This window comes from Paenibacillus vini (genome assembly GCF_018403325.1).
In the GTDB taxonomy this organism is placed as follows: domain Bacteria; phylum Bacillota; class Bacilli; order Paenibacillales; family Paenibacillaceae; genus Fontibacillus; species Fontibacillus vini.
In genome coordinates, this window is sequence record NZ_BOSL01000002.1 from 1 (window position 1) to 461,373 (window position 461,373).

Sequence of the window (461,373 nt, forward strand, 5' to 3'; positions counted from 1 at the left end):
AAGGCGATGGTCAGCTTTCGGTATCCGTAGGTGTGTTCCTCGCCTTCCAACAGCTTTATAATCAGGCGTTTGATTCGTGTATCTGTCACTTTCTTCCCTTCAAAAGTATAGGAATATCCCGATACAGGACGGCCACCTTTAGGTGCTTGTTTAGGGCTCGTATGCTTGAGAGAATAGTAGTAAGTAGAATGCGGCACACCACAGATCCTAAGCACGGGACGCACCTTGTAGCCTTTCAGGATCCATTTTCGGGCCACTTGAATTGGATGTGTGGATACTTTTTTTTTACAAGTTCTCGCAGGATCGCTATCTCAAGTTCTTTCTCACCAAGAAGTTTAGCTGCCTGCTCATATTTCTGTTCCCATTCCTGGGCAGTCTGTGGATTAAGGTTATTCAGGTCTTTCTTCTTACCCATCGTTATCTCCACCTCATCTCGGTATTGTTTTACCCATTTGTATAAAGAGTAGGGGGAGATACCATGTTTTCGAGCGGTTAGTGCCACATTCCCCCGGTCCAGTGCTTCCTCGACGACCTGTATTCGCAGCTCATCGAACTTACTGTGCTGAACTCTCATTCGAACTACCTCCAGCTAATTTTTATTGTATATCGTTTAGCCTGAAAGTGTCCAAGGTGATTAGGGGGCTTTATAGATTAACTGTAGGAAATACAGCTAAATTACAAAACTAACTTAAATGCAGAAATTTAACTGTACATAATACAGTTATTTTTGGGGGAGCTATTGAAAACCGAATTACTAGAGTGAATCATACCGAGTCACCGTAACTAATGAAGTAACTAAATAGCAACTAATTAGCTCACCAAACTCACCGAACTCACCTACCCAGCAACGTCGTACTCAGCGACCTTTAAAACACGCGAAGCTTATAATCCCTAAGCAGCCGCCGCGAGTGGGGAACTTAAGCTCTATTGACAATGCTGGGCATCATCGCATCATTGATTTGCTACACCAAGGTTCGGTAGCTCCGGTCACTCCCTCCGCTCCCTCCGTTCCCTCCGTTCCCTATGTCAGCCGCTCCTTCCATCCACTTCGCCAGCCGATCATGCGCAATTATAATCCGATGCTGAACGTGTGTTTTGTAAATAACATCAAAAAGACCTGAACGAAATCGTTCAGGTCTCTTTGAGCTTAAGTTTATAAATAGCGACGCTTACGCTTGGGACGTAAGGGCGTTCAATTTTTTAGCCAAGCGGGATTTCTTACGGGCTGCTGCATTCTTGTGGATCAAACCTTTAGTAACAGCTTTGTCCAACTTTTTGGTAGCAGCGGCGAAAGCGGCTTTAGCTACTTCCACTTCGTTGTTCGCAAGAGCGGTGTCGGCAGATTTAACAACCGTACGCAAAGCGGACTTTTGCGAAGCGTTCAGAGCGCGGCGCTTGTCGTTTGTTTTTACACGTTTGATAGCGGATTTAATGTTTGGCATTGCATTCACCTCCTGTAAAGCATATATCATCCCAGATGATTCACAACTTAAAATATTTTATCATGACCCCCGCCAAAATGCAATGAGTTCCTCGAAACTAAGATCAGTGGGAGTGCATAATAGTTTCGCCTCTCCCGCAAACTAAAGGCAACCGAGGAAAAGGAGGTCATTATGACATGAATTTGGATTTGCGGGACTATTCCGTCCGGACCGACCTGGCCGTAGAATCGAAAGAGATGGCGGAGACCGCTTACGGCGGGCCGGTACCCGGGTTGAACGAACAGATTGACGAGAACGAAGGCATCAAGGTTACCCGTCTGGATGTAACGAATGAAGCGGCGTCCAGACAGATCGGTAAAATGGTCGGACACTACATCACCATCGAGGTTCCCGGATTGCGTACCCAGGACAGCGATCTTCAGGAAAAGGTAGCGGCTACTTTTGCTAAAGAGTTCAGCGTGTTCCTTCCCAAAATCGGCATCAGCGAAGGGGCAAAAGTGTTGATCGTCGGTCTCGGCAACTGGAATGTGACCCCGGACGCGCTCGGTCCTCTCGTAGTCGAGAATGTGCTGGTGACCCGCCATTTCTTCGAATTGACTCCGGATCAAGTATCCCCGGGATACCGGGAGGTAAGCGCGATTGCGCCGGGAGTGCTCGGGATTACGGGAATCGAGTCGAGCGAAGTGGTCCAGGGGATTGTCGACCGGACCAAACCCGACCTCATTATAGCGATTGATGCCTTGGCGGCAAGAAACCTGGAGCGGGTGAATACGACGATTCAGATTGCCGATATCGGCATCCATCCGGGTTCGGGGATCGGAAACAAACGCCGCGGGCTGACCAAAGAAATTTTGGGCGTTCCGTGCATTGCGATTGGTGTGCCGACGGTCTGCTACGCGTCCACGATTGTGAATAATGTTTTTGATTTGATGAAGACTCATTTCGATCAGGAGAGCGGCGCCGGACAGCAACCGCAAACGAAGCAGATTCTCGGGCTGCTCACCGAGCTTACCGAAGGCGAACGCCTAGGGCTCGTCAAAGAGGTTCTTCAACCGCTCGGCCATGATTTGATCGTAACCCCCAAGGAGATCGATGAATTTATCGAAGACATTGCGAATGTCATCGCGAGCGGGCTGAATTTGGCGCTGCATGATGCCGTCAACCCCGATAACGTCGCTACCTATACTCATTAACATCTCATTAACAAAATGGGTCTCCTCCCTCTCAGGAAGTTCGCAATCTAGCGGACTTCTTTTTTTTGTGAGAATCCGATGTTCTAAACTTTCCGCTAGGTTCATAGATTTGGAGTAAAGAGATTCAAGCCTAAGGTTTAGCGGCTGGAGGAGGACATGACGAAATGAAATTCAGAGCGTGGAACATCGGAAAAATAAAGCGGAACTTTATGAACGTGCTGGCGATGGGACAAACTTTTCTGCTGATGTCGGTATTGTCGGTCGTATTTTTTATTCTGCTCGGCACTTTAGGGATTGCCGAGAAAAACTTGAACACCTCGCCGGTTTCTTCCATGAAAGGGTTGGCTGCTTCCCTGTCGAGCCGGTTTTTTATCGAAATGGTCGGCATGGAGCTGCCGCATTCGGTCAGTGAGAAACAAACGCCCGCCTTTTCAGGCAAACAGATGTCCCAGTTCGTATTTCAATTGCTGACCGACGTGAATCCGGCCGATCCGAAGAGCCTGGTCGCCCGCGAAGTACCGGGCCTCGGCGCGGACAGTCCCATTCTGCTGCGGACCGGTTCGGGCAATACGACGGTGCAAGCGCCGGAGGATTACCGTCCGGGGACTGGAGCCGCAGGCTCAGCACCCGATCATCCAGAACCGGATGCGGGGAACCAGCCGCCGGATGAGGATCCTGCGGGACAGATTCCACCCGATAAGGGCACGACAGACCCCAAAGCCGGAGGACAAGATCAGACGGAGGAGGATCCTGCTATTAAGCCGGGAAACAAAAATATAGTCATGATCTATCATTCCCATCCGCAGGAATCATATAATCCGCTCCTCGGGACGACCGGAGATAATCCGAGTTCCCCGGAGGAGAAGAAGAACGTTGGCCTCGTCGGCGAATTCCTTGCTAATGCCCTGGAACATAAAGGGGTAGCGACGCTGCACTCTTTTCAGAATTATGCGTCTACCGTAAGTAATTACAATTACAATTATTCATATAAATATTCTAGAGAGACCGTAAAGACTGCCATGGCTCAGAACGGGCAGCTGCAATATTTTATCGATATTCACAGAGATTCGCAGCGTCACGAGAAGACTACAACGGAGATTGGCGGAGAGACTTACGCCCAAGTCTACTTTATTATCGGTCACGCGAATGAAAACTGGCGGAAAAATGAAGCCTTCGCAAGTTCGATTCATGAACGGCTGGAGAAGTCCCATCCGGGCATTTCCCGCGGCATATGGGGCAAAACCAGCTCCCAGGGTAATGGGGAATACAATCAGTCCTTATCCCCGCAAAGTATCTTAATTGAAATCGGCGGAATCGATAATACGGAGGAAGAGCTCCAGCGGACCTCCAAGGTGCTGGCCGGCATCATAGCGGATCTTTATTGGGAAAGCCAGGATGCGGAGAAGGCGGGTTCTTTGACCAAGAGCGGCTCGCAGGAACAGGTAAAGGAAAAGGCGGCGGCGAAGACGGCCGCCGGTTCCAACCATAAAAACTCGTAACCATTTCAGGGGGAGGAGCGGACTTCATGGCGAAAACGTTGAGGAAGGGCATGCTGTACGGGATTCTGCTCGTGGCCGGCGTCACTTTGGGGATGCAGCTCTCGGATTCGGGGGCGGGTCAATCCGGTCTCGCGCAAAACGGAGCATGGCCAACCAATGCCTGGTCCAATGGATCTCCATATAACGGTGTCCAGGTCGGCTCGGCCGGGGCTTACAATGGAACACCGGCCGGACAGGCGGGGAATCAGAACATGGCTCCCGGGTATGCCAACGGTAATGCCAACGCCGGAGGGTATGGAACGGGGTACAATAACGGATATAGCAATGATTATAATAACGGCTATAACTACGGTAACCCAAATAACGGGCAATACGCCGCCGACGGCAGGCAATACGTTGATGGGGCTAACGGCGGAGCGGCCCTGACGCCTGGTGATTTACTGCTTCCTCAACCGGCTCCTCCCGCGGTAGACCGCTTTGCGGACAAGACCGCAAACCTGCTTCAACAGGTATCCCGCAAGGGGATTCACTGGTTTGCTTCCTGGTTCGGGCCTTCTACGGAATAATTTTACGAACCGTCCAAATTCCAATGTATCACCGCAGCTGACTTTGTTATAATGGAATGAGCACATTGAACAAACAGTTATTGTTTGCGGGGGTATTGTCAGTTGAAGAAAATTACGATGCAGCAAATCGCCGACCACCTGGGAGTGTCCAAGTTTGTCGTGTCCAAGGCGCTATCAGGCAAGGGCGGGGTGAATGAGACCACGAAGAACCGGGTAATCCAAGCGGCCTCACAACTAGGTTATTTTGCTCAAAAAAATGCTTATATGAAAAACCAACCCATTTCTCAGCAGTCTACTTCCTTTACAGGGAAGCAATCGGTCATCGTATTGATGCCGAATATCCGTTTTCAGACGAAGGATTCGCTGTATTGGGGCAAAATACTGGAGGGGATTTCGGAGGAGTTGGAGGCCCGCAGCCTTGGCATGGTCATCGTCTCGGAATCCCGGGTAGACCATTTTATCCATGTGTTGAATCCGGATGGAATTCTGGGAATGATCGGAGTAGGGCAAATCGATTCTTCGCTTTTGCTTGAAGTGCACCGGCTCGGGATTCCCATGGTCCTGGTGGATCATGAGGACGCCCTTATTCCGACGGACACGGTATTCGCAAACAACGGGGACAGCATTTTCCGTTTGTGCAATCATTTGATGGGCCTTGGACATACTCGGCTTCACTTTTTAGGAAACATTCAATTTTCACGCAGCTTCCGCGACCGTTGGTCCGGATTCCGGGAAGCGCTGGAAGAGAATGATTTGGAGACGCCGGAGATCAGTGATCCGATGCTGCGGCTTCGCGGCGTGGATACAGGTGAATTTGTGCCTGATTTCGAAGAGTGGATTATGGCCCGGCAGAAATCGCGCCAGTTACCGACCGCCTTGGTCTGCGCCAATGATTCGATTGCGATTCGTGTGGGACAAGCTCTGAAAAAGGTCGGAATCGACGTGCCCGGCCAGATCACGATCACGGGCTTCGATAATATCGATGACGCTTACCGCAACGAACCGCCGATCACAACGGTACATGTGCCTAAAGAAGCGATGGGGCGCAGGGCTGTCCGTAAGCTGATCGAACGAATCGAGCATCCGGAACAAGTATACGAGAAGGTGCTGGTAGCCGCTGAGCTGGTTCACCGTGATTCCAGTGCGGCTCCTTCGGCGGAGCAATAAGAGGGAGAATAACCTGTAGATTCGAAACAAGCAATAAGGGCCGGTCCCGCAGATAACTGCGTGGATCGGCCCTTGTTTTATAAATAATGTTTACTTCAGGGACAAATTACGTTCAACCAGCCCGATGCGTTGTTCCACGCAAGCGAAGGAACGCATAGCATCTTCCGGTGTGTTCACCACGTAGTCCAACAGGCGGTCTACAGTTGTGGCAGCCACATGAATACGCGTATCGGAGGAAGCGTAATAAATATACACTTCGCCGTTATCCGTAGCGATGATGCCGTTGCAGAAGACTACGTTCGATACGTCGCCGACACGTTCTTCGCCTTCAGGAGCGATGAGGTGTCCGCCCGGACGATGCGTAACTTCGTAAGGCTTCTCAAGATCGGAGAGGAAGGCGTACAAGACATATCTGAGCCCGGCCGCAGTGTTGCGAACCCCATGGGCGATATGCAGCCAGCCGCGTTCGGTTTTGATCGGTGCCGGGCCTTGACCGTTCTTGACTTCCTTGATCGTATGGTAGAAGCGCTCATCAATGATGATTTCCTTCTCGATCACGGCGTTTTCGATCGTATCGGACAGACCCCAGCCGATGCCGCCGCCGGAACCCGTATCGATGAATCCGTCCTGCGGACGGGTATAGAAGGCGTATTTGCCATCCACAAACTCCGGATGAAGCACGACGTTACGCTGCTGCGGGGAAGCGGTTTTCAGGTCGGCCAGGCGCTCCCAAGTGATCAGATCTTTAGTCCGGGCGATGCCGCATTGGGCAACTGCGCTGGAGAGGTCGCCGCGAGGGGCGTCCGGATCTTTGCGCTCCGTGCAGAACAAGCCATAGATCCAGCCGTCTTCATGCTGAACCAGCCGCATATCATAAACGTTCGTATCAGGTACGTCCGTTTCAGGCAACACGACGGGTTTGTCCCAGAAGCGGAAGCCGTCTACGCCGTTGTCGCTCTCGGCGATCGCAAAAAACGATTTGCGGTCTACGCCTTCCACACGCGCGACAAGATAAAACTTTCCGTTTAATTGAATGGCTCCCGGATTAAATACGCCGTTGACTCCGATGCGCTCCATGAAATATGGATTGGTTTCCGGATTGAAGTCGTATTTCCAGATCAGCGGAGCATGTTCTGCTGTCAGAATAGGGTGCTTGTAACGGTCATAAATGCCATTGCCGCCCGAAACGACTTCATTGCGGCGGGTGATCAAGGATTCGTAACGTTCGGTCAACAGGTTCTTTCTTTCTTCAAATAAGCTCATGTTTTGCCTCCTAAGGATAATGAATTAATTGGTTTTGTACTGACTTGCTGAATTCTTATTGACGGTCAAGTCTTTCAAGCATCTCCAGGCAAGCCCGGCCGTTATGATAAGGACATTTCCAAGGGCTGACTTTCGGCTCGTTCGGCAATGGGGTGCCGGATTGGTCAACGCCCCAGTACCATTCGCCGCCGTTGCGATCGACGATATAGTTTTGAATGAACTTCCAGGAATTTACGGCTGCTTCCTCAAACTTTTCGTCACGCGTCATTTGGTAGGCATTATAGAATCCGACCATGGCTTCCGCTTGCGGCCACCAGTCTTTGTTCGTGTCGGTTAGGCCGCTTGGATCGGCCTCATTCCATATGCCGCCGTCTCTATCGATACCTTCGGCATGCACGGCTTCAGCCATTGCAATGGCTGTCTGAATAACGCGCTTAAGCACACCCGGATCGTCAAGCACTTCGGCGGCTTCCACGAGTAACCAGCTGCCTTCAATATCGTGGCCGTAGGAAATATGATGGCTTTTTACATCCCATGCCTCATCAAAGAACAGCAGGAAATGAGAGCTTTCGGAATCGATAATATGGTCCAAAGTCACTTCGATGAGCTCGTTCAAGCTATGTTTGAGCTCAGGCGACTTCCATACCCGGTATAAATTAGTGTAGGCTTCCAGCACATGAAGGTGAGTGTTCATGGATTTTTTCTCATTCAAATCCTTGTCGCTCAGGCTGAGGTTGCCGGTCTGCTCCCAGGTCCGGGACAACGCTTCAACATAGCCTTTATGGATCGGATCATAGCTGTATTTCTCCAGCAGATGATAAAGCTCGATCGCAAGATCCAATGCTTCCTGATTTCCGGCTGCACGATAATATTCCGCTAAGGCGTAAATCATGAAGGCCTGGCCGTACACCTGTTTTTTATCCTGAGATGGACGTCCCAGATAGTCCACCATCCAGAACAAACCGCCATGCTCCCGGTCCAGGAAATGATTCAGCAAATAATCGTAGGCGCGTTCCGCCATCTCCAGATATTTCGGAGAAGGATGCAACCGGTGAGCGGAGGCGAACGTCCATAGAATACGGGAGTTCAGTACGAGCCCTTTATCCGCTTTGCTGTCCACCTGAAGCTGCTGATCGATTTCTCCAATAAAGCCGCCATGCTCGGAATCGATACTGTTGTCGATCCAGAATTTTAGAATGTTATCATTTAATTCTTGCTGCAGCTCTTCTTTCCACTGTTGTTTGTTCACGCAGGAACAACCTCCTATTTAGTTTTCATGCCGTTTCTGGCTGCGTAGGCCTCGAATATTACCGCCTCGGCTTCTTTTCCGTAAATGCAGTAACCGTCATCATCGGCCGCCTCGCTCTTCTCATACAGTTTTGCCGGCCAATCCCAGAGCATAAAGCCGCGTACCCAGTCACGTTCACCGCTCCTCTGAAACATCGTGCGGTAAAAATCTGCTTGTTCGGCGTGATTGGTCGCCCCTTGAAGGGTCCAGTCATTCGGGATCGCGGAAGATCCGGTGCGGCTCGGACAGCCTGCTTCCATAAAGAAAAACGGCTTGTCGTATTTCCGTACAACGCTTTCAATCCGATCCAGCTGCCGGTCCCAGTCATCGATCGGATAATAGCCGCTGGAGCTGATCAGATCGAGATCATCCCACCAGCCGACGTTATCCTCCTGATATTTGTCGCAGTTATAGGTAACAAGACCGCTGTATACCTTTCTTACTTCCGAGATGAGGTGGCGCCATTCGGCCTCTCGCCGGTCGGTTTGCACCATTTCACAACCGATGCAGAACATCTCGCAACCGGTCTCTTCGGCGATTTGCGCAAAATGGAGAATATAATCGCGGTAGGAGGCGAACCAGTCGGACCATTTCGGTTCGCAAGGCACGTCTTTATCAAAGAAGTTGATATGCGCCCGCCAAGTGCCGTCGGCACAATTGACGATGGGCTTCAGGCAAACCTTAAGCCCAAGGGACTTGGCCTTTTGAATGGCCCATTTAACTTCATCATCGGTTACGGTAGGCTCGTTCCAGTACGGAATTTCTGTTGAAAACGCCGTATCCTGGAGAGCGGAGAAAGCGATGGCTGTCCAGTTGACGCCGGTATTCCTCGCCATCGTTTCCATGGATGCGGAAGCCTCGTCGTTAGCCCAACTGCCCCGGACGCCCATGAAACCCCAAGTCATACCAGCTACATATTCATCTAGCTGCTTCATTTCAACACCTCGCTTAGCTGTGATCATGATGTTTGTTATTGTTTGTTATAATTTTATATAACAAATTAGCTACCTTATGTTTAATATAAGTCTAACACCCGATGATTTCAACACTTTAATTTTTGAGTGATTGGATCTTACGAACCCGAACATAACAAAAACCGCCGATATAACCGGCGGTTTTTGCGATAGGTCTATGATTTGGAATTTTATTTGTGTTTGTTATTTATTTTTACTTGGTCAGCTTCTAACGTACGAACGGAATCCCGATAAATAATTTTGCCTTGTACGAGAACCCGGCCGTTCCGGCGGTTCGGGTTGGACACTTTGTCCATAATCGATTTGACGGCCGTCCGCGCCATCTGCTCGATATCCACTTCCACCGTAGTGAGCGGAGGGGAGGTAAGCGTAGCATAGAGATCATTATCGAAGCCGACTACGGAGCAATCTTCAGGCACCTTATATCCCGAAGCGTTTAAAAACTCACATAAGTTGTATGCTACCTGGTCGCAGTTGCAGACGAAGGCGGTCGGCATTTTCTCCGGAAGTTCGATATCGATATAATAGCCGCGCTCGTCGCGATCATTTAGCAACAGCCGGTCTTCAAAAGCTAAACCATGCTCAAGCAAAGATTTGTAGTAACCGAGAAAACGGTCCTGGATACTGCTTGTAGAGTATATGTTGCCTACATAAGCAATGTCACGGTGTCCACTCTGGATCAAATAGTTGGTCAATTCATAGGCTCCATAAAAATTGTCCGTGACGATCGAATCGATCGCCGCATGCTCGTCATAGAAATCCAGAAACAGCTTGGGCAGGTCCATATTTTGAACCGTTTCGATATACTTTTTGCTGATTTGGCCCAAAATAATAATCCCGTCGACCTTGTTCTCACTGTAAACCCGCGGAAAGTTCAACTGTTCCTCGTCTTCGCTGCTTAGTATATTCAGGATGCCAAAGTAGCCGTAATGATCCAGATGAATAGCAATTTCCTGATAAACCCGGAGGTAAAAAGAATCGTTCATGCCCGTAAAACGTTGCGGGATCATGACCCCTATATTATAGGAAAGTCCATCCTTAATGGATTTGGCCGCCGAATTAAAACGGTAACCCATCTCACCGGCGACTTTTTTGATCGTAACCTTCAGGCTGTCGCTGACTCCTTCTTTATCGTTTAGCGCTTTTGATACCGTTACGCTACTGACCCCTAATTTATTAGCGATATCTTTCATCGTAATATTACTTTTCATTAACTTCATTCACCGTCCTGTTAAACTTTATCCGGAATCAGCTTAACTAATATAAAATCAGTATACATTTATCGTTAATAAAGATAAAGAGACAGACTCCGATGTTTCTATTTAAGCTACAATTAACTTAACACATAAACTAATTAATTAACTAATATTAATTTCGTAATTGACGGGAAAGCGTATTCAAGATAGAATAAAAAAGTAGTTTATCGATAACTTAAATAGTTAAGTTGAAAGGGGTTAATGAAGTGAAGAAAAACAAAGCACTATTTGGTTTCATGGCATTGGTACTCGTACTCTCAATGCTGGCAGGATGTGGAAAGAGCAATAACGCGGCGGAAAACAACACGCCTGCAAACAACACGGGGGCGAACAATTCTTCGTCGGAACAAACAGAGAAGAAAATCGCCGGAGAAATTACCGTGCTCACTCAGAGAACAGATATCGTAGATACGGTGTTCAAAGACTACGCTGCAGAATTCAACAAAAAATATCCTGACGTTAAAGTCAACTTCCAAGCTTTGTCCGATTACGAAGGTCAAATCACGGTTCGTATGAACTCCGATGATTACGGCGATGTACTGCTCTTGCCGACAAGCATTCCGCTTAAGGATTCTCCTGATTTTTATGAGCCGCTTGGCGAATTGTCCGAACTGAGCAAACAGTATATCGGTTTGGAAGAAAGAACTGTGGACGGTAAAGTTTACGGGATTCCGACTGCCGTGAACTTCTCAGGCATTCTGTACAACAAAAAAGTGTTTGCGGATGCAGGCATTACAACAGCGCCTAAAACACCTGAAGAATTCTTGAACGCTTTGAAAGCTATTAAGGATAAAGGCGATGCGATTCCTTTGTACACGAACTATGCTGACAGCTGGCCTTTGACCCAGTGGGAAGCCGTACTGACCACAGTAGCAGGCAGCGTGGATTATGTAAACGTGGAACAGCCGAACACGGACGATAACTTTGTAGCCGGCAAGCCACACTACGAACTTTATAAAGTAATGTATGACGCTGCAAAAGAAGGTTTGATCGAAAAAGACCCAACAACAACAAACTGGGAAGCTTCGAAAGCTGATATGGCGAACGGCAAAATCGGTGCCATGGTACTCGGTTCCTGGGCGATCGGACAAGTTCAAGGCTTGGCCGCAAATCCGGACGACATCGCTTATATGCCATTCCCTACAAATGCAAGCGAAGTAATCATGCCGCTTGCTGACGATTACACAGTCGGTATTAACAAACACAGCAAAAACAAAGATGCGGCACGTGCTTGGATCGACTGGTTCATTAACGAGTCCAACTATCCTACAGAACAAGCCGGCGGTATGAGCCCGGTTGTTGGCGCTCCGCTTCCTGCAACCTTGAAACAATTTGAAGGATCTGACGTGAAATTCGAACTTCAAACTCCTTCCCAGCCTGGTCAAGAAGGCCTGGTCGACAAAATTGACAAGGATGCCGAAATTGGTCTTTGGCAGCCGGAATTCAAGAAACGCATTATCGAAGCAGCCATCGGCAACTTGAACGAATCCTATGATGACATCATGAAGGATCTGAATGACGCATGGGTGAAATCCCGCGCGAAAGTAACGAAAGAATAACAGACCGACCAAGCATTTGACACCCGGAAATAAAAAAAATGGGAAACGCGCGCTAGGTGCGTTTCCCTTATATTTGACTTGTAGAGACAGAGACCATATGCAGTAAGATTATTGGAGGTGTGAGTGGTGTTCAAAAATTTAAGCTACAAAACACAGCGGAAGGTCATCATTGTCGCCTTCTCGCTAATTCCGGTCGTGTTATTGTTTACTTTCGCATATTTGCCCGTATTTAATATGTTCAAGTACAGCTTTACCGATTGGAACGGTTACAGCAAAAGCTATGATTATGTAGGTTTGGAAAACTACAAAACGATTTTTACGGATTCTAAATATTTTACCGTATTTAAAGTCAGTTTGTACTATTTCGCGGGCTCCTTTGTACAGATGGCCCTGGCCTTATATTTCGCAACGATACTTAGCTTCAATGTTCGCTTCAAGAATTTCTTTAAAGGCGTCCTGTTCTTCCCTTACCTGCTGAACGGGGTGGCCATCGGTTTTATTTTCCTGTTCTTCTTCAGACCGGACGGTACGCTTGATACTTTGATGCAGTCCATAGGCTTGGGTGCTTACACACAAGGCTGGCTGCTGAATCCGAAGATCATTAATATCTCGCTTGCAGGAGCATCTCTCTGGAGATACATGGGCTTCAACTTTATTATTTTTCTGGGCGCGATCTCCTCGATCGGCAAAGACGTGTATGAAGCCGCAGAAATTGACGGTGCCAACCGCTGGCATCAATTCCGGCACATTATTCTGCCGAGCATCAAGAGTATTGTGCAGTTAAATCTGATTTTGGCTATTAGCGGAGCCATCAGCGCCTTCGACATTCCATATATTATGACTGGCGGATCGAACGGAAGTAATACGTTCGTTATCCAGACCGTAACCACAGCGTTCAAATACAACAAGCTGGGCCTTGCTTCGGCCATGGCTGTCGTTCTGTTGTTTATCGTCATCATCGTGACTTTACTGCAGCGCTTGTTGATTAAGGAGGAGAAGTAAACATGTACAGACTTAAGTATACGGCGGCGAGCATTGTAAAGTACGCAAGCTTGCTCCTTGGCGCGTTTGCTGCTCTGATTCCGATCGCTGTAGTTCTGTTTGCCTCCTTTAAGACGAATAAGGAATACGGCGAAACCAGTCCATTGACGCCTCCGGATAACTGGCTTAATTTCGCTAACTATTCCAAAGCGTTTATCAACGGGAAAATGCTGCTCGGTTTCGGAAACACGGTCATTATCGTTGTTATTTCGATCATCGGGGCCACGCTCATCGGGTCCATGATCGCGTACGTACTGAATCGTTTCAAATTCCGGGGTAACAAGCTTCTGATGGGCGCATTTCTGTTGGCTACCTTGATTCCAAGTGTAACTACACAGGTCGCGACATTCCGGATCATCAACTTCTTTCATTTGGTGGATACCCGGTTTGCTCCAATCTTGTTGTATCTCGGGACCGATATCATCGCCGTTTACATTTTCATTCAATTTTTGGATTCCATCTCGGAATCGCTGGATGAATCGGCCATGCTGGACGGAGCGTCCTATTTTACGATCTACTGGCGGATTATCCTGCCGCTTCTGGCTCCGGCCATCGTTACGGTAATCATCGTTAAAGGCGTAAATATTTATAACGATTTCTATACGCCTTTCCTTTATATGCCGAGTGAGGACCTTCAGGTTCTTTCGACCGCATTGTTTAAATTTAAAGGCCCATACGGCTCCCAGTGGGAAGTCATTTGCGCCGGCATTATGATTACGATTCTTCCGATTCTTATCGTATTCTTGGCCCTTCAAAAATATATTTATAACGGATTTGCGCAAGGCTCGGTTAAATAAAAAAACATTTTTTCATTATGGAAGGAGATTGCATCATGACTACAGTCAACATTATTGGAGAGAACCTGCCGAATATCCCTTGGCAAGACAAACCGGAAGGTGCAGTAGGACCTGTCTGGAGACATAGCGAAAATCCGGTCGTAAAAAGAAATCCGGCCAAAGGCATCGCCCGTATTTTTAACAGTGCCGTAGTTCCGTATGAAGGAAAATTTGTCGGTGTATTCCGCGCCGAAACGATCAATGGCCGCCCTCATTTGCATATGGGGTGGAGCGATAACGCGCTGGACTGGAAAATTGAAGAGGAGCGCATTCCTTTCGTAGACGAGGCAGGCAAGCCTTTTCAACCGAACTATGCCTATGATCCCCGCCTGGTGAAGGTCGAAGATACTTACTATATCATTTGGTGCACAGATTTTTACGGAGCATCCATCGGCGTGGCGAAGACGACCGACTTTAAATCCTTTGTACGTCTGGAAAATCCATTCCTTCCATTCAACCGGAACGGCGTGCTTTTCCCGAAAAAAATCAACGGCAATTTCGTGATGCTCTCCCGCCCGAGCGACAGCGGACATACGCCATTCGGCGATGTATTTCTGAGCGAAAGCCCGGACTTCGTCTATTGGGGCAAGCATCGGCATGTTATGACAAAAGGCGGACAAGGCTGGTGGCAATCAGTTAAAATCGGCGGCGGTCCCGCTCCGATCGAAACTTCCGAAGGCTGGCTGATGTTCTATCACGGAGTTACCGGAACCTGCAACGGGCTCGTATACAGCATGGGCGCCGTGATCCTTGACAAGGACGAACCGTCCAAAGTCAAATACCGTTCCAGCACTTACGTCCTTACGCCGGAAGAATGGTATGAAGAGCGCGGGTTTGTACCTAACGTTATCTTCCCTTGTGCGACCTTAACTGATGCGGAAACCGGAAAAATCGCCATCTACTACGGGGCGGCGGATACGTATGTAGGCGTTGCCTACACCACGGTTCAGGAAATCGTTGATTATGTAAAAGCAACGCATGAAGAAGTAGGCGACGACTCCGAAATCGGAATTATGTAATCACTAATCACATCAAGTAATAATAGTCAGCGAAAACGGATAACTCTTATGGAATTATCCGTTTTTGTCTTATTAGGAGGAGACAACCATGGCTAACGATAAAGTGGAAGATTTGCTGAAATACACCGGGATCAGTCCGAAACCGGACGATTTTGATGCCTATTGGGATCGGGCGTTGAAGGAACTGGACGCTCAACCGCTCGATTACGAACTGGTGGAGGCTGATTTCCAGACGCCGCTTGCCGCGTGCTACCATCTGTATTTTACCGGTGTCGGCGGTGCAAGAGTGCATGCGAAATTTGCCAAGCCAAAACAACTCCAATCCGAAAAGGGACCCGGGCTCGCTCTGTTTCACGGTTACCATACGGGCAGCGGAGACTGGTCCGATAAAGCGTCCTACGCCGCCCACGGCATTACGGTGATCGCGATGGATTGCCGGGGACAGGGAGGGATGTCCGAGGACAATTTCATTACAAAAGGCACGACGTTGAAGGGGCATATCATCCGCGGCATCGATGAGGAAAATCCCGATAAATTGTATTACCGTAACGTGTTTCTCGACTTGGTGCAATCCGTCCGGATTTTAATGTCCATGGATCAGGTCGATGAGGAGAAAATTGCGGTGCACGGCTGTTCCCAAGGCGGAGCGCTTACGGTAGCTTGCGCTGCTTTGGAACCGAGAGTGAGTCTGGCGATCCCGGTATACCCTTTCCTGACGGATTATAAAAAAGCATGGGAAATGGAGATTACGTCATCCGCTTACGAAGAAATCGCTTATTATTTCCGGTTTATGGATCCGCTGCATCAGCGGCAGGATGAGGTTTTCAACAAGCTCGGCTATATCGATATTCAGAACCTTGCGGACCGGATCCGGGCCCGGGTTGTATTTGTGACAGGCTTGGCCGATACGGTTTGCCCGCCTTATACGCAGTTTGCAACCTATAACAAGATTCAATCGGACAAGGAACTCGTCGTATACCATGAATATGGTCACGAGTACCTGCCTTATTTGGGCGACCGAGTTATGCAGGAATTATTGAAAATGTAATAAAAAGCAGGTCCTATCATGAGGAACAGGTTCAAAGGGGGAATTGGAATGAAGATCCATCAACCGCATCATACAAAAAGTCCTTATACCCGATTTCGCGAAATTGGAATTCATCCATCGAAGTCGGTAGGAGCACGTTTGTTTTTTATTTTTTTCGTAGCCACTTTGGTCTTCGTTTTGAGCCTGGGTATAGTTTCTTATCAAATGTCCAGAAACACGATTGAACGTAACGCAGAGCTGTCTAACCAGCAAACGGTCAATCAGACGGCGGAGAAGCTGGAGCTGGTGCTGAAGCGATACGAGGATTCGCTTCAGCAATCGATGTTCAGTAATGAAATACAGGATCTGGTACGGCAAGGATCGTTAAGCGGTACCGAAGCCAGACAACAAATCATCATCAAGCAGAAGCTAACTTCGGCGCTCGGAAACTGGGCGTTTTCTAACCCGGGAGTATTGGGCGTATATCTGATTCCTGAGAATGATGTCATGCAAAGCGTAACGTCCGGGATGAAGGATGATGCTTTCTTTGAGGGCGCCAAGCAGGCGGAGTGGTTCGAACAGGCGCTGGCAACGGACAAAACGGTCTGGATGGCGGAAAAGGAAGGCGGGCAGGGGCAAGGACCTTCAGCATTGTTCCGTTTGGCGAAGGCATTGCCGGGTTCGGTCGGGACAAGCTATGTCATCGTAGCCGACATTAAAAGCTCCGTATTAACTGAAGAATTGAAAAAAATAAGTCTTGGCGACAAGTCGGTGGTTCAGCTTATTTCAGCGGACCGGGATTTGATTGCTTCCTCGGCCGAGGCCGGGCAAGCGGGGCATGATGCCGTTATGGGTAACGTGGATCCGGAGCAGGAACGCGGGAGCCTGCATGGTAAGGATGAGGACGGGAACAAAAGCTTAACCGTATTCAGTACGCTAGGTTCTGCGAAGTGGCGGTTGATCAGCGTCATCCCTGTCGATGAACTGATTAAGGATGCCAAGAAAATCCTAATGACCACTTATTTATCCGCATTGATCGTAGCATTGATCGCAGTCGCCGTTGGCTTTTGGATGGCCAGAACGATCGCCGGTCCGCTCATTAATATGAAGATGTTAATGCGTGAAGCCGCCAAAGGTAACTTAACGGTGCGGATGAGCTCCCGAAGCAAGGATGAAATCGGAGAATTGTCCCTTTCGTTTAATGAAATGATGGAACAGATTACGGGGCTAGTCGATCAGACCGGCCAGACGGCGCTGGAAGTACTGGACACGGCCAGGGAGCTTGGCGAAGCTTCGCGCAAAACGGCGGTCTCGGCCAAAGAAATCGCAGCGGCTACCGAACAGATCGCCATCGGAGCAACGAATCTGGCCCAGGAAGCGGAGCGCGGCAACGAGCTGACGGAGCAAATGTCCGGGCAGATGCGGCAATTCATTGAAGTAAACCGGGAGATGGGGGACTCGGCGGTCAGTGTCGGAGAATCCAGTGAACGGGGGATCGGGCAACTGGAGGAGCTGGAAATCCAGACCGGTTTGACCGGACAAAAGACCGGAGCCTTGGTGGAGAGGGTAAACGATCTGAAAGAGACGACCTCCTCGGTGCTTCAGGTATTGGATGTCATGCAAAACATTACGAAACAGACGAATATTTTGTCGCTGAACGCGACGATCGAAGCGGCGAGAGCAGGAGCGGCGGGCAAAGGATTTATGGTCGTGGCCGATGAAATCCGCGGATTGGCCGAGCAATCCAGGCAATCGATCGAAATGGTCGCCACGATTGCGGACGGCATCATGCATGAAATGAATGAGACGGTTGCCGCTCTGTCCGAAGTGACGCCGTTATTCGGCAGGCAGAGGGATGCGGTTCAAGAGACGAATGAGATATTCTTTGCCGTCCGAGAGGAGATGAGGGCGTTTATCGAACGCTTGGACACGGTGACGGACTCGATCGGCCGGTTGTATGATTCCCAGTCCGTGTTGTCCGAATCGATGAGCAATGTAAGCGCCGTAGCGCAGCAATCCTCCGCGACTTCCGAGGAAGTGGCTTCTTTGAGCGGAGAGCAGCAGGATGTCAGCGAAATGCTTGTCCTTTTATCCGGAAAGCTGGAGCAGGCCTCGGCGAAGCTTAAAGAAAAATTGTCGGTTTTTAAGTTTTAATTCAAATTGGCTTTTGTGTTGTTTGTTATCTAAATATTATCAAAATATAATAATTATATTATTCAATTAGCGCTAACTTTATTGTTTTATTTGCTTCTTGATGCTAATATTTATGACGTAGACAAAAATATTAGTACCTGAAGGGAGGTTAGTGCTCATTTTTTTATTGCACTCATTATGAACTGAAGGGGTGAGGTTTTTGAAGAAAATTAGAAGAGGGGGAACAGCCGCCCTCCTGGCAGCAGTTTTGACGCTGCAGTTAGCGGTGCCGATGGGTTCCATTCAAGCCGCCGGTACGACGGTGGAGAAGGCTCAGACCATTGCCGTTCAGAGTGGAGCGCATTGGGCGCAGTCCAGCATCGATCAATGGACGGGCTATGGGGTAGTCAAAGGTTATCCGGACGGGTTGTTTCATCCGAATGAAAAGGTAACCCGGGCCGAATTGGCCACGATCATTAACCGGATGTTTGGTTTCTCAGCGAAATCAGATAAGCCGTTTGCGGATGTTCCGGCGGAAGCCTGGTACAGCGATTCCATGGCGATTGCAGGAGCCGCAGGGTACTATGAAGGATTTCCCGGCAACTTATCGAAGGCCACTGCCAATGTAACCCGGCAGGATGCTGTAACCTTGATTTCGAAAGCGTTCTCACTAACAAATGAAAGCGCTGTTAAACCGACGAATTACCAAGATGAACAAGATATCAGCGAATATGCCCGTAAAGCGGTTTCGGCATTAAGCGGGGCCATCTCCGGTTATCCGGACGGCACGTTCCGCCCGAACCAGCCTATGACCCGGGCAGAGCTCGTTACCGTGCTGGATCATCTGGTGAGCAAGTTTTATCATAGTGCGGGAACCGTTACGGGCGGAGAAGCTGCCGGCCATGTCATGATTAACCGGACCGGTGTAATTTTGAAGGACAGCAGCATCTCCGGAAATCTGTACCTGACTCCTGGAATTGGTAACGGGGATGCCGAACTGCATCAGGTAAAAGTACAGGGGACGGCGTTTGTATCGGGAGGCGGAGACCAATCGATACATATTGCCGACTCGGAAATAACGAACCTGATCGCTAATCGTATCGGCGGCAAGGTAAGGATCGTCCTGTCGGGAACGACTCGATTGGGACATGCTGACTTTAACACTGCGGCTATTTTGGAATTGGGGAACGGTACCGCAGTCTCCAGTATCACAATCGGCAGTGGAGCGGCCGGTACTACGCTGGAAGGACAAGGCAGCATCGGTGAAATCACGGTATTGGCTGATAATGTCGAGATTAACGGTCAGACCGCTGAAAAGAACAAGAAATACGCTCTTCAAGGCGGGAAATTACAGGTAATCACGCAATCAGGTACTACGCCTAATCCGGGTGGTACCGCCAACGGCGGCTCGAGTTCCGGTTCAGGGAGCGGCGGCGGTTCGGGGACCGATCCGGGGACGCCTGGAGTAAAAGGCGTGAATCTGGTAGATGATCAGGCGACGGCTGAGACGAAATCGCTGTTTGAGTACCTGAATGAAACGCGCGGTAAGAACGTTTTATTCGGGCATCAGCACGATACCACGGTTTCTTTTGCCGGGAAAGACGATCAAGGCCGAACCATATCGGACGTAAACAATTCAGTTGGAGACTATCCGGTAGTATTCGGTTGGGACACGCTTAGCCTGGATGGGCTTGAGAATCCTCCGGGCGTATCCGGAGATTACGAAGCGAGCCGCATCGCGCTTTCCAAAGCGATGAAGGAAGCATATGAGCTCGGCGGAATCGTGACGCTGAGCACGCATCCGTACAATCCGGTCACGGGGGGCACCTTCAATGATACGAGTAATACCGCGGATGCTACACAATCCGTTGTAGCTCGAATTCTGCCGGGCGGCGACGCAAACGGCAAATTCCGCGAATATCTGGATCGGATCGCCGCTTTCGCCAACCAGTTGAAGGACGATAACGGCAAACCGATTCCCGTATTGTTTCGTCCGTTCCATGAGCAAAACGGCGGCTGGTTCTGGTGGGGAGCGGCCACGACGACGAAGAGCGAATATGTGGAATTGTACCGCTACACAGTGGAGTATTTACGGGATGTGAAGAATGTAAGCAACTTCCTGTATGTATATTCACCGAACGGACCGTTTAACGGAAATCCGAATGAATACTTGACTACCTATCCGGGAGACGAGTTTGTCGATATTCTCGGCATGGACCAGTATGACAACAAGGAAAATGCAGGCAGCGAAGGGTTTTTGAACGGGCTTGTGAAGGATCTGGCCATGATTTCGAAGCTGGCGGACAGCCGCGGCAAGGTTGCGACCTTGTCGGAATACGGCTACAGCGCCGCTGGGATGAAAACGACCGGAAACAACGAGCTGAGCTGGTTTACTAAAATCACGGATGCTATCAAGAGCGATCCTGATGCCAAAAGAATATCCTATATGCTGACTTGGGCCAATTTTGGCGAAGGTAACAATTTGTTTGTACCGTATAAGGACGTTCCGGGAAAAGGCAGCCATGAGCTGTTGCCTGATTTCATCAAATTTTATAACGATCCTTACACGTCTTTCTCCAGAGATGTTAAGGGAGCGAATATTTATAACCGTACCGTCATCGCTGCGAGTGAAAAACCGTTTATGCATATCGTGACTCCTACGAATATAGGAACGATCAGCGAAGCGCCTTCGGTCATTCGTGCCAAAGTACTGAACACGGTACCGGCTAAAGTAACCTACAGTGTCGGAAGTAACGGGACGGAAATTGAAATGAAGCTGGACGCCGACGGTTATTATTCTGCTGAATGGCTTCCTAATGGGGCGTTAAACGGTGGAACGGCAGACATTACAGTCCGGGCCTACCTTTCAGGTGGAGCAACCCTGGATCAAACCGTTTCGGTATTCGTAAAAGTTCGGGAACTTGCCATCAAGCAATACACGTTTGATAAGGCTGACGATCTTGAAGCGGTTAAGAACAACGGATCTTGGCCTGAAACAATAACACTGGGCCTTGGTCATAGTTTAGTCGATGGAGATGGCAAGCTGGAATTCTTGGTATCCGGTCTGGAGGCTAAAGACACCTGGCAGGAGTTGAAACTGCAGTTGACTGACAAGGCCTTGTCGGATGTTGATTTGGCTAAAGTCAAGCGCTTGAAGCTGTCTGCACTCATTCCAGTGTCACTGGATGGAACTGGAGCAGCAATACACGCAGTTGCGATGTATCCGGAAAATTGGAGTCAGAAATACAACGCCACCAAGCAGTCATTAAATGAACTGGCTCAAGTAACGATTGCCGGCAAAGCTTACTACAAGTATGATGCTGTCATTGAATTAAATGATGCGGAGGCCGCTGCTAAAGCATCGGGATTGGCGGTTTCTTTAGTAGGAAGCTCGTTGCAGCAAAACGGCATCGAATCCATTTATGTTGACAATTTGGGTCTGTTCAGTGCTTATACGGCTCCGATTAAGGATACGAATCTAGTGGATGATTTCGAAGCCTATGGCGGATCCGATGATGCAGTATCGTCGAAGTATCCGAAAGCGGGCGGAGACGATGTAAGCGTTAGTCTAGATTCGGTTCACAAGCTGAATGGCGACTATGGAATGAAGCTGCAGTACGGTATCGGATCGGCTGGATATACGGGTGTGGGCAAAAACCTGGGCACCGTAGACTGGTCGGATAGCAATGCGCTGCATCTTTGGATAGCAACGGGAGATACAGGAGCCTATGCAGAAGAAGGCAAACCGCTCAAACTGGTTATCCAGCTTCAAATGGAGGGCAACAATTATTACGAGGCATACCCCGAGCTGGATGCCTCCGGCAAGAAAGAACTGACCATTCCATTCGGCGAGTTCAAACGCCCTTCTTGGAATACAGGCGGGCCGATCTCCAAGGAAAACCTGAAAAAAGTGACCGCCTTCAACATTTATGTGAATTCCATGGATAACGGCGCGCATAACGGGATCCTTTACTTTGACGATATTCGTGCGGTGAAGGACAGCAAACTTCCGGAAATCCCTGATAACGGACAAGAAACGCCAGGTTTGCCGGCGGGCGTGTTATACAAATTTGAGTCCGCTGGGGATGTCGATGGATGGAGCCTGGGCGAAAATTCAGCCAAAGCGCAAGCTCCAAAATTTGATGATTCCGAGAAGGCGCTGAGCGTTGAATTTCCTTTGGTAAACACGGGTAAATTCGAGAATGGCAAATCTAAAGAAGAGTTTGAAGTATACAATTCGACATCCAGTTTGAACCTTAAGGGTCTGGACAGCATTACCGCACAAGTGAAATTAAGCCAAGGCACAGCCAAAGCCCGTCTGTTCCTGAAGAGCGGATCGGAATGGACTTGGTCTGACAGCGGTATAGCAGCTGTCGATTCCAGCGGCTACACGAGCTTGACGATTTCGTTACCTCAAGTTGCAACGGGCGAAAAGGTAGATTTGAAAGATGTCAAGATGATCGGTATCAAGGTCGAGGATATTGGAAACGACGGCGGAAATGCCGTGCTTTATTTAAAGGATATTACTTTGAATAAAGCCGAGCCGCAGCTTTTCTTCGGTTTTGACAAGGATGCGGAAGGCTGGGCGAAAGAAGCGGGCAATGTCACAGTGACTCAGGCGGTTTACACGGAGGACGGGCAGGACTGGAATGTTCTGAAGAACGAAGTGAACTGGCAAGCAGATGGGGAATTTATGGCAGTCGGCAGAAAAGCTGCCGTAGACTTTAGTCCTTACGACGGTATCGAAGCGAAGGTGAAAATCGTTTCCGACATTCCAGGCGTTCAAGCTAAACTCTTCATCAAACTACGGAATGAAGGAATCTGGATCGATTCCGGCGCTTTTACTGATGACGGGGCAGGCTTCACGACATTGCGAATTGATTTTTCCAACATGAACCCATATCTAAACGATCTCACAGCTCCTCCTTTTACTAAAGAAGATCTAAAGGCAGGCAATATTGTAGGCGTCCAAATTGTTGCACCGGACGGTTTCATAGGAGATGCAATCGTATATATTGATGAAGTAAAGGGATATCATAAGAACTAATAACTTACAGTTTGATCAAAAGGAGCGGATTCCCCGTTAGATCGGAGGATCCGCTCCTCTTGTATTTAGATTGAAACCGGAGATAGAACTATACAGCGCTTCAATGCTATAATGTTGTGAATCAAGCAATGTTTCCACAAATAGCAATAAGATGTCTGGAGAGAATGTTATGAGCCAAAAAGTAACCATGCAGCATGTGGCGGATGCGGCAGGAGTATCCAAATATGTCGTTTCAAAATCGCTTTCCGGCAAAGGAGGCGTCAATACGGCGACCAGGGAACGCGTGCTGCAGATGGCCGCAAAGCTGGGTTACCGGTTTCAGGCACGCACAACCGGGGCTGACGGAGGATCGCCGGATGGGGATGAAACGGGGAAAACAACGGTTGTGGTGCTGCTCCCTAATGTGCGTTATCAGCTTCTGGATTCGGTATACTGGGGACGGATCGTGGACGGGATCACCCAGGAGCTGGAGGAGAGTAATGCCAGAGCTGTCGTGATTACGGATCAGACCGCGGACAGTTTTTTATCCCTGGTCCATCAGGACAATATACAAGGCTTTATCGGGGTCGGACAGGTCAGTCCCCAAGTGCTTCAAGAGGTCGGAAGACTACAGGTGCCCATCGTGCTGATTGATCACGAGGAACCGCTGGTTAAAGCCAGCGAACTGTTTGCCGACAACAGGGAGTGCACCTCCCAACTCACGCATCATTTAATCTCTTTAGGGCATCGCTTCATTTACTTTGTGGGGAATACGGATTATTCATTGAGTTTCCTCAGCCGCTGGAAGGGATATAAGGATGCGATGGAGGAAGCCGGGCTGGAAGTGCCGAAGCAGCATCCGCTCACAGGTCTTCAAGGTGAGACAAGGGTTGAGCATACGGAGCAGATTCGATCCATTCTGGAGGATATGAAGGGACAGGAGGACTTCCCGACCGCATTAGTCTGCGCCAATGACGCCATCGCGACCTGCGCGGTAAGCGCCTTAAGAACGATGAATATTGGCGTTCCCGATCAAGTATCCATTACGGGGTTCGATAATATTGAGGATGCTTTTTTGTCTGAGCCTCGGCTTACTACAGTAAATGTTGAAAAAGAATTGATGGGCAAACGGGCAGTGCAGGTTCTGTTCAATCATATGAACCACCCGGAATTTCCGAAGGAGACGATTTATATGTCGGCTTCCATCATCTACCGGGATTCGATTACGAACCCGCCTGAGTCATAATTGAGATGAATTGTCCACTTAGCGGTCTCACTCATTGATGCAACCCTTTGCAACTGATATAATAAATTGATTGTACTTCAAGGATTTGTGGTGGGGGTAAGGATGACTGACATTAGAGCAAGACAAGAGAAGATACGGAATTTCAGTATTATCGCTCATATAGACCATGGTAAATCGACGCTGGCGGACCGGATACTTGAATATACCGGGGCGCTGACCTCGCGGGAAATGCAGGAGCAGGTTCTGGACAAGATGGATCTGGAACGTGAACGGGGCATCACGATCAAGCTGCAGGCCGTACGTTTGACCTATCGCGCAGACGATGGGGAAGAGTACCTGCTTAATTTGATCGATACGCCGGGACACGTCGACTTCACTTATGAGGTCTCCCGAAGCCTGGCCGCTTGCGAAGGGGCTTTACTTGTGGTGGACGCGGCGCAGGGTATTGAAGCTCAAACCCTGGCCAATGTGTATCTAGCACTGGATAACAATCTTGAAATATTGCCTGTCATCAACAAAATCGATCTTCCGAGCGCGGATCCGGAGCGGGTGAAGCAAGAGGTCGAGGACGTGATCGGGCTGGATGCCAGCGAAGCCGTGCTTGCTTCGGCGAAGGCCGGAATCGGCATCAAAGAAATTCTGGAACAGGTCGTCCAGAAGGTTCCCGCTCCGACGGGAGACCCGGACCAGCCGCTCAAAGCGCTGATTTTCGATTCGCATTACGACCCTTACAAGGGCGTTATCGTTTATGTGCGCGTCGTTGACGGACACATCAAGTCCGGTTCGAAAATAAAAATGATGGCGACGGACAAAACCTTCGAAGTTATCGAGGTCGGTGCCTTCAAACCGAGCATGACGATTGTGGACGAGCTGAAAGTCGGAGACGTAGGGTTTATCGTTGCCGGCATCAAGCATGTGGGCGACACCCGGGTCGGGGACACGGTAACAGACGCGAAGAATCCGACCGCAGAGCCGCTGCCGGGTTACCGGAAGATCAACCCGATGGTTTACTGCGGTCTCTATCCGATCGAAACCTCGGATTATAACGACCTTCGCGAAGCGTTGGAGAAACTGCAACTCAACGACGCCTCGCTCAGCTTCGAGCCGGAAACGTCTAGCGCACTCGGCTTTGGTTTCCGCTGCGGATTCCTCGGCCTGCTGCACATGGACGTTATCCAGGAGCGCATTGAGCGCGAATTCAATATTCCGCTCATTACAACCGCGCCGAGCGTAATTTATCGAATCACCCTGACGAACGGAGAGACGATTTCGATCGATAACCCTTCGAACTATCCGGAGGTCGGAAAGATCGAATACGTGGAAGAACCTTATGTGAAGGCAGCCATTATCGTTCCGAACGATTTCGTGGGGACCGTCATGGAGCTTTGCCAAGGGAAACGCGGCGAATTCGTGAATATGGAATACCTCGATACGACACGGGTAACGATCACTTATCAGATCCCGCTGGCGGAAATCGTATATGATTTCTTCGATCAGTTGAAGTCGAGCACGAAGGGATACGCCTCATTCGATTACGAGTTGTCCGGCTATCGCCAGTCCAATCTGGTTAAGATGGATATTTTGCTTAATAGCGAACAGGTTGACGCTTTGTCCTTTATCGTACACCGGGAACGTGCCTACCATCGCGGACGGATCATTTGCGAGAAGCTGCGTGAGCTCATTCCGCGGCAAATGTTCGAGGTGCCGATTCAGGCATCCATCGGAACGAAGGTCATCGCTCGCGAAACGGTCAAAGCGATGCGCAAGAACGTCCTCGCCAAATGCTACGGCGGTGACATTTCGCGGAAACGGAAGCTGTTGGAGAAGCAAAAGGAAGGCAAGAAGCGCATGAAGCAAGTCGGCAATGTCGAAGTGCCGCAGGAAGCTTTTATGGCGGTACTGAAAATAGACGACAAATAAAAATGCGCGTCGGTGTGATCGACGATCCAAGGAAAGCCTGCGGGCTTTCCTTTCCTTGTAGGAGCCGAATCACGTAAACAGCCAGTTACTATAGAAGAAGGCCATACCAAGAGCTGCAAAAACTGTAGCGAAGCAATATTAAGGAGGCATTACCATGAATCGGATCACAGATCAGCAGGGCCAGGGAATGCCTGAGCTTGGGAAAGAAAACGATGCCGCTCCCAAGGCGGTTTATATACACATTCCTTTTTGCACGAACAAGTGCTTTTATTGCGACTTTAATTCGTACGTGCTGAAGGATCAGCCCGTGATGGATTATTTGCGGGCGTTGGATCGAGAGATGGAGCTGACCGTACAGGCAACCCCTCCCGGTGAAATCAAGACGATTTTTGTCGGCGGAGGTACACCGACGGTGCTTAACCCGCAGGAGATGGAGTTCTTCCTGAAATCGGTTCGCAAAAACTTTCCGGACTGGGCGGAAGACATCGAGTTTACTATGGAAGCAAACCCGGGTACGACGGATGCCGAAAAGCTGGCGGTCATGAAGGCCGGCGGCGTCAACCGGGTCAGCTTCGGAGTTCAGGCGTTCCAAAATGAGCTGCTCTCGGGAATCGGCCGGATTCATAATACGGACGATGTTTACAGGAGCCTGGAGAATGCCCGCGAGGCGGGACTTCATAATTTGTCGATCGACCTGATGTTCGGTCTGCCGAACCAGACGGTCGAAATGCTGGAGTACAGCGTCGGCCGGGCGCTGGAACTGGGGCTGCCGCATTATTCGATCTACAGCCTCAAGGTGGAGGAAAACACGCTGTTCCATACGCTTTTTCAAAAAAATCAGCTCCCGCTTCCCGGTGAGGAAGATGAACTGAAAATGTACCTTCTGCTTATGGAGCGCATGAAGGCCGCCGGATACAAGCAGTATGAGATCAGCAATTTTGCCAAGCCGGGCTATGAGAGCCGGCATAATATTACTTATTGGCGAAATGAGGATTATTACGGGCTGGGCGCCGGAGCCCACGGTTATGTCAAACGTCAGCGCCATATGAATATTAAGGGCGTCAATCCGTATGTCGAAGCTGCCAAGCAAAAGCTCCCGAGACTGGACCAATTCCCCGTATCTAAGGAAGAGGCCATGGAAGATTTCGTGATGGTCGGCCTTCGCATGCTGGATGGAATCCGCATGTCCGATTTTACCGCCCAATTCGGGGTTACGCTGGAGGAAACGTTCCGTAATCAGCTGCATAAGATGACCTCGGCGGGTTTGTTGGAGATGCATGAAGATCATGGCGGTTATCGTCTCAGCGAAAAAGGAGTTCTGTTCGGCAATGAGGTGTTTGCCGAGTTTATCGGCGCATTGACGACGTAATCGGGTTGATCGGCCCTGCACTGGAATTGTGAGCTTGTGCAGATAATTACGCATTTTCTCTCTTGAACTTTTATACGCCATCATGTATATTTATTCATATCAGTTTTTAGGATGGGTTCGAGGGGGAGAGACTATGCAGGCCGTAACCGTGTGCAGACAAGCGACAATTGAAGATGTCGAGCCGATTTATATAATGATTGAGAATTACAGTCGTCAAGGGATTATGCTGCCGCGCTCCCGCGCCGTGCTGGAACGGCAGATCCATGATTTTGTCGTCGCTGAAATTGACGGAATCGTCGTAGGCTGCGGTTCGTTATGCAAGCTGGGTGAAGAACTGGTGGAAATCCGGTCGCTTGGCATTGCGGAAGGTTACAAGGGCCGGGGACTCGGATCCATGCTCGTTGAGCAGCTTGTGCATGAAGCCAAGAAACGCTCGCTATTCAAGGTAATGGCTTTGACCTATGAGGTTTCTTTCTTCTTGAAGAACGGATTTACCGTAGTGGAAAAAGAAATTTTTCCCGAAAAGGTTTGGACGGATTGCGTAAACTGCGCCAAGCAGCATGCTTGCGATGAAATAGCCGTACTTAAGATACTGAACTGACTTGACAATCGTCAGGTTGGTTTGGTATTTTTGTATTAGTGATTAGCACTCAACAGACTAGAGTGCTAACGAGCTTCAAACATTCAGTAAACAGGAGGGATTTCCATGTTGACGGAACGCCAAAGAATGATTCTGACGGCTATTGTAGATGACTATATTCGATCGGCGGAACCCGTGGGATCCCGAAGCATCTCCAAACGGGGGGATGTCGGGTATAGCCCGGCTACCATCCGCAACGAGATGGCCGATCTGGAGGAACTCGGATTTCTGGAGCAGCCGCATACTTCGGCCGGACGCATTCCTTCCCATAAGGGATACCGGTACTATGTGGATCACTTGGCTCCACTAAATCTGCTTGAGCCAAACGAGTTCAAGATGATGAAGACTTTCTTCGCGGAAAAATTGAATGCAATCGAACAGGTTGTGCAGCATGCCGGAACGATACTGTCCCATATGACGAATTACACTTCCATCCTGCTTGGGCCGGAAGTTTTTCATACGTCTCTGCGGCATTTTCAGCTGCTTCCGCTCGGCGAGAACACGGCGGTTGCCATTATTGTGACAAGCACGGGCCAGGTCGAAAACAAAACGGTTTCGATCCCGTCCGGAGTTTCCGTGTCCGATATGGAAAAGGTCGTGAATTTGCTTAACCGGAAGCTTACAGGGGTACCTATTTATAAGCTGAAGACGGCTCTATACAACGAAATCGGGCAAGAGATGCAGCGGCATGTCGAACATTTCGAGGAACTGATGAACGTACTGGATGAAGCGCTGGATGGCGGTCAAGACGGACAGCGTCTGTTTCTCAGCGGAACGACAAATATGCTGAATCAGCCCGAGTTCAGGGATATCGATAAAGTGAAAAGCATACTCGACCTATTCGAAGAAACGCCGACCTTAATGAAAATGATGATTTCAGCGTCGACGGGCACCGGCATTCAAGTAAGGATCGGGACCGAGAACGACCACCAGGCTTTCGCGAACTGCAGCCTGATTACGGCGACTTACGCCATCGAAGGCGAAGCCGTAGGGACGATCGGCATTTTGGGACCGACCCGTATGGAATATGCCCGGGTGATCGGGATTTTGGATATATTATCTAAAGACTTGACCAAGTTTCTATCCCGGCTGCATTAATAATGAAAATGAGCAAACTAAGCGTACCAGACAACATGGCAACATTTATAGCTAAGGAGGTGACATCTTGAAGGAACAAGAGCCGATTCAGGATAACATCCAGACGGGTGTGGAAGAAGAGTTTAATATGAACGGTACTGAGAATCAGGACCCGAACCGGGTGGAAGAGCCCGAGGTGTCCGCAGAAGAGGTTCAGGAGACTGGATCTGTAGGCCAAGCCGAGCTGGACCAATTGCGGGCTGAAGCGGAGGACCACAAACAGCGTTTGCTCCGTACGCAGGCCGATTTCGATAATTTCCGCCGTCGCACGGTGAAGGAGAAGGAAGAGCTTGGTAAATACGCTTCCTCCAAACTTATCGTCGAATTGCTGCCGGTCATTGATAACTTTGAACGCGCATTGGGCACGGTGTCGGAGAACGCAGATGTTTCTTCTTACGCCAAAGGGGTGGAAATGATTTTCCGCCAGTTTGAAGGTGTATTAAAAGCGGAAGGCTTGACTCCGATGGAGTCGGTAGGCACGCCGTTTAATCCCGAGTTTCATCAGGCGATCATGCAGGTCGAAAGCGATGAATATGAGGAAGGCATCGTTGTGGAAGAAGTTCAGAAGGGTTACCTGCTGAAAGATAAAGTGCTTCGTCCGGCGATGGTTAAAGTCAGCGGTTAAACTGAACCGAACAGAAATTATGAAACAGCAACCAATTAAGGAGGATAATTTCCTATGAGTAAAGTAATCGGTATTGACCTTGGAACCACAAACTCTTGCGTTGCGGTTATGGAAGGCGGCGAAGCTGTCGTAATTCCGAACCCGGAAGGCGCGCGTACAACCCCTTCGGTTGTAGGCTTTAAGAAAGACGGCGAGCGCGTTGTCGGTGAAACGGCAAAACGTCAGGCGATCACGAATCCGGACCGTACAATCATGTCGATCAAAAGACATATGGGTACGAACCATAAGGAAAGCATTGACGGCAAAGATTTCACGGCGCAAGAAATTTCCGCAATCATTTTGCAAAAATTGAAATCGGACGCCGAAGCCTATCTTGGCCAGCCTGTAACACAGGCGGTAATTACGGTGCCTGCTTACTTTAACGACAGCCAGCGCCAAGCTACCAAAGATGCCGGTAAAATCGCCGGTCTTGAAGTATTGCGCATCGTCAACGAGCCGACTGCTGCGGCATTGGCTTACGGTATGGAGAAATCCGAAGATCAAACAATTCTCGTATATGACCTTGGCGGCGGTACCTTCGACGTATCGATTCTGGAACTCGGCGACGGCTTCTTTGAAGTTAAAGCCACTAGCGGGGACAACCGTCTCGGCGGCGACGACTTTGACCAAGTCATCATCGATTATCTGGTAGCAGAATTCAAGAAAGACCAAGGCATTGATCTGAGCAAAGACAAAGCGGCTGTACAACGTTTGAAAGATGCTGCTGAAAAAGCGAAAAAGGAATTGTCCGGCGTTCTGACGACGACCATTTCGCTTCCGTTCATCACCGTTGCTGACGGCGTGCCTCAGCACTTGGAATTGAACCTGACCCGCGCTAAATTCGAAGAATTGTCCGCAGATCTGGTTGAACGGACTTTGGGACCTACTCGCCGTGCACTCAGCGATGCCGGCATGACTCCTGCCGACATTAACAAAGTCGTGCTGGTGGGCGGATCTACCCGGATTCCTGCTGTACAGGAAGCCATCAAGAAACTGACCGGTAAAGAGCCTCATAAAGGCGTGAACCCTGACGAAGTTGTTGCCTTGGGCGCAGCCGTACAAGCGGGCGTTCTGACCGGCGACGTCAAAGATGTCGTATTGCTTGACGTAACTCCGTTGTCGCTGGGGATTGAAACCGCTGGCGGCGTGTTTACGAAAATGATCGAGCGCAACACAACGATCCCTACAAGCAAATCGCAAGTCTTCTCGACCTATGCGGATAATCAACCAAGCGTTGAAATCCACGTACTTCAAGGGGAACGCGAAATGGCTGCAGGCAACAAGACCCTCGGACGCTTTATGCTGGGCGACATTCCTTTGGCTCCGCGCGGCGTGCCGCAAATCGAAGTCAGCTTCGACATCGATGCCAACGGGATTGTCAACGTGTCGGCTACCGACAAAGGCACTGGCAAGAGTCAGAAGATCACAATCACTTCCTCCAGCGGCTTGAGCGATGATGAAGTGGAACGCATGATGAAAGACGCCGAGCTTCATGCCGAAGAAGACAAGAAGCGCAAAGAACTAGTTGAAGCCAAAAACAACGGCGACCAACTGATCTACAGCGTTGACAAGACGCTGAAGGACCTTGGCGATAAAGTCGATGCGGCTGAAACGGAGAAAGCGAACGCAGCGAAAGAAGAATTGAAAAAAGCGCTGGAAAGCGATAACCTGGAAAGTATCAACTCGGCATCCGAAAAGTTGACCGAGATCGTACAACAGTTGTCCGTTAAGCTGTACGAGCAAGCGGCACAGGATCAACAACAGGCTGAAGGCGCTCAAGGAGCATCGGCTGCAGGCGGTAAAGACAATGTAGTCGACGCCGAATATGAAGTTGTGGATGAGGACAAGAAGCAGGACTAAGAACTGGGCTAAATCACAGGTTGCATGACCGGTGAATAGACTTAGGTGAACTGGGAAGGTCAAAGTGCGGGCTGTTTCCGTGCTTTGACTTTCCTTTTGCCGGATTAAGGAGACTTTGTTCCGGCACGCCAAGCAAGTCATAACGGGGGTGGAAGGATGGCTGAAAAACGGGACTATTACGAAGTGCTGGGCCTTGGCAAGAGCGCTTCGGATGAAGAGATCAAAAAGGCTTACCGCAAGCTTGCGCGTCAATATCACCCGGATGTAAACAAGGCGGATGATGCGGAGACCAAGTTTAAGGAAGTTAAGGAAGCGTATGATGTCCTGAGCGATTCGGGCAAACGCGCCCGCTATGATCAGTATGGACATGTCGATCCGAACCAAGGGATGGGCGGCGGCTTTAACGGCGGCGATTTCGGCGGTTTCGGCGATATTTTCGATATGTTTTTCGGAGGCGGCGGTGGTCGCCGGGATCCGAATGCCCCGCAGCGCGGGAATGATCTACAATACACCATGACGATCGAATTTAAAGAGGCGGTGTTCGGCAAAGAGACGGACATTACGATTCCACGGACCGAGAATTGCGATACCTGCTTCGGTTCGGGAGCAAAACCGGGAACCAAGCCGGAAACCTGCTCCGTCTGCCACGGCTCGGGACAACAGGAGGTCGTGCAGAACACGCCGTTCGGCCGGATGGTCAATCGTCGCGCGTGCAGCAACTGCGGTGGCAAAGGCCAAATCATCAAGGAAAAATGTCATACCTGCTCCGGCAGCGGCAAAGTGAAGAAGCAGCGGAAAATCCATGTCCGCATTCCTGCCGGCGTAGACGATGGGGCTCAGCTCCGGATGTCCGGCGAAGGCGAAGGCGGATTGCGCGGGGGACCTGCAGGCGATCTGTATATTGTTATCCGCGTGAAATCGCATGATTTCTTCGAGCGTGAAGGCGATGATATTTATTGCGAGGTGCCTCTGACATTTGCGCAGGCGGCGCTTGGCGATGAGATTGAGATTCCGACCTTGACGGAGAAAGTAAAGCTGAAGATTCCGGCAGGTACGCAAACCGGAACTTATTTCCGTCTCAAAGGCAAAGGGGTACCGAAGCTTCGCGGTATCGGACAAGGCGATCAGCATATCAAGGTCGTGGTTGTAACTCCTAGCAAGCTGAGCGATGAACAAAAAGATTTGATGCGGCAGTTCGCGGCGCTCGATGGCGAGCATACGCACGAGCATGAACAATCGTTCTTCGATCGGATGAAACGGGCATTCCGTGGAGATTGACCGTAATATAAAAGCAGCAGTCGAAGGAAAACCTTCGAACTGCTGCTTTTTTGTTTAGGGCCTTTAAGGAACATTACTGCCGGACTAATGCGGTGATTTCTTCATCCAGATCCAGCGTGATATCATCGCGAAAAGCACGGATACCGTATTCCTTATATACATATTGCATAATCGCTTCCAGAATATTGGATTCGACGATATATCGGCTTCTGCCGCCCGCCCAAATTTCTCCGGTATAGCCGGTGTCTTCATCCCAGCTGAGCTCCACTTGAACGTCGGTAGGACGAAGTCCTGTACGCTCGGCGGTATGAATGCAGATGGCGTTTATGATTTCGTCCATGCTGAGAACCATAGCTTAATATCGTCCTCCGCGGTTGTAGTCATCAGGTTGCGGTCGCTTCTTAAATCGGCGGAAAAGCCAAACGACAACGGCGATGACTGCATATATGGCTAGCAGGTTTACTGCGAGACCGAGGAGGTTGCCGAGGAAGCCCATTCCTCCGAATAGTCCGCCGAAGAGCATGCCGGCCAAACCGCCGATCATTAAGCCCTTCATGAAGCCTCCTCCGCTGAAGAATCCGCGGCCAGAATTATTTCCTGTCGTGGCTCCGGACTTTTTAGTACTGGAAGTATCGCCGGATTTCTGATAATCGCTGGTTGTCGACTTTTTGGGTGCCGGCGTGTAAGAACGTGGGCCGGATTTAAATCCGCCGCCGCGTTTTGCATCGACCAGGGCTGGTGAAGTGAAGGCGAAAATCAGCGTAAACGCCATCACGATCATCGTTAATTTCTTTAGCATTTGATGTGGTAACCCTCCTATGAATTTTAGTATGATCTAATGCCATAACGGTAATACGGACTAGCTGTCAAAGCGTTTCAAATTTTAAAGATGCACAGAATAAACCATGAAGAAAGATAGCATTCTAATCGAAAGAACCGCACCGAAGGGGTTCACTTGACGTTTCAGCTAGGAAAGGCAGGGGATGGGAATGGGTGAAAAAAATATTTTGGCTTATTTCAAAAGCCCGGAAGAAGCGGAAGGCGTAGCCAGAAAGCTGAATGCGCTGCGGGCCGTTGAGGTATCGGTCGACCGTTTCAGCCGGTACGCCGGCGAAGGCTATGATCCGATGAACCCGATCACGGGGAAAGTGAGCAGCCTGGCGGCAATTACCCAGGATGCGATGATAACCAACACCTCGGCAGGGATATTGGCCGCAGCGGACCCGGCAGCCAGCGGCATGAGCCATGGCGGTCAAGGCGGTCCCACGGGTCATGACATATTGCTTACGGCTGTTGTGGACGAGGGGATCCACCACCAAGCGCTGAGAATCGTGGAAGAAGCCGGCGGACTGATGTAGGCCGGAAATATCATTGAATGACAATTGAAATCTGATAACCATGGAAGGAGAGAGTTTATTTATGAGCGAAAAGAATTTGGATCGCGTGACGAAAAGACAAACGGCCAAACCGTCCCGGCTCTCGATCGGACATAATGAGGACGTCGAATTCTCGGATGAACTGGCGGATCAAGAAGATTGGGAAGCCATTGAACGCAGTGAACGGGCTGATGCACGGCAGCAGGGCCAGCACAGCTCCTGGCCCGGGCGATAAGTTCTTGAATCTGTAATGCAACTCCACAGATTCATCCGGGAAACAGACCTATTAGGCAAGCAAGCCGTCGGAGAAAGCTCCGACGGCTTTTGTCATGATCAAGTTTAAAATGGATCTTGACAGTCCCTAGGAAACATAATATGTTGAAGGTAATTAATTTTTTCATCGAAATAATTAATTACCTAGGAGGCGTAATCCATGAAAATCTCGTTGGGCGGGTATTCTTTCAATCAATTGTTTTTGGAAGGGAAAATGGATGTATTCGGATATCTGGAAACGGTTAAATACCGTTACAGGCTGGATGCGGTTGATTTGTGGAACGCCCAGATCGCAGAGCGTACGACACCGATTCTTACCCTGGCGGATGGGAGCTACTTGCGTAAAGTCCGGGAAGCGCTGAATGAGAAAGAATTAAGACTGATTAATCTTGCCGTGGATACAGCTCATTTATGGGACCCGGATCCCGAGATGCGTGAGGCGCTTTACCAAAGCGCGTTGAATCATTTAAAGGCGGCGGTTATTTTGGGAGCCGAAACTGTCCGGATCGATACCGGAGGCTACGGTGAACAAGAATTCTCGGAGGAGGCATTTCATTGGATCGTCACCAAGTACCGGGAATATTGCCGGATTTGCAGCGATTATGGTATAAAGATCGGGCCTGAAAACCACATGGGTCCTTCCCTTATACCGAAGCAATTGGCCCGGATCGCTCAAGCGGTAGATGAACCGAATTTCGGTATTTTGGTTCATTTGGACCGATGGGACCAGGACAGGGAAGACGGCAACGAAATCGTGGCTCCCTGGGTCATTCATACCCATTTTGACGCCAACATCGCTGGATCAGAGGAGGCGCCCGACATCGTCCGGATGCTCCGCCGTTACGGTTATGAGGGCCACTGGGCAATCGAGTATAATGCACAGTCAAATCCATATATTGAAATCGAGCATGTCATAACGCAAGTAAAAAAACGACTGGCGGAAGCGGATATCTGATCCGCGGCAGAGACAAACAGGAGGAACAGAATGCAGAATGTAAAAATAGGACTTATAGGTGCGGGACAGATCGGAAAAATGCATTTGGATCAATACAAGAACATCCCGGGAGTAGAAGTGGCAGCCGTATGCGACGTTAATGCCGAAGAGGCCAGACAAGTAGCGGAGAAATACGGAATCCGGAACGTTTACAGCGATTTTCGTGAGCTTCTGGCTCAGGAGGATCTGGTAGCCGTGGACGTGTGCCTGCATAATAACCTGCACCAGCCGGTGACCTCCGCGGCTTTGGAAGCCGGTAAACATGTCTATTGCGAGAAGCCGATCGCCGGCTCTTACACGGACGGACTTCGTATGGTCGAGGATGCGGAAAGATACGGACGAATGCTGCATATTCAACTCGGAAAATTGTACGACACGGAGACGTGGGCGGCAAAGCGCCTCATAGACGAAGGAAAGCTGGGGAAGCTGTATCACGCCCGCTCAACCGGCTTCCGGCGGCGCAATCGTCCATTTGTGGACGGCTACGGCACCGCATCTTTTACGCGGAAGGAAACGGCAGGCGGGGGAGCCATGTATGACATGGGTGTCTATCATATCTCCCGGATGCTGTACCTGTTAGGAAACCCGCAAGTACAGCGGATCTCCGGGCAAGTGTATCAGGAGATGGCTATGAATGAGGAGCGCAGAGCGGCCAGCGGGTTTAACGTCGAGGAGATGGGTGCAGGGTTCGTCAAAATGGACGGAGGGATCACCTTGGATATTATCGAATCCTGGTCCCTTCATCTTGGCGGGCTGGAGGGCAGCTCGCTCGTCGGATCGGAGGGCGGGATCAGGTTTTCCGGCGCGGTCTCCGAGAAGGAGCCGAACCGTTTCTCTTATCATACTACGATCGCGGATCTGGACATGGACTGTACAGTGAATCTGGAATTGGCCGCGCTTCGGCATCAGCGGCTTAGTCCTTATCCGGATGCGTACGCTTCGTCGCAGCACCATTGGATCGCAGCTTTGTCGGGCCAGGTTCCGCTTCTGCCGACAGCACAGATTGCGTTAAATACCATGCTGATCAGTGAAGGGTTGTTCCTTTCCCATGAGATGGGTCGCGAAGTTTCGGCGGACGAAGTGAAACAGCGCTCGGTCTCTTGCTCCATTTCTTTGTAAAAACGGTTAGGCAGCGGTATAAAAAGAGATGTTTTTACGTGGAGAGGGGGCAATCCGGATGTCGGAAAGTACCGGCGGGATTCACCGCAACGCGTACCTGATGCTAAAAGTGTTCAATTTTGTTTTGTACGGTGCCTTGGCCATTTTCGGAACGTTCTTTGCTTTATACCTGAGGAATCTCGGAGTTTCTAATATCGCGATCGGGGCCATCCTGGCGGGCGGCCCGGTCGTGTCCCTGATCGCCAACCCGTTTTGGGCCTATTGGGCGGACCGGCTCCGCAACAACCGGCTGATTCTGATTATCACGCTGACGGCGGCGCTGATCGTAATGCAATTCGTTTTTCTGACGAACAATGAACCGGTCATATATGGAACCTTGCTTGCGTTTTTTCTTTTCCAAAGCCCTCTGTATACGCAAAGCAACAGTCTGATTCTGAATTCGATCCAAGGTACAGGGCTGAAATTCGGAGCCTTCCGCCTGTGGGGTTCATTGGGCTGGGCGCTCAGCGCCGCGGCTTTTGGTCCTGTCATCGGGTGGATAGGAATCAACCGGCTCTGGATCGTATTTGACGCCATGATGCTGTTGGCATTGGTGTTTGCCTTTTTACTGCCGACCGGAGGGGAAGGGAAGCGGAAAGACGTGTTTTCCAACAGCGGCTACCGCCAGGTGTTCGTGAACCGGCCCTTTATGCTTCTGGTCCTGATCGGCATCTTGGTATCCGTACCCAATTCGGTCAACAACACGTTTGTAGCCATCTATATTTCGGATTTGGGCGGATCGGCGTCGATCGTCGGCTGGTCGATATTTGCGACGGCTATTTTGGAGGCTCCCGTTTTTCTGCTGCTGGATCGTTTTCTAAAGCCTTCGCCTCACAAGATGATCGCCTGGATGGTCGTAGTCAGCGGTCTTTACTCGCTGAGATGGCTGTTAATGAGCTCGGTGGAAACGGCGGGCGGAATCGTTTGGATTCAACTGATGCACTGCGTTACTTTCGGAGCGTACTACTATATCGGGACACAGCTGACTTCGCTGCTTGTACCCGATTCGTTCCGGTCCACCGGGCAAGCTGTGTACGGACTGACCTGGGGCGGAATATCAGGCGTCATTGCCGGTCTGGCCGGCGGCTGGATGTTCGAATATTTGGGTCCCGTCACGCTTTACAGGATCAGTTCCCTGGTAACCTTGATGGGGGCCTTCGGATTTTTGTTCATGTTGGGGCTGACGCGAAAGTCGTTCGGGGATTCCGCCCTGGAATCCAAAGCCGGAACCGTAGGCAAATGATATAATGGGGAAATGAATAACAGCGGCAGGAGATAAGGTAATGAATAAAATCGGGAATCAACAAATGCTCCGGGAAATCAACAAAGCGCTGCTGCTGCACCTGATCCATGATCGAGGACCGGTGTCCAGGGTCGAACTGTCCAGGGAAACCAAGCTCAGTCCTTCGACCGTATCGATCCTGGTTGACGAAGTCATCAGAGAAGGACTTGTTCACGAAACAGGGACCAGCGGCAGCGGGGTCGGACGCAAAATGACAATGTTGGAGATCAAGGCGGACAGCGGGTATGTGGTAGGCATCGACCTGTCCAATCCGCGCTGCGTCTTGCTCGACATGAAAGGCGAACTAAAGGCCGTGCAAAAAATTCCGCGACTGTTAGGCGCTGAGCAGATCCGTGATGAACTTGCGGGGACGGTGATGTCGTTTTTGGAGCATCACGACATCGGACTGGAGCAGGTGCGGCGCATCGGTATTTCCGTGCCCGGCAGAATCGATGAGAGTAAGCAAACGGTAATCGGTGCGATCCCGATCGGGTTGGACCGCCTGGAGCTCGGGGCGATCATGGAGGAAGCGCTCGGAGCGCCGGTACAGCTGGTGAACGACATCGACGCTGCCGGTTTTGCCGAACGGTATAACGGAACGGCGCAGGGATTGCGTACCATTTTATATATCCTGATCGACTACGGCGTTGGAGCGGGGCTGGTCATCGACAACCACATTTATCGGGGAAGCAGCGGCCGGGCGGGAAGAACACCGGAGCTCGGGCAATTCAGCATGATCCGCTATGCGGAGAGCCTGAAGCTGCAGTTCCCTGAACATTTTGCGGAAACGGCCACACCGGAGCAAACCTTGCAGGAATTTACCCGGCTCGGCATGTCGGGGACAAGCCCGGTCTCTGATGAACTGGAACGTCTATTGAATGATATTGCTGCGGACTGCAACAGGATGTTGAATTTGATGAACCCGGAAGCCGTTATTCTAAGCGGATGGATTGCAGAGGAAGATGCATTGTTCGCCAAGCTGGCGGCTCGCATTCAGGAGCTGGAGCACGGGGTTCCCGAGCCCACTCCGGTGCAGGCCGCCCACTGGAAGACGAACGGAGCGGCCGTAGGCGCAGCCACACTGGGTCTGCATGAAATGTTCCGGATGATGATGATCGATTGATTTCGACTTTAATGAAGCGAAGCGATGAAAAGATAAAGCGACCAGGCCAGACAATCACTGGCCCGGCCGCTTTTGATTTTGTTTATTGGGGCATCTTTTGTCACTCTTTTCATTCTATAGTACAATAGATTTTATGCACGAATTCAAGGAGGAAAACTTACGATGATATGGAAAGAACTGACTATACATACAACCGAGGAAGCGGTGGAGATGATCTCCAATTTCCTGCATGAAGCGGGAGCGGGGGGCGTGACGATCGAAGAGCACGTCGATAACGACAAGCCGCGCGACACATCCCTGGGGCAATGGTTTGAAATTCCGCCTAACGATATTCCCGAAGGCGAGGCGAAGATCAGCGGCTATTTCCCCGAAGGAATCGATATGGAGGAAGTAGTCTCCCAGGTGAAGGAACGGACCGAAGAGCTTCGGGAATACGATATCGATCCCGGAAATCCGGTGATCACGGTAAGAGATGTCAGCGAGGACGATTGGGCGAACAACTGGAAGCAGTATTTCAAACCAATCCGCGTTTCCAACCGCTTGACCATTAAGCCGACCTGGGAGCAGTATGAGCCTGAGTCTCCAGAGGAGCGCATTATTGAACTTGATCCCGGAATGGCCTTCGGTACGGGGACGCATCCGACCACCTCACTCTGCCTTCGAACTCTGGAAGGCGTTATCCGCGAGGGAGACGAAGTCATCGATGTCGGCACCGGATCGGGCATTTTGGCGATCGGCGCATGCCAGCTTGGCGCTTCCCGGGTACTGGCGCTGGACCTCGATCCGGTCGCAGTGTCCAGTGCGATGGAGAACACGCGGCTGAACCGGTTGGAAGAGCAAATTCTGGTGGTGGAGAGCGACCTGCTGTCCGTCCTTAAAAAAGAAGGCGATGCCCAGGTAAATGTGCAGCTTCCGGTGCGCGTCGTCGTCGCCAATATTTTGGCGGAGATTATTTTGCTGTTTATTGAAGACGTGTATGAAGCCTTGCAGCCTGGCGGTTATTATATCGCCTCCGGAATATATAAGAACAAGGAACAAGCTGTCGAGGAAGCCTTGGTGGCGGCAGGATTTGAAATTGCACAGACGGCTCGGGATGAAGACTGGGTCGCTTTCGTAGCGAGAAAGAGGTAATCGATGGATTTTCTGGATAGTATATTGCGCGTTCCGCTAAGCCAGCTTCCTTTTTATTTGATCACGCTGGTTATTGCGTTTACGCTTCATGAGTTCTCTCATGCTTACTTCGCTAACAAATTCGGTGACCCGACGGCCAAGCTGCTTGGCCGGGTCACTTTGAATCCTGCGGTGCATTTCGATTTGCTCGGGATCATTCTGCTGCTGATTGCGGGATTCGGCTGGGCACGGCCTGTGCCCGTCAACCGGGACAATTTCAGCAGGCCGCGCCTGATGGGCGTAATCGTCTCCGTAGCCGGCCCTTTGAGCAATTTGCTGCTGGCGGTCGTGGGGGCCGCGATTTATGCGGCATTGCTGCAATTTGGCGTTGTTTCGCCTTTAATGGGCGACGATAAACTATCGCAAGCCGTTCATATTTTCTTCAGCTTGTTCATCGTCATGAACTTTTTCTTATGCTTATTTAACCTTATTCCGCTCCCTCCGCTTGACGGTTACCGGATTCTTGAAGATGTGGTGCCGCGCCGCGTACTGGGCAAGCTTCAGCAGTTTGAACAGTGGTCGGTGCTCATTTTCCTGATTATCTTAATCGTACCGGGATTTCAAAGATATACGATTGCTCCGCTGTATAATGCGGCCCATTCGTTGGCGGCACACTTTCTGATTTTCTTCCGCACTTTATTCGGGGCTTAAGGGACTGAAGAGATAAGATATTTTTACCGGGATCAGGTACTGGAAAGCGCAAATCAAAAGTTGTATGATGGTCTTTGGTGATTTTTAGTTCGATTTCAAGGAATGATGACGAATGCAGCGATATTTTATAGAGCCCGCACAGTTCGGGGAGAAGACGGTTACCATTACCGGCGATGATGCGAAGCATATCGGCAGAGTGATGCGCTCCAAGCCGGGGGATAAACTGATCGTCAGCGACGGGGAATCCCGCGATGCGCTCGCCGCGATTATTGCGATAGATCCGCAGGAAGTGACGGCGGAAATCATAGAAACGCTCGAACCTTCGGGAGAGCCGTGGTTTCGGGTGACGGTGGCGCAAAGTCTGCCGAAGGGGGACAAGATGGAGACCGTGATCCAGAAGTGTACGGAGATCGGAGCCGCCTCGTTTTTACCCTTTTTGTCGGAACGTACCGTTGTTCAATATGATGGAAAAAAAGAAGAAAAGCGTACGGCGCGCTGGCGTAAAATCGCCAAGGAAGCTGCCGAACAAGCGCATCGCAGCCGCGTGCCAGCCGTGGATTCTCCGGTATCCTGGCGCGAGCTGTTGAAGGGCTTGTCCGCTTATGATCTGGTATGCTTATGTTACGAAAAGGAGCACGGCCAGCAGCTTCGCGACGTGCTTAAGCCGCTCGTCGGCAAGCATCCGGCCGGACAGCCGTGCAGCATCGCCGTCATCGTCGGACCGGAGGGCGGTTTATCCGAGAACGAGGTGTCGGAAGCGGAAGCCGCGGGGGCTGTATCCATCGGCCTGGGCAGGCGTATCCTGCGGACGGAGACGGCCGCCATGGCCGCCCTGACTTGCATCATGTATGAATCTGGAGAAATGGGGGGAATGTGAGGATGCCATCCGTTGCATTTTACACGCTCGGCTGCAAAGTGAACTTTTACGATACAGAAGCGATCTGGCAGCTATTTAAAAACGAAGGGTATGAACAGGTCGATTTCGAACAGACGGCCGACGTTTATTTGATTAATACTTGTACGGTAACCAATACGGGGGACAAGAAGAGCCGGCAAATTATTCGCCGTGCCGTTCGGCGCAATCCGGACGCGATCGTGGCTGTGACGGGTTGCTACGCCCAGACTTCACCTGCCGAGATTCTGGATATTCCGGGCGTCGACCTGGTAATCGGGACGCAGGATCGCGAGAAAATCATTCCGTACGTCAATGAAATTCAAGCTCAGCGAAAACCGATCAACGCCGTTCGCAACATTATGAAAACCCGGGAATTCGAGGAACTGGACGTTCCCGATTTCGCGGATCATACTCGCGCCTTTTTGAAAATTCAGGAGGGCTGCAATAACTTCTGCACATTCTGCATCATTCCTTGGTCCCGCGGGCTGTCCCGCAGCCGGGATCCGCAAAGCGTCGTAGCTCAGGCTCGCCAATTGGTGGCCGCGGGTTATAACGAAATCGTGTTGACCGGGATCCACACCGGCGGTTACGGCGATGATCTGGACAACTACAGACTGTCCGACCTGCTTTGGGAATTGGACAAGGTGGAGGGCCTGGGACGCATTCGTATCAGTTCCATTGAGGCGAGCCAGATTGACGACCGTATGCTTGAGGTGCTGAAAGGCTCCTCGAAGATGTGCCGCCACTTCCACATTCCGCTGCAAGCGGGCAGTAATGAAGTGCTGAAGCGGATGAGACGGAAATATACGATCGAGGAATTCGAAGGGAAGATCAAGAAGATCCGCGAGTTCATGCCGGATGTGGCGATCACTACCGACATTATCGTCGGTTTCCCTGGAGAGACCGATGAGCTGTTCCGGGAAGGCTTCGAAGCAATTAAGCGGATCGGGTTCTCGGAAATGCACGTCTTCCCTTATTCGAAAAGGACCGGAACGCCTGCAGCGCGCATGGAAGACCAGGTCGATGAAGAGATCAAGCATGCAAGAGTGCAGGAATTGATCGATTTGTCCGAGCAAATGCAACAGGCTTATGCCGAGAAGTTTGTCGGACAGGTGCTGGACGTAATTCCCGAGCGCGATGAGAAGGGCGTTTGGGGAGAAGGCTTCGTGACCGGCTTCAGCGACAACTATCTGCAAATCAAATTCGACGGTTCCCAGGACCTGGCCGGCAAAATTTGCCGCGTCAAGATGACGAAGGCCGATGCGAATACGAGCGAGGGCCAATTGGTTCGCGTTCTGGATGAAACAGCGCAGGCGTTGGCGTAGATTTAAGAGGTTAGCGGGTAGACCCGTGGAACATAGGATGGGACATAAACAGGGATTTCACCCCGCCGGGGTTGAAGTCCTTGTTTTGAATCGGGGTAATACGGGGTAAGGAGGCGAGGATTATGCCGGACAAGGAAATATCCGCCGGAGGCGTTGTTTACCGCAAGAATGCCGGCCGGCTGCAGATTCAGCTTATTACGGACCGGTACGGCAGACTTTCTTTTGCCAAGGGAAAAAGCGAGCCCGGGGAGACGGTAGAGGAAACGGCGCTTCGGGAAATAAGGGAGGAGACCGGCATAGTCGGCAATATCGATGACCTTATCGATATTATCGCCTATACGTACAATCATCCCGTTCACGGAGCCGTAGATAAAGAGGTTCATTATTACCTCGTAGAAAGCCGGGGCGGCCAGCTTCGGCCCCAACTGGAAGAAATCCGCAGCGTGGCGTGGTACGAACCGAAGGACGCTTGGGAAAAGCAGCTGAAATCCGGGTATGACAACAATGATTTTATTTTGGAAAAAGCGCTGCGGATGCTAAAGCTGGAAGTTTAGTTTTAGAACAACCCCTATTATGTTCTTTGGGGTGCATTGGGAGTGCTATGAGACGTTGGCGGACGGTCCAGGCGCGCCCAAAATGGAAGATAGCAGATCGGCAGGGCCGCAAGTGAGCAGACCACATTGAATATCGTTTGTGAATGGGCGATCTGTGCCGCCGGATCGGAGGACAACCAGGCCGAGGCTGTTCCCAGCAGCGGCGTCAGCGGGAGAAACACCACTGCGCCCAGCACATTGAGCACGACATGCGACCAGGCGACAAAGCTGCCAGAGCGCGTTCCGCCGATGGAAGCGATCAGCGCGGTGACGCAGGTGCCGACATTGGAGCCGATCACCATCGCGATGCCGAGCTCAAGCGGCAGGGCACCGGTGCCGACCAGGCCCATCGTCATTGCGATCGTGGCTGCGCTGCTGTGGATCAGTGCGGTTAGCACAGCTCCGGCGAGCGCGCCCCAAAGCAGGCTGTCTCCCGCGTGGCCGAGCAGCCAGTCGATGATGCCGTAGGTTTTGAGCGCAGGCCCGGTCGATTGCATCCAGCGGATTGCAATCATGATGAGGCTGAATCCGGCGGTCGCCAGGGCGCCGAATTGGAGCGGCATGAGCAGGCCGGACCATTTGGCGGACCTCCAACCGGGGAGCATTTCCAATAGAGTGACGGCCGCGGCCCATACCAGAAAGGATATAAAGAGGAGCGGAACGCCAATACTGGAAATATCCAGGGCGATCAGTTCGGTGGTCAGGCAGGTTCCGATGTTGCCGCCGAGAATGATGCCGAGCGTGCGGGCATAGGACAACAACCCGGCGTTCACGAGCCCGATCGTCATTACTGTGAGAGCTGTACTGCTCTGAAGGACTGCGGATACGACGGTGCTGGACAGCAGTCCGGTCCAGGGCGTTCTCGTTGTGAGATGCAGCACCCGGATCAGCTTAGGGCCGGCCCAGGCATGAAGGGCGGACTCCATCACCTTCATGCCGAACAGAAAGAGGGCCAGTCCGAAAGTGACAGGAAAAACGATGGCGTGAAACATCGGTAAAGACCTCCTTTTTTATGCTCCGTCATTTATCGAACAACCTATACAAGTTACATATATGCCTCTTGGCAGAAGTCCATGCGGGGTACGGTACAGACTTATAGTGGCGATGAGAAAGCTGATGACAGCCACAGGAATAGGAACGGTAGTACTGTAGCAATTTGAACGAACAAACTAGTTAAGGAGTTGAGTGATTATCGTGGGATCCGTTATTTTATCGCGCAGCCGCAAGAAGCGTCTGGAACAGGGCCATCCCTGGGTTTACAAGAGTGAAATTGAGAGTGTGGAAGGAGAGCCGGCGGCGGGCAGTCTGGTACAGGTACTGGATCATCGGCGCCGGTTTCTGGCCACCGGGTATTATAATCCCGCATCGCAAATTACGGTTCGGGCCGTTTCCTTCGTCATGTTGGAAAAGATGGATACCGCCTTTTTCGTGGAGCGGTTTCAAGAATGCCTCAAGCACCGGGAGCGATTCGTTCATGAGAATGCTTACCGGTTTGTGTACGGAGAAGCCGACTTTTTGCCGGGCTTGATCGTTGACCGTTTCGGCGAAGTGCTGGTGGTCCAATTGCTGACCTTGGGCATGGATCTATGCAGAGACGCTATTGTCGAAGCGTTGGTTACTGTACTGCAGCCCGTCGGCATTTATGAGCGAAGCGACGTTTCCATTCGGGAAATGGAGGGTTTGGAGCAGGTTAAAGGACCGTTATACGGGAACCCGCCGCGGCATGTTACGGTTACGGAGAACGGCTTGAAGATCAAGGTCGACATTGAGCAGGGTCAAAAGACCGGATATTTCTTTGATCAGCGCGAAAACCGTGCTTCCATCAAGCCGCTCATGACCGGATGGGGAGCGCGCAGCGGCATAGAGCTGCAGGAAATACCGGATGAAGAGGGAGGGACCCGCCGGGTTCCGGTCAACCGCAAAGGCAAGGAAGTGACTTTCCCTTATTGGGATGGAGCGACGGTATTGGAATGCTTTTCCCATACGGGCAGCTTTACGCTGCATGCGTGCCAATACGGGGCTAAAAAAGTAACCTGCCTGGATATTTCCGAGCATGCGATCGAGAGTGCAAAGAGCAATGTGGAGCTGAACGGTTTCGAGGACCGTGTTGAATTTGTAGTTGCGGATGCATTTGACTACCTGCGCAGCCAAGTCAAAGGGCTGGCCGAACGCAGCAACCGGGCCGCGGCGGGCAGTGAAGCCAAAACCGACACTTCCGTCCCTATGACGGCCGGAGGCGGACGGACGTGGGACGTCGTGATCCTTGATCCGCCGGCCTTCGCCAAAACCCGGGGAGCGGTCAAGGGTGCCTGCCGGGGATACAAGGACATTAACCTGCATGGGATGAAGCTGGTCAACGAGGGCGGTTATCTGGTAACGGCAAGCTGTTCGTACCATATGCGCCCCGACCTTTTCCTGGAGACGATTCAGGAAGCCGCAGTCGATGCTGGGAAAATCCTCCGTCTCGTCGAATGGCGGGCGGCCGGTAAAGACCATCCGCAAATCCTCGGCGTGGATGAGGGACACTATCTGAAATTTGCCGTGTTCGAAGTCCGCAGCAAAAATTTCTAGTAGGATTTGCCGGAAAACATATTTTTACTATTTTAAGTAAGAAGTAACAACAACTAGATTAATCTGTTTACTCGTGTGATAATGAGATTACACTTGAGAGTTTCTTAAACTTCTTTAAATAATGGACTTTAATTGCAATCCTTTCTGGATGTTCCGGAAGGGATTGTTTTGTTGCAGGGCGGGGAACGTACATTCCTATTTTTGTCTGGTATGATATACTGGATAGTAAACTGTAGAAAAAACGGAGTATTAATAGCGCATATTGGCGAGGGATGGATGCCTTCGCAGGCGGGAGGCAATTTCATGTCATTACAATTCATCATAGGCCGCTCGGGCAGCGGCAAAAGCAGCCTGGTTCTGGAACAGATTACATCGAAGCTTCGCGAGGACCCGTCGGGTCCTCCGATGGTGCTGTTGGCTCCCGAGCAGGGAACATTTCAGATCGAGCAGGCGCTAGTCAGAGCCCCGGGTCTGCGGGGAACCGTGCGCATGCAGGTACTCGGCTTCCGTCGATTGGCGCTTCGCGTCATGCAGGAGACGGGCGGTGCAGCCCTTGTTCCTATCGGTGAGGAAGGGAAGAAGATGCTGCTGTACAAAATTCTCAGACGCCGCAAAGCGGATCTGAAGTTGTACGGTAACGGCAGCGATCAGTTGGGACTGATCGACCGGATCAATTCCCTGTACACGGAGTTGAAGAAGCATAATGCCGATTTTACCCGGCTCGATGAACATCTCCGCTTGCTGGAAGCAGCCGCTGGGGAATCTCCGCTGCTCAAGGACAAGCTGCATGACCTGAGCATCCTGTACCGCGAGTTCGACGCGGAGCTATCGAGCTTATACATCGATGCTGAGGATCATGTCGTCAAACTGGCCGAAGGCGCGCGGGACTCTTCTTACTTGCGCGGCGCCGATCTGTGGATCGACGGTTTTCACTCATTTACTCCGCAGGAATATAAGGCGCTGGGTGTATTAATGCAGGTTGCCTCATCGGTCACGGTCGCCTTGACGCTGGATAAGCCTTATGACGACGGCGCCCCTCCACATGAGTTGAATCTGTTTCATCAAACAGCGACAACGTACATGAAGCTGCGGGCACTGGCCGAATCGGTTGGCGTGGACGTGCAGCCAGCCCAACTGCTCAAGGCTCGCCCGTTTCCGAGATTCCGCAGCAGTGAGACGCTGTCTTATCTGGAGTCGGCCTATGACCGGAGGACGCCATGGCCGGGAAGTGCCGCACCGGATGACCTTGAGGAATCCCTGTCCCTTCGTTCGGCGGGAAGCCGCCGGACCGAGGTAGAGGGAGCGGCCCGGGAAATGTTGAGATTGGCGCGGGATAAGGGTGCGCGCTGGCGGGATATGGCGTTGTTTGTACGAAATCTCGGCGATTATGAGCACATTATCCGGCCGGTGTTTGAAGATTACGGAATTCCTTTTTTCATGGACCAGAAGGCTAGCGTTCTGCATCATCCGCTGGTTGAACTGATCCGCGGAGCGCTGGACGTGGCGTTGAAATTTTGGAAATACGAAGATGTCTTCCGCTGCGTGAAGAGTGAGTTCCTCCTTCCTATGGATGGAAGCCTGACGCGGGCGGATATGGACATATTAGAGAATTATGTGTTGGCCAGCGGTATCCAGGGATACCGTTGGACGGACGGACGTCCATGGAAAGGGACGCCAAGCCTGTCGCTGGAAGCGGACGAAGCTAGCCGGCACCGCGCCGAGAGCGAACGACTCCAGTTCCTTGAACGTTGCCGCGCAGCGGTGACGGTGCCGTTGTCTGCCTTTGAGAAGCGCTTAAAGCGCGCAAAAACAATACGGGACATGTGTGCAGCCGTTTATCTCTTGCTTGAGGAGACCGAGGCGCCGCAGCGATTGGATCTGTTGGCTCATCGGGCTCTTCAGGGCGGACATCCTCAGCAGGCGATGGAACATCGGCAGTTGTGGAGCGCGGTTCTCGACCTGCTTGATCAGATCGTGGAGATGATGGGCGAAGAAAACCTGGCTTCCGAATTGTTTGCCGGAATTTTGGAGACGGGTCTCAAGGATTTGCAGCTGGGTCTCGTTCCGCCGGCCATCGATCAGGTGTTGGTCGGCAGTACGGACCGAAGCCGGACGCGCCATGTCAAGCACGCCTTCCTGCTGGGCATTAACGAGGGAATCATGCCGGCGAATCTTCAGGAGGAGGGGATCCTGAGCGATCAGGAGCGTCTGCGACTGGAGGAAATCGGACTTGAATTGGCTCCCGGCATGACGCGCAGGCTGCTTGATGAGCGCTTCCTGATCTATGGAGCGCTTTCCGCGGCGGGCTGTTCGCTGTGGCTGAGTTATCCGACCGCGGACGAGGAAGGCAAAAATCTGCTACCCTCCGAAGTGATTCGGCATATGAAGCAGATTTTTCCGGCGGGAATGCTGCAAGAACAACAAATCGACGATGCTCCGCCGGCTTCCGCGCCCCGGGAGCAGCAGCTTGAATTTATCAGCCGCCCGGTTCCGACGCTGCCGCGGCTGATGAACCAGCTAAGGGCATGGAAGTCCGGACAGCCTATTTCGCCGATTTGGTGGAGCGTGCTCCAGTGGTATAAGGAGCGGCCCGAATGGGAGGAATATGTGGACCGTCTGCTGGGGTCGTTGGATTACCGGAATAGGGTCAGCGGACTTTCCCCGGCTACCAGCCGCAAATTGTACGGCAAGCGGCTCCGTACGAGCGTATCGCGAATGGAGAAGTTTTCAGCTTGCCCGTTCTCTCACTTCGCCTCACATGGCCTCAAGCTGAAGGAACGGCAGCTGTATCGGCTTAAGGCGCCGGATATCGGTCAGCTGTTCCATGCGGCGTTGAGCCAGATGGCGATAACCTTTAAGGAACAGAACCGAAGCTGGGGCAGTCTGACACCGGAAGAGTGCGTAAGGGAAGCGGATGCGGCGGTGGATAAACTGGCTCCCAAACTTCAAGGTGAAATATTGCTTAGTACGAAGAGGTACGGATATATCTCACGCAAGCTGAAGAATATCGTCGGCCGCGCCTCCGTCATTTTGGGAGAGCAATCCCGGCGGGGCAGCTTCGAGCCGGTCGGTCTGGAACTGGATTTCGGACCGGGGCGGCCTCTTCCGCCGTTGACATTCGAGCTCCCGAACGGCTGCGTGATGGAAATCGTCGGCCGCATCGACCGGGTTGATATGGCTGAAGGAGAAGACGGCGTTCTGCTGCGGGTCATTGATTATAAATCCAGTCAGACCGATTTGAAGCTGCATGAAGTGTATTACGGACTGTCGCTTCAAATGCTTACTTATCTGGATGTATTGCTGCGCTCGGCGGAAGAATGGCTTGGGCAGCCCGCTATGCCGGCTGGAACGCTTTATTTTCATGTGCAAAACCCTTTGCTCCAGAGCAGCAACGGACTTAGTGCGGAAGAGGCCCGGACCGAGCTGCTGAAGCGGTTCAAAATGAAAGGCCTGCTGCTGGCGGACAGAGACGTAATCGCTCAGATGGACGGGGAACTGGAAAAAGGACATTCCGAAATTCTGCCGGTGGCGGTGAAAGCGGATGGAGGCTTTTACAGCAGCGCCTCCGTCGCGACGCCGGACCAGTGGCAGACACTGCTCGGTTCGGTACGCCGAACGATCGTGGATATCGGCACCAGAATTACAGACGGTGATGTTAAAATAGCGCCGTACCGCCTCGGAACCGAGACGGCCTGCACGCATTGTGCGTTCAAGCCGGTATGCCGGTTCGAAGAGTCGATGGACGGAAGCGATTATCAAATTTTGAACAAGCCCGGTAAGGACCAGCTGTGGGAACTGCTGGAGGGGCCGGATGGAAAGAAGGATGAGACATGTTGACGATACCCAAACCGCCCGGCAGCTATTGGAGCGATGATCAGTGGAAGGCGATTTCGCTGTCAGGCGGCGACATCCTGGTTGCGGCGGCGGCAGGTTCCGGCAAAACCGCCGTGCTGGTTGAACGGATTATCCGCAAGCTGTCCGCTTCCGATGCGCCGCTGAGTGTCGATCGCCTGCTTGTCGCTACCTTTACGAAAGCGGCCGCCTCGGAAATGAGACAGCGGATTCGCGAAGCGCTGGAGAAAGAACTGGAAAGGGATCCGGGCAGCGAGCATCTTACACGGCAGCTTGCCATGCTTGGCCGCGCGTCGATTACGACGCTGCACTCTTTTTGCATGGAAGTTATCCAGCGGTATTACACATTGATCCCGCTTGATCCCGGGTTTCGTATCGCTTCCGAAAGCGAGACGGCACTGCTCCGGCAGGAGGTGCTGGAGGATCTGTTTGAAGAAAAATACGCCACCGAGCAGGAGGGCGGCACCTTCTTATCGCTGGTTGACTGGTTCAGCGGCGAGAGAAGCGATGATGCCGTGTTTGCGCTTGTGCAGAAACTGTACGATTTCTCGCGAAGCCATTCCTGGCCGGAGCATTGGCTGCGGCAGGCGGCGTCTTCCTTCCTGGCTCCCGATCCCGCGGCATTGGAGGCAAGCCCTTGGGTGGCGAGTATTTTAACCGATACGTCAATTACGCTGGACGGGGCTGCGGAGCTGCTCCGCCAAGCCAAAACGCTGTCGCTTTCCCCCGGCGGTCCCGAGCCTTATGCCTTGACGCTGGAAGAGGATCTCGGGATGGTTGTGGGATTGCGGTCCGCTGTTGAGGATGGGCCATGGTCCGGACTGTACGGAAAGTTCCAACTCGCCTCGTTCGGCAAATTAAAGCCGTGCAAGAAAGACCAGACCGATCCGCAAATACAGGAACGGGTAAAGGGCTTACGCGAAGAAGCAAAGAAGATGGTCACCGATTTGCGGGGCCAGTTATTCGGCAGGACGGCGGAAGCGTTCCTGGGGGAGCTTCATTCGGCTGCTCCATTGATGGGCGCACTCGCTGAGCTGGTTATCGAATTCGGCGAACGCTACAGACGGGAAAAGACGGCCAAGGGATGGCTCGATTTTTCCGATTTGGAGCATTATTGCCTGCAGATATTGCGCGATTCGGCTTCGACTCCGGAAATGACTGTGCCTTCGGATGCGGCGCGGGAATATCAGGCCCAGTATGATGAAGTGCTGCTTGATGAGTATCAGGACACGAATACAGTACAAGAAGATATAGTTCGCTTAATTTCCCGCGAGGGGCCCGGGAACCGCTTTATGGTCGGTGACGTGAAGCAGAGTATTTACCGTTTTCGGCTGGCGGAGCCCGGATTGTTTTTGGAGAAATACCGGAGCTATGGTAACAGTTTTGAGGACGGGGGATTACGGATCGATTTGGCCCGTAACTTCCGAAGCCGCCGTGAGGTTGTAGATGCGGTCAATTTGCTGTTTCGCCAGATCATGAACGAGGGCGTAGCGGAGATTGCCTACGATGCCAGGGCGGAATTGGTTTATGGCGAAGGATTTCCGGCTTCGGCCGGAGACAACGACTACCGTCCGGAGCTGTTGCTAGTTGATCGTAGCTCGGAAGCTCACGCTTCCGGCACAGGAGAGGCGGTGGCAGAAGGAAATTCTATGGAACCGGGAACAGAAGAAGAGGTTGCGGTCGAACTGGAGGCCGTCCGGCTGGAAGCGCGGGCGATTGCCGCCCGAATTCGCGAACTGACGGGAGAGAGCGGAAGGCCGCCCCTGAGAATCTATGATAAGCAATTGAAAGATTTACGGCCGGTAGAATACCGGGACATGGTTATATTGCTCCGTTCTACTTTGTCTTGGGCGCCCGTTATGATCGAAGAGCTTCGCATCGAGGGAATTCCGGCTTACGGAGAGCTTAGCCAGGGATATTTTCAAGCTTCGGAAGTGGAGACGATGCTGTCGCTGCTGCAAATTATAGATAATCCTTTGCAGGATATCCCGCTAGCCGCCGTATTGCGGTCGCCGATTTACGGATTGTCCGAGGAAGAGCTGGCGGAAATCCGGCTCGCTGCAGGATCAGGCAGTTACTTTGAAGCACTGGTCGCTGCCGCAGGCGGGGGCGGTGAACAATCCGGAATACCCGTGAAGGGTCCAGTGGAGTTATCCGAAGAGGATTCCGCTGAAGTTTCGCCTTTACTTACCGCAAAACTGCAGGCTTTTTTGAATCAGCTTGAGTCCTGGCGCAATTTGGCTAGGGAAGGCGAGCTTAGCAGGCTGATCTGGGGGATTTACCGGGATACCGGTTATTTAGATTGGGTTGGCGGCCTGCCTGGAGGCGCCTTGCGCCAAGGAAATCTAAGAGCGCTGCATGATCGTGCGAGACAATATGAACTGACGACCTCTTCCAGGGGGCTGTTCCGTTTTTTGCGGTACGTGAACCGGCTGCGTGAGAATGGCGGGGATCTGGGCGCCGCGGCTTCAGCCGGAGGACAAGAGGATGCGGTTCAGATCATGACCATCCATAAGAGTAAAGGGCTGGAATTCCCCGTCGTATTTGTCGCCGGGCTATCCAAAATGTTTAATCGGCAGGATTTGAATGCAAATTTCCTCATGCATAAGGAAATGGGCTTCGGTCCGAAATTCGTGGATGGTGAACTGCGCGTAAGTTATCCGACGCTGCCGAATTTGGCAATCCGCCGGCGGGCGCAAATGGAGCTGCTCGCGGAGGAAATGCGCGTGCTTTATGTGGCTCTGACCCGTCCGAAGGACAAGCTGATTCTGATCTCCTCGGTCAAGGATCTAACTGCAGCGGTTGAGAATTGGAGCGGTGCGCTGGAAATCCGGGAAGAAAAACTGCCCGATTACCTGCTTGCCCGGGGGAGGTCTTATCTGGACTGGATCGGGCCGTCGCTCATTCGGCATCCGGCCGCGGCAGAGCTGCGGCGTTTTGCGGGATTACCCGAAACCTCCCCTGCGATTTTCGCTGACAGCAGCTCGGATTGGGTTATCGGCTTCCTGCCTGCCCAAGAGATCGCGTTGTCTGCTATGCTTGGGGCGGCGGTGTCCAAAGAAGCGGAGAATCCGATCACGGGATTAAGTTCGGATCAAGGAGTGAATTCCGCTCAGATCCAAGCTTTATTGTCTGGAGGACCCGTGAGCGTAAAAGAACCGGAGGACAGCGAAGCAGGCCGGCAGATTGGAGTTAAGCTCGGCTGGTCTTACCTCTATGAGCTGTCCACGCAAATTTCGGCCAAGACCTCGGTTACCGAAATGAAAAAGATGTTAGCCGAACAGGAGATGCCGCCGCTTGATGTTTTTGCGGAAGCCGACCTTCGCAAGGAGATGGAGCAATCGCCAGAACAGGTGGATTTCAAGCTTCATCTCCGCCGGCCGCGGTTCATGGAACAGGCGAGGATGACTCCTACCGAACGGGGGACCGCTTACCATACCGTGATGCAGCATTTGCCTTTGGATAAGGAGCCCGGCGAGAGTACGGTCATCGAGACGTTGGCTCTGCTGGTGGAACGACAGATCATGACCCAGGAACAAACTGCGGAGATGGATGTGCCTAGAATTACGGAATTTTTAAATAGTCCTCTAGGGCAGATGCTGCGAAAAGCGGATTGGGTCCGGCGGGAGATGCCGTTCAGTTACGGTTTATCCGCGGCCGACGCCTATCCGCGTCTTGCACCGCCGATGAACGGGCAACTTACAGAAGAATCAGGGACTGGTATTCGGATCGCGCAGATTCTGGATCAGGAGACCGTATTGATTCAGGGGATCGTGGACTGCCTGTTCTATGTGGACGGCAAACAGGTTTTGCTGGATTACAAAAGCGACAAGGTGCTGGCCCACCGGGGCGGCGTCACCGCGTTGGCTGAGGCATACAGGTTCCAGCTGGAGCTTTATGCTTCCGCTGTGAAGCAAATTACCGGCGTTCCCGTGGATGAGAAATGGTTGTATTTCTTTGATAGCGGCGAAGCCGTCAAGGTTTGAGCAACAAGACAACTAACGGAGTTTTAGAAATGGGGGAAGAGCAATGCGGATATTGCATACGGGGGATTGGCACCTGGGGCGGACACTGGAAGGAAGGAGCCGGTTGCAGGAGCAAGAGAAGTTTCTGGAGGAGCTTGTCCTGATGGCGGAGGAGCAGCAGGCGGATGCCATCCTGATGGCCGGCGATGTCTACGACAGCGTCAACCCGCCGGCTGCGGCGGAGACCATGTTCTATGAGGCGGCCGCGCGGCTTACGGAGAACGGGCGGCAGCTTGTTGTAATCTCGGGCAATCATGATCAGCCGGAGCGGGTCTCTGCCGTGGCTCCGCTCGTTTCCCGCCGAGGTATATCCCTGGTTGGACTGCCGACGTCCGAATGCGTGCGATTGCACGTGCCGCGTACAGGTGAAACCGCGGTGATCGCCGCTCTTCCCTACCCTTCGGAAGCAAGGCTGGCGGAGTTGCTTGCCGGTGATGGAGACGAAACGGAATTGCGGATCGCCTACAGCGCTAAAGTCGGCAAATTAATGCGGCAGCTCTCTGGAGCCTTTCAACCGGATACCGTTAATTTGGCAATGAGTCATATTTATGTGCTGGGCGGCTTGGAATGCGATTCGGAGCGGCCGATTCAAGTCGGCGGCGCTTATACCGTAGATCCTTCCGCCCTGGATATTGGAGCTCAATATACGGCGCTGGGGCACTTGCATCGCCCGCAAGCGGTTAAAGCGGGCGGAATGGTCCGTTACAGCGGGTCGCCGCTGGCCTACAGCTTCTCGGAAGCGGGACAAGCCAAATCGGTGATGCAGGTCGACGTGGTGCCGGGCGGAATTCCCCAAACGGAGGAGCTGTTTCTGACGAGCGGCAAGCCGCTTGTCCGATGGAGCTGCCGCGGCGGGTTGGAGGAAGTTTGGCGGTACCTGGATGAAGGAAGGGACCGCAGCGCATTTATCGATTTGGAGCTTCATCTCGGCGAAGCGATGTCAATGGGCGATATTCAGAAGCTGCGGAAAGCGCATGAGGGTATCGTGCACATCCGTCCGGTTTACCCCGGACACGAAGCCGAGGAGTTGGTGTCTTCCCGCGCTCAGATGCCTGTACATGAACTGTTCCGAAAATTTTATCAGCGGCAGAGCGGCGGAGCGGAGCCGGAGGAAGAACTGGTCGATTTGTTTATGTCGCTGGTCTCCGAAGATGAAGAGCGGCGAGACGGGGAGGCGGAATAAATGAAACCGATAAGTCTTAAATTGTCGGGCCTGCAAAGCTATCGGGAAATGCAGGAGATCGATTTTACCGGCTTGTGCGACACCGGCTTGTTCGGCATTTTCGGACCGACCGGCAGCGGAAAATCCACATTGCTGGACGCCATAACCTTGGCGATGTATGGGAAAGTAGGCCGTGCTTCGGGCGGAACCCAGGGGATCATGAATCACTCGGAGGATGCCCTGTTTGTTTCATTTACTTTTGAACTTATGTCTGCTCAAGGCCCTGAACGATACCGGGTGGAGCGCCGCTTCAAGCGGCAAAATGAGCTTTCCGTGAGCAATACGATCAGCCGTTTTATCGAAATTGCTCCGGAAGGGGAAAAAGTACTCGCCGATAAGCTTGCGGAAGTAACGCGGCAGGTGGAGGACAAGATCGGGCTGAAAATGGATGATTTCACCCGGGCCGTCGTGCTGCCGCAGGGGAAATTCGCCGAGTTTTTGTCGTTAAAGGGCGTTGACCGGAGACAGATGCTCCAGCGGCTGTTCCATCTGGAGAAGTATGGGGATCTGCTCGGTCAAAAGCTGACCCGGAAGGTAAAGGAAGCGGAGCAGAAGCTGAAGGAGCTGGCTGCCGAGCAACAGGGTCTCGGCAACGCTTCGGAAGAAGCGCTCCGCGAAGCCGAGGCTGCGCTTAAAGCAGCCGTGCTGCTGGCGGAGACGCGGCGTCGGGAGCTTGGCGAAGCGCAGCAGCGGAGCGATCAGCTCGCCAAGGTGCGCGAGCTGAGCCAGGAGCGCCGCCGCCGTGCGGCTCTGCTGGCGGAGCTGCGCACGCACGACGGCGAGATCCGCGCCCTGGAAGCGCGGCTCGCCAAGTCGGCTGCCGCAGGCAGCATCAGGCCGGCGCTCACGGCCTGGAAAGCGGCGCGGCAGCTGGCGGCGGATCGCAGCGCCGCCGCCGGCCGCGCCGGCGAAGCGGCCGCAGGGGCTGCGGCCGCTGCCTCACGGGCCGCCGAGCAAGCGGAGGCGGCCGCCGGCGCGCTCAGCAGCGAGGAGCCCTCGCTGCTGCTGCGCCTGGACCAGCTGGAGCAGGCAAGGCAGCTCCAGCTGGAGTGCGATGCGCTGGCGACGGGGCTGCGGGAGCTGCAAGCCTCCCGCGAGCAGGAAGGCAGCCAGCGCCGCACCGAAGCGGAGGAGCTGCAGAAGGAAGAGCAGCTCCTCGCCAAAGCCCGGCAGCGCCAGCAGGAGCTGGAGCAGCTGCTCCGGGAATGCGAAGTCAAAGCTTCCGAGCGTCAGCAGGCGCAGCAGGCGGCTCGCCGCAAGCAGGATATCGCGAGACTGCAGGAAGAAGCCGCCAAGGCTGCGCTGGAGGAAACCACGCTTCAAGGGAAGGCGGAGCAAGCCGCGATTTCATGGAAAGAGCTGGCGGCCAGCGAGCAATCGGCGGAATCTTTATGCCGGGAATATGCTGCAGAAGCATTGGAACAATTGTCCCGGCTGCATACGCTGGAGGGGCAGATTGCCGCCACTGAGCACGCTATGGCTTCTTCGGAAGCGGAACTGAGAGCCCGGCTTAAGAACAGGGAGCGCCAAATCTGGTCGATTCGTTTGGCGGAGCAGCTTGAGGAAGGCCAGCCGTGCCCGGTATGCGGTTCCGCGCATCATCCGGGAATGCCACCGGGCGATGAGCAGATTCATGGAAACGAAAGCGAGCTTGAGGAATTCGGCGTTCTTTTAACCTCGATCAGAGAATTGAAATTTACTGTCTCGCGGAGTCTGGACATCTGCCGCAGCCTGCTAGAGAGTCTCGGTACGGAGCAGCCGGAAGTTTCCGGCAGGGCCCCAGGGTTGAGCATGGCGGCTGAGGCGGCTGCCGGACAGCAGCAGGCAGGGTTTGCCGCTGGCGTCGGTCTAGAGAAGTCCGCAGTCGCTCAAACGCTCGTCCTTCTTCGCAAGCATGCGGAAGAGCTGGATAGCCAGTCTGCCCGGCTGCGTTCGGAATTGGAAGGACTGCAACGGAATATCAAGGCGGCGAGAACAGGCCTCTCCGAATTGCAGCCGAAACGGGCAGCCGCACAGGCGGAAGCGGCGGCTGCCTCAGGTCTGCTGGAGCAGGCCGTCCGGCGGAGCCGTTCCCTTTCCGACGAGCTTAAAGAAAAAATGGCGGAATGGACAGAAGATTATCCCGACCTTAGCTTAGAAGCCGCGGAGATGCTGCAGAGACAAATCGAAGAAAAAGACAAGAAGAGCGATGAGATCAAGCAGCGGCTCGAGGTAAGCATTCCGTTTATCGAAGAGAAATCAGCGAAAATATCTCTGTTAAGCCAGCAGCTGATTGAGCTGGACAAGAAGCTGCTTCAACTGGAGGTACAGGAACAAGGGAAGGTTACGCTGCTCCAAGAAAAACGCGTACGCTTGTCGTCATGGATCGGCGAGGACTCCGTGGAGAAGCTGCTGCCTGAGACGGAGCGCCGTCTGCAAGCGCTGCGTCAGGCGGCTCAGGAAAGCCGCAAGCAGCAGCTGGAGAGTGATGCCCTGAATCGGGAGGCGGAGCAGGCCCACGCCTTGGCCCGCCAGGCGGCCCAGGCGGCCGCTGATCAGGAAGCCGAATGCCTGGACCGCTGGCAAAGCGAGCTCGCCGCTTCTCCGTTTCAAAATGAGACGGAAGCGTCCGAGGCTTACATCGACCCTGAGCAGGCGGAGATCCATGCCGCAAGGATTAAGAATCACCGCGATCAGGAGACCGAGCACGAAATTAATCTTAAGGAGCTGGATGCCAAGCTGGACGGGAGAGTCGCTACTGAGGAAGACTGGGAGAATTCTGTCCGTACGCTGGAGCTCGCGAAGACTATGGATGAAGCCGCCCTGCAAGGTAAGGCCCGAGCCGAACGCGACCTGGAGGATCTGGGGGAAAGGCATCTTCGCTGGAAGGAGCTGGAGGCTCAAAGATTGAAGCAGGAGCATCACTCGGATATGCTCGCCAAACTGCAATCCTCTCTGCGTGGCAATGCTTTTGTCGAATATGTCGCTGAGGAACAATTGATGAACGTCAGCCGCGCCGCTTCCCAGCGTTTGCGCTCGCTGACGAAGCAGCGGTATGCCTTGGAAACGGACTCCGGCGGCGGCTTCGTCGTTTGCGACGATGCCAATGGAGGGATCAAACGACCGGTCTCCACTTTGTCCGGAGGCGAAACCTTCTTGACCTCCCTGGCTCTTGCGCTTGCATTGTCGGCCCAAATCCAGCTGCGCGGACAATACCCGCTGCAGTTCTTTTTCCTGGACGAAGGCTTCGGAACGCTTGATCCGGAACTGCTGGATACAGTGATAACTTCACTGGAGCATCTCCATAATGATCATCTGTCCGTGGGGATCATTACGCATGTAGCGGAACTGCGTGCACGTCTTGCCCGCAAGCTGGTCGTCGTTCCGGCTGAACACGGAGGCGAAGGCTCCAGAGTAGTAATGGAGCTGATGTAGACCTGTATTTTAATTTCAGCTTATATAACTGAACTTCGTGACCAAAATCACAGATACAGTATCACCCTGCTGTTATACTACAGTTAGCCGACATCAATTTTGTGTAGCACCCCGCCGGACGTATTGGAGACAGAGATTTCATTTCATGTTTCGGTCCAATACGTCCGTGCGACGAGCGAACTCGCTGAGTGAGCAGGGTGCTTCTTTTTTTTGCCTATTTTAGGTATGATAGCTGGTAGAGGTTATTCAAAATTAGTTTACTCGATACACGCTAACGCCAATCTAGGAGGGTTTCAGGTGGAAAATTGTTTGTTTTGCAAAATTGCGGAAGGCTCGATCCCATCGAACAAAGTGTATGAAGACGAGCAGTTTCTTGTGTTTCATGACATTCAGCCTGCGGCTCCGACCCATGTGCTGATTATTCCGAAGAAGCATATCCCCACGATGAATGATGCGGGACCGGAGGATTTTGCTCTGATCGGAGAAATGCACCGCATTGCTCAGGAAGTGGCTAAAACGCTGGGTGTGGCCGACAGCGGCTACAGGCTGATCAACAACTGCGGTCCGGATAGCGGACAAGCGGTGTACCATATTCATTATCATTTACTTGGCGGAACGCGGCTCGGAGCCCTTGTGCAGAATTCAGATTCGCACGCCTGATCCGGGACGGATATTCTTCCATATATTAAAAATGGGTGTTCAGGTTGACACCCTATTTATTTTTCCCCTATAATGAAGAATGATGAACCGTGTTATGCTCTTGGACGGTCTGGTCGGAGGGAGGGAAAACTGGTGTCTGAAACTAAAGTTCGCAAAAACGAGACAATTGATGCTGCACTTCGTCGCTTTAAACGCTCTATCGCTAAAGATGGCGTATTGGCTGAGGTGAAGAAACGCAAGCATTATGAAAAGCCAAGCGTAAAGCGCAAGAAAAAGTCTGAGGCTGCTCGTAAGAGAAAGTTTTAGGAGGATTATGCTACCATGAATCTTAGCGAGCGATTGAACGAAGATATGAAGCAAGCGATGAAGAGTCAAGACAAGTTCAAACTCTCCACCATTCGAATGGTTCGTGCTACTATAAAGAATCTTGAGATAGATTTGAAAAGACCTTTGGACGATAATGAAGTGCTTGATATCCTAAGTCGTGAAATCAAACAGCGCAAAGATGCCCTCCAAGAATTTGAAAAAGCGGGTCGTGACGATCTTGCCGCCAACGTCAAAGCGGAAGCCGAGATTATTGCCAAATACCTTCCCGAACAGCTGAGTGAAGAAGAAATTAAAGTCATTGTACAGCAGACCATCCAGGAAACCGGTGCTACTTCCAAAGCTGAAATCGGGAAAGTGATGAGCGCGCTTATGCCTAAGGTCAAAGGCCGGGCAGACGGCAAGCTGGTCAATCAGGCAGTTCAACAGCTTTTGCAATAGGTGAAACGAAAGCAACACCCTCTACATTTCGTAGAGGGTGTTTTTTCTGTTTCTCATAAATGGGAGTCCTTCCGCATACTTTGTAAGGTAGAGGAAGGAGGATTGCCTCATATGAGCCGGTTTGTCCGCAAATTCCGGAAATGGACGGTCGATGCGCTCGACTTGCCGAGTGATCTCGTACTCGATTTACCCAGGCTCACCTTGATCGGAGGTAAGCAGCTTTACATAGAGAACCATCGGGGAGTAGTGCATTTTTCCCCGGAATCGCTACATTTGGAGCTTAGCCAAGGCATGCTGGAGGTTGAAGGGAGCGGGCTTGTCATAAAGGAGATTATGCCGGAGGAAGTTGTGGTAGAGGGGCGGATCTCCGGTATTAAATATCGCGAAACGGAGGGATCCTAGTGAAATCACCGATGTTTTCCAAATTGCAAGGAACCGTGACCGTCGTGATTCGCGGCGGAAATATCGAACGGTTCATTAATGAGCTCTCCAGGGGCGGCATTCAAATCTGGGATTTAGTGCCTTTGCCGGACGGAAAAATGGAAATGAACCTGCAGGTTGCGGACTTTTTTTCTTTGCGTCCGCTTTTGAAAAGGACGGGCTGCCGCCTAAAGGTGAAGCGGCGCTCCGGCCTGCCTTTTATCTTGATAAGGCTATGGCGGAGAAAATGGTTTGCGGTCGGCTTTGCCCTGTTCGTGGCCGTCATTTTCAGTCTCTCCCAACTGGTGTGGGATATCGAAGTTAAGGGTAATGTGAAAATACCGGATGAAGATGTACTAAAGGCGGCGCGCGAGGAAGGTCTTTATCCGTTTCAATGGATTTTCTCGTTGCCCGGACAGGACAAGCTGTCGGCGGAGTTAAACCGCAAGCTGCCGGGGACGTCATGGGTCGGTGTCTCTCGTACGGGAACCAAAATCTCGATTCAGGTTGTGGAGGCGACAGAGCCAAAGGAGCAAGGGCTTGCGAGCCCGCGGCACCTGGTCAGCAAGGCGGATGCGATTATTACATATATTTATGCGGAAAAGGGCCAGCCTGAAGTAAAGAAAAATGACCGTGTCAAAAAGGGCCAAGTTCTAGTATCGGGAATACAGGGAGGAAAGATGGTAGTTTCCAAGGGCGAGGTGAAGGGAAACGTATGGCACGAGTATAAGATCGAAGTCCCGCTCGTCCGCAAACAAAAGGTATATACCGGTGAAAAGAAGGAGCGGGGTTATCTTTTTTTCGGAAAGACGGCGATTCAACTCACAGGATACGGAAAAGTGGACTTCGATCGATCTCAGGTCCTCACGGAGTTCGATCCTTTGAGCTGGAGAAGCTTTAAGCTCCCGATCGGCTGGATGAGCGAGAAGATGCTCGAAACGACGGAACTCGAAATCAAGCTGTCTCGGGAACAGGCGCTTAAAGACGGAATCGAACGCGCGAAAAGAGACATTTTGGCTAAAAACGGGGCGACAAGCATCATTTTGGATCAAAAAATTTTGCATGAGAAGACAGACAATGGTAAAGTTTATATGAAAGTGCTTTTTGAAGTGGAACAAAATATAGCGGAAGAACTTCCGATAGTACATGACCAAGGAGAATGAGCTACTTGTCAGAACAACTATTCAATATAAAGATCACACTACAAAACGCCGCGGAAGGATTGTCCCTATTCGGCCCTCAAGATGTATTTCTGAAACTGGTTGAAAAGCATCTGAAAGCAAGTATCGTGCTCAGAGAGTCGGAGATATCCGTAAGAGGTGAAGAGCACGAGGTTGAGCGGATTCAGCAGTTGTTTGAAGTGCTGCTGGAGCTGATCCGCAACGGGTATATCCTTACCGAAAGAGATGTGCAATATGCCATCGATCTCGCGAAGGAGCTTCGCGCGGATCAGCTTCTTGATTTATATAAGGGCGAAATTGCCGTCACTTTCCGCGGGAAGCCCTTAAGAGTCAAAACCATCGGACAGAAGCATTACGTCACTACGATCCGGAAGAGAGACATCGTCTTCGGTATCGGGCCGGCCGGGACCGGTAAAACCTATTTGGCCGTAGTCATGGCCATTACCGCTTTGAAGGAAGGCGCTGTCAAACGGATCATTTTAACACGCCCCGCCGTGGAAGCAGGCGAAAACCTTGGCTTTCTACCGGGCGATCTGCAGGAAAAAGTAGATCCGTATCTGCGTCCATTGTATGACGCTCTTTACGATGTCATGGGGCCCGACCAAACGGCGAAAGCGCTGGAACGAGGCCTGATCGAGATTGCTCCGCTAGCCTATATGCGCGGCCGGACGCTGGACGACTCCTTTATTATTTTGGACGAGGCCCAGAATACGACCCCCGAGCAGATGAAAATGTTCTTGACCCGTTTAGGCTTCGGTTCGAAAATGGTCATCACCGGCGATGTCACCCAGATCGATTTGCCGAAAGGGAAAAAGTCGGGTTTGAACGAAGCCAGGAAGATATTGGAGAATATCGAAGAGATCGGATTCGTCTATTTTACGGAGTCGGATGTCGTTCGTCATTCACTTGTGCAGAAAATAATCGTTGCTTATGACCGTGCTGCTGAAAATCAGGGTTAATCATCCAGCCCCCGAACCCTCCCTAGCGGGATTCATCAAGCATTACATTCGCGTTGCGGCTTACCGGAGTAATGCGTAAAACAGGGTTCGGCGGGCTTTAAATTTTTCAGGAGGGCTGTCTCTATGACCTCAAACTCAAACGATCGACAAGAGAAAAGTAAGCTTCACGCCAGAACCGCGGGATGGAAACACAGCACATCGGTTCGTTACGTTCTGTATGTTGTGTTAATTGCCATGCTTTATGTGAGTCTGTCTCCCAAACTGTTGCCCGAAACATATGACATTGCCGTAGGAATGCCTAGCGATAAAGAAATTCTGGCTCCGATGGAAATACCGAATACGAAGGCTACTTTGAAGGCGCAGGAAGAGGCCGCAGAGAAGGTAGGACAAGTCTATACCATTCTGCCGCTCCGTAACGAAGCGCTGGTCGGCCAACTGATCGACCGGATCTTCCGGCTGAACCAGGATGACCAGGTGGCGACAGAGGATAAAATTAATATTTACAAAGAAGAGCTGCCCCAGCGCGTTAAGGACCATGTCCAGAATTTCATCATGAATAACCGCAACTCGGGGTCTTATTCTTCGACGCTTTTTCAGGAAGTCACGCAAAAGGTTGACGAACAGCAGTATCATATTTCGGAAGAAACATTTATTAAGATTCCGAAATTGACTGCTGAGGATATCAATGAGATGAAGCCGGTAGCCGCCGACATCGTCGCGCGTCTGATGACGGACCAGATCGTCGATGCCCAGACGGCTCGGGCCAAGGTAGCTGAAATGGTCAGCACGAGCTCGCTGAGCAAGCGGATCTCGCGCGAAGTCGTGCAGGAGCTGGCACGTCTATCCATCACCGCCAACAAGTTTTATGACGAGGAAGCCACCAAAACCGCAAAAGTAGAAGCGCGGGAAAATACACCTACCGTTTATATTAAGCAAGGGGACGTTCTCGTAGCTAAGGGCGAGAAAATTACCCAGGAAATGTATACGCTTCTCGAAAAGAACGGACTGCTTAAGGATGAGGTGAATTATTGGCCGCAATTCGGTCTCGTTTTGCTGTCGTCGCTGATGACGATCGGGCTTATTATGTTTATGCGCCAATCTGAGGGAGTCAGCAGGTTTAAATACAACAACTCTCAATTTGTCATGCTGCTGCTAATTATTCTGATCACTATCATTTCGATGCATATTACGGGGATCGTGCAAAACGAACAGCGGCCATATATCGGGTATCTGGCGCCAATTGCGACCGGTGCCATGCTGATTACTCTTTTGATCGATCTGTCATTGGCTTATATTTGCTCGATCTTGTTTAGTATATTGGCCAGTGTGATTCTAAATGTCCATCAGGGACAAATATTCGATTTTCAGTTTGGCTTTTTTGCCTTCGTTATTTCATTCGCATCGATATTTGCCATTCACCGTGCGAGCCAGCGGTCAACGCTCTTGAAGGCCGGTATCATGACTTGCCTGTTCGGCTCTGTTGCCGTCTTTACGTTGATCGTGATTAACAATAACGGATGGACGGAGTCAAGCACATTGTATGCGATTGGCTTCGCGATTGCGGGGGGCTTGCTGACTACAATTTTGGTCATTGGCCTGATGCCGTTCTTTGAGGTGACATTCGGAATTCTGTCGGCGTTGAAGCTGGTGGAATTGTCCAACCCGAACCACCCGCTTCTCCGGAAGCTGCTTACGGAAACGCCGGGTACTTATCACCATAGTGTGATGGTCGGCAATTTATCGGAGGCGGCTGCGGAAGCGATCGGTGCGGACGGGCTGCTGTGCCGCGTCGGATCGTATTATCACGATATCGGGAAAACGAAACGGCCGAGCTATTTTATTGAAAATCAAAACAATATGGAAAATCCGCATGATTTCATCGACCCGAAACTGAGCAAATCGATTATTATCGCCCATGCCAGAGACGGAGTTGAAATGCAGAAGGAATACAAGCTGCCGAAGCCGATCCGGGATATTGCGGAGCAGCATCACGGAACGACGTTCCTGCATTATTTCTACCACAAAGCGCTTGCTCTCGCCGAAGAACAAGGCGTGGAGCCGGATTTTACGGAGAAAGATTTCCGATATCACGGTCCTAAGGCCCAGTCGAAGGAAGCTGCGGTGGTTGGGATAGCCGATAGCGTCGAGGCGGCCGTTCGTTCATTGCGCAAACCGACGGTAGAGCAGGTGGAAACGATGATCGAAAAGATTATCAAAAGCCGGCTGGACGATCACCAGTTCAATGAGTGCGATTTAACGATGCGGGAGCTTGATCTGATTGCCCAAACATTAAAAGAAACGGTGATGGGAATTTTCCATTCCCGGATTGAGTATCCGGAACAAATCAAGAAGACAAAAGCAAATGACGAGAAGGATAGGGGGCTTGATGTGAATGGGACTAAGTCTGGCTTGGAACAATGAACAGGAGATTATGGAGATCGGCGAGGATTTGATTGAGCTGCTGGACAAGCTGTTGCAAAAAGCGGGTGAGGTTGAAGGCGTGACGGAAGGGGAAGTAGCCCTTACATTTGTCAGTGATGAGGCCATTCATGAATTGAATCGGGATTATCGCGGGATCGATCGTCCGACAGACGTGCTTTCTTTTGCGATGAACGAGTCTCTGGACGAGGAAATGGATATCGTTTATGAGCTTGAAGAGGGAGAAGAACTGGATGATATGACCGATGTGCTCGGAGATATTATTATTTCCGTTGAACGGGCTCAGGCGCAAGCGGAAGATTACGGTCATTCATTAACCCGTGAGATCGGATTTTTGTTCGTACACGGCTTTTTGCATCTGCTTGGTTATGATCATCAGGACGTGGCGAGCGAAAAAGTGATGATGGGGAAACAGGAAGCCGTTCTGGCCCAGGTCGGGCTTGTTCGCTAATGGTCTCCCGGCGTAAATGGAGCGCCACCTTTCGAAGTGCCTGGAGCGGGGTAATAACTTCATTGAGAACGGAGCGAAACCTCCGGGTTCACGTAGCGGCGGCGATCCTTGTGATCCTGGCCGCGCTCTTCTTCCGGCTTCCGGTGAGGGACCTGGCGCTGCTGCTCCTGGTGATCTCCGTGGTCATAACGGCTGAATTGTTGAATACCGCTATTGAAGCTGCAGTCGATCTGGCGACTCCGGAATGGCACAGACTGGCCAAAATTGCCAAGGATGCCGCAGCCGGAGCTGTCCTGGTCGCCGCGGCTTTTGCCGTTCTAATCGGGATTTTGCTGTTTTATAACCCGGTTATGACCTGGCTCGGCGGGGGCTAGTGATCAAAAGAATGGGAGATGATAGAGTATGAATATCGATTACAGCGCTTTGCTTCAGGAAGCGATTAAAGCCCGGACGGCCGCCTATATACCTTATTCGGGTTTTGGAGTGGGAGCGGCCCTGCTGGATCAGGAAGGCCGTGTCCACCGTGGCTGCAATATTGAAAATGCGGCCTATGGACCGACCAACTGCGGCGAGCGTACGGCTATTTTCAGGGCGATCGCGGACGGCCTTCAGCCTCGTACCTTCAAGGCTATAGCGGTAGTCGGCGATACGGAAGGTCCGATCTCGCCATGCGGCGTCTGCCGGCAGGTAATGCTTGAGTTGTGCGGACCGGATATGCCGGTCATTCTCGGCAACCTCAAAGGGGATATCCGCGAGACTACGGTTGGCGAACTGCTTCCTTACTATTTCAGCTCCTCCGATTTGAACGAAAAATAACAAAGGTTTCCTGTACGGAAAGGAATAACATCATGGCTAAAAATAAATTTAAATCCGGCTTTGTGGCCATCGTAGGCCGGCCGAATGTCGGCAAATCGACCTTGATGAATCAAATCATCGGTCAAAAAATCGCAATCATGTCCGACAAACCGCAAACGACGCGGAATAAAATTCATGGGGTATATACATCCGAGGAAATGCAGGTTGTTTTCCTGGATACGCCAGGTATCCATAAGCGCCAGTCGAAGCTCGGAGATTATATGAATACGACAGCACTGAATACGCTCGGAGAAGTGGAAGCGGTTCTGTTCCTCGTCGATACGGCCGAGGGATTGGGCGGAGGCGACCGTTTTATTATCGAGCGGCTGAAAGATCTCCGCACTCCTGTCATTCTCGTTCTGAACAAAATCGATCGTATACAGCCGGAAGAATTGCTGCCGATTATCGAGGAGTACCGGAAGCTGTACGATTTTGCGGAAATCGTTCCTATCTCGGCTAAGCTGGGTAATAATGTGAATACATTGCTGGAACAGATTGGCAAGTATCTGCCGGAAGGCCCGCAATACTATCCGGAAGACCAGGTGACCGATCATCCGGAGCAATTCGTCTGCGCGGAGCTCATCCGGGAGAAAATTTTGCACTTAACCCGGGAAGAGGTGCCTCATTCCATCGCCGTAACTATCGAAGATATGCGCGTCGAGGATAACGGTGTCGTATATATCTCGGCTGTCATATTTGTGGAGCGGGATTCCCAAAAAGGGATCATTATCGGGAAGCAGGGCTCGCTGCTTAAGGAAGTCGGTAAATTGGCGAGACATGACATCGAGAATTTGCTGGGCTCCAAGATTTTCCTCGAGCTTTGGGTTAAAGTGAAGAAAGATTGGCGTAACCAGGACCGCGTATTAAAAGATCTCGGATTCCACAGAGATGCTTAAATAATTTATTTAACTCTTTATGTTGGGAGTTATTGCAACGCATAGTTCGTGTTTACACGCGCATCCTATTCTTTGAAGATGCAGGCGTCTTTCCGAAGAAAGGGTGAATACGAATGCGAGATTTTTCGTGGAAGTATTTTTCAATGACTGGAGATGTCGACGCTTATTTGTTATACAAAGAAGCTGGCGGCAATTCCGAGGAGGAAGCCGCGGCAGCGGAGGAGATTTTTGTTCCGGAAGAACAGGCCGAATAATTCGGCGCTGGTATTTTTTTTAGAATGAGGTCAGGCTTGGGGGAAGAGACATGCTATACAGGGTGGAGGGAATCGTCATCCGCAGCATGGACTACGGCGAGGGAAACAAAATCATTACGCTCTGCACGGAGTCCCATGGAAAAATCGGGGTACTGGTACGCGGAGCAAAAAAAGTAAAAAGCCGTCATGCTGCACTTACACAGCTTTTTACTTTTGGGGAATTTGCATTTTTTCGCCAAAACAGCGGATTAGGTACTTTGAATTCAGGTGAGATTATTGAATCTCACTTTTCTTTACGTGAAGACCTGTATCTGGCTGCTTATGCTTCTTATGCTTGCGAATTGCTCGACAAGACGCTACAGGACGAGGAAGTGGGAAGCTTTTGGTTCACGCAGCTGAAAGCGTGCCTGGAAGGACTTTCGGCCGGAAAAGATCCACAGATCGTTATCCATCTATTTGAGATGAAAATATTGCAGGCGGCAGGGTACGGACCCTCGTTTGAATCATGTATTTCCTGCGGACGGGTCGATGACTCTCTTGCGGTCAGCCCCCGGCTTGGAGGCAAATTATGTCGTGCATGCCGTCATCACGATCCGGCGGCGTTGCAATTGACGCCAGGAACCTATAAATTATTGTCTCTTTTTGAGAAAATGGATCTTAGAAGGCTTGGCAATATCGAAGTGAAGGATGCGACGAAAAAAGAGCTGAAATCCGTCATGAGAGCATTTATGGATATGCAGCTTGGACTCAGGCTTAAATCCCTTCAATTTCTAGACCAATTGGACAAATACGAAATTTGACGAACGACCTATTATCATATATTATAGATGAGAATTTCTTCTTTAAATGGGCATTGAAATGCCTTTTATCGGAGACTCATGCGTCGAACGGGAAAAGTAATGAGCTTGGGCCGAATAGCGAGCCGGGGATAGTGCAAGCCTGGCCGGAAAACTCATGAAATGGCGCCCCGGGAGTGTGGGAATTTGTTCGTGAAAAGTGGATTTGTGTCGGGCCGTTAATGACCGGCGCTTCGCAAATCAAGTAGGGTGGAACCGCGGGACTTTTGCTCTCGTCCCTATGTCTGGCAGCAGGCGTAGGCGACGGGAGCTTATTTGCGTCTTCCGGTGCGTAAACCTGAACTGACCTAAATATGCGTAAGGAGTTGTGGTTCATGAATTTTCAACAAATGATTTTGACACTGCAGCAGTTCTGGGCGGAACAAAACTGTATAGTGGTCCAGCCATATGACGTGGAGAAAGGCGCAGGTACGCTCAATCCGATGACCTTCTTGCGTTCCATTGGACCGGAACCGTGGAATGTGGCTTACGTTGAGCCTTCCCGCCGTCCGGCCGACGGACGTTACGGGGAAAACCCGAACCGGCTGTATCAGCATCACCAGTTCCAGGTTATTTTGAAGCCTTCTCCGGATAATATTCAAGAGATTTATTTGGAGAGCCTGAAGCGTCTCGGTATCAATCCGTTGGAGCATGATATCCGTTTTGTTGAGGATAACTGGGAGCATCCGGGACTTGGCGCATGGGGACTCGGTTGGGAAGTTTGGCTCGACGGCATGGAGATTACGCAATTTACGTATTTCCAGCAGGTCGGCGGCATTGAAACTAACCCTGTTGCCGTTGAAATTACCTACGGTATGGAGCGTCTGGCTTCTTATATTCAGGATAAAGAAAATGTGTTCGATTTGGAGTGGGTTGACGGTACTACCTATGGCGACGTCTTCCATCAAGCGGAATTCGAGCATTCGAAATATACTTTTGAAATTTCCGACGTAAAAATGTTGTTCACTTTGTTCAATATGTACGAACAGGAAGCGGGCAAAGCGATGGAGCAGCATCTTGTATTCCCGGCTTATGATTACGTCCTGAAATGTTCGCACACCTTCAACCTGCTGGATGCCCGCGGCGCGATCAGCGTGACGGAACGGACAGGGTATATTACCCGTGTGCGGAATTTGGCCCGCCAGGTGGCGGCCACTTATTTGGAGGAACGTGAGAAGCTCGGATTCCCGATGCTGCAGAAAGGAGGCGTTGTCCGTGACTAAGGATCTGTTGTTTGAAATCGGAATGGAAGAAATGCCCGCCCGCTTTATCCGAGCGGCTATGGAGCAATTGAAGGATCGTTTGGAAAAATGGCTCGAGGAATCCGTGATTCCGCATGGAGCCGTTGAGAGCTATGCAACTCCTCGTCGTTTGGCCGTGCTCGTTAAAGACGTGGCCGAAAAGCAGGAGGATGTTCACGAGGAAGTGAAAGGACCTTCCCGCAAAATCGCTCTCGGCGAAAACGGGGAATGGAGCAAAGCCGCTTTGGGATTTGCGCGAAGTCAAGGCGTTGACCCTGAGCAATTTACGTTCAAGGAGCTTGCGGGAACGGAATATATCTATGTTAGCAAAAGCCGGGCAGGGGTAGAAACGAAAACCATTGTAGCCGATGGTCTGAACGGCATTCTGCATGCGATGAACTTCCCGAAAAACATGCGCTGGGGCAACTATGATTTCAAATTCGTCCGTCCGATCCGCTGGATGGTAGCTCTGTTCGGCGAAGAAATCATCGAGCTTGAAGTAGCCGGTGTGAAGTCCGGAAACGTCACGAGAGGCCACCGGTTTCTTGGTCAAGATACGGTTATTTCCGCACCTTCCGCATACGTTGAAGCGATGCGTGCCCAACATGTAATCGTCGACGTCAGCGAACGGGAAGAGCTGATCAAGAATCAAATCAAGGCCTTGGCTGAAGAAAAAGGCTGGAATATCGCGGTGAAGGACGATCTGCTGGAAGAGGTTCTTTTCCTTGTCGAGACGCCGACAGTGTTGTTCGGCAAATTCGAGGAGTCTTTCCTGAACATTCCACAGGAGGTTCTGATTACTTCGATGCGTGAGCATCAGCGTTATTTCCCGGTACTTGATGAAAAAGGTGCGTTGCTGCCGTTCTTCGTTACGGTACGAAACGGGGATGACCGTTCCCTTGATGTCATTGCCAGAGGGAATGAGAAGGTTCTCCGTGCCCGTCTGTCCGACGCGAAGTTTTTCTATGAGGAAGATCAGAAGCTGGCAATCAAGGACGCGCTTTCGAAACTGGAAAGCATTGTGTTCCACGAAGAGCTTGGAACGGTCGGGGATAAAGTTCGCCGGATCCGCCGGAATGCTGAAAAGCTGTCCGATCTGATCGGCATTGATACGGGAACGGCGGAATCTGTCAGCCGTACCGCGGAAATATGCAAATTCGACCTCGTTACGCAAATGGTTTATGAATTCCCTGAGTTACAGGGCGTCATGGGCGAAGATTACGCGCGCAAGGCCGGAGAATCCGAGGCGGTGGCGAAGGGGATCTTCGAACACTATCAGCCGCGGTTTTCCGGTGATAGCGCTCCTGCATCAAGCGTCGGCTCTATCGTGAGCATCGCCGATAAAATCGATACGATTACCGGATGCTTCTCCATCGGCATCATTCCGACGGGATCGCAGGATCCGTACGGACTTCGCCGTCAGGCTGCCGGTATCGTTCAGATTATTCTGGAGCATGGGCTGGCGGTAAAGCTGAGCGATATTTTTGCCATCGCTTTGGATACTCATCAGCATTTTCATGAACTGAAACGGACCCAGGAAGAAATCATGAAGGATCTGATGGAGTTCTTCGGCTTGCGCGTAAGAAAGACACTGTCCGATAGCCTTCGTTACGATGTGGTTGATGCCGTTATGACCGCCGGATTTGATGATGTAGTTTCCGTGGTTGCCCGTGGCGCCGCTTTGATGGCTGCAGTGAATGAGCAGGACGATTTCAAGTCGACGGTGGAATCCTTTGGCCGGGTCAGCAATTTGGCCGCCAAAGCATCGGCCGCCAAAGTAAGATCCGATTTGCTGGACGACCCTGCCGAACAAGGTCTTTATGATACTTGGCGCAAAGTGACCGAGGAATACCGGAAATCGCTGGATGGTCGCAATGCCGCTGAAGCATTGCAGCATCTCGGCGGACTGAAGAACGCCATCACCGTTTTCTTTGATGCGGTTATGGTCATGGCTGAGGATGAAGAAATCCGCACGAACCGTCTTGCTTTGTTGGCGGCAATCGATCGGGATCTTAAAGCATTCGCCGATTTCAGCAAACTAGTCTGGGCATAATAACAAAGGTAGTTCAAAAAGCCGGGCTTTGATCACGAAGTATTTCTGAGGAGCATATTCGGCATCGAATCTTGAATTCAGCCGGGCCTTCTGGTGCTCACGTAGGTTTTGCCTACGCTCCGCTCCTCAGTCCCGGCTTCATCCAACCTTCTCGGTGCTGAAAGCCCGGTTTTTGAACCTGATTGGAAGAGGAAGTTCAAAAAGCCGGGCTTTAATCACGAAGTAATTCGGAGAAGCATACTTGGCGTCGAATCTTGAATTCAGTCGGGCCTGGTTCATGCTTTCGAAGTATGTTTCCTTCGGAAACAATTGAGGTGCTCACGTAGGTTTGCCTACGCTCCGCTCCTCAGTCCCGGCTTCATCCAATCTTCTCGATGCTGAAAGCCCGGTTTTTGAACCTGATTTGAAGTGGAAGTTCAAAAATCCGGGCTTTGATTCGAAGAAAGTTAAAGTTCGGAGCAGTGAAATACGGACTCGGCATGAATTAGCTGTAAAACCTGCAGCTAATTCATACCGGTCAGGCCGTTTGAAGCAATTTTGATGTAAAACCTGCAGTTAATTTTGTTCTTTCGGCGGAAAATTGGCATAATCGCTCAAATTAACGGTAGGTTATACAGTTAATTTGGGATACTGAGGGTAAAAGGCCGAAATAGCTGTAAGTTTTGCAGTTATTTTGAGGCAGTTGGTAAAAGGCCGAAATAGCTGTAGTTTTTGCAGTTATTTTATGAGCGTATAGTTAATCTTATTCAGCCGGGAGTTCCGGCGAAAGGAAGCGGGAGTCTGATGGATATACGAATTGTCGTTGACGGGGACTCCTGCCCTGTCAAGGAAGAAATCGTTGCAGCGGCGCGGAGCTACGGAGTCCGCGTATTGATGGTCTCCTCTTACGATCATGTGCTTCGCGGAAGCGAAGGCGTGGATATTGTTCAGGTTGACCGCAGTCAGCAAAGCGCCGATCTGTACATTGCCAACCATATTGCCAAGCACGATATCGTCGTCACGCAGGATTACGGTCTTGCGGCGCTGGCGATTGCCAAATCATGCAGAACTTTGTCTCCCCGGGGCGAAATATTTGACCCGGGGAATATTGATTATTTGCTCGAACGCCGCCATCATCATGCCAAGGCACGGCGCGGAGGGCGCTATTTCAAGGGGCCTCGGCCTTTTACGGATGAGGACCGGGCACATTTTACCGGGGTATTGTTAAAACTTTTGCAAGATATGCAGGAGAATGTACAATTTTAGCGAATTATTATTTACGTGTCTTAAGAAAGATGAAGGTGGTTTAGATGAGTACCGGACGAGGAAGTATTCCGGAGGAAGTCATCGAGGCAGTCTTGCGGCAGCATGATATCGTCGATACGGTCGGCAAGCACGTTCATCTGACAAAACAGGGCAAATATATGAAAGGGCTTTGTCCGTTTCATTCGGAGAAAACCCCTTCATTCACGGTGACGCCCGACCGTCAAATTTTTCATTGTTATGGCTGCGGCAAAGGCGGAAACGCGATTAAATTCCGAATGGAGATCGAAGGCCTGACTTTCCCGGAGGCGGTCAGAATGATGGCCGAAGAAGCCCATATCCCGTTTGATTACGGAACGGCCGGCCAGGGAGATGCGCCGCGAAATCTGGAATTAGAGCAACAACTGCAAGCCCATGAATGGACGTCCAAGCTGTATCATTTTCTGCTGAAAAATACGGAACACGGCAAACCGGCTATGGATTATCTTAAATCCAGAGGGTTTACCGACAAAGCCATCGACACGTTCCAAATCGGCTATGCGCCGGCGCGTTGGGATACGCTCGTTCAATTTTTGGAGAAGCGATCCTTTGATCTGGGAACGATGGAGAAAGGCGGCTTATTATCTTCCAAGCAGGATGGTACCGGCTATGTTGACCGTTTTCGCGACAGGGTGATATTTCCGTTGCACAACCGGAATGGCAAGGTGATTGCTTTTGCCGGAAGAGTGCTCGGGGAGGGACAGCCTAAATATTTGAACTCGCCGGAGAGCAAATTGTTCAGCAAGAGCCGTACGCTCTACAATCTTCACCAGGCGAAGGCGGAAATCCGGAAATCACGGCAGATCGTATTGTTTGAAGGATACGGCGATGTCATCAGCGCTTGGGAAGCCGGCGTGCATAATGGCGTTGCCACGATGGGAACGGCATTGACCGAAAGCCATGCGGCGATGATGAGGGGTCTTGCGGACGAAGTCATCGTTTGCTATGACGGAGATAATGCGGGACAAGCCGCAGCTCTCAAAAGCATTCCGATTTTGGAAAGTCTTGGTTTTACCGCGAAAATCGCCCTGCTTAGCGAAGGGATGGATCCGGATGAATTTATTCAGAAGCACGGGGCCGAGCGTTTCAAGCATCAGGTGTTAGATGGAGCTGTTTCATCCGTCAAATTTAAGCTTATATATCTGAAAAAAAACCATATACTGCTAGAGGAAGACGGAAAGGTCGCTTACATCAAAGATGCGCTCGAAGTAATTGCACCCTTGCCGTCGCCGACGGAGCGGGAGATTTATTTGAAGGAAATGTCCGCCGATCTTCAGGTATCGTTTGACAGCTTGAAGCAGGAATGCAACGAAATGCGCCAGGCTATGCAAAAAAAGATACCGGCGGGGGATAATACGGCCAAAAGGTGGAATAATGGTAGGCATAAAAAGGGGCAGGCGTCCATGCCGGTTCTGCTGCCCGCTTATCATGTTGCGGAACGTAGGCTGCTTTCCTTTATGCTTCAGGATGACGAAGTCGCCCGGTATGTGGGCGATCGTCTAGGGGACAGCTTTAACATCGGTGAACATACAGCGATCGCTGCTTATCTATACGCCTATTATGCGCAGGGAAAAGCGCCTGATGCCAGCCGGTTCATCTCATCGCTTCAGGACGACAAGCTGGAGCAAACCGTTATTTCCATCGCCATGATGGATACGCCGGCAGAATGGAGCACCCAGGAGCTGGATGATTGTATCCGGGAAATCCAGAAGGTCCCGCTGCAGGCAGAAATAAAGCGCAAGAAGGAAGAGATGGTATCGGCTGAACGGGCCGGGGATTTTTTGCGTGCGGCACAAATTGCAAGTGAGATTATTGCCCTAGAGAGACAGTAGAAGTGCGTGTTGAAAAGTCAGATCAGTAACCGACTTTTTGAACAACCTCTATAAGAATGGACTTTCGGATGTTTCTAGGGAGGAGGGAGCCAGAAATGACGAATGATCAGCATACTGAACTAGAAACTGAACTAACCTTGGATCAGGTCAAGGACCGTCTGATTGAGCAGGGTAAGAAGAGGTCTTCATTGACCTATAAAGAAATCATGGAGAAGCTCTCCCCTTTCGAACAGGATCCCGAACAGATGGACGAGTTTTATGAACATTTGGCTGATTTGGGCATCGATATTACGGGCGACAGCGATGAAGAGCTGACAAACCGCAATAATGACGAGGAAGGGCGCGAATCGAGCGATGAGTTCAGCTTTGAAGATGACTTAACGCTGCCTCCCGGCATTAAAATCAATGACCCGGTTCGGATGTACCTGAAAGAAATCGGTCGGGTACCTCTTTTGTCGGCAGATGATGAAATGGAATTGGCCAAACGCATAGAGAACGGGGATGAGGAAGCCAAACGCAGGCTTGCCGAAGCCAACTTGCGTCTTGTGGTCAGCATCGCCAAACGTTATGTAGGCCGGGGTATGCTGTTTCTCGATTTAATCCAGGAAGGCAATATGGGCCTGATCAAAGCGGTCGAGAAATTCGACCATAAGAAAGGCTTTAAATTCAGTACCTATGCGACATGGTGGATTCGCCAGGCAATCACCCGCGCCATTGCGGACCAGGCCAGAACGATCCGGATTCCGGTGCATATGGTGGAAACGATCAATAAGCTGATCCGGGTATCCCGTCAACTTCTGCAGGAGTTAGGGCGTGAACCGGCGCCGGAAGAGATCGCTGCGGAGATGGAGCTCAGCGTCGAAAAAGTGCGCGAGATCATGAAAATCGCGCAAGAGCCTGTATCGTTGGAAACGCCGATCGGGGAAGAGGATGACTCCCATCTCGGCGATTTTATCGAAGACCAGGAAGCGTTGGCGCCTGCCGATGCAGCTGCATACGAACTCCTGAAGGAACAGTTGGAGGATGTTCTTGATACGCTTACGGAACGCGAAGAGAACGTGCTTCGCCTGCGTTTCGGTTTGGATGACGGCCGAACGAGAACATTGGAGGAAGTAGGCAAGGTGTTTGGCGTAACGCGGGAAAGAATTCGCCAGATTGAGGCGAAGGCGCTCCGCAAGCTGCGTCATCCTAGCCGAAGCAAACGGCTGAAGGATTTCCTCGAATAAGCGAATGCGAAAATTCCGACCTTCTGCAGTTAAGCAGCAAGGTCTTTTTTTTCACAGAAAAAGATGTAGGGCCTGGACTTCTTTCTTTTGGAACTATTTCCTTCTTTTTCTTTATTGTTCTTTATTTTAGCTTTTTTCCAAGACCATTGCAAATGGTCTTGGGAGGATAAATACCAAAAATAGGGGGTGTGGTTGCGTCATGAAACTTTCAGCAAGATTACAGCATATTGCGGACCGGCTTTCGCCCGGTTGCAGGCTGGCGGATATAGGATCGGATCATGCCCTGCTTCCGGTTTATGCGGTACAAAACGGGCGTGCCTCCTTTGCCGTAGCGGGCGAAGTAAACGATGGTCCTCTTGAAGCGGCCAAGCGGCAGGTAGCCGAAGCCGGAGAGAGCAAGCGGGTGTCTGTCCGTAAAGGAGACGGCCTGGCCGTTGTCGAGCCGGGAGAAGTGGATGCCATCACGATTGCCGGTATGGGCGGAGCGTTGATCGCCTCGATTCTGGAGGCAGGGAAAGACAAGCTTGCGGGAGTTAAGCGGCTTGTCCTTCAGCCGAATGTCGGGGAGGATATCGTGAGGAGCTGGCTTATTGCAAACGGCTGGTATTTGAGTGAGGAGATCATCCTTGAGGAAGACGGCAAAATATATGAGATTCTTACGGCGGAGACAGGACCGGATGCAGCCAAGCTCAACGATCAATTGTATTCGGAGCGTACGATTTCCGGCAGCACGGTTTCTCTTACCAAAGATCTGCTTTTGCTCATGGGGCCGCATTTGACGGACTCGAAGGACGAGGTATGGTTTGCCAAATGGCGCTCCGAAATCGATAAGCTGGATAAAATCCGGCAATCCGTGGCCACGTCTAAACAGGAATCTTCACGTGAGAAAGAAGAGTCGTTGAATCAACTCTCAAATCGGCTTAAGGAGGTGCTGGCATGTTTGCAAAAGGCCAAACTGTAATTCAGTATATGGAGCAGCTTGCCCCTAAGCATGTGGCGATGGAGGATGACAAGATCGGTCTTCAGCTCGGAACGCTGCAAAAGGAAATTACGGGCGTACTGACCGCGCTTGATGTGAATGAAGAGGTGGTCGACGAAGCAATCGCGCTCGGAGCCAATTTAATCATTGCTCATCACGCCATCATTTATCGTCCGCTTCGGAATTTGCAGAGCGATACGCCGATGGGCAAAGTATATGAAAAACTGATTAAACATGATATTGCTGTTTATGTGGCACATACGAACCTTGATGTGACCGAAGGCGGGATGAACGACTGGATGGCGGAGGTGCTCGGTATTGAGAGCAGCTCTTCCGTGGAAGACATCCACACCGACAATATGTACAAGCTTGTTGTATTCGTGCCTAAGGACCATCATCAACGCGTGCTGGATGCCGTGCTGAACGCGGGGGCGGGCGCTATCGGCAATTATAGCCATTGCAGCTTCAATATTGAAGGATACGGTACATTCGTTCCTGGAGAAGGAACCGATCCGTTTATCGGGAAACAGGGCCAACTGGAAAAAGCGGAGGAAATCCGAATTGAAACCATTGTGCCTCAAAGCATTCGCAGCAAAGTGATTCAAGCGATGTTGAAAAGCCATCCTTATGAAGAGGTGGCTTACGATCTGTATCCGATGGACCTGAAGGGCCGTACCTTCGGACTCGGACGGGTCGGCAAGCTGAACGAGCCGGTTACTTTGAAACAATTCGTCCAGCGTGTGAAAGAGAAGCTGGATGTACCGTTTGTTCGAGTGGTCGGCGATTTGGACCGTCAGATTAAAAAAGCGGCGGTGATCGGGGGCTCAGGCGGGAGATACTGGAAGGCTGCGATGTTCCGGGGAGCGGATGTGCTCGTTACGGGAGATATCGATTACCATACGGCCCAAGATGCGTTGATGGCCGGACTCACCTTGATCGATCCGGGGCATAACGCCGAGAAGATTATGAAGCCTCGGGTGGCTGCGTGGTTAAAGGAGAAACTCGAGGAAGGTAAATACGAAACCAAAGTTTATAGTTCCGCAATTTATACGGAGCCGTTTAATTTCCTCTAGTTTCATACTTGTGATTCAGCGGCAATGGCTGTATACTATCAAGTGTTGCTTTTGAAAGTTTGACAGACAATCGCCGGCGGCTTAACGGCCGCGGGAGGAAAGTCCGGGCTCCATAGGGCAGGGTGCTGGATAACGTCCAGTCGGCGCGAGCTGAAGGATAGTGCCACAGAAATGGACCGCCGATGGCCGCTGCAAAGCGTGCACAGGCAAGGATGGAACCGAGGTGTAAGAGACCCCGAGGAACGCTGGTGACTTCGTTCCTGGTAAACCCCATCTGGAGCAAGACCTAATGGGACGCAGCTTCCCTGAGAAGCAGCCTTAGCCCGAGGCGCGTCCGGGTTGGTCGCTGGAGCCGCCCAGTAATGTGCGGCCTAGATAGATGATTGTCGCTCAAAGCGGGAGGGTAGTTCCCGTTATTACCGCAAAGAGTACAGAACCCGGCTTACGGCAAACTTTCTTCACTGCAACTCACATGCATCATGTATGAATGGGAAATTGGACTTTTATAGCGGAAAAATGCAAAAACGGTTGGATAGAGGATTTCCTCATCCAACCGTTTTTTTGTGCGAAGTCATAAAGTGTAGTCTTACATAGCGTCATTCAGGATTTTGTTCATTTTGCGCTGCATTGACTGCGGCCAGAACTGCAAGGGGGCCGAGTTGCCCTGCGCCGACTCCAGCGCCGAAAAGACATCGATTTGGCCGTATCCGAAGTATTTGTCGTGACCGGGATCCCCCAGATCAATAACGTTCTTGCGGATGATGTCCATGACTTCCGTATTTTTTAATTTAGGGTTTACGGATCGTATCAAAGCGGCCAAGGCGGATACATGGGGGCTCGCCATGGAGGTGCCCGATAAAGCGGCGTACTGGTTGTCGGGATAGGTGCTCGCAATACTTTCGCCCGGCGCCATCACATCTACGTAATCGCCGTAGTTGGAGAATGATGCCCGCTGCAGGTGGTAATCCGTCGCGGAGACGGACAGCACCTCCGGATAGGCTGCGGGATAACCCGGGCGCTCCGTGTTGTCGTTCCCGGTTGCTGCAATCAGGACCACGTCACGATCAAAGGCGTATTTGATCGCTTCATGCAGAAACTGGGCATCCGCATAATTTCCGAGGCTCATATTGATCACTTTGGCACCGTGATCGGTAGCCCAGATGATTCCCTGGGCCACGGAATAGGTCGTGCCGGATCCGGTTTTGTCCAGCGCTTTAACGGGCAGGATTTTGCCTCCCCACATCATTCCGGCAATTCCTTCGTTATTGTTCACATTGGCGGAGATGATACCGGCGACATGGGTACCGTGACCAACGTCGTCAACGGGATCGTCGCCCGGTGAGACGACGTTGTATCCTTTCAGGAGCCGGCCTTGGAGATCGGGATGCTTCAGATCCACGCCCGTATCGACGACGCCTACGATAACATCGTTGCTGCCTTTGGACAACTTCCAGCCCCGGTTAGTCTCGATGATCGGCAGATTCCATTGGTATTCGGAGAACAGCAGATCATTCGGGATTTCCGGATTCTCATCGCCCAGACCGGTTACATTTTCATTGGTCATGTACAGATAGTGCGGTTCGACATGGTTCGGTTTCCAATGCTTTTTAAAATACGTTGTCAATTGCTTCATATCCATCGATTCCGAACGGAAAATATAAGTGTTGCCGATGTTTTGCGCCGGCTTGCAACGCAGATCGCGCTCGATCTTCTTCATATCTGCAGCGGAAGGCGCCTTCCCGAAAGTGACGACAATTTCGTTTTCGTAATAATGGCTCGCTTTTTCATTGTCATGGCCGGTTTTTACGGTAATATCCTGCAATGTGTCGGCATGGACGGATTCGATCTTATACTTTCCTTCTTTGGGATAAGGGATGAGGCGCAGATTTTTATGTTGGTGATCCTGTACCCGGCTTAAAATCCCCATATCCAGCACTGCGATCATTCCCTGTTGATTCTTGCCCTGAGCGGGTTCTGCAGCTACAACATATTTCGGATTGCCCTGCGGAAAACCAGGCGATTCATAAGAATTTCCTTTGCGGAGGGCATTCCGGGCGAAGCCCAAATAAGTGTCCAGCTGTTTTTGCTCCGCTGCTTCCAGCCGGAATTTTTCCGCTCGAAATTCCCGTTCCTGCTTCCCCGTGTACCAACGCAGGGAAGGAAATTGTTTATGATCCTTCTGTAAATCTCCGGCATCTGTCGGTAATTTCCCTGGCTGTGCAGCGGCGAATTTATCGGCAAGCAGGCGAAGATGCCTCTTGGCGTCCAGCCTTGCAAGGCGTTCCGTAGCGGTCATGTCGCGCTTCAGCATCATTTGTTTCAGCTTATGTTCCTCGGCCGGATTTTTAACGGTTTTGATCTCAGCTTGCCGGTTAGCAGAAGGGGCGGACGAATCCGGAATCAAGTTGTAAAGAGCAACAGCGGCGACCCCCGCAAGGCCCAGCGCAGCCCATCTCTGCCATCTCATGTAGGTCCTCCTTTGCACAATATAAAGATAGACATAGAATGAGGTAAAACCGATGGTTTTATTCTTAAAGGACGCGCGGTGAATGCAGGTCAAGGGTAACGTTTTCCAGCGTTTTTTGCGATATGGGGATCGTCAAATGGACAAACTGAAGAAATGCCGCAAATGCCTGCACAGCATCTTTTTTGTATCGATTTAACAGCTGGCGCTCCGCATACCGGCACGGGCCTCCGGGGAAAATGAACGGTGAGGTGATCATAATGCCAAACGGCGAAAAACCGATAGTTAAATGCAGCGTATCGAATTGTACCTATTGGGGTGAAAAAAACCTCTGTCAGGCCGATCTGATCATGATCGATATCGATAAGCATGCAAACCAGAGCTATAACGCCGAATTTGCCGGTGAATCGTTTGATACTGAGCATCAGGACACTGCTGCTTCGTCTTCCGCAACTTGCTGTCATACGTTTAAGCCGAAATCGTCGTAACCCGGAAGCCAAATTCAGGAGGTGCTGTGATGACTGATCGTACAAAGGATAAACAAGACCATCCCGTTTCCTCGAAAAAACGTGTGGATTATCCTAGAAAGACCCATCAGGAGGAGTACGCGGCAGAGGTGGTGCCGATGAGCACCGTCGCCGACAGACGAAGCGAACGGCGCGATGCCGACAATTCCGTACGTGCCGAACGCTCTGAAAACGGCACGGCTACGGCAGGGAAAACCGTCGGCTATGTGGGCGTCGGTTTCGGAATAGCGTCGCTTTTCATGTGGTCCATCATCTTGGGACCTTTGGCGGCAGTGATGGGATTTTACGCCTACAGCCAAGGTAATAAAACTTCCGGTGCCTGGGCAATCGGCCTTGGAGTTGTTGCCACGCTGAGTTATTTCGTCCTTATACCCTTTACCCGCTAAACGAGAGCAGTTTGTAAAAAGGACCGACGCCAAAGGTGTCGGTCTTTTTTTACCTGGAGCGAGGCATTTTTACATTTTGCGACAAATAGGTGGTCAAGCCTGCGATTCATGTGTAAAATATAGGGTATACCACCTTTTTAACGTGAAGAGGAGTCAAGCAAACATGCAAATCGATCCACGCACCATGACGCAGCTAATACAGTTACAGACCGTTAACGATATCGACCTCCAAGGGAATGCGGCAGCACGTACCAATGTCGATGGCGAAGGTTCCTTGTTTGATATATTGCTTCAAGAAATGATGATGGCGGAAGGCCGTACCGAGTCCAGTGATCTGGTGGGCAAGCTTCCGTTATCTGCGCTTACTTATGGTTCCGGTTATGAGGGGTGGATCTCGCAGGCTTTACCTGCCGAAGTCCTCGGTGGGCAAGCCGTGGAGGCGTCTGCTTATCGGCCCTCGGCCTCGATTGGCCAGGAACGCGGAGAATTGGATGAACTGATCACCCAAGCCAGCCGCAATTACGGTGTGTCCGAAAGTCTGATCAAAGCCGTCATCGAGACGGAATCCTCGTTTAACCCAGGGGCCGTATCATCGGCTGGAGCTAAAGGATTGATGCAGCTTATGGACGGAACGGCCAACGGGCTCGGCGTGAGCAATCCGTTTGACCCGGGGCAGAACATCGACGGCGGAACACGTTATTTGTCCTATCAGCTCAAGCGGTTTGGCGGCAATGAGAACACGGCGCTTGCAGCTTATAATGCCGGACCGGGCAGGCTGCAAAAGCTGGGGATTTCCAACGATCAGGAACTGATGGATAAGCTGCACTTGCTTCCCCGGGAGACGCAGAATTATATCGCTAAGATTGCGGCTGCACGCTCCAAGTATGAAATTTAACGCATGCCATGCAGTTGACGGCAAAACGGTAATGAATGGATTGTACTGAATCCGCTAAGGTAAGGGGTTCATCTAGGGAAAGATCAAATGGGAAAACGCTCCGGCTGCCGGATTTTCGCGTTTTTTCTTTTGATCTTTTTTTGAAGTCTATATTTGATTTGGATTGGTTCAGGAGGAAATAAAGATGAGATATTTTGATCACGCGGCAACCACGCCTCCATATGACGAAGTGACCCGGACCATTGCTGAAGTGATGGCTCTGCATTATGGGAATCCGTCATCTCTGCACCGGCTTGGAGAAGAAAGCGGCAAGCTGCTGCGCAGGGCGCGGGAAGTATGTGCCGGAGCGCTGGGAGTTCTGCCCGGCGAAATTGTATTTACTTCAGGAGCCACGGAAAGCAACAATATGGCTATTAAGGGCGCGGCGCTTCAGTATGTCAACCGGGGCAAGCACCTGATCACTACGGTCACGGAACATCCGTCCGTATATGAGTGCTGCAGGCAGCTTGAGCAGTGGGGCTGGGAAGTTACGTTTTTACCGGTGAATAAAGAGGGCAAGGTATCCGTAGAGCAAGTTGATGAGGCTATCCGGAAGGATACGGTCCTGGTGTCCGTGATGCATGTCAATAATGAAACAGGAAGCGTTCAGCCTGTAGCAGAAATAGGAAGCCTGCTGAAAGAGAAATATCCGCGTGTGCTTTTTCATGTGGATGGAGTTCAGGGGTTTGGAAAAATAGAGCTGCCGATCAAGGAGAGCGGAATTGATTTATACAGCTTGTCCGCGCATAAACTAAGGGGACCGAAAGGGATCGGCCTGTTGTATGTACGCGATGGAGTTACCTTGCAACCCCTGCTTGCAGGTGGAGGCCAGGAGGAAGGGCGGCGGCCGGGAACGGAGAACATCCCGTATGCCGTTGGCATGTCCAAGGCGATCCGGCTGGCCAAGGAAGGGGCCCCCGAGCGGGCAGTTCACCTTAGATTGCTTAAAGATAAACTTATTCGCGGCATAGCTACTCTTCCGGAGCTGGAGTTGAATTCTGCGTTGGAGGAGACTCATGGCGCACCGCATATCGTTCATTTCTCTTATCCCGGAATGAAGTCCGAAGCTTTCTTGCACATGTTGGAGGAAGAAGGGTTCCTGGTATCGACCCGGTCGGCCTGCTCTTCCAAACGGGCCGAGCCAAGCCGGATTTTGCTTGCAATGGGCAAAAGTCCTGAGGCTGCCGCAGCGGGCATTCGAATCAGTCTGGGTGAGGAGCATACGGAAAAGGATATTGCGGATCTGCTGGAGGCGCTCAATAAATGTGTACGGCGTGTAAGGAATTTAAAGGGAGAGAGATGACCATGACATCATATGATATGCTGCTGCTTCGTTTTGGAGAAATTACAATCAAGGGAAAAAATAGGTCCCGGTTCGAAAAGGCCGCGCTGGCCCACGTGAAATCGCTGCTTAAGCCGTATCCTGCAACGAAGGTAATCCGGGAATACGGGCGGATTTATGTCGAACTCCATGGGGAACCGGCGAGAGAGGTCAGCGAATCCCTTAAACATGTATTCGGCATAACTTCGATCAGCCCGGTCAAAGTCTCTCCTTCCAGACTGGAGGACATCATTAGCGCGGCAAAAGAATTCGTGGGAAGCGTGCCTGCCGACCGGCATATTCCTTTTAAAGTGAACGCCCGCAGAGTATGGAAGGAGTTCCCCTACGGCTCGCAGGAAATGAATCGGCTCGTCGGGGGACCGATCCTGCAGGCTGCCCCCGGCTTGAAAGTGGATGTCCATCACCCCGAGCTCGAGCTGCGCGTGGAGATCCGGGAGCAAGGCACTTATCTTTATTCCGAGGTTATCCCGGCCGCAGGCGGATTTCCGCTAGGCACCAACGGGAAGGCGATGCTGCTGCTCTCCGGCGGTATTGATAGCCCTGTGGCAGGCTGGTCCGCGATGAGACGCGGGCTCGAGATCGAATGCGTTCATTTCCACAGCTATCCGTTTACGAGCAAGAAGGCGGAGGAAAAAGTGATCGAACTGGCGAAAGTGTTGTCCCGCTATGCCGGGCAAGTTAAGCTTCATCTGGTTCCTTTTACGGAGATCCAAACTTCGCTTGCCGGTACCGGACAGGATAATTTGATCATTACGCTAATGCGCAGGTCGATGCTGAGAATCGCTTCCTTGCTGGCCGAAAAAAACGGGGCGCTGGCACTTGTCACCGGAGACAGCCTCGGCCAGGTGGCCAGCCAGACTTTGCCAAGTATGAATGTGATCGGCCGGGCTACCGAGCTGCCGCTGCTGCGGCCGCTTGTCATGAGCGATAAAGATGAAATCATTAGTCTGGCCAAGAGAATAGGCACCTTTGATTTGTCCATTCTGCCATATGAGGACTGCTGCACATTGTTCGTGCCGAAATCGCCGACAACGAATCCGAATCTGCGGATTATCGAGAAGATTGAAGCGGGCTTGAACGGTCTTGCCGAACAAATCGAAACTGCCGTACGGGATACGGAAACCCTGATCATCAAGCCGCATGAGGAAGTTGTTAGATCATCCCCTGATGATATCAGCAGCGGGAATATGGCGGGAGCAGGGACTATCGACAACAATTGGTTTTAAATGCTCCGGTTTTACGCTGCCCTCTCCATTGTTCGTCGCTCTTTTCTCTTGACTTTTGTCATCGGACGCGCACTACCAAAACTTCAGTTATCCCAAAACCTACGCATCAATTTGACGCAAAGCTTAGCTGAATTCATCGCCTAAGAAAGAAAACAAATCGCTCCCGCTGGCCTCAGGCCGGTCCGGGAGCGATTTGTTTTGTCTTGGCACCGATGTTTAACGGGTAGCCGGATGGGACCGGCGTTTTTCTTCTTCCTTTTCGCGGTGCTTTTGTTTTGTTCTATAACCGGCAAATAGCACACCGGCCATAACGAGCGCGATAAACAGGTACCGCAGAATAGGGTTGTCCTCAAAAAAGCCAATGAAATGCGGTTCTTCGGTAATCATATGAGCTGCGGTGTAGGCCAGCACGGCCGCCCCGACATAGGCGATCCAGGGAAACATTCCGAGCAGCTTAATAAATAAGGTGCTTCCCCAAACGACGATCGGCACACTGATCAGCAGTCCGATGATTACAAGAATTGTATGTTGTCCCGATGCGCCGGCTACAGCGATTACGTTATCCAGTCCCATCGCGGCATCCGCAATGACAATAGTTCGTACCGCAGGCCAAAGCGAATCTTTGGCTTCGACGGAATCGTGATCACCTTCATCGGCAAGTACTTTGTAAGCGATAAAGATGAGCATGAGTCCGCCAACCGCAAGCAGCCAAGGAATTCCCAACAGCCAGACGACCACAAGCGTGGCGGCGATGCGAAGCAAAATAGCGCCGGCCGTACCGTAAAGGATCGCCTTCTTCTGAACTGTCTTGGGAAGCTTTCTAGCCGCCATTCCGATGACAATTGCGTTATCTCCAGCCAAAATCAAATCGATAAAAATGATATTGATCAGAGAGAGAAAAAATGTTGCACTGAAAAATTCCACTTATGTCACTTCCTCTTCAGACGTATATACGTATTAATTAACCAAATGGATTCATTTGTCCAGATTATTTTTTACAAAAGGATAAAGACATAGCTTGCCCACTTGCCTCATAAAAATGATAAGAGGTTGTTCAAAAAGGGGGATAAGCGTGGATCAGCTGATACTGCTTTCAGAAATTCTGATCATAAATCTGGTGCTCAGCGGCGACAACGCTCTGGTTATTGCGATGGCAAGCAAGGAGCTGCCGCTCCAGCAGCGCAAACGGGCTGTATGGTGGGGGGCACTGGGAGCGGTACTGCTTCGTTGTCTCTTGTCATGGGTTGCTGTGGTGCTGCTGCAAATTCCGTTTATTCAGGCAGCCGGCGGACTATTGCTTGCAGGTATTGCCTTTAAGCTTCTATTACCCCATGAGGAGTCTACACGAGTTCGTGAAGCGGGTACGATGTGGCGTGCGATCCGAACCATTCTCGCGGCTGATTTCATTATGAGTCTCGACAATGTGCTTGCGATTGCGGCGCTGGCCAACGGGGATCTCGCCATCCTCGTTATCGGGATTGCGATCAGCATCCCTATCGTGGTATGGGGCAGCAATCTGATTGCAGACTGGCTGCAGCGACTGCCAATACTGACTTATGCCGGCGCCGGAATTCTTGGCTATACGGCCGGCGATATGCTGCTGCATGACCCCAAGCTGGGGGGGCTGCTTGAGACGACGCTTCCGGCTCTTACGAACATGCTGCCGATCGCGTTGGCCGCGCTCGTTATTATGTTCGGTTGGGTGAAAAAATATCAGGCCGGTCGTTGAACTCCCGTCGCATTCAATTTGCCGACCGAGGCATGAAAAAATCACTCTCTTGATCCGGGAGAGAGTGGTTTTTTATGCTGTTTTCATTTAAACTGAAATCATAAAGGGAATGTCGTAATTTGCCGCGGCATGTCCCTCATTGTCTAACCGGAAGGTGTGTGATGGGATGTCCGATAACAACAAGCTAATGACCGGAATTTTGATTCTGGCTGCCGGGATCATCATCCTGCTTGGAAAACTCGGGGTATTCAGTTTTCTTGGAAAGGCGCTTTGGCCGCTACTGTTGCTGATACCGGGCATTGTATTTCACCTGTGGCATTTTTGGAGAAAAGGGCCGTCCGAGCTGCTGCTGCCCGGAGGGATTCTGACCGTTTACGGTGTTCTGTTTATTATTGCGAACATTTGGGGATGGACCACCCTCAAGTACAGCTGGCCCGGATTTATCCTCGGAATCGCTGTCGGACTGTACGAGTATGAATTTTTCTCATCCGTCCGCCAAAACGGGGTTATGATTGCGGCCGTTATTGTGGGAGCCGTGTCCGTCATATTGTTCGGCATCACCTTATTTTCGCTGGCGCTGATCTATTTGGTTGCCATTGCGCTGATAATAGGAGGCATCTGGTTGATTGCCGCGCGGGGAAAAACCCGGCGAAGCTGGTGATGTATGGAAAGTTCTTGAATTTCTCTAAAATTTGCGTATAATATAAGGGATATGTCCAAGCGTCGGGATATGAGAACTCCGACGCTTGTTTTGTGGTGATTCAGCTGTCTTAGCTTTATAGAATAAGCAAACAGAGACGAAAGGATATGGAGAAAACCCATGCATGAAAGAAAACAAATCCGCAACATTGCGATTATTGCTCACGTAGACCACGGCAAAACGACGCTTGTCGACAAACTGCTTCAACAGTCCGGTATTTACCGGGAACATGAATCCGTCCAGGAACGCGCGATGGATTCCAATGATCTGGAACGCGAACGCGGAATTACCATTCTGGCCAAAAATACCGCGATCACTTATAAAGATTATTTGATTAACATTGTGGATACTCCGGGACACGCCGACTTTGGCGGCGAAGTGGAACGGATTATGAAGATGGTAGACGGCGTGCTGTTGGTCGTCGATGCTTACGAAGGCTGCATGCCGCAGACCAAATTCGTACTTCGTAAAGCGCTTGAACATCAGTTGACCCCGATTGTCGTCGTTAATAAGATTGACCGCCCTGCAGCCCGCCCTGCGGAAGTAATTGATGAAGTACTCGATCTGTTCATCGAGCTTGAAGCGAACGATGAACAGCTTGAATTCCCCGTTGTATATGCATCCGCTTTGAACGGAACCTCCAGTTTGAACCCTGAAAAACAGGATGAGAACATGCTGGCTCTTTACGAAACGATCATCGACCATATCCCGGCTCCTACGGAGAACGTGGAAGAACCGCTCCAATTTCTCGTCACTTTGATGGACTATAATGAATATCTGGGCCGAATTGCGATTGGCCGTGTCAATCGTGGCGTGATTCGCCAAGGTCAACCCGTTGCGGTTATGACACGCGACGGCGGTAAGAAATCAGCCCGCATCGAGAAGCTGTTTGGCTTCCAAGGGCTGAAACGCGTTGAAATTGAAGAAGCCGGAGCCGGCGATATCGTGGCGATCGCAGGGATTAAAGATATCAATATCGGAGAGACCATTGCCGATCCGAATCAACCGGAAGCTTTGCCTGTTCTGAAAATCGACGAACCGACGCTGCAAATGACCTTCCTGGTTAATAACAGTCCGTTTGCCGGACGCGAAGGAAAATGGGTAACCTCCCGTAAACTTCGCGAGCGGTTGCTTAAAGAACTGGAAACCGACGTTTCTCTGCGCGTCGACGAAACCGATAGCCCGGATGCGTTTATCGTTTCGGGACGCGGTGAGCTGCATCTCGGTATCCTGATCGAGAATATGCGCCGCGAAGGTTATGAGCTCCAAGTGTCGAAGCCGGAAGTTATCGTCAAAGAAATTGACGGCATGAAGATGGAGCCGGTGGAACGGTTGCTGATCGATGTGCCTGAAGAGAGCATGGGCTCCGTAATGGAAAGCCTTGGCTCGCGTAAAGCGGAAATGGTCAATATGATCAACAATGGTAATGGACAGGTTCGCCTGGAATTCCTGATTCCGGCTCGCGGTCTGATCGGTTACAGCACTCACTTCCTGACATTGACTCGCGGCTACGGCGTTATGAACCATGCGTTCGATAGCTATGGACCGCTTATTGGCGGCCAGGTCGGCGGACGTCATGAGGGCGTGCTTGTTTCGAGCGAAAACGGCGTTTCCACTCTGTACGGAATTTTGTCCATCGAAGATCGCGGTATCCTGTTCTTGGAGCCGGGAGCTGAGATCTATGAGGGAATGATCGTCGGAGAGCATACTCGCGACAACGATATCGTCGTCAATATCTGCAAAGAAAAGCAATTGACGAACGTTCGCTCGGCGACCAAAGACGATACGGTTAAGATGAAAACGCCTCGGCTCTTCTCGCTGGAGCAGGCGCTTGAATATTTGAATGATGACGAGTATTGCGAAATTACTCCGAAATCGGTTCGTCTCCGTAAGAAGATCTTGAACAAGAGCGAACGCGAACGTGCCGAAAAACATCGCAAAAATGCGGAAGCCAATCTATAATAATTACTAACGATATTGAAGGAGGGACCCGTCTTGCAGGCTTGGTTTGCGCAAAATCCGGTAATATCCTACATTCTAATTTATGTGCTTGTGATTTTCGTGTACAACAAAGTGTTCCGTACCCAACAGAAGCTCCCGCTTCTGAAGGAGATTATCCTTTACCTGCTTATGGCGATCGGTTCTTTCCTTCTGCTTATTTTTCAGATCGATAAGCTGCCGATTATTCAATGTCTTCTCGTAGCCGTGGTTTTGATGCTGATGGTGCGAATCCGTTATTTTGTAGAAGGACGTCGGAGCCGGAAGGACAAGTCCGCTTCCGAGCCGTCCGCCTTGAATAAGCAGGACTAGTCCTGCTGTCCGTGGAGGCTGTAACTAATCGCGGTCTCTATTCGTTATTATTCATGCGGCTTAATACAGACGAAATTAGGTGTTAGATTTCATGAGTTCTAATCGCAGCGGTTTGCCTCCTCGGGGGCAGAACCAAAGAGTAACTTCCAAAGGTAAGAGTCCGAAGAAAAGAAAAAAATCCGGCGGAAAAACCTTTCTGAAGGTTCTGTTGAGCATTATGATTTTAGCGGTTGTCGGCGTTGGAGCCTATATTGGTTTCCTTTGGCTGACAGTCGATAAGGTAATTGACGATACAGGGACTTCAGCTAATGTGGCTCCCGAGAAATCGGCTAAGGTAAAGCCGCTCACCATGCTGCTGCTCGGTACGGATTATCGGCCGAAAACAGGAACCCATCTGAGCGACGTGATGATGGTAATTTCCATGAATCCTGATACAAAATCGGCTACCGTCGTTTCCTTGCCTCGGGATACCCGATTTGAAATGGACGGCTACAAGACGAATAAGCTAAACGCCTTCTATCCGAATTTCCTGGCAGCCGAGAAGAAGTCGGGCATCTCCGCCGAACAGGAAATGAAAACGATGATGGGCAAATATTTCGGCTTGACCATCGATTATGTAACGGTTCTGAACTTTCAAGGTTTCCGCGACATCGTTGACTCGCTTGGCGGCGTCGACGTAAACGTAGATGCTAACATGTGCTATCGGGACAGTGCCGATGGAACCGATATTAACTTGAAGGCGGGACCGCAGCATCTGAACGGTGAGGATGCGCTCGGCTTTGTCCGTTACCGGAAGTCGAATTGTGATCCTAGGACAAAGGCATCGGACGACTTTGACCGTAACCGCCGGCAGAACGAAGTGCTGCACGCTCTGATCGATCAGGCGAAATCGTTGAACGGGGTGCTTGGCGCTGGCAAGGTCATCGAATCGGTCGGCAAAAATATGGAGACCGATCTGGAATCCAAGCAGATGAAAAATATGATTTCTACTTACTGGAACATCTCCAAGGAAAATGTCGATTTCGTGCCGGTAACCGGACAATGGAAGAGCCCTTATGTTTATGTGGATGATGACGAGCTGGAACAGGCCAAGCAGGCGCTGAAGAATGAGCTTGCCGGGACGAAAACGCCGCCGTCGGCCGGGGAACCCGACGAACAAGCAGGCAATTGACGATTGAATGCAAGTTTTTGGCCATGGTATAATACAATTAGTTATACGGTTTGTTTTAATTATGAAGAATCTAATGACGATTAGCACTACAGGAGGGCTGGCATATGTCCGAACTCGTAACCCAATTGTCTGAACCGTTATACGCTGCATTCCAGTCCGAAACATTTGTTTTGCTGAGTACGGTGGACGAAGAATCCGGGGGACCGACTTCCAGTGCAATTTCCTGGATTTACGCCCTGGACCATTCCACGCTGCGTTTTACCCTCGATCACCGGTCGAGATTGGTCCGAAACATCAAGGCCCATCCGAGAATTACGGTTACCGTGTTTGGCGAGGAGACGATTTATGCGATCAACGGTAAAGCTGAGGTCGTTCAAGACCCGCTTGATGGGGTTCATTTCAAAATGTGCTGCTTCGACATGAAGATTGACGCGGTCCGCAATGCGCTGTTTTATGGAGCGCAGCTTGCCTCCGCGCCGTCCTATGCCAAAGTATATGATCATCGTGCGGCGGAACTCTTGGACAACCAAGTGTTTGCTGCCATGAAAAAAGCCTAGCGAATTTTTCGCTGGGCTTTTTCTTTTGGGACATCCCATTTCGAGTTATCTGCCTGGGGCCATTTGCATCTCTTTGGTTCCGCGGTTCTTGGTACGGTTGTCGCCTTGCTGACCGCCGGTTCTATCATTAATGGTTCCATTGCTGCGGATTCCGTCGTTGACATTGCCGGTCCCGTTATTCTGAACCTTAGGCGCATTGTCCCTCGGACGGGTATCACCCGGCATCTGCGGCACGATTCGACCGATAATGTCGGCCAGCTCGGTTGCAAACCCGCCGATCGGATTGCCGTTCGCTATTTTATCGCCGATTTCGGCAATCCGCTGGTTCAGATCGATATCGGCGGTCACAATAGCGCCAGCACCTTGGGGATCCTTACGGAGCGCCTCGGCTACCGTATATTTGATGTTTCCTACTCGGGCGCGTTCCAGTTTTGAATCGACATCGATGCCAACAACCGCAGTTCTACCCATGACGACGCAATGAGCGCCTTTTACGCCAGGTACCCTTTTTACTAGTTCTTCCAAATGGTTTTGTCTTTCTGTCGCCGACAGCGCCCTGGTACCTGTACCATCTGTCATATTCCTGTTCCCGTCGTTTGTGCTTTGAGCACGGGGACCGTTGTTAGTTTGATTCTGAGGAGAGGGTGATGCCTTTTCAGTTGCCGTACCGCAGCTAGTAAGCAGAAAAATCGTCAATAACAAACACAGCCATATTCGCATGAACTGCCACCGTCCTTTCAGTAGGGATCTTGTAGTAAACTATACTTTTTAACATTTCCCGGACGGGGGAAAGTATGTATGTGAATTAGAGGCTGCAAGATGTTCGGTGGAGGGGATATTCGTGAAAAAAATCTTTGTGCTCGATACCAATGTTTTGCTGCATGATCCGAATGCAATATTTGCTTTTGACGAGCATGAGGTAGTCATACCGGCGGTAGTCCTGGAAGAAATCGACTCCAAGAAGCGGAATGCGGAAGAAATTGGCCGCAATGCGCGCAGGGTATCCCGGCTTCTGGATGGACTTCGTGAAATCGGTCATTTGCATGACGGAGTTCTGCTGGAAAGCGGGGGGAGGCTGAAGGTGGAACTGAACCACCGCAGTTTTCTCAAGGTACAGGAGATGTTCGGCGAGATTACGAACGATAACCGGATATTGGCCGTGGCGCTCAACTATCATCTGGAACAGCAAGATAATAATGAACCGCGTCCTGTCGTACTGGTCAGCAAGGATGTGCTTGTCCGGATCAAAGCCGATGTTTTGGGCTTGAACGCCCAGGATTATTTGTCCGACCGCACAGCCGGCCCGTCGGATTTATACTCCGGATACTCTACCCTTAAAGTGCATCCTTCCGTTATCGATGAATTTTATTCATACCGTTATTTACCGATAAAACCGCTGGGACTTTCCTATAATCTCTATCCGCATGAGTTTGTTATTTTAAAAGATGAAATGGGCACCGGAAAATCGGCGCTACTGCGTGTTAATTGGGATGCTTCCAAACTTGAGCCGCTATATTTAAGCAATGATTCCGTTTGGGGGATCAGCGCCCGCAATGCCCAGCAGAGGATGGCGCTGGAATTGCTGTTGAACGATGAGATTCCGCTCGTAACCATAACAGGTAAAGCGGGGACCGGGAAAACATTGTTGGCGCTGGCCGCCGGTTTAATGAAAGTGGAAGATGACCATAAATATAAAAAGCTTCTAATCGCACGCCCGGTCGTTCCGATGGGCAAGGACATCGGTTATTTGCCGGGTGAGAAGGATGAAAAGCTCCGCCCCTGGATGCAGCCGATCTATGATAATCTCGAGTATTTATTCGATACGAAGAAGTCCGGCGATATCGAGAAAATTTTGATGGGGCTGGGAAGCATACAGGTTGAGGCGCTGACTTACATCCGCGGGCGCTCGATTCCCGGGCAGTTCATTATTGTGGACGAAGCGCAAAATTTGACCCGGCATGAAGTGAAGACGATCGTCTCCCGGGTAGGTGAGGGAAGCAAAATCATTTTAATGGGAGACCCTGAGCAAATCGACCATCCTTATCTCGATTCGGCCAGCAATGGCTTGACCTACCTGGTGGAAAGGTTTAAGGAACAGGGAATCAGCGGCCACATTACTTTGGAAAAAGGGGAGCGTTCCAAGCTGGCCCAACTGGCTGCGGACCTGCTCTAGCCATTGACATAAGAGACCGCTGTTACAATGCCGAAGCGAAAGCTTCGGCATTTTTTACCGTGACGTCATTTTTGTAATGATTTGTAAGGACAATCTCCGAGGAGATTTGTTACAATAGGGGGTAACAAGCGGAGAGGAAGAACCGGTGTGAAGCGAAAAAACCATTGGGTGCTTTTTGCCATCCTTTTACTCGCCTTGATCAATTTGTCGCCAAGCGAAACATCGACCCTGATGAGATCTGAGGACCAAGGAGAAACGGAGCCGATAACGCCGCAAAGCCTGGAAACGGAGAATGACCCAGGCTCTATTTCGGTTGCGGTTCAATTGAATGAATCCGATTTTTTGCGTCTACAACAGCTGAATCAGCAGGTGGTGGATGAATATCATATTGAAGTTGAGCTGAGAAATCTTCCGGCCGGAAAGGATTATTCGGCTATTCGGCAGGAATTGGAACTGGGAGATTCTCCGGATGTTCTCCTGCTGAACAATACATGGATCCGGAGATTTGCTTCCGGCGGCTACTTGCTTCCGACCGAAAGTTATTATTCGGGTTCTTTGACCGGCGAAGTGTTAAGCGCTTCCTTAACACAAAATGAGTGGAATGGTTATGTATGGGCGGTTCCGATGGATGCCGATCCTTACGTATGGGTGTATCATCCCGGTAAGCTAAAAGAGGCCGGGCTGGAATTTCCCGCATCGGGGAGCGATTGGGGAGCGCTGCTAAGCGCTTATAAGAAACATCCTTCATCCCCTTATTTGTTCGCATTGGATTTTAACGACCCTTATGCTGTGATGTCGTTCATGTGGCAGCTGACGGGACAACGCGGTTCAACGGATGAGACATCCTTGTTCAAGCCCACCGAGGAGCTGGAAGCGGTAGTTCAGCAACTGGATACGATGAAGCCTTTCTTGACGACTCTAGGAGCACCGGGGGAAGAAGAAACGTGGAATAAACTGTTCAACGGAGAAGCGGCCTTTGCCTTGGTAAGGTGGAGCGATGCTAAGCGGCACCAGCATCCGAATCTCAAAATCGTCTACCCGGACCAGGAATCACCTGCAGGCGGAGCATGGGTAGGAGGAAGAAGTTACACCGTCTCGGCGCGATCGGGTAATAAAGAAGCGGCCGGTCTGTGGATTACAGCAATGACAACCCAGCTTCAGCAGCGTCAGTGGTTTGACTTAACGGGATATTTGCCAGTGTTAAAAACGATGTACTATCAAGCGTCCCGCAATGGACTTCCTGCCTGGATCCCGGCTTCATTCGTAAATGGAAAGGGAACTCCGCTGCCCGTGGGGGCCGGAATTCCCTTGCTAATGGAGAAATATGGCGCATTGTCCTCATCTTTTTTATACGGGGAGCTCAGTTATAAATCCTACTTAAGTGAATTAGAGTCCTTATAAGTTCGTTATTCTCATAAAACAATTTTTAGTTTCACAATCAGGGTTCCCTCTCGGATGTCCGCTTCGGTGGCTTCGACGAAGGGAACTATTTTTTTGGGATAAAATCCGAGATCGAAATCTTCCTCAAGCTCGGCTCTTGTCGTATCCGGCAGTTCCAGGCCGTTAAACAGCAGCCGGTCCACATGGAAGATGATACAATTTTGCGGTTCGTTTTCAACGGTATAATGGCCCTCCACCACTAATTCAAGACCTTCCCTCCGACCTTGTGCAATAATGCGCCCGTCTTCAAAGACAAAGGACATGTTCTTTAACAGCTCATTTTTTGAGCGGAGAAAATCGTTCAAGTCTGCTTCCTTGACCGTCAGCGTATAGCCGTTCTTACCGGAAGAGAGACTGTCTTTATGGTCTTTTAAAAAGTCAGGAAAATCGGACATCGCCGTCGCCAGCGCCCGGAAATGGCGGCGGATTTCATACAATCCGACGTTTTCCCAGTAAGTGGTCAGCTCTTGGATCATTGCTTTCATTTTCTCGGGATCGCTACTTGCGCTTAGCGAACCGTCCAGGCTTTCCTGCAGAAGGGCGACGCGGTCCCGCTGCTGGAGCAAGGCGGTCTTCATTTGATCAAGGTCGGACGATAACTGATCCAGCTTGCGTTTCGTTTTCGCCAAACCCGCATATTCCTTTTTGTAGGCATCCATAATATATCGGTCTCGTTCAACGATCAATTGATAATAGTCGAGCATCGTAAAAAAGTCCTTCAGGCTGTCCGCGGACAACAGCGCCGATAGCAGGGTTTCCCGCTCCCCCATATAGTAAGCGGCAATTCGCTTGCCGGCTTGATCCCGGCTTCCGCGGATTTGCTCGTTCTTGTCCGCAAGCTGCAGTTCAAGCTGCTGAATCGATTGCTCGGTTTCCTTCTGTTGCGTCTCGATCCGGACAATTTCCCGGTCAATCTCCACAATCGACAAGCTCTTCTCCAGAACCTTCAACTCCTCGTCCGACATCGGGGCAGCCGTAGTTTGCATCGGCAGCAAGAGGGTGACGGTAAGAGATATCGAGAGGAACAAAGAAGAGATTCTTCTGTTAATTATTTCATCCACGCTCCCCCAATTGGATTCCATCCATATATATGATACCAGTAAACCAAATATCAGTAAGTCATTTTATTCCTATCGAACTAAAAATGAAAAAAGGCGGTCCGGTGTTGGCCGGATCGCCTTTAATCGGTTTGGAACAGAGGGGATTACAGCGGCATTCCCATCTGAAAGATTGTCCAATAGCTGAAGCCTGTAAAGGCGACAATCATATAACCCCAGAAGAGCAAAATGTACGTTCTTTCCGTAAATTTCAGATAACCGAACAGTACGAAAAAGGCGGTTTGCACGAAGAACAGCAAAGCCATTTCAATCAGGTTGCCGGCGAAAGCCATAAGTCCGATGGCTAATGTGAAAAAGCCAAGAACGCGGAACATGCGATCCAAGAGAAAATCCCCCTTTCCTATGTATACACGTCTACCGATTTCTATACCTCATTATACCCGTTACCCCAACATGTGTAAACGAAAAGTCATAATATTTAGCAAGATGTAGCTCGTGCTGTGACATATATTATTGCCTGTCATTCCGAATTAATGAATGGAAATTCGGATTTTTTTGAAACAGGTATGGAGGCGCTTTAAATTGGAAATACATTTTAGTATCAAATAGATTCTATGAACTCTATGAGAGGCATAGAAATGGAGTAAGAAGCTTTTTACCAGCGAGCCTGCCGGAACTGCCGGTCGGAAGACGGTTATATTAGGATGTCGTTAGGAGGTTTTTATAGCATGACAGCAGTGAGACAAGATGCGTGGAGTGCGGAAGATGATTTGATTTTGGCGGAAGTGACTCTGCGCCATATTCGGGAAGGCAGTACCCAATTAACCGCCTTTGAGGAAGTTGGGGAACGTATCGGAAGAACGGCAGCAGCTTGCGGTTTCCGGTGGAACAGTTGCGTTCGCAAAAAATATGAAGCGGCGATTGGCATTGCCAAGGCCCAAAGGCAAAAACGGAGTTACATGAAGAAGCAGGGGAGCCTTGCGGGCAATCCGGCGATTTCATCGCTGGCCCCGGTTGAGCTGGACGAAGTGAACTACAGAAGCGAGGGCGTTACGGAAGAGACGATTTCTATCGATGCGGTGATCCGCTTTTTACGCGGCTGGAAAAGTACGATTCAGGATACGAGCCGGCACGTGAAATCTCTTGAGAAAGAGTTGAGGGATAAAGAAGAGCAGCTTGCCAGACTCCGCGAGGAGAATCAGCATCTGTCAGCCCAAGTAAATGAAGTACAGACCGACTACAGGGTAGTGAATGACGATTATAAGGCATTAATCCAAATTATGGATCGCGCCCGCCGGTTGGCCTTTCTAAATGAGGAAGACGAAGAAGCGAAAACGAGATTTAAGATGGATGCGAATGGAAATTTGGAACGAATCGAATAGTAAATAATGAAGCAAAAAGAATGCAATAAGGAATCAAGATTACAAAAGCGAATCCTGCCGAAACGGCAGGATTTTATTATTTTCAGGGCTGTTTTGTGTTAGAAGGTCTGGTATAAAGAAAGTAGGAAACTACACAAGATCATTCAATTAAGTTCATCTTATATAGCTATAGCTCGGCGGAAAGGAAGAAGAACATGAAAATCGAGGTTATCGGTTCGGGCGCACTGGGCATGTTGTTCGGAGGATTGCTGGCCGCATCCGGCGACGAGGTCGCTTTTTGGACAAGAACAGTTGAACAAGCGGCGACGCTTCGTGAGCGCGGCATTGTAGTGAAAGGACAAGACGATTCAGAGCTGCACATAGCGCCGAAAATTTTTACAGCCAGCCCTATAACAGAAGCGACTGAAAATACAAGGCAGGATACACCGGATTGGATTTTGCTAACCGTGAAGCAGCGGCATATTGATGCGAGTCTGTTAAGCGGCATGAAGGCTAGAATGGGAAACAATACGAAAATCGCCTGCTTTCAGAACGGAGTCGGACATATAGAGAAGATTAAGACCTCATTTGGAGGGAATTCCGTCTATGCGGTAATCACTACCGAAGGGGCAAAAAGAGAGGAAGGATCCGTAGTAATCCGTGCGGGGCACGGTGCGACCCGAATCGGAATTACGGGTTATTCCAGGTTTGCAAACCTTGCAAAATCAGGTTCGGAAAAGAATGAAACGAGTAAAAAAGCAGGGGAAAGTTTAGTGAATCGGCTTGAAAAGGCAGGATTTGAATCATTTTTGTCGAATGACATCGATAAAGAGATTTACAGGAAGTTATTAATTAATGCTGTTATAAATCCTCTGACGGCCCTATTGCGAATCCCCAACGGCGAATTGCTGGAAGGTGAGGATCGAGCGGAGCTGATCCGCCAGCTTTGCGAAGAGGGCATCCGTGTTTACCAAGCCTGCAGCATCCCATATGATTCCGATATGAACGCCATTATCGCCGATGTTTGCCGTTCTACTTCCACCAATACTTCTTCGATGTTAAAGGATGTTCTCGAGGGGTTGCCTACTGAAGTCGACTACATTAATGGACATCTTGTGGAAATGGCCCGCTCGGTAAATTTACAAGTTCCAGGACATGAAACCCTCTGGCGGTTGATCAGGGCGCTGCCCACATGAAGTGCCGTAACAATTTTTGAAAGCCCGGAAGGCAATTAAATTCTCTGAGGAGGTGGAGCTTTGGGTATTTTGCTCACGTCTATCTTCGTTCTCTCTGTGATGCCGATCATTCCTTTTATAATTGTGTATTTCATTACCTACTATTTAAAGAAAGACAAGAAAGCGGCCGTGAAGCTTGCTATGGATGTGACAACGTTGTTTCTGATTTTGTCCGTTTCCGCCTTGTTTAACATTGTTTTCGCTTCAAAGTTCGGATTCTATCTCATTTTGCTTGTTTTGCTGATCGCCGTCGGACTGATCGGAGGAGCGCAAAACCGGATGAAGGGCAAAGTGGATATGCGAAGACTGCTTAGGGCAGTTTGGAGGCTGACGTTTGCCGGAACCGGAATCGCCTATATTTTGCTTTTTCTCATTAGCTTCATTACATATGTTTCAGCAGCTTAGATTCTGCTAAAGAGAAATCTGGAATTACATAAAATAAATGACATCATAGGTTAATTGTTAAGAAAATAAAAAGTCAATATTGTAGAAAGGACTATTTTGTTAAGAAATAGTCCTTTTTATTAACCACTGATTAAATTTCAGAAAATTTATGTTGGATTTTTTTGACCGCTGGTTGTATAATCTAAAAACATATACCACAAATTTTAAGGGGGACACTGCAAGATGAAGAAGAGTAAAAGTCTTTTGCTGCTTTTGACACTAGTTCTTGCGGTTGGTACGCTGCTTGCGGCATGCGGATCGAACGACAAGAACAATGGTGCCTCAAACAGCGGCGAGAATGCTGCAAACAGCGGTGAAGAGAAATTGGCCGCGGATCAGACGCTTAGAATCAACCTGAGTGCGGAGCCGCCTACATTTGATCCTGCGCAAGCGCAAGACAGCCAAGCCAACACCGTTCTTAAGCTGATGTATGAAGGACTTGTACGCATCGATGCCGATGGCAAAGAAGCTCCAGGCGTAGCTGAATCCTGGGATGTCGACGGAACGAAATACACGTTTCACTTGCGGAAAGATGCAAAATGGAGCAACGGTGATCCTGTAACAGCCAATGATTTTGTATTTGCTTGGGAACGTGTGCTTAGCCCGAATACTCAACCGGCGGCACCTTACGCTTATCAATTGTATTACATTAAAAATGGTCAAGAATATAATGAAGGAAAAATTACTGACTTCAGCCAGGTTGGAGTTAAAGCAACCGACGAGAATACGCTGGAAGTGGAATTGACGGCGCCTACGCCATATTTCCTTGGCTTGACAGCATTCTACACATTCTACCCGGTTCATTCCTCTGTAGCAGATGACGCTGCATGGGCAACGGATCCGGCTAAGATGATTGTAAATGGTCCTTTCACGCTTACAACTTGGACAAAAGGCCAAACCATCGAAGTGTCCAAGAGCGATAATTATTGGGATAAAGACAGCATTAAGCTGACAAAAGTAAATATGTCTCTGGTAGAAAGCGGCGCAACTGAGCTCACTAGTTACCGCAATGATGAATTGGATCGCGCAGGACACCCGAACGGCGAAATTCCAACTGATCAAATTCCGATCGTTCAAAAGGAACTTGCTGATGAATATAAAGTTAAAGGTATCGCAAGCACCTATTACTACCAATTTAATGCGAATGCTAAGCCGTTTGATAACGTGAAGATTCGTAAAGCGTTTTCGATGGCAGTAGATCGCCAAACTCTGGTAGATAAGGTAACCATGGGTGGTCAAATTCCAGCTTACGGTTACGTACCTCCTGGTATTCTTGGTGCCAGCGGAGAAGAATTCCGCAAAGAGCATGATGACAAATCCTACTTCCAAGAAAATGTGGAAGAGGCTAAGAAATTGCTTGAAGAAGGAATGCAGGAAGAAGGATACACTAAACTTCCGGACATTACTTTAATTTACAATACAGGCGAAGGTCATAAGAAAATTGCAACTGCAATTTCTGATATGTGGAAAACCAACCTGGGCGTTGATGTGAAAATTGAAAACCAAGAATGGGGCGTTTTCCTGAAAAACCGTCAAAACTTGGATTATCAAATCGCACGCGGCGCTTGGTCAGCGGATTATAATGATCCTATGACGTTCATGGATATGTGGATGACAAACGGAGGCAACAATGACCTTGGTTATGCTAATGCCGAATACGATAAACTGATTAATGAAGCTAAAGCTTCTTCTGATGCCACTCAACGCGATACTAATTTTGCTAAGGCAGAAGAAATGTTTGTTAAGGATGATATGGCTTTGATGCCTATTTACTATTACACCAGCGTTTCCCTTGAGAAAACATATTTGAAGGGTGTAAATGTAGATTTCAGCGGAGCTGTTGATTACACTCATGCATACATTCTTGAACATTAATTGACAATTTGAACTTGAATTGAATAGTTGGTTCGGGATATATATGTGGGAACTCCATATATATCCCGTTTTTTATTGTAGATTGATCTTCCAAGTTTTACGGACTTATACAGATATATCGAATAGACAAATGAAGCGGTTTACCCTAAAATCGATTTATGTCGAATTTTATAAGAGGAGGTGCTAACGGGTATGGCACGTTATATTGCAAACAAATTGTTCTACACACTCATCTCGCTGTTTATATTAATTTCCGCCACCTTCTTTCTTATGAAAGCAATACCGGGTGATCCATTCATGTCGGAAAAAAAAGTCCCACCAGCGATTCAAGAGCGTCTTTATGAGCAATACGGATTGAACAAACCCGTTTATGAACAATATTTCAAGTACTTAGGAGATATTGCGCAGGGTGACTTTGGGATTTCGATGAAAAAAATTAATCAGAACGTGACTGACATCATCAAGGATACTTTTGGCGCTTCGCTTAAACTTGGTTTGGTGTCTATTGTTGTCTCGGTAATCGTCGGGGTTGCCCTAGGTCTGCTTGCGGCCTTGTATCATCGTAAATTGATAGACAATGTAGCAATGGTACTCGCGGTATTGGGAATTGCGGTTCCGAGCTTTGTTGTCGCATCCTTGCTGCAGTTCGTATTCTCATCCAAATTGCATTGGTTCCCTACTATGGGATTCAAGGGGCCGATGTACTATTTCCTTCCTGTGGCCGCACTTTCGGCTCAGCCAATTGCCTTTATTGCTCGTCTTACCCGATCCAGCATGCTGGAAGTTCTGCATGCCGATTATATTAAAACTGCAAAAGCCAAAGGCTTGCGCTGGTATGCTATTTTATTTCGCCACGTAATCCGCAACGGGATATTGCCTGTTGTTACTTATCTGGGCCCTATGACTGCCAATATCGTTACAGGCTCGGTCGTGATTGAACAGATCTTTGGTATCGGCGGTATCGGTAAGCAGTTTGTACAGGCAATCACTGTACGGGACTACCCGGTCATCATGGGGATCACCATTTTTTATGGAGCTCTACTGATGATAGCTCGCTTAGTGACGGACATCGCATACGGATTTGTTGATCCGCGGATCAAGCTTACCGGAGGAAAGGGGGACTAGACGTTGGAAGCTAACCAATCTAGTGGAATATCGACTCCGGCGGATTTGAAGCCGGATGATTTTCGTAAAATCGGAACCGACGAGAAGCAGGCTGAGATTATTCAGCGGGAAAGCATTTCTTCCTGGCGTGATGCTTGGCAGCGGCTCTGTACCAATAAAATGGCGATAACCGCCTTAATTGTTTTGCTGTTTATCGTAATTGCTGCAATTGTAGGGCCTTATATAGCTAAATGGGTGTTTAATTACAATTATTATACAAATGATTTGCTTAACACCAATCAAAGACCTTCCGCAGAGCATTGGTTCGGAACTGACGATCTGGGTCGGGATATGTTTGTCCGAACTTGGATGGGGGCCCGAATCTCATTGATCGTCGGTTTGGCAGCTGCGATGATTGACCTCTTTATCGGCGTCATCTACGGTGGTGTTATGGGTTATTTCGGTGGTCGTGTAGATAGTATCATGAACAAATTCTCTGAAATTTTGTATGCAATTCCCTACTTACTGGTAACCATCCTGCTCCTCGTAGTTATGGAACCGAGTTTGCCTACCATAATTATCGCCCTGACGATCACGGGCTGGATTAATATGTCCTGGATTGTCCGCGGAGAAATAATGCAGCTTAAGAACCGCGAATTCGTGCTTGCTTCCCGTTCCATGGGCGCCGGATCCGGACGTCTTTTGTTCCGCCATTTGCTGCCGAATGCGGTAGGCCCAATTATCGTTACGGTTACCCTATCTGTACCTAACGCTATTTTTGCCGAAGCTTTTCTTAGCTTTTTAGGCCTTGGCGTACAGGCACCTGTCGCTTCGTTGGGTTCGATGATTAACGATGCGCTCACAGGGTGGCTGTATTATCCTTGGCGCATGTTGTTCCCGGCCATTGTCATCAGCTTGACGATGCTGGCATTTAACATTTTTGGCGACGGTCTTCGCGACGCGCTGGATCCTAAACTGAAGAAATAGGGGGTGGAATGATGGAACCGATTTTACAAATCAAAGATTTGCATGTCTCCTTCCAGGTGAAGGGCGGTGAAGTAAAAGCCGTTCGCGGCATGAACTTTGAAGTAGGTAAAGGGGAAACGGTTGCTATCGTCGGTGAATCCGGCAGCGGTAAGAGCGTAACGGCTCAAACGATTATGCGATTGATTCCGTCCCCTCCGTCACTCATCAAGCAAGGCGAAATCTTGTTTCAAGGACAGGATTTACTCAAAAAGAACAACAAACAAATGGAAGCTATTCGCGGTAAAGATATTGGCATGATATTCCAAGATCCGATGACTTCTTTGAACCCTACAATTAAAGTTGGTAAACAAATTACTGAAGTACTCATCAAACATCAGAAATTGTCAGCAGGCGAAGCAAAGAACCGGGCCATTGAAATGCTAAAAATGGTCGGCATCAAAAATGCCGAAGCCCGCTTTAACCAATACCCTCACGAATTTTCCGGCGGCATGCGGCAACGTGTAATGATCGCGATTGCACTGGCTTGCCGGCCTTCACTGCTGATTGCGGATGAACCGACTACTGCGCTCGACGTTACGATTCAGGCGCAAATTATGGATGTCATGAAAGAGATGCAGCAGCGTCTCGGCACCTCCATCATTTTGATTACGCATGACCTGGGCGTTGTAGCAGGCATGTGCGACCGGGTTATCGTTATGTACGCCGGTGAAGTGGTTGAAACCGGTACGAAATGGGAGATCTTTAAAAACCCACAGCATCCTTACACCAAAGGCTTGCTGAGATCGATGCCGCGGCTTGACCAGAAGAAGGGTGAACCGCTGATTCCGATCATCGGTACTCCGCCGGATTTGATCAAACCGCCGCTTGGCTGCCCGTTTGCGGCACGCTGCGATCAGGCCATGAAGATCTGCGAACGCATTGATCCGGGTGCGACTGTATTCAGCGACACGCATATGGCCCGTTGCTGGGATCTTCACCCGATGGCCAAGGAGGGACAGTCGTCATGAGTAAAAACCTGATCGAGGTTGAAGGCCTCAAAAAATATTTTAATGTCGGCGGCGGCAATGTACTTAAGGCCGTCAACGATATCAGCTTTTCGATCGCCGAAGGCGAAACGCTCGGTCTTGTGGGCGAATCCGGCTGCGGCAAGTCCACGGCAGGCCGGACGATTCTCCGGCTGTACGAGCCAACGGGCGGAAGCGTCCGCTTCAATGGCACGGACATCAATCAACTGTCGCCGCGCAAAATGAAAGCAATGCGCCGCGATATGCAGATGATTTTCCAAGATCCGTACGCATCGCTTAATCCGCGGTTTACGGTAACGGATATTATCGGCGAAGCGCTCGACATTCACGGCATGGCCGGATCGCGCGCGGAACGCAAGAAGCGGGTAGAAGAATTGCTCGATATGGTCGGACTTAATCCTGACCATGCAACTCGCTATCCGCATGAATTCTCCGGCGGCCAACGGCAGCGGATCGGGATTGCCCGGGCGCTTGCGGTAAATCCGAAGTTCATCATTTGCGACGAACCGATTTCCGCGCTCGACGTTTCGATTCAAGCGCAGGTCGTCAATCTGCTTAAGGATTTGCAGGATCGTCTCGGTCTGACCTACTTGTTCATCGCGCATGACTTGTCCATGGTCAAGCATATCAGTGACCGCGTTGCGGTTATGTACCTGGGACGAATCGTGGAGCTGGCTGAAAGTGAAGAACTGTATGCCAACCCGCTTCATCCTTATACCAAAACGCTGCTCTCGGCGATTCCGATTCCGGATCCTGAAGTGGAAGAGAACAAGAAGCGGATTCTGCTTGAAGATAACGGTAACGGCCCGATTCACTCGGCTAAAGACGGTTCTGCAGGCGGCGGCTTGTTCGATCTCGACAATTCGGAACTCGTCGAAGTATCCAAAGGCCACTGGGTATCGATGCCGAATAAAGGATAATTTTGTTCCGGCAAAGCTTAGGTTAAGATTAGAATGCAGCTCTCGCGCCGTTTTGCGGCGCGGGGGCTTTTTTCAATCCTGAAGTGCCGGGGTTAAGACTGTTGTTTGCTTAGCGATTTGGAGACGGTTATGCTATATTTTTAAGGTAGTCTAGCTTTGAGAGAAGACAGGAGGATCAGAACCTGATGAATATTGTTCAAGAGCCGCTGAAGGCCGGCCAACCGCTGGCGGAAGCACTCATTCAAGATTTTTCGAAAGTTAGCGGGCTTTATGAATATAATCCGGCCGAAGAGAAAAGCTGGAGCGACAGATTGGCATGGCTTGATCAAAGCGATCGGCTCCGCGTGGACCGGAAGGAGCTTGTAAACCAGCTCCGCGAATATAATTTGAAGCATAATCCGCATGATGCGGTTTCGGGTCATTTGGATCAGCTGGAGCGGCCGGGAACGGCAGTTATAGTCGGAGGGCAGCAAAGCGGGCTGTTTACCGGACCACTGCTGGTTATTTATAAAGCGATAACGATCATTAAAGCGGCCAAAGAAGCTTCAACGAAGCTGAATCGTCCGGTTGTTCCCGTGTTCTGGATCGCAGGGGAGGACCATGATTGGGATGAGGTCAATCACACGTACGTCTTGTCGCAGGACCTGCAGGTAACCCGGATCCGGATTGCTCAAGGACATGATCAGCGCCTACCGGTCAGCTGGACCGAGCTTGATGCCGAGGCTTGGGAGCAGGCGGCCGCCGAGCTGGAACAACTGCTTCCGCAGACCGAATTCAAATCGGGATTGATGGAACTGTATCGCGAAGCCGCGGCATCTTCGTCTACATTGACCGATTGCTTTGCCAAGCTGATGGGAAGCTGGTTCGGCAAATACGGGCTTATTCTGCTCGATTCAGCGGATCCCGGGCTGCGCCGGCTGGAAATTCCCGTGTTCGAAGAGATGATCGCCAGAAACGACGAACTGGAAGAGGCTTATCGCCATGCGGCGGATGACATACTCCAGCTTGGATTTTCTGCCCAAGCGGATGCGAGGGAACATGCGGCGAATCTGTTCTACATACATGAGGGAGAGCGTTTGCTTCTATTTAAACAAGACGGAAAATTTTGCGACCGGAAAGCTAAGGTAGCTCTGACTAAGGAAGAACTGCTGGAGGAGCTGCGCCAGCACCCTGACCGGTTCAGCAACAATGTGTTGACCCGGCCTTTAATGCAGGATTCGCTGCTGCCAGTGCTGGGCGCTGTGCTTGGATCCGGCGAAATCGCTTATTGGGGTTTGACCCGTCAGGCATTCCGGCGTTTGGATTTGCAGATGCCGATCCTGCTGCCACGCGAATCGTTTACAGTGCTGGAAGGAACGCTTCATAAGCACATGGATAAATATGCTCTTTCCTGGGAGGATGTTGCGGACCGGGATGTTTTTCAGGCTAAACGGGAAGCTTGGCTAGCCGGACAGGACGCTTTGAACTTAGGGGAGAGGTTCGGGGAAATCAAGTCGGCCTTTACCGGCATGTACGATCCTTTAATCGAACAGCTGGGCGGCATTCAAAACGGATTGACAAAGCTCGGAAACGCCAACCGGGATAAAATCATCGATCAGATTGAATATTTGTACGGCAAAGCGAAGGATGCACTGGAGAAAACGAATGAAGCGGGATTACGGCACTTTGACCGGATCGAGCTATCCCTGTTTCCGATGGGCAAACCGCAGGAGAGAGTCTATAACATTTTCTATTATATGAATCGTTACGGGGAAGCCTGGATTGACGGTTTGACCGGAATTCCTTATGATGTAACGGGAACGCACCGGATTATATATTTGTAGGAGGGTAATTGATCATGAGTTCAGCGAATCAAAACAGCATTGTTGCCGATATGAAGTTGGCCCCGGAAGGGCATTTGAAAATTGATTGGGTAGAAGCCCATATGCCGGTACTGGGACGGATCCGGAAGCAATTTGAGGCCGAGCAGCCTTTCAAAGGTCTGAAAGTCGCGATCTCGCTGCACCTGGAGGCCAAAACCGCTTATTTGGCTAAGGTGGTTCAGGCGGGCGGCGCGGAAGTTACCATCACGGGCAGCAATCCGCTGTCCACACAGGATGATGTTTGCGCGGCGTTGGTGGAGGACGGAGTGACCGTATTTGCAAAATATAATCCGGAGCCTGCCGAGTACAAGGAGCTTTTGGTTCGTGCTCTCGAAACCAAGCCGGACCTCATTATTGACGACGGCGGCGATCTCGTTACGATTCTGCATTCCGAACGCCCCGATCTGCTTGAAAATATTCGCGGCGGCGCTGAAGAAACGACTACCGGTATTTTGCGCCTGAAAGCGATGGATAAAGAAGGTAAGCTGCAATTTCCAATGGTTGCGGTCAATGACGCCTATTGCAAATACTTGTTCGATAACCGGTACGGAACCGGACAATCCGTATGGGATGGAATAAATCGGACCACCAATCTGGTCGTGGCGGGTAAAACGGTCGTTGTCGTTGGCTACGGCTGGTGCGGCAAGGGCGTGGCTATGCGGGCAAAAGGTCTCGGCGCCAATGTCATCGTAACCGAGGTGGATGCGATCAAGGCCGTAGAGGCCTATATGGACGGCTTCCGCGTAATGCCTATGCTGGAAGCGGCCAAAATTGGCGATTTCTTCGTGACGGTCACAGGCAACCGTGATGTAATTCGCGGCGAGCATTATGACGTTATGAAAGACGGAGCCATCTTGTCCAATGCGGGCCACTTCGACGTAGAAGTGAACAAGCCGGAACTGGCCGAGCGTTCCAGCTCGGTGCGGACGGTACGCCGCAATATTGAGGAATATCAACTGAAGGACGGCCGCAAAATGTATATTCTTGCGGAAGGTCGTCTCGTCAATCTCGCGGCCGGCGACGGACATCCGGCTGAAATTATGGACATGACGTTTGCATTGCAAGCCTTGTCGCTCAAATATGTGAATGAACAATATGAGAAGATCGGCAAGTCGGTCGTCAACGTGCCGTACGAGCTTGACGAGCAGGTTGCACGCTACAAGCTGGAAAGCCTCGGACTCGGGATCGATACCTTGACCGAAGAACAGCGGACATACCTTGACAGCTGGCAAGAACATTAATTAGATTGTTGATAATTTGACTACTAGAATAGCAACAATTAGCAAAGCCTTTCCTCTTCTTTAATGAAGGGGGAAGGCTTTTTTTGCCTTTGGAACTCCAAAATATGCATCAGTCTCCTGCTGAGGGTAATTTTACCGATAAAAAAAGTTTGAACATAAGAAGGATTTTGTCCTTGCATGCAGAATAAGTAGTATTCATAGTGGTGGAAAGTGGTGCAAAGTGGGGGAAAGAGGTAAGGGGTGAGCTAACCAATGTTTATGGGGGAATTCCAACATAGCATTGACGAGAAAGGCCGCATCATTATTCCGGCCAAGTTTCGTGATCTCCTGGGAACCTCTTTTGTAGTTACCCGCGGTCTGGACCAATGCCTCTTCGTTTATCCGCAATCGGAATGGGAAGTGCTGGAGCAGAAGCTCAAAGCCTTGCCGTTGATGAAATCCGATGCCCGTGCGTTTACCCGGTTCTTTTTCTCCGGGGCAACGGAATGCGAGTGGGATAAACAGGGAAGGGTAAATTTACCCGCTAATTTAAGACAGTATGCGAAGCTGGAGAAGGATTGTGTCGTTCTCGGCGTGTCGAACCGGGTAGAAATTTGGAGCCGGGATACGTGGGAGCAGTATTTCCAACAGTCGGAGGATACGTTCAACGAAATTGCGGAAAAGCTGGTTGATTTTAATTTCGATCTGTAAACATTGATAATAACCGGGTAGCTCCATGAGACTAATACATATAGCTAATCCCGGAACAGTCTGGAGGGCTGCAGTCTTGTTTCATCACATCACGGTGCTTAAGAAAGAAGCGACAGAAGGGCTGCGCATTAAGCCGGACGGCATTTATGTGGATTGCACGCTGGGCGGCGGCGGGCATAGCTCCGTTATTTTGTCCCAGCTTGGCGACGGCGGAAGATTAATCGCATTTGATCAGGATGATTGGGCATTGGATAATGCCAGAGAGAACCTGGCCGCCTACGGTGACAAGCTTACATTGGTAAAAAGCAATTTCCGTCATCTGGAGCATAAGCTCCTTGAGCTTGATGGTATCCCACAGCATAATGGGGTTCCGCAGGTTGACGGCATTTTGTTCGATCTCGGCGTTTCCTCGCCTCAATTCGATGAAGGAGATCGCGGGTTCAGCTACAATGCGGATGCTCCACTCGATATGCGAATGGATCAATCGGCGCAGTTGACGGCCCGGGAAATCATTAATGAGTGGCCGGAGCGCGAAATTGCTCGGATTTTGTTTCAATACGGCGAAGAAAAGTTTTCGAGGCGGATCGCTAAAGTGATCGCGGAAACAAGAGAAACTTCGCCGATCGAGACTACGGGTCAACTGGTCGAGCTGGTGAAGGAAGGAATTCCGGCTGCGGCTCGCCGGACGGGCGGACATCCCGCCAAACGAAGTTTTCAGGCCTTGCGGATCGCGGTCAATGATGAACTCGGCGCGCTGGAAGAAGGGTTGCATGCGGCGGTCCGGTGTTTGGCGCCGGAAGGAAGGGCCTCGGTCATTACCTTTCATTCGTTGGAAGACCGGATTTGTAAACAGATTTTTGCAAGCTATGTAGAAAAGTGCACCTGTCCTCCCGATTTTCCTTTGTGTGTGTGCGGAGGCCAAGGACAATTGAAATTGATTAATCGGAAACCGTTGGTTCCTTCGGATGAGGAACTGGAACAAAATCCGCGGGCGCGTTCGGCTAAGCTACGCGTAGCGGAGAAACTGCATTCTAAAGCGGAGGAAATGTGAGATGGCGTATACTCGGGGGAATTTGGCAGTAAAAGAACAAACAGTGGAACGCGGACAACAGTCTCCGCGATTCCGTGAAACGACGAAAGTAGTAACAAGACGCTCGCCGCTCCCGGTTCGGGAAAAGCTGCTCTATATGGTGACCGTTCTTTTCTGTGTGGCTGTAATGGGCGGTCTGTTATGGCAAAATTCCAACCTCTACAATATTAAGCGGCAAATGTACAATCTGGACACTGAAATCCAGGCGATGACCGTACAGATTAAGGAAATGTCCGTACAGAAAGAAAAGCTGCAGGAGCAAATTCCGCAAGAAGCAGCGAAGCTTGGATATGTTGAAACGTCGGAAGAAGGCTTCCATATTCAGATTCCGGCTAATTCGCAAACCGAAGGTTCGGCGGACGAAGTAACCACCGCCAAAAAATAACGTATTAAAGAGGTTTAGAGATGATCAAGAGAATAAGACTTCGGACGCTGCTGATAGGGGGATGTATTACCCTCTTTTTTGCTGTATTGATGGGGAGAGTTTTCTGGCTCCAGGTCGTTCAGGCCGATTTCTGGCAGGAACACGCCGAAGAACTCTGGTCCAAGAAGAAAACAATTACTGCCACCCGCGGGACGATTACCGACCGGAACGGGGATATTCTGGCCGTCGATGCCCCGGCTTATACCGTGGCGATAAATCCTAAATTAATTAATGAACTGAATTTAAAGGATGAGGTCGTCGACGGATTAAATGAGCTGCTTGGCAAGGACAAAGCAGAACTCGAGCAGTTGGTGATGGCGACGAAGAAGGACGGTCAATTCTACTCTCAGCGCGAGGTGCGCAATGAGGGGTGGAAAATTGATCAGGAGCTCCGGGATAAAGTGGAGGCTTTCGCCAAGGAACTGAAGGAAAAGCATAAGCTTGAAGATACGGGCATTTATTTGATCAAGGAACAAAAACGCTATTATCCTCAAAATAATCTTGCTGCCCATGTATTGGGCTACACGGACCGTGAAGGCAATGCGGTTTCCGGTCTGGAAGCCTATTACGACGAGGAATTGAAAGGGCAGAACGGCTCGATTGAGTACAAGAGTGATGGCAGGGGGATTGAAATCCCGAAAGCGAGCGAAATTTATAACCCTGTAAAGAATGGCAAGAACATCCAGCTGACGATCGACGATACGATACAGTATTATATCGAAGAAGCGATGAAGGAAGCGTTCGATGAATTGAAGCCGATCAGTATGACGGTCATAGCGGCGGATCCGAAGACGATGGACATTTTGGGAATGGCGAATCTGCCAACCTATAACCCTAATGAGTACTGGGTCGATGTGGATCAGAAGAATTTCTATAACCACGCGATCAAATCGGTATATGAGCCGGGCTCGACATTTAAGATCGTAACGCTGGCCGGTGCTGTGCAGGACGGGTTGTTTAATCCGGAAGCGAGATATATGTCGGGAAGCATCCGGGTGCCGGGACAAACGATCCATGACATGAAGCGTTCCGGTTGGGGCGAAATCAGTTATATCGAAGGCGTTAAGCGTTCTAGTAACGTTGCCTTCGTTAAATTGGGATATGAAATGCTGGGCCCTGACCGGTTGAAGGAATATGTCGACAATTTCGGGTTCGGTAAAAAAACGGGTATCGAGCTTCCTGGGGAAGCGGCGGGCGTCGTGACGCCGGTACAACAGGCGGACTTCGCGGCAATGGCCTACGGTCATGGTAAACTGCTGGTTACACCGCTGCAGCAAGTGGCTGCAATCGCAGCTGTGGCGAATGGCGGGAAATTGCTGGAACCGCACCTTGTAAAGTCGATCACCGACCCGCAGACGGGCGAAACCATTAAGACACAACCCCAAGAAATACGGCAAGTGATTTCCCCGGAAAAGGCGAAGGAAGTTGGCAGTTATCTTGAACAAGTCGTATCCGACCAGAAAATCGGGACCGGGCGCCATGCCTATATCGACGGTTACCGGGTTGCGGGTAAAACGGGAACGGCGGTAAAACCGGTGAACGGGGTATATGATTATACCAAGCAAGTTATATCTTTTATTGGCTACGCGCCGGTAGACGACCCCAAGATCGCGATTCTGGTGCTGATCGACGAACCGAAGGATTCCGAGCTGGGAGGCGGTGCCGCCGCTGCCCCGGTGTTCCAGAAGATCGCCAATCAGTCGCTGCAATATATGGGCGTGCCGAAAAAATTCGACGAGGCTTCTTCTAAATCCGTGCAAGAGAGCAACCCGGGCGTCAAAACGCCGGATCTGAAAAAACTGTCCCTACAGGAAGCGAAGAACCTGCTCAAGAGCAAAGGGATATCTTACGCCACGCTCGGCAGCGGAACCGAACTTATTTCTCAGTTTCCAAAAGCGGGCGCCACGTTGAAAGCGGGTCAGCATATGTATCTCCTGACCGAGGAAGGCAAAGCGATGTCCATTCCGAGCCTGAAGGGGGAATCGCTTCGCGAAGCGTTGGAGCTTCTCTCTGTGCTTCAGGTTTCCGTTACGGCCGAAGGCGAAGGCTATGTCGTGGACCAGACCGTCTCCGAAGAAAACGGGCAAAGAAAAGTTCATTTGCTTCTGGAACCTCCGGTCAAGGAGAATGCGGATTCCGGAGAGGATAGCAACACCGCCGAAGAGGAAACGGAAGGCGAAAACACGGATGAAGGCTCCAGATCTTCTCCATAGCTTGTTCTAACCCCTGTTTGTCCTGAATATTCATGTGATGAGATCAACATGTGACTGGATGGAACAGGGGGGCAATCGATGAGAATATCCAAAATAGTTGTAAGGCGAAGATTGTTATTTTTGCTGTGTATGCTGTGTATGCTGTTCGCGGCTCTCGCCGTCCGGCTTGCCTACGTGCAGATCGGCAAAGGGGCGGAGCTGTCGGCCAAGGCGGAAGATTCATGGCGGCGCAACATTCCTTACTCCGCAAAGCGGGGAGAAATTGCAGACCGAAACGGCAGCGTGCTGGCTTACAATATTACGACGCCAACGGTCATGGCGATTCCGGTGCAGGTGAAAACGCCGGAGACTACGGCCCGGAGCCTGGCGCCATTACTTGGGATGAGCGAGGAAGCCGTATTAAAGACGATCACCAAGAAACAATCCATAGTCAGGCTGCAACCCGGCGGACGCAAAATTACGATGGAAAAAGCGCAGCAAATTCGTGATTTGGCTCTTCCGGGTATTGTCGTTGCCGAGGACAATAAGCGGTATTATCCCTATGGAGGTCTAGCCGCTCATATTCTCGGTTTTACGGGCGGCTATAACCAGGGGCTTACCGGGGTCGAGAGTAAGTATGACAGTGAACTGAACGGGATGGGCGGCAGTGTTTCCTACTTGTCCGACGCTGGAGGCAGGTTGATGCCCGGTTCCTCGGAGAAATACGTAGAACCGAAGGACGGCCTGAACCTTACGCTGACGATCGACAAATCGATCCAGAGCATTATGGAGCGCGAGCTGGACCAGGCTATGGCCAGACTTCAGGCCAACTCAGCCTTGTCCATCGCCATGAATCCCAAAACCGGGGAGATTCTGGCCATGGCGGCCAGACCCGGCTATGACCCGGCTCAATATCAGGAAGTGGACGCCGAGGTCTATAACCGTAATTTGCCGATCTGGATGACTTATGAGCCGGGGTCCACGTTCAAAATCATCACTCTCGCTGCTGCGTTGGAAGAGAAGAAAGTCGATTTGAAAAACGAACGGTTCTTTGATCCCGGTTTTGTGAAAGTAGGAGGGGCTACGCTGCGCTGCTGGAAAAGAGGCGGTCATGGCAGCCAGACCTTTTTGCAAGTGGTTGAGAATTCCTGCAACCCCGGGTTTGTGGCATTGGGCCAACGATTGGGGAAAGAATCCTTGTTCAAATATATCAAGGATTTTGGTTTCGGCACCAAGACCGGCATCGATTTGGGCGGTGAGGAGAATGGTATCCTGTTTAAGTTGCCTAGGGTAGGGCCGGTGGAACTGGCCACGACTTCTTTTGGCCAAGGGGTGTCCGTGACGCCGATTCAGCAGATAACCGCGGTTTCGGCGGCGATAAACGGAGGTAAACTTTATAAGCCCTATGTAGCCAAATCATGGACTAACCCCGATACGGGTGAAGTAGTGCACACGAACGCTCCGGAAATGGTCCGTCAGGTAATTTCGGAGGAAACGTCGAAGCAGGTGCGGGAAGCGCTGGAAAGCGTAGTTGCCAACGGTACCGGGGGCAACGCGTTTATCGACGGCTACCGGGTCGGCGGCAAGACGGGGACCGCGCAGAAGGTTATTAACGGACGGTATTCGCAAAATGAACATATCGTTTCGTTTATCGGCTTCGCTCCGGCGGACGATCCTCAGATCGTCATCTATACGGCGGTCGATAATCCCCAAGGAATTCAGTTCGGCGGCGTCGTAGCGGCTCCGATCGTTCGTAATATTATGAAGGACGCTCTGGAGTACATGCAGATCGCGCCTCGCACGGATCAGGTCGCCAAGAAATATAAATATGGCGAAACACCTGTAGTCACGGTCCCTGATTTGGTCGGACATACGGCTCAAGAAATATACGAGGACCTGAACATGAACTTTAACCTTGCAAAATCCGGGGCCGGAAACGTCGTGATCAACCAGGCGCCCAAAGCGGGAACCCGGGTGGATAAAGGGTCGACGATCCGGATTTATATGGGAAGCGAAGCGGATGCGGAGCAGGGCCACCAGCATGAAACAAGTGAATAATATTCCTGAAATTATCATTTTTTGGTGATAATATGGATAGGTGTGTTTGAGTAATGGAAAGAGGGGAATTTTATGCTGCTTAAAGACTTAACAACTTACTTAATAGCTTCGGAACTAAAAGGCGATGATCATACGGAGTGCAGTGGCATTTCCATCGATTCCCGCCACGTTCAGCCCGGCGATCTGTTTGTATGTCTGCCGGGTCATACGGTTGACGGGCATGATTATGCGGCGAAGGCCGCCGAGCAAGGCGCAGTGGCGCTCGTCGTGCAGCGGTGGCTGGACGACGTTTCTCTCCCTCAGCTTAAAGTTAAGGATAGCCGGTTGGCGATGGCGATATTGGGGAATGTATTTTTCGGGTCGCCAAGCTCGGAACTGAACGTGATTGGCGTTACGGGTACGAACGGAAAAACGACGACCACATATTTGATCGAACGTATTCTTGAGGATCAAGGCAAGCAAACCGGCCTGATCGGAACGATTCAGCGCAGATTCGCCGGCCAGACTTTTCCGATGTCGGGAACGACGCCGGAATCGCTGGATCTGCAGCGTTACCTGCATGAAATGAAAGAAGCGGATATGTCGTATTGCGTCATGGAGGTTTCATCGCATGCGTTGGAACAGGGCCGTGTGAAAGGGACGAAATTCCGTACTGCGGTGTTTACAAATCTTACGCAGGATCATCTGGATTACCATAAGTCCATGGAGGAGTACCGGGCGGCCAAGGGATTGCTCTTCTCCCGGCTTGGCAATACCTTTGCTTCCGAACCCAGTCAGCGGAGCTATGCCGTATTGAACGCCGATGATCCGGCTTCCGCTTATTTTGCCAAGCAAACGGCAGCGGAGACAATCACTTATGGTGTTGAGCATGAGGCGGATGTACGGGCTTCGAACATCTCCATCACGGCGAAAGGAACTTCCTTCCATGTGGAAACGTTCCGCGGCAGTGAAGACATCACTTTAAGAATGGTCGGCAAATTTAACGTATACAATGCGCTCGCAGCGATTTCCGCCGCGCTCCTGGAAGGTATCGCGCTTTCCGATATTAAGACCAGCCTCGAAGCCATCAAGGGAGTCGAGGGCCGCGTAGAGGCGGTGGACGAAGGACAATCTTTTGCAGTGATCGTGGATTACGCGCACACGCCGGATGGACTGGAAAACGTGTTGAACACAGTGAATGAGTTCGCACAGGGCAAAGTCATCTGCGTATTCGGCTGCGGAGGAGACCGGGACCGCACGAAACGGCCGATTATGGGCAAAATCGCAGCGCGGTTGTCCGGCCATATCATCGTAACTTCCGATAATCCGCGTACGGAGAATCCGGATCTGATTTTGAGCGACATTGAAGCAGGTTTGAAAGAGGACCAAGTACCAAGCGACCGATACGAGCTCATTGTGGACCGTCGCAAAGCGATTCAAAAGGCTATTGAAATGGCAAGCCAAGGCGATGTAGTATTGATTGCGGGGAAAGGGCATGAAACCTACCAGTTGATCGGCAAAGAGGTACACGATTTCGATGACCGGATCGTGGCCAAAGAAGCGATAAGGGGTTTAGACAAGTGATAAAACGAAAATTAGCGGAACTTGCCGCCATGTGCGGCGGACACGTTGCAGATGCCGGCGATTCCGACATCACCATAGAGGGAGTCGTCACCGACTCCCGCAAAATCAAGCCGGGATGTCTGTTCATTCCACTGGCCGGGGAACGTTTTGACGGCCATGACTTCGCCGGCGATTGTCTGGCGGCCGGAGCGTCAGCCGTGCTGTGGTCCGAGTCCAAAGGCAGCCCTCCCGGGCCGGCCGTGATTGTGGACGACACGCTCGAAGCGATGCAGCGCCTTGCAAAAAGTTACCTTGCGGCCTGCGGAACCAAGGTGATCGGCATAACGGGCAGCAACGGAAAGACTACGACGAAGGATCTCGTATTCTCGTTGCTGGCTACGACTTTCAAAGTGCATAAAACACAGGGTAATTTCAACAATCATATCGGTTTACCGTTGACGATCCTCGCCATGCCGGAGGATACCGATATCGCGGTTCTGGAGATGGGAATGAGCGGCCGGCACGAAATCGAATTGCTGTCGAAGCTTGCTGAACCGGAAACGGCCATCGTGACCAATATCGGTGAGGCGCATCTTCTGCAACTGGGCTCCAGACTGGAAATAGCCCGGGCGAAGCTGGAGATTCTGTCCGGTATGAAGCAGGGCGGATTGTTTGTTTACAATGGGGACGAACCTCTCATCGCTCAGGTTTTAGCGGAACCTTCCACCGAAAAACCGGAGGGACTGAGAATGTTCACCTTCGGCCTTGACGGAAGTAATGACGATTCTCCGAGCGGGATTATGTATATGGAGGAAGAGACGGTATTTACCTCTCGTGCTGGGGGGAGCGCGTCGCTGAGACTTCCGCTGCTTGGCGAGCATAATGTGGTCAATGCGCTGGCGGCGCTGGCGGTTGCACGGCATTACGGTGTATCCGAAGATGACATTGAGGAAGGTCTCCGTCGGGTCGAACTGACGGGAATGCGGATTGAAACGATTGCAGGCGCAAGCGGAATTACGATTTTGAACGATGCCTACAATTCGAGTCCTATCGCCGTGAAGGCCGCAATCGGGGTGCTTGAAAAAAAACGCGGTTACCGGAAAAAGATTGCCGTGCTTGGCGATATGCTGGAGCTTGGGCCGACGGAAGATGAATTTCACCGTGAAGTCGGCAGATTTCTTACACCCGAAAAGGTAGATCTTCTGTTTGCGTATGGCCGGCTTGCCGAGAAAATCGCGGAAGGCGCCGCGGAAAATTTGGAGCCAGGAACCATTTTTGCATATCATGATAAAAGTGAGCTTATTGAAAAGTTGATTTCTATGCTGCATCCGAAGGATGTGCTGCTTGTGAAGGCTTCGCGGGGAATGAAGCTGGAAGAGGTCGTCGACGCAGTCAAAAATAGCAATCTAGAGACATAATACCGGCGAAAGGGGGGTGATCCCATGGACTTTGGACTTATTCTTTTAACGATCGGCGTATCATTTATTTTAGCGGTGATCTCGGCCCCTTTGCTGATTCCTTTGCTGCGGCGAATGAAATTTGGACAGCAGATTCGCGGCGAGGGTCCGCAGAGCCATCAAAAAAAGGCGGGAACGCCGACTATGGGCGGGATCGTTATCATATTGGCGTTCACGCTGGCTTTCTTGAAATTTTCTGTAATCAACACTGATTTTTACGTATTGCTTGTAGCGACACTTGGTTTCGGTTTGGTCGGTTTTCTGGACGACTATATCAAAATTGTGTTTAAGAGATCGCTGGGTTTAACGCCTAGACAAAAAATGTTCGGACAATTGTTGTTCTCCGGTATTGTCTGCGCCTTGCTGATTTCGGAAGGACACAGTACGGCTATCGGCATTCCGGGAACGCAAATCTCTTTTGACTGGGGAGCCTGGTTCTATTATCCGTTTATTATCATCATGATGCTGGCCATCAGCAACGCAGTCAATTTTACCGACGGTTTGGACGGATTGCTCTCCGGCGTCAGCGCAATTGCTCTCGGAGCTTACGCGGTAATTGCGATGCAGGCTACGTCACTTCCGGCTGCGGTTTGCGCGGCGGCCATGATCGGCGCAGTGCTCGGCTTTCTCGTGTTTAACGCGCATCCGGCCAAGGTATTCATGGGTGACACGGGGTCTCTCGGCATCGGCGGGGCGATTGCGGCTATCGCGATCGTTACCAAGAGCGAATTGCTGTTCCTCGTCATCGGCGGGATTTTCGTAATTGAAATGCTGTCGGTCGTGCTGCAGGTGGTGTCGTTTAAAACCCGCGGGAAGCGAATCTTTAAAATGAGCCCGATCCACCATCACTTTGAATTGTCGGGATGGTCGGAATGGCGCGTCGTCGTCACATTTTGGGCGGTCGGCTTGGTGCTGGCGGGTATTGGACTTTACTTGAACAAGGGGTTGTAGAGATGAAACATCCAGATGAATACCGGGGACGACAAGTGGTTGTTCTCGGTCTAGCGAAAAGCGGCGTGCAGGTCGCCAAAACCCTACACCGGAGCGGCGCAGTCGTCACGGTCAACGATAAAAAGTCGAGGGAAGAGAGTCCCGAAGCATCCGAATTGGAGGCTTTGGGAATTTCTGTTGTATGCGGGGGGCATCCGGAAGGGCTGATTAACCCTGCTGTAGAACTGGTCGTCAAGAACCCTGGCATTCCTTACACGGCACCGCCAGTCGCTAAGGCACTTGAGCTTGGAATCGAGGTCGTGAGCGAGGTGGAGGTCGCTTATCATTTGTCCAAAGCGCCGATGATCGGTATTACCGGATCCAACGGTAAGACGACGACAACGACCTGGATCGGCAACATGCTGGAGGCGGCGAGTCTGTCCCCGGTCATAGCCGGTAATATTGGGACGCCTCTCTGTGCAGCGGCCGAGACGGCCGACGCCGAAGACTGGCTGGTCGTTGAGCTCAGCAGCTTCCAGCTCAAAGGGACACGGGAATTTCGTCCCGAGGTGGCTGTTTTACTGAACATCGCCGAGACGCATCTGGATTATCACGGTACGATGGACGATTATATTTCCTCCAAGGCCAAGATTTTTGCCAATCAAACGGAGGAAGATACGGCTGTTATCAATTGGGACGACCCCGTTTGCAGAGAATTGGTGCCTTACATCAAGGCGAAGCTGCTGCCTTTCTCGATGACGGAGGAGCTGCGTACGGCCGGGGTATACGTTAAACCGGCTTACGTTCCGGATGTACAGGACGGACTTAGCCGTAGCGTTGTTTACCGCGATGAGGAAGGACAGGAGCATACGATCGTAGAAACGGCGGAAATCGGCCTGGCGGGCCGGTTTAACGTAGGGAACGCCCTTGCTGCGGTTGCAGCCTGCGTAGCGGCCGGCGCGGCGCCGGAGTCGCTTGCGGAGCCGCTGCGTACGTTTCGCGGCGTGGAGCATCGCCTGGAGTTCGTCGAAGTTAGAGACGGCGTGGCTTATTATAACAATTCCAAGGCCACGAATTCCAAAGCGACCGCGATGGCGCTCGGCGCCCTGGATAAGCCGATCGTCCTGATCGCCGGAGGCCTTGATCGGGGCTCCGATTATATGGAACTCCTTCCTGTTTTCAAAGATAAAGTGAAGGCAATAGTAGCTTTGGGCCAGACGAAGGAGAAAATCGGAAGAGTAGCCGAATTAGCGGGTCTAAGCGACATCGAGCTGGTCGATACTGGAGACAGCGCCGCGGAAACGCTGCGGACCGCAATCTCCAAGGCTGCTGGCCTGGCCGAGGATGGGGACATTGTGTTGCTCTCGCCGGCTTGTGCGAGCTGGGACATGTTCTCGTCCTATGAAGAGCGTGGACGCATTTTTAAAGAGGCGGTGCATACCCTTTAAGTAGGGGGGTGGAAAAGCCCCTACTTCCTTGTTAAGAGGTGGCTTCCGCGATGGTCAAAGGCCGCAACAAACCGGATTTTTGGTTAATGGCCAGCATTTTCGGCTTGCTGGCAATCGGAATTGTGATGGTTTACAGTGCGGGTTCCGTACTCGCTTTCCATGATTACGGCGATTCCTTCTACTTTGTAAAACGTCAAGCTTTGTTTGCTGTTCTTGGTTTCGTAGCAATGTTTTTTACGATGAACGTAGATTACCGGATTCTGAAAAAATACGCCAAGGTGCTGCTCCTGATTTGCTTCGGGTTACTTGTCATCGTATTGATTCCCGGTATTGGGGTAGTGCGCGGCGGCGCCCGAAGTTGGCTCGGCATCAGCTCGTTCGGCATACAGCCTTCCGAGTTTATGAAGCTGGGCATGATTCTTTTTCTATCCTATTGGCTAAGTAAAGAAGATTATAGAATCACCCATTTCACCAAAGGCCTGCTTCCGCCGCTAGGCATCATCGGCGCCGCGTTCGGCCTCACTATGCTTCAACCGGACCTCGGTACGGGTACAGTAATGCTGGGTGCCTCGCTGCTGATCGTGTTTACGGCCGGCGCGAAGATCAAGCACCTCGCCGGATTGGCCGCCGTAGGGGCTCTAGGCTTCGTTGGGCTCATCCTGGCTGCGCCTTACCGGCTGCAGCGGATTACTGCTTTCCTTGATCCTTGGTCCGACCCGCTCGGCGCGGGCTATCAGATCATCCAGTCCCTTTATGCAATCGGACCGGGTGGATTGGCCGGTTTGGGCCTGGGCATGAGCCGGCAAAAGTACAGCTACGTACCGGAACCGCAAACGGATTTTATATTTTCTATTTTGGCCGAAGAGTTGGGATTCATAGGAGGGCTGCTGGTCCTTCTGCTGTTCTTGATCCTGGTGTGGCGGGGCATGAGGGTAGCGATGACGATTGATGATATGTTCGGCAGTTTGCTGGCTGTCGGTATCGTAGGTATGGTAGGCGTTCAGGTCGTTATCAATATCGGTGTTGTCATTGGCCTCATGCCGGTCACGGGGATTACGCTGCCTCTCATCAGTTACGGGGGTTCATCCCTGACCTTGATGCTGACGGCACTTGGCATTCTACTAAATTTATCCCGTTATGCGAGGTGAGAATATGCGCGTCGTACTGAGCGGCGGCGGCACGGGGGGACATATTTATCCTGCGCTGGCCGTAGCAAGCAGATGTGCTGAGGAGATTCCCGGTTCCGAGTTCTTATATATCGGCGGAGAGAGAGGGCTGGAAAGCTCTCTGGTTCCGAAAACGGAGATTCCGTTTAAAGCGATAGATATTACGGGCTTCCGCAGGAAGCTTTCTTTTGAAAATATGAAAACCGTCATGCGCTTTCTCAAAGGCGTGAGAAAGTCCAAACAGATGCTCCGCGAATTTAAGCCGGACGTAGTGATCGGCACGGGCGGTTATGTATGCGGACCTGTCGTTTATGCGGCGGCCAAGCTTGGCATTCCGAGCATCATACATGAACAAAATGCGGTACCCGGGCTGACAAACCGTTTTCTGAGCAAATACGTCTCTACCGTGGCGGTCAGCTTCGAAGGCTCCGAGACCGCCTTTCCCGGGGCGCGGAACATTATTTATACGGGAAATCCCCGGGCGACAACCGTTTTTGAGGCGGATAAAAACAAAGGCTTTGAATCGCTGGGACTGCCCGCAAGCAGTTCCATCGTGCTCGTTGTCGGTGGAAGCCGGGGAGCTAAAGCCATTAACGATGCGATGGTCGATATGGCTCCATATTTAAAGGAGCTGGATCATCTTTCTTTTGTGTATGTGACCGGAGACAACTACTATGCGCCGACGATGGAGGCCATTCAGGCCAAAACCGGCGCATTGCCGCGCAATTTGCAGGTGCTGCCTTACGTGCATAATATGCCTGAAGTGTTGGCTTCAACGTCGTTGATCGTGAACAGAGCCGGCGCTTCCTTCCTGGCTGAAATGACGGCCCTTGGCATCCCGTCGATTCTGATTCCGTCGCCGAACGTGACGAACAATCACCAGGAGAAGAATGCCAGAACGCTGGAACAAGCCGGAGCGGCCCGGGTTATTTTAGAGCCGGAGCTTTCCGGTAAAGCACTGTTCACAGCAGTTCAAGAGATTATGAGCAACAAAGTGCGGCATGAATCCATGTCAAAGTCTTCAAGAAAACTCGGGAAGCCGGATTCCGCCCATTTGATCGTTGAGGAAATCCGGCGTCTTACCGGGTCAGGTCGTTCATAAGTCGTCCGCAAGCCCTGGTTCTGGGCGATTGTCACACTCTCCATAAGGAAGGCATAAGATACCCTATAAATCGTGACATTCTTCATTTCAATGGGATCTCGGAAGACGAATGCATTTCTTCTTGGTCTCTTATGGACCCGGGCGCCGGCTTTAGCCGGGCGGCAATACCGGAACCCAGGCCTTGCGCTTAAGCGGGGCGGGGATTCCGGATGTTAATCAGGGAGGGATTTTGCGATGCAGCAGTGGATATCGAAACTATCACACCAAGAAGTCGGGACGGTGTTGCTTAACGAACCGATGTCGAAATATACAACATGGAAAATCGGCGGTCCCGCTGACGCCTTGATCGTTCCCGAAAATAAAGAACAACTTGCGAACCTCGTCCGCCTGCTTCATGAAGAGCAGGTTCCCTGGATGACGGTGGGCAAGGGCTCCAACATGCTCGTATCGGATAAAGGCATTCGCGGCGCCGTTATCAAATTAGGTACAGGGCTTGAGGAGATCGAATTCAAGGGAACGGACGTGGAGGCAGGCGGAGGCGCATCCTTCGTCAGATTAAGCATCATGGCCGGAAAGCAGGGAATGACCGGTCTGGAATTTGCCGGCGGAATACCCGGAACAGTGGGGGGAGCCGTGTATATGAACGCCGGCGCACACGGGTCCGATGTGTCACGCATATTCAAATCCGCTGAAATTGTTCTGGAGACAGGTGAATTGGTAACTTACGGCGCTGAGGATATGGAGTTTGCATACCGGCATTCCATCTTGCATGAACGGCGCGGAATTGTGGCCCGGGCTAATTTTACGCTGGAGGCCGGCGATCGTTTGGAGATTGCCGCGGCCATGGCGGCCTATAAGGACCGGCGGCGCAAAACCCAACCGCTACAGCAGCCTTGTGCCGGAAGTGTATTTCGCAATCCGCCGGGCGATCACGCGGCAAGATTGATTGAAGCCGCAGGACTCAAGGGCCATAGTGTTGGCGGAGCCGAAATATCCACATTGCATGCCAATTTCATCGTCAATACCGGGCAAGCGACAGCAGAGGACGTTCTTAGGCTCATGGAGCAAATCAAGGCCACCATTTTTTCCAAATTTGAAGTCGCACTGGTGCCGGAGGTCTTCTTCGTGGGTGAACGGTAAACTCGGAGGTGATACATTGGACAAATTGGTGATCGAAGGCGGGAGACCCCTATCAGGATCCATTCGTATCCATGGAGCGAAAAATGCCGCACTGCCGATTATGGCAGCCAGCCTGCTGGCTGAAGGCAAGGTGCAACTTCGAAATGTCCCCCGTCTGCTCGATATTGACGTCATGCTCGGGATCTTGAACCGTTTGGGCTGCAATGCAGTTCATAAAGACGACACGATTATTGTGGATTCGAGCGGAGCGGATTCCTGTCATGTGCCGGAAGATTTGATGAAGCAAATGCGTTCCTCCATTTTCCTCATGGGCCCCCTTCTGGCAAGGTTCGGGGAAGTTTGTATCTATCAGCCGGGCGGCTGCGCGATTGGAGAACGGAAGATTGACTTGCACCTGAGAGGCTTGGAGGCTTTAGGAGCAGTCATCGAAGAAAACGATCATCAGATCTGGTGCCGGGCCGCAAAACTGAAGGGGAACGATATTCATCTCGACTTCCCCAGCGTTGGAGCGACGGAGAATATTATGATGGCGGCTGCGCTCGCGGAAGGCACTACGGTGATTACGAATGCAGCGAGAGAGCCGGAGATACAAGATTTGCAGAACTTTTTAAATGCATTGGGCGGAAATGTGATGGGGGCCGGAACGGATACGATCACGATTCGGGGAGTAGAATCGCTTGAGCCTTGCGATTACGAGATTATTCCCGACCGGATCGTCGCGGGAACCGCGCTGATTGCGGCTGCCGCAACACGCGGAACGGTGACGCTTACCCATTGCAATCCGGCGCACCTGACCTCGCTGTTCCATGTGCTGCGCCGGGCCGGTGTTCAAATCGGATCGTGCGATGATATAATAACCGTAAGCGGCACCGGACGTCCCAAGGCGGTTGAACGGATCGTTACTTCACCGTATCCTTCTTTTCCTACCGATCTGCAGTCTCAGGTGATGGTGCTTCTGTCGCTTGCCGACGGGATGAGCCTGATGAAAGAGACGGTATTCGAAGGAAGATTCAAACATGTGGATGAGCTGGTGCGGATGGGCGCCGACATATCGGTGGATTTGAATTCTGCCTTTATCCGCGGAGTACCCCGTTTATACGGCGCTACGGTGGAAGCCACGGATTTGCGGGCGGGAGCCGCTCTCGTCATTGCGGGGTTAGCCGCGCAAGGCAAGACGGTTGTTGAGCAGATCCATCATATCGACCGCGGCTACGACCGGATCGAGTTGATGTTTCAAAAGCTCGGCGGCGTAATGCACCGGGAAACCCCGGCATTGAAACAACTGGATTTGGCCTGATCCAAGCCTTGGTCCCCTCCTGATGGAGGGGATACGGGCTTTATTAAGATATCAGAAGGTATGAACTTCGGGGTATTATCTGCCTGATATCGGAAGAAAAACTTCCTCTAAACGCGGTCTGGCTTCCATGAAAGTACGTCGATAGACGTTTTTCTTATTAGCATGGACAATCGATGAACGGAGCACAGATCTTATAAGTTCTTGTTCAAAAAGTCGACTTTTCAGCACCGAGAAGGTTGGATGAAGGAGGGACTGAGGAGCGGCGCGTAGGCAAAACCTACGTGAGCACCGGAAGGCCCGCCTGAATTCAAGATTCGATGTCGGTTAAGGGCCCTGAAATGCTTCGTGATCAAAAGGTGACTTTTTGAACAACCTCTATAAACTATATCGGAGAAATATTATGCCAAAAGCTAACGTGCCTATCCTTAAAGAGCCCAAGCCGAAAAAGAAAAGCAGCCGGAAAGTGGCGGTAGTTTTATTCCTGCTGGTGCTTATCCTGCTTTGCGTGTTGTTTTTTCGTTCGTCTTTAAGCAAAATTTCGGAAATTGCTTTCGAAGGAAATCTGTATCAGTCCGACCAGGAACTGCTTGAGATTTCCGGGTTGAAGGCGGGTGCCCCGTTTTTTGGGACAAGCGCCTCCAAAATTGAGGACAAGCTTACGAAAGTGCCGTCGATCGAAGAAGTTACCGTGGACAAGTCTTTTCCGGGCAGCATTAAAATTACGGTTCGGGAATACCCGGTCGTCGCCTATGAGCTCTCCGCGGAAGGCAGCTTAAACGGCTTGTTGGCAAACGGAACGAAGATCAATCTGAAGAACGGGTCCATGCCGATCGAAAAACCGATTTTGACCGGCTGGTCCGGGGATGATCCTAATCTAGCAAAATTATGCGCTACTTTGGCCAAAATTCCGGATTCCCTGATTTCGGAAATTTCGGAAATTACGCCGTCGCCTTCCGTGTCTTATCCCGACCGGATCAAAATGTATACCAGGTCGCATTTCGAGATCATTTCCGCGATCTCTGTCCTGCCTGACAAAGCGGAGTACATGAACCTGATCATGGATTCCCAGGATCCCGGGACGCTGACCTTGCTCGAGGCCGATAGCTATCTGCCTTATGCGCCCTCCGGGGAGGAGACGGAAGGTGAAAATGATACTACTCATGAGTGACAAACAATGATAAAATACATTTTATGGGCTAGTTTCCTATCCCCCTCTTTTCTCTGATTCTATGCAAAACTTGGAAGTAAAAAATTTGTAGAAAAAAGAGGGAAAGGTTAAGCCGCGTTGAATAAGTAGAGAGTGCATTTTACAAACGTCATTATATTTTTATGGGAAATAGGAGGTGCCAGGGGCTTGAGCAACAATGACATCATTGTTAGTTTGGACATCGGTACATCCAAAGTTCGTGCTATTATTGGGGAAATTAGTAATGGAACCTTTAATATTATTGGGGTTGGATCTGCCGACTCGGAAGGAATTCGCAAAGGCGCGATTGTAGATATTGACCAGACGGTTCTCTCGATCCGTAATGCAGTGGATCATGCGGAACGTATGGTGGGTATTCAAATATCGGAAGTGTACGTCGGCATTTCGGGAAATCATATCGGACTCCAAACGAGCCATGGAGTTGTAGCCGTACAAAATGAAGACCGGGAAATCGGAGAAGACGATATCGATCGGGTTCTGAAGGCAGCCGAGGTGATTGCGCTTCCTCCGGAACGGGAAATTATAGACGTCGTCGCCAAGCAGTACGTGGTTGACGGGTTAGAAGGAATTCAGGATCCCCGCGGAATGATCGGGGTTCGCCTGGAGGTCGAAGCGACCATCATTACCGGTGCCAAAACGGCGATACATAATTTGCTTCGCTGTGTGGAAAAATCCGGACTTAAGGTGCGGGATCTTGTTCTTCTGTCGTTGGGTTCGGGTCAATTGGCTCTATCCAAGGACGAAAAGACGATGGGTTCGGTACTGGTGGACATCGGCGCCGGTTCCACAACAATCGCGGTATTCGAAAGCGGCACGATTGTAGCTACATCCACGCTTCCGATTGGGGGAGAATTTATAACGAACGATATCGCGTACGGCCTACGTACGCTGACTGACCAGGCGGAGAAGGTGAAGCTGAAGTATGGCTGCGCGTCCATGGAGGATGCGGCGCCGGACGTCACTTTCAAGGTAACACGCATTGGCAGCAATGTGGATAAGGAATTTACCCAAGAGGATCTTTCCGCGATAGCGGAGCCTCGGGTACAGGAAATATTCCAAATGATCGGCCAGGAAGTCAAACGACTCGGTTACAACGAACAGCCTGGAGGTTATATACTTACGGGAGGTACCGTCTCCATGCCGGGTTTGCTGAAGATTGCCCAGCAAGAACTGGCCGCTTCCGTGCGGATCGCCGTTCCCGATTATATCGGGGTGCGTGATCCGGGATTTACCGGAGGCGTGGGGATCCTTTATAAGGTGATCAAGAACATCCGAATCCGGAATGCAAGCCCGAAGAAAACGGCGAATCGGCCGAAACCCGCGGGACCGCAGGAAACGGTTGGGAAGACAGGCGTTATGGAACGCCTTAAGAAATTATTCAGCGAATTTATATAAGGATTATTACGATGGACGGGCCATCCATGCACAATGAGGGGGAGATGGAAGAGTATGTTGGAATTTGATTTTGAAATGGAGAGCTTGGCTCAAATAAAAGTCATCGGTTGCGGCGGCGGCGGTAGCAATGCCGTCAACCGGATGATCGAGAACGGTGTTCAGGGGGTTGAGTTCATTACGGTGAACACGGACGCCCAAGCACTGCATTTGGCCAAATCCGAACATAAGCTGCAGATTGGCGATAAATTAACGCGCGGACTCGGGGCCGGTGCCAACCCGGAAGTCGGGAAGAAGGCCGCTGAGGAATCGCGCGATTTGATCGCAAACACGCTGAAGGGCGCCGATATGGTGTTCGTGACAGCCGGAATGGGCGGCGGTACGGGTACCGGTGCTGCGCCGGTTATTGCGGAAATTGCCAGAGAATGCGGCGCGCTTACCGTTGGCGTCGTCACGCGTCCGTTCACTTTCGAGGGACGCAAACGCTCCTCGCAAGCCGATATCGGAATTGAGGCGTTAAAAGAAAAGGTAGATACGTTAATCGTCATTCCGAACGACCGACTTTTGGAAATCGTCGACAAGAAAACGCCGATGCTGGAAGCGTTCCGTGAAGCGGATAACGTACTTCGTCAGGCTGTTCAGGGCATTTCCGACCTGATCGCCGTACCGGGCTTGATCAACCTCGACTTTGCCGACGTTAAGACCATCATGACCGAGCGGGGTTCCGCACTCATGGGTATCGGATATGCAACCGGCGAGAATCGTGCGGCTGAGGCTGCTCGCAAAGCGATCATGAGCCCGCTGCTCGAAACGTCAATCGAGGGTGCACGCGGTGTAATTATGAACATTACCGGCGGAGCAAACCTGTCGTTGTATGAAGTAAATGAAGCGGCAGAAATCGTAATTTCGGCTTCCGATCCGGAAGTGAATATGATCTTCGGTGCCATCATCGACGAGAACATGAAGGAAGATATCAAGGTAACGGTGATTGCTACCGGCTTTGAGCACAAGGCTCCGCCGATGTTACCGGGCCGCAAACCTGCTGCTGCAGGCACAACCGAACAACCGCAGGAGAACCGCAATACGTCTTCTTCACTCAGACCGTTCGGGAACCAGCCAAGCGGGGATCAGTTGGACATCCCTACTTTCCTCCGGAATCGTCGGAACAATAACGAATAATCTATATAATCAAAAGTCTTCCCCGAAGACCTCTTCCCTGTATTGGGAGGAGGTCTTTTTTTCTTTTCCGGCATCCCGGTAATGGCAGGTGGCCTGGCGTGAAGTATTTAGAGAATTGACGAATAAGGAATCGATATGTTATATATTATGCAAACGGTTTCATTATTTAGCAATTAGACTTGTCCGCTATTACAGGATAGAGAGGAGGAGAATAGTGCTGATTGCGCAAACGATTGCGCAACTTGGAGATTGAACATTCTATTCGCATAAACAGGAGGCCGGATAAAATGAAGCTAGGGAAGAAGAGAAAAGGAAAAGTCATTTTTTCATTTTTTATGATACTCTCATTACTGTTCAGTTCCGCTGGGTTAAGTTTAGCTGCAGAGGAAGCTCCTGACGTTCCAGAAGAAAGCGCAGCCTCGCTAAGTGGCGTCGCGACTGAAGTGCCTGCCGGACATGTCCGGATCCACTACAACGGGAATACGGACGGAACGGGGATATGGTTATGGGGTGATGTAGCGGAGCCTTCGCAAAACTGGTCTTCCGGTGCAAGCGCCTTCAATCCTGATCAAGCCGACAGTTATGGATATTACCTCGATATCAAGCTTAGCGAAGGTGCGAAGAAGGTCGGATTTCTTGTAGTACACCGAACTACGGGAGAGAAGGAGGGAGGCGACAAAAACCTGACCCTGTCCTCCTCGGCCATGAACGAGGTCTGGATCAAGGCGGGTTCGGATCAAGTCTACTCGTATGAACCTGTAGATTTGCCTGCAAACACGGTCCGGATTCATTACTCCCGCGATGACCAGAATTATGGCACCTACGGTCTTTGGTTATGGGGGGACGTGCTGGCACCTACCGAAGATTGGCCAAAGGGGGCGGTTCCTTTTGTCGCAGAGCAAACTGACCGTTATGGCGCCTATGTGGATGTTCCGCTCCAGCCGGAAGCCAAAAAGATAGGTTTCCTGGTCGTCAACCGCAATAATGGAGACGAGAAGGACGGCGGTGACAAATCGTTTAGCCTAATGGATCGGTACAACCGCTTATGGATTAAGCAAGGCGACAACAATGTCTATGTCTCTCCTTACGGGGAAGTTCCGGTAGGACTCGTATCTGCAGAGGTCTTGTCCGAAAGTAAACTTTTACTGGGCTTTACCATGACGGATGGACTGGAACCAGATGCCTTGAAGGATGAACTTGTGATTAAGGATAGCCAAGGAGCAGAAGTTAAAGTCAATCAAGTAAACATAACGAGCACTACGTCGGTTGAAGCGGAAGTATCCGGCGCAAGTCTGCTTGAGCATCTTCCTCTGAGCGTGACCTATTCCGGAAAGACGGTTACGGCTTCAACTAGTTGGAGAATGCTGGATGAGATGTTTTATTACGACGGAGACGATCTGGGGGCGACTTACCACGACGGCGGCGTAACGTTCAAACTTTGGTCCCCGACCGCCAGCTCCGTTACGGCAAGCGTCTATGACAAAGACGATTCGACGCGTTACATAGGCAGCATCGACCTGGTTCGGGGAGACCAGGGGGTGTGGGCGGCGGAGGCGTCTCCTGCCGACTTTCAGACCTCCGATTTGAAGGGATACTTCTACCAGTACTTTGTCACGAATCAAGGAGTAACAAAGGCTGTGCTCGATCCGTATGCCAAATCCATGGCGCCATTTCGAGTGGATACGAACGGTAAGCCCGGTCCTGATGGTGATATCGTCGGTAAGGCGGCCATCGTAGACTTGAGCGACACGAATCCCGAAGGATATGACTTTGCTCAAATTGACGGCTATGAGAAGCGGGAGGATGCTGTCGTTTGGGAAATTCATGTAAGGGACTTTACTTCCGATCCTTCCATTGAAGGCGATTTGAACGGAAAATGGGGCTCATATAAAGCGTTCGGCGATAAACTGGATTATTTAAAATCGCTGGGAGTCACCCACGTTCAATTGCTCCCCGTTATGGCATGGTATTACGGGGACGAGATGAACATGGAAGAGAGAGAACTCGATTATTCGACACAAGGCAATGAATACAACTGGGGATATGATCCGCACAATTATTTTTCACCGGATGGAGCTTATTCCGAGAACCCTGCAGACCCGCAGCTACGGATCGAAGAATTGAAAGGCATGATCGATGCCACTCATGAAGCGGGAATGGGCGTTATTCTTGATGTGGTCTATACCCATATGGCCAAAGCCGACTTCTTGAACGACATCGTGCCGGACTATTATGCCTGGAAAGACGCCAACGGAAATAATGTCGGCGGCTTCGGCAACAACCTGGCAACTAACCACAAGATGGCCGAAAAATTAATGGTGGACTCCGTCAAGTACTGGTTCGATGAGTATAAAATTGACGGCATACGCTGGGATATGATGGGCGATGCCACTTATGAAGCCGTTCAGAACGCCTACGACGAAGCCGTCAAGATCAATCCGGATGTCCTCTTTATCGGGGAAGGCTGGCGGACATTCAGCGGCGGGATTGCGGAACCGGCTCTGGAAGGGCATGGAGCAACCCAAGACTGGATGAACAAAACGGATAATGTCGGCGTATTCTCGGATGAAATCCGGAATGAATTGAAGTCCGGCTTCGGTTCGGAGGGAGAACCAAGATTTATTACCGGCGGTGCAAGGCCGATTGAAACGATATTCAATAACATCAAGGCTCAGCCTTCCAATACGCCGGCGGACGATCCCGGAGATATGGTGTCCTATATCGAGGCTCATGACAATCTGCCGCTCTATGACGTCATCGCTCAGTCTATCAAAAAGGATCCGGCCGTTCCGGCCAATGATCTGGAAATCCATAAGCGCATCCGCTTGGGGAATCTGCTGATTATGACTTCGCAGGGAACGGCGTTCCTTCATGCGGGGCAGGAATACGGACGAACCAAGCAGTGGAAAGGGGAAGGCTTGCCTGAGCAAAAATATCATGAACTGAAAGATGAGTCCGGCAATGCCTTCGGCTATTTCGTTCATGATTCCTATGATTCTTCCGATGCGGTCAATATGTTCGACTGGACCAAAGCGACGGATGCGGAGAAATTCCCTGTCAATCATGTCACAAGGGAGTATACGAGAGGACTGATCGAGCTGAGAAAGTCGACCAATGCCTTTACGTTGGGCGATATGAAGCTTGTAGATCAGAATGTCACGCTGATCCAGTCGCCTGAAATGGCCGTCGACAGCGATCTGCTCATCGCATACAAAAACAAAGCAACTGATGGCAGCGGAAATTACTATGTATTCGTGAACGCGGACAGTAAGCCGAGAACGCTGAGCCTGCAGGAGAATTTAACCTCAGGCAAAGTACTAGTCGATAATGATGAGGCTGGCAAGAATGGCGTTTCACAACCTTCAGGTTTCCAGCTTACATCAAGTTCCATAACACTTGAGCCATTAACGTCCGTAATTATTCAAACACAAGGCTCGGATAACGGTAATCCAGGAAATCCGGGTAATCCGGGTAATCCCGGAAACGGTGGGGGAGATACCGGGTCAAACGGGTCCGCATCATCTAAAGACAACTCCTTGGACTCCTTAAAGAAACGGCTCGGCAGCCTGCCTGCAAGCGATGCTCAGGCGGCAGAAGCTATTTTGAAAGAGCTGGATACGCTTGGAACGGTAACGGCCTATGAAGCGAAGGATAAAGACGGGAAGAAGGTTTGGAAGGTCGATCCGAAGCAGCTTCAGTCCGCCCTGGATCGGTTGACTAATGGTTTGGATTTGATCCGGCAACAATTAGCGGGGAAGACCGGTCTATTAAATCAAATTAATACCGGGTCAGCCGTGGTCATTAACACCGGCGGACAGCCGGGTGACACATTGGAACTGACGCTGACCGGCTCCTATCTTGCCAAGCTGGAAGCTGCCGGAATCGCTTTGAAAGTACGGACGGCGGATGCAACGGCAAATATTGCGGCCGGAACAAGTCCAATGGCCATGAATCTCTCCACAATTCAGGAGATGAACCTTCGGTTTGCCGTTGTTGACGGGGCCGAAGCGCAAAGCTTGTTGTCGAACGCAGGGGTCGCTGGACGAGATCTGAAGCCGGCCGGAAATCTACTTTCCTTCACCGGCTATACCTTAGACAACTCTGGTAACCGAATCGAAATCTCGGCATTTAACAAGCCGATAATGATGTCTCTGTTGCTGTCTAAGGAAGAAATGCAGAAGCTTAGCGATAAGAGAAAATCCGGTGTATATCAGTTGAACGATAACGGTGACGTTCAGTTCCGTGGAGGAAAGTTCGGTAGCGGGGCCGTAAGCTTTGATACTACGAACACCGGGAATTATTCCGTAATGGAATCGAACAAAACGTTCAAGGATTCTTCCGACAGCTGGGCCAAAACCTATATTGAGATTCTAGTGGCTCGTGGCGTTGCAACAGGAATCGATGACGAACGTTTTGCGCCGCAGACTGCGGTAACAAGGGGGCAGTTGACAGCTTTCCTGGGCAGAGCCCTGCAGTTGGGTGAAGCCGAAGGAACTGCACCGTTCAGTGATGTGGCCGCGGGTTCGTATTACCAAGGCTTCATAATCGCCTTGAAGCCGGCCGGAATTGTCTCTGGCTATGAAGACGGAACCTTCCGTCCGGACCAGAAAGTAACGCGGGAAGAAATGCTTACCATGGTGATGAAGGGCTACGAATATTTGAAAGGCAATTCCCTCGCCGGCCTGCCGGCAGGAAATCCTTCTATCGGTTCCTTTGCGGACGAAGATCAGATCAGTAGTTTTGCTCTGGACAGCGTGCAAGCCGCAAGAAATCTGGGAATGATCGGCGGCTTGCCTGAAGGCAAGTTTGCTCCTCAGGAACAGGCTACCCGGGATCAGGTGGCAAAAGTATTAGTTCTGCTGATGGAAGTAACGGGACAGTTTTAAACATAGCAAGCGGTAGAGAACCGGCTCAAGGGTTAAGATGAACCTTGAGCCGGTTTTTCTATTTTTAAGTTATATCATTCCTGGCTGTCGACAAAATTAGTGGGCTCCCGCTTTCAATTTTAGACAGACTTTACATATGGAAGTCTATATACTGAGAACCATCTCCACGTCATAGGCAGGTAGATTCTAGTAGAGAACAGGTTCAGGCAGGTGATGAAGCATGGTCGTTTATCTCGATCTGATTTTTTTGATGAACCTGCTGATCGACGGAAGTCTTCTGGCCGTAACAGCGTGGATGCGGAAACGGAAAGTCGTCGTTTGGCGGCTGTTGCTTTCCGCGGCGGTCGGGGCGTCCTACGTAGTTATGATGTTCTTGCCCGAACTGTCGTTTCTGTTCACTTTTTTGGTGAAATTTCTGTTTTCCGTAGTCATGCTATGGATCGCCTTCGGTTTTGGCAGTCTGCAAAACTATTTGCGGAATTTAGGGGCATTCTACATCGTCAATTTTGCGGCAGCCGGTGGAATTTTGGGGATACATTATTTGCTCCAGAGCTCCGGCGACCTTTGGAATGGAATTTGGTATTCCGCTTCCGGGGGCATGGGATTCTCGCTGCAAATCGGTACCTTGTTTGTGCTCTTCGTTTTTTTCGCCGTATTGATTTGGTTCAAACTGGTGATTTCATCAAGACGAAGGCAGGAATTGATCTCCTCTTATCTTGCGGAGGTAAAGGTCCGGATCGGAGAGGCGGAGATTTGCTGCACCGGACTGATCGATACCGGCAATCAATTGACCGATCCGCTGAGCCGGCTGCCGGTAATGGTGATGGAGACTTCGTTATGGAGTGAATTTTTGCCGGGCTCCTTAAAAGGACTCGAGGCCGGGAGTCAGGCGGACAACCTTATTCTGGAATGGTCGGAGGATGAGGAGTTTCCTTGGCGGGACCGGCTGAGACTGGTTCCTTATCGCGGATTGAACAGAGGTTCACAGTTTATGGTCGCTTTGAAACCGGATGAAGTGACCGTTATGCTGGAAGGCCGGGAAATCAGGAATACGCGTGTCCTTGTCGGACTGGACGGGGGAAGTTTGTCTTCGGAAGGAGCGTATCGGGCCATCATTCATCCGTCATTAGCCGGGGAGGCCGAGGAGAGCGGAACGGATCGGAAGAGCTTCGGCAACGGGAAACCGGATCAAGGAGCGCGGTCTCACGCCGGTGTATGAGTCTGGGGTTAGGAACTTCATGAATACGGGAATGGAATATGGGAGGAAAAATAAGCCATGCGTGTAAAATGGAAAATGATGCTGCAGCTGCAGTACTACCGTTTATTATTTTTATTCGGACTGAAAAGCGAAGAAATCTATTATATCGGCGGAAGCGAAGCGCTGCCGCCTCCATTGACGCGCGAGGAAGAAGAATATTTGCTGCAGCGGCTGACGACCGGGGATGCCGCAATCCGGGCGATGCTGATCGAACGGAATCTCCGGCTGGTCGTATATATCGCCAGAAAATTTGAGAACACGGGCATTAACATCGAGGACCTTGTGTCGATCGGCACGATTGGACTTATCAAGGCGGTCAACACGTTTGATCCCGAGAAAAAAATCAAGCTCGCGACCTATGCGTCCCGCTGCATCGAAAATGAAATATTGATGTATTTGCGCCGGAACAGCAAAATCCGGACAGAAGTATCCTTCGATGAACCGCTGAATATCGATTGGGATGGAAATGAACTTCTTCTTTCCGACGTACTAGGGACGGAGAATGACACGATATACCGTAACATCGAGGAACAGGTCGACCGCAAGCTGCTTCATAAGGCGCTTGATAAGCTGAGCGAGCGTGAACGGATGATCATGGAGCTTCGCTTCGGCCTTGTCGACGGCGATGAAAAGACGCAAAAAGACGTAGCGGATTTGCTTGGAATTTCCCAGTCTTATATTTCGCGTCTTGAAAAAAGGATCATTAAACGGCTGCGTAAGGAATTCAATAAGATGGTGTAGCCCGGAGCGGGCATGAACTTTTTTCAGGAATAAAAATACAGTCCCGGGAGATAATGATCATTAATGTTTCTCCTTGGGAGGTAGACTTGATGACCCGAAACAAAGTCGAGATTTGCGGGGTTGATACCGCAAAATTGCCCGTTCTAACCAATGCGGAAATGCGTGAATTGTTCCACTCTTTGCAGCAGGACCACGTAAGATCAGCCAGAGAAAAGTTAGTGAATGGCAACCTCAGACTCGTACTGAGTGTCATCCAGCGGTTCAACAATCGGGGGGAGTTTGTGGACGACCTGTTCCAAGTCGGCTGCATCGGACTCATGAAAGCCATCGATAATTTTGATTTATCGCAGAACGTCAAATTTTCGACCTATGCGGTGCCGATGATCATCGGGGAAATCCGCCGTTACCTCCGGGACAATAACCCGATCCGCGTATCGCGGAGTCTGCGGGACATCGCTTATAAGGCACTGCAGATGCGCGACAGCCTGACGAACAAAAATTCCCGGGAACCGACGATTTTTGAAATATCGGAGGCGCTCGGTCTTCCGAAGGAGGATGTCGTATTCGCGCTCGACGCTATTCAAGATCCGGTATCCCTGTTCGAACCGATCTACCATGACGGGGGCGATCCCATCTATGTCATGGATCAGATCAGCGACGACAGGAATAAGGACGTCTCGTGGATTGAGGAGATCGCCCTGCGGGAAGCGATGCAGCGGTTGGGACGACGGGAGAAGATGATTCTGTCGATGCGATTCTTCGAAGGCAAGACCCAGATGGAGGTAGCTGACGAGATCGGCATCTCCCAGGCTCAGGTATCCAGGCTCGAGAAATCCGCCATCCTACAAATGCAGAAGCATGTAAAGTCGTGAACTCTGCAAGGCCCTTCGGGGCCTTTTTTTCGTCATTGGGACAGGGGAGCGAGGAAGGGCTGCCGTTTTCTTTAACATCTTGTCGGTAGGCTTTAATGTTTTGAAGCTGCCGCTCATATAGTATAGGGATAGCATTCGGCAGTCAGGGGGCGATGATGGATGGACAATGTGGTCAGAGCAAGCATGAAGATATCGGATTTTCAAACCAAAGACGTCATCAATGTGGTGGACGGCAAGCGGTTAGGGCATATTAGCGATCTTGAGCTGGATTTGCGGCAGGGCGTGATCGAGGCGATCGTCGTACCGGCAAGCACCAAGTTTCTCGGGCTATTCGGAAACGGAACCGATCTGATTATTCCCTGGAAAAATATCGTGAAGATCGGCTCCGACGTCGTCCTCGTCAAGATGGAGGAATTGAGGGAATCCCGGATACAGCCTTCTTATGAGACAACGGTTTATATCGACCGGGATGGGCGGGCCGATCGCCGTTAATGGCCGTATAACCGCAGGGGACTCCCGAGAGGCAGATGTGTTAAACTGTGGAGAGACAAACATCAGGGGGAGATGGATGATGGAGCCGTTTATTTGGAATCCTAGACAGGATATTCCTGAACAATATGAACTAAAGGTATGGGAGAGCCTTGTACCGGGATTAAGCGCAGGGTTCTCCGGCCGTGCAGGTGGTGTCGGGGAAGCACCGTACGATAGTCTGAATTTGGCGTATCATGTCGACGATGATCCCGAAACGGTGCTGGAGAATCGGAGAAGACTGGCCGGTGCTTTAGGTTTCCCGGCGGAAACCTGGACCTGCGGCGAGCAGGTGCACGGCGTGGACGTCGCAGTCGTCAGGGAAGAGGATATCGGAAAAGGGTTCCGCGACCGGGACAGTGCATTTCAGGCAACTGACGGTCTCGTAACTAACGTTCCTAATGTGCTGCTGACTTCTTTTTATGCCGATTGCGTCCCGCTCTATTTCGTTGATCCCGTACACCGGGCGGTAGGTTTGGCACACGCGGGCTGGAAAGGGACTGTTGGCCGGATCGCAGAAGCGGTCATCGCCAAGATGGAGCAGGAATACGGAAGCCTCAGGAGCGATATCCGGACGGCGATCGGCCCATCCATAGGGGAGTGCTGCTATGAGGTGGATGAGCATGTGATGGGGAAAGTCCGGGAGGCCTTCGCGGGAATTCCAAGAGAGGAATGGGAGCCGAAAATTGCGGTTTCCTCTGTCCGGGAAGACCGAAGCATGCTGAACTTGAAAGAAATGAATCGAATTATTATGATAAAAGCAGGAATATTGCCGACACATATCGAATGTACATCTTGGTGTACAAGCTGTCAGAGCGACCGGTTTTTCTCTTACCGTAAACATAACGGGGTGACCGGGCGAATGGCCAGCTGGGTTGGTTTGAAAGAGAGGTGATCCCTTCTTGTCACTTAAAGAACGGATACAGCATGTAGAAGAACGGATCTGGGCGGCCTGTGACCGAAGCGGAAGAAATCCCGGGGAGGTCACGGTTATCGCCGTGACCAAGTATGTGACAACCGAGATGACCCGCTCCGTCCTGGAGAGCGGAATTACCCATTTGGGAGAGAATCGCCCGGGTGTGGCGGTGCCGAAATGGGAGGCGCTTGGCGGACAAGGAGTCTGGCATTTTATCGGCCATCTCCAGAGCAGAAAGGTCAAGGACGTCGTAGGGAAATTTCAATATATTCATTCTCTGGACCGGCTTTCGCTGGCCCAGGAACTGGACAAGCGCGCCGCAGCGGCGGGCGCCACGGTCAACGTGTTTTTGCAGGTCAACGTTTCCGGAGAGACTTCAAAACAGGGGATTACCCCGGGAGAAGCCGAAGCCTTCCTTCGCGAAGCGGAGCAGTATCCTCATATTCGGATTATCGGACTGATGACGATGGCACCGGAGGAGGAAGATCCCGAGCGGACAAGACCCGTATTCCGCAGGCTGCGCGAGCTGAGGGATGAGTTGAACGCCAAGGGCGTGACAAAGGAGCCCATTACGGAATTGTCCATGGGTATGTCGGGCGATTTTGAAGTGGCGATTGAAGAAGGGGCGACCTGGGTGCGCCTCGGTACTCTTTTAGTAGGGAAAGGGGAAGAGACGTAATGGGAGTAATGAACCGGTTCATGAACTTCTTGGGCCTGCAGGAAGAGGAAGAAATCGTGGAACGCGAAACTTTTCCGGGACAAGATGAGCCCGAATTTGAAACCCCGAGCTTTGAAACCCGTAGAAACCAGAAGGGAAGCAACGTGGTCAGCATTCATTCGCAAAAAAACGTCAAGGTGATTCTTTATGAACCGCGCTCTTATGATGAAGCGCAAGAGATTGCGGATCATTTGCGTTCTCACCGGAGTGTCGTAGTCAACCTGCAAAGGGTTCGCAACGACCAGGCGATGCGGATTATCGACTTTCTGAGCGGCACGATTTACGCGCTGAGCGGCAGCATTTCCAAGATTGGCGGCAATATTTTTCTGTGCACGCCGGATACCGTGGAAATTCAGGGAGCGATTACCGAAATACTGACCGAGGATTCCGATTACAACAGAATGAGGTGAAGACAGCTTGGGAAGCGGCACAATCGAAAGTATTGTTAATTTGTTGTTTAATATTTATTTTTATATGATTCTTATTTACATCCTGATGTCTTGGGTGCCTAACGCACGGGAGAGTTTCATCGGCGATCTGCTCGGAAAGCTGGTTGAACCTTATCTTTCTCCTTTCCGGCGGTTTATTCCTCCGCTGATGGGAATGATCGACTTCTCGCCAATCGTGGCCTTGTATGCGCTACGTTTAGCCAAAGTCGGCCTCATCGCCGTGCTGGGTTATATTTTTGGCATATAGCGTGGATCGACTATGAGACCAGACATTTATGAACATTTTAAGCCGGAAGAACGTCCGTTTGTAGATCGGGCCTGGGAATGGGTTGTAAACGCCGGGGATTATCATGAAGTCAAGCTTACCGACTTTTTGGATCCGCGGCAGAGCTTCATATTGCAAACACTGGTCAACCGCCATCCTGATGCCGCTCTGCGGTTGGACGGCGGTTATAATGGTGCAGAGCGGCAGCGTGCTCTCGTGGCCCCGGATTACCGGGACTTGGACGAGGAACCGATGCGGATGAAAGTAATGAGCATTACCTCTGATGACCAGAGACTGGCCTCTTTGCAGCATGGGGATTACCTCGGAGCCGTGCTCGGGCTTGGGCTTAAGCGGGAGAAAATCGGTGATATTCACGTTCGGGAGGACGGCTGCCATGTCATCGTCGCGGAAGAAATATCCTCCTTTTTAAGCATGAATCTGCACCAAGTACACCGGGTTGGCGTTATGACCGATATCATGGATTTGGATTCACTCAAAACGGCGGAAGCCGAGCTTGAGCCGCTGGATCTGACGGCGGCTTCTTTACGTTTGGATGGCATCGCCGGCGATGTTTACCGGCTTAGCCGGAGCAAGGTGCTGGTGCCGATCAAGGCCGGACGTTGCCGGGTGAATTGGAGGACGGAGGAGGATCCGTCCAAAATGTTGAAGGCGGGCGACATCGTCGCTTTGCAGGGCTTTGGACGTTTCAAGGTGCTCGAATGTGATGGCATGACAAAAAAAGGCAGACTCCGTGTAAAAATCGGTAAATTTGTATGATCTCTTTGCAGGAGATCGGCAATTCTTGTCGAAATTAACTACCTACGCATAAAATGAGAGTTCTGGAGACAGGCTTCCCGGAGGGGAAGGTTTAAATATAATAGGAGGTGCGGATCATGCCACTAACACCGCTGGATATACATAATAAGGAGTTTTCGAGACGCATTCGCGGCTATGATGAAGACGAAGTGAACGAATTCCTCGACCAGGTCATCAAAGATTATGAAATCGTGATCCGGGAGAACAAAGAGCTGCACAATCAGCTGTTCTCGCTGCAAGAGAAGCTGGATCATTTCTCCAATATTGAAGAGACGCTTAGCAAGACGATCATAGTCGCGCAAGAGGCGGCCGATGAAGTGAAGAACAACGCGAAGAAAGAAGCGCAGCTTATCGTGAAGGAAGCCGAGAAGAATGCGGACCGGATCGTTAATGAATCGCTCTCCAAATCGCGCAAAATCGCAATGGAAGTCGAGGAGTTGAAGAAGCAGGCCTCGATCTACCGCGCCCGTTTCCGTACGTTGGTGGAAGCCCAACTGGACCTCTTGAGCCACGACGGGTGGGAGTCACTTGAGAACCGCGAGCGTTCTTTCGAACAAGAACGTGAACGTGAACGCGACCGTGACCGCGAAGTGAAAGAGATTTATTAGTAAAAATTCAATCTGCGTCGATTAGGCTGCACTTAGGTTGACATTCCCCTGGGAAATAAGTTATAAATAATAACATATTGTAAGTTGTGTTTGTGAATTCCCTATATTGATTTGATGATGGGAACCAGTACGCGGCGATGTTGTCCCCCAGAGAGTTGGCATTTGCTGAAAGCCAATGTTCAAGACGCCGACGGAAGATCGTCCCGGAGAAGCCTAGCTGAATTTCCGCAGGGAAAGCGTAAGCTATGCCGGCAGCCGGCCGTTATACCGGACCCATATGAAGCGTATGGGATCAAGGTGTCATGCTGACTACGGAGATGTATTAACCGTGACCGGCTTGAAACAAGGGTGGTATCGCGAGGTCAAGTCTCGTCCCTTTTGGGACGGGGCTTTTTTGATTTTACAAGAATTTTGTTGAAGGGAAGTATCAGGAATGAAAAAAGTCGATATCAAAGAACAGGCCCGCACGCGCGACCTGCGTATCCTGGACAAATGGAACAGCGAGAATACGTTCAAGCGCAGTATCGAAAACCGGGAAGGCCGCCCGAACTATGTGTTCTATGAAGGACCTCCGACCGCTAACGGACTTCCTCATATCGGTCACGTGCTGGGACGCGTCATCAAGGATTTTGTCGGCCGTTACCAGACCATGAAAGGATACCGTGTTGTTCGTAAAGCCGGATGGGATACGCACGGTCTTCCCGTCGAGCTTGGCGTTGAGAAAGAATTGGGCATTTCCGGCAAGCAGGAAATCGAGAAATACGGGATTGAGGAATTCGTTAAAAAATGTAAGGCCAGCGTATTCGGCTACGAAAAACAATGGCGTGATTTTACCGAAGCGATCGCTTACTGGACCGACCTTGATGATCCGTACATCACACTCGACAACAACTACATTGAGAGCGTGTGGAACATTTTGGCTACCATTCACGAGAAGGGCTTGCTTTACCGGGGTCACCGGGTCAGCCCGTACTGCCCTTGCTGCCAAACCTCGCTTAGCTCGCATGAAGTGGCTCAAGGTTACGAGGACGTGAAGGACCTGAGTGCGACCGCAAAATTCAAGCTCCATGATACAGGCGAATACGTACTTGCCTGGACGACTACGCCTTGGACTTTGCCGGCTCACGTTGCCTTGGCCGTCAATCCGGACATGGAATATGCCAAAGTAAAACAAGAGGATGGCGTATACATCGTCGCCAAGAACCTTGTCGAAAAAGTCATGAAGGGCGACTACACCGTGGAATCGGTCGTTAAGGGATCCGATCTGGTCGGCAAAACTTATTCGCCGCCTTTCAGTTACATCCAAGCGGATAAAGTAAACGTCATCGTAGGCGCTTCGTTCGTAACGGATGCCAGCGGTACCGGTATCGTTCATATGGCTCCGGCACACGGGGAAGACGACTACAAGACCTGCCGCGAAAACGGGATCAGCTTCGTCAGCGTCGTGGACGGGCAAGGCCGTTATACGGATACGGTTAGCGATTTTGCCGGACGCTTCGTTAAAGATTGCGATCTGGATATCGTAAAAATGCTGTCCGAGAAGGGCACACTATACAGCAAGGAAAAATACGAGCATAGCTACCCGTTCTGCTGGCGCTGCAAATCTCCGCTGCTGTATTACGCAATGGACAGCTGGTTCATTGAAACGACAGCGGTCAAGGATCAATTGATCGCCAACAACAACTCCGTGACTTGGTATCCAGGGCATGTCCGGGAAGGCCGGTTCGGAAAGTTCCTGGAGGAACTGGTGGACTGGAACATCAGCCGAAACCGCTACTGGGGTACTCCGCTTAATGTGTGGGTTTGCCAAAGCAACGACTGCGGGAAGCAGTTCGCGCCGCATAGCTTAGCCGAGCTTCGCGCTCATGCGGTAGGAGAGGTCAGTCCGGAGCTGGAGCTTCACAAACCGTATGTGGATGAAGTGAAAGTGAAATGTCCTCACTGCGAAGATGGGATCATGGAACGGACGAGCGAAGTGATCGACGTCTGGTTCGACAGCGGCTCGATGCCTTTCGCTCAGCATCACTATCCGTTTGAGAACGAAGATACCTTTAAGGACCAATTCCCTGCGGACATGATTTGCGAAGGGATTGACCAGACACGGGGCTGGTTCTACAGCCTGCTGGCCGTATCCACCCTGTTTACGGGTAAAGCGCCTTACAAGGCCGTTATCGCAACCGGTCACGTACTGGACGAGAACGGACAGAAGATGTCCAAGTCGAAGGGCAATGTTATCGACCCTTGGGATATCATCAAGGAGTTCGGCACAGATGCATTCCGGTGGGCGTTGCTTTCCGACAGTGCACCGTGGAACAGCAAGCGCTTCTCCAAGGGTATCGTGGCGGAAGCGAAATCGAAAGTGGTGGATACGCTGGTTAATACCCATGCCTTCTTGACGCTGTATGCCGGCATTGACGGCTTCAAGCCGGAAGAGCATGCATTCCGCCCATCCGCGAATAAGCTGGACCGCTGGATCCTGTCCCGTTTGAACAGCCTGATCCTGGTCGTAGACAAAGGATTGGCCGTAAATGACTTTGTGAATACTTCCAGAGCAATCGAATCTTTCATCGACGAGCTGAGCAACTGGTATATCCGCCGGTCGCGCGACCGTTTCTGGGGCAGCGGCCTGGGCGAAGACAAAGTATCCGCCTACCAGACGCTGATCAACGTGCTGCTCTCGCTGTCCAAGCTGATGGCTCCATTTACGCCGATGCTGTCCGAAGATATCTTTACGAACCTGGGAGGCGGAGAAAGCGTCCATCTGGCAGATTATCCGAAGGCGGACGAATCTCTGATCGATCTTACGCTGGAAGCGGATATGGAAAGCGCGCGGCAAATCGTTGAATTGGCCCGTAACGTCCGCAACGAAACCGGCATCAAAACCCGTCAGCCGTTGTCGAGCCTGATCGTATCCATGGATCGTGATGTGGCTTTGAACGAGTATGAGGAGATCATCAAGGAAGAAATCAACGTGAAGGCGATCGAACTGGAGACCAGCGACAGCGGGTTTGTTGATTTTACATTAAAGCTGAACCTCAAAGTGGCCGGGAAGAAGTACGGCAAGAACGTCGGCTTTCTGCAAGGCTTTCTTAAAGGTATGGCTGCCGAGGAAACCCGTAAAGTCGTGGAGAACGGCAAAGTGAACGTTACTTCTCCTGAAGGTGAGGAATTGTCTGTTACCGCAGAGGAACTCCTTGTCGAAAAACAGGCGAAAGCGGGATTTGCCTCCGCATCCGGGTACGGGATTACCGTTGCGCTGAATACCGACATCACTCCGGAGCTGGAGCAGGAAGGATGGGTGCGTGAGGTGGTTCGCGCCGTACAGGACACACGTAAAAAGCTCGATCTTCCGATCGAAAAGAGAGTGCATTTGACCTTGGATGTCGACGACGAGCTTAAAGCTGCCATCCAGGCTTTTGAACAGGTGCTGCGGGAGAACGTGCTCATTACGGACGTAACCTTTGGAACCGCGGAAGGCCAAGGAGAAACCGTAGATTTGGGCGGTAAAAAAATCGGAGTTTATATTTTGGCATAAAGGAAGTTCCGCATAAAGGAATAAGGTTAATCCGTTGTATGGAGCGCAAGTCCAGCGGTCATACTAGGATTAACCAAGAAGAAACGAGCTTGGGTGAGGCATTCTTTCATTTCGAAAGAGTCCGCCCGGGCTCGTTTCATTTTTGCGGAGGTGCCGATGAAGCGTCGAATAAAGAACGGTAAAACTAAAATCGAATCACCGCCGGAAGACCCTCAAATGCCGATTCCCCAGACGCCCGAAGAGCAGATGAGCGCCATTTACCGGCTAACATTGAGCTGGACCAGGCAGTTGGAAAGATCCAGAATTGCCGAATACACGGAACTGCTAAACCGGCCATGGCGTCTAATTTGGCTGAATTTGTTATCCGGCACGGCAAGAGGGGTCGGCATTGCGATCGGCTTTACTTTTTTTGCGGCAACGATCATTTATGTCCTTCAGGTACTGGGCGCGCTTAACCTGCCGATTATCGGCGATTATATCGCGGACATCGTACGGATCGTACAAAGACAGCTTGAACTCAATACTTATTAGATCCTGTGCCCAAAGAGTCCTCGCTATCCAGATGTTCCGTGGCCTGCATATGCTTTCTGTATAATCCGTTCCGGTAAAAAACGACGTTCTCTCCATAGATGTCGGTCGCGACAAATGTTTCATATGGCTCGACAAACCCGTCAAGCTCTTCCGAGGCTTCGATTTCCATGTCGTTGTAGTCATCGATTTCGTTATCTTCGGCAAGCGCCGGCGAGTTGGATGTCCCAAAGCCTTCGACGATTTGCCAAGCGTCCTCGCCGTCAAAGCCGTTCTGATCCTCATGCTCGTCAAGGCTCGTACGGCCAAAAGGTGGTGCCAGAAACAGTTCCTCGATCGGCCGTTTTGCTGAAACAAAGGATTGAGGGCTATCATCAACGCAGTAAGCCGTTTCAGGTACGGCCTTCAGGCGTTCGAAGCTGATGGGCTCTTTGCAAGTTTGACAATATCCGTAAGTCCCTTCGGCCATCCGGTCCAGGGCTCCGTTGATCCGGGTCAGCCTCAGTTCATCATGCTCGTTCAATGCCAGGTCTTTGCCGCGTTCAAACATTTCGGTTCCGATATCGGCCGGATGGTTGTCGATGGAGGACAACTCGCTCGTGTTATCCCGCAGGGAACCGCGAAGTCCGTAATGATCCTTTTCCTCAAGCATTCGATACGTTTCGTCACGGGCCGTTTCAAGGTCCGATTTCAGCTCCGCCAGTTGCTGCTTCGTCAGGTGTGGCATGGAAGGTTCTCCTTTCCGGAAAAAATCGTTTGGGTATTTTGCCGTAAAGCTATTTTGCGCAGAAGCATGACGTTTTACCTAAGGAAAATCCTTTCGTGCATGGACGGGTGAATTGCGGCTGTGCTACAATATACAGGTCTTAGAAGTGGAACATTCTGTCGCATTCTTTCGGCAGTCTAACGAAAAAACGAGGTGAATTCCCGCGTGATCTATTTTCTGATTGCATTAATTGTGTTTTTAATCGACCAAGGAACGAAATATCTGATTGCGTCCGGTTTAACGATCGGGGAACAAATTCCGGTCATCGGCGACTTTTTCCTGATTACTTCCCACCGGAATACGGGGGCGGCATTCGGGATACTGGAAGGGCAGCGTTGGTTTTTTATCGTGATTACGACTGTCGTTGTTGTGGGTATCATCTGGTATTTGCAAAAAGTGAAGTCGTCGGGCAACAAGCTGCTGCCTACCGCGCTGTCGCTCGTATTGGGCGGAGCCGTGGGGAATTTCCTCGACCGGGCCGTAAGCGGCGAAGTCGTCGATTTCCTTCAATTCAATTTTGGCACTTACACCTTTCCGATTTTTAACGTGGCGGACTCCTGTATTGTGATCGGGGTATGTCTCATCGTTTTGGATTCCATTTTGGAAATTCGCAGAGAAAAACAACAACAGTTGACTAAACATGAGCAAGAGGAGCAAGTATGATATTGGACAAGCCTTTCTTTGATCCTGAAGACGGAAATGCAGAATGGACGGCGGATGCCGGTGCAGCGAAGGATCGAATCGACAAGTATATTAAAGTCCAGGTAGGCGAGGAGTACTCCCGGAGCCAGATTCAGCTTTGGATCGAAAACGGGGACATTCTCGTCAACGGCGGCCGCATCAAAGCTAATTATAAAATCGCCGAGGGGGACGTCATTACATTGACCGTCCCGGAAGCAGAGCCGGTAGAAATTGTACCTGAAGATATTCCGCTCGATGTGTATTATGAAGACGCGGATGTCATTGTCGTAAACAAGGAGCGCGGGATGGTGGTACATCCGGCCCCCGGACATTCCTCGGGAACTCTGGTGAATGCGCTGATGTTTCATTGCAAGGACTTATCGGGCATCAACGGGGAACTTCGACCGGGCATCGTACACCGCATCGATAAAGACACTTCAGGTTTGTTGATGGCCGCCAAAAATGATAAGGCCCATGCATCTTTGGCCGTTCAGCTGAAGGAGCATTCGGTGACCCGCAAGTATTACGCCCTGGTTCACGGGAATGTAAGTCACGACCAGGGAACGGTTGACGCTCCGATAGGACGGGATCCCCATGACCGTAAAATGTATACGGTGATCGAGCGGAACAGCAAGGAAGCAGTCACGCATTTTCAAGTGGCGGAACGTTTTGGCGACTATACGCTGCTGGAGCTTAAATTGGAGACCGGGCGGACGCATCAAATCCGTGTGCATATGAAATTTATAGGGCATCCGCTGGTCGGAGATCCATTGTACGGGCGGAGTAAGGGCAGCCTTAAATTGTCCGGGCAGGCGCTGCATGCCGCGGTGCTGGGATTTGTCCATCCATCAAGCGGAGAATACCTGGAATTCAGCGCACCGATTCCGGGCGATATGGAGGATCTGCTGCATTCCCTGCGTAATCGTTAATCGAATATTCAATGACTGATCCATTGAGAGCATCCTTTTCCAAACGTGCATTTTGTGCAAATTGGAACGAAGGATGCTCTTTTTGATTGGCTTAATCCAGTACCACATCCACTTCGATAGTTATCTTATAAAGTCGATAAGTACAAACGATCCGGTGAATAATCCATTCTCCAAAAACCCCGATTCCATTTAAGCTGGATATAAGAAAAAGGACCAGACAAGGGAGATTTTGAAGAAGGGAATGGACATTTTATGAGTATAGAATTATATCAAGAGACATATATCCAGCGTCAATTTGCCGATCGTATCGGAGGAGCCAATTATGGGAAGGATACCGCCATTTATAAATTTGAAAAAATCAAACGCGCAAAAGCAGCGGCAAAAAGAGATTTTCCCAATGTGGAATTGATTGATATGGGCGTTGGTGAACCTGACGAAATGGCGGATCCCGGGATCGTAGCGAAGCTGGCTGAGGAAGCGGCCAAACCGGAGAACCGCGGCTACGCGGACAATGGAATTGCCGAATTCAAATCGGCTGCAGCCCTTTATCTTCAAGAGGTCTTCGGCGTAACGGGAATCGATCCAGAAATGGAAATCGTGCATTCCATCGGCTCCAAGCCGGCTCTCGCAATGCTGCCATCCTGTTTTATTAACCCTGGAGACATTACGATTATGACGGTACCGGGCTATCCGATTCTTGGGACGCATACGAAATATCTTGGCGGTGAAGTGTACACGGTACCGTTGACGGAAGAAAATCATTTTTTGCCGGACCTGGCTTCGATTCCCGAAGAAATTGCCCGCAAGGCCAAGCTGCTCTATCTGAACTATCCGAACAATCCGACAGGCGCAAGCGCCACGGCGGAGTTCTTTGCGGAAGTGGTGGAATGGGCCCGTAAATTTAATGTGGTTGTCGTGCATGACGCTCCTTACGCCGCTTTAACCTATGACGGATTGAAGCCGCTCAGTTTTCTATCTATACCCGGAGCAAAGGATGTAGGCGTCGAGCTGCACTCCTTATCGAAATCTTACAATATGACCGGTTGGAGAATCGGATTTGTGGCCGGGAACCCTCTGATTGTAAAAGCATTCAGCGATGTGAAGGATAATAACGATTCCGGCCAGTTCATTGCCATACAGAAAGCGGCAGCATATGGTTTAGCCCATCCTGAAATCACGGAGCGGATTGCCGAAAAATACTCGCGCCGCCACAATCTGCTGGTTGCCGCGCTGAATGAACTCGGGTTCAAGGCCAAAAAACCGAAAGGCTCGTTCTTCCTCTACGTAGCCGCTCCGAAAGGGGTCGAAGGCGGACCGTCATTTGCGACGGCGGAGGATTTTGCTCAATACCTGATCCGGGAGAAACTGATTTCGACGGTTCCTTGGGATGATGCCGGGCCTTACGTTCGCTTTTCGGTTACGTTCGCGGCAAGCGGAGCTGCGGAAGAAGAGAGGGTCATCTCGGAAATCAAACGCCGTCTTGGCGATGTGAAGTTCATATTTGAATAACGATCTGGAACCGTCCGGCAAGCAGCCGGGCGGTTTTTTCTATGCAGACCCGCAAAAATGGATTGAATAAATATTAATTATAATGTATATTTATTAGCAGGAAAACTTTCGCTGCTCTTTATTAAGGAACAAGGATGCCGACATCGATTTCAGCCAGGGATAATTATCCAAGGGTGGTTGTCTTGACAGTCAGGCCGCATTCTGTCATAATTCATGTAAATCAATATGAACCTTTAATTCAGTCCCGTGAGGCTGGCAAGGTAACGTGAATGAGGATTTGGGGAACATTATGACCATTGCTGCGGCAATGCATACCCTGAATCCGCATGACAGTCATGGCTTAAACCTGTGACTAGAGACTCCTTGCCCGAATCAGGCAAGGAGTTTTTTTGTGGCTTATCACGGAATCTGGATAATTTATCCTGAGGAGGCAGTTCCAATGAGCACCGAGAGTCATATTATTATGGATGAAATAGCCATTCGCCGTGCCCTTACCAGAGTGGCCCATGAAATCCTGGAGCGTAACAATGGAATTGAAGGCTGTGTACTGGCCGGGATTAAAACTCGCGGCGTATTTTTAGCGAAACGGCTTGCTGAAAGACTCGAAAATATCGAAGGGACGCCAATGCCATGGTTTGAGCTGGATGTAACGGCTTACCGCGATGACCGCGCCGCTCAAGAGCGGGGAACAGAGCCCTTGGCTTTCCCTGTGCCGATTCATAACAAAAAAGTCATTTTGTTCGACGACGTTCTATATACCGGACGGACGATCCGTGCGGCGATGGATGCCATCATGGACGCGGGAAGACCGGAATCAATTCAACTCGCTGTACTTGTAGACCGGGGACACCGCGAACTGCCGATCCGGCCGGATTATATCGGAAAGAATGTACCGACCTCCAAGGCTGAAGAAATCGAAGTATTGCTTCAGGAAAGCGACGGTAACGATCAAGTCCGGATTTTGCAGCAGCGGGGGGAACAGTGATGACAATGACCGCATCCACTTTGAAGGAACGCAGCTTACTTGGGCTAAAAGAGCTCAGCGCCTCGGAAATCAGTTCGATTCTGGACCGGGCGGCGTATTGGGAAAACCGGGACGAGAAAGTGATTCCCGTACTGAAAGATCGTTTTGTAGCGAACATGTTTTTTGAAAATAGCACGCGTACTCGGTTCTCGTTTGAAATGGCCGAGAAAAGACTGGGAGCGGAGGTTCTGAACTTCTCAGCCGCCGTATCCAGTGTCGAAAAGGGCGAATCCATTTACGATACGGTGCGCACTTTGGAATCAATGGGAATCGATGCAGGCGTGATTCGGCTTAAGCCGGTCGGCATGTTGGCCGAATTGGCCACCAGAGTAAACATACCGCTGGTGAATGCCGGTGACGGGAATAACGAACATCCGACGCAAGCTTTGCTTGACTTGTACACGATGAAGAAGCATTTCGGAGAATTGAAGGGACTTAAGGTGTCGATTATCGGTGACATTAAACACAGCCGGGTAGCCCGCTCGAACCTGTGGGCCTTGCAGAAATTCGGTGCTGAAGTCAAATTGTGCGCGCCGGACAGCATGCGGGCTCCGGAACTTGCGGCGGAAGCTCCCTATGTATCCATGGACGAGGCGCTCTGCGCCGATGTAGTCATGATGCTGCGGGTACAGCTGGAACGTCATGCCGAAGGATTGCTGAAATCCGCCGAGCAATATCGTCTGGAGTACGGGCTTACGGAGGAGCGTGCAGCGGGTCTTGCCCCGCATGTGATCATCATGCACCCAGCTCCCATCAATCGGAACGTAGAAATCGATGACGCAGTGGTGGAACATCCGCAATCGCGGATCTTTAAACAAATGTCGAATGGGGTACCCATCCGGATGGCGGTTATGGAACGAGCGATGAAATAGGCATCGATTCATATATAGGTAACGATTCTTACCATAGAAGGTAATTGGATTTCAAAGATTGCAAAAGAACAAGCGGAGGTTTCATCCATGCAGCTTATAATTCGAAATGCCAGTGTATTGAATGAAAAAGGAGAACTGGAAAGCAAGCACATCACGGTGGCGGACGGAGTAATTGTGAAAATTACGGATGCCGCCGGAGAAACCGCAGCAGATCAGCCGGCTGCGGAGGCTCAAGTCATTGATGCCGCAGGCAAACTGGTGACGCCGGGATTCATCGACATGCACGTCCATCTGCGGGAGCCCGGATTTGAACATAAAGAAACGATCGAAACCGGATCTCGCTCCGCTGCAAAGGGCGGATTCACGACGATCGCCTGCATGCCGAATACAAGGCCGGTAACGGATAGCCCCGAAGTCGTTTCCTTTGTACTGGACAAAGCGAAGGAAGCCGGGTTGGTTCATGTGCTCCCTTACGCGGCCATTACGAAAAACGAGCTGGGACGCGAGTTGACGGATTTTGCGGCCTTGAAAGCGGCGGGCGCGATCGGGTTCACCGATGACGGCGTAGGAGTGCAAAACGCGCAGATGATGAAGGATGCGATGACTCTTGCCGCATCGATGGATATGCCGGTCATCGCTCACTGCGAGGATAATTCCCTCGTCGAAGGCGCGCCGGTAGCCGAAGGGGAATTCGCTAAGCGCCACGGGCTGAAAGGAATCCCGAACGAGTCGGAAGCGATCCATGTCGGGAGGGACATCCTGCTGGCGGAAGCTACCGGGGTACATTACCATGTATGCCATGTCAGCACGGAGCAATCCATCCGGCTGATCCGTCAAGCGAAAGAGATCGGAATCAACGTGACCGCCGAGGTTTGCCCTCACCATCTGATTCTTGCGGAAGAGGATATTCCCGGTCTGGACGCCAATTGGAAAATGAACCCGCCGCTGCGCTCAAGACGCGATGTGGAGGCATGCATCCAGGCGCTGGAGGATGGGACGATCGACATTGTCGTAACGGACCACGCTCCGCACAGCGAGGATGAAAAAGCTAAAGGAATGCAGCTTGCTCCATTCGGAATCGTCGGTTTTGAAACGGCGTTCCCGCTGCTTTATACCAAGTTCGTCGCGGAAGGCCGCTGGAGCCTGGAGATGCTGGTACGGCGGATGACGGCCGCTCCGGCCCGCGTATTCGGACTGGAAACGGGACGATTAGCACCAGGGGCACCAGCCGATTTGACGATAGTGGACCTGGATCTGGAGAAGGACGTCAACCCGGAGGACTTTGCCTCCAAGGGCCGTAACACGCCGTTCAGCGGATGGAAATTGAAAGGCTGGCCGGTAACGACGATCGTGTCCGGCAAAGTGGTTTGGAGCGAATAATCAGCAATTATAAATAGATTACGTAAAGGAGTGCTGCAGGATGCAGGCAAGATTATTGTTGGAAGACGGCACATTGTTTACCGGGAAATCGTTCGGCGCGGAAGCCGAAAGCACCGGAGAGGTCGTTTTTAATACAGGAATTACAGGTTACCAGGAAGTATTGTCTGATCCTTCTTACTGCGGACAGATTGTAACAATGACTTATCCGCTGATCGGAAACTATGGAATTTCGAGGGATGATTTTGAATCGATCGCTCCTTCGATCCACGGGTTTGTCGTCCGCCGCTATGAGCCAACGCCAAGCAACTGGCGGGCGCAGTACAACTTGGGGGATTTGCTGAAGGAATACGGCATCCCTGGAATTACCGATATCGACACGCGGATGCTGACCCGGATTATCCGCCAGCATGGCACGATGAAGGGGATTTTGACGACTTCCTCCAAATCCGTGGCCGAACTGCAAGAAATGATCGCATCGACCAGCATCGAGGAACTGCGCAACCAGGTTGCCCGGACTTCGACGCCTAACGTATACAGCAGCCCGGGATCCAAAGAACGTATCGTTCTCGTCGATTACGGTGCGAAAAGCGGGATTCTCCGCGAATTGAACAAGCGTGACTGTGACGTCGTTATCGTCCCTCATGACACGACGGCAGAAGAAATCCGCCGGCTGCATCCGGACGGCATTCAGCTCTCTAACGGGCCTGGGGATCCGAAGGATGTTTCTTATGCGGTGAACACAATCTCCGAGCTGCTCGGTGAATATCCGATCTTCGGGATCTGCCTTGGGCACCAGCTGCTGTCGCTGGCTTGCGGAGCGGATACTGAAAAGCTGAAATTCGGCCATCGCGGGGGAAATCACCCGGTGAAGGACCTCGAAACCGGCCGCTGCTACATCACATCCCAGAACCATGGTTATACGGTCAACGAAGCCTCCCTTGCGGGAACGGATTTGATCGTTACGCACATCAATAATAACGACAAAACGGTTGAGGGCGTCAAGCATGCCAAATACCCTGCCTTCTCGGTGCAATATCACCCGGAAGCGGCGCCAGGACCTTATGATAACAGCTATCTTTTTGACCGCTTTATCGAAATGATAAGAGAACACAAGCGGCTGAATCCTCAAAAGCCGCGTCAAGCCGAACTGACGGCTGCAGCGAAAGGAGTACTGTAATATGCCGATTAATAAAGAACTTAAGAAGATCCTCGTCATCGGTTCAGGACCGATCGTTATCGGCCAGGCGGCGGAGTTTGACTACGCCGGTACTCAGGCCTGCCAAGCGCTGAAAGAAGAAGGCGTTGAAGTGGTGCTGATCAACAGTAACCCGGCTACGATCATGACCGACACCAACATGGCGGATAAAGTATATATCGAACCGATTACTCTGGAATTCGTTACGCAAATTATTCGCCAGGAGCGCCCGGATGGGCTCTTGCCTACGCTCGGAGGTCAAACCGGCCTCAACATGGCGGTGGAACTTGCCCGCGCCGGCGTACTGGAGCGCGAAAATGTAAAACTGCTCGGAACCCAGCTTACCTCCATCGAGAAGGCGGAGGACCGCGACTTGTTCCGCGAACTGATGCGTGAATTGGAACAGCCGGTACCTGAAAGTGCGATCATCACTTCGGTAGACGAAGCCCTTAATTTTGCCGAAGAGATCGGTTATCCGGTGATCGTTCGTCCGGCCTACACACTCGGCGGCACAGGCGGCGGCATTTGCGCAACCTTGGAAGAATTGAAAGAGACCGTCGCATCGGGGATCCGCTACAGCCCGATCGGTCAGTGCCTGATCGAGAAATCGATCGCCGGCATGAAGGAAGTCGAATATGAAGTAATGCGCGATGCGAACGATAACTGTATCGTAGTCTGCAATATGGAGAACTTTGACCCGGTAGGCGTACATACCGGAGACAGTATCGTAGTGGCTCCGAGCCAAACGCTGTCCGATCGGGAGTATCAAATGCTTCGCTCCGCTTCGCTCAAAATCATCCGTGCCTTGAACATCGAAGGCGGCTGCAACGTTCAGTTCGCACTGGATCCGCAAAGCTTCCAGTACTATGTCATCGAGGTGAATCCGCGGGTCAGCCGCTCCTCGGCGCTCGCGTCCAAAGCAACCGGTTATCCGATCGCAAAAATGGCCGCAAAAATTGCAATGGGTTATACGCTGGACGAAATCGTAAACCCGGTTACCGGCCAAACTTATGCTTGCTTCGAGCCGACGCTCGATTATATCGTCAGCAAAATTCCACGCTGGCCGTTCGATAAATTTGTCAGCGCCAACCGTAAGCTCGGCACGCAAATGAAAGCGACGGGCGAAGTCATGGCGATCGGCCGGACTTTTGAAGAGTCGATCCACAAAGCGGTTCGCTCGCTGGAGATCGGAACGCACCGTCTGTACCTGAAAGGGGCGGACGAACTGGATAAGGAAACTCTGGACCAACGCCTGATCAAGGCCGATGACGAGCGCCTGTTCCTGGTGGCCGAAGCTTTCCGCCGCGGCTACAGTCTGCAACAAATTCAGGATCTGACGCAAATTGACTGGTGGTTCCTGGACAAAATTGAACGTCTGGTACAATTCGAAGCCAAAATTGCTTCGGAATCCGAACTGACTTATGAAACGCTGTATGAAGCGAAGCGACTCGGATTTACGGACCGCGCGATCGCTGAGCTGCGCGCCATTGGCCAGCCTTCAGGCACTCATCTGACGGAGCAAAGCGTTACGTTGTTCCGGAAGGAGAGAGGACTTCGTCCGGTCTACAAAATGGTCGATACCTGCGCTGCCGAATTCGAAGCTTCAACGCCTTACTACTACTCCACGTATGAAACGGAAAATGAAGTCATCCATACGGACAAAGAGAAAATCGTCGTGCTCGGCTCCGGACCGATTCGGATCGGCCAGGGTATCGAATTCGATTACTCCACCGTGCATGCGGTATGGGCGATTCAAAAGGCCGGATACGAGGCTGTCATTATCAACAACAACCCGGAGACAGTGTCTACGGACTTCAATACATCGGACCGGCTGTACTTTGAGCCGCTCTTCTTCGAAGACGTCATGAACGTCATCGAGCAGGAGAAGCCGGTCGGCGTTATCGTACAGTTTGGCGGCCAGACGGCCATCAACCTGGCAGCGCCGCTTCAAGCCGCAGGAGTAAACATTCTCGGGACTTCGCTCGAAAGCATCGACGAGGCCGAGGACCGGAAGAAGTTCGAAGCTCTTCTGTCCAGACTGGGTATCGCCCAGCCGAAAGGCAGTACGGTGACTTCGGTTGACGAAGCGGTCGGCACAGCACAGTCGCTCGGTTATCCGGTACTGGTGCGTCCATCCTACGTCCTCGGCGGACGTGCGATGGAGATCGTATACTCCGACGCGGAGCTTCTGAAATACATGAAGGAAGCCGTAAACATCAACCCGGAGCATCCGGTGCTTATCGACCGCTATATGCTTGGCAAAGAGGTCGAAGTGGATGCGATCTGCGATGGTGAAACGGTACTCATTCCGGGGATCATGGAGCATGTCGAACGGGCCGGGGTTCACTCCGGTGACTCGATCGCGGTGTATCCGCCTCAATACCTTTCGGATGAACTGAAAGATAAGATCGTAGATATTACTACAAAAATAGCCAAGGAACTTAAGACGGTCGGACTGGTCAACATTCAGTTCGTCATCTATAAGAATGAAGTGTATGTGATCGAGGTCAACCCGCGCTCCTCGCGGACGGTTCCTTTCTTGAGCAAAGTTACGAACATCCCGATGGCTAATGTGGCTACTAAGGCTATCCTTGGCACGAAGCTGAAGGAACTGGGTTATGAAGACGGCTTGTGGCCGGAGAGCGATCAGGTCTCGGTCAAAGTGCCGGTATTCTCCTTCGCCAAGCTCCGTCGCGTCGAGCCTACGCTCGGACCGGAAATGAAATCGACCGGCGAAGTAATGGGCCGCGATCCGCAATATGCCAAGGCGCTATATAAAGGCCTGATCGGTGCAGGTATGAAAATCCCGACCACGGGCGCCATCATCGCTACGGTTGCAGATAAGGATAAACAAGAAGCGGTAGAGCTGCTGCGCGGCTTCTACAACCTGGGTTACAAGATCATCGCTACAGAAGGAACGGCAGCGGCATTGATCGAAGAGGGCATTCATGTCACTACGGTGCACAAGCTGACCGAGGGCGTACCGAACATTCTGGATTTGATCCGCAATGGAGAGGCGCACTTCGTAATCAATACGTTGACCAAAGGCAAAGAACCTGAGCGCGACGGCTTCCGGATTCGCCGGGAAGCTGTAGAGAACGGGATTGTGTGCATGACCTCGCTGGATACGGTGCGTGCCCTGCTGAACATGCTGCAGACGATCAACTTCTCTTCCCAGGCTATGCCAAGCTTATAACAGCAATCTGATAAAAAATATAGCGGCTCCGGATGCATCTTGCGCATCGGAGCCGCAAGTATGACTGGAGGAGTACAAATGGCGTTGTCATATGAACAGGCCGCCGGCAGGCTGATGGTTGCTCTGGACTATCCTTCCGCGGAGCAGGCCCGGGAAACGATTCAAGCCTTGAAGGGAATACCTTGCTACATGAAGGTGGGGATGCAGCTTTTCTATACTGCGGGGCCAGATTTTGTGAAGGAACTGAAATCGCAAGGCTACTCGGTGTTTCTCGATCTGAAAATGCATGATATCCCTAACACGGTGAAGGGCGGGGCGAACAGCATCACGCGTCTTGGCGTCGATATGTTCAATGTTCATGCAGCAGGTGGGTTGAAGATGATGGCAGCCGCTTATGAAGGCGTGATATCAGCTTTGGATAGCGATGCATCGCTCAAGAAGCCGCTTCTGATCGGAGTAACCCAACTGACCAGCACAAATCAAGAAACGTTAAATCGGGAAATCGGCATCCAAGGCAGCGTCGAGCAATCGGTTTTGTCCTATGCGGCTTTCACCAAGGAAGCTGGTCTGGATGGCGTCGTTGCTTCTCCTTTGGAAGTACAAGCTATAAAAGGACAATGCGGAGCCTCGTTCATTACAGTTACCCCCGGCATTCGTCCGGCGGGAAGCAGTGCGGGAGATCAATCCCGTACATTAACGCCCGGGGAAGCGATACGGCAGGGTACGGATTATATCGTTGTCGGACGTCCGATTACGGGAGCGCCACAACCGCGCGATGCGGCGGAACAAATCATTGAGGAGATGATGAAGTAATGATCAATATTGAACAGATTGCAAATCAAGTGGCAGGTCGTTTGCTGGACATCGGCGCGGTGGCGCTTCGTCCGCATGAACCTTTCACCTGGACTTCCGGCATCAAATCGCCGATCTACTGCGATAATCGGTTGACGATGTCCTACCCTGACATCCGTGACCTGGTTGCAGAGTCTTTTGCAGCGGTGATTCGTGACGCTTATCCTGACACCGAGGTGATCGCCGGAACAGCGACCGCGGGCATTCCGCACGCGGCATTCGTGGCCCAGAAGCTGGGACTCCCTATGGCCTACATTCGCGATAAAGCGAAAGGACATGGCAAGGAGAACCAGATCGAGGGTCTGATCAAACCCGGGCAAAAGGTAATCGTCATCGAGGATTTGATTTCGACCGGCGGCAGCTCGATCAAGGCGGCCCAGGCTGTCCGCGAAGCGGGCGCCGAGCCATTGGCCGTGCTGGCGATTTTCAGCTACCAGCTGGACAAGGCGGTACAGGGTTTTGAAGCGGCAGGAATTCCGCTGCAAACCTTGTCCAACTACAGCGCTCTGATCGACGTGGCCATCGAGCGGGGCGAAATTAAGCCGGAGGATCTGGCATTGCTGAAGTCCTGGAGAGAGGATCCGTCCTCCTTCGGCAAGTAAAACGAAGATTAGTATATAGATGTCTATGATCCATGGCCCTTACGCATTTGCGTGAAGGGTCATGTTTTTTTTGTTGTGAACTTAACGAATCTGAGACACGCTATTGAGCGAAAAAAGCGATTTTCAGAATTTAACGAATCTATGTATCGCTAATTAGACGGTATTGTTGTAAATGGGATAGAATTTCATCAAATAAGAGTTACTGAGTTCCTTACATTTCAAATCCTCGAAAATACCTTGAAATAACGTTGCTGGAGTTCGTTAGTTTGCGATCAGAGAGCTTCGGTATGCTCGGTTCAGATTAGCTTCAAATTCGTTTCAGACTCATATCAGACTTACAATTTCAGACCAATTTTAATTCAGTTTCAATTCGAAACAGTTCCCCGTCCTATCTTCGCACAAAAGCCAAACAAGCCCGCAGGGTCTCCCCTGCGGGCTTGTACTATGTGTAGTGTTATCTCTGTGACTTGATCGCCGAATATTTAGCGGCATTGCGCAGGGCTGGCCAAACTTCGGGCGTATCTCCTCCGATAGACCAGTAGGCGAAGCCCGCTATGTTCTCTTCCAGCGCCATCGTGTACTTTTGGGTCAGAGAGCGGGAATCTTCCAGCCAGATCTTGTGCGCAGCCGATGAATAGTATTTGGTCGTGTATTGGCCGAGTTGGCTGTTCCACTCCGGTTTGACGCCGAAACGCGCGATCCGTTGAAATTGTTCTCCCAAGCTAAGGTCCTCCGAGTTTATCGTGTTTCCTTTGCTATCCACTGTCCAATCCCTGACGTACAAGGGCAGGGCCAGGATGACTTTGGAGGCGGGCACTTGCTTCAGCAGTGTCTCAAGTCCATATTCAACCCAAGGCAACGAAGAGACGGAGCCAGCAGGACCGCCGGCCCAATGCTCATCGTAGCCCATCAGTACGATATAGTCTGCAATTTTACCGAGAGAAGCATAATCGAAGGCTTCGGTCCAATCGGTTCCGAGATCCGGAGATACGTCGACGGACAACGTCATCCCGTTGGCGTGAAGCTGCCGGGCCAGCTCAGAGACGAACGCTGTGAAGGCCCTCCCATCGGTTGCAGCTACATTTTCAAAGTCCAGATTAATCCCGTGCAACCCACTCTTCACGGCTAGGCTTTTGATTTTGGCAATGGCGGCTGCCGATTTCTCGCCGGAGGATAGCAGGGAATGCGTGTTTTCCTGGTTGAGACGGTTGCCGAACATGGCCCATACCTGTTTACCGTTCTTTTTGGCCCAAGCGGATAGATTGGCATCGCTGTGATCGGAGATGCTGCCGTCCTCATTTAAAAAGAACCATCTTGGCGACAACACATTCACGTTCGATTTCAGGACCGATTGTTTGAACTGCTCATCGGTTTGGTCATATTGCCAACCCAATTGGATAGCGGCGGGAGCCTTAGCCGATAATTTACGGGACCAGGCATCGTTCTGAAGTATACGGTCCAGAATCGTTGCGGTTTCCTGTCTGGTCAACGACTGGACGGGATTAAAGCGGCCGCCGCTCCCCTCCATCAGTCCAAGCTTGGATATGGCGGCGACATAAGGGCGAGCCCATGGTGCAATCAAGTCCGCATCTTTATATCCGTAATTTAATCCCGTACCGGTGCCCGAGGCCTGCTCGTTTAGAATCCGGACGATCCACACAGCCGCTTCCTGTCTTGTAACCGGTTGAAAAGGGGCGAAGGTACCGTCTCCTTTTCCTTCGGTAAGTCCCAGTTCGGTCTGCGCTTGGACGCCGGAGTAGAACCAGTCTCCTTTTGCAACGTCTTTATAGGCGGGAACGGACGATGAGACCGATTCGAGTCCCAGTATACGATTGACGGTTATTATAAATTCCGCGCGCGTAATCGGCTTGGCGGGGGAGAATACGTTGTCCGAGGTACCGTTCATAATTTTTTGTTCATTAAGCCGAATAATAGCCTCTTTAGCATAGCTTGTCCCAATGTCATTAAAAGGAAATTCCTTACCGGCAACGTAGGTTTGCGGTTGGATGATAGAAGGTGATAGAAGTGCGAGCAGGAGAATCGCTGTTTTTAACGGTTTGATCGTACTCCCCTCTTTTCCACTGAATATAGCAATCTTCGTAATACTATCAAAAAATAGCAGATTACATCAGTGTAAAAAATATGGAAATAAAAATATCAATATCGTAAAATTTCTTGTAACTTTTTGGTATGAATTTTCGTTTATAATGCAAGACGTGATGGATACATAGAAGCGATTTCGTCCGACCCGTACCGTCTTGGCATTTATAAAATGAAATTAGGAGACCGATACACAATGATGCGATGGCTTCGCAAACCAGTTAAAACCGATGAGGCCGCGCCCGTCGAACCCGCAGCAGCGGAAGAAGCCGGCGCAGCGGCAGAACTTCTGGAAGATGAAATCGATGAGGGCGGCTACGTCCCTGAGATTGATCACACTGAAATACAGGAAATGGAGAAGGGGCCCGTGCTGTCCGTGCGGGATGTTCATCGTTCTTTTCCCGTTGGCGGTGGAGAGATTCATGTTCTGAAAGGCATCAATATGGAAGTACAGCCTGGCCAACTGGTCATGCTGAAAGGGAGATCCGGTTCGGGGAAAACAACTTTGCTGAATATGCTGGGCGGTCTCGACCAGCCTTCATCAGGTGAAATATTGTTTCGAGGGCAAGCGCTGCATCAATTAAATGATGACAAACGAACGCTGCTTCGCCGCAATCAGATCGGCTTTATTTTTCAGGCCTACGCCTTGCTGCCGTTATTGTCCGCCTGGGAAAATGTCGAGCTGTCGCTAAGGATGGCAGGCGTTCCTCCTCAAGAGTGGAAGCGGCGTGTAACCCATTGCCTGGAGCTGGTCGGGCTTGGCAAACGGATGTTTCACCGCCCGTTCGAGCTTTCGGGGGGCGAGCAACAGCGGGTGGCGATCGCCAAAGCGATTGCGCACCGGCCTAAACTGTTATTGGCGGATGAGCCGACGGCCAACCTGGATTCCCAAATGGGCGCGCAGGTCATGGCTGTATTCAAAAACATCATACATACGGAGCATATGACAATTTGTATGACTACACACGATCCTACAATCTTGGAGGTAGCGGACCATGTTTACGAAATGGTGGATGGAAAATTTATCGGCTAGGAAAGGGGGGATCGGTCGGACGCTGGGGCTGCTAGCTCTTTGTCTTGCTGTCGTCGCTTCTACAGGATGCGGCTTGCTTCCGAATGAAGATGAGGAAGAGGTCCTTCCGGTCATTACGCCGCCTACGATCTCGAAAAAGCCGGAATACGACGTTCGTTCGGAAACGATCGAGCTCAGCGTCAGCGCGGTTGGCAAGCTGATGAGCCAGCGGGAAGAACCGCTTTATTTTACGGAAGACGGACTTCATATTCAAGAGGTCAAGGTCAAAGCCGGCGATAAAGTAGCCCAGGGCGATGTCCTGGTCGTTCTGGATGTGAAGGATTTGCAGAAGGACCTCCGCAAGAAGCGGCTGGACTTCCGGCAACAGGAATTGACGATGAAGGAAACGCTGCGCACAAAGGATGAAATGAGCGAAATCGATTTTGAAAAAGCGTCCATCGTGTTTGAAGAGCAGCGTCAGGAACTGGTCGATCTGGAACAAAAAATTGCGGACGGTACGCTGAGAGCCCCGTTTGCGGGAACGATCGTATCGATGAGCGCCCAAAAGGGCGGCACCATAAAAGCATATGAATCACTCGGAATCATTTCCGACACTTCTTCATTAGTTGTGGCCGCTTCTTTTGCCAAGGAGGATCTGGAGAAGATTTCCGTAGGCATGAAGGCGAAGGTAGATATCAATGCGGCGGGAACGTTTGACGGCAAGGTCAAAGTAATGCCGGTCGCTACGACCTCCTCGGACAATGGAAACGGCGGGGGGATTGGCGGAACGCCGCCTGAGAAGGATTCGATTGATAAATATTTGATCGTTTCGCTTGATAAATGGCCGCAGGATGTGGAACGCGGGCGTCAGCTCAGCGTATCCATCGTAACGCAGCGGAAAGAAAACGCCGTGTTGATTCCGATTTCCGCACTTCGCTCGATCGGATCGCGTACTTACGTGCAGGTGATCGAAGAAGACGGGACGAAGCGGGAAGCCGATGTGGAGGTTGGACTGCAAACCTCGACGGACGTTGAAATCGTTAAAGGGCTTACGCCGGGGCAGAAAGTAGTGGGTCGCTAATGGGTGTTCCTCTATTACGATTGCTGTTCCGCAAAATGTGGAACACCAAATGGCTGACGCTCAGCACCTTACTCGGTCTGATCGTCGCGGTTTCATTTACGGTCAGCATACCGATGTATTCGGACGGCTCGCTTAAACGGGTCGTGTCCAGCACGCTGAAGGCGGAGAGTGAAGGCCTTCCGGCAGGCTCCCTGATTATGAGCTACCAGGCCCCGGGAGGAGCAAAAACGGATCTCGCCGGGCTTGAAGCGGTGAATCAATATATCGTTGACGGGGTTCCGAAGGAGATCGGGTTCCCATTTCAAAGTTATGTGAATACACGTTCGATCCGCGGGACGGAGGTTTATCCCGAAGATCCGACGAAGGTTGACGCCAGCCGAACCAGAGCCATGAGCATTTCCTCCATGAGCGGCTTGAAAGATCACGTTTCGGTGACAGGGGGGCAATTGTTCGCCGATAAAGCCGACGGGCCGATGATCGAAGCCATGATGCTGGAAGAAGCGATGTACCGGCAGGATTTGCATATCGGGGATGTAATGGAATACCCGGTATACAGCGGAGTCGATGTTACGCTCAAGGTGAAAATCGTCGGGGCATTCCAGCCGCTGGACGATACGGATGCCTATTGGTATCAAGGCATGGAAGGCATGATGAACACGTTTTACGTCGGTGAAGCGGCATTTAACGACGGTATCCTGAAACAATTAAACGTTCCGCTTCATAATTCAAGCTGGTACTATGCGTTCGATTTGCGCGAAATTCAGACGGGTCAGCTTTCGTCGCTGTCGAGCACGCTGGATCGGCTGAATATCGAACTGTACCAGAAACTGAAAGATACAAAAGTGGATATTTCGTTCGGCAGCCTGCTGAACGATTTCCGGAAGCAGAGCCTGCAAATGCAAACGCTGTTGTTTACGCTGGCGGCACCGATGATTGCCATGGTGTTTTATTTTATCGTTATGAACGCCCGCCAGTCCTTGGATAAACAGCAAAGCGACATTGCAGTACTGCGAAGCCGGGGGGCATCCACCAAACAGATTATTTTCATTTATTTGCTGGAAGGCTTGATTTTGGGGGCGGTCGCCATGATCGCCGGGCCGTTGCTCGGCTGGTTTATGTCGAAGAGCATCGGCTCCGCCGACGGCTTCCTGGCTTTCGTCAACCGGAAGTCGATTCCGGTTGGATTTAACTCCGATGCGCTGCTGTTGGGAGCTGCCGCGGTTATTATCGCGATCTTGGCGACGCTGCTTCCGGCGGTCTCCTATGCCCGTGCTTCCATTGTAAAAGCGAAGCAGAAGCAAGCGCGGTCGGATCAGCGTCCCGGATGGCAGAAGTGGTTCATCGACATCGTGTTGATGGGCGTTGCCGGTTATGGATATTATTTATTCGTCGAGCGCCAAATGCTGACGTTCCAGACCGGGATGACCACGGATGAGCTCCAAGTGCAGCCGTTTCTGTTTTTTGTACCGGCGTTGGCTATTTTCTCGATTGGCTTATTCTTTTTACGTGTCTTCCCGTGGCTGCTGAAGCTGATCGGGTGGATCGGCAAAAAGTGGCTTCCGGTACCGTACTATTTGAGTTTGACACAGTTATCGCGGTCGGCAGCTTCCTATTATCCGTTGATGATTCTACTTGTTCTTACACTGGGACTGGGGGTGTATAACGCCTCCGCGGCTCGGACGATCGATCTGAACTCGACGGAACGGACGCTGTACAAATACGGAGCTGACGTAGTCATGCAAACCGTTTGGGAGGCAACTCCCGAAATGACCAAAAAGCCGCAGCAAGGCGGGTCCGGTCAAGGCGGTTCAGGTTCGGGCGGCGGCCAAGGCGGAGCTGGAGGCGGCCAAGGTGGCGGCGGACAGGGCGGTGGCCAAGGTGGAGGTCAGGGCGGCGGCCAACAGCCGACCAAACTGATTTACTCGGAGCCGCCGTTTGAGGTGTTCCGTAAGCTTGAAGGCGTGGAGCATGCCGCACGCGTGCTTCAAACCAAAGGCAATATCATTATTTCCGGCCGTTCCGCGGGCCAGGGCAACATTATGGGGATCGATAATGTCGATTTTGCGAAGGTGGCCTGGTTCCGAAACGATTTATTCCCGGCACATCCGTATCAGTATTTGAATTTATTGGGGATGAACGAGAGCGCCGCGCTGGTGCCGTCGAATATGGCTGAGAAATATAAGCTTAAACCGGGCGATGTATTTACAGTCTCCATGGGTGAAGCTTCATTGGAATTTGCGGTATATGGTATTCTTCCGTACTGGCCTAGCCAATACCCGGACGAGAAGCCGTTTATTATAGCCAATCTGGACTATATTTACGATCAATCCCCGCTCGTTCCGTATGAGGTTTGGCTGAAAATGAAACCAGACGCCAAAGTGGCTCCGCTTGTTACAAAGCTGGCCGAACAGGATGTCGAGCTGTATTCCGTCAAGGATGTGCGCAGCGAACTGGCTGCTCAGAGCAAGCATCCGACCCGCGGCGGTGTCTTCGGGATTCTAAGCTTAGGATTCATTGTATCGGTTATCGTATCGCTGATCGGCTATGTATTGTATTGGTTCTTTAATCTTTCCGGCAGAGTAGTGCAATTCGGGATCCTGCGCGCGATGGGACTATCGCGCAAGCAGCTGACCTTCATGCTGCTGACCGAGCAAATATTGACCGCAGGACTTTCGATCATATTAGGGATCGTGATCGGGAAAGTCGCCGGCAAGCTGTATCTGCCGTTCCTGCAAACGACGGATAACGTAACGACCCAGGTACCGCCGTTCCGCATCATCTTTAACTCTTCGGATACGATGAAGCTGTACGTGGTCGTACTCGTGATGCTGATCATGGGGGCCGGCCTGTTGTTCTGGCAAATCAGACGTCTGCGCGTGCATCAAGCCGTGAAGATGGGAGAGGAGCGGTAAGATGAGTGACAACATGGATGACAACGTGAATGAAAATTCTGACAAGAACTCAACCGAACCTATGATTAGCTGTGAGGGACTTGTCAAAATTTTTAAATCCGACGAAATTGAGGTCGTCGCGCTCCAAGGTCTAAATCTGACGGTGGAGCAGGGAGAGATGATGGCGATCATCGGCAACAGCGGAAGCGGTAAATCTACGCTGCTGAACATGCTCGGAGGCCTTGACCGGCCTTCCGCCGGGCAGGTGAGCGTCGGAGGCTGGGATCTGCTCAAGATCCGCGACGATCAGCTTGTGGAATACAAACGCAATACCGTTGGCTTCGTGTGGCAGAACAATGCCCGTAACCTGCTGCCTTATTTATCGGCACTGGAAAACGTTGAGATGCCCATGCTGCTGACGGGCAAGCTGGATCGCGCATATGCCAAACAATTGCTCGAATGGGTTGGATTGAAGGACCGGATGCATAACAAGCTGCATCAGCTATCCGGCGGTGAACAACAGCGCGTTGCCATCGCTATCTCGCTATCCAACAAGCCGAAAATGCTACTGGCCGACGAACCTACCGGCTCGGTAGACACCGCTACTTCCGACCAGATCATGTCGATTTTCCGGAAGGTAAACCGGGAGCTTGGAATAACGATTGTCATCGTTACCCATGACCTCACATTAGCGGGTAAAGTGGACCGTGTCGTTGCGATTCGCGACGGCTTAACGAGCACGGAATTTGTAAAGCGGAATCCGAATCTGGATTTGGCGGCCGCAGATCCCGGATTCGGGGGCGGCGGTTTGCAAGAAGTGCATGAAGCGTTTGTCGTAGTCGATCGGGTTGGACGGCTTCAGGTGCCTAAGGAGTATTTGGAAGCCGTGGGCATCGGCGGTCGCGCGAGCATGGAATTTGATGGAGAGAAGATCGTAATTACTGCACCGAAATCACTGGAGGGGGATAAGTCATGATGAAGAGGGGATTTGGGAAACTGCGCAAGGCTGTAACGGTATCTCTGGCTGCTGCTTTGACACTGGGGCTTCTGGCAGGCTGCTCCGGCGGCAAAGCGGCGGACAAACAAGAAGAGAAGGTACTTCGCATCGGGGTGCTGTACGGAAGTACGGATGATTCCTGGTTCCGTCAGCAGTACACGGATATTTTCGAGTATACGAACAAAAATATTAAAATTGAAATCGTTCCGGCGGTTGATAACAACCAATACAGATATAACGACGGAACAGAACCGTATGTTCAGCCGGATTACCTGGAGAGCATGAAGAAGATTATGACCGGCAGCAATCCGGTGGACGTCGTTGTGGCCGATACCGGTACGCTGAAGCAGTTGATTCAAGAAAACTTGTTGAAGCAGCTTGATCCGATGATCCAAGAGGATAAATTTGATACGACCGATTATGTTCCATCCGTTATTGACGGGATCAAGGATTTGGGAGAAGGCAACATCTTTGCATTAGCGCCTTCGTTCTCATCCTCAGCCTTGTATTATAACAAGAAGATCTTTACGGATGCTGGCGTAGAACCTCCGACCGATAAGTCGACCTGGGACGATATTTTTGCGAAAGCCCGTCTGGTCGCTAAAGGCGAAGGTAAAGATCGCGTATACGGCTTCTCCTTTAACCGTTACAAAGGCAACGACCCGTTCTGGGATATGCAGTATACCTATGTCGGCGGCTTGCAATTGAAGACGTTTGACGATAAAGCGGAAAACATGACGGTCAGCTCACCGCAATGGGTTAAAGTTTGGGAGACAATCAGCAAGCTGGCTAAGGATAAGATCATTCCTGACAGCAACTCCGGCATGAACGACAACGAAGTATGGACAGCGGTAAGCAGCGACTTGTTCTTGTCCGGAAAAGTGGCTATGACGATTGGGGAAAGCAATTATGTGAATGAAGTTGCGGACGCCAATAATAATGCCTCTAAAATTAAAAACTTTACGCCTGTGGACTGGGACGTAGTAACTGTACCGGTTCATCCTGAGAAACCGGACGTGGGCGGAAACATTTATCTGAGCAATACGTTCTCGATCAACAGCAGCGCTCCGAATGCCGATACTGCATGGGATTATATCAAGTTTATTAACGGCGAAGAGTACGCTAAGCTGAAATCGCGGAGCAATACGTATGAAATGGTGTCGCGGAAGTCTTACATTCAGCCGAAACAAGGGCTGTCTTATAACATCCAGGCGTTCTATCTGCTCAAGCCGCTTCCGCCAACCAATCCTAAGGACGATAAGATGATGGCCGATAAGCCGGGACTTTACAACGTCACCAATATGGGCCGGACCTATTTCCAACAGGTGCTGGAGAATAAGAAGACCCCTGATGAAGCGCTCAAGGAATGGGCGGAGAAGGGGAATAAGATGCTTCAAGAAATTAAGCTTAATCCGAAAACACAGTTCCAGGAGGACGGTACTCCGTTCGTTCCTGACGAATCAGGAAATATCAGATATTAATAACAGGGCCGCCGATTTGTTTCGGCGGCTTTTTTTGTGTGTTTTTGGGTAATCTATAGATAAGGTGGAGATCATACCTATTATAAAGAAAGGAGTTTAGGGTATGCGCTGGATCTACTTTAATAAATTGTACAGAACCAAATTTCAAGCAGGCTGCCTGGCCCGGAGACTGGAGCATGATGGATGGATTTACGGATTCGACGAGATGAGGGTCATAGAAATATTCCGTTCCCGAAGAGGGAAATACGGCGTACGATTTATTCCATAAACCCTTGACGTAGTATGCTTAAATAGTGTATATTATTAATTGTCGCTATTTACTGACGCGGGGTGGAGCAGCCCGGTAGCTCGTCGGGCTCATAACCCGAAGGCCGCAGGTTCAAATCCTGCCCCCGCAATCCATTTTAGTTCCTGGAATCCGGGCCCTTAGCTCAGTTGGTTAGAGCGGTCGGCTCATAACCGATTGGTCGGGGGTTCAAGTCCCTCAGGGCCCATAGTTTGAAAACCCCTTGCGTAGCAAGGGGTTTTTGCTTTGTTTTGAAGTTGGTATGGATGCTGAGTCATGCAAGGTATTCTAGCGGTTATATGATGCTTTTAATGAGCTCTTCGGAGTTATTCCGGACATTCCCGACAGTTGCAGACACCGGGTAGGCGCGCATTTTATCCGCATCATAAGGTCGTAGCAGGCGCAAAAGCGTGGATTCGTCGTGGTTATCGCGGGCTAGCCATTCGGCTTCGTCTTCCTTGCGCAATATAACCGGCATCCGGTTATGAATATCTGCCATAAGGGAGTTCGGCTCCGTCGTAATGATCGTGCAAGTTGCGAGTTTATTTCCGTCTTCATCCGCCCATATATCGTACAAGCCCGCGAAGGAAAATACGCTCTCATCACGCAGAACAATTCTGTACGGTTGTTTCGTTCCTGAGTCTTGCTTCCATTCGTAAAACCCGTCGGCTGGAACAATACAGCGGCGGGATAATAGTAAGCGATTAAATGCCGGTTTTTCCGTAAGGGTTTCCGCCCTTGCGTTAATTATTTTACTTCCGATTTTCGGGTCTTTGGACCAAGACGGAACGAGGCCCCAGCGCAGCTCCCCGAGTCGATTACCGTTATTTCCAGCCACCACCGCAGGAACATACTGCATCGGGGCGACGTTATATGATGGTTTATAGTTGGCAGTCGTAGCTTTCTCAATGAGGTAAAGAATGATTAATTCGTCGAGTGGGATTGTTATGGTATAACGTCCGCACATATCCGTCCCTCCTTAAGGTTACTATGTCTATTGTAACCATTCAGAGGAAAGAGAAAAACAAGTAATTATTAGCTGAACAAACCGTAGAGTTAGTAGTACACCTAGTTTTATTGTCGAATCGTAACGCTCGTTCCGATGGAAACAAGATTCGCCAGTTGAATGACATCCTGATTGTGCATGCGAATACATCCGTGGGAAACCTGTTTTCCGATCGATGTGGGATCATTAGTTCCATGAATACCATAGTGAGGCCTGGATAATCCCATCCAGTACGCTCCAAACGGTCCGCCTGGATTAGGCGCCTTGTTGACAATCGTGTAGACTCCCTCGGGTGTTTGCGTCAGCATAGTTCCGATACCCACCGGGAATCCCCGTACAACAGTATTATTATCCAGTAGATAGAGCATTCGATCGGACAGGTCAACGATGATTCGGTAATTAGGCATTTTCGTCAGGCCTCCTTTTCTGCATTTAATGTATGATAATTAGGCTAGAGTTGATTGGGCGAAATGATATAGTATGTGTTTTGGAAGTCTATGCAGGTTAGGAGGGGACGGATTGAAAGCCATTACTATACACCAACCCTGGGCTACGCTTATAGCTCTTGAACAGAAAAAATTCGAGACCCGCAGTTGGAAGATAGCTTATCGGGGCGAGCTGGCGATCCATGCAGGAAAGAAAATCGATAAGAAGGTATGCCGATGGGAACCTTTTCGCAGCGTGCTTGCCAAGCACGGATATAATGAGGATAATTTGCCGACCGGGGCCATTGTTGCGGTATGCAGGCTCGAGGAATGCTGGTCCGTTTCCCGATCTTCGGAAACAGAAATTCTCTTAAGTAGCGATAGACCTGACATTTCAAAGGAAACATCTATAGGAAAGCAAGAAGAAATCTTCGGAGATTACAGCGATGGGCGATATGCTTGGGAATTAAGTCATGTTCAGCGGCTGCCCGAGCCGGTTCCGGCTACGGGGAGACAAGGGCTATGGACTTGGGAGGCCCTAATCTGATATGGATAGGAGAGAACCGACCGGATCTATCCGGACGGTTCTTCTTTTTTTATCATAACTTCATTTATATTAAAAATCCGATAGGGCGCATATATATTAAAAAATGGTCATATCAAAAGGGGGAACGAGTATGAAAAAGAAACGGTGGCGGAATTATGCACTTTGGGTGAGTGTGGCCTCGCAAGTTGTATTGCTTATCCAGTTGATCGGTCATTTAACCGGACTTTTTATATTGACGGACGTGATGGCGCAGGAGATTTTAACGGCTGTCGATATTTTACTTGGAATCCTCGCGACACTTGGCATTATTTCAAACCCAACCAAGCCGAATTCAAAGGGCTATAATCTTTAGATCTGTAAATTCCCCTCTAAGTAAAGTACGGCGTGCCCGCCTATAGAGACTCTGTCCGCAAGATTTTCGCAATAGAGAACTCCGCCCCGCTTGGATAGTTGTCTGGCGAGCAGCTTGTTCTTTCCGAGCTTTTCCGACCAGTAAGGAATGAGTGTGCAGTGTACGGAGCCCGTTACGGGATCTTCATTAACTCCGGCATGGGGAGCGAAAAATCTTGAAACAAAATCACTGCTGCTTCCCTTGGCGGTAATGACCAGCCCGAAGGATTGCGGCAGTTTTTTTATTAGCTCGAAGTCGGGCACAAACTGTTCGACCTGTTCCTCCGCAGCAAGCACGGCATAGTAACGAGTTCTCACCTGATTCCGGGTTGCGTACAATTCAATCGGCGCTGCTCCCAAAATTTCCTCGATCAAAGGGAAGGAGTCGATCTTTTCCGAAATTCGGGCAGGAAAGTTTAATTCAAAGAGGTCCTCCTTTTTTACGACGTTCAATATACCGCTCAACGTATGGAAATTCATCTCCATCAGACCGGGATTGACATAATGGTGAACCACATAAGCGCTTGCCAATGTCGCATGACCGCAAAGATCCATTTCAAGCTCAGGCGTAAACCATTTCAAGTCAAAATACCCGTCACGAGGCACGACAAAGGCGGTTTCCGACAAGTTATTCTCGTAGGCAATGCTTTGCATGAACGAAGTATCAGGGAACTCGTCCACAACGCATACACCAGCCGGATTACCCTTAAATATTTGATCCGTAAATGCATCCACCACATAGTACTTCATTATTGTTCTCCTCCAATTCTGCAGCTTTTAATAAAACAGCATAAAACATATTTTTAAAATAGAACAGAGGAAATTACCCGCTGCATAAAGGTCCTGATTCTCGGGAAACTTACGGGATGTAGTCACTAATTCAGGAGGTGCCTTCCTTTGAAAAAGAGTTTGACCGCAATGCTCGTTACAGCATTGATTTCCGCAGTGCTGGTTCTGCCCGCTTCGGCTTATGGAAACAATACGAACGTCCGCGATATGAATAATAACAACACGACCGGGGGCAATTATTCGACGAATAATGTCCGGGCTCACGCGGTGAACGGCAACAATAACGGCTCTAATTGGGGATGGCTCGGTCTGATCGGCTTGCTCGGTCTTGCCGGTATGCGGAGAAGAGAAACCGACCGTTCTTAGGAGTCCATACTTGGTAATGACACATCGAACAAAAAGGCTTCCAATATGGAAGCCTTTTGTTTTGACGCCAGGAGCCGGTCGGCATTACCTGTATTCCTTCTCGGTTTCTTCGTAGGCGATCAACGTGATTTTCTCACCGGTCATACGCTTAAGGGATTCTTCCGCCTCTTTAATAATGGCAACCGCCTCGGCGCCCTTATCCAGTGGGGCTACTTTGTATTTATCCGTTGAAATTTCCATCGCATTTCCCTCCATTTAAGGATAAAGATTAGTCTATCCTGAGGCGGTTAGTTTCATGAAAAATAAAAAGAGTTGAATCTAAATGAATTTCCGTATATAATCATACCTACGGGAATTTTTCTCGGTCACCTTTGCCGGGGTGGCGGAATTGGCAGACGCACAGGACTTAAAATCCTGCGGTAGGTGACTACCGTACCGGTTCGATCCCGGTCCTCGGCATCACAAACAAACATCAAGAATATCAAGGGATTTCAGCTCAAGTGGCTGGAATCTTTTTTCGTTTACGGAGCGAGTTTGCTAACTTTTGCTAACGGCGCTCTTTTTTCTTGACCTTTTCGGGTTTTCCGAAGCGCTCGCCACCATGTTTATGTTGGCTTCATGAAGAGGAAATCTTGGTTCAGACGATGCGTTCGAGGATTCCGTCACGCTCCGTTCTAAGACGTTGGATTTCGGCTTTAATGGCTTCTTTGCGAAAGGTAATTACAGGATCGAGTATGTCTATGCCGAGGATTTCTCCGGCTGATACAAGGCGTTTAGTCAAATTTACGTCTTCAGGAGAAGGAGTCGAATCACCGCTCGGATGATTATGAGCGCAGATGAGAGAGGCGCTGCAACGTTTGAATGCGGCTCGGAAAACTTCCCGTGGATGTACCGCCGCTGCGTTCAGAGAGCCGATCGAGATGACCTCCTTAAAGATTGCTCGGTTCTTGGTATTCAAAAACAGACAAGTGAACTGTTCTTTTGGAGAATGTCTTAATTCTGGTGCGAGCCGATCGTAAACATCTTTGGGGATTGAATTGCAACTCGATCAGTAACGGGAATAGTCAGGGCTTAAGCAAGTTGTAGTAAGGCGGTAATTTGGCGAGCCTTACCTACTTCGATTCCTTTAATCATCGTTAACTGTTGTTCACTTGCTTACAGGAGTTCAGTCGCTGTCGGGAAATGTTGAAACAACTCCTGAATTACATAGCTGTCGTTCTTTTCTCTGAGGGATTCTGAGATAAGGCGTTTGATTTCAGTTGATGGATAAGGGCTCATTTTCTTTCCTCCGTTGGTTTGATGGATACAAAGAGGCCGTACACGCTTGAAGGTGTACGGCCTTTCGATGCATGCAGAGCCTCGCGAAGACTGCCTATGCATAGGTATCAGTGGTATAATATAGAGTTTACATCGTAGATTTTGCGAAAATAGGTCGATTTTCGTACTCCTCAATGCTTATAAAAAAAGGGAAATTGCGGAAGTTGTCGAAATGTATTATCAGTGTCCTACATTTAACAAATCACGAGTATATTATAAAATTTTACTATTTCTCGCCATAACGTTATTGAGCATGATTAGAATCAATATATGCAATGATGAAAATCTTCTACCAAGGGGGCAACTACATGATTTTATCCGACAATGAAACTAAAGTTGATATGCTTAATAACAGAGCTATTGCTAAAACAGTAATCGAATTAATTAATGAATGTAAAGAGAAACCAATATCAATAGGAATACATGGAGATTGGGGAGCTGGAAAATCTAGTGTATTAGAAATGGTTGAAGAAGAATTCAGGGGTAATGAAAAAATTGAATGCATTAAATTTAATGGTTGGAAACATCAAGGGTTTGAGGATGCTAAAATTGCACTTATGAGTGCAATAGTATCAGAACTGATAGAAAAGAGGAACTTGAGTAGTAAATGCGGGGATGCTGTTAAAAAGATATGGAAAAACATTAATTGGTTGAACGTCGCTAAAGGTGCAGGCAGTCTAGCATTAACAGCAACTACCGGAGTACCGCCGATTGGGTTATTAACTGGAATTCTGGATAAGTTAAAAGGAAATTTCGCTGATGCAGATAAGGTTAGTAGTACTATTGAAAATGTAGGACAATATTTGAAGGATTCCAAGGTATTCGAAGATACATCAACAACTAAGGAGTTTACAGAGTTTCAAGAGTCTTTCTCATCTCTATTGGAAGAATCAAAAATAGATAAGCTAGTTATCCTCATTGATGATTTAGATAGATGTTTACCTGAAGTAACAATCCAAACACTAGAAGCCATAAGATTGTTTATGTTTTCTAATTCAACTGCATTTGTTATAGCGGCAGACGAAACCATGATTGAATATGCAGTTAAGAAGCATTTTCCAGAGGCATTTGATAACAATCTTAGCAAGGAATTTTCAAGAAGATATTTAGAAAAATTAATTCAAGTACCTTTTCGACTTCCAACATTAGGTGAAGTTGAATCCGAAATGTATATTAAACTATTATTGATTGGTTCGAAATTAGATGAAAAAGATGAGCTTTTCACAAAACTATTAGATTCTTCTATAGAAAAAATGAAAAAACCATGGAAAAATCAAGGGCTAACAATCAGTGATTTGCATGGAATATTAGCTGATCGGTATGGAGAGGTTGGAAATGAAATTGTAGTTGCAAATCAAATTTACCCAATATTAGCTAAGGATACAAGCGGTAATCCAAGGAAAATAAAAAGATTTATAAATATGCTATTGTTAAGGTTTAAGATTGCTGAGGCAAGAGGATTTGGAGACGAGATAGAGTTGCCTGCACTTGCTAAAATTATGCTTATTGAAAACTTTATGTCAGAAATATATGAACAAATCGCTTTGGAGACCTCAGAAAATGGAAGGTGCAAACCGTTAGATGAATTAGAAAGATATTTACGAGGTGGAATTAAAGAACCAGAGGAACCGATCAAAGATACAGAGAGTAAGGATGCAAAGGGTACAAAATCATTAAAAAAAATCAAAGTTAAGGATACTTTAAGTGAAAGATGTAATGAATGGTTGACTAATGAAGCTCTTTGTAACTGGGCAAAGTCCGAGCCAGAGCTAGGTAACCTTGACCTGAGACCATACTATTTTGCTAGTAAAGAAAAGCGGGATTACTTTTTCAATCAGGTTAAATCTGAAAAGCTTCGCTTCGTTATTGATGGTTTGATGAGTTCATCAGTTTATTACATTGCAAGTATTAATGATAAAATTGAAAGTTTGTCATTTGAAGAAGCTAAATATGTTTTTGATATCGTCTCGCAGAAGATTTTAGGTCAAGGCGATGGGGCTAGAAAACCGAATGGAATAGATGGAATTATTACATTAGTGAAATTCCATAGAGAATTACAAAGTGAATTACTTGGTTTAATAGCTTCATTTAAAAAGGATAGAGTAGGCGTATGGATTTGTAGTGGATGGGACAAATGCATTGTTGACATTAACCAAAAAAGAAAGCTAGAGGAGTACTATACATTGCTGTCTAAAGAGGGAAATGTACTCGTGAAGGCTGCTTTAAAGACAATTCAGAAGTGAGGATAAAATATGGGTACATCTACAAGTAATCAAGGCCAAAGCGGTAGAACCCCATTGGTACCAACATGGTTAGACGATGGGGATAACATGAATGAAGAAAATAATAATAACACAATACCCGTACAAGCCGATCCCGAACGATTTCGAGAACCAAGAGGTAATTTTACTAGATATGTAAACTCAGGTGGTAATAACGGTAACAATCTGCGAAAGTCGGTATCACAATATGTAAAGCATTCATTAGGTGGAGCTAAGAGTGCAACTACTAGATTAGGCGCTTCGAGAAAAAGCACAGTTCAATTAATATCATTTTTGAGTCAAATTGCTAATAATGGAATTGAAGCTACAAGTAGGGTATTCGGACTAGGCGATTTAATGGGGAAAAATGCAAGTGATGTGTTTTTGGACATCATGGATTTTGTATGTCCTGATGGAGGAACCACTGATGAGGGAATTGCAAGAAATTCATATATTGAAACAATTGAGGCAATGCCAGAATTAAATGCTACTCCTATTGAACAAATGACTGAGCAACAATTTTTGGTATTTACTGAAACTTACATGGCAAATGTTATTAAAGAACGATTACTTAACGACATAGGTAGTAAAGCTATTTCCCTTCCAAATGATATTACTATAGTTCAAGCGATTCAAGAACAGTTAGGTGAATTTATACGTGGTGCTGTTTCAGACGCAATGATGCAACTGAATGTAGAAATTAGGAATATTGATAGCGTACAGACCAGGGGCATTGTGGATTCGGTATATCAAAAGTCATATGAAATATTAGAATCAATAAGTGAGGCATAGAATAAATGAATAAATTCAAATTGATTGGAAGTTATGAAGGAAAAGAAATAATTACTAATTATGAAAATGGATTGGAGATAGTGAGGGTTCCATTAATCACAAATGAGGGTTTTCTTGGATATGGCATTGGTAGAGTTACTGAAAACATGTTGGCAATTGGTATCTGCCCAACTGAAGACGGTATTGATATTATGGCACTAGCAACATTAGTTTACTTGGCTGATACTAGAATTTCTAGAATCGTGAATTCTCAAGATTCTTGGACTAGAGAAATTATGATTGAACTTCCTGTTAAGGAAGTGAACTCTTGGAATAGTGCTCGCGATGATTTGAAAAGAATGCTGAATTTTTTGACAGGTGATAAATGGGAAATTGTTTTTACAAAAAGAAATATTACATTTGAAGAGTTAGTATCGAGAACAGTGAAAAAGGAGCAAGAGTTTGAGGTAGTTTCGTTATTTTCGGGCGGGATGGACAGTTTGATTAGCACAATTAACTATTTAGAAGATAATAAGAAATTACTTTTAATCAGCCATGCTGGGGAAGGATTCACTAAAAATGCGCAAAAAAATATCCTTAAAGTATTAGAAGAAAAATACAGCAAAAACAAACCACTACAGCTAGACTTATGGATGGTATTTGGGAAAGAAATAATCCCTAATGGTTACATAGATAACACAACAAGAAGTCGTTCATTCTTATTTATTGCACTAGCGATATTTGTAATTTCTGGCCTGCCAGAAGTTCATAAGTTGGTAGTGCCTGAGAACGGTCTAATTGCATTAAATGTACCTCTAGACAACTTAAGAGTTGGTTCACATAGTACCAAAACAACACATCCATATTACCTGGGGATTTGGAATGAAGTTCTGGGAAAATTAAAATTCTCAATAACTGTTGAAAATCCATATTGGAATAGAACAAAGGGGGAAATGACAGCCGAATGTAAAAATAAAGAATTGCTATTCGAATTAATTACGCAATCTGTATCTTGCTCATCACCGGGGAAGGCTAGATGGGAGGGGTTGCCTCCTCAACACTGTGGTTTTTGCGTACCGTGTTTAATACGTAGGGCTGCGATGCATAAAGCTTTTGGCACTGGAAATGATGGGACTAGGTACACTAAAAAAGATGTTCGTGAATTATTAAATAATCACGCGACCGGCAGAGGCATACAATTACGTTCATTTGAATTAGCAATTGACAGGTTAAAGAAACAACCCGGGTTAGAAAAGTTACTGATCCATAAACCAGGCCCATTACCGAAAGATCAAGCATACCTTGAGAGGCTTGCAGATGTCTATCGAAGAGGGGTGCTAGAGGTAGATAGTTTTATTCAAGCTTCACTGAGTAATGAGGTGGAAAATGACGATCTATGATATGCACTGCCATTTGGATCTAATGCCAAATATGAAAAACATAATCCAGGAGTCATTAGTTGAAGATTTAGTAATTATAGCAGTTACAACAACCCCCAAGGCATTTGAGCAAGAGGTGAATTTCTGTAAGCGAAATTCCAACATTCAAGTGGCATTGGGCTTACATCCCCAATTAGTGGGTCAAAGGTTTAATGAATTACCTTTATTATTAAATAAGATTCAAAATGTAAAATTTATTGGAGAAATAGGTCTGGATAATAATGGTGAAAATATTAGTTCAAGAGAGGAACAAGTGAAGGTTTTCAACAGTATTATTAAGGAATGTAGCGCATTAGGTAACAAAGTACTTTCAATTCATAGCGTAAAATCTTCTCAATATGTTTTGGATAGTTTGAAATTGTATAACACTATAAAAAATAATATTTGCATTTTGCACTGGTTTACTGGTAATGAAAAACAATTAAATCAAGCAATTGAGCTAGGGTGTTATTTTTCAATTAATAGTAAAATGCTGAGTACAGCAGGAGGAAAAAGAGTTATTCAGAAGGTACCAGAAGACAAATTACTTGTTGAAACGGATGCCCCCTTCATCAAAAAAATATCCCATTGCCATGAGATATATGAAGAATTGGATCAGACGATACAAGGGATTTCGAATTTGAGAAACCGCGATTTATTTCAAACAATCCAAAAAAACTCGAAGGATATCATTGAATACTAATAGGGGTGCTGATTCGTGCTGTTTAAAGGAGATGAAATAAATGATAAAGCAAAATTTCTCCGAACGAAATGGATATATAAGTAAACAAATTCAATTTGAAAATGTTGATTTTGCACTTAAAAACAGAATTTGGAATGTGTTTTATGTTGAAAATCAACATCTATTGAACCCTTCTCTAAGAAGCCCGAGTTTGGAAATCGTTGAGGACATCTTAGATGTTTTTGGATTTACATATGAGTATCCAAAAGATTGGTTAATGCGTGAAAGAAACATGAAAAAACTAGAGAGTCTTTTTCTGAAAAAAGAGTGGCACTTCGCTTATGATTTTATTGAGGTTTACTTAGAAAAGGTATCTGAAAGAAGTAAATCCAATTCAAATAATCTTGCAAAGGAATTTAATCGAGTGTTAGAAGAAGAAAAGTCTGGATATCGCATTGTAAAAAGATTGGTTGTTCCAATAACAACAAAATCTGAATTAAAATCTATTGATCAATCAACTAATACAAAGTATGATTCTGTGAATATACATATGTTAAAAGCCCTCTCTTTATACTCTAGGCGTAAAAATCCAGATTACGAGAATTCTATAAAAGAATCTATTAGCGCGATTGAGTCACTTTGCTGCATTATTACAGGCAATAATAAAGCTACTTTGGGAGATGCGCTTAAAAAAATGGATGAGAGTGGATTGAAATTGCATGGCGCTTTGAAATCAGCTTTAAATCAGCTTTACGGTTATACTTCCGATCAAAATGGTATTCGTCATGCAGGTATTGACTTTGCAGGGGCATCTACAGAAGATGCAAAATATATGTTGGTTTCTTGTTCTGGTTTTGTAAATTATATTGTTGAGAAGTGGGAAAAGAATAATAATTCAATGTAATGGTTGATTACTTACACGTACTTGTCACTGGTCACGATTTTAGTCACTTTTTTCTTTTCCAAGTGTCGCGAGGTAATAGAACGTAAAAACATAAACTTGGGAAATCTTTGCCCTACAAGGCTTCCTCCGCTCTCTTTAACACAAACCTTATCTCACCATTGGCAGCGGCGAGGTCAGCATTGATTTCTTTCTAATACTTTTTTATTAGTATAACAACTGCGACTCATTTAGTGCTGAATCCCTTAGGATTAGATACAAAGTGACTCAATATTGCAAACAGCTAAGTAAGGGTAAAAAGAGCAGAAGTACGTGGCTTCTTCTCTATTATTTTGCTAACATTGCTCCATATGCAAACTCCTGAACTTAAAGTGTGTGGAACATAAAAAAAGTGCTATTAACCCGCATAATTAAAGGATTTTGGCTTGATTTTTCCGTGATGTAGAAGAGGGGCCAATAAGTCCGTTTCAGGACTTAAAATCCTGCGGTAGGTGACTACCGTACCGGTTAGATCCCGGTCCTCGGCATCAATGAAAGAGTTAAAGGTCGCAAGACTGCGCGAAAGCGCCGTTTTGCGACCTTTTTCTTTTTTTATCGCGTCTGACATCTACTAACGTGGTAAAATGCTGTTGTAATCTTAATTGATACGTGAATTTATTTTCAATAACAGCCGGGGAGGGGACTGGATGATGTTCGGAAACGATTGGGACGAGGTGCTTAAGGAAGAATTGGACAAGCCCTATTTTAAAGAGCTGATGAACTGGCTTGACGGGGAATACGAGGAGCACACGGTATATCCGCCTAGGGAGTTTTTATTCCAGGCGCTGAAGCTGACAAGCTATGAAGATACGAAGGCGGTTATTTTGGGGCAGGATCCTTATCATGGACCGGGGCAGGCGCACGGCCTCAGCTTTTCCGTACTGCCGGGAGTCCGGATACCTCCGTCGCTCCGCAATATGTATAAGGAGTTGGCGACCGATCTAGATTGCCCGGCCCCGACAACGGGAACGTTGACGCCATGGGCACAGCAGGGAGTGCTGCTGCTGAATACGGTGCTGACGGTGCGGGACGGACAGCCCGGTTCCCACCAGGGAAAGGGGTGGGAGAGATTTACGGATGCCGTGATCGAAGCATTGAACCGCCGCGAACGGCCGGTTGTGTTTGTGCTTTGGGGGAGCCATGCCCAGAAAAAAGGGCAGATGATCGATACGACCCGGCATGAAATTATCGCTTCGGCGCATCCCAGCCCGCTGGCGGCAAGAAGAGGCTTCTTCGGGAGCCGTCCGTTTTCGCGAATGAATACTTTTTTGGAACGGCAAGGTGAAGCACCTATCGATTGGTCGGCGAATATGACGGAGGATTAAAAATATTAATAGGACCAAGGTCTCGTTTTTGGCTAAAAAGGTTACTGAAAATATCCTAAAAACCGATATAAAACGCATAGGCCCGGAAAGGAAGGTTTTCCGGCAAAGATGGAATTAAAGGAGAGAAATGAATGACTGCTAAGAGGAAGATGACAGGTTGGCTCCTGGCGATGGTACTGCTGCTTACCACAGCATTTCCAAGTGGCGCTTTTGCGGCAACCGGCGATGTAGTGTCGATTGACATCGAGGGTTCGGGAACAACGGTTGAACTTACGGTAGGCAAGACGAAACAGCTTAAAGTATGGGGAACAACCGAAGGCTCCACCGTAAAGAAAGATTTGACGAATGCCGTTAGCTGGTCATCGAGTGACAGCGAAGTCATTAAAGTAACTAATGGTTTTCTTACGTCATTAAAAGCGGGGACGGTAACGATCTGGGCGGATCATGCACAAGGCCCTAAGTCCAGTATTCAAGTCACTGCAAAGGATTCCTACAAGGAATTGACGCTCGAATATTCCCAAAAAGGGAAATACAAGCTCGGTTCCAGCGATAAATATTTGACGGTAAAAGCGCTGGCCGCGATCGAAGGCTCCGAGGGCGCTACGAAGGACGTAACGGCTGATACCGATTGGTCCAGCTCCAACTCCGGCGTCCTGACCATTGAGAAAGGACAAATTACCCTTGTAGGCGAAGGAACGGCGACCATTACCGCGAAATATTCGGGTCTTACGGCGACTTATAAAGCTACCGTTAGCTCGCCTTATTCCGAATTGACGCTGAAATATCTCGTTAAAGGCAGCGATGGCGTGGTTAAGGAACTGCCTGCCGAAGATATCGAGCTAGTCGTTGGCGACAGTGAAGCTGAATTGAAGGCGGAATCCACGTCGGCCAGCGACAGTACCTCCAAGTCGGACGTGAGCGATAAAGCAACTTGGACTTCATCCGATACGGCGGTTGCTACGGTAGAAAAGGGTAAAATCAAAGCACTGACCGTTGGTAAAACAACGATCACCGTCGATTATCTCGGCGTAAAAGCTCAAACCGACGTGTATGTTCGTACACCTTTTGAAGCTATTCTGCTTGATCCTTCCGGCGATCAGTCGATGTTCATCGGCGAGACGCTGGAAGTCGACGCTGAAGTTAGAAGCGGCGTGAACGAATCGGTTATCGTGAGCTCGGATGCGACCTGGACTTCCTCCAATCCGCTTGTGGCTACAGTCTCCGGCGGGGACATTTCCGCCAAGACGGCTGGAACAACAACGATTAAGGTAAGTTATAAAGGGATCAGCAAGTCCTTCAAAGTTACCGTGAACCCGACGATCACCAAGTTGGCTATTGAGAAGAAGGAACTGGATCTCTTTAAGGGCGAATCGATCAGTTTGCCGAAAGTAACGGCAACGAAGCTGGATGAAGAAGAAGTAGATTTCAGCAAGGAAGTAAAATGGACGTCAAGCAATGAAGAAGTTGCCAAAATCAAAGACGGCAAGATCGTTGCGGAAGATAAAGGCACGGTAACCTTGACCGCGAAGCTGCCGGAGACGGGAGTAACCTCGCCGGCGCAAATCCGCAGTACGGAAATTACAGTAACGCTTACCGTAAAGGAAAAGGTGCTGGCGCTGATCACGGAAGACGAGAAGCTTAGCATCGTTATCGGAGAAGAAACGAAGCTTCCTGAAGTGAACGCTGTTTGGGAAGACGGAGAAGAGGCAAGCATATCCGATTCTATCGAATGGAGTGTCTCGGGTTCCAATGCCGTCATCAAAACGACGGATAACGGTAAAATGATTAAAGGACTGACCAAAGGTACAGCTTCCTTGAAAGGAACTTACTCGAACAAAACGATCAGCATTCCGGTTACGATCGAGCAAAAGATCGTCAAAGTTGTTGTTGATCCGGTCAATATTACATTGAATGTAAAGAAAACGAAAGCTATTAAAGTAACCGGATTCTATAAAGACGGCAAAACCGTGAATCTGTCTAGCAAAGTTGGATGGGAGTCTTCCAATCCGGAGGTTGCCACCATCTCTTCGACTTCCGTTAAAGCAGTGGCGGAAGGTACCGCGACGCTTAAAGGCTCTTACCAGGGGTATGACGTAAGCGTGAAGGTCAGCGTAGTACCGAAGCTGATGAAGCTTACTGTGGATGAGAAGAGTTTGAAACTGGCGCCGGGCTCCGCAAAAACGGTAGTTGTGACGGCGGAGTATGACAACGGCAAGAAGTCCTCCGTAACAGGAAGTGCTTCTTGGACAAGCTCGAAGCCTTCCGTAGCCAAAGTTACGGCAGGTAAAATAGAAGCGGTTGCTAAAGGCAGCGCTACAATCAAAGGCGTGTACGACGGGAAGACGGTTACGGTACGTGTAACGGTCAAATAGATTTTAAATTACGGCAGCTTGCCTCCTTTGGGAAGGCGGGCTGTCTTTTTATTTGCGATCTATGACTGTAACGCAGACGCTTGCCTGTGCTATAGTATAAAAAAGGGATTTCAGGAAGAGGAATAATGCATCTATGATGAGACGTAAAAGGTTTTGGCAGACACGTATTTTGATGGGAATTTGCACGGTTGTTATTTGGTCCTTGTTATCCGGATGTGCACTAAATCTGGAGGATTTCCAGGCTCAAGGGGATAACGGTTCGTCTCCTGTCTCCTCATCGTCCGGGAACAAGCTGCGCGTCATTTTTCTGGATGTCGGCCAAGGCGCATCACAACTGCTGATCAGCCCTTCGGGACGGACGATGCTGGTGGATGCAGGCAATAACAACATGGAGCAGCAAATGCTGGATTACTTAAGGCAGTTTGGTGTTGATCGGATCGATATCATGGTGGGCACGCATCCTGACGCGGACCATATCGGCGGGTTGGATGCCGTGATCGATCATCATGAGATTGGCGCCATTTACATGCCGAAAATCCAGAGCAACACGAAGACCTTCGAGTCATTGCTCCAATCGATTCGGAGTAAAGGTCTTAAGGTTAAGAGTGCCCAGAGCGGCCTTCGCCTGGACTGGGATGACGAGGTAAAGGTAGAAATGCTTGCTCCTGTAGAAGTCAGCGATGACAGCAATAACATGAGCGCGGTGCTCAAAGTGTCTTATGGCGGAACGTCCTTCTTGCTGACGGGCGATGCCGAGCGCGAGAGCGAGAAGGCCATGATGGCTTCAGGCAAGGACTTACGGGCTGATGTACTGCTTGTGGGGCATCACGGGTCGAAGTCGTCCACGTCGCTTTCTTTTTTGCAGCAGGTATCTCCGAAGTTTGCCGTAATTCAGGTTGGAGACAATTCTTATGGTCACCCCAAACAGGAGATTCTGAACCGGTTGAACAAAAACGGAGTCCAGGTTTATCGGAATGACTTACAGGGGACGATCGAAATTGCATCGGATGGACAAAACTACGAGATCACGACAGAGAGGTGAACCGCCTATGCAGGCGATTGTGGAGGGCTTTGAAGGGGATTTCTGCATTCTCGAGATCGATGGACAGACGAAGGATGTTCCGCGGCAGCAGATGGATGAAAAAGCTAAGGCCGGGGATATCGTGGTTTGGAACGGAGAAAAGTGGATCCTGGATCTGAAGCAGACCGAAGACCGAACAAGGCAAATCGGAAAGTTGATGGATGAAGTTTGGGAAGATTGACTACATAAACAAAGGGAGAGATAAACGATGTTGGAAAAACCGCAAGCGGGGGAATATGCAGTACATTTCGAACCTTATATTCAAAAGGTACCGGAAGATAATCTGCCTTCCCTTCTGGAAAAGCAGGTTGACGAAGTGATTCAGCGGCTGGGGCAAATTACGGAGGAACAAGGATCCTACCGGTATGCGGAAGGGAAATGGAGTCTTAAAGAAGTGCTGGGGCATATTTCGGATACGGAACGCATTATGAGCTACCGCCTTCTTCGGATTGCCCGGGGCGATACGACGCCGCTGCCAGGGTTTGAGGAAAATCTGTTTGTGAGCCATGCGCATGCGGACCGCCAGACGGTAAACGCTTTGCTGCAGGATTTTGCTGCCGTAAGGATCGCGACTCTATCTCTGATTCGGCAGCTCGATGACGAAGCTTGGGCACGTATCGGCACGTTTAGCGACCATCCGGGATCGGCACGGGCACTGGCCTATATTATCGCCGGTCATTCCATTCATCATTTTGATATCATTGAGGAACGTTATTTGCGACGTTAAACTGCTGAATTAAGTCAACTCAAAAAAGACGCCCGGCTGTCTCCGTAGACAGCTTGGGCGTCTTTTTTTATATGAGAAGGGAGTTTCGTTTTTACTCGCCTTCGCGAGAAATAATCAGCATGAGTTCGCCCTCGATTTGGAAAGGTCCGAAATCGACCGGCAGGATAAAATGGTCGCCCTTAGCCAGCGAATATTCCTGATCCTCGACGGAGAGCTTGCCTTGGCCTTCAATTACGCTGCAAATCGTATATTTCTCATTAGCCGGTACATTTGCGGTTCCGGTTACATTCCATTTTTCCACGGTGAAGAAGGAATTGGATACAAAGGTTGTGACGGTCAGTCCGTCGGATTCCTTACTGCTGTATTGGACCGGCTCGTATGCCTGAGGAATGGAGGTAACGTCAATGGCTTTCTCCAAATGTAGGTCGCGCAGGTTGCCGTCTTTGTCCCGGCGGTCATAATCGTACACCCGGTACGTCGTATCCGAGCTTTGCTGGGTTTCCAGCACGACAATTCCCTTGCCCAACGCATGAATGGTACCGCTCGGCACGTAGAAGAAATCTCCGGCTTTTACAGGGACTTGGGTCAGCAAATCGTTCCATTCGCCGTCCTCGATCATTTGTACGAGCTGTTCCTTTGTTTTGGCTTCATGTCCGTAAATGATGACCGCTCCTGGCTCGGCATCGACGATATACCAGCATTCGGTTTTGCCCAGCTCGCCGTTCTCGTGTTTGCCAGCATATTCATCATCCGGATGCACTTGGACCGAAAGATCGTCGGAGGCATCCAGGATTTTAGTGAGCAGGGGGAATACGGCGGAATCCGAACGGAACAGCTCTTTATGGGAATTCCACAGCTCGCCGAGCTTCAGCCCTTGATAAGGGCCGCTCTTGACAACGCTTTGGCCGTTGGGATGAGCGGATATCGCCCAGCACTCGCCCGTGCGGTCATTAGGAATTTCGTAGCCGAACAATTGCTGCAGCTTGGTTCCGCCCCAGATTCGTTCTTGAAATACGGGTTCCAAAAAAATAGGTTGATTCATGGATAAAGTTCCTCCTCGTATTAATAATTCAAATGAACAAGAGCCGCCGCGCCGATCAGGCCGGCCTCCTGCTGCAATGCTGCCGGAATGACTGGTGTATTGCGGCCCGAAGGATTCAGCGCATGGTGCGCAACATAGTCCCGTACAGCATTAAATAACGGGTTTCCGATTTGGGATACGCCGCCGCCGATCACAAGCAGCTCGGGGTCCAGCGTGTTGATCAGAGTGACACAGCCGATGCCGATATTGCGGAACACCTGGTTGACCAGCCGTTCCATTTCGGGCTCCCTGTCGTTCAAGGCCAGATCGAACACTTCTTTCGAGGTGACGGTACGCCCTAACAGCTCGCTGGCCTGTCTGGCGATGGCTGTACCCGAGGCGACGTATTCCCAGCAGCCTTGCTGTCCGCATACGCAAGTGCCGACTGTAGGATCGACGACCAAATGACCGACATCTCCGGCATTTCCGGTCGCTCCGGTAATCAGCTTGCCGTGACTATAAATGCCTGCCCCGATGCCGGTGCTGATCGTGATATAGACGAAATTATCGGCCTCCTTGGCGGCGCCGATCCACTTCTCCGCCAAAGCTGCGGCAGTGGCGTCATTCTGGAACGATATCGGCAATTCAAAATGCCGTTTGAAGGAATCGACGACGGGGAAGCCCCACCATCCCCGCATATTCGGCGGTTCCGTGATCTGGCCGAGCTTGGTGTTTAGCGGCCCGGGGGCCCCGATGCCGATGCCGAGAATATCCGCTTCTTTGATTCCCGCCGCCGTAGCGAGCTGTTTAACGGCAGCAGCGATCCGGTCCACCATTTCGGAAGGAGGAACGGAATGATCCGTGGGCAGCGTGTTCTTTGCAAGGACCTGCCCGCTTTGGTCGACGAGACCGATGGCGATTTTCGTACCTCCGATGTCAATGCCAACTGCGTAACTCAAAAGTTATTACCTCCAGATAAGCGGTGCTAGTTTAGTTTGGTTACTTGACAAACTTGACAAAACTTAAATTTGTAAAGTAATATTGAACATAGTTTATCATGTTTCGGAAGGATTGAAAAGAACATGGGCCGTAAAAAGAAAGTATCCATGCAAGATATCGCCGATCACCTGCAAATATCCAAAAATGCAGTATCGCTGGCCCTGTTGAACAAGAAAGGCGTCAGTGAGGAGATGCGAAACCGGGTGCTGCAAGCGGCCCGGGAGATGGGCTATGGTTCATACTCGGATAAACCGCCCGAAAGCGGGAATATTCTGGTGCTGGTGCCCGAGCGAATCATGAGTTATCAGGATAACGATCATTTTCAGTTTTACCATGATATGATCTGGGGGTTGGAACGAAGCATCCGCAAAAAAGGGCTGAACGCGGTAATTGCCCCGATCGATCGGGATATGGAGTCCCGGTTGGAGCTGCCCCGGCATTGCTCCGATATTTCCTATCACGGCATTATATTGTTCGGAATCGTGGACATGGACTATGCCAGGACCGTTTGGGAATTGGACACGCCTTTGGTTATGCTTGATTCATACCATCGGGATCTTCCTTGCCCGGTAGTTGCCTCAGCGAATATCGAGGGAGCTTATGAAGCGGTATCGGTCCTTATTCAAGCCGGACACAGGGAGATCGGATTCATCGGGCCGACCAATTTGACGACCAGCCATGAGGAGCGTTGGTTTGGATATTGGAAAGCGATGCAGGACCACAAACTTGTTATCAACGATGATTTTATTTTGACGTCTTCACCAGGTTTTGATTACACGGAGCAGGAAATCGGAATGTTTCTGGACGGGCTGGAGGAGAAACCAGGGGCCTTTTTCTGCGGCAATGACCGGATTGCGTATTTATTGGCAAGACAATTGAGGAAGAGAGGGCTGTATGTCCCGGAAGGCATTTCGATTGTCGGTTTCGATGATCTCAGATATGAGGAAGAGGGCGGCCTCAAGATGACCACGATGCGGGTAGAAAAAGAGAAGATGTGCGATGCAGCTGCGACCTTGCTGTTGTCGTTGTCCGGGTCATCCAGGGATGCGATCCATCAGTATGTGCGGCCTACCTTAGTTCTCGGCAATTCCGTACGGAGGCCGGTTCATTGAAAGAGCAGGGAATATAAAAGACGGTTGGACACGGGCAGGATACCCGGACCAACCGTCTTGTTCTTTGTGTCGATGATTATTTGTTCAAAGCGGCTTCGTAACGTTTCTCAACTTCGGACCAGTTGACTACGTTGAAGAAGGCAGCAATGTAATCAGGACGTTTGTTTTGATATTTCAAATAGTAAGCATGCTCCCATACGTCCAGGCCAAGGATCGGCGTTTTGCCTTCCATGATCGGGGAGTCTTGGTTCGGCAAGCTGTAAACGGACAATTTGCCTGCATTGTCTACCGCCAGGAATGCCCAGCCGCTTCCGAAACGAGTCGTAGCTGCTTTCGAGAAATCTTCTTTGAATTTGTCGAAGCCGCCGAGTTCGCTGTTGATGGCGTCAGCAAGCTTACCGGATGGTTGGCCGCCGCCGTTTGGTCCGATTGTTTCCCAGAACAGGGAGTGGTTCGCATGGCCGCCGCCGTTGTTGCGGACTGCTGTACGGATGCTTTCCGGAACGCTGTCCAGATCGGCGATCAGTTCCTCTACGGATTTCGATTGAAGCTCAGGTGCGGATTCAAGCGCCGCATTCAGGTTCGTTACGTAAGTATTATGGTGACGGTCATGGTGAATCATCATGGTTTGTTCGTCGATATGCGGTTCAAGTGCGTTGTTTGCATAAGGAAGTGCTGGTAATTGATGTGCCATTGTTTATCATCCTCTCCATAGATATGTAAAAGTTATTTTGAACACTCCCTATTATAATTATCCATTGCGGCTTAGTCAACATAAATGTATATTAAGTATGTTAAATCATGTCCTGCATTGACAAACGAGGCTTGTTTTATCATAATGAGTCATCGGATATAGATAATTTCAGTTTTGAGGTGAATGAAAATTGAGTATGGGCATCGTTGTCGTGGAAGTGTGCGACAGCAATCTGATGAGCGCGTTGGAGCTGGAGGAGCTGGAGGAAGAATATCCCGAGATCGCCGTGCTGCGGTCGGACTGTATGAATTTATGCGGCCTGTGTAAACTTAGACCTTACGCAATGGTCAACGGGAATAAGGTATTTGCCAAAACAACCGAAGAGTGCATTGCTCTGATCAGGCAATCGATCGAGGAAGAGTTGAAGGCATTCCATAATATATAAACTAAAATACAGATATACAAAACAACCTCCGAAGCCGCAGTTGCGGATGATCGGAGGTTGTTTTATGTGTGGACTGCAGGTATGCAGCTATGACGGCTTAATTACATAAACGCATTTACGCCCTTCCTGAGCCAGGCATTCCGTGCGTTCTACTTTGGCATCCAATAGCGATTCGAACAGCTTGAGCTCGCATTCGCAAGCGTGGTTATAACGGTTTGCAATCTGGGAAATGGGACAGTTGTGCTCCATGAGAACGAAATGGCCGTCTTCCTGGGTTTCGCATTCCGTCATATAGCCGTTTTCGTTTTGGATCTCCGCCAACCGCTGGACTTTCTCCAAGAGGTCTTTTCCTTGCATATCGGCTTCGTACTGCCGGTTAAGCTTATCTTTACGACGGTCAAACAGACGATTTACAGTTTCTTCGCCGTACTCCTGTTCCAATTCATCGAGCAGATCGAGGGTCAGGGTATGATACTTTTTAGGAAATAAACCTTCAGCCAGTTCGGTCAGCCCGTATACGGCGGTAGGACGTCCAAGTGTCTGGCGTACCATTTTCGACTCGATCAGACCGTCGCGTTCCATCGTACCCAGATGGCGGCGAACCGCCATTTCCGTAATGCCGAGCTGTCCGGTGATTTCTTTGGTGCTGAGGGGACCTGAGGTTTTCATCATTTGCAAAATCCGGTCGCGGGTAGACAAATCCTTTGGTTGATTCAAGACATACACTCCTCTCGGGGCGCAAGATCAGCCGTGCTTAACAGCCTGCACGGCTTCCATGCACGCGTCGGAGCAGAAGCCCTGATGCTCATCTTCGCAATCTTCACAGCATACATATTGGAGGTTACATACTGGACAATTGATATAACGGTCATGAGTAACCCCGCAGTGATGGCAGCTGGCAATAACGATATCTTCATCCGTTTGGTTGATGGGAACGGAAATACGTTCGTCGAACACGTAACATTTACCGTCAAACAACCGCCCTTGAACCTCGGGATCCTTCCCGTAGGTAACAATTCCGCCTTCCAGCTGGGCAACGTCCTCAAATCCTTCTTTGAGCAAGAAGCCGGTCAGTTTTTCACAGCGGATGCCGCCCGTGCAGTAAGTCAAAATCTTCTTGTCTTTATGCTCGCTCAAATTTTCGCGGATCCACTGAGGGAACTCCCGGAAAGACTCCACTTCGGGACGGATCGCTCCGCGGAAGTGGCCGATGTCGAATTCGTAATCATTTCGTCCGTCGATCACGATCACGTCTTCATCTTGAAGCTGCTCGTAGAACTGTGTCGGAGACAAGCGTTTGCCGCTCAGCGTATTCGGATCTAATTCATGCTCGTACCGGAAGGTAACCAGCTCCTGCTTATGGCGGACAAACATTTTCTTGAACGCATGGCCTTCGGATTCATCAATCTTGAACACGATATCTTTAAACTCCGGCATGGCGCGAAGATCGGCCATATAACGCTCTGTTTGCTCGATCGTACCGGAGACGGTGCCGTTAATTCCTTCGGAAGCAATGAGAATGCGGCCTTTCAGACCTAAATCTTTGCAATACTGCAGATGCTCCGCCGTGAAAGTTTCCGGAGAAGCGATCGGCGTGAATTTATAAAATAACAAAATGCGATATGCATGTTGACTCATGTTAGATCACCCGTCTATATTAGATTCTACTGAATTGTAGTGAATTTTATCAACTTAGTCAATATTAAAGTATAGTAAGTATAGTAAATATTGCATAGAAGATTAAGGAGGAAATTGAAGATGAAAAAAAATAGAACCGTGGCCTTCATTTATGCGCATCCCGATGACGAGACGTTCGGCTGTTCTTATCTGATCCGGGAAATCGCCGATGGGGGCGACCTTCCTGTCTTGTTTACGGCGACCCGGGGAGACGCGGGAAAGACCGGGCGTTTAGGCGAAATGACACGTGAGGAATTGGCGGCAAAGCGGGATATCGAGCTTGATAAAGCGATTGAAATTCTGGGTATTACGACTTTGGAACAGGCAGGGATGGGAGACGGTAAGCTGAAGGAAGCGGATCCGGCCGCGTTGCGGGAGCTGATTGCCGACTTTTTGCGGCGCCATGAGGCCGATGTGGTCGTTACTTTTCCGGAGGACGGCATTTCCGGGCATGCGGATCATATTGTCATTCATCATGCAGTGAATGAGGTCGTATTCGGAGGTCAGGCTCCTTCGGTACAAAAATTGTACTATAACCAATTGAGCTCATACGAAGCGAATTCCTCGAGCATCATCAAAATTGCGGAGAACGGAAACTGGGATGTTAAGCGCCGGGCGCTGGCGGCTCATGAATCGCAAATCCTCAGCATTGAGCGAGTTTTCGGCAAACTGGGGCCGGACGTTCCGCCGGGCCAACAGGTTGAAGCATTCGAGTTGGGATGGGAGCGGGGAGTTCATTTTCCGATTAAAGCGGAGCGCACGATTTTTGATGACCTGAATTAGATCCATTCTTGTACAATGAGCTAGGTGTTACCATGGGGGAGGAAGTACTAGGTGAAAATTTGGCTTACGGCCGGAATAATGGCTATCTGTTTTATTCTGCTTGGACTCGGTATACATACAGAAGGTTTACAATCGATCGACCGGGGGATCGGTGACTTTTTCTATGGTCTCAGGACGGAGAGTTTAAATCCGGCAATAAAAGCGGTTTCGGAACTGGGCACAACGACGGGGTATATCGTTGTTTTTGCCATTGTGCTGATCATTACACTATTGCTCCGGCGGTGGCGGATAGCCTTGTGGGTGACGGTCAGTCTCGTAGCCGGCTGGCTCGTCAATAAAGGCCTAAAAGTGCTGTATCACCGGGAGAGACCCCAGCTGTGGGACCGTATGGTGGAACCGGACGGGTTCAGCTTTCCGAGCGGAAACGCCATGGTTTCGATCGCTTTTTACGGAATGATCGCCCTGATTCTGCTGCGATCTCGTCAAGGCTGGATTCGAGCTTGCGGAGCAGCGGTGCTTGTGATAATTCTGTTGATCGGATTAAGCCGGTTGTACCTAGGCGTGCACTACACCAGCGACATTGTCGGCGGCTTTCTGGCGGGAGGTTGTATCGCAGCTCTATGCTATAAGGGATGGCGAAGCAGCTCTGACAGTATGAAGTGAAGGGAATCTGTATTCGACTAAAATAGGCAATAAAAAAGCCAGGGACTAGGATCCCTGGCTTTTTGTATTGTTTATGTGGACTGAGGCGTTATGCCGTATGTTTTACTTTCATCCCTTGTTTTGGTGCCGGGATTACGGGATTAGCAGTTTCTTTTTTGTGGAATAACCCACGGAGGTAAGGGAGAACATAACGGTCAAGACCGATTTTTCCGGCGTTAGCGGCAGCTACGACGATAAGTACTTCAAGCAAGAGCATTTGTGCGTTGGTGCTTACTGTACCCGAGAATAGGAAGGCTGCGTTCATGACCAGTCCCATCAGGGCTGCGAAAGTAGTGAATGTTCCGAGCAACAGGCCCAGGCCTACCAAGAATTCACCGTAAGGAACCATAACGTTGAAGATGTCTACGTTAGGAAGTGCTACATGTTGCAGGAATGTGGCCCACCATCCTTGAACGGCTGCGTGTTCTCCGGTACTGTTAGCGATCGCTCCATTCAAGAAGCCCGCGGCGTCGAATCCGCCTGTGATTTTGTGCCAACCGGCTGTGATCCATTGGTATCCAAGGTATATCCGAAGTACGGTTAAAAACCACATTGCGTATTTGTTAGTTCTGAGGAAATTGTTAAACATAATTACCACTCCTTGTGATTTGTATTTGTTTGTTTTTTGGATGATCATCTTTGATGTCTTAAGTATAAGTGATTATTTTCACATGATATGTGATTTAAATCACAATTATAAAAATTTTAGTATTTTAATTTGATTTAACATTGAATTGAAAGTTTAAATTTATGATTGCTTTGCGGTAGGAGGCTATATTTAACATATGATCAAACAAACACCAAACGGGAGGTAAACCTAAGATGAGACTGTCCAACAAAGTGGCGATCGTGACCGGTGCGGGTTCCGGCATGGGAAGAGCAATTGCGGAATTGTTTGCCAAAGAGGGAGCCAAGGTGGTAGTGTCGGATGTTAATGAGGAACGAATTAATAAAGTTACGGCGTCCATAAAGGAGGCTGGAGGCGAGGTATTAGGAATCATGGCCAATATGGCCAAGGAATCCGATGTGCAGCAATTGATAGACCGGACTGTGGATGCTATGGCACCGTAGACATTTTGGTCAACAATGCGGGAATCATGGACAACTTTATCCCGGTCGGAGAAATCACGAACGAACACTGGGAACGAGTCCTTGGAGTCAATCTCAATGGGCCGATGTACGCTTCGCGCGCAGCAATCCGGATTATGCTGGACAAAGGGAAGGGTGTCATCGTCAACAATGCCTCTGTCGGCGGACTGTTTGGAGCAAGAGGCGGTGCAGCTTATGTGGCTTCTAAACACGGTTTGATAGGACTTACGAAAAATACGGCTGCTGTATACGGTCCGAAAGGAATTCGCGTGAATGCCATTGCTCCGGGCGGTGTAAACACGGCCATCGGAGGGACGATTACCGCGCCGAATCAGCTTGGCATGGAGGCTATCGGGCGGGCAGGAAACGCCCCTATGGGGGAAGCGGAAGAAATCGCCTATGCCGCACTGTTCCTAGCGTCCGATGATGCCAGCTTCATAAACGGAGCTGTGCTTACGGCGGATGGCGGTTGGACCGCACACTAAATCAATATGACTGAAGCCCGGCGCAGGATTTGCGCCGGGCTCTATTTTTCATTTATCCGCTGTCCGGTTTGATACATCCGCTTGTTCCTGTCGTTGATTCTTGTCTTGTTGGTCTTCCTTCGGATTATTCAGCAAGACGTCGACTACCTCCGCCAGCATATCTGTGGAGGACACGGAATTGTCCGGGACGGGGATCGGGTTTACGCCTGGACCGCGGTCCAGACCTTCAAACTTATCTTTTTCCTTACTCATATCATCCTCTCCTTTCCGAAAAATCCTTGTCTTAGGGTGTGCGCAGCCTTCCACTTCTATGTAAACCGATAACCCCCAGAGTGAGCCTTGAATCAATGGAGCTTCGTTTACGCAAACAGTAGAAAATACATCAGGAAAAAGAGCAGGCCAAATATAATCAGCATCAAAATAAGCATGAGGCTTACGATAATATAAGAAGACCGGAAGATATTCCGGTTGATTTGTCCCCGTTTGAGCCTGTACTCCAGGGTTGCTGCGATAATGATCGACGTTCCGAAAATAAGGGAACCCATGCCCGTTATAATGGAGAACAGCCTGGCGATTTCGCTATAGGTAGAGTTAAAAACAAGTCCGGCGGCCAGGAACCCTATTCCGATGATGGAGATGCTCGTACGGATCCAAGCGAGGAAAGTCCGCTCATTCGCCAAGTGTTGCTGAACGAAGCGATTTTCGGCAGAAGATTGATCTTCCATGCTATCCCTCCTTTGTCACCTATACATTAACCATATTCTCCGCCATGTTCTCCTTATGAACGGTTGGCAAGGAAATGGAGAAGGGGGCGCCTTCTCCATCAATGAATTCATGTGAGCCTGTTAAGGCATTAATGGCTGACCTTGATATGGTTCTTCGGCGCAACCTTGTGTGAAAGCAATTCCGAGATTGTAACGAACGAGTATCCGCGTTTTTTTAGCTCGGGGAGAATGATTTTTAATGCTTCCGTGGTTTGATTGCTGTTATGGACAAAATCATGCATCAAAATAATATCGCCATTCCTAGCATTGTTCAGCACCTTGTTCGCGATCCGCGAGACACCGGGGGATCTCCAATCATTCGTGTCCTGGTGCCAAGACCAAAGCACCATCTGTAAATGATGTTCCTTGGAAAGATGAATGATCTTTTCATTATAGTAGCCTCCAGGTGGCCGGAAGAGCACTGGCTTTTGCCCCGTTGCCTTATAAATGGCATCCTGGGTCTTGATGAGTTCATCTTCCATAACGTTGCCGGGTAGGCCCTGGAAGGAGGGGTGGCGGAAGGAATGATTGGCGATTTCGTGCCCTTCCTGCAGCTCCTGACGGACAACTTCGGGGTAACGCTCCACCCGGTCGCCGACCAGGAAGAAGGTCGCTTTAGCTTCATATTGCTTTAGAACTTCCATAATTTTTAATGTTTGCTGGGGGTCGGGACCATCGTCAAAAGTCAGGGCCATGTATTTCTCTTCGGTCGGCACCTCCCACACAATGTCGCCCCGCTCCTCATAATAGCTGCGGTCTTTCATCTGAGCAGCGGGGTAGGGAGAAGCTTTAGCCTGCAGCGGAGACGAAACTGCGGACAAGGCAATAACAAGGGCGAGCACAGTTCGTTTTTTAAACATTGATACATTTTCCTCCATTACAGAACATGTTGTCATCCAACGCAGCTGGATGCGGCCATCCTCAAGATTTCTTTATTTTGCTTCACGGGGGTGATTTTATCCAAGGTCGCGGTAAAAAAGGTTTGACATCAGCTCCCCGCCCTGATAAGATAAATTTTGTCTTCACTATATATCTGATCTGTTAGCTCAGCTGGGAGAGCACCATCTTGACAGGGTGGGGGTCAGTGGTTCGAGCCCACTACAGATCATAATTCCTTATAGGACAAGGGTTTTCGGGCAATTATAACCATTAATAAAAATGGTGGTCAATCGAAAACACTTTATCAAAACAGGAAACCACTATTCTAATTGTTTTAAATAACAATAGGATGGTGGTTTTTCTCATGCTTTTAAAGTTCGCCTTAAATGAGTTCCAAAATGATCGTGAGTATCGTAACCTTTCCCCTCGTACTATCTCTAGTTACATGGCATCCCTTGAGGAATTTCATGAATTTTGCGTTAGCCATGAAGTAATTAATCTTGAGGACTGCACCGCTTCCCTTGTTAAAAATTATCTTGTCCATTGTGGCAAGAACCGCAAAAACAACCCAACCACTGTAAACAGCAAACTTCATATTTTGAAAATCTTCTTTAATTACTTTGAATATGAAATGGAGTTGTTCACGGCTAAGACTAACCCAACGAAGAAAATCCCTTATGCCAAAGAAGAAATCAAAATCGAAGTTTTTTCGGACGAACAAATCAAGCAGATTTTGAATTATTACAAACGTTTAAAGCATCGTGACAAAACTCTTTATGCCTATAGGGACTATTTTTTAGTCGTCTTTATGTTAGGTTCGGCGTGTCGCTTAGGCGAAACCGTTAATTTGCGATGGATGGATGTTGATCTAAACAATCAAGTCATCACCGTAACAGGTAAAAAAAGAGTTGCTAGTAGTATCCCAATGACTGATTCGTTAAAAAAAGAATTTCTGGAGTATAAACTGTTTTGTGAACAGCATTTTAAGCAATTACCCGAATACGTCTTTACTTGTCGCAAAGGAAATCAACTCACTGACAATGCGGTTAAATGTATCTTTAAACATCTGAAAGCAAACATGAACTTTAAAAATGTACGTGTATCAGCACATACACTGAGGCATACCGCTGCCCACCGTATGCTTATGTCTGGTGCTTCAGTTGCCTTTATACAGAAGTTTTTGCGTCATGCTAATGTGAATATGACCCTTAGATACTTTGCTTTGTGGGGGAGTGCCATGAAGGAACAGAACGATTTACACAATCCACTAAACACGATGAAATTCTAAGGCGGTAATAACATGACCGAACAAATCAATGACCTTCTGGACACACAAATCAGCCTGAACCGTTTGATCTGGCTCATGGACGATGAAACTTATGACCGTTTGTTTGAACTCACTAGACAGCATTTAAGGCTTGCTAAGGAAGGGATTGAACCTTATACATCCCCTGAACGTAAAACGGCTCTAAAGCAGGAAATTGAGCATCTTAGGACTGAACGAGAATCTATCATCATAAACTATGAAAAAACTATCCAATGGGAGGAAATGAAATGACTACTACTAATATTGTCGTTGATTCTAAAAAGGCGGTTACTGACACTATGCAAAAGCAATACCCACATGTACGCTTTACGCTATCAATTGACCAATGCCAAGGTGAATATTGGATTGAATTAAAAGTGTTTGACTTCCTATTTACCGATACATTAGAAAAGCACCTGAACAAGGTTTCTAAACTTCCTGTTTATGTGGATGATGTTGAATCCACTAAACTGAAAACACAAATCAATGACCGTTGTAAACAACAAGGTTGCCGGGAATTAACTCGTGTAACAGGATGGAACGGGCAACCGATCTATGAAACTTATCATCACGGGATTGACTATAATACAGCACGAATTGAAATCCTAACCGAGCAAATCAACGCAACAATGAAAGAACTTGTTCATGAAGCATCTGACCGCAATACAGTCCTTGAACGGCGTTTGACAATCAGAAAGACGCTAACACAACTAAGACAAGCCAAACGCAAACTGGCTGAACAGCCATATGAGTATATTTCATAATTGAATTGTTCTTTGTTCTAGGCAGGGTTCATACCCTGTCTTTTTATTTTGTACGAAATCACTATTAATACATTATATATTATTTTTATATAAACACCGACAATTGAGAGTACACTTTACCAAAATAATTCGATTCATTGCGAGTTCATATTTCCTTAATTCTATTGAACTTTGCTACCATGGCAAAATATAATCTTTCCTCATTCTCTCCCACCGTTCCATTCAATAAACCGAAATCCCTTGATTTATAAGGTATTCTTAGAGTATCGCTATAAAATAGATAATCGCCTTTAAGGGAACAACGCTTTGGTCTAGTTTTGGTGATGTAATTGTTGAAAACCTAAAGAGAAATATTGATATGGGACTAGACGATGGACATATACAATGCGAAGTATGTGGAACAAGATCGGTAATCAGAGGTAGAAACAATCGAATTTGTGAGACCTGCTGGAAAGACTATAGAAGGGAATATAAAAGAAAAAAACAAAGAGAATACAGGTCAAAAGCGTAATTCCTGTGGACACTTTTACTTTTTTATAAATCCCTATAAACATTGACTTTTTTAACACATCTCAAAGAAATGTCCATGATTGCTTATAAAACATAGCATCAAAAAAACCTTATAAAATAAAGGTTTTCACTTCTAGAAGGATAAATATACTCAAAAACGTAATCGTCTTTAAGGGAGAGCATGTTTCATACCTAATTTCCAAAGTACAGAGGATGATATATGCCCTGCCTTTAATTGTTCAATTTTCACCAAAAACGACACACTTATTGAATCAGAATGTTCAATTATCCCTTTGTTTATAAGGGTTTATTGTACTTGGTCAAGGTCTCCATATGATAAGGGTAATAAAATTAGAAATTAAGACAGTTTAGAAAATACCAAAAAAACCTTGAACTCGTTGCTCCACAAGGCTTTCCAGGCTTTAATCGAATTCTATTTATCAGTAAGGATACAATGAAAAAAGTAGAAGTTTAGAAAACAACAAATAGCCCTTAAACCCCTTACTCCACAAGGCTTCTCGGGTTTTAGTTAAATTCTATTTATCAGTATGGATACAGGTGATCAAATAAGAAGAAAAACGTACCGCTCTTAAGATAAATATAATGAAAAAACCTATATAAACAAAGGGATTTTTGAGTTGACCAAAGGTATACATATGATAGGAGTAATAAAAATAAAAACTAGCGGTTTAGAAAACATCAAAAAACCCTTATGCGGTAAGGCTTTGCAGGCTTCTCAAAAAAAGTTTATATTATGATAGAATACACACAAATTCCAACCGCAAGAAATATTGTGCTGAGTGCTGGAAGGAAATTAATAGGGAACAGATCAGAGATAGAGTAAGAAAGTATAGGAAAAATAAATAAATATAATAATGTAACGGTTTAGAAAACAACAAAAAATCCTTATGCATCAAGGCTTTGGGGTGTTTTCTAAAAAGTTTATATAATGATAGAATACATGTGAATTTTATCTTTCATTGAGTTTATAGCCTACTCTATAACCTGAATGAAGGGTGAAAATCCTTCACTTCCATAATAATATGTATCCAAGTATTGAGATGTTCCATTTCGGAATGTCTCTTTTTTTCTAAATTTTTTTACTTGGATAACTGAAAGGAGAAGTCAAGTGGAGTTTACAGACGAACAAATAGCCATTGTTGAACAACAAATTGCGGAAGCAAAAGCACAATGGGAATCTGATATTCTCAATCCGGTATTGTCTGAACGTGATGACCTACTTCAATATAAGCCGATTGAAAAATCAGTTGCAGAAAAGGCAATTGAGCAACGTGAACGGGAATTGTTTAAAAAGGAACTGTCCATTGAACTTAAAGCCAATGGATTAGAGGACTTTGCCGAGTTTATTCAAGTTTCAAATATGGATGAACTCAAAACAAAAATGGAAGCATTGAACACTGTTCTTGAAGCAAGAAAAGTGAATACTGCCTTTGTTCCTGGTGACAGAAAACAAACTAACCCATATGAGCAAGCAGCAAAGAACAATGATGTTGTCGGTATGATTGGCGCAAAAATCAATAAACTATTCAACTAAAATTTATGAAAAGGATGATCAATTATTATGTTTAAGACAAATAACCTAACTAACAGCGAGTCTATCTCCTTGGCAAAAGAGATTGTCAAAATTGGCGTTGCCGATACACCTCTTACTTCCCTTCTATTTGCTAAAGGGCTGACTGAACGGGCGAACGGTACGGTTCATACATGGAGGGAGAAATCTTACTCCAACGATGCAGATGTATCTGTAATCGAAGGTAACGAGGATGTAAAGTTCTATCAATCTGGACGTGCTGAAATGTCCAACGTGCTGGAACTGTTCCAGAAGGGTGTTAGTGTGAGCGGGACTTCCCAAGCCATTAATATCAACGGTCAAGGCGATATTTTTAGTAGCGAGATTGCAGACCGCCTTACAGAGTTGAAAACCAATATCGAAAAACAAGTTACTAAAGGTGTTAAAAATGAGGGTTCCACTACTCCATTCATTCGCCGTATGGCTGGACTCGAAACCTGGGCTGACCCTGCAAATCTGGTTACTGGTGCAACGGTTGGTAAAATTACAGAAGCAGAAGTAAAAGCAACGGTTAAAAAGTTGTGGGATCAAGGACTTCCAACAGGTGAATACTTTGCATTGGTTAATGCTGACCTGAAGGAGCAAATTGATGCCTTGTACAAAGACAAATACAATTATGTTGCTCAAACGAATGTATTCGGGATTGTAGTTGACGTAATTCGGACAAATTTTGGCAATTTGAATCTTCTGCTTAGTCGCCATGCTTCTGCTGACAAGATGACAATCTTTGACCCTAATGCTCTCTCCCTTGCATTCTTGCGTGATCCACAGTTTGAAGCATTGGCCAAAACTGGTGACAGTGTTAAAGGTCAAGTAATCGCAGAGGGAACACTTAAAGTAGCAAGTAAGAAAGCCGTAGCACAATACACTCTTAAAGCCTAATACATAACATGAGAGAGTGGGGATTCTTCCCTGCTCTCTTTTTCTATTAAATTTTTTTAGGGAGATTATTTCAATGAATGAACGGATGGAGTGGAAAATCAAACGAATCCAAAAAGGCATTAAACAAAACGATGTTGCTAAACATCTAAATTGTAGTTGTACCCTACTTTCTCTATTCGAGAATAACAAAGGTGAAATGTCAAATGAACGAATTAAACATTATAAACAATTCATTAATGATTACTCAAAGCAATGACTAAACTAAGGAAGGTGTCAAAGTGTACGGATTGAATCTGGCTCCCTTTGGTATGGAAGACGGTTAAAGCATCTTTTAATCAAATACACTAAAGGGAGTAACAAAGTCGGAGTTAGATGATTCTTAGCATCTAACATGATTAAACAATTAAAAAGCAAATTTCCAGCATGGACAAATGACCAGCAACAAGGCAAATATGATCTATGTTTATCGAATGATTTAGATTCCCTTCTATCCTGCTTGTATCTGAAACATGTCAAGGGATATGAGATAAATTACTTCTACGACTTCACAGCACTATATAATGCCAATAACACAGGTAAACCATTAATAGGCGTGGATATGGCGTTAGAACGTGGCAAGGTATGGGATAATCACATAACTAAACTAAGCAGATCAGACAAGGTAAACCCTGATTCAGCAAACGTAAATGCTGTAACAGGAATAAGCCGAGATAACTATTACACTAAATATTGTGGCTCTACATTGCTTCAAATCATTAGTTTCTATAATATTCCGCTGCCTTTAAGCCGAGAAGGTAAAATAATACTACTTGCCATAGATAGCACGTTTTTAGGGTATTTTCATAATGATTTTCGGGCTATAAATCGAAACTGGCTGGAACAGTTAGAACTATATGAACTATTACATATGTTGGATTCAGGAATACATAAATCAGAATTTTACAGAGTCAAGCAACAATACAACCTGGACGCACCAATCAAGGTAAACGAAAACGGAATATTAGAAACTGAAATTGACCTTGCAGCCATGCAGGGCTTTTTTGATTTTCCTTTAAGTTTATCAGCAGAGAAATTTAATCAAACATATACCTTTAACCAAACATCAAAATTTGAGATGGACAGAAATAAAGAGTTTAGCAAGCACAATATAAACGGCTTGTTTAGTATCGCATTAACTCACAAAAACAAATTCAAATATACATCAGGGATTAAGGCGGTTTAATAAATGTATATACAACAATGGGCATTTTGACCCTATTTTGTATATACAAAAATCATAGGAGGGTAATTGCTAAATGGGAAGATATGAATTGCATGATTACAATAAAAAGAAATTGCGTCAGATTAGAATATCAGATGCCGAAATGGATTATCTGGGAAATCCTAATTCAGCATGGATGAGGAAGGCAATGATGAATCAAAGATATGTAGAGTTAGTTTTTGAAAAGATCGAACGTGAAGGTATCACGATGGAACAATATATTGACAGTTTGTTTATATATCCAAACGGAGAGCCGAAACCAATTAAACCAGAAGGTAAGTTTAAATTCCTTTTGTATTCGTTCTTTGCTGATAACCGAGATGATGACTATTTTAGAAAAGCATAGTGATTTATTTACTAGAGACAGTTCAATACGGGCTGTCTCTTTTATTATTAAAATTTAAGGAGAAATGACTAAATGGAACGAGATAATAATTTTTTCTACATTTACGACAAGGGACTAGTTAAACATCTGCGCTATGACAAAGGAATTGAGTTTAATTGTACAGGTTTAAATGTTCGGACTCATGACCAATTTTGGCAGTTTACAAAATCGGATGAATTGTATCAGGCGGTAACATCTTTCCTATCCGAACGCAAAAACAAATAATTAAACAAGGGAATAACTTTCAATGGAGGATAATGAATGAAGGAAGTAATTAAAAAACTAAGTGACTTATACATAATTCAGCGTGGACACTACCTAATTCAATATAAAGAGGGATACGGTCAATATAAGACAGGACAAATAAACAAAAGCGGTAAACGTGCTAAGTCATTAGCAGATTGGCAATTTGAGAAACACTTGAATGGTGAATTAACAGTTGGTACATTTGGCGGCAAACTAAAAAGCAAATTTATGACGTTTGATGTAGACTTTCCTTCTGGTTTGGAAATGGCGAAATGGATTACATATAAAATCACTAAGACCCTGGATGATCTAGGGATTCATACATATTACGTAAGTTTCAGCGGCAACAAGGGTTATCATATTGATTTATTCTTTGAAGATTTAATCCTGATAGACCATGCACAGCAATTTTTTGATTACATTGTAAAGAGATCCGGTGTACTCCACTTCTCTGATACAGGAAACAAAGTTGAGTTTAGAGTTACCGACAAATTAGGCGTTAAATTACCACTTGGAACACATCAGAAGACAGATAACTATTGCGGATTTTGTAACGTTGAAGATGGATTAAAGGTAATGGGCGAGGCACAAAGTGAAGAATATTTATTTACGGTTCAAAAGATGAAATCAGAAACAATCCTAAACATCATTCAAGCCGAGGATGTAGACGATATTGAAACGGCTGAGATGGTTAAGACCGAGGATGCTATAAGCCCACATAAACCATTAAAGAACTATGACCAGTCAGAGGATTATTCAATTGATCGGGCGATTGACCTATTGCAAAACGGATTAAAGTTTAAAGGCAGCCGAAACAATTCACTGTTTTTGATTGGTTTGTATCTGAAATATCAAGGTTTAGACCTAGAGCAATGCAAACTGGAATTGAATAACTGGATGGAGCGACAGAATCCAGAATTGTACTCTACCCCACTTAAACAATGTTACAAAGAAATTGATGCCATGATCAATAACATGTTCAGCAAGAATTATAATTTGAGTGCTGGCAATAAAGATTTAACTGTAACGCTAGAAGAAATCAAGTGGATTATGGAAAATTGCCCAGAGAAGAATCAGAAATTGATTACATATGCCATGCTGATACACTCAAAACGTCATGCAAACGTGCAAGGCGTTTTTTATTTTCCATTTAAGGATATTGAAGCCGCAACAGGAATTGTAGAAAAGACAGTTAGAACACAAGTTAATAAATTAAATGAATTGAATGTCCTAGAAATTAGAGACCGGAACCGGATTCAGAAAGGTAAGGGATTGCAGAAAAAGTTGCCAAATTTGTACCGTTTGAACTTAGTGCAAAATTCTCTAAGTAAGAATGAATCCAAAATATATATGACTCAGAAACAGAATGATATTGAAATGTGTTTGAAGTTCTATTTTACAGATAAGGAATTAAAGAAGATGCTTCCAAGACGACAATTTGAAAGTCTGATTGGTTAATATTTTCCCGATATAGTTCTAATACCTTTAGTTCTAGGGACTTTTAAAGATTCCTAAACTCCCTAAATATATATAAATAATGTATTATAGGTAATTTCGTACAACTTTTATAAAAGGAGATAATTCTACAATGAAAATTAAAATGAAAAAACTAATGACTGAAGGATTCTATGCTCTTGTGATTGCTTGCCTTTATATATTGACCGGGTACATGCTTGCTACTGTATATGTGGCTGTTCGTGATCTGGTTAAGGCGATATATCATCTTTGTATTGGAGGGTAAAGACTATGACATTAAATGAAGTGCTGAAAGGATTATCAAATCGCAAGCAATTATATATTAAATACAAATTTAATCTGTGGTGGATGGATAAAGAACGACCGCTAACAGAGGAACAATTTTTACATATGTGCGACCTGAAAAGCATGGCAACTTTCAAACGATGGGAGCGCACACCGGAATATAAACACGTTGTTTCTTGTGTGTTGGCTGCCAAACAAGCCAATGACCTGATTCAAATATATGAAGCATTGAAGGCAAAAATTGATAAAGACCCTAACCCTAAAGACATTGATATGATGTTGAAGTTGATGAAGGAAATCAATCTACATAACAAAGAAGCGGAGAAGTTTTTCAATCATATTGATGATGAAGAGGATGATTTAGATATTTAGAGGATGGAGCATTTTGCTCCTTCCTGTAAGGGGGTGATGAGTTGGAACGAATAGATATATTCATAAAATCAATCGCTGGCGTTGTGGCTGGATTAGTGTCATGGATGATCGGCGGTTTTGGATTAGTATTTACTGTGTTGCTTGGATTGATGGCGCTGGACTTTATAACTGGTTTTATGGTTGGGATTTATCAGAAGAATATCAATAGTCGAATCGGAACAAAGGGATTATTAAAGAAACTATACATAATATTATTGATTGGCGGCGTGTACTTAATTGAGGTTGGAATATTACAAAGCAAAGGCATTATTACAGATGGCGTTTCTGGTGCTTTTTGCGTAATTGAATTTGTTAGTTTAACCGAGAATGGCGGTAAACTTGGCATTCCCCTACCTAAGAAGGTTAAAGATATAATTCTGGTACTAAACAATAAAGAGAAACAGGAAAATACATAGAACATGCAAGGCACTTCTTCAACCGGGGGAAGTGTCTTTTTGTTGTTCAGAAAGGAGATTAAGTTGAGTACAGCAACAACAAAGAAGAAAAGCAAATTTGATATTGTAATGGATGATTTTAAACTGTTTTCACGTAACTTTGTGAAGATCGTTGACAATGAAGGTAATACAATCCCATTTATTTTGAATAAGGAACAATCAGACTTTATTGACCAGATGAGCAAGTTTAATATAATCGCCAAAAGTCGACAAATTGGTTTTTCGACAATGTCGCTCGGACTCGCCCTTTTTAATGCTGTCAAATACCCCAATACCAGTTACATGATCGTTTCATTATCTGGGGAATCAGTCACCGCACTATTTGAACGGTTAAAGTTCATGAATGATAACCTTCCAAGGGAGAAATATAAATTCCCTGATACGGTTCGGGATAATCGGGGGGAACTGTTACTTTCAAATAACTCACGGGTTCAGATAGCGGCATCAGATGGTAAACAAATTGGACGAGGAAATACATATCAGTTTGTATTGTTGTCAGAGTTTGCTTTTTATGGTGGAGATCAATCAAAGGTATTGACCAGTGTTGAGCAGTCACTAGCCAAGAATCCAACCAGTAAACTCGTGATAGAAACAACTGCCAACGGAACCGGCAACTATTACTATGACCTTTTCATGAGGTCGTGGAAAGGTAAAACGAACTACAAAGCGTTCTTCTATGGTTGGACAAGTGATGCATATAAAGAACAATTTAAATTTGAACACGATATAGCAGAAGAATGGTACAGAAGCCAAAACAAAGGGAAACGGCTAAGTAAAGACGATTTAACCAAAGAAGAACAGCGGATTTATGACATGGGTGCAAATTTGCGCATGTTAATGTGGCGGCAGTGGAAACTGTCCAGCATGAGTTTAACGGACTTTCAGACCGAATTTCCATCATATCCAGAAGAAGCATTTAAAACCAGTGGACAGAATGTTTTTTCCCAAGCCAAGATTTTAGAACGTTTGGAAAATATCCCTGAACCATTAACAAGGGACGAACTCAAAGGTGAATTGCCTGAAAGTCTGATGAAATATATAGGTAAAGGTTTGAGTGTCTACCATTTACCTAAACGTGGTGTGAGATACTACGGTGGAAGTGATATTTCAAGCGGTTCAGGTGGAGATTCATCTACTTTATCGCTAATGGATGCCGATGGTGTCCAAGTATTAGCGTTTAATCATAATAAAGTAAGTGTTTATGAGATGGCAGAAGTATTGAATACCATATGCAGATGGTTCAATTATGCTTATTTAGCCGTGGAGAAGAACAGTTTCGGACTTCCTGTAATTGAACGACTTAGAAATGATCACGGGTATCAAAACCTTTATAAACATAAAACCTTTGACAAAAAAGGTAATAGGAAACTTGCTTTAGGATGGCTTACAACTGAAACAAGTAAGGCAATTCTAATAAGCGATTACAAAGAATCATTTGAGAAGGGTTTAATCCTGATTAACGACAGGGAAACCCTTCAGCAAATGATTCTTTTTATTGAGGTAAACGGCAAAATGGGAAATAAGCGTGGAGATAAAAACCATGATGACATGGTAATTGCGGCGGCTTTATCAGTTCAAGCAAGAAAGAATAATAAATGGTATGTATAAAGGAGTTGTATAAATGGGAACTATTAATGATTTTATAAGCGATTACGGATATAACAATGATTGGTTTGTTGAATTTGTCAATGATACAGTGAACCAACAGCGAGTGAATAAAGTGCTGGATGTCAAAGAGTATTTAGCAGGTAAACATGCCATAAACAAGCGACCGCCAGAGATGTTTAATAATAAGCCATTTATCCCAAGAAAGATTGTTCTCTCCTATGCTAAACGGTTGCTTGAGTTTGGGACGGCGTATCTGATCGGTAATAAGGTTACTCTAACTGGCAATGAGAAGGTTGTAAATGCTGTATCAGCGATTTATAAGAACGGCTATGATAAGATCAATTTTGACATTGTACATAATGTAAATCGCTTCGGAAACAGTTATGAGTACACATATATTAAGGATGGCAAGATTACCAGCAAACTAATTGATGCAGCAGATAGTTTTCCGGTGATTGATTCAGAAAATGAATACATTGCTTTCGTCGAGAGTTACACAACGGCAAATAATGTTAGTGTTTATAATGTGTATTATCCTGACCGAGTTGAGAAATACAGTAATGCTGGCGGTGATCTGCATCATAGGGGAACATATAATAATCTAACTGGTTTGCCTGTAATATATCGGAATGATAATCCTATTGATGATGTGTTTGGTAGAAGTGATTTAGATGATTATATGAGTATTCTGGATTCGATGGAAGATCTCTTGTCCCGTAGTGTGGATGCCTTCTATAAATATATAACTGGGATTCCAGTGGTTACTGGACAACAATTAAAGGGCGATGGATTACCGACTGAAATTGTTGGCGGTGGCTTGGTATTAGATAGTGATTCAACGTTTGAGTTTATACAGAACAAGTTTGATCATGCTGCCTTTGAAACGTTGTATAAACATTTGATGACCAGTTTGTTGGATGTGAGTAGCACGCCTGGCGTTGTCATTGGGAAAGTTGACATTAGCAATTTGTCAGAGGTTTCAATCAAACTACTCTTTAGTCTATCGAACCTGAAAGCAATGATGACCGAGAAGTTTATACGTGAAGGAATGAAACAAAGACATGAGAAGTTTAGACGATTGTTAGAGATGCAGGGTAAACGGTTCACTGATCAGGAATGGGATACACTAGATGTGGCGTTCCAGTATGCTATGCCACAAAGTGAGAAGGATATTATCGATAACCTGTCCAAGTTGAGAGAAATGGGTGCTATTAGTATTCAGAGTATCCATGAACAAGCACCGTATATAACTGATGTGAATAGTGAGATGGTTAGATTAGGTGAAGAAGGAACAAAGGTTCATGTTGAGAGTCAATATATTTAAACAGTTTAAATAAATGATATTGGATAGTTTAGGGATGGACAGATTAAGCAAAAACGTTGATGGAATATAGTATACTAATGGGGGTATATAGTCAAAAGTTTCACGCCTGTTATTATATAATTTAGTATCAGGTACTAATACATTTATATTATATGTATAATAAGCAACCGAATTTTTTACTTTTCATTCGATTTTTTAGCGATTTCCGGTCTTTCTATCCTCTTCCGTCCAATTCCCCGATTCCTAGGCCTATCTGCTATATAAGATACATTGTATACCATATAGACCATTATAGAGAGTAGATAGTGGTCTATTTTTCAATCAATTTATGGTAATTCGGCAGATTTGGCTTCTAATTTGTACTATTTGTATGATCTGATGGGTAGAAGGCAGGGATTCGGGGGATTGAACGGGTATATGACGGTGAATGATTGATGTAAAACTTTATAATATATAGGCGATTTTATAAATATATCCACTACCTCAACTCGAAAATGAGGGGCTGTAGCATACTCAATTACCCATGAATTTAGTTTTAAAAAATGGGAAAATAAAAAATAGAAAAAGGAAAATATCCCCTTATATCGAATGGTTTAGATGAAAGTAATAATTCAATATAAGGGGAGATAACATTGGAAATAAAACCATCCAAAGGTGAGAAGATTTTTTTATGGATTGTGGGAATCATTTTATTCATTATTGCTTCAATGATATTTAATTAAAATGAAAGATGGAAAAGTGACCCCAGCAGCAGTATTGATCATCTTTATAATCTTGATGCTAATAACAGCAGCACTTTGGTTTATCCCTGCAGGCGCACGGAGATTTTTTATACTCATAGAATTTTTCACAATGCTATACTCTGTTTCAAAAGTAAGTCGCTAATATGCAAGAATAGTCCTCCTAGACCACTATCCTATTATTTCTCTAATTCCATAGACCTAATTTGTCGATAATGATATGATTATGGAAAATATTAGGTTTGGGGGAATGTGGGAATGAGGAAGAAAAAAGTGATTATTTTATCTCTTGCGATTATTACAGTTTTAATCGTAATTGTATTATCTGTTTTTTTAATTCAATTTAATCAAGAAGAGAAAGAATCTCAATACATAGTAAATGCACAATCAATTGTATATCAAATGTCAACTAGCATCATTAAAGCCTCTGAAGTATCGAGTTATTATTTAGGTTTTTGGGAACACTTTAATGAAAGTAAGAATGGAATTATCATTCAGGATAACAAAGGAAAGTCAACTAACTATAAAAATATAAATGATTTGATTTCAAGTAGGGTTAAATATAAACAACCAGTCATTGAGGAGTTAGTTGATGAAAAGAATTCCATTTATAAAAAACTTAAAGAATTGAATAATCCACCAAAGAAATTTGAGGATGCCTATAATTTGCTCGTTGAGATGTTTCAACTTTATTCCGATGCTATTGATAATGCAAAGAGTCCATCAGGTAGTTATGTTTCATTTACACAAAGTGTAGAAAACATTTTATCCAATTTCACAAAAAAACATGAAGAGTATAATTTGAAATACTAATACTAATTAATATTCTAACCGCCAATCAGGGCGGTTATTTCTTTCCCTAAAACTCAGTCGCATTCTGCGATTGACTTCAAAACTCAATAACGAAACGTTATCCACTAAATTAAAGGAGCAATCAAAATGAATAATCTCGAACGTTTAAAATTAGAAACAAAAGGAATTACCCTATCACCGGAAGAGTTATCTGTCTACTTAGCCGAGGAAGGTATTACTAATCCAGACGCTGAATATGATGCTTCATCCAGTACATCCAAACGAAAAATATATGCCGCTGCTCTTTCTATTTTGAATAGTGTGGCAAATAATATCTCGCTAATGAAAAATTATAAAGAAGATGATATTTCTGTTTCGGATTTCTCAGAATCCCTTTCTCAGCGCATAGACCAACTTGAACGTAAACTTAGAAGCATGGCGATAAACGAATCAGAAACTGGTTCTAATACGTTTATGTTGTTCAATCGCTAAGAGGAGAAGCCGAGAGCGATCCAATTAGAAAGGGTAGGATTGCTGGGTTCTTGAAGGAGTACTGGGCAATTAAGAATGGCGGAGATAGAAAATCAGAAGACCAAAATGGTCCACTGAAAACTTTAGGAGACATTGCAGAATACATAGGTGAATCACAAACCAATACTAAGCGCCTAGTTAAACTCAATTCCCTTATCCCTCAACTCCAAAAACTCGTATCTGCCGGTGTTTTAGGTACTACCGCTGCTGAACAATTGGCATATAGAAAGGAATGTGTAAATGATAAATCTATTTGAAAGTACTACTGAGGATTTTTCTTTCCTACTTGATCAAATGGGCAACGATGTTTTAATAAATGATAATCCAGTTAAAGCCTTGATCACAAACACCAATCTGGAGCAAATATACGATGATCGCCGTATTACAAGCCTATCACCATTTAGCCGTGGTGATATTGTTTTATTTAACGGTAAAAAATACATAGTTATATCAGAAGTCACCGAAAAACGTTATACCAAGTACAAGGGAATTATAAGATTCCTTCCTCATACAATCATAGTTAATTCAGAGAGTCGTTTTTACACTCTGGATTGTTATATTAATACAAGCGATTTGGGTATAACCTCTGGGAAGGTACTTACACTAGCAGATGGCGAGATAACTGTAAATTGTAGTAATTACTCAATAGATTCTGACCTTAAAATCGGTGCTAGGTTCCTGCTTAATGGTGGAGCATGGAAATGTACGGGAGTAGATGATTTTAGTAAGCCCGGAATGGTTGCATTAACCTGTGTTAAGGATTCGATTCTGCCGACAGATGATTTAATTAATGGTATTGCTGGCGGTTTAGGTATTTCGGTTAATATCACAAACAGTAACTTTGATGTGACCATAGACAGCACATATCAATTGACCTGGACAAGCACAAATAACGCACCTGTTCGATTTGAATCGTCAGATGAATCAGTTGCTACGGTTGATGTTAATGGGCTTGTAACAGGGCTTACAACTGGTAATGTGACGATTACAGTCTATCATGCACAATTAGAGCAGATTAAAGACACCATTACTTTAATGGTTAAGGATGTGCCTGTATCATACACGCTTGAGATAACCAGCAGCAGTAAACCGGGAGAAGTCACAAAAGGACGAACAAAAACGTATGAAGCGATTGTTAAACAAGGTATAGATATTGTAAGTGATCAGCCCGTTACATGGAAAATTACAGCAGACGATCAGACATCAACAACGGCATTAGCAACCATTACAAGCCAAACGGGAACATCATGCGTTGTAAGCGGAGTTAATTTGGGCTATGTACAATTAAAAGCAACATTGGTTAGTGATCCGACAGTATTTGCTTGGCAACGGATTCAGGTTAAGAGTGCAATATAGACCACTAATCATAGGAATTTTTAGCGACCACTTTACATTTTTGAATGACCATCTTATAATAAAAATTAATGAAACAATTGAATAGTGGTTACTGATTAATAATGTGGATGAATACTAACCCCTTGCCATATCTGGCTTTCAGTTTAATTGACAGGGTGGGGGTCAGTGGTTCGAGCCCACTACAGATCATACTTAAGAACCCTTACAGCGTAAGGGTTCTTTGTTTTTTTACTTACAGTTATCTTGACGCAAAAATAAGACTTTCCGCAAGCGGTTTGCCGTTCCAGGAATTGAACATAAAGAAGTGCTCGCCACCTTGCCATAGATCGGCACAAGCCAAACGTTCTACCTGGATTGTTGGTCATTGGACTAGTAGTAATGGCTATTTATAAATGGGTCCAGTCTGTAGGTGGCTTGAAGATCGCGTGGATGATTGTCTGTAATGCGCTATTAGCCACTTGGGACTGGGTTAAAATTGGATTTATGACCGGAGTGTATTGGGTCATCGAGCTCTTTAATAAACTACAAGCGGCCTTCAAGACCGTTAGTACAAATATTCAAAATTTCTTCGGTGACATGAAAGCTGGGGTTCTGACGATTCTGCAAAACATGGTCAATGGTGGGATCGACATTATCAATGGGTTTATAAACACTCTGAATAAATTCCCGGGTGTTAGCATTGATCTAATTGATCAAATGACGTTTGGTACAAATGCTCAGCTTGAAAATGAAGCGGCAAAACAACCCAGGAACAATGAATTAACTCAGTATACAAACAAGATTAATGAACTGATCGCCGGCAGAAAAAAGGCGCTACAAGCTATAATAACGGAATCAAGGCATCCACTGCCGCCAGAAATGCTGAGATAGCCCCTGTTAAAGCTGCAAAAGCGTAGAATGATGCGTCCAAGCAAAATAACATTGTGAACAGTAATCCTTTTGTTGATGGTGGGACGATCGACAAAGTAAACAGCGGCGGGAAAATTATGATACTGTCGATATAGGCCAGGAGGATCTAAAGACTATGAGGGAACTGGCAGAGATGAACTATTCAAAACTTCGTGACTCCAACCCCTACGGTTTCAATTGGTGATACGCATGTAAGGAAAGAGTCTGATATAAAATAATGGATCGCATTTCGAGAGCCCTAGAAGAAGATATCTCCGCATCTGCCGCTGGGGTGTATACGTAATGGACAAAGTTGACTTTCACACATATGAAGTGTCCGCGCATAATCCGTTTGAATGTTACCCCGGAAGGTAAATACATCGTTGCGGCTGCTAACGATGACGGAAGGTATGAACTTCACATTAGGCACACTAACGGGCTTGGCCTATCATCTGAGAATAAGAGGACGCTCCTGGAAGCTGTGTCATTTTACTTCAGAGATGAATTAAGCTTGCCAGCGTCCGCGATTTGGGTTGATCTCCCTAACCTATGTGTTAGACCAACCGATCATTTTAAATCGCAAAGTGAAAGAGATGCTGAAGCGGGGGTGTATTGGAAGTAGAGGAATAGTGATCATTATCAAGGACTCCCAAGGTTTATGGGGTCCTCTTTGTTGTGAACATTAAGCGAACCATGAAATTCACGATTCCAAGGGTAACGAACACCAACATTTTTAAGTATATAAAGAAAAACTGCGCATAGTCATCCTCCAATTTTGGAGAGTGAGAATTAAGACGCCACCAGATCAGTTGATCGTTCGACTGACCACAAAAATGTGGTGAGAAACAGTCCACAGTATTTCTAATAGGACTTTTGCTCTCTCTGTCGAATAATAGAAGTGGGAGGGAGGTGAATATATATGATGAAAACTAATAACGAATATGCTGCAAAAGCGGCAATTGAATTAGCTAAACAAAATATCGAATCCACGGATGGTTGGGTTAGTCCTGAGCAAGTTACACAATTTATCGAAGAGGTCTATGCGTTTTTGACAGGTGAAGACAAAGAAGATTGATACACAGGTATACCCCGGCAACTTCCGGAACAGCCTCAATCACTTCTGGAGTTGCCAATTCACCTTTATTGACAGTACGGACAATCATTTGGGCTCCAACAGGCCGACTCTTTAAGAGCCGACTTTCATAAATTCAAACTTCTTTCCGGTGCTGATTTCAGTAAGGGCCAATTAACAGCGATCAGGCAAATCTGTTTTATTGGGATCGATAGATCCCCTTTTGTCACCTTCCATCATGTAATACCCAACAAAGCTTTGCCATCACCATCCACCTCCACATTGAAATTATCCATCCTCTCACTGATTGCACCATTTCACCCTATTATTTCCTAATATTTCATGCGCAAAATGCATGCATACAAAAATTGCTCACAAATGCTCACGGATTTATCAATGTCTGTACGGTTATGAGGGACTGGAAGGACCGCACACCCTTGAGCATCGTCTATGCGTACTTAAACCCATCCTATTTCTTAATTATGCTCTACTCGAACGTTAGGACCGTTACGAGCAAGGTGAAATCTCGCGACATAGCGAGGTTTCCGAACTGCCTGTATTGACTCCCGACCTCGCCTAATTTGGACTCAGCGATAAAAGGTCGCTCGCGGTTTTCCACTCCCGTCAGTTTGACGGGTATGGACTTAGAATCATTTTTATACATGTCCGCTTTGGGACCGGTTTTAAAGTATTATTAGATGTATAATAAAAAAACAAAAAAAGAACACGGGTTCGCAAGGTATCTCACTACCACGCATTGAATCAAATATATATAAATACTGAAATTATGTTATTGCATTTTGTGTTTTTATTCGATATATTATAAAAGTTTGCTTGTAATACCAGAGTTTAAGTTTATAATATGGGTAAACCTTACAAATGATATGAGAGGTAGTTGCGTGGTGAATCAACAGATGCAATTTAGATCATTGATGATTTTTGAAGACGTAAATGTTATGCCAATGGCTGATAACAATCCAAAAGTAATGCTTACACAACCAGTTCTTAATTTCATTGTTCCGTTTCTTCCAACACAATTAAGTTTCAGTATATTCGCCGCAGTTTCTCACTATGAGATCGGAAAGAAGTACGATCTTGAAATTAGAATCATCAATGCAATCAAGAACGAGATGATTGGTGCTTTTCCTTGGGCTATTTATCAAGATCAAGGAGATGCCAGTATAGCAACATCTGGTTTATTCATCTCTAATATTAAAAATCAAATTATTGAAACTGAAGGCAGGTATGATCTGAGGCTTTATTGTGACAATACTGAAATTGGAAGTTGTTTTTTTGAAGTGTTTAAACAAGAGAGAGTGAATATTAATGTCAACCACTGATAGTTTTAATTTGTCGGGTAACGTTGTTGCTAGCTCTTCGGAAGAAAGAAAACAACTTCTGACTAAGGGGATAAATAATTGGACAAGGTTTGGGGTTGGTTGTGTTCTAGTGGGAGTCATGACTTCTTCTGGAGGCATACTCCCCCAACAAATCTCACCTACAGTACGGACGTTGAGTATGGGGACAAGCTATGATGCATATAATATTCGTACAGATGGATTTGTGAGAACCAAAAATTCGGGAATGGGGGCAATTAGAGTGAAGAAGACTCGCCGTAATGTTCCAGTCGGAATGACTGCTTCAATTGAATATCACACTAAGTTGCCAGCCCGTCCACGTATCGATACAGTTGAGAATTACGATATTAGGCCAATAAAACACTCCAATGCATTTACGGAAGTTTCTTTTTCATTAGAATACGGTGGGCGGCTACCTAAGCGGCCTAGAATTTGAGGTGTTTGTCATGTCTGACAATTGGTATGAAATAGTAAGTGTTGATCAAGTCATTAGTCAAGGTGACATTCTTATAGGTTGTCCTATTATTATTCCCGAATATCCAACAAACTATCCTGATTTACTAAAAGGTAATGTTGCTGAGGCTAAGGCGAAAGTGTATTTTGACGATGTTGTTATTTTAACTCAGGCTTGTTTGCTTGCAGGTCCTGCGGGGCCAAAGGTTGAGATGGTTACTGTTGCCCCTATTGCTGATGTAGAAGGTGATGGATGGGGATTTGTAAGTGACGTAAGTAAAGGTCTGAGACCAGCATATCACCTCCTAAATAAAAGTTCAGATCCTTCTTTTGATATGAATTACCAGATTGTAGACTTTGCAAATATTTATTCTATTCCATATAACCTTCTTGATTCATATAGATTGAATTCTGGACCAAGATTAAGGCTAAAAAGTCCTTATGTGGAGGAATTGTCACAAAGATTTGGAATGTTTTATTCTAAAGTTGGACTGCCTAATAATACAATTGATATGGAAGAGTTAAAACATATCTCCAAAAAATGATTAAATAACTAAACTGAGCTTTCTACATAACTATAAATTTATTAAAGCCCACTAACCTTGGTCGGTGGGCTTTTTAATATAAGTTCGGATTTCACTACTTGTTATAAATCCAGCATGGATACAAGTTGTGCCAGAAAAAGTACTGATCATTTCTTCACTTAACATAAATCTCCGGAGCTAAGGCCCAAAAAGTTTTACCATTGAAGGTTATCCTAACCCCGTCAAAGTTAGACCCTTTGTATGGTCTAGCTACAAAATCATATGACCAATAAAGAAACTGTAGAATTCCCCCCAAACCCAGAACCACCTGCATTGCTATCCTTAAAGGCGTTGTTATAGTTACCTCCGTGCAACTTATCATTTTTCGGAAATACAATTAGCTCCCGGAAAGCTACAAAACTACCTTTCTCACTAAATATATAAGCAGGGTTAAAATTCTTACCGATAAACACCTTATAGTACGGATACTCAGGTTTGAACTGGTCTACAATGATAAGTCTATTCAGGTTTGCATTGCCTAGACTGCTATTTAATGTTCCAGAAAACTTACGAAAGTCCTTAAACTCCTTGAGATAGTCCTGCTGTGATTGTATTACGAACCCAAGGGACTCAACGTTCGTGCCAGTCAATCCGATCTTACGCATCTCATTGAGTAATTGGATTGTTGTAGGATCTTTCTTCTGAGCTTCTTCGTAACGCAAGAGAATAGCGGCTACTTCAGCACGACTAGTCTTATTACTCGGACCGAAACTTCCGTCCGTATAACCATTCATCAATCCAGTTGCGATAATTTGCGCTACGACACCGTTGTCGTTTTTGTCCAGGCCTCCTTTATAAAACTCAGTCACCGGAACCACTGTGTCAGCCATGTCCTGAATTGCCTGTCCATAATCTGGGTTGGCTTTACTCAAACCAGCAGATAACCATCTAGCCATCTCTATACGAATCATAGACTGTGTAGGTTTGAATCCAGCAGCATATGTACTTTGATTAATGAACCCTTTATTAATTAATTTCATCAATGATTCCTTCTTCACTCCACTCACCTTTTGTGTCAGTGAACGTAATAGCGAGGACGACAGTGAAGCTAAAATTGCTTACTATGCTATCCATACATTCAATGTAATAATATAAGAAAAAACTACCAAAAAGTGAAATAAAAATAGTTCATCCCGTAAAAATATGGTAGTATGTTATGGGTGATATTACCTATTTTAGGGAGGAAACGAAATGAAAAAAATGCTTTATCTTGTTGTTGGTGTGATTATTGGTGCTTCTGTAGGATTTGGGTCTACTTCCTTCGCGGCTGTAAAGCAGTTCATTCTGACGGAGTTTAATAGACCCGTTGTTGTTAATGGTGTAATCTACAAAGATGCACAAAATCCAATTTTGAATTATAACGGAAAGACGTATTTACCACTTGCAAAAATTGGCGATTTAACAGGTGTTAATTACAAGTGGAACGCTGAAAAAAAACAAGTGGAAATTGGCTCTGGAACTTCACAATCTGGCGATTCTCTGACGTATATTATTAATGATGGGAAGTTGACCACGATTGAGGGTGAAACCGCTGAACAAAAAGCCATTAGAGAGTTTACCGAAAATAATAAACCTAAAGTTGTAGAACCGTTCGGGTTAGTTAATGAAGAAGGTTGGATTTTTTTATATGTAAAAGATAAAAACGGAAAGACACAAAAGCTTGACGACAACGACGATCCCGATTTTTCTATTTATACAGGAAAAAGACCGAATATCACTAAAGGATGGCTTAATAAAAAGTTACTTGAAACATTATACGGTGCTGATGTTTTCAAACAAGATTTCACGAGTATTGAAACAAAGGAAGTTGACGGAATTACATACTATAAAATTGAAAATCTAATAAGTAAGGGTATTTTGAAATAGAAATCTCTATATAATTTTACAGGTTGCCTTTATGGGCACTCTTTTTATTTACCTAGAGAGAAGGTAAGGAGTAGACGACTGTGTTTAAGATCAAGTCTATATCGAAGCCTCGTTAATCGCTTGAACAACTAAACCTAACGCTTTAAGTCTTCGTTCTAAAAGCGTTCTTTGTGGACTGCCTTCTTTTGATTTAGCATAACTAGTTTCAACGGATGGGGTTAAACCAATAAGAACGTTCCGAGCTTCTATTAAATCGTGTTGGGTGTAATCCTGAGGCTTTTGATTCCAAACTTGTTCAAGCATAGCCAAGCCAATGGTAACAGCTTTCAGACGTTTCTCAACTAGTGTTGTGCTTGCGCCTTTTTGAGTCATCTGGGAGAACGCATTTTCGAGTTTTCTGATAGTCGATTCTAAAGATTTTATTGACTCCAATTTATCTGAAGTAAAGATATCCTCCATATTTACACACCTTCTTCGTTTCGGAATTATTATATATGGCCTATACATCTCTTTTAATCTTATTTTCCTTATCTAGATAAATTGTACAACATAAATGCAAGTTCTATGGCATGTCCTTTTAACAGGGGGGAGTAGGGATTCGAGCCTACTTCAGACCATACAAAAAAGCCTTGAGACGTTTGGCTTCAAGGTTTTTTAATGCAAAAATACACAGATATTTTGGCGCCGACGGATGATGCATTGATACGAATATGATACGAATTAGGGTCCGTGTTGCCGTTACTCCTTTTTGTTTAGCTCTGCTTCAGCTTGAATTTCAGTTCGTTTTTTATCTGCTTTCGACTTGAAATAATAGCCATAACCCAGTACAAAAAGTGAACAGGCTGAAAATAAAAAGATAGGGATCGATTCTTTTCCGAAGAGTAATGTCAGAATAAAACTAATAATAACAAGCCCAATCCCACTATAAAATATTTTGTCTTCCTTACTCATTGAGAATCTCCTTAATTAATAATTACTCGTCTAAAACCGTAATCACTCCGAACGACAAACTTGAGTTGAACCAGTAACTAATGATTTAAACACAAAAGAAGATAACGAATCATTAAAGCTTAATTAATGCGGTTTATTTGGTAATGAAAAACCCCTGAAGCCCATATGCCTCAAGGGTTTTCCTGCAAACTACTGATGATTCATAAAGTACAAAAACCATACCGCATGATTTTGTTCGTCGGCTGCGGCTTGTTGAAACGTATCCATGATAAGAGAATCATTGGATTCCCTTGCGATTCTATGATAAAAATCTACCGTTTCTTGCTCATCCTTAAATGAGGCAAGCACTCCGCTTCTAAAGTCAGCAGCACAAGGTTCAGTTAGTTGAGGGGAGAATTTATTCCCCGTAAGAGATATATAGATAGGGGAGATCAAGTGATAGTGTATTATTTCATCATTCCTTATTTCAAGGATTCGATTTTTTATCTCTTGATTTGGAGCCTGATTTGCTAACTGCTCATAGCAGTGAATAGCATGATACTCACCGTTTAGAGCCTTGGTTAAATCGGTAACAATTTTTGTGTTAGTAGAGGGCTGCCAGGTGTAGTAGTAATTCACCTTGCGATCACTCCTTTTGCATCAATGTATGCTCCAGCCCAAATTACCGAACCTTGTCTGTTCCATTTCAGTCAAAACACCTCTGCAACCGAATAATGGAGATAACTAGTAAGACGGGACCAAGACGTTACTGGAGTTTGGTGGGCAAGAGAGATTCTTTAAAGATATGAATTCGGGGGTATTCTTCGGACTTGACCCTGAAAATAAGTTCGAAGTTTTAAATACATTCATTGATCAAGCCGAGCAAAAATATTCTAAATAACAAACAAGCTCTGGGCGACAAGAGCTGTTTGAGAATCAACTTATTGGCAGATGTGTTTAGACAGGTTTAAATAAAACTCTTTAATATTTGCTGCTTTATCAAACTCTAATTCATGTTTACCAGCTTTAGTGATCACGTTTATTTTATTCGTCAAAGAGAAAGTGCCGGTAATTTCAAAGCCTATCTCTTCGATCTTGCTGTAAGGGATTGTAGTGACCTGGATTTGCTTGCTAAGCGGGAGTTTTCCGACGTAGATCATTCTTTTGTTGGTAAGTGCTACGAAATCAGATGAAAGTCCATATGTATGATTAACTTGCTCGCCTTCAAATAGAAACTCTTGCACCTGCTGTAAATGCTTTTCCCGATTTTCCCCGCTTTTAAAAAATGCCATCGTATACCCTCCGTCTTGAAATATTCCTGTTCAGATATTTTTTTACCATACCTAAGTTGTTCGCCAACTTCAGATGAATGTCCTTCCTATCAAGCTACAGGGGATAAGTTCAAACGAAGGATATAAAAGTTATATATAACAATTGGAAGTTTATATCATTATTAATACACGAAAGGGGCGGGAAGATGAAACTAAGACCGTTTATTGCCGAACGAAGAAAAAACACTATTTTTATATTCATGATCTTGGCCTTGGTTCTGGCTTTGGTAACTTTCATATATATCCGGCAAAATGATCGGCGGGAGCTTTCGTCGACCATCACATTCGTAGAGAAATACATGACGAATCCGAACGGGACGTTAGCCTCGTATCTTCAGGACTTCGAATCCGACAACCCGGATGTTGTGGCCGGACACGAAGCTTTGTCGGAGTCATTGGGACTGTGGATGCAAGCGGCGGTCCTTAATAAGGATAAGAAGCGCTTTGACGGAAGCTTCAAGCTGTTGCAGGAGCTATTTATTTCGCCTCAAAATTACGTGTACTGGAAGCTCCAACCCGACGGAAAGGCCGAGGTGAACACCAGTGCACTTGGTGATGATTTCAGAATCATAGGTGCTCTCCTGGACGCCTATGACCTCTGGCAGGAGAAGGAGGTTCTGGATACGGCCGAAAAATTAACGAAAACGCTGCGGTCCTCGTTGAGGGTAGAGGGTTATTTTGTCGATTATCATGACTTCAAGCATGAGACTTCAGCAGGTGAGCTGAGCTTGGTTTACGTGGATACGGCAGCGTTGCAGGCGATGCAGCGGCACGGGCTGATAGACCGCGGTATGCTGGACAAGCATACGGATTTGCTGCTCAACATGCCTAATGACGGGACGTTCTTTCCTAAAGCGTTTCAAGTCACTTCACGCATGTACCGCTACGACCAGGAGATCAATTTAATCGATCAATTAATCGTGGGAATTCACCTGGCGGAGCTGGGGAAATCCGTGGAGCCGCTTACTGCATTTCTTAAGCAGGAGCTGACCGCGCGAGACATGCTGCCCGGGCGTTATGACCGGGAGATCAGGGAACCGTCGGTGAATTACGAATCTCCGGCTGTATACGGATTGGCTATATTGCTGGCCTGCGAAATTAAAGATCGCGCTTGGGCGGAGCAGCTTTACCCTCACATGATCGCCATGCGGGATAATGACCCCCGATTTGAAGGCGGCTATGTGTTTGATCGAAATTCGCATTTATTCGATAATCTGGTACCTCTTTTGGCTGAAAACGTCTATATGAAAAATGCATCAGAACATGAATAAAAGTTTAATTTAATAGAAAACAGTCTTCCAGCGAAGGTAATATGTGGGTTCACCCGACTGGTAAGGAGGTATATCTTGGAACATCAAAAGAAGCTTCGGAGAATAGATATCGGTTTCCTCAGCCTGATGGCCCTTTTACTGCTTGAACAATTGGCGGTATATGCAAATCTGTACATGGATCAGAGTTTTTCTGGCTGGGAAATGGCCGCAAGCATTGGGGCGATCGCGGCGATCGCCATGGGCTTGCTATTGCCGGTCGGCTACTCGGTCGTACTGGTTTTTATTTTTGCCGTCACGTATCTGGTGTGGCTGACAACCCATGGACGCAGCGACCTGCTTGAAGTGTCCTGGCTGCTACTTATTCCCGCGAATGTACTTGTAGCCTCGTTTTTAAACAATGGACTGATCCGGACGAAAAATATGATGGTTCGATTGAAAGATTTGAATGATAAGAACCCGACCATTGATCTGGACACGGGGCTCGGGAACAAAGAAGCCTTTGCGGACCTGTTGTCCAAGCAAACCAATTTAGCTAGACGATATCCGGAGAAATATGATTTCTCCCTAGCTATATTTAAAATTGAGTTTTTGCCGCTCGTTTTGGAATCGCTAGGTCCGGAGCGTTATTCGAGATTTCTGCTTGAGATCTCCAACACAATCCAGCAGCAAATCCGGATGGAGGATTCCAAGTTTTCGATCGATATGGGACGCTTCATCATCCTCTGTCCGCTGACGGACCGCAGCTTCTTTTCGGTGGTGGCGGAGCGAGTGAAAAACGCGATGATGAGCCTTGATTTTCAAGATAAAAAGGGACAGCCCCTGAAACTCGTGGTACGTTCGGCAACGCTAGGATTCCAATTGGATCGGGCCGATTTCTTTTTGCAAACCGATGATGTCATTAACGCATTGGAAAGAGGCACGGAGACGGACCTGATTGCGGAGTATATATAGACTACCAGTAGCGGTCGAAAGGAAGTGGCAGCATGATTGACTATCAATGGTTCATCATTCTTTGCATCATCGTCTCCTCGATATTTACCCTTGCGGTCATTATATTAACGATCTTCACACTCGTATTTCGTGTCAGAGTCATTGAAAAATACGATCGGGGGAAGCCGAATGTCTGATTTCTTCTTGATTTTCTCCGTGATCAGTATTTGGATTGCGGTCCTGGAAGCTATCGTAATTATGGCGGGTGCGATTAAATTTATTTTCAGGCAGAATCGATCTCCGCTGACGATCCCGGAAAATATGGACAATTACCCGACGGTCAGCGTACTTGTACCGGCCCACAACGAGGAAATCGTAATAGCATCTACGGTAGAGCACATCCTGCAGCTTAATTATCCGGCCGATAAAATACAAATCATCGTGATTGCCGACAACTGTACGGATCGGACGGCCCACAATTTGAAGGTATTGAAGAACAAGGAAGCTTATCGCGACCGGGATTTTATGATTCTTGAACGAACGGGGAAGGGCGGCAAGTCCGGAGCGTTGAACGATGCTCGACAACTGGCCACCGGGGAGTGGCTTTGCATCTATGATGCGGATGCCGCACCGGAACGTAACGCATTAGCCTTCCTTGTGCAGAAAGCGATGGAGGAACCCGAGCTGTATGGCGCCGTCTTTGGCAGGAACAAGGCGAGAAACCGAAGCCAGAATTTCCTGACCCAATGCATTAACCTGGAGCTTGTAACTGTGCAACGGGTTCATCATACGGGTTTATGGGAATTGTTCAAAATCGGTACTATTCCTGGAACTAATTTTATCGTCAAGTCGGCGTTGATCCAGGAAATTGGAGGCTGGGACGAGGAGGCGATAACGGAGGATACCGCGATTTCTTTCGAGATTTTGACGCGGGGCCAGCTTATCGCTTTAGCGCCACAGGCGGAGGCTTATCAGCAAGAGCCGGAGCGACTCGGTGTATACATGCGGCAGCGGGAACGGTGGTCCAAAGGGAATTATCATGTCATTATCGACAACATCCATCATCTGTTTAACAGGTCAAGCTGGCGGATCAAGCTACATGTCCTGTATTATGCGGCCAGTTATTTCTGGTTCATGATCGCTATTATAATCTCGGACATTATTTTTATTACGAATATCGTTTATCAGATCATAGCTCTGTTTGTTCCGTCGATCGTATCTCCTTTTATTTTCGGAGGCGATATTTTTGTATTCTTAATGATCGCATGGGCATTGATGTATTACATTTATGTCCTGCAGATTAACCTGGCCTTGGCCGCGGATATCGGTCAGAGCAACATTCGAAATTTCATTGTTTCCGTGGTATCGTACTTCACCTATTCCCAACTGTTCCTCGTTATTTCCGTACGGGCATTTTATTCCTTGATTATGGATAAATTATTTAGGAGAAAAACAAAATGGTATAAAACGGAGCGCTTTGACTGAAGAGAGCATTCGTTTAGCGTAAAGCTTTCCGGGCAACACTGGAATCATAATATATGAGAACAGTTGCGAAGGAGGGAATTCCGCCTTGATTAGCGATTATAGCAAGGATGCACCGTCCAAAGGTCACGACAGAACCAGAAACCGGTTGCTCTGCCTGATCGTCGGTTTCAGCGCGCTATCTTTAATCGTGGGATGCGGCCTAAAGGCCGATGAGGCCACGCTGCGCAGACAGGCGTCTTCGCCCTGGTGGTTCGTCGGCCCTTCGATATCGGAGGGAGTCTATTCACCGGCTGTGAGGGACGAAGTCTATTCCAAAGAAACGCTGAGTCATCCCTAATAAACGGGACGGAATTGGACTCGGGTTCGGGCTCGGCCCCGAATTTTCGTTCAATCTTCGTCCCATTTTCGGGAGTAGCCCTTCTTGGTGACATAAAACATGGAGACAATCAGCAGGACAGCGATTAGCACGGCAGCCGCGATGGTAACGCCCATGACCATTGGTAAGCTCCTTTCATCATCGGATACTGTCCCAACTATACATGAAAACCGTTTTTTTGTATAATGTTGCAGTTCAATTGTTTTTCATAGAAAAGGTACATGGGAGGCTGAGAAATGGCTGCTGTCATTATACATGTAGAAACGGAACAGCAACTGGAACAATGCTTGAATATCCGCAAAGAGGTATTCGTGGAGGAGCAGAAGGTTCCTATCGATTTGGAAATTGACGAATTTGACCGGATCGGCCCGGATGCACATCATGTGCTGGTGGACGTGGATGGTACATATGCGGCAACGGGAAGATTGACTTACTATAAAGACAATTCGGCTAAAATGCAGCGGATCGCAGTACGTCAAAGCTTCCGTTCCAAAGGAATCGGTAAAATTCTGCTGATCGCTATGGAAGAGCTCGCTAGGGAACTGGGCCTGAGTCAATCGGTACTTGACGCACAATGCCAAGCAGAGGAGTTCTATCGCAAACTGGGATATGAGACGATCTCCACGGAACCGTTTGATGACGCAGGAATCCCGCATGTGCGAATGGTAAAGCCGCTAAAGGCATAGTTCATAGATTTTGCGAAAAAGGACATGCTATACACATCCCTTCCTCAGGGGGAATCCACGAAGAGGAGAAGTGATGCAGCATGGCACTCGATGCGAGAGAACACTTTATTGCGGTTCAAAAAAACGGCGATGGGGATTTGACAGCCTTTAAAACGTCAAGCGGCCGCATTCTGAATTATGATCAGGCAAAGCAGGAAGTTCAGGCCGGTGCGATTGCCGGCGTAAATTTATTCAAAGGAAGAGACGGGGAGATGTACATCCGGGGGGATGCCGACGGCGACCCTACCAATAACCTGGACGCGCTGCCCCGTTTTGATGCATAGTTTGCCGTTTTGTTGCTGAACCAAACACAGTGAAACAGCCCCACGGATCACTTCCGGGGGGCTGTTTTTTTATAGGTCATAGATTTCATGCTGGCGAAGAAACTCCATTTCTGCGGTACGTCCGATATAGTCTTCCATTTCATCTCCATAGTGCATGAGCATAATTTTGCTGCGGATTTCCGGCGGCAGGGACAACAGTTCCTCCAGTGTCGTATGCACTTCGCCAGCACCGGTCAGCTGGACCTCGTGCAAGATTTTCCGGCAGTTTCTATCCTTCACCAGGTGGGTCAGCAGTTCGGGTTGAAACACTTTGTCCGCACTATAGAAAATTTCATCGTTAATATAGAGCGAATAGCTTGCTTTGCCCGGAATATGGGGCGTCCGGATGATTTCCACGCTCAAATTCGGCGACAGGCTGCAGGCATTTCCTTCCGTCAGCGGCCGGACCTCAAAGGCATCCTCCAGTGATGAAATCCCGTCCTGGCCAAGTCCGCCCTTCAATGTATTTTCCCAAAGCGGGGTGATCAGCTGTTCGGCGATGTAGAGCACTGGCTTGCGCCCGGCTCCGTATTTCATTCTGAACACAAGCTCTTCCAGACCGCCCACATGGTCCCCATGAATATGGGTCACGAGGATAGCATCGATTTCCTCCAGCGCCGGTTTCCCGAGTTGATGCAAAGAGAGCGGTGCGGTAATGCCGCAGTCGATCAGCAGAGTGAAATCATCGGCATAGATAAACCCGTTATTATTGTAGTATTTCTTGGCAAAAGCACCGCCCGTACCAAGCATTTGGAGACGTAGTGTCATATAATCCCTCCTGAGCTGTAATGCTGTTATTTTCCTTGTTCCACCTAATTTACACAATTTCGAATCGCAGTGAAAGTCTGCGTTTGTAAAAAATGTTCAATCTTTTGGTAAATCACCGCAACTTGATTCTCTGCATGGAGTATAAATTTACATCAACACGAATCAATTGGAGGGTTATAAAATGAGATGGAGAAGAGTTGCCTTGCTAGTCGTTGCGTTCTCCTTGATGGGAGGTTCACTGCTGTTTGCTGATTCCGCATCCCAGAAAGTCAAAACGCTTCTTAACGGCCGTGAATTGGAAGACGGGGGGTATATGATCGACGGAAAAACCTATATCCCTGTGCGCGAGCTTGAAGGTTTGATAGAATACGACGACTCCACCAAAACGGTAAAATACTATAAACCGAACGTCCACATGTTTTTGTTTACGGACGAGGCGGTATTTGGAGATATTAAGAAGACCGGGAAACTGAAGTTTAACGTATTTTCCCAAATCGATAATTTGCGGACGGACATTTCAGCGGTGCGGGTCTCTATTACGGCTCCGGACGGCGCTTCCAAAGTGATTCAAACGAGCGATATCAAAGAGCAGCGGGATAACTTCTGGTTCCGGACGGAAGATTACACCTATGATTTCAAATCGGCCGGAAAATATACCGTAGGCTTCTACATGAAACCTAGCGGAGGCTCGGACTTTACGCTCGTCTCGGAGAAAAGCATCAACGTGCTCAAGTAAGCCTCGTGAACCTCTATTCCAAAATTGACCTGCCATCCTGAAAATGTTACGATACGAGGGAAACCGACAGGGTTCAACACATTAAATTAATCAAAGCGAGGTATTTCAATGAGCGACCACAATCACGAACATGGTGAAGCTTGCGGCTGCGGACACGACCATGATCATGACCACGAGCATGAAGAGTTCGTATTGACGCTGACGGATGAGGAAGGCAATGACGTAGAAATGGTTCTTGTCGAGACATTCGATGTAGGCGAAAAAGTATATGCGCTTCTGCTGGAACGCAACAATCCGGAAGCGGACGGCATCATCCTTCGTATGGAAGAAGAGAACGAGGAAATGGTGCTTTACAATATCGAAGACGAAAACGAATGGCGTCAAGTGGAAGAAGCTTATAACGAGCTTGTTGCACAACAAGGCGAAGCTTAATAACCGTTCCATAATCAAAAAGGTGGTCCCAAGCATTCAGCTCGGGATCACCTTTTTTGCGTGTTCTCTGTTAGAAGATCGGGTCGGCTTCCACGATGACCTTGACCTTATTGATATAGCGGTCCTCGGGACCTTTTACCGGCAGTCCGACTTCCACGTGGTCGACGATGTAATCGATGTTGCTCTGGGAGATGACCTCGCCAGGCAGCAGAATCGGAATACCCGGCGGATAAACATAGATAAATTCGGCGATGATCCGGCCAGCCGATTCCTTGAACGGAATGACTTCCGTATCCGCATAGAAGGCGTCTCTTGGAATTAACGACAGCTGCGGGATCTCCGGAATTTTGACGATCAGCTCGTTCGCGTTATTTTCTTTGTAGTATGTTTCAGACAAATGTCGAAGCGCGGACAGCAGGGTATTTACCGATTCCTTTGTATCTCCCGGGGTAATGATACAAAGAATGTTGTACATGTCGCTGAGCTCGACTTCGATATTGTAATGCTCGCGCAGCCAATTTTCCGTTTCATAACCGGTAATGCCCAAATGACGCACATGAATCGTCACCTTGGTCGGGTCCAGATCATAGGTGGCTTCGCCGCCCAGAATCTCCCGTCCGAAGCTGTACAAGCCTTCGATGTTGTTGATCTCGCCGCGGAGGTAATGGGCCAGGTCAAGCGCCTCCTGCACCATTTGCCGGCCGTTCAAGGCCAAGTTTCTGCGGGCTGTGTCCAGCGAAGCGAGCAGCAAATAAGACGTCGAAGTCGTCGTCAGCATACTGATGATCGTCTGTACGCGTTGCGGGTTGACGAAGCCGTTCTTGACGTTCAGGTTCAGTACCGAACTTTGCGTCATTGAACCGCCCAGCTTGTGTACGCTGGTAGCGGCCATGTCCGCACCGGCCTGCATAGCCGACATCGGAAGCTCCTCGTGAAACTGGATATGCACGCCGTGGGCTTCGTCCACCAATACAGGCACGTTGAAGCTGTGCGCCAAATCCACGATTTCTTTCAAGTGGGCGCATACGCCGAAATAGGTCGGGTTAATGACAAGCACGGCTTTCGCATCGGGATGGCGCTTGAGGGCGCGGTGAACCGACGAGGTCGTAATCCCGTGATCGATTCCCAGGTTCTCGTCCTGCGCGGGAGAGACGAATACCGGCTTGGCGCCGGCAAAAATAATGGCCGACATAACCGATTTATGAATGTTTCTCGGGACGATAATTTTATCACCGGGAGAACAAATGGATAGTACCATAGTCATGATGGCTCCGCTGGTCCCTTGCACGGAGAAATAAGTATAGTCCGCGCCGAACGCATCGGCCGCAAGCTTCTGCGCCTCTTCGATCACGCCCGTAGGCTGATGAAGGTCGTCCAGCGGCGCGATATTGATAAGGTCGATGGATAGGGCGTTATCGCCAATGAATTCGCGAAATTCTTTATCGGTTCCGAGCCCTTTTTTGTGCCCGGGAATGTGAAATTGAACGGGATTGCCGGCCGCATGCTTTTTAAGAGCGTTAAATAGCGGCGTTTGTTGATGATCCATAGGGCCGTCCCTGCCTTTCGTAATGTAAATTTTCAACAAGGTTGAGTATAGCAAAATGGGCCCGGAATGCAAGCGAAGTTTAGAGAGTGCTGATCGAAACGTTAGCGGGAGGTTAAGTTCAGGGCCTAACTGGAAAGACTAGGAGAAAGCACAGTAGCGGGATAAACAGGGGAAAGGGGAGGAACGCCGATGGAATTGGCAACAAAGTTTGTAAACAAAAAATTGCTCACACCAACCTTCGTCAGTCTATGGATTATTATGTTTTTGGTGGAATTTGTAAAAGGTGCCCTGATCGTCGCCATTCTTCCCGTGTATATGGGAGACGTATTGCAGCTTAGCGCATTTGCGATCGGCTTATCCTTCTCGTGCCAGTACATAGGAGACAATCTGTTCCGCAGCCCGGCAGGCTGGCTGATCGAGCGCATCGGGTTCCGATTGACGATGACGATCGGGCTGTGCATTACTTTGGGAGCCGTTTTTATCATTACGGTTATGAAAACAATGGGCTTTATCGTGTTGGGATGCGCCCTGCTCGGGATCGGCACAGCGCCGCTATGGCCCTGCGTCCTGATGGGCATAACGGCGGTGACGGAGGAAAACAAAAATTTCGGCACCGCCATGGGGGTCATCCAGATCTCGAGCCTGGGGGGGACAGGCCTGGGGCCGGTTATCATCAATTTTCTGGTCAGCGTATCTTATACAGTCGTATTCTGGGTGCTGCTGAGCTGCATGGGGCTTGTGGTCCTGGTATCGCTGTTTCTGCCTAGACATGCGGGGAACCGTAACACGGGCACAGGTACCGAGACCGTGGCGGACACGTCTGCCACCGCAGCGTTATGGCAAGGCGGAGCAGCCCGGATCTGGCAAAATATCAAGGAGACGCACCGTCATATCCGGACTCATCTGAAGGTGAGCCCGCTGCTTTATCCGGCGCTGTTCCTTCAATCCTTTGCCGTCGGGCTGCTTACCCCGGTCATTACGCTGTTTGTCCGCTCCGAGCTGGGCCTCTCGCCGGAAGCGTTCAGCCTGATGCTGATCTCGGGTGGCGGGGTCACCGTGCTCGGGTTGATTCCCGTCGGCAAACTCGTTGACCGGTACGGGACTCGACGGTTTTTGAACGCCGGCTTTGCGCTGGCCGCCGTATCCGTCGGACTGTTTGCCTTTATCCGGCCGCTACCCGTCGTGTGGACGCTGGTAATGCTGATTGGAGTCAGCTATGCGCTGATCCTGCCCACGTGGGATACGATGATCTCTCACCTGCTCCCGGAGGGGGAGAAGGGTACCGTGTGGGGGCTTTTCCTGACGATCCAGGGCACCGGCATGATCGTAGGGCCGATCGCCTCCGGCAAAATGTGGGACGCTCTTGGGGCCCCCGCTCCCTTCGTGGCGAGTTCGATCTCCATGGCCCTGCTGTTCTTCCTGCACTTGTATTTATCGCGCAAACAACCCGCTTCTGCCGGAGTTTCGACCCGGTAAGAGCGGGGGGTTAGCGAGATACTATACATAGTGATCGTCCCAAGTCGCTTCGCACCGCGCGCTGGAAGCACGCAGCTTTGACCATGCGCGATTCCAGCGCAAGGTGTTTCGCTGCTGCATAACGGCGCCCGATCGACTGCATTAGCTGATTGGATTAACCGATTGGATTAACCGGTAAACCTCCGGTTAGTTTCGGAAAGGGCGTGCTGGCTCAATTAGCTGTAAAACTTGCAGTTAATTTCGGCAATCCCGGATTTCTAACCCAATTAACTGTAAAACCTCCAGTTAATTGAGCTGTTACCGCCTGCTGAGGGGGAAATCGCCAAATTTAGATGGAGGTTTTACAGTTATTTTTAATATTCTGCTGGATACCCGCTAATTAGCTGTAGAAAATACTGTTAAATTATATTCAACAGTAATCAATCCGACATTGTATCAGCAACTAATGCCAACTAGAATCTTTCCGTCACAGTCACAGTCACAGTATCAGCAGCTAAAAGGCACAAAGCAATCATTCGAAACAGCTTCAGCAACCAGTGCCACTCTAAGGTTTCTGATATTCATCATATCGGACTTTCCAACTCATTTAGCTGTAAAACCTGCAGTTAATTTCGGCAATCCCGGCTTTCTAACCCCATTAACTGTAAAACCTCCAGTTAATTGAGCTGTTACCACCTGCTGAGGGGGAAATAGCCAAATTTAGATGGAGGTTTTACAGTTATTTTTAATATTCTAATGGATACTCGCAAAATACAGTTAAGTTATTTCATATTCAATTTTCGGCTCCCTTAATTATCAGAAAGAAGCTTGATACAGCGGAAGCAGGGAACCGAAGGTTTCTTCGATTTTTGCCGTCAGCTTCTCGCCGTCGCGTAAGATCGGATCATCCCGCTCGATGCGCAGGCCGCACATGATCTCCGCTTTCTTTACTGTTTTCAGCTTCTCGGCCATGTCCTTAAGCGCTTGGGAGCTCGTGTCGGTATGAAGCTTACCGCCCGGATCCATGTGATCCATGGACCAGTAGAACTCGCCTGGCACGGCTTTTTTGATTTTGGCGGTGTGCTTCTGCACATAATCGGCGAATACCGCTTTATTCGGGCTTTCATAAATGACCGCAAAAATAATGAACAAATGAGTCGAGAACATACCGACCTCGAAATGCGGGAGCGCCTTATAACCGCGTTTGCTGCTCGCCCAGGCGATCCAGGTGTCGATCGGCGGATTTACTTTCCGGCGGGCGTGCTTGGCAACATGCGGAAACATGTCCTCGCCGCACAACACGGAGAGATATGGAGAGAGCGCGCCGCCCAAGGCTTCAAGCTTGGGTCTGACCCGACTGATGATGGCTTCCATCCGGGGCTCAAGCCCGGGAACTGTCAAACTATCGAAATCCTGCTCGGTAAAACCGTTAAACGTCATTTTAATACCTCCATCACTGGCTCTTGCTGGCTTGGCTTACTAACCGATTATAGCATATTTTGCAGAACGGTCCCGCCTGAGGGCGAATCCCCGGCTTCCAGCCGACCCGGAGGATGAAATACCGCCCTTTTGAGTCAGACCCAGCCCGAAACGGGTAAAAATAATCAATAATCCAAGTTCCGCTACATAAGATGAAGAATAGGAAATGGTAAGCCGCAAGTGGGAGAAATGCGAGGCCCGGCCGACGCCCTGAAGCCCGGTTCGGGTTTGATCAAGAAAGGGAGGGAGTGCCATGAATAAAAGCTATGAAGTGGAATACTGCAACCTGGAACTCCGATTCGACCGCCGGCATATACAGCAGCTGATCCGCGATTTGATCCAAGACGGATATTCTTTATATTGGAGCGAGAACGAATCCATTTTCATTATTTCCGTGCGAACGGGCCGCAAGCTAACGAAGCTTCGTTTTCAGCGTCTGGCGAAAGGATACAAGCTGGTGGGCGATTACGTAATCAAGGATGCCAAGTTGGCCGAATGGCTGGAGAAGCTGATCGGGGATCTTCGCGGTCACGCCGTGGTTAAGCGCTTTAAAGACCGGCAGATTCTGATCGAGAATATCCTGTTCGGAGAAGTGATCAGGCTGGTAGAGATCAACGGTATGGAGCATCGTGTGATTTTTCAGAAAGGCCCTGTTCTCGATACGGGAAAAATGGCGGAAATGTTCGCCTCACAATCGGCGGAGCAGCAGCTTGAAAGCTTGCAGCAGGAGCTCGACCGGGAGTTGGAGATGCTATACGAGGCGCTGCAAAAGGGAGACAAAGAACTGGCCGAGATTTGCAAAGAGAAGCTTCGCAAACTGCGGATCAAATTGATCCGGCTTGAATGGTAGCCTTCTTTTTAACGCAAACTAGGATATAAATCATTGTAAGGCCCCCTGATTTATGGGGGGTTGTTTTGTGGGTGCCGGGTTCAAGGGGTTCACTTCTGTACTCAAAAGAGTTAAAATGATATTATTGATAAAAATAAAGTTTGCAAAGGATGGAGACCATGTCAAAACAACAGATTGGCGTTATCGGCCTGGCCGTTATGGGCAAAAATTTGGCCCTCAATATCGAAAGCAGAGGCTTTACCGTTTCGGTATTCAACCGCTCCCCGCAAAAAACGCATGACCTACTTGAGAACGAAGCCAAAGGCAAAAATCTTGTCGGTACTTTCTCGGTAGAAGAGTTTGTGCAATCCCTGGAAACGCCACGCAAAATTTTGATCATGGTACAAGCCGGTTCCGCGACCGACGCGACCATTGAGAGCTTGCTTCCTTATCTGGATCAAGGCGACATCATTATCGACGGCGGTAACGCTTATTTCCCTGACACTCAACGTCGCAGCAAAGAACTTGAAGCCAAAGGCTTCCGTTTCATCGGTACAGGCGTATCGGGCGGCGAAGAAGGCGCGCTTAAAGGCCCTGCGATTATGCCGGGCGGACAAGAGAGTGCTTATAAATTGGTAGAGCCGATTTTGACGGCGATTTCCGCCAAAGTAAACGGCGATCCTTGCTGTACATATATCGGACCGGACGGTGCCGGACACTATGTGAAGATGGTTCACAACGGCATCGAATACGGCGACATGCAGTTGATCGGCGAAGCTTACCATCTGTTGAAAGACGTGCTTGGCGTGGACGCCAAAGAATTGCATGAAATTTTCACTGACTGGAACAAAGGCGAGCTGGACAGCTACCTCATCGAAATTACCGCCGACATCTTCTCGCAATATGACGAAGAAACAGGCAAACCTATGGTTGACGTGATCCTCGACGCAGCCGGACAAAAAGGCACCGGCAAATGGACAAGCCAAAGCGCCCTCGATCTCGGCGTTCCGTTGTCCATGATTACGGAATCCGTATTCTCCCGCTTCTTGTCTGCGATGAAGGAAGAGCGCGTGGCAGCTAGCAAAATTTTGAGCGGTCCGGCTAAGAAATCGTTCAGCGGCGACAAAGCGGAATTTATCGAGAACGTGCGCAAAGCGCTGTTCGCAAGTAAAATCGTGTCCTATGCCCAAGGCTTCGCGCAAATGCGCTCCGCTTCGGATGAGTACGGCTGGGACTTGAAATACGGCAATATTGCTATGATTTTCCGCGGCGGCTGCATTATCCGTTCGCAGTTCCTGCAAAACATCAAAGAAGCGTATGACCGTGATCCTGCTCTTAAAAACCTGCTTCTGGATTCGTACTTCAAAAATGTCGTGGAAAGCTACCAGGATGCATGGCGCAAAGTGGTTGCAGCCGCTGTTGAGAACGGAATTCCGGTTCCAGGCTTCTCCAGCGCTTTGTCCTACTACGACAGCTACCGTACGGAACGTCTGCCTGCCAACCTGCTTCAGGCGCAGCGCGACTACTTCGGAGCTCATACCTTTAAACGTGTGGACAAAGAAGGCGTATTCCATCACCAATGGTTCTAAGAATCAAATTGGGAATCATGTATTGAACGGCTCGAACAAGGGCGCCAAAGCAACGGACATTCCGTTTGCTGCGGCGCTCTTTTTTCATAGGGGCAGGTTGCGGTGGGTTAGAAAAGTGATATTTTTCAGGGGAGAAGTGCCAAAGTTACCAGCCTGTGTTATGATATGAAAAAGTTAATTTGAGAACCATGGGATCAGGAAACAAAGTAGGTGAAAATTTGCGAAAAAAAAGCGATGTTATCGTACTGATCGGGATGATGGGGACCGGTAAATCTACGGTCGGGGCACATCTTGCCGCAGAGACGGGATACCGTATGCTGGATTTGGACGCAATGATTGCGGAGAAGGCGGGCTGCTCCATTCCCGAGTTGTTTGAAGAGAAGGGCGAGTCCTATTTCCGCGAGCTGGAATCGGCTGTTCTGGTTGAAGCGCTTAAAGTTCCGGGATCGATCCTGGCCACAGGTGGCGGAGCGGTGCTTCGGGAAAGCAATTGCGGGGAAATGCTGAAATACGGCTGGGTTGTCGCGCTTGCGGCTACAGTGGACGAAATCGTTGCCCGGGTCGGAGAAGATAAGGGAAGACCGCTGCTTGCCGGCGGGGCCAGACAACGCGTCACGGCGCTGCTGGAAGAACGGAAGCATGCTTATAACTTTGCACATGTAACCATCGATACTTCCGGCAAAAGTGCGGAAGAAGTGTCTGCGGAGATTTTAATGCATTACCGCGGTTAATCAATCAACAACACATACAAAGGGGATATACATATGGATATGATCGTTAGGCCCACTGCGGAACTAAAAGGAGAAATCGGAGCGCTGTCCTCCAAAAACTATACGACCCGCTATCTGCTGGTAGCCGCTCTGGCGGAAGGTACAAGCACGGTGTACTACCCCGCTCACAGCGAGGACAGCGATGCGATGCGCCGGTGTATTCAGGATCTCGGCGCAGTATTGCAGGAGGATGACGAGAAGATCGTCATCACCGGCTTCGGCAAGAACCCGCGGGATGTGAAGGAACTGAACGTAGGCAACGCAGGAGCGGTGCTGCGGTTTTTGATGGCGATTGCAGCGCTTTGCCCGGATGTGACCTTTGTAAACACCTATCCGGACTCCCTCGGTAAACGTCCGCACAGCGACTTGATCGAGGCGCTGGAATCGATGGGCGTGGAGATTGAGCATCAAGAAGGCCGGCTGCCGATCACCATCCGCGGCGGCAATCCTAAAGGCGGGAAGATTAAAGTGTCCGGCGAAGTCAGTTCGCAATATTTGAGCGCCTTGTTATTTCTGACCCCGCTGCTTGAGGAAGACAGCGAGATTGAAGTGCTTGGCGACTTGAAATCGAAGGTCGTCATCGGGCAGACGCTGGAAGTGCTTGAGCAGGCGGGTATTAAGATCGACGCCGCCAGCGATTATATGAGCTTCCGGGTTCCGGGACGTCAAGCTTACCAGGCCAAGAACTATACGGTTCAGGGGGATTATCCCGGCTCGGCGGCTATTCTCGCCGCGGCAGCTGTTACGAAATCCGATGTGAAGGTGCACCGCCTGATGGAACGCAGCAAACAAGGGGAACGTGCCATTGTCGATGTGCTGCAAATGATGGACGTTCCGCTTAGCCATAAGGACGGCACGGTCCATGTGCTCGGCAACGGGCGGCTTCGTCCGGTTGAGTTCGACGGCGATGCCGCGACCGATGCGGTGCTGGCTATGGTGGCTGCAGCCGTATTTGCTGACGGCACCTCAAGATTCTACAACGTGGAAAATTTACGGTATAAGGAATGCGACCGCATTACAGACTATCTCAATGAGTTGAAAAAGGCGGGCGCACAGGTGGAAGAGCGCCAATCGGAAATTATCGTTCATGGCCGTCCTTCGGGTCTCGAAGGCGGAGCGACGATCAACGCTCACTACGATCACCGGGTGATCATGGCTTTGACCGTCGTCGGTCTACGCTGCAAGGAACCGCTCCTTATCAAGGACGCGCATCATGTAGCCAAATCTTATCCGCAATATTTCGATCACTTGACTGCGCTTGGCGCTTCGGTCGAGTGGGTAAAATAACGGTAAAGAAAGGTGTGATCCCAAATGGCATTTGAAAATCCGAGCCGTGAGGAAATCAAGGGTATTTTGCAAAATGCGGGCAATATCGCTGTCGTCGGTTTATCCGATAAAAGTGACCGGACTTCGTATATGGTAGCCCAGGCGCTCCAGAACAACGGTTACCGGATCATTCCGGTCAACCCGGCCGCCAGCGGCGAAATTCTCGGCGAGAAGGTCTATGCCGCTTTGAAGGACATCCCCGAGCCGGTGGATATCGTCAATGTGTTCCGCCGAAGCGAATATACGCCGGAGGTGGCCCGCGAAGCGGTGGAGATCGGAGCCAACGTGCTCTGGCTTCAGCTTGGCATCGAGAGCGACGAGGCTTATGAGATTGCTTCCCAAGGCGGTTTAACGGTCATCATGGACCGCTGCATCAAGGTGGAAGACAGTATTTTGATCGGAAAGAGATAATTTATCACTACCGAGAGACTCGGCCCTTGCGGGGCCGGGTTTTTTATTTATGTATTCCGAATTCCTTTGACAAATTTGCAAACCTGGGCTTACCATAAAGTATTAGAGAGAGGGTATCCTATATTACGAAAGTAGGACATTAGGGGGTCGAAACATGATACAGGGTATCGGTGCAGCCGCGGGCGTAGCGATAGGCAAAGCTTTTGTGCTGCCCGCCTGGGAGTGGGATGTGCAGGATCGCCGGATGGAGAAGGTGGATCTCGCCAAGGAATTTGAGAGATTGTATGAGGGAATCCGCACGTCCAAAACCGAGATCGAGTTCATGAAGAATGAAATCAAGGAGACGGTCGGGGTAGCGGAGTCGAGCATTTTTGACGCGCATATCGCCATTTTAGAGGACCCCGTGTTTATGAGTGAAATTCAGGGGATCATCGAACGCCAGTACAAAGCGGCCGAGGTGGCTGTGAAGGAAGCGATCGACCATTTTGTAACGATGTTTGATCTTCTGGATGATGAATATATGAAAGAGCGGGCGCTTGATATTAAGGATGTCGGCAACCGGCTGCTGAAGCATCTGCTCGGTACGCCCGAGATTACTCTGCCCGCCGACACGCAGCCGTACATTCTTGTCGCCAAAGAGCTTTCGCCGTCCCAATTAGTGCATTTGAATCCGGAGAATGTGCTGGGCATGGTCACGATGGCGGGAGGGCAAACTTCCCATTCCGCGATCATGGCCCGTGCTATCGGCATTCCGCTGGTGTCCGGCCTGGAGAACAAGATTGTCGAGCCGCTTCAAACAGGGGATTTCCTCATTATTGACGGGGATGAAGGCCGAGTTTATCTGGAACCGGAGCAGGAATTGATCGACCGGTTTACCGAGATTGCCGAAGGTCAGCGCCGCAGAAAAGAACAGCTGCAATTACTCGCCTCCGTCGATGCGGTGACGAAAGACGGCTACCATTTGCGGTTGGCTGGGAATATCAGCTCGGTGAAGGACCTGGAGCAGGTAATGAAATACGGAGCTCATGGGGTAGGACTGTTCCGTACGGAATTTCTGTATATGGACCGCCCCACTTTTCCAACCGAAGAGGAGCAGTATGATGTATACCGCCAGATCGTCGAAAAAGCGGGAGGATATCCGGTAGTCATTCGGACGCTGGATATTGGCGGGGATAAGCAATTGGAATATTTTGCGCTGCCGGAGGAAGAGAATCCGGTGCTTGGGTATCGCGGTATCCGCATCAGCCTGGACAGCAACGAGCTGTTCAAAACCCAGCTAACCGCCTTACTGCGGGCCAGCGCGCATGGCCACGTCAAAATCCTGTTCCCGATGATCTCATCCCTGGAGGAATTCAGGGGCGCCAAGCGGATTCTGGAGGAGGCTAAGCTGGATTTGGCTGTCCGCGGCCTTCCGTTCCGTTCCGACATCGAGGCGGGCATTATGATTGAAGTACCGGCCGCCGCGGCGATTGCGGATCTGTTGGCAAAAGAAGCCGATTTTTTCAGCATCGGCACAAACGATCTGGTACAGTATGTTCTGGCCGTGGACCGGATGAACGAAAAAATCGCACATATGTATCATCCATTTCATCCTGCCGTACTTCGCCTGCTGCGCCAGACCGTGTCCGCAGCGAAGGATGAAGGGATACCCGTCAGCGTATGTGGAGAATTGGCCGGCGATGAGAGAGCGCTGCCGATCTGGTTTCACCTTGGTGTGGACAGTCTCAGCATGTCGCCGCAAGCATTGCTTCGCGTGAAGCATCGCGTTTTGAACAGCACGCTCAAGGAGGGGCAAGAGGAAGGCAAACTCTGCTTCCGGCTTACCACGAGCGAAGAGATCGAAAGAGAACTGTCCGGTTTTCTGGGTAAGGACCCGGTAGCGGGCCGCTAATACGGCAATATTAAAGCCGGGGGAAGAGTGATCTCCCTCCGGCTTTTTCGTTCTTCATCCTATTTCGCGGCAGCAGCCAAAGCATCCACGAACGCCTTGCCGTATTCCGGCAAATCGGGCGGACGTCTTGCCGAGATAATATGTCCGTCGCTAACGACCGGTTCGTCTTTCCAGATCGCTCCGGCGTTCTCCATATCGTCGCGGATTCCCGGCGTTGAAGTGACCGTGACTCCCTTCAGAATGCCTGCAGATATCAATACCCAGCCGGCATGGCAAATTTGGCCGATCGGTTTCTTGTCGTTATGCATCTCGCGCACGATTTCCAGTACTTTGCCGTAACGGCGCAGCTTGTCCGGAGCCCATCCGCCCGGAACCAGGATTCCGTCATAGTCGCTGGCACGGATTTCCTCGAACGCAAATTCGGCCTCAGCGGGTACGCCATATTTACCGATGTATTTTTTGCCTTTCTCGGCGCCTGCCAAATGCACCTCGGCACCTTCCTCCCGGACGCGGTAAATCGGGTACCAAAGCTCCAAATCCTCGAATTCTTCATCCACCAGAGCTATCACTTTTTTTCCAGTAAGTCTCAAAACTTTCTCCTCCTGTCTCTTAAAACTCTTGACGAAAATCATTTTCGATATTTTAATTGTATCAAAAATAAAGATTTCTTTCATGATGCTGCCGCATGGTTATTTATTCTTTACTTAGCGATTATTACATTAAATAAAATGTTGAGGATTAAATGAGGTGATCCTGTGCGCAAGCTTTGCCGCTGCGGACAAAACATGAACCTCGGTTTCAGGCTGGTTATTTTCGAAAACAAGTTCCAGGTCGACCGGGTTCCGATTCTAGAGTGCGAAGAATGCAATTACTATGAAGTGCTGCCTTCCTTTAAGGCGGATGTAATCGACTTGTTAAGCCAATTAAAGGAGCAAGGCGAGAGCGTGCGTGTTTATTTTACCGAAATGAATGAATTGGCGGACGTATTATACGGCCTGTCATCACAAGCAGCCAAGCTGGACCCCTCGGCATTTAGGGTGTTATTGGAGCAAAGCTGCAACGAACGGATCAATCTGCTGCTCGATATTTACGGATGCGCACAAAAATTGGGGGACACCGCCTGGATGAATGAAATCGCCGTCCGGCTGGCGCCTTTGTCGAAATTTGTTAAAAAAGGACAGTCCTTAAGCGCGAAATAAAATGAAAATGATATGAATTTGTCGTTATAAGTTGTTTTTAGCTTTCCCTTTTTGGTAAGATATGAATAGAAAACATGAAAATTATTTTCTGAAAGGGGACGGATGCGGGATGTCCGAATTGAAGAGAATAACTACTAATGAGGATCTTCAGCAGGCGTTTGAGCAATCGGCGGACCAGCCGCTGCTGTTGTTCAAGCACAGCACAAGATGTCCGATTAGCGCCGGAGCTCACCGGGAGCTGGCGGATTACCTGAACGACGCTCCGAATGAGAAGATTACATATGGGCTGATCTATGTGGTTGAAGACCGCGACGTATCCAACGCGGCGGCGGACAAGCTTGGCGTCAAGCACGAATCTCCTCAAGCGCTGTTGGTTAAAGACGGCCAAGCGGTATGGCATGCTTCCCATTCTAAAATTACCGCGGATGCAATAAGAGGAATTCTTGCAAAATGAAGCGTTATCATTGCGTAAAGTAATATTTTGTCGTATCATAAATTTAATTGAGCAGCAGGGACTTTGGTTGGACAACGATTGAAAATCTATTGGCAATGGAGAGAAGAATGTGACGGTTACCATTTACGATGTGGCACGTGAAGCGGGCGTCTCGATGGCAACGGTTTCCCGGGTTGTGAATAACAATCCCAACGTGAAGCCGCAAACCCGGAAGAAAGTTTATGAAGCGATTGAACGTTTGGGATATCGTCCGAATGCGGTGGCAAGAGGGCTTGCCAGCAAGAAGACGACCACGGTCGGAGTGGTGATCCCGGATATATCTAATTCGATTTTTGCGGAGATTGCAAGAGGCATCGAAGACATCGCTAACATGTACCACTATAATATTATTTTGTGTAATGCCGACAAGAAGAAGGAAAAGGAAATTCGCGTCATCAACACCCTGCTTGAAAAGCAAGTGGACGGGCTTCTGTTCATGGGCGGAACGGTGACGGAAGAGCACGTGCAGGCATTCCAGACCTCGGCTGTGCCGATCGTCTTGTGTGCTACGAGCGATGAGAACGGGGCGATCCCTTCCGTCGATATCGATCACGAAGCCGCTGCATTTGATGCGGTGAGCACGCTGGTAAGACACGGGCACCGGCATATTGCGATGATCAGCGGTACGCTGCAGGATCCGGCGAACGGCTACGCTCGGTTCCAAGGATATAAACGCGCGTTAGAAACCGCGGGAATTCCGTACGATGAGGATCTGGTTCGCATCGGGAACTATCGTTACGAATCCGGCGTTGAAGCGATGAAATATTTCCTTGGGCTTAAGAAACGCCCTAGCGCGATTTTCGCGGCTACGGATGAGATGGCAATTGGAGCGATCCACAGCATCCAGGACGAAGGTCTTAAAGTGCCTGACGATTTCTCCATTATCAGCGTTGATAATATTCGTATGGCTTCCATGGTACGGCCTCAGCTGACCACGGTAGCTCAGCCGATGTATGATCTTGGCGCGGTGGCCATGCGTCTCCTTACCAAGCTGATGAAGAAGGAAACGGTAGAGAACCCTCGCGTGATTCTGCCGCACGAAACGATTTTGCGGTTGTCCGTCAGCCATATTTAAAGGCTGGTTTTGATTATAAAGAGAGATACAACAGACAAATATATGAAAAAGGTTATACGGCAAAAAGCTCCTGATTCAGGAGCTTTTTATATGTTATAGAATAACGTTTCCGGAATTAGGGTTCGGGTTACATTATAAAATGATGCTGAAAGTAAAGGAGCGAAGCACGAGTGCCGACAACCATCGGAATTATCGGAGCCATGGATGAGGAAATCGCCTTGCTTCTGCAAGGGATAGAAGGCCAGGAACAGGTCATGCAGTCGGGCATTTCTTTTGTTAAGGGCCGGTTTCACGGCAAGGAAGTGGTAGTTTGCAAATCAGGGGTGGGGAAGGTAAACGCGGCGATTACGACGCAAATCCTGATCGACCGTTTTGATATCGGGGCGGTCTGGTTCACGGGCGTGGCGGGAGCGTTGGACCCGGGTCTTAATATCGGGGATATCGTAATCTCTTCTTCTTGCCAGCAGCACGATATGGATTGCTCTCCGCTCGGCTTCAGTCGGGGGATTATTCCTTTTCAGGAAACCTCGGATTTCCCCGCTGATCCCGGCTTTATCAAGCTGGCCGAGGAAGCCTGTTCCCGCGTGTGCAAGGAACAAGGCTATGTGATCGGCAGAGTGTTATCCGGTGATCAGTTCATCGCCGATTCGGAAAAGGTCCGCCTGCTGCACGAAACGATGGGCGGCGCTTGCGTGGAGATGGAGGGCGCCGCAATCGGGCAAGTATGTTATACGAACTCGGTGCCTTATGTCATCCTCCGCTCGATGTCGGACAAGGCGGACGGCACGGCCGATGTGAATTTCGCCGAATTTACCGTATCCGCCTCGAAACGTTCTTTCGAGATCGTGGAAGACATGATCCGCCATTTCGAGGCATCCTAGATCACGCCTCAGGATATTCCTGCAACGCAACCGCGAGATTCTCGCGGTTTTTTGCTGTGATCTCCTCTCTTCGCGGAATTCCTTCCCACCGGGACAAATCGTCCAGCCATTCGGTCGGCAGCGGCAATTGCGTCTGCCCTTGCCATTTATCGATCCAGCTCTGGGGCAGGCGCGCATGGGCGGGATCTCCCTCGTCCAGAGCCTGCTTCAAGGGATGATGGCTCATTTCCAGCCACAACAGCCCCCAAGCGCGCGGAACTACCCGCCACATGTCGTAACCGCCGCCTCCCACGGCGACCCATCGTCCTTCACAGTAGGTATGAGCCAACTCGTGCAGAATCGCCGGCATCCGGTTGTAGATATCCATGCTGCAATGCATATGGCTCAGCGGATCCAGCGCATGCGCATCGCAGCCGTGGAGGCTGACAATGAGGTCGGGCTTGAAGTAAGCCGTCAGGCGGGAGATGGACTGCTCGAAGCATTCCATCCAGGAAGCGTCCTCGGTATAAGGCTGTAACGGGACGTTCAGGCATGCTCCGTAGCCTTGGTGTTCTCCTCTTTCGTTGAGATACCCGGTTCCGGGAAATAAATACTTGCCCGTCTCATGGATAGAGTATGTACACACCTCCGGATCTGAGTAAAAACTCCACTGCACCCCGTCCCCATGATGTACGTCCGTATCCACATAAAGAACTCTGGCGTTATAATGCCGTCTGGCATATGCGATCGCTACGGCAGCATCATTGTATACGCAAAACCCGGCCGCTTTCGCGGACAAGGCATGATGCAGGCCGCCGCCCAAATGGAGGGCATGGGTAGATTTCCCGGACATAACGGCTTCCACGGCCGTTATCGTGCCTCCGGTTACATAAGAGGCCGCTTCATGCATTCCGGCAAAATAGGGCGTATCCTCGTCCATCAGGCCGTATTGTTCGGCCCGCCCGATCCAATCGGGCTCGGGCGAAGCTTGGCTTAAAGCTTTTACCGCTTCGATATAGGCCGGTTGGTGGATCCACATCAGTTCTTCATCCGATGCCGGACGGGACGATAGCATTTGCGAGGGCTCGAGCGCCCCTATGCTTGATAAGAGGTCAAGCGTGAGCTGCAACCGGATCGGATGGAAGGGATGATGATCGTGAAACCGGTAATTCATCGATTTGTCGTGATGAACAAATAAAGCGCTTCCAGACATGGCGTCACGCATCCTTCCTCTTGAGTCAATAATCAATACATGAAGCGCTGCTGGAAACGGATTCTGTCAAACTGTTCTTCGGATTCGATCGGAACTTCCTTGCCGATCCGGACCATCAGGCAGTTGGCGGGGTGGGAGCAGATTTCCGGATCATCGGTCGCGTACCAGACCATATCAACGGTTTGCATCAGCCGTTCCATCATCTTGCGGTAATCCCAAACGGATAAGCCGCTGCTTTTAAGATCCCAATGCCAATAGTACTCGGTAGTAAACACGATGTACTTCTCCATCTGACCGTCTTCAAATGCAGTGGAGATCATGCGGGAGCCGATTTTCAGGGATCGGTATTCATTGGACACTTCAATCGCACCCAACTCGATCAGGTCAGGCATGTTCCCTTGAGACCACCGCTCCATCTCATCGGGATAGTGAAAAGTCACGTAGCCGATGATCACGTCATTTTCCCGGGCCAAAATAATCCGCCCTTCCGGAAGACCGGCGATTTCGATCAGAGCCAGGTGCTGATCCTCCGGTTTGCGGAAGGCGTCCAGTTCGGGATGCATCCGCAGGGTACGGAGATGGGATGGCGTTACGGGGCCTTCCAGGACAATTTCGTGGTTTTCATGGGGCAGGGTATGGCGGATATACGTTTTTCGGTGTTCCATCATTGCCGCCTCCTTTGCTCGTTCCACTCTCTTATAACAGAAAAATGAAAATTTGAAAAGTATAGCCGCTATGTAAGACGTATGTTATAATGTTTCCGACATAAAATTTTCACAATTTTCACTTGACATCGTGATTTTTGTTGCATACTTTTCTTTGTGGTCTTTTTCGCGTTTCTGATCAAACGGATGCCGTCCTATTAGCCGTCGCTCAGTGATCTTTCAACCACATGTTCTTTGTATCCGTTTTCATGATTTTGATCTATTCTATTAAACTTTTGTTCAGATCAAGGGAGGATGGAACGATGAGTCAAATGCAGGGAGAAATTATTTCAGCGGGAGCCCCTTCATCAAACCTGGGGAACTACGAAGAAGCGTATGCCAACTTTAACTGGGAGGACGTAGAAAAGCAGTTTTCCTGGTATGAAACCGGAAAGGTCAACATGGCTTATGAAGCGATCGACCGTCATGTAGACGAGGGAAGAGGCGACCGGATCGCATTGCGGTTTAACGACCCGACCCGGGAAGAAACTTACACGTTCAAAGATTTGAAGGAGAAATCCAATCAATTTGCCAATGTGCTCCGCAGTCAGGGGATCTCCAAAGGGGATCGCGTATTTGTGTTTATGCCGCGCAGCCCGGAATTATACGTCAGTATTCTAGGAATCTTGAAAGTCGGGGCCGTAGTCGGTCCTCTGTTCGAGGCATTTATGGAGACCGCGGTCAAAGACCGTTTGGAGGATAGCGGAGCGGTTGCGCTTGTAACGACAACGACTTTGCTGCCGAGGGTAAAACGGGATGAGCTGCCGCTGCTGCATCATATTTTTCTGGTGGGAAAGGACATTGAGCCTGAAGCAGGCATTATTGATTATTTTAAAGAGATGGAGCATGCTTCGAGTGATGCCGAAATCGAATGGGTAAACCGTGAAGACGGACTAATTCTCCATTACACTTCCGGATCGACAGGCAAGCCGAAGGGTGTTTACCATGTTCATAACGCCATGCTTCAACACTATTATACGGGCAAGGTAGTCCTTGATCTTAAAGAAGGAGATGTCTACTGGTGTACGGCCGATCCAGGTTGGGTGACGGGGACTTCGTACGGGATTTTCGCTCCTTGGCTGCACGGCGCCACTAATGTAGTACGTGGGGGACGTTTTAGCCCCGGGGACTGGTATGATACGATTCAAAAAAATAAGGTCACTGTATGGTACAGCGCTCCTACCGCCTTCCGGATGTTCATGGGTGCAGGGGAAGATATCGTGAAACAATATGATCTGTCCACGCTGCGGCATATTCTCTCGGTCGGCGAACCGCTGAATCCGGAGGTCGTTCGTTGGGGATATAAAGTCTACGGACACCGGATCCATGATACTTGGTGGATGACCGAAACCGGGGGACAACTGATCTGTAATTATCCGTCCATGCCGATTAAGCCGGGTTCGATGGGCAAACCGGTTCCAGGCATTCAGGCGGCTATTATCGATGACAACGGCAAGGAGCTGCCGCCTAACCGGATGGGCAACCTGGCTGTGCGTACGCCATGGCCGTCCATGATGCGGCTCATTTGGAACAACGCCCCCAAATACGAGGAATATTTCCGAATCCCGGGCTGGTATATTTCCGGAGATACGGCCTATATGGACGAGGACGGATATTTCTGGTTCCAGGGCCGGATCGATGACGTGATCAACTCCTCAGGCGAACGGATCGGACCGTTCGAAGTGGAGAGCAAGCTGGTCGAGCATCCGGCGGTCGCCGAAGCCGGTGTCATCGGTAAACCCGATCCGACACGGGGCGAGATTATCAAGGCGTTCATTTCGTTAAGAGAAGGCTTCGAACCTTCCGAAGAGCTGAAGGCCGAAATATCCCGTTTCGTAAAAGAAGGCTTATCGGCGCATGCCGCTCCGAGAGAGATTGAGTTTAAAGATAAACTGCCAAAGACGCGTTCCGGTAAAATTATGCGGCGCGTGTTAAAGGCCTGGGAGCTGAATCTCCCGGCGGGCGATCTGTCGACGATAGAGGACTAATTTATAATTAATCGAGCAATAAACGGGGCTATCCCGCGCCATCATATGGCCGCAGGATAGCCCCGTTTTTTTGTCAGAATCATAAAACATATACTATTCTGTGCGCAGTACTATGCTCGGGAGAACGTTCCTCTTGTTAGCAGATCCTTCGGCAATTCGGCATCCCATCCCGCCGGCGTTGCCAGCCCTAAAGCCAGTGCAGTAACCCGGGCCGTATCCGTGATGGATACGGGACTCGACAGGTGGCCTTGCTTGATGCCAGGGCCGATGCAACCCCAGAAAACGTTGCGGTCCATCGGATGATCGCTGCCGTGATTATGTGTCTCCGCACCGCCTCCGCCATGATCTGTGAGCAGGATGATGAGGCTGTCCTCTATAAGATGTAATTGCTCCAAGCGTGCCAATATCATCCCGATGCGCTCATCACAGGTTCCGATCATTTTCAAGTACTCGGGCGAATCCGGACCATAGCCGTGTCGATGGCCGGATCCATCCGGCTCGTCCAGTTGCAGAAACAATAGTCTTACGTCAGGATTTTCTTCCACATAGCCTAAAAGAGCTGGGACAAGCTCGGCATCGGGCAGGGAAACCTTATAGACTCCAAGATTATTTTCAATGATTCCGGAGTTAATGGGGTCCCAACCGGTAAAGGAAGCCAGCTTGGCATCCGGTTGTTGCTCCCTTATCAGCCGAAAGAGGGAGGGATAGGGAGAATCGGCCGGATAGGGCTCGTTAGCCGCCTTGTCATTGTTTAAGCCGTGTTTGTCAGGCCTCACTCCATGAAGAACGGAACCCCAGCATTCCGCACTGATCGTTGGCAATTCCGCCTGAGCTTCATAGGTGAAGGCGCCGCGTGGCAGCCAAGCATCCAGATGAGGGGTATTCGCTTGTTGTACGAAATTTCCTGCGCCATCCATACCCAGAATAAAGACTCTCTTTACGGCTTCTGCTTTTGCTTCTGATTGCGTCAACTTGTATCACTCCTCGTAAGAAAACTATGTTGAAGGCGGATTCCTCCACTACCCGGGAGTACCGCCTTGAGTATACGCACTTAGCATAAGAGGAGCTAACGGCATCGTCAATATGTGAAGGTTCTTTCTGGCGAAGTAGTCACAAACGTGATAATGATAAGTCACAATCCTAGTAGTTCGCGGAATCGGAGTCCATCTATAATTAGTGACAGAAAGAAATAACTAGAGAGGATGAGCTTTATGAAACCGCTTGCATCATCCGATGCACCTACCGTTTCTCCCGCAATAGTTCCCGGCCGAATGCGCACTTTTCGAAGAAAGATCAAAAAGTACAGGGCCCTGCTTCTTATGATGGTTCCCGGACTATTGTATTTGATATTAAATAATTACATTCCCATGTATGGGGTCATCTTGGCTTTTAAAGAATTGAATTATGTGGATGGCATTTTTGGAAGTCCATGGGCAGGTCTCTACAACTTCAAGTTTTTGTTCAACTCGCCGGATGCCTATCTAATTACGAGAAATACGGTGCTCTATAACGGAGCGTTCATTATCGTAAATACCTGTCTCGCGCTGCTTGTGGCACTATTGGTCAACGAGATCAAGGACAAAGTCGTTACCCGTTTTTACCAAAGCACGTTTCTGCTTCCGCATATTATTTCCATGGTTGTAGTCGCTTATCTGGTATATAGCTTTTTGAATGCCGAGAGCGGATTTGTCAATCGCCAGCTTGCGAACTGGTTCGGCTTCGATTCGATCTCTTGGTACAATGAAGCGAGTTATTGGCCTTACGTATTGGTCATCGTCAATGCATGGAAAGGCGTAGGTTACCTGGCCATTATCTACTTCGCAGCCATCATCGGGATCGATAAAGAATACTACGAGGCGGCAACCATTGATGGCGCCAGCAAGTGGAAGCAAATGACGCGGATTACGCTGCCGCTTATTGCTCCTATGATTATCGTGATGACACTTCTTTCGATTAGTACCATCATGCGCTCGGACTTCGGTTTGTTCTATCAGGTGCCGATGAACTCCGGTCCTCTAATGCCGACTACAAACACGATCGATACGTTCGTCTATCGGGCAATGATCGTGCGTGGGGACATTGGAATGTCGACAGCCGCCGGTGTCTATCAATCCGTCGTCTGCTTCTTCCTGATTCTCGGTGCGAACTTTGCCGTCCGCCGGATCAGCAAGGACAATGCATTATTCTAACGAGAGGAGGCGGCCTTCCATGCCGATTGCAGCACGTGTTCGCAAGTCATTCATTCATCTGTTCTTCATTCTGTTTAGCTTTGCTTCGCTGATGCCGTTCGTCCTGGTATTTATGGTTTCCATTACGGACGAGAGCTCTATTGTCAAGAATGGCTACAGTTTTATTCCAAGCAAATTCAACTTTGCCTCATATCAGTTTCTGTTTAATGATTTTGGGCAGATCGCAAGATCCTATGGTGTAACCATCCTCGTAACGCTGATAGGAACCGTTGTCAGTTTATTTATCACGGCGCTTTTCGCTTATCCTTTGTCGCGTAAGGACCTGCCTTTAAGGCGGTCGATGTCGTTCATTTTGTTCTTCACGATGTTATTCAGCGGGGGCATGGTGCCGTGGTATATCACTTACGTAACGATGATAGGCCTCAAAAACTCATTGTTCGGCATGATTATTCCCAATCTATTGATGAGCGCCTTCAACGTCCTGCTAATGCGAAGTTTCTTTGCCAATACGATTCCGGAATCCATCATCGAATCCGGAACGATTGACGGGGCAAGTGAATTAACGATTTTCCTTAAGCTGGTGGTCCCGCTTTCCGCTCCCATTATGGCCACGATTGCGCTCTTCAATCTACTGGCCTTTTGGAATGACTGGTATAATTGCATGTTGTTCATCGATAAACCCGATTTGATAAATATACAGTATCTGATGACAAAGACGTTAAATAATGTTCAGTTCCTGGTAATGAAGGCGGATACCTCCAGTCAGGCCGGTGAATTGCTTGCCAAGATGCCGACCGAGGGAGTGCGAATGGCTCTTGCCATTATCGGCATTGCACCGCTCCTGATGGCTTACCCGTTCTTTCAAAAGTATTACATTAGCGGTATTACTAGCGGGGCAGTTAAGGGTTAAACCAAGCCTGCACTGCTGGTCTTAAATAAATAGATAAGAAGGGAATGGTCCAAATGAAGAAAAAAGTGTCCACCATGTTAGCTTTGCTTATGGCCGTAGTGTTTGTCCTGTCCGCCTGTGGTTCGAAAACAAACAATGACTCAAAAAATGCGACCGGAGAGAACACCCCTGCAACGACAAATGAGGGAGAGGGTACGACGAATCTCAAGCCTTATAAGCTTACGCTTGTTTATCCGGGTACCGCACAGAAAGATCTGGCGCTTGTCCAGGAAGAGATGAGTAAGTATTTGACGGAGAAAATCAATGCAACGATCGAGCTGAAGCCGATTGATTGGGGCTCCTGGACGGATAAGACTAACTTGATGAAAATTTCCGGTGAGTCGTTTGATTTAATGTTTACTGCAGGATGGTTCGGTTATGGCCTTGATGTATCCAAAGGACAATTTATCGAATTGAACGATCTGATGGAGAAATACGGAAAAGATATCCCGACGGTACTTGGTGAAGACTTTATCAAAGGTTCGCAAATCAATGGCAAGTCCTATGCCGTACCAACAAAGAAGGAATTCGCCCAAGGCTTTGGTTTCGTTCTTAATAAGGATTTAGTCGATAAATATCAATTCAATACCGAAGGAATTAAAACGCTGGAAGAAATGGAAGAGATGTTCAAGACAATCAAAGAGAACGAGCCGGGTATAGTGCCTGTTGTGAGTAATAAATTTGCAAGCACTTGGTCCGCTGCTAATTATGACAACTCGATGATCTCCCGGGACAGTAAGGAATTGAAAGTTATCGATACATTGGAAGATCCTAAGTTCATCGATTTCCTTAAACGGATGAGACAATGGAACTTGAATGGCTGGTTCGATAAAGATGTTGTAACTTCGGATAGCAGCGGTCAAGCCGATAATATGCTTAAATCGGGAAAAGCCTTTGCCTTGGCCCAATCGCTCAAGCCTGGTAAAGACAAGGAAATGTCGGTAACGATGGGGCTTCCGTTAGTCCAAGTGGAGACGGCTGAACCTTACACCACGACCGGCGAAGCTACCGGGGCTATGCTGGCGATCTCCCGGACTTCCAAGGATCCTGAAAGAGCCATGATGTTCCTGAATATGCTGTACACGGATGCCAAGCTGCTCAATATGCTGGATTGGGGAATCGAGGGTAAGCACTACGTCAAGGTCTCGGATAACATGATTGATTATCCAGAAGGTGTAACGGCGGAAACTCAAGGATATCCAAGCCCGGGCGGATGGATGTTCGGCAATCAGTTTATCTCTTACCTGTGGGCTAACGAGGATCCCGATAAATGGGAACAATTCGAAAAGTTTAACGCTAGCGCCGAACGCTCTATCGCTTTAGGTTTCGCCTTTGACGAAACGCCGGTTAAAGCGGAGTTGGCGGCAGTGGGTAACGTGGATAAAGAATTCCAAATGGTTTTGAATGCGGGCGCCATCGATGATGTAGAAGGAACGATAGCCAAATACAAAGCTAAACGGGATGCCGCAGGTTTCCAGAAGATTCTGGAAGAGAAACAACGGCAGTTGGACGAATGGGCTAAAACCAGCAAATAATGAAGGGTTTGCAAGTCAGGAGTTGGAACCTAGTTATCCAACTCCTTCTTCCTTTTACTACATGTTGAGATATAATTGCTGTAATAAGTACACCAACCAACATTAGAAAGAGGAGAGAATAACGATGAATCCCAAAGGATCTCTTCGTTTTAAGCTAACGATTGGTTTTATCACGATTACGCTACCTCTAGTCATTCTGCTGATTTATAGTAATTTTACGGCATCCGGCTCGGTTCGGGAGCAAGCGGCAGAATCAAATAAAAATATGATAACGCTTTATTCCAATCAAATCGAGACAACCCTCGGTATTGAGGCAAACTTTCTATATGATTTAACTTCCCACGATGCGGATATTCTGTCTTTAAATAACATGGTCTATAACTCTGCGGATTACACGCTGACCAAAATGCGAATCTTGAACAGCCTCAGCCGGTACAACCGATTCAATAATAGTGTCGATATTCAATTTGCTTATTCCAAGGTGAACCGCGATCTGGTTCATACTCCGATCAGATCGAATTCTTATGAAGAGACAATGGCGATCAAGCAGTGCATCCAGGATACTCTGGATAGGGCGGCGCCGGACAGCCCGGCATTCAAGGAGTGGATGACGGTTGACTGCGGAGGGTTCTACGCACTTTCGCGTATTGTCGACTCAGGATACGGCATGTATTTGGGAGCCTGGGTCCAGCTTGATCATCTGATGATTCCGCTGGAATTGATCCAGCTAGGCGGGGAGGGATTTTCCGCTCTTGCAAACTCGGAGGGAAGACTTCTGGCCGGGAGATTCGACATCGGCGGGTTTAAGGATCCGCCGCTAATCAATTCGAACGCGGGATATCAGAGACTTAAAGGGGAGAACGGCACTTATGTTGTCGTCAGTAATCCGATTGATTCGACGGACGTTACATTGATTGCCTTCATTCCGGAAGAAGGAATGCTGGATACGATCTATCGGTTCCGCAAGGTTATCATCTGGATTCCGTTATTTGCCCTGGTTTTGTTGTCTTTGTATTTGGTTTATCTCAACAGTATCATTCTCAGACCGATGAATGCCTTGCTCAAAGGGATGCGTAAGCTGAAGCGGGGCGATTGGGCTATACGATTGAACAACACACCTTCCAGGGAGTTTCATGTGGTCACGGAAACGTTCAATGATATGGCACAACAAATTCAGAAGTTGAAGATTAATGTGTATGAAGAGCAAATCCGAACCCATAAAGCAGAGCTGAAGCACTTGCAATTGCAAATCAATCCGCACTTTTTGTTAAATAGCATCAATGTCATCTATAATCTTGCCCAGCTCAAAAACTTTTCCGTCATTCAGGCCATGTGCCTTAATTTGGTGAAATACTTTCGTTTCACGACCAAAACGAGCCAGCCTTTCGTAAGTCTTTCCCAAGAGATGGAGCATATGGACAGTTATTTGTGTATTCAGCAACTCCGCTTTCCCGGCAGGCTTACCTTTCGGATCGAGATAGAAGAAGACGCTAAAGAGGTTCCTATTCCTCCGCTGATTGTACAGCCGTTCATAGAGAATGCCATCAAGTACGGGTTTGATTTTATGGAGAATCCTTTTCATATCGAAATAAAGGCCATGATCGATGCTGACCCAAGATTTTGTCGCATTGTAATTGCAGATAATGGCTGTGGATTCTCGGATGAGATGTTGGACTCCTTACGCAGCGGTCGGTATTTCCAACTTACGAATGATCAACATCTGGGCATATGGAACAGTTATCATCGTCTGCAGCTCTTATACGGGCAGGCGGCTCGTCTGAATTTCGGTAATTGTGATCCATCCGGTGCATTGATAGAATTGAGAATTCCGGTAAACTTTTCAGGGCAATCGGATAAACCGCAATACTAATCAGTCATACAATCACAGCAGGAGGATGAGGGAAATGCAGATTTTGATTGTTGATGATGAGATGTACTCCGTCATGGGGATTAAAGATGCCATTAACTGGGGAGAATTGGGCGTTACTGCGGTCTTTGATGCCTATAACATGAGGGAAGCGATCAAGATCTTTCAAGAGCAGGAAATCAACGTCATGATTAGCGATATCGAAATGCCTAAAGGTACGGGAATCGAGCTGCTGGAGTGGGTAAACGAATTTTCACCGCAAACGGAAACGATTTTTTTGACGGCTCACGATGATTTCCGATTCATGCAGCGGGCTGTTCAGCTTAGCAGCTTTGACTACATGATGAAACCCGTTGAGTACGAAGCTTTGGAAGAAGTCATTCGGAAGGCGATCCGTACCGTAGAGAAGAAAAATGCTGAACTCGCCCAGAGTGAACAATATAAGCCATACTACGAGCTTTGGAACAAGAAAAAAACGCTTCTAAGCGAGCGTTTCTGGTACGACCTGCTTTCGGAACGGATCGTGGCTACAGCGGAGGACATTTGCAGTCTTCCGGCTGAATATGGCATTGCTTTGCAAGCTGACGACCGGCTCTTACCTGTCGTTATAAGCGTGGAGAACTGGAAGCGGGAACTGAATACGCGTGATGAAGAAGTGATGGAGTACGCCATTCGTCAATCCTCCTCTGAATTATTAATTGGCGACTGCAGGGGAGAGGTTGTGCAAACCAAACAAGGGGTCACGATAGCTATCCTGTATTTATCGCCTGAGGAGGTACCGCCACTGCTGGACAGTATCGGCCAGAAGTGCAACGAATATATAGATGCTTGCAGTCAATATTTGAACTGTACGGTATCCTGTTATATCGGCGAGCCGGTTATGCTGCATGAGCTTACGAAAATGTACAAAGCTTTGTTAGCGATGGAATACAATAATCTCAGTTTGTCCAATCAACTCAATTGGTTGAGCAAGCGGAGTCCGGAACCAGCCCCGGACCCTAGCTTGCCTGATTTTACGGTCTGGGCGCTGTTGCTTGAGAACGGCAAGGAGGAAGAGCTGATCCGGCAGTTTAGGAACAGTCTTCAGTTCCTGTCTTCCGACCGACAATTTGGAGCCAATGTTTTGCATGCCTATTACCAGGGGTTTTTGCAAATGATTCATTATTTACTTCAGAAAAGGGGCCTGTCCGCACATCAATTGATTCATGAAGCCGGAGCACCGAAAATCAAAACTCCCCCTCGGACTTTGGAACAAATCGAAGAATGGGGGACCTGGCTAATCCGTAAAGTGCATCGCTGCCTCTATCAGGAGGTATCCGTTATTCCGCGGCTTTGCGCCTATATTAACGATCATCTGAGGGACAATATCACCCGCGAAATGCTTGCGGAATACGTTCACTTAAACCCGGCCTATCTTTCCCGCCTGTTCAAGAAAGAGGTCGGAATGAGCATCACGGATTATTTGCTTAATGAAAGAATGCGGATTGCCAAAGAACTCATTGTCAGCTCAACGATTCCGATCTCCGAGATTGCGCAAACGATAGGGTACAGTAATTTTTCCTATTTCTCAAAAATGTTCAAGAAGGTCTATCATGAAAATCCTCAGCAATTTCGAAAACTATCAGGCTGCTCTGGCAGCTAAATGCTGCTAAGCTCATACCATTCAAGGAATGATGGATAGAAAGTGGGTGCTCACGATGAATAAGCCGGAACTTGCCTTACCAACAAAGCAGCAATTGAGATGGCATGACATGGAACTCGGCATGTTTTGTCATTTTGGCATGAATACATTTTGTGATCAGGAATGGGGTAGTGGCAATGATTCGCCGGAAAAGTTTAATCCAACCCAGCTTGATGCACGTCAGTGGGTTCGTACAGCTAAACGGGCGGGTTTTAAATATTTGGTTCTGACAGCCAAACATCATGACGGATTCTGCTTGTGGCCAACTAAGACAACCGATTATTCTGTGAAATCAAGTCCTTGGAAGGACGGCCGGGGGGACGTAGTGCGTGAGGTCGCTGACGCTTGTCGCGAGGAGGGTATCGCTTTCGGGTTGTATTTATCGCCATGGGATCGGCACGAGCCCTGTTATGCCGATAAGGAAGCTTACGATGATTTCTACGCCGAACAGCTAACAGAGCTGCTGACTCAATACGGGCCACTTATTGAGGTGTGGTTCGACGGGGCTGGTTCCGAGGGACGCGAATACGACTGGCCTCGTATTATTGGACTCGTTAAACAGCATCAACCTGACGCCATGATTTTTAATATGGGGCAACCGACCATACGCTGGGTAGGAAATGAAGATGGTGTTGCACCTTATCCGTGCTGGAACACATCTTCAGAGGCCCGTGTGAGTATGTTTACGAGTGATATGTTGTCCTGGCTGCCGGAGACATCGAGCTGGCTGCCTGCTGAATGCGACGTTCCGATTCGTACCCGCCATTGGTTCTGGCATCCCGATGATGAGGGCAGCTTGCGATCTTTAGAGGACTTAATGGATATTTACTATCGATCGGTCGGACATGGTGCGGTGTTGCTGCTCAACCTATCACCGGATGATCGCGGATTGCTCCCGGACGTCGATGTGGAGCGGGTCATCGAATTTGGGGATGAGATCTCCCGTCGCTTTGATCATCCCATCGCGCAAACCTCCGGTGAGGGTACGACCGTAACGCTGTCATTGGAGGAGATTACATCTGTCGATCACGCCATCTTAATGGAACAGATCTCCGAGGGCGAACGGGTCCAGGAATATGTGCTGGAGGCGGAACAGGAGGACGGTGCTTGGGTTGAGGTAAAAAGGGGTACCGCGATCGGTCATAAGAAAATCGATTCTTTTGCAGCGATTCGGACTAAACAATTGCGGCTCAGAGTGACGGAGTGTGCAGCATTGCCGTTGATTCGTTACTTTAAGGTATACTAAAAAGATATTCCGGTCAGAAAAGCAAAAAACGGCGGTACGCAGGATTTTATACCTTGCGTACCGCCGTTTTGCATCCATCGGTGTTTGCTATTTGCCAAACTGGACGGAACTGGACGGCGTTGATTCTCCAAGCGCATTGACCGCTGTGACTTGAACCCAGCCGGTTGTATCGCTTTTGAAGGAGAACGATGTACCCGAAGTCGAACCGAGCAGAGCAAATTGTCCGTCCGAAGTATTTGAATAATAGATGTTATAACTTGAAATTTGCTCAATGGAAGCAGACGCTGCCCATTGGATTGAAATATCGCCGCCGTTCCCTTGAACGACTACCTGGGCGGGAGCGGTAGGCGGCAGCATAAGGCCTTCCTGGCCTGGTTCGCCTTCCATCCCGGAAGGATCTCCCTCCGTCCCCGGTAAATCAGGAATCCAGCTGTCGGAGCTGACGATCGCGCTAGGCTCGGATTCCTTGCCGGCTACGTCGACAGCCGTTACGTAGTAGGAATGGGTAAACCCGCCGGCTCCGGAATCGGATATCTCGGTACTCCCTCCGGTAAGGGCTGCATGGCCCGTATACTTGAAGGAACCGCCGTCCTCGGAACGATAGAGGCGATAGCCTACCACATCTTTTTCCGCATTTTTGCTAAATGTGACCTTGGAGTTTCCGCCTGATGACGTAAGCTTTACGTTGGCGGGTGCCGCAGGCGCTGCTCCGTCATCGACGCGAGGATCTGGTTTAGTCGGAGCGTCCTCGCCGGCATCCTTCGGCATGTAGTAACTCAGCGGCTTGTGACCGCCTTTCATTTTTGCAAAGGCATTTTCAAGCTCATCGATCAGTTCCTTGATCGGTTTTTCGCGTTTCATCACTACTTTTTCGAGCAACATATCCGCCGGTGTAGCTTCCTGCGGAATATAATTGACTCCTTCATAGGTGATGTATTTCATCCGGACCAGAACATCATCTGGCTCTTTAGGGACGTATTTGGCATTGAATATGTCGGTAACCATTTTTCCCGCCTGTTTGGTAAGCTCCGTCGGCAGCTTGCCGCTGAAGCCCGATACGGTCGCGGATACGATGCCGTCGGGTTTAACGAACTCCGGCGTGACGAACAGCTCCGGCTCATTCTCGGTCACTTCGTTCATGACCAAGGCCCAAATCGAGCGGGCCCGGGACTTGCCGGGCTCCGACAGCGTATTGACCGGCTCTTTATAACCGATCCATACCCCGAGGGTAACGTCAGGCGAATAGCCCATAAACCACACGTCGGCGTAATTTTGCGTCGTTCCGGTTTTTCCGACGATTGGAATTTCCCCGTACTTCTTGAAATCGCTCTTAATCGATTTCCCGGTTCCGTCCTTGATTACGGTCCGCAGCATGTCGGTCATGAGATAAGCCGTTTGCTTGGAGAAGACACGTTTCGGCTCCACCTCATGCTTATACACGATCTTTCCTTTGGAATCCGTAATTTTGGCGATCATGTAGGCGTCATTGAATTCACCGCCGTTGGCAATTGCCGTGTACGCGTTCGTGAGTTCCTCCACGGTAACCCCGTATTTCAAACCGCCGAGTACGCCCGTTTGCGCCCCGTAATCCTGTTCATCGAGGGTGGTGATGCCAAGTTTCTTGGAGAAATCCCAAGCCTTTTCGATGCCCACAGTTTCGTTAAACAGCTTCAGGGCCGGAATATTGCGCGATTCGTTCAGCGCGGTCCGGGCGGTTACCAGGCCTTTATAGCCGCCGCTGGAGTTGACCGGGATGTGATATCCTTTTTGGTAATCGCGCAGAATCATCGGGGAATCGTCAATGATGCTCGCGGGCTGGATCAGCCCCACTTCCATCGCCGGCAAATAGGCGGCGATCGGCTTCATGGTCGACCCCGGTTGACGTATCATTTGCGTTGCATAATTCATTTGCTCCGTATAAAAATCCCGGCCTTCGATCATTCCGAGGATGGCCCCGGTGTGATTGTCGATCATCATGCCGGCGACTTGTTCAAGCCCCTTGGTTTCGCTGTATTTGGAGAAGTTTTTCTCGTTTTCCGAAACCTTGTGCATGGAGTTATAGACTTTTTTGTCGATCGTCGTGTAAACCCGATACCCTCCGGTCAGGAGCTCTTGACGAGCTTCTTCAAGTATTTGCGAGTTTTTGGCGACCTCTTCTTTAGTCATGTCCGGATTGTTCAGCATGGCGATCGTGATTGCGCTCTGACGCTCCGTTTCGAGCATCAGGTACGGAAACGTCTCGTAAGCTTTCTTCGTTTGCGGTGCGAGCGAGCCTTTAATATCAAACGCCAGCGCGTCGTCATATTGGGCTTTCGTTATTTTATTCTCCTCCAGCATCCGCTGAAGCACTAGGCGCTGCCGTTTGAGCGCACGGTCGAAGGCTTCCTGGTTAAACTCTCCTTTACCGTTATAGGCGGAATAAGAAGAAGGAAGCTGCGGCAACCCGGCCAGATAGGCGGCCTGGGCGGTGTTCAGATCATCAAGATTAACAATATTGAAAATACCTTTAGCTGCTGCTTTGATCCCGTAAACCTGATAACCGTTGGAGCCGTTCCCGAACGGTACTTTGTTCAGATATGCCGTTAAAATTTCATTTTTGCTCAGAAACCGTTCCAACCGCAATGCAAGCAAAATTTCCTTTACTTTCCGGTTGTCTGTCCGGTCCAGATTCAGAAATACCCGTCGTGCCAATTGCTGGGTGAGTGTGCTTCCGCCGGTCTGGATGTCTTCTTTGAGCAGCTTTTGCTTTACGGCGCGCATGGTCCCTTTCAGGTCCACACCCTTATGTTCTTCAAAATGATTGTCTTCAATAGCGATGACAGCATCGATGACGGAAGAAGGGATTTCGTCGAAGCTGACGAGCCGCCGGTCCTCTTCCGAACGCAGCTGGCCGATCGGCTGGCCGTCGCGGAAGTAGGCGAATCCGGTGATTTCGTTATGATCGATCTTTTGTTCAATATCGGTACGTGATCTCACGGGTTCGTCTATGACGATTGAGGAGACGTATCCGAATACTGCCCCTCCGGCAAACAAGGCCCCGGCAAAACCGAGTAAAACGAGCCATCCCAGCGTAGTCCAGACCCAGCGGCCGCGTCTACGTTTGCGTACGGGCTTCTTGTTTCTGGATTCGCTTCGCGACTTTCTTTGCCCTCCCTTGCCGGAGTTGTTATCGTTTTCATGAACCATGGAATTCCTCCTTTTAACAGCAACATTATAGCATAAAAAAGGGCGTTTGACCGCTTTTTCCACCCATTCGGACACGATCCGACCGATATTCGGGAGAAGCCGAGGTTTGACTTGACGAAAGTTTCTGTGATATAAAATAGCTAATTGCATATCGTCAAAGGCTTGGAAAGACTTAGTAGAAGGCGGAATCCCGCCGCTCAGAGAATCGGTGGTCGCTGCGAACCGAATGGGCGGATCCCTTTTGAATTACCGTCTGGAGCCGTCCGGGGGAACGCAGAATTGTCAGTAGTCCGGTACCGGGAAGACCCGTTATTGAAATGAGGTGAAAACCGTCTGTTTGCCTTTGCTCGGCTCATGGGCATTGTTTAAGCAGCGGTTTTAATTAGGGTGGTAACGCGAGCAGCTCCTTCTCGTCCCTTGGGATGAGAAGGAGCTTTTTGTCGTTTTCGGCAGATATAAATTAATTGTGGAGGATGATTGAAGATGAAATGGGATGAATTGACACTGGCTCAGCAGGAAGAAGTAGAACGCCAACTGCAGGTGATTTCCCGCGGAGTTGTAGAAATTGTGCCGGAGGACGAATTAAGACAGAAAATCATGAAATCGGTGGTTACCGGAACACCGCTGAATGTGAAGCTCGGCCTTGATCCTTCAGCGCCGGACATTCATGTGGGTCACACTGTAGTTTTGCAAAAGCTGCGTCAGTTCCAGCAATTTGGACATCAGATTCAGCTCATTATCGGGGATTTCACAGGGAAGATCGGCGATCCGACGGGGAAATCGGAAACCCGCAAGCAGCTGTCCGAGGAGGATGTGCAGCGGAATGCCGAGACATACCGCCAGCAAATTTTTAAAATTCTGGATCCGGAAAAAACGAAGGTATTCTTTAACTCGGAATGGCTCGCGCCGATGACGTTTGAAGAAGTGGTCAAGCTGGCGGCAAAAGTTACCGTAGCCCGGATGCTGGAAAGAGACGACTTCACCAAGCGTTATCAGAACGGCCAGCCGATCAGTATTCATGAATTTTTCTACCCGCTCATGCAGGGGATGGATTCGGTTGCGCTGCATACCGATATCGAGCTTGGAGGTACGGACCAGAAATTCAATCTGCTGATGGGCAGAACGCTGCAGAAAGAATATGGCCTGGAGCCACAGATTGCTATTATGACACCATTGATTGAAGGTCTTGACGGTGTGCAGAAGATGAGTAAAAGCCTTGGGAACTACATCGGTATCGACGAGGAACCGAACGAAATTTACGGGAAATCGATGTCCGTGCCGGACGATCTCATGCTGAAATACTTCGAGCTGGCCACTGACCTGAGTAATGAGGAGTTGGCCGTGCTTAGCGAAGGCGTCAAGCTAGGGGCTGTCCATCCGCGCGATGCCAAAATGCAGCTGGCTTACACTTTTGTACGCATGTACCATGGCGTCGACGCAGCCGATGCGGCACAGGAGCACTTTATTACCGTCTTCCAACAGCGGGCGCTTCCGGAAGATATCCAAGAGATTACGGTGGCTGCAGGAGAACTGAATGACGGTAAAATCGGCCTGATCAAGCTATTGTCGCTGCTCGGATTTGCGGCTTCCAATAGTGAAGCCCGGCGCAGTATCCAGCAGGGTGCGGTCAAGGTGAACGAAGAGAAGCTTACGGATCCGAATGCCGAAATCACTATTGCGGATGGAGATGTCATCCAGGTAGGTAAACGTAAATTTGCGAAGCTGCTGGTGAAATAAGAGAAAAGGGGCCCTGCGGCCCCTTTTTTTATATTGTTTTTGAAAATAGAGCCGAACGAGCATTAATTATAGACGCTTCGGTGCCATATAATCAGAACAGAATGGTATAGACTCCGGCTCCACGTTTTAATAGAGACTAAAAAACCGGCCAAACCCCAAAGGGGTTGGCCGGTTTTGGAAATTCTTAACGGTTGTAGAATTCGACGATTTGTTTTTCGTCGATATCTTGGGACAGCTCGGAACGTTCAGGCAGACGGATGAACTTGCCTTCTACTGCACTGTCGTTGAATTCCAGGTAAGCTGGAAGATGCGAGCGGTTTTCCAAAGCTTCTTTAACAGAAGAAAGGCTGCGGCTTCTTTCACGAAGACCGATTACGTCGCCAAGGCTTACACGGTAAGAAGCGATATCCACTTTCTTGCCGTTCACGGTGATATGACCGTGGGAAACCAATTGACGAGCGCCAGCACGGGAATTTGCAAAACCAAGACGGTATACCAGGTTGTCCAGGCGGCTTTCAAGCAGCGCCATGAAGGTTTCACCGGCGATACCAGGCATTTTTTGCGCTTTAGCGAACAAAGTGCGGAATTGCTTCTCACCCAAACCGTACATGTGGCGCAATTTTTGTTTTTCCAAAAGCTGCATGCCGTAGTTGGAAATTTTTCTCCGTTGGTTAGCACCATGTTGTCCCGGAGGGAAAGGGCGCTTCAAATCTTTGCCAGTGCCGCTCAGGGAAATGCCGAGACGACGGCTGAGTTTAAATTTAGGACCAGTGTAACGTGCCATTGTATAGGTAGACTCCTTTTAAATTGAAATTTTCGGTGTAGGGTTCTACTTGCGCGGGTTTTGTTTGGGCGGGCGGAGGATAGTTTAATCCGCTCTCTGGCAGGAGAGTTCAGCCGCTGTCCTGTCAGCAACAAAAACCGAGAGGGTGCTTCGCATGCGTTACGCCCTAATCAAGATCCTATCCAGATCTTTATCAACAATAAATATTATATGAAATTGGGCGGTAAAGTCAAGCGGGGGATTTTGTTTTAAAAGGAAGAATCGTGTCGATAGGGCTTACGTCCTAAAATAATTGGGTAAAATGAAGGAATTTTAATGCAAAACCATCTGGATGATAGTAAAATAACATATAAACAAGGAACGGATCAAAGCTTACTGTAATAAAGGCGCAACTCAAGGCAGAGTCAAACGGCTTCGTTTACATTATGTCGCTGCGGGCTGGACGCAGTGAAAAAGGAGCTTTTTCATGACAAAACAATCAAGAGATGACCCGACGCAGTCGTTTAAGCCGAATATAAGCAGTACAAGCATTTCTTTGCCGCATTTGACTGAAGGAGAAGAGCAGGAGGACCAGATAAATTGGCTGGGGTTGCTCGATATAACATCCTATGACTTTCCTTATATAGCTTCCCTGCTTCAGACCGCATACGCCGACTGGCTTGTGGAAATGACGGATGTTCCAGCTCCTTGCCCCGTAGAATGGTTTGCTACGGACTTTAAAGGTGAACTCCTGAAACCGGGGACAACCTATCCAGAGAATGAGCGGGCTCTCGATATCGCTACCGAGGTAGCCCAGGCCTGTCTGATTCGCCGGGATGTTGCCACCTCTACCTCAGGAACAGGGCATTGTATCGCAGTTCCGATTGTGACACGGCATACGAAGGAAGTATTTGCGGTGCTGGGTTGTCAAATCGCAAACATGGATGAGGCCGGAATCAGTTTTGCGCAAGGATGGGTAAAGATGGCTGCCGGATATTTCCGGACATGCTTCTACAAGAGATTTGAGTCTCTGTTCGTCTTGGACTTGCTTCAAGTCCAGAAGCAGGCCAAGCGGGAGGAATACAGAAGGTCCATCCTGTTCCAGGTTGTTCAAAAATTGCATGACCAAATAGATGTTGATTCGGTGCTTACCGAGGTGTTCGAACGGATTGCAGGCATGTATCCCGGAGCGAAGGTCGAGCTGCTCATGTCGCAGGATCATCTTAGCCGCGATCCCCGGGTCAAATCGCTCCAGCTTCAAGGAGAGCGGGATCACATGTGCGTCCGGGCGTTTATGGAAGGCCGGATGCTGCGGACGGAGAAGCGGGGTAAGGATGACAATACTTACTTGGAAATCGCGGCTCCGCTAGTAGGCAAGCAGGGAGTTTACGGAGTGTTTCATTTGGTGATGCCCCGCGAGGAAGTCGAAGAGGTGGATCTGCAGCTGATCGGAATGCTGGCGGACACGGCGGGCTCGGCTTTTGAGAACGCGAAATTGTACGAGCAGTCCAATCTGCTGGTCAGTGAACTTCGGCTCATTAACGAGCTGACCAAACGGCTTAACCAGAGCCTCAGACTCAAAGAGGTGTTCAAGTTCGCTACAGAGGAATTGTTGTCCATCTTTCGGGCGGAGTATTGCTGTATTTCTCAAATCGACAAAGACAGCGATTTCTTTGAAATTATGGCTTGCAACATTCCGTCGCTCTCCAAAGAGAATTTTCCGAAAGACTATGGTTTTAGCGGACTTGTCTTCTCTACCAGGGAACCTATCATTCTGTCCGACTATAAGGCTTACGGCAACATAACGTCCAGACTGATGGATGAAACAGGTGCCCGTTCACTGATCGCTGCTCCCCTGGTCGTTCGGGGCGAAGTCATTGGCGCGATTATGCTGGCGCACCGTGAGGATCGGTTCTTTTCGTACGAGAATTATAGATTGCTGCAGGTGTTATCCTCGCATATCGGGCTGGCGATCGCCAACGCTTCGCTGCATGCCGAAGTACAGCGGATGGCCAATCACGATATGTTGACCGAGCTGTATGCGCGGCGGTATTTGGATGACCGGATTCAAGAACTGATGAAGCGGGATGAAGGCGGCTCATTGATCATCGTAGACATCGATTTGTTCAAACAAGTCAATGATACTTACGGCCATCAGGCCGGGGACAAAATATTGAAGCAGGTGTGCTCCATCATCAAAAGCACGGTTCGCAAAACGGATATTGCGGCCCGCTGGGGCGGGGAGGAGCTGGCAATCTACCTGCCTGGAGCGGACGTGCACAGCGGCTACCAGATCGCCGAGACGATCCGTCTCCGGGTGGCGATGGAAACGGAGCCTCAGGTTACGGTGTCTTGCGGAATTGCGGAATGGAACCATGACAGCGAGAAAATCAGCGTCGAATCCCTTTTCTATCTGGCGGATATGGCTTTATACGAAGCGAAGAAAAACGGCAGGAACCGGACTGTAATCGGATTTCCTCCTAATGAATGACTTATCTGAAATGTTTGATGATTCAGAACGTCCCTCGGGACGTTCTTTTTATTTTGATATGCGAATAGATTCCTCTTGTCGGGTTAGGCTACAGCTAACATACCTTTTCCGGTTGCAGAGTCTGCTTCTCGGAGATAGAGAGGCGCTAATCACGATGCAAAGGACATATTTCAAGATGGGCTTGGTGTGGTGCGTGGTTCTGACATTGTCGGCTTGTGGCCTCAAAGACGCGAAAACGCCCGAAGAATGGTTCAAATTCTCCTGGGCGGGGTTGGCAGGATGCGATTCGCTGACATTTCGCGGCAGTGCGGCGATTTTTCGCGGAGGGAATTCCAAGATGGAGGATGCCGTGAATTTTACGGGGAAGCTAAAAGATCATCACCAACTGGCGATTCAAACCACCTTGCCGTCTTCCACGGGCAATAACGGTGAAACCGACGGGGTACAAGCGGCCGGAACCCATCTTAATACGGCATATAAGGCAGAGCTGCAATGGAACGATGGAAGCTGGAATCTGAAATCCAATAAAACGGATGTCAATAATCTCGGCATTGCGCGGTTGAACCCGCTGGATCAATTAGAAGAAATCCGAGCCCAAAAGAAAACGATCAATGTGGAAAGCGGGGCTGCAAGAGGAACGAAGGTGCTGCGAATCGAGCTCGATCCGAAGGAATCCGCACAGAGGCTACAGGCCAAATTGGCGGACGAAATGGAGGCGGTCAAAGCGGGCTGGGAAGAACAGCTTCTTAAAGTTAAGGCTGAACGTCGTCCGAAAGTGAAACTTGAGTTGGAACAAGCATGGTCGGAGGGAAGGGACCAGTTAATGACTATGCTGAATCAGGCGGATGCCAGGGTCGTTTATCATTTAACTATAAATCGAAATTCCGGCCTGCCGATCCGGCTTTCTTCCGAAACGGAGCTGACCTATATCAACGCATCGGGAAGTCACGAAACGGAGGTATTGCGGACGGACAGTCGGTTTGAACAATTCCGCTGAACCGGGGATGGGCTGACTTCAAAGAAACACCGTGTTACAATAGAAGGGTATAATTAACCAATGTTCAACTTTCTGCGGATTCTTTTTTGAAGCCGCTCCGGGCTCCGAGCCCGTTATTTTTTGAGGAGGCGAGTGCTGTTATGCGAGATCCAAGAATACAGAAACTGGCGGAAAACCTGGTAGGCTATTCGGTTGATGTCCAGCCTGGAGAAAATGTACTGGTAGAAATGATCGGCGATGAACGGGATTTGCTTAAAGCCGTGATCGAGGAAATCGGCAAGAAGGGCGGCAATGCCTTTGTTGAGTTGACGGACAAAACCGTTCAGCGTACCCAATTGATGAATGCCACGGAGGAAGGAATCAAGGCGTGGGCGGAATATGATCTTGTCCGGATGAAAATGATGGATTGCTACATCGGCATCCGTGCGGGGGCTAACGTCAATGACATGTCCGACGTGCCTGAAGATAAAATGAAGCTGTACAATTCGCTGTATTCCCATCCTGTACATAGCGAGCAGCGGGTAAAACGTACGAAATGGGTCGTGCTCCGCTATCCGAATGCAAGCATGGCTCAACTGGCTAACGTCAGCACGGAAGCCTTCGAAGACTTCTACTTCGACGTATGTAACCTGGACTATGCGAAGATGGATCGCGCCCAGGACGCGCTGGCGGATTTGATGAAACGTACCGACAAAGTTCGGATTACCGGACCGGGAACAGAGCTTTCTTTTTCGATCAAAGGGATCGGGGCTGAGAAATGCTCGGGACAAAAAAATATTCCGGACGGCGAAGTGTATAGCGCACCTGTGAGAGATTCCGTAAACGGGACGATCAGCTACAACGCCGCCACGCTGTATAATGGCGTTACTTTTGAAAACATCAAATTCCGGTTTGAGAACGGAAAGATTGTGGAAGCGACCAGCAACGACACGAAACGCCTGAATGATATTCTGGATTCCGATGAAGGCGCCAGACATATCGGGGAATTCGCGATCGGCTTCAATCCATACATTCTGCATCCAATGAAGGATATTCTGTTTGACGAAAAGATCGCCGGCAGCCTTCACTTCACGCCGGGTCAGGCTTATGAGGATACCGACAACGGCAACCGTTCGTCGATCCACTGGGATCTCGTGCTGATTCAGCGGCCGGAATACGGCGGCGGGGAAATTTACTTCGACGATGTTCTTATTCGTAAGGATGGGATCTTTGTGCTTCCGGAGCTTGAAGGGCTTAACCCCGAGAATCTGAAATAAGAGAAAATCCCTTGCCTGGAAAGCGGATTCAATGTATCATAAGATTATGTTATTTCAAAGTTAGACACGGAGGGATTGCTATGGCCACTAACAATGAAGCAGTTGTGGAAATTGCTCAAACAGCAGGGAAGTATACTTCATCCATTGTACTGCAAGCGGACAACAAGTACATTGATGTTAAAAGTATCCTCGGTCTTTTCACTACCCTGGTGAACACGAAGAGTTATGAATTGCATGTTCACGGACCGGATGCGGAAGAAGCTAAAGCTGCTGTAGCTGAAGTATTCGCAAAACACGGCTTGGACGTGAAAATAGTGGCTGAATAAGCTAGTTCTGGAAATACTCCTGCCCTATCGGGGCGGGAGTATTTTTATATGTTAGCCGTTTATTTGGCGAGGTTCTTGTATTGGTCCCCGATTTCGTCTAATATTATGAATAGAGTAGATGTGTGGATTTTGGAGGACATAGGGGGGATGAACATGACTTCATCTGATTTACAGGAGCAACTGAATCTCAAAGCGCTCAATCTTCTGAAAGAAGATGCGGATAAAATAGAAAAGCTGATCGAAGTTCAGATGGAGAATCTGGCTACGCGTTACTGCCCACTCTATGAGGAAGTATTGGATACCCAGATGTACGGGTTCTCCAGGCAGGTCGATTATGCAGTGCGCATCGGATTGGTTCAGGAGACGGTAGGTAAACAGATCTTGAGCAGACTGGAACGTAATTTGGCTACGCTTTATGAGGCCATGAACAATAAAAATTAGAAGCCGGCATATAGCAAAAAGCGCATGACCTTGAATCAAGGGCATGCGCTTTTTTTTGCCGCGAGGCGGATGGAACTATACCAGATAAAAAGAGAAACCGAGAATACAATAAACCGCAATCAGGAGCAAGCCTTCATACCAGTTGGTCTGGCCGTCCTGGGTAATTGACTTCGCTATAAAGACAGCGACGCCGATCGCGGCAAGCTCGATGACCGTAAAGACAATGTCCATCGGTTTGCCGAACAGATGGCTGACGAAGATCAGTACCGGTGCAACAAACAAGGCGATTTGCAAGCTGCTGCCCACTGCGATTTCAACTGCGGCACCGATCTTGTTCTTCATGGCAAGCAAAATGGCTGCGCTGTGTTCGGCGGCATTACCGACAATCGCGACGACAAAGGCGCCGACGAAAATTTCGCTCAGGCCGAACTTGGTTGAGAAGGTATCGAGACTATGTACGAGCCATTCGCTGACAAACGCTACCATGACTGTAGCGACGACCAGATACATAATCGAACGCTTCTTGGACCAAGTCGGTTCGTGCTCATGCGGGAGCTCCTGATCTTCGCTTTCGGTAACATCGGCGAGATAGTTCTTATGGGTGATCATGGAGAAGATCAGCCACAGGATGTAGGCCACAATCAATACACCCGCTACGACGAGACTGAGGACGTTCCGGTCTTCTTCGTGCAAAACGTGTGTATTCAGGAATATGGCGGGAACAAACAGGGCGATGATGGCCACAATCATCAGGGAGCCGTTCATTCCGGCAAGGGAAACATTGTACTTCTGAACTTTGTACTTCAATCCGCCTGCGAACAGGCTGAGCCCAAGTACAAGCAGAAGGTTGCCGATGATGGATCCGGTGATACTTGCCTTAACCATATCGAATTTGGCTTCCCTAATGAGCATGATGGCAATGATCAGCTCGGCTGCGTTTCCGAAGGTGGCGTTCAAAAAGCCGCCAAGGCGCTGTCCAGCGTAATGTGCTACGCTTTCTGTTGCTTTGCCCAGGAAACCGGCGACAAAGATGACCGCAACCGCGGAGATGATGAATTCCAAAGTTGCCGACCAATGAGCGTAGTGTCCAATGGCGCTTAGTACGAAGAAAAGGACGAGCAGTCCGGGAGATAAGTATTTTTTCATTTCAACACCTCCAAATTCAATATAACCAATAACGTAGTGATTATAAACGAAAGTTAGAAAATGGTCTATATTTGCTTAAAAGGAAATTAGCATTTACAATGAAGAATAATGAGGTTGAAGGAGGAATGACCATGACCGAGCAGTTGCAACTCGATATGGGGCTTATTCGGATTTCAGATGACGTTGTTTCCAAAATTGCCGGAATGGCTGCCTTGGAAACTCCTGGTATAGCTGCTATGTCCGGGGGATTATCTGAAGGATGGGCCAAACGATTAAGCGGCAAAAACGTGCAAAAGGGCGTTACCGTGGAAGTCGGTCAATTGGAAGCGGCGATCGATCTCCGGATCATCGTGCTGTACGAGACTCCGATTCATGAAGTATGCCGGATGCTGCAGCAAAATGTACGGGAAGCTGTGGAAAATATGTCCGGACTGAAGGTTGTTGAAGTGAATGTCAAGGTGGAAGGCGTCGCTTTTAAAGACGACGAGCTTTGATAGAACGGGTAAACGATCAATTCAGACAGGGTTGCCTCTATAACATGGGGCAACCTATTATTTTTGAGTAATGCAAAAGCGCGAGTAACGGGGTTCCCCGATTACTCGCGCTTTTTTACTTGAATATGTGGTTAGCCCTGATGGCGTCTCCGGTGGCTCCAATCGTACGAAGCGGATTCCTTAACAACGACGGATTTCGTTTTCTCCTGCTTGGAGGGAAGTGTGGATTCCCGTGAAATGCTCAGGACGATCCCCATAGCTACCATCATAACGAGCAGGGAAGAACCCCCGTAGCTGATAAAGGGAAGCGTGACCCCGGTCACCGGAATCGTTCTCGTGACCCCGCCGATATTAATGAACGCCTGGATGGCGATCAGACCCATGATGCCGACACCCATCAAAGTACCGAAGGTGCTGTGGGAGCGAAGGGATACAAGCAGGCCTCGCCAAATAAAGTAAATATAAAAAATCAGGAAGATAATAGTTCCGATAAATCCGAATTCTTCCCCGATCACGGAGAAAATAAAGTCGTTATAGGCATTCGGCAAATAATGCAGCTTCTGAATGCCTTGTCCGAATCCTGTCCCGGCGAATCCGCCGTGCCCGATTGCGGTCATGGATTGGATCAGGTTATACCCCGTATGTTGGGGATCTTCCCAAGGGTCGATGTATGCTTGAATTCTTCCCATCTTGTAGTTGTTCTCCGCCGCGGCTGATTCGCTCGGGTTGATCTTGTCCCATAGCGCTCCGACGCCCATGACGATACTGGCGCCCAGGATCAGCAGGGCGATCGATCCCATAATATGCTTCAGATTAGCGCCGCCCGCAAAAATAATCAGTCCCGCCGTTGCGACGAGAATGAGGCAGGAGCCAAGATCCGGCTGGAGCATAATCAATCCGGCGACAAAGCCGACGATGACCATGACCGGAATGTAACCGGTCCGCAGATCGCGGAAGCGTTCGCCCTTTTTGGAAATAAGAGCCGACAAATACATGATGGTAGTAATCTTGGCCAATTCCGTCGGCTGAATGCCCAGCGTCCCGACTTTAAACCAACTGCTGGCACCGTTGATGCTCCCGGAAAAAGGAACGATCATCAGCAGGATGATCGCCAGAATAAATATCGGAACAAACAATTTCTTATACTTCTCATAAGGAATGTTCATCGAGATAAACATACCGATGAGGCCGACCGCCCCGAAGGCGATCTGACGTTTGGTGAAGTACATCGGGTCGTAATTAAACTTTTCGCTGACTTGAGCAACGCTGGAGCTGGAGCTGAACACCATGACAATCCCGAAGCCCACCATCAGCAGAGTGAGAATGAGAAGCTGGAAATCGGGAGTTCCGCGCCGGGGCTCTTCTTTGTTGTCTCTCATGGGTGTTATGCCTTAGGCCTCCAAAAGTTGCTTCAGCTCGGCGAGCTTATGGCTGGCGGTCTTCATCACCAGCGCAGGAATTTCGGATTCGTATTCCAGACCGTGAGGGAAAGTGGCCCGCCCCATGTAGACCGCTTCAATGGCCAGAACCGTGTCCGGACGCTCCAATTTGCCTTCAACGGCGCGCGTATTAATGCGAAGGAAGTATTCTTCATTGTTAAACTCAATTTTATAATCGTATGTAGCTCTGTAATATTCCCATTGCCAACGAATGAAACCTACCTTCTCGGCAGATTCATCCAAATAGGCCAAATCGCTCTTAAGTCCATCCAAACCTGTATTTTCAACAATCATCTTTCCGAAGGCCTCCTCCAAAAGTTCGTAAAAAAGTCATGAAAGTTCTCTTCCCATGATATTATGTTTCCATCAGTTGTGCAAGCATGGGAAAGCCTTGAAGAAAGTGACGTTTTCTCCAGTTTGCCGCATGGAACGCCTCATATTAAGGAAGTCCGTTTTCTGATACAATGGGAGAAGGGATTTGCTGAAAAGGAAGTGAGGCAGAATGCAAAAGGAAGCGCTTCAAGCTTTGTTTCCATCCATGGTGGAGCACAGACGTTATTTGCACCGGCATCCGGAGCTGTCTTTTATGGAGAAGGAAACCTCCGCATTTGTCGCGGATCGGCTTCGCGGACTCGGGATTGAGGTTACATCCGGCATCGGAGGATTCGGATTGATCGGCATCATACGCGGCTCAAAACCGGGCAAAACGGTGGCATTGCGGGCAGATATGGACGCCCTGCCGATTCAGGACGAGAAGCAGTGCGACTATGCTTCCCTGATGCCCGGCGTTATGCATGCATGCGGTCATGACGGGCACACGTCGGTGCTTCTTGCGGTGGCGGAATACTATAGTCGTCAAAAGGAAGATCTAGAGGGAGAGATCCGGCTGATTTTTCAACCCGCGGAAGAGGTTTGCCCGGGAGGGGCGGTATCCATGATTGAAGCAGGCGCGCTCAAGGGAGCGGATGTCATCTATGGTGTCCATTTATGGACGCCGATTCCTGTCGGTGTTGCCGGCAGCGCACCGGGACCGCTTATGGCCTCGACCGATGAATTTTTCATCGATATTCAAGGCCGGGGCGGACACGGAGGCATGCCGCATAGAACGATTGACAGCGTGGTGGCCGCTTCGGCTCTGGTGCTTCAACTGCAAAGTGTGGTTAGCCGATCGGTCGATCCTTTGAATCCGGCGGTGGTCACCATCGGCTCGATTCAGGGGGGGACCGCGCAGAATATTATCGCGGACCGCTGCCGTTTAGCCGGGACGGTCCGTTGCTTTGACGAAGAGACAAGGGCGTTGATCCGTACCCGGATTCATGAGATGGCCGAGGGCACGGCTGCGGCTTATGGAGCGGAAGCGACTGTGGATTATATGCTGGGCTATCCGAGCCTGGTCAACGATAATCAAGAGTTCGAACGATTCTACGAAACTGCGGCCACTGCGGCTGGCCTACTGCCGGAGATTTCACCGAAAATTATGCCGGCCGAGGATTTCGCCTATTATTTAAGGGAGATACCTGGCTGCTTTATGCTTGTCGGGGCCGGAAATCCGGAGAAGGACATTATTTATCCGCATCATCATCCCAAATTCGATATAGATGAAGCAGCAATGCTGCACGCGGCTGCGCTGTTGATCGCGATGAGAGATTCATACTGCGCTGAACATGAGTCATCCTCTGGCGCATAAAAATGTTCCCCCTTTGGAATTCTATGTCCGAAGGAGGGATGAACATGAAAAAAGTAAGCGAAATTATGACCCGCGATGTAGTTACGGTAACTCCTGAAGACAATGTCTTCGAGGTTGCCGTTAAAATGAAGCAGCATGGGACCGGATTTATTCCGGTGGTGGAAAAAGGCGGCGACAAGCTGATCGGCGTGATCACGGACCGCGATTTGGTAGTCCGAGGGATTGCAGAGAAGCACCCGGGATCCACGGCGGTTGAAACCGTGATGACCAAGGGAATTAAAACAGCTTCGCCGGATACCTCGGTGGATGCAGCGGCCGAATTGATGGCAGAACAGCAAATCCGCCGCCTACCTGTAACTGAGGGGGACCGGCTGATCGGCATCGTTTCGATCGGCGATCTGGCGGTACGGAACATATTTGCCGACAACGCGGGCGAGGCCTTGGCTGAGATATCGGAACATGTGCACTAATCCAGCTTAACCCGATTGATAGGCGCGGGATAAGAAGTTCGCGGCCGATGGCTGTCGGGCTTCTTTTTAATATAGAGATTCATGGATTCGATTTTGGATTGGAGGGTGACAGACGGTGAATACGGACGGAGCATGCATTGTGCAGCGGGATCTGACGATTTTGCTGGAAAAGAATCACCCCGGATTTGAGGACGCCCGGGCACAGTTGGCGCTTTTTGCCGAGCTGGTAAAAAGCCCTGCTCATTACCATACATACAGGATCACGCCATTATCACTATGGAATGCCGCCGCGGCCGGCAGATCAGCCGAAGAGGTCATCCAGGGACTGCGTCGATTGTCCCGATGGGAAATCCCCAGCGGAATTACGGAGGATATCGTCAAATGGATGTCCAGATACGGAAGTTTAAAGCTCTATGGCTACGATAAGGAACCGGATCGCTTATGTCTGGAATGCGTTACGGGTGACCCCGGAGTGCTGGAGTCGTTGACCCAAGAGAAAGGGTTAGCCGGATTCCATATGAATCTGATCGATCCTTTACGGGCGTTGGTTCCATCCTTGTGGCGCGGAGCATTGAAGCAGGAGCTGGCTCGTCTCGGCTATCCGGTTTTGGATGAGGCAGGGTATCACCAGGGACAAGCTTTATCTATCCAACTGAGGCCTGTAACCGCCGGAGGAAAGCGATTTGACCTTAGGCCTTATCAAGCGGAGGGCGTGGAGGCTTTCGCCGGAGATCAGGACAGCGGGGGAAGCGGCGTCCTCGTACTTCCTTGCGGAGCCGGAAAGACGGTGATCGGTCTTGCGGCGATGGCGCATTTTCAATGTGAAACCCTAATATTGACTTCCAACGTTACATCGGTACGTCAGTGGATTAGCGAAATCGCGGATAAGACGACTCTATCGCTGGATGCCGTAGGCGAATATACGGGAGAGCGAAAGTATGTCCGTCCGATAACGGTGTCGACGTATCAAATATTGACCCATCGGGGAAAGAAAGAGGATGGCTTCAAGCATATGAGCTTGTTCAACGAGCGGGACTGGGGACTCATTATATATGACGAGGTCCATCTACTGCCTGCCCCCGTGTTTCGCGCTACCGCGGATATTCAGGCAACCCGCCGTCTCGGGCTTACCGCAACTCTGGTTCGGGAAGACGGCTGCGAGCGGGACGTATTTTCGCTGATCGGTCCGAAGCGTTATGAAGTGCCTTGGAGGGCGCTTGAGGAGCGCGGGTTCATTGCCCAAGTGGAATGCGAGGAGGTCCGGGTGAGCATGCCCGCCGGATTAAAAGAGCGATACATCCAGGCTGAAGGTAGAGAAAAATACCGGATTGCTGCGGAAAATCCCCGGAAAACTGAAATTGTAAAGCGACTTTTGGACCGCCATGCCGGAAGGCAGATCCTGATCATCGGACAGTATTTGGACCAGTTGCGGGAAATTGCCCGGTCACTGGACGTTCCGTTAATTACCGGCAGCATGCCGCAGGAAGAACGGGGGAAATGGTTTTCGCAATTTCGCAAAGGGGAAATTCCCGTGCTGGCCGTGTCCAAAGTGGCTAATTTCGCGGTTGATTTGCCCGATGCGTCGGTAGCGATCCAGATTTCCGGAAGCTTCGGCTCACGCCAGGAAGAAGCCCAGCGGCTGGGGCGGATTTTGCGGCCGAAACAGGATGGCAGCGGCGCATTTTTTTATACGCTTGTATCGGAAGAGACGCGTGAACAGGAGTTTGCTATGCGCAGACAGTTGTTCCTGATTGAGCAGGGTTATGAATATGCGGTGAGTTTCGAACGGGAGGAAGGGGCATGATCGGACATATTCTCCGGCGTTTCGCCGGACTTCCGTTCAAGCTGGAACGGTTGGATGAAGCGGCGTCAGGCCGGGTTACCGGGGCTGATTTACGAGCGGCCCTCCCCGGGCTTCTTCGAAGCGGGGAACTGGCTGCGGTCAGGAAGGCCTGGGGCGAAAAGCTTTACTACATCCCTCCCGAGCGCTTGCCGCTGTTATGGGAGCAGGTTGAGCTCGCCGTCATGCCCCCTTATGACGGCGGTTCTGTGCACCTTCACAAGGAGGCGGGGCCGGGGCTGGTGCTGGATTTGTTCCGGGCGTTGACTTGGATCGCCCGGAACGGCCTGCCGATGACCTCCAAGGGAACAATTCACCAAAAATCGGTCGGTAAGCTGACGGCCTACTTGTATTTGCAGGATCGGGATGTTGCCGGCCTTGGACTGAGATACCCACATCAGGAAGTATATCCGCCAGGGCTCGCCGTCGTGCTGGATTTACTCCAGTCACTCGGGCTCCTCACGAAGGAGCGGGCCTTATGGGGGCTGGATTCAAGTCGGCTGACAGCTTGGCTGGATCTGGAGCCGGAGATCATGGAGGCCGTCTTGTTCCGCGAGTTGCTGCACAGGTATGTTCCTGACGAAGCGGTCATCCAGCATGCCGTTTACAGGCTGACGCAGCGAGATTTCCGAGAAGGGAACTGGTACGCGCTAAAGGATATGTATGCTTCCCTTCAAACGATGGGGATGACTTCGGAAGATTTGCCGGATCGGGTCACGGAATGGATCGAGAGCTGGGTGGATGCATTAAGCGGGTTCGGCTGGCTGGATATCGGTAAAAATTCCAAAGGATCAACGTTAGTCCGCTGGCGGCGTAAGCCGCAGCATGAGTTGCCGGAGAAAACGGCCGAAGTAGACCACATAGAGGATACGGCAGCAAACTATGAAGAGCCAGCACGGCCCTCCGGTGTGTTTTTCGTTCAACCGGATTATGAAATATTGGTTCCGCCCGATGTCTCTTACCGGATTCGTTGGGAGCTCGAAGCTTGCTGCGATAATCAGACGATGGATGCGATGTCCGTTTACCGGATCAGCAAATCCAGCGTGGCGCGGGCTGCTGAACTCGGCCGGACCCCAGATGTGGTGCTGGAGCTTCTTAAAGCCCATTCGGCGACGGGAGTTCCGGAAAATGTGTCGCTGGCCCTGGAGCAGTGGGCCGGTGAAATGGGCCGGATTGTGCTCGAGGAAAAGCTCCTGCTGCGTTGTCGAGATGAGGAAGCAGCCGAAACTGTCGCCGCTTTGCCGGCGCTTGCAGGGGTGCTGGAGCGGATCGGGCCGCGTGATTTTATCGTGGATGCCGGGCAAGATGCCAAGGTTCGCAGAGCATTGGAGGAAGCAAACCTGTCTCTGCCCAAGCCGCGCACTGCAGGTGCATCGGTTCACGAGTATCCAAAACTTGAGAAACCCGGATTAACGACCGTGTCGGACTTGTTAAGCGGCAAGTCCGAAGAGCGGGCATGGATCTTTAGCGGTCAGAATCTTCATTTTTACGACCGGTCTGATGAGGTGCCCGGGGCGGAACAATTATTTGCCGGCTTGAATGATATTCCTGTCATGTGGCGAAGCGAGATGAGGGATTATCATGCATCGACCGCAAGGAAAATGATGTCCCAGGCCATAGCATGGAAGACCAAAGTATCGCTGCGAATAGACGGGACGATTATGGAATTTATCCCGATCACTTTGACGGGAGAAGAGAAGTGGACCGTGCAGGGACATCTTTTTTCACAAGTTGACGGGCGGGACGGTGTGCAGGGAAATCTGACCGAACTAGGCCCGGGCCAATGGGAATCAATGCGCCTAATGCTGCCGGAAATGGTCGCCGGTAATGAATGAATTGGATAAAAACCGGAAATCCCCCCTCTTCTTCTTGAAAGCAGTTTGTGATATGATGAATTCGTCTACTTTCGGGTGGAATACTTTGAATAGAATCGAGTTGAAGATTCATGAGCGTAACGGAGATCAACACGGTCGACATGGCCGAGCTGCTTACAAACGCCTATGAATTAGGCGATATGATAAATCAGTCCGCCGCCGTTTCCGAGTATTTATATTGGAAGCGCCAGGTGGAGGAGGATGCCGATGTTCAGGTCCTCGTCAAGAAGTTGGCGTCGAAGAAGGAGCTTTTCGAGGAAACTCAGCGTTTCGGCCATTTTCATCCCAACTATCATGAGGCCAAGGATAAGGTGACCGAGGTCGAGATAGAGTTGGAGCAATTCGAGGCCGTGCGCCGGTTCAAGGCTGCGGAGAAAGAATTGGACGATCTCCTGCATCAAATGTCGGAAACGATCGCTTATGCCGTTTCGGAGAGCATTAAAGTGCCGAGCAACGATCCGAATCCAAAAGGCGGGGGATGCGGCAGCGGCGGAAGCTGTGGCTGCGGTTAAAAGCAAGAAGGATATTGAATCATCAGCAGTGGAGGGGAAAAACATGTTTCCGGAGCGTACAGGCTATATCATTTGGGTCAGCGATTTGAAGGCCGCAAGAAATTTGGACAAATACGGGAGCGTGCATTATTTATCCCGCCGAATGCATTATGTTGTGATGTATGTGAACGCCGAGCGGGCGGAAGAGACGATGAAGAATGTGAGAAAGCTTCCTTATGTTCGTAAAATCGAACGTTCCTACCGCAATGAAATCAAAACGGAATACAGCAAGGATACGGAAGACAAGACCCAATATTACGGTCTCTAGGTCTCTAACCTAGTTGCATCACCTTACATCGATTCAGCGGCCAACCGGCCGCTTTTTTTAATATTATCCGTCCTTCCCCGCGCACTATAAATAGAAGTTTGACCCCCTAAGACGCCGTTAGGCGTCTTTCTTAATTTAGTCTTAGCCAGCGGGAAATTTTATTGTCGAATTGAAGGTAATGTTGTAGTATAGTAGGTAAATATACTTAGTTATAAAGACCTATTTGAATGCGAGGTGTTGGCATGAGAGACAAGGTTACGGAGCGATGGAAAACCTATGAAGCGTTTCATGTTCTACTAGGGGATAAGAGAGTCGCTGATATCGTCATAACTCATCATGCCAGGCTGCGGTATCAGGACCGGATTGACCGGAGCAGCGCCGGTGTGGATTACATAGCCCGATGGGCATGGGACTGTTTGAAGCAAGGGAGAATCGAGCCTTATTACCGAAAAGAAGAAGACGTCTACCTTGTGGACGACGATCTTGTTATGGTGGCGGAGTTTTCAGAAATTCCGGGTGAATTTGACGTCAATGGAAATCCGGTGCACCGTATGATTATCGTTACGTTTTTGGGCCGAATGTCGGAAACGATCGAACTGCGGGACCTGAAGTCTTACTATTCCTGGCTTCGTCATTCGCGGCGCATGACATTGATGAAGAACAGTCGCAAAAGGCGATAATATCTAATGCAAAGGCATGTTCCCGGAGGAGCATGCTTTTTTTGCGCTTTCCGTCATGATATTGTTAAGAGAGAAGGAGTGGCTAACCATGGCGTTAAATTACCACCAGCTTCATATTTTTTATACGGTCGCGGAGCGGGGAAGCTTTTCGGCAGCCGCACAGGCGCTTCATATGACACAACCCGCGGTGACGATGCAGATTCAGGCGCTGGAAGATTATTTCGGCAGCAAGCTGCTGGTCAGATCCACCAAAAAAATTGAACTCACGGAAGCGGGGCAGACGCTGTTTCCGTTCGCGCGGCGAAGCATGGAGCTGATGCGGGAGACCGAAAAAACGATGTCCCGTTTTACGTCCATGCTGGAGGGCAGGCTTCAGTTGGGAGCCAGTCTGACGATTGGGGAGTATGTGCTTCCCCGGCTATTAGGTCCGTTTGGAAAAAAGCATCCCCATATCTCGATTGCCTTAAAAGTAATGAATACGACGCAAATTATAGAAGATATCGTCAGTCACCAGCTCAACTTTGGTCTGGTCGAGGCCCCGGTGCATCATCCCGATATGGTTTCCGAGCCGGTGATGGAGGATGAGTTGAAGCTGATCGTTCCATCCGGGCATCCTTTGTCCGGCAAAGAGCGGGTCAAGCTTCATGAGGTCGTGGCTTATCCGTTCGTACTCCGGGAGAAGGGGTCGGGAACGAGACAAGTGATGGAAGCGGAGCTGGAACGCCAGGGAATCAAGCCGGAGCGGCTGGAAACGGTAATGGAGCTTGGCAGCACCGGAGCCGTAAAGTCGGCGGTTGAGGCCGGCCTCGGCATTACGATCATCTCTCCGTCATCGGTTAAACACGAACAGGCGTTAGGTTTGCTTAAGGTGGTTGACATCGAGGACGCGGAATTCAAACGGAAATTTTACTCGATTCATTTAAAATCCACGCTATTGCCGGTTTCGGCGGTGACGTTTCTGACCTTTTTGAAGGCTCATCAAAAATCTTTTTAATTAGGAGGCGCGGATTCCATGAATGGAGAACATAATCAAAACGAGCGATATGATCTACATACCCATACCCGGGCATCCGACGGGATGAACAGCCCTGCCGAGAACGTTAGGCTCGCCAAGGAAAAGGGCTTGACCGGCCTTGCCATTACCGATCATGATACGGTGGCCGGGCTTCAGGAAGCTATGGAAGAGGGCGAGAAGCAAGGGGTTATCGTTGTACCCGGAGTTGAGATCAGTACCAGGGCGGGCGGTAAGGATATCCATGTGCTCGGGTACTTCCTGAATTTCAACAATTCGGTGCTGCTGGAGAGATTGGAGGGGCTCCGAGCGACGCGGGACGCAAGGAACGAATTGATTATCCGGAAGCTTCAAGATCTCGGGATTGAAATTACGCTGGACGAAGTCGTTGCCGGGCTCGACCGGACGCTACGGGAGGATGAAAGCCTTGGCCGACCGCATATTGCGGATGCGCTGGTACGCAAAGGGTATGCTGCCGATCTGCGGGATGCTTTTGACCGCTACTTGGGCGAAGGCAAGCCGGGATATGCCTCGCTCCCCCGGATTGCGCCCGAAGAAGCGATGGATTGGATCCGCGATGCGGGCGGAGTCCCTGTGCTCGCTCATCCGGGACTGTACGGGGATGATGATCTCGTGAGTGCGATCCTGGAGCGCGGACGGCCAGCGGGCGTGGAGGTGTATCATTCCGATCACGGACCGGAGGATGTGGAACGGTATTTGCTGCTCGCCGAGCGTTACGGATTGATTCCGACCGGAGGATCGGATTACCATGGCGTCCGACAGGGCGTCGTATTTCACGGCGATCTCGGCAGCCGCCATGTTTCGGATAAATGCGTCGGGCTTTTGAAAGAAGCCGCGGGAATAAAATAAGGGCTCCTGCCGGATAAACGAACAAAAGCGCCCTTATTGGGCGCTTTTTCGATATCTCAGCCGTTTTTCACGGTATGGGGAAGACTTTTGATCAGCTTCTCATCCGGCGTCACGAATAGAGTGCGCTGATGATCGTAAATAACGAAGCCGGGTTTGGCCCCGCTCGGTTTGCGGACATGGCGGATCAAAGTGCAGTCCACCGGTACGCTGCTGGACTCTTTGGCCTGGCTGAAATACGCGGCGAGCTGGGCTGCTTCGTTCAGGGTAGGATCGCCGAAGTCGGAGCTGCGGATCACTACATGGGATCCCGGAATATCCTTCGTATGCAGCCAAGTATCGTTAGGACCTGCCAACCGATTGGTCACATACTCGTTTTGAAGATTGTTTTTGCCGACACAGATTTCGATGCCTTCCGAAGACGTATAGACGTGCAGAGTAGGACGGTCGTTCTTTTTCTTCTTTTTGCCCTTCTTTGCTCTGTCCCGCAAATAGCCTTGCTGGATCAGTTCCTCCCGAATCTCATCGACATCGCTTAGCGTGGCATAGGCCAACTGCTGAAGCAATCCTTCCAAATAGGTGATTTCCTCGCGCGTTTTTCCCATTTGCTCGTCAATGACGGCTAAGCTGTTTTTAAACTTGTTGTATTTTTTAAAATAACGCTGAGCGTTCTCCGACGGGGTGAGCAGTGGATCGAGCGGGATCGTCTCCGTCTTCTGATCCTCGTCATAATAATTGACCAGATCGACGCTCCGGTCTCCCTTGGAGATGCTGTGCAAGGAGGGCAGCATGAGCTCGCCCCAAATCCGGTAGCGCTCCGCGTCTTCCGCTTCCGACAGGTCCTTCTCAAGATTGGACATCTTCTTGATGTTCTTATTCCGTTCATTTTGCAGGAAACGCAGCAGGTCGCTGGTCTTCTGTTTGACCGTATCCCGAAGGGCTTTCTCTCCGAAATAATCTTCCATACATTCGCTGATGGAGTCATAGGTCTGTACTTCTCCACGAATTATCGTCAGCCGGACGGCGGAAAATACGCTCTTTCCTTTGGCATTCTCCCCGGTAACGGGGGAATACCGGTTCTCCCGGACATCCTTCATCAATGCCTCAAAAGCGGCCCAGAGCTGCTCCGGACTCTCATCCGGGCTTGGCTGTTCATTCTGATCCTGCTGCTGCCCGGCCAAATGGCCGTAAGCGCGGAAATGGACTTCTTCCGCAATCAGCGGACTGAGGCCGCTGAATGTGCCGACCAGCCAGCCCGGACCTTGATTTTCTTCCTTGGCTGTTTTCCAGGCGGAGAGAAAGTTCTCTTTGTTCGTGCTCAGCGGATCCAGCTTATGCTGCTGCGGCGGCTCCGTGTATGAGAAGCCCGGCATAACGACGCGATAGCCGCTGATGGCCGGTGTGACATGATGAATACCGTCGAGCTGCGTCCCGGTTGCGGGATCAAGCAGTATGATATTGCTGTGACGGCCCATCAATTCCACGACAAGCCGTTTCTGCGAAACGTCGCCCAGTTCATCGCGCTGGCGCACGTCGAAATGAATGATCCGCTCCATCCCGACCTGGGTAATCGCTTCGATGACCCCGCCTTCGCAATGCTTGCGAAGCAGCATACAGAACATGGGGGCTTCCATCGGATTCGGAAAAGATTGCTCCGTCAGCTGAACGCGCGGATACGTAGGATTCGCGGACAACAATAACCGCCGTGTTCCGCCTGCGGAACGCAGCTGGATGATGATGTCGTTAGGGGAAGGCTGATGTATTTTATTGATGCGGCCGCCAACGACCGCTTGCAGTTCATGAACTATCGAGCGAGTTACGATTCCATCAAGTGCCATAAAGTGATAATCTCCTGTCTATTCTCGTATAGAGGATTCATGCTCTCTCTTATGATACATAACTTCAGGCAAAAACTTAAGTGCCCCGCTGTGATAATTTGGGACTGGCCGGAATACATTTACCCTAGGTGGAAAAGCCTTCGCGCTGTATATCGCACAAAATACGGGAGGGGAATTGGGAGGATGGAACAAAAAAACTGGCACCAGTGGAGTGGGGAAGAGCTTCTGGAGCGGTTCGGCGTCAAGCGTGAACAGGGCCTGACCCAGGAAGAAGCGGCTCGAAGACATGAGGAGTACGGATGGAACGAGCTGTCGGAGGGGCAGCGGATTTCCCCGTGGCTGCTGTTTTTGAACCAGTTTAAAGATTTTATGATGCTCGTTTTGATGGGCGCCACATTAATCTCCGGCATTCTTGGCGAATACCTGGACGCCGTTACTATTATAGCCATCATCGTCTTGAACGGCGTACTCGGCTTCATTCAGGAATTCCGGGCCGAGCGCTCCCTTCGCGCTCTTAAGGAATTATCCGCTCCGCATGCGAATGCGCTGCGGGACGGGACAGTTAGGCATATCCCGGCGAGGGATCTGGTACCGGGCGATATCGTGGCATTGGAGAGTGGAGACCGGATTCCGGCGGATATCCGCTGGCTGGTTACGCACAGTCTTGACGTGGAAGAGTCGGCGCTGACCGGAGAGTCGCACCCGGTTGGCAAGCACGCGGGAACGCTCAGTGAAGCTGAAGTTCCGCTGGGCGATCAGAAGAACATCGGGTTCATGGGCACGATGATTACGCGCGGCAGCGGACGGGGCATTGTAATCCGTACGGGCATGGACACCGAAATGGGCAAAATCGCCGATTTGATCCAAAGCACCGACAGCCAAGAGACTCCGCTGCAAAGAAGGCTGGAGCAGCTCGGGAAAATTTTGATCTACCTGGCTCTCGGTCTGACGATTATGGTGGTGCTTGTCGGAATCATGCACGGCCAACCGGCCGGAGCGATGTTCCTTGCAGGTGTAAGCTTGGCCGTAGCGGCCATTCCGGAAGGGCTTCCCGCCATCGTCACGATCGCGCTGGCCTTGGGCGTACAGCGCATGATCAAACGCAAGGCGATCGTCCGCAAGCTGCCTTCCGTTGAAACGCTGGGCTGCGCCTCCGTCATTTGCTCGGATAAAACAGGTACGCTGACACAGAACAAAATGACGGTCACTAGAGTTTGGGTAGAGGGCCGTTCCATGGAAGTCACCGGGGAAGGCTATGAACCCGTCGGACATATTATGGAAAATTCACATCCTGTCGACCTGAAGAAGGATCAAAGTCTCCGCCGTCTCCTGCAAGTCAGTGCTCTGTGCTCGAACGCGGTCATTTTCGAAGCGGATCCGGATGTGCGCGGACGCAGGAAGGCGAAGGAGGAAGGTCCTGTAACCCAGTGGAAGCTCAAGGGGGATCCTACGGAAGGAGCACTAGTCGTTCTGTCTTCGAAAATGGGGCTTTCCCCGGAATCATTAAGCGCGTCATACCAGCGTCAGCAGGAGTTTCCGTTTGATTCCCAGCGGAAAATGATGTCGGTCGTCGTTGCTCATCAAGGCGGGAAAATGGCGTTTGTAAAGGGCGCTCCCGATATGCTGCTCGATAAATGTTCGTACATTTTATGGGAAGGCAAAGTCGTACCGTTTACGGGGACGCTGCGGGGCAGAGTGCAAGCGGAAAACGAAGAGATGGCGCGCGGTGCGCTGCGCGTTCTGGGGCTTGCCTATCGGGATGTAAAACCGCATGAGAACTTGGATAACGAGGAGTGCGTGGAATCGCAGCTCATCTTTGTCGGTCTGGCCGGGATGATCGATCCGCCTCGCCGCGAAGCGCGGGATGCGATTGCGGTTTGCCGCCGGGCGGGCATCAAGACAGTGATGATTACCGGCGACCACCGACTGACTGCAGAGGCGATTGCGAACGATCTCGGCATCCTGCCTCGCGGAGGAGCATCCATGTCGGGCAGGGAGCTGGCCGGACTCAGTGACGAGGAACTGGATCGCCAGGTGGATCAAACTTATGTTTATTCCAGGGTTTCCCCGGAGCATAAGCTCCGGATCGTCAAATCGCTTCAACGCAAAGGACATGTCGTGGCGATGACAGGCGATGGGGTTAATGACGCGCCGGCAATCAAGGCTGCGGACATCGGCATCGCTATGGGCATCACGGGAACGGACGTATCCAAGGAAGCTTCCTCGCTTATTCTCAGCGATGACAATTTCTCTTCGATTGTGGCGGCGATTGAAGAGGGCAGAAATATCTACGAGAACATACGAAAATTTATTCGTTATTTGCTGGCCTCCAATGTCGGTGAGATCTTAACGATGCTGTTCGCCATGCTGGCGGGCTTGCCTCTGCCTCTTCTCCCGATTCAAATATTATGGGTCAATCTCGTCACGGACGGATTGCCTGCGATGGCGCTCGGGGTGGATCAGCCCGAGAAGGATTTGATGGAGCACAAGCCTAGAGGGGCTAACGAGAATATATTTGCCAGACGGCTCGGCTGGAAAATTCTCAGCCGCGGGTTGTTGATCGGGCTGTGTACTCTGGGCGCGTTCTGGGTGACTTTAAGGATTGCTCCGGACGATCCGGCACAACTGGCATTGGCGCAATCGGTCGCCTTCGCCACGCTGGTCATGGCGCAATTGATCCATGTGTTCGACTGCCGCAGCTCCCGCTCGATTTTCCACCGTAATATTTTGCAAAATCGCTATCTCGTCGTGGCTGTGCTGTCATCCGTCCTGCTGCTCCTCGGAGTTATGTATATTGAGGCGTTGCAGCCGATCTTCAAGACCGTGCCGCTCGGCACCCGCGAATGGGCGATTTCCCTGGTAGCCGCCGGCATTCCGACCTTCCTGATGGGTGCGGGCAGCGTATGGTCCGGCAAACGCCGCCGCAAATACAACGGGCCGCGTCCGATGGTCACCGCGAAAAGTACAAATATTCGTGCATAGAATCAATACCATTCCGCCCCGCTGAAAGTTAGACTTACCCCAATAAGCAAGCTTTGCCTGTTGATCCGATAGGATATGAGGCGGGCAAAGCCTTTTAAGGGGTGGAAGGTATGATGGAATTTACGAAAATGCATGGCCTTGGAAATGATTTTCTCGTTTTTTACGGGCAGCAAGACCTGCCGGAGAATGTTTCTGAGCTGGCGATACAGTGGTGCAACCGGTATTTTGGAATCGGCGCGGACGGATTGGTGTTTATTCTGCCTTCGGACAAAGCTGATTTTAGGATGCGGATTATCAATTCGGACGGCACGGAAGCCGAGCAGTGCGGGAACGCGATCCGCTGCGTGTCCAAATACGTGTTTGACCAAGGGTATACGGATAAGGAACGGATCACGATCGAAACGCTCGGAGCCGGTGTACAGCAGGTAGTTCTTCAGGTAGAACAGGGAACGGTCCAGCAAGTACGGGTCGATATGGGTGAGCCCATTCTCGACGGCCTATCGGTTCCTACGGTGCTGGAGGGCAGCCCCGTGCTGGCGCAGCCGATTGAAACGGCCGGCCGGAAGTTCGACTTTACAGCAGTATCGATGGGAAATCCGCATTGTATCATTTATGTAGAGGACGCTCCTAATTTTGAGCTTGATACTTGGGGGCCGAAGCTGGAGGTGCATCCTTATTTTCCGCGGAAAATCAATGTAGAGTTCGCTACCGTCACCTCCCGGGACCGTGTGGAGATGCGCGTATGGGAACGGGGCGCGGGGCCGACGCTTGCCTGCGGTACCGGGGCGTGCGCGACCCTGGTCTCATCGGTGCTTAACGGGCTAACGGACCGGGCCGCCTGGATCGGATTAAAGGGCGGGGACCTCTTTATCGAATGGAACGCGCAGGACAATCACGTGTATATGACCGGGCCGGCGGAAGCGGTATTTGAAGGAAGTATTGATATTTAAGTAAGAGCCGGGCAGCCGAGGGGTTGTCCGGTTTTGTTTTGACGGTGGCTGATGGATTGAGTGATGATGGTTGATGGATTATAGATGATGGCTGGTGGCTGGTGGTTGCTGACTGGTGATGGCCAATGACTGATGAGTAGTGAGTAAAGATTGATGAGTAATGATTCGTGAGTCGTGATTGATGGTCGAGAGTTGAGAGTTGCTAAATGCTGACAGATGATTGCTGATTGATGATGACCAATGACTGGTAGTGATGAGTGATGATCGATGATCGATGATCGATGATCGATGAGCGATAGTTGATAGCTGCTGGATCCTAACTACAGATTTATGATGACCAATGACTGACGAATGAACTCTAACGGACATAGGAGCCTTTAAACTGACCTTACACGCTGTTTTTCAAATCTAACGGACATGAGAGCCGTTAATCGGGGCTAAATCCTCAAATTACAGCCTGTTCACTAGATTTAAGGTCCGCTGTGTCCGTTAGATCGGGAAAATGCGCAAACTGGGGGATTTAAGGTCCTCTATGTCCGTTAGCACTGAAAAGTGGAGAAATTGGTGGATCTGGCGACTTCTTGTCAGCTGGAGAGCGTTTGAATTGGTAAGTTTGGCGACCTCATGTCAGCTGAAAAGTGTTCGAATTGGTGGCTTTGGCGTCCTCATGTCAGTTAGAAAGTGTACGAATTGGAGGGATTAACATCTCCCATGTCCATTAGCTCGGGAGAGCGTGCAAAATCGGGGGATTAGCGACCTCCATGTCCGGTAGAACCCGTAGAAAGTAAAATCGAGGGATTAAGCGGGCTATGAGAAAACAACCGAATCAAAAATTAACCAACTGCAGCCCCGCCGCACGCCGAACGTGAAGTAATCCAAATTTGCGATCAATTCTTATCATTCAGGTTGATTTATGATACATTAGAATGAAATTATGAACAGAATGGGCTTACACGGCTCTTTTTAATATTATTATAAGCCTCTGGAGGTACGGACAATGAGACTTGATTTGCGAAAGAGATGGGAAGACGGGGTGCTGGTTGGAGACGGAGCGATGGGCACATATATGTACAAATTCGGTTTTCCTGTAGGGATCGCTTACGAAGAACTGAATTTGCTGCAACCTGAGGTGATTGGCGACGTACATCGGCAATATATAGATGCCGGGGCAGAATTGATAGAAACGAACAGTTTTTCCGCCAATTATTATAAGTTGTCCAAATTCGGATTGGAAGCACAAGTGGAAGAGATCAATCGAGCCGCTGTCCGCATCGCCAGACAAGCTGCGGGTGAGGACGCTTACGTGGCTGGTGCGGTCGGTTCGATCCGCGGCGGAAGACGCGTAAGTGTGACCGATCAGGAATTGAACCAGTATTACGAGCAACAGATTGCAGCCTTATTGGCTGAGGGTGTGGATGCGCTCCTGTTTGAAACGTTCTATGATTTGAGCGAAATGCGGCTGGCGCTGGGACGGGCCCGGCAACTGTCCGATATTCCGACCATCTGCCAATTTGCCGTCGATCAAGTCGGACGTACGCTGGACGGTTATGAGATCTCCGACGCGTTCGCTATTTTGCAAAATGAAGGCGCCGATGTGCTTGGTTTCAATTGCCATTCCGGCCCGAAGGGCATTATGAGCGTAATGTCCGGACTGGACGGTCCGCTGAATGTTCCGCTCTCCGTCTTCCCTAATGCGGGTTTGGCGGATTATGTGGATGGAGAATATATATATGGAGCTACTCCTGAATATTTCGGGGAAAGCGCACGCTCTTTCGCTGATCTGGGCGCCCGCCTGATCGGGGGCTGCTGCGGAACGACGCCGGAGCATATTGCGGCTACGGCGCAAGCATTACAAGGCTACCGTGCGAAGCCGCTCCAGGAAGGTAAGCCTTTGCCGAAACCAAGGGAATCCGTTGTTCTATCCGGCTCCAGTTCGGGCTCCAGTGTCAGTACCGCCTCCGGCAACGCAGCAGATACGACTTCCCATCAGGGGCTAAATTCCAATCCACCTATTACGGAGCTCGTGAAAGAGCGTCATACGGTAATCGTGGAGCTGGATCCTCCGCGGGACCTGGATATCGGCAAATTCATGGAAGGGGCCGCCGCGCTTAAAGAAGCCGGCGTGGACGCGCTGACGCTGGCGGATAATTCGCTTGCCGTTACACGGATGAGCAATATGGCGCTCGGCCATTTGGTTCAGCTCCAGCTGGGTCTGCGTCCGCTCATTCATATCGCCTGCCGCGACCGCAACCTCATCGGGACCCAATCGCATATGATGGGGTTTGATGCACTCGGCATCGATCATGTTCTTGCGGTAACGGGGGATCCGGCACGATTCGGAGATTTGCCGGGCGCTAGCTCGGTGTATGACACGACATCTTTTGAGATCATCCGTATGATCAAACAGTTGAACGAGGGCGTGGCCTTCTCGGGCAAGCCGCTCAAGCAAAAGGCGAAGTTCGTCGTGGGCGCGGCGTTCAATCCGAACGTGAAGCATCTGCATAAAGCGGTGGAACGGCTGGAGAAGAAAATCGCATCCGGCGCCGATTATATTATGACTCAGCCTGTGTATGACCCCGAGCTTATCGTAGCGATCAAAAAGGCGACGGCTCATTTGGATATTCCGATTTTCATCGGCATCATGCCTCTGGCGAGCGGCAAAAATGCGGAATATCTTCATAATGAGGTGCCCGGCATTCAGCTTTCGGACGAGGTACGCAAGCGGATGGAAGGTTTGCAGGGTCCGGAAGGGCGAGCTATGGGCGTAGAAATCGCCAAGGAATTGCTCGATACCGCGATGGAGCATTTTAACGGGATTTATTTAATGACACCATTTATGTTCTATGAAATGAATGTCGCTTTAACAAATTATGTTTACGAGAAATCGAAACAGATGGCGGGCCACTTGTCTCGTTCATAATTATCAATTACAATAGGGTAACGGATGTGATGTCTTTGTCTCATAGTATGACAGGATACGGTAGTTCCGCCAGAATCTTCGGCGGATATATCATTCAATTTGAAATAAAATCCGTCAATCACCGCTATTCCGAAGTCGTCCTGCGCATGCCGCGGGAATGGACATGTTATGAAGACGGATTACGGCGATTGGTTCAGCGTGACTTAAAACGGGGACGGGTTGATGTATATATCAGCAAAGAGCAGGATGACGACAGTTCCCTGCCTTTTGTTCTGAATTCCGGCGTGGTGGAGTCTTATTTACGGGCAGCTGAAGATCTGAAGGTGAAATACGGATTGGAAAGTTCGCTGAATGCCAAGGATCTGCTGTCTCTTCCCGATGTTTTGGTATCGCCGGATCATGCACTTGATGGGGATACCGCGGGCGAGGCCTGGGAGAGCGTACTCGTCGACGGACTGGAAGAAGCCTTGGCCGGACTGCTGGAGATGCGCAGAAAGGAAGGCCTTCATTTGGCCGCCGATCTGGAGCAGCGCTTAGTCAGGCTGGAGCAGATTCATGCGGAGCTTATCGCTATGGCTCCTCAGGTGGTAAGCGACTATCGGAGCCGCCTTAAGTCACGTCTATCCGAACTGCTCGAGGGAGCTTTTGATGAACACCGATTCGCTATGGAGGTTGCGGTGTTTGCAGATCGTTCGAATATCGACGAAGAGCTGACCCGGCTGGGAAGCCACTTCGTACAATGCCGGACGCTGCTGCAAGCTTCCGAGCCGGTGGGACGCAAGCTTGATTTTTTGATACAGGAAATGAACCGGGAAACGAATACGATTGGATCGAAAGCCAATCATTTGGCTCTGGTCAACCGTGTCGTGGAAATGAAAGCGGAGCTGGAGAAAATTCGCGAGCAGGCGGCGAATCTCGAATAGCGTCACATTTGACACTGGTGAGTCAAGTAAAATAGGGGGAACTACCTTAACATGGCTATTAAACTTATTAACATCGGCTTTGGTAATATCGTATCGGCCAATCGGATCATTTCTATCGTGAGCCCGGAATCCGCTCCCATCAAACGGATTATTCAGGAGGCAAGGGACCGGCATATGCTGATCGACGCTACATACGGCCGCCGCACCCGTGCGGTGATCATTACGGACAGCGATCATGTCATCCTGTCGGCGGTACAGCCGGAAACGGTCGCCCATCGCCTTTCCACTAAAGATGACGACAACGACGAATAAAATGGAGAGAAATATGGCTAAAGGGTTACTCATTGTATTATCAGGACCTTCGGGTGTAGGAAAAGGTACGGTATGTAACGAGTTGCGGCGTCGTTTGCCCGGACTCGTCTATTCCGTTTCGGCGACTACACGGGGTCCTAGGCTCGGTGAAGAGCATGGAGTGAATTATTTTTTTAAATCCCGCGAACAGTTCTTGGAAATGATCGAAAAGGATCAATTGCTGGAACATGCGGAGTATGTTGGAAACTATTACGGGACACCAAGAGATTTCGTAGAACAGACGATCGAGAGCGGTAAGGACATCATTCTGGAGATTGAGGTTCAAGGGGCGCTTAAGGTAAAAGAAAAATTTCCCGAAGGCATTTTTGTTTTTCTGTTGCCGCCGTCGCTGGATGAACTGAAAGGCCGGATTCAAGGCCGGGGAACCGAAAATCAGGCAACGATCGACCACCGGATGTCTGTGGCAGCCCATGAGATAGGTCTGCTTGAGAATTACGATTACGCGGTCGTGAATGACGAGATCGAACTGGCATGCCAAAGAATAGAATCGATTATCGTGGCCGAACATTGTAAGGTCAAGAACAAGGCTAAAGAATTACAGATTGGCAAATGAGTCTAATAGAAGAGGTGTTTCTTAATGCTGTATCCATCGATTGATAAAATGCTGGGCAAGGTCGGCAGTAAATACTCCCTGGTTGTAGCGGCTTCCCGCAGAGCAAGACAACTGAGAGAAGGGGAGAAGAGCGAATTAAAACAGCCCAGATCCCATAAGCAGGTCGGCGTGGCTTTGGAAGAAATTTATGGTGACTACGTGCAGCTTAGACAAGGCAGCCAGGTTGAGCCCGACGAAAACAAATAGTTTCATATGACCTCGTGGGTCGAGGAATTAGAATAACAACCTCTTTAGGACAACCGCGAGGTTGTTATTTTTTTCTGTCGTTAAGGTTTTGGGAGAAAGCGAGGGGAACGGCATTGATGAACGGAAAAAAAATTCTGCTTGGCGTAACCGGAGGCATTGCCGCCTTTAAAGCGGCTTCGTTGTGCAGCAAGCTCGTACAGCAAGGGGCGGAGGTCCGCGTTATTATGACGGAATCGGCCACGAAGTTTATTACGGAGCTGACCTTGCAGGCCTTGTCTAAAAATCCGGTGTACACCGATACTTTTGATGAAAAGAATCCGATGACTATCGCCCATATCGATTTGGCCGACTGGGCCGATCTGGTATTGATCGCACCGGCGACGGCTAACATCATCGGGAAGATGGCGGCGGGCATCGCCGATGATATGCTCTCGACGACGCTGCTTGCTACCCAGGCGCCAATTATGCTGGCGCCCGCGATGAATGTGCACATGTATGTGCATCCGGCGGTAACCCGGAACCTTGCCGAGCTCGCCGCTCGCGGCGTTATGATGGTGGAGCCGGGGGAAGGGCTGCTAGCTTGCGGCTACACCGGCAAAGGTCGGATGGAAGAACCCGAGAGCATCGTGGCCGTGGTGAGTTCTTATTTTGAACGTCAGAAACAGCGGGATACACTGCCTTTATCAGGAAAAAAAGTGGTAGTGACCGCCGGAGGAACCGTTGAACGGATTGATCCGGTCCGTTATATTACCAACGACTCTTCGGGTAAAATGGGCTTCGCGATAGCGAAAGCGGCTCATGCATTAGGGGCAGACGTCACTTTGCTCGCAGCAAACACGCATTTGCCAATGCCGGCTGGAGTCCGGGTAGTTCATCTGGAATCCGCCCAGGAAATGTATGAAGCAGCATTAGCGGAATGGAGCGATACCGATATCCTGGTAAAAGCCGCTGCCGTGGCGGATTACCGGCCCAAGGAAGTGTCGGATCGTAAAATCAAAAAATCCGGAGATACGATGACTTTGGAGCTGGTTAAAAATATCGATATTTTGGAGTCGTTGGGCAAACAAAAAACGAAGCAGCTGCTGATCGGCTTTGCAGCCGAAACAAATGACCTGGAGAAGTATGCCATGGATAAGCTTCAGCGGAAAAATTGCGATCTCCTCGTTGCAAATGACGTCACCCGGGAAGGCGCCGGCTTTGGCACAGACACGAACCTGGTGAATATTTACGACAAGGCCGGTCTGGTTGAATCTCTGCCGCTTTTAGCCAAGGATGAGCTGGGGATGCGGATCATGGAGATAGCGGCAGGGCGATTACCGGGAGTGATTCAATGACGTACAAGGTTGCCAAAGTCATAGTCGATGTGCCGAGCCGGGAGACCGATCGGCCTTTTGACTATTTAATCCCGGATGAGCTGAAGGGTTGGATTGAAGTAGGAAGCCGGGTCGGCGTTCCGTTTGGACGGAGGACGGTTCAGGGATTTGTTCTGTCGCTGCACCGGGAGTCGGACATGGACCCGGCTCGGATGAAGCCGATCCAGGAACTGCTGGATTTAATGCCTCCACTACCGCCGGACCTCGTTGAAATGGCAGAGTGGATGAGCCGGAAATATGCCTGCAGCATGATCTCGGCACTGCAGGTGATGATCCCCGCCGCGCTTAAAGGCAAGGCGGAAAGATATATTTCCGTGGCCGAAGATGAAGGCGGACAAGACGCTTTGTCGGAGGCGGATGCAGAGGCTGGAAATGCCGATTCTGGCAGTTTATTCGTTGTTCCTGAGCTGCTTACGGGAGAAGAAGAGGAGATCGTCGCCTATGTCAAAGCAGCAGGACAGGTGACGATGGATCATTTGAGCGCCCGTTTTGCAGACCGGGCCGGTGATCTTAAGGGACTTATCCGGCGCGGAATTCTGGCGGAAACGCAGATGATCAAGGACAAGGTCCGCAAAAAGACGGTAAAGACGGTGTCTGCCGCAGTGAGCGGCGAAGAAGCGGAGAGAGCGTTGGCTTCCTTTAGCGGACAGGCCCGGCGTCAAAAAGAGGTTTTGCAATTCCTGCTCGAGGTCGGTGTTCCGTTATCCTTGCAGGAAGTGTTGTCTACGTTGCGGGTAACCGCGGGGACGGTAGCCAAGCTGGCTGAAAAGGGCTTTGCGGTCATCGAGGACATAGAAGTGTTCCGAGATCCTTACCGGAATCGTAATTTCAAGGGTACCGATCCGCTAGAGCGGACGGCTGAGCAGGAGGTCGTGTACGGCAAGGTAACCGAAACTTTGGATGAACGAAGTTATGGCGTGTTTTTGCTGCACGGCGTGACCGGCAGCGGTAAAACGGAAGTTTATTTGCAGACGATCGAACGCTGCATCTCATTGGGGCGCCAAGCTATTGTGCTGGTGCCGGAAATTTCGCTGACACCGCAGATGGTCGAACGTTTTAAAGGACGCTTCGGCGGCAAGGTGGCGGTTATGCATAGCCGCCTGTCTACGGGAGAGCGTTACGATGAATGGCGCAAAATCCGCGAAGGCCGGGTACAGGTCGCAATCGGTGCCCGGTCCGCGGTGTTTGCTCCGTTTGCGGATTTGGGCTTGATCGTGATGGATGAAGAGCACGAGACTTCCTATAAGCAGGAGGAAACACCGAAATACCATGCGCGGGATGTGGCGGTATACCGGGCACACCAGCATAACGCTGCAGTCATTCTCGGCTCGGCGACACCGTCGCTGGAGAGCTATCATGCGGCGCGTTCGCAGGCGGACGACAACTTTGCTCCGCTGTTGCTGGAGATGAAGCAGCGTCCTTCCGGCAGCCATTTGCCCGGGGTAAATATCGTGGATATGCGGGAGGAACTGCGGGATGGCAACCGCTCGATGTTCAGCCGGGCGCTGCATGAGGGAATCGCAGCTCGGCTGGAACGGGGTGAGCAGACCGTTCTGCTTTTGAACCGCAGAGGACATTCCACCTTTGTGATGTGCCGGACTTGCGGCTATGTGGCCGGATGTCCGGAATGCGATATTTCGCTGACCTATCACCAAAAATCAAACAATCTGCGCTGCCATTACTGCGGTTACGCCGCTCCGGCACCTTCGATCTGCCCCGAATGCAACAGCGAGCATATCCGGTATTTCGGGACCGGGACGCAGCGGGTCGAGGGAGAACTGGCGAAGCTGTTTCCGGGAATCCGGGTCATTCGGATGGATGTGGATACGACAACGGAGAAAGGCTCTCACGAGAAACTGCTGCAAACATTCCGGGAAAAAAAGGGCGACGTGCTGCTCGGTACCCAGATGGTTGCGAAAGGGCTGGATTTTCCTGATGTGACGCTGGTTGGCGTAATCGCGGCGGATACGGCGTTAAACTTTCCGGATTTCCGTTCTGCGGAGAAAACGTTCCAACTGCTTACTCAGGTAGCCGGACGCGCCGGACGACATCAGCTTCCCGGCGAAGTGTTCATCCAAACCTACATGCCGGATCACTATTCCGTCATTCATGCCAGCAGGCATGATTATGGATCGTTCGTCCGGGAGGAGCTCAATCATCGCAGGGCGCTGCATTATCCGCCGTACAGCCGATTGATTCTGGTGACGCTGTCGCATGAAAAGCTGCCACTCCTGCTGCGGATGGCGGAGAATTTTGCCGGAGATCTGCGGGGCAAGGCCCAGCGGCTCGGCTGGTATGGCAACCTGGACCGCTTTGCGGCGGAGGCGCTCGACATCCTGGGACCCGTCGCTTCACCGATTCCGCGCATCAAGAACCGCTATCGGTTCCAGTGCATGGTGAAGTACCGCGGTCCGCTCGACGCTGTCCGGCTGGTCAGGGAAACGGCGGCGGATACGCTGGCTAATCTGCGCGACGCATCGCTGCAAATCAGCATCGATGTGGATCCGCAAATGTTGATGTAGGCGGTCGTTTTTGACCGACCATCTGGCTGACGCAGCGAAGGCCCATTGGAAATATCCAATGGGGAGTGTGCCAAGTTGCTCGAAGTGAGGCTTTTATTGGATATTTCCAATGAAATGATTGATAAAGCCTCGATTGGGCCAATTTTTTAATATTCTATTGGATATTTCCATTCGAATAACGTTTTAAGGGAGTATGTGCGCTTTTTGATTGGATATTTCCAATTAGAAGAGATGCGTTAGGAACCTCTGGGGCGTATTACTAAATAATATATTAGGAATAATTTCTTGAAAGATGGTGGATATTGTGGCATTGAGAATTATCGTAATGGAACCCGATGAAGTGCTGCACCAGGTAGCGAAGGAAGTCAAAAAAATTACGCCGAACGTGCAAAAGCTTTTGACCGATATGGCTGATACGATGTACGAAGCAGAGGGAGTCGGCCTTGCCGCACCGCAAATTGGGATTCTTAAAAGAGTAATCGTCGTTGATGTCGGTGACGACAACGGACTGATCGAACTGATCAATCCGGAAATTGTCTCCAAAGACGGAGAGCAATTTGGTCCCGAGGGCTGCCTCAGTATTCCGGGCTACCGCGGGGATGTTCGCCGAGCGCAAACGGTGACCGTTAAGGGATTGGACCGCAACGGCAACGAAGTTACCTATACGGGATCCGATTTGCTCGCCAGAGCATTCCAGCATGAAATCGACCATTTGAACGGTGTTCTGTATACCGACATCGCGGAACATGTATATGAAATTCCCCCTGAGGAAGAAGAGAAGGAGTGATCTCTCCGTGAATATTGTTTTTATGGGAACTCCGGCATTTGCGGTCCCTTCCCTGGAGGCTTTGCTGAAGGAAGGTTATCATATCGTGGGAGTTGTGACGCAGCCGGACCGTCCGCAAGGCCGGAAAAAAGTGCTTACCCCGACCCCGGTAAAAGAGGCTGCATTGAAACATGGTCTGCCGGTGCTGCAACCGCAACGCATGCGCTCACCGGAGGCTGTGGAAGAGCTGGCCGCGCTGAAGCCCGATCTTATCGTGACAGCTGCCTATGGCCAGATTTTGCCCAAAGCGGTGCTTGACCTCCCGAAATACGGATGTCTGAATGTCCACGGTTCTTTGCTGCCTAAGTATCGAGGCGGGGCGCCGATCCAGCGTTCGATCATTAACGGGGAACAAGAAACCGGCATTACGTTGATGTATATGGCCGAAGGTCTCGATACGGGCGATATGATCGCTAAATCGGTAGTACCGATTGAAGACGAGGATACGGCTGGCTCTATTTTTGAAAAGTTGAGCGTCGCTGGGGCCGAGCTTCTAATCGAACAGCTTCCGCTCATTATAGACGGAAAGGCGGAGCGGATTCCGCAGAATGATGCCGAATCCACTTACGCACCCAATCTGTCCCGTGAAGATGAGCGGATCGATTGGAGCGCATCGTCGCGGGATATTTTCAATCGGGTACGCGGGCTGGTTCCTTTTTCGGGCGGATTTACGACTTGGGATGGCGAAGTGTTCAAGGTATGGTCTGTCGCAAATCCTTCGCAAAGCGGGAAGGGAGCAGCTTCCGGACAAGCTCCAGGCACGGTGCTGGAACTGTCTCCTGCAGGAATCGAAGTTAAAACGGGTGACGGATCCGTGCTTCTGACCCGGGTTCAGCCCGCGGGCAAAAAGGCGATGGAGTCATCCGAATTTATCCGCGGCGGCGTGATGAAGAAAGGCACGGTCCTGTCATGAGCGCAGACAAAGGGCCAAACCGGAAACAAGGAAAAAGCAGTGGAGCTGGAAGCGGGGGAGGTTCCAAACCGGGCGGCGGACGGACTAAATCCGTTCAAACGACTGCTAGGGACACAGCGCTTCAGGTATTAACGGCGGTAGAACAAGAGGGGGCCTACAGCAACTTGCTCCTGAACGGTGCGCTCCAAAAATCCGGCTTGTCCGGCGCGGATGCGGGACTTGCAACGGAACTTGTGTACGGGACGATCTCCCGGATGAACACGCTCGATTATTTTTTGGAGCCGTTTATTGCCAAAGGATTGGCCAAGCTGCAGCCTTGGGTTCGGAATTTGTTAAGACTCAGTTTTTATCAGCTGTATTACCTGGATCGGATTCCACCTCACGCTGCGGTCAATGAAGCGGTGAATATCGCAAAACGCCGGGGACATCAGGGGATTTCGGGAATGGTGAACGGCGTGCTGCGTAATGTGCTGCGCAGGAAGGAAGAATTGGTGCTGCCGGAGGATTTGCCGCCGGTGAAGCGGATCGCGCTGCAGCATTCTCATCCGGAGTGGCTGGTAGCCCGGTGGGTAAAACAGTACGATGAAGCAACGGCAGAGGACATCTGCCGCGCTAACAATGAACCGCCTTCCGTCAGCGTTAGAGTCAACCGGTCTCGAGTTAGCCGGGAAGGGCTGCTTAATCTTATGCAAAAGCAAGGGCTTGAGGCTGTGTCTTCCTCTATGTCGCCGGATGGAATTCTGGTGGAAAGCGGAGGGAATATGGCGCTTACCCCTTGGTACAAGGAAGGCCTGTTGTCCATTCAGGATGAAAGCTCCATGCTGGTTGGAGAGGCCGTGAGTCCTCAGCCTGGAATGAGCGTGCTGGACTGTTGTGCGGCACCTGGCGGTAAGACATGCCATATGGCGGAGATCATGGATGGCAGTGGTAAGGTTATCGCAAATGACATCCATCCTCACAAAGCGAAGCTGATTCAAGATCATGCAATCCGCTTGGGACTCGAGAATATCCAGACGTTGTCCGGGGACGCCTCCAAGCTTGCCGAGGAGTTCGAGCCGGAGTCTTTTGACCGTGTACTGCTTGACGCGCCTTGTTCAGGACTTGGCGTCATTCGCCGCAAGCCGGACTTAAAATGGGCCAAAACGCCCGGAGATATCAAGGAAATCTCTGGAGTTCAACGTGAATTGCTTGATGCCGTTTGCGGATTGGTTAAACCCGGAGGCGTGCTGGTTTACAGTACCTGTACCATTGAAAAAGCGGAGAACGAGGATATGGTCCGCTCATTTCTGGAGCGCCATCCGGAGTTCGAGCCGGCTGAAGAGCAGCCGGAGAGCTGGAAACATTTACGGGAAGCTAGGTCACGCGAATCGGTGGGGCTGCAAATTTTACCCCAGGATGCGCACTCGGACGGATTTTACATTGCACGGTTGGTCAAGAAGGCCTAAGCATTGTGATATAAAGCCTGTATACGACATAACCATTTACGAATTTCGTTTACTGGTATATACTGGATTTGGTGAAGCACACCTTTATTATCGCATTGCGATGGATGAAGGTGTGTTTTTTTGTTGTTTCATTTTCCTAATATTATCAAATTAGTAATTCAAAAGGAGGTATGTGTGATGCGATTCACGAAAGAGTAGGTATTTAGGATACTTTTCGGAGAGGAAGATTTTATCATGAAAAAAATGCTCGGATTATTACTTTGCTTTTCAATTTGCGTTGCTTCATTCCCTGGGGAGTCTATTGCAGAAGCAGCACCCTCGGATAAGGTCATCGGTAGTCCTAAGCTTGCGGTCTTGGTTGATGGCCGAAAAGTAAAGTTTCAGGGGGGAGACCCTGTATCTGAAAATGGGCGAGTACAAGTGCCGCTCAGGGGGATTGGCGAAGCGCTTGGCGCGAAAGTGAATTTTAATGGAAACATGGTGACCTATACGAAGGAGAGTAAGGAGATTGTCCTTACACTCGGAAGTAAGGTAGCCGTTGTCGATGGCAAGAACGTAATGATGGACACCGCTGCCAAGGCGGTAAAGGGACGTACTTACGTACCCTTGCGCTTTGTAAGCGAGAACCTTGGAGAGCCGGTGAGTTGGGACCAGGTTGGCAACTGGGTTTGGATCGGGTCGAAGGAAGTGCCGACTCTGGAGGAGATTGGGATAAAATCTCAAGAAATTGAGAGTTTTAAAGACCTTATAGACCCGGTAGATGGATTATACGATGGGAGAAAAGATGCATATGTATTTTCTTATGATCAATTACCACTAAAAATCGGTGATCGGGTTGTGTATGACATATGGCAGGTTAAACAAGCAGGAAATAGCGGAATTCGAATTAGATATTCTTCAGGCAAGTCTACAATTTATTATCTATCAGAGAATGTTAAAGGAGCACGTGTCCGGTATGATGTCGAAGGTATGCGGATAAAAAATGCAGATGGATCTATTACATTGACTTATCGCGTGGATTCTAGAAAAGATAAGGACTTAATTAATGATAACAACTATAAAAACTTCACAATCAATGAGGTGGATTATATAGCGTTCGATATTTCGTTTGAATATATGTACTTTTTGGAAAATCCTTTGAAATAAAGAAGGTGCATTTTTAGAGTGCGAAAAATGATTCTATTATACTCACTAATATCTTGTATTTTGTATTCATCTATTTCCGTTATTTTTATGCCTGCTTCGGTTTTTGCTGCAGGAAGTTTACAGACAACTCAGGATAAAAACAATCCAAATATTTATTATTTTGTAGGGAATTTTAGCCATGATATTTGGATGCGATCAAATGGTGAATGGACATCGGATGGATCTCCTAATACGATAAAGCCATTGGATTGGAACTATTCATTTGAGTTTCCTGGAAGAAAAATTAAAAGTGTAAATGTTAAGGCGTTCGATGAAAATGAAAATTTAACAATTGCTAATATTAGAGAAGGTTTAACAGGAGCCACTCAGGTATATGAGAATTCAAGATATCGTGAAAAGTGGGCTGACAATTATCAGTTTGTTAGTAAGGACTACAGGACTACCATTGGGCCTATCAGCGGTAAAGGTTCTAGCTCAGTGAGTTTTACGGTATATACGAATGGACTTTTAACTGCTCACATTATTCACAAAGATATTACTGAAGAAGGCGGCGATGGTTTAGCAGATGGTGTAGAGGGGCGGCGTTATTTTTTTCCTAACTTGCTAACCATCGAACTCGAACCCGAAATCACTCAAGAAGGCAAAGCCATTGTTAAACACTTCACGACAAGTAAACAACCGCTGGATGGGATTGAAGGTTTTGAAGATTACGAAAAAAAATTAGAAGTGGACGAGTTTTATAGTATTATGGCTACTCCGGGAACTACAAAGTATAAATATGAATATTACCGTAAGAGTACAATGGGAGATCCATCGGAAACTGCCCCGCTTTACGGGGATCCTATGTCATTTACTTATAGAGGGGATTTTCCGATTTACTACCTCAACTTGTATTACAGCGACGGAGGTGGACCTCCCGACCCTGGTGGAGGAACCACGAACCCGGGCGGTTGCACCGAGCCAAGCCCAAGCGGCCAAGTCAAGGAATCCTCGCTAACGCCTCCTGACGTCAGGGCCGTAATCAAGGCGGATACTCGGGGGAATGAGCACTTTGATGTGCTTGATGGAATCCCTACTTCGGAAAGTTTGTACGGGAATGTATGGGCTAAGAGCTATCTTTCAAAAAATAAATTCGTGCAAATGAGCGGGAAATGTACATATGAGGTTACGGTAAACCGGGAATTTGAGCTGAAGTGGGATCCCGGAAAAAAGGTGCCCAAGCCGGATGGTACCGGGGAAATGGATGCGCCAGATCCGCAAACGGCAACGGAGACGCTGACGAAGTCATATACGATCGAGAGGCCTTATTCTTTTTGGGTTATTGACAATCTTGAGGTATATCAGATCGATCAGGCGAAATTGTGGAATTACGCCTTTAATGGCGGCGGCATCACGATTACGCCCAGCGGGTATTCACCGCCAAGCTTCTCGGCTTCGAAGTCAAGCGGGTATACGCCCCCGAACCCTCCCAGTTCGGTAGATGCGCCTAAAGGAAGTAAGTCGGGAGGTAAGGAAAAGCCGGATATTTCGAATGAAAATCTGGAGTCCTACGCGGAACAGGCCGTTGAAAAGGTTAAAGTTAAAAATGACAGTCTCACATTTAACGGCTCTACTATTATGAGCGGGGCTCAAAGTAATGAAACCGGGCCAACGCCAAGTCAAGTGCCGCTGCCGCCGGAAATCGGCCAAAATGTGCTTTATAGCCCCGGTCATACAATTCCAACGAGTAAAATCAACCAACCGAGCCAACCCAGCACGGGAACGATTTATTACGGCTTAATGAGCGGGAATATTAATGGCGGAGCGAATGTGAATTACGCTATTTACGGGATCAACCCGGTGACGGTCCATACTCCTGTAGTCATATATCCTGAGGTTTCGGACGATGCCGAGCACAATCAGAAGACCCGTCCGGCAGCAGGGCGGTCCGCGGTCATCCTTGATCGTCCGTTCACGGTTGAAATGCCTAACAGCGGACAACATGCCAACTACAGGGGCTATGGGTACAATAACTATCTCAAATACATAGGCAGCAAGCAGGTCCGCTTTCCTTTTGATGTGTATGATAGGAGCCGGACAACGTTTTATCCGAAAAACACATGGATCGAAGTCGATAAAACGCGAGAGTCATTCACTTACTTTCTTCCGGTATGGGTCGATGAAGGCTTTTACGAAGTCGAGTTTCGGACGATAGCGCATAATGCGCCTGCCGGGGCGAGTGAACAGAACCATGCCAATCTGGATCTTGCGCACCATATTGCTTATGATACGGTGCCCGTGGATGTTATCGGACGGGTATATGATTTTCGGATTACGGATATTTCCGATTATAACTGGGAGACGGTATTCCGCGCTTCGGCGGGTTCTGCGTTGCCTACTGGTACGTCCTACTGGGTAGGGTTAAACGGCATTGACGGCGCCGCACGGGGAAATACGGGCAGATTCACACTGCCGATTCGGCCCGGCAGCCATCCGCTCTATCAAAACGTGGTCATCAAAACCGGATACCATTTCAAATTTGACTTAAAAACAAAAGGGAATATGTTTGGACCGAACGACCGCATCCGCATCACTCCTTCGTTTTATTTTGTCTGCGCCAAAGACGGTACCCGGATGAAAGCCGATTTGTATTATCATGCGGGCAACCGCAGCTATGTCAAAATTGGATCGCCTCGGGATCAAGTACAGCGCTACGTTATTCTGAACGAACGGTTGCGCAGCGTCCCGATGGAGGAATTGATCGATACCGCACTTTATAAATATGATCATGATTTTACTTTTGATCAAATATCCGGGATCAGCCGGACGCAATATGTACAGAATTATATCCGGAGAATTTCCGGGCAAAAGACGCCGATTGGCAGTTTAAGCATGCTGGAGTTGAATGAGCGCATTCGCACATGGATCGGGCCAAAGAACGGAATTCCCTCTGGAGTTGATCCGGCAAGAGTCAATGCTTCCATGCAAAAATGGTACGGTGAATACAGTCTTCCCGCAGATCTCTATGTCGTGAAGGCAGGAACGAATGTCGCCGAATATGGCCGGACGCATAACGGACTGAGCGATCATTCCCCGGTTTTTTTGAAGGACGGGTATATCGTAGTCAATTTCAATATTGAAACTGTAAGGAACGGGGACGGGAGTAATCCTTATTTACAATATATTAACGCTCCCCTCATGAATCAGTGGACTCAGATGGAAGGGTTTGCCCGCACGGTGACCGATCCTTACGGTAGGTCTTTTGCGCTTAGGGACGGAGATGTAGTCTTTTATGATGCGAACCGTTCGAGCCGGGATGATTTCAGTTCTATGGTTACGCACTGAGTTTAGGACGATTCGGGTTTGAAGAGCTTAATGAAGAGGGGCCGGAATGCACTGTCTAAGGGGTGCTCGCCGGCTCTCTTCTTTTCCTGGGAAGTATTCCATAAGATCGTGAAAAAGGGCTGCTCTTTAGTGTAATCGCGATTTATGCTAAAATAGGAGGAATGAATGGAAAACAGCAGATAAATTTATACGAATAGGTGTGTGAAAAGTGAAACCCTTTATATATGATTATAGCTTGGAAGAACTGCAGGAATGGGCGATTCAGCAAGGTGAGCCCGCTTTCCGCGGAGGTCAGATTTTTGATTGGTTGTATGTGAAGCGGGTTAATTCCTTTGAGGAAATGACCAACCTGTCCAAGGGACTGCGGCAGAAGCTGGACGAGCAGTTTGCGTTCGTGACGCTGAATGAAATTACGAAGTATGAATCCAAAGACGGCACCGTGAAGTTCCTGTTCGGTCTGCATGATGATCATGCGATCGAGACGGTCATCATGAAGCATAATTACGGCAACAGTATCTGCGTGACGACGCAAGTCGGCTGCAAGGTCGGATGTACGTTTTGCGCTTCTACCCTGGGTGGCCTGAAGCGGAATCTGACGGCGGGCGAAATTGTTGCCCAGGTCGTGCAGGCGCAAAAAATACTCGATCCTCGAGGCGAACGGGTGAGCAGCATTGTCATCATGGGTACCGGGGAACCGTTTGAAAATTATGAAGCCACGATGAAATTTTTGCGAATTATGATCCATGAAAAGGGCTTGAACATCGGACAACGGCATATTACTGTATCAACGAGCGGGATCGTCCCGAATATTTATAAATTTGCCGATGAGGATACGCAGATCAATTTGGCCATTTCGATCCATGCGCCAAATGATGCTTTAAGATCCAAGCTCATGCCGGTAAACCGGCGCTTTCCTTTTGACGATGTCATGGAATCCCTTCGATACTACATCGCCAAAACGGGTCGGAGAATCACTTTCGAATATGCCCTGATCGGCGGGGTAAACGATCGCCCCGAACATGCCGAAGAACTGGCTGGCGTACTGAAAAGCATGCTTTGCCACGTCAATCTGATTCCGGTCAATCATGTGCCGGAACGCAAGTATGTTAGAACATCCAGAAACGACATTTTTCAGTTTCAACGCATTTTGGCGGAAAACGGCATTAACGTGACCATCCGCCGAGAGCAAGGCCATGATATTGCGGCGGCTTGCGGACAATTGCGGGCGAAGCACATGGAGACTGGTACGAGGTGATCGAATTTGATTAAGACGGTTTACGTAAGTGATGTAGGGCGTGTTCGCTCGGTAAATGAGGACAGCTCCTGGGTTGCCCGTTTGGAGCAAGGATACACACTGGCGATCGTTGCCGACGGAATGGGCGGCCATCAAGCCGGAGACACCGCTAGCCGGTTAACTGTAGAGACGATTGTGCAGGATTTGCATAATCTTCCTTCGGGACTTTCCGTCGAGACTTGCGGGGAAAAGTTAAAGCAGGCGATCCTCCATGCAAATGATGTAGTTTATCGGGAAGCATCGGAACACGAAGAGTATCACAATATGGGCACGACCGTCGTGGCCGTGCTGATCGGGGACCGGGAAGGAATGATCGGCCATATCGGCGACAGCCGGGTTTACAAGTTCAGTCGGGGCGAAATGACCCAATTGACCGAGGATCATTCCCTTGTAAACGAGCTGCTTAAGACGAAGCAGATCAGCGAACAGGAAGCCAACGTGCATCCGCACCGCAACGTGGTCACGCGTGCTCTTGGAACGGACCCGCAAGTCGTTGTCGACTTGTATCCCGTAATTTTGGAACAAGGGGAAATCCTGTTGCTCTGCAGCGATGGACTTAGCAATTATGTAACACTGGAACAAATGACCCAAACGCTCGGATCGGAAGCACTTGAGCTCAATGACCGCGCCGACCGTTTGCTTCGGCTTGCCCTGCTGGCCGGTGGCGACGACAATATTACCGTCGCATTACTCGAGCATTGCGGAGAAGAAGGGTCAAGCGCAAAGGAGTGGAATTCATGATCGGACATGAGCTGGGTGGTCGTTACCAGGTTATCGAGCGAATTGGCGGAGGCGGGATGGCTCTTGTTTATAAAGCGCAAGACATCCTTCTGAACCGGTTTGTAGCTATTAAAGTGCTGCGGCAACAATTTGTGAATGACGAGGAGTTTATCCGCCGTTTTCGCCGGGAAGCGCAATCGGCGGCATCTTTGTCACATCCGAACATTGTTAGCGTGTACGATGTAGGCCAGGAAGAAGATATTCATTATATCGTTATGGAGTACGTGGAAGGCCAAAATTTAAACGAAATTATTAAAGAGCGCGCACCGCTGCAGGTGGAGGAGTCCATCCGGATCGCCTCGCAAATCGCTGACGCGCTGGATCATGCCCATCATAATCAAATTATTCACCGTGATATTAAACCTCATAATATTTTGATCGGTCGCAATGGACGGGTAAAAGTAACGGATTTCGGTATCGCCCGGGCGGTGACCTCGGCCACAATCACTCAGACAGGCTCGGTTGTAGGCTCCGTGCATTATTTCTCCCCGGAACATGCCAAAGGCGTAACCACCGGAGAGAAGTCGGATCTTTATTCTTTGGGGATCGTGCTTTACCAGATGCTGACGGGACAATTGCCTTTCCTTGGCGAAAGCCCGATTAGCGTAGCGCTTAAACATTTGCAGGAACATTTTGAAGAGCCCCGGAAGGTTAATCCGATGATTCCTCAAAGTGTCGAGAATATTATTCTGAAATCGATGCGCAAAAATCCTGCCGAACGCTACCAATCGGCCAAAGAAATGCTGCGTGACCTAGAAACTTGTCTTCTGCCGGAAAGACGGTTGGAATCGAAATTGTCTTTTGCAGATGAGATCGATGAAGACAGTACGCGAGTCGTTCCTGCGATTAAACCTCAGAGCAAAGCCGCGGCCTCAGGGTCCAAGCTTTCGAGAGATTCCCAGGGCTCCGATGAAGGAAAGCCGCAGAAGAACGGGTCAGGAAAAGGCAAAGCCGCCCTGTGGATCAGTCTTACAGTGATTCTGCTGCTTGCTATGCTCGGCGTTGCCTGGTATGTCAACAAGATGGTTACCGTGCCTGAAACCAAGGTTCCGAGCGTGCTCAATTTATCGGAACAAGAAGCAACTACCAAGCTTACAGAGCTTGGCCTGATAGTTGGAGACGTCAAACGGTTGTACAAGGAAGGCGTCAACGAAGGAATTGTTTACGAGCAGAGTAAGCCTGAAGGGACGACGGTCAAAGAAGGGGCAACGATCGATCTTACCGTCAGTACGGAGAAGGAGCTTCCTCAAATGATCTCCTTAGACGGATTAACTTACGATGAAGCAAAGGAGATGCTCGTTCAAAAAGGGATAGATGAGGACCGAATCCGAAAAAACGAGGAGTTTAGCGAAAAAGAAGCCGGTAAAGTCATTGGACAAAGCCCGAATGTCAATGAGGAGTATGATCCAGCTTTGGTGGATGTGGTCTTGACAGTCAGCAAGGGCCTTGATACTGTTCCGATGCCGGATCTGGTCGGAAAGACGCTGGATGAAGCGAAAGCGATGCTCCAAGAACTCAAAATACCGCTTGCCAAGGATGGAATTCAGGAAAAATCGAGCTTCGATACTAAAGCCGGGTTAGTAATGGAACAGTGGCCTTACAATCCGAAAGATCCGGTGGAGGCCGACACCGAAGGGGTTAGACTCACCGTAAGTTCGGGCTATCCGCCGGAGGCGCTGGAATATACATTTGAAGTGCCGGTCGGTCCTGCCGCGGATGGACAGAAGAGCAAGATTCAAATTATGTACGGCGATGCACGCGGCGAAAATCTGGATTGGGGCACTAAAACGGTCGGCAAACCGCAATACTTATCCGTTGACCTGGTACTGGCCCCTAACAAGAATGGCTATGTGTCCGTGATGCGTGACGGTGTGCTTCAGGATACGTACCCGATTTCGTACATCGATGCCAAGCAGGGGACCGTGCCTGAGCTGCCGCTCCCTGGAGAAGAACAGCAGGACGATGGTGTTATGGATTGGGAAGATGATGAGAATATTCCCGAAACCGGCATGATTAATGCCAATTCCGTTGCCAATGCGGAGAATAATAAAGGGAAACCGAATGGCAAAGGAAATGGGAAAGGTAAAGGACCCAAGTGATAAAAGTTCAATATCAATAAGGCAGACAGACATGAAAGTGAGGCCAAGCATGTATGCCTGAAGGCTTGATTGTAAAAGCGTTAAGCGGATATTACTATGTGAAGCCCGATGCCGCGGCACCTGGAGAAACAGTCCAGTGCCGCGGCCGCGGCATTTTCAAGAAGAAGGGCTTGAGTCCGTTGGTAGGGGACCGCGTTGTGTATACGCCTACGGAAAACGGAGAGGGAACGGTCGACGAAATTTTGCCCCGGGAGACGGAGCTCATTCGTCCGCCCGTGGCCAATGCGAGGCTTGCCGTTCTGCTGTTTTCTTTGAAAGAGCCGGATTTAAACCTCCAGCTGTTGGACAAGTTTCTTGTTCATATTGAGCACGCCGGATTGCGAACGCTGATTTGTCTGACCAAGGAAGACCTTCTGGAGGAAGATGAGAGCGCCCGGGATCAGGATCTGACGGCTCAGGTCAAAGAACTGTATGAACAAATCGGATACGAGGTCATTGTGACGAGTTCCATGACGGGATCGGGAACCGGAGAGGTTAAATCCCGTTTGGCTGGCGAAATCAGCGTCTTCTCCGGCCAATCGGGCGTGGGGAAATCATCGTTGCTTAACGCCATGCTTCCCGGATTGTCGCTCGAGACCAATGAAATCAGCATGAAGCTTGGCCGTGGCCGGCATACGACCCGCCATGTCGAGCTGATCGAACTGGAAAACGGAGCCTATGTGGCGGATACTCCCGGCTTTAGTCAGCTTGATTTTCTGGAGCTTGGGGTCGAGGAGTTATCCACTTGCTTCATCGAATTCCGTGAGATTGCCGAGGGATGCAAATTCCGCGGCTGCAGCCATCTTCATGAGCCGGGCTGCAAAGTGAGACAGGCAGTGGACGACGGTGTTATCGCAAATAGCCGTTACGAACATTACGTTCAGTTTCACGAAGAGATGAAAGAGAAAAAACGGAGGTACTAGCATCATGTCGAATATCTATATCGCACCGTCTATTTTATCGGCGGATTTTGCCAAACTCGGCGAAGAAGTGGCTGAGGTGGAGCGCGGCGGAGCCGACTGGCTCCATGTGGATGTTATGGACGGGCATTTTGTGCCGAATCTGACATTCGGGCCGCTAGTGATGGGGGCGATTGCGCCGCTGACGAAGCTGCCGCTGGATGTGCACCTGATGATCGAGAAACCGGAGGAGTACGTGCCGGCCTTCGCGCAAGCTGGAGCGCATGTCATTACCGTGCACGCCGAAGCCTGCGTTCATTTGCATCGGGTAATCCATCTGATCAAGGAGCATGGCGTTAAAGCAGGCGTCGCGATCAATCCGGCTACGCCGGTTTCCGCGGTCCGCGAAGTGTTGACTGATTTGGATCTGGTACTGGTTATGACCGTCAATCCGGGCTTTGGGGGACAAGCTTTTATCCCCGGAACACTCCGGAAAATCCGGGAGCTTAAACAATTGAAGACGGAGCTAGGCTTTGATCATTTGCGCATCGAGGTTGACGGGGGCATTGCCGCCGCTACCGCACCGCTCGTCGTGGAAGCGGGAGCTGATGTGCTGGTCGCCGGGAATGCGGTATTCGGCCGATCTGACCGGAGCGCCGCCATCGCCGAGCTAAGAAATAGTCTTAAGTAATTTGCCGGAGGCGGAGAGTATTTCTCGTCTTGTCCGTTGGCATAGGGATACATCGCTTCGCATACAATGGGTTACATGAGCAGGGTTCTCATGTAGCCTTTTTTTTTTGCAGTGGAAATACACGGGTAAAAGGCTCGGAACATAGACTGTGGTGAAGGCATGAGAATGATGGGGAGGGTGAACGATGAAATTTTACACATTCAAGCTGCCTAAATTTTTGGGAGGATTCGTTAAGGCTGTGTTGAACACATTCCACAAAAACTAGATCGAGCGGATGCCTGGCCGAAAAACAAGATTTAGAGAGACAAAAGAAACACCAAAAAAGCACCTCTATTTAGAAAAGGTGCTTTTTGTCTATATGCTGATTTGATTCTTATACACGGGTCAGTTTACCGGATTTCAAAGCCCGGGTGCTGACGTATACGCGTTTCGGTTTACCGTCAACCAAGATCCGAACTTTTTGTACGTTTACGCCCCAAGAACGGCGGTTGCGATTGTTAGCATGGGAAACATGGTTACCGCTGCTAGGCTTTTTACCTGTTACATAACATTTGCGAGACATTCATTACACCTCCTGTTCCAATACACCTGTCTTGAAAATAACAGCTTATTAGCAAGTTCACAGTTATTGTTCAAACAAAACAATACTTAAATATAATATCATAGTAAAAAAAGCCCCGTCAACCGATTGTCAAACAATATTTCTTTCTCCTTGACCTTCTTTTATTTATTTCTCTTTATTCTTATAGTACAATATTGTTTAGTCCATAATAATTTCTAGGGGGGAGTGAGTGCAGGCGTGGCTATACAATTGGATACCGAATATGGACACATCGATATCTCGGAAGAAGCGATAGCGGTTATCGCCGGATCGGCCGCCATGGAATGTTATGGACTGGTAGGAATGGCAAGCCGAAAGCAATTTAAAGACGGCATAGCCGAGTTGCTTGGACGCGAAAATTTAGCCCGAGGTGTAGAAGTGAGCCTTGAGAATAACCGATTGGCAATTTATCTTTATATTATAGTCAGTTATGGCACTAAAATTTCCGAGGTCGCACACAACATACAGCAAAAAGTAAAATACGTATTAAGTGAAGTCGTTGGACTCGAAGTTGCCGAGGTGGGAGTCGTAGTTCAAGGCGTACGTGTATCAAGCTAGGAAGGGGAATTCTCTTGAGTAAGCGTTCTATAAATGGAACAGATTTTACCGCCATGGTACTGGCCGGGGCGGATCGGCTTGGACAGCATGCCGAGCATGTCAACTCGCTGAACGTGTTTCCGGTTCCCGACGGGGATACTGGAACCAACATGAATTTGACGATGACAGCCGGCGTAACCGAGCTGAAGAACAACGGAGCGGGAGGCGTTGGCAGCCGGGCGGGCGTTTTGTCCAAGGGGCTGCTGATGGGCGCGCGGGGGAACTCCGGGGTTATTTTGTCCCAGTTGTTCCGTGGATTCGGCCGTTATGCCGCATCGTACGAAGAACTGAATACGGTTCATTTCGCGGCCGCTCTGCAAAGCGGGGTGGATACCGCTTATAAAGCGGTTGTAAAGCCCGTGGAGGGAACGATCCTTACGGTGGCGAAGGAAGCTGCCAAGCATGCCGTCTTTTATGCCAGACGGACTACGGATATTACGGAACTTATGACCGAAGTGTTGGCCAAAGCTAAAGAAGCCCTTGCCAATACCCCGGAGCTTTTGCCTGTTTTGAAGCAAGTCGGCGTTGTAGACTCCGGCGGCCAGGGACTGGTTTATATTTATGAAGGCTTTTTGGAACAGTTGACGGGCAAAGTGCCGACTTACGTGCCGGCTCAAGCAACCGCTACCGTTCGTGCGTCTCAAGTGCCCCATCCGGCGTTCGACGCTGCTCACCCTATTTCGGCCCAGGCGAAGCTGGAAACCGAAGATATCGAGTTCTTGTATGATATGGAATTTTTTATTAATCGCAAACTGGGCGCAGGCCCAAGTTCGGTATTTGATGAGGATCAATTCCGGAAAGCGCTGTCAATTAATGGAGATTCCATTATTGTAATAGCGGATGATGAAGTTATTAAAGTGCATGTCCACTCCAAGGCGCCCGGCGAGGTTCTGAACCTTGCGCTGCGTTATGGAGAAATTACGCAAATTCATATTTTAAATATGCGCGAGCAGCACCGTGATCTCTTGACTACCGGTATGGATGCGGCTCCGATGCCTGAACTGTTTGCCGAGATTCCGGCGGAACCGGTTCGCTCGCTTGATCCGGCATCGCTTCCGGCCGATGAGATGGCTTCTTACGGATTTATCGCCGTGGCCTCGGGCCAAGGAATTTCGGATATCTTCAAGAGCCTTGGCGTTGATGTCGTATTGTCCGGCGGACAGACGATGAACCCGAGCACGGAGGATTTTGTAAAGGCGATTCATTCGATTTCGGCCCAGCATATTTTCGTGCTTCCGAACAACTCGAACATCGTACTCGCCGCTCAGCAGGCCCGCGACCTTCTTGAAGGAGAGCGCAGCGTGACCGTTATTCCAAGCAAGAGCATTCCGCAAGGGATTGCCGCGGCCTTCGCCTTCCAGGAAGATGAAAGTGCCGAGAGCAATACGGATAACATGTTGAATGCTGTTCAGCACGTGAAGACCGGACAAGTTACATATGCCGTCCGCGACACGGTGTTTGACGATCTGGAGATCACGGCCGGGCATTACATCGGAATCGCGGATTCCAAAATTGTAAGCACGGAAGAAGGACTGCTGGAGACGAGCAAGGAATTGCTGACCAAAATGCTTGACGGCGGCGACGAGATCATTACGATCCTGGTTGGCGAAGAAGCAGCATCCGACACCACAGAATCGCTCGCAGCCTGGATTCATGAGGTATATCCTGACGCTGAAGTGGAAATTCACGACGGCGGCCAGCCGATTTATTATTATTTGTTTTCGGTTGAATCCTAAAGATCTAAGGAGTCCTTGAAAAAGGGCGGAGGAGAAAGGATGGGGATCTCTTTGAAGCAGGCTGTTATCGTGGCCGACAGTACGGCTGATGTTCCTAAGGCAATGGTTGAGGAATATGGAATTCATATCGTACCTATGCGGCTTTCATTTGGTGAGGAATCTTTTGTGGAAGGCATCGACATTACTGTCGAGGAGTTTTATGACAAACTGACCAAATCCAACGAGCTGCCGACGACTTCACAAACCTCTCCATCCCAGTATGTTGAGGTATACAGAAATCTGATGCAGAAGCACCCAGGGGCACCTATTATTTCGATTCATATTTCCTCCGGCATGAGCGGAACGTATCAGTCGGCTTTGCTTGCGAAGAGTATGATTGAGGAAGAAGACGGGGTGGATGCCGATATTACGGTAATCGACTCCCTGTGCGCTACTTACGGGTTTGGCCTGCAAGTCGTTTTAGCTGCCAGATTGGCTAAGCAAGGCATGTCCCCGGCTGAAATCAAAGCTGAAGTGGAGCGGGTCGGCAAAGAACGCAAGCTCTATTTCCTGGTGGATGTCTTGGAATATTTGCAAAAAGGCGGCCGGATCAGAAAATCCGCCGCGATTGTCGGCTCCCTGCTGAATATCAAGCCGATTCTGTCGGTGGATCAGGAGGGCAGCATCTACCCGGTCGATAAGGTGAGAGGCCAGAAGAAGGCCGTTTCCAAAGTAATCGAATTGTTCATAAACGATTTGGGGGATCAAAAAGATTTGAACATCGCGGTTTGCGACGCCGTCAATCCGGAGGGCGCCGAGGAAATGATTCGCCTGATGTCGGAGCACTTCACTTTGCATGAGGTGGTTCGCACCAGCATTGGAGCCGTTGTCGGCACCCATGTGGGACCAGGCACCGTGGCCGTTTTCGTTTGGCCAGCCTAAAAGTTCGATGGAACCCATCAGGTTGTGGCGGGAAATACATCATCGGGCGCTTTAAAGTGAGGGATCAAACGTGGATTTAAACGAAATCCCGGTAAGGCAAGTCAGCGGCGTGAGCGCTCTTAAAGCAGGAGAGCTTCACGCCTTTGGCGTCTTTACGGTAAATGATTTAATTGAATATTATCCGTTTCGTTACGAGGATTACCGGCTTCGCTCTCTGACGGAAGCCAAGGACGGTGACAAGATCACGGTCCAGGCTAAAATTATGGGCGTTCCCGTGCTGCAGCGGTACGGCAAGAAGTCGAGACTGACCTGTAAAATGGTTGCCGAGGATTGGATGTTTACGGCGACCTGGTTTAACCGCCACTTTTTGCGGGAGGAATTGACGGCGGGGCGTGAAATTATTCTAACGGGAAAATGGGATATGCGGCGTAGCCAATTGACTGTGTCGGACTCGGAGTTTCCCGACAAAGGGACGCTGCGCAGCGGCAGCCTGCAGCCTGTCTACTCCGTGGGCGGCAAGATCACGCAGGCCTGGATTCGCAAGACGATCGGACAGGCATTGACGCAGTACGGGGAGATGATTCCGGAGAATCTGCCTTCGGAATTGCTTCGGCAGTATGATCTGATGCCGCGCCGGCGGGCGATTCAACGCATTCATCAGCCGCAGGACAGCGAGGAAGGGCAGCTAGCCCGCCGCCGGATGGTGTATGAGGAGCTGTTTTTGTTCCAGCTCAAGCTGCAGGCGTACCGGGCGATGAATCATGAACGGATGGACGGCGTACGGCACGAGGTCGAGAATGCGACGGTGCGCGAATTCGTGCGCAGCCTTCCGTTTGAGCTGACGGATGCGCAGAAGAAGGTGGAGCTGGAGATATTGCAGGACATGCGTTCTCCTTATTGCATGAACCGGCTGCTGCAGGGCGACGTCGGCTCCGGCAAGACAGTCATCGCTGCTATCGCCTTGTTCGCCGCGGTTAAATCCGGGCACCAAGGCGCGTTCATGGTGCCGACCGAAATTTTGGCCGAGCAGCATGTCCGATCGCTGACCAAGCTGTTTGAGCCGTTCGGCATTACGGTCGGTTTGCTTACAGGCAGCGTGACCGGACGGCGGCGCAAGGATCTGCTGGCCTCGCTGCAGATGGGGATGACCGATATCATCGTCGGCACCCATGCGTTGATCCAGGAAGATGTCTTTTTCCGCTCGCTTAGCTTAGTCGTTACGGACGAGCAGCATCGCTTCGGGGTGAATCAGCGCAGCGTGTTGCGCCGCAAAGGATTTAATCCCGATGTGCTGACGATGACGGCGACGCCGATTCCGCGGACGCTCGCCATCACGGCCTTCGGGGATATGGATGTTTCAACGCTCTCGGAGCGGCCGAAAGGCAGGAAGCCGATTTCGACCTATTGGGTCAAGCACGGGATGATGGACCGGGTCCTCGGCTTCATTTCCCGCGAAATCTTGCTCGGACGACAAGCGTATCTGATCTGTCCGCTGATCGAAGAGTCGGACAAGCTCGATGTGCAAAATGCAATCGACCTGTATGTGGGAATGCAGCAGGCTTTCCCGGATTTCAAGGTCGGCCTGCTGCACGGACGGATGTCGGCGGCGGAGAAGGACGAGGTAATGCGCTCGTTCTACGATAACGAGGTGCAGCTGCTCGTCTCGACGACGGTCGTCGAGGTCGGCGTCGACGTGCCTAACGCGACGCTGATGATCGTCATGGACGCCGACCGCTTCGGTCTGTCGCAGCTTCACCAGCTGCGAGGCCGGGTCGGGCGGGGGGAGCACGCGTCGTACTGCGTGCTCATCGCGGATCCGAAGTCGGAGGTCGGTCAGGAGCGGATGAAGGTCATGACCGACACGGACGACGGCTTCGAAGTGGCCCGGCGGGACCTGGAGCTGCGCGGTCCCGGGGATTTCTTCGGCACCAAGCAGAGCGGGGTGCCGGAATTCCGAATCGCGGACATGGTCAGCGATTTCAAGGTGCTGGAGACGGCGCGGGACGACGCCGCCCGGCTGGTGGGCGACCCGTCCTTCTGGACGTCGCCGGAATACGCGCCGCTGCGTACCTTCTTGCAGCGGGAGCAGATTTTGCAAGGCGAGCTGATCGATTAATTTTAACTTCATATTATAATAGAAGAAATTTTACTTGGATTTAACATAGAGGAACCGGCGACGTTGCATGTCGCCGGTTCTTTTTGCGGTGTTATTGGACCTCAACAAGGAAATAATAATCGGCCTGACCTTGGTCCAGGAACCATTCGCAGTGAATGCTATACAAGTATTGCCCCTTGGTTTCGGGCACGATATACGAATCCCCGCTGAAATCTTTACTTGTATTGGTTAATGTAAATTCTTTGATTCCCTGCGGGGCTGTCGTATCTATTACGGAGCCTGCCGGAACAATGGCCGCTTTCAATTCAGGGATGGAGGCGTCCACACTTACACAACTTCCCGGTGACGGGCACCAGCTATAACCCCCTCTGGCGACCTCGATGGCAGTCCCGTTAATCGAAATAGCCGGCAAAGGCGGTTGCTCCTCCTTCACCCATTTTGAACGGATGGCCTGATTAAAGGAGGACGGGTCCTCTGAGTCACGGCTTTGGTTGCCGACGATATATCCGAGACCGAATGTACAGGCCAGCACCATTAATGCGATTAGCGAGAGCAGCATTCTTTTTTTCATTCCATACCCTCCTTTTCTATTTCCGACGAAGAAAGGACACTAATTGTTCCAGGCCTCTTTCACGAAAAATCATTCAAACGGGCCCTTGGAAAATAGTTGTGCACTATGGACAGCCTGCCGCTCATATATTAGAGAGAAGGCCTAAGGAACGGGAGGTGTAAGCGCCTTTGAGTTATCAACAATATGGAATCAGTCCGCAGCTGGTGGAGCGGATTAAACTGAAAATGAAAAATCCGGCTACCAAGGAGCGCGTCAAAAAACTGGTGGAGGGATTGACTAAATCCGACCTGCAGGACCGCATGAAGGTCAGACGGCTTGTTAAATCGGCGGCTACCTTGCTGAATGAACGGTTGACCGGGGTTCAGGAAGAGCAGATCGTTCAATTTGTTATTGCCCAAAAAATCGATCCGAAAAGCACGCTTCATTTAATCAAGCTGTGGGGAATGTTTCGTTAATAGTTTATTTCGGTGTGTTAAGGGCAGAGTCGGACAGCCGGAGAAATCCGGCTGATTTTTTTTAACCTCGGGCATAAGCCTGTTTTACGCTGAGTTAATGATCCGGGGATAATGCGGCTTGCATTTACCGGATTACTGTTGTATTTTTAAATTGACATGACAGTAGGTCAAAATAAAAAATCTGGAGGCCAATGAATGACTCCACGGACCAAAGAGCAAAATGAACAAATTCGTATCCGGCGAATGGCCCAAATTTTAAAAGCCGCCGCGGATGTGTACCTAGACAAGGGCATGCTAATGGAGATCCGGGATGTTGCCGCGGAAGCGGGTCTGGGATATGGGACGGTATATCATTACTATAAAAATAAAGCCGATTTGCTGAATGATTTGTTATCTCAGGCGATTGAACGGGCTGGAAAGATTTTGGGTGTTTCGTCCGTGGGGGCAGCGGCCGCAGCGGGAGGGAGCGGCTCGATCGGCCGGATAAGACCGATTGCAGCCATGCCGGCCGGTCCGAAATCTTGCAGGGAGCTTGCAGGGATGCTGCTGGCATCCTGGGCGGACGACCATGCCTTATATTTGGCCTGCCAGCTGGGCGCCGATCATTTCCGGACGCTGCCCCAGGCGGAAGCGGAGCAGCTTTCGGCCGCATACCGTGAGCAGGTGCTGCTACCGCTGGCCAGCCTGATGTCCCCGGCTGATGCGGCTACGAATGGAGCCGACTCCGGGCATTCGCCTCCGGATGATCCCGGCCCGGGACGGCAGGCGGAATGGCTGCTCGCCGCGCTGGCGGGCTGCGCTTTGCCGTCGATCCGCCGCGGAACACTGCATAAAGAGGCGGAACAAATTATAAGGTTTCTATTTTAACCGGTTTACCGGCATTATTTAGATTATAGAGTGGAGCGAAGGCCAAATGATTATATTGAAATCGCCAAGAGAAATTGAAGAGATGAAGGCGGCGAACCAGATTGTGGCGGATTGTCACCGGGAGGTTAAGAAGCTGATCCAACCGGGTATCAGCACCCTGGAAATTAATGATTTTGTCGCGAGACATATCACGAAGCTGGGCGGCAAACAGTTTACCAAAGGCTATAACGGATTTCCTGCCGAAACCTGCACCTCAGTCAATGACGTAGTGGCCCACGGTTTTCCTTCTTCGGAACCGCTGCAGGAAGGCGATCTGCTCAAGCTGGATATCGTGGCGCAATACGGCGGCTGGTTTGGGGATTCGTGCTGGTGCTATACGATCGGTAAACCTGGCCCTGACGTGGAAAAGTTACTTAAAATAACGAAGGAATGCCTGGAGCTCGGCATCTCCAAAGCGGTTCCCGGCAACCGGCTCGGAGACATTACATCGGCGATTCAGACCCACGCGGAATCGAACGGCTATTCCGTCGTCCGCGATTTACTTGCCCATGGCATAGGCAGAACGCTGCACGAGGAACCGAACTACGAACATGTAGGGGTGGCCGGGAAGGGAATTCGCCTTAAGGAAGGCATGGTGTTTACGATCGAGCCGATGATCAACGAAGGCACCTTCCGCATTTCGATCGACGAGGATGGGTGGACCGCCAGAACGGCGGACGGTAAACTATCGGCTCAGTTTGAGCATACGATTGCGTTGACCCAGGACGGGCCGCTCATTTTGACGGCTCAATAGCTGCCTGGCGGGGGTTCGCTTTCCTGCCGTCCTAAGCTTAAGCTTAGACTGGAATCTTTAATCACATAGAACTTTGCACCTTAAAACGGCTGAGACCTTAAATGTCTTCGGCCGTTTTTTCTATGCTGGGAGCCCATTTTTTGCAGCAGGATTACGATATCCAGCAATAACCTGTTGTCAAAGCGAATATTTGTTCGTATTATGAATATAATAAGAACAAATGTTCCGTTTTAGTGCGGAAACTCGGTTTGCGGGTATCACAAGCTTTTATGGAGGGGTCACCTATGTCAAAACAAATCTTTTTAATCGATGGACAGTCCTTTTATGCTTCGGTGGAGAAGGCAGCTCACCCGGAGTATCACAACAAGCCTGTTGCTGTGGGCGACCCTTCAAGGCTAAACGGTATTGTGCTGGCGGCTTGTCCCATCGCCAAATCCCGCGGCGTGACGACCGCTTCGCGAGTCGGTGAAGCGCTGGCGAAATGCCCGGATCTGGTTGTGATTCGGCCCCGAATGCGGACGTATATTCAAATCTCGCTTCTGATTACGGAAATTTTTGAATCGTATACGGATCTTGTGGAGCCGTTCAGCATTGACGAACAATTTCTGGATGTTACCGGCTCGCTTGGTTATTTCGGATCTCCTTATGAGATGGCTAAGATAATCCAGGACCATGTTCTTGTATCGACCGGCGTCTGGACGAGGGTGGGGATCGGCCCTACGAAGGTACTGGCTAAAATGGCGACCGATAATTATGCGAAGAAAATGCCCGAAGGTATATTTGAGCTTTCATTCGAGAAGCTGGAGTCCACCCTTTGGAAGCTGCCCGTAAATCACATGTTCATGGTCGCCTCCGCGATGACCCGTCATTTTACCCGGATGGGCCTGTACTGCATCGGGGATATTGCGCGTTTGGAGCTCGCTGAGTTTAAGCGGCGGATGCGGCGGGAAATGGGCAAGCAGAGCGATATTCAGGCGGAGTATTACTGGCAAACCGCACGCGGAATCGATCCGAGCCCTGTCGTTTCGGGAATACGCCATCAATTGAAATCGGTCAGCCACGGCAAGGCGCTTCGCTGGAATCTGTATTCCAGGCTTAGGGACATTGAAATCGTCCTGCTCGAATTGGTGGTGGAGGTATGCCGCCGCACAAGGCAGCATCATTTCCTGGGCGGCGTGGTTTCCGTTTCGGCCGTGGAGACGGATGGCACGCGTTCCTCTTCCTTTAGCCGGCAGATGACGCTGTCGGAGCCGACGTCCCTGACTCATGAGGTTGCCGCCGCCGTCCATAAGCTGTTTAAGAAGCACTGGGGAGGGCTGCCGGTCAGTAACTTGAGCGTATCATTATCCCAACTGACCGAAGACAGCACTATGCAGCTTACTTTGTTTGATAACCGGCCCCGTGCCTATGCTAAAGAGCGGGCTATCGACAGCATCAAAGACCGCTACGGGAGCAGTGCGATCATCCACGCTTCTTCGCTGACGGAAGCCGGCGTCGCGCGGGAAAGAGCCGGGCAAATTGGGGGGCATTACAAATGAGCAAGCTTGACGGGAATGAGCGGTGGAAGTCCAAGATGCTGCTGACCGAGCACGCTGAGCAGTATGAAGACCAGCATCGGTCTCAGGGAAGCAGCATTATTACCGCGGAAGAACGAAGGCTGCTCCGCGACTACACCCTGTTGCCTCACATGGAGAAGATGGTGCAGAAGAGCATTTCCGATGTGGAGTACTCCAACAACCTTTTCAAGCGTCTGCATCTTATGGTGAATCAGTACATTCTGAATCGGATCATCGGGGATTCCTATAAATTACGACGCGAGCTTAAACAACGGAATATCCGAATTCTTAACGAAGAGCAGGCGGATATGGTGGTCTATTACCATTATTATTGCCGGGGATACCAGGAACGTTTCGGCATGACCCGGGATGTGATGCGGTCCGAGATCAGCCTGCGGCTGACAAAATACTCCTCGGAATTGGTCGCATTGCTGAAAGAACAAGCCAAAGAATCGGGAAAGACGCTCTGAATAGCATCCGTGAACAGCTGAATAGCTGTTCTTTTTTGCATTTAGGGTCCCAATCAAGAATAATTCCGGGTTGCAAACGGGACAGAAAGGCGAAGAAATTCCACCTGAAACTGGGAAATTAGTCACCAATTTGGGCGATAAGGGCATGGTCCGTAATTGGAGTGAAATTCAAGTAAGTAACCAATAGGCCCATTATGGGACCAGGGTATCTTTTTTGTTAAGTTGGATGTAATTTCCATATCAGCGAAAATCCGCGTCGTTAAGCGATTTTCTAACATGACTTTGGTATCAATTCTGTAACCTTTATGGAAAAGGGTGTAAAAATAGATCGAAACTTCGAAATCTTTCGTGCGTCTAATAAGGGCGAAAGGCGCAAGCACCCCGTTCCATGAAAACAATGAATTGGAAACCGCTCATGGAATGTGGGGTTTTTCAGACTAACTTTCATAAAATGAGAAGGGCGCGGCGGGACAAATGGTGTTTTCCTGATTATGGGAAATATGGGCCACAATGCAGACAGGTCCCGGGGAAAGGACCCAGGAACAAAACACTTCCATTAGCCTAGTTACATTATGGGTTCACTTGGTTAATGATAGAAGTAATTTGAAGAGTGGAGGTGCGTGAGGGACCGTAACCGTACTGTTCATCGCCTGCATACAAAAAAATAGCGAGGTGAAAAATTAAAGACCGATGACTACATTAGCGCGAAAAAAGCTAGCCATCTGGATAGGGCTGGGCGCCGTATTGATCGCCGGCGGGATTTTTCTGGCAACCTTGATTTTACCTCCTGCCCACGTCAGTTTCGCCACTTCCGATGGCGCAGAGATGAAATTCCGGACCTCGGGCGACAAATTCATGGAGTACGAGGGCGACGGAACCTGGAATGAGCTTTTTGTAAAAGGCGTAAATCTGGGTGCCACGGTTCCTGGACATTTTCCGGGAGAATTCCCGATAACCGAAGACGATTACTTGCGCTGGTTTAAACAGATCGACGAAATGGGAGCCAATGTCATTCGGATCTACACGGTGCATAATCCTGTATTCTATAAGTCGCTGGTTAAATACAATCGGGACAAAGAAAAGGACCCGCTGTATTTCATTCAGGGAATCTGGTCCCCCGAGGAGCAGTTGATCGAGCTCAAGGACGCATACAACCCGGGGATTAAACAGAAATTCCACAAGGAAATTGAAAAAGCGGTCAAAGCGGTATACGGCGATCTGAAGATCGAAGCGACGCCGGGAGAATCGGGAGGAAAATATACCGCCAATGCGGGCCCTTATCTTATGGGCTGGCATATCGGCACGGAATGGGATCCCGAAATGGTCGATAACACGAACAAAGTGCATGCGGGGACGGAACCGTATCAAGGCAAGCACTTTGCGGCTGTCGCTGAAGCCAGTCCGTTCGAAAGCTGGCTGGCGGAGCTGGTTGACCAGACGGCGGAGTTGGAACGTTCCTACGGTTGGGAGCATCCGATTACGTTTACGAACTGGGTGACGACCGACGTACTGGAACATCCGGGCGAGCCGCTGTTTGAGGAAGACATGGCCAGCGTGGATGCCACCCATATCGAACCGGTAGATTGGGAAGCGGGTTATTTCGCCGCCTACCACGTATACCCGTACTATCCGGATTTCTTCCATCTGGATGAAACGCTGGAAACGATTCCGGACGGGGCCGACGATTACAACACGTACAAAGCCTATTTGAAAAATTTGAAGGCATATTACAAAGATATTCCGATTATGGTTACGGAATACGGAGTTCCTTCTTCGCTCGGCGTATCGCATCTGGGTCGTGGAGGCCGTAATCAGGGCGGACACAGCGAACAGGAGCAGGGCGAAATCGACGTATCCCTTACGAAGGATATTTACGAAGAGGGATATGCGGGCGCGATTCTGTTCATGTGGCAGGACGAATGGTTCAAGAAGACGTGGAATACGATGCGCTTCGAGATTCCGGAAGACCGCCGCTCGTACTGGCTGAATGTGCTGACGAACGAGAAGTTGTTCGGCATTCTCTCCATGGGTGCGGGCAAGGAGGACCTGATTACGATTGACGGTAATCTGGAGGACTGGAACTCGCTCACCGAAGGAGAAGTGCAGGTATGGGACAATCCTTCGCCTGGCATGAAGCAGCTGCGCGTGACGCATGATGAAGCCTACGTATATGTGGGACTGACGCTGGATGAGCCGTTCGATCCGGCCGCGAAAGAAATTTATCTCGGAACGGATATATTGTCCGGCGGGGATCAGCCGAAGACCGAGCTTCCCGGGAAAAGCCTGAGCGACGGCCTTGAAAATATGGTCGTGATCGGCAGCGATGAAGAAACTCAGGTCAAAGTGGCGCCTACGTACGATTTTCACCGCCGTTTGTACGGACAGTATGGCTACTGGATGCTAGACGATCAGACGGAGGAGCAAAAAGTTGATTTTCAACCGTGGAAATTGGCCGTCAGCTTGACGATGACGCCGCCGGATACCCGGTTTGCCCAACCGTTTAAGGATATGACGGTCGGGAAGCTGGTAAGGGGCACATCGGACCGCGAAAGCGAGCAGTTCAACTCGCTGACTTCATGGCAATACAGCGGCAATGAAGTAGAGCTGCGCATTCCATGGATGCTGCTTGGCTTTGCCGATCCGAGCTCGCTGCAGGTCATCAGCTACGGACCGCTGAAAAAGGACCGCACATTTACCACGGAAAAAACATCGGGCATCACTTTTGTGCCTTGGATGGTGGACCGCGCCAGCGGCGAAGCGTCATGGCCCGGTGAAAGCGGAACGCTGGATCTGAGTACCCAGCCGAAATACACCTGGTCCCCTTGGGAGACCGTCAAGTATACCGAGCATCTGAAATCGGGCTACTATGCCTTGAAGGCATACTATGAAAGTCTGCCGGATCACAGATAGCAGTAACGAATTTGTAGGTATGCAAATTGCTTTTGCGCATGTATCAGGAAGGAGGAAGTATTCTTTATGGACTCGCATCTTACCTTGGCAATCTATTTCGTTTACTTTTGCCTAGGATTGATTGGGATAGGCATGCTGTCATTGTTCTGGTTCAGAATCAGATCAAACCGCATGGAGAAGAAGCAAGAGCTTTATCTTCAGAAGCATCAGGACTATTTCAAGTTTATCCAAACACATCTCAACGGGGCTTCCGATTTGCCCCTGCCGCCCGGCAAGCTGACGAAGCTGGAGCGGAGGGTGATCCAGAACAAGCTGATCGAATGGATCGAGCAGTTTAAGGGAGAGATTCGCGACAAGCTGGTGAAGCTGTGTCAAGACGCAGGCTTCGTGAGCGAAGACATCAAATTGCTGGACAGCTTGTTCTATGGCCGCCGGATTTCGGCGGCGTACCGCCTCGGCGGCATGCGGGCGGCGGAAGCCGTCCCGAGAATGCTGATTATGCTGGAGAAGCAGCGCTACAGCCCGCTGACGATTGTGATCGCCCGCGCCATCGCTAAAAGCGCGGAACGGGGAGATCAGCTCAAGGAAATGCTGCATCATCTGCTCCGGCACGGCAAGCCGATTCATAATATGGCTGCCGACATTCTTATGGAGACGGGGCTGGATTCAAGTCGGCTGCTTCTGAAGCTGCTGGAAGACGAGAACCCGGATCTGGTCAAGGTAGCGCTTGTCGCCATGTGGGGGCAGGCCGTTCCCGAGGTCGTCCCGGCGCTCGACCGGCTGGTCGGCACGGGAGAGAAGGATGTGCGGGCCGAAGCGGTTAAGCTCTACTTGAGCTCCAATCCGGTGCTGAAGGACGATACGATTCGCGAGCTCATGGCCGACAGTGATTGGGAAGTCCGGGCCGCGGTAGCCAAGTCGCTCGGCAACACGCACGCAGCCGGCAGCATTCCGCTGCTGCGTACCGCCCTGCAGGATTCCAACTGGCGGGTACGGAGCAATAGCGCCGAGAGTCTAGCGAAGCTAGGCGAGACGGGGTTTGAAGTACTGTGCCAGATCGCCAAGAACGGGTCGGGGATCGAGCGGGAAGCCGCTCTGCACCAAGTGGAGAAAGCTATGCTTGAGGAAGGCGAACATCAGAAGCTCGACCAGATGGTAGCCTACAACAAAAAAAAGCTGCTGTATGAACGGTATTTCGGGGTTTCCGAATCCAAACCGGTTCGACAGGTTGCAGCAGTCGGAGGGGATTACACTGCTTAGGGATATCTTGCTCATTTACGGGCTGTTCGCGACGTACTATGTGATGACCGTAAATGTGGTTTATTTTTCAATCATGGCATTCTCTTTCCGAAACATTATGACGATTTTCCGCCGGGCGGCTTACTCAAAATTCAATACCCTGTCCGGTTCGGAGCTCGTCCCGTCGATTTCGCTTCTGGTTCCGGCCTATAACGAAGAAGTGACGGTTATTGAGAATGTAAAATGTTTGCTGACGCTGAACTATCCGACATATGAGGTGATCGTGATCAACGACGGCTCAAGCGACGATACGCTCGGCGTACTCCGGAGGGAGTTCGGACTGGAGCCGCTGCCGAATCCGGAAATGAGAAACTCGATCGACTGCCAGACGATTAATTCGGTTTATTATAATCCTCAGTATCCGCATCTGTATGTAATAGATAAACCGAACGGCGGTAAAGCGGATTCGCTGAACGCCGGAATCAATTTGTCGCATTATCCGTTGATTTCTTCCATCGATGCGGACTCCTTGCTTGAGAAGGACGCGTTGATCCGGATGGCCCGCATGTATATGGAGAATCCGGAAGAAACCGTCGCGATCGGCGGCGACGTCCGTATCGCCAACGGCTGTGTCATCGAGAACGGGGCGGTTAAGGAAATATCGCTGCCTCGCAAAATGTGGCCGATGTTCCAGGCCGTCGAGTACCTGAAGGCGTTCCTCGGCGGACGGATCGGCTGGAGTCACATCAACGGGCTCATTATCGTATCCGGCGCTTTCGGACTGTTCCGTAAAGACTACGTTATCGCGGTCGGCGGTTACCGGGGCGGATATCCCGGCGAGGATATGAACATCATTATCAAGCTCCACCGCTACATGCTGGAGAACAAGCTGAAATACCGGATCGCCTTCTGTCCGGAAGCGGTATGCTGGACCCAAGCTCCGGATACGTACCGGATCCTGTCCAATCAGCGCAAACGCTGGGGACGGGGAAATCTGAAGAACATGATCGAGAACTATGACATGGCCTTCAATCCGAAGTATAAAGTGATGGGCTTGTTGACGATGCCTTACAACATTATTTTTGAGGCGCTCAACCCTTACTTTAAAATAACAGGGCTATTGGCTCTGATCGGATATACGATGCTCGATATGACGCATTGGCGGGTACTCGCGGTGTTTTGGCTGGTCAATTTCCTCAGCGGTTATTTGCTCAGCATCGGGGCACTGCTGCTGGAAGAGCTTGCATTCAAGAGGTTTAAAAAACTATCCGACCTGGTGCGCATGATGTTCTACTCTGCGATCAAGTTCTTCGGATATGCCCAGCTTGGCGGGCTATGGCGGATTCAAGGCCATATTCAATATTTGCGCAACAACAACTCCTGGGGGACGATGACCCGACAAAGCTGGCAAGAGAAGAGCGACACGGCGAAATCGGCTTAACCCACGTTCCGGTTACCGACTGGAAGGGAGTTGATAGCAAGGGAACGCAGCCAAATCCATGGCTAATCAATACAAATTTTAGGAAGGCGGGATGAATGATGCCAAATACGACATTGCAAAGTCGGCAAGAGCAAACCAGCATATATCTGGAAATTGAGCAAAGCGTGAAAGAAACCGCACAGGAAGTGAGCGGGATCCTGTTCATTTCTTGCGCGGGCGGTCCATCTTATATGGAAACGCAGGTGCGTGGCATCCTGGAATCCCAACCTGGTTTGACTTATAAAATTTGGAACGGTGAGGAGCCGGGAAGCCTGTTTATCTTGCTGCCGGGCCAAACGTTGGATGCCGTGCATTTTCAAGGGCTGCTGCTGAAACAGCGCCTGCAGGAAATCATCGCGGATTTTGATCCGCGGATGACGCTTGCGAGCTTCCCCGAGCAGGGAGAGCTTACGCAGCAGGTGCTGATCCAAATGGAGGATTCCGTCAAGGATCATGCTTCCGGAGAAATCCATATTTTCACGAGAGAAGAAGTGCGTGCTTCACGGAGCCGAATTCTGATCGTCGAGGGAGATGCCACAGTCCGCGAATTTTTGGAAATTCGCCTGCAAATGCAGGGTTACGAGACCGCCGTGGCGGATAACGGACTCTCCGCTTTGGATTTAATGGAGTCGTGGAAGCCAGACCTGGTGCTGACCGAACTGAATTTGTACGGGATTGACGGCCTTCCTTATATTCATCATATTCAGCAGCTGGATGTCGCCCAGGTTCCTAAAATCGTCGTTCTGACGGAGCAACGGGTGGAGCAGACGATCAGCATGTGCTTCCAAAACGGGGTTGACGATTATATTACGAAGCCTTTCTCGCCGGTTGAGCTGGATGCCCGGATTCGTCGCTGCATTCATTAAACGATCTAACAAAATCAAGCCGTTCAAACAGTGATTCTGAACAAGCAAAGGACCTATACAGATAAAACGGAGGTTGGAGCAGTGAATAAACAATATCGGACTTTACTAGAAGCCATCGAATCGAAAAACGCGGTACTGGGAGTGGTAGGCCTTGGGTATGTCGGCCTTCCCCTGGCCGTAGAAATGGTGAAGAAGGGTTTCAAGGTCGTCGGCATCGATCTGGATGCCTCCAAAATTGACAAGATTTATCGCGGAGAATCCTATATTCATGATATCTCCCCTGAAACTCTGGTCGAGGTGATGGGCACCGGCCGCTTCAAACCGACTGCGGATTATGCTTCCCTGCGGGAGATCGATGCCATCAGCATCTGTGTTCCGACCCCGCTCAGCGAGAATCAGGATCCGGATACTTCCTACATTGTGACGGTTGTAGATCAAATTAAGCGGTATATGAAAAAAGGGGTGTTGATCACCCTGGAAAGCACGACATACCCGGGGACGACGGAGGAGTTGATCCAGCGGGAGCTCGAGGCCCTCGGCCATGTTGTCGGGGAAGACTTCTTCCTCTGCTTCTCTCCTGAACGGGTAGACCCTTCAAATACAAAGTTCAATACATTCAATACGCCAAAAGTAATCGGGGGAACGACCGAAGCCTGCCTGGCACTCGGCAATGCGCTGTACAGCAAATATGTCGAAACGGTCGTGCCGGTCAGCTCGCCAAAAGTGGCGGAAATGTCCAAATTGCTGGAGAATACGTTCCGCAGTGTCAATATCGCCTTTATCAATGAAATGGCGATGATGTGCGACCGGATGGGCATCGATATTTGGGAGGTCATCGACGCGGCGAAGACGAAACCGTTCGGATTCATGCCGTTTTATCCGGGGCCGGGAATCGGCGGCCATTGCATTCCGCTGGATCCGATGTATCTGTCCTGGAAAGCGAAAGGCTTCCGCTTCTACAGCCAATTCATCGAGCTGGCGCAATCGACGAACGACAATATGCCTTATTATGTAGTGAACAAAACGTCCAAAATTTTGAATGAGTATGCGAAGTCCATTAAGAAATCGAACATTCTTATTTTGGGCATGGCCTATAAACCGGATATCGCTGACCTTCGCGAATCGCCGGCACTGGAAGTGTATGAGCTTTACAAAGATAGCGGTGCGGCGGTGGAATACTATGATCCTCACGCGTCAAGCTTCCGCGATAAGAACGGCGTAACCGTTTATAGCGTGCAGTACGATCTGGAGAAATTCAAGTCGTATGACTGCATCGTACTCGTGACCAATCATAGTAGCCTTGATTACGGGGCAATCGCTCATCTAGGCGTGCCGATCGTCGATACGCGCAATGCGTTCCGCGACTTCCGCTTGCCGCATATTTACAAGATCGGTCACTCGGTGCAGCATGTGCTGCAGCAGGACGAGGCGCTGATCGTAGGTTAAAACAAGCGGCTAAATTAAAGGGAGGCGGACAATGAAGATCCGGAATCTTGAGGCTGGGCGCAAGAAACAGCTCTTCATCCTGGGCGGGGGAATCGTATTGTTCTTTCTGCTTCTCGTTATCCGACCTTCCGCTTCCGAAGCCAAGGCAACCTGGCTTTGGAACACGAAGCTGATTCAGCAGCATAGTGAAGATATCATCGCTTTTGCCAAAAAGCAGAAAGTGAAGATCATTTTTTTGCAAATTGGCGGAAATGTTAAGGAGGAGAGCTACCGGAACTTTATCCGGGAGGCTTCCTCCGCCGGGTTGGAGGTGCACGCCTTGGACGGGAAGCCGGAATGGGCGCTGCGCGAACAACGCCGGGAGGCGGATGCTTTTCTCGAATGGGTAAAAGAGTATAATGCGGCGTCTCAGCAGGAAGAAAGGTTTACCGGGGTTCAGTTCGATGTGGAGCCCTACCTGCTGGATGATTGGCAGAAGCGTCAAACGGCCATCGTCAAAGAGTGGGTGGAGAATGCCCGGAGCTGGACCCAAAGCGCCAAAGAAATGGACTTGGAAATCGGCGCGGCCGTTCCTTTCTGGCTGAACGACATTGATTATCCCGGGGCGGAGAAGAAAAAGCCGCTGAATCGATGGATGGTCGAAGAATTTGATTATGTCGCCATTATGGCCTACCGGGATGAAGCGGATAGAATTTATACGGCTGCCAAGGCTACCCTGGAGGAAGGGGACCGGCAAAAAAAACCGGTATGGGTCGGCGTGGAGCTCGGTAAGAGCAAGGAAGGGCCTGGAGTGTCTTTTCATGGGAAATCCTTTACCTTTCTAACCGGGGAAATCAATAAGCTGGTAAGGATGGTTAAAGGACATTCCTCCTTTGCCGGCATTGCGATCCATAGCTATGAACCCTGGCGTGATAAGCTTGCCAAATGGGAGCAATCGCTAAAAAAGTGAAAATAGATACTAAAAACCCCCGGGTAGATAACCCGGGGGTTTTGGCGTTGTCACATAAGAATTTATAGAATCGAGAAATTTTTGCTATAATGATAGATAACAGTGTAGTGTACATGGGGAATGGAGCGATAGAATGATATTGCACAAGGGAGAAGTTTTGTTCCGTCAGGGAGACGAAGGCGTGTTCCTGTATCACATCAAGAGCGGCTTGTTTAAAGTGACCCGGCTGCATGAGAACGGAAATATGGTATTATTTAATATTTTGTATCCCGGCGAAATGGTTCCTCACCATTCCTTAATCTCGCCAAAAGAAACGCACGGGACAGCGATCGCATTGGTGCGCAGCGAAGTGGAGACAATTCCCGCACAGGAATGGTACCGGGAATTGCAGGAAGACCCGAAGAAGCCGCTTGAGGTAGCGAGACTGCTGCAAGAGAAGGTGCGTTTCATGCAGGAACGGCTGGATCATTTAACGGTAGGCACTCCGGGAGAACGATTGGAACTGTTGTCCAAATGGTTGGGCCAGCATGCGCACGGCGTGCCTTTAACAGAATACCTGACCCAGGAAGAAATCGGCCAGCTGATCGGCGTCCGGCGGGAGACCGTTAATCGCCTGCTACGGCATCATTCATGAGCAGAACCCCCAAGGAATCCCCGCATTTCATTTGCGGTTTCCTTGGGGGTTCTCTAGTTAGTCCTTGTTATTACAGGCTGTCGGCAGGGCCGAAAAATTCAAAATGAATACGTTCTTGCGGTACTCCCCATTCTTTGAGCGCCTGGTTGACGGCCCGCATAAACGGTACGGGACCGCAGAAATAGAAGTCCGCTTTCGGATCGGCGACCGTTTTGAGCCATGGGAGATCGATGAAGCCGGTCTTGTCGCAGCTTTCGCCGGCAGCCGGAGATTCGTACACATGGTAAGAGCGGAGTCTGTCGGCATGCTCACGCGTAAGCTGGTCGATATGTTCCTTCATGGCATGGTGGCTTCCGCAGCGTGCAGCATGGATATAGACAACATCGCGGTTGGAGTCGCCTTCGACAAGCGTTTCGAGCATGCTGACCATCGGAGTAAGCCCGACGCCGCCGCTCAGCAGTACGACCGGAATTTGCTTCGATTGATCCAGCGTGAAATCGCCGGCCGGGGCGCTGATCTCCACGGTATCGCCTTCTTGAATCTGTTCATGCAGATAAGTGGATACGACGCCTGCCGGATTGTCACCAATGGCGTCCTCCTGTTTCACGGAGATCCGGTAATAAGGATGGCCAGCGGATGTAGACAAACTGTAATGGCGAAGATGAGTGAATTCCTGACCTTCCGGTTTGACTCGGACAGTAATGTATTGGCCTGGCAGGTAAGATGCAATTTCGCCGCCGTCTTCCGGTTTCAGGTAAAAGGACGTAATTACGTCGCTTTCCTTGACCTTGCGCTCAACTACGAAACGGCGGAAACCGCGCCAGCCGCCTTTTTGCTGCTCGGCTTCCTGATACATTTCAGCCTCTACGCTGATAAATACGTCCGCAATGACGCCGTAGGCCTGAGCCCAGGCATCGATAATCTCGTCCGTTGCGGCATCTCCAAGCACGGTTTTAATTGCAGCCAGCAGGTTTTCGCCGACAATCGGATAATGCTCCGGCAAAATGCCAAGCGCGCGGTGTTTTTGTGCGATGTTTTTTACAACAGGAAGGATTTCCTCCAACCGGTCGATATGAGCTGCGGCAGCGTATACCGCATTGGCCAGTGCGGCGGGCTGTTTGCCTTGACGTTGGTTAGCGTGGTTAAAAACATTCAGCAGTTCGGGGTGATTTTTAAACATCATTTGATAGAATTGTTTGGTAATGGTTTGTCCATGCACTTCAAGCACGGGAACGGTGGACTTAATCACTTCAATCGTTTTTGCATCCAGCACGTGTAACCCTTCTTTCTTCAAAAATTATCGAGTACGTAACCAGTATAGAGTTGGGAAGTCCCCCGCAATAGTGACCTTAATCACACGGAAATTTTCCGAAATGTGAACTCTGTTCATTATGCAATGAAGAAAATCACACAAACGTCGATAATTTATTATTTGCAGACATAAGCTGTTTAGTCATCATTGCTTCTGTGGTATAATATGAATAGACAAAAACAGAAAGGATCAGGATACCATGTGTCCCCGAAGGACGAATCCCCAAAGGACGATTTGGAAACGTTGTGATCTCTCTTACACTTAGCTTTTTTCGTGGAGCGTCGGTTTATGGCCAACAACCCTACGAAAGAAGCGTGCTACAATGCGAAGGATGAAGCCCTCCAGGACCTTCTTTTGCGTAGGGAATGGCCGTAAGGTCAACCAAACTACGATAAGAGGGATTCCGAATGAGGAAGAAGACAGGATGGCAAGTTGACGGCAGACAATTATTGACGATGTTGTTCGGTTCATTTTTATTGGCTTTTACGTACTACCACATCAATTTTCAGAACGGATTGTCGGAAGGCGGGTTCGTGGGGCTAGCGCTCCTGGGCAAATATTTGTTCGATTTACCGCCGGCGCTTTCGATGATCGCATTGGATGTTCCGATTTTTATTTTGGCCATATTCTTGAAAGGCCGGAAGTTTATTGTGAATACGCTGATTGCTTCGATGGCGTTCTCGGCATTTTATGAATTGTGTGAACGGTTCTCGCCTTTGACGGTGAACTTAAGCGCAAATTTGCCGCTGGCGGCGCTATTGTCAGGCCTCCTGACAGGACTGGGCGCAGGCCTCGTCATCCGGACGGGCGGAGCAACGGGCGGAGATGATACTTTATCGATGATGATAAGTCAATGGTCCGGGATTAAGATCGGAACCGTGTTTATCATGATGGATGCGGTAGTGCTGATGGTCTCATTGCTATACTTACCGTTTAAAGAAACGATGTTTACCATTATGGCAGTGTTGATTGCCGGAAAAATGATTACCTGGACCGTCCATTACGGACGGAGAGAAATTGCACCACGTCAAATCCCTTACGGGATGAAGAAGAAAACAGCTTGAGCCGGAGGCTCAAGCTGTTTTTTTGTATGTTACCGATCGTCTTGAGGATGGTTCTTATCCCATTCCTCCGCCTTGGCCGTACCGATGGCGATCGCCCGGCCTTCCTCATAGCCCTCTTCGAGCAGGGCATTGGCAATTTCGACCGCTTTGTTCCTCACCCGGGGGTCCAGGTTCTTCATGGACGGCGGGTAATCATTTTTTTTCCAGGGCATGACGAACTCCTCCTTACCGGTGATTATATCTTGTCATTACCCCGATACGAAGCAAAGAAACTATTGTCTATGTCTAGGACCGCCATGAACCTTGCTGTCTGCGGATCAGCACAATCTGGCCGGCATGATAGGCGTCATGCAGCAGCCAGCGGGACAATTCCTCGCCGAGCTTTACCTCGCCGGATTTCTCCGAGTAAGGAGCCTGCAAATCGCTGTCCTTCAGTCCGGAGATGGCTTGGCGAAGCTCGTATGCGGTTCGTTCCGTTTCGGCCAAAGTCGCAATCCAGCCCTCGGCGCCCGCAGGATGCTCCAGATTGGAGAACGTCTCTTCGTTAGTCTGAACTCCCGGAACGGAGGGGATATTTTTAAGCCGGTTGAGAATCCGCTTGTTATAGTAATTGATATGGTTCACCGTTTCACGGATTGAATTGCCTCCGCCGGGAGGAGTCCATTCGGCTTGCTCGGCGGTAACGCTTTGAAGGGCTACGGAAAGGGGAACAATCCATTCTTCGCGATCCCAGGTATTGTCTTTTTGAATGGACAACAAATCTACGGAATTGATGCTCATTGTTTCATCTCCTTTGGTAGATTGTAACTGGTTAAAACTGCTTTTAGAGGTTACAATGAGATTGTAGCACATCAAACATCGGAATGTAACCACTTATTTATTGTATAGATAGTTACATGCGTTTTGGAGGTAGGGGACGTGGAGACGCTGTGGAGCGATTTTCTGAATAGCGAGTGGCATGACTGGAAGGGGAGCGGATACTCCGAAGATCGGCTGGGTCAGGAAAAATGGCAAACCTACTATTTAAATCAATGGCAATTAAAAGCGCAGGTGCCTGCGGATGATGAAACGGTCGGTGTTATGCGGCAGTTTCGGAGTCGCTTGCATGACATGTCGGTGCGTTGCGCCGCCGGCGCCACACTAGCCGCAGAGGATGTGGATGAGCTTAACCGCATGCTGGATTTAGGTCCAGTGAAGCGGAAAGCGAAGTTGGAAGGCGGAGAACTTGGGATTGGCCTGACTCCGGTTCGGGAGGACTGGCATCAAGTGATGGCGGAAGTGGCCGCCAGTTTTTTACGGAGTCTTATCGACGGGGAAGGAAACCGGATTCGGATTTGTGATAATCCCGATTGCAGATGGGTTTTCTATGATGATACCCGTAACCGGACCAAAAAATATTGCGATGATAAAATGTGCGGTAATCTGATGAAGGTACGCCGTTTCCGGGCCAAAAAGAAGCAAGAACAAAACAAAGCCGGGCGCAAGATTCCGAGCAGGACAAGTGAGTCCGCTGAATCCCACAAATAAAATAAAAATGCGCCCTTGCCTCAGATCATGACGGCAGGAGCGCATTTTATATTTAGCGATAGATTTTAATGATGGAATCTTATTGGAACAAATGTTTATACTCCCCGTAGCCTTCCTTCTCCAGATCCTCCTTCGGTACGAAGCGAAGAGCAGCAGAGTTAATGCAGTAGCGGAGACCGGTTGGCTGAGGTCCGTCATCGAACACGTGGCCCAAATGAGAATTGCCTTCCCGGCTGCGGACCTCCGTGCGGATCATGAAATGGCTGGTATCGGTCTTCTCCTTGATGCTGTAATCGCGCAAGGGGCGAGTGAAGCTCGGCCAGCCGCAGCCTGCATCGAATTTATCGCGCGAGCTGAAGAGCGGCTCTCCCGATACGATATCCACATAGATTCCTTCACCGGTATGGTCCCAGTATTCGCCGGTAAACGGGCGCTCGGTGGCGCTGTTCTGCGTGACTTCATATTGGATCGGTGTCAGCTTGGTTTTGAGTTCCTCCGGATTAGCCGGGCCGGACCAGTGCCGCTCAATAAAGTCCTCGCGTCCGGAGCCTTTGCGATAACGTTTATAATGGAGCGGGTTCTTTTTATGATATCCCTGGTGATATTCCTCAGCCGCATAGAAAGGGGCCGCGGGAAGAATCTGCGTAACGATCGGTTTGTCGAACCGGCCGCTCTCCGCAAGCTCTTTCTTGGACTGTTCCGCTTCTAACCGCTGCTGTTCATTATGATAAAAAATAGCTGTCCGGTAGGACGAGCCCCGGTCATGAAATTGTCCTCCCTCATCGGTCGGATCGATTTGCTGCCAAAACATTTCCAGCAGTTTCCTGTACGGAAATACGGCTGGGTCGAACGTAATTTGCACAGCCTCATAATGACCGGTCTCATCGGTACAGACTTGCTCGTAAGTCGGATTTTCGATATGTCCTCCGGTATACCCCGAGATAATCCCATGGATCCCCGGGAGTTCTTCAAAAGGCGACACCATGCACCAGAAACAGCCTCCGGCAAAGGTAGCGAGTTCCAGGCCAGCAGCCTGTGATGAATTCATGACGATCCCTCCGTTTCGTTGGGAGATGAAATGTCTCCCGTTACTTCGGCTTCCATTATATCGCTTTTTGCCAGAAAGCCAAAACTTGCGATATGATTTCCTCTTCTTCTTTTTCTATAAACCCACAATACCAGCAGAAGAAACAGCATGTACACGCATGCCGAACCTAATGCGATCCAGGGCCTGCTGAATAGCGACGCTCCCAAGAAAGCGTACAAGAAAACGCTGGGCAGCTTCCCGAACACGGAGGCCGAGAGGTAGGTGAAAAAGGGGATACCGTAAGCCCCCGCATAAATATTGACCGGGGTCTGGGGAAGCACGGGAATCAGTCTGCAAATGACGATCGCTTCAAACGGCCGACGATCGATGGCCTTGCTTATCGCCTTCAGCGGCTTGATCCGGGCAGTCCAGGCTTGGGCCGCGTCCCGGAACCCGTAGGCCGATCCCCAATAAAGCAGAGCGCCTGCCAGGGTGGAACCGATTAAAGTCACGAGGCCGCCGCCTAAGGCGCCCATCATATAGCCTGCCGCAGCAATAACCAGGCGGTAGGGCATGATGGGGAACACGGCCAGCACGGTGGAAAGCACGATCAGGATCCACAAAGGAGGGTTCCCGGTAACCCAAGCGATCAGCGCATCTTTATATGTGTAAGCTAATACAAAAGCTGCGGCATACACCGCCAGAGTTGTCCACTTTTTCATGGTGCCTCCTTTTTCTCTCCTAATATCATATCAAATCTGAAAAGAGAAATGAGCGGAATTGATGAGACAGTGGCTGGTTTCTCTGAAATAACTATGAAAAATCTAGCGTTATCGCTCTGTTCATGCTATACTAACTTCAATAAAACATGCATGGTTCCCAAAGGGGAGTAGCTAGATACAATAAAGTCGTCATTACGGGTTCATCGCCCCGGCTTTATTGGCAACCTTTCGTTGTTAGCGAGACCTTTGCCCGGCGAGTATTGGGTAAAGGTCTTTTTTGATGCGATAATGCGTCGTGCCCAATATGAGCGCGGCGTATTTTTTTATGCCGAAAACCAGAGTATACAGAATGTAGAGAACAGAAAGGGGAGAGAACATGGATTTTATGAGCCCGGAATTTTGGATGGCTTTGCTATCCATCATTCTGATCGACCTCGTTCTTGCCGGAGACAATGCTATCGTGATCGGGCTTGCGGCAAGAAACGTACAAAAGGCGGATCAGAAAAAAGTAATTATATGGGGGACCGTCGGGGCTATCATTGTACGTGTTATCATGACGTTGCTTGTACTGGAATTGCTTAACATTCCGGGACTTCGTCTCGTCGGGGGACTGGCGCTGCTATGGATCGCCTACAAGCTGCTTATTGACGAGAAAAATCATGAGATCAATGCAGGCAACCAAATGTGGGCGGCTATCCGTACTATCATTATTGCGGATACGATGATGGGGCTGGATAACGTATTGGCCGTGGCAGGTGCCGCACATGGAGACTTCCTGCTCGTCGTGATCGGACTGGCCGTTTCCGTCCCGATTATGGTTTGGGGTAGCACTATGATCCTGAAGCTTACGGAACGCTTCCCGGTAGTTATTACGATCGGGGCTGCGGTGCTAGCCTGGACGGCTGCAAAAATGCTGGTCGAGGAACCGCTCATTCACGACTGGTTTGCAAACGGATTGGTCAAATATAGTTTTGAAGTCATCGCTATTATCGGAGTCGTAGCTCTTGGCACCATGGTCAAGAAAAAGAAGGAACGCCGACGCCAGATTGAGCAAACCTTGAAGCACGGGAATCAGCCGACCTAACCGGCAGACCCTAAATCATAGAAAAACGCCACCCAACCTCCAAGCTGGAGGGTACGGTGGCGTTTTTTTAATGGACAGAAGTGCACGAACAAATAGCTTAATTAGCTGCGCCTGAACCCCTGGCGGCAAGCCGAAATTGCTTCGGGGACATCCCGTATCTTTTACGGAACACTTTGTGAAAATAATTGTAGCTTGGAAATCCCGAGCTCTCGGCAACATGCTCCAACGTCAGTGGACTGAATATAATCCGCTCGCGGGCCATGTTTAATCGGACTTCCAGCGTGTATTGAATAATACTCGTATCAAACGCTTCTTTGAACAGATGAACCGCGCGAGACACGCTGATCCCGACATGGGCGGCGGCGTCCTCCAGCTTAAAGGGGGAGGCGGCGTTTTCCTCGATATAACTTTTGATCTGATGGGCAAGATAGGTTGGGAAGGTCGGCAGCGGCTGCTGCAGCAAGTTCCGGTCGATATCCATGCACAAGATCTTCAAATAGTATTCCGCAATTTCCGGAGATGGATTGGAGATCCGCTGCTGCTCCAGCATAATTTGCCGGAAAGCTCCCAGTATCCCCTCGGAAAGCGGGAGTCTGATTTTTTTGGGCCGGGTATGCTTCTTCCACCAGTTATCCACCCAATCTCCCGACAAAAAGATATGATAATCCCCGCTGTTGACTACGGTTTCACCAAGCGGGCTGTTCTCGGCTTCGATCCGCAGTTCGTAAGGCTCTCCGGGTTCAACGAGCAGCAAGTCCCCGGGCTCGACCAATTCCAGACGTCCGTCGATCCGGGTCCGGCAACGGCCTGCAGTCTGGAAACGAATCAGGTGGCTATCTAATCCGTCAGGCTGGATGCTATGGAACGGCTTTCTGTGCACCGAATAACCGGCTAGCAATATTTGCAGGTTTAGATGATCCATAAGGGGCATTCTCCTGTGCTTCTCAAAAAATAATGACCAGATTGTTCATGTTTCAATCATATTATTCATTTTACAAAGATGCAAATTGAAATACCATGTAGAAGAGTCGACTGACATCCGTATCGCTTCGGGAGGAGTGATGAGAATGACAAAAATGAAATTAGGAATTATTGGCTGCGGCAATATCAGCCCTGCCTATTTAACTTATCTTTCGCAGAGTGACGTGATCCAAGTTCACGCCCTGGCGGATTTATTGCCGGAGAAAGCGAAGGAGCGGGCAGAAGAATACGGGATTGCAAACGTATGCACTGTGGAAGAACTTTTGGAGCGGCAGGATATGGATCTTATTTTGAACCTGACGATTCCGTCTTCTCACGCATCGGTAAACCTGAGTGCGCTGAACAGTGGCAAGCATGTATATGTGGAAAAGCCATTGTCTGTTTCGCTGGCGGATGCGAGAGCGACCCTAGATTTGGCGGCGTCAAAACATCTGCGTGTCGGCTGTGCCCCGGATACGTTTCTGGGAGCGGGCATTGAGACGAGCCGCCGGGCTATCCAAGACGGATGGATCGGCAAGCCGGTAGCTGCAACCGCTTTTATGATGGGAGCAGGCCCGGAGGATTGGCATCCTAACCCCGACTTCTTTTATGCGGAAGGCGGAGGGCCGATGTTTGATATGGGTCCGTATTACTTGACGGCCCTTGTGCAGCTGCTTGGACCGATCAGCCGGATCAGCGGCAGTGCGGGAAGCCCGCTTCCGGAGCGGGTGATCCAATCGGGTCCGCGGGCCGGACAAAGCATTCCGGTACGGACGGCAACGCACTACAGCGGAACACTCGATTTTGTCGGGGGAGCCATCGGCACGATGGTGATGAGCTTTGACATTCCGGGCGGAAGCACGCTACCTTGGATCGAAATTTACGGTACCAAAGGAACGTTATCTCTTCCGGATCCGAACTATTTTAACGGTGAAGTCAAAGTCCGCCGTCATGGATCGCAAGAGTGGGAAGTATTGGCGCCCGTATTGAAATCCGGACCGAATGAACGGGGCAGAGGGCTTGAAGATATGGCGAGGGCCATCTTCGAAGGCGGAGAGCACCAGGCGAGCGGCATAGTAGCCTATCATGTGCTGGAAGCGATGCATGCCTTTGAGCAGTCCTCCAGAGAGGGCCGACATGTTGAACTGGGCAGTGCGGGCCGGCTGCAGGTTGATAAGGATGGTCGTTTGGTAGAGGCCAGAGCTATTGAAATGAAATAGTCAAAAAATAAATACGGGGTGACTTAAAATGGTACAATTAGGATTGCAACTTTATACAGTACGCGATGCGATGGAACAGGATTTCGAAGGTACCCTTCGCAAAGTGGCCGGTCTCGGTTATCAAGGTGTGGAGTTCGCCGGTTATTACGGACATCCCGCTGAGCAGGTTAAGTCCATATTGGCGGAAACCGGTTTGGCCGCGCTGGGGGCTCATACTCCTTATGCAAGGCTCCGCGATGCGCTGGATGAGGAAATCGCTTACAATAAAGAAATCGGCAACCGCTATCTTATATTTCCTTTCCTGGAGGAAGCTGACCGCACCCGCTGGGCGGAAGTGATTGAGGATTTGAAAAGAATCGGCAAACGCTGCGCCGAGGAAGACATGGTACTCTGCTATCACAACCATGAGTTTGAATTGACACAGAAGCTGGGTGATGAGACGGTGCTCGACGCGATCTATTCGCAGATTCCGCCTGAATTGATTCAAGTGGAATTGGATTCCTGCTGGGTCAGCTACGCAGGGTTCAGTCCGCTGGAATACATCTCCAAGTACAAGGGTCGCATGCCGCTGCTCCATCTAAAGGACATGATTACAAAACCTGACGGCTCAGCGGAAACGGTGGAGCTCGGCAAGGGTGAAATTCCTATTGCGGACATTGCGGATGCTGCGATTGATGCGGGAGTGAGCTGGATTGTAGTGGAACAGGATTATTGCGCAAATGAACCGTTGGAAAGTATCGCGACAAGCATGAAATGGGTACGCGATTACGCACAAAAAGGAGGAAAACTCAATGTCTAAAACATTAAAAGTTGCAATTATCGGATGCGGTGGCATCGCAAACGGCAAACATCTGCCTAGCCTTGCCAAGCAGCCGCAAGTGGAAATGACGGCCTTCTGCGATATCGTTGAAGAACGCGCAGCCAAGGCGGCTGCCGAATACGGCATTGAAGGCGCAAAGGTGTACACTGATTTCCGCAAACTGCTTGAAGAAAGCGATGTTGATGTCGTGCATGTCTGCACGCCAAACGATTCCCATGCCGAGATTACCGTAGCTTCGCTGGAATCCGGCAGACATGTTATGTGCGAGAAGCCGATGGCCAAAACGGCTGAACAAGCCCGTCAAATGCTGGATGCCGCTAAACGTACCGGCAAGAAGCTCAGCATCGCCTATCAGAACCGGTTCCGCAGCGACAGCTTGTACCTGAAGCAGTTGTGCGAGAACGGGGAGCTCGGCGATATCTACTTCGGCAAGGCGCTGGCGCTCCGCCGCCGTGCGGTTCCAACCTGGGGCGTGTTCCTCGACGAAGAGAAACAAGGCGGAGGACCGCTGATCGATATCGGCACCCACGCATTGGACTTGACTCTGTGGCTGATGGACAATTACGAACCGAAAAGCGTTACCGGCTCGGTATTCCACAAGCTTGGCAGCCGCGAGAATGCGGCCAATGCATTTGGGCCTTGGGATCCGGAGCAATTTAAAGTAGAGGATTCCGCCTTCGGCTTCATTACCATGAAGAACGGAGCGACGATTGCGCTGGAGTCCAGCTGGGCGCTTAACGTACTGGATTTCGGAGAAGCGAGAACTTTGCTGTGTGGGACGGAAGGCGGAGCCGATATGAATGACGGTTTGCGCTTGAATGGCGAAAAAATGAGTCGTTTGTATGAAACGAAAGTTGATTTCGGATCCGGCGGCGTAGCTTTCTTTGAAGGCGAGCAGGAAACGGACGCGGTACGCGAAGCCAGAGCCTGGGTGGAAGCCGTACTTGAAGACAAGGAACCGCTTGTCAAACCCGAGCAGGCACTCGTCGTAACGGAAATTCTTGAAGCGATTTATGAATCGGCTAGAACAGGCAAAACCGTTTATTTTGATTAATGCAGTACACATGGACTTATTATATAGAAAAGAGCATTTCAGTTACCTGAGGAGGTATGGATATGAAATTAGGTGTTTTTCTCGTACTGTTTGGAGGACGTCCGCTTGAGGAAGCGTTGGATCTGGTAGCCGCTCAAGGATTAAAAGCGGTGGAGATCGGCACCGGCGGCCATCCCGGCAATGCGCATTGCAACCCGGACGAACTGCTGGAGAACAAAACGGCACGCGATAACTTCAAGAAGGCGGTGGAATCCCGCGGCCTCACCATTAGTGCGCTGAGCTGCCACGGCAACCCGCTGCATCCGCAAAAGGCAATTGCCAAAGAGTTCCATGATGCGTATGTGAAGACGGTTCAATTGGCTGAGCTTCTGGAAGTTCCGGTTGTAAATACGTTTTCCGGATGTCCAGGTGACCATGAGGACGCCAAGTATCCGAACTGGCCGGTCGCTCCGTGGCCGAATGATTTCAAGGAAGTCCTGGATTGGCAGTGGGAGAACAAAGTGATTCCTTACTGGACCGAATGGGGCAAATATGCCGCAGATCATCATGTGAAAATCGGACTTGAGCTGCACGGCGGGTTCTCCGTGCACACGCCGGCTACACTGCTTCGTTTGCGCGAGGCGGCCGGCGAGGTCATCGGTGCCAACCTGGACCCAAGCCATATGTGGTGGCAAGGAATCGATCCGGTGCAGGCGATTTCCATTTTGGGCCGGGAGAACGCGATCCATCATTTCCATGCCAAGGATACAACGATCGATCCGGTCAATGTCAACCGGTATGGCATTACGGACATGCAGCCATATACGGCAATGCTGGACCGTGCATGGCAATTCCGCACGGTAGGCTACGGTCATGACCTCAAGACCTGGGCCGACATCATCAGCGCTCTACGGCTGCACGGATACGATTATGTGGTCAGCATCGAGCATGAGGACGGATTGATGTCCACAGAAGAAGGATTTACCAAAGCGGTTCGAAACCTACAGCAAATCCTGATCGAGGATTCCGCCGCGGATATGTGGTGGGTATAAGTTTCCGGGTACCGAAATATACTTAGCATGTAGCGGCTGCCGCCCGGCAGCCGCTTTTTCATATCAAGGAATTGTTGTATAATTCAAGATAGACGTGGCGTGAAACGCAGGTGTTCATTCCTTATCAAATATGCTATGATGAAATATACTAACTAATTGTAAGTCTCATACGGCTCCAATATCGGTTTATATATTAAGAGGTGAATTCAGATGGAAGATAATAATTTCGCGATGTGTCCACGTTTTGAATCCGCGTTTGTGATTCTCGGCAAACGCTGGAACGGTCTGATCATTCATACATTGATGAGCGGACCCAAGCGTTTTAAGGACATTTCTAACGGGATTCCGGCCATGAGCGATAAGATGCTCTCCGAACGGATGAAGGATCTGGAGAACGAGGGAATCGTCGACCGGCATGTCTATCCCGAAACTCCAGTGCGCATTGAATACGAACTGACGGAAAAAGGAAGAGCGCTAAGTCCGGTCATGGAACAGGTGCAATGCTGGGCTGAGCAGTGGATCGAGTAGTCTACGTGCCGTTATCCCGCAGCGGAGCGGCACGAATTATATAGAAAGTGGGTGTACTTGTGGCTGAGGTAATAGTAATCGGAGCGGGACCAGCAGGATCTAGCGCAGCATTATTTCTGGCCAAGGCAGGGAAGGAAACCCTGGTTCTTGACAGCAATGCCAGTATGACGAAACGGGCATGGATTGAGAATCACTATGGAGCCAAGGACATTTCCGGACCGGATTTGCTAAAAATCGGTCGGGAGCAGGCCCAGAAGTTCGGAGCCAAGTTCATTGAGGAGAAAGTTACGGTAGTGGATACGAACGGCGGATCCAAAGTGACCGTAAAGACGGAATCCGGCCGAAGCTATGAGGCATCCCATGTGATCCTGGCAACCGGAGCATTGACGGAATTGGCGGGGGCGATCGGCCTTGAGCTTAAGGAAGGCAGAGAACCTAGAATCAAGACCGTGATCGATACCGGCGGAAACGGACGCACAAGCAATCCGCGGATATGGGCTGCTGGTACGGTCGCTGGCGTAAGCGTTCACACGATTATTACGGCGGGTGACGGCGCTAAAGTAGCCATCGAGCTGATCAGTGAACTGAATGGCGAGCGCTACGTGGACCACGATGTATTAAAGTCATAAACGTTATAACATCCACCAAAACACATAAATGAATAGTGGCAGATTCAAAGCTTCCCAGAGTTAATGTCTCTTGGGAAGCTTTTTTGCGCAGAATGGACAAAAGGTTTGTGATGCCAATCACAAAGCAGGGGGTAAAGGTGCGCTAAATTGAATATAGTTGGATTTGAGATGCTAAACAGGAGGGAATAGGTGTGATGGAGCAGAAACTGCTATTCGACAAGAAAAGTTTAGTCCGGGATATCGTACTTGAATTCCCGAAATCAGCAGATTATTTTCGTCGCCGCAAAATTGACTTTTGCTGCGGTGGTAACCGGCCTCTTCAAGAGGCGGCAAAGGAAAGAAATCTGGAAGTCGATGAACTGCTATCCGATTTGGCAAAACTGGCCGCGGATCATCCGAATGCGGAGGAGAGGGATTCCTGGACCGATGCGGATTCGCAAACCCTTATCGGGCATATCGTGAATAAGCATCACGCTTATTTGCGTGAAGAATTGCCGGAGCTGCATAAGAGTGTAATCAAGGTCTCTCGCGTACATGGCGGGCACGATCCTCATTTAGTCGAAGTAGAACAACTGTACGGCCAGCTTCGAAACGAGCTGCTTGAACATACAGCCAAGGAGGAAGCGGAAGTTTTTCCGAAAATGATAAATTGGGAACTGGGTCAAGAACAAGAAGTTCTAAATAAAATGCTTGCGGCGATTACAGAATTGGAAGCGGAGCATGACGGGGCAGGCAAGATTTTGAAACGCTTGAGAGATATTACCGGAGATTTTCAGCCGCCGGCGCATGCTTGTACGACGTACCGTACGACTTATGCACGATTGGAAGAGCTGGAAGGGATGACATTTAGTCATATTCACCTTGAAAATAACATTTTGTTTCCTCGTTACACGTCTTTATAAGCAGAAAAAAGTGGAATATGGACCTTCCCTCCTTGAACAGGAGGGAAAAAATTATGTTTTTCAATAGAAAAACATAAAAATGTATGAACAATATTGTGATAAGTTTCACATTTAGTGTGAAATAGATCACAATGTATTTTGAATTTTAAATTATAATTAAGTTATTAAAGAAAAAGAAAATGTTAGTGGACAAAGAAACGATTGCATTTTGAAGGAGGCAATTCCAATATGGGAACAGATAGAGAAAAACTCGTGGTGATCGGTAACGGGATGGCGGGAATCAGCGCTGTCGAACAAATTTTGAAATTGACGAAGAGATTTGATATTACGGTGTTCGGGAGCGAGCCGCACCCCAACTATAACCGGATTATGTTATCTTATGTTTTGGAAGGCAGCAAAACGATCGATGATATCGTGCTTAATGACTTGAACTGGTACCGGGAGAATGGAATTACGCTGCATACGGGAACTACGGTTGCCAAAATCGATGAGCAGACTAAAAAAGTAGTTACCGCGGACGGAATGCGGGTGCCTTATGACAAGGTGCTGATTGCTACAGGTTCCAACTCGTTTATTTTGCCGATTCCAGGCAGCGACAAAGAAGGCGTAGTCGGTTTCCGCGACATTGCCGATTGCAATCAAATGCTGGAAGCGGCTAAAACCTGCCGTACAGCAGCCGTCATCGGCGGAGGATTGCTTGGCCTTGAAGCGGCCAAAGGGCTGGTTCAGCTTGGGATGGATGTTACGGTCGTTCACTTGATGGAGGACTTGATGGAGCGTCAGCTTGATCACCAAGCCGCTTCGATGCTGAAATCGGAGCTCGAGCGCCAGGGAATCAAATTCAAAATGGGCGCGCAAACGGCCGAATTGCTGGGCGAAACGAGAGTCAGCGGCCTGCGGTTTGCCGACGATACGGTATTGGATGCCGAGTTTGTCGTAATGGCGGTAGGGATCAAACCGAATGTCGCGGTTGCCAAGGAAAGCGGAATTACCGTCAATCGCGGGATTGTTGTTGACGACTATATGCAAACCTCGATGGAAGGCGTGTACTCGGTCGGCGAATGTACGGAACACCGTGGCACCTGCTACGGCCTGGTTGCTCCTTTATTCGAACAGGGCATGGTGCTGGCTAAACACATTAGCGGCGTCGAAGCCCCTCCGTATGAAGGTTCGGTCGTATCGACCAAGCTTAAAATTTCGGGCGTTGACGTGTTCTCGACCGGTGAATTCATCGATGGTCCGGAGCACACCGTGATTGCGAATAAAGATGATTGGAAACGTACCTACAAGAAAATTTTGCTGAAAGACGGAGTTATGGTCGGTGCCGTACTCTTCGGTGATATTACGGATTCGGCTGAACTGCAAAAGCTGATTAAACAGAAAACGGTCATGACGGATGAATTGTACGGTACATTGATGGGAACCGGCTGCTGCGGCGGCGGGGCCAAGAAGACCACATCCGTGGAAAGCATGCCGGATGAAGAAATCGTCTGCGGCTGCAACGGCGTTACCAAAGGTACGATCGTAGACGTAATTACGAATCAAGGTATGACAACGGTTGATGAAATCAAAGCATGTACCGGAGCCACCCGTTCTTGCGGAGGCTGCAAACCGATGGTTGAGCAAATTTTGCAGTATGTGCTTGGGGACGGCTTCAAAACAACAGCCAAACAAGGAATTTGCGGCTGCACTACCTTGAGCCGTGATGAAATCGTGGCCGAAATCAAGGAGAAGGGCCTGCAAACAACTAAAGAAGTAATGAATGTGCTGGGTTGGAGCCAACCGGAAGGCTGCTCGAAGTGCCGGCCGGCCATTAACTACTACCTCGGGATGATCAATCCGGATACGCATGAAGACGAAAAGGAATCGCGTTTTGTCAACGAGCGGATGAACGCGAATATTCAGAAGGACGGAACCTATACTGTCGTTCCCCGCATGTATGGCGGTGTGACTACACCGGAAGAATTGAAACGGATTGCGGACATTTCGCTGAAATACGATGTGAAGGTCGTTAAAGTAACCGGCGGCCAACGGCTTGATTTGATCGGCGTCAAAAAAGAGGATTTGCCAAAAGTCTGGGAAGAACTCGACATGCCTTCGGGCTATGCGTACGCTAAATCGCTGCGCACGGTGAAAACCTGCGTCGGTTCGCAGTTCTGCCGATTCGGTACCCAGGATTCGATGGGAATGGGGGCTACGCTGGAACGCAAATTCGAGCGTCTCGACTTCCCTGCCAAATTCAAATTGGCTGTGAACGGATGCCCGCGGAACTGCGCGGAATCGTGCACGAAGGATATCGGGATCGTCGGTAATGATGGCGGATGGGAAATTTTCGTCGGCGGTAACGGCGGGATCAAAGCCCGGCTTGCGGATTCGCTCTGCAAAGTAAAGACCGATGAAGAACTGATCGAAATTGTCGGTGCGGTTATGCAGTACTACCGTGAAACCGGCAACTATCTTGAGAGAACCTCGGAATGGGTGGAACGCATCGGTCTGGAACAGATCAAGACCGCTGTAGTAGATAATCCTGAGAATCGGAAGGCGCTTATGGAACGGATTGAATTTGCTCTGCAGCAAGTCGAGGATCCGTGGAAGAAAGCGATTCGCGACAACGAGAACAGCGACAAATTGTTTAATCGCTTGGAAGTTGGTAATCAACTGTAAACATTGGTTAATAGTGAAAGGAGAGTACGATACATGACTAAAGAGAATAACGAATTTATTTCTGTAGGTGCTGTGGATCATTTTCTGGTACAGATCGGACGTGTAGTGGAGATCGGGGGGCGGCAGATTGCCGTCTTCCGCCTCTCCGATAACCGGATTTTCGCAGCTGTAAATAAGAATCCTCATCCGAAAGGCGGACCGCTTGCGGAAGGGATTGTTTCGGGACATTACTTGTACGATCCGCTGTACGACTGGAAAATCGATCTGACCACCGGTCTGGTTCAAGCTCCGGACACCGGCCAGGCGCAAATGGTGCCGGTCAAGATAGAGGATGGGCAGGTATGGATTGGCGCGGGGGAATTACAAACTGTATAGCGGCTTGATTGCTGCATAGCAACGCACTTGGGAGAGAGAGTGGGGAAAGTCAAATGTTTACACAAAGCGTAGAATCCATTGTGGAAGCAGCCGTTAAAAAGAAAGAGAAGATGAATGAAAGTTTGCCCCGGTACTTTGTATCAACGCTCCTGGCGGGAGCGTACGTGGGACTGGGCATCATCCTGATATTTAGCGTGGGTGCGCCGCTGGCCGCGGTGAAGTCACCGTTTCAGAGTATGGTTATGGGGATGTCGTTCGGGCTCGCCCTCACACTTGTCATTTTTGCCGGTTCCGAACTGTTTACGGGGAACAACATGTTCTTTACTGCCAGTACTTTGGCTAAGCGTACCACGGTATCGGATACCCTCAAAAACTGGATAATCGTCTTTCTCGGCAACTTAGCGGGGGCGATTATCCTCAGTTTACTGATCGTAGGCTCCGGTTTGTTCAAAACCGCCGCTCCGGAACATCTGATCTTTGCGGCTGCAGCCAAGAAAATGGGCGCCCCGGTCATGGAACTGTTTTTCCGCGGCATTTTGTGTAACTGGCTTGTATGCCTGGCCATCTGGATGGCCAACCGGGCGAAGGATGACATTTCCAAGCTTGTCCTGATCTGGTGGTGTCTCTATGCCTTTATCGCGAGTGGTTATGAGCATAGCGTGGCTAACATGACGCTGCTCAGCTTGTCCATGATGCTGCCGAATCACCCCGAAACGATATCGCTTGCCGGATGGTTTCATAATATGATTCCCGTCACGCTCGGCAACATTATCGGCGGCGCCGTATTCGTAGGTATGGCCTACTGGTTTATCTCACCGGTGCGCAAGAAATAACCCCGTTCAAAAGCAAATAAAGCTGCTTAAGAGCTGCATTAACGGTCTGTAGTGACTGCTGATGCAGCTTTTTTGTTGACTAAAAATGGTTAGTCTCCTCCAGGAATTGATGATTAAAATCAATATTTAACTGGCTTTTTATTAAACTAGTTTCTATTATAAAATGCAGCGGGCTAGCTTATTATAGGAGGACGAATGTGATGCACAATATTAGATTTGCTCAGGATTATAAAAATAATGACCGTGTCAGAAAGAGCTTATCAGATTTAGCCCAAGGCACGTTTGGCATAAGTTTTGAGGACTGGTATCAAAAAGGGTATTGGAAGGAACGCTTTATCCCTTACTCTTATTTGGATGGAGATCGGGTTATTGCGAATGTGTCCGTAAGTATTATGGATTTAATTATAAACGGGGAAGTCAGCCAGGCTGTTCAAATCGGCACGGTGATGACGCACCCGGATTATCGCAATAAAGGCTTGTCGTCACGTTTGCTGACAAAAGTCCTTGATGATTATGAACATAAGTGTGAATACATATATCTTTTCGCGAATGAATCCGTATTGGATTTTTACCCGAAATTCGGATTTCGTCCGGTTCAGGAACAGCTTTTTTCACTGGAAAATATATCGGAATATCGATCTGGTCCAGCTGCAAATAAAAATGTCAGGAAGCTGGATATGCAAAATGAGGCTGACCGGGCATTGATGTATCAAAGATCTCTGGAAAGGCTCCCCAATTCTCAACGCTGGGGAACTGCTAATTCGGAAGGGATACTCATGTTCTATGGTTTGAATGTTTTTAGTGAGGAGATTTATTATTTGGAAGAGGAGAATATCATCGTTATTTATAAGAAAGAAGAGGATCGTATCGATCTGTTCGATATCATAAGTGCAAAGGAGTTTGAAATTCAGGATATCCTATCGCATATTGCAGACAAAGACGTTAGGAAAATCGTGTTTCACTATACTCCGGATTATAAAAATATGTATCTTAATCAGCAAGTGTATGATGGGGGACTATTTGTCAGGACGCGTAGCAGCGATATTTCCTCGTTCCACAACATAAAATACCCGATTACATCTACCACTTAAGGCACCGCTGTTCAGAATATAGAATGGCAAGGTTAATATTACCTCTATACCAAACAGGACGGGGCAGATAAACTAAGGCTGCACCGTCCTTGTTATAAAGTTGTTTCCCCATAGACATCTCATTTTGTTAGATCCGGCAAATTTCATTCGGACAGAGCTCACAATGGCAAATGTCCTGCAGCATCACGAGGTCCTTGATTACGATCATGCCGTTCTCATATTCGAGTGCGTCCTTCTTGCGCAGATCGCTCAACATCCGGTTGACGCTTTCGCGGGTGGCGCCGATCATGTTCGACAGGTCGGTATGGGTGATTTTTTTGTTGATAAGGATATTGTCACCATGTTGTTCGCCGTAAGTATTGCTCAAGCGGATCAGGGTCGAGCAGAGGGCACCCGGTTTACCGTACATCATCAGGTCGCGGAACTTGGTTTGTGTCAGACGGTGATGAATCCCCATCCATTTCATAAAGTCGATCGCAAAATCGCAATGCTGGCAAATCATGATTTCCAGGTCTTTTTGTTCAATTACTCCGATCTCGCTGTCTTCAATAACTTCTGCAGTGAAGCTGTGCTTAGTGCTAAAGAAGGGATCCGCTTGGCCCACCATATCTCCGCGTCCATACATATAGAGGATGAGCTCTTTTCCTTCATCGGTCGATTTGGTCAGTTTGACGCGTCCGCGTTTAACATAGAACAGTTTATCGGAAAAGTCGCCTTCCCAGAACAAATGCGTTCCTTCGGGATATGCTTTTTCTTTCATAGTGACAAGAAGACGGTTGAAGTTTTGCTCTGTAAAACAGCTCGTATTGCCGCGGGGCAGCGTAGCGCTCACGATTTCACTCATCATTGATTTCCCCTTTGTGTTCCAAATTTTTCTGAAAATTTTAAATTAATTATATAACGTTTTTAGAGGTTTGAGGGGACTGTAAAGCCTGAAAAAGTGTCGAAATTTCAACATTGTGACTAATTTCACTTTTTTACCGAGTGTAATATTGCTCACTAAATAGGTTGGGAATATAGGCCTAGAAAGGCTGGAATGCAAATTTGAACTGAAAAAACAATCAAAGAACAATGAAAAATTTCATTATTTTAAAGTACGTGAAAAAATTCACTATACAAATCAAACCAGCTGTGCTATGCTAAGACCATAAGAGAAGCGCAAAGCTTCACAAGGATGGACCCGAACGTGAAATAATTCACTAGAAAGAAAAGGGTTGTCCATTACCCAACTTAGGAGGATGAGAGAAATGGCCGTTAAGAACGAAGTTACGACAAAAGCCGAGCTGACTGCACAAGATTACATTCAAACCTTGATCGACAAAGGTAAGAAAGCATCCGAAGCTTTTATGGGCATGGATCAAGAGCAAATTGATAAAATTGTGCAGGCTATGGCGCTGGCCGGACTTGACAGACATATGTATCTGGCGAAGATGGCGGTTGAAGAAACCGGACGCGGTGTGTACGAAGACAAGATCATTAAGAACATGTTTGCGACCGAGTATATTTACCACAGCATCAAGAACAACAAAACGGTTGGCGTAATTGAAGATAACCCTTATGACAATTTCCAAAAAATCGCAGAACCGGTTGGTATCATCATGGGGATCACTCCTGTAACCAACCCTACATCGACTACCATTTTCAAAGCTCTCATTGCTATCAAAACTCGTAACCCTATCATCTTCGGTTTCCACCCATCCGCTCAAAAGTGCAGCGCGGAAGCCGCAAAAATCCTGCTCGAAGCTGCCGTTAAGCACGGAGCGCCAGCAGATTGCATTCAATGGATCGAGAATCCTTCCATGGATCGTACGAACAGCTTGATGAACCATCCTGACGTTGCTTGTATCCTGGCAACGGGCGGATCGGCGATGGTTAAAGCGGCATACAGCTGCGGCAAACCGGCACTCGGCGTAGGTCCTGGTAACGTGCCTTGCTTCATTGAAAAGAGCGCGGATCTGGATCAAGCGGTCAATGACCTGATCCTTTCGAAAACGTTCGACAACGGCATGATTTGCGCATCCGAACAAGCGGTAATCATCGAAGAGCCAGTGTTCGATCAAGTGAAGAAGAAGATGATTGCAAACGGCTGTTACTTCGTCAACAAAGATGAAGCGGCTAAACTGACAGCCGGAGCCATTATTGCAGACAAATGTGCAGTGAACCCGAACATCGTCGGCCAACCTGCCGTGAAGATCGCTCAAATGTGCGGTATCGATGTACCGGCCGGAACGAAGATTCTGGTTGCCGAAATCGAAGGCGTAGGTCCAAAATTCCCGTTGTCCGCTGAGAAATTGAGCCCGGTTCTGGCTTGCTACAAAGTTAAAACAGCCGAGCAAGGCATCGAACGCGCGCTTGAAGTGGTTCAATTCGGAGGTATGGGGCACTCTTCGGTAATTCATAGTAATAATGAAGAAATTATTCAAAATTATTCGGATCGGATGCCTACTTGCCGGATTCTCGTCAACCAACCGTCTTCGCAAGGCGGGATCGGCGACATCTACAATACGAACCTGCCTTCGCTGACGCTGGGCTGCGGATCTTATGGACGTAACTCGACTTCGTCGAACGTAACGGCTGTCAATCTGATCAACGTGAAAAGGGTGAATCGTCGTACCGTGAATATGCAATGGTTCAAAGTGCCTGACAAAATCTATTTCGAGAAAAACTCGACGCAATACCTTGCCAAAATGCCGGATATTACCCGCGTACTGATTGTAACTGACCCAATGATGGTTAAACTGGGATATGTGGAAAGAGTGGAGCACTATCTCCGTCAACGCCAAACTCCGGTAGCGATCGAAGTGTTCTCGGATGTTGAGCCGGATCCATCGACTACAACGGTAGAGCGCGGTACTGAGCTGATGGCTAAATTCCAACCGGACTGCATTATCGCACTCGGCGGCGGTTCGCCAATGGATGCCGCGAAAGGCATGTGGCTGTTCTACGAATATCCTGATACCGACTTTAACAACCTGAAACAAAAATTCATGGATATCCGCAAACGGATCTACAAATACCCGCGCCTGGGACGTAAAGCGAAGTTTGTTGCGATTCCGACCACTTCGGGTACAGGTTCGGAAGTGACCTCGTTCGCGGTAATTACGGATAAAATCAACGGCAACACGAAATATCCTTTGGCTGATTACGAGCTGACTCCGGACGTAGCCATTATTGACCCTGAGTTCGTATACAGCTTACCTAAAGTAGCTGTAGCCGATACAGGTATGGACGTACTGACTCATGCTATCGAGGCTTATGTTTCGGTAATGGCGAGCGACTACACGGATGGTCTTGCAATCAAAGCTATCCAGCTGGTGTTCCAATACCTGGAGAAATCGGCGCTGACCGGCGACAAACTGGCCCGCGAGAAAATGCACAACGCATCGACTTTGGCCGGTATGGCCTTTGCGAACGCATTCCTGGGCATCAACCACAGCTTGGCTCATAAATGGGGCGGACAGTATCACACCGCGCATGGCCGTACGAATGCGATTCTGATGCCGCACGTAATCCGTTACAATGCGAAGAAACCTACGAAATTCGCAGCATGGCCGAAATACACTCACTTCGTAGCTGACGAACGCTATGCGGAAATCGCACGCATCTTGGGATTGCCTGCCCGAACGACGGAAGAGGGCGTGAAGAGCCTGATCAACGCCATCCGTGATCTGAATAAGAAGCTCGGCATTCCGGAAACATTCCAAGAACTCGGCTTCGATGCGAAAGATTTCGAATCGCGTGTAGATTACTTGGCGGATCGTGCTTTCGAAGACCAATGTACAACTGCGAATCCGAAGCTCCCGCTTGTGACAGAGCTTGCTGAAGTTTATCGTGACGCTTTCTATGGAAGATTTGAAGAATAAGTGAACATGTAAGGCTAACGTGACAAATATCACTTCAAAAGTGATATTTGTCACAATCTTTAATGGGGTATTGATATAAGATAATGATATAAATGATCCCCGGTACGGTGGTAAGTACAGCGGATGATGTTTTAAAAGCTAAGAACTTATCAGTGTCAGAGTTGTGAAAATTATCACAAATTTTAGGGATCATGAGACGCGGATATATCCTTCAAACCGCGTACTTCTAAACTATATGGAGGGATTACAGATGTCGGTGATTGAGAGAGAAGTACAACCAAAACAAGAAGTTGAAACAGCTTGGAGAGGTTTTAAAAAAGGGAAATGGATGAGAGAAGTGAACACCCGCGATTTCATCGAGACCAACATCCTGGCTTATGAAGGCGACGAATCTTTCTTGAAGGGTGCAACGGATAATACCAAAGCATTATGGGACATTATTTCCGATTTGACCAAGAAAGAAAGAGAAGCCGGAGGCGTACTTGACGTTGAAGTCAACAAGCCTTCCACGATCACATCCCATGCTCCCGGTTACTTGGACAAAACGAAGGAACAAATCGTAGGTGTACAAGGGGAAGCTCCTTTCCAACGTACGATTCATCCTTTTGGCGGTATAAATATGGTAATTAACGCCTGCAAGGCTTATGGATTCGACTTGCCGGGCGAGATCGTAGATATGTTTACAACGATTCGCAAAACTCATAACCAAGGCGTATTTGATGCCTATACATCCGATATGAGAGCTGCTCGTAAAGCCGGCATTATTACTGGCCTCCCAGATGCATATGGCCGCGGCCGTATTATCGGCGACTATCGCCGCGTAGCGCTTTACGGTGTGGATTTCCTGATCAAGCAAAAAAATAACGAACTGAAGAGCCTGGAAGTTGACGTAATTGACGAAGACGTAATTCGTCTTCGCGAAGAACTGTCCGAGCAAGTTCGCGCACTGGGCGAATTGAAACAACTGGGTGAAATGTACGGCTTCGATATTTCGAGACCGGCCGAAAATGCGAAAGAAGCTTTCCAATGGCTCTACTTCGGTTATCTTGCAGCAGTCAAAGAACAAGACGGGGCGGCAATGTCGCTTGGCCGCGTATCTTCTTTCCTTGACGCATACATCGAGCGCGATTTGGCTGAAGGAACTTTGACTGAAGAAACAGCACAAGAATTGGTTGACCATTTCGTAATGAAACTGCGGATCGTCAAATTCCTGCGTACTCCGGATTACAATGATCTGTTCAGCGGCGACCCAACATGGGTTACGGAATCGATCGGCGGCATGTCGGTAAACGGCGTAACTAGAGTAACGAAGAACAGCTTCCGTTTCCTGCACACTCTTTACAACCTGGGCCCTGCTCCAGAACCAAACTTGACAGTACTCTGGTCCGAACAATTGCCTGAAGGCTTCAAGAAATATTGCGCTAAGGTATCTATTGAAACCAGCTCGATTCAATACGAAAATGACGATCTGATGCGTCCTATCTATGGTGATGACTATGGTATCGCCTGTTGCGTATCCGCTATGGAAATCGGTAAGCAAATGCAGTTCTTCGGAGCACGCGCTAACCTGGCGAAAGCACTGTTGTACGCGATTAACGGCGGTAAAGATGAGAAATCCGGCGCACAAGTCGGCCCTGAATTCCCGGCCATCACTTCCGAGTACTTGAATTACGATGAAGTTATGAAACGGTTCAAACCGATGATGGAATGGCTTGCCAAACTGTATGTGAACACACTGAATGTAATTCACTACATGCACGATAAATATTGCTACGAACGGATCGAAATGGCGCTGCATGACCGCGACATTCTCCGTACGATGGCTTGCGGGATCGCCGGTTTGTCCGTAGCGGCCGACTCGCTGAGCGCGATCAAATATGCTAAAGTTAAACCGATCCGCAACGAACAAGGCATTGCCGTTGATTTTGAAATCGAAGGCGAATTCCCTTGCTACGGTAACAACGACGATAAAGTCGACCAAATTGCCGTGGGTCTTGTTGAATCGTTCATGAGCATGATCCGCAAACACAAAACTTATCGTAATGCGATGCCGACACAATCGGTATTGACGATTACATCGAACGTTGTATATGGTAAGAAAACAGGAACGACACCGGATGGCCGTAAAGCGGGCGAACCGTTTGCTCCTGGTGCTAACCCAATGCACGGACGCGACAAGAAGGGTGCGCTTGCTTCGCTCAGCTCCGTTGCCAAACTGCCGTATGAACACAGCTTGGACGGAATCTCGAACACCTTCTCGATTGTGCCTAAGGCACTCGGCAAAGAAGCTGAGATCCGCAAATCGAATCTCGTATCGATGATGGACGGATATTTCGGCAGCAAAGCCCATCACTTGAACGTCAACGTGTTTGACCGCGAACAGTTGATGGATGCTATGGAACATCCGGAGAACTATCCGCAATTGACGATCCGTGTTTCGGGATATGCGGTAAACTTCATTAAATTGACCCGTGAGCAACAGCTCGATGTAATTAACCGGACTTTCCACGGTTCGATGTAAATAGAAACGGGTACAGAAATCACAACATTTGTTAAGGCAGTGCAATCAGAAAGGGTGACGAAAAATGCTTAAAGGTCGCATACATTCATTGGAAACTTTCGGAACGGTCGATGGCCCGGGTATTCGTTTCGTACTCTTTATGCAGGGCTGCCTGTTGAAATGCCAGTATTGCCATAACCCGGATACCTGGAGCCTGACGGAAGGTAAAGAAATGACAGTAGAGGAGGTATTGGCTGAAATTGAGCCATACCTCACCTACTACCGTTCCTCAGGCGGCGGGTTGACGGTATCCGGCGGGGAAGCGACGCTGCAAGCTCCGTTTGTAACCGAATTGTTCCGCGAAGTGAAGAAACGCTGGAATCTGCATACTACGCTGGATACGAACGGATACAACGAGGGCGACAAAATTCGTGATCTCCTGGACGTAACAGACCTTGTCCTGCTCGATCTGAAGCATATCGATAATGAGAAGCACATCAAGCTGACGGGTAAACCGAACGACCGGATGCTGAAAATGGCCGAATGGTTGTCAGAACACGGACGAAATATGTGGATTCGGCATGTCTTTGTTCCTGGCATTCATGACGATGAGCAGGATTTGCTAAACCTCGGGCGCTTTATCGGTGGTTTACACGGTGTAGAGAAATTCGAAATTCTTCCGTATCATCAGATGGGTGTATTCAAGTGGCAAGAATTAGGTTGGGACTATCCGTTAGAAGGCGTACCTTCGCCTACGGAGGAGGAAATCGAGCGTGCAAATCGCTTGATTGAAGAAGGAATGCAGCAGGCAGAGACATCCATGAAATAATTTTGTGTCAACTAATATGACATTATTATTTACTAAATAAGAAAAAGCGGTTAAACTCGACAATACATGTCAGGTTTAACCGCTTTCTTTTTGTCGATTAGATGATATTATCCCCTAAAAAGAAAAATGTCCTCCTTATCAGAATTGGAGGCGCTTTCTATAATAAAGGTGTAACACAAACTGCTCTTGAGGAGGGTCTTAGAAATATGAAGAAAAGTTTGATGCTGCTAATGACGCTGATTTTCGTAGCGTCCGCAATGCTCGCTGGGTGCGGCAAATCCGATAACGGAAAAAATACACCCGCAAACGAAGGTCAAAAATCGACAAACAATGGTGAAGCGGCAAAGGTGGATGATTCGCCGTTCGAAATCACCATTCGCCACACACAAGTAGGGGAGTCCAAGAAATTCCGTCTTGCATTGCTCGAAGATGTGGTTAAACAGACCCAAGACGCAGTACCAGGCTTGACGATCAAGCTTGATGCCGTTGATTCCGAAGTCAACCGGAAAGAGAAGCTGAGAGGCGAGATGGCAGCAGGGAAACCGCCGGAAGTATTCGACGTATTCGGCAGCCCGGATGCAGCGCTGTATGCCAAAGAAGGTTTGATGCTCGACATTACTCCGATTTTGGATGAGCTGGGCCTCAAAGACAAATTTACTACACTGGCACCATTTACTCTTGACGGTAAGATTTACGGTCTTCCGATCGGGGGATCCATCGAAGGTTTCTTCTACAATAAAGAGTACTTTGAACAAAAAGGTCTGAAAGTGCCTGCGACGCTGGATGAACTGGATAAGCTTGCCGAAACAATCAAAGCAGACGGCAAAATTCCTTTCGCTCAATCTTCGAAGGATGCTTGGATCCCATTGATGACAACAAACAATCTGTGGTCTTACTATGCCGGACCTGAAATCACTTATGGCTTCAAATCAGGCGAAACCAAGTGGACGGATGAAAACGTGGTTAAAGCCGTAGCTAAGCATAAGGAATGGGTTGACAAAGGCTACTACAAAAAAGGCGAACTCGGCTTTGAATACGCCGACATGAGAAACCAAATCGTTACTGGCGAAGCGATCATGATGATGGACGGTTCGTGGGCTAACTCGGTGTTCAGAGACGCTGAACAAGCCGGCGACATGGTTGGCAAAATCGGATACTTCAATATGCCTCCTGTTAATGCAGGCGATCCGGTTGTAGTTATGCAGGACGCTAACAACGGTTACGGCTTCTCCAGTGCAGTTGCTGAAGATCCTCGCAAAATGCAAGCGGTTAAAGAATTCATCAAGAACATGTGGACAGACGAAATGCAGCTTCGCGGTCTGAAAGAAGACGGTGTGCTCCCTGCCATGAAGATGGATCTGGAGCAAATGAAAACTACGTCCGATGACCCGCTCATGCAAGATATCTTCAAGGCTGTCAGCGAAATCGGAACTTCGTTCCCAGCGTTCGACGCCCTTGTACAAGCGGAAGTGAATACGGCGCTTAGCATGGGTATCCAACAAATTATCGGCGGGGAAATCGAACCGGCGAAAATGCTGGAAAATGTACAGGCAGCTCAAGATGCGGCTAATGCGGCAGGGCAATAATCTTTAGCAAATGACAAAAGGGCGCCACCCGTCTCAAGTATGTGGGGGCGTCCTTTTCCACTAAATTAAGAACTAACATCTTAAATAAAATGTAGCACGAAGTTAATCCTGCATAAGCTACGGAGGTTTATCATGAATAAAGCGCTTAGAAATCCGCTGATCTATCTGATATTTGTGATCCCGGCGTTCGTACTGTTTCTTGCCTTCTTCATCTACCCGGTGTTTACGGCGGTCAATAACAGTTTTACGAGCTGGAACGGAATATCCAAAAATATTACTTATATCGGCTTCGATAACTTTGTAACAGCCTTCCATGATGTCGCATTTTGGAAATCCGTTAAAAATAACGTTTACTTCATTTTGTTTTCCTGCTTGGTTCAGGTCCCTTTGATCGTCATCTTTTCCTTGCTCATTGCAAACGTCAAGAAATTCAAGGGCTTGTATAAGACCGCGGTATTTATGCCGTCGATCATGTCAACGGCCGTTATCGGGATTTTGTGGGGCTTTATCTACAATCCGGACTTTGGCCTCGCCAACAAAATTTTAGGCGTATTCGGGGTATCTCCGATCTATTGGCTGTCCGACAAAAACTGGGCGATGATATCGATTCTGATTACGAACGCTTGGCAATGGACAGGTTTCTACATTGTTATGGTGTTGGCCGCGATTCTGGCCATTCCGAAAGAGCTGGAAGAAGCGGCTGCAATTGATGGAGCGACCGGCTTCCAAAGAGCTACGAAAATTACGATTCCGCTCGTTATGCCGATTATTTCCGTTGTTATCATGCTGTCCATCGCTGGTGCCATGAAGGCTGCCGATATCGTTCTCGTTATGACGAAGGGCGGACCTGCCGGGTCGACTGACGTTATGGCTACTTATATGATCCGGTATGCCATCACAAGCTTTAGACATGGCTTTGGCAACTCTATTGCCGTTCTGATCTTCATATTCACGATCATCATTACGGTACTGTATCAAGTGTTGATCTCCAAACGGACAGAAAGGATTGAATACTGATGAGAGCACTCAAAAAAACGATTCCGCACATTTTCCTTATGGCCTACCTGCTCGTCATCCTGTATCCGTTCCTGTTCGTGCTCTTCTCATCCGTCAAAACGAACAACCAGGATATCGCTTCGAATCCGTTCGGCCTCCCGGGCTCCATTACGTTTGACAACTATATTAACGCCTGGGTCAATGCTAAGATCAGCACATACTTCTTTAACAGCTTGTACATCGGTGTCCTTTCCGCGTGTTTATCGATTCTGTTTGCGGCGATGCTGGCCTTTGCGGTTACCCGGATGCGCTACAACAAAATCAGTGCCGTCGTATTCCAGCTGATCTTGCTGGGGATGCTGATTCCGAACAACTCCTTACTGCTTCCGATTTATGGAATCATGAGAAAACTGGATATTTTAGATACGCATATGGCGCTTATTTTACCTTATGTAGCCAACGCCATTCCGTTCTCTGTCATTATTCTGGCGGCGTTTATGCGTTCGCTCCCGGGGGAAATTGAAGAGGCTGCTGTCATTGACGGACTAAGTTCGGCAGGGCTGTTTGCGAGAATTATTATCCCGCTTACGGTGCCGGCGATCGTTACAGTCTTCATCATCAACTTCCTGGGTAACTGGAACGAATTCTTGCTAGCCAACTATTTCCTGTCCAGCGAAGAGTTAAGAACGCTGCCTGTAGGGATGGTAGGTTTCAGAGACGCCTACAATACCAACTATGCGCAAATGTCCGCAGGGATTATTTTCAGCGTACTGCCGGTTATGATTATCTACGCAATTCTTCAGGAAAAGATTATTGAAGGAGTTACGGCAGGCAGTGTCAAAGGATAATAGTGGCGGGTTCAAGATCATAGGATAATATATTAAAATACTATTGTTATTATATGATTGTCCACGCACTAATCCGGTATGGGAGAATACATCCAATGAATCTGCGAATCAAACTGTTTACGGCGTTTCTGGGGCTAGTCATTATTCCATTGTTCATCCTGGGAATCATCACTTTTCTGGTAACGTTCCGATCGATTGAGACAAATTACAGTGAGCAGACCGAATATTCGCTGAAGGCGATCGGCTATAGCATCAAGAATATCTTCCATGAATTGGATAACGTGACGGACAACGGGATTGCCAAAGGCGTTTTTCAGGAAGCGTTGGTATCCCAGGACCCGGATTCGCAGGATTTGACGGATGCTGCTGCCAATCAATTAGAACTGAATGCTAACCAGCGGAATTTTCGTTCCCTGTTATACAACCATCCTGCCATTGATTATGCTTTTTTGTACAATGTACATGGTTATAAGGATTCCAAAGTGATCACCATCTTCAATAAGGAAAACTTTGAGACTCTGCCCTATGAGCAATTCAAGGATCATCCTTTATATCGCGAAGTTATGAAGTTGAACGGGATTCCAAGATGGATAGCGCCTCACGAATATCCGGAACTAACCGGCTCGGATAATGTATTCACACAAATTCGGCTGATTAAGGACTTGGACAGTTTCAAACGTGTAGGGGTGCTGGTCGTACAGATTAAGAACTGGGAATTCGAGAAGATTTTCCAAAACTTAACGCTGGGAAGTAAAATGCAAGACACCCGTTTCTTTCTGGTGAATAACGATGGGAAGGTTCTCTATGATTTTCATTCGGAGCTCAACGGACAGACCTTGCAGCCTTCCATTCAAAAAAAACTGGCGCTAACGAGCGACTCCCTTAGCTTTAAAGGGAAGTTCAACGGGGAAGAGAGCGTTATTTCGATTTACAATTTGAAGGAATATCCTTGGAAGCTGGTATCCGTCACTTCATGGCATTATTTGTCCCAAGAGGTAACGACCTTTGCCAAGTGGTTTGTGGCTATTATCCTCGTATGCGTGCTAACGGCTATGCTCTTTAACGTGTTTTTCATGAACCGGATTACCGGAACCATTGGGGTCATTGTCAGATTCATGAGAAAAGTGGAGAGCGGCGATTTGAATGCACGGGTGGATGAAAAGGGCGATGATGAGCTGCTCCTGCTGCAGCAAGGGTTTAACAGCCAAATGGATAAAATCAACGAATTGTTCGATCAGGTGAAAAGAGAGCAGCTGCAAAAAGCGAATGCAGAGCTTCGAGTACTACAGGCGCAGATCAAGCCTCATTTTTTGTTCAACACGCTGGAGTCGATCAATGTATTGGCGGTTCAAAATGAAGGACGAAAAGTGAGTGAGATGGTGCTGAGACTCGCGAGTATTCTGAGAATTAGTATCCAGGACAAGGAAGAAATCTCGCTTGGTTTGGAAATCGAGCATTTGCGCAGTTATCTGGAGATTCAAAAATTCAGGTTCGAAGAATTGTTTGAATACGAAATCGATCTCCCGGCAGAGATGAGAAATTGCATGCTGTTGAAGCTGACGCTGCAACCGCTGGTAGAGAACAGCATTCAGCATGGGTTTGAAGGCATTAATTATAAAGGGATGATCAAGGTAACGGGAATCCTTGAAGAAGACCGGATATTGCTGAGAGTGGAGGATAACGGTATCGGGATGTCGAACGAGCAGCTGTCTTCCATACAATATGCGGACCCCGAACTGGATCTGCAAACCGCCAAAGCCTATCCAAGCCATGAGAGACGTGGACTCGGACTCAGAAGCGTCTTCGATCGGCTAAGATTCCAATACGGCAGTAAATACGGACTATTCATTTGCTCGCAGCCTGGGCACGGAACAGTGATCCAGTGCGTAATTCCAAAATATGAATTGGGTGATAAAATATGAAACTGAAGGCATTGCTGGTTGACGATGAGATTCATATTTTAAACAACTTATCCAAGGTTCTTCCTTGGGAAGCCATGGGATTCGAGATTGTCGGGTTGGCCAAAAACGGCGTAGAGGCGTTAGAAGCGGCAATCCAGCACCGGCCTGATTTGGTGTTATGCGATATCCGCATGCCGATCATGGATGGAATGACGCTGATTCAGAAGCTGCGCGAAGAAGGTCTGGACAGCGAAATCTTGCTCCTGACGGGATATCAGGAATTTGAATATGCGCGCACCGGTATCAGGTATGGAGTCAGGGATTATATTTGCAAGCCGATTAATTATTTTGAACTGGAAGAGATCGTAAAGAAGATCGCAGACCAGATAATGGAGAATAGGAAGAAGCGAAGCAAAGAGCAGCGTTTAAACCGTGTGGCCTCTTTAGCTAATGAGAACTATATGCTTCATTCTTTATTGGGACAGGAGACGGAAGAAGAAGGCGTATTGTGGGATGAAGAGGAGCGGGCCGGCGAACGGAATTATCGCGGGGTGCTGCTCCTGGATCTGGAGGGTTACGCCCACAGGTCGATATCCTGGACTTTGCACGAACGTAAAGCTTGGAATCTGCATATCAAAAACCTGTTGAAAGATCTGTTTAAACCGATAATTAAGGAGTATACGGTTTTGCAGGTAAGAGAAGGGGAATGGTGTCTCATTTTTCATTCCTTGGGGAAAGAGCAGATTACAAGGGATGATCTGAAGCCGGGCTATGATCAACTGCAAGGAATCGTCAGCGAGAAGGAAGGCATCTTGATCCGGATGTGTTTGGAGCAAAATCCGGTCGGTGTAACCGAGATGTCCTTCATTTACCAGCGCATGCAGCAGATGCTCATTTTAAGCCCGCCGCAGGAGTGGTTCTTGGATGCTGACCAGATCTTTGCAAAATCGACCGAAGCTCATTCGAATGAGGAAGGCTCCCAATGGCGGTTTATTGAGCAAATCGGAAGCGGCCTCAGAAACGGAAGTCATGAACTGCTGGTTCAAGTCGTTACGGAACTGAAGTATTATGTAGGTCACTCGTCGGAAAACCGGGCGGCGGAAAAGCTGCTGCATTACCTGCTGATTCACCTGCTCCGGGAGATGCGCGAGCTGCAAATGCTATCAGGCGACCAAGAAAAAGAAGTTTGGCTCAAATTGCAGGAGTCGCTTAGCTTGAAGGACTTAATGTCTCTTGTCGTATCCATGCTGGACCGCTCCAGGGAATCCCTTTCAACCAAGAAGTCCTCGGAGACGCTGATGATGTCCGCGCAAAATTATATTCAACATCATTTGGGCGACGATTTTGGCATCGAGGACATTTCCGAGTATCTCGGGATTAGTTGCAGCTACTTCTGCTTGTTGTTTAAGAATCATTTCGGAGAGACTTTTGTCGAATATTTGACCAAACAGCGCGTCGAGATGGCTAAATGTCTGCTAAGCGGCAGTGACAAGTCGGTTACTCAAATTGGCTCCGTGGTTGGCTATCAGGAGCGGCGTTACTTCACTAAGGTGTTTCAGAAGTACACTGGGATGACTCCTTCGGAATTCCGAATCAAGGAATCGTCCGTATCTTGAGCAAAGAAGGTGATGGGTTTGAAAATGTCCAAATTATCTTTGGAAGAAAAAATCGGTCAGCTGTTTATTTGCGGCTTTCACGGGCTTGAGGCCGACGAGCAGATCAAAACATTAACGAAGGATTACCATATCGGCGGAATGGTTTATTTCCGCCGAAACGTGGAATCGGTGCGGCAGCTTGCCGCATTGTCCGCTAGTTTGCAGGCGCTTCCACGCAACAATCCGGAGCTTCCGTTGTTTATCTCCATCGACCAGGAGGGCGGCATGGTTGCGCGCTTGGACCATGAGGGAATGAGCCGGATTCCGGGCAATATGACGCTGGGGGCTGCTGGGGATGCCGGATTGACGGAGGAAGCGGCGATCTTGGCTGCCAAAGAAATGCTTGCGCTTGGGATTAATTTTAATTTCGCGCCTTGCATCGATGTCAACAATAACCCGTCCAATCCGGTCATTGGGGTCAGATCGTTCGGAGAAGATCCTGTGAAAGTGGCGGAGCATGGTAACGCAGCGATCCGGGGGTATCAGCAAACCGGAGTCATCGCGACCGCCAAGCACTTTCCTGGGCATGGAGACACGGCCGTGGATTCCCATCGGGGACTCGCCGTAGTCCCGCATGACAAGGAACGCTTGAGCCGTATCGAGCTGCTTCCGTTCCGGGAAGCGATTAGCGCAGGGGTTGACGCTATTATGACGGCTCACGTCATTTTTCCGGCTTTTGAGCCGGAGGAAATACCGGCTACCCTGTCCGGCCGTGTTCTTACCGATCTCCTAAGAGATGAGCTCGGCTATGACGGTGTCATTGTAACGGACTGCCTGGAAATGCACGCTATTTCCAAATCTTGCGGGATTCCGGAAGGTGCGGTGCGGGCGATCGAAGCTGGCGCGGACATCGTTCTGGTGAGCCACACGTTGAGTGATCAGATCGCAGCAATCGAAGCGGTCCGCGAGGCTGTCTTGAGCGGACGTCTTAGTGAGGAGCGGATCGACCAGTCCGTGGAACGGGTGCTAGGATTAAAAGCGAAGCGTCTTGCTGGATCTGCGAGTTCTTATGGTGGGGACCCGGCGTTTGTCCCTGTTCCGTTGACTCCTTCGGAGGAAAGCGGAGCGCTGCTCGCCAAGATCGCCGAAGGCAGCGTTACGCTCGTCAAGGATGAAGGGAACCTGCCGCTGAACTGCGCCGAACCGGTACTCGTCATTTGGCCGGAACTTCGACACCGGACAGAAGTGGATGAACCGGCGGTACACCAGTATAATTTGGCGAATGCCCTGCGGCCTTACGGGGATGGAGTCGTGTTATCCGTGATAGGGACGCACCCTGACGATGAAGAAATTCTTGCGGCCCTGAAGCAAAGCGCCGATTATGAGCAAATCGTCGTCGTCACTTATACGGCGGAAGGGGAAATTCCGGAAGGCCAGTCCCGGTTAATCGAAGCTTTGAACCGGGCTCACGGGTCCAAGGTCATCGTGGTTTCGACACGAAATCCGTATGATATCAATGCCTTCCCGGATACGGGAACCTATCTTTGCCTCTACGAGAACCGGTCGTTTTCCCTGGATGCGCTGGCCAAAGTGCTGACCGGCAAGCTCGCACCCACTGGGAAACTCCCTGTAGGTCTAAATGACCGGTATCCAGTAGGATACGGATTGTCATAATTGTAATCCGAATTTAAGCAAAAACCGGCATCTCTCGCTTTGGCGCAGGGATGCCGGTTTTTTTGAGTTTAGGATAGTATATTTTTAGAAGACGGCTCTAAGATGCCAAGGGGATTTAATTTTACATTGCTATGATATTAGTAGCAACTTTTCCCGAATTTGCGCGTTTAATAGTATGTGCGAATGATGAGAGAATTTATAAAATGGGAGTAGAGAAGGAGTCTAGCATGAATTTCAAACGATTGGTTATCGCAACATTTTTAGCGGCTTCGCAAGTAGCGATGGTCCTTCCCGCCAGTGCGGAAGAGGCTGTCCCGAATACCCCCCCGAGCGAGGCGAACGTATCCGGACAGACGGTGAATAATCCGGCTAACGGAAACCAGGATCCAAACGCTGTAACGGGTGAAACGGTGAATCCGGATCAAGGCCAGGTTGAAGGCCAAACCGAAGGACAGGTTGAAGGTCAAGTAACCGAGGAAAACGGTGGAACCACTGTTCCCGGGAACGAGCAGGAAGGTACAGGGACAGACAGCACTGTTACCGGAGGAAGTACCACGACAACCACGCCTTCGACTAATAGTTTGTCGAACGGCACCGGTGCCGGACAGCTCATTTTGATGATGGACAGCAAAAAGATGTATCAAAACGGTAAGGAATATCTCGCCGGTTATCCGATGGAAGTTAAAAAGGGAGTATCCTACGTCTCGATCCGCGCTATCGTTGAACGCGCCGGACTTCAAATTTCTTACGATAACAAAACGAAAGAAACGATTATTCAACGGGGAGCCGATGAGCTTCGTTTTAAAGTGAATGCTTCCAATTACAAAGTGAACGGCGTTACGACGAAAATGAGCGGTACTTCTTATTCCGCCAAAAATAATTTCATGGTTCCGCTGACGGCCATTACAAAAGCATTGAACATGCCTTATGAATGGGATCAAAAAGGAAAACGGGTTATTGTGAGCGTCTCGACGAAACCGATCGCTTCGTTCTCGATCGGGAACAAAGAGGTCATTTCCGGAGAAACTCAAGTTCAGTATTTAACGAACGCCTACTCTCCTTCTGGATTGCAAATCGTTAATGAAGAGTGGATCGGCCGCGAAGAAATGTATATGACTCCTGGGGCCTATACCGTAACTTACCGGGTTCAAGACTCCAGCGGCCAGTGGAGCGATCCGTTCTCGCTGACAGTGAACGTTAGGAAGCCGCATACGCCTCCAGTAGCTAACTTCACTACAGATAAAGATACTTACAAAATGGGCGAACTTATTACTTATAACGATCTCAGTACGGATGAAGTAGGTATCAAGGACCGGGATTGGGAGAACAAGCAACTGGCTTTCTTTTCACCGGGTCCCGTATCTATCAAATTAACCGTAACCAACGAATTCGGATTGACTTCTTCGATTGAGAAGACGATTACGATCACGAATGAAACGCTGTACACTCGAGATGATTTTAACAAAATATTCACGCCGGTCGGCGATAAATATGCTTTTGACGGTACTCAGGTTCCTACCTGGGAGAAAGTAAACTATACGTTTACTTCAGATTCTACGACGCTGATCCGTAGTAACAGCCCGGAAACAGTATTCTCCGAAGGGGTTGTGTACAGAGAATCGGCGATCGGGGATACCCGCTTTATGATCCATCACGCAAATGCTACAGGCAAGAACGTTAAGATGTATGTGATCGCAACGAACAAAAATACGACCGAAACCGCCCGTTTAACGCAGACCAATTTCGGATTCGCAGGACCTAACCAGTATGCGACTGGGGTGGGTAAGGCGTCGGTAGAGCGTTATTATCAGTCGATGCAGACAGGCAGCAAATACAAGGATATGTGGATTGCACCGGGCGAGAGCAAAATCATTCTTAACGACCTGAGTGCAACGGCCATGAAGCAGGGAGAAGTAATTTCCCTGTTTGCGGATCTGTACAGTGACCATACGCTTCAATATGACGTGATCATGATTGACTCAAGCAAGGATCCGTTTGTGTACCTTCCATATCTGAGCGTGCTTCCTTCGGATATCCACAACCGCGGGACGTACAGCGATGCAACGCGCCATATCGAATATGGCGATCTGATCGGTACTAAACCGGTTCGACTCCTGATTGGGGACAATTCAAGCGATCCGTTCCTGGTTGGAGAAGATGGACCGACCGGAGAATACAAACTTAATGCCGGTAACTTCGGCGTTGTATACACCATCAAGCTGTATCGTGTAGCTCCAAATACTTTGATTACCTTTAATCCGCGCGGCGGATTCTATACCGGTAATATCATGGTCAACGGAAACATCGTTCCGGTTGCCCTGAGCAGCGGTTTGAGTGCGCCGAATGAGAACAGCGTGCTGTTCCGGTCCGGAGACCGGGAACAGACCGTAGAATTCCTGTTTACAGCGGCACCGGGCAGCAATCTGTCCGTCAATCTGCTCTTCCAGCCATTGCCGGAAGTAAAACAGCCTTAAGACCAGCGCCTTAGCGCGCTAGGATAGAGTCCGGGACCTTGTCCCGGACTTTTTTTACTGGGAAACTCAAACACGAACTGGGTTTGTTTACTTATCGGGGCCGCTTTCCGGCTCGCTCTCCGGTTCATTGACGGAGAGATCATTTTGGTTCATTATTAAAGATGTGTTCATCTTGAATTGATGACTTTTTGAACTACCTTTAGAAGAGATTCATGGAAGGCTTATGACGGGAGGAATGTCGCATGCTGTCGACAGAGGAAATCATAGCCGTGATGTCCGCCCAGGGCTTGCGGATTACCGATCAGCGCAGAAGTCTGGCTAAACTGTTTGCCGAGCGGGACGGTTATTTGACGCCGAAGGACGTATATGAATATATGTGCAAGCAGTACAGCGGGCTCAGTTTTGATACAGTGTACCGTAATCTGAGAGTGATGGAGGAGCTTGGAGCTATTGAACAGATCGTTTTTGAAGACGGTCTTAAGTTCCGGGCAAGCTGCAGCAGCGAAGGACATCATCATCATCATTTAATATGTTTGCAGTGTCAAAAAACATACCCGATCCACTTTTGCCCGATGCCGCTCACGGATGCGCCGGACGAGTTCCAAGTGGTGAAGCATAAATTTGAAGTTTTCGGCTATTGTAAGGATTGCAGAAAGGACGGGGCCGGGGAGCAAGAGAAGGTCGTCCAGCAAAGCGGAGGGAAGTAAGATGGGCCTTGCACGCAAGACATTTCAGGGGCCGATTCGCTTCTACCGTAAATTCATTTCTCCACTGAAGCCGCCGACCTGCCGATTTTATCCGACTTGTTCCGCTTATGCTCTAGAGGCGATCGAGGTTCATGGACCGCTGAAGGGTTCCTGGCTGGCTGCGGTCAGAATCTCGAAATGCCATCCCTTTCATCCGGGAGGGCTTGATCCGGTACCGCCGAAGCGACAAAAAGGGGAACCGGTTCCGGACCTCGATGATCGACAATAATCATGACCTGGTTCTTTTCAGGAGCCGGTCACGAGATAGATTCGGGATGGAGAAATAAGCCGGTGATAGCAGTGCTGTATATGGCGGCTTGACAGAGATATTGTCTTTTCTTAATATTAGATCATAACATTCAATTCGATGAACGGATAAGTACAGGGCATCAGATCCAGCAACAGAGAGCCGGGGTAGCTGCAAACCGGTCTGGAACGGTCTTGGAAGATGGTCCGGGAGAATCTGCCTTCGAGCCGTCTTGTTCTATTGGAACAAGGTCGATAAGGGGGCGGCGCGGCATCCGGCGTTAAAGGAGGGTCAGTAACTGACCGGCTGAGCCCGTTCGCTGCAAAGCGGCGGGGAATTTGGGTGGTAACACGTGAGAACTCTCTCGTCCCATGAATGGGACGGGAGTTTTTTGTTTTAAAAAATGTGTGTTCAAAAAGGAGATGAAGATGATGTCAGACAAAAAGACATTTTACATCACAACCCCGATTTATTATCCCAGTGACAAGCTGCATATCGGGCACGCCTATACTACGGTTGCCGGGGATGCCATCGCTCGTTACAAACGGCTTCGGGGATATGATGTCCGCTACCTGACAGGTACAGATGAGCACGGCCAAAAGATTGAACGGAAAGCTGAAGAAGCCGGAAAAACGCCGCAGAAGTTTGTCGATGATATCGTGGCGGGTATTAAGGATCTTTGGAAAAAACTCGATATTTCCAACGACGATTTCATTCGTACTACCGAACCGCGCCACAAGGTAGTGGTTGAGGAGATTTTTGACCGGCTGCTTAAAAAGGGTGACATCTACAAGGGGGAATACGAAGGCTGGTATTGTACGCCTTGTGAGTCCTTTTTTACGGAGCGTCAACTGATTGACGGTAACTGTCCCGATTGCGGACGTCCGGTTGAGTTGGTGAAGGAAGAGAGCTACTTCTTCCGGATGAGCAACTATGTGGATCGATTGTTGAAGTATTACGAAGAGAATCCGGGCTTTATCCAGCCGGAATCCCGTAAAAATGAAATGATCAACAATTTCATCAAGCCGGGTCTTGAGGATTTGGCCGTTTCGCGGACTACGTTCGACTGGGGCGTGAAGGTCAAGGGCGATCCGAAGCATGTGGTGTACGTGTGGATCGATGCATTATCCAATTACATTACAGCCCTGGGTTACGGAACGGATCATGATGAATTGTTCAACCGCTATTGGCCGGCGGACGTGCATTTGGTGGGCAAAGAAATCGTACGTTTCCACACGATTTACTGGCCGATCATGCTGATGGCGCTGGATCTGCCATTGCCGAAAAAGGTGTTCGGCCATGGCTGGCTTCTGATGAAGGGCGGCAAAATGTCCAAATCCAAAGGCAATGTTATGGATCCGTCCGTGCTGATCGACCGCTACGGACTGGACTCGACGCGGTATTATCTGCTACGCGAAGTGCCGTTCGGTTCGGACGGTTCGTTTACGCCGGAGAGCTTCGTTCAACGGGTGAATTCCGATCTTGCCAACGATCTGGGCAACCTGCTCAATCGTACGGTCGCTATGGTCGGCAAGTATTTTGACGGTGAGGTTCCGGCTTATCGGCCTAACGTGACGCCGTTCGATGCCGATCTTTCGAAGCTTGCGCAAGAGACGGTAGCCAAGGTGGAGGAAGTGATGGAGAATCTGGAGTTCTCCGTAGCGCTTTCCGCCATTGGCGCGTTTATCGGACGGACCAATAAATATATCGACGAAACGCAGCCTTGGGCTTTGGCGAAGGATGAGGCGAAAAAAGATGAGTTGGCCTCCGTTATGGCCCATCTCGTGGAATCGCTGCGAATTGCCTCTATTCTGCTGCAGCCGTTCTTGACCCAGGCGCCGGCCAAAATCTGGGCGCAACTGGGTCTCGCGCCCGGCGAGTTGACGAGCTGGGAGAGCGCCAAGACGTTTGGCCTCGTTCCGGCCGGAACGAAGGTTGGCAAGGGCGAGCCGATCTTCCCGCGGCTCGATGCGGAAGTTGAAATCGAGTTCATCGCGAACTCGATGTCCGGCGGAGCCGCAGCTTCGGCCGCGGCGGAAGCTCAGCCGACGTCTGAGCCTGCCGCGGCAGGCGGGGCTGCGGAGGCAGAAGCTGCCGCCAAGCCGGAGCTGAAGGCCGAAATCGGGATCGACGATTTCGCTAAGGTTGAGTTGCGCGTGGCCGAGGTGCTGGCTTGCGAGCCGGTACCGAAAGCCGATAAGCTGCTCAAGCTTCAGCTGGATCTCGGTTTTGAGCAGCGGCAAGTGGTCTCCGGTATCGCGAAGTTCTATAAACCGGAGGAATTGGTCGGCCGCAAAGTGATTTGCGTGACCAACCTCAAACCGGTGAAGCTGCGCGGAGAACTGTCCCAAGGCATGATTCTCGCAGCATCGCAGGGAGATCAATTGACGTTGGCCACCGTACCGGCCACGATGCCGAACGGTGCGATTGTTAAATAAAGAAGATTTACCGCCAAGGGCTTACCCTTGGCGGTTTTTTATTGTGCACGGTGGCAAGATAAGTCTATGGAAAAGAAAAGAGGGTTGACACCTGATTTAATATGCCCCTATAATCATATTTGTAATTATTACGATTAAGAGGAGTGAGAGAGATGGCTTTATACATAAAGAGAGGCTTGAAACTTATTTTTCCACTGGCGGCAGTGCTGGTGTTGATGGTGGGCTGCGGGAAAAGCGCGGGCGGCGAAATCGTGGAAGGCAAGGTGAACGTGGTAACCAGCTTCTACCCGATATATGAATTTGCTACGGCGATCGGCGGTGAAGACGCCAATGTTATTAACCTGCTGCCCGTGGGTGTAGAACCCCATGACTGGACGCCGCGCAGCCAGGATATTCTGAACACCTCTAAAGCGCAGCTATTCTTGTACAATGGTGCCGGATTGGAAGGGTGGGCGCCGAACTTCCTGAAAGGAATGGGCAAGGATGCCGCCGTTAAAACCGTGGAGGTCAGCCAGGGTATCGATCTGATTTATGCCGAAGGGGATGACGGGCATGATCACGGGCATGGGGATGAAGGTACTGAGACTGAGGCGACACATGAGGAACATGGTGCAGACGAAGAACATCACGACGAAGAAGTAGGCGGAGACGGTGCCGATTCTTCTCAAGCAGGTGATGTGCCGGCTCATCACATCGATCCGCATACCTGGGTCAGTCCGAAATCCGCCAAAATTATCGCTGAGAATATCAAAAACAGCTATATTGAAGTAGATCCGGCTCACAAGGAAAACTATGAAGCACGCTATACGGAGCTAAGTCAAAAGCTTGACGCTCTGGATGCCAAATTCACCGAAGAACTGTCAAAGACGGCTAAGAAGGAAATCGTAGTATCCCACCAAGCGTTCGGTTATTTATGCCGGGATTACGGGCTTACGCAGCACGCTATTATGGGATTGTCGCCTGAAGCCGAGCCAAGAGCGCAGGATCTGGTGGCCCTGTCCAAGATGGTGAAGGAAGAAGATATCAAATATATCTTTTTTGAAGAGCTGGTCTCCGATAAACTTGCGAAAACTTTGGCGGGTGAAGCCGGAGTCGAGACTCTGGTACTGAATCCGGTGGAAGGCTTGACCAAGGAACAGCAGAAGGCGGGAGACAATTATTTCACGCTGATGGAGAACAATTTGCAAAATCTGATTCTCGCTCTACAATAAAGAGAGGAATTTTAAGAACCGGAAGGACGAGGACTAATGAAATCAGAGACTGCCGCTCCGGCGGCATACTGCCATGATAACATCATCGAGCTGGACGGGGTTTCGTTCGCCTACAAGGATCAGCAGGTCATTACCGATCTCAATCTGGTCATCAAGGAACGCGACTTTATGGGGGTTATCGGCTCCAATGGAGCCGGCAAAACAACATTGCTGAAGATGATGGTTGGCCTGCTCCGCCCCACTCAGGGGGAAATCCGGTTGTTCGGGGAACCGATCCGGAAATTCCGGGACTGGGATCGAATCGGTTATGTACCTCAGAAGAATGCATTTAATCCACTATTCCCGGCTACCGTCCGGGAAGTGGTCATGTCTGGCCTGTACAGCAACAAGAAGCTGTTTAGACGGGTCGGCAAAGCAGACCAGCAGAAATGCGAAGAAGCGATGGAGGTCATGCGCATTGTCGATATCGCCGGCAAACGGATCGGCCAGTTGTCAGGAGGTCAGCAGCAGCGGGTATTCTTGGCCCGGGCGCTGATCAACCAGCCGGATTTGCTGATCCTCGACGAACCGACAGTAGGCATCGATGCTCAAACCCAGGCCGATTTTTTTGAACTCATATTCCATATGCATGCCCATCACCAAATGACCTTCTTGATGGTGTCCCATGATATTGAAATGATTGAAGGTTATCTCGGAAAAGAACCCCGCGACCGCTGCGGAGGCATCAAGTTTTATGTGCGCCACTCGCATGATCAGAGCTGTGAGATTCCGGGCTTGCAGCACTCCCTTTTGGAGGATGCGCAGGTCCCTCTGGCCAGTAAATGATGTTGATGTGCACTTTTTTTGAAGTGATAGGAGATGTGACACTTGGAAATTTTAACAGCTGATTTTTTTCAAAGAGCGCTGACAGGCGGGCTGCTCATCGGGCTTACGGCTCCCTTGATCGGCATTTTTCTCGTTTTGCGGCGTCTGTCCATGATTGGAGATACGCTGGCTCACGTGACGATCGCCGGGGTAGCGCTAGGATTTCTCATCGAGGTGTATCCCATTGGAGTAGGGCTCGTGTTTGCCGTCGTGGCATCATTTGCGATCGAAAAATTGAGGAAAGCTTATAAAGGTTACGCCGAGCTGTCCATCGCCGTCATTATGGCGGGAGGAGTAGCGCTGGCTTCGCTGTTCTTTACGCTGGGGATGGGTTACAATAACGATGTGGTCAGTTACCTGTTCGGCAGCATCTATACCTTGGATACGACAGATTTGTACGTGGTTGGAGCGGTTACTATCGTTGTCGTGGCAATCATTTCGGTCTTTTTCAAAGAAATGTTCCTGCTTACGTTCGAGGAGGATGCGGCATCGGTCAGCGGTTTGCCGGTGAAACTGCTTAATCTGTTGATCACCGTGATGACCGCGCTGGTTGTCAGTACGGCGATCAAGATAGTCGGGGCGCTGTTAGTTTCCGCACTGCTGACTATTCCGGCCGCCTGCAGCTTGCTGATCGCCAGGAGCTTCAAAACCTCGGTCATTTTTTCCGTTGTCATAGCGGAAATTGCCGTCGTTGCCGGCCTTATGACGGCGGGGATTTGGAATTTGGCCCCTGGAGCCACCATTGTGCTGCTGCTCATCGCGATGCTCATTTTGACGCTGATCGGGAAAAAGGGGTTTTCCGCCTGACACAATAATCACGAGAAGATTGCCAGGAGGTCGTTATGGCTGACATCAATATTTGGGTCGCTTTCGGCGCGGGGATTGCCTCCTTTATTTCGCCGTGCTGCCTGCCTTTATACCCATCCTATTTATCTTATATTACGGGCATGTCGGTACAAACGCTGAAGACCGAGCAAAACAAGCGTGAGGTCCGTTTTCGGACGATGACCCATACGTTGGCTTTTATTCTAGGGTTCTCGGCCGTTTTTTACACCCTCGGTTTCGGTGCAGGCCTGTTTGGCGAATTTTTCAACAATAACCGGGCATTGATTCGCCAGCTTTCCGCGATTCTGATTATCCTGATGGGATTGTTTTTGCTTGGGATTTTTCAGCCGCGTTTTTTGATGCGCGAACGGAAAATGAATTTGAAATTTAAGCCGACGGGATACATAGGCTCCTTTATTTTCGGGATCGGCTTTTCGGCCGGCTGGTCGCCGTGTGTCGGTCCGATCCTGGCCGCCATTATCGCGCTCGCTGTCAGTGAGCCGGGAACTTGGATTGGCCTCATTACGGCATATACAATCGGATTTGCTCTACCTTTCTTTGTATTGGCATTTTTTGTAGGCTCCACCAAATGGATTCTCCGATACTCCGGCTTGATGATGAAAATAGGAGGCGCTTTGATGCTCCTGATGGGCGTGCTCTTATTTACGAACCGGATGGCGAAGATTACAATCTGGCTTCAGCAGTTGACTCCGGACTGGTTGAAGTTTTAATTCTCCGGGCGGACTCCCGCTTGCAGGGGTTACGGACTTGCCAACAGACAAGCATAACATGTATCATTATACAAGTAGCGGGATTCCTATGTGGCAGGTCCGCGTGAACTCATGGAAAAGAGGTTATACCAGATGCCAACGCCCAGTATGGAGGATTATTTGGAGCGTATCTACAAATTGATCGACGAAAAGGGATATGCCCGGGTTTCCGACATTGCGGAAGGGTTGGAGGTTCATCCTTCATCCGTCACCAAGATGATTCAGAAACTGGATAAAGATGAATATTTGATTTATGAGAAATATCGGGGATTGGTTCTGACCAATAAAGGGAAGAAAGTCGGAAAACGGCTCGTTGACCGTCATGAATTGCTCGAAGAATTTTTGGAGATGATCGGCGTAGATCATGAGAACATATATAAGGACGTGGAAGGGATCGAGCACCATTTAAGCTGGGATTCCATCACATGCATCGCAGGCCTCGTCGAATATTTCAAGCGGGAAGATTCCCGGACCCAGGATTTGCGGAAAGTACAACAGGAGCTGCTGGGCGAATCTTGAAATAATCTTTTCTAGTAAAATACGTGAATCAGAGAAAGCATCTGTCGGCCAGAGACAGGTGTTTTTTTAATTGTTGTTGAAAAATACAAATTTTGCGCAACTCTTCCGGTACGGGGAGCGTTTACAGATAGTAGAGTCATTATGTCTATCACATCATTTGGAGGTTACTGATGAAATTTTTACGTACTTGGATGATTCCCCTGCTAATTCTGATGCTGATTTGGCCGGTCGCGGGAACCCGAAACAACGCCGCAGCTGCCACCGCCGGCGATATTCAAATCTATCTGGACGGCGTGCTGCTTCCGAGCGATTCCGCTCCTTACATCAAGGCGGCCGAGAACGTTACGATGGTCCCGCTTCGAGTAATCAGCGAAGGCCTGGGGGCCCAGGCGGAATGGTCTCCGGCTTCCAAATCGGCCACAATCCGCAAGGACGGGAATCTTCTGGTGCTCGGAATTGGCCAGAAGAAGGCACAGGTCAACGGGAACTCCGTTCCGCTTGAAGTGTCTGTGGAGAATAAAGCCGGCCGGACCATGGCACCCTTACGTTTCGTAAGCGAACAGCTCGGTCTGGTAGTCGATTGGAATCAAAAGACGAAGACGATTTCCCTAACATCCTCGGATGCGGTAATCGTTGAACCGCCGGTAACAGAACCGCCAACGGAATCTGCGAATCCAGTCGAACCGGTACCACCGACCACTAACGATGAACTACGGGGGGCTTGGATTTCGACCGTCTCCAATCTGGATTGGCCTAGCAAAGCCTCCTACGGAAAAGAGGAAACCCAAAAGGCCGAATATATTAAACTACTGGATGATTTACAGGGAATGGGGATGAATGCCGTATTCGTCCAGGTTCGTCCTTCCGGGGATGCCATCTACCCGTCCAAGCTGGTTCCATGGAGCACATTCCTGACCGGCACTGCGGGCAAGGATCCGGGTTACGATCCGCTGCAGTTCCTGATTGAGGAAACTCACCGGCGGGGCATGGAATTTCACGCCTGGTTCAATCCGTTCCGGGCCAGCACGGGCAGCGATGCCAGCAAATTGCCGGCAAACCATGTAGCGAAGCAGCATCCGGACTGGATCGTTAAATTCGGAGGCAAGCTGTACATCAATCCGGGAATTCCCGCTGCACGGGAGCATGTCATCGACGCTATCATGGAAGTGGTAAAAGGCTATGATATCGATGGGGTCCATTTGGACGATTATTTTTACCCGACCGGGGAGACGTCCTCCTCGAAGTTTAATGATGATACCACCTATAAGAGCTATAATGCCAACAAGATATCCAACAAGGGCGATTGGCGGCGCGACAATATCAATGAGTTTGTCCGGGATCTCGGGCATAGCGTGCGTCAGGCCGATCCGTCCATTTCCTACGGAATCAGTCCATTTGGCGTGTGGCGCAACAAAGCGAGCGATGTGACCGGCTCGGACACGAAGGCCAGCATATCGGCCTACGACAGCACCTATGCCGATGTCCGCACATGGATTCGGAACGGATGGATCGATTACGTAACTCCGCAACTCTACTGGAGTCTGACGCGTAAAGAAGTTCGCTATGACATTCTTGCCGACTGGTGGGCGGGCGAGGTAAGAGGTACGAGCGTCAAGCTCTATATCGGCCATGCTCCGTATAAGCTGGCCACTCCGGAAATCGGGTGGGGCAATGCACAAGAAATTATCAATCAGCTTGAATATAACCGCACTATCCCGGAAATTTCGGGCAGCATCTTCTTTAGCGCAAAAGACTTGAGAAGAAATCCGCTGGGACTTATTCCGCTGTTGCAATCCTACTACTCTGCAAATTGAGCTCATATCAACGATAATTAGCATACTGACAACCTCCGTCATCATACATAAGCATTAGACTTGTGTGTGGGATGGGGGTTTTTTTATGCTCATGAACGGAGTGTTCGAGGGCGGAGGAGTGAAAGGGATCTCACTGGCCGGAGCCGTGCGAGCTGCGGAATGCCATGGAGCTCGCTTTCATCAGGTAGCGGGAACGTCATCGGGCTCCATCGTGGCTTCTCTCATCGCTGCCGGATATAACGCTGAAGAGATGAAGACCATTATTATGGAAACTTCGTTTACCAGTTTTCTGAAGAGATCTCCTATATTTAATACCGCAATTATTGGCCCGGCATTTCGGGTATTGTTAAAAAAGGGGTTGTATTCCGGCGAGGCTTTGGAAGATTGGGTACGTCAAAATCTCCTTGCAAAAGGGATTCGAACGTTCGGTGATTTGGAGAGGGGCAAGCTAAAGATCATCGCTTCAGATATTACCGGAGGCAGAATTCTGGTGCTCCCGGATGATTTACCGAAGATCGGTCTGCGTCCCGAAACTTTTGAAGTGGCCAAAGCGGTTCGGATGAGCTGCAGTATTCCTTACTTTTTCGATCCCGTATTGCTGCGTTTGCCGGCGAAAATGGCTAAAGGAAAGAAGTTCAGCGACCAGTTCCTTCATATCGTTGACGGAGGTCTTCTCAGCAATTTCCCTTTATGGCTGTTTGACCGCAACCAGTCGCCTAACGAGGAGAAATTGATTCCGACCGTGGGTTTTCAAATGGTAGGCAAAAATACGAACCAGCCGCATGTCATTCGGGGCCCGTTCTCCATGCTTCAAGCGCTGGTTGAAACGATGCTGTCCGCCCACGATGAACGGTATATTGAGCAATCCAACCGATATCGGACCGTAAAAATACCGACGCTTGGCATTTCTACTACGCAATTCGATATCGGAAAAGAAGAAAGCCTGCTGCTTTATGAATCCGGACTGAGGTCCGGAAACCGGTTCTTCGGGGACTGGAATGCCCAGTATTACGAAGAACAGTTCATAAAGTATCAGCAGGCTAAATTGATTTAGTGGTATTTCGGAAGATCGTCGTCATTCTTTCCCTTCTGGCCTTCTATCACCTGGAAAGGATAGGTTTTGCGTTTACCTCCGGTTGCCGGACGGCGTTCGGCAGCGACCTTGGCCATCGTACGGGCTGACGGCTTGATCTTCGGAGCCGTCTTTTTGTATTTTCGCGGAGGATATTTATAGAGCAGGAAGACAATGGCCACAAGAACAAGCGGGACCAGCACACTCCCCAGATTCAAAGACCTTTTGCCAAACAGTCCATCTAAAATGTTGAATACGGCAAGTGCGATTACGATCCAGAATAGAATGGCCTGTTTTTTCATGCGTGCATCATCCTTTCACGGGATCCAAGGAAGAACGACCGACTGTTGTTTCCGTTGCCGAAGTCTGCTCCATACCGGCATCAATCTCACGCATCCGGTTGAAGGAAGCGATCGACACTTCGACCTGGTCATCGCTTGGTTCTTTGGTCGTCAGAAGCTGAAGCCATAGGCCGGGATATCCGAGGTAACGAAGTACAGGGATGTCGCGAACCGAATTCGTAAAGCGAAGCAGTTCAAAGGACACTCCGATGACTACGGGAAGAAGCAATACTCGAATGTACATCCGTTCCCATACATTGTCCCAACTGAAGATGGGCAAAGAGTAAATGATGACACCGACAATGACCGTCAAAATAATGAAGCTGCTGCCGCAGCGGTAATGCAGGCGGCTGTATTTCTGAACATTGGCCGGAGTCAGTTCCTCGCCGGCCTCATATGCGCTGATGACTTTATGCTCCGCGCCGTGATATTGAAACAACCGTTTAATCATCGGCGTTTGTGAAATAATCCAAAGGTAAGTCAGTAGAAGAATTATTTTGATAACTCCTTCAATCAGCGTATGCAGGGTCTGATTACTGAATGCATGCTGGAAGAGGAATTGCTCCAGAAGTGCCGGGACAAGCGTAAAGATCAGCTTTCCGACTACGAAGGATAAGACGCCTACGACCGCTACGCCTACAATCATGGAAAGAGAAAAGCCGGATTCCTCTTTTTCCTTCTGCTTAGCCCGTTCTTCCGGTTCGGTCTCATCATCCGCCAAGGCTTCGGCCGAATAGTTTAAATGCTTCGAGCCTTTGGCGCTGGAGTCTATAATGCTGACCAGACCTCGGACTAGCGGAATTTTGCGAAGCTTCTTCACCCAGTTCTTATCACTCTTGGGCACTTCCAAGAAGGTGATCTCTCCGTTTTTGCGGCGAACTGCAGTGACATTGACGTGTTTTCCGCCGAACATGACGCCTTCCATAACGGCTTGGCCGCCATAAATCGTTGGTGTGGATTGCTCAGGCAACTAATTCACCTTCCTAGAGTAGTAATAGAGGTAGTTCTGTATCCATTGTAACGAACTTTGGGGGCAAATTCTAGTTTGTTTAGTCTTTTTCAATTTGCGCATACTAATCGGCAATGTGATCGGAATTTCAAGGAAGGGAAGATTGAAATGAATCGGCAACGGAATAAGCGAAAAAAGGGTACAAACTTGTTGCGTTTCTCTCTGCAAATCGGTATTTTTGCGGGGCTTATTTGGGGGGCTGTCCAAGGCCTGTTTTACTACCTGAAATTCACGACTGTGCTGCCTGGATATCTGGTGGAACCGTTTTTTAAGCATCAATTTTTGCAGACTCAGCGGGGTTACTATGTCGGATGGCTGTTTTTTGTTTTGTTCTCCGTCATCGCAACGCTGATTTATACATTAGCCTTCAGGAAGCTGAAGGGTCCTCTCCCCGGCATGATTTACGGAATCGTATGGTGGGCTGTCATTTTTCTACTGCTTGGCCCGATGCTGAAAATGACCTCCCCGATCCGGGAGTTGTCATTTAATACGGTATTCAGTGAATTTTGCCTGTTTCTGTTATGGGGATTATTCATCGGTTATACGGCGGCAGAAGAGTATACGAACGAGAGAGCCCGCGAACCGAAGGGAGCCCGGAAGGCCAAGGGTGCACTTCAATAGGGACAAAAAAGCTTCTCAACATCCGCTAACCTATGATAAAATAACTTTTGGTTATTTTTACAGTGCGTGTTCAAAAAATCCGGGTTTTCAGCTCTTTTGAAGTATCTTTGAACAGGAAGGGTGAGCAGGATGTTTCGCATCCTAGTGCTGAACGGACCGAATCTGAATTTTCTCGGGATTCGCGAGCCCGGAATTTATGGCTCCGAAAGCTTGGGCGATATCGAAAACAGGCTGAAAAAGCTTGCGGAGAAAGATGGAATAGAGCTTTCGTTCTACCAGTCGAATCACGAAGGAGCGTTGATCGACCGGATTCATGCGGCGTACGGGAATTGCGACGGAATCCTGATCAACCCTGGAGCATTAACCCATTACAGCTATGCGCTTCGGGACGCTCTTACCTCGGTAGGTATCCCGGCCGTCGAGATTCATTTGTCCAATATCCATGCCCGTGAGCAGTTCCGGCATCATTCCGTGATCGCTCCGATCGCGGTGGGCCAGATCGCCGGGTTTGGCTCTTTCGGATATGATATGGGCTTGAAGGCGATCCTGCGTCATCTGGATCAACGGCAGGGATGAATGCCCGGTGCGACCGCTTGTAAGTCGAACATGAAGGAGAGTTAATTATGGCGAGCACACGTGTTATCGGGCTTCGCGAAGCGATGAAGCTTCAGAACATCGAAGCCGTCTGGATTACCGGTGATGTGAACCGCCGCTATTTGACGGGCTTTACCGGTTCATCAGGATATGTTTTGATCACGATGCATAAAGCTTTTCTGTTGACGGATTTCCGTTATATGACTCAAGCTGCCGAACAGGCTGCCGGGTTTGAAATCGTGGAGCACGGTGCTTCCGTAACGGATAGTCTTAAGCAGCTTCTTGCCGCAGAAGGCATCAACCGGCTTGGTTTTGAGGAAGATATTGTGGTATTCTCCACTTATCGCGCATACGAGCGCGAGCTGCAGCCTTGCGAGCTGGTACCCGTGACGGGACTTGTGGAAGGCTTGCGTCAATTCAAGGACGAAGGCGAGTTGTCTTTGATGAAAGCGGCGGCAGATTTAGCCGACCGGACCTATCTGCATATGCTCGAACAGCTTAAACCGGGTGTTACGGAATGGGACATGGCGCTCGAGCTTGAGACCTTTATGCGCAAGAACGGCGCATCAGGCCCTTCCTTTGATACAATCGTCGCTTCAGGAGAACGTTCGGCCATGCCGCACGGGGTGGCGAGCGGCAAAGTCATTCAAAAGAACGAATTCGTGACGCTGGATTTCGGCGCGTTGATGAACGGATATTGTTCGGATATTACGCGTACCGTGTTCATCGGTGAACCCTCCGCGAAGCATCGTGAAATTTATGACATTGTTCTCGAAGCACAGCTTCACACGTTGGAATTTCTTCGTCCAGGCATGACAGGCCGGGAAGGGGACGCACTGGCTCGCGATATAATTACTCGTTACGGGTATGGCGACCAGTTCGGACATAGTACAGGCCATGGTCTTGGGATGGAAGTGCACGAGAATCCGCGGGTGTCGAAACTGAGCGATACGGTATTGCAGCCGGGGATGGTTGTAACGGTGGAGCCCGGTATTTACATTCCTGGCTTCGGCGGCGTTCGGATTGAAGACGATGTCGTTATTACCGAGACCGGAGTACGGCGTTTGACGGAGTCGACCAAGGATTTTATCGTTTTAGGCTAGGAATGTCATGCAATACTGAGGAATGGGTAATTTTAAATTAATAATAAATAGTTTAACCCACTTGAGGAGGTTCTTTTAGTGATTTCAGTAAACGACTTTAAAACAGGCTTAACCGTTGAGGTAGACGGCGATATTTTTACAGTTCTCGATTTCCAGCATGTTAAACCAGGTAAGGGTGCGGCTTTCGTTCGCTCCAAATTGAAAAATCTCCGTAACGGCAACACAGTAGAGAAAACGTTCCGTGCAGGCGAAACGATCGGGCGTGCGTTGATTGAGAACCGTGACGTACAGTATCTGTATGCCAGCGGTCAAGACCATGCATTCATGGATAACGAAACCTATGACCAGTTCACGTTGTCGGAAGAACAACTGAAATGGGAACTGAACTTCTTGAAGGAAAACATGAACGTGAAGATCGTCAGCTACCAAGGCGAGATTCTCGGTATCAACTTGCCGAACAGCGTTGAGCTGCGCGTCGTGGAAACCGAGCCGGGGATTAAAGGCAATACCGCAACAGGGGCTACCAAGAACGCCAAGGTTGAAACTGGACTTAACGTTCAGGTGCCGCTCTTCATTAATGAAGACGATGTGCTGCTGATCGATACCCGCGAAGGAAAATATATTTCCCGCGCATAGCCGTAAGTTCGGCAGGTCTGCCGGAATTATACAGGACTTATGTTCCGGCGCCGTCCTCCATCCTTTTCGGGTGGGGGAATTTTTTCTATATTCCGAAGTTTTATTGTATTGTCATCAAAAGCATTGACTTCTTTCCGGGCTTTCGTATTATACTGGGTTAAAGCGTTACGATAGAAAAATGCAAAGAAACCCGCAGGTTAAGCTTGCAGGATAGGATGAGCATATTAGGGAGGGTCCGATTTGGCTTTATATGTAATGAAATTCGGAGGAAGCTCTGTTGGGGATACGGAGCGGATGCAGCGCGTCGCCAAACGCGTCGTGGCTAAACAAGAGGAAGGACATCAGGTGATCGTAGTCGTCTCCGCTATGGGAGACACCACGGACGACCTGATCGACCAGGCAAAACTGCTGAATAATGAGCCTCCTTTGAGGGAAATGGATATGCTGATGACGACGGGCGAGCAAATCTCGATCGCGCTGCTGTCGATTGCGATTCATCAGCTTGGCAAGAAGGCAATGTCGTTTACGGGCTGGCAGGCGGGATTCCGCACAGAATCAGAACATGGGAGAGCCCGGATTACGGATATCCGGCCAGAACGTGTCATTCGTGCGCTGGAAGAAGGCAACATTGTGGTCGTGGCCGGTTTTCAGGGCATGACGGAAGACGGAGAGATCACCACCTTCGGCCGCGGCGGCTCCGATACGACGGCCGTAGCCCTTGCGGCGGCGACAAATGCAGATTTCTGCGAGATTTATACGGACGTCGACGGTATTTATTCCACAGATCCCAGAATTGTTAAGAATGCTCGCAAGCTGGATGAAATTTCTTATGATGAAATGCTTGAACTGGCTAACCTGGGGGCGGCGGTCCTCCATCCCCGTGCGGTGGAGTATGCCAAGCATAATCAGGTTTGCCTCATCGTTCGCTCCAGCTTTAACCATAATGAAGGTACAGTAGTCAAGGAGGAAGTCAATATGGAACAAGGTGTAGTTGTCAGCGGTATTGCTTACGATAAAAATGTAGCCCGGATCAGCATTCTCGGCGTGTCCCACGTACCTGGCGTACTAGCCAAAGTATTCGGATCTCTTGCCGAAGCTAAAATCGACGTCGATATTATCGTACAGAGCGGCGTTACGGACGGAAAAGCGGATTTCAGCTTCACTGTGGCACTGTCCGACCGTGAGAAGGCGCTGAACGTATTGAGCGGTATTCGCGGAGAGCTGCCGTACCAGGAAGTGACTTCCGAAGACAATCTGGTAAAAGTGTCGATCGTCGGCGCCGGCATGGTAAGCCACCCTGGCGTAGCCGCTCAAATGTTCGACGTCATTTCCAAAGAGGGTGTAAACATTAAAATGGTCAGCACCTCGGAAATCAAAGTGTCCTGCGTCATTGAAGGAAACAAACTGCATGAAGTCGTTAAGGCGCTTCATACTGCCTATGGTCTCGATACGGAAAGCCAAGTATTTGTGGGCGGCCCACAGGACCGCCGGTAATTACCGGAGTTTTTCTTCAATTTAATAACTAGAGTAGAGCTGTTCCTTTAAGCGGTATTCCGCTTCAAGGGACAGCTTTTTTTGTTTAGACTCTCTTTTCTTGGATTCTGGCAGGAGCGCTGCATACTAATAGAAATAAAATGGGGGGCTTGGGCATATCGATATAAGAGCACATAGGGACAAGAAGGAGGTTATTATGCTTGATAAATTCGTAACCGGCATGGCTTCGCTCCGAATATTCTCGGGGACCATCGAAATATTGGCCGCACTGCTCATGCTGAAATTGGGGCGTGTCGACAAAGCGCTTGCGGTAAACTCCGCGCTGGCTTTTGTCGGCCCAAGCGTTTTGATTATTACGACCTCGATCGGGCTGGCCGGCATGGCGGATAAGCTCTCCTGGGGGAAAATGATATGGATCGGCTGCGGAGTCGCGTGTCTCTTAATCGGCATTTTGAAGAAATGATAGATTTACCGTCATAAACATGAAGTACAAGCATAAATATGATGTATAACCCAAAGAATGATTACACATTTTCGATTTACGAGAAAGAAGGTTTGGGGGGTACGCCTATGGACCAAAGCTGGCTAACCGTATTTCCCGACAATCTCCGCGTCCTGCTGGCCAAGCTTCCGCCCAGTCTGTACGCAGGTCTGGAGGAGGTTCGAATCCGGGAGGGGCGCCCGCTTGAAGTGAACGCCGGCGGACGTTACTATTTTGTGACTCCAGAGGGGGGAATGACCCGTGAGCCCGGCGCCGCTTTCATTCCGGGGAAGCAGGACGGAAACCGGCTGCTGGATCTGATCACGAATCATTCGCTCTACACGATGGAAGAAGAGCTGCGCAAGGGCTTTATCACCATCGCGGGCGGGCATCGGATCGGACTGGCTGGCAGGACTGTCTTAAGCGGGGGCAAGGTGGAGCACCTCCGGGATATTAGCGGATTCAATATCCGGATAGCGCGGGAAATCCGAGGGATCGCCGATCCCATGATGCCGCATCTTCTGGATTTTAAACAACACAGTGTATTTCACACCTTGATTCTATCCCCTCCCCAGCACGGAAAAACGACCCTGATCCGAGATTTGGCACGCCAAATCAGCAGCGGAACCTGGGGACACTCCGAAGCGAAGTGGCCCGGCCTCAAGGTTGCGGTCATCGACGAGCGCTCCGAAATTGCGGGAAGCAAGCGGGGAGTGCCGAGCTTCGATGTCGGACCGAGGACGGATGTCATGGATGGCTGTCCGAAAGCGGAAGGCATCATGATGATGATCCGTTCTATGTCGCCGGACGTACTGATTGTGGACGAGGTGGGACGGCCGGAAGATGCGGAAGCGTTGGCCGAAGCGCTTCACGCCGGAGTTCGGGTCATCGCCACGGCGCATGGCTCAAGCATCGAGGATCTGGCTTCCCGCCCCGCCTTGTCGAAACTGTTCGAGGCCTCTTTCTTCCAGATGTACGCCGTGGTGAGGCGAAGTGAGCGCGGAATGGCTTTCCGCCTTTGGGACGGAAAGAGGAGAAGGGTGCAGGATCCGGAATGGAAGGGCAGGGAAGATTATGCTTAAAATTCTGGGAGCTGTCCTAGTCATAACGGCAGCCACGCTCTCCGGCTGGATTCAGGCCCGGCAGTATGCGAACCGGCCTACCCAGATCCGCAAGCTGATTCTGGCGCTCCGGCGGCTTCAGACGGAGATCATGTACGGCTTTACGCCTCTGCCTGACGCGCTCCAGCGCATCGGGGAACAGAGCGGCGATCCGATCAAGTCGATCTTCACCGGGGCTTCCACCGACATGAATCCGCCGTTCAACCGGACGGCGCAGGACAGTCTTCAGGCCGCCATTGAGAGCAACTGGAAGTATACGGCAATGAAAGCGGCGGAGAAGGATGTGCTGAACCAACTGAGCTTCACCTTAGGAACAAGCGACCGGAAGGACCAGCTCGGTCACATCGCGACTGCGGTCCGTCAACTGGAAAGCGAGGAAGCTGCGGCACGGGAAGAGCAAAACCGCTATGAAAAAATGTTCAAAAGCCTGGGGCTGCTGTGCGGAGCGTTCATCGTCATTTTGTTCTACTAAATTCTCAACCCTCCCTACTCCTGTTATCGCCTGTGAATATGATAGCGAGGTGCCAAATCAATGAACATAGAAGTGAACGCCATTTTTCAAATCGCGGGCATCGGAATCATTATCGCCATGATTCACACCGTACTGAAGCAGATGGGCAAGGAAGACATGGCCCATTGGGTGACACTGATCGGTTTCGTGGTCGTACTGTTTATGGTCATCCGGCTGCTCGACAGCCTGTTTCAGGAAATAAAATCGATCTTCCTGTTCCAGTAGGTGATATAAACCGTGGAAATGATTCAGATCGTAGGCCTTGGACTCGTAGCGACGGTGCTGATCCTGGTCATTAAAGAACAAAAGCCGTTGTTCGCTTTCTTGATCGCCGCATGCACCGGCATTTATATATTCATGTACCTGATCGGCAAGATTGGCGGAATTATTGAAGTGCTGGAACATCTCGCGGAATCTTCAGGAGTACAGATGATTTACCTGAAGACAATTCTAAAAATCATCGGTATTGCCTATATCGCAGAATTCGGAGCGCAAATCGTGAGAGACGCCGGACAGGAAAGCATCGCCTCCAAAATCGAGTTGGCAGGCAAAGTGTTAATTATGGTTTTGGCCATTCCGATTATAAGCATCATTATCGAGACAGTCATCAAACTGTTGCCGGCTTAAGCGAAGGTGGGACAAGAATGAAAACGAAGGATTCCGAATGGCGGCTGAAAACAATGTTCCTGATTATCTTCGGCTTTCTGCTTCTCTGGACGCCTGTCCGGGCGATGGCTGAAGGTCCGGCCGGGGATTGGATGCAGCGCCAGGCGGAGGAACTTCCCACCGATCAGGTGGAGACGTACTGGCAGAGTTTGATGAAAGATTACGGCGGGTTCTTCCCGGACGGGAATATGCCTTCCTTTATGGATATGCTCTTTTCTCAGGATCAAGGTTTTTCGGTTCAGTCGGGATTGACGGGGTTGCTGCGCTACATGTGGCAGGAGGTGCTGTATAACGGACACATTCTCGTGACGATCGTCCTCCTCTCCGTATTCAGCATGATTCTCGAAACGCTCCAATCCGCTTTCGAACGCAATCAGGTCAGCAAGATAGCCTATTCGATCTGCTACATGGTCATTCTTGTTTTGGCCATAAACAGCTTTAATGTCGCGATAAAGTACGCTACCGGTGCGATTACCGGCATGATCGACTTTATGATGGCGATGGTCCCTCTATTGTTCACGCTGCTGGCCTCCATGGGAAATGTGGTGACCGTGTCGGTAACACATCCGCTCGTCGTCTTCATGGTGCATACCGTCGGCACGGTAGTTCATTCCGTCGTGTTTCCGATGTTGTTCTTCTCGGCTGTCCTTCACATCGTGAGCTCCTTGTCCGACAAATATAAGCTGACTCAGCTCGCCAACATGCTGCGGACCATAGCGATGGCATTGCTCGGCATATTGCTGACGGTGTTTCTGGGAGTGATCTCGGTCAAGGGCATTACGGGTTCTGTAGCCGATGGCGTCACACTGAGAACAGCTAAGTATCTTACCGGCAATTTTGTTCCGGTGGTAGGTAAAGTATTTGCGGATGCAACGGATACCGTTATCTCAGCTTCCCTTCTTGTCAAGAACTCCATCGGGCTTGTCGGAGTGATCATCCTGCTATTCCTCTGCGCCTTCCCGGCGATCAAAATCCTGACGCTGGCGCTAATTTTCAATCTATCGGCCGCCGTTATGCAGCCGCTGGGAGGATCGCCGATCGTAACCTGCCTCGAGACGATAGGAAAAAGCATGCTTTACGTGTTTGCGGCGCTGGCGGCGGTGGGAATGATGTTTTTTCTGGCGATTACGATCATGCTTACGGCCGGCAATGTCACGGTGATGATGAGATGACCCGGAAAAGTTCGGGCGAGGATGTGAATGTGGAGTGGACTTTCTAGCGGAATGGCTGAAAGAAATTATAATCGTAGTTTTGATCGCGGTGTTTATCGATTTGCTGTTACCGAACCGCGCGATGGAACGGTATGTAAAATTTGTGGTCAGCTTGCTGATCTTGTTGACCCTGCTGTCTCCGGTCCTGCGAATCTTCTCCTCCGACGCGAAGCAGAAGATTGAAACCGCATTTGCGGGCAACTGGAGCGACCAGGACGGCGGGAATACTGCAAACAGCACAGAAGCAATCCTTCTACAGGGAGAGCAGCTTAGAAAGCAACAAGAAGCGGAAGCCCTGCAGTGGGCGGGCGAAGAGGCTGCGAGGCAAATGAAGGAACAGATAGAGCGGACAACGGGACTGCCGGTGGAACGGGTGACGGTTACTTTGACGGAAGAGAAGGCTGCTTCAAAGAAGGATGCTGACACAAAAACGGAAGGGACCGGGCCTTCTATTAAGCAAGTGGAAGTCGTCATGAGAGAGGTCTCGGAAGGATCGGAGCAGGCCGAAGCCGAGGAAAGCCGAAAAATCGAGATACAGCCCGTTGAGAAAGTGAAAGTGGATATTGACGGTGGTTCCGAGGGGTCCGTCAATCCAAGTGATAGCAAGAATTTGGATCCAGTGACAGAAAGCGATGATATTCAGGCCAGAGAGGCAATGGCCGAAACGGAAAACGCCATATCATCGAACCGTGAAGATCAGCTCGAGCAGCGGCAACTCCAGTCCATCCTGGAAGGGAAGGTCGAAGAGCTGCTGTATCGGGAATGGGGAATATCCCCGGAATTCGTTACCGTAAAGAGCGGAAACGGGAAATAACGTAAAGGGGGTGAGGCTGATGCCGGGATGGCTTAAGAAACTGGAGCAATGGATCGGCAAAGGCGCTGATGGTAAGAAACGGAGCCAGACTTTTCGTTTGCTGCTGATCGTAGGCCTGATAGGGCTGGCGATCATGCTGTTCAATTCTTTTGTCAATGTGAAACGGGTGGAGCCCGGCGGGGAGGGGAGAGAGCCTCCGGTCATGCAGGAAATGCCGGATTCAACCTTTGCCGGGGGCAGTCCGGATGACAGCTCCTTCTCAAAAATTGAACTTTCCTTGGAAAGCAAAACGAAAGAGATATTGGAAAAGATCGTTGGCGTCGGCGCGGTCGATGTGATGGTCACGATCGATTCCACGGAAGAGATCATCGTCCAGCGCAATATGAAAGATACCCAGGAAATGACGGAGGAGACTGACGCGGACGGTGGGAAACGAAATGTCACTCAGTACTCCCGCGATGGCCAAATCGTCACTTACGACGCCTCCGGGAATGAACAGCCCATCGTAACAAAGAAGATTAAACCTAAGGTCCGAGGGGTGCTGATTGTTGCCAGGGGCGCCGAAAACAAGACCGTCAAAGCATTGATTGTCGATGCCGTCGAGAAAGGGCTGAATGTTCCGGCTTACCGGATTTCCGTCGTTCCGCGGAAGCAAGCACAATAATATCCAATCTATTTATTAGGAGGAATATTCAATGAGATCGAAAAGACAAACGGTATGGCTGGTATCTATGCTTAGTTTGATGGTGGTTTTATCCGCATATTATCTCTTCACCGAGGACAGCCCGGCGAAAAATCAGGCAGCCGACGGCAAACAGGTGTCCACCATGGATAAGGGGATGACTCAGGAAACAGTAACTGACAGCGGCTTAGGCCAAGATGGGGAAGTGATTCTTTCGGAAGTCGTTACCGATGGCGAGCAAAGCCCGGTTATCACGGACGAAGAAGCCGCCACGGATCCTGTTGCAAATTCCGGGGGGGCTCCAGACACTGAAAAAACTGCCGATAGCTCAGATCCAGGTAAAGACAGTGCCGTAAAAGAATCGGATGGCAAAAAGGAAGAAGCGGCTGGGAAAGATGGCGATTCCTCCACTGCCGGAAATACGGGCACCGGTGATGAAGATGTGCTGAAGCTGCTGGAAACGCAGGGGGTAACTGCGACAGATTCTCTGACCGCTTATCAATTCCAACGTAATGCTGAGAACATGAAAAAGCAGGATGAATTGGTGCAAGCGATCAATGACGGAAGCAAAACGCTGGAAGAAGCGGCTATGGCTCAAAAAGAACTCAGTGCATTAGAAGAACGAGAAGAAAAAATATATTCGATCGAAGAAAAATTACAACAAAAATACGCGAATGCCGTTGTCGAAGAAACGGATAACAAATATAAAGTGCTTGTCGTAAGCGAAAAATTGGAGGCTAAAGACGCAGTAGGCATTATGGACCTGGTTATCAAGGAACTCGGCGTTTCCCAAGATAAAGTCAGTGTCCAATATATAACGCAATAGTGAACATTGAGCGGTAAATACAAGAAGATCGAATAATAGCGACAGGCGAAAAACGTGTCGTATGGAGAAGAGTCCAAGGAAATCTTGGACTCTTTCCATTTTAGTCGATTGTGATATAATACATAAAGTTAAGTGATGGGTTACTTCAAAATGTTTGATTTGAGAAGGCCAAGGCTTTGTTTGAAAAAGCTGAAGGAGTGAAAAAGCACATGTTTAAATTGGATGAAATCAAGGAATTGATTGAACTGTTGGACAAAACGTCCGTGCAAGAACTTGAAATTGAGAACGAAGGCGCTCGTCTATGCATTCGGAAGCCTATCAAGACCGAATTGGTCCAAGTGCAGCCGACGGTTGTTTCCGGAACCGCGCCTACAGCAGTACCGGCGGTATCGGCTCCGGCAGTAACTACAGAGCCCGAAGCAGCTGTAAGTCCTGGGGAAAAGGCAGCAAACCTACATACGATTGTGTCCCCAATGGTTGGAACGTTCTACCGGGCAGCATCTCCTGACGCTAATGCGTTTGTGAACATAGGAGATAAGGTAGGCGAGAAAACGACGGTTTGTATTATTGAGGCGATGAAGCTGATGAACGAACTGGAAGCCGAAATCAAAGGCGAAATTACCGATATTCTCGTAGAGAACGGACAACTCGTCGAATACGGACAGCCTCTCTTTCTGGTGAAGCCGGAGTAATTTGCGTACCTGCGGCTGCTTAATGAAGCGCGGTTAGCTTTCAAGGAGGATGGGAACTAGTGAAATTTCATAAAATACTGATTGCGAACCGCGGTGAAATTGCGGTTCGAATTATTCGTGCATGCCGCGAGCTGGGGATTTCCTCCGTCGCGGTATACTCAGAAGCGGACAAGGATTCTCTCCATGTCCGGCTCGCGGACGAAGCGTACTGCATCGGCCCGACCTTATCAAAGGACAGCTACCTGAACTTTACGAATCTGATGAGCGTGGCCACGTTGACGGAATGCGACGCCATCCATCCGGGTTACGGATTTTTGGCTGAAAATGCGGACTTCGCGGAAATTTGCGGCTCCTGCAACATCACCTTTATCGGTCCGTCTCCCGAAGCGATCACCAAAATGGGTGATAAAGCGGTGGCGAAGCAGACGATGAAGGAAGCGAACGTTCCGGTCATTCCGGGTTCCGACGGATTGGTTGACGATCTGGACCAAGCGATGGCGGTAGCCCGCGAAATCGGTTATCCGGTCATCATTAAAGCTACGGCCGGTGGCGGCGGTAAAGGTATTCGTATTGCCGAGGATGAGGAGTCGCTGGTCAAGCAGATCACGACGGCTCAACAAGAGGCGCAAAAAGCGTTTGGCAATGCCGGTGTCTACCTGGAGAAATTTTTGACGGGTATGAAGCATGTCGAGATTCAAATTATAGCCGATAAGCACGGGAATGCCGCTTATCTTGGCGAACGGGACTGCTCCGTGCAGCGACGTCGCCAAAAACTTGTCGAAGAAGCACCTTGTCCGGTGCTCTCTCCCGAAAAGCGTAAAGAAATGGGCGAAGCTGCCGTACGGGCGGCGCTGGCGGTAAATTACTCCGGTGCGGGTACGCTTGAGTTTCTGCTTGGTCCGGACGGCCAGTTCTACTTCATGGAAATGAATACGCGGATCCAGGTTGAGCATCCCGTTACGGAAATGGTCACTGGTATCGACCTCATCCAGGAGATGATTTCGGTTGCCGAAGGCAATCCGCTTTCCTTTACACAGGACGAAGTCAAGCTGAACGGCTGGTCGATCGAATGCCGGATCAATGCGGAGGATCCTTCCCGCAATTTCATGCCTTCTCCGGGCAAAATCGGATTTTACCTCGCTCCTGGCGGGCCGGGCGTTCGTGTTGACAGTGGGGCTTATCCGGGATATACCATCTCGCCATACTATGATTCCATGATCGCGAAGCTGATCGTATGGGGAGCTACCCGGGAAGAAGCGATTGCCAAAATGAAGCGGGCTTTGGCCGAATTCGCCATTGAGGGAATTCATACCACCATTCCGTTCCATCAGAAATTGCTGGAGCATCCCGTGTTCCTAAAAGGGGATTTTGACATTAAATTTTTGGAAGAACACGAGATTTAGAAACAAGTCTTCCGGTTTGTCATAATGACCCCGAAATGATATAGTATTTATAATAAGTGCGCGGTCTTTAGCTGTAAAATTGAGAGCTATAAAGGGAGCGTCATACTTATTGAGAGGCGGATGATAGAATGAGTTCTTTACCTACGGAATTCGAACGGACAGAGATCGGCGAGATTCAAATCGCACCTGAAGTGATTGAAGTAATTGCAGGTCTGGCCACCGTCGAAGTAAAAGGTGTAGCGGGCATGAGCGGCGGCTTTGCCGGCGGCATTGTCGAGCTGCTCGGACGGAAGAATTTGTCCAAAGGCGTCAAAGTGGAAGTAGGCCAGAAAGAAGCGGCCGTCGATGTATCCGTTATCGTAGAATACGGTCACAGGCTGCCTGAAGTGGCTACGGAAATCCAGCTTAACGTCAAGCGTTCTATTGAAACAATGACCGGGCTGACTGTGGTGGAAGTCAACGTACATATTCATGACGTTATTTTCAAAGCAGCGGAACGTAACGAAGAAATTGAATTGAGCCATCGGGTGAAATAATACCTGGCACCAAACCCCCGACCTCCGCGTCAGGGGTTTACTATAGTTTCAGACATTTGATAAGGGGGCTGTTCCCGTCGTGGCCAAAATTTTGGACAGACTTCTGCTGTTTGTATACAGCTTGAGTATCGCAATACTATCCGTATTAGCCATCCTTCTGCTTACGGATACGGTACCTTTTTCCCTAAGCAGTCTGGAGGAAGACAAAGGTCTTTTTATTGCGACAATTGTGGTTTCTGCGATCCTCTTCTTAATCAGCATCCGGTTCTTCTACATTTCAATTCGCCGCGACCGGCGCTCGCTTACGTCGATTGATCAGCGGACCGAATACGGCGATATTCAGATTTCCACCGAGACGATCGAGAATCTGTCCTATAAAGCGGCATCCCGCGTACGTGGCATCCGTGAAGTGAAAACGAGAATCCGGATTACGGAAGCGGGTCTGGACATTATGGTCCGGGCGATGGTTGACGGCGATTCTTCCATACCGGCCTTGACCGAAGAAGTGCAAAAGCAAGTTCATGATCATGTAGAGGAAATTACGGGGATACCGGTGTCTTATGTGTCGGTGTATATTGCGAACCTTGTCCAGTCGCCTGTCATGAAAAGCCGGGTTGAATAGGGGGAAGCGCCGTGTTTTGGAAGCAGTTGTGGGAGAGTCACAGGGGGCGCCTGCTCGGGCTGGCGGCGGCCGTGTTTTTATGCCCGATCTATCTGTTTTTCGGATTTTGGAACATGATGTTCTGCGCCCTCTTACTGTTTGTCGGGTATACCGTCGGCAAGTACAAGGATTTGGACCAAGGGTCCTTCTTGCCATGGGGGGAACTGAAGAACTGGCTGGCTTCGCGCTGGCGCCCATTTAAATGATTCCTGTGATATGCTTTCTCCGGAAAAAGAGCACCGTCTTCATCTTGCCCGTTTTGTGGAGAGAGCATGTTACAGGTTTTTTTGCGTAATGAAGGCCGTTGTAAATTTTCAGAAGGCTCATCTTTTTATAATAAGGAAATTGTGATGATCCAAGCGTTTTTGGCTCATCATTAAGATAGGTTCAACTTAATCAAGGAGGCAGTCCATGAAACGGAGATTGGCGAGAGAAATTGCGGTGCAAAGTTTGTATCATATGGAAATGAACGAGGTTGAAGCTGAGGAAGCGGTGACGATGCTGTTGGCCGAAGCGGCCGGCGAGAATGAGGGAGAAGTCGAGGTTACCGATTTGACCGGGGCTAAAGCCAAGGATTTCATTTTGGAGCTTGTGAACGGAACGTGGAGCCGGAAGGAAGCGATCGACGGACTGTTGTCCGATTATTTGAAAGGCTGGCAAATCAGCCGCTTGTCCAAGGTTGATCGTCAAGTACTCCGTCAAGCCGTGTATGAAATGATTTTCCGTGATGATGTTCCCGGGAAAGTAGCGGTGAATGAAGCGATTGAGCTTGCCAAACATTTCGGTACAACGGAGTCCGGCAAATTTGTCAACGGTGTGCTCGGTAAGATGATACAGGACTTGGATCAGCTTAAGGCCAAGATCTAAACATATATAAACAAGCCATAAAAGGAGAGGATATCATGTCAGCACCACTCATTAACGGTAAACAAGTTTCGGAAGAGATCCGGGGAGCGCTTCGCGGCGAGGTCGAGCTTCTGACGAAGCAGGGATTAACCCCTGGTCTCGCGGTTGTTCTCGTCGGGGAAGATCCGGCTTCTCAGGTATATGTCCGGAATAAAGAGAAGGCATGTCATGACCTCGGCTATTACTCGGAGGTTCATCGTCTGTCTGCATCGACGACCCAAGAAGAGTTGTTGGCTCTTGTGGACAAGCTTAACCGCCAAGACAATATTCACGGCATACTCGTGCAATTGCCGCTGCCTAACCATATAGATGAGAAGTCCGTGATCAATGCGATTGCTGTGGAAAAAGACGTAGACGGCTTCCATCCAGTGAACGTCGGAAACCTCGTGATCGGGGACGACAGCCTGCTGCCGTGTACACCGGCAGGAGTGATTGAGCTCATCAAGCGGACAGGAATTGAAATGGCCGGAAAGCATGCCGTAGTTATCGGCCGCAGCAATATTGTCGGCAAGCCGGTATCCCTTCTTTTGCAGCGGGAGAACGCCACGGTGACGATGTGTCATTCGCGGACGGCCAACATGAAGGAATTGACGCAGCAGGCGGATATTCTAGTAGTGGCAATCGGGCGGGCCAACTTTGTTGACGCGTCGTACGTGAAGCCCGGTGCTGTGGTTATCGATGTGGGCATGAACCGTTTGGAGAACGGCAAACTGGCCGGCGACGTGGATTTTGAATCCGTGAAGGAAGTTTCCGGTCCGATTACGCCGGTACCTGGCGGTGTGGGACCGATGACGATCACGATGCTGATGCAAAATACGCTGATCGCGGCAAAACGGTTAGGCGGACTGGCTTAGTAAGAACATTAGGACGCAGGCCAGAGCGGAAAGGGGGAAAGCCCCGTGGAACAGCGCGTTTTATCCATCAAAGAATTGAACCGGTACATCCGGATGAAAATGGAGTCGGACACCTTATTGTCCGAGGTGTGGATTCGCGGCGAGATTTCGAATTTCACGCACCACTCGAGCGGACATATGTACTTTACGTTGAAGGATGAAAGCAGCCGGATCAAGAGTATCATGTTCGCAACGCATAACCGGCGGCTTCCTTTCATTCCGAAGGAAGGCTCCCGGGTAATCGCCCGGGGGAACGTCACGGTTTACGAGCGGGACGGCCAATACCAGTTCTATGCGACGCATATGCAGCCGGACGGCATCGGCAGTTTGTACCTGGCTTACGAACAATTAAAGAACAAGCTGGAAGCCGAAGGTCTGTTTGCACCGGGACGGAAGCGGGCGTTGCCGCGGTTTCCGCATGTGATCGGCGTTATTACATCGCCGACCGGAGCGGCTGTCCGCGACATTCTTACGACGCTGCAGCGCCGTTATCCGCAGGCTTCCGTCGTCCTGTACCCGGTGTTGGTGCAGGGGAAGGGAGCGGCTCCTTCGATCGTCAAGGCGATCCGGACGATGAACGAGAGCGGCGAGGCCGACGTCTTGATCGTCGGCCGGGGCGGCGGCTCGCTGGAAGAGCTGTGGGCGTTCAATGAAGAGCCGGTCGCGCGCGCGATTTACGAATCGGGGATCCCGGTCATTTCGGCCGTAGGGCACGAAACGGACTTCACCATCGCCGATTTCGTCGCGGACTTGCGCGCCGCTACGCCCACCGCCGCCGCTGAGCTCGCCGTGCCGCACACGGCCGAGCTGAAGGCGCAGCTGCGCCAGCGCGAGCAGATGCTGCAGCAGGGCCTGCAGCATCGCCTGGCTCAGGCGCGCGAGCGGCTCCGCCGGCTCCAGCAGTCGCCGGCCATGCGACAGCCGCAGCGGGCGCTGCTCCAGCACGCGGAGCGGCTGGATACGCTGAAGACGCGGCTGCAGGCGCGGATGATGTCCCGCAAGGAGCTGACGGATGCCCGGCACGGCCGGTTGCATCAGCGTCTGCTGCGGTACCATCCGCAGGAGAGCTTGCTCTTCGCGAAGCGTCGCCAGAGCGAAGGAGACCGGCTGCTCCGCCAGGCGATGACCGCCCTCCTGCGGGACAAATCACAGCAGCTGACGTCCGGAATCCGTCAGTTGGATATGTTGAGTCCTTTGAAGGTTATGGGACGGGGATACAGCCTGGTGTATGACGAACAAGGCAAAAAGCTGATCAAATCGATGAATGATGTGGAACCCGGCGACATGGTGAAGGTTAAAGTTACCGACGGGGAACTGGATTGCCAAGTATGGGGCATGCGGAAAGGAGCAGGTGAAGATGGCGGAGGAACAACAGGGTCTTAATTTTGAAGAGGCGATGAATCAGCTGGAAGATATCGTTTCCCAACTGGAGCGGGGAGACGTGCCGTTGGAACAGGCGATCGATCTGTTCCAAAAAGGTATGCAGCTGTCACAGCTTTGCAGCCAGAAGCTGTCACAGGTGGAGCGCAAGATCGAAATGATCGTGGAAACGGACGGAGAGATCACCAAGAAGCCGTTCAATTCATTGGCAGAGGAGAGCGATTCGCTTGGATAAGGCTTCGGGTACTTCGATTCAAAGCTATATCGGAGAGATTTCGGGGCTGGTCGGTTCCCGGCTCGAGGAGTTTCTGCCGGGAGCCTGGAACGTACCTGAACGGCTTGCGAAGTCGATGCAATACTCACTGATGGCCGGGGGCAAACGGCTGCGGCCGTTGCTCGTCGTTGCCGCGGCGGAGTCGCTGGGAGCGAGCCGTGAGGCTGCGCTGCCCGTCGCCTGCGCCGTGGAAATGGTACATACCTACTCGCTGATCCATGATGATTTACCTGCAATGGATGACGATGATTACCGGCGCGGCAAGCTGACGAACCATAAAGTGTTCGGGGAAGCAATGGCGATCCTAGCGGGTGACGGACTGTTGACCCATGCTTTTTACAATGTCGTTCAAGCCTCGCGCCAGTATGGAATCAGCGCCGAAAGCGTTCTGTCGATCATTGAAGAACTCGCCGTATATGCCGGACCATCCGGTATGGTAGGCGGCCAGGTTGCGGACATGGAAGGTGAACAGGGACTTACCGATCTGGAACAGCTTCGGTATATCCACGAGCATAAGACCGGGGATCTAATCGTCTTCTGTTTGAAGGCCGGAGGCCGGATCGCGTCCGCCTCGGAAACGCAGCTCGCCGCACTCGAAACTTACGGGCGTTCGATCGGTCTCGCTTTTCAAATTCAGGACGACATTCTGGATCTTGTGGGCGATGAGACCAAGCTCGGCAAAAAAACGCAGAGCGACGTGAAGCAAGGAAAGGTTACCTATCCTTATTTTATAGGCCTGGAGGCATCTCGCGCCGAAGTGGACCGGTTGACCCGATCCGCCAAAGACGCGATAACCGAAGGTAACATTCCGAACCCGGATCATCTGCTGGCCATCGCCGATTATTTATTGCAGAGAGATCATTAATGGGGTCATTTTCGACAATTCCGGATCATGTGCTATAATAAAGGCTATTATCAACAAGTTGATGTTTTAAACTTACACAGACAGAAATCCATATAGGAAAGCGGGGAATTTGGGTGCTGCTTTCGCAAATTAAAGGGCCCGGCGATTTGAAGTCATGTTCGATTGAGGAATTGACTCCGCTTGCGGCCGAAATTCGCCAATTTTTAATTGAAAAGCTCTCAATCACGGGTGGACATTTAGCTCCCAATCTGGGCGTGGTCGAACTGACCATCGCGCTGCATTATTGTTATAACAGCCCGCAGGATAAGTTTATTTTCGACGTAGGCCATCAGGCTTACGTGCACAAAATTTTAACCGGCCGGATGGACCGTTTCGATACGCTGCGGAAGCAAAACGGACTTTGCGGCTTTGTGAAGCGTTGCGAGAGTGAGCATGACGTCTGGGAAGCCGGTCATAGCAGCACTTCTTTGTCGGCGGCCATGGGTATGGCTTTGGCTCGTGATCTTAAAGGTGAGCAGCACAAAGTGGTAGCCGTTATCGGAGACGGAGCGCTTACCGGAGGCATGGCCTTCGAGGCACTGAACCATATCGGGCACGAAAAGAAGGATCTCATGGTGATCCTGAACGACAACGAAATGTCGATCGCGCCTAATGTCGGCGCCATGCACAATTATTTGACCAAAATCCGTTCGGACCGCAATTATTTGCGTGCGAAGGACGAAGTGGAACAATTGCTCAAGAAGATTCCTGCCATTGGCGGCAAGCTGGCGAAAACGGCCGAAAGAGTAAAGGACAGCCTGAAGTATTTAATGGTATCCGGCGTGCTGTTCGAAGAGCTCGGGTTCAAGTATTTAGGACCGGTCGACGGGCATGATCTTCCAGGGCTTATCGACTCTTTTAATCAGGCTAACAATGTTAAAGGCCCTGTACTTGTTCATGTACTGACTACGAAGGGCAAAGGATATACGCCTGCGGAGGAAGATTCCTTTAAGTGGCATGGGATTACTTCCCCGTACAAAATCGAATCGGGCCAGCTGCTGAAGGCCGTTGGAAATCCAATGTATACCGAGGTATTCGGGGAGACGCTGATCGAGCTGGCCGAACAGGACGATCGAATCGTTGCGGTAACTCCGGCTATGCCTGGGGGTTCCGGATTGGTTAAATTCGGCGAGCGGTTCCCTGGACGAATGATCGATGTAGGGATCGCCGAACAACATGCAGCCACGATGTGTGCGGCGATGGCGCTGGAAGGGATGAAGCCGGTCTTTGCCGTGTATTCCACCTTCATGCAGCGTGCATATGATCAGATCGTTCATGACATCTGCCGTCATAATGCGAATGTCATGTTCGCCATCGACCGGGCAGGATTTGTCGGAGCCGATGGGGAAACGCATCAGGGCGTTTTCGATATCGCCTTTTTGCGCCACATTCCGAACATGGTACTCATGATGCCAAAAGATGAGAATGAACTGCGCCATATGATGAAGACGGCTTTGGAATACAACGACGGGCCGATCGCATATCGGTACCCACGCATCAATGTTCCTGGTGTTCCTCTGGACGAGAAGCTGGTTCCGATTCCAATCGGAAGCTGGGAAATGCTTCGCGAAGGTGAAGGGCTGGTCATCATGGCCGTTGGACCGATGGTTCAGGTCGCCGAGGAAGCCGCCGAAATGCTGAAACGGGAAGGCATTCAGGCCGCGGTGGTCAATGCCCGGTTCTTGAAGCCGCTGGATGATAACATGCTGCTGAGTCTGGCTCGTCGTCCCGGAAAAATGATCGTACTGGAAGAGGCGTCCCAAGCCGGCAGTCTGGGCAGCGCGGTGCTGGAATTTTATGCGGAGCACGGACTTTCAGGTCTCGATATCAGCCTGATGGGAGTTCCGGACCGATTCATTGAACACGGAAGCATCAAGGAACAATTGCAGGAAGTCGGTCTGACGGCGGAGAATGTTGTCGGTGAAGTTCTTAAGTACCGCTCCGGCCAGCAGTTTGCATTCGGCAAGAAAGCGAAGCCTTTTTAAGCTAAACGAGATATGAAGAACCATAAATCAAGAATGATTCAACAGCTTTTAAAATAGGGATGGTGAATGCTCGCAGACGGACTCTCCGTCCGCGAGTTTCTCCTTTCACCGGGAAAAGTCAGGAGAATTCGATGTCTGTATCCAAAGAACGTATCGATGTCCTGCTTGTGGAGCAGGGCTTTTTTGAAAGCAGGGAGAAGGCGAAAGCCGCGATCATGGCGGGTCTCGTTCTCAGCGGGTCGGAGAGGATCGAGAAAGCCGGAACAAAGGTACCCCGTGATATTCCGCTAACCGTAAAAGGATCGGTCCATCCCTATGTGAGCAGGGGCGGGCTGAAGCTGGAAAAGGCGCTTAGAACATTCGGCATTGATTTGAAAGGGCGGACTATGCTCGATATCGGATCCTCGACCGGAGGCTTTACGGATTGCGCTCTGCAAAACGGAGCCGATTACGTATATGCCATCGATGTCGGATATAATCAGCTCGATTGGTCGCTTCGGAACGACGAGCGCGTCAATGTGAAAGAACGGACCAACTTCCGGTATATGACGCCCGATGATTTGGATGGGCCGACACCGGATTTCGCAAGCATCGACGTTTCGTTTATTTCGCTGAAAATCATTCTGCCTCCCTTGCTGGAATTGCTGAAGCGGCCGGCAGATGTCGCGGCGTTGATCAAGCCGCAGTTTGAAGCGGGACGTGACAAGGTGGGGAAATCCGGCGTAGTTCGCGATTCCAAAGTGCATCTTGAGGTGCTGGAAACGGTGCTTGGTTTCGCTGTGGAGCTTGGTTTTGCTCTGAAAGGACTCACGTTTTCCCCGATTACCGGCGGTGAAGGCAACATTGAGTTTTTGGCGCATTTCGGCCTGAACGAAGAGCCGGGTTCAGACGAAACAGGACCGGAGCAAATAACCGAAATGTCACGGCGCGTGATTGAGGAAGCCGCGCGGACATTTCATGCGAACCCGTCGAAATGACGGGTTTTTGATTTTTGGATATTGCCAACGGAACAGGCGTTCCCCTATAATATAAATATCTCGAGACATGACTTTATTGCTGACCTATATATTGTTCCTGATTGACAGGAGCTGAGGATTCTTGCGTCGAATAAGTCAGTTGAGGTGATTGAGTTATGGGGGATTATTCCGACGGTCTGCTGATGGTTGTCATTGCGGGGATCGCGCTGTATCTCGGCTATCGCGGTTTCCGCTCATGGGTCCGCAAGCCGTTTACTTTGCGCTCAGGGATCGGATTCATGATGAACGAGGAGATTGTGGAGCATCCGGCCGTAGATGTGCTGGAGACAGCCGGTTATGAGGTGGTCAGCGACAAGCTGAAGGTACCGCTTGCTTTTAAAGTGGATGGCCAAATTCTCCATAGCCGATTGTTTATCGACTATATCGCGGTCAAAGATGGGGAATTCTATCTGGTAAGAACCGCGCGGGAACGATTGCCCATCGAATGGACAGGCAGCGGCCTCCGAAGAGATCTGTTACCTTATCTGCTGTTGTATCCCGATTGTGCGGGATTGCTGTATGTGGATAGTGAGCAGGGAACCCTCAAAGAAATTGCCTTAACGACAGACGAAGATGAAGACGAATCAGCCCATGAAGGGCCATGGAGGACGTTATGAAGGGTCAAAGACATATCAAAATACGTGAGATTATAGCAAACAAGGAAATAGAAACCCAGGACGAGCTGGTCGAAGCGCTAAGGAATGCGGGTTTTCAAGTAACCCAAGCCACGGTGTCCAGGGATATTAAAGAGCTTATGCTGATCAAGGTTCCGACGGATGACGGCAGATATAAGTATTCCATGCCGACCGCACAGCGGTACAATCCGGTTCAGAAGCTCCAACGCGCTTTGGTCGACAGCTTTGTTCATATCGATCATACCGGCAATCTTGTCGTCGTGAAATGCCTTCCAGGGACAGCCAACTCGGTCGCCGTCCTGCTCGACAATATGGAATGGCCGGATTTGCTCGGTACGATATGCGGGGATGATACGATCCTGATGATTTGCCGGGATGAGGAATACAGTCAGTTCGTGATCAAACAGATCATGAACTTCATTTCATAAGTAATACCTTCTATATTTTTGCGTTCGAAGGGAGTTGTCGTTGCGTGCTGGTCCATTTAAGTATACGTAATTTGGCTGTGGTTGAAGCGGTGGATATTACGTTCCATCCGGGGTTTCATGTATTGACCGGGGAGACTGGCGCCGGTAAATCGATCATAATTGATGCCCTCGGGCTTATTGCCGGCGGTCGCGGTTCCGCGGATTTGATCCGTTACGGCTGCGATAAGGCCGAAATGGAGGCTTCATTTGACTTGCCTGAAGGCCACTCTGTTTGGGCCACTCTGGCAGAGTTCGGCATCGGGGGCGACCCTGCCGAGTCGCTGATCATCCGGCGGGAAATCAGTGCCCAAGGGAAAAGCACGGCCAGAATCAATGGACAGCTCGTTAATTTAACGATGCTCCGTCAAATCGGGGAAAGCCTGATTAATTTACACGGACAGCATGAACACCAAACCCTGCTCCGACCCGAACGCCATCTTGAGCTTCTGGATGCCTACGGAGCGAATGAGATCGGGCCCGTTAAAGCGGAATACCAGGAAGCTTATTCGGGTTTCGTTAAGGTAAACAAGGAATGGAATGAGCTCCGTAATACGAGCCAGCAGGCATTGCAGATGCTCGATCTGTATCGTTTTCAGCTGGAGGAAATTTCTGCGGCGGGTTTAAAACTCGGAGAAGATGAATTGCTTTCGGAAGAAAAGGTCAGACTATCCCATAGCGAGAAAATGATGGATTCCATCTCTCAGGCCTATGACATGTTGTACGGAGCTCAGGGGCTTGAGGCGGTAGCCAAGGCGATCTCACGGTTAAACGAGGTTGCGTCTTACGACAGCAAACAGGTTAATCCGCTGCTTGAGCAGCTTCAATCCGCTTATTATCAGCTGGAGGATGCTTCGTTCAGTTTGCGGTCTTACCGCGAGAACATCGAATTTAATCCCGAAAGACTGGAAGAAGTGGAAGACCGGCTGAATATGATCTCCACCTTACGCCGCAAATACGGGGACAGCGTGGAAGGGATTTTGGAATATTACGATAAAATCCGGCGAGAAACGGATACACTTGAAAATAAAGACGAACTTTTGGAACAGCTTCAACTCCGTCGGGAAAAGCTGCTTACAGGATTGATGGAAAAGGCAGTTAAATTAAGCGAGGTACGCGCCAGAAAGGCAGACGAATTAGCCGGTCAGATTGAGAACGAGCTGAAGGACCTGCAAATGGGCAGAACTTCCCTCCAAGTGAAGTTGGCTTGGAATGAAGATCCTCACGGTATTGAATGGAATGGTCAGAAGTTGCGTCCGGGCAAGCAAGGGATCGACAACGCTGAGTTTCTGATTTCCCCGAATCCGGGCGAGCCGCTCCGGCCGTTAAGCAAAATTGCCTCCGGAGGAGAGCTGTCGCGGATTATGCTGGCGCTCAAGAGCATTTTTGCAAGGCATGACGAGGTGCCCGTACTTATATTTGACGAAGTGGATACCGGGGTCAGCGGGCGTGCGGCTCAGTCGATCGCAGAGAAGCTGTACCGTTTGTCTCAGACATGCCAGGTGTTCTCCATCACGCATTTGCCGCAAGTGGCTTGCATGGCGGATCAACAGTATCTGATCGAGAAGGTTGTCGAGGAAGGCCGGACGATGACCCGTGTTGAACAGCTTTCGGAAGAAGAGCGGGTAATGGAGCTGGCCCGTATGCTCGGAGGCGTAGAAATTACGGAAAAAACGAAGCATCATGCCCAGGAAATGCTGAATTTGGCCAAGGCGCAGAAGTTCCCGGTTTAAAGGGAAGTGGTGTGCCGGGACAATGATTGACAGTAATAAAAGGCCTGACCCGGGGTATCTTATAGGTACGCAATTGGCGACCACCTTTTCGTCAAGCGAAAGAAGCTAAGGGAGCGTGAAAGCCGTTGAACCCGAACCTCAGGAAAAGACTGCTCGGCCTTTTATTTGCCTTCTTCTTTTGTTTTCTTGGTACCTCCGCGGCTGAAGGCCGCCTACCGCAACTGCCCGATGAACTTCGTTTGTTTCAAGGGCAGGGCCGGCAAATCCATTTGGCTTTGCCGGTACAGGCAAGCGTCAGTGTAGATCGGCCCGACGTCGTCATGCTGAACGGTCAAGCGGTGCCGACCATGAAGGTATCCTTAGGAGACCCGCTAAACTTATCGTCCTTACACAGCGGAGAAGCCAAGCTTCGCATGAAATTATTCGGTCAAATCCCCCTCAAAACCGTAAAGGTTAATGTAATTCCCGATTTGAAAGTCATCCCCGGCGGTCAAACCATCGGCGTCAAAGTGAAATCGGCCGGAATCTTGATTGTCGGCCATCACCAAGTAAATGACAATAACCGGAGAGTCTCCCCGGGTGAAGCCGCCGGATTGCAGGTCGGCGATTTAATTACGCACATTGACGGCGTTCAATTGAAGGACGTTAAAGATGTTGCCGAAATTGCCGGAAAAGCGGGAAAAGCAAACAAACCGATGAAAATCACTTATAAGCGGAGCGGAAAATCGTTTAACACGTCGTTGACCCCCGCTTTTGACGGGCAGGACCGTGCCTGGAGGATGGGTCTGTACATCCGGGATTCGGCGGCCGGTGTCGGCACGTTGACGTTTTATGCGCCGGATCAGGGCGTGTACGGGGCCCTGGGACATATTATTACGGATATGAATACCCAAACTCCGATTGTCGTGGGCAGCGGAGAAATTCTTCAATCGAGCGTAACTTCGATTTCCAAGAGCGAGAGCGGCGAACCTGGTGAAAAACGCGCGCACTTCGTTAAGGAAGGAAAGATATTGGGGAATATTGAGCGCAACACGCATTTCGGCATTTTCGGGAAGATGGGGCAGAACCCTGACCATAGCGTGTATCAAGCGCCGATTCCGGTCGCCTTCTCTGATGAGGTCAAAGAGGGTCCGGCTGAAATTTTGACGGTCGTCGAGGGGCAAAAGGTGGAAAGATTCAAGGTCGAAATCGTTCATGTATCTAAGCAAAACGCCCCGGAGACCAAAGGGATCGTGCTTAGAATTACCGATCCGAGACTGATCGATAAGACCGGCGGGATTGTCCAAGGAATGAGCGGAAGTCCAATCATTCAGAACGGTAAGTTAATCGGCGCGGTAACCCATGTTTTTGTCAACGATCCGCGTTCCGGTTACGGATGCTTTATTGAATGGATGCTTCAAGATGCCGGCATTTTGCAAGGAAATCAGAGCTCTTCCCAAAATCTTAAGGCGGGTTAATCGCCTTAAGATTTTTGCTTTAAATCGGATTGTACGATGGTTTTTGTCGAATAAAAATGAATCAGATAAAATTGTGTAAATAAATGTATCATTATATATCAACATAATAAAAAAATAAAGAAAAATAATTTTCGACAGAAGGAATTTACTTTTGCGTGTCGAATCCTTATTCTGGAAGAAGAGAAAATAAAAATACTTAATCATTTTACTTAAGGAGGACAAAAGTCGGTGCAGAAAATTGAAGTGTTATTGGCGGATGATAATCGGGAATTTACAAATTTGCTCGCGGAATATATTTCGGGGCAGGACGATATGGTCATCTCGGGGATTGCATACAATGGTGAAGAAGTGCTGGAGATGATCGACAATGCTCCAAAAGTTCCGGACGTGTTGATTTTGGACATCATCATGCCGCATTTGGATGGACTCGGTGTATTGGAGCGTTTGCGCGACCTTAATTTGAACCCGCAGCCGAAAATCATTATGTTGACCGCTTTCGGCCAGGAGAATATCACACAACGTGCCGTCCAGCTCGGGGCATCGTATTACATCCTCAAACCATTTGATATGGAAGTTCTGGCTAACCGGATTCGCCAACTTGTCGGCGTACAGACGTCCAGTGGAACTACATCCACGCCATTTACGAAATCCAATGTGGTGCCGTTAGGAAAAGGAAAGAATCTGGATGCAAATATTACGTCAATCATTCATGAAATCGGAGTTCCTGCACATATTAAGGGATATCAGTATTTGCGCGAGGCAATAACAATGGTCTACAATAACATCGAAATTTTGGGGGCTATTACAAAAACTTTGTATCCGGCGATCGCAGAAAAGTTCAAAACGACACCATCCCGCGTCGAACGCGCCATTCGCCACGCGATCGAAGTCGCTTGGACGCGCGGCAATATCGACTCCATTAGCCATCTTTTCGGATATACAATCAACATCAGCAAATCCAAACCGACGAACTCCGAGTTCATCGCGATGGTGGCTGATAAGCTGAGAATTGAGCATAAGGTGTCGTGAAAGGATCCGTTCCCCAAAAGGGATAAGGAATAACGGGTTAAAATGATGCAGACATCCAGAACGACTTTGCATACAGATATCAATATCATGTTGCATGCCGTATTTTTAGCTGTGAATCTCCTTTATTGGTTAAGGCTTACTCAACCAGTAGAGGAGATTTTTTATTATTTAAGCATTGACAATATATACCGTTAAGACTATTCTATATATGAGCATATGCTCATATACGAATTCAGGAGTGATTCATGATGGATAAAAATACGCATTCTTTTTTAACGGACACTACCATTGACAGTGTATCGACGATTTTTAAAGCATTGGCCGATCCGACGCGTATCCGGATTCTATACCTACTGTCGGAGGAAGAGTGCTCCGTTACGCACATGACTGAGGTTTTGGGGTTATCGCAATCCGCCGTTTCTCACCAACTAAGCTTTTTGCGGAATTTGCGGCTTGTGAAATTCAGAAGATCCGCAAATACGATGTATTATAGCTGCGATGATGATCATGTTATTTCGTTGTTAAGTCAAGCGATCGAGCATGCCAATTGTGATGAGGGAGGCGAAGGACATGCATAATCATAAAAATCATGATCACAATCATGGCCATCATAACCATTCCCATGGTCATTCTCACAGCCATGCTCATGGACATCATCACGGAGATCATCATTCAGCAAGATCGGGCAACAAGAAAGGCATTCTCATTGCACTGCTAATTACGGCCTCGATAGCTGTTCTGGAGTTTTTTGGAGGGTTGATTACCAACAGCTTGGCCTTGCTCTCCGACTCAGGTCATATGCTCAGCGATGCCAGTTCTCTGGTGCTAAGTCTTATTGCGATCTGGTTTGCCGCACGCCCGGCATCTTCCCGGAGAAGCTTCGGTTATTACAGAACCGAGATTCTCGCCGCTCTGCTAAACGGGATTACCTTGTTCGTCATCGCCGGTTTTATCATCAGGGAAGCCTACGGCAGATTTTTCGATCCGCCGACTGTGTCCACCGGGCCTATGATGCTGATTGCCTTTATCGGTTTGGCTGCAAATCTGGCAAGTGCCTGGGCGCTGCTTAAGAAAGGCGATGTTAAAGGAAATATCAACTACAGGAGCGCTTATTTGCACGTCCTGGGTGATGCGCTGGGATCTGTGGGGGCTATCTTGGGCGGTATCGTAATGTGGGCCTTCGGCTGGTATATTTTTGATCCGATCATAAGTGTTCTTGTCGCATTGTTGATTCTTAAAGGGGCATGGGGCGTCATAGTCCAGTCGCTGCACGTGCTGATGGAAGGAGTGCCTGCATCCATCGACCAGAACAAGGTCAAGGAAGATTTGGAGCGTATTATGGGTGTCCAAGAGGTTCACGATTTGCATATTTGGTCGATTACTTCGGGTATGGATTCTCTTAGCTGCCATTTAGTGATCGGTGAGCAAGAGGATCAGCAAAGGATATTGCAGGAGGCGTTATCGATGTTGGAGGAGCAATATCGGATTACTCACGCCACGGTTCAAATTGAAACTCCGTTGATTCGCCATTCACCACTGCTGGTGTAGGAGATGAAGGAAATGGATATCAAAGACGTGATCAGTCTAATTCTATTTTTTACTTTCGTTATAAGTTATTTCATGAAACTCGTTCTGTTATCCAGAAGAAATCGGATTTCCGCCAATGTATTGGGCAAAGGAAACAAGCCGCCTGCTACTGTGATCGTTGAAACGGCTGTCAAAATATCTTCGTTTTGTTGGGCTATCCTATGGTTCTTGAACAGCTTGGGGATCGGGAATTATCGTTCCATCTCATTTGCCCGTCCTGTCGGATGGATGGGGGTTATCGTGGCCGGTATCGGTTTGAGCGTGTTTATCGCGGCGATGCTGTATATGAAAACATCCTGGCGTATTGGCATCGATAAATCCACCGAAACGTCACTAGTAACGAACGGCATATACCGTTATAGCAGAAACCCGGCTTTTACCGGCTTCGACCTGATGTTTATCGGCTTCATGATGATGTACCCAAACCTGCTCGCGCTTATAGTCGGTGTCTGCAATTTGCTCTTCTTCCATCTGCTGATCATTCAGGAAGAAAGACATCTGAAGCATACTTTTGGAGAAACCTACAACCGGTATGCCCGCGATACGCCCCGTTATCTGTGGTTTATATAAACATTTGTACGTGGTACAATGAACATGTTTTGAGCCAGAGATTGAGGAGGGGATAAGATGCCGGACAACAACGATTTGAACTTGGGTCCCCATCTGGAGTTATTGCAGCATCCCGCTTTAAACAAAGAAGAGCAGGACCTGATTAAGGAGCTTATAGAAAAGACGCAAAGCCTGCATGCGGAGAATGTCAGGCTGCGTAAAACAATTCTCCGGCTTTCCGCAGGGAGCAGCCCGAGAATGTCCAGCAAGCTGAGAGACGCCTTGTATGAATAAGGCGAAACCATCATAAGAAAAACGTCTATCGATGTACTTTCACGGAAGCCAGACCGCGTTTAGCGGAAGTTTTTCTTGCGATATCAGGCAGCTAATGCTACGAAGTTTATACATTCTGACATCTAAAAAAAATCTTTCCCACGGAATTGCGCGGGAAAGATTTTTTAATTGCCGGATTTGTCCGGTTCCTGTTCCGTTGGGTCGTCTTTCGTTCGAAGGCCGCGTTGACCGCCCGTTCGCGGGAACATAATCCCGGCCGCGATTTCGAAGATTGTGCTAAAGGTAAGACCGATACCTGCGAACACGTAAACCATCGTGAATACTTTTCCAAGTGAGGTTTGAGGGACAAATTCGGGATGGCCGACTGTAGTCAGGGTAACTACACAGAAATAAAGGGCGTCGAGCCAAGGTAGATGTTCCACTTTAACATAGAATAAGGTACCCGATAACAAAGTGGCTGCGATCAGGAAGATCAGCACTTGAAAATGATGCTTCTTGAACGAATGACGCAGGCCGCTGAGCAGGCGTTTTAATGTCAGTACAAAAGATAGCATGTCCCACTCCTTACGACTCGTTCAGCTAGACTTATGATTCATTCAACCGGCAATTCAGGGCCGTGTTTCTGCAGCCTGCTTGCGGGCTTTTTTTCTAGGTCCGACGTAGTTCCGCTTGCGGTCCCTGAAGAAAATCCAGCCTCCAAGAAATCCGATACCGACCGCAAACAGCAGCAGGCCGACCGTAAAGTTCAACCAGTCGAACGTAACGGCGGAGAGAGTATCGTCTCCATGATCGGACATATATATAAACAAAGCGTCCTTCATCTTCAAAAAGCCGGTCATGGCCGCGATGCCGGGGATGACCAAAATGATGACGGCGATAAACCTGGAGATCATCAGTTTCATCGGATCAGGCTACTTCCTTTCGTCAAAACTTTTTTTTATTATCATACCGTTTTCTTTAAATTCTGTCCATTTAGTAGCTTATTTGTATTAGGCTAAAAACAAGGTACAATGGTAAAAGATTATTATTCAATAAGAATGGTGGAGTGTAAATTATGACTATTTCATGCGATGTGGCGGTACTCGGCGGCGGAACCGGAGGTTATATCGCGGCGATCCGCGCGGCCCAGCTTGGCAAGGAAGTCGTGATTATAGAACAGGACAAGCTTGGCGGAACCTGCCTGCACCGGGGCTGTATTCCAAGCAAGGCGCTGCTTAGAAGCGCGGAGCTTTATGCCCAGATGAAAGATAGCGCCAGTTTCGGAATTGAGACGAGCGGCGTTACTCTGGTATTCCCGAAAGTGCAGGAGAGAAAACAGGGAATCGTCGATCAGCTACATAAAGGCGTTCAATATTTGATGCGTAAAAATAAAATCCAGGTTCTCCAAGGGAAAGGCCGGGTTATCGGACCTTCGATCTTCTCGCCTAAAAGTGGAGCCGTGGCGGTTGAACTGAGTGACGGCGAAATGGAGACCGTAGTTCCGGCCAATCTGATCATCGCCACAGGTTCCCGGCCTCGCTTCCTTCCCGGCTTGATCCCGGACGGCAAGCATATCCTTAGCAGCGATGAAGCTTTGTCCATGGAGGAGCTTCCGGAATCGATGCTGATTGTCGGCGGAGGAGTCATCGGCGTAGAATGGGCATCCCTGCTTAATGATTTTGGCGTTCAGGTCACGGTCGTTGAAGCGGCGGATCAACTGCTCCCGGCCGAGGACGAAGAGGTGGCACGCGAGCTGCAGAAACAGCTGCAAAAGCGCGGAGTTACGGTGATGACCGGAGTTAAAGTATTGACTGATTCGTACGAAGTGAAGGACGGCCTCGTACATATTTCCGCGCAGCGCGGGGATGATGTGACTATCCTGCAAGGAGACAAGCTGCTGGTGTCGGTAGGCCGGCAGGCCAACGTGGAAAATATCGGACTCGAAAACACCGATATCGGCCTGCAGCAAGGCTTCATCCGTGTCAACGAGCATATGCAGACGACGGAGCCGCATATTTACGCGATCGGTGATTGCATCGGGGGACTGCAGCTTGCGCATGCGGCCAGTCACGAAGGTCTGGTCGCCGTGAACCACCTGGCCGGCGAGTCATCCCACGCCTACGAGGCGTCTCAGGTACCGCGCTGCGTGTATACGCGACCTGAAGTTGCATCCGTAGGGATTACCGAGAAGGAAGCCAAGCAGCAAGGCCGGGAAGTGAAAACCGCCAAAGTGCCTTTCTCCGCTATCGGTAAAGCGCTGGTGCAGGGAGAGCGCGAAGGCTTCGTAAAAATTGTGGCCGATGCCGTCACCAATGATCTTGTCGGCGTTCAAATCATCGGAGCACATGCAACCGAACTGATCGCACAGGCGGCGCTGGCCCAATTGCTGGATGCGACGCCTTGGGAAATCGGACAAGCGGTATTTGCCCATCCTTCGCTTTCCGAAATCATCGGAGAAGCGGCGCTCGCAGTGGAAGGACGCTCATTATCCCTTTGATGCAACTATTATATTTTCTTTTTAGGCCGAAAGGGATTATAATAAGGTTAACCCAAGTCTTAGTACCAGGTTTTAAGATGAGATTAAAATCAGGCGAGGGTGCCAATTAAAGGAGGTAACTCCCATGAATGCAAAAAGTTCAATTAAAACTCAGCCAAAACATGAGCAGCTCGGATTGTCGGATGCCGAAGTGGTCGACATGTACAAATATATGCTGCTCGCGCGGAAATTCGATGAACGGAATTTGCTGCTGCAGCGGGCGGGCAAGATTAATTTTCACGTCTCCGGTATCGGACAGGAAACGGCACAGGTAGCTGCGGCGTTTGCGCTTGACCGTGAACGGGACTATTTTTTGCCATATTACCGCGATTACGGCTTTGTGCTTACAGTCGGCATGAGTCTGAAGGAATTGATGCTGTCGGCGTTTGCCAAAGCGGATGATCCGAATAGCGGCGGCCGTCAGATGCCGGGCCATTTCGGTTCCAAGCGGCTTCGGATCGTAACCGGGTCCAGTCCGGTGACAACGCAAGTACCGCATGCGGTCGGGATCGCGCTGGCTGCCAAAATGCAGAAGAAAGACATCGTATCTTATGTAACCTTTGGAGAAGGCTCCAGCAATCAAGGGGATTTCCACGAAGGCTTGAATTTTGCCGGGGTACAGAAGCTGCCGGTCATTTTCATGTGTGAAAACAACCAATACGCGATTTCCGTACCGATCAAGAAGCAGCTCGGCGGTAAAGTGTCTGACCGGGCGCTAGGTTATGGATTCCCGGGAATCCGCGTCGACGGCAACGATGCGCTCGAAGTGTACAGAGTCGTTAAAGAGGCTCGTGAACGCGCTGTCCGCGGCGAAGGACCGACCTTGATCGAAGCGATGATGTACCGGCTTTCCCCTCACTCTACTTCCGATAACGATCTGGCTTACCGGACGAAAGAAGAAGTCGATGAGAACTGGAGAAAAGACGGGATTCCGAAGATGAAGCAGTATTTGGTGGAAAATGGCTTGTGGAGTGAAGAACAGGATGAGGCGCTGAGCAGGGAGATTTCCCAACAGCTTAAAGAAGCGATCGAATCGGCCGAATTGGCTCCGTTTCCGAAACCGGAAGATACGCTCCTGCATGTGTATGCCAGCGAAGGGGAGGTTTAATCATGCCGGTAATGGAATATATCGATGCGATCCGTCTCGCGATGAAGGAAGAAATGGAGCGGGACGAGAACGTATTTGTGCTTGGGGAAGACGTCGGTGTAAAAGGCGGCGTATTTACGACCACCAAAGGGTTACAGGAACAGTTCGGTGAACTGCGCGTGATGGATACTCCGCTTGCGGAATCGGCCATTGCCGGCGTGGCTATCGGTGCCGCGATGTACGGCATGAAGCCGATTGCCGAAATGCAGTACTCCGATTTCATGCTTCCGGCTACAAATCAGATTATTAGCGAAGCGGCCAAAATCCGCTATCGTTCCAATAACGATTGGAACTGCCCTGTCGTGGTCCGCGCTCCGATCGGCGGCGGGATATTCGGCGGGTTGTACCACTCGCAGTGTCCGGAGTCGATCTTTTTCGGGACACCGGGATTGAAGATCGTCGCTCCTTATTCGGCCTACGATGCCAAAGGATTACTTAAAGCGGCTGTCCGAGATCCGGATCCGGTCCTGTTCTTTGAGAATAAAAAGTGCTACAAGCTGATTAAGGAAGACGTACCGGAAGACGACTACATCGTGCCTATCGGTAAAGCGAATGTATTGCGAGAAGGTACGGATATCACGGTAATCGGCTATAGTTTGCCGTTGCACTTTGCGATGCAGGCGGCAGCTGAGCTGGAAGCCGAGCAAGGCATCAGCGCTCACATTCTGGATCTTCGCACGATTCAGCCGCTCGACCGCGAAGCGATTATTGCAGCCGCTCGCAAGACTGGCAAGGTACTTATTGTTCATGAGGACAATAAAACGGGCGGCGTCGGCGCCGAAGTGGCGGCGATCATCTCCGAAGAGTGCCTGTTCGAGCTGGATGCGCCGATCCAAAGACTTTGCGGTCCGGACGTACCGGCGATGCCGATCAGTCCGCCGATGGAAAAATTCTTTATGCTGAGCAAGGATAAAGTTAAAGAAGCTATGACGCAATTGGCGCTTTTTTAACAAATGGGAGTGAGTAAATATGTCATCCAATAAACAATTAACCGATGTCCTTATGCCGCAGCTTGCGGAATCGCTCGTATCGGCAACAATCGGCAAATGGTTGAAGAAGCCGGGCGACAGAGTAGAACAATATGAACCGATCTGTGAAGTCATCACGGATAAAGTTAATGCCGAGATTCCGTCCACGCTGGACGGTATCATGGGCGAATTGCTTGCGGAGGAAGGCCAGGAGATTTCGGTCGGCACGGTCATTTGCCGGATTGAAACGGAGTCTGCAGACTCCGCTCCTGCAACTGCTGCAGGAGGCCATTCTCAGACATCGGCCGGAACCCCGGCTGCTGCGTCAACTGCTTCGGCATCCTCGGATCAGTCGCAACGGAGCCGTTACTCTCCGGCCGTACAAACGATGGCCGCGGAGCATAACATTGATTTGCGCAACGTACCGGGAACCGGTTTGGGCGGCCGCATTACACGGAAAGACGTATTGAATTATCTCGAAAACGGCGGAGCCGGATCTTCGGCCCCTGTGGCGCAAGCGCCGACGCAGCAAGCGCAATCCGTTTCGGCTCAACAGCCTCAAGCTCAGCAACCTGCCGTACCGACGTCCAGTCCCGGCGGCATTTCAGCGGACTTGAGCCGCGCAGCCTTCGAGCCTGTCCGCCATTCCGGTCTGCATTTGACCGAAACGCCGCGGATTCCGACGATCGAGGTAGAGGGCGGGGACCGCTCGGAGTATTTTATCGACGTGACCCCGATTCGCAATACGATCGCAACCCGGATGCGCCAAAGCGTCTCGGAAATTCCTCATGGCTGGATGATGATCGAGGTCGACGTGACCAATCTTGTCCAACTGCGGAACAAAATTAAAGACGAGTTCAAGAAAAAGGAAGGCGTCAACCTGACCTACCTCGCCTTTTTGCTTAAAGCGGTAGTCAGCGCCATCAAAGATTATCCGATCATGAATTCGGTATGGGCCGTTGACAAAATTATCGTGAAGCGGGACATTAATATTTCTCTGGCTGTAGGTACGGAAGATTCCGTGCTGACGCCGGTTATCAAGAAAGCGGACCAGAAGAATATCGCAGGTCTGGCCCGTGAAATCGATGAGCTTGCCACCAAGGTGCGTGCCGGTAAGCTGAAGCTGGACGATATGCAAGGCGGTACCTTTACCGTAAACAATACCGGATCTTTCGGATCTATTTTGACCCAGCCGATCATCAATTACCCGCAAGCTGCGATTCTGACTTTTGAATCCATTGTGAAGAAGCCGGTCGTCATCAACGATATGATCGCGGTACGCTCGATGGCCAACTTGTGCCTGTCGCTGGATCACCGGATTCTGGACGGCGTCATTTGCGGACGGTTTATGCAGCGGGTTAAAGATAATATGGAGAGCTACTCCCTGGACACTCAAGTCTATTGATTTGGAGGACAAAATCAGCATGACGAAATCCATTAGGATCTCATATATCGGAGAAATGGAATACGGGGAAGCCTGGGACAAGCAAAAGCAAATTGTAAAAGCGATGGATGAGCAGCAGCAGGGGGAACACCTGCTGCTTCTTCAGCATCCGCCGACCTATACGATCGGCTCGCAGCGGCATCCCGAGCATTTGCTCCTTGGACCCGACCAGCTTCGCGACCGGGGCATTTCCCTGTTTGAAATCGACCGGGGCGGGGATATTACATACCACGGTCCCGGTCAACTTGTCGGTTATCCGTTATTGTGGCTCGACAGCAGCAAAGGGCTTGACCTGCACGGGTACTTGCGAGACCTGGAACAGGTCATCATTGATTATTTGGGAGCATACGGAATTAAAGGATCAAGAAAGCCGGAATATACCGGCGTCTGGGTCGGGGACGAAAAAATTTGCGCTATCGGCGTGAAATTCAATAAATGCCGCCACCGCAAAGGGTTTATAACGAGTCATGGCTTTGCCTTTAACGTCAAGCAGGGGATTCAGGAAGAAGGGTTTCGGGGAATCATCCCGTGTGGCATTCAGGAATACGGCGTTACTTCCCTGGAGGATGTTACCGGACGTAATTTCACGGTAGAGCAGGCCGCAGAGGGGATTGTCCCTTATTTTAATGACCTGTTTGGCTATTCCGGATCTTTAAACCTGTTTTAGCGAAGGAAAATAGGTTCCAATAAAGCTAGTAGTGTAGAAGCTACCATCGCGAACAGCATTAAATATACAACGACTTTAAGCCACTTTCTTTGCATAATGTATATAACTCCTTCTTCGATTGATTTTGAACAGTCTATCTTATTTTATCGTAAAAATGAAAGTGAGGAAAGTCCAGTGATCAACAAGGACAGAGTAATCAACCAGTTTCTGGAACTGGTGCAAATCGATAGCGAAACCAAACATGAGCGCCAAATTGCGGACGTGCTGAAAGCCAAGTTCACAGAGCTTGGGCTTGATGTAGTGGAGGATGACTCCGCATCCCGGACCGGTCACGCGGCAGGGAACCTGATCGCAACATTGAAAGCTAGCGGAGAAACGGGATCTTCCGCAGCTCCCTTTTTGTTTACCTGCCATATGGACACGGTAGCACCAGGAAACGGAATCAAACCCATCGTTGGCGAAGACGGATGGATCCGCAGCGACGGCACGACAATTCTCGGGTCGGACGATAAGGCGGGAGTTGCAGCGTTACTTGAAGTCATTCAGGTGCTGCGGGAGAACAATCTGCCGCATGGACAAATTCAATTCGTCATTACAGTAGGCGAAGAGTCAGCGCTTACCGGGTCCAGAGCGATGGATGCCGGCCAGCTGGATGCGAAGTACGGCTTCGCGATCGATTCCAACGGGGAAGTGGGGTCCATCTGCATTGGGGCGCCAACCCGCGCACAAATCGATATTGAGATTTACGGCAAATCGGCGCATGCCGGCGTAAATCCGGAGGATGGCATCAGCGCGATCCAGGTAGCTGGCAAAGCGATTGCCAGAATGAATTTGGGGCGGATCGATGAGACGACAACCGCGAATATCGGAAAATTCGAAGGTGGGGGCGAGACGAATATCGTTCCGGATTACGTTAAACTGTATGCGGAAGCCCGGAGCACCTCGCTTGAGAAAATCAACAAGCAGATCGAGAGCATGAAGGAAGCGGTTGAAGCGGTCTGCCGGGAGTATGGAACGAAATTTGAATTCAGCAGTGATCTTGCCTATCCGGCATTCCATTTTAACGATGACGACGATGTAGTCGTTCTGGCGAAAAAAGCAGCCGTTCAGCTTGGGCTGTCAGGCAGCACTTTCATTTCAGGCGGCGGCAGCGATGCCAATGTATTTAACGGTTTCGGCATTCCAACCGTCAACCTGGCGGTCGGATACGAAAATATCCACACCACCGAAGAGCGGATCAAAGCTGCCGACATTGTAAAAGTGGCTGAATATGCTTTGGAAATTGTCGCTCAGTCTCTGAAAGTCAATTAATGAATCGCTTCATTTAAGTTACAGACAGCCGCCAGTTAGCTATTCGCTGATTGGCGGCTGTTATGATTTAACCTATTGTATTTTGCTAATGAATAACTTTAGAAGGCTGAGGAGGGAGGTTCCGGCTTTGAGCGGGGCTCCAGCTTGTATGCCAATTCGTACTGTGAACAATGTTCAGGGCTTCGGAAATATCGTTCAAATACTTCTCAATCCTGAGCTGTTCTTCTTCTCCGGGGCGATAAAGTTCAATGCGTCCCATCAGTCGGTTCATCGTCGTATGTAAATAGCAGGAGCTTGCTGCAAAACGTGCTTTTGCCATATCCGGAAATTGTTGAGCAATTCGTTCAAAGATGACGGCAGCTTCCTCAAATCGACCTTCGTCATGCAGTATTTCGCCAAAAATATAGGCGGGGCGTGTAAAGGGAGGTTGTGCCTCCGTCAACAACGCAGCATTCAGTTGCATTAATTTGGACTTAGCGCGTTCTACGTAACCTTCAGTATATAGTGAGATAATTGATTCGCAAAGATGATATGTATCGTTACCTCCGGTTAATTCGTCTGCAAGATCCAACAGACCCAACTGGACGGAACGCTGAATGAGGGAGGAGATGAATTCGTAGGTGTTGGCTCCGGAATGAGTCAAAGACTGGACGGTGACGTCTCCAAGGCATAAACGGGCCAGAAGCGAAAGCTGCTCCAATGATTCAGCAAATTCTTCAGAGAATGGCCGATCATTGTTTTTCCATTCCAGAATTGTATCTAAGGCTTGTTTATGCTCTCCGCAACGGATGAGGCGTTCCAAATTTAGAAAAGATATATCGTCACCAAGCGAAACGGAAACCGAATGATTTGTTTCTTCGTCTTTCAACATAGATTTCAAATTCACCCCTTTAACCATTAACCATCTACTTATCATTTGAACACTAATATTGTCGATTCAGGTCGATTTATTTTAAGCCAGAGCTATGCAGTTGAATGAAGTCTTTGACTTTAGTGCTTCCGCCGGCTTCTTTTTTCCATTGGGACAGAAGAATTCGAACTTGCCAGGCTTTGCCTCTTGCGGTCATCACATTGCTGGAAAAATGACTTTTCATGGAACTGCTCCTTTTCTGCAGGTTTGGTATAATAACACCATATGTTCGAAACGGACAAGTTATGACAGGGAGGATGATTTGAAATGACAAACGAGAAATTGCAGGAAAAAACAATCTCCACCGAGCCGGTATTCAGCGGTAAAGTGATTTCTTTGCAAATCGATACGGTAGAACTGCCTGACGGAACAGAGGCGAAGCGCGAAATCATTCGCCATCCGGGGGCCGTGGCCGTACTGGCGGTGAAAGATGGACGGTTACTGCTTGTGGACCAGTATCGGCAGGCGATGGCTCGCTGCGAATTGGAGATTCCGGCGGGCAAGCTGGAGAAAGATGAAGATCCGATGGAGGCAGCTAAAAGGGAATTACAGGAAGAGACCGGATACCGATGCGGTAAACTTACGAAATTGCATTCTTTTTACACCTCTCCGGGTTTCGCGGATGAGATCATACATTTGTATGTGGCTGAGGATTTGACGGCAGGAGAAATGACGCCGGATGAGGACGAGTTTCTGGAGGTTATCGAAGCCTCGTTCGATGAGGTGCAGCAGTATATAGCAGAAGGCCGGATTGCTGATGCAAAAACGATTTTGGCGGCATATATCTGGCAGCTTCAGCTTGCACAAACACCGGAGCAAGAACGGAAATGACGATGATGAATAGCGAACTGTCGTCCTTTTTCGCGGACCTGCACATTCATATCGGAAGAACCGGGCAAGGGGCGCCGGTCAAAATAAGCGGAAGCCGGGATTTGACGTTTGCGAATATCGCAAAGGAGGCGGCGGATCGTAAGGGAATCAATCTGGTCGGAATTATCGATTGCCACTCACCGGGGGTTCAGGAGGATATCAGGTTGAGCCTGCAAACCGGAGAAATGGAAGAATTGCAAGAGGGCGGAATTGCCTACAAAGGAACTACCATTTTGCTCGGCAGTGAGTTGGAAATTCGCGAACCCGGCATGGGGCCGGCCCATTTGCTGGTGTTCTTCCCGGATCTTGACACAATAACTTCCTTTACCGGCTGGCTTGAGAAAAGAATGAAAAATATTACGCTCAGCTCCCAGCGGGTATACGCTCCGGCCAAGGTTTTGCAGGAAGAGGTATATGCCAGAGGCGGTATGGTGATTCCGGCGCATATTTTCACGCCTCATCGGAGTATTTATGGCAGCTGTGCTCCCCGGTTGGACCATGTGCTTGACCCGGATCTGATCAGCGCCGTTGAACTTGGTCTTAGTGCCGATCACGAGATGGCGGGATGGATCAGCGAACTGGACAACTATACGATTCTGACCAATTCGGATGCCCATTCGCTTGGTAAAATCGGGCGGGAATACAACGAGCTGATTCTGAGGGAGCCGAACTACAGGGAATTCGAAAAGGCGCTGAAAGGCGTCGAGGGCAGAAAGGTTGCCGGAAATTATGGATTGAATCCACGGCTGGGGAAATACCATAGAACTTATTGCGGGGGCTGCAGCTACATTATTGACGAATCGGAAACGGCCGTCGAGCGCTGCACTTATTGCGGAAGTCCGAAGCTCGTCCGAGGCGTGCTGGACCGGATCATCTCGATCGCAGACCGCACTGCGCCGCAAGTGCCGAGCCATCGCCCGGCATACCATTACCAGGTGCCGCTTGAGTTCATCCCCGGTTTGGGCCCGGCCAAGCTGGAGCTCTTGCTGAAGTCTTTTGGCACGGAGATGAACATTTTGCACCAGGTACCTGAGACCGCTCTTGCCGGAGTTGTCGGTGAGGAATTGGCCGGTAAAATCGCTGCGGCACGCTCAGGTATGCTTCAGCTTGAATCGGGCGGCGGCGGAATTTACGGCAAAGTCTCCAAAACGCAGAAGTGACGGAAATATAGCATACGGAATAGGGCTTGTTCATAGATTAGTATAAGCTTAATCGTGAACAAGACAGGGGGCCTACCGTATGCTTCAACCTATCCGCCATACTCTAAAGGATCAAACACCGCTCTATATATTTGTCGGCGTACTATTTTTAATGGGTGTCGTATTTGGAGCGTTGATGGTAAATGCGCTGACGTTGGAGCAGCAGCAGGATTTATCCCGTTATTTAGGCAACTTTTTCGTATCGGTGAACGAAGGGGGAGAAGGCTTTATGCCTCAAACCTACTGGGAAGTAGCCGGTTTGCACTTGAAATGGCTCGGTTTGATCTGGCTGCTCGGGCTTTCCGTGATCGGTCTGCCGGGCATTCTGATCCTGGATTTTCTGAAAGGCGTGTTAATCGGTTTTACCGTAGGATGCCTGGTCGGCCAATATACATGGAAAGGGCTGCTGTTCGCGCTGGTCTCCGTCGCTCCGCATAATCTGATCGTCATCCCGGCCCTCCTGATCAGCAGTGTAGCCGCCGTAAGCTTTTCTCTGGGGATCATCCGCAGCAGGGTGCTGCTCCACCGTAACGGGAACGTCTCACGTCCGTTCCTGTCTTATACCGGTCTGACGCTGGCCATGGCGGCAGTGCTTATGGCGGTTTCTTCTTTTGAAACGTGGGTTACCCCAACGATGATGGCATGGGTTACGCCGATGATCGGGCAGAATACGTTATAATGAAAAATCACATTTACGGCAAATACTCAGAATCAAGAATGCTTCCGAAGTGAACTTTCACTTTCTCAGAAGCATTCTTTTTCATTTTCCGGGTCACATAAACAATTGAATATTATTTATATATGTTCTTCACTAAATGCATTTTCATTGAATAATATAGATGCAATGGCAGTTCATTAGTGGCGTTATCAGATAATGGGGGGAGAAAGAATGTCTACTCGAACCCAAAAAAATAAACGGTCTAAGCAGGTGCAGAAAAACAAGCAAAGCGCTCTCCCTCTTTTACAAGGAAACAAAAAACTGGAGCTCGTTGTTGCGGCCTTGCTTTTAACGGGAAGGCTTAAAGTGGATTCGATTCAGTTGTATACTGATTCATCATTATTCGTCAGCCTCGTTGGTAAATTTAAAACATTGAATAATGACACCGTCGATAAACTTGTAAATTTTATGAACGAAAATGGAGATATCACTTTAAACGACTTTATGGAGGCATTGAAGAAGAAGACGGGCAACAGTTAAATAAACTCCTCAAGAGAAGGTGAAGGGTATGAGTGAATTTGATGGAGAAAATTTTGCTGGCAATGTTCTATTAATTATCGTCATTACATTGCTAATATTCGGATCCACCGATATAGAGAAACTGTCCGGTGCTCCGACTGCGACTTAAGTCGTTAAATGGGTTTAATTTAGGCTGTCGAGATAACCTCGGCAGCCTTCTTTGTTTTTTAAGTTATCGTGTTCATGATCACAAAATTTGAAAAGCTGAAAAAAGATCAATTGGTCGACGTAGCGAACATTCATAAAGTGTCTTTCAATTTAAGATGAAGAATAGGATACGGCCGGCCTGAACTATCAGTTTCATCTTCGCTTACAACAATAAATCCATGTTTAAGATAAAATCTTTTTGCTTGCTCATTGTCCTTATTTACATCAACAGATTCTACTTTGAAGTCATTGATAAGTTTTCTTAGGATTTGGGTTCCATATCCTTTTCCAATTTCATCAGGATCCAAAAATAACATTTCAAGATGATGGTTGTTAATGGATGAAAATCCAATGGTTAAATCATCGATATACCAAATCAGCACGTCAAGATGAGGTAAATACGAAGGGATTTCTTCTTTTATATCTTGCAAATCCTCAAATTCAACAAAATCATGAGTTGCAAACACTGACTTTTCCCACAGTTTTAATATATCTTCATAGTCATTGGAAGTGGCTAGTCTATAATTCACTGTTGATCATTTCCCTCCGTCTTTTCTTTTTTTCTCAATATAAATCCAGGTGTAGTATGTTATCCAAAATGCAAAAACAGGAATAAAGGCATAAAACCTTTTTTCATATGAAAGAGTGAAGAATAGAATGAATGTTAAAATCAGGAATGGTGCTATGAGTATAAGGTATTTCTTTAAATGCATTCTAACCCCTCCTCGATAAACTACATACATCAATACATTATCATTGTTTAGCAATTTTCAGGAGGGTTTTTGTGTTTATGAAAATTGACTATAGAGTGGATGAGGTGTCACTTACAGGCTGTCGAGATAATCTCGGCAGCCTTCCTTATTTATTTGATGCTATTCGCATGTTTTTCCAAAGATTCTCAACGATACAAGCCGACGTTTTCCGTCTGCAGACCGATTCGAATCCAGCCTCAAGAAGGTTTTAGGGGCTGGCTAAGAAGCCATATAATTCAGATATACAAACACGAACCTGTTTAAATTCAGTTTATATTTGCGGGTTATTGTTTCAAGCATAAACAGTGATTGGAGATGTGGGAATGAACAAAAAACATAACGACGAGTGGGCCGTCGAAGCCCGGGGACTTGTAAAGCTGTTCGGTGACAATCGCGCTGTGGACGGCGTGGACTTGAACGTTCGCTCCGGTTCGATTTACGGTGTGCTAGGTCCGAATGGAGCGGGTAAAACAACGACGATTCGCATGTTAGCGACATTGCTGCGACCGGATGCCGGGGAGGCGCGCATCTTCGGTCATGATGTCGTAAAGGAGTCGCATATCGTACGGCAGTTGATCGGGGTAACGGGTCAATACGCTTCGGTCGACGAGTCGTTAAGCGCCACCGAAAACCTGATTATTTTCTCACGATTGCTTGGACTGGGGAGTGCGGAAGCCCGGCGCAAGGCAAGTGATCTGCTGGAGGAATTCGGTCTGACCGAAGCGGCGAAACGTCCGCTGAAGCATTTCTCAGGAGGCATGCGTCGTCGGCTGGATTTGGCCGCCAGTCTCATTGCGCAGCCTCCGCTCATATTCCTGGACGAACCGACGACCGGGCTGGACCCGCGAACGCGTTCGCAAATGTGGGATACGATCCGCCGTTTGGTGGACACCGGATCGACCGTGCTTCTGACCACGCAATACCTTGATGAAGCGGACCAATTGGCAGACCGCATCGCGGTGATCGATCGGGGACAGGTCGTGGCGGAGGGGACGGTCGATGATTTGAAAGGATCCGTCGGCACCTCGGCGCTGAATTTACGTGTCGATCAAGAACAGGATATCGCCTATGCCCGTGAAATTGTTGAACAGGTGCTTGATGTTCGAGCCAGTGTAACGGCGGAAGCCGGCAAGATTACGTCGCCTTTGACGGATCCCGATCAAGTGACCGACCTGCTGGTAGCTCTTCGTAACCGGGGAATACGGCTAACCGAAATCAGTGTGCAAAAGCCGACCTTGGACGAAGTATTTCTGACGATCACGGGACAAGGTGGAAACGAGAACAACATCGGTCCAAAAATTTCAGAATCATCGAAAAGGGCGGAGGAAGTAAGAGTATGAAACAAGCATCAATCATGAAAAATACCGGGCGTCCATTAAAAAATCACTCAAGTTTCGGTCAGGCGCTTCGTAATTCGTTGACGATGGCCTATCGGGGGCTCTTGAAGATCCGCCGCACACCCGAGCAGTTGTTTGACGTGACGCTTCAGCCCATTCTTTTTACTCTAATGTTTACGTATATATTTGGCGGCGCCATCTCAGGAGATGTACAAAGTTACTTGCCGATTATCATCCCGGGGATTCTGGTGCAGACGGTCATCAGCACTTCCATCGTCACAGGCGTTCAGCTTCGCGAGGATATGGACAAAGGCGTGTTCGACCGATTCAAATCGCTGCCGATCGCCCGTATAGCACCATTGGCGGGGGCCTTACTCGCGGATACAATTCGCTATGCGATTGCCACGGTTCTTACCTTTGTTATGGGGTATCTCATGGGTTACAGTCCCGAGGGCGGTTTTGGATTCATCGTTATCGCCGCTTTACTAGTTATTGTTTGTGCATGGGCAGTCAGCTGGATTTTTGCCTTTTTCGGCGTCATCGCTCGTACGGCTGCAAGCGTGCAGGGGATTTCCATGATGGTACTGTTCCCGCTCACGTTTCTTTCCAACGCTTTCGTACCTGTGGAAACCATGCCGAATTGGCTGCAGTGGTTCGTGCAGGTCAATCCAATCTCGCATCTTGTCAGCGCTGTCCGTGAATTGGCCAATACCGGTATAATCGGCACCGAGTTCATCCTTTCTCTCGTAAGCGCAGCAGCCATCGTAGTCGTCTTTGCACCGCTGACAGTACGCGCTTATATGCGCCGCACATAAGAAAGTCCCTTCCGCCGGTTTGGCGGAAGGGACTTCAGTACATTTTTGATAACTCTTCGAAATCTTACTTTCAGTTACCTGTCAGATGGTAAGAGAAATAAGGAATAGTATATTACTGGATTAATAAAATTGTAACGGGAAGAAAAATGAGGTGATTTTTTTTTTAGAAAAACTCAGGAAAATTAATTTTAAAACTGCTGTATTTATGGGAATTGTTTTTTACTCTTTGACTATCTTAATCCACTTTCTTATTCTATGCAAAAGTATTCCAGTCACAGGGGTTAATGGTGGAAGGTCTGAATCATTCGCTGAACAGCTACCAATATCTGTTATAAATATGGTTATATCTATTATAGGTGTAGTTTTAACGTTGATTGTTGGTAGAATTAAACTATATAAATACAAAAGAGAAATAACCGTTATATGTTGGTTTTTTGTTGTACTTTGGTCTTTTGGATTTATACAGCAATTGTTTGGAACACCTTTTGAAAAAATCGTTTGTTCGTTAGTATTGCTTATTGGAGTTATCTCGAACTTGCGTATGGCGATTGAAAAAAAATAGATATAACTATTTAATTAATAAGTTGTGAACAATTACACTTAAAGTAAAAGGGTTCGTTAGTTTAACAAGCAAATATTATAGAAATGGAAGTTCCGCAAATTGGGAACTTCCATTTTTATAAGTCATATCAACATTAAACTTTAACAGAGACAAATTAATAAATCACCAGTTATTCCCTGACACTCTGATTACGTTGAAATTAGGGCTCTTGTTTTCACCGTAAATCGCTGTAATCCCCGGATTATTGATTTTTACATTGGTAAAGCTCGCTGACCCTACCGCCGGTCCTTGCCCGTCTTCCGCCTTGGCTACCAGTTTGATGCCATAGCGGGTCGGGTTATTGATCGTGATATTCTCCAGGCGGATATTTTGCATCGGGAGGTTTTCCGGAGACTTGGACTGGAACATCAGCCCGAAATATACCGGATTGTTGATGTCCACATTTTTCACCAGGATGTTCTTAAGGTCTCTGTCGCCGCCATGGAACCAGATGGCTCCGAAGTTTTGGTAATCGTTTATTTTGTCATCGGCACCGTTGCTGGTCCAGAAATCACCGCCGGTACGGTCTAAAGTCACTCCGTCGATGACGGTATCCAGCGCTCCAAACCCTAACGTATTATAACCGAAGCTCAAGCTGCTGATGGTAACGCCGGGGTAAGTCAGCGTATCCGCGCCGTACAAGTTTTGGAACAGGTTATCTTGACCGCCATAAACGGCAAAAGCTGCCGCGCGTCTGACGTTGGTGGCTGTGAGATTAGTATATTTATTGCCGACATTGTACGAGCCGCCTGCATCGACCGCGCTAAATAAGGCAAAGGAATCGTCTCCGGTTCCCCGGGCATAGTTGTTATCGATAATATTGTAAGAAGATCCGTTGGTCATATTGATGCCGTCGGCGAACATATTTTTAATCCGGTTGTTTTTAAAAGTATTATGTGAAGAATTCACTCCCCAATAAAGACAAACGAAATGCTCGGCCCAGACGTTATCGATGGTAACGTTCTGCATGCCATTCCCGTCAATGAATTTGCCCGGTCCGTCCTGCCTGTAGACATAGTTGCCCCAAGCGGACAGATTCTTGATGGTAGAGCCGTTGGCGGCGGAGCTAATATTAAAACCGACATCGGTGTTTGTTTGATTCTGAGGGGCTGTCAGCTTTGTATGCCAAGGACCCGCGCCAATGATTTCAGTGGCTCGACCGTATAAAAAGATTTTTGACGAAATCGTCCATTCGCCGGCCGGAATGAAAATTCCTTTCTTGCCGGGATCTTGCCGGAATTCGTTCAGCGCTTGCTCAATGGATTTCGTCCCGGAAACCTGGACGTATTTATCCGGATCCGGATTTGAAGCTGGCGGGGCGACGTTTTCCGTTTCGATCATATCCACATAAATCCATGGGACATCGCCGGCGTCCTTCTGGATTTTGATTTTGGTCCCGGCCGGATAGACCTGGTCAAGCAGCAACTGGGCATCTTCGTAGAGCCAGTAAGCTTTGGAGCCTGAATTTTTGTATCCGAGATCCCCAAGCGTGCTGGGGGTTGCGTAGAGATAGGAGAATTTCGATGTGACGGTAAAGTTTCCTTTGTCGATGCCGTCTGCATAAATGCTGATCGTTCCGGTCGTGTTTTCCGCGACGGCGTTGCGAAGAACGAAGGCGTTAGCCGGCGAGGTGAGCGTAAATTCCACATATTCACCAGGGGCATCCAAATAAACGGCTGAACGCCCGGATGCTTCCCCGGCAAAGTCGCCCGGCGTAAAGTTCGGAGCCAGCTTTGTCCCGTTCGTGCCGTTTGAGGAGACTTCTGCTTCAAGGATGGTAAACGGCATATTTGCACCTCGACCGGAATATAAACTGGCCGTGCCGATGTTATTACTTTGCTTGATGGCCGCTTCGTTTGCATCGCTCGCGATCGTTGTTGTCACCGTATAGCTGCCGTTGACGGCAGTCCAGGTGCCCATAGTGACGTTGGCGGACGCTCCCGCAGCCAGAACCCCGTTATAGGCCCCGTTAAAAGTTTGAACCGTATTGCCCTCTCCGTTCTTTAATACGGTTGTAATGCTGTGGGCTCCGCCGGCGGAAGCGATATTCCCTTGGTTTTTGAGGTTCACGGTGAAGGTAACGGTATTGCCCGCGCTTGGATTACTCGGCGTCCATGAAGTTGTTCCGATCAAATCGGAGCTTTGAACCGAACCGACTACGAGCGGGGAGGAATGGGTGTAATTATTATTCGTGTTATCGATCTCAGCGACGACGTTGCTTTCGTCTGCTTTGGCGATCACTTCATAAGAACCGGCGTTCCGGGGTCCGACGTTGGCTGAGACAACGGTAGATGTCCCCGCGGCGAGCGGGCTGACGGAAGCCGTTCCGGCCAAGGAGCCGTCCAGATAAAAGTTCACGTCCGTTGCCGAGGCAGCCGCTGTGCCGATATTTTGGACGGTGGCTTGCAGCGTAATGCCGTCGGTTTCACTCGGAGAAGCAGGGGACCAGGAGATGCCGGTGACCGTTAGATCCGGGTTTGGAGCCGGTGTACCGAAGATCTGGAATTCGGCGACTTGTCCGGCTGGAGCTCCGGAATTGGCCGTAAACCGAAGTTGCAGGCTGCTCGCCGTCGCATTGACGGGAATCGTCACTGTATTTTGCGAAACAGGATTAAATGTATAAGAAGCGGAGGAGACCAGATTATTGAAAGTCGTGGAATTTTGGGCATGTCCAAGCACTTGAATACTCTGTGTGCGCGTTGACCATGAGCTGGCGGGATTGAGCTTGATTACGATCTTACTCACATTGGCATTGGCTCCAAGGTCTACGGTAAGTGTGCTTGGATGTCCGCTGCCTTCCCAATAAGTGCTTGTATCGTTGTCGTTGGCATTGGCCGCCACAAAGGTGAAGGTGGAGGAAGAGGCGGTAATCGGCTTGCCGATAGCAAGGTTCTTCTCAGTGCCGTTGTCCGACCCGTTGCGCGTTACTGAGTTGCTTGGAGAGGATGCGTTGCCTGCGGCATCTTTGGCGATTACGTAATAGGTGACAGTCGCGTTTGGAGGTTGCTGGTCCGTATACGTCAGCGTAGAAGCGTTGACGCTGACGCGGAGCTGGTTGTTTGCGAATATGTCATATCCGGTAACGCCGACATTGTCGGTAGCCGGGCTCCAGGAGAGTTGAACAGTTTCCGAAGTTGGTTGTGTGTAAGCGAGATTGGATGGAGCCGTCGGTGGCTGATTATCGGCGGGGGTTCCACCCGGTGTGAAATTGATCCAGTTAATATTGAAATCGTATCCGCTGGCATAAATGCGCAACGTTTGCGGCCCGGCACCAAGCGCCACGGTGGCCGTAACGGTTTGCCAATTTTGCCAGCCTCCGGTGTTCGGGATCGCTGTGGTAGCTAGCGTCGTTCCGCCGGTTTGGAGTTGAATCTCACCCGTGCCTGAGTTACTGGCTACCCGATACTCAACGGTGTAGATACCTGCGGTTTGCACGTTTACATTATAGTCCAGCCAATCGCCGGTGTGGATCCATCCCACATTAAGGCCGCCGCCGCTATCCCCGGTAGGCTCGGTTTCGATTCCGTTCATCCCGCTGTAGTTTTCCGCTTCGATCTTGCCCGGAATAACCGATGCCTCGGCTTGCAAAGCTCCGTAGACTTCCAGTTCGGAGAGCTGCGCCGCCGGCCAGCCGGTATTGGCGGTTACGCTGATCCGCACGTAGCGTGCGTCGGTTGCCGGGAAATCGACAGTCGACTTATTCTCGCTGCTTGGATCGAACGTATAGCTGGCCGCTGGCCTAAGATCCGTGAAGCTTGTTCCGTCTGTGCTGCCTTGTACGGACAGGGTTTGCGAACGGCTCTCCCATCCGGCCGGAAGTTTAAGTACAACCTGGTCAATTCGGATTGTGTTGCCAAGATCGACCTGTACCCATTGCGGAAAGGCATTGTTCGTGCTCTCCCAGTACGTACCTGAGTTACCATCAGTTACATTGGACGCAGCATATACATCGGCATGTCCGGATTCAGCCACCGGTTTGCCTGCGGCCAAATTGGGGCCGCCTGCTGCGTGAACAGAAGCGGGTGACCCTAAAGAGACAAGGAACGATCCGGCAAGCATAGTTACGATGCAAACCCACGCGATAAAGACTCTTTGGCTTTTCACGATGTTATTCTCCTTTCATATTTAAAATAACTTTGCAGCTTAAACTCCAACACTAAATTCCATCACCACCCTTATTTACATTTTCACTGACTAAATTCCAATGTAAGCGATACCATAAAACTTCAAATCCCTCCTTCTATTATTTTAAAATAAATCATTTACATAAATATCATAAATCGGGAGAGGATGCCAAATATAGTAGTGATTCTATTGAAAAGATGTGCAAGATTAAGAATCTTGCAGTGAAGTAATTCATAGAGAAACTTCTTTTGCCAAATTTATTTTCCTAGCTTCGGCTTGGACCAGCTTTACATCCGGCGCAGGCTCCAGTAAATGTTTGACTTTGTTGATTCGGACCCCCTATAATGAAAGAAGTGATTTATAGCGCAAGTTGCGGCAATCCTGGGGGGGAGAACATGGAAGCAAAGATCGATAAAATTAAACAGCAGCTGCAATCCCACGGTTATAAATTGACGCCCCAACGGGAAGCCACGGTTCGAGTTCTGCTAGAAAATGAAGATGACCATCTCAGCGCGGAAGATGTATTCATGCTGGTAAAGGATAAGGCTCCCGAGATTGGCCTGGCTACCGTATACCGGACGCTGGAGCTGCTTAGCGAGCTTCATGTGGTTGAGAAGATTAACTTTGGGGACGGGGTTGCCAGATATGACCTGCGTACCGATACGACCAAGCATCACCACCATCACTTGATTTGCGTGCAATGCGGGGCGATGGACGAAATCCGTGAAGACTGGCTGGGTCCATTAGAGGAACGGCTGGAGAAGGAATTCAATTTTACGGTGCTTGATCATCGTTTGGATTTTCAAGGCATTTGCTACCGTTGCAAAGACAAGAACGGGGATCAGCCGGGTAACGGCGGCAAGAAATCATAATAACATGAATGCAAGCTCCGAACGGCCGGACCGTTAGGGGCTTTTTTTAACGTGCTCGAGGGATCTTCAAAACCTGCATATACACCTAGCTCTCTTTATATACTGTTACAAATAGTGTCCAGGCTCCTATTGCAATGATAGGAAAATGGGTAAAGAAAGAGGGAGAGTTATGGTTATCTCGGTTCGCAGAATGCTGAGAACTCTGAAATATTTGCTCGTTTTTGTCGCATTGGCCTATACTTTATATAAAGGTCTGGGATTACTTGATGCGTATGTTTATCCCTTGGATAAATACCGGGTACCGGACGGATCCGCCGTTAAAGTGTTCCTTGCCGGGAGTGCGGAGGGCCATGAAGCGGAAACGATGGCAGAACGGTTAATCCTGTTTTTTTGGTACGGGGAATAGCGACTTTGGCAGCAGGGAAATGAGATCATGTGTGGAATTGAACAATAGAGTGCCACGGGTAAGACATCATTCGACGTTACGAAAGGAGGCGCTGAACATAGAACGATATGCAGCCTCTTTTATTTCATATTTGGCCGGGCAAAAAGATTTAAGCAACTCGACACTGGAAAGCTATAAACGTGACATACGCCAGTTTCTGGACTATTTGCACGACAAGGAAACCGAAGATTTACGGGAAGTTACCAGAGCGGGAATTCTGCTCTATTTCTCCGCGCTTCGGGAAGAGGGCAAGGCCCCGGCAACGATTACGAGGATTTCCGTGGCGTTGAAGGCCTTTTTTCAGTTTCTTCTCCAAGAGCGGGTCATTGATCAAGATCCACTTATTGCAGTTAAAATGCCGAAATTCGACAAAAGTCTGCCGGCTGTGCTAACGGTGGAAGAAACGGAGCTACTGCTCCGTATGCCGGACTGCAATCACCCACTAGGGCTTAGGGATAAAGCCATGCTTGAATTGTTGTATGCTACCGGAGTCCGGGTGAGCGAACTGATCTCGCTGAATATGGAAGATATCGATACGAATGTCCGCTTCTTACGCTGCTCAGGGGATACAGGCAAAGAACGTATCTTGCCATTTGGAATAGTGACCGCGGATTGGGTGGGCCGATATTTGCGCGAGGTCCGGCCTGGCTTAGGCCCGAGCGGACCGCAAGACCCCTTGTTTCCAAACCGTTCCGGAGGGAAGATGAGTCGGCAGGGCTTTTGGAAGGTGATTAAGAAGTACGGCGTTGCGGCGGGGATATCCAAAGAAATTACGCCGCATACGCTGCGGCACTCGTTCGCTGTCCATTTGCTTGAAGGCGGGGCGGATGTTCGTTCGGTGCAGGAGATGCTCGGACATGCCGATCTTGCCACGATCCAGATGTACCTTAATCATACCCGTCCCAATATCAAAACGGTTTATGATCAATTTCATCCAAGAGCCAAGGGCAGCGTTGAAGCTTGGACCGGTCAATCGTCAACATCGCAATAAGCCGGGAAAGAGAATGGATTTGGGACAAGCAGGGATAACTAACAAGCAAAGATTGAAGGAGTGAAAGACATGCATAATGAGAACGGCTTCGATAAAATTACCGTGATTGTGCTGGACAGCGTAGGTATCGGGGAACTGCCCGATGCTGATAAATTCGGGGACAAGGGTTCCCATACCCTGGGTCACATTCTGGAGAAGGTGCCCGGCACTCGTCTGCCCAATATGCAGAAACTCGGCCTCGGAAATATAGCGGAACTTCCCGGACTTGCTCCGGCGGAGCAACCGGCGGCCTATTTTGGGAAAATGGCTGAGGTTTCGTCCGGCAAGGACACGATGACAGGCCATTGGGAACTGATGGGCCTTAAGATCGAAACTCCGTTCCAAACGTATCCGAACGGTTTCCCGCGCGATCTGGTTGCCCGGTTTGAACAGGAAACGGGCCGGAAAATGATCGGAAACAAGCCGGCTTCGGGAACGGAAATTTTGGACGAGCTCGGCGAAGAGCATATGAAAACGGGAGCGTGGATTGTCTATACCTCCGCAGACAGCGTGTTTCAGATCGCAGCCCATGAAGAGATCATTCCGCTGGAGGAATTGTACCGGGCGTGCGAAATTGCCCGCCGGTTGACGCTCGAGCCGGAGCACTCGGTTGGACGCGTCATCGCGCGGCCTTTTGTCGGAGAGCGGGGAGCTTTCAAGCGGACGCCAAACCGTCATGATTATGCGGTAAGCCCGCCTGAACCGACTGTCCTGAACGCTTTGAAAAATGCGGACAAGGATGTGATCTCCGTTGGGAAAATCAATGATATTTTCTCCGGCGAAGGCATCACCGCTTCCTATCCGACGAAGAGCAACAGACATGGTATCGACGAGACGATTCGCCTAATGGGCGAATCGTTCAACGGCTTGCTGTTTACGAATCTTGTCGACTTTGATTCCTTGTATGGGCACCGCCGCGATCCGGAAGGTTATGCGCGGGCGCTGGAGGAGTTTGACGCTTCGGTTCCGGATTTGCTGGCGCAAGTCGGCGAACGCGATCTGCTCGTTATTACGGCGGACCATGGCAATGATCCGACGCACTCCGGCACCGATCATACACGTGAATATGTGCCGTTGCTCGTTTACGGAAAAGGGTTGTCCGCACCGGGAAGCCTTGGCGTCAGAGCGACCTATGCGGATTTGGCGGCGACGATCGCCGATAATTTCGGCGTACATGCCAGCGAGCACGGAAAGAGCTTTTTGCAGCTATTGAAATAAGAAACGGGAGAGATGACGATGACTACGATACTCACGATTGGCATGATACGGGAAGCTGCGGATTATATCCGCTCAAAAACGAAAACCACTCCAAAAGTAGGGCTGATCCTCGGATCGGGGCTTGGCGTGCTTGCGGACCATATTGAAGAAGCAACAAGCATTCCTTACCACGAAATCCCTTATTTCCCTCAGTCCACCGTGGAGGGACATGCCGGTGAATTGATGATCGGCACCTTAAACGGAACTCCAGTTGTTCTAATGAAAGGCCGTTTCCATATGTATGAAGGATACGGCCCGGAATTGACGGCTTTTCCAGTCCGGGTTATGAAAGAACTCGGGGTGCAGACGCTGTTGGTTACGAATGCAGCGGGCGGGATTAACACGTCCTTCCAGCCGGGCGATCTCATGCTGATCTCGGATCATATTAATTTGACGGGGACCAGCCCGCTCATTGGACAAAACGATAATGAACTGGGTCCTCGTTTCCCTGACATGTCGCAAGCCTATAGCCGCAGACTGCGGGAATTGGCCCGTAAAACGGCGGAGCAGAACGGGGTTCCGCTTCAGGAAGGCGTTTATGTGGGGTTGCTTGGCCCATCGTACGAAACTCCGGCTGAAATCCGTATGCTACGCACTTTAGGCGGTGACGCGGTCGGCATGTCGACGGTATCGGAAGTTATCGTTGCAAGACATGCGGGCCTCGAGGTGCTTGGAATTTCTTGCATCAGCAATATGGCGTCGGGAATTTTGGACCAGCCTCTGTCCCATGACGAAGTTATGGAAACTACAGACCGTGTCCGGGAGAAATTCCTGAGCCTGGTGCTCGCGATTATTCCTGCAATGTAATTACGGGAGGTGAGGATGAAGATGAGAGCAGTTGATCTGATCCGCAAAAAGAGAGACGGCCAAGAGCTAAGCGGCGAAGAGATCGGTTACCTGGTCAAAGGCTACAGTAACGGAGAAATCCCGGATTATCAAATGGCAGCCTGGGCAATGGCCGTTTACTATCAAGGGATGAGCGCCCGGGAAACCGCCGATTTAACGCTGTCCATGGCCGCGTCCGGAGACATGATCGACCTCAGTTCCATTCATGGAATCAAGGTTGATAAGCATTCGACCGGCGGTGTTGGGGATAAGACAACGATCGTCATTGGTCCCCTTGTGGCGGCAGCCGGGGTACCGGTCGCCAAAATGTCAGGCCGGGGTCTCGGTCATACCGGGGGCACGATCGACAAGCTGGAGGCGATTAGCGGCTTCTCCGTGGAACTGGGGCAGGAGCAGTTTTTCCGCCAGGTGAACGAGATCGGTCTTTCCGTGGTCGGGCAAAGCGGAAATATGACTCCTGCCGACAAGAAGCTGTACGGCCTGCGCGATGTAACGGCTACAGTGGATTCAATTCCGCTGATCGCCAGTTCGGTCATGAGCAAGAAAATCGCTGCGGGTGCGGATGCGATTGTGCTTGATGTCAAGACCGGCAGCGGCGCGTTCATGAAAACGCTGGACGATTCGATCCGGCTGGCCAAAGCTATGGTCGATATCGGCACCCAGGTTGGACGCAGCACCATCGCTGTCATCAGCGATATGGATCAGCCGCTTGGCTATGCGATCGGCAATGCGCTCGAAATTCAGGAAGCGATTGCGACGCTGCGCGGAGAAGGGCCGAAAGACTTGGAGGAAGTTTGTCTGATTCTCGCCTCCCATATGCTCGTTCTTGGCGGCAAGGCAGAGACGGAAGAAGCTGCACGGGCGATCCTTCAGGAGAAGCTGGCCAGCGGAATTGCGTTGGACAGACTGAAAATGTTGGTAGAAGCCCAAGGCGGGGATATCACGCAAATCGAGAACCCCGAACTATTGCCACAGGCCGAGCTTCAAGTGGAAGTGAAGGCCGAGAAAGGCGGCTTCGTCGAGTCGATTCAAGCTGAAGAAATCGGCATTGCGGCGATGCTCCTCGGAGCTGGTAGGGAGACCAAGGATTCGGTGATCGATTTGGCGGCAGGCCTTACGCTTCGCAAGAAAATCGGCGATCCGGTCGAGGTCGGCGAAGTGCTGGCGGTTCTTCACTTGAATACTCCGTACGAGAGTCGGCTGGAAGAGGCGAGCAGCAAGGTGAGAGAAGCTTACGGAATATCCGAAGACAAGGTGCCTCGCAGACCGCTAGTGTTTGCGTTGGTAACGCCGGAAGGCGTTCGGAGATTTTAGCGGAATAAGGGGCTTTAAGCAACACAGGTTCGTGGATACAAAGGTGCGGGAGTGAAGTTACTCCTGCGCCTTTTTTTATGCAAATTTTTATACATAGGCGGTTGAACCCATCTTAATTTCTCTCACTAGCTCCCCTTTCGTTCAACTAAACTCTTTAATGATCCCTATCAGGAATAATATGACAAGAATTAGCCCATACTAGGTTAGCAGAATCCTGATTTTTATTGAAAAGGGGGACTAATGTTGAAAAAGCGGTTGTTAATTGGATTTACAGCATTGATTCTCGCGTTCCAGTTTTGGCCTGCCACCGGGTTTGCCAATCACGGAGGACCGCATGAGGAAGTCGCGGCAGACGAGATCGCATTGGCCGGGAACGCCCTATCCGCCGTTTTAATCGATGCGGATACGGGGACGGTAATCTACGAGAAAAAGAGTCATGAACAGCTGCCACCGGCCAGCATTACCAAGATCATGACGATGCTGCTTACGATGGAGGCCATTGATAAGGGCAAGCTGAAGATGACCGACAAAGTTATGGCAAGCGAATATGCCTCCTCTATGGGCGGTTCGCAGATCTTTCTGGAGCCTGGCGAAGAAATGACGGTCGATGAATTGTTAAAAGGCGTAGCGATGGCTTCCGGCAATGATGCTTCAGTCGCGCTTGCCGAGAAGATCGCCGGTACGGAAAAGGCGTTCGTTCAGATGATGAACGACAAGGTGAAGGAGCTTGGGCTGAAAGACACCCATTTCTCCAATTGCAACGGATTGCCGGCGGACAATCACTATTCGTCCGCGCATGACATTGCCATGATGAGCCGGGAGCTGCTGAAATACGAGGGCATCACCAAGTATACCGGTTCCTATCAGGACTACCTCCGTAAACAATCCGAGAAACCGTTCTGGCTGGTGAATACGAATAAGCTGGTCCGGTTTTATAGCGGGGCGGACGGTCTGAAAACCGGGTACACTTCGGAGGCTAAATTTTGCCTGGCGGCAACCGCCAAACGGGACGGACTCCGGTTGATAGCCGTAGTTCTCGGGGAACCGAACACGAAGACACGGAACAGCGAAGTATCCGCTATGTTCGACTATGCATTTTCCCAATATGCCCTGCATCCGATCTACAAGGCAGGCGAAATTATCGGCAAGGTTAAAGTGACTAAAGGAGAAGCTTCCCAATTGGAACTCGCTGCTTCCAAGACGATGAGCGTGCTCATCAAGAAGGGAACCGAGCCGGGTTCGATTACGCAAAAGCTGGAAGCACCGGAGAAACTGGCCGCACCGGTTAAACAGGGGCAAGTTATCGGCAAGCTGGTTGTCTATCAGAACGGGGAAGCGCTGACGGAATTTGAACTGAAGGCGGCTTCCGACGTCAAAAAGGCCGGCTGGTGGACTATGTTTAAACGAACGGCCTCTCATTTGTTTTTTGTAGATTCGTAGCGGTTTTCTTCTAGTTTTGTCACAGGGGAGGAATCCACAACCGGGTTGTAGAATTGTTGTGTTCATGTCAGGGAGGAGAGTGAACAGACGTGAATTTGAAAATGGAAATGGAAAGACACCGGGAAACACTTGTAGTTCGTTTAGTCGGAGAGCTGGATCACCATACGGCGGACGATGTCCGAATGACTTTGGATGAAGAGATCGGCCGCGGGATCTGCCGCCATCTTGTTCTCAGCCTCGAGTCTTTGCAGTTTATGGACAGCTCGGGCATCGGAGTGATTTTGGGCAGATACAAGCTGATTAAACAAAAGGGCGGCCGTATGGTCGTTTGCGGGGTAAATCCGCCGGTCTACCGGCTGCTTGAGATGTCAGGTCTGTTCAAGATCATGTCCGTCTACGAGAACGAGAGCACCGCTCTTTCGGAATTGGAGGTCGCCCTATGAGTCAGACCGACCGCAATTTCATGACGCTGCAATTTGCCGCTAAGTCGGAGAATGAATCGTTCGCCCGCGTGACTGTCGCTGCCTTTGTGTCTCAATTGGATCCGACCATGGATGAAATCACCGATTTGAAGACGGTGGTCTCCGAAGCGGTCACCAACTCCATTATTCATGGATATGACGAAGATCCGGAAGGTATCGTTACGATCTCCGCGTCTATCGAAGGAGATACGGTGACTCTCGTGGTGGAAGACAAGGGCAGGGGGATCGAAGATCTCGAGTTAGCCAAGCAGCCGTTGTTTACGTCGAAACCGGAGCTGGAGCGGTCCGGCATGGGTTTCACGATCATGGAGAATTTTATGGATGAATTTGATGTCACCAGCGAGATGGGCGGGGGTACTTCCATCCGGATGAAGAAGAGGATTGTATCTAAGAAAGCTTTGTACAATTAGGGGTTGGAGCTATGGATGCCGAAGTGAAGCAAGCCTCGAGAGAGTATTTGGACGACACGGAAGTGAAGCGGTTGATTGCTCTGAGCCAGAACGGGGATTCCGCGGCCAGAGACCGGCTTGTAAACTGCAACATCCGGCTGGTTTGGTCAGTCGTGCAGCGTTTTATGAACCGGGGTTACGAGCCTGAAGATTTGTTTCAGATCGGATGTATCGGACTGCTGAAATCGGTCGATAAGTTCGATCTCAGCTATGACGTGAAATTTTCAACCTATGCGGTTCCGATGATTATCGGTGAAATCCAGCGCTTTTTGCGTGACGATGGTACCCTTAAGGTAAGTCGCTCGCTCAAAGAAATGGCGAACAAGGTACGCAAAAAGAAAGACGAGCTGTCTAAGCTGCTGAATCGGCTTCCTACTGTAAAGGAGGTGGCCGCAGAGCTGGGAGTCACCCCGGAAGACGTCGTGTTTGCCCAGGAGGCGAACAAGCCGCCGGCGTCCATTCATGAGACCGTATTTGAAAATGACGGGGATCCGATCACGCTGATGGATCAAATCGCCGACGAGTCGCAGGAACGCTGGTTCGATAAATTGGCGCTCCATGAAGCGATCGACGGATTATCGGAAAGGGAAAGGCTGATCGTATATTTGCGGTATTATCGCGACCAGACTCAATCCGAAGTTGCCAACCGGCTTGGTATCTCGCAAGTACAGGTATCGCGGCTGGAGAAGAAAATTTTGCAGAGCATTCGCGACCAGATCGCGCAATAGCACCAATTTTACAGGATCCCCTTTAAGCAGATCGTCGCAATAAGCGGCGGTTTGTGAAGGGGATTTTTCAGCGTCAATGACCGGATATACTCGCAAGGAAAGAGGACATCTTATATACTAGAAGTAGATTCGCCATCTAAAACAGAAGGAGATCATAACATGAGCGTACATATTGCAGCCAAACCAGGCGAGATCGCAGAAACTATTCTTTTACCGGGGGATCCGCTCCGGGCCAAGTATATTGCCGAAACGTATTTAAGCGACGTGATTTGTTATAACGAAGTCCGGGGGATGCTTGGATTCACGGGCACCTATCAAGGAAAAAGAATCTCTGTGCAAGGCAGCGGGATGGGAATTCCGTCCATTTCGATTTATGCGAATGAACTGATTCGGGATTACGGAGTGAAGAACCTGATTCGCGTCGGCACATGCGGAGGCATGCAGGAGCATGTCCATGTCCGCGACGTTATTCTGGCTCAAGCTTCCTGCACCGATTCCAGCATGAACCGTCATGTGTTCGGCGGCTTCGACTTCGCTCCGATTGCGAGCTTCCCGCTATTGAAAGCGGCTTATGACCGCGGGGTGGAAAAAGGATTGAAGCTGCATGTCGGGAATATTTTCAGCTCGGACATGTTCTATAGGGACGATACGACCGTGACTCAACTGCTGATGAAATACGGCGTGCTTGGCGTAGAGATGGAGACGACCGCACTATATACTCTGGCCGCCAAATATGGAGTCAATGCGTTGACTATTCTGACTGTTAGCGATCATTTGCTTACCGGTGAGGAGACCACTTCGGAAGAACGGCAAACTACCTTTAACCAGATGATGGAAGTTGCTTTGGATACAGCTGCAGCGCTATAAGGCAACGGGAATTCCACGAATATCAAAAAAAGCACCGCCGAGGTGATCGGCAGTGCTTTTTTTCGTTGTTTAACTGCATCCTATTCTCCCAGGACCTTTAGAACCTTCGGTTCAAGTAAACTATGCTATCAGAGTACTTGAGCTCGTATAAGAGTTCGCTTAGGGAGCCTTCCCCCTGCTTAATTAACTGTAAGTCCTACATCTATTTTTACTCCAAATGCTACCTAGGCTAATTTAACTGTAAAAGCTACAGCTATTTCAGAGGATTTAGGCCATTCCGAGCTGAAACCGCTGAATTAACTGTACATTTTCCAGTTATTTAGCTCGAATGAGCTCATTTCACAAATATAACTGCAGGTTTTACAGTTAAGTTGTTGTCGATTGAATAGCTCTGAATAGCAAAGAGGACTGCCGAAGGTATCGGAGTGCTCTTCTTTTCAATTGTTCAGCTTATATAGCGGAGCCCCTCGAAGAGTAAATCGCAGGCGGGCTTGGCATACTATGGGCAATACGGCAGTAAAGGGGTGTCCATTATGGAGAAAGGGACGATCTCTCCCGTTTATCTGCGCCTGCGCAAGCAGGTAAAGCTTCCGATTGGCGCACCTGTCCGGTTGGGGGATATTGCGCGCATACTGGCCGATCCCCGTTATGAAAAGGAGCTCCTTGGGCTCATCATGGACAGGCCGGAGTATAGCGACGGTAACTTGATCGTCATCGACATGCTTCAGGTCATAGCTTGCATCCGTCGAAAGTTCCCTTCGCTGAAGGTTGAAGTGTTGGGGGAACCGCATGTTCTCGTTGAAATGATAACCCGGGAGAAAAAGCCTTCCATCTCTCTTTTTGTTCTCGTCTGGCTGCTTCTGTTTTTCGGTGCCGGTCTGACGATCATGAATTTCCACGCCGATGTCAGCATGCCCGAGGTCCAGGTCCGGATCGTAGAAATGATTACCGGGGAAAGGGACGAGCATCCTTATTTATTTCAAGTGGCATATTCTGTCGGGCTCGGGCTTGGGATGATCATCTTTTTTAACCATTTGTTCAAGAAAAAATGGAATGAGGAACCTACCCCTCTGGAAGTGGAAATGTATCTCTATCAGGAAAATTTGAATCAGTACGTGATTGCCGAGGAATACGAAAAAATGCGCCGGTCCGAAGCGCCTGGAGAGGAGAAAAGGCATTGACTCCAACGCTCTCCCTGATCTTTTCTATATTCTTCGGACTGGCGGGAGGCATTGCGGTCGGAGGCGGGGTGATTGCCCTTTATATCGTGCTGGACATGATTCCGCGTCTGGCCCAAATCACCAGATCCTATGACAAGGTTCACTGGTACGAGGGAGCGATGGTATGCGGCTCATTCCTCGGTACGATCGCGGATTTTTGGAACTGGAACATTCACGGTCCCTGGATAGGAACCGGTGTGGTCGGCCTGTTCAATGGCATTTTCGTCGGCATGCTGGCAGCCGCGCTTACTGAAGTGCTCAATGTGCTGCCGATATTGGCCAAAAGACTGCATATGCAAAAGTATTTGCTCGGGCTCCTGATGGCGATGGTGTTCGGAAAGGTAGCAGGATCTTTATTTGAATGGTTCGTGTACAGGCGTTAATACAGTTAAGGAGGTATGTCAGCGATGATGGATCACGAACGGGGTGGAACAGGGCAGGAGGGGCAATCCCAGGATATTCCGGAATTCATGCCCGGAACCGGAGAGTTTGCCTGGCCGGAGGATGAAGATCAGGCGAAAGAGGACCGGAGGCATAAGGTGGAGGGCGAACGATCGGATTCCGTAAAGGAGTCGATCCAGTATTGGCAGAAGAACGACAAGATCAGCCGCAGTTTGACCACGACTAAGAAAACGCTGGAGGAAGTCGTCGGCCTCGGTCAAGGTTTTGATGTCGTTTTCCGGGAAATGACTTTTGGCGGTAAACGAACGGGTCTTTTTTTTATCAATGGATTTGCCAAAGATACGATAATGCAGGAAATCATCAAGCGATTGACCTACTTGACACCGGAAAATCTGACGACAGGTGCGCTTCGATCCTTCTTCGATCTTTACATCCCGCATATTCAAGTGGAAAAAACGGAGCATCTCAGCTCGGCGGTTAACAATGTGCTGATCGGCATGAGTGTTCTGTTTATTGAAGGCGAACAATCGGCCATTGTCATGGATACTCGTTCTTACCCGGTCCGCAGTCCGGAGGAACCGTCGCTGGAAAGAGTTGTTCGTGGCGCTCGTGACGGTTTTACCGAGACGCTGCTGACGAATGTAACGCTTGTACGGAGAAGGCTCCGCGATCCCGGCATCAAATTCGAAGCGATGAAGGTGGGACGGCGAAGTCAAACCGATGTTTGTATCGCATATATTGACGACATTGCGGATAAGGTACTCGTGGATGCTGTGAGAGAGAAACTCAAGGGCGTTGAAATGGACGGTATTCCCTTGGCCGACAAGCAGCTTGAGGAAGCGATCGTGAAAAAAGGGTGGAATCCCTACCCGCTGGTCCGTTATTCCGAACGTCCGGATGTGGTCGCTTCCCATCTGATGGAGGGCCGGGTCGTCATCTTCGTCGACACCTCGCCAAGCGTCATGATTTTGCCGACAACGTTCTTCGATTTATGTCAGCATGCGGAGGAAAACCGGCAAACCCCGTTCATGGGCACCTATTTGCGCTGGGTGCGTTTCTTCGGAATCTTTGCCTCCTTATTTCTGCTTCCGATATGGATGCTTATGGTAATCCATCCGGAGCTGAAGCCGGCGATGCTGGATTTCATCGGCCCGCAAAAAATGGCCAAAATCCCGATTATCGCCCAGTTTTTACTGGTGGAATTCGGGGTCGACTTGATGCGGATGGCAGCCGTACATACGCCGACTCCGCTCGCCTCAGCCATGGGTCTGATCGCGGCGATCCTCATAGGCGATATCGCCGTTAAGACCGGCCTGTTCGTGAACGAAGTCGTGCTATATATGGCTGTGGCCGCCATCGGGATGTTTGCGACGCCGAGCTACGAGCTCGGACTTGCCAATAGGGTTGTCAGGCTGATCATGCTGGTACTGGTTGCCATATTCGGCGTACCTGGCCTTGTAGGAGGAGTCACGGCGTTCATTATTTTCCTCAGTACCCAACGTTCGTTTAACTCCTCTTATTTGTGGCCGTTTATTCCGTTTAATGCAAAGGCGATGGCTGGAATTCTGATCCGGGTTCCGGTGCTTACCTCGAAGCAAAGACCGTCCTTCACCAAGACGCGAGATAATACCCGTATGCCGCGCAGTGAGAGATGAATTGGGCGTGTCCAGAAAAAAACACAAATGATAATCGAAAAAATCCATTTTTCAGTTCGCGGGTTGTTTGATATACTGGTGAAAATTGAAAGTGGAGGACTGCATAGATGTATTTACATGGTACCAGCAAAATCAATCCTAAAGGACATCTGGAGATCGGCGGCGTCGACACGGTCGAGTTGAAAGAAACTTACGGCACCCCGCTGTATATCATGGATGAAGCGCTCATCCGGCAAAGATGCCGTGAATATATGGAAGCGTTCCGTGCTTCGGGATTGTCGTTTCAGGTGGCCTATGCCAGCAAAGCATTTTGCGTGATGGCGATGTGCCGTCTGGTCGAGGAAGAAGGACTGTCCCTCGATGTCGTTTCAGAGGGAGAATTGTACACCGCCCTCGAGGCTGGCTTCCCTGCAGAGCGAATCCATTTTCACGGGAACAACAAGACTCCTGAAGAGCTTGAAATGGCGATTCAGGCCAATATTGGTTGTTTTGTCGTTGATAATTTTACTGAAATTCATATGCTGCAGGCGTTGGCCGCAGACAAAGGACTCTCGGTTAATATTCTCCTGCGCGTAACCCCTGGAGTGGAAGCTCATACGCATGAGTATATTTCTACGGGCCAGACGGATTCGAAATTCGGTTTCGATATCGGTAACGGATCTGCATTTGAAGCGGTAGAGCTGGCTTCACGCAGTTCGAATCTTCGTCTGCTCGGTTTGCATTCCCACATCGGTTCGCAAATTTTCGAGGTGGAAGGCTTCCAACTGGCGGTAGAACGTGTGGCCGAGTTCGCTCTTCAAGTTAAAGAAAAACTGGATGTCGTATTCAAAGTGATCAACCTGGGCGGAGGATTCGGAATCCGCTATACGGAAGAAGACACGCCTCTTCAGGTTTCGGATTATGTAAAAGCGATCACTGATGCCGTAAAATCGTCATTTGCAAGCGCATATCCGCAGCTCCCTGAAATTTGGGTGGAACCGGGCCGGAGCATTGTCGGAGATGCCGGTACGACGTTGTATACCGTAGGAACGAGCAAGGATATTCCGGGTGTTCGTAAATACGTGTCCGTCGATGGCGGAATGACGGATAATCCGCGTCCTGCATTGTACGACTCCAAGTATGAAGCTATGTTGGCGAACCGCAGCTTGGATGCTGCCGAAGAAACGGTATCCATTGCAGGCAAATGCTGCGAAAGCGGGGATATGCTGATTTGGGATTTGGAGCTGCCTAAAGTGAATTCGGGCGATTTGCTCGCCGTTGCATGCACGGGCGCGTACAACTATGCTATGGCCAGCAACTACAACCGGATCCGTCGTCCGGCGGTCGTATTCGTTCAAAACGGGCAAAGCGATCTTGTCGTAAAGCGTGAAAGCTTACAGGATATTACTTCCTGCGACGTGATCCCCGAGCGGATTGCAAAGCAGCCGTCGTTCAAGTAAACGGAACTGAACTGTGAAATACAAGTGTAACAGCATCATACGACTGGCCGGGAGGCCGGATTGGATGATGCTGTTGCATTTTTTTTTGCGCCATATTTTGCTACGGACGTCATTTCATAGTACACTTGAAGAGGTTTGTCTGAAGTTAATACGATGATAATTCGAAGAAGGAAGTGACCCATATGAAAAAAGGGAAAATTGTTTTGGAAAAAGGCGGAGAGGTTGAAATTCAATTTCTGCCCGAAGAAGCGCCAGGAACGGTAGCCAACTTCGAAAAGCTGGCGAATTCCGGATATTATAACGGCTTGACTTTCCACCGCGTTATTCCGGGCTTTGTTGCTCAAGGCGGATGCCCGGTCGGAAACGGTACGGGTGGCCCTGGCTACACCATCAAATGTGAAACGTCGACTAACACGACAAAGCACGAGCGCGGCGTATTGTCCATGGCTCATGCAGGCAAAGACACCGGCGGCAGCCAGTTCTTCATCGTGTACGAGCCGCAGCCGCATTTGAATGGCGTCCATACGGTATTCGGCAAAGTAACTTCCGGCATGGAGCTTGTCGATCAGGTTCGCCCTGGCGACAAAATGAAAGAAGTTACGGTTTGGGACGAAGCGTAATTGAAATAGAATAGAATCAACAACAATAACCCCTCTGAAGGATTACTCCTCAGAGGGGTTTCGTATTGCACGATTTTGGCATACTTTAACTGTTAGTGGTCTGCCGCTTCGTCCTTAACCTCTTCGCGGAACCCGCGAATGCTGTCGAGGCGCCGGGCGTTCTTTTCCTCTATTTGGTGTTTTTCTTCGCCGGAAATTTCGTCGGCATGCTCACTTAAATAATCCTGGCCTTCCCGGAAATTTTGAATCGTATTTTGAATGCTGGACTGTAGTTTTTCAACATTATCAGAGCGATCATCAGGTTTTGCCACGAATGAATTCCTCCTAATGTAGATGAAATTTTTATTGAATTAACGGGTGTCGGAGTTATTTTCGCTCAGAGACGGAGTTTTTATTCCCGGACGGAGGCGGGAGCAATGTCCTTGATTTTTTTAGGGGTTAGTGATAACATTCGGGTTGCAACAAATAATTAACTGAATAGCATTCCTTCGGGGCAGGGTGAAATTCCCTACCGACGGTGATGGCTGGCTTCGATGATCGAGGCATCCTTTTACTGGATGTGATTTGAATCGGAGCAAGCACGAGTCCGTGACCCGTATGCGAGCTTAACCAGCAGCATATGGCTGAGCCGGTGTGATTCCGGGACCGACAGTATAGTCTGGATGGGAGAAGGAGACGCGGAACGCATGGGGTTCAATGAATGTTTAGACACGCCATGTGTTCAAATACAGGAAGCAGTTCTTAAAGTAATTGTTTTCACAATGTCATATTTGCGTTGGGAAAATATTGCTTTATGAGGACGGCAGACGTTTGATTTGTCATGCATCAGCTTTGACATCTTCTATTTGCGTTTGCTTGCTTTATTCGCGTACATACATTTCTCTCAATTTACCCTGCCGGAATGCTCCGGCGGGTTTTTTTACATTTTCGCAAGGAAGGAGGACATTCAATTGAACAATATCAACGACGAGTATTATATGGGACTGGCGATTCAAATGGCGGAACGATCCCAAGGCCAGACGGGCATCAATCCGGTCGTCGGGGCGGTTGTGGTAAAGGAAGGCGCGGTCGTTGGCTTGGGTACGCATCTCAGGCGCGGTACGCCGCATGCAGAAGTACACGCTCTTAATATGGCCGGCGAAATGGCCGAAGGCAGCACGGTTTATGTAACTCTTGAGCCATGCAGTCACCATGGGTTGACACCGCCTTGTTCCGAACGCTTGATTCGGGAAAAAGTGGCACGGGTCGTCGTTGCCAGTGAAGATCCCAATCCGCAAGTGGCGGGACGGGGAATACGGAGCTTGCGGGAAAATGGGATCCAGGTGGATGTCGGCGTTCTCCGCGAAGAAGCAATTAGGTTCAACAAGGCATTTATCAAATTTATTACAACAGGGCTTCCTTACGTCACGATCAAAACCGCAAGCACGCTGGACGGCAAAATAGCTTCGAGAACCGGAGACAGCAAGTGGATTTCGAACGAAGCAGCAAGGGAGATGGTCCATACGATGCGGCACCGGCATCAGGCCATCATGGTCGGGGTCGGAACTATCATAGCTGATGATCCGCAGTTGACAACCCGGCTTCCGGTGCCGGGGCTGTCACCGGTTCGTATTATCGTCGACTCGCAGCTGCGGATCCCGGAAAGCGCCAGAGTGCTTAACGACGGCGCAGCTCCGACAGTCCTTCTAACGACGGATAAAGCTGACCCGGACAAGGTGCTTGCTTTGCGTGAGCGGGGGATTAAGGTCATTCCGTGCGGCGAGGGACCGAAGGTTGATTTGAAATTGGCTATGGCAAAGCTTGGCGAGCAGGAGATTTCATCCATTCTCGTAGAGGGCGGGGGGAGATTGAACGGCTCTTTGATTCAAGAGCAATTGGCCGATCAAGTTGTCATGTTTTTTGCCCCTAAGCTGATAGGAGGGCTCGAGTCTCCCGGGAATTTTATGTTTGACGGTTACAGCCTGATGAAAGACGCAGTTCATTTAACCGATTTGGAAGTGGAGCAAATGGGGGATAATGTGTGCATCAAAGGAACACCTGTCTGGTCAGGCGCTACTAAGGAAGGACTCAAAATTTAGGAGTAAGGAGGGGAGCTTATGTTCACCGGACTAGTAGAGGAGATCGGGACAATAAAATCGGTTAGCCGCAAAGGAGAAGCGATGGTCCTTGGCATCTCGGCCAGCGTGGTAACGGAAGGCTTGAAGCTGGGAGACAGCATCTCCGTCAACGGAGTTTGCCTGACGGCCACCTCCTTTGACTCTTCTTCTTTTGCTGTCGATGTGATGCCGCAAACTTACCGCCACACGAACCTCAAGGATTTGAAGCCGGGTAGCCGGATCAATCTGGAACGGGCCATGGCGGCAGGCGGAAGATTCGGCGGCCATCTTGTTCAGGGGCATGTGGACGGAATAGGGACGATTATCCGGGTCCGCAAAGATCAAAATGCGGTCGTATATGAGATTGAACCGGCAGAATCGTCCATGTTCAAATATATAATTCCCCAAGGATCGATTACGGTTGACGGAATAAGTCTTACTGTAGTGCAGACTTCGGGCGGGCGGTTCTCGGTATCCATAATTCCTCATACTCTCGCCGAAACGGGGCTTGCATTCAAACGTCCCGGCGATACGGTAAATATGGAATGCGACGTCCTGGGCAAATATGTGGAGCACTTGCTCAAATTCGGAAGGGCCCAAAACGGAACTGCTCAGGACGACGAATCGGAAGATAGTAGAGGCGGCATCAATCTTGCGTTCCTCTCGGAGCATGGATTTGCGTGAAGAAAGTTGAGAGTGGAGGGGATTTAGATGAGTGATAGTGATATCCAGTTGGACCGCGTTGAGGAAGCGATTTATGAATTGATGCGCGGAAAAGTGATTATAGTCGTCGACGATGAAGATCGTGAAAATGAAGGGGATTTCGTTGCGTTAGCCGAGAAAGCTACGCCCGAAGTCATCAATTTTATGATTACTCAGGGGCGCGGGCTGGTCTGTCTGCCGATTACGCAAGAGCGTGCCGATGAGCTTGAATTACAACCGATGGTAGCGCAAAACACCGATTATCATGGGACAGCCTTTACGGTTTCCATTGACCATAAAGACACTACGACGGGGATTTCCGCGTATGAACGTTCCCTGACAGTACGCGGGATTATGGACCCCGAGGCCAAACCGGCCCATTTCCGCCGTCCGGGTCACATGTTTCCGCTGATCGCCAAGAAGGGCGGCGTTCTGCGGCGGGCCGGCCATACGGAAGCCGCGGTGGATCTGGCGCGGATGTGCGGAGCATATCCCGCAGGAGTCATCTGCGAGGTGATCAAGGAGGACGGAACCATGGCTCGGCTCCCCGACCTTATGGAGATCGCCAAAACCTTTGATCTCAAGCTGATCAGTGTCAAAGACCTGATTCATTACCGTAATGAAAAGGAAAAGCTGGTCAACCGGGAAGTCGAGGTTCGTATGCCAACGGATTATGGGGAATTCCGGGCAATTGCCTACACAAACGACGTCGATACGAAAGAGCATGTCGCCCTGGTAAAAGGGGAAATCGGCGGAGACGAACCGGTGCTGGTGCGGGTGCATTCGGAATGCCTGACGGGAGACGTATTCCATTCGCATCGCTGTGACTGCGGGCCGCAGTTCGAAGCGGCGCTGAAACAGATCGAACAGGAAGGCAGAGGGGTATTGCTCTATATGAGGCAAGAGGGACGCGGTATCGGTCTTATTAACAAACTGAAGGCCTACAAACTCCAGGAGCAAGGCCTGGATACCGTGGACGCCAACCTCAAGCTTGGTTTTCCGGCCGACCTGCGCGATTACGGCATCGGTGCCCAGATATTAAAGGATCTTGGCGTTCGCCAAATCCGTCTGCTTACCAACAACCCGCGCAAGATCAAAGGGCTGGAGGGTTATGGCCTGGAAGTGGTGGAGCGCGTACCGATTCAAATGGAGGAAAATGAAGATAATTCCGGTTACCTTCATACTAAGCAATCGAAGTTGGGGCATTTGTTGAAATTCGATGACCTGGAGCAAAACGAGTCTTCTGAAATATAAAATAATAATTTCCTAATAGTGGAAGGATGGTATTCAAAATGATGAATGTATATGAAGGAAATCTAGTATCAAACGGCTTGAAATACGCGATTGTAGTTGGACGGTTCAACGAATTTATTACCAGCAAGCTGCTGGGCGGAGCGCTGGATGCGCTGAAGCGCCATGGCGTTAAGGACGAAGAGGTCAGCGTAGCTTGGGTGCCAGGTGCATTCGAAATTCCGTTTGCGGCACAGAAGCTGGCGGAAAGCGGAAAGTATGATGCAGTGATCACGCTGGGCACCGTCATTCGCGGTTCAACTTCGCATTATGACTATGTATGCAACGAAGCGGCTAAAGGCGTTGCCGCGGTCGGACTAAAAACGGGAGTTCCTACTATCTTCGGCGTCGTGACTACCGAAAACATTGAACAGGCGATCGAACGTGCCGGCACCAAGGCCGGGAACAAGGGATGGGATGCCGCAATGGCAGCCATTGAAATGGCGAACTTGACGAATCAGCTAAAATAGTGCTTATTTAATGTAGTACCCTTCTTTTTCGGGGTACTGCATTTTTCTTTTATAAGCTATTTTGCATGTCATGGGTGGGGGAAGTTCATTGACGACAGTATTATACAAGCTGGAATCATTCGAAGGACCGCTGGACCTTCTATTGCATTTGATCGATAAAGCGGAGATAGATATTCACCAAATTTCGATCAGTGAAATTACGGACCAGTACCTCGAATATTTACACAATATGCAGGAGCTGGAACTGGAAGTGACCAGTGAATTTCTTGTCATGGCGGCGACGTTGCTGTCGATCAAGAGCAAGCAGCTGCTGCCCAAGCCGCCAGTGATCGAATTTGACGATGATTTCGATTATTTGATGGAGGACGAAGAGGATCCCCGGGATGAACTCATCCGCCAACTGATCGAATACCGCAAATATAAAGGGATTGCCGAGCATCTTCACGAGCGCGAGTGGGAACGCAGTTTGATATTTTCCAAGGAGCCGGAGGATCTGACACCGTATTTACCCGAAATCGAAGAGAATCCCGTCAAAGGCCTGCATGCCGCGGACCTGATTGCGGTTTTCCAGAAGGCGATCCGGAAAGCGGTCAAGCGCAACACGGTAGCTCGTATTCGCCGGGATGAAATTTCGGTCAAGGACCGGATCCGGGAAGTCGTTTCCGCGCTGGAAAGTGTAGGAAAGGGAGGCAGGCTCCTGTTCTCCAAGCTGCTGCATCAGGAAATGTACCGGCATGAAATTGTAGTTACTTTTCTGGCGATTTTAGAACTGATGAAAATGAAACAAATCGTATGTTATCAAAACAAGTTGTTCGATGATATTGTCATGGAGTGGAGAGGGGTAGTAAAGGCAGATGAATTATCAGGAATTGAAATCGATTATTGAGGGGTTGCTATTCTTAGCAGGTGAGGAAGGAATCAGTTTGAAGCAGCTTGCGGAGGTGACTGAGCAAAGGCAGGATTTAGTCGCGGATGCGCTTCAAGATATGAAGAATTCCTTCGAGCGGGCAGGTCGGGGCTTGCAAATCGTCCAGATCGCCGGTAATTATCAGCTCGCTACGTTGCCGCAGCACGCGCCTTATTTCGAGAAGCTTGCCTATTCACCCTCACGTTCCTCTCTGTCCCAGGCGGCATTGGAGACGCTCTCCATTATCGCATACCGTCAGCCGATTACCCGAATTGAGGTGGAGGAAATTCGGGGCGTAAAGTCGGAACGAGCCATCCACACCCTGGTAAACAAAGATCTTATTGAAGAGGTCGGCCGGGCGGAGGCGATCGGACGTCCTATTTTATACGGAACGACCAAAGCTTTCCTCGATTATTTCGGTCTGGCCAGTTTGAAGGATCTGCCGGATCTGGCCGATTTCGAAAGTGCTGAGCAATTAGAGGAAGAGACTCAGCTGTTATTTCAGAAGCTTGAGGAGCAGCAGCTCACTTTTGACGATGTCGACAAGACGGGGCAGGAAGCTAATCCGGAACAGGAACAGCAGCAAGAGGAACAAGAACAAGAGAGTTGATGGGGAATGATCGTGTACCCGTATCAGCGCAAATGAATAGTCTGCTCAAGCCGCCCTTACGGGCGGCTTTTTTGTGTTGCATACTACGCCAAAATGCCAAACTTGGAATTTTTTAATGATAACCGTGCCATACTATTCGGAGCTTGTTATCTGATTATGGCTTGGAGGGCACTCCCGTGTGGATTTGGCTCGGAAGCATCCTGGTCCTGTTGCTGCTGGTCCTGACGCTGATTTTGTTATCCAAAATAACGTTTCATATCAAGCTCAAGAAGGAAAACAAGGATGAGACGATTATGATTGATGTAACGCTATTGTTCGGGCTGCTTACATATCATTATCGGATTCCGGCCCTTGGGCTGAATAAGCTGCAGGACGGCTTATGGGTCGAGAACAATAGTAGCGATAATTTCTTCAAGACGCATACTTCGGCCGGGGAGCAGGAAATCGATAAGGAAAAAGTAAACCTCTGGGCGGAGCAATTTCGCGATATGATCCGGGCAACCAGAGGATTGAAAAAGTGGCTGAATACGACACTTCGCCGGGTCACCTTGGTCAGCATGGAATGGTCTACAAATGTGGCGCTTACCGATGCAGCCCATACGGCAACCCTTACCGGCGCGTTATGGGCTTTGAAAACTACGCTGATCGGATGGCTTTCCTACCATATTTCCTTGCGGCAACGTCCGAAGTTGTTTGTCGTTCCCGTATTCGGCGGTTCCCCGTTATTTTCCACCGAGCTCAACTGTACGGCTGAAATACGTCTCGGGAATGCTGTTTATGCTGGAATGGTTCTGGTGGTCCGCGTATTGAAAGTTAAGGGCGGAGTGAAGAAGTGGAGAAGCCTCCTTTCGAAGGGCAATCAATCAGGAGAGTAAGTCCCGTTACGATTTAGGAATAAAAAGGGATGGTGCATACTCCTCCTTCAAAGTGCCCACAATACGAAAAAGCGATGGTAAGTACTTATCTATATCGCACTGAGGAGGAATTTTTATGGTTGAGCATCCGATACAAGGGCTAATGAAAACCGCGATGGAAAACATCAAGGATATGGTTGACGTGAATACGATTGTCGGGGAGCCGGTCGAAACGCCGGACGGCAGCGTCATTCTTCCGATCAGCCGGGTCGGTTTCGGCTTTGCAGCCGGGGGCAGTGATTTCAACATTGACGAGAAACCCGAAAAGAGCGGGACGACCTCTGAAGGAGGCAAAGCCCGGCCGTTTGGCGGCGGCAGCGGCGGCGGCGTGTCGATCAATCCGATCGCATTTCTCGTGGTCGGTAAACAGGGGGTTCACATCGTTCCGCTTGATAATCAAACCCACTTGATGGAGAAGGTGATCGATGCGGTTCCCATGCTGATCGATAAAATCCAGACCATGTTTCCGAATGGCTCGGTCCAAACCGTGACAAGTTCGGTAACCACAGGCAAGCCGGATGTTGCAAGTGCCGCGGAAGCGGCTATCCATCCTTTTGCCTAAAGAGCCGTTCCCTTCCGGAACCCCGGAGGGGACTTTTTTTGAAGAAAATGATTGGAATAAATTAATAAATTGCGGCTTTACTACGGTTACCTGGCTTGGACATACTCCAGGAGCCTGCTGCATATAGTAATTACTAGTTCGCGCAAGCGAGAGTCGGAGGAAGATGACGATGAGAATTTCATCCAAGATAAAATTAGCCGGATTGCTGACGCTCGGCCTGCTGCTGGCCATTCCGCCGGCCGCCGGGGCTAAGGAGAAGGCACCTGCTGCACCGTCCACCCATGCGCAAGCGGCTGCACTGATTGATGTCACTTCCGGAAGAATTTTGTACAGCTCCCACGGAGATGACGAGCTTCCGATTGCAAGTTTGACCAAAATCATGACCGCCATAGTCGCTATCGAACACGGACAAACCAAGGAGAATGTGAAAGTCAGCCGAAATGCCTTCGGCAAGGAAGGCTCCTCCATTTATCTGCGTCTCGGCGAAGAAATGAGCCTTGAGAATATGCTGTACGGTTTAATGCTTCGATCCGGTAATGACGCAGCGACAGCGATCGCCGAGCATGTCGGGGGCTCCGAAGAAGGTTTCGTTCATCTCATGAATGAAAAAGTAAAGATGCTCGGACTTGAGCATACACAGTTTCAGAATCCGCATGGCCTGGATGCGAAAGGGCATTATTCGTCTGCCAATGATTTGGCCAAGCTGACAGCCTATGCGCTTCATAATCCGCTGTTCAAAGAGATCGTGCGCACTCCTTCCAGAAAAGCGCCAAACCCGAATGATCCGTGGGATTACCGCTGGGACAACAAAAACAAAATGCTGCGGTTCTATGAAGGCGCAGACGGCGTTAAAACGGGCTATACCAAAATTGCCAGACGCTGCCTAGTCAGCTCGGCAACGAGGAACGGACAGCAAGTTGTGGCCGTTACGATCAACGACGGCGACGATTGGAGTGATCATCGTAAGCTGCTGGATTATGCGTTTGCCCATTACCCGCTCAAATCGTTGGTGGAAGAAGGGCAAGCCGTTAAAGACGGATTAAGAGCAGGCACAAGCTTCCGTTATCCGCTCTCCGAGGAGGAGAAGGATGAAGTGGAGCTTAGGCTGATATTAAAGAGCGGAAAGTCGGATTCATTCGGTTACCGTGGAAAGATTGCGATTTCTATCGGGAATAGCGAAGTCGGATCGGTCCCCGTATATGAAGTGGCGCAGGGGACATCGAGTCCGTCCGCAAAGGCGGGATTCGGGAATCCGGTTGCCATGCCGACCGGGACAGGGGCCAAGGTTGTTCCGGGCGGATGGTCGGATTCGTTTGAAATGGTCCTGAAAACAATGCTGCTTGCAGGATAATCTTCAGTGGCACAGACAGTCTGAAGAGCAACGCCAAGCAATTGTGGAGAGGGGGGAGAATAATGATCAATAAGATTTGGCTGGCCCTAATCTTGATCGGTTTTGTGTTCGCTGCGGTGAAGGGAGATATCAATGTCGTGACCCAGGCCGCGTTTGAGGGAGCCGCGACAGGTGTTACAGTCTGCCTAGGCTTGATCAGCGTCCTAGTGTTCTGGATGGGCATCATGAAGCTGGCTGAGGAAGCCGGACTCGTAAAGGGCATCTCCAAGATTCTTGGTCCGGTCGTTTCCTATCTGTTTCCTGATGTGCCGAAAAATCATCCCGCCATGGGCTACATTCTTTCCAATATGAGCGCCAATTTGCTGGGGCTCGGCAATGCGGCCACGCCGATGGGAATACGGGCCATGCAGGAGCTTCAGGAGCTAAATCCGGATAAGGAAACGGCTTCTCCAGCCATGTGTACGCTGCTGGCGCTTAACACGGCAAGCATTACGTTGATTCCGACTACGCTGATTGCCATCCGAATGAATTTCAACTCGGCGAATCCTGCTGAAATCGTCGGATCGACTCTGCTCGCTACAGGCATCGCCACTATCGCGGCGATCGCGGCGGATCGATGGTACCGAAAGCGGCATGCCTGGAAGCAGCCTCCGGTGATTCCTCCGCCTGCGTCTACACTATCGTTAAAGAGGTGAGACCCGATTGCTGAACTGGATTAATATGTTGTCCGCCTGGGCCGTGCCTGTCATGATAGCATTTATTCCTTTATATGCTCAATTGAAAAAGGTTCCGGTATACGAGTCCTTCGTCGACGGGGCTAAGGACGGATTTTCTACCGCGATCGGCATTATCCCCCACCTGGTCGGTATGATGGTGGCGATCAGTGTGTTTCGCGCATCGGGAGCACTGGAGTTTTTTGTAGGGTGGATGACTCCGTTTCTTGAGAAGCTCCAGGTACCGGCTGAAATTCTGCCTCTCGGTTTTCTGAGGCCTTTGACGGGTACAGGCTCTTTGGCTTTTACGACCGATCTGATCAAAACCTATGGTCCCGATTCGATGATCGGCCGCATTGCTTCTACCATACAGGGCAGCACGGATACTACGCTTTATGTGCTCACCGTATATTTTGGAGCGGTTGGAATCAGAAACGGAAGATATGCCTTGAAGGTGGGGCTCTTTTCCGATGTGGTCGGCTTTATTGCCGCGATCGCGGTTTGCTTGCTTTTGTTCGGATAGGGCATCATACATAACTTTCATAACTTTTGCATCAAGTTGAACGCCGTTCCGGGGAGACTCCCGGTTCGGTGTTTTTTGTGCTCTCTTGTGTGACTAAAGTCTCAAATATTAAAGATTTTCATAAAATTCGATTTAATCAGGAAGTTGGTGGGTATATAGAACGGGTCTGCATTTTTCAAAATACATAAGGAAAAGAGAGGGAATTCACAGCATGTGGAAGAAGAAAAGATTCATAGGAAGGCTTGGAGCGGCCTCCGTTACTGTCATGATGCTCGCAACCATTTTTACGTCTAACGGCGCCTATGCCGAAACGGAATTGAACTGGATTGAAGGAACGGGACAAAGTGTTACGCTCGGGGATGATCTGGCTGAACTGAAGCTGAGCGAGGATTTCGTGTTTCTTAACGGAGCCGACACTCAAACTTTCCAACAGGAATCCGGCGGAGTTCCAAGCGGGATGGAGATCGGGATGGTATTTCCGATGGATGATGCTCAGAATTGGGCGGTCATGTTTGAATATGAAGACTCCGGACATATATCCGATAAAGAAAAGAATGATATCGATGCGGATGCGCTGCTTGAAAGTTATATAAAAGGAACGGAAGAGAGCAATAAGAATCGTGATGAAGCGAATCATATGTTCGTGGACGGCTGGGAAACGCCGCCGAAATATGATGAGAAGCTGCGGAGCCTGACTTGGTCGCTCATCGGGCATGATGCCTATGATGAACAGATTATTAATTATAACGTTCGAATTTTGACGCGCGAAGGCAATGTATCCGCTGTGTTGATCTCCGATCCGGCAGAGCTTGCTCAGTCGAAGCAGATTATGGAGGATCAGATTCTGACGGCGTTTACTCTGAAGGATGGGCAGCGGTATGAGGATTTTGATCCCAAAGTGGATAAAAAAGCGGAGTATGGCCTCACCGCTTTGATCGTAGGCGGCGCCGGCCTGGCCGTGGCGAAGAAGGTCGGACTGATCGGCGCCCTGGTCCTGATTATCCGGAAGTTCTGGGTAGTTATTATTGCCGCGTTGGGCGTGGTATGGAGATTTATTACCGGTAAGAAGAAAAAGAAACAGGAACTCCAAAGTAATCTGACGCAAGATCCCCCAGTTGGCGGAACAGCGCCGGGAAATCAAGATCCCTATGCACCTGCAGCACCAAATTCCGGGCAAGGTCAGCCGCCCCAGACTCCTCCGGCTCCCCCGGCGGACTGATTAGCTTGACGGCTGCTATTGTGATTTTCGTTTCCTATGGGTATCATGTGTATGAGGTGACTTATAGACATGGAAAGATTGCAAAAAATATTGGCGGGAGCCGGAGTAGCATCACGCCGTAAATGTGAGGAATTGATTCTCGGCGGGAAGGTGCAGGTCAACGGGGAAACCGTGACTACTCTTGGGACCAAGGCTGATCCGGCTGTAGATGTGATTACCGTCGGCGGGAAAACGATCGGCGCGGAAAAGAAGATTTACATCGTATTTAACAAACCGAAAGGCGTTATTACGAGCGCATCGGATCCCCAAGGCCGCAAAATCGTCACCGATTATTTAAAGGGCATTACCGAACGGCTTTATCCGGTTGGCCGTTTGGATTATGATACCGAAGGTCTGCTGCTCTTGACGAATGACGGAGATTTCGCCCATTTGCTGACCCATCCGAAGCATCATGTTCCGAAAACGTACCATGCAACCGTAAAAGGCGTTCCTCATGGAACTGAACTGGACAAGCTGAAGAAGGGTGTAATGCTGGAGGATGGCATGACGGCTCCGGCGGAAGTGGAATATCAAGATATTGATCCCGAACAGAAGCACTCCACCATCTCCATTACGATTTACGAAGGCAGAAACCGGCAGGTGCGGAGAATGTTCGATGCGATTAAGCATCCTGTTACTAAATTGAAACGGATTTCTTTCGGCGATCTTTACCTCGGCAACCTGAAGAGAGGCCTTTATCGTCATCTGACCAAGGAAGAGATTGAGGGTCTGCTCAAACAGGCCAGAATTGCAGGCAATAAGTCCGCAAAAGGACAAGCGGACAGATCGAAATAGAAATGCAGGGCATGGAATCCGTAAAGATTCTGTGCCCTGTTTTTTTGCGCTTGGCTCGGATCGAAGATTACCGCTTAGGAAAAGCTGGTTTTTTTGCACTCCAGCCTCGTAAATTGCAGAAAAATGAATTTATTATATAATGATAAGGACACATAATATTCAAATTTCCCCCGGCTGAAACTATGGCAATTTTCGTTATAATGTTCATAGGATATTCACTTTTTGTCCATTGATTATGATATTTGTCATAGAAGGAGAGTTGGTTATGGGGAAGGCGAGACGTCCGGTACAAATCGTCATTTTAATCTTTATCGTCATCCTTGGCGTCTATGCCATCGGATCGGCTGTATCCGGCGGCGGAAGCGGTAAACCTAAGATGGGTGACAAACCTCCCGCGATCAAATTGCTTGGGATGGATGGTAAGGTACATACCCTGGAAGAGTACAAAGGTAAAGCGGTGGTCGTTAATTTCTGGGCTACCTGGTGCACGTATTGCGTTAATGAAATGCCCGCGCTTCAGGCGCAGTGGAAGAAGTGGAGCGATCAGGGCGTGGTGGTGCTAGGCATCAACACTGGCGAAGACGAGATGACGGTGCGGAATTTTACGCAGCAGCTCGGCATCGATTTTCCGGTGCTTTACGATACGAACAATGAAGCGGTTCAGGATTACGGCGTTGTGCCGATGCCGACGACTTTCTTTGTCGATAAGAAAGGCAAAATTGCCTCTATCCATGAAGGCGAGCTGAATTTGGCGACCTTGGACGATCAAATCAAGCGGCTGGTGAATCCTTGATGGAGATAGGGGGACTTTCTTTTGATTAAAAATACGAAGTGCGAATGCGGGCACCAGAATCGGGTCGGCACGGTGCTTTGCGAAGCCTGCGGCAAGCCGCTCGACGAACATGCGGATTCCAAGGAATTGCTGGAGATGCGTTACGACGGCGTAGCCCGGCGTTCGCAACGCGCAAACCCGAACTTTATCGATAAGATTTGGAACTTCTTTTCCTCGGTCAAGGTGGCTATTTATCTAATCATATTCACTTTGATCGGGGCGATTTTCGGTACAATTTTTGAACAGGAAAGCAATTTCGTGAGTTTTGATCCGTCAACCTTTTACAAGGATAAGTATGGAACGATCGGCGATATTTATTACAAGCTGGGCTTGTCCCACACTTACGAGTCCTGGTGGTTCGTCTTGCTGCTCGTGATGATCGGAGCCTCTCTTGTCATCTGCAGTCTGGACCGGGTGCTTCCGCTTTACAAAGCGCTTTCAAAACAGAAGATTCGCAAGCACATGCAATTTCTTACCCGGCAAAAGGTGGTTTACCAAGGGCCGGTCGAGGGAAACGGCGAGGAATGGGTTCAACAGGCCGTGAAGCCGCTTAAGAAAAAGGGATACCGTGTGCATACGGACGGTTCCGCCCTCCTGGCCGAGAAGCAGCGGTTCAGCCGTTGGGGCCCTTACGTGATTCATATCGGCCTGATCGTGTTTTTGCTGGCCGTGCTATTCCGGGGTTTGCCGGGTCTGCATCTCGACAAGCATTACTGGTTCCCTGAAGGGGAGATCACCAAAATTCCCGACACGAATCTTTACTTGAAGAACGACAAATTCACGGTCGAATACTACACCGAAGAAGAAATGTCCGATGATTTCCGTGGTACCGGCAAGATCGTTCCGAAGCTGTTTGAGACAAAGGCGATCCTGTATGAATGCACGGCGGATTGCGGCGATCCTTCTAAGGAGCCGAAGCTGAAAGAGGTTCAACAGCATGCGATCCGGGTCAATGACCCCTTGAACTATAAAGGCTTTAAGGCGTATCAGTTCGACTTTGACTTGACGCCGAAGCTGCGGTCGGTACAACCCGTGCTTGTTAATGTTGAGACAGGCGAGCAATACGGAAAGTTCAAGCTTGATATGACGAACCCGCAGCAGAATTTCACTCTTGGCCCTTATACGCTGGAGCTGAAAAACAAGTTCATGGATTTTGCCTTAAATGATCAAGGTCAGCCGATTTCCAAATCCAAAGATCCGAATGCTCCGGCATTTTTGTTTTTGGTCAAGGGACCGGATTTACCGGAAAAGGGAAGCCAGTACATTTATTTTCCCAAACAGATCGATAAAGAACGATTTCAGCAGGATGCCATTAACGAAAAGCTCGGCGGTCTGCAGAACAAACTGCAGCTGGATGTAATCGGAATGGAAGATGTCGACTTTATCGAGTCCTCCAGCTACTTAAATATCCGTATCGACCGGGCGATGCCTTATGTCTGGACGGGTCTTGGAATCGTAATGCTCGGGCTGGTTATGGGATTTTACTGGCAGCACCGGCGGATCTGGCTTCGCATCGATGACGGCGTATTGACCGTGGGGGGCCACACTTCGAAGAACTGGTTCGGCTTGCGCCGCGAAGTGGCTTCATTTCTCAAAATGATGAATGTGGAAGTGGATGAGAAGCAATTGGATAACGGGGGGAATCGGTCATGAGTTTTTTAGAGGTCAGTAGACAGGCTTTTGTAATTGCGTTTTATTTATATTGTTTATCTTTTATTTTTTATGTAGTGGCCGTAACGGGGAAAACCTGGAGAAATCGCGATCCGAAGCAGCATGAACGCAAATGGGGGATTATCTCGTTTGCGACCTCTTCCCTTGGACTGCTAGCCCATCTGGTCTATTGCGGTACGCGTTGGGCGTACAGCGGGCATGTTCCGGTGAGTAATATGTACGAATTCATGACCTTCTTGTCCATGATGGTTATGGTAGCCTTTACGGTCGTCTTCTTGATTTACCGTAAAATTTTGCTCGGTATGTTTGCTTTACCGATCGCCATAATTATTATGGCTTATGCAGCGGTATTTCCGCAGGATGTTCAGCCTTTGATTCCGTCGCTTAGATCCATCTGGTTGTACATACACGTTACTTTGGCGGCTTTGGGAGAATCGTTCTTTGCGGTCGGTTTTGCCGCCGGTTTAATGTATTTGCTACGGACAATCGACTTCAGCGCAAAAGACAAAATATCCCGCCGGCAAAAATGGTGGGTTGAATTTACGCTTTTTTCTATTATTATAGTAGTGGGCTTCATTGTCTCCGTATTCGCATTCCGCGCTTCCGGTTATGAAGCTGTTTTCACGCAAAATGCGACAAAGATTGACAGCCAAGTAGAGCAAGATAGTACAATAGACAAGAAGATGTACTCTATGCCTCCGATTGTGGCTCCGCATGACAGCAGTGTAGAATCCATTCAACCGTTCCTCGGCCTGGATAAACCGTTGTTTGAAGCGCCGGCGTGGATGAAAGGCGATAACTCGGGCCGCAAGCTTAACACGGTGTTGTGGGCGCTGATTTCCGGCGTAATCATTTACGTCCTGCTTCGTTTGATTCTCCGCCGTTCGCTCAGCGAATTGCTGGCACCGACGGTGAAGAGTATAGATCCGGATGATCTGGACGAGATCAGCTATCGCGCGATTGCAATCGGGTTCCCGATCTTTACGCTGGGAGCTCTCATCTTTGCGATGATTTGGGCGCAGCAGGCATGGGGACGATTCTGGGGCTGGGACCCGAAAGAAGTATGGGCTCTCATTACCTGGCTTTTCTATAGTGCATATCTGCATCTTCGTTTATCGCGCGGTTTTCAGGGGCGCAAGGCTTCCTGGCTCGCCGTACTCGGCTTCTTAGTCGTTATGTTTACCCTCGTAGGGGTCAATCTCATCATTGCGGGTTTGCATTCCTATGCGGGCACAGACTAATGATATAATAATCTAACCAATAATGAACTACATTCAGTGCTCAAGCGTAAGAAGATGAAGGGGTTGTTGTCCATGTCAGATCAAGAAAACCGTATTCTGGTAGTCGACGATGAAGAACGCATCCGCCGATTGCTTAAAATGTATCTGGAAAAAGAAGGATATGAAATCGATGAAGCCGAGGATGGAGAAATAGCTCTGAAAAAAGCGACCGCCAACGATTACGGCTTGATTCTCCTCGATGTGATGCTGCCGGGAATCGACGGGGTAGAGGTATGTAACCGTCTTAGACAAGTGAAGTCGACGCCGGTGTTAATGTTGACGGCCAAAGGGGAAGAGATCAACCGGGTGCAGGGATTTGAAGTCGGTGCCGATGATTACGTCGTCAAGCCGTTCAGTCCCCGCGAGGTGATTTACCGGGTCAAAGCGATTATGCGCCGCGCTTCGGCGACAGCCTACTTGACCAAGGAAAACGGTACTAGCAACAATATCGTGTTCCCTCATCTCGTTATTGAGCATGACGCTCACCGGGTTACGGCCAGCGGGCAGGAAGTCAGCTTGACGCCGAAGGAATATGAACTGCTGCATTATCTGGCAGTCTCCCCGGATAAAGTGTTCTCCCGGGAAGAGCTCTTGAAAGATGTATGGAACTACGAATTTTTCGGCGACCTGCGTACGGTCGATACGCATGTGAAACGCCTTCGCGAGAAGTTGAACAAAGTATCTCCGGAATCCGCTGCCATGATCACGACGGTATGGGGCGTAGGTTACAAGCTGGAGGTAGCGAAATAAGTGAATTTCTTAAGAACGCTTGTCGGTAAGCTGTGGATTACGATCATTTGTCTGGTGGCATTTGTCCTCCTTTCCGTGGGATTGTTTTTTCTTCCCTATATCGATACGAATTTTACGAATCCGGGAGCCATCAAAAAACTGTTCGTCCTCGTTTCGATGATCGGCTTCTCGCTGACAACGTTCTTTGCGTTATTTTTGATCACCAAAATTACGCAGCCGATGCAGCGGCTTATTCAAGCCACGGATTCGATTCGCAAAGGGAATTACGACACCCGGCTTTCGCTGAAAACCAGCGACGAGATCGGCGTGTTGTCTAATACGTTCAACCATATGGCCGAGGAATTGGAGAAGACGATCCGAAGTCTGAACCATGAAAAAGAGCACCTATCCAGCGTGCTTCGCAGCATGAATGATGCGGTTATTACCTTGGACGGGAGCGGCTATGTCATATTGACCAATCCCCCGGGTGAACGCATTCTGCAGATGTGGGGCGATTTGCCGGATGAGGAAAGCGAAACGGCAGAAACTGTTCAGGGCTCATTGCAAAAGATTCCGCGTCCGCTTCAGCAGATGTTTCGTAAAGTGCTGGATCAGGAAGGCGACCAGAGCATGAACATCCATGTAAAAAAAGGCGTCTGGTCCGTGCATATGGCCCCCCTTGCTTCGGATGGAGGCATTCGCGGGGCGGTAGCTGTTCTGCGCGATGTTACCGAAGAAGTGAAGCTGGAAAAAATGCGCCGGGATTTCGTAGCTAATGTTTCGCATGAAATCCGGACACCGCTTTCGATGATGCAGGGATACAGCGAAGCGTTGCTTGACGGAATGGCGACATCTCCGGAGGAGAGCGCAGAGCTGGTCCAGGTTATTCATGATGAATCGCTTCGAATGGGGCGGCTTGTCCGGGACTTATTGGACTTGGCCCGTATGGAGGCTGGTCATACCGATATGACTATGCAATCTGTGGATATTCGGGAGCTCGCCGAACGCGTATACCGCAAATTTCTCGTACGCTCGAAGGAGAATGACATCGCTTTGCGGCTGGAGCTTAAGGACGGTCCCCTGGAACTCCAGGAGGCGAACGAGGATCGTCTGGAGCAGGTGCTGACGAATCTGCTGGACAATGCTTTCCGTCATACTCCTGAAGGGGGCACGATCTCTATTGAAGCGGGAATGGCTGAAGGGGGACATGGATCCGAGCTGCACTTGTCCGTTAGAGACAGTGGAGTCGGGATTCCGGCGGACGATTTGCCGTTCGTCTTCGACAGATTCTATAAAGCCGATAAAGCACGCGTCCGCGGTGAAACCGGAGGAACGGGGTTAGGCTTGTCCATTGTGAAGAACATTGTCGATTCCCATGGCGGCTCGATCTATGCCGAGAGCGAAGTGGGGAAGGGAACCGCATTTCATATGCTGCTGCCTGTCGAAAAGCCGCAATTATCGTAAAAATGTAAAAACACCCTTTGTAAAAAGGGTGTTTTTTTGTTGAACCGAAGAGATTAATCTTGTTCAACGTGGAACATATTGGATTGAATCTTAGTTCAGAGACTTATTATTCAAAAGCGATTTGTTGAGCTTTGTTGACTTCAGCCAGCTTGGTCAGCTCAGCAAGGACTTCCTTAGGCGTTTCCTTATCAACGGTGAGCACCATGATCGCTTCGCCTCCAACGATTTTCCGGCCAACCTGCATCGAAGCGATGTTGACATCGTTTTTGCCGAGCAACGTGCCTACGCTGCCGATAATACCCGGCTTGTCGTTGTGCGAGATGAAGATCAGATGTCCTTCCGGAGCGATGTCAACCGGGAACTTATCGATTTGAACGATCCGTGCGCCGTACCCGTTCAACAGCGTACCCGCGATGCGGCGTTCTGCACCGTCCTGGGTTTTAAGCGATACGCTGATCAGGTTGGTGAAGCCTTTGGTAGCCGAAGCCTGGGATACGACAACGTTCACGTCGCGGGCTTTGGCGAGGTGCATCGAGTTGACGATGTTGACGTCATTTCCGAAATGGCGCGAAAGCACACCTTTAATGATATAACGAGTCAGCGGCTGAGTGTCGACTTCCGCCAAGTCGCCAGCGTAATCGACATGAATTTCCTGAACCGCCACATCGTTGAGTTGAGCCAAGAATGCGCCGATCTTTTCACCGAGCTCAAAGTAAGGCTGAAGCTTGTTCATTACGCTAGGAGCTACCGGAGGCATATTCACGGCGTTCTTGAACGGTTCGTTGCGCAAAATGTGCAGAACTTGCTCCGATACGTCGATAGCCACATTTTCCTGGGCCTCAATTGTGGATGCGCCGAGGTGAGGAGTAACGATGACTTTCGGATTGTTCAGGAACGGGTGATCCGCTTCCGGCGGTTCCTTCTCGAATACGTCGAATGCCGCACCGGCTACGATCCCTTGATCGATCGCTTCAACAAGCGCCATTTCGTCAACTACACCGCCGCGGGCACAGTTGATAATGCGCATGCCTTTTTTCATAACTTCAAATTGAGGACGCGAAATCATATGCTTCGTTTCCGGTGTCAACGGCGTGTGAACGGTGATGAAGTCAGCGTTCCGGACGATATCGTCCACCGAAGCCAGCGTAATTCCGAGCTTCTCAGCACGCTCTTCCGTCAGGAACGGATCGTAGCCGAGAATATCCATGCCGAACGCTTTTGCACGCTTTGCGACTTCGCTGCCGATCCGGCCCATGCCGAGAACGCCGAGCGTCTTGTTGCGCAATTCCACGCCCAGGAACTTGCGGTCCCATGTGCCTTGGATCGTCTTGGCGTACGCTTGCGGAATGTGACGGGCCAGCGCCATCATCATAGCGAAAGCATGCTCGCAAGTTGTGATCGTGTTGCCATCGGGAGCATTGATGACGACAATCCCGCGCTTGGTAGCCGCTTCGAGGTTGATGTTGTCAACGCCGACGCCTGCGCGGCCGATAACTTTCAGGTTTTTGCCGGCTTCCATAATCTTCTCGGTTACTTTGGTCTGGCTGCGGACGAGCAGGCCGTCGTATTCGGCGATGATAGCAACAAGCTCATCCTCGCTAAGTCCTGTCTTTTTCTCCACGACGACGTCGCTTGCGTCCATGAGCTGCTGAATTCCCATGTCGCTGATTGGATCCGAAACTAATACTTTAAACATGATTTCTAGCCTCCTAATTTGTCTTTTGTTTATAGGATTGCTTCTTCGGGATTGCGGACTGCCCGCAGCAGCCTGCATACCCCTGGAAGCATTACCATACGCACTTGCTTTTCTCCATTACCGTTACACTGTACCAAAGGATAGAGATAGATGAGCACCGCAAACAAAGAATTTGGCGCGATTGGGCGAAAGGTACTAAAAAAACTCCCAATCCGCATACTACTGCCGTAGTAAGGGACGAGAGTTGTTCGTGGTACCACCCTAATTCACTGGACCTTTGCAGGTCACAGCCTCAATGTCATAATGACGGAATGATAACGGAATTATTCCGACTGCGCCTACAATCTGATAAGAGGTTCAACGCAGTGACTCAGGATCGCTAAAGTTGTCGTTCCACTGCCGGTTTCCAGCACCACCGGCTCTCTGGGAGCTTCCGGACGACTTTGTTTCCTTCACAGTTTTTTGCGAAATCTAATTTTTCATAATGTATCATGCGGCGTCAGAGGTGTCAATACTATTTCGTCCGATCGGTTTCGGGCGCAGGGAGCGGCCTTGAATCCGACCGGTTTTTTGGGTATGATTTTATTAATGTCGAATTTGCTCATTTCCGGACGAGCCGGGTATTTTTTTGCCTTTGGCTAACTGATTGACTTATTGACTTGTATTTCTATTACAATAGACAGGGTTTGACAAAATTATGAAAAAATTCAAATTCGGCAAAGTGAAGATCCAGAGAGTGGATCCCGCTCAGATTGATGACCGTTTGCTATTGATCAATCTTTATTTTACTCAAGGTTTAGCTTTGTTTATTGGACTGATTATTCTCTTTTTTCAAAAAAGAAATCCGCTTACCGTGCTGAAATTTCCGCAGACCCCGGAATTCCTTTATTGGGGAGTAGGCCTTGCGGGGTGCATGCTGGTCATTGACTTGCTGCTTTCAAAAATCGTCCTTGAGGAAGCTTTGGATGATGGGGGAATCAATACCAAGCTGTTCCAAGCCCGCCCCGTGTGGCATATCGTTTTGATCGCTTTCGTTGTGTCGATTTGTGAAGAACTTTTGTTTCGCGGAGCGATTCAGCACGGTCTGGGACCTTACTGGACCAGCATCCTGTTTGCCGTGATCCATATCCGTTATCTGAAGCACTGGATCCCGACGGGCTGGGTGTTTGCCAGCAGTTATGGCCTTGGATTTATCTACGTACAGACAGGGACGCTGTGGGCCCCGATCGTCTGTCATTTTCTCATCGACCTCATCTCAGGACTAGCTATCAAATATCGGAGGGAAACATGAACGAAAGGCTGAGCAGATCGGAGCGGCATGCACGAAACCGCAGCTCCGCTAATGGGACGCGTAAAAGGACGCGCCGAATCGAGGCGTCCGAAACGCTTGAGCGTAAAGCATCGGGGACATCCTATGTTGAAATGGCGGTGTCTTCAGAAACCGCACCAATTATCAGCGATACCGAATATTTCACGGAAGGCAATGAATCTGACGTAAGCGAACTGCCG

General features: G+C 49.5%; 429 protein-coding genes, 4 tRNA genes, 1 other RNA gene, 2 pseudogenes, 1 riboswitch and 2 other annotated features (1 of these 439 only partly in view). Of the genes and pseudogenes, 366 read left to right on the forward strand and 70 right to left on the reverse strand.

The window, feature by feature from the left end:
• From KJS57_RS03335 to rpsT, 3 genes and pseudogenes are all read right to left on the reverse strand, one after another.
• Positions 1 to 197 (reverse strand): annotated as a pseudogene (locus tag KJS57_RS03335) (hypothetical protein); the annotation flags it as partial.
• A gap of 38 nt (positions 198 to 235) precedes the next feature.
• Positions 236 to 574 carry a helix-turn-helix domain-containing protein gene (locus KJS57_RS03340; protein ID WP_213653792.1) on the reverse strand — a complete coding sequence of 113 codons (339 nt, stop codon included), beginning with the start codon at positions 572 to 574 and terminating at the stop codon, positions 236 to 238.
• Between the two features lie 595 nt (positions 575 to 1,169).
• Positions 1,170 to 1,442: a 30S ribosomal protein S20 gene (gene rpsT / locus KJS57_RS03345; protein WP_211019889.1), complete on the reverse strand. Its 273-nt coding sequence runs from the start codon at positions 1,440 to 1,442 to the stop codon at positions 1,170 to 1,172.
• A gap of 176 nt (positions 1,443 to 1,618) precedes the next feature.
• On the opposite strand from rpsT, the gene gpr reads away from it, so the two are divergent.
• The 4 genes from gpr (at position 1,619) to KJS57_RS03365 (ending at position 5,867) form a co-directional block, all read left to right on the forward strand.
• Entirely contained in the window at positions 1,619 to 2,635 is a 1,017-nt protein-coding gene (gene gpr, locus KJS57_RS03350) for a GPR endopeptidase (protein ID WP_211019888.1), read from the forward strand.
• Between the two features lie 164 nt (positions 2,636 to 2,799).
• The gene (locus tag KJS57_RS03355; RefSeq protein WP_213653793.1) at positions 2,800 to 4,134 is read left to right on the forward strand and encodes a stage II sporulation protein P; all 1,335 of its coding nucleotides are present in this window, start codon (positions 2,800 to 2,802) and stop codon (positions 4,132 to 4,134) included.
• A gap of 26 nt (positions 4,135 to 4,160) precedes the next feature.
• On the forward strand, positions 4,161 to 4,700 hold the full coding sequence (locus KJS57_RS03360) for a hypothetical protein (protein ID WP_213653794.1): 540 nt from the start codon (positions 4,161 to 4,163) through the stop codon (positions 4,698 to 4,700).
• Between the two features lie 102 nt (positions 4,701 to 4,802).
• A complete protein-coding gene (locus KJS57_RS03365; RefSeq protein WP_244861383.1) occupies positions 4,803 to 5,867 on the forward strand; it encodes a LacI family DNA-binding transcriptional regulator in 1,065 nt (354 codons plus the stop codon).
• A gap of 90 nt (positions 5,868 to 5,957) precedes the next feature.
• On the opposite strand, the gene KJS57_RS03370 is transcribed toward KJS57_RS03365, so the two are convergent.
• The 4 genes from KJS57_RS03370 to KJS57_RS03385 all read right to left on the reverse strand — a co-directional run bounded on the left by KJS57_RS03370 (position 5,958) and on the right by KJS57_RS03385 (position 10,603).
• Positions 5,958 to 7,130 carry a glycoside hydrolase family 130 protein gene (locus KJS57_RS03370; protein ID WP_213653795.1) on the reverse strand — a complete coding sequence of 391 codons (1,173 nt, stop codon included), beginning with the start codon at positions 7,128 to 7,130 and terminating at the stop codon, positions 5,958 to 5,960.
• Between the two features lie 55 nt (positions 7,131 to 7,185).
• The gene (locus KJS57_RS03375) at positions 7,186 to 8,379 is read right to left on the reverse strand and encodes an AGE family epimerase/isomerase (protein WP_213653796.1); all 1,194 of its coding nucleotides are present in this window, start codon (positions 8,377 to 8,379) and stop codon (positions 7,186 to 7,188) included.
• Positions 8,380 to 8,393: 14 nt separating this feature from the next.
• On the reverse strand, positions 8,394 to 9,353 hold the full coding sequence (locus tag KJS57_RS03380; RefSeq protein ID WP_213653797.1) for a glycoside hydrolase family 113: 960 nt from the start codon (positions 9,351 to 9,353) through the stop codon (positions 8,394 to 8,396).
• 209 nt (positions 9,354 to 9,562) lie between these two features.
• Positions 9,563 to 10,603: a LacI family DNA-binding transcriptional regulator gene (locus KJS57_RS03385; protein ID WP_213654056.1), complete on the reverse strand. Its 1,041-nt coding sequence runs from the start codon at positions 10,601 to 10,603 to the stop codon at positions 9,563 to 9,565.
• A gap of 251 nt (positions 10,604 to 10,854) precedes the next feature.
• Here KJS57_RS03385 and KJS57_RS03390 point away from each other — a divergent pair, with 251 nt between their 5' ends.
• From KJS57_RS03390 to dnaJ, 15 genes are all read left to right on the forward strand, one after another.
• Positions 10,855 to 12,207 carry an ABC transporter substrate-binding protein gene (locus KJS57_RS03390; RefSeq protein WP_244861384.1) on the forward strand — a complete coding sequence of 451 codons (1,353 nt, stop codon included), beginning with the start codon at positions 10,855 to 10,857 and terminating at the stop codon, positions 12,205 to 12,207.
• A gap of 126 nt (positions 12,208 to 12,333) precedes the next feature.
• Positions 12,334 to 13,209, forward strand: coding sequence for a carbohydrate ABC transporter permease (locus KJS57_RS03395; protein ID WP_211019881.1), 876 nt, complete (start codon positions 12,334 to 12,336; stop codon positions 13,207 to 13,209).
• 2 nt (positions 13,210 to 13,211) lie between these two features.
• Positions 13,212 to 14,045 carry a carbohydrate ABC transporter permease gene (locus KJS57_RS03400; RefSeq protein ID WP_213653798.1) on the forward strand — a complete coding sequence of 278 codons (834 nt, stop codon included), beginning with the start codon at positions 13,212 to 13,214 and terminating at the stop codon, positions 14,043 to 14,045.
• Positions 14,046 to 14,080: 35 nt separating this feature from the next.
• On the forward strand, positions 14,081 to 15,103 hold the full coding sequence (locus KJS57_RS03405) for a glycoside hydrolase family 130 protein (RefSeq protein ID WP_213653799.1): 1,023 nt from the start codon (positions 14,081 to 14,083) through the stop codon (positions 15,101 to 15,103).
• A gap of 88 nt (positions 15,104 to 15,191) precedes the next feature.
• Positions 15,192 to 16,151: an acetylxylan esterase gene (locus KJS57_RS03410; RefSeq protein WP_213653800.1), complete on the forward strand. Its 960-nt coding sequence runs from the start codon at positions 15,192 to 15,194 to the stop codon at positions 16,149 to 16,151.
• A 48-nt stretch (positions 16,152 to 16,199) separates the two neighbouring features.
• Positions 16,200 to 18,284 carry a methyl-accepting chemotaxis protein gene (locus KJS57_RS03415; protein ID WP_213653801.1) on the forward strand — a complete coding sequence of 695 codons (2,085 nt, stop codon included), beginning with the start codon at positions 16,200 to 16,202 and terminating at the stop codon, positions 18,282 to 18,284.
• Positions 18,285 to 18,483: 199 nt separating this feature from the next.
• Positions 18,484 to 23,310, forward strand: coding sequence for a glycosyl hydrolase (locus KJS57_RS03420; protein WP_213653802.1), 4,827 nt, complete (start codon positions 18,484 to 18,486; stop codon positions 23,308 to 23,310).
• Positions 23,311 to 23,479: 169 nt separating this feature from the next.
• Complete coding sequence (locus KJS57_RS03425) at positions 23,480 to 24,535, forward strand: LacI family DNA-binding transcriptional regulator (protein WP_213653803.1); 1,056 nt, start codon at positions 23,480 to 23,482, stop codon at positions 24,533 to 24,535.
• Between the two features lie 102 nt (positions 24,536 to 24,637).
• Complete coding sequence (gene lepA, locus KJS57_RS03430; protein WP_213653804.1) at positions 24,638 to 26,455, forward strand: translation elongation factor 4; 1,818 nt, start codon at positions 24,638 to 24,640, stop codon at positions 26,453 to 26,455.
• A 187-nt stretch (positions 26,456 to 26,642) separates the two neighbouring features.
• Complete coding sequence (gene hemW, locus KJS57_RS03435) at positions 26,643 to 27,824, forward strand: radical SAM family heme chaperone HemW (protein WP_244861407.1); 1,182 nt, start codon at positions 26,643 to 26,645, stop codon at positions 27,822 to 27,824.
• 133 nt (positions 27,825 to 27,957) lie between these two features.
• On the forward strand, positions 27,958 to 28,425 hold the full coding sequence (locus KJS57_RS03440; RefSeq protein ID WP_213653806.1) for an N-acetyltransferase: 468 nt from the start codon (positions 27,958 to 27,960) through the stop codon (positions 28,423 to 28,425).
• A gap of 105 nt (positions 28,426 to 28,530) precedes the next feature.
• Complete coding sequence (hrcA, locus tag KJS57_RS03445; protein WP_211019870.1) at positions 28,531 to 29,562, forward strand: heat-inducible transcriptional repressor HrcA; 1,032 nt, start codon at positions 28,531 to 28,533, stop codon at positions 29,560 to 29,562.
• 67 nt (positions 29,563 to 29,629) lie between these two features.
• The gene (gene grpE, locus KJS57_RS03450) at positions 29,630 to 30,226 is read left to right on the forward strand and encodes a nucleotide exchange factor GrpE (RefSeq protein ID WP_244861385.1); all 597 of its coding nucleotides are present in this window, start codon (positions 29,630 to 29,632) and stop codon (positions 30,224 to 30,226) included.
• A gap of 54 nt (positions 30,227 to 30,280) precedes the next feature.
• Entirely contained in the window at positions 30,281 to 32,125 is a 1,845-nt protein-coding gene (dnaK, locus tag KJS57_RS03455; protein WP_213653807.1) for a molecular chaperone DnaK, read from the forward strand.
• A gap of 156 nt (positions 32,126 to 32,281) precedes the next feature.
• Complete coding sequence (gene dnaJ, locus KJS57_RS03460) at positions 32,282 to 33,403, forward strand: molecular chaperone DnaJ (RefSeq protein ID WP_213653808.1); 1,122 nt, start codon at positions 32,282 to 32,284, stop codon at positions 33,401 to 33,403.
• A 73-nt stretch (positions 33,404 to 33,476) separates the two neighbouring features.
• Here the strand turns inward: dnaJ and KJS57_RS03465 are convergent, their stop codons facing one another.
• Both KJS57_RS03465 and KJS57_RS03470 read right to left on the reverse strand, forming a co-directional pair.
• Positions 33,477 to 33,755, reverse strand: coding sequence for a YxcD family protein (locus tag KJS57_RS03465; RefSeq protein ID WP_213653809.1), 279 nt, complete (start codon positions 33,753 to 33,755; stop codon positions 33,477 to 33,479).
• 3 nt (positions 33,756 to 33,758) lie between these two features.
• Positions 33,759 to 34,202 carry a hypothetical protein gene (locus KJS57_RS03470; protein WP_211019865.1) on the reverse strand — a complete coding sequence of 148 codons (444 nt, stop codon included), beginning with the start codon at positions 34,200 to 34,202 and terminating at the stop codon, positions 33,759 to 33,761.
• A 190-nt stretch (positions 34,203 to 34,392) separates the two neighbouring features.
• On the opposite strand from KJS57_RS03470, the gene KJS57_RS03475 reads away from it, so the two are divergent.
• From KJS57_RS03475 to KJS57_RS03525, 11 genes are all read left to right on the forward strand, one after another.
• Positions 34,393 to 34,761, forward strand: a complete 369-nt coding sequence (locus KJS57_RS03475; protein WP_211019864.1) for a hypothetical protein — start codon at positions 34,393 to 34,395, stop codon at positions 34,759 to 34,761.
• Positions 34,762 to 34,822: 61 nt separating this feature from the next.
• A complete protein-coding gene (locus tag KJS57_RS03480) occupies positions 34,823 to 35,014 on the forward strand; it encodes a YfhD family protein (protein ID WP_213653810.1) in 192 nt (63 codons plus the stop codon).
• A 198-nt stretch (positions 35,015 to 35,212) separates the two neighbouring features.
• Positions 35,213 to 36,007 (forward strand): sugar phosphate isomerase/epimerase family protein, encoded by a 795-nt coding sequence (locus tag KJS57_RS03485; protein WP_213653811.1) that lies wholly within the window; start codon positions 35,213 to 35,215, stop codon positions 36,005 to 36,007.
• Positions 36,008 to 36,037: 30 nt separating this feature from the next.
• Complete coding sequence (locus KJS57_RS03490) at positions 36,038 to 37,165, forward strand: Gfo/Idh/MocA family protein (protein ID WP_213653812.1); 1,128 nt, start codon at positions 36,038 to 36,040, stop codon at positions 37,163 to 37,165.
• A gap of 58 nt (positions 37,166 to 37,223) precedes the next feature.
• Complete coding sequence (locus KJS57_RS03495) at positions 37,224 to 38,447, forward strand: MFS transporter (RefSeq protein ID WP_213653813.1); 1,224 nt, start codon at positions 37,224 to 37,226, stop codon at positions 38,445 to 38,447.
• Between the two features lie 40 nt (positions 38,448 to 38,487).
• A complete protein-coding gene (locus KJS57_RS03500; protein ID WP_213653814.1) occupies positions 38,488 to 39,609 on the forward strand; it encodes an ROK family transcriptional regulator in 1,122 nt (373 codons plus the stop codon).
• Between the two features lie 162 nt (positions 39,610 to 39,771).
• On the forward strand, positions 39,772 to 40,740 hold the full coding sequence (gene prmA / locus KJS57_RS03505) for a 50S ribosomal protein L11 methyltransferase (protein ID WP_211019858.1): 969 nt from the start codon (positions 39,772 to 39,774) through the stop codon (positions 40,738 to 40,740).
• A 3-nt stretch (positions 40,741 to 40,743) separates the two neighbouring features.
• A complete protein-coding gene (locus KJS57_RS03510) occupies positions 40,744 to 41,430 on the forward strand; it encodes a site-2 protease family protein (protein WP_213653815.1) in 687 nt (228 codons plus the stop codon).
• A gap of 112 nt (positions 41,431 to 41,542) precedes the next feature.
• Positions 41,543 to 42,307, forward strand: coding sequence for a 16S rRNA (uracil(1498)-N(3))-methyltransferase (locus tag KJS57_RS03515; RefSeq protein ID WP_213653816.1), 765 nt, complete (start codon positions 41,543 to 41,545; stop codon positions 42,305 to 42,307).
• Positions 42,308 to 42,309: 2 nt separating this feature from the next.
• Positions 42,310 to 43,650: a tRNA (N(6)-L-threonylcarbamoyladenosine(37)-C(2))-methylthiotransferase MtaB gene (gene mtaB, locus KJS57_RS03520; protein ID WP_213653817.1), complete on the forward strand. Its 1,341-nt coding sequence runs from the start codon at positions 42,310 to 42,312 to the stop codon at positions 43,648 to 43,650.
• Between the two features lie 122 nt (positions 43,651 to 43,772).
• On the forward strand, positions 43,773 to 44,204 hold the full coding sequence (locus KJS57_RS03525; RefSeq protein ID WP_211019854.1) for an NUDIX hydrolase: 432 nt from the start codon (positions 43,773 to 43,775) through the stop codon (positions 44,202 to 44,204).
• Positions 44,205 to 44,221: 17 nt separating this feature from the next.
• On the opposite strand, the gene KJS57_RS03530 is transcribed toward KJS57_RS03525, so the two are convergent.
• On the reverse strand, positions 44,222 to 45,235 hold the full coding sequence (locus tag KJS57_RS03530; RefSeq protein WP_213653818.1) for a Na/Pi cotransporter family protein: 1,014 nt from the start codon (positions 45,233 to 45,235) through the stop codon (positions 44,222 to 44,224).
• 202 nt (positions 45,236 to 45,437) lie between these two features.
• Between KJS57_RS03530 and KJS57_RS03535 the strand changes: the two genes are divergently transcribed.
• The 26 genes from KJS57_RS03535 to rnpB all read left to right on the forward strand — a co-directional run bounded on the left by KJS57_RS03535 (position 45,438) and on the right by rnpB (position 79,188).
• The gene (locus KJS57_RS03535; protein ID WP_211019852.1) at positions 45,438 to 46,814 is read left to right on the forward strand and encodes a class I SAM-dependent rRNA methyltransferase; all 1,377 of its coding nucleotides are present in this window, start codon (positions 45,438 to 45,440) and stop codon (positions 46,812 to 46,814) included.
• Positions 46,815 to 47,117: 303 nt separating this feature from the next.
• The gene (gene addB, locus KJS57_RS03540) at positions 47,118 to 50,651 is read left to right on the forward strand and encodes a helicase-exonuclease AddAB subunit AddB (protein ID WP_213653819.1); all 3,534 of its coding nucleotides are present in this window, start codon (positions 47,118 to 47,120) and stop codon (positions 50,649 to 50,651) included.
• On the forward strand, positions 50,645 to 54,652 hold the full coding sequence (gene addA, locus KJS57_RS03545; protein WP_213653820.1) for a helicase-exonuclease AddAB subunit AddA: 4,008 nt from the start codon (positions 50,645 to 50,647) through the stop codon (positions 54,650 to 54,652). Before addB ends, addA begins: the two co-directional genes overlap by 7 nt.
• A gap of 43 nt (positions 54,653 to 54,695) precedes the next feature.
• Positions 54,696 to 55,874 carry an exonuclease SbcCD subunit D gene (locus KJS57_RS03550; RefSeq protein ID WP_213653821.1) on the forward strand — a complete coding sequence of 393 codons (1,179 nt, stop codon included), beginning with the start codon at positions 54,696 to 54,698 and terminating at the stop codon, positions 55,872 to 55,874.
• The gene (locus tag KJS57_RS03555; RefSeq protein WP_213653822.1) at positions 55,875 to 59,327 is read left to right on the forward strand and encodes an AAA family ATPase; all 3,453 of its coding nucleotides are present in this window, start codon (positions 55,875 to 55,877) and stop codon (positions 59,325 to 59,327) included. It abuts the gene before it with no gap.
• A 297-nt stretch (positions 59,328 to 59,624) separates the two neighbouring features.
• A complete protein-coding gene (locus KJS57_RS03560; protein ID WP_244861386.1) occupies positions 59,625 to 59,987 on the forward strand; it encodes a histidine triad nucleotide-binding protein in 363 nt (120 codons plus the stop codon).
• A gap of 132 nt (positions 59,988 to 60,119) precedes the next feature.
• Complete coding sequence (rpsU, locus tag KJS57_RS03565; RefSeq protein ID WP_005547957.1) at positions 60,120 to 60,293, forward strand: 30S ribosomal protein S21; 174 nt, start codon at positions 60,120 to 60,122, stop codon at positions 60,291 to 60,293.
• A gap of 15 nt (positions 60,294 to 60,308) precedes the next feature.
• Positions 60,309 to 60,752, forward strand: a complete 444-nt coding sequence (locus tag KJS57_RS03570; RefSeq protein WP_211019846.1) for a GatB/YqeY domain-containing protein — start codon at positions 60,309 to 60,311, stop codon at positions 60,750 to 60,752.
• 111 nt (positions 60,753 to 60,863) lie between these two features.
• Positions 60,864 to 61,154 carry a sporulation protein YqfC gene (gene yqfC / locus KJS57_RS03575; RefSeq protein WP_211019845.1) on the forward strand — a complete coding sequence of 97 codons (291 nt, stop codon included), beginning with the start codon at positions 60,864 to 60,866 and terminating at the stop codon, positions 61,152 to 61,154.
• Positions 61,154 to 62,335 (forward strand): sporulation protein YqfD, encoded by a 1,182-nt coding sequence (gene yqfD / locus KJS57_RS03580; protein WP_211019844.1) that lies wholly within the window; start codon positions 61,154 to 61,156, stop codon positions 62,333 to 62,335. The genes yqfC and yqfD overlap by 1 nt, the downstream gene beginning before the upstream one ends.
• A complete protein-coding gene (locus KJS57_RS03585; protein WP_373316711.1) occupies positions 62,332 to 63,312 on the forward strand; it encodes a PhoH family protein in 981 nt (326 codons plus the stop codon). Before yqfD ends, KJS57_RS03585 begins: the two co-directional genes overlap by 4 nt.
• A 123-nt stretch (positions 63,313 to 63,435) precedes the next feature.
• Positions 63,436 to 65,733: an HD family phosphohydrolase gene (locus tag KJS57_RS03590; protein ID WP_211019842.1), complete on the forward strand. Its 2,298-nt coding sequence runs from the start codon at positions 63,436 to 63,438 to the stop codon at positions 65,731 to 65,733.
• Positions 65,705 to 66,202, forward strand: a complete 498-nt coding sequence (gene ybeY, locus KJS57_RS03595) for an rRNA maturation RNase YbeY (RefSeq protein ID WP_211019841.1) — start codon at positions 65,705 to 65,707, stop codon at positions 66,200 to 66,202. Before KJS57_RS03590 ends, ybeY begins: the two co-directional genes overlap by 29 nt.
• On the forward strand, positions 66,202 to 66,576 hold the full coding sequence (locus KJS57_RS03600) for a diacylglycerol kinase family protein (RefSeq protein ID WP_211019840.1): 375 nt from the start codon (positions 66,202 to 66,204) through the stop codon (positions 66,574 to 66,576). Before ybeY ends, KJS57_RS03600 begins: the two co-directional genes overlap by 1 nt.
• Positions 66,577 to 66,604: 28 nt before the next feature.
• A complete protein-coding gene (locus KJS57_RS03605) occupies positions 66,605 to 67,018 on the forward strand; it encodes a cytidine deaminase (protein WP_247681494.1) in 414 nt (137 codons plus the stop codon).
• A gap of 32 nt (positions 67,019 to 67,050) precedes the next feature.
• Positions 67,051 to 67,953, forward strand: a complete 903-nt coding sequence (gene era / locus KJS57_RS03610; protein ID WP_211019839.1) for a GTPase Era — start codon at positions 67,051 to 67,053, stop codon at positions 67,951 to 67,953.
• A gap of 113 nt (positions 67,954 to 68,066) precedes the next feature.
• Positions 68,067 to 68,207, forward strand: a complete 141-nt coding sequence (locus KJS57_RS03615; protein ID WP_211019838.1) for a YqzL family protein — start codon at positions 68,067 to 68,069, stop codon at positions 68,205 to 68,207.
• A gap of 50 nt (positions 68,208 to 68,257) precedes the next feature.
• Complete coding sequence (gene recO / locus KJS57_RS03620) at positions 68,258 to 69,007, forward strand: DNA repair protein RecO (RefSeq protein ID WP_213653823.1); 750 nt, start codon at positions 68,258 to 68,260, stop codon at positions 69,005 to 69,007.
• 371 nt (positions 69,008 to 69,378) lie between these two features.
• A complete protein-coding gene (glyQ, locus tag KJS57_RS03625; RefSeq protein WP_211019836.1) occupies positions 69,379 to 70,266 on the forward strand; it encodes a glycine--tRNA ligase subunit alpha in 888 nt (295 codons plus the stop codon).
• On the forward strand, positions 70,259 to 72,337 hold the full coding sequence (gene glyS / locus KJS57_RS03630) for a glycine--tRNA ligase subunit beta (RefSeq protein WP_213653824.1): 2,079 nt from the start codon (positions 70,259 to 70,261) through the stop codon (positions 72,335 to 72,337). The genes glyQ and glyS overlap by 8 nt, the downstream gene beginning before the upstream one ends.
• Before the next feature lie 783 nt (positions 72,338 to 73,120).
• Positions 73,121 to 73,582: a YaiI/YqxD family protein gene (locus KJS57_RS03635; protein WP_213653825.1), complete on the forward strand. Its 462-nt coding sequence runs from the start codon at positions 73,121 to 73,123 to the stop codon at positions 73,580 to 73,582.
• 44 nt (positions 73,583 to 73,626) lie between these two features.
• The gene (dnaG, locus tag KJS57_RS03640) at positions 73,627 to 75,450 is read left to right on the forward strand and encodes a DNA primase (RefSeq protein WP_211019833.1); all 1,824 of its coding nucleotides are present in this window, start codon (positions 73,627 to 73,629) and stop codon (positions 75,448 to 75,450) included.
• Between the two features lie 95 nt (positions 75,451 to 75,545).
• Positions 75,546 to 76,676 (forward strand): RNA polymerase sigma factor RpoD, encoded by a 1,131-nt coding sequence (gene rpoD / locus KJS57_RS03645; RefSeq protein WP_211019832.1) that lies wholly within the window; start codon positions 75,546 to 75,548, stop codon positions 76,674 to 76,676.
• 199 nt (positions 76,677 to 76,875) lie between these two features.
• A complete protein-coding gene (locus tag KJS57_RS03650) occupies positions 76,876 to 77,637 on the forward strand; it encodes a tRNA (adenine(22)-N(1))-methyltransferase (protein WP_213653826.1) in 762 nt (253 codons plus the stop codon).
• A complete protein-coding gene (locus tag KJS57_RS03655) occupies positions 77,613 to 78,728 on the forward strand; it encodes a Nif3-like dinuclear metal center hexameric protein (RefSeq protein WP_213653827.1) in 1,116 nt (371 codons plus the stop codon). Before KJS57_RS03650 ends, KJS57_RS03655 begins: the two co-directional genes overlap by 25 nt.
• Before the next feature lie 54 nt (positions 78,729 to 78,782).
• Positions 78,783 to 79,188: RNase P RNA component class A (gene rnpB / locus KJS57_RS03660), an RNA gene on the forward strand.
• A gap of 126 nt (positions 79,189 to 79,314) precedes the next feature.
• Here the strand turns inward: rnpB and KJS57_RS03665 are convergent.
• A complete protein-coding gene (locus KJS57_RS03665) occupies positions 79,315 to 81,195 on the reverse strand; it encodes a S8 family peptidase (protein ID WP_213653828.1) in 1,881 nt (626 codons plus the stop codon).
• 257 nt (positions 81,196 to 81,452) lie between these two features.
• Here KJS57_RS03665 and KJS57_RS03670 point away from each other — a divergent pair, with 257 nt between their 5' ends.
• The 5 genes from KJS57_RS03670 (at position 81,453) to thiI (ending at position 85,607) form a co-directional block, all read left to right on the forward strand.
• Complete coding sequence (locus tag KJS57_RS03670; RefSeq protein ID WP_211019828.1) at positions 81,453 to 81,680, forward strand: DUF1540 domain-containing protein; 228 nt, start codon at positions 81,453 to 81,455, stop codon at positions 81,678 to 81,680.
• A 29-nt stretch (positions 81,681 to 81,709) separates the two neighbouring features.
• Positions 81,710 to 82,105: a hypothetical protein gene (locus KJS57_RS03675; RefSeq protein WP_211019827.1), complete on the forward strand. Its 396-nt coding sequence runs from the start codon at positions 81,710 to 81,712 to the stop codon at positions 82,103 to 82,105.
• A gap of 163 nt (positions 82,106 to 82,268) precedes the next feature.
• The gene (locus KJS57_RS03680) at positions 82,269 to 83,000 is read left to right on the forward strand and encodes a lytic transglycosylase domain-containing protein (RefSeq protein ID WP_211019826.1); all 732 of its coding nucleotides are present in this window, start codon (positions 82,269 to 82,271) and stop codon (positions 82,998 to 83,000) included.
• Between the two features lie 184 nt (positions 83,001 to 83,184).
• Positions 83,185 to 84,342, forward strand: a complete 1,158-nt coding sequence (locus KJS57_RS03685) for a cysteine desulfurase family protein (RefSeq protein WP_213653829.1) — start codon at positions 83,185 to 83,187, stop codon at positions 84,340 to 84,342.
• Between the two features lie 2 nt (positions 84,343 to 84,344).
• The gene (thiI, locus tag KJS57_RS03690) at positions 84,345 to 85,607 is read left to right on the forward strand and encodes a tRNA uracil 4-sulfurtransferase ThiI (protein WP_211019824.1); all 1,263 of its coding nucleotides are present in this window, start codon (positions 84,345 to 84,347) and stop codon (positions 85,605 to 85,607) included.
• 216 nt (positions 85,608 to 85,823) lie between these two features.
• Here the strand turns inward: thiI and KJS57_RS03695 are convergent, their stop codons facing one another.
• Entirely contained in the window at positions 85,824 to 86,531 is a 708-nt protein-coding gene (locus KJS57_RS03695) for a TerC family protein (protein WP_211019823.1), read from the reverse strand.
• A 148-nt stretch (positions 86,532 to 86,679) separates the two neighbouring features.
• Between KJS57_RS03695 and KJS57_RS03700 the strand changes: the two genes are divergently transcribed.
• The 6 genes from KJS57_RS03700 (at position 86,680) to KJS57_RS03725 (ending at position 92,074) form a co-directional block, all read left to right on the forward strand.
• A complete protein-coding gene (locus KJS57_RS03700; RefSeq protein WP_213653830.1) occupies positions 86,680 to 87,336 on the forward strand; it encodes a TerC family protein in 657 nt (218 codons plus the stop codon).
• Positions 87,337 to 87,502: 166 nt separating this feature from the next.
• On the forward strand, positions 87,503 to 87,997 hold the full coding sequence (locus tag KJS57_RS03705; protein ID WP_211019821.1) for a hypothetical protein: 495 nt from the start codon (positions 87,503 to 87,505) through the stop codon (positions 87,995 to 87,997).
• Between the two features lie 159 nt (positions 87,998 to 88,156).
• The gene (gene typA, locus KJS57_RS03710; RefSeq protein ID WP_211019820.1) at positions 88,157 to 89,998 is read left to right on the forward strand and encodes a translational GTPase TypA; all 1,842 of its coding nucleotides are present in this window, start codon (positions 88,157 to 88,159) and stop codon (positions 89,996 to 89,998) included.
• A gap of 33 nt (positions 89,999 to 90,031) precedes the next feature.
• Positions 90,032 to 90,346: a YlaH-like family protein gene (locus KJS57_RS03715; RefSeq protein ID WP_213653831.1), complete on the forward strand. Its 315-nt coding sequence runs from the start codon at positions 90,032 to 90,034 to the stop codon at positions 90,344 to 90,346.
• Between the two features lie 91 nt (positions 90,347 to 90,437).
• Positions 90,438 to 91,517, forward strand: a complete 1,080-nt coding sequence (locus KJS57_RS03720; RefSeq protein WP_213653832.1) for an LCP family protein — start codon at positions 90,438 to 90,440, stop codon at positions 91,515 to 91,517.
• Positions 91,518 to 91,621: 104 nt separating this feature from the next.
• Entirely contained in the window at positions 91,622 to 92,074 is a 453-nt protein-coding gene (locus tag KJS57_RS03725; RefSeq protein WP_213653833.1) for a pyridoxamine 5'-phosphate oxidase family protein, read from the forward strand.
• A 45-nt stretch (positions 92,075 to 92,119) separates the two neighbouring features.
• Here KJS57_RS03725 and KJS57_RS03730 read toward each other — a convergent pair whose 3' ends face one another.
• The gene (locus KJS57_RS03730; protein WP_213653834.1) at positions 92,120 to 92,794 is read right to left on the reverse strand and encodes a YhcN/YlaJ family sporulation lipoprotein; all 675 of its coding nucleotides are present in this window, start codon (positions 92,792 to 92,794) and stop codon (positions 92,120 to 92,122) included.
• A gap of 121 nt (positions 92,795 to 92,915) precedes the next feature.
• On the opposite strand from KJS57_RS03730, the gene KJS57_RS03735 reads away from it, so the two are divergent.
• Together KJS57_RS03735 and KJS57_RS03740 are read left to right on the forward strand one after the other, a co-directional pair.
• Positions 92,916 to 94,247 (forward strand): PhoH family protein, encoded by a 1,332-nt coding sequence (locus KJS57_RS03735; RefSeq protein WP_213653835.1) that lies wholly within the window; start codon positions 92,916 to 92,918, stop codon positions 94,245 to 94,247.
• Positions 94,248 to 94,394: 147 nt separating this feature from the next.
• Positions 94,395 to 95,648, forward strand: coding sequence for an ABC transporter substrate-binding protein (locus KJS57_RS03740; protein WP_213653836.1), 1,254 nt, complete (start codon positions 94,395 to 94,397; stop codon positions 95,646 to 95,648).
• Between the two features lie 11 nt (positions 95,649 to 95,659).
• Here the strand turns inward: KJS57_RS03740 and KJS57_RS03745 are convergent, their stop codons facing one another.
• Both KJS57_RS03745 and KJS57_RS03750 read right to left on the reverse strand, forming a co-directional pair.
• A complete protein-coding gene (locus KJS57_RS03745; protein WP_244861387.1) occupies positions 95,660 to 96,748 on the reverse strand; it encodes a coiled-coil domain-containing protein in 1,089 nt (362 codons plus the stop codon).
• A gap of 143 nt (positions 96,749 to 96,891) precedes the next feature.
• Entirely contained in the window at positions 96,892 to 97,128 is a 237-nt protein-coding gene (locus tag KJS57_RS03750; protein ID WP_211019813.1) for a DUF2626 family protein, read from the reverse strand.
• Positions 97,129 to 97,473: 345 nt separating this feature from the next.
• Between KJS57_RS03750 and KJS57_RS03755 the strand changes: the two genes are divergently transcribed.
• The 39 genes from KJS57_RS03755 to KJS57_RS03945 all read left to right on the forward strand — a co-directional run bounded on the left by KJS57_RS03755 (position 97,474) and on the right by KJS57_RS03945 (position 145,236).
• A complete protein-coding gene (locus KJS57_RS03755) occupies positions 97,474 to 98,127 on the forward strand; it encodes an RsfA family transcriptional regulator (protein ID WP_213653837.1) in 654 nt (217 codons plus the stop codon).
• 194 nt (positions 98,128 to 98,321) lie between these two features.
• A complete protein-coding gene (locus KJS57_RS03760; protein ID WP_213653838.1) occupies positions 98,322 to 99,302 on the forward strand; it encodes a ketopantoate reductase family protein in 981 nt (326 codons plus the stop codon).
• Positions 99,303 to 99,362: 60 nt separating this feature from the next.
• A complete protein-coding gene (locus KJS57_RS03765) occupies positions 99,363 to 99,746 on the forward strand; it encodes a DUF3397 domain-containing protein (protein WP_244861388.1) in 384 nt (127 codons plus the stop codon).
• A gap of 222 nt (positions 99,747 to 99,968) precedes the next feature.
• Positions 99,969 to 101,660: a peptide ABC transporter substrate-binding protein gene (locus tag KJS57_RS03770; protein ID WP_213653839.1), complete on the forward strand. Its 1,692-nt coding sequence runs from the start codon at positions 99,969 to 99,971 to the stop codon at positions 101,658 to 101,660.
• Positions 101,661 to 101,852: 192 nt separating this feature from the next.
• On the forward strand, positions 101,853 to 102,785 hold the full coding sequence (locus tag KJS57_RS03775; RefSeq protein WP_213653840.1) for an ABC transporter permease: 933 nt from the start codon (positions 101,853 to 101,855) through the stop codon (positions 102,783 to 102,785).
• A gap of 3 nt (positions 102,786 to 102,788) precedes the next feature.
• Positions 102,789 to 103,751, forward strand: coding sequence for an ABC transporter permease (locus KJS57_RS03780; protein ID WP_213653841.1), 963 nt, complete (start codon positions 102,789 to 102,791; stop codon positions 103,749 to 103,751).
• An 11-nt stretch (positions 103,752 to 103,762) separates the two neighbouring features.
• Positions 103,763 to 104,758, forward strand: a complete 996-nt coding sequence (locus KJS57_RS03785; protein WP_213653842.1) for an ABC transporter ATP-binding protein — start codon at positions 103,763 to 103,765, stop codon at positions 104,756 to 104,758.
• A complete protein-coding gene (locus KJS57_RS03790) occupies positions 104,755 to 105,696 on the forward strand; it encodes an ABC transporter ATP-binding protein (protein ID WP_211019806.1) in 942 nt (313 codons plus the stop codon). The genes KJS57_RS03785 and KJS57_RS03790 overlap by 4 nt, the downstream gene beginning before the upstream one ends.
• 185 nt (positions 105,697 to 105,881) lie before the next feature.
• Positions 105,882 to 107,519, forward strand: a complete 1,638-nt coding sequence (bshC, locus tag KJS57_RS03795; RefSeq protein WP_213653843.1) for a bacillithiol biosynthesis cysteine-adding enzyme BshC — start codon at positions 105,882 to 105,884, stop codon at positions 107,517 to 107,519.
• 14 nt (positions 107,520 to 107,533) lie between these two features.
• The gene (locus KJS57_RS03800; protein WP_211019804.1) at positions 107,534 to 108,799 is read left to right on the forward strand and encodes an adenosylhomocysteinase; all 1,266 of its coding nucleotides are present in this window, start codon (positions 107,534 to 107,536) and stop codon (positions 108,797 to 108,799) included.
• A 252-nt stretch (positions 108,800 to 109,051) separates the two neighbouring features.
• Positions 109,052 to 109,489 (forward strand): division/cell wall cluster transcriptional repressor MraZ, encoded by a 438-nt coding sequence (gene mraZ / locus KJS57_RS03805; protein ID WP_213653844.1) that lies wholly within the window; start codon positions 109,052 to 109,054, stop codon positions 109,487 to 109,489.
• Between the two features lie 76 nt (positions 109,490 to 109,565).
• Complete coding sequence (gene rsmH, locus KJS57_RS03810) at positions 109,566 to 110,540, forward strand: 16S rRNA (cytosine(1402)-N(4))-methyltransferase RsmH (protein WP_213653845.1); 975 nt, start codon at positions 109,566 to 109,568, stop codon at positions 110,538 to 110,540.
• Position 110,541: 1 nt separating this feature from the next.
• Entirely contained in the window at positions 110,542 to 110,964 is a 423-nt protein-coding gene (locus KJS57_RS03815; protein WP_211019801.1) for a hypothetical protein, read from the forward strand.
• Positions 110,965 to 110,984: 20 nt separating this feature from the next.
• Entirely contained in the window at positions 110,985 to 113,216 is a 2,232-nt protein-coding gene (locus KJS57_RS03820; protein ID WP_213653846.1) for a penicillin-binding transpeptidase domain-containing protein, read from the forward strand.
• 78 nt (positions 113,217 to 113,294) lie between these two features.
• Positions 113,295 to 115,253 carry a stage V sporulation protein D gene (locus KJS57_RS03825; protein ID WP_213653847.1) on the forward strand — a complete coding sequence of 653 codons (1,959 nt, stop codon included), beginning with the start codon at positions 113,295 to 113,297 and terminating at the stop codon, positions 115,251 to 115,253.
• A gap of 72 nt (positions 115,254 to 115,325) precedes the next feature.
• Complete coding sequence (locus KJS57_RS03830; protein WP_213653848.1) at positions 115,326 to 116,816, forward strand: UDP-N-acetylmuramoyl-L-alanyl-D-glutamate--2,6-diaminopimelate ligase; 1,491 nt, start codon at positions 115,326 to 115,328, stop codon at positions 116,814 to 116,816.
• Positions 116,816 to 118,213 carry a UDP-N-acetylmuramoyl-tripeptide--D-alanyl-D-alanine ligase gene (locus tag KJS57_RS03835; protein ID WP_244861409.1) on the forward strand — a complete coding sequence of 466 codons (1,398 nt, stop codon included), beginning with the start codon at positions 116,816 to 116,818 and terminating at the stop codon, positions 118,211 to 118,213. The genes KJS57_RS03830 and KJS57_RS03835 overlap by 1 nt, the downstream gene beginning before the upstream one ends.
• 24 nt (positions 118,214 to 118,237) lie before the next feature.
• Positions 118,238 to 119,203, forward strand: a complete 966-nt coding sequence (gene mraY / locus KJS57_RS03840) for a phospho-N-acetylmuramoyl-pentapeptide-transferase (protein ID WP_211019797.1) — start codon at positions 118,238 to 118,240, stop codon at positions 119,201 to 119,203.
• A 2-nt stretch (positions 119,204 to 119,205) separates the two neighbouring features.
• On the forward strand, positions 119,206 to 120,630 hold the full coding sequence (murD, locus tag KJS57_RS03845; RefSeq protein WP_213653849.1) for a UDP-N-acetylmuramoyl-L-alanine--D-glutamate ligase: 1,425 nt from the start codon (positions 119,206 to 119,208) through the stop codon (positions 120,628 to 120,630).
• Positions 120,631 to 120,680: 50 nt separating this feature from the next.
• Entirely contained in the window at positions 120,681 to 121,778 is a 1,098-nt protein-coding gene (gene spoVE, locus KJS57_RS03850; RefSeq protein ID WP_211019795.1) for a stage V sporulation protein E, read from the forward strand.
• 4 nt (positions 121,779 to 121,782) lie between these two features.
• Positions 121,783 to 122,898 (forward strand): undecaprenyldiphospho-muramoylpentapeptide beta-N-acetylglucosaminyltransferase, encoded by a 1,116-nt coding sequence (gene murG / locus KJS57_RS03855; RefSeq protein ID WP_211019794.1) that lies wholly within the window; start codon positions 121,783 to 121,785, stop codon positions 122,896 to 122,898.
• A gap of 234 nt (positions 122,899 to 123,132) precedes the next feature.
• Entirely contained in the window at positions 123,133 to 124,038 is a 906-nt protein-coding gene (murB, locus tag KJS57_RS03860; protein ID WP_211019793.1) for a UDP-N-acetylmuramate dehydrogenase, read from the forward strand.
• 16 nt (positions 124,039 to 124,054) lie between these two features.
• Positions 124,055 to 125,335, forward strand: a complete 1,281-nt coding sequence (gene murA / locus KJS57_RS03865) for a UDP-N-acetylglucosamine 1-carboxyvinyltransferase (RefSeq protein WP_213653850.1) — start codon at positions 124,055 to 124,057, stop codon at positions 125,333 to 125,335.
• A 400-nt stretch (positions 125,336 to 125,735) separates the two neighbouring features.
• Positions 125,736 to 126,503, forward strand: coding sequence for a cell division protein FtsQ/DivIB (locus KJS57_RS03870; RefSeq protein WP_211019791.1), 768 nt, complete (start codon positions 125,736 to 125,738; stop codon positions 126,501 to 126,503).
• 186 nt (positions 126,504 to 126,689) lie between these two features.
• Positions 126,690 to 127,937 (forward strand): cell division protein FtsA, encoded by a 1,248-nt coding sequence (ftsA, locus tag KJS57_RS03875; RefSeq protein WP_211019790.1) that lies wholly within the window; start codon positions 126,690 to 126,692, stop codon positions 127,935 to 127,937.
• 54 nt (positions 127,938 to 127,991) lie between these two features.
• On the forward strand, positions 127,992 to 129,113 hold the full coding sequence (ftsZ, locus tag KJS57_RS03880) for a cell division protein FtsZ (RefSeq protein ID WP_211019789.1): 1,122 nt from the start codon (positions 127,992 to 127,994) through the stop codon (positions 129,111 to 129,113).
• 287 nt (positions 129,114 to 129,400) lie between these two features.
• On the forward strand, positions 129,401 to 133,999 hold the full coding sequence (locus tag KJS57_RS03885; RefSeq protein WP_213653851.1) for a pullulanase: 4,599 nt from the start codon (positions 129,401 to 129,403) through the stop codon (positions 133,997 to 133,999).
• Between the two features lie 220 nt (positions 134,000 to 134,219).
• On the forward strand, positions 134,220 to 135,218 hold the full coding sequence (gene spoIIGA / locus KJS57_RS03890) for a sigma-E processing peptidase SpoIIGA (RefSeq protein ID WP_213653852.1): 999 nt from the start codon (positions 134,220 to 134,222) through the stop codon (positions 135,216 to 135,218).
• A 57-nt stretch (positions 135,219 to 135,275) separates the two neighbouring features.
• Positions 135,276 to 135,998 (forward strand): RNA polymerase sporulation sigma factor SigE, encoded by a 723-nt coding sequence (sigE, locus tag KJS57_RS03895; RefSeq protein WP_211019786.1) that lies wholly within the window; start codon positions 135,276 to 135,278, stop codon positions 135,996 to 135,998.
• An 89-nt stretch (positions 135,999 to 136,087) separates the two neighbouring features.
• The gene (gene sigG, locus KJS57_RS03900; protein WP_211019785.1) at positions 136,088 to 136,870 is read left to right on the forward strand and encodes an RNA polymerase sporulation sigma factor SigG; all 783 of its coding nucleotides are present in this window, start codon (positions 136,088 to 136,090) and stop codon (positions 136,868 to 136,870) included.
• Positions 136,871 to 137,029: 159 nt separating this feature from the next.
• On the forward strand, positions 137,030 to 137,362 hold the full coding sequence (locus tag KJS57_RS03905) for a YlmC/YmxH family sporulation protein (RefSeq protein ID WP_244861389.1): 333 nt from the start codon (positions 137,030 to 137,032) through the stop codon (positions 137,360 to 137,362).
• 79 nt (positions 137,363 to 137,441) lie between these two features.
• The gene (pgeF, locus tag KJS57_RS03910) at positions 137,442 to 138,293 is read left to right on the forward strand and encodes a peptidoglycan editing factor PgeF (protein ID WP_213653853.1); all 852 of its coding nucleotides are present in this window, start codon (positions 137,442 to 137,444) and stop codon (positions 138,291 to 138,293) included.
• A 7-nt stretch (positions 138,294 to 138,300) separates the two neighbouring features.
• On the forward strand, positions 138,301 to 138,993 hold the full coding sequence (locus tag KJS57_RS03915; protein WP_213653854.1) for a YggS family pyridoxal phosphate-dependent enzyme: 693 nt from the start codon (positions 138,301 to 138,303) through the stop codon (positions 138,991 to 138,993).
• Positions 138,993 to 139,442, forward strand: coding sequence for a cell division protein SepF (locus tag KJS57_RS03920; RefSeq protein WP_211019782.1), 450 nt, complete (start codon positions 138,993 to 138,995; stop codon positions 139,440 to 139,442). The genes KJS57_RS03915 and KJS57_RS03920 overlap by 1 nt, the downstream gene beginning before the upstream one ends.
• Positions 139,443 to 139,449: 7 nt before the next feature.
• Positions 139,450 to 139,728 (forward strand): YggT family protein, encoded by a 279-nt coding sequence (locus KJS57_RS03925; RefSeq protein WP_280520356.1) that lies wholly within the window; start codon positions 139,450 to 139,452, stop codon positions 139,726 to 139,728.
• 12 nt (positions 139,729 to 139,740) lie between these two features.
• Positions 139,741 to 140,523, forward strand: coding sequence for a YlmH family RNA-binding protein (locus tag KJS57_RS03930; RefSeq protein WP_213653855.1), 783 nt, complete (start codon positions 139,741 to 139,743; stop codon positions 140,521 to 140,523).
• 116 nt (positions 140,524 to 140,639) lie between these two features.
• Positions 140,640 to 141,170, forward strand: coding sequence for a DivIVA domain-containing protein (locus tag KJS57_RS03935; RefSeq protein WP_211019780.1), 531 nt, complete (start codon positions 140,640 to 140,642; stop codon positions 141,168 to 141,170).
• Positions 141,171 to 141,275: 105 nt separating this feature from the next.
• Positions 141,276 to 141,550 (forward strand) — a binding site (T-box leader).
• Positions 141,551 to 141,603: 53 nt separating this feature from the next.
• Positions 141,604 to 144,705 (forward strand): isoleucine--tRNA ligase, encoded by a 3,102-nt coding sequence (gene ileS, locus KJS57_RS03940; RefSeq protein ID WP_213653856.1) that lies wholly within the window; start codon positions 141,604 to 141,606, stop codon positions 144,703 to 144,705.
• A 216-nt stretch (positions 144,706 to 144,921) separates the two neighbouring features.
• A complete protein-coding gene (locus KJS57_RS03945) occupies positions 144,922 to 145,236 on the forward strand; it encodes a DUF5665 domain-containing protein (RefSeq protein WP_211020220.1) in 315 nt (104 codons plus the stop codon).
• On the opposite strand, the gene KJS57_RS03950 is transcribed toward KJS57_RS03945, so the two are convergent.
• Complete coding sequence (locus KJS57_RS03950; RefSeq protein ID WP_211019778.1) at positions 145,223 to 145,960, reverse strand: TraR/DksA C4-type zinc finger protein; 738 nt, start codon at positions 145,958 to 145,960, stop codon at positions 145,223 to 145,225. The genes KJS57_RS03945 and KJS57_RS03950 overlap by 14 nt on opposite strands.
• A 204-nt stretch (positions 145,961 to 146,164) precedes the next feature.
• On the opposite strand from KJS57_RS03950, the gene lspA reads away from it, so the two are divergent.
• The 10 genes from lspA to pyrE all read left to right on the forward strand — a co-directional run bounded on the left by lspA (position 146,165) and on the right by pyrE (position 158,239).
• Positions 146,165 to 146,662 (forward strand): signal peptidase II, encoded by a 498-nt coding sequence (gene lspA / locus KJS57_RS03955; RefSeq protein WP_211019777.1) that lies wholly within the window; start codon positions 146,165 to 146,167, stop codon positions 146,660 to 146,662.
• Positions 146,659 to 147,609 (forward strand): RluA family pseudouridine synthase, encoded by a 951-nt coding sequence (locus KJS57_RS03960; RefSeq protein ID WP_213653857.1) that lies wholly within the window; start codon positions 146,659 to 146,661, stop codon positions 147,607 to 147,609. Before lspA ends, KJS57_RS03960 begins: the two co-directional genes overlap by 4 nt.
• A gap of 252 nt (positions 147,610 to 147,861) precedes the next feature.
• On the forward strand, positions 147,862 to 149,118 hold the full coding sequence (locus tag KJS57_RS03965) for an LL-diaminopimelate aminotransferase (protein ID WP_213653858.1): 1,257 nt from the start codon (positions 147,862 to 147,864) through the stop codon (positions 149,116 to 149,118).
• A 439-nt stretch (positions 149,119 to 149,557) separates the two neighbouring features.
• Positions 149,558 to 150,103, forward strand: coding sequence for a bifunctional pyr operon transcriptional regulator/uracil phosphoribosyltransferase PyrR (pyrR, locus tag KJS57_RS03970; protein ID WP_213653859.1), 546 nt, complete (start codon positions 149,558 to 149,560; stop codon positions 150,101 to 150,103).
• A complete protein-coding gene (locus tag KJS57_RS03975; protein ID WP_213653860.1) occupies positions 150,103 to 151,014 on the forward strand; it encodes an aspartate carbamoyltransferase catalytic subunit in 912 nt (303 codons plus the stop codon). Before pyrR ends, KJS57_RS03975 begins: the two co-directional genes overlap by 1 nt.
• 87 nt (positions 151,015 to 151,101) lie before the next feature.
• Positions 151,102 to 152,394 (forward strand): dihydroorotase, encoded by a 1,293-nt coding sequence (pyrC, locus tag KJS57_RS03980; protein WP_213653861.1) that lies wholly within the window; start codon positions 151,102 to 151,104, stop codon positions 152,392 to 152,394.
• Positions 152,395 to 152,434: 40 nt separating this feature from the next.
• Entirely contained in the window at positions 152,435 to 153,571 is a 1,137-nt protein-coding gene (gene carA / locus KJS57_RS03985) for a glutamine-hydrolyzing carbamoyl-phosphate synthase small subunit (protein WP_211019771.1), read from the forward strand.
• Between the two features lies 1 nt (position 153,572).
• Positions 153,573 to 156,785, forward strand: a complete 3,213-nt coding sequence (gene carB / locus KJS57_RS03990; RefSeq protein ID WP_211019770.1) for a carbamoyl-phosphate synthase large subunit — start codon at positions 153,573 to 153,575, stop codon at positions 156,783 to 156,785.
• A 78-nt stretch (positions 156,786 to 156,863) separates the two neighbouring features.
• Positions 156,864 to 157,598, forward strand: coding sequence for an orotidine-5'-phosphate decarboxylase (gene pyrF / locus KJS57_RS03995; RefSeq protein ID WP_213653862.1), 735 nt, complete (start codon positions 156,864 to 156,866; stop codon positions 157,596 to 157,598).
• Positions 157,598 to 158,239: an orotate phosphoribosyltransferase gene (gene pyrE, locus KJS57_RS04000; protein ID WP_213653863.1), complete on the forward strand. Its 642-nt coding sequence runs from the start codon at positions 157,598 to 157,600 to the stop codon at positions 158,237 to 158,239. The genes pyrF and pyrE overlap by 1 nt, the downstream gene beginning before the upstream one ends.
• 454 nt (positions 158,240 to 158,693) lie before the next feature.
• Here pyrE and KJS57_RS04005 read toward each other — a convergent pair whose 3' ends face one another.
• The gene (locus KJS57_RS04005) at positions 158,694 to 160,361 is read right to left on the reverse strand and encodes an S-layer homology domain-containing protein (protein WP_373316800.1); all 1,668 of its coding nucleotides are present in this window, start codon (positions 160,359 to 160,361) and stop codon (positions 158,694 to 158,696) included.
• 174 nt (positions 160,362 to 160,535) lie between these two features.
• Here KJS57_RS04005 and KJS57_RS04010 point away from each other — a divergent pair, with 174 nt between their 5' ends.
• The 8 genes from KJS57_RS04010 (at position 160,536) to KJS57_RS04045 (ending at position 168,295) form a co-directional block, all read left to right on the forward strand.
• Entirely contained in the window at positions 160,536 to 161,372 is an 837-nt protein-coding gene (locus tag KJS57_RS04010; RefSeq protein ID WP_211019767.1) for an ABC transporter ATP-binding protein, read from the forward strand.
• The gene (locus KJS57_RS04015; protein ID WP_211019766.1) at positions 161,335 to 162,432 is read left to right on the forward strand and encodes an efflux RND transporter periplasmic adaptor subunit; all 1,098 of its coding nucleotides are present in this window, start codon (positions 161,335 to 161,337) and stop codon (positions 162,430 to 162,432) included. The genes KJS57_RS04010 and KJS57_RS04015 overlap by 38 nt, the downstream gene beginning before the upstream one ends.
• Positions 162,432 to 165,344 carry an ABC transporter permease gene (locus KJS57_RS04020; RefSeq protein WP_211019765.1) on the forward strand — a complete coding sequence of 971 codons (2,913 nt, stop codon included), beginning with the start codon at positions 162,432 to 162,434 and terminating at the stop codon, positions 165,342 to 165,344. The genes KJS57_RS04015 and KJS57_RS04020 overlap by 1 nt, the downstream gene beginning before the upstream one ends.
• Before the next feature lie 61 nt (positions 165,345 to 165,405).
• Complete coding sequence (locus KJS57_RS04025) at positions 165,406 to 166,299, forward strand: ABC transporter ATP-binding protein (protein WP_211020215.1); 894 nt, start codon at positions 165,406 to 165,408, stop codon at positions 166,297 to 166,299.
• Positions 166,296 to 167,801 (forward strand): ABC transporter substrate-binding protein, encoded by a 1,506-nt coding sequence (locus KJS57_RS04030; RefSeq protein WP_211019764.1) that lies wholly within the window; start codon positions 166,296 to 166,298, stop codon positions 167,799 to 167,801. Before KJS57_RS04025 ends, KJS57_RS04030 begins: the two co-directional genes overlap by 4 nt.
• Before the next feature lie 103 nt (positions 167,802 to 167,904).
• Positions 167,905 to 168,069 carry a hypothetical protein gene (locus KJS57_RS04035; RefSeq protein WP_211019763.1) on the forward strand — a complete coding sequence of 55 codons (165 nt, stop codon included), beginning with the start codon at positions 167,905 to 167,907 and terminating at the stop codon, positions 168,067 to 168,069.
• Positions 168,070 to 168,125: 56 nt separating this feature from the next.
• A tRNA-Met gene (locus tag KJS57_RS04040) sits at positions 168,126 to 168,199 on the forward strand.
• A gap of 22 nt (positions 168,200 to 168,221) precedes the next feature.
• Positions 168,222 to 168,295, forward strand: a tRNA-Ile gene (locus tag KJS57_RS04045).
• Positions 168,296 to 168,382: 87 nt separating this feature from the next.
• On the opposite strand, the gene KJS57_RS04050 is transcribed toward KJS57_RS04045, so the two are convergent.
• Positions 168,383 to 169,054 (reverse strand): SOS response-associated peptidase, encoded by a 672-nt coding sequence (locus tag KJS57_RS04050; RefSeq protein ID WP_213653864.1) that lies wholly within the window; start codon positions 169,052 to 169,054, stop codon positions 168,383 to 168,385.
• A 107-nt stretch (positions 169,055 to 169,161) separates the two neighbouring features.
• Positions 169,162 to 169,500, reverse strand: a complete 339-nt coding sequence (locus KJS57_RS04055; RefSeq protein WP_213653865.1) for a L,D-transpeptidase — start codon at positions 169,498 to 169,500, stop codon at positions 169,162 to 169,164.
• 112 nt (positions 169,501 to 169,612) lie between these two features.
• Between KJS57_RS04055 and KJS57_RS04060 the strand changes: the two genes are divergently transcribed.
• Both KJS57_RS04060 and KJS57_RS04065 read left to right on the forward strand, forming a co-directional pair.
• Positions 169,613 to 170,065 (forward strand): ASCH domain-containing protein, encoded by a 453-nt coding sequence (locus KJS57_RS04060; RefSeq protein WP_213653866.1) that lies wholly within the window; start codon positions 169,613 to 169,615, stop codon positions 170,063 to 170,065.
• Positions 170,066 to 170,195: 130 nt separating this feature from the next.
• Entirely contained in the window at positions 170,196 to 170,417 is a 222-nt protein-coding gene (locus KJS57_RS04065; RefSeq protein ID WP_211019759.1) for a phage holin, read from the forward strand.
• Here the strand turns inward: KJS57_RS04065 and KJS57_RS04070 are convergent.
• The gene (locus KJS57_RS04070) at positions 170,414 to 171,205 is read right to left on the reverse strand and encodes a PhzF family phenazine biosynthesis protein (RefSeq protein WP_213653867.1); all 792 of its coding nucleotides are present in this window, start codon (positions 171,203 to 171,205) and stop codon (positions 170,414 to 170,416) included. The genes KJS57_RS04065 and KJS57_RS04070 overlap by 4 nt on opposite strands.
• Positions 171,206 to 171,352: 147 nt before the next feature.
• Between KJS57_RS04070 and KJS57_RS04075 the strand changes: the two genes are divergently transcribed.
• A complete protein-coding gene (locus KJS57_RS04075; protein ID WP_244861390.1) occupies positions 171,353 to 171,610 on the forward strand; it encodes a WGxxGxxG family protein in 258 nt (85 codons plus the stop codon).
• An 84-nt stretch (positions 171,611 to 171,694) separates the two neighbouring features.
• Here KJS57_RS04075 and KJS57_RS04080 read toward each other — a convergent pair whose 3' ends face one another.
• A complete protein-coding gene (locus KJS57_RS04080; RefSeq protein WP_213654076.1) occupies positions 171,695 to 171,850 on the reverse strand; it encodes a hypothetical protein in 156 nt (51 codons plus the stop codon).
• 133 nt (positions 171,851 to 171,983) lie between these two features.
• Here KJS57_RS04080 and KJS57_RS04085 point away from each other — a divergent pair.
• Positions 171,984 to 172,069: transfer RNA gene (locus tag KJS57_RS04085), tRNA-Leu, on the forward strand.
• A gap of 178 nt (positions 172,070 to 172,247) precedes the next feature.
• On the opposite strand, the gene KJS57_RS04090 is transcribed toward KJS57_RS04085, so the two are convergent.
• Positions 172,248 to 172,643: a JAB domain-containing protein gene (locus tag KJS57_RS04090; protein ID WP_244861412.1), complete on the reverse strand. Its 396-nt coding sequence runs from the start codon at positions 172,641 to 172,643 to the stop codon at positions 172,248 to 172,250.
• 592 nt (positions 172,644 to 173,235) lie between these two features.
• On the opposite strand from KJS57_RS04090, the gene qatA reads away from it, so the two are divergent.
• From qatA to KJS57_RS04140, 10 genes are all read left to right on the forward strand, one after another.
• The gene (qatA, locus tag KJS57_RS04095) at positions 173,236 to 175,170 is read left to right on the forward strand and encodes a Qat anti-phage system ATPase QatA (protein ID WP_213653868.1); all 1,935 of its coding nucleotides are present in this window, start codon (positions 173,236 to 173,238) and stop codon (positions 175,168 to 175,170) included.
• Positions 175,171 to 175,179: 9 nt separating this feature from the next.
• Positions 175,180 to 175,980 (forward strand): Qat anti-phage system associated protein QatB, encoded by an 801-nt coding sequence (gene qatB, locus KJS57_RS04100; protein ID WP_213653869.1) that lies wholly within the window; start codon positions 175,180 to 175,182, stop codon positions 175,978 to 175,980.
• Positions 175,981 to 175,985: 5 nt separating this feature from the next.
• The gene (gene qatC, locus KJS57_RS04105) at positions 175,986 to 177,359 is read left to right on the forward strand and encodes a Qat anti-phage system QueC-like protein QatC (RefSeq protein ID WP_213653870.1); all 1,374 of its coding nucleotides are present in this window, start codon (positions 175,986 to 175,988) and stop codon (positions 177,357 to 177,359) included.
• Entirely contained in the window at positions 177,346 to 178,080 is a 735-nt protein-coding gene (gene qatD / locus KJS57_RS04110) for a Qat anti-phage system TatD family nuclease QatD (RefSeq protein ID WP_213653871.1), read from the forward strand. The genes qatC and qatD overlap by 14 nt, the downstream gene beginning before the upstream one ends.
• Positions 178,081 to 178,120: 40 nt before the next feature.
• Positions 178,121 to 178,963 carry an AbiJ-NTD4 domain-containing protein gene (locus KJS57_RS04115; protein WP_213653872.1) on the forward strand — a complete coding sequence of 281 codons (843 nt, stop codon included), beginning with the start codon at positions 178,121 to 178,123 and terminating at the stop codon, positions 178,961 to 178,963.
• 686 nt (positions 178,964 to 179,649) lie between these two features.
• Positions 179,650 to 180,324, forward strand: a complete 675-nt coding sequence (locus KJS57_RS04120; RefSeq protein WP_213654060.1) for a uracil-DNA glycosylase — start codon at positions 179,650 to 179,652, stop codon at positions 180,322 to 180,324.
• 131 nt (positions 180,325 to 180,455) lie between these two features.
• Positions 180,456 to 182,696 carry an Ig-like domain-containing protein gene (locus tag KJS57_RS04125; RefSeq protein WP_213653873.1) on the forward strand — a complete coding sequence of 747 codons (2,241 nt, stop codon included), beginning with the start codon at positions 180,456 to 180,458 and terminating at the stop codon, positions 182,694 to 182,696.
• 133 nt (positions 182,697 to 182,829) lie between these two features.
• A complete protein-coding gene (locus KJS57_RS04130; protein ID WP_213653874.1) occupies positions 182,830 to 183,738 on the forward strand; it encodes a ComEC/Rec2 family competence protein in 909 nt (302 codons plus the stop codon).
• 7 nt (positions 183,739 to 183,745) lie between these two features.
• Positions 183,746 to 183,958, forward strand: coding sequence for a DUF3006 domain-containing protein (locus KJS57_RS04135; protein ID WP_211019755.1), 213 nt, complete (start codon positions 183,746 to 183,748; stop codon positions 183,956 to 183,958).
• Positions 183,959 to 183,985: 27 nt separating this feature from the next.
• The gene (locus tag KJS57_RS04140) at positions 183,986 to 184,504 is read left to right on the forward strand and encodes a DinB family protein (protein WP_213653875.1); all 519 of its coding nucleotides are present in this window, start codon (positions 183,986 to 183,988) and stop codon (positions 184,502 to 184,504) included.
• A 91-nt stretch (positions 184,505 to 184,595) separates the two neighbouring features.
• Here the strand turns inward: KJS57_RS04140 and manA are convergent, their stop codons facing one another.
• Together manA and KJS57_RS04150 are read right to left on the reverse strand one after the other, a co-directional pair.
• Positions 184,596 to 185,546 carry a mannose-6-phosphate isomerase, class I gene (gene manA / locus KJS57_RS04145; RefSeq protein ID WP_213653876.1) on the reverse strand — a complete coding sequence of 317 codons (951 nt, stop codon included), beginning with the start codon at positions 185,544 to 185,546 and terminating at the stop codon, positions 184,596 to 184,598.
• A gap of 20 nt (positions 185,547 to 185,566) precedes the next feature.
• On the reverse strand, positions 185,567 to 186,484 hold the full coding sequence (locus tag KJS57_RS04150; protein WP_213653877.1) for an ROK family protein: 918 nt from the start codon (positions 186,482 to 186,484) through the stop codon (positions 185,567 to 185,569).
• A gap of 123 nt (positions 186,485 to 186,607) precedes the next feature.
• Between KJS57_RS04150 and KJS57_RS04155 the strand changes: the two genes are divergently transcribed.
• The gene (locus tag KJS57_RS04155; RefSeq protein ID WP_213653878.1) at positions 186,608 to 187,636 is read left to right on the forward strand and encodes a LacI family DNA-binding transcriptional regulator; all 1,029 of its coding nucleotides are present in this window, start codon (positions 186,608 to 186,610) and stop codon (positions 187,634 to 187,636) included.
• A 76-nt stretch (positions 187,637 to 187,712) separates the two neighbouring features.
• Here the strand turns inward: KJS57_RS04155 and KJS57_RS04160 are convergent, their stop codons facing one another.
• Entirely contained in the window at positions 187,713 to 188,330 is a 618-nt protein-coding gene (locus KJS57_RS04160; RefSeq protein WP_213653879.1) for a superoxide dismutase, read from the reverse strand.
• 196 nt (positions 188,331 to 188,526) lie between these two features.
• Here KJS57_RS04160 and KJS57_RS04165 point away from each other — a divergent pair, with 196 nt between their 5' ends.
• Positions 188,527 to 188,775, forward strand: a complete 249-nt coding sequence (locus tag KJS57_RS04165; protein WP_211020210.1) for a YuzB family protein — start codon at positions 188,527 to 188,529, stop codon at positions 188,773 to 188,775.
• 87 nt (positions 188,776 to 188,862) lie between these two features.
• Here the strand turns inward: KJS57_RS04165 and KJS57_RS04170 are convergent, their stop codons facing one another.
• Complete coding sequence (locus KJS57_RS04170; RefSeq protein ID WP_213653880.1) at positions 188,863 to 189,492, reverse strand: helix-turn-helix transcriptional regulator; 630 nt, start codon at positions 189,490 to 189,492, stop codon at positions 188,863 to 188,865.
• Between the two features lie 27 nt (positions 189,493 to 189,519).
• A complete protein-coding gene (gene trhO, locus KJS57_RS04175; RefSeq protein WP_211019748.1) occupies positions 189,520 to 190,413 on the reverse strand; it encodes an oxygen-dependent tRNA uridine(34) hydroxylase TrhO in 894 nt (297 codons plus the stop codon).
• A 120-nt stretch (positions 190,414 to 190,533) separates the two neighbouring features.
• On the opposite strand from trhO, the gene KJS57_RS04180 reads away from it, so the two are divergent.
• Complete coding sequence (locus KJS57_RS04180; RefSeq protein WP_213653881.1) at positions 190,534 to 191,235, forward strand: PIG-L deacetylase family protein; 702 nt, start codon at positions 190,534 to 190,536, stop codon at positions 191,233 to 191,235.
• A gap of 51 nt (positions 191,236 to 191,286) precedes the next feature.
• A complete protein-coding gene (locus KJS57_RS04185; RefSeq protein ID WP_213653882.1) occupies positions 191,287 to 191,898 on the forward strand; it encodes a phosphatase PAP2 family protein in 612 nt (203 codons plus the stop codon).
• Between the two features lie 88 nt (positions 191,899 to 191,986).
• On the opposite strand, the gene KJS57_RS04190 is transcribed toward KJS57_RS04185, so the two are convergent.
• The gene (locus KJS57_RS04190) at positions 191,987 to 192,526 is read right to left on the reverse strand and encodes a DoxX family membrane protein (RefSeq protein ID WP_213653883.1); all 540 of its coding nucleotides are present in this window, start codon (positions 192,524 to 192,526) and stop codon (positions 191,987 to 191,989) included.
• A 233-nt stretch (positions 192,527 to 192,759) separates the two neighbouring features.
• On the opposite strand from KJS57_RS04190, the pseudogene KJS57_RS04195 reads away from it, so the two are divergent.
• A pseudogene (locus KJS57_RS04195) lies at positions 192,760 to 193,511 on the forward strand (glucose 1-dehydrogenase).
• 48 nt (positions 193,512 to 193,559) lie between these two features.
• On the opposite strand, the gene KJS57_RS04200 reads toward KJS57_RS04195, so the two are convergent.
• The 3 genes from KJS57_RS04200 to KJS57_RS04210 all read right to left on the reverse strand — a co-directional run bounded on the left by KJS57_RS04200 (position 193,560) and on the right by KJS57_RS04210 (position 195,135).
• Positions 193,560 to 193,763, reverse strand: a complete 204-nt coding sequence (locus tag KJS57_RS04200; RefSeq protein ID WP_213653884.1) for a hypothetical protein — start codon at positions 193,761 to 193,763, stop codon at positions 193,560 to 193,562.
• 107 nt (positions 193,764 to 193,870) lie between these two features.
• On the reverse strand, positions 193,871 to 194,236 hold the full coding sequence (locus KJS57_RS04205) for a YidH family protein (RefSeq protein WP_213653885.1): 366 nt from the start codon (positions 194,234 to 194,236) through the stop codon (positions 193,871 to 193,873).
• Positions 194,237 to 194,364: 128 nt separating this feature from the next.
• On the reverse strand, positions 194,365 to 195,135 hold the full coding sequence (locus KJS57_RS04210; protein WP_213653886.1) for a polysaccharide deacetylase family protein: 771 nt from the start codon (positions 195,133 to 195,135) through the stop codon (positions 194,365 to 194,367).
• Positions 195,136 to 195,310: 175 nt separating this feature from the next.
• Here KJS57_RS04210 and KJS57_RS04215 point away from each other — a divergent pair.
• From KJS57_RS04215 to KJS57_RS04325, 23 genes are all read left to right on the forward strand, one after another.
• Positions 195,311 to 195,383: transfer RNA gene (locus tag KJS57_RS04215), tRNA-Val, on the forward strand.
• A 135-nt stretch (positions 195,384 to 195,518) separates the two neighbouring features.
• Positions 195,519 to 196,442, forward strand: a complete 924-nt coding sequence (locus tag KJS57_RS04220) for a tyrosine-type recombinase/integrase (protein ID WP_213653887.1) — start codon at positions 195,519 to 195,521, stop codon at positions 196,440 to 196,442.
• Positions 196,443 to 196,454: 12 nt separating this feature from the next.
• Complete coding sequence (locus tag KJS57_RS04225) at positions 196,455 to 196,712, forward strand: hypothetical protein (RefSeq protein WP_213653888.1); 258 nt, start codon at positions 196,455 to 196,457, stop codon at positions 196,710 to 196,712.
• Complete coding sequence (locus KJS57_RS04230) at positions 196,709 to 197,224, forward strand: hypothetical protein (RefSeq protein WP_213653889.1); 516 nt, start codon at positions 196,709 to 196,711, stop codon at positions 197,222 to 197,224. The genes KJS57_RS04225 and KJS57_RS04230 overlap by 4 nt, the downstream gene beginning before the upstream one ends.
• A gap of 1,639 nt (positions 197,225 to 198,863) precedes the next feature.
• Positions 198,864 to 199,289 (forward strand): hypothetical protein, encoded by a 426-nt coding sequence (locus KJS57_RS04235; protein WP_213653890.1) that lies wholly within the window; start codon positions 198,864 to 198,866, stop codon positions 199,287 to 199,289.
• A 27-nt stretch (positions 199,290 to 199,316) separates the two neighbouring features.
• Complete coding sequence (locus KJS57_RS04240) at positions 199,317 to 200,207, forward strand: SU10 major capsid protein (protein ID WP_213653891.1); 891 nt, start codon at positions 199,317 to 199,319, stop codon at positions 200,205 to 200,207.
• Between the two features lie 391 nt (positions 200,208 to 200,598).
• Positions 200,599 to 201,429, forward strand: coding sequence for a hypothetical protein (locus tag KJS57_RS04245; protein ID WP_213653892.1), 831 nt, complete (start codon positions 200,599 to 200,601; stop codon positions 201,427 to 201,429).
• 73 nt (positions 201,430 to 201,502) lie between these two features.
• Positions 201,503 to 201,814, forward strand: coding sequence for a hypothetical protein (locus KJS57_RS04250; RefSeq protein ID WP_213653893.1), 312 nt, complete (start codon positions 201,503 to 201,505; stop codon positions 201,812 to 201,814).
• 72 nt (positions 201,815 to 201,886) lie between these two features.
• A complete protein-coding gene (locus tag KJS57_RS04255) occupies positions 201,887 to 202,078 on the forward strand; it encodes a hypothetical protein (protein ID WP_213653894.1) in 192 nt (63 codons plus the stop codon).
• 36 nt (positions 202,079 to 202,114) lie between these two features.
• Positions 202,115 to 203,557, forward strand: a complete 1,443-nt coding sequence (locus KJS57_RS04260) for a TOTE conflict system archaeo-eukaryotic primase domain-containing protein (RefSeq protein ID WP_213653895.1) — start codon at positions 202,115 to 202,117, stop codon at positions 203,555 to 203,557.
• Positions 203,558 to 203,687: 130 nt separating this feature from the next.
• Positions 203,688 to 203,840 (forward strand): hypothetical protein, encoded by a 153-nt coding sequence (locus KJS57_RS04265; RefSeq protein WP_213653896.1) that lies wholly within the window; start codon positions 203,688 to 203,690, stop codon positions 203,838 to 203,840.
• 5 nt (positions 203,841 to 203,845) lie between these two features.
• A complete protein-coding gene (locus KJS57_RS04270) occupies positions 203,846 to 204,232 on the forward strand; it encodes a hypothetical protein (protein ID WP_213653897.1) in 387 nt (128 codons plus the stop codon).
• A gap of 41 nt (positions 204,233 to 204,273) precedes the next feature.
• Positions 204,274 to 204,687, forward strand: coding sequence for a phage holin family protein (locus tag KJS57_RS04275; RefSeq protein ID WP_244861391.1), 414 nt, complete (start codon positions 204,274 to 204,276; stop codon positions 204,685 to 204,687).
• A 63-nt stretch (positions 204,688 to 204,750) separates the two neighbouring features.
• A complete protein-coding gene (locus KJS57_RS04280; RefSeq protein ID WP_306434197.1) occupies positions 204,751 to 206,334 on the forward strand; it encodes a phage terminase large subunit family protein in 1,584 nt (527 codons plus the stop codon).
• Positions 206,335 to 206,347: 13 nt separating this feature from the next.
• Positions 206,348 to 207,658 (forward strand): phage portal protein, encoded by a 1,311-nt coding sequence (locus tag KJS57_RS04285; RefSeq protein WP_213653899.1) that lies wholly within the window; start codon positions 206,348 to 206,350, stop codon positions 207,656 to 207,658.
• 998 nt (positions 207,659 to 208,656) lie between these two features.
• Positions 208,657 to 209,211, forward strand: coding sequence for a hypothetical protein (locus tag KJS57_RS04290; RefSeq protein ID WP_213653900.1), 555 nt, complete (start codon positions 208,657 to 208,659; stop codon positions 209,209 to 209,211).
• 126 nt (positions 209,212 to 209,337) lie between these two features.
• Positions 209,338 to 209,682 carry a hypothetical protein gene (locus KJS57_RS04295; RefSeq protein ID WP_213653901.1) on the forward strand — a complete coding sequence of 115 codons (345 nt, stop codon included), beginning with the start codon at positions 209,338 to 209,340 and terminating at the stop codon, positions 209,680 to 209,682.
• A gap of 50 nt (positions 209,683 to 209,732) precedes the next feature.
• The gene (locus KJS57_RS04300) at positions 209,733 to 209,978 is read left to right on the forward strand and encodes a hypothetical protein (protein ID WP_213653902.1); all 246 of its coding nucleotides are present in this window, start codon (positions 209,733 to 209,735) and stop codon (positions 209,976 to 209,978) included.
• The gene (locus KJS57_RS04305; RefSeq protein WP_213653903.1) at positions 209,962 to 211,077 is read left to right on the forward strand and encodes an Ig-like domain-containing protein; all 1,116 of its coding nucleotides are present in this window, start codon (positions 209,962 to 209,964) and stop codon (positions 211,075 to 211,077) included. The genes KJS57_RS04300 and KJS57_RS04305 overlap by 17 nt, the downstream gene beginning before the upstream one ends.
• Positions 211,078 to 211,455: 378 nt before the next feature.
• Positions 211,456 to 211,947 (forward strand): hypothetical protein, encoded by a 492-nt coding sequence (locus KJS57_RS04310; protein WP_213653904.1) that lies wholly within the window; start codon positions 211,456 to 211,458, stop codon positions 211,945 to 211,947.
• A 937-nt stretch (positions 211,948 to 212,884) separates the two neighbouring features.
• Positions 212,885 to 213,040 (forward strand): hypothetical protein, encoded by a 156-nt coding sequence (locus KJS57_RS04315; RefSeq protein ID WP_213653905.1) that lies wholly within the window; start codon positions 212,885 to 212,887, stop codon positions 213,038 to 213,040.
• An 899-nt stretch (positions 213,041 to 213,939) separates the two neighbouring features.
• Positions 213,940 to 214,377: a hypothetical protein gene (locus tag KJS57_RS04320; protein ID WP_213653906.1), complete on the forward strand. Its 438-nt coding sequence runs from the start codon at positions 213,940 to 213,942 to the stop codon at positions 214,375 to 214,377.
• Between the two features lie 464 nt (positions 214,378 to 214,841).
• Positions 214,842 to 215,393, forward strand: coding sequence for a hypothetical protein (locus tag KJS57_RS04325; RefSeq protein ID WP_213653907.1), 552 nt, complete (start codon positions 214,842 to 214,844; stop codon positions 215,391 to 215,393).
• Positions 215,394 to 215,650: 257 nt separating this feature from the next.
• Here the strand turns inward: KJS57_RS04325 and KJS57_RS04330 are convergent, their stop codons facing one another.
• Positions 215,651 to 216,412, reverse strand: a complete 762-nt coding sequence (locus KJS57_RS04330) for an S-layer homology domain-containing protein (RefSeq protein WP_213653908.1) — start codon at positions 216,410 to 216,412, stop codon at positions 215,651 to 215,653.
• A 211-nt stretch (positions 216,413 to 216,623) separates the two neighbouring features.
• Between KJS57_RS04330 and KJS57_RS04335 the strand changes: the two genes are divergently transcribed.
• Positions 216,624 to 217,298 carry a stalk domain-containing protein gene (locus KJS57_RS04335; RefSeq protein WP_213653909.1) on the forward strand — a complete coding sequence of 225 codons (675 nt, stop codon included), beginning with the start codon at positions 216,624 to 216,626 and terminating at the stop codon, positions 217,296 to 217,298.
• Between the two features lie 96 nt (positions 217,299 to 217,394).
• Here the strand turns inward: KJS57_RS04335 and KJS57_RS04340 are convergent, their stop codons facing one another.
• The 4 genes from KJS57_RS04340 to KJS57_RS04355 form a co-directional block, all read right to left on the reverse strand.
• Entirely contained in the window at positions 217,395 to 217,757 is a 363-nt protein-coding gene (locus KJS57_RS04340) for a hypothetical protein (RefSeq protein ID WP_213653910.1), read from the reverse strand.
• A 279-nt stretch (positions 217,758 to 218,036) separates the two neighbouring features.
• Positions 218,037 to 218,249, reverse strand: a complete 213-nt coding sequence (locus KJS57_RS04345; protein WP_213653911.1) for a hypothetical protein — start codon at positions 218,247 to 218,249, stop codon at positions 218,037 to 218,039.
• Positions 218,250 to 218,438: 189 nt separating this feature from the next.
• Entirely contained in the window at positions 218,439 to 218,867 is a 429-nt protein-coding gene (locus tag KJS57_RS04350) for a ferritin-like domain-containing protein (protein WP_213653912.1), read from the reverse strand.
• Positions 218,868 to 219,169: 302 nt separating this feature from the next.
• Positions 219,170 to 219,520, reverse strand: coding sequence for a PH domain-containing protein (locus tag KJS57_RS04355; protein WP_213653913.1), 351 nt, complete (start codon positions 219,518 to 219,520; stop codon positions 219,170 to 219,172).
• A gap of 185 nt (positions 219,521 to 219,705) precedes the next feature.
• On the opposite strand from KJS57_RS04355, the gene KJS57_RS04360 reads away from it, so the two are divergent.
• From KJS57_RS04360 to KJS57_RS04390, 7 genes are all read left to right on the forward strand, one after another.
• A complete protein-coding gene (locus KJS57_RS04360) occupies positions 219,706 to 220,830 on the forward strand; it encodes a glycosyl hydrolase (protein ID WP_213653914.1) in 1,125 nt (374 codons plus the stop codon).
• Between the two features lie 75 nt (positions 220,831 to 220,905).
• The gene (locus tag KJS57_RS04365; protein ID WP_244861392.1) at positions 220,906 to 221,781 is read left to right on the forward strand and encodes a diguanylate cyclase domain-containing protein; all 876 of its coding nucleotides are present in this window, start codon (positions 220,906 to 220,908) and stop codon (positions 221,779 to 221,781) included.
• A 32-nt stretch (positions 221,782 to 221,813) separates the two neighbouring features.
• Entirely contained in the window at positions 221,814 to 221,957 is a 144-nt protein-coding gene (locus tag KJS57_RS04370; protein ID WP_211019736.1) for a hypothetical protein, read from the forward strand.
• Entirely contained in the window at positions 221,950 to 223,245 is a 1,296-nt protein-coding gene (locus tag KJS57_RS04375; RefSeq protein WP_211019735.1) for a glycosyltransferase family 2 protein, read from the forward strand. Before KJS57_RS04370 ends, KJS57_RS04375 begins: the two co-directional genes overlap by 8 nt.
• 85 nt (positions 223,246 to 223,330) lie before the next feature.
• Positions 223,331 to 223,582 (forward strand): hypothetical protein, encoded by a 252-nt coding sequence (locus tag KJS57_RS04380; RefSeq protein ID WP_211019734.1) that lies wholly within the window; start codon positions 223,331 to 223,333, stop codon positions 223,580 to 223,582.
• 275 nt (positions 223,583 to 223,857) lie between these two features.
• Positions 223,858 to 224,307 (forward strand): GNAT family N-acetyltransferase, encoded by a 450-nt coding sequence (locus KJS57_RS04385; protein WP_211019733.1) that lies wholly within the window; start codon positions 223,858 to 223,860, stop codon positions 224,305 to 224,307.
• An 80-nt stretch (positions 224,308 to 224,387) separates the two neighbouring features.
• On the forward strand, positions 224,388 to 224,630 hold the full coding sequence (locus KJS57_RS04390) for a DUF3892 domain-containing protein (RefSeq protein ID WP_211019732.1): 243 nt from the start codon (positions 224,388 to 224,390) through the stop codon (positions 224,628 to 224,630).
• A 69-nt stretch (positions 224,631 to 224,699) separates the two neighbouring features.
• Here KJS57_RS04390 and KJS57_RS04395 read toward each other — a convergent pair whose 3' ends face one another.
• Positions 224,700 to 225,437: an MBL fold metallo-hydrolase gene (locus KJS57_RS04395; protein WP_211019731.1), complete on the reverse strand. Its 738-nt coding sequence runs from the start codon at positions 225,435 to 225,437 to the stop codon at positions 224,700 to 224,702.
• 181 nt (positions 225,438 to 225,618) lie between these two features.
• Here KJS57_RS04395 and KJS57_RS04400 point away from each other — a divergent pair, with 181 nt between their 5' ends.
• Complete coding sequence (locus KJS57_RS04400) at positions 225,619 to 226,173, forward strand: stalk domain-containing protein (RefSeq protein WP_211019730.1); 555 nt, start codon at positions 225,619 to 225,621, stop codon at positions 226,171 to 226,173.
• Positions 226,174 to 226,281: 108 nt separating this feature from the next.
• Complete coding sequence (locus KJS57_RS04405) at positions 226,282 to 226,605, forward strand: DUF1292 domain-containing protein (protein WP_211019729.1); 324 nt, start codon at positions 226,282 to 226,284, stop codon at positions 226,603 to 226,605.
• Between the two features lie 70 nt (positions 226,606 to 226,675).
• Here KJS57_RS04405 and KJS57_RS04410 read toward each other — a convergent pair whose 3' ends face one another.
• Complete coding sequence (locus KJS57_RS04410; protein WP_211019728.1) at positions 226,676 to 228,151, reverse strand: aminotransferase class I/II-fold pyridoxal phosphate-dependent enzyme; 1,476 nt, start codon at positions 228,149 to 228,151, stop codon at positions 226,676 to 226,678.
• 189 nt (positions 228,152 to 228,340) lie between these two features.
• Here KJS57_RS04410 and KJS57_RS04415 point away from each other — a divergent pair, with 189 nt between their 5' ends.
• Positions 228,341 to 229,627 (forward strand): MFS transporter, encoded by a 1,287-nt coding sequence (locus KJS57_RS04415; protein ID WP_213653915.1) that lies wholly within the window; start codon positions 228,341 to 228,343, stop codon positions 229,625 to 229,627.
• Between the two features lie 795 nt (positions 229,628 to 230,422).
• Here the strand turns inward: KJS57_RS04415 and KJS57_RS04420 are convergent.
• Positions 230,423 to 231,046 carry a YktB family protein gene (locus tag KJS57_RS04420; protein ID WP_213653916.1) on the reverse strand — a complete coding sequence of 208 codons (624 nt, stop codon included), beginning with the start codon at positions 231,044 to 231,046 and terminating at the stop codon, positions 230,423 to 230,425.
• Between the two features lie 292 nt (positions 231,047 to 231,338).
• Between KJS57_RS04420 and KJS57_RS04425 the strand changes: the two genes are divergently transcribed.
• The 6 genes from KJS57_RS04425 to ptsP all read left to right on the forward strand — a co-directional run bounded on the left by KJS57_RS04425 (position 231,339) and on the right by ptsP (position 237,901).
• Positions 231,339 to 231,935, forward strand: a complete 597-nt coding sequence (locus tag KJS57_RS04425) for a YkzI domain-containing protein (protein ID WP_211019724.1) — start codon at positions 231,339 to 231,341, stop codon at positions 231,933 to 231,935.
• Between the two features lie 158 nt (positions 231,936 to 232,093).
• Positions 232,094 to 233,503, forward strand: a complete 1,410-nt coding sequence (gene gnd / locus KJS57_RS04430; protein ID WP_213653917.1) for an NADP-dependent phosphogluconate dehydrogenase — start codon at positions 232,094 to 232,096, stop codon at positions 233,501 to 233,503.
• A gap of 188 nt (positions 233,504 to 233,691) precedes the next feature.
• Positions 233,692 to 234,234 (forward strand): shikimate kinase, encoded by a 543-nt coding sequence (locus KJS57_RS04435; protein ID WP_213653918.1) that lies wholly within the window; start codon positions 233,692 to 233,694, stop codon positions 234,232 to 234,234.
• 33 nt (positions 234,235 to 234,267) lie between these two features.
• The gene (gene aroA / locus KJS57_RS04440) at positions 234,268 to 235,560 is read left to right on the forward strand and encodes a 3-phosphoshikimate 1-carboxyvinyltransferase (protein WP_213653919.1); all 1,293 of its coding nucleotides are present in this window, start codon (positions 234,268 to 234,270) and stop codon (positions 235,558 to 235,560) included.
• 24 nt (positions 235,561 to 235,584) lie between these two features.
• Positions 235,585 to 236,010, forward strand: coding sequence for a CoA-binding protein (locus KJS57_RS04445; protein WP_211019720.1), 426 nt, complete (start codon positions 235,585 to 235,587; stop codon positions 236,008 to 236,010).
• Between the two features lie 154 nt (positions 236,011 to 236,164).
• Positions 236,165 to 237,901 (forward strand): phosphoenolpyruvate--protein phosphotransferase, encoded by a 1,737-nt coding sequence (gene ptsP, locus KJS57_RS04450; protein WP_213653920.1) that lies wholly within the window; start codon positions 236,165 to 236,167, stop codon positions 237,899 to 237,901.
• Between the two features lie 59 nt (positions 237,902 to 237,960).
• Here ptsP and KJS57_RS04455 read toward each other — a convergent pair whose 3' ends face one another.
• On the reverse strand, positions 237,961 to 238,533 hold the full coding sequence (locus tag KJS57_RS04455) for a type 1 glutamine amidotransferase domain-containing protein (protein WP_213654062.1): 573 nt from the start codon (positions 238,531 to 238,533) through the stop codon (positions 237,961 to 237,963).
• 123 nt (positions 238,534 to 238,656) lie between these two features.
• Here KJS57_RS04455 and KJS57_RS04460 point away from each other — a divergent pair, with 123 nt between their 5' ends.
• The 4 genes from KJS57_RS04460 to KJS57_RS04475 all read left to right on the forward strand — a co-directional run bounded on the left by KJS57_RS04460 (position 238,657) and on the right by KJS57_RS04475 (position 241,549).
• Positions 238,657 to 239,100 (forward strand): hypothetical protein, encoded by a 444-nt coding sequence (locus tag KJS57_RS04460; protein WP_213653921.1) that lies wholly within the window; start codon positions 238,657 to 238,659, stop codon positions 239,098 to 239,100.
• A gap of 109 nt (positions 239,101 to 239,209) precedes the next feature.
• Positions 239,210 to 239,554 (forward strand): bacillithiol system redox-active protein YtxJ, encoded by a 345-nt coding sequence (gene ytxJ, locus KJS57_RS04465; protein ID WP_213653922.1) that lies wholly within the window; start codon positions 239,210 to 239,212, stop codon positions 239,552 to 239,554.
• 109 nt (positions 239,555 to 239,663) lie between these two features.
• A complete protein-coding gene (ccpA, locus tag KJS57_RS04470) occupies positions 239,664 to 240,668 on the forward strand; it encodes a catabolite control protein A (RefSeq protein ID WP_213653923.1) in 1,005 nt (334 codons plus the stop codon).
• Between the two features lie 170 nt (positions 240,669 to 240,838).
• The gene (locus KJS57_RS04475; RefSeq protein ID WP_213653924.1) at positions 240,839 to 241,549 is read left to right on the forward strand and encodes a 5'-methylthioadenosine/adenosylhomocysteine nucleosidase; all 711 of its coding nucleotides are present in this window, start codon (positions 240,839 to 240,841) and stop codon (positions 241,547 to 241,549) included.
• A 1-nt stretch (position 241,550) separates the two neighbouring features.
• Here KJS57_RS04475 and KJS57_RS04480 read toward each other — a convergent pair whose 3' ends face one another.
• Both KJS57_RS04480 and KJS57_RS04485 read right to left on the reverse strand, forming a co-directional pair.
• Complete coding sequence (locus KJS57_RS04480; RefSeq protein ID WP_213653925.1) at positions 241,551 to 242,741, reverse strand: acetoin utilization protein AcuC; 1,191 nt, start codon at positions 242,739 to 242,741, stop codon at positions 241,551 to 241,553.
• A 32-nt stretch (positions 242,742 to 242,773) separates the two neighbouring features.
• Positions 242,774 to 243,406 carry a GNAT family N-acetyltransferase gene (locus KJS57_RS04485; RefSeq protein ID WP_211019712.1) on the reverse strand — a complete coding sequence of 211 codons (633 nt, stop codon included), beginning with the start codon at positions 243,404 to 243,406 and terminating at the stop codon, positions 242,774 to 242,776.
• Between the two features lie 302 nt (positions 243,407 to 243,708).
• Here KJS57_RS04485 and acsA point away from each other — a divergent pair, with 302 nt between their 5' ends.
• Positions 243,709 to 245,433, forward strand: a complete 1,725-nt coding sequence (gene acsA, locus KJS57_RS04490) for an acetate--CoA ligase (RefSeq protein ID WP_211019711.1) — start codon at positions 243,709 to 243,711, stop codon at positions 245,431 to 245,433.
• Between the two features lie 110 nt (positions 245,434 to 245,543).
• On the opposite strand, the gene KJS57_RS04495 is transcribed toward acsA, so the two are convergent.
• Complete coding sequence (locus KJS57_RS04495; RefSeq protein ID WP_244861394.1) at positions 245,544 to 246,404, reverse strand: alkaline phosphatase family protein; 861 nt, start codon at positions 246,402 to 246,404, stop codon at positions 245,544 to 245,546.
• Between the two features lie 300 nt (positions 246,405 to 246,704).
• On the opposite strand from KJS57_RS04495, the gene KJS57_RS04500 reads away from it, so the two are divergent.
• The 6 genes from KJS57_RS04500 to KJS57_RS04525 all read left to right on the forward strand — a co-directional run bounded on the left by KJS57_RS04500 (position 246,705) and on the right by KJS57_RS04525 (position 254,900).
• Positions 246,705 to 247,622: an ABC transporter permease gene (locus KJS57_RS04500; RefSeq protein WP_211020200.1), complete on the forward strand. Its 918-nt coding sequence runs from the start codon at positions 246,705 to 246,707 to the stop codon at positions 247,620 to 247,622.
• 19 nt (positions 247,623 to 247,641) lie between these two features.
• Positions 247,642 to 248,532, forward strand: coding sequence for a carbohydrate ABC transporter permease (locus tag KJS57_RS04505; RefSeq protein WP_211019710.1), 891 nt, complete (start codon positions 247,642 to 247,644; stop codon positions 248,530 to 248,532).
• 53 nt (positions 248,533 to 248,585) lie between these two features.
• On the forward strand, positions 248,586 to 250,106 hold the full coding sequence (locus KJS57_RS04510; RefSeq protein ID WP_244861396.1) for an ABC transporter substrate-binding protein: 1,521 nt from the start codon (positions 248,586 to 248,588) through the stop codon (positions 250,104 to 250,106).
• A gap of 124 nt (positions 250,107 to 250,230) precedes the next feature.
• The gene (locus KJS57_RS04515; RefSeq protein ID WP_213653926.1) at positions 250,231 to 251,976 is read left to right on the forward strand and encodes a sensor histidine kinase; all 1,746 of its coding nucleotides are present in this window, start codon (positions 250,231 to 250,233) and stop codon (positions 251,974 to 251,976) included.
• A gap of 34 nt (positions 251,977 to 252,010) precedes the next feature.
• On the forward strand, positions 252,011 to 253,615 hold the full coding sequence (locus KJS57_RS04520) for a response regulator (RefSeq protein WP_213653927.1): 1,605 nt from the start codon (positions 252,011 to 252,013) through the stop codon (positions 253,613 to 253,615).
• Positions 253,616 to 253,670: 55 nt separating this feature from the next.
• Complete coding sequence (locus KJS57_RS04525; RefSeq protein WP_213653928.1) at positions 253,671 to 254,900, forward strand: alpha-L-fucosidase; 1,230 nt, start codon at positions 253,671 to 253,673, stop codon at positions 254,898 to 254,900.
• 87 nt (positions 254,901 to 254,987) lie between these two features.
• Here KJS57_RS04525 and KJS57_RS04530 read toward each other — a convergent pair whose 3' ends face one another.
• Positions 254,988 to 258,086, reverse strand: coding sequence for a transglycosylase domain-containing protein (locus KJS57_RS04530; protein ID WP_213653929.1), 3,099 nt, complete (start codon positions 258,084 to 258,086; stop codon positions 254,988 to 254,990).
• 154 nt (positions 258,087 to 258,240) lie between these two features.
• Positions 258,241 to 258,507: a binding site (T-box leader), on the forward strand.
• 62 nt (positions 258,508 to 258,569) lie between these two features.
• On the opposite strand from KJS57_RS04530, the gene tyrS reads away from it, so the two are divergent.
• Complete coding sequence (tyrS, locus tag KJS57_RS04535) at positions 258,570 to 259,823, forward strand: tyrosine--tRNA ligase (RefSeq protein ID WP_213653930.1); 1,254 nt, start codon at positions 258,570 to 258,572, stop codon at positions 259,821 to 259,823.
• A 184-nt stretch (positions 259,824 to 260,007) separates the two neighbouring features.
• Here the strand turns inward: tyrS and rpsD are convergent, their stop codons facing one another.
• The gene (gene rpsD / locus KJS57_RS04540) at positions 260,008 to 260,607 is read right to left on the reverse strand and encodes a 30S ribosomal protein S4 (RefSeq protein ID WP_213653931.1); all 600 of its coding nucleotides are present in this window, start codon (positions 260,605 to 260,607) and stop codon (positions 260,008 to 260,010) included.
• Positions 260,608 to 261,073: 466 nt separating this feature from the next.
• Here rpsD and KJS57_RS04545 point away from each other — a divergent pair, with 466 nt between their 5' ends.
• The 5 genes from KJS57_RS04545 (at position 261,074) to KJS57_RS04565 (ending at position 266,097) form a co-directional block, all read left to right on the forward strand.
• Complete coding sequence (locus KJS57_RS04545) at positions 261,074 to 263,077, forward strand: GGDEF domain-containing protein (RefSeq protein WP_213653932.1); 2,004 nt, start codon at positions 261,074 to 261,076, stop codon at positions 263,075 to 263,077.
• A 154-nt stretch (positions 263,078 to 263,231) separates the two neighbouring features.
• The gene (locus KJS57_RS04550; protein ID WP_213653933.1) at positions 263,232 to 264,074 is read left to right on the forward strand and encodes a hypothetical protein; all 843 of its coding nucleotides are present in this window, start codon (positions 263,232 to 263,234) and stop codon (positions 264,072 to 264,074) included.
• Between the two features lie 140 nt (positions 264,075 to 264,214).
• Complete coding sequence (locus KJS57_RS04555; RefSeq protein ID WP_211019699.1) at positions 264,215 to 265,330, forward strand: aminopeptidase; 1,116 nt, start codon at positions 264,215 to 264,217, stop codon at positions 265,328 to 265,330.
• Positions 265,331 to 265,410: 80 nt separating this feature from the next.
• Positions 265,411 to 265,656 (forward strand): HPr family phosphocarrier protein, encoded by a 246-nt coding sequence (locus tag KJS57_RS04560; protein ID WP_211019698.1) that lies wholly within the window; start codon positions 265,411 to 265,413, stop codon positions 265,654 to 265,656.
• A 153-nt stretch (positions 265,657 to 265,809) separates the two neighbouring features.
• On the forward strand, positions 265,810 to 266,097 hold the full coding sequence (locus KJS57_RS04565; RefSeq protein WP_211019697.1) for an Fpa/YlaN family protein: 288 nt from the start codon (positions 265,810 to 265,812) through the stop codon (positions 266,095 to 266,097).
• Positions 266,098 to 266,172: 75 nt separating this feature from the next.
• On the opposite strand, the gene cax is transcribed toward KJS57_RS04565, so the two are convergent.
• On the reverse strand, positions 266,173 to 267,243 hold the full coding sequence (cax, locus tag KJS57_RS04570) for a calcium/proton exchanger (protein ID WP_213653934.1): 1,071 nt from the start codon (positions 267,241 to 267,243) through the stop codon (positions 266,173 to 266,175).
• Positions 267,244 to 267,374: 131 nt separating this feature from the next.
• On the opposite strand from cax, the gene KJS57_RS04575 reads away from it, so the two are divergent.
• Positions 267,375 to 267,737, forward strand: a complete 363-nt coding sequence (locus KJS57_RS04575) for an Asp23/Gls24 family envelope stress response protein (RefSeq protein WP_211019695.1) — start codon at positions 267,375 to 267,377, stop codon at positions 267,735 to 267,737.
• A 131-nt stretch (positions 267,738 to 267,868) separates the two neighbouring features.
• Here the strand turns inward: KJS57_RS04575 and ftsW are convergent, their stop codons facing one another.
• Positions 267,869 to 269,116 carry a putative lipid II flippase FtsW gene (gene ftsW, locus KJS57_RS04580; protein WP_213653935.1) on the reverse strand — a complete coding sequence of 416 codons (1,248 nt, stop codon included), beginning with the start codon at positions 269,114 to 269,116 and terminating at the stop codon, positions 267,869 to 267,871.
• A gap of 12 nt (positions 269,117 to 269,128) precedes the next feature.
• Complete coding sequence (locus KJS57_RS04585) at positions 269,129 to 269,470, reverse strand: YugN family protein (protein WP_213653936.1); 342 nt, start codon at positions 269,468 to 269,470, stop codon at positions 269,129 to 269,131.
• A gap of 208 nt (positions 269,471 to 269,678) precedes the next feature.
• Between KJS57_RS04585 and KJS57_RS04590 the strand changes: the two genes are divergently transcribed.
• From KJS57_RS04590 to KJS57_RS04630, 9 genes are all read left to right on the forward strand, one after another.
• Complete coding sequence (locus KJS57_RS04590; protein WP_213653937.1) at positions 269,679 to 270,863, forward strand: amidohydrolase; 1,185 nt, start codon at positions 269,679 to 269,681, stop codon at positions 270,861 to 270,863.
• A gap of 44 nt (positions 270,864 to 270,907) precedes the next feature.
• Positions 270,908 to 271,333, forward strand: coding sequence for a CBS domain-containing protein (locus tag KJS57_RS04595; protein WP_213653938.1), 426 nt, complete (start codon positions 270,908 to 270,910; stop codon positions 271,331 to 271,333).
• Positions 271,334 to 271,448: 115 nt separating this feature from the next.
• Positions 271,449 to 273,137, forward strand: coding sequence for a DNA repair helicase XPB (locus KJS57_RS04600; protein WP_213653939.1), 1,689 nt, complete (start codon positions 271,449 to 271,451; stop codon positions 273,135 to 273,137).
• On the forward strand, positions 273,134 to 275,008 hold the full coding sequence (locus KJS57_RS04605) for a helicase-associated domain-containing protein (RefSeq protein ID WP_213653940.1): 1,875 nt from the start codon (positions 273,134 to 273,136) through the stop codon (positions 275,006 to 275,008). The genes KJS57_RS04600 and KJS57_RS04605 overlap by 4 nt, the downstream gene beginning before the upstream one ends.
• Positions 275,009 to 275,118: 110 nt before the next feature.
• On the forward strand, positions 275,119 to 275,559 hold the full coding sequence (locus KJS57_RS04610; protein ID WP_211019688.1) for a YlbF/YmcA family competence regulator: 441 nt from the start codon (positions 275,119 to 275,121) through the stop codon (positions 275,557 to 275,559).
• A 43-nt stretch (positions 275,560 to 275,602) separates the two neighbouring features.
• Positions 275,603 to 275,866 carry a YlbG family protein gene (locus KJS57_RS04615; RefSeq protein WP_211019687.1) on the forward strand — a complete coding sequence of 88 codons (264 nt, stop codon included), beginning with the start codon at positions 275,603 to 275,605 and terminating at the stop codon, positions 275,864 to 275,866.
• A gap of 242 nt (positions 275,867 to 276,108) precedes the next feature.
• Positions 276,109 to 276,546 carry a hypothetical protein gene (locus KJS57_RS04620; RefSeq protein WP_211019686.1) on the forward strand — a complete coding sequence of 146 codons (438 nt, stop codon included), beginning with the start codon at positions 276,109 to 276,111 and terminating at the stop codon, positions 276,544 to 276,546.
• Between the two features lie 88 nt (positions 276,547 to 276,634).
• Positions 276,635 to 277,540, forward strand: a complete 906-nt coding sequence (locus KJS57_RS04625) for a selenium metabolism-associated LysR family transcriptional regulator (RefSeq protein WP_211020196.1) — start codon at positions 276,635 to 276,637, stop codon at positions 277,538 to 277,540.
• Positions 277,541 to 277,558: 18 nt separating this feature from the next.
• Positions 277,559 to 278,428, forward strand: coding sequence for a PHP domain-containing protein (locus KJS57_RS04630; RefSeq protein WP_213653941.1), 870 nt, complete (start codon positions 277,559 to 277,561; stop codon positions 278,426 to 278,428).
• 56 nt (positions 278,429 to 278,484) lie between these two features.
• Here the strand turns inward: KJS57_RS04630 and KJS57_RS04635 are convergent, their stop codons facing one another.
• Positions 278,485 to 280,263, reverse strand: a complete 1,779-nt coding sequence (locus tag KJS57_RS04635; RefSeq protein WP_213653942.1) for an Rqc2 family fibronectin-binding protein — start codon at positions 280,261 to 280,263, stop codon at positions 278,485 to 278,487.
• Between the two features lie 183 nt (positions 280,264 to 280,446).
• On the opposite strand from KJS57_RS04635, the gene KJS57_RS04640 reads away from it, so the two are divergent.
• The 20 genes from KJS57_RS04640 (at position 280,447) to spoVM (ending at position 306,825) form a co-directional block, all read left to right on the forward strand.
• On the forward strand, positions 280,447 to 283,245 hold the full coding sequence (locus KJS57_RS04640; protein ID WP_213653943.1) for a calcium-translocating P-type ATPase, SERCA-type: 2,799 nt from the start codon (positions 280,447 to 280,449) through the stop codon (positions 283,243 to 283,245).
• Between the two features lie 113 nt (positions 283,246 to 283,358).
• Positions 283,359 to 284,195 (forward strand): diaminopimelate epimerase, encoded by an 837-nt coding sequence (dapF, locus tag KJS57_RS04645; RefSeq protein WP_213654063.1) that lies wholly within the window; start codon positions 283,359 to 283,361, stop codon positions 284,193 to 284,195.
• Positions 284,196 to 285,192: 997 nt separating this feature from the next.
• Positions 285,193 to 287,115, forward strand: coding sequence for a bifunctional homocysteine S-methyltransferase/methylenetetrahydrofolate reductase (locus KJS57_RS04650; RefSeq protein WP_213653944.1), 1,923 nt, complete (start codon positions 285,193 to 285,195; stop codon positions 287,113 to 287,115).
• Positions 287,116 to 287,150: 35 nt separating this feature from the next.
• On the forward strand, positions 287,151 to 288,038 hold the full coding sequence (locus tag KJS57_RS04655) for a YicC/YloC family endoribonuclease (protein ID WP_213653945.1): 888 nt from the start codon (positions 287,151 to 287,153) through the stop codon (positions 288,036 to 288,038).
• Between the two features lie 51 nt (positions 288,039 to 288,089).
• On the forward strand, positions 288,090 to 288,350 hold the full coding sequence (gene remA, locus KJS57_RS04660) for an extracellular matrix/biofilm regulator RemA (protein ID WP_005548256.1): 261 nt from the start codon (positions 288,090 to 288,092) through the stop codon (positions 288,348 to 288,350).
• 13 nt (positions 288,351 to 288,363) lie between these two features.
• Complete coding sequence (gene gmk / locus KJS57_RS04665) at positions 288,364 to 288,963, forward strand: guanylate kinase (protein WP_211019679.1); 600 nt, start codon at positions 288,364 to 288,366, stop codon at positions 288,961 to 288,963.
• A 24-nt stretch (positions 288,964 to 288,987) separates the two neighbouring features.
• Positions 288,988 to 289,209, forward strand: coding sequence for a DNA-directed RNA polymerase subunit omega (gene rpoZ / locus KJS57_RS04670; RefSeq protein WP_211019678.1), 222 nt, complete (start codon positions 288,988 to 288,990; stop codon positions 289,207 to 289,209).
• A 113-nt stretch (positions 289,210 to 289,322) separates the two neighbouring features.
• Positions 289,323 to 290,543 carry a bifunctional phosphopantothenoylcysteine decarboxylase/phosphopantothenate--cysteine ligase CoaBC gene (gene coaBC / locus KJS57_RS04675; RefSeq protein ID WP_213653946.1) on the forward strand — a complete coding sequence of 407 codons (1,221 nt, stop codon included), beginning with the start codon at positions 289,323 to 289,325 and terminating at the stop codon, positions 290,541 to 290,543.
• Complete coding sequence (gene priA / locus KJS57_RS04680; RefSeq protein WP_213653947.1) at positions 290,540 to 293,104, forward strand: primosomal protein N'; 2,565 nt, start codon at positions 290,540 to 290,542, stop codon at positions 293,102 to 293,104. Before coaBC ends, priA begins: the two co-directional genes overlap by 4 nt.
• Before the next feature lie 304 nt (positions 293,105 to 293,408).
• Positions 293,409 to 293,891 carry a peptide deformylase gene (gene def, locus KJS57_RS04685; RefSeq protein ID WP_211019675.1) on the forward strand — a complete coding sequence of 161 codons (483 nt, stop codon included), beginning with the start codon at positions 293,409 to 293,411 and terminating at the stop codon, positions 293,889 to 293,891.
• Between the two features lie 7 nt (positions 293,892 to 293,898).
• On the forward strand, positions 293,899 to 294,843 hold the full coding sequence (fmt, locus tag KJS57_RS04690) for a methionyl-tRNA formyltransferase (protein WP_213653948.1): 945 nt from the start codon (positions 293,899 to 293,901) through the stop codon (positions 294,841 to 294,843).
• Complete coding sequence (gene rsmB, locus KJS57_RS04695) at positions 294,840 to 296,288, forward strand: 16S rRNA (cytosine(967)-C(5))-methyltransferase RsmB (RefSeq protein WP_213653949.1); 1,449 nt, start codon at positions 294,840 to 294,842, stop codon at positions 296,286 to 296,288. The genes fmt and rsmB overlap by 4 nt, the downstream gene beginning before the upstream one ends.
• 234 nt (positions 296,289 to 296,522) lie before the next feature.
• A complete protein-coding gene (locus KJS57_RS04700) occupies positions 296,523 to 297,434 on the forward strand; it encodes a copper amine oxidase N-terminal domain-containing protein (protein WP_213653950.1) in 912 nt (303 codons plus the stop codon).
• Positions 297,435 to 297,911: 477 nt separating this feature from the next.
• The gene (locus KJS57_RS04705) at positions 297,912 to 300,758 is read left to right on the forward strand and encodes a DUF5704 domain-containing protein (protein ID WP_244861397.1); all 2,847 of its coding nucleotides are present in this window, start codon (positions 297,912 to 297,914) and stop codon (positions 300,756 to 300,758) included.
• 208 nt (positions 300,759 to 300,966) lie between these two features.
• Positions 300,967 to 302,013 (forward strand): dual-specificity RNA methyltransferase RlmN, encoded by a 1,047-nt coding sequence (gene rlmN / locus KJS57_RS04710; RefSeq protein ID WP_211019670.1) that lies wholly within the window; start codon positions 300,967 to 300,969, stop codon positions 302,011 to 302,013.
• A 6-nt stretch (positions 302,014 to 302,019) separates the two neighbouring features.
• A complete protein-coding gene (locus KJS57_RS04715) occupies positions 302,020 to 302,793 on the forward strand; it encodes a Stp1/IreP family PP2C-type Ser/Thr phosphatase (RefSeq protein ID WP_211019669.1) in 774 nt (257 codons plus the stop codon).
• Positions 302,790 to 304,931: a Stk1 family PASTA domain-containing Ser/Thr kinase gene (gene pknB / locus KJS57_RS04720; RefSeq protein ID WP_213653951.1), complete on the forward strand. Its 2,142-nt coding sequence runs from the start codon at positions 302,790 to 302,792 to the stop codon at positions 304,929 to 304,931. The genes KJS57_RS04715 and pknB overlap by 4 nt, the downstream gene beginning before the upstream one ends.
• 53 nt (positions 304,932 to 304,984) lie before the next feature.
• Complete coding sequence (rsgA, locus tag KJS57_RS04725; RefSeq protein ID WP_213653952.1) at positions 304,985 to 305,893, forward strand: ribosome small subunit-dependent GTPase A; 909 nt, start codon at positions 304,985 to 304,987, stop codon at positions 305,891 to 305,893.
• A gap of 4 nt (positions 305,894 to 305,897) precedes the next feature.
• Complete coding sequence (gene rpe, locus KJS57_RS04730) at positions 305,898 to 306,560, forward strand: ribulose-phosphate 3-epimerase (protein ID WP_213653953.1); 663 nt, start codon at positions 305,898 to 305,900, stop codon at positions 306,558 to 306,560.
• Positions 306,561 to 306,744: 184 nt separating this feature from the next.
• Complete coding sequence (gene spoVM, locus KJS57_RS04735; protein WP_036621610.1) at positions 306,745 to 306,825, forward strand: stage V sporulation protein SpoVM; 81 nt, start codon at positions 306,745 to 306,747, stop codon at positions 306,823 to 306,825.
• 108 nt (positions 306,826 to 306,933) lie between these two features.
• Here spoVM and rpmB read toward each other — a convergent pair whose 3' ends face one another.
• Positions 306,934 to 307,122 (reverse strand): 50S ribosomal protein L28, encoded by a 189-nt coding sequence (gene rpmB, locus KJS57_RS04740; protein WP_068781907.1) that lies wholly within the window; start codon positions 307,120 to 307,122, stop codon positions 306,934 to 306,936.
• 237 nt (positions 307,123 to 307,359) lie between these two features.
• On the opposite strand from rpmB, the gene KJS57_RS04745 reads away from it, so the two are divergent.
• The 4 genes from KJS57_RS04745 (at position 307,360) to recG (ending at position 312,531) form a co-directional block, all read left to right on the forward strand.
• Positions 307,360 to 307,719, forward strand: a complete 360-nt coding sequence (locus tag KJS57_RS04745; protein WP_211019665.1) for an Asp23/Gls24 family envelope stress response protein — start codon at positions 307,360 to 307,362, stop codon at positions 307,717 to 307,719.
• A 14-nt stretch (positions 307,720 to 307,733) separates the two neighbouring features.
• On the forward strand, positions 307,734 to 309,494 hold the full coding sequence (gene fakA / locus KJS57_RS04750; protein WP_211019664.1) for a DAK2 domain-containing protein: 1,761 nt from the start codon (positions 307,734 to 307,736) through the stop codon (positions 309,492 to 309,494).
• Between the two features lie 51 nt (positions 309,495 to 309,545).
• A complete protein-coding gene (gene fakB, locus KJS57_RS04755; RefSeq protein WP_211020194.1) occupies positions 309,546 to 310,415 on the forward strand; it encodes a DegV family protein in 870 nt (289 codons plus the stop codon).
• Between the two features lie 70 nt (positions 310,416 to 310,485).
• Positions 310,486 to 312,531, forward strand: coding sequence for an ATP-dependent DNA helicase RecG (gene recG / locus KJS57_RS04760; RefSeq protein ID WP_211019663.1), 2,046 nt, complete (start codon positions 310,486 to 310,488; stop codon positions 312,529 to 312,531).
• 91 nt (positions 312,532 to 312,622) lie between these two features.
• Here the strand turns inward: recG and KJS57_RS04765 are convergent, their stop codons facing one another.
• Positions 312,623 to 313,102: a hypothetical protein gene (locus KJS57_RS04765; protein WP_213653954.1), complete on the reverse strand. Its 480-nt coding sequence runs from the start codon at positions 313,100 to 313,102 to the stop codon at positions 312,623 to 312,625.
• A gap of 167 nt (positions 313,103 to 313,269) precedes the next feature.
• On the opposite strand from KJS57_RS04765, the gene KJS57_RS04770 reads away from it, so the two are divergent.
• The 12 genes from KJS57_RS04770 to KJS57_RS04825 all read left to right on the forward strand — a co-directional run bounded on the left by KJS57_RS04770 (position 313,270) and on the right by KJS57_RS04825 (position 326,767).
• Positions 313,270 to 313,557, forward strand: a complete 288-nt coding sequence (locus tag KJS57_RS04770; RefSeq protein ID WP_211019661.1) for a stage VI sporulation protein F — start codon at positions 313,270 to 313,272, stop codon at positions 313,555 to 313,557.
• A 195-nt stretch (positions 313,558 to 313,752) separates the two neighbouring features.
• Positions 313,753 to 314,424: a helix-turn-helix domain-containing protein gene (locus tag KJS57_RS04775; protein ID WP_213653955.1), complete on the forward strand. Its 672-nt coding sequence runs from the start codon at positions 313,753 to 313,755 to the stop codon at positions 314,422 to 314,424.
• Positions 314,425 to 314,470: 46 nt separating this feature from the next.
• The gene (gene map, locus KJS57_RS04780) at positions 314,471 to 315,217 is read left to right on the forward strand and encodes a type I methionyl aminopeptidase (RefSeq protein ID WP_211019659.1); all 747 of its coding nucleotides are present in this window, start codon (positions 314,471 to 314,473) and stop codon (positions 315,215 to 315,217) included.
• A 284-nt stretch (positions 315,218 to 315,501) separates the two neighbouring features.
• The gene (locus KJS57_RS04785) at positions 315,502 to 316,755 is read left to right on the forward strand and encodes a DNA polymerase IV (RefSeq protein ID WP_211019658.1); all 1,254 of its coding nucleotides are present in this window, start codon (positions 315,502 to 315,504) and stop codon (positions 316,753 to 316,755) included.
• Complete coding sequence (locus KJS57_RS04790) at positions 316,752 to 317,243, forward strand: YhjD family protein (RefSeq protein WP_211019657.1); 492 nt, start codon at positions 316,752 to 316,754, stop codon at positions 317,241 to 317,243. Before KJS57_RS04785 ends, KJS57_RS04790 begins: the two co-directional genes overlap by 4 nt.
• 690 nt (positions 317,244 to 317,933) lie before the next feature.
• Positions 317,934 to 320,153, forward strand: coding sequence for a glycoside hydrolase family 5 protein (locus KJS57_RS04795; protein ID WP_213653956.1), 2,220 nt, complete (start codon positions 317,934 to 317,936; stop codon positions 320,151 to 320,153).
• Between the two features lie 66 nt (positions 320,154 to 320,219).
• Complete coding sequence (locus KJS57_RS04800; protein ID WP_213653957.1) at positions 320,220 to 321,413, forward strand: HEAT repeat domain-containing protein; 1,194 nt, start codon at positions 320,220 to 320,222, stop codon at positions 321,411 to 321,413.
• A gap of 43 nt (positions 321,414 to 321,456) precedes the next feature.
• A complete protein-coding gene (locus KJS57_RS04805) occupies positions 321,457 to 322,833 on the forward strand; it encodes a glycosyltransferase family 2 protein (protein ID WP_213654065.1) in 1,377 nt (458 codons plus the stop codon).
• A 95-nt stretch (positions 322,834 to 322,928) separates the two neighbouring features.
• Positions 322,929 to 323,738 carry a response regulator transcription factor gene (locus KJS57_RS04810; protein WP_244861398.1) on the forward strand — a complete coding sequence of 270 codons (810 nt, stop codon included), beginning with the start codon at positions 322,929 to 322,931 and terminating at the stop codon, positions 323,736 to 323,738.
• An 81-nt stretch (positions 323,739 to 323,819) separates the two neighbouring features.
• Entirely contained in the window at positions 323,820 to 325,184 is a 1,365-nt protein-coding gene (locus tag KJS57_RS04815) for a nucleotide sugar dehydrogenase (RefSeq protein WP_213653958.1), read from the forward strand.
• 31 nt (positions 325,185 to 325,215) lie between these two features.
• Positions 325,216 to 326,133 (forward strand): SGNH/GDSL hydrolase family protein, encoded by a 918-nt coding sequence (locus KJS57_RS04820; RefSeq protein WP_211019652.1) that lies wholly within the window; start codon positions 325,216 to 325,218, stop codon positions 326,131 to 326,133.
• 133 nt (positions 326,134 to 326,266) lie between these two features.
• Positions 326,267 to 326,767, forward strand: coding sequence for a Crp/Fnr family transcriptional regulator (locus KJS57_RS04825; RefSeq protein WP_213653959.1), 501 nt, complete (start codon positions 326,267 to 326,269; stop codon positions 326,765 to 326,767).
• 70 nt (positions 326,768 to 326,837) lie between these two features.
• On the opposite strand, the gene hmpA is transcribed toward KJS57_RS04825, so the two are convergent.
• Positions 326,838 to 328,040, reverse strand: a complete 1,203-nt coding sequence (gene hmpA / locus KJS57_RS04830; RefSeq protein ID WP_213653960.1) for an NO-inducible flavohemoprotein — start codon at positions 328,038 to 328,040, stop codon at positions 326,838 to 326,840.
• Positions 328,041 to 328,486: 446 nt separating this feature from the next.
• Between hmpA and KJS57_RS04835 the strand changes: the two genes are divergently transcribed.
• Positions 328,487 to 329,143 (forward strand): YitT family protein, encoded by a 657-nt coding sequence (locus KJS57_RS04835; RefSeq protein ID WP_213653961.1) that lies wholly within the window; start codon positions 328,487 to 328,489, stop codon positions 329,141 to 329,143.
• A gap of 29 nt (positions 329,144 to 329,172) precedes the next feature.
• Here the strand turns inward: KJS57_RS04835 and KJS57_RS04840 are convergent, their stop codons facing one another.
• Both KJS57_RS04840 and KJS57_RS04845 read right to left on the reverse strand, forming a co-directional pair.
• Entirely contained in the window at positions 329,173 to 329,355 is a 183-nt protein-coding gene (locus KJS57_RS04840; RefSeq protein WP_211019648.1) for a DUF2188 domain-containing protein, read from the reverse strand.
• Positions 329,356 to 329,428: 73 nt separating this feature from the next.
• Positions 329,429 to 329,923, reverse strand: a complete 495-nt coding sequence (locus tag KJS57_RS04845; protein ID WP_213653962.1) for a DinB family protein — start codon at positions 329,921 to 329,923, stop codon at positions 329,429 to 329,431.
• Positions 329,924 to 330,061: 138 nt separating this feature from the next.
• On the opposite strand from KJS57_RS04845, the gene KJS57_RS04850 reads away from it, so the two are divergent.
• Positions 330,062 to 330,670, forward strand: a complete 609-nt coding sequence (locus tag KJS57_RS04850) for a CGNR zinc finger domain-containing protein (protein WP_213653963.1) — start codon at positions 330,062 to 330,064, stop codon at positions 330,668 to 330,670.
• A gap of 79 nt (positions 330,671 to 330,749) precedes the next feature.
• Here the strand turns inward: KJS57_RS04850 and msrB are convergent, their stop codons facing one another.
• A complete protein-coding gene (gene msrB, locus KJS57_RS04855; protein ID WP_213653964.1) occupies positions 330,750 to 331,718 on the reverse strand; it encodes a peptide-methionine (R)-S-oxide reductase MsrB in 969 nt (322 codons plus the stop codon).
• Positions 331,715 to 332,419 (reverse strand): TVP38/TMEM64 family protein, encoded by a 705-nt coding sequence (locus KJS57_RS04860; RefSeq protein ID WP_213653965.1) that lies wholly within the window; start codon positions 332,417 to 332,419, stop codon positions 331,715 to 331,717. The genes msrB and KJS57_RS04860 overlap by 4 nt, the downstream gene beginning before the upstream one ends.
• 376 nt (positions 332,420 to 332,795) lie before the next feature.
• Here KJS57_RS04860 and KJS57_RS04865 point away from each other — a divergent pair, with 376 nt between their 5' ends.
• On the forward strand, positions 332,796 to 333,503 hold the full coding sequence (locus tag KJS57_RS04865; protein ID WP_213653966.1) for a TerC family protein: 708 nt from the start codon (positions 332,796 to 332,798) through the stop codon (positions 333,501 to 333,503).
• Positions 333,504 to 333,600: 97 nt separating this feature from the next.
• On the opposite strand, the gene KJS57_RS04870 is transcribed toward KJS57_RS04865, so the two are convergent.
• Complete coding sequence (locus KJS57_RS04870; protein ID WP_373316772.1) at positions 333,601 to 334,425, reverse strand: AraC family transcriptional regulator; 825 nt, start codon at positions 334,423 to 334,425, stop codon at positions 333,601 to 333,603.
• A 145-nt stretch (positions 334,426 to 334,570) separates the two neighbouring features.
• Between KJS57_RS04870 and KJS57_RS04875 the strand changes: the two genes are divergently transcribed.
• The 11 genes from KJS57_RS04875 (at position 334,571) to KJS57_RS04925 (ending at position 345,610) form a co-directional block, all read left to right on the forward strand.
• On the forward strand, positions 334,571 to 335,683 hold the full coding sequence (locus KJS57_RS04875; protein ID WP_213653967.1) for a Gfo/Idh/MocA family protein: 1,113 nt from the start codon (positions 334,571 to 334,573) through the stop codon (positions 335,681 to 335,683).
• A 28-nt stretch (positions 335,684 to 335,711) separates the two neighbouring features.
• Positions 335,712 to 336,482, forward strand: a complete 771-nt coding sequence (locus tag KJS57_RS04880; RefSeq protein WP_213653968.1) for a sugar phosphate isomerase/epimerase family protein — start codon at positions 335,712 to 335,714, stop codon at positions 336,480 to 336,482.
• Positions 336,475 to 337,557, forward strand: coding sequence for a Gfo/Idh/MocA family protein (locus tag KJS57_RS04885; protein ID WP_211019639.1), 1,083 nt, complete (start codon positions 336,475 to 336,477; stop codon positions 337,555 to 337,557). Before KJS57_RS04880 ends, KJS57_RS04885 begins: the two co-directional genes overlap by 8 nt.
• Positions 337,558 to 337,619: 62 nt before the next feature.
• Entirely contained in the window at positions 337,620 to 338,588 is a 969-nt protein-coding gene (locus tag KJS57_RS04890) for a sugar phosphate isomerase/epimerase family protein (protein WP_213653969.1), read from the forward strand.
• Between the two features lie 210 nt (positions 338,589 to 338,798).
• Entirely contained in the window at positions 338,799 to 339,116 is a 318-nt protein-coding gene (locus tag KJS57_RS04895; RefSeq protein ID WP_211019637.1) for a winged helix-turn-helix transcriptional regulator, read from the forward strand.
• Positions 339,117 to 339,175: 59 nt separating this feature from the next.
• Positions 339,176 to 339,745, forward strand: a complete 570-nt coding sequence (locus KJS57_RS04900; RefSeq protein ID WP_213653970.1) for an NAD(P)/FAD-dependent oxidoreductase — start codon at positions 339,176 to 339,178, stop codon at positions 339,743 to 339,745.
• A gap of 194 nt (positions 339,746 to 339,939) precedes the next feature.
• Positions 339,940 to 340,647 (forward strand): iron-sulfur cluster repair di-iron protein, encoded by a 708-nt coding sequence (ric, locus tag KJS57_RS04905; RefSeq protein WP_213654067.1) that lies wholly within the window; start codon positions 339,940 to 339,942, stop codon positions 340,645 to 340,647.
• Between the two features lie 228 nt (positions 340,648 to 340,875).
• The gene (gene nirB / locus KJS57_RS04910; RefSeq protein ID WP_213653971.1) at positions 340,876 to 343,311 is read left to right on the forward strand and encodes a nitrite reductase large subunit NirB; all 2,436 of its coding nucleotides are present in this window, start codon (positions 340,876 to 340,878) and stop codon (positions 343,309 to 343,311) included.
• A 33-nt stretch (positions 343,312 to 343,344) separates the two neighbouring features.
• Positions 343,345 to 343,686 (forward strand): nitrite reductase small subunit NirD, encoded by a 342-nt coding sequence (gene nirD, locus KJS57_RS04915; RefSeq protein ID WP_213653972.1) that lies wholly within the window; start codon positions 343,345 to 343,347, stop codon positions 343,684 to 343,686.
• Between the two features lie 53 nt (positions 343,687 to 343,739).
• Positions 343,740 to 344,519 carry a formate/nitrite transporter family protein gene (locus KJS57_RS04920; protein ID WP_211019633.1) on the forward strand — a complete coding sequence of 260 codons (780 nt, stop codon included), beginning with the start codon at positions 343,740 to 343,742 and terminating at the stop codon, positions 344,517 to 344,519.
• Between the two features lie 200 nt (positions 344,520 to 344,719).
• A complete protein-coding gene (locus KJS57_RS04925; protein ID WP_213653973.1) occupies positions 344,720 to 345,610 on the forward strand; it encodes a GNAT family N-acetyltransferase in 891 nt (296 codons plus the stop codon).
• A gap of 127 nt (positions 345,611 to 345,737) precedes the next feature.
• Here the strand turns inward: KJS57_RS04925 and KJS57_RS04930 are convergent, their stop codons facing one another.
• Complete coding sequence (locus KJS57_RS04930; protein WP_211019631.1) at positions 345,738 to 346,454, reverse strand: Crp/Fnr family transcriptional regulator; 717 nt, start codon at positions 346,452 to 346,454, stop codon at positions 345,738 to 345,740.
• A 403-nt stretch (positions 346,455 to 346,857) separates the two neighbouring features.
• On the opposite strand from KJS57_RS04930, the gene adhE reads away from it, so the two are divergent.
• From adhE to KJS57_RS05030, 20 genes are all read left to right on the forward strand, one after another.
• Positions 346,858 to 349,473, forward strand: a complete 2,616-nt coding sequence (gene adhE, locus KJS57_RS04935) for a bifunctional acetaldehyde-CoA/alcohol dehydrogenase (protein WP_211019630.1) — start codon at positions 346,858 to 346,860, stop codon at positions 349,471 to 349,473.
• Positions 349,474 to 349,723: 250 nt separating this feature from the next.
• Positions 349,724 to 351,994, forward strand: coding sequence for a formate C-acetyltransferase (pflB, locus tag KJS57_RS04940; protein WP_213653974.1), 2,271 nt, complete (start codon positions 349,724 to 349,726; stop codon positions 351,992 to 351,994).
• 64 nt (positions 351,995 to 352,058) lie between these two features.
• On the forward strand, positions 352,059 to 352,802 hold the full coding sequence (gene pflA, locus KJS57_RS04945; protein WP_211019628.1) for a pyruvate formate-lyase-activating protein: 744 nt from the start codon (positions 352,059 to 352,061) through the stop codon (positions 352,800 to 352,802).
• Between the two features lie 206 nt (positions 352,803 to 353,008).
• Positions 353,009 to 354,388 (forward strand): ABC transporter substrate-binding protein, encoded by a 1,380-nt coding sequence (locus KJS57_RS04950; RefSeq protein WP_211019627.1) that lies wholly within the window; start codon positions 353,009 to 353,011, stop codon positions 354,386 to 354,388.
• 132 nt (positions 354,389 to 354,520) lie between these two features.
• Complete coding sequence (locus KJS57_RS04955) at positions 354,521 to 355,405, forward strand: carbohydrate ABC transporter permease (protein WP_211019626.1); 885 nt, start codon at positions 354,521 to 354,523, stop codon at positions 355,403 to 355,405.
• Positions 355,405 to 356,232 (forward strand): carbohydrate ABC transporter permease, encoded by an 828-nt coding sequence (locus KJS57_RS04960; RefSeq protein WP_211019625.1) that lies wholly within the window; start codon positions 355,405 to 355,407, stop codon positions 356,230 to 356,232. Before KJS57_RS04955 ends, KJS57_RS04960 begins: the two co-directional genes overlap by 1 nt.
• 95 nt (positions 356,233 to 356,327) lie before the next feature.
• Positions 356,328 to 358,154 (forward strand): cache domain-containing sensor histidine kinase, encoded by a 1,827-nt coding sequence (locus KJS57_RS04965; RefSeq protein ID WP_211019624.1) that lies wholly within the window; start codon positions 356,328 to 356,330, stop codon positions 358,152 to 358,154.
• Positions 358,151 to 359,749 carry a response regulator transcription factor gene (locus KJS57_RS04970; protein ID WP_213653975.1) on the forward strand — a complete coding sequence of 533 codons (1,599 nt, stop codon included), beginning with the start codon at positions 358,151 to 358,153 and terminating at the stop codon, positions 359,747 to 359,749. Before KJS57_RS04965 ends, KJS57_RS04970 begins: the two co-directional genes overlap by 4 nt.
• Before the next feature lie 12 nt (positions 359,750 to 359,761).
• Positions 359,762 to 361,402, forward strand: a complete 1,641-nt coding sequence (gene nagZ / locus KJS57_RS04975; protein WP_444544262.1) for a beta-N-acetylhexosaminidase — start codon at positions 359,762 to 359,764, stop codon at positions 361,400 to 361,402.
• Positions 361,403 to 361,629: 227 nt separating this feature from the next.
• A complete protein-coding gene (locus KJS57_RS04980; RefSeq protein ID WP_213653976.1) occupies positions 361,630 to 363,876 on the forward strand; it encodes a copper amine oxidase N-terminal domain-containing protein in 2,247 nt (748 codons plus the stop codon).
• Between the two features lie 242 nt (positions 363,877 to 364,118).
• Positions 364,119 to 364,583, forward strand: coding sequence for a Fur family transcriptional regulator (locus KJS57_RS04985; protein WP_211019620.1), 465 nt, complete (start codon positions 364,119 to 364,121; stop codon positions 364,581 to 364,583).
• 1 nt (position 364,584) lies between these two features.
• On the forward strand, positions 364,585 to 364,851 hold the full coding sequence (gene yidD / locus KJS57_RS04990) for a membrane protein insertion efficiency factor YidD (RefSeq protein ID WP_211019619.1): 267 nt from the start codon (positions 364,585 to 364,587) through the stop codon (positions 364,849 to 364,851).
• Positions 364,852 to 365,300: 449 nt separating this feature from the next.
• The gene (metG, locus tag KJS57_RS04995) at positions 365,301 to 367,307 is read left to right on the forward strand and encodes a methionine--tRNA ligase (RefSeq protein ID WP_244861399.1); all 2,007 of its coding nucleotides are present in this window, start codon (positions 365,301 to 365,303) and stop codon (positions 367,305 to 367,307) included.
• Between the two features lie 152 nt (positions 367,308 to 367,459).
• Positions 367,460 to 368,518, forward strand: a complete 1,059-nt coding sequence (locus KJS57_RS05000) for a metal ABC transporter solute-binding protein, Zn/Mn family (protein WP_213653978.1) — start codon at positions 367,460 to 367,462, stop codon at positions 368,516 to 368,518.
• Positions 368,519 to 368,554: 36 nt separating this feature from the next.
• A complete protein-coding gene (locus KJS57_RS05005; RefSeq protein ID WP_211019616.1) occupies positions 368,555 to 369,343 on the forward strand; it encodes a metal ABC transporter ATP-binding protein in 789 nt (262 codons plus the stop codon).
• Between the two features lie 42 nt (positions 369,344 to 369,385).
• Positions 369,386 to 370,189 carry a metal ABC transporter permease gene (locus KJS57_RS05010; RefSeq protein WP_211019615.1) on the forward strand — a complete coding sequence of 268 codons (804 nt, stop codon included), beginning with the start codon at positions 369,386 to 369,388 and terminating at the stop codon, positions 370,187 to 370,189.
• Positions 370,190 to 370,224: 35 nt separating this feature from the next.
• Positions 370,225 to 370,938 (forward strand): cytochrome c biogenesis CcdA family protein, encoded by a 714-nt coding sequence (locus KJS57_RS05015; protein WP_211019614.1) that lies wholly within the window; start codon positions 370,225 to 370,227, stop codon positions 370,936 to 370,938.
• 132 nt (positions 370,939 to 371,070) lie between these two features.
• A complete protein-coding gene (gene mntR / locus KJS57_RS05020) occupies positions 371,071 to 371,496 on the forward strand; it encodes a transcriptional regulator MntR (protein WP_211019613.1) in 426 nt (141 codons plus the stop codon).
• Positions 371,497 to 371,666: 170 nt separating this feature from the next.
• A complete protein-coding gene (locus KJS57_RS05025) occupies positions 371,667 to 373,310 on the forward strand; it encodes a family 10 glycosylhydrolase (protein WP_213653979.1) in 1,644 nt (547 codons plus the stop codon).
• 85 nt (positions 373,311 to 373,395) lie between these two features.
• Positions 373,396 to 374,364, forward strand: coding sequence for a patatin-like phospholipase family protein (locus KJS57_RS05030; protein ID WP_211019611.1), 969 nt, complete (start codon positions 373,396 to 373,398; stop codon positions 374,362 to 374,364).
• Here KJS57_RS05030 and KJS57_RS05035 read toward each other — a convergent pair.
• Together KJS57_RS05035 and KJS57_RS05040 are read right to left on the reverse strand one after the other, a co-directional pair.
• Positions 374,361 to 374,684: a hypothetical protein gene (locus KJS57_RS05035; RefSeq protein ID WP_211019610.1), complete on the reverse strand. Its 324-nt coding sequence runs from the start codon at positions 374,682 to 374,684 to the stop codon at positions 374,361 to 374,363. The genes KJS57_RS05030 and KJS57_RS05035 overlap by 4 nt on opposite strands.
• Before the next feature lie 7 nt (positions 374,685 to 374,691).
• On the reverse strand, positions 374,692 to 375,693 hold the full coding sequence (locus KJS57_RS05040) for a DUF1385 domain-containing protein (RefSeq protein WP_244861400.1): 1,002 nt from the start codon (positions 375,691 to 375,693) through the stop codon (positions 374,692 to 374,694).
• A gap of 147 nt (positions 375,694 to 375,840) precedes the next feature.
• Between KJS57_RS05040 and KJS57_RS05045 the strand changes: the two genes are divergently transcribed.
• The 35 genes from KJS57_RS05045 to KJS57_RS05215 all read left to right on the forward strand — a co-directional run bounded on the left by KJS57_RS05045 (position 375,841) and on the right by KJS57_RS05215 (position 404,890).
• The gene (locus tag KJS57_RS05045) at positions 375,841 to 376,353 is read left to right on the forward strand and encodes a YqhR family membrane protein (protein WP_211019609.1); all 513 of its coding nucleotides are present in this window, start codon (positions 375,841 to 375,843) and stop codon (positions 376,351 to 376,353) included.
• Positions 376,354 to 376,482: 129 nt separating this feature from the next.
• Positions 376,483 to 376,929 (forward strand): type II 3-dehydroquinate dehydratase, encoded by a 447-nt coding sequence (aroQ, locus tag KJS57_RS05050; RefSeq protein ID WP_213653980.1) that lies wholly within the window; start codon positions 376,483 to 376,485, stop codon positions 376,927 to 376,929.
• Between the two features lie 47 nt (positions 376,930 to 376,976).
• Positions 376,977 to 378,050, forward strand: a complete 1,074-nt coding sequence (locus KJS57_RS05055) for a M24 family metallopeptidase (protein WP_213653981.1) — start codon at positions 376,977 to 376,979, stop codon at positions 378,048 to 378,050.
• 78 nt (positions 378,051 to 378,128) lie between these two features.
• Entirely contained in the window at positions 378,129 to 378,686 is a 558-nt protein-coding gene (gene efp, locus KJS57_RS05060) for an elongation factor P (protein WP_211019606.1), read from the forward strand.
• Between the two features lie 240 nt (positions 378,687 to 378,926).
• The gene (locus KJS57_RS05065; RefSeq protein WP_213653982.1) at positions 378,927 to 380,180 is read left to right on the forward strand and encodes an aspartate kinase; all 1,254 of its coding nucleotides are present in this window, start codon (positions 378,927 to 378,929) and stop codon (positions 380,178 to 380,180) included.
• A gap of 196 nt (positions 380,181 to 380,376) precedes the next feature.
• Entirely contained in the window at positions 380,377 to 380,643 is a 267-nt protein-coding gene (locus KJS57_RS05070; RefSeq protein ID WP_211019604.1) for a YqhV family protein, read from the forward strand.
• A 107-nt stretch (positions 380,644 to 380,750) separates the two neighbouring features.
• Positions 380,751 to 381,743: a stage III sporulation protein AA gene (gene spoIIIAA / locus KJS57_RS05075; RefSeq protein ID WP_213653983.1), complete on the forward strand. Its 993-nt coding sequence runs from the start codon at positions 380,751 to 380,753 to the stop codon at positions 381,741 to 381,743.
• Positions 381,736 to 382,254 (forward strand): stage III sporulation protein SpoIIIAB, encoded by a 519-nt coding sequence (gene spoIIIAB / locus KJS57_RS05080; RefSeq protein WP_211019602.1) that lies wholly within the window; start codon positions 381,736 to 381,738, stop codon positions 382,252 to 382,254. Before spoIIIAA ends, spoIIIAB begins: the two co-directional genes overlap by 8 nt.
• Before the next feature lie 60 nt (positions 382,255 to 382,314).
• Positions 382,315 to 382,518, forward strand: a complete 204-nt coding sequence (spoIIIAC, locus tag KJS57_RS05085) for a stage III sporulation protein AC (RefSeq protein ID WP_009225775.1) — start codon at positions 382,315 to 382,317, stop codon at positions 382,516 to 382,518.
• Positions 382,519 to 382,530: 12 nt separating this feature from the next.
• A complete protein-coding gene (spoIIIAD, locus tag KJS57_RS05090; RefSeq protein ID WP_211019601.1) occupies positions 382,531 to 382,920 on the forward strand; it encodes a stage III sporulation protein AD in 390 nt (129 codons plus the stop codon).
• 17 nt (positions 382,921 to 382,937) lie between these two features.
• Positions 382,938 to 384,131 carry a stage III sporulation protein AE gene (spoIIIAE, locus tag KJS57_RS05095; RefSeq protein ID WP_211019600.1) on the forward strand — a complete coding sequence of 398 codons (1,194 nt, stop codon included), beginning with the start codon at positions 382,938 to 382,940 and terminating at the stop codon, positions 384,129 to 384,131.
• A 34-nt stretch (positions 384,132 to 384,165) separates the two neighbouring features.
• Positions 384,166 to 384,984: a stage III sporulation protein AF gene (gene spoIIIAF, locus KJS57_RS05100; protein ID WP_213653984.1), complete on the forward strand. Its 819-nt coding sequence runs from the start codon at positions 384,166 to 384,168 to the stop codon at positions 384,982 to 384,984.
• 19 nt (positions 384,985 to 385,003) lie between these two features.
• Entirely contained in the window at positions 385,004 to 385,648 is a 645-nt protein-coding gene (gene spoIIIAG, locus KJS57_RS05105) for a stage III sporulation protein AG (protein ID WP_211019598.1), read from the forward strand.
• 31 nt (positions 385,649 to 385,679) lie between these two features.
• Complete coding sequence (locus KJS57_RS05110) at positions 385,680 to 386,492, forward strand: SpoIIIAH-like family protein (RefSeq protein ID WP_213653985.1); 813 nt, start codon at positions 385,680 to 385,682, stop codon at positions 386,490 to 386,492.
• Positions 386,493 to 386,701: 209 nt separating this feature from the next.
• Entirely contained in the window at positions 386,702 to 387,184 is a 483-nt protein-coding gene (gene accB / locus KJS57_RS05115) for an acetyl-CoA carboxylase biotin carboxyl carrier protein (protein WP_213653986.1), read from the forward strand.
• 59 nt (positions 387,185 to 387,243) lie between these two features.
• A complete protein-coding gene (gene accC / locus KJS57_RS05120; protein WP_213653987.1) occupies positions 387,244 to 388,587 on the forward strand; it encodes an acetyl-CoA carboxylase biotin carboxylase subunit in 1,344 nt (447 codons plus the stop codon).
• Positions 388,588 to 388,715: 128 nt separating this feature from the next.
• Positions 388,716 to 389,123, forward strand: coding sequence for an Asp23/Gls24 family envelope stress response protein (locus KJS57_RS05125; RefSeq protein WP_211019594.1), 408 nt, complete (start codon positions 388,716 to 388,718; stop codon positions 389,121 to 389,123).
• A 79-nt stretch (positions 389,124 to 389,202) separates the two neighbouring features.
• A complete protein-coding gene (amaP, locus tag KJS57_RS05130; RefSeq protein WP_211019593.1) occupies positions 389,203 to 389,745 on the forward strand; it encodes an alkaline shock response membrane anchor protein AmaP in 543 nt (180 codons plus the stop codon).
• Positions 389,746 to 389,756: 11 nt separating this feature from the next.
• Complete coding sequence (locus tag KJS57_RS05135) at positions 389,757 to 389,990, forward strand: DUF2273 domain-containing protein (protein ID WP_211019592.1); 234 nt, start codon at positions 389,757 to 389,759, stop codon at positions 389,988 to 389,990.
• A gap of 205 nt (positions 389,991 to 390,195) precedes the next feature.
• Positions 390,196 to 390,651 carry a transcription antitermination factor NusB gene (nusB, locus tag KJS57_RS05140; RefSeq protein WP_211019591.1) on the forward strand — a complete coding sequence of 152 codons (456 nt, stop codon included), beginning with the start codon at positions 390,196 to 390,198 and terminating at the stop codon, positions 390,649 to 390,651.
• A gap of 35 nt (positions 390,652 to 390,686) precedes the next feature.
• A complete protein-coding gene (gene folD / locus KJS57_RS05145) occupies positions 390,687 to 391,544 on the forward strand; it encodes a bifunctional methylenetetrahydrofolate dehydrogenase/methenyltetrahydrofolate cyclohydrolase FolD (RefSeq protein WP_211019590.1) in 858 nt (285 codons plus the stop codon).
• Positions 391,545 to 391,637: 93 nt separating this feature from the next.
• On the forward strand, positions 391,638 to 392,966 hold the full coding sequence (gene xseA, locus KJS57_RS05150) for an exodeoxyribonuclease VII large subunit (protein ID WP_373316801.1): 1,329 nt from the start codon (positions 391,638 to 391,640) through the stop codon (positions 392,964 to 392,966).
• Complete coding sequence (gene xseB / locus KJS57_RS05155) at positions 392,941 to 393,198, forward strand: exodeoxyribonuclease VII small subunit (protein ID WP_211019588.1); 258 nt, start codon at positions 392,941 to 392,943, stop codon at positions 393,196 to 393,198. Before xseA ends, xseB begins: the two co-directional genes overlap by 26 nt.
• Positions 393,191 to 394,102, forward strand: a complete 912-nt coding sequence (locus tag KJS57_RS05160; protein WP_213653989.1) for a polyprenyl synthetase family protein — start codon at positions 393,191 to 393,193, stop codon at positions 394,100 to 394,102. The genes xseB and KJS57_RS05160 overlap by 8 nt, the downstream gene beginning before the upstream one ends.
• A gap of 113 nt (positions 394,103 to 394,215) precedes the next feature.
• Positions 394,216 to 396,126 carry a 1-deoxy-D-xylulose-5-phosphate synthase gene (gene dxs, locus KJS57_RS05165; protein WP_211019586.1) on the forward strand — a complete coding sequence of 637 codons (1,911 nt, stop codon included), beginning with the start codon at positions 394,216 to 394,218 and terminating at the stop codon, positions 396,124 to 396,126.
• Between the two features lie 131 nt (positions 396,127 to 396,257).
• Entirely contained in the window at positions 396,258 to 397,103 is an 846-nt protein-coding gene (locus KJS57_RS05170; RefSeq protein WP_213653990.1) for a TlyA family RNA methyltransferase, read from the forward strand.
• A 155-nt stretch (positions 397,104 to 397,258) separates the two neighbouring features.
• Positions 397,259 to 397,759, forward strand: coding sequence for a hypothetical protein (locus KJS57_RS05175; RefSeq protein ID WP_213653991.1), 501 nt, complete (start codon positions 397,259 to 397,261; stop codon positions 397,757 to 397,759).
• Positions 397,756 to 398,205 carry a transcriptional regulator AhrC/ArgR gene (gene ahrC / locus KJS57_RS05180; RefSeq protein WP_211019583.1) on the forward strand — a complete coding sequence of 150 codons (450 nt, stop codon included), beginning with the start codon at positions 397,756 to 397,758 and terminating at the stop codon, positions 398,203 to 398,205. Before KJS57_RS05175 ends, ahrC begins: the two co-directional genes overlap by 4 nt.
• A gap of 44 nt (positions 398,206 to 398,249) precedes the next feature.
• Positions 398,250 to 399,974: a DNA repair protein RecN gene (recN, locus tag KJS57_RS05185; RefSeq protein ID WP_213653992.1), complete on the forward strand. Its 1,725-nt coding sequence runs from the start codon at positions 398,250 to 398,252 to the stop codon at positions 399,972 to 399,974.
• Between the two features lie 125 nt (positions 399,975 to 400,099).
• Positions 400,100 to 401,431 (forward strand): SpoIVB peptidase, encoded by a 1,332-nt coding sequence (gene spoIVB / locus KJS57_RS05190; RefSeq protein ID WP_213653993.1) that lies wholly within the window; start codon positions 400,100 to 400,102, stop codon positions 401,429 to 401,431.
• Between the two features lie 228 nt (positions 401,432 to 401,659).
• Positions 401,660 to 402,460 (forward strand): sporulation transcription factor Spo0A, encoded by an 801-nt coding sequence (spo0A, locus tag KJS57_RS05195; RefSeq protein WP_211019580.1) that lies wholly within the window; start codon positions 401,660 to 401,662, stop codon positions 402,458 to 402,460.
• Positions 402,461 to 402,708: 248 nt separating this feature from the next.
• The gene (locus KJS57_RS05200; protein WP_211019579.1) at positions 402,709 to 403,038 is read left to right on the forward strand and encodes an ArsR/SmtB family transcription factor; all 330 of its coding nucleotides are present in this window, start codon (positions 402,709 to 402,711) and stop codon (positions 403,036 to 403,038) included.
• Positions 403,031 to 404,008 carry a cation diffusion facilitator family transporter gene (locus tag KJS57_RS05205; RefSeq protein ID WP_213653994.1) on the forward strand — a complete coding sequence of 326 codons (978 nt, stop codon included), beginning with the start codon at positions 403,031 to 403,033 and terminating at the stop codon, positions 404,006 to 404,008. The genes KJS57_RS05200 and KJS57_RS05205 overlap by 8 nt, the downstream gene beginning before the upstream one ends.
• A gap of 12 nt (positions 404,009 to 404,020) precedes the next feature.
• Positions 404,021 to 404,617: a methyltransferase family protein gene (locus tag KJS57_RS05210; protein WP_213653995.1), complete on the forward strand. Its 597-nt coding sequence runs from the start codon at positions 404,021 to 404,023 to the stop codon at positions 404,615 to 404,617.
• 57 nt (positions 404,618 to 404,674) lie between these two features.
• Positions 404,675 to 404,890: a hypothetical protein gene (locus KJS57_RS05215; RefSeq protein WP_213653996.1), complete on the forward strand. Its 216-nt coding sequence runs from the start codon at positions 404,675 to 404,677 to the stop codon at positions 404,888 to 404,890.
• Positions 404,891 to 405,054: 164 nt separating this feature from the next.
• Here the strand turns inward: KJS57_RS05215 and KJS57_RS05220 are convergent, their stop codons facing one another.
• Both KJS57_RS05220 and KJS57_RS05225 read right to left on the reverse strand, forming a co-directional pair.
• Positions 405,055 to 405,444, reverse strand: coding sequence for a potassium channel family protein (locus KJS57_RS05220; protein ID WP_213653997.1), 390 nt, complete (start codon positions 405,442 to 405,444; stop codon positions 405,055 to 405,057).
• A 54-nt stretch (positions 405,445 to 405,498) separates the two neighbouring features.
• Positions 405,499 to 405,792, reverse strand: coding sequence for a DUF2627 domain-containing protein (locus KJS57_RS05225; RefSeq protein ID WP_211019574.1), 294 nt, complete (start codon positions 405,790 to 405,792; stop codon positions 405,499 to 405,501).
• A gap of 152 nt (positions 405,793 to 405,944) precedes the next feature.
• On the opposite strand from KJS57_RS05225, the gene lpdA reads away from it, so the two are divergent.
• The 5 genes from lpdA to lipB all read left to right on the forward strand — a co-directional run bounded on the left by lpdA (position 405,945) and on the right by lipB (position 411,631).
• Positions 405,945 to 407,366, forward strand: coding sequence for a dihydrolipoyl dehydrogenase (lpdA, locus tag KJS57_RS05230; RefSeq protein ID WP_213653998.1), 1,422 nt, complete (start codon positions 405,945 to 405,947; stop codon positions 407,364 to 407,366).
• Positions 407,367 to 407,490: 124 nt separating this feature from the next.
• Positions 407,491 to 408,513 (forward strand): thiamine pyrophosphate-dependent dehydrogenase E1 component subunit alpha, encoded by a 1,023-nt coding sequence (locus KJS57_RS05235; RefSeq protein WP_211019572.1) that lies wholly within the window; start codon positions 407,491 to 407,493, stop codon positions 408,511 to 408,513.
• Between the two features lie 2 nt (positions 408,514 to 408,515).
• A complete protein-coding gene (locus tag KJS57_RS05240; RefSeq protein WP_213653999.1) occupies positions 408,516 to 409,502 on the forward strand; it encodes an alpha-ketoacid dehydrogenase subunit beta in 987 nt (328 codons plus the stop codon).
• A 19-nt stretch (positions 409,503 to 409,521) separates the two neighbouring features.
• Positions 409,522 to 410,925 carry a dihydrolipoamide acetyltransferase family protein gene (locus KJS57_RS05245; protein ID WP_213654000.1) on the forward strand — a complete coding sequence of 468 codons (1,404 nt, stop codon included), beginning with the start codon at positions 409,522 to 409,524 and terminating at the stop codon, positions 410,923 to 410,925.
• Positions 410,926 to 410,944: 19 nt separating this feature from the next.
• On the forward strand, positions 410,945 to 411,631 hold the full coding sequence (lipB, locus tag KJS57_RS05250) for a lipoyl(octanoyl) transferase LipB (RefSeq protein WP_213654001.1): 687 nt from the start codon (positions 410,945 to 410,947) through the stop codon (positions 411,629 to 411,631).
• On the opposite strand, the gene prli42 is transcribed toward lipB, so the two are convergent.
• A complete protein-coding gene (gene prli42 / locus KJS57_RS26595; RefSeq protein WP_280520358.1) occupies positions 411,628 to 411,726 on the reverse strand; it encodes a stressosome-associated protein Prli42 in 99 nt (32 codons plus the stop codon). The two genes, lipB and prli42, sit on opposite strands and share 4 nt — an antisense overlap.
• Positions 411,727 to 411,805: 79 nt before the next feature.
• Between prli42 and KJS57_RS05260 the strand changes: the two genes are divergently transcribed.
• Positions 411,806 to 412,942, forward strand: coding sequence for a M20/M25/M40 family metallo-hydrolase (locus KJS57_RS05260; RefSeq protein ID WP_244861401.1), 1,137 nt, complete (start codon positions 411,806 to 411,808; stop codon positions 412,940 to 412,942).
• 85 nt (positions 412,943 to 413,027) lie between these two features.
• On the opposite strand, the gene KJS57_RS05265 is transcribed toward KJS57_RS05260, so the two are convergent.
• Together KJS57_RS05265 and KJS57_RS05270 are read right to left on the reverse strand one after the other, a co-directional pair.
• Positions 413,028 to 413,813 (reverse strand): tetratricopeptide repeat protein, encoded by a 786-nt coding sequence (locus tag KJS57_RS05265; protein ID WP_213654003.1) that lies wholly within the window; start codon positions 413,811 to 413,813, stop codon positions 413,028 to 413,030.
• Positions 413,814 to 413,889: 76 nt separating this feature from the next.
• Positions 413,890 to 414,036: a Z-ring formation inhibitor MciZ gene (locus tag KJS57_RS05270; RefSeq protein ID WP_211019566.1), complete on the reverse strand. Its 147-nt coding sequence runs from the start codon at positions 414,034 to 414,036 to the stop codon at positions 413,890 to 413,892.
• Positions 414,037 to 414,119: 83 nt separating this feature from the next.
• On the opposite strand from KJS57_RS05270, the gene KJS57_RS05275 reads away from it, so the two are divergent.
• From KJS57_RS05275 to KJS57_RS05290, 4 genes are all read left to right on the forward strand, one after another.
• On the forward strand, positions 414,120 to 414,683 hold the full coding sequence (locus KJS57_RS05275; protein ID WP_213654004.1) for an NUDIX hydrolase: 564 nt from the start codon (positions 414,120 to 414,122) through the stop codon (positions 414,681 to 414,683).
• On the forward strand, positions 414,680 to 415,882 hold the full coding sequence (locus KJS57_RS05280; protein WP_373316789.1) for an endonuclease Q family protein: 1,203 nt from the start codon (positions 414,680 to 414,682) through the stop codon (positions 415,880 to 415,882). The genes KJS57_RS05275 and KJS57_RS05280 overlap by 4 nt, the downstream gene beginning before the upstream one ends.
• Positions 415,883 to 415,961: 79 nt before the next feature.
• Positions 415,962 to 416,600, forward strand: coding sequence for a stage II sporulation protein M (gene spoIIM, locus KJS57_RS05285; RefSeq protein WP_213654005.1), 639 nt, complete (start codon positions 415,962 to 415,964; stop codon positions 416,598 to 416,600).
• A gap of 210 nt (positions 416,601 to 416,810) precedes the next feature.
• Positions 416,811 to 417,119: a hypothetical protein gene (locus tag KJS57_RS05290; RefSeq protein ID WP_244861402.1), complete on the forward strand. Its 309-nt coding sequence runs from the start codon at positions 416,811 to 416,813 to the stop codon at positions 417,117 to 417,119.
• Between the two features lie 278 nt (positions 417,120 to 417,397).
• On the opposite strand, the gene KJS57_RS05295 is transcribed toward KJS57_RS05290, so the two are convergent.
• Together KJS57_RS05295 and KJS57_RS05300 are read right to left on the reverse strand one after the other, a co-directional pair.
• The gene (locus tag KJS57_RS05295) at positions 417,398 to 417,835 is read right to left on the reverse strand and encodes a GNAT family N-acetyltransferase (protein ID WP_213654006.1); all 438 of its coding nucleotides are present in this window, start codon (positions 417,833 to 417,835) and stop codon (positions 417,398 to 417,400) included.
• Positions 417,836 to 417,841: 6 nt separating this feature from the next.
• A complete protein-coding gene (locus KJS57_RS05300) occupies positions 417,842 to 418,018 on the reverse strand; it encodes a hypothetical protein (RefSeq protein WP_213654007.1) in 177 nt (58 codons plus the stop codon).
• 362 nt (positions 418,019 to 418,380) lie between these two features.
• Between KJS57_RS05300 and KJS57_RS05305 the strand changes: the two genes are divergently transcribed.
• From KJS57_RS05305 to KJS57_RS05315, 3 genes are all read left to right on the forward strand, one after another.
• The gene (locus KJS57_RS05305; RefSeq protein ID WP_213654008.1) at positions 418,381 to 419,397 is read left to right on the forward strand and encodes an ATP-binding cassette domain-containing protein; all 1,017 of its coding nucleotides are present in this window, start codon (positions 418,381 to 418,383) and stop codon (positions 419,395 to 419,397) included.
• Positions 419,394 to 420,209 carry an ABC transporter permease gene (locus KJS57_RS05310; RefSeq protein ID WP_213654009.1) on the forward strand — a complete coding sequence of 272 codons (816 nt, stop codon included), beginning with the start codon at positions 419,394 to 419,396 and terminating at the stop codon, positions 420,207 to 420,209. Before KJS57_RS05305 ends, KJS57_RS05310 begins: the two co-directional genes overlap by 4 nt.
• A 151-nt stretch (positions 420,210 to 420,360) precedes the next feature.
• Entirely contained in the window at positions 420,361 to 420,771 is a 411-nt protein-coding gene (locus tag KJS57_RS05315; protein WP_213654010.1) for a hypothetical protein, read from the forward strand.
• Positions 420,772 to 420,933: 162 nt separating this feature from the next.
• Here the strand turns inward: KJS57_RS05315 and KJS57_RS05320 are convergent, their stop codons facing one another.
• Positions 420,934 to 424,914 carry a discoidin domain-containing protein gene (locus KJS57_RS05320; RefSeq protein ID WP_244861403.1) on the reverse strand — a complete coding sequence of 1,327 codons (3,981 nt, stop codon included), beginning with the start codon at positions 424,912 to 424,914 and terminating at the stop codon, positions 420,934 to 420,936.
• Positions 424,915 to 425,330: 416 nt separating this feature from the next.
• On the opposite strand from KJS57_RS05320, the gene fur reads away from it, so the two are divergent.
• The 16 genes from fur (at position 425,331) to KJS57_RS05400 (ending at position 440,001) form a co-directional block, all read left to right on the forward strand.
• Positions 425,331 to 425,807, forward strand: coding sequence for a ferric iron uptake transcriptional regulator (gene fur / locus KJS57_RS05325; protein WP_211019558.1), 477 nt, complete (start codon positions 425,331 to 425,333; stop codon positions 425,805 to 425,807).
• A 169-nt stretch (positions 425,808 to 425,976) separates the two neighbouring features.
• Positions 425,977 to 426,213, forward strand: a complete 237-nt coding sequence (locus tag KJS57_RS05330) for a DUF4227 family protein (RefSeq protein ID WP_211019557.1) — start codon at positions 425,977 to 425,979, stop codon at positions 426,211 to 426,213.
• 31 nt (positions 426,214 to 426,244) lie between these two features.
• Entirely contained in the window at positions 426,245 to 427,243 is a 999-nt protein-coding gene (gene xerD, locus KJS57_RS05335; RefSeq protein WP_306434200.1) for a site-specific tyrosine recombinase XerD, read from the forward strand.
• Positions 427,244 to 427,312: 69 nt separating this feature from the next.
• Positions 427,313 to 428,500 (forward strand): phosphopentomutase, encoded by a 1,188-nt coding sequence (deoB, locus tag KJS57_RS05340; protein WP_213654012.1) that lies wholly within the window; start codon positions 427,313 to 427,315, stop codon positions 428,498 to 428,500.
• Positions 428,501 to 428,518: 18 nt separating this feature from the next.
• Complete coding sequence (locus KJS57_RS05345; protein WP_211019554.1) at positions 428,519 to 429,346, forward strand: purine-nucleoside phosphorylase; 828 nt, start codon at positions 428,519 to 428,521, stop codon at positions 429,344 to 429,346.
• Between the two features lie 21 nt (positions 429,347 to 429,367).
• Positions 429,368 to 430,699 (forward strand): pyrimidine-nucleoside phosphorylase, encoded by a 1,332-nt coding sequence (locus KJS57_RS05350; RefSeq protein ID WP_213654073.1) that lies wholly within the window; start codon positions 429,368 to 429,370, stop codon positions 430,697 to 430,699.
• 243 nt (positions 430,700 to 430,942) lie between these two features.
• Positions 430,943 to 432,139, forward strand: a complete 1,197-nt coding sequence (locus KJS57_RS05355) for a D-alanyl-D-alanine carboxypeptidase family protein (RefSeq protein WP_244861404.1) — start codon at positions 430,943 to 430,945, stop codon at positions 432,137 to 432,139.
• Between the two features lie 89 nt (positions 432,140 to 432,228).
• On the forward strand, positions 432,229 to 432,582 hold the full coding sequence (gene spoIIAA, locus KJS57_RS05360) for an anti-sigma F factor antagonist (RefSeq protein ID WP_211019552.1): 354 nt from the start codon (positions 432,229 to 432,231) through the stop codon (positions 432,580 to 432,582).
• Positions 432,579 to 433,031, forward strand: coding sequence for an anti-sigma F factor (spoIIAB, locus tag KJS57_RS05365; protein WP_211019551.1), 453 nt, complete (start codon positions 432,579 to 432,581; stop codon positions 433,029 to 433,031). Before spoIIAA ends, spoIIAB begins: the two co-directional genes overlap by 4 nt.
• Positions 433,032 to 433,042: 11 nt before the next feature.
• Positions 433,043 to 433,798, forward strand: coding sequence for an RNA polymerase sporulation sigma factor SigF (gene sigF, locus KJS57_RS05370; RefSeq protein WP_211019550.1), 756 nt, complete (start codon positions 433,043 to 433,045; stop codon positions 433,796 to 433,798).
• A 159-nt stretch (positions 433,799 to 433,957) separates the two neighbouring features.
• Positions 433,958 to 434,665: a purine-nucleoside phosphorylase gene (gene deoD, locus KJS57_RS05375; protein WP_211019549.1), complete on the forward strand. Its 708-nt coding sequence runs from the start codon at positions 433,958 to 433,960 to the stop codon at positions 434,663 to 434,665.
• A gap of 533 nt (positions 434,666 to 435,198) precedes the next feature.
• Positions 435,199 to 435,846 (forward strand): stage V sporulation protein AA, encoded by a 648-nt coding sequence (locus KJS57_RS05380; protein WP_213654014.1) that lies wholly within the window; start codon positions 435,199 to 435,201, stop codon positions 435,844 to 435,846.
• A complete protein-coding gene (locus KJS57_RS05385) occupies positions 435,843 to 436,268 on the forward strand; it encodes a stage V sporulation protein AB (protein ID WP_211020935.1) in 426 nt (141 codons plus the stop codon). The genes KJS57_RS05380 and KJS57_RS05385 overlap by 4 nt, the downstream gene beginning before the upstream one ends.
• Before the next feature lie 27 nt (positions 436,269 to 436,295).
• Positions 436,296 to 437,942 carry a spore germination protein gene (locus KJS57_RS05390; protein ID WP_373316802.1) on the forward strand — a complete coding sequence of 549 codons (1,647 nt, stop codon included), beginning with the start codon at positions 436,296 to 436,298 and terminating at the stop codon, positions 437,940 to 437,942.
• A 107-nt stretch (positions 437,943 to 438,049) separates the two neighbouring features.
• Complete coding sequence (gene lysA / locus KJS57_RS05395) at positions 438,050 to 439,381, forward strand: diaminopimelate decarboxylase (protein ID WP_213654016.1); 1,332 nt, start codon at positions 438,050 to 438,052, stop codon at positions 439,379 to 439,381.
• Positions 439,382 to 439,563: 182 nt separating this feature from the next.
• The gene (locus KJS57_RS05400; RefSeq protein ID WP_211020932.1) at positions 439,564 to 440,001 is read left to right on the forward strand and encodes a peptidylprolyl isomerase; all 438 of its coding nucleotides are present in this window, start codon (positions 439,564 to 439,566) and stop codon (positions 439,999 to 440,001) included.
• A gap of 92 nt (positions 440,002 to 440,093) precedes the next feature.
• Here the strand turns inward: KJS57_RS05400 and tlp are convergent, their stop codons facing one another.
• Positions 440,094 to 440,312: a small acid-soluble spore protein Tlp gene (tlp, locus tag KJS57_RS05405; protein WP_211020931.1), complete on the reverse strand. Its 219-nt coding sequence runs from the start codon at positions 440,310 to 440,312 to the stop codon at positions 440,094 to 440,096.
• A gap of 169 nt (positions 440,313 to 440,481) precedes the next feature.
• A riboswitch (FMN riboswitch) is annotated at positions 440,482 to 440,679 on the forward strand.
• 272 nt (positions 440,680 to 440,951) lie between these two features.
• On the opposite strand from tlp, the gene ribD reads away from it, so the two are divergent.
• The 18 genes from ribD (at position 440,952) to KJS57_RS05495 (ending at position 458,168) form a co-directional block, all read left to right on the forward strand.
• Complete coding sequence (gene ribD / locus KJS57_RS05410; RefSeq protein ID WP_213654017.1) at positions 440,952 to 442,079, forward strand: bifunctional diaminohydroxyphosphoribosylaminopyrimidine deaminase/5-amino-6-(5-phosphoribosylamino)uracil reductase RibD; 1,128 nt, start codon at positions 440,952 to 440,954, stop codon at positions 442,077 to 442,079.
• 18 nt (positions 442,080 to 442,097) lie between these two features.
• The gene (locus KJS57_RS05415) at positions 442,098 to 442,781 is read left to right on the forward strand and encodes a riboflavin synthase (RefSeq protein WP_213654018.1); all 684 of its coding nucleotides are present in this window, start codon (positions 442,098 to 442,100) and stop codon (positions 442,779 to 442,781) included.
• A gap of 27 nt (positions 442,782 to 442,808) precedes the next feature.
• Positions 442,809 to 444,053, forward strand: coding sequence for a bifunctional 3,4-dihydroxy-2-butanone-4-phosphate synthase/GTP cyclohydrolase II (locus KJS57_RS05420; RefSeq protein ID WP_211020928.1), 1,245 nt, complete (start codon positions 442,809 to 442,811; stop codon positions 444,051 to 444,053).
• A gap of 38 nt (positions 444,054 to 444,091) precedes the next feature.
• On the forward strand, positions 444,092 to 444,559 hold the full coding sequence (gene ribH / locus KJS57_RS05425; protein ID WP_280520359.1) for a 6,7-dimethyl-8-ribityllumazine synthase: 468 nt from the start codon (positions 444,092 to 444,094) through the stop codon (positions 444,557 to 444,559).
• An 88-nt stretch (positions 444,560 to 444,647) separates the two neighbouring features.
• The gene (locus KJS57_RS05430; RefSeq protein WP_505870443.1) at positions 444,648 to 445,445 is read left to right on the forward strand and encodes a segregation and condensation protein A; all 798 of its coding nucleotides are present in this window, start codon (positions 444,648 to 444,650) and stop codon (positions 445,443 to 445,445) included.
• The gene (scpB, locus tag KJS57_RS05435) at positions 445,414 to 446,076 is read left to right on the forward strand and encodes an SMC-Scp complex subunit ScpB (protein WP_213654020.1); all 663 of its coding nucleotides are present in this window, start codon (positions 445,414 to 445,416) and stop codon (positions 446,074 to 446,076) included. Before KJS57_RS05430 ends, scpB begins: the two co-directional genes overlap by 32 nt.
• A 176-nt stretch (positions 446,077 to 446,252) precedes the next feature.
• Positions 446,253 to 446,951 carry a DUF2953 domain-containing protein gene (locus KJS57_RS05440; protein WP_213654021.1) on the forward strand — a complete coding sequence of 233 codons (699 nt, stop codon included), beginning with the start codon at positions 446,253 to 446,255 and terminating at the stop codon, positions 446,949 to 446,951.
• Positions 446,952 to 447,066: 115 nt separating this feature from the next.
• Positions 447,067 to 447,552 carry a GerW family sporulation protein gene (gene ytfJ, locus KJS57_RS05445; RefSeq protein ID WP_213654022.1) on the forward strand — a complete coding sequence of 162 codons (486 nt, stop codon included), beginning with the start codon at positions 447,067 to 447,069 and terminating at the stop codon, positions 447,550 to 447,552.
• A 163-nt stretch (positions 447,553 to 447,715) separates the two neighbouring features.
• Complete coding sequence (locus tag KJS57_RS05450; RefSeq protein ID WP_213654023.1) at positions 447,716 to 448,903, forward strand: D-alanyl-D-alanine carboxypeptidase family protein; 1,188 nt, start codon at positions 447,716 to 447,718, stop codon at positions 448,901 to 448,903.
• Between the two features lie 62 nt (positions 448,904 to 448,965).
• Positions 448,966 to 449,598 carry a nucleoside recognition domain-containing protein gene (locus KJS57_RS05455; protein WP_211020923.1) on the forward strand — a complete coding sequence of 211 codons (633 nt, stop codon included), beginning with the start codon at positions 448,966 to 448,968 and terminating at the stop codon, positions 449,596 to 449,598.
• Between the two features lie 7 nt (positions 449,599 to 449,605).
• A complete protein-coding gene (locus KJS57_RS05460) occupies positions 449,606 to 450,139 on the forward strand; it encodes a spore maturation protein (protein ID WP_280520360.1) in 534 nt (177 codons plus the stop codon).
• 211 nt (positions 450,140 to 450,350) lie between these two features.
• Entirely contained in the window at positions 450,351 to 451,358 is a 1,008-nt protein-coding gene (locus KJS57_RS05465) for a DUF2167 domain-containing protein (RefSeq protein ID WP_213654024.1), read from the forward strand.
• A 69-nt stretch (positions 451,359 to 451,427) separates the two neighbouring features.
• On the forward strand, positions 451,428 to 452,192 hold the full coding sequence (locus KJS57_RS05470; protein WP_211020922.1) for a pseudouridine synthase: 765 nt from the start codon (positions 451,428 to 451,430) through the stop codon (positions 452,190 to 452,192).
• A gap of 265 nt (positions 452,193 to 452,457) precedes the next feature.
• Positions 452,458 to 452,985, forward strand: coding sequence for a peroxiredoxin family protein (locus KJS57_RS05475; RefSeq protein ID WP_211020921.1), 528 nt, complete (start codon positions 452,458 to 452,460; stop codon positions 452,983 to 452,985).
• 21 nt (positions 452,986 to 453,006) lie between these two features.
• Positions 453,007 to 454,677: a cytochrome c biogenesis protein ResB gene (resB, locus tag KJS57_RS05480; RefSeq protein WP_211020920.1), complete on the forward strand. Its 1,671-nt coding sequence runs from the start codon at positions 453,007 to 453,009 to the stop codon at positions 454,675 to 454,677.
• On the forward strand, positions 454,674 to 455,936 hold the full coding sequence (gene ccsA, locus KJS57_RS05485) for a cytochrome c biogenesis protein CcsA (protein ID WP_211020919.1): 1,263 nt from the start codon (positions 454,674 to 454,676) through the stop codon (positions 455,934 to 455,936). Before resB ends, ccsA begins: the two co-directional genes overlap by 4 nt.
• 72 nt (positions 455,937 to 456,008) lie before the next feature.
• Positions 456,009 to 456,725 carry a response regulator transcription factor gene (locus KJS57_RS05490; RefSeq protein ID WP_211020918.1) on the forward strand — a complete coding sequence of 239 codons (717 nt, stop codon included), beginning with the start codon at positions 456,009 to 456,011 and terminating at the stop codon, positions 456,723 to 456,725.
• Positions 456,726 to 458,168, forward strand: coding sequence for a HAMP domain-containing sensor histidine kinase (locus tag KJS57_RS05495; protein WP_213654025.1), 1,443 nt, complete (start codon positions 456,726 to 456,728; stop codon positions 458,166 to 458,168). It begins immediately after the preceding gene.
• Between the two features lie 106 nt (positions 458,169 to 458,274).
• On the opposite strand, the gene serA is transcribed toward KJS57_RS05495, so the two are convergent.
• Positions 458,275 to 459,864 carry a phosphoglycerate dehydrogenase gene (serA, locus tag KJS57_RS05500; protein ID WP_211020916.1) on the reverse strand — a complete coding sequence of 530 codons (1,590 nt, stop codon included), beginning with the start codon at positions 459,862 to 459,864 and terminating at the stop codon, positions 458,275 to 458,277.
• A gap of 697 nt (positions 459,865 to 460,561) precedes the next feature.
• Here serA and KJS57_RS05505 point away from each other — a divergent pair.
• Complete coding sequence (locus tag KJS57_RS05505) at positions 460,562 to 461,155, forward strand: CPBP family intramembrane glutamic endopeptidase (protein WP_211020915.1); 594 nt, start codon at positions 460,562 to 460,564, stop codon at positions 461,153 to 461,155.
• Positions 461,152 to 461,373 carry the 5' portion of a hypothetical protein gene (locus KJS57_RS05510; protein ID WP_213654026.1) on the forward strand. Its footprint extends 147 nt past the window's final position, so the window shows 222 of its 369 coding nt (coding positions 1-222); it begins with the start codon at positions 461,152 to 461,154; its stop codon lies beyond the right edge, outside the window. The genes KJS57_RS05505 and KJS57_RS05510 overlap by 4 nt, the downstream gene beginning before the upstream one ends.

Excerpts from the sequence above, each read along its gene's own strand:
- KJS57_RS03340 (WP_213653792.1), bottom strand. The coding sequence starts at position 574 with ATGAGAGTTCAGCACAGTAAGTTCGATGAGCTGCGAATACAGGTCGTC.
- rpsT (WP_211019889.1), bottom strand. The coding sequence starts at position 1,442 with ATGCCAAACATTAAATCCGCTATCAAACGTGTAAAAACAAACGACAAG.
- gpr (WP_211019888.1), top strand. The coding sequence starts at position 1,619 with ATGAATTTGGATTTGCGGGACTATTCCGTCCGGACCGACCTGGCCGTA.
- KJS57_RS03355 (WP_213653793.1), top strand. The coding sequence starts at position 2,800 with ATGAAATTCAGAGCGTGGAACATCGGAAAAATAAAGCGGAACTTTATG.
- KJS57_RS03360 (WP_213653794.1), top strand. The coding sequence starts at position 4,161 with ATGGCGAAAACGTTGAGGAAGGGCATGCTGTACGGGATTCTGCTCGTG.
- KJS57_RS03370 (WP_213653795.1), bottom strand. The coding sequence starts at position 7,130 with ATGAGCTTATTTGAAGAAAGAAAGAACCTGTTGACCGAACGTTACGAA.
- KJS57_RS03380 (WP_213653797.1), bottom strand. The coding sequence starts at position 9,353 with ATGAAGCAGCTAGATGAATATGTAGCTGGTATGACTTGGGGTTTCATG.
- KJS57_RS03385 (WP_213654056.1), bottom strand. The coding sequence starts at position 10,603 with ATGAAAAGTAATATTACGATGAAAGATATCGCTAATAAATTAGGGGTC.
- KJS57_RS03400 (WP_213653798.1), top strand. The coding sequence starts at position 13,212 with ATGTACAGACTTAAGTATACGGCGGCGAGCATTGTAAAGTACGCAAGC.
- KJS57_RS03405 (WP_213653799.1), top strand. The coding sequence starts at position 14,081 with ATGACTACAGTCAACATTATTGGAGAGAACCTGCCGAATATCCCTTGG.
- KJS57_RS03410 (WP_213653800.1), top strand. The coding sequence starts at position 15,192 with ATGGCTAACGATAAAGTGGAAGATTTGCTGAAATACACCGGGATCAGT.
- KJS57_RS03415 (WP_213653801.1), top strand. The coding sequence starts at position 16,200 with ATGAAGATCCATCAACCGCATCATACAAAAAGTCCTTATACCCGATTT.
- KJS57_RS03425 (WP_213653803.1), top strand. The coding sequence starts at position 23,480 with ATGAGCCAAAAAGTAACCATGCAGCATGTGGCGGATGCGGCAGGAGTA.
- lepA (WP_213653804.1), top strand. The coding sequence starts at position 24,638 with ATGACTGACATTAGAGCAAGACAAGAGAAGATACGGAATTTCAGTATT.
- hemW (WP_244861407.1), top strand. The coding sequence starts at position 26,643 with ATGCCTGAGCTTGGGAAAGAAAACGATGCCGCTCCCAAGGCGGTTTAT.
- KJS57_RS03440 (WP_213653806.1), top strand. The coding sequence starts at position 27,958 with ATGCAGGCCGTAACCGTGTGCAGACAAGCGACAATTGAAGATGTCGAG.
- hrcA (WP_211019870.1), top strand. The coding sequence starts at position 28,531 with ATGTTGACGGAACGCCAAAGAATGATTCTGACGGCTATTGTAGATGAC.
- dnaK (WP_213653807.1), top strand. The coding sequence starts at position 30,281 with ATGAGTAAAGTAATCGGTATTGACCTTGGAACCACAAACTCTTGCGTT.
- dnaJ (WP_213653808.1), top strand. The coding sequence starts at position 32,282 with ATGGCTGAAAAACGGGACTATTACGAAGTGCTGGGCCTTGGCAAGAGC.
- KJS57_RS03465 (WP_213653809.1), bottom strand. The coding sequence starts at position 33,755 with ATGGTTCTCAGCATGGACGAAATCATAAACGCCATCTGCATTCATACC.
- KJS57_RS03470 (WP_211019865.1), bottom strand. The coding sequence starts at position 34,202 with ATGCTAAAGAAATTAACGATGATCGTGATGGCGTTTACGCTGATTTTC.
- KJS57_RS03475 (WP_211019864.1), top strand. The coding sequence starts at position 34,393 with ATGGGTGAAAAAAATATTTTGGCTTATTTCAAAAGCCCGGAAGAAGCG.
- KJS57_RS03480 (WP_213653810.1), top strand. The coding sequence starts at position 34,823 with ATGAGCGAAAAGAATTTGGATCGCGTGACGAAAAGACAAACGGCCAAA.
- KJS57_RS03485 (WP_213653811.1), top strand. The coding sequence starts at position 35,213 with ATGAAAATCTCGTTGGGCGGGTATTCTTTCAATCAATTGTTTTTGGAA.
- KJS57_RS03490 (WP_213653812.1), top strand. The coding sequence starts at position 36,038 with ATGCAGAATGTAAAAATAGGACTTATAGGTGCGGGACAGATCGGAAAA.
- KJS57_RS03495 (WP_213653813.1), top strand. The coding sequence starts at position 37,224 with ATGTCGGAAAGTACCGGCGGGATTCACCGCAACGCGTACCTGATGCTA.
- KJS57_RS03500 (WP_213653814.1), top strand. The coding sequence starts at position 38,488 with ATGAATAAAATCGGGAATCAACAAATGCTCCGGGAAATCAACAAAGCG.
- prmA (WP_211019858.1), top strand. The coding sequence starts at position 39,772 with ATGATATGGAAAGAACTGACTATACATACAACCGAGGAAGCGGTGGAG.
- KJS57_RS03510 (WP_213653815.1), top strand. The coding sequence starts at position 40,744 with ATGGATTTTCTGGATAGTATATTGCGCGTTCCGCTAAGCCAGCTTCCT.
- KJS57_RS03515 (WP_213653816.1), top strand. The coding sequence starts at position 41,543 with ATGCAGCGATATTTTATAGAGCCCGCACAGTTCGGGGAGAAGACGGTT.
- mtaB (WP_213653817.1), top strand. The coding sequence starts at position 42,310 with ATGCCATCCGTTGCATTTTACACGCTCGGCTGCAAAGTGAACTTTTAC.
- KJS57_RS03525 (WP_211019854.1), top strand. The coding sequence starts at position 43,773 with ATGCCGGACAAGGAAATATCCGCCGGAGGCGTTGTTTACCGCAAGAAT.
- KJS57_RS03530 (WP_213653818.1), bottom strand. The coding sequence starts at position 45,235 with ATGTTTCACGCCATCGTTTTTCCTGTCACTTTCGGACTGGCCCTCTTT.
- addB (WP_213653819.1), top strand. The coding sequence starts at position 47,118 with ATGTCATTACAATTCATCATAGGCCGCTCGGGCAGCGGCAAAAGCAGC.
- addA (WP_213653820.1), top strand. The coding sequence starts at position 50,645 with ATGTTGACGATACCCAAACCGCCCGGCAGCTATTGGAGCGATGATCAG.
- KJS57_RS03550 (WP_213653821.1), top strand. The coding sequence starts at position 54,696 with ATGCGGATATTGCATACGGGGGATTGGCACCTGGGGCGGACACTGGAA.
- KJS57_RS03555 (WP_213653822.1), top strand. The coding sequence starts at position 55,875 with ATGAAACCGATAAGTCTTAAATTGTCGGGCCTGCAAAGCTATCGGGAA.
- KJS57_RS03570 (WP_211019846.1), top strand. The coding sequence starts at position 60,309 with ATGAATCTTAGCGAGCGATTGAACGAAGATATGAAGCAAGCGATGAAG.
- yqfC (WP_211019845.1), top strand. The coding sequence starts at position 60,864 with ATGAGCCGGTTTGTCCGCAAATTCCGGAAATGGACGGTCGATGCGCTC.
- KJS57_RS03585 (WP_373316711.1), top strand. The coding sequence starts at position 62,332 with ATGAGCTACTTGTCAGAACAACTATTCAATATAAAGATCACACTACAA.
- KJS57_RS03590 (WP_211019842.1), top strand. The coding sequence starts at position 63,436 with ATGACCTCAAACTCAAACGATCGACAAGAGAAAAGTAAGCTTCACGCC.
- ybeY (WP_211019841.1), top strand. The coding sequence starts at position 65,705 with ATGGGACTAAGTCTGGCTTGGAACAATGAACAGGAGATTATGGAGATC.
- KJS57_RS03600 (WP_211019840.1), top strand. The coding sequence starts at position 66,202 with ATGGTCTCCCGGCGTAAATGGAGCGCCACCTTTCGAAGTGCCTGGAGC.
- KJS57_RS03605 (WP_247681494.1), top strand. The coding sequence starts at position 66,605 with ATGAATATCGATTACAGCGCTTTGCTTCAGGAAGCGATTAAAGCCCGG.
- era (WP_211019839.1), top strand. The coding sequence starts at position 67,051 with ATGGCTAAAAATAAATTTAAATCCGGCTTTGTGGCCATCGTAGGCCGG.
- KJS57_RS03615 (WP_211019838.1), top strand. The coding sequence starts at position 68,067 with ATGCGAGATTTTTCGTGGAAGTATTTTTCAATGACTGGAGATGTCGAC.
- recO (WP_213653823.1), top strand. The coding sequence starts at position 68,258 with ATGCTATACAGGGTGGAGGGAATCGTCATCCGCAGCATGGACTACGGC.
- glyQ (WP_211019836.1), top strand. The coding sequence starts at position 69,379 with ATGAATTTTCAACAAATGATTTTGACACTGCAGCAGTTCTGGGCGGAA.
- KJS57_RS03635 (WP_213653825.1), top strand. The coding sequence starts at position 73,121 with ATGGATATACGAATTGTCGTTGACGGGGACTCCTGCCCTGTCAAGGAA.
- dnaG (WP_211019833.1), top strand. The coding sequence starts at position 73,627 with ATGAGTACCGGACGAGGAAGTATTCCGGAGGAAGTCATCGAGGCAGTC.
- rpoD (WP_211019832.1), top strand. The coding sequence starts at position 75,546 with ATGACGAATGATCAGCATACTGAACTAGAAACTGAACTAACCTTGGAT.
- KJS57_RS03650 (WP_213653826.1), top strand. The coding sequence starts at position 76,876 with ATGAAACTTTCAGCAAGATTACAGCATATTGCGGACCGGCTTTCGCCC.
- KJS57_RS03655 (WP_213653827.1), top strand. The coding sequence starts at position 77,613 with ATGTTTGCAAAAGGCCAAACTGTAATTCAGTATATGGAGCAGCTTGCC.
- KJS57_RS03665 (WP_213653828.1), bottom strand. The coding sequence starts at position 81,195 with ATGAGATGGCAGAGATGGGCTGCGCTGGGCCTTGCGGGGGTCGCCGCT.
- KJS57_RS03670 (WP_211019828.1), top strand. The coding sequence starts at position 81,453 with ATGCCAAACGGCGAAAAACCGATAGTTAAATGCAGCGTATCGAATTGT.
- KJS57_RS03675 (WP_211019827.1), top strand. The coding sequence starts at position 81,710 with ATGACTGATCGTACAAAGGATAAACAAGACCATCCCGTTTCCTCGAAA.
- KJS57_RS03680 (WP_211019826.1), top strand. The coding sequence starts at position 82,269 with ATGCAAATCGATCCACGCACCATGACGCAGCTAATACAGTTACAGACC.
- KJS57_RS03685 (WP_213653829.1), top strand. The coding sequence starts at position 83,185 with ATGAGATATTTTGATCACGCGGCAACCACGCCTCCATATGACGAAGTG.
- thiI (WP_211019824.1), top strand. The coding sequence starts at position 84,345 with ATGACATCATATGATATGCTGCTGCTTCGTTTTGGAGAAATTACAATC.
- KJS57_RS03705 (WP_211019821.1), top strand. The coding sequence starts at position 87,503 with ATGTCCGATAACAACAAGCTAATGACCGGAATTTTGATTCTGGCTGCC.
- typA (WP_211019820.1), top strand. The coding sequence starts at position 88,157 with ATGCATGAAAGAAAACAAATCCGCAACATTGCGATTATTGCTCACGTA.
- KJS57_RS03720 (WP_213653832.1), top strand. The coding sequence starts at position 90,438 with ATGAGTTCTAATCGCAGCGGTTTGCCTCCTCGGGGGCAGAACCAAAGA.
- KJS57_RS03725 (WP_213653833.1), top strand. The coding sequence starts at position 91,622 with ATGTCCGAACTCGTAACCCAATTGTCTGAACCGTTATACGCTGCATTC.
- KJS57_RS03730 (WP_213653834.1), bottom strand. The coding sequence starts at position 92,794 with ATGCGAATATGGCTGTGTTTGTTATTGACGATTTTTCTGCTTACTAGC.
- KJS57_RS03755 (WP_213653837.1), top strand. The coding sequence starts at position 97,474 with ATGACAGCAGTGAGACAAGATGCGTGGAGTGCGGAAGATGATTTGATT.
- KJS57_RS03760 (WP_213653838.1), top strand. The coding sequence starts at position 98,322 with ATGAAAATCGAGGTTATCGGTTCGGGCGCACTGGGCATGTTGTTCGGA.
- KJS57_RS03770 (WP_213653839.1), top strand. The coding sequence starts at position 99,969 with ATGAAGAAGAGTAAAAGTCTTTTGCTGCTTTTGACACTAGTTCTTGCG.
- KJS57_RS03775 (WP_213653840.1), top strand. The coding sequence starts at position 101,853 with ATGGCACGTTATATTGCAAACAAATTGTTCTACACACTCATCTCGCTG.
- KJS57_RS03785 (WP_213653842.1), top strand. The coding sequence starts at position 103,763 with ATGGAACCGATTTTACAAATCAAAGATTTGCATGTCTCCTTCCAGGTG.
- KJS57_RS03790 (WP_211019806.1), top strand. The coding sequence starts at position 104,755 with ATGAGTAAAAACCTGATCGAGGTTGAAGGCCTCAAAAAATATTTTAAT.
- bshC (WP_213653843.1), top strand. The coding sequence starts at position 105,882 with ATGAATATTGTTCAAGAGCCGCTGAAGGCCGGCCAACCGCTGGCGGAA.
- KJS57_RS03800 (WP_211019804.1), top strand. The coding sequence starts at position 107,534 with ATGAGTTCAGCGAATCAAAACAGCATTGTTGCCGATATGAAGTTGGCC.
- mraZ (WP_213653844.1), top strand. The coding sequence starts at position 109,052 with ATGTTTATGGGGGAATTCCAACATAGCATTGACGAGAAAGGCCGCATC.
- KJS57_RS03815 (WP_211019801.1), top strand. The coding sequence starts at position 110,542 with ATGGCGTATACTCGGGGGAATTTGGCAGTAAAAGAACAAACAGTGGAA.
- KJS57_RS03820 (WP_213653846.1), top strand. The coding sequence starts at position 110,985 with ATGATCAAGAGAATAAGACTTCGGACGCTGCTGATAGGGGGATGTATT.
- KJS57_RS03825 (WP_213653847.1), top strand. The coding sequence starts at position 113,295 with ATGAGAATATCCAAAATAGTTGTAAGGCGAAGATTGTTATTTTTGCTG.
- KJS57_RS03830 (WP_213653848.1), top strand. The coding sequence starts at position 115,326 with ATGCTGCTTAAAGACTTAACAACTTACTTAATAGCTTCGGAACTAAAA.
- mraY (WP_211019797.1), top strand. The coding sequence starts at position 118,238 with ATGGACTTTGGACTTATTCTTTTAACGATCGGCGTATCATTTATTTTA.
- murD (WP_213653849.1), top strand. The coding sequence starts at position 119,206 with ATGAAACATCCAGATGAATACCGGGGACGACAAGTGGTTGTTCTCGGT.
- spoVE (WP_211019795.1), top strand. The coding sequence starts at position 120,681 with ATGGTCAAAGGCCGCAACAAACCGGATTTTTGGTTAATGGCCAGCATT.
- murG (WP_211019794.1), top strand. The coding sequence starts at position 121,783 with ATGCGCGTCGTACTGAGCGGCGGCGGCACGGGGGGACATATTTATCCT.
- murB (WP_211019793.1), top strand. The coding sequence starts at position 123,133 with ATGCAGCAGTGGATATCGAAACTATCACACCAAGAAGTCGGGACGGTG.
- KJS57_RS03870 (WP_211019791.1), top strand. The coding sequence starts at position 125,736 with ATGCCAAAAGCTAACGTGCCTATCCTTAAAGAGCCCAAGCCGAAAAAG.
- ftsZ (WP_211019789.1), top strand. The coding sequence starts at position 127,992 with ATGTTGGAATTTGATTTTGAAATGGAGAGCTTGGCTCAAATAAAAGTC.
- KJS57_RS03885 (WP_213653851.1), top strand. The coding sequence starts at position 129,401 with ATGAAGCTAGGGAAGAAGAGAAAAGGAAAAGTCATTTTTTCATTTTTT.
- spoIIGA (WP_213653852.1), top strand. The coding sequence starts at position 134,220 with ATGGTCGTTTATCTCGATCTGATTTTTTTGATGAACCTGCTGATCGAC.
- sigE (WP_211019786.1), top strand. The coding sequence starts at position 135,276 with ATGCGTGTAAAATGGAAAATGATGCTGCAGCTGCAGTACTACCGTTTA.
- sigG (WP_211019785.1), top strand. The coding sequence starts at position 136,088 with ATGACCCGAAACAAAGTCGAGATTTGCGGGGTTGATACCGCAAAATTG.
- KJS57_RS03905 (WP_244861389.1), top strand. The coding sequence starts at position 137,030 with ATGGACAATGTGGTCAGAGCAAGCATGAAGATATCGGATTTTCAAACC.
- pgeF (WP_213653853.1), top strand. The coding sequence starts at position 137,442 with ATGGAGCCGTTTATTTGGAATCCTAGACAGGATATTCCTGAACAATAT.
- KJS57_RS03920 (WP_211019782.1), top strand. The coding sequence starts at position 138,993 with ATGGGAGTAATGAACCGGTTCATGAACTTCTTGGGCCTGCAGGAAGAG.
- KJS57_RS03930 (WP_213653855.1), top strand. The coding sequence starts at position 139,741 with ATGAGACCAGACATTTATGAACATTTTAAGCCGGAAGAACGTCCGTTT.
- KJS57_RS03935 (WP_211019780.1), top strand. The coding sequence starts at position 140,640 with ATGCCACTAACACCGCTGGATATACATAATAAGGAGTTTTCGAGACGC.
- ileS (WP_213653856.1), top strand. The coding sequence starts at position 141,604 with ATGAAAAAAGTCGATATCAAAGAACAGGCCCGCACGCGCGACCTGCGT.
- KJS57_RS03945 (WP_211020220.1), top strand. The coding sequence starts at position 144,922 with ATGCCGATTCCCCAGACGCCCGAAGAGCAGATGAGCGCCATTTACCGG.
- KJS57_RS03950 (WP_211019778.1), bottom strand. The coding sequence starts at position 145,960 with ATGCCACACCTGACGAAGCAGCAACTGGCGGAGCTGAAATCGGACCTT.
- KJS57_RS03960 (WP_213653857.1), top strand. The coding sequence starts at position 146,659 with ATGATATTGGACAAGCCTTTCTTTGATCCTGAAGACGGAAATGCAGAA.
- KJS57_RS03965 (WP_213653858.1), top strand. The coding sequence starts at position 147,862 with ATGAGTATAGAATTATATCAAGAGACATATATCCAGCGTCAATTTGCC.
- pyrR (WP_213653859.1), top strand. The coding sequence starts at position 149,558 with ATGAGCACCGAGAGTCATATTATTATGGATGAAATAGCCATTCGCCGT.
- KJS57_RS03975 (WP_213653860.1), top strand. The coding sequence starts at position 150,103 with ATGACAATGACCGCATCCACTTTGAAGGAACGCAGCTTACTTGGGCTA.
- pyrC (WP_213653861.1), top strand. The coding sequence starts at position 151,102 with ATGCAGCTTATAATTCGAAATGCCAGTGTATTGAATGAAAAAGGAGAA.
- carA (WP_211019771.1), top strand. The coding sequence starts at position 152,435 with ATGCAGGCAAGATTATTGTTGGAAGACGGCACATTGTTTACCGGGAAA.
- carB (WP_211019770.1), top strand. The coding sequence starts at position 153,573 with ATGCCGATTAATAAAGAACTTAAGAAGATCCTCGTCATCGGTTCAGGA.
- pyrF (WP_213653862.1), top strand. The coding sequence starts at position 156,864 with ATGGCGTTGTCATATGAACAGGCCGCCGGCAGGCTGATGGTTGCTCTG.
- pyrE (WP_213653863.1), top strand. The coding sequence starts at position 157,598 with ATGATCAATATTGAACAGATTGCAAATCAAGTGGCAGGTCGTTTGCTG.
- KJS57_RS04010 (WP_211019767.1), top strand. The coding sequence starts at position 160,536 with ATGATGCGATGGCTTCGCAAACCAGTTAAAACCGATGAGGCCGCGCCC.
- KJS57_RS04015 (WP_211019766.1), top strand. The coding sequence starts at position 161,335 with ATGTTTACGAAATGGTGGATGGAAAATTTATCGGCTAGGAAAGGGGGG.
- KJS57_RS04020 (WP_211019765.1), top strand. The coding sequence starts at position 162,432 with ATGGGTGTTCCTCTATTACGATTGCTGTTCCGCAAAATGTGGAACACC.
- KJS57_RS04025 (WP_211020215.1), top strand. The coding sequence starts at position 165,406 with ATGATTAGCTGTGAGGGACTTGTCAAAATTTTTAAATCCGACGAAATT.
- KJS57_RS04030 (WP_211019764.1), top strand. The coding sequence starts at position 166,296 with ATGATGAAGAGGGGATTTGGGAAACTGCGCAAGGCTGTAACGGTATCT.
- KJS57_RS04035 (WP_211019763.1), top strand. The coding sequence starts at position 167,905 with ATGCGCTGGATCTACTTTAATAAATTGTACAGAACCAAATTTCAAGCA.
- KJS57_RS04050 (WP_213653864.1), bottom strand. The coding sequence starts at position 169,054 with ATGTGCGGACGTTATACCATAACAATCCCACTCGACGAATTAATCATT.
- KJS57_RS04055 (WP_213653865.1), bottom strand. The coding sequence starts at position 169,500 with ATGCCTAATTACCGAATCATCGTTGACCTGTCCGATCGAATGCTCTAT.
- KJS57_RS04065 (WP_211019759.1), top strand. The coding sequence starts at position 170,196 with ATGAAAAAGAAACGGTGGCGGAATTATGCACTTTGGGTGAGTGTGGCC.
- KJS57_RS04070 (WP_213653867.1), bottom strand. The coding sequence starts at position 171,205 with ATGAAGTACTATGTGGTGGATGCATTTACGGATCAAATATTTAAGGGT.
- KJS57_RS04080 (WP_213654076.1), bottom strand. The coding sequence starts at position 171,850 with ATGGAAATTTCAACGGATAAATACAAAGTAGCCCCACTGGATAAGGGC.
- qatA (WP_213653868.1), top strand. The coding sequence starts at position 173,236 with ATGATTTTATCCGACAATGAAACTAAAGTTGATATGCTTAATAACAGA.
- qatB (WP_213653869.1), top strand. The coding sequence starts at position 175,180 with ATGGGTACATCTACAAGTAATCAAGGCCAAAGCGGTAGAACCCCATTG.
- qatC (WP_213653870.1), top strand. The coding sequence starts at position 175,986 with ATGAATAAATTCAAATTGATTGGAAGTTATGAAGGAAAAGAAATAATT.
- qatD (WP_213653871.1), top strand. The coding sequence starts at position 177,346 with ATGACGATCTATGATATGCACTGCCATTTGGATCTAATGCCAAATATG.
- KJS57_RS04115 (WP_213653872.1), top strand. The coding sequence starts at position 178,121 with ATGATAAAGCAAAATTTCTCCGAACGAAATGGATATATAAGTAAACAA.
- KJS57_RS04120 (WP_213654060.1), top strand. The coding sequence starts at position 179,650 with ATGTTCGGAAACGATTGGGACGAGGTGCTTAAGGAAGAATTGGACAAG.
- KJS57_RS04125 (WP_213653873.1), top strand. The coding sequence starts at position 180,456 with ATGACTGCTAAGAGGAAGATGACAGGTTGGCTCCTGGCGATGGTACTG.
- KJS57_RS04130 (WP_213653874.1), top strand. The coding sequence starts at position 182,830 with ATGATGAGACGTAAAAGGTTTTGGCAGACACGTATTTTGATGGGAATT.
- KJS57_RS04135 (WP_211019755.1), top strand. The coding sequence starts at position 183,746 with ATGCAGGCGATTGTGGAGGGCTTTGAAGGGGATTTCTGCATTCTCGAG.
- KJS57_RS04140 (WP_213653875.1), top strand. The coding sequence starts at position 183,986 with ATGTTGGAAAAACCGCAAGCGGGGGAATATGCAGTACATTTCGAACCT.
- manA (WP_213653876.1), bottom strand. The coding sequence starts at position 185,546 with ATGAATCAACCTATTTTTTTGGAACCCGTATTTCAAGAACGAATCTGG.
- KJS57_RS04155 (WP_213653878.1), top strand. The coding sequence starts at position 186,608 with ATGGGCCGTAAAAAGAAAGTATCCATGCAAGATATCGCCGATCACCTG.
- KJS57_RS04160 (WP_213653879.1), bottom strand. The coding sequence starts at position 188,330 with ATGGCACATCAATTACCAGCACTTCCTTATGCAAACAACGCACTTGAA.
- KJS57_RS04165 (WP_211020210.1), top strand. The coding sequence starts at position 188,527 with ATGGGCATCGTTGTCGTGGAAGTGTGCGACAGCAATCTGATGAGCGCG.
- trhO (WP_211019748.1), bottom strand. The coding sequence starts at position 190,413 with ATGAGTCAACATGCATATCGCATTTTGTTATTTTATAAATTCACGCCG.
- KJS57_RS04180 (WP_213653881.1), top strand. The coding sequence starts at position 190,534 with ATGAAAAAAAATAGAACCGTGGCCTTCATTTATGCGCATCCCGATGAC.
- KJS57_RS04190 (WP_213653883.1), bottom strand. The coding sequence starts at position 192,526 with ATGTTTAACAATTTCCTCAGAACTAACAAATACGCAATGTGGTTTTTA.
- KJS57_RS04200 (WP_213653884.1), bottom strand. The coding sequence starts at position 193,763 with ATGAGTAAGGAAAAAGATAAGTTTGAAGGTCTGGACCGCGGTCCAGGC.
- KJS57_RS04205 (WP_213653885.1), bottom strand. The coding sequence starts at position 194,236 with ATGGAAGATCAATCTTCTGCCGAAAATCGCTTCGTTCAGCAACACTTG.
- KJS57_RS04210 (WP_213653886.1), bottom strand. The coding sequence starts at position 195,135 with ATGTTTAAAAAACGAACTGTGCTCGCCCTTGTTATTGCCTTGTCCGCA.
- KJS57_RS04220 (WP_213653887.1), top strand. The coding sequence starts at position 195,519 with ATGCTTTTAAAGTTCGCCTTAAATGAGTTCCAAAATGATCGTGAGTAT.
- KJS57_RS04225 (WP_213653888.1), top strand. The coding sequence starts at position 196,455 with ATGACCGAACAAATCAATGACCTTCTGGACACACAAATCAGCCTGAAC.
- KJS57_RS04230 (WP_213653889.1), top strand. The coding sequence starts at position 196,709 with ATGACTACTACTAATATTGTCGTTGATTCTAAAAAGGCGGTTACTGAC.
- KJS57_RS04240 (WP_213653891.1), top strand. The coding sequence starts at position 199,317 with ATGTTTAAGACAAATAACCTAACTAACAGCGAGTCTATCTCCTTGGCA.
- KJS57_RS04245 (WP_213653892.1), top strand. The coding sequence starts at position 200,599 with ATGATTAAACAATTAAAAAGCAAATTTCCAGCATGGACAAATGACCAG.
- KJS57_RS04250 (WP_213653893.1), top strand. The coding sequence starts at position 201,503 with ATGGGAAGATATGAATTGCATGATTACAATAAAAAGAAATTGCGTCAG.
- KJS57_RS04255 (WP_213653894.1), top strand. The coding sequence starts at position 201,887 with ATGGAACGAGATAATAATTTTTTCTACATTTACGACAAGGGACTAGTT.
- KJS57_RS04260 (WP_213653895.1), top strand. The coding sequence starts at position 202,115 with ATGAAGGAAGTAATTAAAAAACTAAGTGACTTATACATAATTCAGCGT.
- KJS57_RS04265 (WP_213653896.1), top strand. The coding sequence starts at position 203,688 with ATGAAAATTAAAATGAAAAAACTAATGACTGAAGGATTCTATGCTCTT.
- KJS57_RS04270 (WP_213653897.1), top strand. The coding sequence starts at position 203,846 with ATGACATTAAATGAAGTGCTGAAAGGATTATCAAATCGCAAGCAATTA.
- KJS57_RS04285 (WP_213653899.1), top strand. The coding sequence starts at position 206,348 with ATGGGAACTATTAATGATTTTATAAGCGATTACGGATATAACAATGAT.
- KJS57_RS04290 (WP_213653900.1), top strand. The coding sequence starts at position 208,657 with ATGAGGAAGAAAAAAGTGATTATTTTATCTCTTGCGATTATTACAGTT.
- KJS57_RS04295 (WP_213653901.1), top strand. The coding sequence starts at position 209,338 with ATGAATAATCTCGAACGTTTAAAATTAGAAACAAAAGGAATTACCCTA.
- KJS57_RS04305 (WP_213653903.1), top strand. The coding sequence starts at position 209,962 with ATGATAAATCTATTTGAAAGTACTACTGAGGATTTTTCTTTCCTACTT.
- KJS57_RS04310 (WP_213653904.1), top strand. The coding sequence starts at position 211,456 with ATGGCTATTTATAAATGGGTCCAGTCTGTAGGTGGCTTGAAGATCGCG.
- KJS57_RS04315 (WP_213653905.1), top strand. The coding sequence starts at position 212,885 with ATGATGAAAACTAATAACGAATATGCTGCAAAAGCGGCAATTGAATTA.
- KJS57_RS04325 (WP_213653907.1), top strand. The coding sequence starts at position 214,842 with ATGTCTGACAATTGGTATGAAATAGTAAGTGTTGATCAAGTCATTAGT.
- KJS57_RS04330 (WP_213653908.1), bottom strand. The coding sequence starts at position 216,412 with ATGAAATTAATTAATAAAGGGTTCATTAATCAAAGTACATATGCTGCT.
- KJS57_RS04335 (WP_213653909.1), top strand. The coding sequence starts at position 216,624 with ATGAAAAAAATGCTTTATCTTGTTGTTGGTGTGATTATTGGTGCTTCT.
- KJS57_RS04340 (WP_213653910.1), bottom strand. The coding sequence starts at position 217,757 with ATGGAGGATATCTTTACTTCAGATAAATTGGAGTCAATAAAATCTTTA.
- KJS57_RS04345 (WP_213653911.1), bottom strand. The coding sequence starts at position 218,249 with ATGAGTAAGGAAGACAAAATATTTTATAGTGGGATTGGGCTTGTTATT.
- KJS57_RS04355 (WP_213653913.1), bottom strand. The coding sequence starts at position 219,520 with ATGGCATTTTTTAAAAGCGGGGAAAATCGGGAAAAGCATTTACAGCAG.
- KJS57_RS04360 (WP_213653914.1), top strand. The coding sequence starts at position 219,706 with ATGAAACTAAGACCGTTTATTGCCGAACGAAGAAAAAACACTATTTTT.
- KJS57_RS04370 (WP_211019736.1), top strand. The coding sequence starts at position 221,814 with ATGATTGACTATCAATGGTTCATCATTCTTTGCATCATCGTCTCCTCG.
- KJS57_RS04375 (WP_211019735.1), top strand. The coding sequence starts at position 221,950 with ATGTCTGATTTCTTCTTGATTTTCTCCGTGATCAGTATTTGGATTGCG.
- KJS57_RS04385 (WP_211019733.1), top strand. The coding sequence starts at position 223,858 with ATGGCTGCTGTCATTATACATGTAGAAACGGAACAGCAACTGGAACAA.
- KJS57_RS04390 (WP_211019732.1), top strand. The coding sequence starts at position 224,388 with ATGGCACTCGATGCGAGAGAACACTTTATTGCGGTTCAAAAAAACGGC.
- KJS57_RS04395 (WP_211019731.1), bottom strand. The coding sequence starts at position 225,437 with ATGACACTACGTCTCCAAATGCTTGGTACGGGCGGTGCTTTTGCCAAG.
- KJS57_RS04400 (WP_211019730.1), top strand. The coding sequence starts at position 225,619 with ATGAGATGGAGAAGAGTTGCCTTGCTAGTCGTTGCGTTCTCCTTGATG.
- KJS57_RS04405 (WP_211019729.1), top strand. The coding sequence starts at position 226,282 with ATGAGCGACCACAATCACGAACATGGTGAAGCTTGCGGCTGCGGACAC.
- KJS57_RS04410 (WP_211019728.1), bottom strand. The coding sequence starts at position 228,151 with ATGGATCATCAACAAACGCCGCTATTTAACGCTCTTAAAAAGCATGCG.
- KJS57_RS04415 (WP_213653915.1), top strand. The coding sequence starts at position 228,341 with ATGGAATTGGCAACAAAGTTTGTAAACAAAAAATTGCTCACACCAACC.
- KJS57_RS04420 (WP_213653916.1), bottom strand. The coding sequence starts at position 231,046 with ATGACGTTTAACGGTTTTACCGAGCAGGATTTCGATAGTTTGACAGTT.
- KJS57_RS04425 (WP_211019724.1), top strand. The coding sequence starts at position 231,339 with ATGAATAAAAGCTATGAAGTGGAATACTGCAACCTGGAACTCCGATTC.
- gnd (WP_213653917.1), top strand. The coding sequence starts at position 232,094 with ATGTCAAAACAACAGATTGGCGTTATCGGCCTGGCCGTTATGGGCAAA.
- KJS57_RS04435 (WP_213653918.1), top strand. The coding sequence starts at position 233,692 with ATGGGATCAGGAAACAAAGTAGGTGAAAATTTGCGAAAAAAAAGCGAT.
- aroA (WP_213653919.1), top strand. The coding sequence starts at position 234,268 with ATGGATATGATCGTTAGGCCCACTGCGGAACTAAAAGGAGAAATCGGA.
- KJS57_RS04445 (WP_211019720.1), top strand. The coding sequence starts at position 235,585 with ATGGCATTTGAAAATCCGAGCCGTGAGGAAATCAAGGGTATTTTGCAA.
- ptsP (WP_213653920.1), top strand. The coding sequence starts at position 236,165 with ATGATACAGGGTATCGGTGCAGCCGCGGGCGTAGCGATAGGCAAAGCT.
- KJS57_RS04455 (WP_213654062.1), bottom strand. The coding sequence starts at position 238,533 with ATGATTTTCGTCAAGAGTTTTAAGAGACAGGAGGAGAAAGTTTTGAGA.
- ytxJ (WP_213653922.1), top strand. The coding sequence starts at position 239,210 with ATGTCCGAATTGAAGAGAATAACTACTAATGAGGATCTTCAGCAGGCG.
- KJS57_RS04480 (WP_213653925.1), bottom strand. The coding sequence starts at position 242,741 with ATGTCTGGAAGCGCTTTATTTGTTCATCACGACAAATCGATGAATTAC.
- KJS57_RS04485 (WP_211019712.1), bottom strand. The coding sequence starts at position 243,406 with ATGGAACACCGAAAAACGTATATCCGCCATACCCTGCCCCATGAAAAC.
- acsA (WP_211019711.1), top strand. The coding sequence starts at position 243,709 with ATGAGTCAAATGCAGGGAGAAATTATTTCAGCGGGAGCCCCTTCATCA.
- KJS57_RS04500 (WP_211020200.1), top strand. The coding sequence starts at position 246,705 with ATGCGCACTTTTCGAAGAAAGATCAAAAAGTACAGGGCCCTGCTTCTT.
- KJS57_RS04505 (WP_211019710.1), top strand. The coding sequence starts at position 247,642 with ATGCCGATTGCAGCACGTGTTCGCAAGTCATTCATTCATCTGTTCTTC.
- KJS57_RS04510 (WP_244861396.1), top strand. The coding sequence starts at position 248,586 with ATGAAGAAAAAAGTGTCCACCATGTTAGCTTTGCTTATGGCCGTAGTG.
- KJS57_RS04515 (WP_213653926.1), top strand. The coding sequence starts at position 250,231 with ATGAATCCCAAAGGATCTCTTCGTTTTAAGCTAACGATTGGTTTTATC.
- KJS57_RS04520 (WP_213653927.1), top strand. The coding sequence starts at position 252,011 with ATGCAGATTTTGATTGTTGATGATGAGATGTACTCCGTCATGGGGATT.
- KJS57_RS04525 (WP_213653928.1), top strand. The coding sequence starts at position 253,671 with ATGAATAAGCCGGAACTTGCCTTACCAACAAAGCAGCAATTGAGATGG.
- KJS57_RS04530 (WP_213653929.1), bottom strand. The coding sequence starts at position 258,086 with ATGGTTCATGAAAACGATAACAACTCCGGCAAGGGAGGGCAAAGAAAG.
- tyrS (WP_213653930.1), top strand. The coding sequence starts at position 258,570 with ATGAAATGGGATGAATTGACACTGGCTCAGCAGGAAGAAGTAGAACGC.
- rpsD (WP_213653931.1), bottom strand. The coding sequence starts at position 260,607 with ATGGCACGTTACACTGGTCCTAAATTTAAACTCAGCCGTCGTCTCGGC.
- KJS57_RS04545 (WP_213653932.1), top strand. The coding sequence starts at position 261,074 with ATGACAAAACAATCAAGAGATGACCCGACGCAGTCGTTTAAGCCGAAT.
- KJS57_RS04550 (WP_213653933.1), top strand. The coding sequence starts at position 263,232 with ATGCAAAGGACATATTTCAAGATGGGCTTGGTGTGGTGCGTGGTTCTG.
- KJS57_RS04555 (WP_211019699.1), top strand. The coding sequence starts at position 264,215 with ATGCGAGATCCAAGAATACAGAAACTGGCGGAAAACCTGGTAGGCTAT.
- KJS57_RS04560 (WP_211019698.1), top strand. The coding sequence starts at position 265,411 with ATGGCCACTAACAATGAAGCAGTTGTGGAAATTGCTCAAACAGCAGGG.
- KJS57_RS04565 (WP_211019697.1), top strand. The coding sequence starts at position 265,810 with ATGACTTCATCTGATTTACAGGAGCAACTGAATCTCAAAGCGCTCAAT.
- cax (WP_213653934.1), bottom strand. The coding sequence starts at position 267,243 with ATGAAAAAATACTTATCTCCCGGACTGCTCGTCCTTTTCTTCGTACTA.
- KJS57_RS04575 (WP_211019695.1), top strand. The coding sequence starts at position 267,375 with ATGACCGAGCAGTTGCAACTCGATATGGGGCTTATTCGGATTTCAGAT.
- ftsW (WP_213653935.1), bottom strand. The coding sequence starts at position 269,116 with ATGAGAGACAACAAAGAAGAGCCCCGGCGCGGAACTCCCGATTTCCAG.
- KJS57_RS04585 (WP_213653936.1), bottom strand. The coding sequence starts at position 269,470 with ATGATTGTTGAAAATACAGGTTTGGATGGACTTAAGAGCGATTTGGCC.
- KJS57_RS04590 (WP_213653937.1), top strand. The coding sequence starts at position 269,679 with ATGCAAAAGGAAGCGCTTCAAGCTTTGTTTCCATCCATGGTGGAGCAC.
- KJS57_RS04595 (WP_213653938.1), top strand. The coding sequence starts at position 270,908 with ATGAAAAAAGTAAGCGAAATTATGACCCGCGATGTAGTTACGGTAACT.
- KJS57_RS04605 (WP_213653940.1), top strand. The coding sequence starts at position 273,134 with ATGATCGGACATATTCTCCGGCGTTTCGCCGGACTTCCGTTCAAGCTG.
- KJS57_RS04610 (WP_211019688.1), top strand. The coding sequence starts at position 275,119 with ATGAGCGTAACGGAGATCAACACGGTCGACATGGCCGAGCTGCTTACA.
- KJS57_RS04615 (WP_211019687.1), top strand. The coding sequence starts at position 275,603 with ATGTTTCCGGAGCGTACAGGCTATATCATTTGGGTCAGCGATTTGAAG.
- KJS57_RS04620 (WP_211019686.1), top strand. The coding sequence starts at position 276,109 with ATGAGAGACAAGGTTACGGAGCGATGGAAAACCTATGAAGCGTTTCAT.
- KJS57_RS04625 (WP_211020196.1), top strand. The coding sequence starts at position 276,635 with ATGGCGTTAAATTACCACCAGCTTCATATTTTTTATACGGTCGCGGAG.
- KJS57_RS04630 (WP_213653941.1), top strand. The coding sequence starts at position 277,559 with ATGAATGGAGAACATAATCAAAACGAGCGATATGATCTACATACCCAT.
- KJS57_RS04635 (WP_213653942.1), bottom strand. The coding sequence starts at position 280,263 with ATGGCACTTGATGGAATCGTAACTCGCTCGATAGTTCATGAACTGCAA.
- KJS57_RS04640 (WP_213653943.1), top strand. The coding sequence starts at position 280,447 with ATGGAACAAAAAAACTGGCACCAGTGGAGTGGGGAAGAGCTTCTGGAG.
- dapF (WP_213654063.1), top strand. The coding sequence starts at position 283,359 with ATGGAATTTACGAAAATGCATGGCCTTGGAAATGATTTTCTCGTTTTT.
- KJS57_RS04650 (WP_213653944.1), top strand. The coding sequence starts at position 285,193 with ATGAGACTTGATTTGCGAAAGAGATGGGAAGACGGGGTGCTGGTTGGA.
- remA (WP_005548256.1), top strand. The coding sequence starts at position 288,090 with ATGGCTATTAAACTTATTAACATCGGCTTTGGTAATATCGTATCGGCC.
- gmk (WP_211019679.1), top strand. The coding sequence starts at position 288,364 with ATGGCTAAAGGGTTACTCATTGTATTATCAGGACCTTCGGGTGTAGGA.
- rpoZ (WP_211019678.1), top strand. The coding sequence starts at position 288,988 with ATGCTGTATCCATCGATTGATAAAATGCTGGGCAAGGTCGGCAGTAAA.
- priA (WP_213653947.1), top strand. The coding sequence starts at position 290,540 with ATGACGTACAAGGTTGCCAAAGTCATAGTCGATGTGCCGAGCCGGGAG.
- rsmB (WP_213653949.1), top strand. The coding sequence starts at position 294,840 with ATGAGCGCAGACAAAGGGCCAAACCGGAAACAAGGAAAAAGCAGTGGA.
- KJS57_RS04700 (WP_213653950.1), top strand. The coding sequence starts at position 296,523 with ATGAAAAAAATGCTCGGATTATTACTTTGCTTTTCAATTTGCGTTGCT.
- pknB (WP_213653951.1), top strand. The coding sequence starts at position 302,790 with ATGATCGGACATGAGCTGGGTGGTCGTTACCAGGTTATCGAGCGAATT.
- rsgA (WP_213653952.1), top strand. The coding sequence starts at position 304,985 with ATGCCTGAAGGCTTGATTGTAAAAGCGTTAAGCGGATATTACTATGTG.
- rpe (WP_213653953.1), top strand. The coding sequence starts at position 305,898 with ATGTCGAATATCTATATCGCACCGTCTATTTTATCGGCGGATTTTGCC.
- spoVM (WP_036621610.1), top strand. The coding sequence starts at position 306,745 with ATGAAATTTTACACATTCAAGCTGCCTAAATTTTTGGGAGGATTCGTT.
- rpmB (WP_068781907.1), bottom strand. The coding sequence starts at position 307,122 with ATGTCTCGCAAATGTTATGTAACAGGTAAAAAGCCTAGCAGCGGTAAC.
- KJS57_RS04765 (WP_213653954.1), bottom strand. The coding sequence starts at position 313,102 with ATGAAAAAAAGAATGCTGCTCTCGCTAATCGCATTAATGGTGCTGGCC.
- KJS57_RS04775 (WP_213653955.1), top strand. The coding sequence starts at position 313,753 with ATGACTCCACGGACCAAAGAGCAAAATGAACAAATTCGTATCCGGCGA.
- map (WP_211019659.1), top strand. The coding sequence starts at position 314,471 with ATGATTATATTGAAATCGCCAAGAGAAATTGAAGAGATGAAGGCGGCG.
- KJS57_RS04785 (WP_211019658.1), top strand. The coding sequence starts at position 315,502 with ATGTCAAAACAAATCTTTTTAATCGATGGACAGTCCTTTTATGCTTCG.
- KJS57_RS04790 (WP_211019657.1), top strand. The coding sequence starts at position 316,752 with ATGAGCAAGCTTGACGGGAATGAGCGGTGGAAGTCCAAGATGCTGCTG.
- KJS57_RS04795 (WP_213653956.1), top strand. The coding sequence starts at position 317,934 with ATGACTACATTAGCGCGAAAAAAGCTAGCCATCTGGATAGGGCTGGGC.
- KJS57_RS04800 (WP_213653957.1), top strand. The coding sequence starts at position 320,220 with ATGGACTCGCATCTTACCTTGGCAATCTATTTCGTTTACTTTTGCCTA.
- KJS57_RS04805 (WP_213654065.1), top strand. The coding sequence starts at position 321,457 with ATGACCGTAAATGTGGTTTATTTTTCAATCATGGCATTCTCTTTCCGA.
- KJS57_RS04810 (WP_244861398.1), top strand. The coding sequence starts at position 322,929 with ATGATGCCAAATACGACATTGCAAAGTCGGCAAGAGCAAACCAGCATA.
- KJS57_RS04820 (WP_211019652.1), top strand. The coding sequence starts at position 325,216 with ATGAAGATCCGGAATCTTGAGGCTGGGCGCAAGAAACAGCTCTTCATC.
- KJS57_RS04825 (WP_213653959.1), top strand. The coding sequence starts at position 326,267 with ATGATATTGCACAAGGGAGAAGTTTTGTTCCGTCAGGGAGACGAAGGC.
- KJS57_RS04835 (WP_213653961.1), top strand. The coding sequence starts at position 328,487 with ATGAGGAAGAAGACAGGATGGCAAGTTGACGGCAGACAATTATTGACG.
- KJS57_RS04840 (WP_211019648.1), bottom strand. The coding sequence starts at position 329,355 with ATGCCCTGGAAAAAAAATGATTACCCGCCGTCCATGAAGAACCTGGAC.
- KJS57_RS04845 (WP_213653962.1), bottom strand. The coding sequence starts at position 329,923 with ATGAGCATCAATTCCGTAGATTTGTTGTCCATTCAAAAAGACAATACC.
- msrB (WP_213653964.1), bottom strand. The coding sequence starts at position 331,718 with ATGAATTCATCACAGGCTGCTGGCCTGGAACTCGCTACCTTTGCCGGA.
- KJS57_RS04860 (WP_213653965.1), bottom strand. The coding sequence starts at position 332,419 with ATGAAAAAGTGGACAACTCTGGCGGTGTATGCCGCAGCTTTTGTATTA.
- KJS57_RS04865 (WP_213653966.1), top strand. The coding sequence starts at position 332,796 with ATGGATTTTATGAGCCCGGAATTTTGGATGGCTTTGCTATCCATCATT.
- KJS57_RS04870 (WP_373316772.1), bottom strand. The coding sequence starts at position 334,425 with ATGGATCATCTAAACCTGCAAATATTGCTAGCCGGTTATTCGGTGCAC.
- KJS57_RS04875 (WP_213653967.1), top strand. The coding sequence starts at position 334,571 with ATGACAAAAATGAAATTAGGAATTATTGGCTGCGGCAATATCAGCCCT.
- KJS57_RS04880 (WP_213653968.1), top strand. The coding sequence starts at position 335,712 with ATGGTACAATTAGGATTGCAACTTTATACAGTACGCGATGCGATGGAA.
- KJS57_RS04885 (WP_211019639.1), top strand. The coding sequence starts at position 336,475 with ATGTCTAAAACATTAAAAGTTGCAATTATCGGATGCGGTGGCATCGCA.
- KJS57_RS04890 (WP_213653969.1), top strand. The coding sequence starts at position 337,620 with ATGAAATTAGGTGTTTTTCTCGTACTGTTTGGAGGACGTCCGCTTGAG.
- KJS57_RS04895 (WP_211019637.1), top strand. The coding sequence starts at position 338,799 with ATGGAAGATAATAATTTCGCGATGTGTCCACGTTTTGAATCCGCGTTT.
- ric (WP_213654067.1), top strand. The coding sequence starts at position 339,940 with ATGGAGCAGAAACTGCTATTCGACAAGAAAAGTTTAGTCCGGGATATC.
- nirB (WP_213653971.1), top strand. The coding sequence starts at position 340,876 with ATGGGAACAGATAGAGAAAAACTCGTGGTGATCGGTAACGGGATGGCG.
- nirD (WP_213653972.1), top strand. The coding sequence starts at position 343,345 with ATGACTAAAGAGAATAACGAATTTATTTCTGTAGGTGCTGTGGATCAT.
- KJS57_RS04920 (WP_211019633.1), top strand. The coding sequence starts at position 343,740 with ATGTTTACACAAAGCGTAGAATCCATTGTGGAAGCAGCCGTTAAAAAG.
- KJS57_RS04925 (WP_213653973.1), top strand. The coding sequence starts at position 344,720 with ATGCACAATATTAGATTTGCTCAGGATTATAAAAATAATGACCGTGTC.
- KJS57_RS04930 (WP_211019631.1), bottom strand. The coding sequence starts at position 346,454 with ATGAGTGAAATCGTGAGCGCTACGCTGCCCCGCGGCAATACGAGCTGT.
- adhE (WP_211019630.1), top strand. The coding sequence starts at position 346,858 with ATGGCCGTTAAGAACGAAGTTACGACAAAAGCCGAGCTGACTGCACAA.
- pflB (WP_213653974.1), top strand. The coding sequence starts at position 349,724 with ATGTCGGTGATTGAGAGAGAAGTACAACCAAAACAAGAAGTTGAAACA.
- pflA (WP_211019628.1), top strand. The coding sequence starts at position 352,059 with ATGCTTAAAGGTCGCATACATTCATTGGAAACTTTCGGAACGGTCGAT.
- KJS57_RS04950 (WP_211019627.1), top strand. The coding sequence starts at position 353,009 with ATGAAGAAAAGTTTGATGCTGCTAATGACGCTGATTTTCGTAGCGTCC.
- KJS57_RS04955 (WP_211019626.1), top strand. The coding sequence starts at position 354,521 with ATGAATAAAGCGCTTAGAAATCCGCTGATCTATCTGATATTTGTGATC.
- KJS57_RS04960 (WP_211019625.1), top strand. The coding sequence starts at position 355,405 with ATGAGAGCACTCAAAAAAACGATTCCGCACATTTTCCTTATGGCCTAC.
- KJS57_RS04965 (WP_211019624.1), top strand. The coding sequence starts at position 356,328 with ATGAATCTGCGAATCAAACTGTTTACGGCGTTTCTGGGGCTAGTCATT.
- KJS57_RS04970 (WP_213653975.1), top strand. The coding sequence starts at position 358,151 with ATGAAACTGAAGGCATTGCTGGTTGACGATGAGATTCATATTTTAAAC.
- nagZ (WP_444544262.1), top strand. The coding sequence starts at position 359,762 with ATGGGTTTGAAAATGTCCAAATTATCTTTGGAAGAAAAAATCGGTCAG.
- KJS57_RS04980 (WP_213653976.1), top strand. The coding sequence starts at position 361,630 with ATGAATTTCAAACGATTGGTTATCGCAACATTTTTAGCGGCTTCGCAA.
- KJS57_RS04985 (WP_211019620.1), top strand. The coding sequence starts at position 364,119 with ATGCTGTCGACAGAGGAAATCATAGCCGTGATGTCCGCCCAGGGCTTG.
- yidD (WP_211019619.1), top strand. The coding sequence starts at position 364,585 with ATGGGCCTTGCACGCAAGACATTTCAGGGGCCGATTCGCTTCTACCGT.
- metG (WP_244861399.1), top strand. The coding sequence starts at position 365,301 with ATGTCAGACAAAAAGACATTTTACATCACAACCCCGATTTATTATCCC.
- KJS57_RS05000 (WP_213653978.1), top strand. The coding sequence starts at position 367,460 with ATGGCTTTATACATAAAGAGAGGCTTGAAACTTATTTTTCCACTGGCG.
- KJS57_RS05005 (WP_211019616.1), top strand. The coding sequence starts at position 368,555 with ATGAAATCAGAGACTGCCGCTCCGGCGGCATACTGCCATGATAACATC.
- KJS57_RS05015 (WP_211019614.1), top strand. The coding sequence starts at position 370,225 with ATGGCTGACATCAATATTTGGGTCGCTTTCGGCGCGGGGATTGCCTCC.
- mntR (WP_211019613.1), top strand. The coding sequence starts at position 371,071 with ATGCCAACGCCCAGTATGGAGGATTATTTGGAGCGTATCTACAAATTG.
- KJS57_RS05025 (WP_213653979.1), top strand. The coding sequence starts at position 371,667 with ATGAAATTTTTACGTACTTGGATGATTCCCCTGCTAATTCTGATGCTG.
- KJS57_RS05030 (WP_211019611.1), top strand. The coding sequence starts at position 373,396 with ATGCTCATGAACGGAGTGTTCGAGGGCGGAGGAGTGAAAGGGATCTCA.
- KJS57_RS05035 (WP_211019610.1), bottom strand. The coding sequence starts at position 374,684 with ATGAAAAAACAGGCCATTCTATTCTGGATCGTAATCGCACTTGCCGTA.
- KJS57_RS05045 (WP_211019609.1), top strand. The coding sequence starts at position 375,841 with ATGAATCGGCAACGGAATAAGCGAAAAAAGGGTACAAACTTGTTGCGT.
- aroQ (WP_213653980.1), top strand. The coding sequence starts at position 376,483 with ATGTTTCGCATCCTAGTGCTGAACGGACCGAATCTGAATTTTCTCGGG.
- KJS57_RS05055 (WP_213653981.1), top strand. The coding sequence starts at position 376,977 with ATGGCGAGCACACGTGTTATCGGGCTTCGCGAAGCGATGAAGCTTCAG.
- KJS57_RS05070 (WP_211019604.1), top strand. The coding sequence starts at position 380,377 with ATGCTTGATAAATTCGTAACCGGCATGGCTTCGCTCCGAATATTCTCG.
- spoIIIAA (WP_213653983.1), top strand. The coding sequence starts at position 380,751 with ATGGACCAAAGCTGGCTAACCGTATTTCCCGACAATCTCCGCGTCCTG.
- spoIIIAB (WP_211019602.1), top strand. The coding sequence starts at position 381,736 with ATGCTTAAAATTCTGGGAGCTGTCCTAGTCATAACGGCAGCCACGCTC.
- spoIIIAC (WP_009225775.1), top strand. The coding sequence starts at position 382,315 with ATGAACATAGAAGTGAACGCCATTTTTCAAATCGCGGGCATCGGAATC.
- spoIIIAE (WP_211019600.1), top strand. The coding sequence starts at position 382,938 with ATGAAAACGAAGGATTCCGAATGGCGGCTGAAAACAATGTTCCTGATT.
- spoIIIAG (WP_211019598.1), top strand. The coding sequence starts at position 385,004 with ATGCCGGGATGGCTTAAGAAACTGGAGCAATGGATCGGCAAAGGCGCT.
- KJS57_RS05110 (WP_213653985.1), top strand. The coding sequence starts at position 385,680 with ATGAGATCGAAAAGACAAACGGTATGGCTGGTATCTATGCTTAGTTTG.
- accB (WP_213653986.1), top strand. The coding sequence starts at position 386,702 with ATGTTTAAATTGGATGAAATCAAGGAATTGATTGAACTGTTGGACAAA.
- KJS57_RS05125 (WP_211019594.1), top strand. The coding sequence starts at position 388,716 with ATGAGTTCTTTACCTACGGAATTCGAACGGACAGAGATCGGCGAGATT.
- nusB (WP_211019591.1), top strand. The coding sequence starts at position 390,196 with ATGAAACGGAGATTGGCGAGAGAAATTGCGGTGCAAAGTTTGTATCAT.
- folD (WP_211019590.1), top strand. The coding sequence starts at position 390,687 with ATGTCAGCACCACTCATTAACGGTAAACAAGTTTCGGAAGAGATCCGG.
- xseA (WP_373316801.1), top strand. The coding sequence starts at position 391,638 with ATGAAAATGGAGTCGGACACCTTATTGTCCGAGGTGTGGATTCGCGGC.
- xseB (WP_211019588.1), top strand. The coding sequence starts at position 392,941 with ATGGCGGAGGAACAACAGGGTCTTAATTTTGAAGAGGCGATGAATCAG.
- KJS57_RS05170 (WP_213653990.1), top strand. The coding sequence starts at position 396,258 with ATGTCTGTATCCAAAGAACGTATCGATGTCCTGCTTGTGGAGCAGGGC.
- KJS57_RS05175 (WP_213653991.1), top strand. The coding sequence starts at position 397,259 with ATGGGGGATTATTCCGACGGTCTGCTGATGGTTGTCATTGCGGGGATC.
- ahrC (WP_211019583.1), top strand. The coding sequence starts at position 397,756 with ATGAAGGGTCAAAGACATATCAAAATACGTGAGATTATAGCAAACAAG.
- KJS57_RS05200 (WP_211019579.1), top strand. The coding sequence starts at position 402,709 with ATGGATAAAAATACGCATTCTTTTTTAACGGACACTACCATTGACAGT.
- KJS57_RS05205 (WP_213653994.1), top strand. The coding sequence starts at position 403,031 with ATGCATAATCATAAAAATCATGATCACAATCATGGCCATCATAACCAT.
- KJS57_RS05210 (WP_213653995.1), top strand. The coding sequence starts at position 404,021 with ATGGATATCAAAGACGTGATCAGTCTAATTCTATTTTTTACTTTCGTT.
- KJS57_RS05215 (WP_213653996.1), top strand. The coding sequence starts at position 404,675 with ATGCCGGACAACAACGATTTGAACTTGGGTCCCCATCTGGAGTTATTG.
- KJS57_RS05220 (WP_213653997.1), bottom strand. The coding sequence starts at position 405,444 with ATGCTATCTTTTGTACTGACATTAAAACGCCTGCTCAGCGGCCTGCGT.
- KJS57_RS05225 (WP_211019574.1), bottom strand. The coding sequence starts at position 405,792 with ATGAAACTGATGATCTCCAGGTTTATCGCCGTCATCATTTTGGTCATC.
- lpdA (WP_213653998.1), top strand. The coding sequence starts at position 405,945 with ATGACTATTTCATGCGATGTGGCGGTACTCGGCGGCGGAACCGGAGGT.
- KJS57_RS05235 (WP_211019572.1), top strand. The coding sequence starts at position 407,491 with ATGAATGCAAAAAGTTCAATTAAAACTCAGCCAAAACATGAGCAGCTC.
- KJS57_RS05240 (WP_213653999.1), top strand. The coding sequence starts at position 408,516 with ATGCCGGTAATGGAATATATCGATGCGATCCGTCTCGCGATGAAGGAA.
- KJS57_RS05245 (WP_213654000.1), top strand. The coding sequence starts at position 409,522 with ATGTCATCCAATAAACAATTAACCGATGTCCTTATGCCGCAGCTTGCG.
- lipB (WP_213654001.1), top strand. The coding sequence starts at position 410,945 with ATGACGAAATCCATTAGGATCTCATATATCGGAGAAATGGAATACGGG.
- prli42 (WP_280520358.1), bottom strand. The coding sequence starts at position 411,726 with ATGCAAAGAAAGTGGCTTAAAGTCGTTGTATATTTAATGCTGTTCGCG.
- KJS57_RS05265 (WP_213654003.1), bottom strand. The coding sequence starts at position 413,813 with ATGTTGAAAGACGAAGAAACAAATCATTCGGTTTCCGTTTCGCTTGGT.
- KJS57_RS05270 (WP_211019566.1), bottom strand. The coding sequence starts at position 414,036 with ATGAAAAGTCATTTTTCCAGCAATGTGATGACCGCAAGAGGCAAAGCC.
- KJS57_RS05275 (WP_213654004.1), top strand. The coding sequence starts at position 414,120 with ATGACAAACGAGAAATTGCAGGAAAAAACAATCTCCACCGAGCCGGTA.
- KJS57_RS05280 (WP_373316789.1), top strand. The coding sequence starts at position 414,680 with ATGACGATGATGAATAGCGAACTGTCGTCCTTTTTCGCGGACCTGCAC.
- spoIIM (WP_213654005.1), top strand. The coding sequence starts at position 415,962 with ATGCTTCAACCTATCCGCCATACTCTAAAGGATCAAACACCGCTCTAT.
- KJS57_RS05290 (WP_244861402.1), top strand. The coding sequence starts at position 416,811 with ATGTCTACTCGAACCCAAAAAAATAAACGGTCTAAGCAGGTGCAGAAA.
- KJS57_RS05300 (WP_213654007.1), bottom strand. The coding sequence starts at position 418,018 with ATGCATTTAAAGAAATACCTTATACTCATAGCACCATTCCTGATTTTA.
- KJS57_RS05305 (WP_213654008.1), top strand. The coding sequence starts at position 418,381 with ATGAACAAAAAACATAACGACGAGTGGGCCGTCGAAGCCCGGGGACTT.
- KJS57_RS05310 (WP_213654009.1), top strand. The coding sequence starts at position 419,394 with ATGAAACAAGCATCAATCATGAAAAATACCGGGCGTCCATTAAAAAAT.
- fur (WP_211019558.1), top strand. The coding sequence starts at position 425,331 with ATGGAAGCAAAGATCGATAAAATTAAACAGCAGCTGCAATCCCACGGT.
- KJS57_RS05330 (WP_211019557.1), top strand. The coding sequence starts at position 425,977 with ATGGTTATCTCGGTTCGCAGAATGCTGAGAACTCTGAAATATTTGCTC.
- deoB (WP_213654012.1), top strand. The coding sequence starts at position 427,313 with ATGCATAATGAGAACGGCTTCGATAAAATTACCGTGATTGTGCTGGAC.
- KJS57_RS05345 (WP_211019554.1), top strand. The coding sequence starts at position 428,519 with ATGACTACGATACTCACGATTGGCATGATACGGGAAGCTGCGGATTAT.
- KJS57_RS05350 (WP_213654073.1), top strand. The coding sequence starts at position 429,368 with ATGAGAGCAGTTGATCTGATCCGCAAAAAGAGAGACGGCCAAGAGCTA.
- spoIIAB (WP_211019551.1), top strand. The coding sequence starts at position 432,579 with ATGAGTCAGACCGACCGCAATTTCATGACGCTGCAATTTGCCGCTAAG.
- sigF (WP_211019550.1), top strand. The coding sequence starts at position 433,043 with ATGGATGCCGAAGTGAAGCAAGCCTCGAGAGAGTATTTGGACGACACG.
- deoD (WP_211019549.1), top strand. The coding sequence starts at position 433,958 with ATGAGCGTACATATTGCAGCCAAACCAGGCGAGATCGCAGAAACTATT.
- KJS57_RS05380 (WP_213654014.1), top strand. The coding sequence starts at position 435,199 with ATGGAGAAAGGGACGATCTCTCCCGTTTATCTGCGCCTGCGCAAGCAG.
- KJS57_RS05390 (WP_373316802.1), top strand. The coding sequence starts at position 436,296 with ATGGATCACGAACGGGGTGGAACAGGGCAGGAGGGGCAATCCCAGGAT.
- lysA (WP_213654016.1), top strand. The coding sequence starts at position 438,050 with ATGTATTTACATGGTACCAGCAAAATCAATCCTAAAGGACATCTGGAG.
- KJS57_RS05400 (WP_211020932.1), top strand. The coding sequence starts at position 439,564 with ATGAAAAAAGGGAAAATTGTTTTGGAAAAAGGCGGAGAGGTTGAAATT.
- KJS57_RS05415 (WP_213654018.1), top strand. The coding sequence starts at position 442,098 with ATGTTCACCGGACTAGTAGAGGAGATCGGGACAATAAAATCGGTTAGC.
- KJS57_RS05420 (WP_211020928.1), top strand. The coding sequence starts at position 442,809 with ATGAGTGATAGTGATATCCAGTTGGACCGCGTTGAGGAAGCGATTTAT.
- ribH (WP_280520359.1), top strand. The coding sequence starts at position 444,092 with ATGATGAATGTATATGAAGGAAATCTAGTATCAAACGGCTTGAAATAC.
- scpB (WP_213654020.1), top strand. The coding sequence starts at position 445,414 with ATGAATTATCAGGAATTGAAATCGATTATTGAGGGGTTGCTATTCTTA.
- ytfJ (WP_213654022.1), top strand. The coding sequence starts at position 447,067 with ATGGTTGAGCATCCGATACAAGGGCTAATGAAAACCGCGATGGAAAAC.
- KJS57_RS05450 (WP_213654023.1), top strand. The coding sequence starts at position 447,716 with ATGACGATGAGAATTTCATCCAAGATAAAATTAGCCGGATTGCTGACG.
- KJS57_RS05455 (WP_211020923.1), top strand. The coding sequence starts at position 448,966 with ATGATCAATAAGATTTGGCTGGCCCTAATCTTGATCGGTTTTGTGTTC.
- KJS57_RS05465 (WP_213654024.1), top strand. The coding sequence starts at position 450,351 with ATGTGGAAGAAGAAAAGATTCATAGGAAGGCTTGGAGCGGCCTCCGTT.
- KJS57_RS05470 (WP_211020922.1), top strand. The coding sequence starts at position 451,428 with ATGGAAAGATTGCAAAAAATATTGGCGGGAGCCGGAGTAGCATCACGC.
- KJS57_RS05475 (WP_211020921.1), top strand. The coding sequence starts at position 452,458 with ATGGGGAAGGCGAGACGTCCGGTACAAATCGTCATTTTAATCTTTATC.
- ccsA (WP_211020919.1), top strand. The coding sequence starts at position 454,674 with ATGAGTTTTTTAGAGGTCAGTAGACAGGCTTTTGTAATTGCGTTTTAT.
- KJS57_RS05490 (WP_211020918.1), top strand. The coding sequence starts at position 456,009 with ATGTCAGATCAAGAAAACCGTATTCTGGTAGTCGACGATGAAGAACGC.
- serA (WP_211020916.1), bottom strand. The coding sequence starts at position 459,864 with ATGTTTAAAGTATTAGTTTCGGATCCAATCAGCGACATGGGAATTCAG.
- KJS57_RS05505 (WP_211020915.1), top strand. The coding sequence starts at position 460,562 with ATGAAAAAATTCAAATTCGGCAAAGTGAAGATCCAGAGAGTGGATCCC.